A 332,005-nucleotide genomic window follows, 5' to 3' on the forward strand; every position below is an offset into this window, starting at 1 on the left:
TTCCAAGCGTCCCGGCGGCACCGGCGGCCTCGAGGACCTCCGCGCCATCCCGTGGGTCTTCGGCTGGACGCAGACCCGGATCATCCTGCCGGGCTGGTTCGGGGTCGGGTCGGGTCTCGCCGCCGCCCGCGAGGACGGCCGAGAGAAGACGCTGCGCGAGATGTACGGCTCCTGGGCCTTCTTCCGCACCTTCCTGTCGAACGTGCAGATGACGCTGGCCAAGAGCGACCTGGAGATCGCGGCGGGCTACGTCCGCACGCTGGTGCCCGACGACGTCGCCGGCGTCTTCGACACGATCCGCGACGAGCACGCCCGCACCGTCGAGGAGGTGCTCCGCGTCACCGGGCAGAAGGACCTGCTCGAGTCGGCGCCCGTCCTGCGCCGCACGCTCCACCTGCGCGACAGCTACCTCGCACCGCTCCACGCGCTGCAGACGTCGCTGCTCGCCCGGTCGCGTGCGGTGCCCGAGGACACCGAGCCCGACACGGACGTGCAGCGAGCGCTGCTGCTGACGATCAACGGCATCGCCGCCGGGCTGCGCAACACGGGCTGAGCACGTATGCCGTCCCGCGGCTCGGGTGCGACCGCTCGCTCACTCGTGGGCCGTGTCACCGGCGTCGCGCGCACCTGCCCCGCCGGCGGCTCGGAGCATCCGGGCCGCCTGCTCGCGCATGACGTCGCGCAGCTCCAGTGGGTCCAGGACGGTCAGCTCCCACGGCATGGCGCCGAGGTGCATCGCCATGGCGCCGAGGTCGTTGCCGCCCGCCTCGAAGAGGCAACGGTCAGGACCTTCGGCCGTCACCGTGCCGACCGACGCGGGAACGTGCTGGTCCACCAACGACTTCGGCGCCTCGATGCGAACCCGCGCAACGTGGTCGTAGGCCCCACCGGAGATGGAGCGCTGCACGTGCTCGGCGGCGTCGGGGGCCTCACGAGGGCTGAAGCGCCAGCCGCGTGACTCCGCGTCGGTCATGCGGTCGAGCCGGAAGATGCGCCAGTCGTCACGGTCGAGGTCGTAGGCCAACAGGTACCACCGGCGTCCCGTGGCGACGAGGCGGTAGGGCTCGACGCGGCGTTCGCCCGAACCGCGCGGGCCGGCATACGCGAAGGTGACGCGCTCGGTCTCCCGGCAGGCACGGGCCAGCAGGAGCAGGGTCGCGGCGTCGACCCGCTCGACGCCGCTGTCGAGCGTCACGGTGGCTTCGTGGATGGCCTCGACCTGCGCGCGCAGCCGACCGGGCAGCACCTGGTCGAGCTTGGCCAACGTGCGCACCGCGGCCTCCCCCAGGCCCTCGACGGTGCCCCCGGCCGCGAGCCGGAGACACACGGCCACGGCGACCGCCTCGGAGTCGTCGAGCAGCAGCGGCGGCAGGCGGCGCCCGGCCCCGAGCTGGTAGCCGCCGCCCGCGCCGTGGGCGGCGTTGACGGGGTAGCCGAGGTCGCGGAGCCGTTCGACGTCGCGGCGCACGCTGCGGGTCGTGACGCCCATGCGGTCGGCGAGCTCGGTGCCACTCCAGACCGGACGGCTCTGCAGCAGGTCGAGCAGGCGCAACACCCTGGCCGCGGTGCCGGTGCCGTCGGACGAGGAGGACATGTCCTCGAGTCTGGCAGCCTCAGCGGACAGGAACTGTCCTATATGACGAGCATTCTCGATCCATGACCACGACACAGACCCCCATCGACTGGACCTCCGTCCTGCTCGACCAGGCCGCCCGACACTGGACCAACCAGCTGCGCCCCCGCTTCGAGGGACTCACCGACGAGGAGTACCTCTGGGAGCCCACCCCCGGAGCCTGGAACGTCCACCCTCGCGGGCAGGGCACGACCGGCATCCAGGGTGGCAGCGGCGAGCTGACGATCGACTTCGCCTACCCCGAGCCGGTCCCGGCGCCGATGACCACCATCGCGTGGCGGCTGGCCCACATCGTCGTCGGTGTGCTCGGCGCCCGGGTGCACAGCCACTTCGGCGGACCGGAGGTCGACTACCTCTCCTTCGACTACGCCGGCACGGCCCACGAGGCGCTCACCCAGGTCGACGAGGCGTTCGCCGCGTGGACCGCCGGCGTGCGCGGGTGGGACGAGGCTGCCCTCGCGGAGCCCTGCGGCCCGAGCGAGGGTCCGTGGGCGGAGCACCCGCGCGTCGAGCTCGTGCTCCACATCAACCGCGAGCTGATCCACCACGGGGCCGAGATCGCCCTGCTCCGTGACCTCTACGCCCACCGCAACGACTGAAAGCAGGAACGAACCATGGCAGCCCACGTCCCACCCGTCGCCGACGAGCGAGAGAGCCTCATCGCCTACCTCGACCAGCAGCGCGAGGCGTTCGTCATCGTCGCCCACGGCCTGACGGAGGAGCAGATCCGCCTCGCCCCGACCGCTGGCACGCTCAGCATCGGCGGCCTCATCAAGCACGTCACGACGTGCGAGCGCGGGTGGACCGAGAGAATGGCCGCCGCACCCGAGGCGCCGCGGCCACCCGACCAGTCCGTCGAGCAGCAGGCCACCGCCTGGGGCGACGACTTCCGCGTCACGGCCGACGACACGATCGAGTCGCTCGTGGCCGCGCTCGCGGCGCAGGGGGACGTGACGCGGGAGGTCCTGCGCCACGCCGACCTCGGGGCCGCGGTGCCCGTGCCGCGCGACGCCCCGTGGTTCCCGAAGGACGTCGACGCGTGGTCGGTGCGCTGGGTCGCGATGCACCTCGTCGAGGAGCTCGCCCGGCACGCCGGGCACGCCGACATCGTCCGTGAGTCGATCGACGGGGCGACGATGTACGAGCTCGTCGCGGCGCGCGCGGGCTGGCCCGAGACGCCGTGGCTCAAGCCGTGGCGCCCGGCAGCCGACGCCCCGGCCTGACCCGACAGTCGCCCGAGCACAAGGGCAGCACAAAGGCAGCACAAAGGCGAAGGGCCCTTGGGAGTATGAGTCTCAAGGGCCCTTCTGGTTTGACCGGTCGATGGTGACACTCCCGATCGACGTCTCGTCTCCTCCGGTCCCGGCCGCCTCGTCACCCGGCTGCCGCGGTGGGCTGCCCCACCGTGTGGACCCTCGTCTCCGAGTCGTCCCGCTCTCCCCGAAAGGAGGGCGTGAGGAAGTTCTACCCCTCGCCGCGCAGGCTTCGCAGGCTTTTCGAGAAACTGGCCGTCGATCCACGGATCACCGGGGTCTCGTCATTGTTTCCGAGGCGGCTCGGGCGGCTGGAGCAGACGCTCCCGCAGGAAGCCGACGACCGCATCGACGGCCTCGGGGTGGCGGTGGTCCGTCAGCGTCGCGTGCCCGGAGCCCGCGAGCTCCACCCGGATGAAGCCGTCCCCGAGCACCTGCTCGAGCGTGTCGAAGCGGGTGCCGGTGACCCAGTCGTGCCGGTACCGCACCCCCAGCAGCGGACAGCCCTGCGCGACCCGCTCGGCGACGGCGGCCAGGTCCTCGGGGGTGAGGTTGACGTCCGCCGCCCGCCTGGCGCCCAGCGGCAAGGGGGTCGCCGGCTGCGCGACGACCGGCGCCACGACGGCCGGCTCGACCATCATCGCCAGGGCGAACCCACCGGTGACACACATGCCGACCACCCCGACGCCGGGGCCGCCGTCCGTCGCGTGCACCGTGCGGGCCAGGCTCCGCAGCCACCCAGCGAGCGGCGCGGTGTGCCCGGCCGCGAAGATCGTGAACTCCCGCGTGAGGCACAGCCGGGGCACCACGCGCGCGGCCTCCCACGTCCGGGGTGGCGCGTGCGAGCTGCCGAAGAGGTGCGGCAGCACGACGGCGAAGCCGGCCCGGACGAGGTCGTCACCGAAGTCGATGACCTCGGGGGTGAGGCCCGGGCTCTCGTGGATGACGATGACGGCCGGGCCGTTGCCGCGACGGTAGGTCGGGTAGGCGCGGCCGTCGGCCTCGTGCCGCCCCGCCTCCCACTCCGCCAGCAGCGACATGACAGCGACAGTACGCCGACGCCCGGCCCCGCGTCCCCCGCGAAGTTACGCTGACGGCATGTCGACCCCAGCGATCGCGGCAGAGCGCAAACGGTTCGGCGGACTGCTCGCCCCCTCGGAGCGCGACCCCGCCCCCGTCACGGAACCGGCCGTGCAGCGCGGGCTCCGTCGCGAGACGGTCCTCGTCCTCGGCGTCAGCCTCGGGTCGTCCGCCGTCTACGCCGTGCTCAGCATCATCGAGAAGCTGACCCGCCCGGTCCCGCTGTCGCAGCAGACGACGGCGATGAACCAGTCGGCGACCCCGGGTCGGCCCTGGCTCGACCTCGCCTACCAGCTCGCCGGCATCGTCCTGCCCCTCGTCGCAGTGGCGCTCGCGCTCTATCTGCTCAACCACATCCACCGGCCCGCGGTCGACGTCCGGGCCGGCCACTTCGTCGGACTCGACCGTCGGGAGCCGGCCCGCGACCTGCTCCGCGGACTCGGCCTCGCCGCCGTCATCGGCATCCCCGGGCTCGGCTTCTACTTCCTCGCCAAGGCGATCGGCATCAACACCCAGGTGTCGGCGGCCAACCTCGAGGCCGTGTGGTGGTCGGCGCCCGTGCTCGTCCTCGCCGCCATCGAGAACGCGCTGCTCGAAGAGGTCATCATGGTCGGCTACCTCTTCACCCGCTGGCGCCAGACCGGATGGTCGTGGCCGCTCGTCATCGGCCTGTCGGCGGTCATCCGCGGCAGCTACCACCTCTACCAGGGGTTCGGCGGCTTCGCCGGCAACATCGTCATGGGCCTCGTCCTCGGGCTCGTCTTCGTGCGGACCCGCCGCGTCATGCCGCTCGTCGTGTGCCACTCGATCCTCGACATCGTCGCGTTCGTCGGCTACTCCGTCCTGCGGGCCCGCGGCGTCTCGCTCTGACCGTCCCGCACGCACGACCGGAGCCTGCGCGACCCACCCAGCGACACTGCATACGATGGCGCCCATGAACTCGGCCAGGCAGGTGCGCGCTCGCCTGCTCGGAGACCCGGCCGACGACTTCCGCCTGACCCGGCGCACGGCCGGGCGCATCGCCTGGCTCGGCTGGGGCGGCCCGCTCTTCTTCATGCTCGTCGGCGGCTTCATGCGCTTCTGGCACGTCGGCGCCCCGCACCAGCTGGTCTTCGACGAGACGTACTACGTCAAGCAGGGCTGGTCGATGGTCCTCTACTGGTTCGAGATGAAGAACGACGAGGTGCTGCAGCAGGCCAACCAGGTCGACCAGCACTTCACCGCCAACGACCCGATGATCTACGGCACCGAGGGCGACTTCGTGGTCCACCCGCCCGTCGGCAAGTGGCTCATCGGGTGGGGCGAGGCGCCCTTCGGCATCCTCAACTCCTTCGGCTGGCGCTTCGCCGTCGCCCTCGCCGGGACCATCTCGATCCTCATGCTCGGTCGGATCGCCCGCCGGCTCTTCCGCTCCGACCTGCTCGGCACCGTCGCGGCCGCGCTGCTCGCCTTCGAAGGACACCACTTCGTCCACTCCCGCACCGGCCTGCTCGACATCTTCGTGATGTTCTTCGGTCTCGCGGCGTTCGGGGCGCTGCTCATCGACCGCGACAAGGCCCGGGAGGTGCTGGCCCGCCGCGTCGGCGACCGAACGCGCTCCGCCATGTCGTGGATGGGGCCGTGGCTCGGCTGGCGGCCCTGGCGGTGGGTCGCCGGCATCATGCTCGGCCTCTGCGCCGGCGTGAAGTGGTCGGGCCTCTACTTCCTCGTCTTCTTCGGGCTGCTCACCGTCCTGTGGGACCTCGGTGCGCGCCGGGCCGCCGGAGTGCGCGGCTGGTCGGTCGGCGGAGTCGTCAAGGACGGGCCGTATGCGTTCGGGCAGGTCGCCGTCACCGCCGTCGTCACGTACGTCGCGAGCTGGACCGGCTGGATCCTCACGAAGGGCGGATCGTTCCGCACCTGGGCGCAGAACAACCCCGACACGGACTACGGCTGGCTTCCCGACTGGTGGCGCTCGCTGTGGGCCTACCACCAGCAGATGTACGCCTCGACCCAGGCGATCACGAGCTCGCACCCGTACCAGACGAACCCGTGGTCCTGGCTGATCCAAGGACGGCCGACGTCGTTCTTCTACGAGGGGCCGAAGAAGGGCGCCGACGGGTGCCTCGTCGACCAGTGCAGCAAGGCGATCACCTCGATCGGCACCGTGTCGATCTGGTGGGGCGGGACGCTCGCCATCTTCGTGCTGCTCTTCATGTGGGCGCTGCGTCGGGACTGGCGCGCCGGCGCGATCCTCTGTGCCCTGTTCGCCGGCTACCTGCCGTGGTTCTTCCTCGGCAACCGGACGATCTACTCGTTCTACGAGGTCGCCTTCGTGCCGTACGTCGTGCTCGCGTGCGTGTACGTGCTCGGGCTGGTCATCGGCGGCCGCGACGCGTCGTCGACCCGGCGCCGGATCGGCCTGGGTGTCATGGGTGCCTTCGTCCTGCTGACGATGGGGCTGTTCGCGTTCTTCCACCCGATCTACGTCGCCGACGTCATCCCGCTGCAGGAGTGGCAGCGCCGGATGTGGTTCCCCAGCTGGGTCTGAGGACTACAGCCATTGACGTAGGACACCTTCCGCCGGCAGCAGGTCGACCGGTTCGGTGGCCGTCCCTAGCGTCAGCGCATGATCATGGGGTCGCCGACGTCAAATGCCCGTGGACTGCACCGATACCCTCGGTGGCTGGCCCGACTGCTACCGGCCGTCGTGGCCGCGGCGGCTCTGCTCGTGGGGGCTCCGGCTTCCCCTGGCTGGACCGCCGGCGCGGCTGACGAGGTGCACTACACCTTCACCGGATCGACGTCGGTCGCGATCGACTGGCGTGGCACCCCCAACGACGTGCGGTGGGGCACGAGCACGGCATACGGCCAGACGGCGACCGGGTCTGCCCCCGGGTGGACGCCGTGGTCGTCGCCCGGACCCTTCTGGCAGCTCGAGCTGGGCGGCCTGGTGCCGGGCACGACGTACCACTACTCGATCGGGGGCGGACCGGACTACACGTTCCACGCACCTCCCACGTCGAGCTTCCGCTTCGACGCGATCGGCGACGTGGGCGACACCGTGAACTTCTCCAAGCTCGGCGCGACGTTCGACAACATCAGCGCCGACGACCCGTCGTTCGTCCTCATGGTCGGCGACCTGACCTACGCCAACGGCACGACGATCGCGGCGGTCGACCAGCACTTCAACGACGTCATGGGGTGGAGCACCCGGGCCGCGTACATCCCCGCGTGGGGCAACCACGAGTACGACGTCGCGGGCTCGGACGACCTGCGCAACTACAAGGGCCGGCTGCTCATGCCGCACGCCGCGGCCTCCCCCGGCTCGCCGGCGATCTCGTCCGGCGGCAACGACTGGGGCTGGTTCGACGCCGGCTCGGTGCGGTTCATCGCCTACCCCGAGCCGTGGACGGGCGCCTGGACCGACTGGCAGTCCAAGGCGGGTCCGCTGATGCGGCAGGCGCAGGACGACCCGAACATCAAGTACATCGTCACGTACGGCCACCGGCCGGCATACTCGACCGGCTACCACCCCGGCGAGGCCCAGATCGCCTCGATCCTCGACGGGTTCGGGCAGAGCTACAGCAAGTACGTCCTCAACATCAACGGCCACTCGCACGACTACGAGCGGTTCCAGCCGATCCAGGGCGTCACTCACGTCACCGTCGGCGCCCCGTCGTCGCTCGAGACGCCGTGGACCAGCACCGACCCGCGCACCGCGTTCCGTACCTTCCACCTGTCGCACATGCGCGTCGACGTCGGCCCGACCGGCCTCAAGCTGCAGGCGATCTGCGACTCGTCGACCACCAAGGAGGACATGACGTGCTCGGCGGGCAGCGTCATCGACGAGTACGTCATCGGCACGCCGCCGGTGCTGCCGGTCGCCACCTCCTTCTACGTGGACAAGACGAGCCCGGTCTGCAGCGACTCGGGCAGCGGCACGTCGAGCGCGCCGTTCTGCACCGTCACCAAGGGCGTGAGCCGCCTGCAGGCAGGCAACGTCCTCTACATCGGCGACGGTACCTACGCCGAGTCGATCAAGCCGTCCGCGTCCGGCACGGCGAGCGCCCCGATCACCATCACGAGCTGGCCCGGCCGCAACCCCGTCATCGGCACGGGCGTGACCAACGGTGCCTACATCTCGGCAAAGAGCTACATCACCCTGTCCAACCTCACCTTCACCGGGACGATCGGCGACGGCATCTACGTGACGAAGAGCGACCACGTCACGGTGCGCGGCAACACGGTGACCAACGCCGGCCGGCAGGCTCAGGGAGCCACCGCCCCCGGCATCAGCATCCGCGCGACGAACAGCTCGCTCGTCGCCGACAACAACACCAACCACAACAGCGACACCGGCATCTACGTCACGAACACCTCCACCGGCGACACCGTGACGGACAACGAGTCGAGCTTCAACGCCCAGGGCTGGCAGCGCAACGCCAACGGCATCAACGTCACGAGCCCGGGCAACGTCGTCACCGGCAACGTGACCCACGACAACGAGGACTCCGGCATCCAGCTCTACACGGGCGGCAACAACAACCTCGTCACCCTCAACGTCACGTACAACAACGGCGACCACGGCATCGACAACCTCAACGTGACCGGCGGGACGATCGTCGGCAACACGGTGTTCCGCAACTGCACGAGCGGCATCAACCTCGAGGGCGCGACGTCGGGCAGCTACCGGATCGCCAACAACGTCGCGGTCGACAACGCCGTCTACCCCGCCTACGCCGGGATCGCGTGCGCCCGCCGCGCCGGCAACATCGGCGTCTGGGACGGCGCCCAGAACAGCACGCTGGTCGACCACAACCTCGTCTACCTCAGCAAGACCGGCGTCATGTATGCGTGGGGCACGACGTTCACCAGCCTCACCGCGATGCGCACGGCCTCCGGGCAGGAGGCCGCGGGCGTCCAGGCCGACCCGAAGTTCTCGGACACCGGCACGTGGGACCTCTCGCTGCGCGAGGGCTCCCCAGCCATCGACCGCGGTGACAGCGGGGTGCCCGGTGCGCAGCCCACCGACATCCTGGGCTACCCGCGCGTGCGCGACCCGAACGTCGCCAACACGTTCGCGGCTGGTCCCCGCCTCTACGACGACCTCGGCGCCTACGAGTACCAGCCCGACGTGCAGCCGCCCGCGGTGCAGCCGCCGGTCGCGGGCCTGACGCTGACGCCGACCACGGGAACGGCCCCGCTGGCCGTGAGCGCCGACGCGTCCACGTCGACCGACCCACAGGGCCAGGCCCTCAGCTACTCGTTCGACTTCGGTGACGGCACGACCCTGACCGGGCAGCCGGCCGCCGTCGCGAGCCACACCTACCAGTCCTCCGGCACGTACACGGTCACCGTGACTGCCCGGAACACCTCCGGCCTCACTGGTACAGCGAGTGGTTCGGTGGTCGTCTCGCCGCCCCCACCGCCGGTCCAGCCGCCCTCGGCGACCCTCGTCATGACGCCCGCCAACGGCACCGCCCCGTTGTCGGTCACGGCCGACGCGTCGGCCTCGACCGACCCGCAGGGCCAGGCCCTGACGTACGCGTTCGACTTCGGTGACAAGACGACGCTCCCGGCCCAGTCGTCGCCCACCGCCACGCACGTCTACACCGGCGTCGGCACGTTCACGGCGACAGTGACGGTGACCAACGCCAGCGGCCTGAGCACCGCGACGACCGCCACGGTGGTCACGACGGCCCCGGCCGTCCAGCCGCCCGCCGCCTCGTTGACGGTGACGCCGGCCAGCGGGGCCGCACCGCTCGCACTGACCGCCGACGCATCCGCGTCGATCGACCCACAGGGCCAGGCACTGACGTACGCGTTCGACTTCGGTGACGGCACCACGGTGTCCTCGTCGGCGACCGCGACCGCCGACCACACCTACACGGCCGCCGGCAGCTACACCGTCACGGTCACCGTCACCAACGCGTCCGGCCTCAGCGACACCACCGCCCGGACCGTGTCCGTCACGCCGCCGCCACCGCCGGCGCAGCCGCCCGTCGCCTCGCTCGGCGTGACCCCGCCGAGCGGGACGGCACCCGTGAACGTGATGGCCGATGCGTCCGCATCGACCGACCCCCAGGGGCAGGCCCTCTCGTATGCGTTCGACTTCGGTGACGGCGCCACGGCCAGCTCATCGACGACCGCGACCTCGGCCCACACCTACACGGCCGCCGGCAAGTTCACGCTCACGGTGACGGTCACCAACACGTCCGGGCTCACCGCGACCGACCAGAAGGTCGTCACGGTCTCGGCGCCTCCCCCGCCGGACCTGCCGCCGGCGGCCTCGCTGACGGTCACGCCGTCCACCGGCACGTCACCGTTGCAGGTGTCCGCCGACGCCTCGGCATCGACCGACCCGCAGGGACAAACCCTCTCGTATGCATTCGACTTCGGTGACGGTGCCACCGTGCCCGCCTCCGGGACGACGACCGCGAGCCACACCTACGCCACCGCTGGCAGCTACACCGTCACGGTGACGGTGGCGAACGCGTCAGGGCTGACTGCGACCGACCAGAAGACCGTCACGGTCTCGGCGCCTCCCCCGCCGACCCAGCCGCCGACGGCATCGCTGACGGTGACCCCGTCCAGCGGCACCGCGCCGGTGACGGTCACGGCCGACGCGTCGGCGTCGAGCGACCCACAGGGACAGGCACTCTCGTACGCCTTCGACTTCGGTGACGGCACCACGGTCCCGGCGTCGGCGACCGCGAGGGTCACCCACACCTACTCGGCTGCGGGGAGATACACCGTCGCGGTGACGGTGACCAACGCGTCGAGCCTGTCCGCCACGGCCACCGGCCCCGTCACCGTGACGGCGCCGATCCAGCCGCCGACGGCGTCACTGACGGTGACCCCGTCCAGCGGCACCGCGCCGGTGACGGTCACAGCCGACGGGTCGGCCTCGACCGACCCGCAAGGCCAGGCGCTGACCTACGGCTTCGCCTGGGGCGACGGCACGACGACGGCCGCCTCGGCGACCGCGACGGCCACCCACGCCTACACGACGATCGGCACGCGGACGGTGACGCTCACGGTCACCAACACGTCTGGCAAGACCGCCACGGCCACGAGAACGGTGACGGTGGCGGCGGTCGCGCCGCCAACGGCCTCGTTGACGGTGACCCCGTCCAGCGGCACCGCGCCGGTGACGGTCACGGCCGACGCGTCGGCCTCGACCGACCCGCAGGGCCAGGCCCTGACCTACGGCTTCGCCTGGGGCGACGGGACCACGACGGCCGCCTCGGCGAGCGCGACCGCCACGCACACGTACACGACGACGGGGACCAGGACGGTGACGCTCACGGTCACCAACACCTCCGGCAAGACCGCCGCGACCACGAAATCGGTGACCGTGACGGCACCCCTGCCCGGCTACGTCGGGACCGTCGGCACCGCCTCGTCCACCGTGACGAGCTCCAGTGGCGTCATCACCCTCGGCCCGACGACGACCGTCCAGCAGAACCACCTGGTCGTCGTCACCCTCGAGATGCTGGCGAAGTCGGGGACCGGAAATGTCTCCGCCACCGACACCGCTGGAAACACCTACAGCGTGGCGCGGTCCGTGACCGTCAGCGGCGCCCGACTCGTCGTCCTCACCGGGCTCACGACCAAGCCGCTGCCGGCGGGCGCGAAGATCACGGCGACGTTCCCGGGCGCGACCACCTACCGGATGGTGGCCGATGACCTGCTCGGCGTCACCAAAGTCGACCAGGTCGCGTCCACGACGGGGACGAGCCAGCTGTTCTCGTCCGGGTCGACCCCGCTGACGAAGTCGGCCCGCGAGGTCGTGTACGGCGTGGTGTCCTCGTTCACCTCGTCGAGCAACCCGACGTGGACGTCCGGCTGGACGGCGCTGACCCCACAGGCCACGGCGAACACCAACCTGGGCCGGGCCTACCAGCTGCCGCCGGCGGTCGGCACCTTCCAGGCCAACGGCACCACGGCGGGCACGTGGGCGGCCCTCGTGCTCACCTTCCAGCCGTAGCCCGGGCGCCGCGCCGGAGCCCTCCGACGCGGCGCCCGCCGGCGGCCGGTCAATTGGGTGCGGCAGTCGCCGTGGTGTTATCGTTCCTTCCGCACCAAGGGGCTGTGGCGCAGTTGGTAGCGCGTCTCGTTCGCAATGAGAAGGTCAGGGGTTCGAATCCCCTCAGCTCCACCAGACGGAAACCCCGTCCCACCTGCGGAAACCTGCAGGAGGGGGCGGGGTTCTGACTTTGTCATCCGCCCGTATCCCGACGATGTGTCCCCCCGGTGTCCCCCGGGGTCACATTGAGCCTCGCCAGCCCGACCAGATCGACCCCGGTTCCGAGGAAGTGCAGGTAGCGGTTCGTCGTGCCGATGGACTCGTGACCCATCCACGCCTGGACCGTTCCGGGGTCGACCCCACGGGCCAGCCACAGGCACGCGGCGGTGTGGCGCAGGTCGTGGATCCGGCGCCCGCGGCCCGTGGTAGGCCACTGCAGGGTGCGGAGCACGGCCGAGCGGTGCAGCTGCGACCCGCGTTCGGTCGTGAGCAGCAGGTCTCCGGGAGACTTGCCGACGCTCATATCGAGCACGAGGGGAAGCACCCGGTTGGCGAGCGGAACGCGGCGCGAGGACCGGCCCTTGGTGGACTTGACCGCGCCACCCTCCGGCTGGGACCGACGGACCAGCAGCCCCGGCGTCGGGACCTCGACGACGTCGGCCACCCGCAGCGACCGGGCCTCTGCCCACCGCACGCCTGTCCAGGCGAGGACGAGAAGGATGTCGGCGAGCCGGGGCGCCGCCCTCAACTCACCGGCGGGTCCACGGACCCCAGCATGCCGCGGAAACGGCAGAATCAAAGTAGCCGATCGTTCATCAGGAGACGCCATGCCGGGAGAAGGACAGCCGAGCTCGGCCCGTCGCCGTTGGGCCATCGCGTGGAGCGTGCGTGTTGCGTTCGTGGTCGTCGTCGCCGCCGCGGCCTGGGTCGCAAACCGGGTCTTCGACTCCGGCTGGGTTGCTCTAGCCGTGGGCTGCCTTGTCCTCACGACGCCCCTGGACTCTCTACCTGCTCATCACGCATCGCCAGCCCCAGGGCGGGCAGGCAAAGCTGGCGGCCGCGACGACTCCGCGCGAGACGTCTGACGATTCGGACGTCGCGACGGCCCGGCGGGAGGCCTACCGAAAGGTCCGACAGGATCTCTTCCCACTGGCCAGCCGCCCGGAGCTGCTCTCGAAGCCCTTGGCCGGCGCCCGGGAGGCTTGGGAGCGAAGCCACCCGACGCCGCCGACCAAAGATGCCCGTGAAGAGGACGGGCCGACTGCTCCTCCTCAGTGAGCGCACCAGGTGCTGAATCGGATCACACGCACATGCCGCCCGGAGGACGGGAGGTCCGACATTGCCGCGATGAGGCTCCTCCGATCACTGCCGGGCGCGACTGCCTAGACTTCCGGGGTTGCCGACGACGCAGAGCCTGGTCGGCGGGGTGCTCCCGCCGGACTGCGAGAGCAGAGAGAAATAGTGGATGAACTTGTAGCTGGTCTGGCCGGTATCGCGCTCACCCTGGCTATCTTCGTCACCTACTACGGGGTTAGAGAGCGCCGTCGTCAACGAGGCGCGGCACCGAGGCAGGAACGCTTCTCCCGTACGGGAGAGGCGCGAATCCCTGTCGAGTACGAGGACCGCCCGGACGGGAATCTGCCGACGGAGCCCACGTCGTTGAACGGATCATTCACCTTGGCCATCAAGGACCGCGGAATCACTGCGGATCCAAGGCCGCCGGCACTCTTCGGCGACCCAAGTACCTTCTGGCGTTGCCTGCTGGCAGACCTTCACGACGGAACTCTTCCCCTCGTCGAGATCCAGGGGGATGCCTACCTCCTTGCCAGGTTGAGCTTCCCGCCAAGCGGCCGAGTCCTTCTTCGGCTGCTTTCCGCGGGCCTCCAGATCCTTCGCCAAGTCGAGACGGTGGAAGGCACGCGGACCTGACCGGCCCGCATCAGAGACTCCCGCAAGGGCGGGACGTGATCGCTTGGAGGACGTCCGGAAATGCCGCTCGTCGGACAACGTCCGCCAATGCCGCAGACGGATCACTGGAACTCTGCCAGCCGGTCCTCCACGCCCAGAACCCGCTGCACCCAGGGGTGTGAAAGCAGAAGACACTCTCGTGATGAAAGTCGCCGACTGCGGTCACTCGTGGCCGGACGAGCCCGGGGGAAGGTAGTGGTGGGCGAACGGCTCGACCTCAGCCGGAGCTGGACCGAGGTAGACCACGACGCGGCACCCCGGGTCACCCACGGCGATCCGTTCCTCCAGCAGCACCGAGGCTCCGTCCTGGGTGTTACGTGCGGCGATGCCGCCGAAGACGCTCGACGTCATCCGGCACAGTGCAGGCGCACGGCGAACAGGGTCGCCGAAGGGACACCGCGTGTTCTCCAGGACGATCCGCTCGGCGCTCGCCTCGACGACCCGGAAGTCGCCCTCGATCGCCTGCTTCAGCCGCACGTAGCAGCGGCCCATCTGCTCCGGTGTCAACCGGCCCGTGATCTCCTCGGCGAGCCGGAACTCCGCCTCCATCTGGCCACCCACGTCGGTGCCGACCTGGGCGACCGCAATCTCGGCGGCGTCCGGCCCGTGCTGCTCCTCGACGGCACGCGACATCTGCACGACCAGAGCCCGTAGGAACGACTCTCTTCCGAAACCGCCCTCCGGTCGCGTCTCCTGGAGGGTCGGCAGCACGCCGCTGTGGTGTCGTGGCGGGTCGACGCTCGCCGTCCGCCGGCGCGGCACCGGCAGCCGAAAGGTGACCACGACGCCGGCGTGCTTCCTGAGCGAGACCTCCACATCCGGTGCCAGCGCCTGCATGATGAGCAACCCCCGACCCGACTCGGCCTCGAGCTGGGCGCTGGCCAAGAGCCCGTTCGCCTCCCCCGGCACCTCGCCAGCGGGCCCCGGCGCGGCGGTGAGGGCGGGCGCGGGGACCGAACCGTGCCCCATCCGGTCGAGGCTTGCCACGTCGAAGCCGGGCCCGATGTCGAAGACCTGCAGCACTGGGAGCTGTGACGTCCACGTCAACGAGACCCACACGGGTCCACCCGTGTGCCGGACAGCGTTGCCAACGGCCTCGGAGGCGACCAACCTGGCATCAGCGATGGCGGCGTCGCTTCCCGGGGCTGCATGTCGCGTCAGGTGACGGACGAGTTCACGTCTGAAGTCGCCGACCTGGTCGGCGTCCCCGAGGAACCAGTCCATGGGCAGAGTGTCCCCAGTGATCGTTCCCGTCGCAAGGTTTGCGTCGTTCTGTCTAACCCTGCGGCGCCTGAATGAAGGACTTGTCACCGCTCATCAACCGGTGCCAGCGTCGAATCTTCGGCTCTGCGAGGCTCCATGGCCAGTTCAACCACCGGCGGGCTAACACAACCCAGTAGGCACCCGAGACCTGCATCTACTTCACAAGGCGGGATGTCCGCACATGCCGCTCTCAGGCCGCGGGTCGGTCCACCTCGAGGATCGCACCCCCGCCGGCGTGATGGTCGGTAGCCCTACTATCTGGGCATGTCGACGATGCCGGTGGGTGCAACGGGCTGGGTGGACCGCAAACAGGACGGGTCTTTCAATGCCCAGCTACGCGGACCTATGACCCGAAGCGATGCACGGAGGCTGGCGGAATGACTGCTGGAGCAGACACAGCCCGATGAGAACGCCGCTCAGGTGGCCGAGCCTGAAGACTGACTCCGGCATCAGCGCGTAAGAGGCACTGCTACACCGTGGACCCTTCCGCGCTACCTCAGGGCGTGCGCTGCCTTCTACGAAACGTCCGCTTCTGCCACCGACCGGTCGTGCCGATGTGAGGAAGTCTCGGCCCTGCTGTTCAAGCCGCTGGCCACCCCGACGAGAGACCGGCACAGGGGCGGGTGCTTCGCAGCCGAACTCCGAACGTGGCCTTGTGGGTCGTCCACCTGTTTCGAGCCGTGGTTGCGGAGCGAACGATGCTTAATATGCGCAAATGCCCACGTTTCCGGCCCTTTACCACCAAAGGCCCACACCAGGCTCTACGCTGGCGCGGATCGTGCCCGTGGGGCGCGCTGTGTAGGAGCAGGGGTGGCACGGTGCGACGTATTCGCATAGCCGCGGTGGCCGGGATGGTCGTGCTGGGCTGGGTCGCAGCGCTGTTGGTTGCCGCGCCCGTGGCCCTCGCTGCCACGGGAGGCGACATTGCCGTGATCGGTGCACAGGTCACCTCAACGCGGTTCTCGGAGGGCGATTCGTATCCTGCCGGCCCGGTCGCGGGTACCCCGACATCGCGGGTCGACCCTGCCTCCGCAACGGTCACCGTCTTGGTGAAGGACTCCTCGACCGGCGGCTCGGCCACGATGACCATGGCGTGGCCGGCCCGGACCGGCTCCTGGGTCCTCAGTCCGAACGGGTCCGACCCGGAGCAGACCGTCAAGCTGACCCGTGACCGCGGGGACTACAACTGCATTGACGGCACCCTGACGGTCTATATGGCCCAGCCGACCGCGACGGGGGAGGTCGCGGCGCTGTCTGCCGACCTGACGGGGGTCTGCGGCGCCGCTCAGATCCGGATCGGGGACAACGACCCGACTCGCGCTGTGTCGGTTCCGCGCGCCGCCAGCGTCTACGTGGGCGCCCTCAGCGGCACTGTGATCACCCGTGACGTGACCGTGACCAACACCGGGGACAGGCGGTGGAAGGCCGGCACGTCCAAAGTCGCCTCCTACTTCTATCCGTCGCTGTTCAAGGTCGTCCCGGGCGGGGACCACTGCGCGGGTGTCACCTTGGTGACCGGGCAGACGTGCACAGTGACGGTCACGGTGACAGCTGTTAACGCGAGTGATTGGACCTACTCCGACGACCTACTCGTCCCTGGCGACAGCCCTACGACCTTGGTCGTGCCGTTGTCCATCGAGGGCTACAGCCCGGTGGAACCGCCCACCGCGTTCACCGTGGCGCCGGGGCGACTCTCGGCGACGGTGTCGTGGCAGGCGCCGAGCACACTGCCGGGTGTCGGCTACCGCGTCTACGACGTCACCGGCGGCGGCCGCACCTTGGTCGCCACGGCTCCGAAGTCCGCCACTCAGGTCAACGTGCCAGGCGCAGGCCCGCGCCGCCTGGCCCTGGTGGCGGCGAACGGGCGGTTCGCTGAGTCACCCGATGTCCTCCTCGACGTGCCCGCAGTCACCAGCGAGGTCGTGGGCAACGACTGGCACGGCCCCGCCGTCTCCTTCACCCCCGACGCGCCCCCTTCCGCGGGCCGGCCCTTGACGGTCGAACGAGTCGACCTCGACCCGTCCCGGACCCGGTGGCTCAGACCTCGCCCGGTTGGCAGTGGTCAGTCTCTGACGGTGTGCCCGGTTGCGACCGAGCAGTGCACGGCGGTGCCCGGCACCGACAACCTCGCCAACCCGGACGCAGACTTCCCTTACGAGGCGCGGTGGCTGCCCGATGGCAGCATCGCCTTCTTGCGTGGAAACTCCTCCCAGCTGCGAACCCTCTGGGTCGTGCGCCCGGACGGGACCGGCCTGCGCAAGATCGCGGACGTCCCGGACCACCAGGTGCTGGTGCCCGCACCGGACGGCACCCAGGTCGTGCTGCGCAGCGAGTCCGGCATCGACGCCCTGGTGCGGGTCCGCCTCTCCGACGGCAGCATCACCGTGATCTCGGGCACCGACCGGGTCGACGGCTTCACCATCTCCAACCGCGGACAGCTGGTCCTCGTGCGTCGGGACGACAGGTATTCCATGGCCGGCCGTCGCACCACCACGGTCATGAACCTGGACGGCTCGGGGGCACACGTGCTGCCGCTGCCGGTCGGGGACAATCGCGCGGTCACGTTCGACCCCACGGGCACCCAGGTGGCCTTCGCCCGCTACACCAGCGACTTCGAGGCGACGATGTGGGTGGCCGCCGCGGACGGCGCCGGCGCCCGACAGCTCTCCACCCGCATCGCCTACTGGGACAACCCGAAGTGGTCAGTGGAAGACCAGCTCGCGCCCGCGGCCAGCGTCACCGTCCCGGCCTACACCGCCCGGAGCGCCACAGTTTCGATTGGCGCGGCTGACGGTGACGACGCAGCGGGATCGCTGAGCAGGGAGTGCCGCCTCGACGCCGCGACCACCTGGAGCCCCTGCGGGCCCACCCTCACTTTCACCGGGCTCACCGTCGGGACCCACACGGTCAGCGCCCGCGTGACCGACCCCGGCGGCAAGCAGTCGGCCGTGGTCTCGAAGAGCTGGGTAGTCTCGGCGCGTGGTTTCGACGGGGACGGGATCTCCGACATCCTCGCCGTCACCTCGACCGGAAGCCTCCGGCTCTACCCCGGCAACGGGAACGGCTACGTCAACAACTCGTGGCAGATCGGCGCCGGCTGGACCATCTTCAACACCGTGTTCTCCCCCGGCGACTTCACCGGCGACGGGCACGCGGACCTGCTTGCCCGCAAGCCCTCGGGGGCGCTGATGCTCTACCGCGGCAACGGCGCCGGCGGGTTCATCGGTGGCGGCGTGCAGATCGGCACCGGCTGGGGCATGTTCAACACCGTGCTCTCCCCCGGCGACTTCGACGGTGACGGCCACCCGGACCTGCTCGCCCGCACCCCGGACGGCGCGCTGTACCTGTACCGCGGCAACGGTGCCGGCGGGTTCCTCGGCGGCGGCGTGAAGATCGGCACCGGCTGGAACATGTTCAACACCGTGGTCAGCGCCGGCGACTTTGCCGGCGACGGCCACCCGGCCCTGCTCGGCCGCACCCCCGGCGGCGCGCTCTACCTGTACCGCGGCAACGGCGCCGGCGGGTTCAACGGCGGCGGCGTCCAGGTCGGCGCCGGCTGGGGCATCTTCCGGACGATCTTCTGCGCCGGAGACCTCAACCGTGACGGGCACGACGACATCGTGGCAATCAAGTCCGACAGCAGCTTCATGGTGTACGCCGGGAGCGGCACCGGCCGCTTCACGGTCGCCGGTCGCCGGGCTGGCTGGGGCTGGACTTTCCCCACCGTGTTCGGAGTGCGCTGACCCCAGCTCGCGCACCGACGATGGTCCCGCCCGCACCCCGGGTGGGGCCATCGTCACGCCTGCGTGACCGTGGCGCGCCGTGTGCCGCGCGCGGTCCCCGCCCACATGTCCCCGAATGGCGCCTTGCTTTCCGGAGCCTGCTCGACCTCGGGCTACAACTGTCGCCAATCTCGGGCAAAGCGCAGCTCGCACAGGAACGCGGCTACGAAGAGCGTGACCGCACCTCCATGCGACATCCGGTCATGCAGCTCGTCGGGCGACGCCCGACCATTCGCTCTTGGGCGGCCGGTCGTCGCGATCACTGCGCAGCATCCGCCTAGAACCACTGAAATAGGTGGCTCAGTAGCTGGCCGGCTCTCTTGAGCGGCCCCGCATTCGCCTGCCAGATGAGTTCCTCGCGCACGGAGGACTGCGTCACGTATCGGGCGAGGGGGTCTGGACCTTTGCCCTTCACGAGGTCGCCCTGGAAGATCTTGTAGGTGATGTGCCAAGACGCAACCCCTAAGAGTTCGCCGGCCTCATCCCTGGTGATCACATGCTCGACATCGAGGTTGGAAGCCTCGTGCGGTCGCCAGTCCGCGGGCCGTGCTTCCTCAGGCTGGGGCGGACGGACCTTGTTCACGAACGACGGATGCATGGCGCCCGATCGCAGGTACATCTGTTGGGCCTTCACGACGCTGACACCGTTGGCGCCGAGAGCAAATCCAGGCTCGCGAGACTCGCTCGGATCGTCTTCCCAGAAGCAGACCGGGCACAGCTCGTAAATGTCGCGCTCGAGCAGTGTGCGATACCCGCAGCACGGGCATGCGTGTCGATCGGTCACGGGTCTCATTCTGCCGGTCGACAGCGCCGTTGTTCACGCTCATGCCGCGGGGCGGTCGTGCCTGCGGCATCATCGCGGACATGACGCAGCGGATCTCCCTGCCTGACGCCGGCGTGGAACTCGAGCTCCCGGAAACCGAGGACGGCTACATCTCGGCTGTTCTTTGTCGGAAACCCGGCGGCACGGTCTCATGGCAGGCGCGCCCTCCCGAGGGTGAAGGCGACGCTTGGGTCACGGTCGCCCTCGAGGAGGACACAGTGGTTGCCACGTCGTGGTCGTCATGGCGCGTCCGCTACGACGTGATCAGCGGCCTCGAGAGGGGCCGCGACTTCACCAAGTGAACGTCCGGAAATGCCGCTCGTCGGGCGTTCGTCCCGTGTCGCTTAGCGTGGATAAGCCGTGCTTTCAGTTCTTGGCCCAGCCTCTCCCGTGGGCCGCGAGGAGCTGGAGCGGGACTTCGGCGCGGCGCTCGTTCGCCATGCGGTGACACGATCGCCCCTCGGGCGCAGCGAGCGAGAGAACTGCTCGAGCGGGCTGCTAAACGGGTTCAGAGGCCGGCGGGCTCGAGGCATGGGGGCAGGAGGGGTCTCGTGGAAGACCAGAACAACCCGAGCGGACCGGCGCTCGACATGACGACGTGTCCGGAGTGTGGCGCCGTGGCCGAGGTGACGGAGCGGGCCGTGCTCGACAGCACCGAAGGTCCCGTTGAGCACGTCCAGGTCGTGTGCGTTGCCCGTCAGTGGTTCCTCCTACCCGCCGCGTCGCTAGGCAGAGCCAGGCCGGCCGGCCGGGCCGGGTGCCGCCCGGATCTCCCACCCGAAGCGCCATGGTTGAGCGGCGACGGGCTGGCCCGCTCCTCGTCCGCCATGCCGCTGATCGCTCGTGCCTAGCGAGGACGTGCGAAGGGTGCAAACGCCTGCGAGGCCGCCCCGCGGCGAGGAGACTCAATCGAGACAGCGACTTCTCGACCTGTTCCGCTGAGTCGGTCGGGCACATGTTCCTTGGGCAGCTGCGTCCGACGTGCTCATGCCGGCCCCTTGCAACAGACAGCGCCCCAGAGCCACGTCCGTCGGCACGGCTCATGACTCTTGACCTCGAATCGATCACCGCAGCGGCGACGCCACGCAGATCACGGCGCAGGGACTGGGGCCGCGCCAGCGGAAAGGACCACCTCATGACTGACATCCCGCAATCGGCGACAAACCCCAGCCGGCGTGGCTTTCTCGCACGCGCCGCGCTCGGGGCAGCAGCGCCAGCTGCAGCAGCCGTTCTCGGCCCGACACTGATCACGGCAAGCGCCGCGCCCGCAGACGCGGCCCCGGCTTCGGCCGGCGCCCTTCCGTCGTTCGCGCCCGTTCCGCCGAGGGCCCTCGGTCCGGCGCTGAACGCTGATGGCTACTTCGTCGGCCCGATCAAGGACAACCTGTACTGGGTGACGGACGGGTTTTACCAATCGATGTTCCTTGCCACCGCGCACGGCGTGGTTGTCGTGGACGCGCCTCCTACCATCGGTCACAACCTGCTGCGCGCGATCAAGCAAGTCACCACCAAGACAGGTACACCGTCCACCGTGACCCACCTGGTGTACTCGCACTTCCATGCCGACCACATCGGGGCATCCTCGATCTTCGGCGACGACGTGCTCCGCGTCGGACATGAGCAGAACCGACGACTACTGCTCGAGGCCGGCGACCCGAACCGTCCGGCTCCGACGCTGACGTTCAGAGACCGGCACGTCCTCGAGGTCGGCACTGATCGGCTTGAACTGGCCTACCACGGGCCGAACCACACGCCGGACAACATCTTCATCTACGCGCCGAGGCAACGCACGCTCATGGTGGTCGACATCCTCTTCCCGGGCTGGGTGCCGTTCAAGAACCTGGCCGTGTCACAAGACATTCCAGGCTGGGTGCGCGCACACGACACCGCCATGGAATACCGCTGGACAACCCTCGTCGGCGGCCACCTCGGCCGCCTCGGAGTCCGCGCCGACGGCGACCTGCAGCGACAGTACATCCGGGATCTGGACGCAAGCACAAGGCAGACGTTGGCGTCCCTCGACCCCACACCGTTCTTCCAGAAGTACGGACCGTCGGGCAACGCCTGGGCGATCTTCAAGACCTATCTCGACGCGGCCGCGCAGCAATCAGCCGCCCCCATCGTCGACAAGTACCTCGGCAGGCTGGCAGGAGCAGACGTCTTCACCTTCGACAACGCCTACGCGATGTTCGAGTCACTGCGCGTCGACGCCGGCGCGCTGGGACCATTCGGGATCAGGCCCTAGAAACCGGCAGTAGTGCAGAGGCCCCCACGCCCGGGACAGGACATCCATACTCCCAAGCGGAGCAACGCCGGTTGGTCATGCACAGGACCATCGCCAGCATCGGAGAGCCCTTCGCCAAACGGCCGACTATGCCGCGTCGGACGACGTCCGACCATGCCGCGATCAGTGGTCGTTCCGAAGAGCGGGCATGCTCGTCGCCGCTGAGCAACTCGGTGCGGACCTGATGCGGCGCCCGTTGTGGTGCGCGTCGAGGATTCCTGCCGCCAATGCCGGCGTCAGGACTGCCGGACCTCGAGCTGCTTGCCGTCCTGCGCCCGGGTGACGGTGCGGTTACCCAACGGAGCCTGAAGCTGCAGGGCGTCGCCCGCAGTCACGCCGTCGCTCCCAACGTCGGCGCACCCTTCGTCCTTACCGATGGTGCGGGCCTTCACCTGGTTCACGACAACCCGCGTTGGCGATTCAGCGGCAGTGATGAGGAACTGCCCCACGCAGTAACCGGACTCATGCCAGGGAAAGACGACAATGACGGTTCGCGGGTCCGCGCCTTTCTCCGGCGCGACAACGTACGAAGGAGTGATCGGCGCGGAGTACTCCTCAATGGACTTCCGTTGCGCCACCCAACTCGCGACCGCCACCACCGCGACAAGCAGCACGGCACAGCCCGCGATCCACCACACCCTGCGCCACATGCCAGACCCCCTGTCCCGAGCGAGCGTGCTGCTTCGATGCTAGAGGGCGGCTGGATGGGCCCTTCGGCTATTGCCGCTGTCTGCGAGGCGACACGGACTCGGGATCCGATTCGGTGAGGAGTTTCTGTACTGGCTCAAACGCCTTCTGCGCGGCACCACCCAGCCGGGTGAGCTCCGATCACTGCGCAGGCGCGCGCGTTTCAGCCCTGTCCCCCGGGCGTCCCCCGAGCCCCGAAACCCCCACCCCTCAGCGGTGCCGAGGTAACGCATGCAGAGCACCAGGACGAGCACGACAACGGCCCGGCACCTGTTCGCAATGAGAAGGTCAGGGGTTCGAATCCCCTCAGCTCCACCAGATGGAACCCCGTCCCACCTGCGGAACCTGCAGGAGGGGCGGGGTTGTCTTTTGTCATCCACCGGCCGACCGGTGCAGCCGCGACCGCCGGTCCGCCGTGAACAGCAGGCATCAAGTCCGCCGAGGCACTCAGAAGTCGCTGAGCGTGGAAGGGCTCGCTTCGGCGTCGCGTCGACGTCGGGGCCGTTGGCCGATCTCGGCGGGCACGAACGTGTGGTCGGGGTGCGGCTCGGTCGTCGTCTCGTAGAGCCACTCGAGGTCTCCTGCGACGAACGGGGGTACGTCTTGGGGGTTGCCTTGGTGCTCGACGGCCACGAAGACGAGTTCGGCAGTGGCGACCATGACGACGGGGCCGAGGTCGTTCCAGCGTTCGGCGGTGACGACGACCTGGACGCGCATGGACGTGCGGCCGACGGTGATCAGCTGCGCGCGGGCGGTCATCAGGTCGGCGATGTGAGCAGGTGCGAGGAAGTGCATGCCGTCGACGGCGACGGTGACCGCGGGCATGCCGGCGTGTCGACCTGCTGCGGCTGCGGCGGCTTCGTCGATGAGGCGCATCACCGCGCCGCCGTGCACGGACCCGTAGAGGTTGGTGTCCTGGTGGCCCATGACGTGCGAGAGCACGACGCGGCTTGCCCGCGCGTCCACGGCGTCAGGGCCACCGACCGGGGCGGGTCGGGCGGGCACGTCCGTGATGGGGCTGGGTGTGGCCATGGCTTGTCCTCTCCGCACAGCGCGGAGAACCGAGAATCGGCGCTCCGCCTGCTGACGCGACAGATCGGATGGATGATGCAGCCCGCGGCGGTGACCCGACTCGTCGCCACTGGCGACCCACGGTTGCGCGACAGTGCCGGACTTGGACCGGCTTCCCCGTCACACGGGCTGGTGTTCAGTTGGGGCCTCAGCCTAGCCCGGCACACACGTGCCCTCGGTGACACGGCCTGAAGGCGGACGAGCGACTTGCGACACGCCGCGCAACATGTGGGGTGAGCAGCGTCAACAATCACTAGGGATAGTGTCTGCTCTGCAGCTGGTTCGGCATCTCAGCCAGAGATGCCGTCGCAAGAGGGAACCCGGTGTGAATCCGGGACTGCCCCGCAGCGGTGAGTGGGAACGACCGTCGTCAACAGCACTGGGCCGATCAGGCCTGGGAAGCGGCGACCAGTAGGAGACGAACCGTCCGATGAATGTCGGGCGGTGTGCACGCCCACGAGTCCGAAGACCTGCCAGCGCACCGCGTGAGCCTCACGCGGTGGTCCGACAGCCCCGAGGGAGGGCTCGTGGGCATCGGCTGACCGCGTGTGGGACGACCCTTTCGACCTCGCACACGTGCACCTGACTCCACGCGTCTCCTCTGGTCTGGCGGGCCGTTCGCCCACGCTGCGAGGAGACAGCCGTGAACACCCCACTGCAGGACGCCATCGACCGGGCCGCACCTGCGCCCGGAACCCGCACCCAGACGGACGATCAGCACCGAGGCAGGTCAGCCCACGGGCTGGGACATGCGAAGCCGGCCCCTCCGTCACGTGTCTCGGTGACCAAGCGGGACGGGTCGCGTGAGCCGTTCGATGCCGATCGGATCAATCGCGCCGTCGAGCGCGCCACGGAAGGACTGGACAATGCCGTCGGGCTGACGGTCCAGATCGCCTCCGAGCTCGCCATCACCCTGTTCGACGGCATCACGACCGAACAGCTGGACCAGGCCGCCATCCAGGTCGCTGCCCAGAACGTCAAGGACGATCCCGCGTTCGACCGAGTCGCGGCGCGCTTGCTCCTCAAGACGATCTACAAGCGCGTCCTCGGTGGCTACGAGTCGCCGCGTGAGCTCACCCTGCTGCACCAGGCCCGCTTCCCGGGCTACGTCCGTGAGGCCGTCGAGGACGGTCTGCTGGACTCACGTCTGGCCAAGACCTTCGACCTCGAGCGCCTCGCCGACGCTCTCGACCCGGAGCATGACGAGCTGCTGACCTACATCGGCGTCACGACGATGCGCAACCGCTACCTGCTCACAGGCCCGGGCGGGTCCGACGTCGAGGTGCCGCAGTACTTCTGGATGCGGGTTGCGATGGGCCTCTCACTCAACGAGGAGGACCCAACGCAGGTGGCACTGCGCTTCTACCGCGCGATGGCGCGGTTGGAGTACCTGCCGGCCGGCTCGACGCTCGTGAACGCCGGCACCCCGCAGCCGCAGCTGTCCAACTGCTTCGTGATGCAGATGGAGGACGACATCGAGCACATCGCCAAGAGCGTGCGCGATGTCATGTGGATCACCAAGGGCACCGGCGGCATCGGGCTTTCGGTGACCAAGCTGCGCTCGGAGGGCTCCCCGATCCGCAGCAACAACACCACGTCCACGGGCCCGATCCCGTTCATGCACACCATCGACTCGACCCTTCGGGCGATCTCCCGGGGCGGCAAGAAGTTCGGGGCGCTGTGCTTCTACATGGAGAACTGGCATCTCGACTTCCCGCAGTTCCTCGACCTGCGCCAACAAGCTGGCGACCCGTACCGCCGCACCCGCACCGCCAACACCGCCGTCTGGATCTCGGACGAGTTCATGCGCCGGGTCGAGCGCGACGAGACGTGGTACCTGTTCGACCCGCTCGAGACCCCCGACCTGGTCGAGCTCACCGGGGCCGCGTTCAGCAGCCGGTACACCGAGTACATCGAGCTGGCCGAGCAAGGACGCCTGCGCGCATACCGGACCATCCGCGCCCGCGAGCAGTTCACCGCGATCCTGGTCGCGCTGCAGACGGCCTCCCACCCGTGGCTGACGTGGAAGGACACCATCAACCTGCGGGCGCTCAACGACAACACGGGAACGATCCACCTGTCGAACCTGTGCACCGAGATCACGCTGCCCCAGGACCGGGAGAACACCGCGGTCTGCAACCTGGCCTCGGTCAACCTCTCGCGCCACCTGACCATCGACCCCGCGGACGCCGCTGACCCTGGCCGGTCGCTGGGCCAGCTCCTCGACGCCGCGGTTGACTGGGCCCGTCTGGAGGCGACGGTGCGAACCGCTGTGCGCCAGCTTGACAACCTCATCGACATCACGCTCTCTTCGGTGCCCGAGTCCGAGCACTCCAACGACGCCAACCGGGCCATCGGCCTGGGGGTCATGGGCTTCACCGACGTCGTCGAGCGGCTCGGCATCACCTACGGCGGTGAGGAGTCACTCGAGCTCATCGACCGGGTCACCGAGTTCATCAGCCACACCGCCATCGACGAGAGCGCCGACCTTGCTCGTACTCGGGGCGCCTACCCGAACTTCGCCGGCTCGGGCTGGTCGCGCGGGCAGGTCCCGCTCGACACCATCTCCGACCTGGAAGCAGACCGCGGCGTGGCCGTGGAGGTGGACCGGACTTCGCGCCTGGACTGGGAGAGCCTTCGGCAGAAGGTCGCCGGCGGCATGCGCAACGCGACCCTCATGGCCGTCGCGCCCACCGCGTCCATCGGGCTGGTGGCCGGCACCACGCCGGGACTGGACCCGCAGTTCTCCCAGCTGTTCAGTCGCACCACGAGCTCGGGCAAGTTCCTCGAGGTCAACCGCAACCTCGTCTCGGCGCTCAAGGGCCTCGGAGTGTGGGAGCAGGTGCGCGAGGAGCTGCTGCGCTCGCAGGGAGATGTCCAGGCCATCGACGCCATCTCGGCGGAGGTTCGCGAGGTCTACCGCACCTCGTTCCAGCTCTCGCCCTACGCGTTCCTCCACGTCGCGGCACGCGCGCAGAAGTGGGTCGACCAGGCCATCAGCCGCAACATGTACCTGGAGACCCGCGACCTGGCGCAGATGGCGCAGATCTACACGGCCGCGTGGCGCATGGGCGTCAAGACCACCTACTACCTGCACGTCAAGCCCCGTCACACCGCGGAGCAGTCCACCGTCCGGGTCAACAAGGCCGCTGCCACTGGACGCCCCTCCGGCGGCTTCGGATTCGCCCGCCAAGCCCCGACGTCCCCGACGTCCCCGACGTCCCCGACGTCCCCGGCGACTGCGCCTTCCGCTGCCGCTGCCGCCGACGACCTGGACGACCTCGACGGATTGGTGTGCCCGACCGACCCACAGGAGCGGCTCCAGTGCGACGCCTGCCAGTGAACACCAAACCCACCTGCCCTGCCTCGCCCCACTTCGGAGACCAGCCATGACCACCACACGTCCCAACCCGTCCTCCACCGACGCGGCCGACGCTCGGCACGGCGGCGCGACCCCAGCGAACGACTCGCCCGCGATCCTCGGCGCCGGCATCACCGAGGGCCTGCTGCTCAAGCCGATCCGCTATCCCTGGGCCTACGAGCTGTACGAGCAGGCTGTCGCCAACACGTGGTTCCCCCACGAGGTACAGCTCGGAGAGGACCTGGCCGACTTCGCCCGGATGACCGAGGAGGAGAAGCACGCCGTCACCTTCCTGATGAGCTACTTCAACCCCAACGAGCTCCTCGTCAACAAGGCTCTGGCCTTCGGCGTCTACCCCTACGTCAACGCCCCCGAGGCCCACCTCTACCTCGCCAAGCAGATGTGGGAGGAGGCCAACCACTGCGTCGCCTTCGAGTACGTCCTGGAGACCTTCCCCATCGACCGCACCGCCGCCTACGCAGCGCATGTCGAGACTCCGTCCATGGCTGCCAAGGAAGCCTTCGAGGTGCGTTACCTGACCCGGATGACCGAACGCACCCTCGACATCACGACCCTCGAAGGCAAACGTGACTTCGTCCGCAACCTCGTCGCGTACAACGTCATCCTCGAAGGCATCTGGTTCTACAGCGGTTTCATGGTGGCGCTCAGCTTCCGGCAGCGGAACCTGCTGCGGAACTTCGGGTCGCTCATCGACTGGGTCGTCCGCGACGAGAGTCTGCACCTGAAGTTCGGTATCAACCTCGTCCTCACCGTCCTGGAGGAGAACGCCGAGCTGCAGACCGAGGACTTCGCCGAGGAGATCCGACGGATGATCCTCGACGCAGTGGAGCTCGAGGAGCGCTACAACCACGACCTGCTACCGCACGGAATCCTCGGCCTCAACGCCGACTACATCAACACCTACGTGCGCTTCCTCGCCGACCGCCGCCTCGAAGAGCTCGGCTTTCCCGCCCACTACGGCGTCAGCAACCCCGCCAAGTGGATGGCCGCCGCCAACGACACGCTCGAGCTCGTCAACTTCTTCGAAGCCACCAACACCAGCTACGAGGTGAACGCGCGCACCTCCTGATCTGACGGGGGTGCCTCAAACAGGTGTCGGCCCTCCGGTTGCCCGCGCAACCCGAACGTCAGGTGGCACGACGTCTCGCCGACCCAACGGCATACGGCCCCGGCTCGCGCGCCGGCAGCGGCGCTCAGTTGGCGGCGAAGACCTTGTCGAGCAACCACCCGGAGGCTTTGTACTGGCCGGGGCCGGCGAAGCCCCCCGACCCGTTGCCGGGATAGAGGTAGAACTGCCCCGACGGGGTCACGCCGACGAGGTCGGCCCTGCCATCGTTGTTCAGGTCGCGGACGCCGATGACCTTGGCGAAGGTCTGCCAGCCGGCCCCGATCTGGATACGGCCGCTGCCCCAGCCCCCGATCCCGTTGCCCTTGTAGAGGTAGAGACCCCCGCCAGGAGTTCGGGCGATGACGTCCATGGTGCCGTCGCCGGAGAAGTCGCCCGCGGACAGGACGAGGTTGAAGGCGTTCCACCCAGTGCCGATCCTGACCCCGCCCCCGGACCAGCCGCCGACGCCGTTGCCCCGGTAGAGGTAGAGGTCACCCGAGGGCGTGCGCGCGAGCACGTCCGTGTTCCCGTCGCCCGAGAAGTCGCCGGCGCCGAGGATCTGGTCGTAGATGCTCCACCCCGCGCCGATCTGTCGACCCGGGTTCACGTGCCCCGCTCCGGTCCCCGTGTAGAGGAAGAGACGGCCATCCGGCATACGAGCCATGACGTCTGCGTAGCCGTCGCCGTTGAAGTCGCCCGGAGAGAAGACGCGGTCGAAGACGGTCCAGCCCAGGCCGATCGTCGCCCCAGGGTTGACGTAGCCCGTCCCCGTGCCGGTGTAGAGCCGCAGGTCACCGCCACTCGTCGTCGCCAGGAGGTCCGGCAGCGCGTCGCCGGAGAAGCCGTGGATCGGAGCCAGGCCCGAGGTCCCGTCCATCGCCACGAAGCGGTAGCCGCGCGACCGGTACCAGTCGATGACGCGCTGCAGCGCCTGGACGGTGTTGCCACGGAACGACGAGACGGCTGACTCCGCCTCGTGCGAGGCCTTGCCGCCATGCATGAGCACGACCGGGTGGCCGGCGCTGCTCGACGTCAGGGTCGTGGCGAGCTGGACGATGGAGTTCTGCGCCGTGGCGCTGTAGTAGCCCGGCTGGGTCCAGTCCCTCGTGTCGACGCTCCACAGGACGGTCTCCATGTTCTGAGACGCGGTCACCGCAGCGACGTTGTTCATGAAGCCGCCCGGCGGCCGGAAGAAGCAGCCGCGGTAGCCGACGGTCTGCTGCTGGAGGTTGGCCGTCGAGGTGATCGCACTCGTCAGGTAGGGCACCGACCAGTACCCGTTCGCGGCGCTTGGGTAGTAGTGGTACCACGTGTGGTTCGCGAGGACCTGGCCGTCGCGGGCGGCTCGCTGCATGATCGTCGGCATCTCCGACGCGTACTGGCCGGTGACGAAGAACGTCGCGCGGATGTTGTTGCGCCGCAGGATGTTCAGGATCGCCGGCATCCACTCCTTGCGGTCGTCGTCGAAGGTCAGCGCGACGGTCAACCCGGTGCCCGGGGCGATCTGGGTCGTCCTGCCGGCGAGCGCAGGGTTGCAGCTCGCCGCCGCGGCGCCGACGGGACGGGCGCCCGCCCCCAGCGCGCCGAGTGCGACCACCGCGGCCAGTCCCATCGCCGTGTGGCGACCCCTCCGCCGTCGCGATCGCGTCGGTTCCATCGTCGTGCTCCTCGACACCGGCCCGGCCCGCGGCCGCGCCCACACCCTCAGTGTGCGCCGGTGAAGGCCCTCCGTGAGGGCACTTGGTCCCGAATCCGCTCCCGACTCGACGCACCCGGTCGGGCGGGTAAGGGTGGGGCATGCCTCACGCACGGATCGGCGTCTCCGGCTGGCGCTACCCCTCGTGGCGCGGCGACTTCTACCCCAAGGGCCTCCCCCAGCGCCTCGAGCTGACGTATGCCGCCGAGCGGATGACCTCGATCGAGGTCAACGGGTCGTTCTACTCCCTCCAGCGCCCGAGCTCGTATGCCGCGTGGCGGGCCGCCGTGCCCGGCGACGTCGTGCTCGCCGTCAAGGGCGGACGCTTCATCACCCACATGAAGGCCCTGCGCGACGTCGAGGTCCCGCTCGCGAACTTCTTCGCCAGCGGGGTGCTGGCGCTCGGTCCGCAGCTCGGGCCGGTGCTCTGGCAGCTGCCCGAACGCGTCCACTTCGATCCTGACCGGCTGAGAGACTTCTTCGAGCTCCTGCCCCGCTCGACGGCGGACGCCGGACGGCTGGCAGAGAAGCACGACGACAAGCTCGCGGACGACCGGGTGCTGACGACGTGCGAGGTCGATGTGCCGGTGCGTCACGCGCTCGAGCCGCGGCACGAGAGCTTCGACTCGGACGAGGCCCGAGCGCTCTGCGCCGAGCACGGCGTGGCCATGGTCATCGCGGACAGCGCGGGCACGTGGCCCGTCATGGACGATGCGACGAGCGACTTCCGGTACGTGAGGCTGCACGGCGAGACCGAGCTCTACGCGAGCGGCTACACGGACGAGTCCCTCGACCGGTGGGCCCAGACGTGCCGCTACTGGATGGAAGACGGGCACGACGTGCACGTCTACTTCGACAACGACGCCAAGGGACACGCGCCCTACGACGCGGTGCGGCTCGTCCGGCGGCTAGGGCTGACCACCAACGCGTGAGGACGAGCGCATCCCGCCGGTGGCGCAAGCGCGGCCGGACCACCCGGCATACGGTGTCGGGACGAGACTCGGACGACGGGAGCCGGCCATGACCCAGCAGCAACCGGAGCGACGCGGGATGAACCGTGACGAGCTGCGCGCGGCGCAGGACCCCCTCAAGGCGCGCTACCGGGAGGACCCGGACGCTGCGCTGAACGCGGTCTCGGCGACCGCCGTCTTCGGCGAACCGGTCACCGTCGAGGTCCCCACCGCGGCGGGCGTGGTGCGGGCCGGACTGCACCCGGCGACGGGCGGCGACGGCTCGGACGCCTGCTCGGGCGACATGCTGATGGAGGCCCTCGTGGCGTGCGCCGGGGTCACGCTGCACGCCGTGTCGGTCGCGTTCGGCGTCGACCTGCGCGACGTGTCGCTGCGGGCAGACGCGACGTTCGACGCGCGCGGCACCCTCGGCGTCGACCGGAGCGCGCCCGTCGGCGTGCTGGGCATCCGCGTCGTCGCCGAGGTCTCGACGGACGCCGACGACGCGACCCTGGCCCGGCTCGCCACCGCGACCGAGCGCTACTGCGTCGTGGGGCAGTCACTGCGGCAGCCGCCGACGATCGAGGTGCGGCGCCGGGCGCCTCGGGACCGATAGGTTCGTCCCGTGAGTCGTAGCGTCTACGTCGCCTCGCCGGAGGGGCTGACGGGCAAGTCCGCCGTGGCCCTCGGGCTGCTCGACGCCCTGCTGCGCGAGGTCGGTTCGGTGGGCGTCTTCCGTCCGCTGACGACGCTGGGCGGCACCGGTCCCGACGACGAGGTCGACCACATCGTCGAGATGCTCGTCAGCCAGCCCGGTGTCGAGCAGACCTACGACGATGCCCTAGGGGTGACCTACGCCCAGGCCCACGACGACCCCGACGAGGCGTTGCACCGCATCGTCGAGCGGTTCGGCGCCCTCAGCGCCAGGTTCGAGGTCGTGCTCGTGCTCGGGTCGGACTACACCGACGTCTCGACGGGCACCGAGCTGTCCTTCAACGCGCGTGTCGCCGCCAACCTCGGGTCGGCCGTCGTCCTCGTCGTGCACGGCCGCGACCGGACGCCCGACCAGATCCGGGTCGCCGCGGACGGTGCCATCGCCGAGCTGCGCGCCAACCACGCCCAGACCGTCGCCGTCGTCGCCAACCGGGTCGACCCCGCCGACCTCGACGAGGTGCGCGAGGTCCTGGCCGCGCTCCCGTTCCCCGTGACGGCCGCGATGCCCGAGAACCCGCTGCTGTCGGCGCCGAGCTTCCGCGCTCTCGCCGACGCCATCGGGGCGCAGCTCGTCCTGGGCAGCGAGTCGTGGATGGACCGCGACAGCCTGGGCCTCATCGTGGCGGCGATGAGCCTGCCCAACGTCCTCGCGCGGCTCGGTCCCGACGTCACCGTCATCGCGCCGAGCGACCGGACCGACCTCATCCCCGGCCTCATGCTCGCCCACCAGTCCGGCACCTTCCCGACCCTCGCCGGCATCATCCTCACCGGCGGCTACCCCATCCCCGAGACCATCGCCCGCCTGTCGGCCGGCGTGCAGCAGGACCTGCCGATCGCACTCACCGACGACGGCACCTTCCGCACGGCCGAGCGCCTCATGCAGGTGCGCGGCCCGATGACGAAGACCTCGCGCAACAAGATCGAGACGGCGCGCCGGCTCTTCTCCGAGAGCGTCGACCAGTCGGCGCTCCTTCGGGCCATCGACGTGTCGGCCTCCGAGGTGCGCACGCCCTTGATGTTCGAGTTCCAGCTCATGGAGCGGGCCCGCTCGGACCGCAAGCACATCGTGCTGCCCGAGAGCCAGGACGACCGGATCCTCGAGGCCACCGACATCCTGCTGCGCCGCGGGGTCGCCGACCTCACCCTGCTCGGCGACGAGACCAAGGTGCGGGCGCGCGGCTCGGCCCTCGGTCTCGACCTCGACGCCGCGGCCGTCGTCTCCCCCACCGACCCGACGCTCGTGGAGCGCTTCGCGCAGGAGTATGCCGTGGCGCGGGCGCACAAGGGCATGACGGTCGAACGCGCCCGCGAGGTCGTCACCGACATCTCCTACTTCGGCACGATGATGGTCCACCTCGGCCTCGCGGACGGGATGGTGTCGGGTGCGGTCAACACGACGGCGCACACGATCCGGCCGGCCCTCGAGTTCGTCAAGACGGCCCCTGGCGTCCAGACGGTGTCGAGCGTCTTCCTCATGTGCCTGGCCGACCGGGTCCTCGTCTACGGCGACTGCGCCGTCATCCCCGACCCCACCGCCGAGCAGCTCGCCGACATCGCCATCTCGTCGGCGCAGACCGCCCAGCAGTTCGGCATCGAGCCGCGGGTCGCGATGCTCTCCTACTCCACCGGGTCCAGCGGGTCCGGCGCCGAGGTCGAGAAGGTCCGGGCCGCGACGGAGCTCGTCGCCCAGCGGGCGCCGGACCTGGCGCTCGCCGGGCCGATCCAGTACGACGCGGCCATCGACCCGGTCGTCGGTCGCGCCAAGATGCCCGACTCCGACGTCGCAGGTCATGCCACGGTCTTCATCTTCCCCGACCTCAACACCGGCAACAACACCTACAAGGCGGTGCAGCGCAGCGCGCACGCCGTCGCGGTTGGACCCGTCCTCCAGGGCCTGCGCAAGCCGGTCAACGACCTCTCCCGCGGCGCGCTCGTCGACGACATCGTCAACACCGTCGCCATCACCGCCGTCCAGGCGCAGGGCACCTCGAAGCAGCAGGGGGAGCACCGGTGAGCGGTTCCACGAACGATCGGCCCGTCCTCGTCCTCAACGCCGGGTCGTCGTCGCTCAAGTACCAGCTGCTCCTGCCCGAGACGGGCGAGGTGCAGGCCCGGGGACTCGTCGAACGGATCGGCGAGTCGGGGAGCGACGTCGCCGACCACGCGGCCGCCCTCCGGTCCATGGCCGAGCGGCTGCGACACGACGGCATCGTCCTCGACGAGGTGCCGCTCCGCGCCGTCGGCCACCGGGTCGTCCACGGCGGTCCCGACTTCTCCGAGCCGGTCGTCATCGATGACGCCGTCCTCGACCGCATCCGTGAGCTGAGCGCCCTTGCGCCGCTTCACAACCCGGCCGCCGTCACCGGGATCGAGGCCGCCCGGGGGCGCTTCGACGTGCCCCACGTCGCGGTCTTCGACACGGCATACTTCTCGTCCCTGCCGACCGAGGCGTCGACGTATGCCTTGCCCCGCGACCTCGCCGTGAAGCACTCGATCCGCCGCTACGGCTTCCACGGCACGTCGCACCAGTACGTCGCGCAGGCCACGGCCGATCTGCTGGACCGTCCGCTCGCTGACCTCCGCCAGGTGATCCTCCACCTCGGCAACGGGTGTTCCGCCTCCGCGGTGCGGCACGGGCTGGCCGTCGAGACCTCGATGGGCCTGACGCCCCTGCAGGGCCTCGTCATGGGCACCCGCTCGGGTGACGTCGACCCCGGGCTGCACGCATACCTCGCCCGGGAGGCGGGGCTGTCGCTCGACGAGATCGACATGGTGCTCAACAAGAGGTCCGGTCTGCTGGGGCTCAGCGGGGTCAACGACTTCCGCCATCTCGAACAACGGCTGGCAGCGGGCGAGGCCGACGCCCGCCTCGCGTTCGACGTCGCCGTCCACCGGATCAAGCACTACGTCGGCGCCTACCTCGCGATCCTCGGCGGCGTCGACGTGCTCGTCTTCACGGCCGGCGTCGGGGAGAACAGCATCTCCCTGCGGGCCGCCGTCACGGAGGGGCTCGAGGAGCTCGGGATCACGGTCGACCGGGCGCGGAACGCGGCCCGGTCCCAGCAGGCCCGCGTCATCTCACCCGACGGGGCCGCGGTCGTCGTCGCCGTGGTGCCGACGAACGAGGAGCTCGCCATCGCCCGGCAGACGGCCGACCTCGTCGGCTGACGACCCCACACCAGCGATCGAAAGAGCAATCCGTCCGCCCTCCGCGTCTGACTGACCCCGCGCCCACGCGGACGGATTGCTCTTTCGATCGGGTTGGGGTGCGGGCTTCCGCCAGGGGCGCGGCCGCTAGACCGAGGGCGTCGTCCTCGCCTCGAGGTACTGCCGCAGGGAGATCGGCCGACGACCGGTCAGGCGCTCGACGTCGCCGCTGACGCCGTCGAGCTCACCCGCCGCCACCGCGGTGTAGGTCGAGACCCAGGCGTCGACCTGCCAGTCCGGCGCACCGTAGGCCGCGCGGGACGCATACGCCTCCTCGAGCGTCTCGTCGTGGAAGCGCACCTCGCGGCCGGTGACCTCGGTGATCGTCGCGGCCATCTCGGCGAAGGTCAGCGCCTCCGGGCCGGTCAGGTCATAGGCCGCGCCCGCGTGCGACGCCGGGTCGAGCAGCACCGCGACGGCGACCCGGGCGATGTCGTCGTGCGAGACGACCGCGGCCCGACCGTCGGCCGCCGGACCGCGGATGACCCCGTCGTCCCCGACCATGTGGTCCATGAACTCGAGGTAGAGGTTGTCGCGCAGGAACGTCCACGCCATGCCCGACCCGCGGAGGTGCTCCTCGGTGGCGGCGTGGTCGCGGGCGAGCGTGAACGTCGCATCGGGAGCGGCGCCGAAGAAGGACACGTAGACGACGTGACCCACGCCGGCGGCCGCCGCCGCGTCGACGAAGGCGCGGTGCTCGTCCAGACGGTCGGCGTTCTCGGCGGCCGAGACCATGAAGAGGGTCGCGACGCCCTCCAGCGCAGCGCGGGCGGCATCGGCGTCCCGGTAGCTGCACCGGGCCGCGACCGAACCCGGCAGCTCAGGAGCCCTCGCCACGTCGCGCACGAGCAGCCGTTGCGCGACCCCGCGGTCGGCGAGATCCCGCGCGACGAGGCCGCCGAGCCACCCGGTCGATCCCGTGACCGCGAGGGTCGGACGCCCGCTACCGGCTGCGCTCATCCCCCGAGCGTACGCAGTGGGATGCCCGATCGTGACCCGGTCGACCCGTTGGGAGGCGGCCACGCACGGCGGGTGATCCACGCAGCGCGAGCCACGCGGCATACGGTGAGGTCGTGACCGACAAACTCGCCGACTCCACCGGCACGCCCCGCGACGCGACCGTGCCCGTCCCCCACGACTCCAGCACCACCGCCGAGCTGCCCGGCGTCGAGGCTGCCGCCGTGCCGCCGGGCATCCGGGTCGCGAGCGACTGGGCGTGGCGCCTGCTGCTCATCGGCGCCGCGATCTACGTGCTGTCGCTCGCGGTGCGCTCGGTCTCGGAGATCGTCGTTCCCGTCGCGATCGCCATCCTGCTGACGGCGCTGCTCCGGCCCGTTGCCACGTCGCTGCACCGGGTGATGAAGCCCGGCGCCGCCGCGGGCCTCACCCTGCTCGGCACGATCCTCATCATCGGCACCCTCTTCACGCTCGTCGGCACGCAGTTCAGCAGCGGCTTGTCCGATCTGACCGGCCAGGTCGCCACCGGCCTCGAGCGCATCCGGGACTGGGTGCGCTCGTCGTTCCACATCACCGACGCCCAATTCGACCAGTACTTCAACACGATCCGCGACAAGGTCAGCCAGTCGGGCAACCTCAGCGACACCGCGACCTCGGTGGGCCTCACCGCGACGCACTTCGTGGCGGGCCTGTTCATCGCGCTCTTCTCCCTCTTCTTCTTCCTCTATGAGGGTCCGCGCATCTGGAGCTGGGTCGTCCGGCTCTTCCCGCGCGCCACTCGCCCCCGGGTCGACTCCTCGGGGGTCATCGCCTGGCAGCAGCTGTCGGCGTTCGTGCGCGCCACCATGATCGTGGCGTTCGTCGACGCCGTCGGCATCTCGGTCGGCGCTGCGATCCTCAAGGTGCCGTTCGCCTTCGCGATCGGCATCCTCGTCTTCATCCTGGCCTTCATCCCCATCGTGGGTGCCCTGCTCTCGGGCGCGGTGGCGGTGCTGCTCGCGCTCGTCGCGCACGGCCCTGTTACCGCGTTGATCATGCTCGCCGTCGTCATCGGCGTGCAGCAGCTCGAGGCGCACGTGCTGCAGCCGTTCCTGCTCGGCAAGGCGGTCAGTGTCCACCCGCTCGCCGTCATCCTCGCCATCGCGACGGGCTCGATCATCGCCGGCATCGTCGGCGCACTCGTGGCGGTCCCCTTTGCTGCCGTCCTCAACGCGGTCGGCAAGCACCTCTTCAGCGACGAGTCCCAGGAGGAGCTGGACCGTGAGATGAAGGCGTCAGCCGACGAGGGAGGCGCTCCAGCCCACGCCTGACCGAGGCCGTATGCCGTCCGGCGGGCCAAGTGGGCAAGGAACCCGCCGAATCACCACCACAACTCCGCCGGGGCGGAGACATCGCGCACGGAACCGGCCGCAGCACCGCCACAACTCCGCCCGGGCGGAGAAATCGCGCCCGGAACCAGCCGAATCACCACCACAACTCCGCCCGGGCGGAGCTACTGCACCGGGAACCGGCCGCAGCACCTCCACAACTCCGCCCGGGCGGAGCTACCGCACCCGAAACCGGCCGGAGCACCTCCACAACTCCGCCGGGGCGGAGACATTGCGCCCGGAACCGGCCGCAGCACCGCCACTACTCCGCCGGGGCGGAGTAGATGAGGTGCTGCGGCTGGTGCGGTGCGCTGCTGCGCGGGTTTCTACTGGGAGACGGCGCGGCGGGCGAAGAGGGCTCGGTCGTCGAGCTCCTCTGCCTCCTCAGCGAACTCAGGGGTGTCGAAGACGTCCGCCGGGATGCCGGTCTCGGTGTAGCGCGGCTCGGCCTTGGCCTTGAGCGAGTAGGTCGGGCGCGGCACCGGGACCGGGCTCCAGCTGCCTTCCGCCACCGGAGCGGCCTCGACCACGGCAACCGGCTGCTCGCCGGGAACCGGCGCCTGGACGTCGAACACGCCACGCTCCACACGCTGCGCGACGACAGCCGGGGACTGGTTGGACGACGCCACGGCCTGAGCTTCGGCCGGGACCGCGGCGCTCCGGATGACCTGGGTGTCCTGGCTCGAGAGCGTCGGCGCCCGGTAGGGCTCGTAGGACTCGTCCATGTCGGCGCCGGCGCGAACCCGGTCGGCCTGGGCCTCGGCCCGGAGCCACACGAGCACCGCCCCGACGGTCAGCACGGCGAACGGGATCGAGATCCACATGAGGACACCGGTGACGGTCAGCACGATGGAGACGGGCAGCCACGCGACGGCGACGAGGAGCAGAGCCGCACGGATCCGGCGCTGCGCCACGGACGGCCGCGCCGGGGCTCGACCCGCGGCACCCGCGGGACGCCCGGGGCGGGACCGAACCCCGCGGCTCGTCTGGCGCGCTGACTCGGGCATGCGGTCCACCTCGGCGGCGTAGGGGGCGATGTCGTGGTCGGTGTAGCGGTCGCCGTGTCCGCCCGAGGGAAGCGAGGCCGTGACGACCCGCTCCCCGCGTCGGGCGACGAGCGGCGAGGGCCGGCGCCCGCTGCCCGCGGGCACGGCGCGCTTGACGTCGACGGTGGGGCGGCCGACGCCGGCGGGCTTGACGGCATACGAGTGGGGGCGGGGCGTGCTGAGCTCGGGGGCCGGGAGCACGGGTCGCTTCTCGAGAACCCGCATGGCCTCGGTGAAGCCGTCGACGGAACGCGTGGTGGCTGCATCCTCGCGGCGGCGGGCCCAGTGCTGGACGAGATAGGCCGCCCAGATCGCCACGATGACGACGAAGATGAGGCTGCTGACGGGCACGTGCCCAACGGTAGGACGCAGTTCGGTAACGGCCTCGGACATTCGTGGCGTGTCGCCCGAGAGGCTGGTGTTACTGCTGTGACAGGCGTGTCATGAGGGTCGATCCGGACAGATCCTCAGTCGTCACCGCGAAGCTCCGGTGGTCCCGCCAGGCACCGTCGATGTGCAGGAAGCACTTTCGGACTCCCTCGTCGCGCAGGCCGAGCCGCTCGACGACCCGCAGCGACGGCACGTTGTCGAGCCGGATGTTGACCTCGACGCGATGCAGGCCGCCCGGACCGAGAGCATGGTCGACGGCGAGAGCGAGGGCGCGCGTCGCGATGCCCTGCCCGGTCACGGACTCGTCGAGCCAGTAGCCGGCCGCCCCCGACTGCTGGGCGGCCCGCACGATGCCGAACAGGTGCACCTGGCCGACGATGCGGCCGCCGACCTCGATGCACCACGGCATCGCCCGGTCGGCGCGGGCCTCGGAGTCGAGGTCGCGGACGAACTGCCGGAAGGACACCGGCGTGCGAGCGGGCGAGCCCGGCGGGAGCGTCGGCTCCCACGGCCGGACGTAATCGGCGTTGTCGCGTCGCACGCGCTGCCAGTCCCGCTCGTCGTCGACGCGCAGAGGGCGCAGCACGAGCGCCGGTTCGAAGGAGGCGTCACGCAGGACGACGGGCCACTGGGCCCGGCCGTCGCGGTGCGGACGCCACGGCATCCTCATCGGCGTGCGCCGAAGGATGCTCGCGCAGCATCCGTCGGCACGTGCCGCAGCCGTCCCCGTGCCCTCACGTCAGTGGTCACTGCCGGGGATCTGGTCGAGGGCGTGTCCCAGGACCGGTTCCAGCACGTCGAGCGCGTCCGAGACGCCGCCGCGTGACCCCGGGAGGTTCGCGACGAAGGTGGGACCGGCCAGTCCGACGAGCCCCCGGGAGAGCATGGCCGTCGGGACGCCCTTGGCCACCCCGGCGGCCCGGATCGCCTCGGCCACGCCCGGCACCAGACGGTCGAGGAGCGGGATCGTCTGCTCGGGTGTCGCGTCGGTCGGGGTGAGGCCGGTTCCCCCGGTCGTCAGCACGAGATCGGGCTCGCTGGCGAGGACCTCGCGCAGGGCCATCCCGAAGTCGTCGCCGTCGGCCACGACGACGGGCGAGCCCACCGTGAAGCCCCAGAGTCGCAGCCGTCGCACGATGACCGGTCCGGACGTGTCCTTGTAGACGCCGGCCGCAGCGCGCGTCGAGACCGTGACGACGACGGCGCGTCGGCCCGCGCCCGGGCCGTCACTCATGCCAGTCCCCCGAACGGCCGCCGGACTTCGCCGTCACCCGCACGTCGGTGATGCGGCCGTGCTTGTCGACGGCCTTGACCATGTCGATGAGAGCGAGCGCGGCGACGGACACCGCCGTCAGGGCCTCCATCTCGATGCCGGTGCGGTCCGCGGTGCGCACCGTCGCCGTGATGTCGGCGCCGTCGTCGGCCACGGTGACGTCGACCTCGACGCCGTGGACCGCGATCGGATGGGCGAGCGGGATGAGCTCGGGCGTGCGCTTGACCGCCTGGATGCCGGCGATGCGGGCCACCGCGAGGGCGTCACCCTTGGGGACCCGCCCCGACCGCAGGGCCGACACGGCGTCGGCGCTGAGCAGCACCCGTCCGGCGGCACTGGCCTCGCGTGCCGTCACGGCCTTGGCCGACACGTCGACCATATGGGCGCTGCCATCGGCGCGGACGTGGGTCAGCCCAGGGGCCTCGCGCGGCTGCTCACCCTCGGCCATCAGGCGTCCTTGTCGAGGACGAGGACGTCGACGACCTCGCCGGCGACGAGCTCGGTGACGTCCTCGGGCACCACGAAGAGGGCGTTGGCCCGCGAGAGGTCGGCGACGAAGTGCGATCCCTGACCCGCCACGGGGGCAGCGACGAGCGTGCCCTCGGCCGAGCGGGACACCACGGCCCGGCCGAACTGGCGCCGGCCGGCGAAGGACTCGACGCCCGAGATGAGCGTGGCGGGGCGCGGGCGGCGCTTCTCCGGAGTCAGCCGCATGAGCCGTCGCAACGCCGGACGCACGAAGACCTCGAACGAGACGAAGGACGAGACCGGGTTGCCGGGCAGGGCGAAGAGCGGGACCTGCCTGCCGTCGGGACCGGCGAGCAGGCCGTAGCCCTGCGGCTTGCCGGGCTGCATCGCGACCCTGACGAACTCGACGCCCTTCCCCCGCAGTGCGCTCTTGACGACGTCGAAGGCACCCATCGACACACCGCCACTGGTGATGACGACGTCGGCCTCGGTGACGATCTCGTCCAGGGCGCCGAGCAGCTCGTCCTCCGAGTCGCCGACGGCGCCGCGGATCTCGGCGGACGCGCCCGCACCGACGGCTGCCGCCCAGAGCATCGCCGAGTTCGAGTCGTGGATCTGGCCGGGTCCCAGCGGCTGGCCCGGCTGGACGAGCTCGGACCCCGTCGAGAGCACGACGACGCGCGGCCGACGGTGCACCTCCACGCCGGCGTGCCCGCAGGCCGCCAGCAGGGCGATGGTCCGCGCGCCGACGACCTCGCCGGCGCCGACGATGGTCGAGCCCGAGGCGACGTCCTCGCCACACGGCCTGACGTAGCGGCCGCGCGACACGGCGGCGTGACACTCCACCTCCCCCGTGGCGGCGCCGTCCGTGTCCTCGACGGCGATGACCGCATCCGCCCCGTCGGGGATCGGGGCACCGGTCATGATCCTGGCGGCCTCCCCCGGCCCGACCGAGAAGGTCGGGTCGTCCCCTGCCGCGACCTCGCCGACGATGTGCAGCCGCACCGGCGCCTCACCGGTGCCGGCGAGCGAGTCGGCGCGGACGGCATACCCGTCCATCGACGAGTTGTCGAAGCGCGGGAGGTCGACCTTCGAGCGGACGTCCCGCGCCACGACGAGGCCGAGCGCCTCGGTGAGCGGCGTCCACTCGGTCGGCGACGGCTCGAGCGTCGAGAGGATCGCCTTGAGGTGCTCGTCGACGGTGCGCAGGTCGCCCGACGTCGACGGAGGCGTCGGCGTCATGGGGCCGGGCAGCTCGCCGAGCACGGCATCGTCGAGGACGCGACGGTAGCCGTCGATGAGCACCTCACCGACGCAGCGGACGTTCCGGCCGAAGACGGGGTCGCCGATGACGCGCAGGCTCGTGCAGTCGCGCATCGACGGCACGCCCTTGGGGAAGCGCTTCTCGAAACCGGACACGAAGCGGTAGGCCGAGTCGAGGTCGACGAACGGCTCGGGCCCGTCGACGGCGGCCACGACGTGGTAGTCATCGTCGAGGGAGAAGAAGTCGGACCGGATGACGAGCAGGTCGTTCGTCGTCTTGACCGGCCGGAAGCGCGTGCGCGGGACGAGGATCGCCTCCGAGCCCTCGAACACCTCGATCGCGGTGCCCATCGCCGACTCCATCTGGATGACCTCGGGCGAGCTGGCGTCGGCCGGGTCGACGTTCTTGCGGTTGACGATGATCGGCAGGCCAAGGACGCCCTGCTTGGCCGTCATGCGCTCCCGCAGGACCTCCAGGTCGATCCACAGGTTGTTGGCGTTGAAGGTGCTGTGTCGCTTGATGTCGCGGAAGTAGCGCTCCTCCCCCTCGGCCACCATGGCCGTGTCGCGCAGGACGATGCGGCCGTCGGACTTGCGCACCGCGAGGTGGCCGCCCTTGCGGTCGCTCTTCGTGCGCTTGCACACCTCGGCGACGTACGGCAGGCCGTGCTCGACCATCCAGGCCGCGACGTCGGGGTCGCAGGTGGCGCCGAGGTTGTCGGAGTTGGAGAGGAAGGCGTAACGGATCCCCTTGTCCAGGAGGGCGTCGAGCACGCCGGACGTGACGAGGGAGACGTAGATGTCCCCGTGGCCGGGCGGGCACCACTCGAGCTCGGGGTCCTTGGGCCACTTCACCGGCATCAGACCGTCGGGGCACAGCTTCGGCTCGGCGTTCTGGATGAAGTCGAGCGGCAGCCCCTCGACCGGCAGGTCGGGGTACTTGGCGAGGATGTCGAGCGACTCCTGCGACGTGCGGAAGGAGTTCATCAGCACGAGCGGCAGCTCGACATCCCACCGCTTGCGCAGCGCGAGCACCTGCAGCGCGATGATGTCGAGGAAGGTCAGGCCGTCCCGGACCTCGAGCGCGGACTTCGCCCCCGTCATGCCCATGCCGGTGCCGAGGCCGCCGTTCAGCTTGATGACGGCGGTCTTCGACAGGGCCGCGCGGGCCTCCTCGTCGCTGACCTTCACCTCACCCAGGGTCTGGATGTCGCCGAGGGGCTCGATGGAGTCCTCCGGGATCGTTCCCTGCGCCCCGGCCTGCAGCTGCTGGAAGTAGTGCGTGAAGACGCGAATGGCTTCGGGTCCCAGGCCGCGCTGGCTCATCAGGTCGACGGAAGCGTTCAGGGCCTGGTCAGTCATGGCCCTCACCTTACGATGGGCTCCATGCACGTCTGGGCGGTCTCGGCAACTGGTTCGCCGTGACGACGCCCTCCAAGCGTGACCTGCGTCACGCAGCGAGGGCCCGCCGGCGTGAGCTCGCGCGCCGGATGGACGCCGCAGCGCCGGGCCTCATCGCCGACGCCGTCCTGCGTTTCGTGCCCGATCCCGGCCGGGTGGCCGTCTACGAGTCCCTGCCGGACGAGCCCCCCACCGGCCGGCTCGTCGAGGCGCTGCTGGCGGCCGGCCACGCGGTCATCGTGCCCGTCGTGCTCGACGACTTCACGCTCGAGTGGAGGTATGCCGTCCCGGGCACCGAGGGCGACCACGCCACCGTGCGCCGCCCGAGCCACGGCGGCCACGAGCCGGACCCCCGCGAGCGGGACGCGTGGCTCGGCGCCGACGCCCTCGCCACGTGCGACCTCGTCGTGACACCCGGACTCGCCGTCGACCGGCACGGCACACGTCTCGGGCAGGGCGGCGGCTGCTACGACCGGGCTCTGCTCCACCGCGACCCCTCCGCGCCGGTGGTCACGCTGCTGCACGAGGGTGAGCAGAGCGACGTCGACCTGCCCGCCGACCCCCATGACGTGCCCGTCGACGGGTTCGTGACGACCACCGGACGCGTGGTGCGCCTGCGCTGAGAGGGCGAGCACCCGGCATACGCCCTCGCGACGGATGACCTCAGGGAGCCGCGGACGGCGACGGCGGCACGAGGGTCAGCTCCTCGTCGGTCGCATCGCGCACCGCCGTCTGGCTGAACGGCCACGCGAAGGTCTCGTTGGCAGCCCACGCGTCGACCTGGTCGGCGTAGTGGTCGTCGTAGGCGTGGCCGGACTGCCCCGTGGAGTTGACCCATCGGGAGGCGTCGAGGTTGCCCAGGTCGACGATCATGCGCATCGACGGGCCGGTGGTGACGCCGTAGCCGGGCTGCGAGGCGTTCCAGGAGGTGGCATCGACGATGGAGTTGCCACCGCCGAGCTCGATGCCGTTGCGGTCGAAGAGGTCCTGGATGACCGTGGGCACCCCGTCGGTGCCCATCACCTGGTGCTTGAGGTCGAGCTGGTGCAGGCGCCCCCACCGCCACGTCGCGGGGACCTTGCCGAGCTCGCGCGCGAGGTCGAGACGGGCCTCGACGAGGGCTCGCTTGAGGATCTCGCCCGAGCCCTCGGTCACGCCCGGGGTCGTCTTGTCGTCCCACCAGTCGTTCTTCGGGTCCTTGAGCAGCTGCTCCATGACGACCATCCACCGGCTGCCGCCGTCGGGCGCGATGTCGGGCGGGAGCTCGTCGAAGGTGTACTGGAGGAGGTACTTCCACACGGCGTTGTAGTAGGCCGCGGAGGCCGCGTCGCGTGACTTGTCGTTGGGCTGGCTGCCGTCCCAGTCGCGCAGCAGACGCTGGGCCTGGGCGGTGAAGTCGTCGACCTGCACGGCGAGCAGTCGCTCGACGAGGCCGGGAGCGTACGTGTTGCGGGTGTCACCCTGGATCTGCGACATCGTCGCCGCCGAGACCTTCGGGGTCGAGGCGAGCAGCGTGCGGATGCGCTGGGCCCGGAAGCCGTAGTCCCACTCCGAGGTGAGGAACGGGCTGGGGCTCGCCGTGACGGCCTGGTTGGCCGTGACGATGAAGCCCTCGGCCGGGTCGAAGGCGTTCGGCATCTGGTCGAACGGGACGTAGCCCTTCCAGTCCCACTGCGAGTCCCAGCCCGGAGCGGGCCAGAAACCGGGAGGTGCCCCCGGCGTCGCGGAGCGCCGGACCGGGATCTTGCCGGGCGCCTGGTAGCCGATGTGGCCGGCGGTGTCGGCATAGACGAGGTTCTGTGACGGCACCGAGAAGAGCGCGGCCGCCTTGCGGAAGTCGGACCAGTTCGTCGCGCGGTTGAGCGCGAAGATCGCGTCGGCCGTCGTGCCCGGGGTCAGGGCCGTCCACGCGAGCGACACGGCATACCGGTTGGTCTGGGGCGCCCCCCGCACGACGCTGCGGTCACCGGCCTCGTCGATCGCCGGGACGACGTCGGAGAGGATCGGCCCGTGCACCGTCGAGCGCACCGTCAGGGGCACGTCGGCGCCGCCGGCGACCTTGATGACCTCCTGGCGCTGCACGAGCCGCTGGCTCCCCCGGTCACGCAGGTACGAGTCCCCGGAGACCTGCTCGAGGTAGAAGTCGGTGACGTCGGGTCCGAGGTTGGTCATCCCCCACGCGACCTTGTCGTTGTGGCCGATGACGACACCGGGCAGGCCCGAGAACGTGAAGCCGGAGACCCGGAACGGGCACGCGGCGCTGAGCGTGCGGCACTGGAGGTTGACCTGTCCCCAGATGCCGGGGATCGCCAGGCCGAGGTGCGGGTCGTTGGCGAGCAGCGGCTTGCCGGTCGTCGTGCGGGCACCTGAGACGACCCACGAGTTGGAGCCGATGCCGTCGCCGCGCCCGAGGCTCGCCGGCACGGCCTCGACCGAGGCGAGGGCCGAGTCGACGGCAGCGCCACCGTCCGAGGTGCGCATCGCCGTCAGGGCCGCCGGCGCGGGACTGGCCGCCTGGTCGGTCTGCGCCGACGCCGGCTGCCAGTCCTGCGGGGAGAGGATCGGCTGGTTCCGGTCGACGGGATAGGGGGGGTAGAGCAGGTTCACCTGCTTGATCGACCGCGTCGTGCGCGACAGGCGGGCCCGGGCCAGCTCGTCCTTGTAGTCGCCGCGCAGGTCCCACGCCATCGCCTTGAGCCAGGCGAGCGAGTCGACGGGCGTCCACGGCTCGACGCGGTAACCGGGGTTGCGGCGCGCGAGCACGGTGTACTCCAGCGACATCTTCTCCGGCGAGCCGGCCTTCTTGATGTACGCGTTGACGCCGTCGGCATACGCCTGGAGGTACTGACGGGTCTCGGGCGCGAGGGTGGGCAGCTCCTGCTCCGCGACGCGCCGCCAGCCCATCGTGCGGATCACCTTGTCGCTGTCGATCCCGGCGCTGCCGACGAGCTCGGACAGCCGCCCGGCCGTCACGTGGCGACGCAGGTCCATCTCGAAGAAGCGGTCCTGGGCGCTGACGAAACCCTGCGCCCGAAAGAGGTCGCTGGCGTTGTCGGCGTAGATCGAGGGCACGCCCTGGGCGTCGCGATGGACCGAGACCGAGCTCGTGAGCCCCTCGATCGCGAGCTGGCCCGAGGTGTCCGGGAAGGACTGCCGAACCACGCCGATCGCCAGGATCCCGACCGCGACCACCGCCATGACGACGAGGACGGCGAGGAGCAGGACGATCCGACGGGCGCGCTTCAACCGTGACACGCGACGAGCCTAGGCCACCGCCGAGGGCGCGACCCGCAGCCTGACCGGCGCCGGCGCACATCGTTGCCGAACCGACGACAAACGCCCGTCGCGGTCACGGACCGCTCCCCGGCGGCGCGGGCCGGGATGGTTGGATTGCCACCACACCCGAGGAGCTGCCTTTGCCTGCACTCGCTTTCATCACGTCGTCGACCATGAACCTCGACGACCTGACGCGCGTGCTCCTCGTCGGGTCGCTCGTGCTCCTCGTCGCGGTCGCGGCGGTGCGCCTCTCGGTCCGGTCGGGTCTGCCGTCGCTGCTCATCTACCTCGGGATCGGGCTCGCGCTGGGCAACGCCGGCGCCGGCATCCAGTTCGACGACGCCTCGATCACACGGGTGCTCGGCTATGCCGCTCTCGTGCTCATCCTCGCCGAGGGTGGGCTGACGACGTCGTGGGTCAACATCAAGGACTCCGTCGCGCCGGCAGCGGTGCTCTCGACCCTGGGCGTCGTGGTGTCGGTGCTCGTCGTCGCCGTGGCGGCGCACACGCTGTTGCCGTTGTCGTGGACGATCTCCCTGCTCATGGGCGCCATCGTCACCTCGACCGACGCGGCGGCGGTCTTCGCCGTCCTGCGCAACGTGCCGCTGCCCAAACGGCTGTCGGGGATGCTCGAGGCCGAGTCCGGCTTCAACGACGCCCCGGTCGTCATCCTCGTCGTCGCCTTCGCGGCCCAGGGCGTGCCCGGCGGCACGGCTGACCCGTGGTGGGTGCTCGTCCTGCACGCGGCGGTCGAGCTCGCCGGCGGCGCGATCATCGGGGGCGCCGTGGGCTGGCTGGGTGGCCAGGTGCTGCACCGCGTGGCCGGTGCGTCCTCCGCGCTCTTCTCGATCGGCGTCGTCGCGCTCACCGTGCTGGCGTATGCCGTGGGCGCGGCCCTGCACGTCTCCGGGTTCCTCGCGACGTACCTCGCGGCGCTCGTCCTCGGCAACATGGGGCTGCCCAACCGGGTGGCGTTCCAGAGCTTCGCCAACGCGCTCGGCTGGATCGCCCAGATCGGGCTGTTCGTCCTGCTCGGGCTGCTCGCCGACCCGACGCGCCTGGGCGAACAGCTCGTCCCCGCCGTCGTCATCGGCCTCGTCCTGCTCCTCGTCGCCCGGCCGTTGTCGGTCGTGGCCTCGGTGTCGTGGTTCAAGGTGCCGTGGCGCGACCAGCTCTTCCTCTCGTGGGCGGGGCTGCGAGGAGCCGTGCCGGTCGTGCTCGCGACCGTGCCGCTCGTCGTCGGCACGCCCGACACCGAGTGGATCTTCGACCTCGTCTTCATGCTCGTCGTCGTCTTCACCATCGTGCAGGCGCCGTCCCTGCCGTGGGTGGCGCGGCGTCTCGGGCTCACCGAGCAGGTGCACTCCGTCGACGTCGACCTCGAGTCGACCTCGCTCATGGAGATCGGCGCCGACGTCATCCAGGTCACCGTGGGGGCCGAGTCGCGGTTGCACGGCGTCGCCGTCTTCGAGCTGCGCCTGCCCAAGGGCGCGAACGTGACCTTGGTCGTGCGGGGCGGCGAGGGGTTCGTGCCGGACCGCCACACCACGATCCGCCACGGCGACCGGCTGCTCGTCGTCACGACCTCGAAGGTCAAGCAGCGCACCGAGCGGCGCATCCGCGAGATCAGCCGCGGCGGGCGCCTCGCCGGCTGGCCGTAGACTGACCCTCGGCCTGTTCCCCCCTTCGACGTCCGAGGTTCACCTGTGCCCACCTACTCCTACGCGTGCCAAGAGTGCGGTCACGCCTTCGACATCCGCCAGTCGTTCACCGACGACTCCCTGACGGTGTGTCCGGAGTGCGGCGAGCCGCGGCTGCGCAAGGTGATCCACCCTGTCGGCATCGCCTTCAAGGGCTCGGGCTTCTACAAGACCGACTCGCGCTCGACTGCCAAGACCGCCTCGGCGCCCGCCGCCGGCGGCTCGGGCGACGGCAAGAAGGACGGCGGGTCGTCCACGACCTCGTCCGACACGACCTCGAGCACGTCGACCTCGTCGACGACGTCGAGCTCCTCGACCCCGTCATCGACGACGTCGGGCTCGTCGTCCAGCTCGTCGTCCACAGCCTCCTGAGCTCGGGGGACGTTGTCCCCACCCGAGGACGTATGCCGTCCGGCGGGCTGGCTGCCCCGCCTAGGCTCCTGCCATGACGACCGAGCAGACGACCCTGTCCGACCCCGCGGTCCCGGCCGTGCCCGCCCCTGGCCCGCGCGCCGAGATCGGCGTCATCGGCGGCTCCGGCCTCTACGAGTTCCTCGACGACTACGAGACGGTCGAGGTTGACACGCCCTTCGGGCGCCCGAGCGACCCCCTCGTCATCGGTGAGGTCGAGGGGCGCGGCGTCGCCTTCGTCGCCCGCCACGGCAAGGGCCACCGCTTCGCGCCGCACCGGGTCAACTACCGCGCGAACCTCTGGGCGCTGCGGGCCGTCGGGGTCCGCCAGATCCTCTCCCCGTGCGCGGTCGGGTCGCTCAAGCCCGAGCACGGGCCCGGCACGATCGTCGTCCCCGACCAGGTCGTCGACCGCACCTGGGGGCGGGCCCACACGATCTACGAGGCCGAGGGCCCGGTGGTCCACGTGGGGTTCGCCGACCCGTACTGCCCCGATGGACGCCAGGTCGCGATCGATGCCGCGCGACTCTCCGAGCTCCCGGTCGTCCCGGACGGCACGCTGGTCGTCATCAACGGGCCCCGGTTCTCCTCTCGCGCAGAGTCGCTCATGCACCAGCAAGCGGGGTTCGGCATCGTCGGCATGACGACGATGCCCGAGGCGGCTCTGGCCCGTGAGCTCGCCATGTGCTTCACGACGATCGCCATGGTGACCGACCACGACGCCGGCGTCGAGGGTGGCGAGGCGGTCACCCACGACGAGGTGCTGCGTGTCTTCGCCACCAACGTCGAGCACCTCACCGGCATCCTGCGCGACGCCATCGGGCAGATGCCCGCCTACGAGCCGGACGCGACGGCGACCTGCCCGTGCCGACGCAGCCTCGACGGTCTCGAGCTGCCCTTCCCGCTCCCCTGATGGTCGGGGCTCGCGGGGCTGGGCGCTGGCGTCGCGCTGGGGGCTCGGCGACGTGGCCCGACGGTCCGCGCCGGCGCCGGGCCCGACGCACCCGCTGGCGCCGCTGGGCCGCGGCCGGGCTCGCAGCGCTGGCGGTCCTCCTCACGGTCGGCGCGCTCCGCCCGACGCCGGCCGGAGGCTCGGGGCTGCCGACGGTCGTGATGGTCCGTGACGTCGCGGCCGGCCAGAGGCTCAGTCCCGACGACGTGTCGGTGGCGACGAGGCCCGACGGGCAGAGGCCACGGTCCGCCCTGTCGAGGCCTGAAATGGCAGTCGGTCGCGTCGTCGCTGCCCCGCTCACGGTGCACGACGTCGTGACGCCCGAACGCCTGCTCGGTGCCGACCTGCTGGCGGGCCAGCCCGCCGACCGGGTCGCCATCAGCGTCCCGGTCCTCGACACCGGGCCCGTCGGGGTGCGACCGGGCGACCACGTCGACCTCTACGCGACCGGCTCGGGGTCACGGGCTGCGACCGACGTCGTCGTCCTGGCCGTCCGTGATGCCGAGGAGTCCACCGGCCTCGGTGCCGGCGCGCCGGCGCGCGTGACCCTCGCGCTCGATCCCGGCCAGGCCACCGAGGTCGCGCGCGGGCTCAGCGCACTCCAAGCCGGTCAGAGCCTGGTCGTCGCGATCCGGCACGGGTCTGCGTCCGGGCAGTAGGCTCGGAACGCCGGAGTGGTCGTCACACGAGTCACTCTGGTCACGGCGTCGCAGGCAGGTCGCACGCTCAGCTGGGACAGGCAGGACCCACGGGGCCGGGTCGACACTCCGGCCAGGACCCGAGGCACGGGACGAGCCCGTACAGGGCAGAGAAAGGACCGCTCATGATCAAGGGTTTCAAGGACTTCCTGATGCGGGGGAACGTCGTCGACCTCGCGGTCGCCGTCGTCATCGGTACCGCATTCGGCCAGGTCGTCACCTCGTTCGTCGCCGTCATCATGGATGTCATCGGCAAGCTCGGCGGCACTCCGGACTTCTCCAACTGGAAGCCCGGAGACATCAAGCTCGGCGCGTTCGTCACGGCGCTCATCAGCTTCGTCATCGTCGCCGCGGCGGTCTACTTCATGGTCGTCGTGCCGATGAACGCGCTGGCCGAGCGACGCAAGCGAGGCGTCGAGCCGGAGCCCAAGGCCCCCTCGGAGGAGGTCATCCTGCTCACCGAGATCCGCGACAGCCTCCGCGCCCGCTGACCACACGCGAACGACAGTGCCCCACTCGACGGTCACGTCGCGTGGGGCACTGTCGTTCACTCAGCGCGAGTGGCGCCGTACGCCTCGGGGCGCTCGTAGCCGCCCAAGACCTCAGCCAGGGCGAGCGGACGAGCGGCCTCGGCATGTCGGCCGGCGCGCTGGAGCGTGCGGCCGAGCAGCAGGTGGGCGTAGGAGTCGGTCGGCGCCTGCTCGATGACCTGGACGAGCGTCGCCTCGGCGCGACCGAGCTGGGCGGACTGGAAGTACGCGCGGGCCAGCAGGAGGCGCAGGTCGGTGACCGAGTGCAGCACCGCGTCGGTGTCGGCCCCCTCCGCAGGCGACGACTCGACCTCGTCGACGAGCTCGGCCAGGGCGCTCGCGGCGGCCAGGTGGTCACCTCGCTCGAAGAGACCCTGGGCCCACGAGAGGCGCAGCGAGAAGGGCGTCGTCGTGTTCATGACGGCCTCAACGCGGCACGGGGTGGCGGCATTCCACCCCCGAGCCGGCGCTGAGGCTCACCCCGAGATCACTCGTAGTGGGGCGGTCGCTGCTCCTCGAGCCACCGGTCACCGAGACCCGACCCGGCGGGTCGCTCGCCCCACCCGAGGTCGAGCTCGTCGCTGCTGCGCCCGAGCGCAGCCCCCGGCTCGATCGCATCGGTCTCGGGCGTGGTGTCGGCGGAACCGGTCCCCTTGCGGAAGACCCGGCGCCGCTTGCGCTTCGGTGCCGGCGCTGCAGGGGCCTTGCCCGCTCCCCCACCGTCGGCCGACGAGGGCGCACCAGTCTGCGCCCCCGCGTCGCCGTCCGTGGATGCCGCGTCGTCAGGCGACGGCTCCCCACCTGTCGAACGAGACGGGTCAGCTGCGTCGGGCCCAGCATCCTGCTCGGGTATCTCAGGCGACTCGGGGACGGCTGGCGGGGACGAGCGGGCCAGCGTCACGATCCGGGCGATCTCCCGCGCCGGGTCCCGGAACACGTCGGTGCTCCACACCCGCTCGTGCACCCAGCCGAGCCGGGCCAGCTGCTCGGGCCGCAGTCGGTCGCGATCGCGCGTGCTGCGCAGGGCGGCATACCGCTCACCGTCGGTCTCGACGGCGATGAGGGCGCGACCGCGGTGGTAGGGGTCCTCGACCGCGATGTCGATGCGGTGGCTCGCGGTGCCGTAGTCCTCGTGGACGGTGAGCCCGTGGCGGCGCAGGCGCTCCGCGAGGTCGTGGCGCAGCGGGTCGCTCGTGACGGTGGCGGTCGCGAAGAGCGTGTCCTCGTCGCCGGCGCTCCCGCCACCCTCGGCATACGCGAGGAAGTCACGCAGCATCAGGGCGCCGCGCGCCTTGAGGCGGCTCGGGTCGAGGTCGACGGCGCGCAGCGCCGACACGACGGTCATCCGGCAGCGAGCCCGGGTGATCGCGACGTTGAGGCGACGCTCGCCGCCCTCGATGTTGAGCGGTCCGAAGCGGTGCAGCACTCGGCCGTGGGGCGTCTTGCCGTAGCCGATCGACAGGATGATGGCGTCGCGCTCGTCGCCCTGGACGCGTTCGAGGTTCTTGACGAAGAAGCGCTCCTCGCGCGACTCGTCGAAGAAGGCGGCCACATCGGGCGACGTGCGCAGCGCCTCGGTGATCGCCTCCTCGAGACGATCGGCGTGCTTGATGCCCAGGGCGATGACACCGAGCGACTCGCTGGGCCGGGTGCGCGCGTGCTCGAGGACGAGCTCGACGACGCGAGCCACCTCCCCGTCGGTCGTCTCGATGGTGTCGACGCCGGGCTGCACGACGGCCTGCCCGTCGACCGGCTCGAAGGTGACCGCCGAGCTCAGGGACGTGCCGGGGAAGGTCGTGAGACGTCCGTCGTACATCGCTTCGTTGGCGAAGGCGATGAGGCGTTCGTCGCGGCTGCGGTAGTGCCAGGTGAGGTTGCGGGTCGGCAGCGCGGCGGCCAGCACGTCGAGCACCGACTCGAAGCCCTCGGTCAGCGTCTCGTCGGTCGGGGCACCGGGGTCCGGCTCGTCGTCGGACACGACGGTGAAGAAGTTCGTCGGCGGGAGCTGCCGCTCGTCTCCGGCGACCACCACCTGACGGGCGCGGGAGATGGCGGAGATGGCCTGGGCCGGCTGCACCTGGGACGCCTCGTCGAAGATCACGACGTCGAACCACCGGCCCGGAGGCAGCGTCGAGGCGACGACGAGCGGGCTCATCGCCCAGCACGGCTTGATCGCGGTGAGCGTCGTCCCTGCCTGCGGCATGAGGTCGCGCAGCGGCCGGTGACGGCGCGCCTTGCCGGCCTCGGCGCGCACCAACGCCTCGTGCGCGGGGTGGTCGGCGAGAACCTCGCGGACGTTGCGCGCGACCGCCGCCCGCACCCGGGCCACCGTGGCCGCCAGGTGGGCGCGGTCGGCCTCGGCGAACTCGGCGACGTCGCGGCGCAGCCCCGCGCCGTCGTGGGCGCCGTAGGCGGGGTCGCGCACGGTGATCTCCGCCGCGAGCGAGGCCCACCAGACGTGCTCGACCTCTGCCGTGACCTGGTCGGTGGGGATCCCCCGGGCGGCGAGGTCGTCGACGACCGGACCGAGCCCCGCGGCGCGCAGCTCGTCGAGTGCCGTCGTGACCTGGGGCAGCACCGCGATGCGGTCGGGACGACTCGCCAGGGCCGTGAGCCGTTCGCGGAGGTCGCGCAGCGGCAGGGACGTCAGCGTCTGGCCGTCGGGTCCGACCTGCAGCCGCTGGTCGAGCCACTCGAGGTCGGCCGTGAGCCCCGCGAGCAGCGCCAGCCCCTCGTCGAGGCGCGGTGAGATCTCGGGCCGTCCACCGCCGCCGACGAGCTCGAACCAGTGCTCGCGCTGCTCGCTCGCCGAGACGAGCTCCTCGTGGAGGTTGGCCGGCGGTCGACCCGGCCGGAGCAGGCGCTTGGTCTGCCGACGGATCTTCCAGCGGTCGAGCCAGCCCATCTCGACGTCGCGCGCGTCGCGCCAGTCCCGCGTGGCGGTCGCGGCGATGTGCTCCTTGAGGGGGATGTCGAAGACCTCGGGCCGGAACACCTCGAGCGTCTCGCGGACGCTCGACATCGTCGCGAACGCCGACTTCCAGTCCTCGAGCGAGTTCGCTTCCGGCACATGGGATTCCGAGAGGATGCGGTTGAGCTGGCGGGCGGCGTCATCGAGGCCGCTCGTGCTGTGCCTGGTCGTGATGTCGAGGGCGCGGGACGCGTCGTCGCCGCTGAGGATGCGGGCACCGAACCACGGGTCGTCACCATCCCTGGTCCACGCGCCAAGCCCGGCCGCGTCGCGCAGGCGCCGACCGAGCTCGACGGCGCGGGTGCGACTCATACCGTCGAGGTCTCGGCTGCCGAGGCGGACGTGACAGGTCGGCGGAGGCGTGCGCGTGCCCAGCTCGACAAGGGCCTCCTGGGCATCGTGCGCGGACACGCCCCACGGGGCGCGCACCGCGTGGAGGGCGTCCACGTGCTTCTGCAGGCGAGCCCGACGGTCGCGCAGCGTCGAGGTGGTGCGGTCGGTCTCGATGCTGTCGTTCTCGACGGCGGCGTCGAGGCTCCGGGCGAACTGCTGCGCCGTCGCGCGCTTGTTCGTCGTGCCGTCGTATGCGTCGAGCACCAGGTCGCCGAGGCCGAGCCGGTCGAGGCGGCTCAGGACGGCGTCGATGGCGGCCCGCTTCTCGGCGACGAAGAGCGTGGACTTGCCCTCAGCCGCGAGTGCGGCGATGAGGTTGACGATCGTCTGCGACTTGCCGGTGCCGGGAGGCCCCTTGATGACGAGGTGGGCGCCGGCGCGCACGGCATCGATCGCGGCGTGCTGCGAGGCGTCCGCGTCGAGGACGAGGTGCTCGTGCTCGGGGTCCGGGTCGGGCTCGCTGTCCGGCACCCGGAGCCGCACCGCGGCGAGCGCCGACTCGTCACCGGCGAGCGCCGCGACGACGTCGTGGTCGGCGAGGGTGTTGCCCTGCAGGGCGAGGTCGGCGACCATCGGCAGCTTGGCGTATGAGAACGTGCCGAGGACGAGCCGGGGCGTGATCTCGAACTCGGGCACCCGCTCACACGCGTGGCCCAGGGCGGCATACACCGGGTAGGGGTCGAAGCCGTTGCCTGCGCTGGCGAGGTCGGCGAGGGCGTCGGCGTCGATGTCGATGCCCTGCTCCGACCGGAGGTACTCGCGGAGCACCGGGTTGAACTCGGCCTCGGGCCCGAGGTCGATCTCGAAGTCCTCCTGCGCCGCGCCGGTCGGGCGCAGCACGCACGAGCGCAGCAGGACCGGCGAGGCCGGCGGGCGTGCCGCGCGGGGCACCGACCACGTCGCCATGCCGATCGCGATGAAGCCGGCGGCGATGCCACGCTCCTCGCGCAGCTCGAGGGCCTTGGAGCGGATCGAGCGGACCCGACGGCGCGCCTCCTCGAAGGCGGCGGGTTCGCGGACGAGGTCGGACAGGCGGGTCCTGCGTCCGGCGAGCAGCATCGAGACGCCGCCGGGGTGGGCGGTCGTCAGGTCGAGCGTGCCGGAGGGCAGGTCGCGGTACCAGAGCAGCGTGTTGCGACCACCGAGGTCGACGAGGGTGCGCTGCCACGTCCTGACGGCGGCCCCGACGCGGTCAGCGCGCGGGTCGCCCGAGGGCGACTCCGCCGGGAGGGCAGGGTCGGTCCTGAGGGCGTCGGTCATTCCAGCAGGCTAACGAACGATTCCGGGTACTCCTGCCACCGACAGACCACCGCGCGGAGGAATCGGCGGCCAGCAGGCGGCATACGCCCATGGCCGGGGTCATCACGAGACCCGCGGCCACGAACCGCAAGCCTGCGATCGCGTCCCACCGGGAACCGTGGGCGTCGCCGATTCGCCGACAGGCGTCCACCCCCGTGGCTAGCCTGAATGAGGAGGCGATCACCATGTCATCCACTGCGGACTTCTTCGACGAGCTGGCCCGCCGAGGCCACGAACCGCTGCTGCGGCGAGTGAGCGCGCGCGTGCGGTTCGTCGCCGCGGACGGCCAGGATCCCGTCGACCGGCTGGTGACCATCGACCACGGTGACCTGCGGGTGTCGGGCGACGACGCTCCGGCGGATGCCACCTGCACCTGCAGCCGCGCCGAGCTAGACGACCTCGTCAGCGGCCGGACGAGCACGATGGCGTCCCTGCTGCGTGGCGCGCTGACGGTCGAGGGCGACCCCGAGCTGCTGGTGCTGACGCAACGGCTGTTCTCCTGCATGCCGGTCGACGCGTCCGGCCCGCGCCTCTCCCCCAGCCCCTCCTCCGCCCCCTCCTCAGGAAGGGATCGTCCGACATGACCGACGAACTCGTGCGGATCCTCGACGGCAACACCTTCGTGGTGAGCGACCGCCGCGGCGACATCGATGCGTCTGCCACCGACCCGGCAGGGCTCTTCGCGTGGGACACCAGGTTCCTCTCGCGCTGGGTGCTCACCGTGGACGCCCAACGGTTGACGGCGCTGTCCACCGACGACCTGAACTTCTTCGAGACGCGGTTCTTCCTCGTCCCGGGCACCGGCACCGTCTATGTCAACGCGAACCTCACCGTCATCCGGCAGCGCGCGGTCGGCGACGGGTTCACGGAGAGCATCACCCTGCTGAACCACCAGGAGAAGGGGGTCGACCTCGCGGTCCGGATCGATGTGGGCTGCGACTTCGCCGACCTCTTCGAGGTGAAGGACGCCCTCGGCAAGCAAGGGACGTACGGGACGCGGGTGGAGGACGGGACGCTGGTCATCTCGTACGAGCGGGACACGTTCCATCGGGCAACCATGGTCTCGTCCTCCGAGGCCCCGGCGAAGGTCGACGACGCCGGCCTGGAGTTCGACGTGCGGATCGAGCCGCACGCGTCCTGGACCACCGAGCTCTACGTCCGGACGGCCACCGTGCGGCCCGGCGCCCAGGCGGTCCTCATCGAGCCCGGGACCGGTTCCAGCACGCGCCGCAACCGGCTGGATGAGCTGGACGCGTGGCTGTCGGCCGCGCCCCGGCTGGTGACGGACTCGGAGCATCTCGCCGCTACCTACCGGCGCAGCCTCGTCGACCTCGCGGCGTTGCGCTTCTCGCCCGTCATCGCCGGCGCCCGAAGCCTTCCGGCGGCGGGCCTGCCGTGGTTCATGACGATGTTCGGTCGCGACAGCATCCTGACGAGCCTGCAGGCCCTGCCGTTCACGCCGGAGCTCGCGGCGACGACCCTGCGCGTGCTCGGCGACTGGCAGGGCAGCCGCGTCGACGACTTCCGCGACGAGGACCCGGGCCGGATCCTGCACGAGATGCGCTACGGGGAGCTGACGGCGTTCCAGGAACGCCCCCACTCGCCGTACTACGGTTCCGCGGACTCGACACCCCTGTGGCTCGTCCTGCTCGACGAGTACGAGCGGTGGAGCGGCGACAGCGACCTCGTCCGCGAGTTCGAGCCGGAGGCGCGGGCCGCGCTCCACTGGATCGACACCTACGCAGATCTCCAGGGCAACGGCTACATCTCGTACCAGCGGCGCAATGAGGAGACCGGTCTCGAGAACCAGTGCTGGAAGGACTCGTGGGACTCGATCTCCTACCGTGACGGCCGGTTGCCCGGGTTCCCGCGCGCCACCTGCGAGCTGCAGGGCTACGCCTATGACGCCAAGGTGCGGGCCGCACGTCTCGCGCGCCTGTTCTGGGACGACGCCGACTTCGCCGAAGAACTCGAGCGGCAGGCCGCGGACCTCAAAGCCCGTTTCGACCGCGACTTCTGGGTGGAGGACGGTGAGTACTACGCCCTCGCGCTTGGTCCGGACGGGTCACGCGTCGACGCCCTCTCCAGCAACATCGGCCACCTGCTGTGGAGCGGAATCGTCGACACCGCAAAGGCGCCCGCCATCGCTCGGCACCTGCTCGGACCGCGGCTGTTCTCCGGGTGGGGAATCCGCACGCTGGCCGAGGGCGAGGCGCGCTACAACCCCATCGGCTATCACGTCGGCTCGGTCTGGCCCTTCGACAACTCCTTCATCGCGTGGGGGTTGCGTCGCTACGGCTTCAGGACAGAGGCCGCCCGCGTCGCTGCAGGGGTGCTCGACGCCGCGGACTTCTTCGAGGGCCGACTGCCCGAGGCGTTCGGCGGCTACGAGCGCTCGCTGACGAGGTATCCGGTCCAGTACCCGACCGCCTGCAGCCCGCAGGCCTGGTCGACCGGCGCACCGCTCCTGTTCCTGCGCACCATGCTGGGGCTGGAGACCATCGACGACCACCTCATCGTCGACCCGGCCGTGCCGGTCCCGTTCGGCCGGATCGAGCTGCTGGACATACCCGGCCGGTGGGGCCGCATCGACGCGTTCGGCCGCGGGCTGGTCGAGGTCGACCAGCAGTCGTGAGGCGCGCCCCTCCGGAGATTGCGGCATCGCGGCCTGCACGTACAGCGGCCCTGAGGGTCAGTTCAGTTCACCCCGATGACGACCGGGAACGTCCACCCCGTCGGCTGGTGTGAGGACCAGTCCTGGAGAGTGCCGTCGCCGACGCCCGCGTAGAAGAACATGGTGCCGCCCGGCGTGATCGCCGAGACGTCGGCCCTGCCGTCGCCGTCGAGGTCGCCGGCAGAGAAGATCTGGGAGAACATGTTCCACCCGGGACCGACCTTGACCCGGGCGCCGAAGTGGCCGTTGCCGGTGCCGGGCAGGAACCACAGGTTCCCGTCTCGGGTGCGACCGAACAGGTCCGACGTGCCGTCGCCGTTGAAGTCACCGGGGACGAGCCGGTCGTAGGTCGCCCAGCCGGTCCCGACGTTGACACCCGGCCCGTCGAAGCCGCCGGCTCCGTTGCCACGGTAGAGGTTGAGCAGACCCGACGGGGTGCGCCCGAGCAGGTCCGCCTTGCCGTCGCCGGTGACGTCGCCCGGGGCCAGGACGGTGTCGTACATGTTCCAGCCGGAGCCGATCTTGACCCATGTCCCGTCGACGGTGCCGTAGCCGGTGCCGCGATACATGCGCAGGTCCCCGGTGCTCGTGCGCGCCAGGACGTCGCGGTTCTTGTCACCTGACCAGTCGGTCGCATAGACGCCGTTGAAGATGGACCAGCCCGCGCCGATCTTCGTCGGGCCGGTGACGTAACCGGCGCCGTTGCCCGCGTACAGGTTCAGGTCGCCGGTCCTGGTGACGGCGAGCATGTCCGGGCGAGCGTCACTGGTGAAGCCGACCCCGGAGGGCGCGGGGTTGTAGGCGACCGGGACAGGGTTCAGTCCGGACGTGCCGTCCATGGCGACGAAACGGTATCCCCGCGCTCGGTACCACTCGATGATCTTCGGGAGTGCCGCACTGGTGTTCGGGCGGTCCAGGAACGTGTGGCCGCCAGGCTCGGGGGACATCTTGCCGTCATGCAAGAGCACGATCGGATGGTTCCGGTCCGCGTAGCGCAGGTCGGTCGCCCGCTGGACGATGCCGGCCGTGGCTGCCGCAGTCAACGTGCGCTGCTCGGTCCAGTCACGCGAGTCCACCGACCAGAGGACGGCCTGCATGCCTTGGGCCCGCATCACGGCCGGCACGTTGACCATGTGGCCGCCGGGGGGACGGAAGAAGCAGGGTTGGCGCCCGGTCACGGCCCGCTGCTGGGCAGCCGTGGCGACGACCTCTCGGGTCAGATATGGGATGGACCAGTTGCCGTTCGCCGCTGACGGGTAGTCATGGTGCCACGAGTGCGGTTCGACGAGGTGGCCGTCACGCACCGCGGCCCTCAGAACGTTGGGCATCTTGGCGTCCTCGGACCCGATGTCGAAGAACGTCGCCCGCACGTTGTTCTTGCGCAGGATCGCCAGGACCGAGGTCATGTCCGCGGCCGAGCTGTCGTCGAAGGTCAGGGCGACCGTCTTGCCGTAGCCAGGCGCGGTGCGGATGGTCGTGCCTGCCAGGCCGACGTTGCAGCTCGTCGCGGCCTGAGCCGCCGTGGCTGGTGCGCCGACCGCCAACGCGGCGGCGGCCGCCACGGCGAGAGGCCCCCCGATGAGGCGGTTCGTGCGCGCTCGCATGATGCGAGCGGAAAGGTTGGTCAAGGCGGTGCCTCTCAGGCGCTGGGGGCGGAATCGGACCACACACCTTGGTGACGATGCCTCGAGGACGGGGACCGCCGCAGTGCACAAAAACCGCAATAAGGACATGGGGCTTGGCGGACGATATCCGCAGAAAAGCCTTTCGTCCGCCGAATCCGAACATCGCGTCAATGGCTCACTGCTCCCGCACCCGGGCGCCATTACCGGTTCGCAGCCGCCGCGAGGCCACCCGGCGTACAGTGCCGCCACGCAACCCCGCCGAGGAGGATGACCATGTCCAAGCGGTCCCACGACGAAACCCCAGCGGTCGCTTGGCTCGGGGAGCCCGAAGAGCACGACTACCCGGCGGCGAGCTCCTACCTCTCGCTCGTTGCCGAAGCAACGGTCGTCGAGGCAGCCGAGGCCGCCTTCCGCTCGGCCGCCTCCGCGGAGTTCAAGGCGAAAGACATCCTGCGCGCCGCTCGGCTCGACGTGCTGCCCGAGAGCAACCCACACGTCGCCTCCGACCTGGCCAAGGTGCGCGCCGGACACCCGCTCTCGCCGGTACTGCTCGTGCGCGGCGACCTCCGCACCGGACGCCCGGCGCAGATCGCTGACGGCTACCACCGGGTGTGCGCCAGCTACCTCACCGACGAGAACACCGACATCCCTGTCCGCATCATCGACGTCTCCGGATTGCGCTGAGCCGCCATGGGATTCGCCGCACTGGCCCTGATCAGTCTCGTCGCGATCCTCGGCCCGATCCTGTCCCTCTCACGGTGGCTGCACCTCCCCGTGGTCATCGGCGAGCTCGTGGTGGGCATCGTGCTCGGGCAGACCGGCTTGCGAGTGCTCCACCCGAGCGACCCGACGCTGAGCTTCCTCGGCGAGGTGGGCTTTGCCCTCGTCATGTTCGTCGCGGGCACGCACGTGCCGGTGCGCGACCCCGCCCTGCGCGCCGGACTGCCGTGGGGCCTGACGAGAGCCGTCGCCGTCGGCGTGCTGGCGGTACCGGCCGGGTGGGCCCTCGCCCACGTCTTCGGCACGGCCCATGCGGCCCTGTATGCCGTGCTGCTCGCTTCGTCCTCAGCGAGCCTCGTGCTCCCGGTGCTCGACGGCACCCCGATGACCGGCCCGACGATGGTGCAACTGCTACCGCAGCTGGCGGTCGCAGACGCAGCCTGCATCGTGGCGCTCCCGCTCGCCATTGACCCGGTGCACGCCGGGCGCGCTGTGCTCGGTGCGCTCGCGGTCATCGCCAGCGCCGGGCTGCTCTGGCTCTTCCTGCGGTGGTTCGTCGGGTCGGGTCGGGAGCGGCGGGTGCGTGAGGTGTCGCACGAGCGGAGCCTGGCCGTCGAGCTCCGGGCCTCCCTCGCGATCCTCTTCGGGCTCGCGGCGGTGGCCACGGCCACCCACGTGTCGGTCATGCTGGCGGGCTTCGCCGCCGGCATCGCTGTCGCCGCGGTCGGCGAGCCACGTCGCGTGGCCAAACAGCTCTTCGCCGTGACGGAGGGGTTCTTCGCGCCGATCTTCTTCGTGTGGCTCGGCGCCTCCCTGGACTTGCGCGAGCTGGGGAGCCACCCGAGTGCCATCGTGCTGGGGCTGAGCCTCGGCACCGCAGCGCTGCTCGTGCACGGTGTCATGGTGGTCACCGGTCAGCCATGGCCGGCCGCCCTCATCACCGCAGCCCAGCTCGGCGTACCTGTCGCGGCGGCGACGCTTGGTAGCACGCTCGACCTGCTCAGCTCGGGCGAAGGGCCCGCGATGCTCCTCGGGGCGCTGATGACGATCGTGGCAACGGCTGTACTCTCCGGGCGAGTCAAGGCGCTGGCGCCCACGGCCGACGCGGCTGGGCCTCCCTTGCCGGCACCGGGGGCACCCGATCCGGCCGCGCCAGCGTCTACCGCCCGTGCTGGCGAACATCCGCAATCCCCGAGAGAAGGACCTTCCCCGGATGGTGCCGCCGATGTCAGGGCACCGTCAGTCGAATAGCCGCTCGTCGACAGCCCATGGATGGCCTGTCGACGACATCGCGGCAGCATTCCCCACAGGGAGATTCACCGCACGCCGTATGCCGCCTTCTCGCCTCCATCGCGAAGGCGTGGCGGTTGCGGGGCCGCTCGAGGGCCCGGCGCTACCGGGTGCTGCGCCCGCCGGTCCCGGCCGGTGAACGCGCGCCGCGGCCTACGGCTGGCAACGCGCTCACCGACGCCGAGCGGGCGCACGTGCTCGCGGTGCTGACCGGTGACCGGTTCGTCGACAAGTCCGTCGCGCAGACTTGGGCGACGCTGCTGGACGGGGGCACCTGCCTGTGCTCGATGTCCGCCATGCACCGGATCCTGCGCGCGAACCACGCTGCAAGAGAATGCCGGCCGCCGTCTCGATCACGGTCCTGGCAGCACCTTGAGCCGCAAGTCCGGGCCAGTCAAGGCGACATCGTTGGCGCGGGCCTGCCGCACCAGTTCCCGCACGGAGCTCGCTCGGCCACTGGGCGCCACTTCGCCGGCCCCAATCCATGGGCCCTCTTGGTGGTAGATCACACCTACCGGCGTCTTGCCGGAATCGATCAGGTCGACCCTTCCTACAACCCCAGCGGGGCGATCAGGCCTCTTGCGTCTTAGTGCGAGACCCGACCGAGGCGGCGCGCCGTCACCCGACCGACAGCGTGAGGTCCATGCCGCGATCCTTGTGGCTGTCGACAGAGCACCACAGCTCGTACGAGCCCCTCTGGAGCGTCACGGTCAGCACAGCCGCCTGTCCCGGTGACACCGTCGCCGTGGTCTGTTGGCTCACCCCGGGCCCTTGGATGTTGAGGTTGTGCGCGAAGGAACCCTCGTTGTGGACGGTGAAACTGTGGGTGCCCGCGGTCAGCGTAGCCGGCGTCAGGCTTATCGAGAACTCCTTCTCCACGACGCTGACCGGCGTGCCCTTCGCCGCCGCGGAGCCGGTCGGAGCCGCTGTCGGGCTGGCGCCGCCGATCAGGCCGCCGCCGGTGGAGGTACAGCCCGCAAGTGCGAATGCTGCCGCCGCGGCGACGGTGACGAGGTGGTTCCTGCCCGCGTGGTGCATGATCCGACCTCCAATCGCGATGTTCTCACTTTGGGTGACGACGGCGCTGCCAGCACGGTTCACGCCGGGCTGGACACCGCCACTACCAAGCCGGCGCGGCGAAGGTGGGGCATCGCCCGGTGTCCGGTCACCCACGCCAGCGCGACAGCAACCAGAATCACTCCTCAAGCGAAGGGAGGGCCTGCGCGCGTCTGCGGAGGTCGGGACGGGCGCTCGATTCAGGGTTTGCAATCCGCCCGTGGGCTCTCCCGACACCCGCGGGCGTCTGCTGCTCATGCCGCGCTGAAGACGGCTCCGCTCGTCCGACTTGCCGCAGATGGTGCGCGTCGTGGCGCCGGTGGCAGCCATGCGCAACTCCGCCGGGCAGCGTCAAGACTGCGCCACGTAGTAGGGGTTGACGCCCGGCGGCTCGCACCAAACGCGAGTGCCTGATCACACGATCGGCCCGCGCCTTCGCAGCGCGGGCGGGGCTTGCCCCCCCTCATCACCATCAGAGACGGCAGACCATCCCCGCCATGACGAGGGCTTCACGACGTCTCCCGACACACCCACTTGCGTCTACAGCTCACGCCGCTGATGGTGCGTCTCGTCGCACCGTGGGCTGCCCTGCACCAAAGCGCCGGAGAGGTCCAGTAGCCTGTCCCCGTTGGCCGGCCCGACGGGCCTCGTTACAACGAGGGTTACAGCAACCCTTGTAGCGAGGTTTCCAGTGAGGGCTTCAGCCATGCCCCGCCCTCGTAGCTCAGGGGATAGAGCACCGCTCTCCTAAAGCGGGTGTCGCAAGTTCGAATCTTGCCGGGGGCACCAACCCATTTCTCGCGCACGTTCGCGCGCACGCTTGATTGATTCGTCGTGCCGCTGCTGGCTTGGGGATACAGTCCCTCCCGTGGACGCCCAGCAAGCAGCGGAGGACGCAGTGGGGGCGGCCCGCGCAATCCTCGAGCAAGAGGCCCGGGACGGGGTGCACGTCGAGTCGGTGTTCTGGTACGGCGCCGTCGAGATCGGGACTGAGAACCTCGTCGTCTGGGTCCTCCTCACGGGGGCGCCGGACGACGTTCTGCCCGAGTGGTACTTCCCCGTCCCCGGACAACCGGCGGGCATCCAGGCCCGGCTCGCCTCGAGCTTGCGCGAGTGGCTCGACGAGATGCGTGACGCGGTGCGGGCGGAGTTCGCGAAGGTCGGCTGGCCCGATCCGACACGTGTTGCGGTCGGCTTCGACAGCTCGAATCGTGTCGAAGCAGCAGGTGGTTTCGCCTACTTCAAGTGACGAGGCGGACCGCGGTCCGTCAGCAGGACGTCGTGGGATCCCGGACCGCGACTAGCGTGCGCGGCATCATCCGCAGAGGCTGATCCGCCGGCCACGGCAAGCGATGGCCGCCCTGCTCCCCCAGCCGGGTCCCGTGATGCCGGGCTGGCACATCAGGCGTCGCGAGCACCCGTGCTCCCACCGAGGACGGGCACCTCGAGTCGACGCCATCGTCACGCAGATCCACCGCACCGCGCGTCCCCGGCCGCAGACATCGACGGGGCCTTCCAGCCCGTTCTCGTGCCCAAGCGGCTCCAGACGGTTCCCCAGGGCCCCCAGGCGACGGCGCACATCTCACCCGAGACGGGCGATGCGTCCTCCCTTGCGGCGACCGAGTCTGGAGTTGTGGGCCTGGCTGTCAGGCCACACATCACGTCCCTCGGCGACGCACCTGCGCTCTCTCGGCAGGCCGGCGCCCGACGGACACGAGCCTAGGGAGCAACGCATGGACTCCATGACCAACAGCTTCGGGGAGGTCCTCCTCTGGAGCTTCTGGTTCTTCATCTGGATCGCCGCCATCATGGTGTGGTTCCGGTGCATCTTCGACCTCTTCAGCGACTCCGAGCTCAGCGGCTGGGCCAAGGCCGGCTGGTCCATCGTCCTGATCTTCCTGCCCTGGCTCGGCGCCCTCATCTACCTGATCGCCCGCGGCCGGAGCATGACGAAGCGGCAGATGTCCGCCGCGGCCGAGCGGCAGGCCGCGCAGGCCGACTACATCCAGCAGGTAGCGGGGACGAGCACCACCACCCCTGCCTCGCAGATCGCCGACGCCAAGGCCTTGCTCGACTCGGGAACCATCACCCAGTCGGAGTTCGACGGGCTCAAGGCGAAGGCCCTCGCCTGACGCCGTCCGCCCGACCAAAGTTTTCCACGACCGAGAGGAACGCACCATGTCAGACGAAACGCCACTGATCGACACCATCGCGGACATGACCGCCGCATCCGTCGTACGGGCGAACCTCAGCCCCGAGGTGCTCATGCTCGTACGCCTGGCCGCGCTGGCGGCCGTCGACGCCCCCGCCAGTTCTTACGTGCTCAACATCGCGGCGGCCGCCGACACCGAGCTGACGCTGGAGGACGCCCAGAGCGTGCTCGTTGCCGTGGCGCCCATCATCGGCGGCCCCAAGGCCATGTCAGCCGGCGAGAAGATCACCACGACCCTCGGCCTGATGATCGCCACCGCGGTCCAGGCGGAGCTCGAGGCGGAGGCGCAGGCCGGAGGCGCCGCAGACGACACCTGACCGTGGTCCGGCGGCCCGGCGGCCCGGCGAAGGTCAGACGGTCTGGGTGGCCACCCCGCGCAGGAGCGCGAGGTAGTCCTCGACCGGATGTGCCCCCGACACCGCGGCATACCCGTTGGCGACGACGAACGGTGTCGCCGTGACTCCCATGGACCGCGCCTGCTCCTCGTCGGCCCGCACGTGCTCGGCATACGTCTCGGAGGCGAGGACCGCGGAGACGCGACGCTCGTCGAGTCCGCACTCGGCCGCAAGGCGCTGCAGGACCTCGTGGTCGTCGATGGCGAGGCCTTCGGTGAAGTGGGCCGCGTGGAAGCGCTCGACCGCGGCCGACCGCAGGGCCGGCCCACCCATCTCCCCGGCGAGGGCGCACAGCCGGTGGGCGTCGAAGGTGTTGGCGCGCACCGCGCGGTCCCAGTCGAAGACGAGGTCGTCAGCCTGGGCCACCTCGCTGGCCTTGGCGTTGAGGAGCCGACCGGCGCCCGCGTCACCGTGCTGCATCGACAGGTGCTCGTCCACGGGCACCTGGCCGCCCACCGGCACGTCGGGGTGCAGCTCGAAGGAGCGCAGGCGCACGCTGACGTCGTGCGGTCGCTCGAAGGCTGCGACGGCAGCCTCGACGCGGCGCTTGGCGATCCAGGAGTACGGGCAGGTCAGGTCGCCCCAGAGGTCGAGCTCGATGAGGGTCGTGGACTCGGCAGCAGGCTGGTCGGTCATCGACTCAGTCAACCACGGGCGCCTGCCGGGCCGGGAGATGCGTGATGCCCCCACCGACGTCGGTGGGGGCATCACGTATGCGGCGTGAGAGGTGTCGCTCAGAAGCGGCCGTAGCCCGAGGGCGTGGTCCAGATCGAGTGGTTGCCGACCGTCGTGCCGGAACGCTGGGCGTCGATCAGGCGGCCCGGGCTGACGTAGATGCCCACGTGGTAGGCAGGCGTACCGAAGAACACCAGGTCGCCGGGGCTGGGGCTGCTGACCCGCGTGGCCGCCGACTGCTGGGCCGAGGCCGTGCGCGGGATCGAGATGCCGGCCTGGCGGTAGACGTACGAGGTGAAGCCCGAGCAGTCGAAGCCGGAGGGGGTGGTGCCGCCGTAGACGTAGGGCACACCGAAGAGCGACTGCGCGATGCCGACGATGCCGCTGGCACTCGGGGCAGGTGCCGGGGCGGGGGCCGCAGCCGGAGCGGCGTTGAGCGCGGGGCGCTGGGCCGAGGTGGAGCGCGAGGCGCGCTGCGTGGCGGCCTGACGAGCAGCGGCGGCCTGCGCGGCGGCGGCCTGGTCGGCTGCAGCCTGCTTCGCGGCCTGGGCTGCGGCCAGCTCATCGGCGGCCTTCTGCTGGGCGGCACGCTCGGTCTTGACCTGGATGTCCTCGATCACGAGGGGCTTGACCTGGGCCTGCTTGAGGGCGGGCGCGGCGTAGCCGATCGAGGACAGGGCGTTGCCGGCAGCCGGGGTGCCGACCTGCGGGCCCACTGCGGCGGGCGCGGTGACGCTGCTCGTGCCGTCGGCGGCGTTCGCCGTGCCGGCGAACGAGGCGACGAGGCCACCCGTGGCCGCCACGATCGCGGCGCCCTTCACGGCGGGCTGAGCAGACTCCTTGGCGATCGTCTTGAGCTCTGCGATCGCGTTGAATCGACCGGGGGCGCGATGGCGCCCGGGAACGTTCTGAGCCACGGTTGACCTCTCGACGCCTGCGAGGTGAGCTGTCGGGTTCGGGCTGGAGGTACTGCCCGGCCTTCGCTCGGACCAGGTTCGGTCCACGGAGGGCTTCACCCCAAGGGCGTCTCTCGACGCCCGGAGAAAGTGGTTCCCCCGCTCCTGCCATGCGGTTCGTGCCGAGCCACGTGGTCGATGGCAGGACTAGGCGGTTCGACCCGGGGCACTCGCTCGACGGGGAGAGCAAGTTCGCCCACCGTACCCAAGTCAGTGGGCCTTGTCACCCCGATGCCACGCGGAAGTAAAGGATTTTCAAACACTCGGCCAAGATGTGGCATAACCACACATATCGACCGTGCAATGCCGGGCAAACCCTGACGACTCCCGCTGGTCAGACGGACTGGCAGAAGACGTGGACGGCGACCGTGTAGGGCAGGGAGACGCCCGTGGACGGCTCGCTGCCCTCCCGGACGGCGACGACACGGGCACCGTCGCGCACGACCGCGACCCGGGCGCCGGGCATCACCCCCGCGCTCGTCAGCAGCGCCAGCGCCTCGGGGTCGACCTGCACGGGCTCGCCGATGCGCCGGATCGTCACGACCGCGGGGGCGTCGCCGACGGCGGCGGCCAAGGTGACCAGGCCGGTGAGGAAGTCCGCGTCCTGGCGCACGCCCAGCTCGTCGAGCCCCGGGATGGGGTTGCCGTAGGGCGACTCGAGACCCTCGCCGATGAGGCCGAGGATCTTGCGCTCGACCTTCTCGGACATGACGTGCTCCCACCGGCAGGCCTCGTCGTGGGCGTACTCCCACTCGAGGCCGATGACGTCGACGAGCAGGCGCTCGGCCAGCCGGTGCTTGCGCATGACACGGGTGGCGAGCAGCCGTCCGTGGTCGGACAGCTCGAGGTGACGGTCGCCCGAGACGGCGACGAGCCCGTCGCGCTCCATGCGGGCCACCGTCTGCGACACGGTGGGGCCCGAGTGGCCGAGACGCTCCGCGATGCGCGCGCGCAGGGGCACGATGCCCTCCTCCTCGAGCTCGAAGATGGTGCGCAGGTACATCTCGGTGGTGTCGATCAGGTCCGTCACGGTCATACCTTCTCAGAGTCGGGGAGCGCTCACGGACCGCTCGTCGCCGGGTCACGATCGCGAACCCGGGTCGGGTCGTGCCGTGGCACCCAGAGGCGCAGCCAGCCGGCCCCGACGACGGCACCCGCACCGAGCACCACGGCGGAGGCACCGAGGGACATGATGGCGCTCAGCCCTGACAACGCCAGCGGGCCCGCGGCCCTTCCCAGGTCGGCGCAGAGGCGCCAGCCGCCGAGGAACTGGGCTCGCCCGTCCGCGGGGGACGCGTCCGCCCCGAGGGTCATGATGAGGCCTGCCCCGAGACCGTTGCCGATGCCGAGCACCGTGGCGGCGGCCGTCACGGCCACGAGGCTCGTCGCCAGCGGCATCAGGGCCATCCCCAGACCGAGCACGAGCATGCTCGGCACGGCAGCGGCCACCCGACCGTGGCGGTCCATGAGCCACCCCGACGGATAGAAGAGCGCCATGTCGATGGCGCCGGCCACGCCGAAGACGAGTGACGTCTGCGCCGGGGAGAAACCGACCGACTCGGCCCACAGCGGGACGAGGGCCTCGCGGATGGCACGCGCGCCGGCCACGCACATGGCTCCGGTGCCCAGCGTCAGCAGGACGTGCCGGTGCTGCAGGAGCACGGACGCGACGCTGCGCGGGGGCCCGCCGCCGGTGAGTCGATGCGCCGACCCGGTGATGTCGGGCGCGAGGAGGACGAGGACGAAGGCGGCGATGCTCGCGACGCCGCCCACGGCATACGCGGACTCCGTGCCCCAGGCGGCGATGACGAGCGAGCCGATGAAGGGTCCGACGAAGTAGCCGATGCGGTGCACCCCGCCGAGGGTCGACAGCGCCCGCGCCCGCATCGCGACCGGCACGGCCTCGGTGAGGTAGGCCTGCCGGGCCAGCCCGAAGAGGGAGCCCGCCAGACCGATGACGAGGACGCCGACGAAGAGCATGACGAGGCCGCCCGCGAGCGCCGAGACGAGCATGCCGGCCGCCTCGATCACGGCGGCGACGAGCAGCGCGCGGCGCTCACCGATGCGCGCGGCGAGCGCGCCCGAGGGCAGGTCGCCGAGCAGCTGACCCACGCCCATCATCGCGACGAGGAGGGCGGCAACCCCGACCGAGGCGCCGAGCTCGCGGGCCGACACGGCGATGATCGGCGACACCGCCCCCGCCCCCGTCGACCCGAGGAGGGTGGGGCCGTATGCCGACAGCGCGATCGCGCGCAGGCTGCCGCCGCGCCCCTGGGCGCCGTCCCCGCGAATCTCGGTCACGCCACAGGACCCTAACGATTGGGTTTCTCCGGTGGCCCGCCCGACCGGCCGACGAAAACATGGGCGGGTGGCGGGCGGCGAGGTGGCGAGTGGAGCGAGCGCGGTGACGCGCTCGCTCTCGATCACGCTCGTCATGCTCGGGTCGGTCGCCGTGTCGCTAGCGGCCGCACTCGGGGCTCCCATGGTGACGGCCGTCATCGGGCTCATCCTCTTCGGGGTCCTGCACAACCTCCTCGAGGTCCGCTACGTCGTCGGACGCTTCGGGGGGCTCCTGAGCCGTCCCTTCCTCGACCTGCTGGTCGCACTGGTCACGGGCATCGTGGTCTGCCGCCTCCTCGTCGGCGTCGTCGGACGGCCGGCGGTGCTCGCGGAGATCGTTCTCGGCTACGCCGTCCTCCTCGCCGCCGCCCGCCACGTGCTGGTCGGCCGCCGTCTGGTGGCGGCGTGCGTGGTCATCGGTGTCGCAGCTGCTGCGTCGCTGACCTTCCCGGACCACCACGTCGTCGTGCTGGCCCACCTCCACCACGTCGTGCCGCTCTTCTTTCTCTGGGAGTGGTCCCGCCGGATCACCTCGCGCCGGGGACGCCGGGCGTTCCGGGCGGTGCAGGTGCTCTGGGTCGTCGCGATCCCGGCCCTCATCCTGACCGGGCTGCTCGACGGGTGGCTGACCGCAGACCCCGGCATGGTGCGCAGCGTCGTCGGCGACGGTGATTCCGTGCTGGCGGCCAGCGCACTGCCCGGCACCGCCTCGACCGTCCTGGGCCTGCGGCTGCTCACCGTCTCCGCCTTCTTGCAGACCATGAGCTACGTCGTCTGGGTGGCCCTCATGCCGCGCGTGGCTCCCGACGCGACGGCTGCCTTCGAGGCGCGCCTGCCGTGGGCGACGGGCCCGCGGGTCTGGGCCGCCGGCTTCGTCGCAGCCGCGGTCTTCGCGGTGCTCTTCGGCCTCTACTTCGCCCAGGGCTGGACGGTGTATGCCGCCCTCTCGAGCTACGCGGCATACCTCGAGCTGCCGGTACTGCTCGCGATGCTCGTCGGGGGCGCGAGCCTGTCCGCGCCCCATCCGGCCGAGGACGAGGGTGAGACAGCCTCGGAGTCGGGCGTGCTGCCCTTCTCGTCCGCCCCGCACCGCGGTCGCGCCGGATCCCGAGGTGGGCGCCTGTCGATCCGGCCTGCGAACAAAGGTCTTGCAGCCTCGTTCGGACCCGACGTACGGTCGTGACATCGAAACCGAAGGGAGGTGATCCGAGAAGTGATTTCTTCCGGAGCGTGTGAGGTGGCCACGCGATAGCCGCGTCCCCATCCACACCATGGATGAAGCAGGGCAGTCCGACTCGTCGGGCTGCCCTGTTCCGTGTCCGGGGTGTGGGCGGGACTCAGGGCTGGAGCCGGAGCCTCGTCCACGAGTCGGCGTCGGCGAGGTTGCCGTCACCCGTGCGGCGGAAGACGATGCGATCGTGGAGCCGGTTGCGCCGCCCGGCCCAGAACTCGACCTCGTCGCACACGATGCGCCACCCGCCCCAGAAGTCGGGCACCGGGACGTCGTGGTCGCCGCCGGTGTCGGGGAAGCGCTCGAGGACCTCCTGCCACCGGCGCTCCAGCTCGTGCCGGTCGGCGGCGGGACGCGACTGGTCCGAGGCCCAGGCGGAGAGCCTCGAGCCATAGGGCCGGGAGTCGAAGTACGCCTCGACCTCGTCGCGGCCGATGAGCTCGGCGGTGCCGCGGAAGCGGATCGCGCGGTAGAGGGCCGGCCAGGTGAGCGCTGCCGCGACCCGCGGGTTGGCTTGCAGGTGCTGGCTCTTGGCCGAGTCCAGGTTGGTGACGAAACCGGGCCCACGCGGGTCGAGGAAGCGCATCAGGACGGTACGCACGTCCGGTGTCCCGGTCGCGTCGACGGTGGCGACCGAGAGGGCCGCAGGCTCGGGCACGTCGTCGCGGTCCGCGGCCGCCGTGACGGCGGCATCGACCCAGGACCGGACCTGCAGGTAGGGCGAGGCCGCGACATCGGACTCGACGAGACCGTCGCCGGAGTAGTCGACACGACGTACGGCAGCGACGGCCCCGGGGGCGGAGTCGCGAGAAGAGCTGTCCATGACCCCAGACTAGGGTTGGCCCGAGAAGGTCCGCGCGGACGTCAGGCCACGGCGCGCGCGGTCCCGGCGACAGTCCCGGTCCGCCCGGGGCGCTGAGGAGTCATCACCATGGCAGGCAAGGGCAAGCTCGTCACCCAGGGCGTCAAGCTCGGCATCAAGTACGGCCCGCAGATCTGGGTGGCCACCCAGGCGCTGCGCGAGCCCGCCAAGGAGGCTGCCAACAAGGCGATCTCGAGCGAGCGCGCCCGTCGCCAGGCGATGGATCACGCGAGGTCGCTCGCCGACGGCAGCATCCTCAAGGTCTACAAGGGCGACGCCGCCCACTGGGTCGTCTTCAGCGGCGACGAGGCGGTCGGCGTGCACCCGGCGACCGACATGCCGGTCACCACCCTCGTCGAGCGCGCCGACCTGACGAAGCGGATCCGGCCGGACGACAAGGTCAGGGCGACCGCCAGGGCCAAGGACGCCGCCGCCGCGGCCCTGCGTCGGGCCAAGCCCAACCAGATCAACTGACGCGGGGGGCCTACGACACTGCTGCGCCCCAAGCAGCACTGACGTAGCCGCCGGACCGCACCGCCCGCCAGGTGACCATGCCCGCTCGCTACGTCACTGTTGCACCCCATGCAGCAGTGACGTGCAGGCCGGGGGCCCAGCGTGCTCCCGCCGCCCTGCGCTCAGTCGGCGACGGCGATGCCGAGCTCGGCGGCGAGGGCGTCGGCCAGGTCGATGACCTGCGCGCGGCTCATCGTCGCGCCTCGCAGCGCCGCCAGGCCCACCGGCGACCGCAGCGTGGCTCCGGACAGGTCGAGGGCGGCATACCTCCCTCGCCCGAAGGTCGGCGACACCAGCGTGCAGCCCTCGAAGGACAGCCCGTCGACCGTCGCCTCCTGGAGGTCGAGCTCCACGACGACACAGTCGACGAAGGCGACGTCCTTGAGCCGGGCGCCCCTCAGGTTGAGGAAGTCGACCTTGCCGCCCCGGACCGTCACGTCCCGCCACGTCGAGCCCCAGGCCGAGACGGCCGCAAGGCGACAGCCCTCCATCGTCGTCTCGACGAGGCTCGCCTCGACGAGGCTCAGGCCGACGCCGGCGACACGCTGCCACTCGGACTCGGACCAGCGCGACCCCTCGAGGTGCGCCTCGTCGAGCGTGCCCCCCAACAGCGAGCACTCGAGGAAGCTGTGGCCCTCGGCGTGCGCGCCGGTGAAGTCCGTGCCCTCGAATCGCACGGCGTCGTGATGTTGGTCTCGAGTGGTGAAAACGGCTTCACCAAAGAGCGTCTGGTCGGCGGCTGACGGCATACGGTGAGTCTGGCAGCCACGACCGACGCTCCCGGCATCGACGGCTGACGGCCCTCCACACCGCGGTGGTACCGCCTGCACAGCAAGGACCGACATGGCAGACAGCACGCCCGACCCCGACTTCAAGCCCGGCCTCGAGGGCGTCATCGCCTTCGAGTCGACGATTGCCGAGCCGGACAAGGAGGGCGGGGCGCTGCGCTACCGCGGCGTCGACATCAACGACCTCGTCGGCCACGTCGACTTCGCCCACGTCTGGGGCCTGCTCGTCGACAACGAGTTCGACCCCGGGCTCCCGCCCGCCGAGCCCTACCCCTTGCCCGTGCACACCGGGGACGTACGCGTCGACGTCCAGTCCGCGCTCGCCATGCTCGCGCCGGTCTGGGGCTTCAAGCCGACGCTCGACATCGACGCCGAGGAGGTGCGCGACAACCTGGCCCGCGCCGCCGTCATGGCCCTGTCGTTCGTCGGGCAGTCGGCGCGCGGTCTCGACAAGCCGATGGTCCCGCAGCGCGAGGTCGACAAGGCCCGCACCATCACCGAGCGCTTCATGATCCGCTGGCGCGGCGAGCCGGACCCCAAGCACGTCGAGGCGGTCGACGCCTACTGGGTCTCCGCCGCCGAGCACGGCATGAACGCCTCGACGTTCACGGCCCGCGTCATCACCTCCACCGGTGCCGACGTCGCCGCAGCCCTCTCGGGGGCCGTCGGCGCCATGTCCGGGCCTCTCCACGGCGGGGCGCCGTCGCGCGTGCTCCACATGCTCGACGGCGTCGAGCAGCAGGGCGACGCGGCGGCCTACGTCAAGGGGGTCCTCGACAAGGGCGACCGCCTGATGGGTTTCGGCCACCGCGTCTACCGCGCCGAGGACCCGCGCGCCCGAGTGCTCCGCTCGGCCTGCGAGCGGCTCGGCGCCCCGCGCTACGAGGCCGCTGCCGCCCTCGAGAAGGCCGCGCTCGAGGAGCTGCACGCGCGCCGGCCCGACCGCGTGCTCGCGACCAACGTCGAGTTCTGGGCCGCCGTGATCCTCGACTTCGCCGAGGTGCCGCCCGCGATGTTCACCCCGATGTTCACCTGCGCCCGCACCGCCGGGTGGTCGGCGCACATCCTCGAGCAGAAGCAGACGGGCCGCCTCATCCGGCCGTCGTCCCGCTACATCGGCGAGGGTCCGCGCAAGCCCGAGGACGTCGCCGGCTGGACGCCGGACATCTCGCACTGAGTGGCGGATGCGTCAGTCCGGCGATCCACCGTCACGCCGGTGATACGCGAACGCCACCGTCGCCACCACAAGGAGGGCGGCTCCGAACACCCAGTCCACCAGGCCGTCCGGAGCCAGGACCGGGCGCGCGAGACGGGGCACCGGGGGCCAGAGGCCGGACCTCCCTGTCGCCTCCGACATCGGCTCGGCGGCGAGAGCCGTCGCCACACCGAGAACCAGTCCGGCGCTGGCCGCCATCAGTGCGGCGAGCGAGCGCGTCGCGTTACGTAGGAACATGATCGGCCCTTCCTGAGGCCGGACCGCCGGCGAGCGATCCGGCCCTTCCAGCATCCCGCCGGTCGGGTGGGGAGACAACGATTTTGCGCGTAGTGCTCGGCCGCATCGAAGGGACAGCCGCACGCCGCGGGGTGTCCACGCAACGATCACCAGTGTCCAAGGGGTGGGCACCTGGGGTTCAATGGCCGCGGTGACAACGGTGTCATCCGCCATCAACACGTCCGCCACCTGCTCGTCACGTGGCCGCACTCCCAAGGTGAATCCGTGACCGAAGCGCCAGCCGTGACCCCGCCCATCACCATCCCGGCCGAGCTGCTGCCCGCCGACGGACGGTTCGGGTCCGGCCCCTCCAAGGTGCGTCCTGAGCAGCTGGACTACCTCAGCTCCCTCGGCCGCACGGTGCTCGGCACCTCGCACCGCCAGGCGCCGGTCAAGGACCTCGTCGGCGAGGTCCGATCGGGCCTGCGGGACCTCTTCTCCCTGCCCGAGGGCTACGAGATCATCCTCGGCAACGGCGGCTCGACCGCGTTCTGGGACATCGCCGCCTTCGGCCTCGTGCGCGAACGCTCGCAGCACCTCGCCTTCGGTGAGTTCTCCAGCAAGTTCGGCAACGTGACCGCGGCGGCGCCGTTCCTCGGTACCCCGACCATCGTCAAGGCCGACCCGGGCACCCTCGCGACGCCGCACGCCGAGCCCGGCATCGACACCTACGCATGGCCGCACAACGAGACCTCGACCGGCGTCATGGCCCCGGCCAAGCGGGTCGAGGGCGCCGACGACGACGCGCTCGTGCTCATCGACGCCACGTCCGGCGCGGGCGGCCTGCCCGTCGACATCACCGAGACCGACGTCTACTACTTCGCCCCGCAGAAGTGCTTCGCCTCCGACGGCGGCCTGTGGCTCGCGGCCTTCTCCCCCGCAGCCCTGGCCCGCGTCGAGCAGATCGCCGCCACCGGCCGTTGGGTCCCTGACTTCTTCAGCCTGCCGACCGCGATCGACAACTCGCTGAAGAACCAGACCTACAACACCCCGTCGCTCAGCACCCTTGCCCTGCTCAACGCCCAGCTGCGCTGGATGCTCGGCAACGGCGGCCTCGACTGGGCCACCGCCCGCACCAAGGACTCCTCGAGCCGACTCTACGACTGGGCTGAGCGGACGAGCTGGACGACCCCCTACGTCGCCGACCCCGCCGCCCGCTCGCAGGTCGTCGGCACCGTCGACCTCGACGATTCGATCGACGCGGCAGCGGTCGCCAGCACGCTGCGCGCCAACGGCATCGTCGACGTCGAGCCCTACCGCAAGCTCGGCCGCAACCAGCTGCGCGTCGCGATGTTCCCGGCCGTCGACCCCGAGGACGTCACGAAGCTGACGCAGGCGGTCGACCACGTGGTCTCCGCGCTCAGCTGACCGCGCCGTCCAGATCGGCCGTCCAGATCGAAAGAGCGATTCGTCCGCGATCGCGTGAAGGTGACCTTCGCGCGGAGGCGGACGAATCGCTCTTTCGATTGCGGGGGCGCGGGCGGATCGCTCTTTCGATTGGGGAGTTTCGATGGGGGTGGTCCGGGGGCGTGACCTTCGGGTAGGTCGCTCGTTGACCTGAGCAGACCGCCAACGGGGGCGGCGAAGTGCATCGAGGAGTTCCCATGGTCCGCATCGTCCGCGCAGGCACCACCGCGCGCCGGGTCGCTGCCGCCGTTCCGGTCATCGCCCTGGTCACGGCCGGCATCACGTTCGCCGCCACCCGCGGCACCGATCCCGTCCAGCCGACCTCGGCCATCACCGTGCCCGACCAGGCCATCACGGGTGGAAGCCCGCTCTACCCGCAGGCGGGTCCCGCCCCCGCGCCGATGCAGCTGCCCCCGATCTATCAGACCTTCACCTCCGACTACGCGCGCGTCGACGTGCCGCCCGAGGCGCGAGGTGCGATCTCGGCCATCGCCTCGCTCGCCCCCGTGCGTCTGGATGCGAACGGCATACCTGCAGTGGCCCTCGCCGCCTACCAGCGCGCTGCCGGCGTCCTCGACGGCATCAAGCCGGGCTGCGGTGTCGACTGGGCGCTGCTCGGCGCCATCGGGCGGGTCGAGAGCAACCACGCGCGCTTCGGCGGCAACGTCCTCGACGCGAGCGGCATCGCGCGTCCCGGGATAATCGGGATCCCGCTCGACGGCTCGCAGGGCACCGCCAGGATCACCGACACCGACGGCGGCGCCCTGGACCGGGACCCCGTCTACGACCGCGCCGTCGGGCCGATGCAGTTCATCCCGTCCTCGTGGAAGCTGGCCGGACGCGACGGTGACGGTGACGGTGTCGCCAACCCGCAGAGCCTCACCGACGCCGTGACGGGTGCCGGCGTCCTGCTGTGCTCGGGCGGCACGGACCTGCGCCAGCCCGGCGCCGCCTACAAGGCCGTGATGCGCTACAACCAGTCCGACGCCTACGTCCGGACGGTCCTGTCCATCGCCGACGCGTACCGCCGCGGCGTGACCGTGGTCCCGATGAGCGCGCTTCCCGCTGCACGCCCGGCCGCCGGCAGTGGCTCGGCCACCCCGGACGGCTCGGGCTTCGCGTATGCCGGTTCGCCGGCCCCCCGTACGACGGCTTCGTCGAGCGCACACCCCACCCCGAGCTCCTCGGCGAAGCCGTCACCCGGACCGTCCAGCCCGCAGCCCTCGGCCTCTCCGAAGCCGTCCGCACAGCCCAAGCCGGCGCCCCAGCCGGCGCCGAGCAAGCCGTCCCCCGGACTGCCGGTGCCCCTGCCGTCCGTGCCCGGTGTCCCGCTGCCTCCGGTTCCGCCGCTGCCTCCGGTTCCGTCGCTGCCCGTGCCGACGCTGACCGCCGAGATCGTCCGCCTGCTCGCCCTGCCCCACCTGCCGCTGCTGCCCGGCGACCCCAAGGACCTCGTGCGCGTCCTCGACCCGCTCAAGGCCAAGGTCGTCTGCGTCCTCGTGGACAAGGTCGTCACCTGCCCGACCAGCGGTCTGCTCGGCTGAGCTGCCGCTCCGGGCCGGGTGCTGCAGACCGGCGCTCGTGGAGAGCTGGCCGCGCTCGTCAACCGCTCAGCGGTGGACGAGCGCGGCGATCACGGCGATCGCGATGAAGAGCAGGAGCGCCGCCACCGTGATCCGGTGGCGGAACTTGAAGTTCACTTCGTGACCTCGGGGGCTGTGGGCACCTCTGAGGCGAGCTGGATGCGGAGCCTGGGGCGACGGTGCGTCTGGATGGTCACCGCGACATTCTGCCGACGCGAGACCCAGAGGGCCACCGCGACCAGGCTGAGGCCGACCGCGACCGTGCCGATGGCAATGGTCCAACGGGGACCCCACACGTCTCCGATCCACCCGATCACCGGGGCACCGATGGGCGTGCCGCCCATGAAGATGGCCATGTAGAGCGCCATGACCCGGCCCCGCATGACGGGGTCGACGCTGACCTGGACCATGGCGTTGGCGGTGGTCAGGGCGGTCAGGGCGGCGAGGCCGGTCGGCACGAGGAAGACGGCGAACATGACGTAGTTCGGCGCGGTCGAGAGGAACGCGGTCGACACCGTGAAGCCGGCCAGGGCGACCAGCAGGACCCGCATCCGGGGCCGTGCCCGGCGCGCCGAGAGCAGGGCGGCCGTCAGCGAACCGATGGCCATGATCGAGCCGAGCAGGCCGTACTCCCCCGGGCCCTTGTCGAAGACCTTGGTGGCCATCAGCGCCATGGTGAGCTGGAAGTTCATGCCGAACGTCCCGAGCACGAAGACGAGAGCCATGATGAGCACGAGGTCCGGTCGGCCCTTGACGTAGCGCAGTCCCTCCCGGATCTGCCCCTTGCCCCGAGCGCGGGGCGACGGGGTCAGCAGGCTCGTGTTCATCCGCAGCAGCGCGACGAGCACGAAGACGAACGTCCCGGCGTTGATGTAGAGCGCGGGGGCGATGCCGAACCAGGCGATGACGAGGCCGGCCACGGCCGGTCCGACGAGTCGGCCGAGGTTGAACGAGGCGCTGTTGAGGGCGACGGCGTTGGGCAGGTGCTCGGTGTCGACCATCTCCGACACGAACGTCTGCCGGGCCGGGTTGTCCACGGCCGTCGCGACGCCCTGGACGAAGGCGAGCGCGTAGACGTGCCAGAGCTCGACGACGCCCGTCGCGGTCAGGACCGCGAGGAGCAGGGCCGTCGCGAGCAGGGCCGTCTGCGTGAGGAAGAGGATGCGTCGCTTGGGGAAACGGTCGACGAGCATGCCCGCGAACGGCGCGAGGATGAGGAACGGCAGGAACTGCAGGCCCGTCACGATGCCGAGTGCGGTCGACGAGTGGTCGGTGAGGACCGTGAGCACGAGCCAGTCCTGGGCGACGCGGCCCATCCACGTGCCGACGTTGGAGACGATCGCGCCCGAGGCGTAGATGCGGTAGTTGGGGATCGAGAGCGAGTGGAAGGTGGGGCTCATTCGCTGGCCACCTTGGCCAGGACGGCGGCGGCGCGCTGGAGCAGCTCCCGCTCGCCGTCGGTCAGCTGCTCGAAGCGCGCGAGCATCCACTCGTCGCGGTGCTTGCGGATGCGCTTGAGCGCCCGGCGACCCTCCGTCGTCAGCGACAGGATGACCTGTCGTCCGTCGGTGGGGTCGTCCGCGCGGGAGACGTAGCCGCGCTCGACGAGCATGTTCGTCGTGCGCTTCATGCTCGGCGCCGACACGCGCTCGATGTCGGCCAGCTCGCTGTTGGTGCGAGCCGTGGCCTCGAGCCGGCAGAGCACCGAGAACTGGTGCGGCGGCAGCTCGCGGTCGGACTCGAAACGGACCCGCCGCGAGATGCGCATGCAGGCCAGTCGGATGTCGTTGGAGAGAGAGACGAGCTCAGCTCTGGAGAGCTGGGCGATGGGGTTCTTGGCAGTCAAGGGCGGATCCTCGGAAGTACAGTCTGGAGATACTTAGCCTAACTCATTACCTCGGCTAACCATTCCCAACTCTGGACAACCCGGGCGCGCCACGATGCACCGGGGGATGCCGTGAAGGCCCCCTCCCGAGCGGGAGGGGGCCTTCACGGCATACGGGCTCGGGCGACGTGGCGCACCCGATCACCCTGTGCAGCAGAGGAGCTCAGGTCAGCATCGACTCGAGCGGCGCCTTGATGAAGTACACGACGAAGAAGGCCGCGACGATCCACAGCAGCGGGTGGATCTCGCGGGTCCTGCCGCGGGCGATCTTGATGAGCACCCAGGCGATGAAGCCCGCGCCGATGCCGACGGTGATGTTGTAGGTGAACGGCATGAGGACGATCGTGAGGAACGCCGGCAGCGCGACCTCCATGTCGTCCCACTCGATGTTCTTGACCTGCGTCATCATCAGGAACCCGACGATGACGAGCGCCGGGGCCGCGGCCTCGGACGGGACCACCGCGAAGAGGGGCGCGAGGAACGTCGCGAGCAGGAAGAGCACGCCGGTGACGACCGACGCGAGACCCGTGCGAGCACCCTCCTCGACGCCGGACGCCGACTCGATGAAGGACGTGTTGCTGCTGATGCCACCGGCCCCACCGGCGATGGCCGCGACCGAGTCGACGACGAGGATGCGGTCGGTGCGGGGCGGGTTGCCGTCCTCGTCGAGGAGCTTGGCCTCGGTGCCGATCGCGACGACGGTGCCCATCGTGTCGAAGAAGTCGGCGAGCAACAGCGAGAAGACGAACATGATCGAGGTGACGATGCCGATCTTCTCGAACGAGCCGAGCAGGCTGAACTGGCCGAGGATGCCGAGATCGGGGGTGTTGGTGATGGTGTCGGGCAGCTTCGGGACCGTCAGGGCCCACGCCGACGGGTTGGTCAGGGCGCCCGACTTGTCGAAGACTCGCGGCCCGATGTGGAAGATCGCCTCGAGGACCATCGCGAGCGCCGTCGCCGCGACGATGCCGATGAGGATGGCGCCCTTGACCTTGCGGATGAGCAGCACCGCGATGAGGAAGACGCCGACGACGAAGACGAGCGTCGGCCAGCCGTCGAGGCTACCGCCGATGCCGAGCTCGCTCGGGACCGAGCCCGGCGTCGTGGGCCGGCGCGCGAAGCCGGCGTCGATGACGCCGATGTAGGCGATGAACAGGCCGATGCCGACGGAGATCGCGACCTTGAGCGGTCCGGGGATCGCCTTGAAGACCGCCTTGCGGAACCCCGTCAGCACGAGCACGAGGATGATGACGCCCTCGATGACGACGAGACCCATGAGGTCGGCGAAGGTGATCTTCTCTGCCGAGTGGGTCAGCACCATCCCGGTGATGAGGCCGTTGATCCCGAGGCCCGCCGCGAGCGCGATCGGGAAGTTCGCCACGAGACCCATGAGGATCGACATGACGCCCGCGACGACGGCCGTCCCGACTGCGACGAGCAGCTTGCTGCGCACCAGGTCGTTGGTTCCGCCGATCATCGAGCCCGAGCCGTCGACGACGCCCGAGAGGATGATCGGGTTGAGCACGACGATGTAGACCATCGTGAAGAAGGTGACGACGCCGCCGCGGACCTCACGCGCGACGGTCGACCCGCGCTCGGTGATCTTGAAGAAGTCGTCGAGCCCGGTCCGTGTAGGAGTGGGGGTGATGCGCGTATCCGTCGACATGGCGCACACCTTAGTGGTGGCGCGTTTCGCGCCTGTCACGAGACCATAGGCTGGGAGCGTGACCGATGAGACCACCCCCGACGTGCCGCCGGCCACCGCCGACCCGACGAGCCCCGGGCAGATCGAGCCGTTGCACGTGCCGATGCTGCGGATCATCGAGGTCGGGCTCGCCGTCTGGGTCGTCGCCCTCGTCGTCACGCTCGTCGTCCCCGCCCTGCACCAGGGCGACCGCGACTGGTGGCCATGGACGTGCGTGGCCGGGTTCGTGCTGGGCTGCCTCGGCTGGGTCTACGTGCGCCGTGGGCGCGGCAACGCCCGCGACGCCGCCTGAGCTGCCCCCGAACGACACGAACCACCAGGGTATGCCGGGTGGTTCGTCCGAGGTCGAGGTCCCTCGTCAGTCGGTGACGGGGTCGTCCGAGCCGTGCTGCTCCTCGGTCGGCCGCTGGCCCTCGCCCTCGGACGCTCGCTCGGTGGGCTCGAGGTCGACGGCGAACTCGTCGACGATCGGCTCACCGACCGACGTCGGCTCCGGGTGGTCCATGTCGGTCTCGGAGTGCGCACCGCAGCCGTGGTCGAGCGAGACGACGCGGCCGTCGGACGGGCTCCACTCGTTGGCGCACACGCCGAACGTCACCCGCAGGGCGCCCGCCATCGGCAGGAAGTAGCCACAGGTCGTGCAGTGCGCGGTCGCCTTGGCTGCCACCTCGGACTCGGGACCGTGGTCGCCGGAGTACCACCGGGTCGCGGCGGACTCGCGACCCTCCGCCGACAGCACGCGCGGCCGGCCGAGGCCGAGCTCGAAGAAGGCCATCTGGTCGACGTCCTCGTCGCCGGTGGCCTCGAAGCCGGCCTCGAGGTTGGGGTCGTCGGGCCGGAAGGGCAGCACGTCGCCGGCGCCGAGGTCGCCGGGGGCGAGCCGGTCGGCATACGGCAGCCACTCGGGGGCCAGGACGGCGTCGGCGCCGGGGAGCAGGTTGGTCTCGCAGACCGTGGCCACCTTGGCGCGCTGCACCCGGGCGACGCTGACGCCCCAGCGCCACCCGCGGTAGCCCGGCGACGTGCACTCGAACCAGTGCATGCCGAGGCGCTCCTCGAGCAGGTCCATGCCGAGGTGGGCGCCGATGGTTCCGGGCTCGGCGACCTCCTCGAGGACGCTGCGGGCGAGGTCGGACGCGGCCAGCAGCACGGCGTCCGTCTTGGGGGCGGTGACGGTCATCAGCTCACTTCTCCAGCTCGTCCGCGAGGCCGCGCAGGGCGCGCGCGACGTTCGAGGCGAGCTTGCGGTCGGGGCGGCGTCCGGCGCGGTAGCCCTCGCCGACGCCGTCGAGCAGCTGCACGACGTCCTCGAGGATGACCACGAGCTCCTCGGGCGTCTTGCGCTCCCGGGCGGACATGTTGGCGGCGACCGACTGGACCGGGTCGAGGAGCTTGACCGACAGCGCCTGGGCGCCCTTGCGTCCCTCGACGATGCCGAACTCGACACGCACGCCCTTCTTCAGGGTCGTGACGCCCTCGGGGAGCGCGTTCGCGTGCAGGAAGACGTCCGCGCCGGAGTCCTCGGAGATGAATCCGAAGCCCTTGTCCGCGTCGTAGAACCTGACCTTGCCAGTCGGCACAGTCCACCTCGTTCAGATCTGGGTCGGCCGTGCGACGGCGCGACTCGATGGCGCTCCTTGCGCTCTGTTCCCACCCTAACGGCTCACCGCAACGGGATTGCCCGGTCCGGCGGGGCCCGGCACCACCCGCACCGCGAGTCGCCGGGCGCCTCAGGCGGGGCTGATGCCCCAGGTGCCCGTCCACTCCTCGCCCGGCTCGAGGACGACGAGCCCGTCACCCGAGTTGAAGGCGTCGGCGGGACAGCTCATGGGCTCGACGGCGATGCCGACCTCGCCCTTGCGGTCCTCGGCGATGGCCGTGAAGACCTGCAGCCACGGGAAGGCTGCGTCGGCCCACAGGGTCGTCGCGCGATCGGCGGCCGCCACGGTGCAGCGCCACAGGCCGTCCGCGTCGCGCACGACGTCGGTGTAGGCGGTGTCGAGACGGGCGCTGTCGACGCGGTGCGCCACCCGGAAGTCGAACGGCCCGCCGTCGACCGGATGCGTCGCCGCGGGGAGCAGTCGCTCGTCGACCTCGACCCAGGTCGCGGCCGGGATGCGCAGCTCGACGTCGACCAGCTGCGTGTCACCGATGGCGAGATAGGGATGCGCGCCGTAGCCGAAGGGGGCGGCGGCCGGCCCGACGTTGCGCGCGGCCGTCGTGACGACGAGACCCGAGTCGTCGAGCAGGTAGGAGGTGCGCAGGTCGAGGAAGTGGTCCCAGCCGGGCTGCGGGTGCAGGCGGTAGCCGACCGTGACGCGGTCGTCCTCGAGCTCGACGAGCTCCCACAGTGCCCAGCGCACGAGGCCGTGGCTGGCGTTGCCGCGCGGGACCTCGGTCACCGACAGCTGGTGCTCGGTGCCGCCGAAGGTGTAGCGGCCGTCGCGGATCCGGTTGGGCCAGGGCATCAGCTGCTGCCCACGACCGGAGGCGCACGTCTCGTCGGCGGCATACCCCGCGACGAGGTCGACGCCGTCACAAGTCAGGGTGCGCAGGCCGCCGCCGACCTCGACGACGGTCGCCTCGAACGGACCGTGGCCGATGGTCCACTGCTCGCCGGTCGGGTGTGCCGGTGCGGGCTCGGCGCCCGGGGCCGGTGAGAGCGCGCTCATGGGGGCAACGCTAGCGGGCGATCCGGCACCGCGAGCGGAGGCCCACGGCATACGGGCGCCGGGTGGCGGGTGCCAGGGCAGTAGGTTGGGCGGATGGCCACCCCGAGCCGGAGCCTCGCCGACGACATCCGCGGTCGCAGCGACGCAGAGCTCATCGACCTCGTACTCGCGCGCCCGGATCTCGCGCGCCCGGCGCCGGCCGACCTGACGAGCCTCGCGGCCCGCGCGGGGACGCGGGCCAGCGTGCAGCGGGCCGTCGAGGCCCTCGACCGCGGCCACCTCCAGGTGCTCGAGGCCATCGTGGTCGCCGGCGACGCCGCCGACCGCAGCGTGCTGCTGCACCTGCTCGGCACCGACGACGCCACGACCGTCGACACCATCGTGCAGGACCTCTGGCGCGCCGCCCTCCTCTGGCGCGGCGCCGACGGCGACCACGTCGTTCGCACCGTTCCCGAGGTGCTCGGCACGACCGTGGCTGGCCTGGGCGCACCGATGCACGAGCTGCGACCGTCGGCGCCGCCCGAGCACGCCGACCCGGACCGCATCCGGGCGACCATCGCCGAGGCCCCCGACGACTCGCGCGCCATGCTCGAACGGATGACGTGGGGGCCGGCCTTCGGCGTCCTGCCGACCGCGCAGCCCGGGCGCACGACCGCGCGCTGGCTGCTCGAGCACCACCTCCTCGTGCCGGTGTCGACCGACCGGGTGGCGATGCCCCGCGAGGTCGGTCTGGTGCTGCGCGACGGGCGCCTGCACCGGTCCGTCGAGCTGACCCCTCCCGCGATCGAGGCTCGTTCGGTCACCCTCGTCGACGGCGCCGCCGGCGGCGCCGCGAGCGAGTGCCTGACGCACGTCGACGAGCTCGCCGCCGCCTGGGGAGCCGACCCCCCACGCGTGCTCCGCGCCGGTGGCCTGTCGGTCCGTGACCTCCGGGTCACCCAGCTGGCGCTCGACCTCGACCCCGAGCACACCGCCTTCGTCGTCGAGCTGGCGTATGCCGCGGGCCTCGTCGCCGACGACGGTGAGGTCGTGCCGGTGTGGGCTCCCACGTCGGAGATCGACGAGTGGAGCTCGAGCGAGGCCGGGCACCGGTGGGCGACGCTGGCCCTCGCGTGGCTCGGCTCGACCCGAGCACCCCACCTCGTCGGCCGCCGGAGCACCGGCACCGGGCCCGCCAACGCCCTCGGCCCGGACGTCCAGTGGCCCGCGATCCGGGCGATCCGGCGCGAGGTGCTGCGCGAGCTCGCCTCGCTCGAGCAGGGCAGCGCGCCCGACCGTGGCTCGCTCCGCGGGCGCCTCGCCTGGCGCCGGCCCAACCGGTCCGCCGCCGTGCTCGACGAGGCCGTCGAGGCGGTCCTCCGCGAGGCGGACTGGCTCGGCGTGACCGGTCGCGGCGCCCTGTCCGAGGCCGGCCGCGCCCTGCTCGCCTCCCCCGACTCGCTCGACGACGTGGCGGCCTGCATGGCGGCGCACCTGCCCTCCCCCGTCGACCACATCCTCGTCCAGGCAGACCTCACCGCCGTCGCGCCCGGGCCGCTCGTCGGCGGTCTCGGCTCGTTCATGCGCCTCGCCGCCGACGTCGAGTCCCGGGGCGGGGCCACCGTCTACCGGTTCACGCCCGAGTCGGTGCGCCGGGCGCTCGACGCCGGGTGGACCGCCGCGGACTTCACCGAGACGGTGCGCCGGTCGAGTCGCACCCCGGTGCCCCAGCCGCTCGAGTACCTCGTGTCCGACGTCGCCCGCAAGCACGGCCAGACCCGCATCGGCGGCGCCGCTGCCTACATCCGCTCCGACGACGAGGCGGTGCTCGACACGATGCTCGCGTCGCGCGACCTGGCTCCCCTCCGCCTGCGGCGGCTCGCTCCCACGGTGCTCGTGTCCTCTGCCGACCCGCGTGTGCTCGTCGACCTGCTGCGCGACAACGGGTTCGCGCCGGTGCACGAGGGTCAGGACGGCACCGTCGTCCACGCCGAGACGCCGCGCCGTCGCGCCGGGTCACGGCGTCGCGGCCCCAGCCCGATGGTCTCTCCCGTCGACCGGCCCTACACCCAGTCGCTCGTCGACGGGCTGCGCGCAGCCGAGGCGACGGCCGACCAGCGTCGCGTCGAGGACGAGAGCCGCCCCGGCCCGCGCATCCAGGCGATGGACCCCGTCGTGACGCTGTCGCTGCTGCGCGACGCGGTCGCCGACCGGCACGGCGTGTGGATCGGCTACTCCGACGGCCACGGCGCGACGAGCCGCCACCTGATCCACCCACAGCGGGTCGAGGGCGGACGGGTCCGGGCCACCGACGAGTCGGGGCACGAGAAGTCCTTCTCGGTGCACCGCATCACCGGCGCGACGCTCGAGGCCTGACCGGCCATGGGAGGCAAGGGATCCCGCGAAGGCCACCGGCCGGCATACGTGCTCCACGACCACCGCAAGCCGCGTCCGCACTTCGACCTGCGGCTCGAGGAGGACGGCGTGCTCCGCTCGTGGGCGGTGCCCAAGGGACTGCCGACGTCGAGCCGGCACGACCGGCTGGCGGTCGCGGTCGACGACCACGCCATGGACCACCTCGCCTACACCGACGAGCACAAGTCGGTCGCCGACACCGGCTGGTGGGAGGAGGAGTCCCGCGACGACCACCGGATCGTCTTCGTGCTCCACGGGCGGGGCGGGCCGCGGCGCTACGCGCTGATCCGCACCGACCGCGACTGGCTGCTCCACCTCACCAAGGACCAGCCACCCGCCTGATGTGGGCCACTCGGCCGGACCGACACGGGGAAACGCCCTCCTGAAGCCGGGGCTCGCCGTCGTTCCGGCCGGTCGGACCGTTCAAGCGCCGGCGAGGGCTCGGACGACGTTGCTCGGCGAGGGCCGGCCGAGCTGCCCCGCCATCCATACCGACGTCTCGACGAGCGCGTCGAGGTCCACCCCGGTCTCGACGCCGGCGCCGTGCAGCGCCCAGACGAGGTCCTCGGTGGCGAGGTTGCCCGTGGCGGACTTGGCGTAGGGGCAGCCGCCGAGGCCACCGGCCGACGCGTCGACGACCGAGACGCCGTCGCGCAGGGCGGCCATCGTGTTGGCGAGGGCCTGGCCGTAGGTGTCGTGGAAGTGCACGGCGACCCGGTCGGTGCCGATCCCCCGCGCATGCAGCGCCTCGAGCAGCCGGTGCACGTGGCCGGTCGTGCCGACCCCGATCGTGTCGCCGAGGCTCAGCTCGTGGCAGCCGAGGTCCATGAGCCGCTCCGCGGTATCGACCACCTGGGCGACCGGCACCGGGCCCTCCCAGGGGTCGCCGAAGCACATCGAGACGTAGGCCCGCACCCACATGCCGTCTGCGAGGGCGCGCTTCACGACCGGCTCGAACATGGCGTACTGCTCGGTGACGGAGCGGTTGAGGTTCTTCTGCGCGAAGGTCTCGGTGGCCGAGCCGAAGATCGCGATCGCCCTGAGCCCGAGCTCCTCGGCGCGGTCGAGGCCCCGCTCGTTGGGCACGAGGGCAGGTCGCCGCCGGCCGACCCCGTCGGCGCCGAGGGCAGCGAGCACCTCCTCGGCGTCACCCATCTGCGGGACCCACCTCGCCGGCACGAAGGACGTCGTCTCGATGGTGCCGAGACCCGCGGCCTCGAGCCGGCGGATGAACTCGACCTTCGTCGCGGCCGGCACGACGGTCTTCTCGTTCTGCAGCCCGTCGCGTGGGCCGACCTCGTAGATCGTCACCTTCGGGGGCAGCCCCGTCGCCGCCTCGACCTGTGGGGATCGCATGCACCCATACTGTCAGGCGTGACTTCGCGCCTCGGGAACACCCGCACGCCACGAACGGTTGGACGAGTCGATGAATGACGGACCCCTGATCGTCCAGAGCGACAAGACCCTCCTCCTCGAGGTCGACCACCCGACCGCCGAGGCCGCGAGGCGTGCCATCGCGCCGTTCGCCGAGCTCGAGCGCGCGCCCGAGCACGTGCACACCTACCGCATCACCCCGCTCGGCCTGTGGAACGCCCGCGCCGCCGGGCACGACGCCGAGCAGGTCGTCGACGCCCTCATGACGCACAGCAGGTATGCCGTCCCGAACGCCCTCCTCGTCGACGTGGCCGACACGATGGCCCGCTACGGCCGCCTGACCCTCGAGAAGGAGGGGCTCGCCGACTCCGAGGAAGGCACCCGGCTCGTGCTGCGCACGACGGACCGCCCGGTGCTCGAGGAGGTGCTGCGGCACAAGAAGATCAAGCCTCTGACCGGCGAGCGTCTCGACGACCTGGCCGTCGTCGTGCACCCGAGCGAGCGCGGCACCCTCAAGCAGGAGCTGCTCAAGATCGGCTGGCCCGCCGAGGACCTGGCCGGCTACGTCGACGGCGAGGCGCACCCGATCGACCTCCAGCAGGACGGCTGGCACCTGCGCCCCTACCAGCAGCACGCCGTCGACGGCTTCTGGCACGGCGGTTCCGGCGTCGTCGTGCTCCCCTGCGGCGCGGGCAAGACGCTCGTCGGCGCGGGCGCCATGGCGGCCGCCAAGGCGACGACGCTCATCCTCGTGACCAACACCGTCAGCGCCCGGCAGTGGAAGGACGAGCTGCTCAAGCGCACCACCCTGACGGAGGACGAGATCGGCGAGTACTCCGGCGCCCGCAAGGAGATTCGTCCCGTCACGATCGCGACCTACCAGGTGCTGACCACGAAGCGGAAGGGCGCCTACGCGCACCTCGACCTGCTCGACGCCCGCGACTGGGGCCTCGTCGTCTACGACGAGGTGCACCTGCTGCCGGCCCCGATCTTCCGCATGACGGCCGACCTGCAGGCGCGCCGCCGGCTCGGCCTGACGGCGACGCTCGTGCGCGAGGACGGCCGGGAGGCCGACGTCTTCAGCCTCATCGGCCCGAAGCGGTTCGACGCGCCGTGGAAGGACATCGAAGCCCAGGGCTACATCGCTCCCGCCGACTGCGTGGAGGTGCGGGTCAGCCTCCCCGACGGCCAGCGGATGGCGTATGCCGTGAGCGAGCCCGAGGAGCGCTACCGCCTCGCGTCGTGCTCCGACGCCAAGCTGCCCGTCGTCGAGAAGCTCGCGAAGCAGCACGCCGGTGAGCCGACGCTCGTCATCGGGCAGTACCTCGACCAGCTCCACGAGGTGGCCGAGCGGCTCGGCGCCGAGGTCATCACCGGTGAGACGACGGTCAAGGAGCGCCAGCGCCTCTACGACGCCTTCCGCACCGGTGAGATCACGACCCTCGTCGTCAGCAAGGTCGCGAACTTCTCCATCGACCTGCCCGAGGCGAGCGTCGCGATCCAGATCAGCGGCACCTTCGGCTCACGCCAGGAGGAGGCACAGCGCCTCGGCCGCGTCCTGCGACCCAAGGGAGACGGGCGCACCGCGCACTTCTACACCATCGTGTCCCGCGACACCGTGGACGCGGACTTCGCCGCGCACCGTCAGCGCTTCCTCGCAGAGCAGGGCTACGCCTACCGGATCGTCGACGCCGACGACCTCTGAGCTGAGGGCCGAAGGATCCGACCAACTCCCAGCGAACTCCCAGCAGACGTGCCGACACTGTTCGGTGTGGACACCCAGACAGCACAGGCCGCAGAGGCCCGCCTGCTCGTCGTCGAGGACGAGCCGAACATCCGTGAGCTGCTCGCGACGTCGCTGCGCTTCGCCGGCTTCGAGGTCGAGACGGCCGCCGACGGCACCACCGCCCTCGCCATGGCGGCCGAGTCGGAGCCCGACCTCGTCGTGCTCGACGTCATGCTCCCCGACGTCGACGGCTTCGAGGTGACGCGGCGCCTGCGTGACCGCGGGCGCCAGCAGCCGATCGTCTTCGTCACCGCGCGCGACGCGACGGGCGACAAGATCCAGGGCCTCACCGTGGGCGGTGACGACTACGTCACGAAGCCCTTCAGCCTCGAGGAGGTCATCGCCCGCATCCGCGCCGTGCTGCGCCGCACGCGCGGTCAGGCCGACGACGGCGCGACGCTGCGCTTCCACGACCTCGAGCTCAACGAGGACTCCCACGAGGTGCGCCGGGGTGGTCGCGTCATCGACCTGTCCCCCACCGAGTTCAAGCTGCTGCGCTACCTGCTGCTCAACCCCAACCGGGTCCTGTCGAAGCTGCAGATCCTCGACCACGTCTGGGACTACGACTTCCGCGGCGAGTCCGGCATCGTCGAGTCCTACATCTCCTACCTCCGGCGCAAGATCGACGCCGACGGGCCCTCGCTCATCCACACCAAGCGCGGTGTGGGTTACGTTCTCCGCGTGCCCCCCGAGCTGACGAGCTCCTGACCGGATGGTCGACGTGACCGCCGAGCCGGCCGTCCTCGTGGGCAGCCGGAAGCAGCGGCTGCCCCGGCTGCGGGCGATGCCGTTGCGGTGGCGTCTGCTCGCGGTCACGCTCGGGCTCATCGCCGTCGCCCTGGCCGTGACCTCGCTCGTCGTCAGCGCCCTGCTGCGGGTCTACCTGCTCAACCAGACGGAACAGGAGCTTCGCGTCTATGCCGCGAGCCTGTCGTCCATCGACCCGGCAGAGCTCAGTGCAGCCGGCCCGCAGCTGCCCACGGGCTTCACGACCCGGATCATCGACGTGCGCACCGGCTCGGTCATCTCCCGCGGTGAGGCGGTCACCGAGCAGGACCAGGCCCAGATCCCGAACCTCACGGCCTCCGACCCCAAGGTCACGGGGCACGTCCCCTTCCGCATCGGTTCGACCGGCGGGGACGCCCAGTGGCTCGCCCTGGCCCAGCTCAACGAGCCGCGCACCCAGATCTACGTCCTGGCCCTGCCCCTGAGCGCCCTCGACCGGACCGTCGACCGGTTCCTGCTCTATGCCGCGGGGATCGGTGCCATCACCCTCATCGTCACGGCGGCGCTGGGCTGGTTCCTCATACGCCGGACCTTCCGGCCCCTGACCCGCATCGAGGACACCGCGGCCCAGATCGCGGTGGGCGACCTGACCCAGCGCATCGACGTGCCCGACACCGACGACGAGGTGGCCTCCCTGTCGCGCTCCCTCAACGCGATGCTCGCCCGCATCGAGCAGAGCTTCGCCGTGCGCGAGGCCAACGAGGCGAAGATGCGGCGCTTCATCGCCGACGCCTCACACGAGCTGCGCACGCCGCTGGCCGCCGTCGGTGGCTACGCCGAGCTCTACCGCCAGGGCGCCCTGCCGACGGCCGACGCCGTGACCGGCGCGATGGGCCGCATCGAGTCCGAGGCCCACCGGATGAGCGGCCTCGTCGAGGACCTGCTCACCCTGGCTCGTCTCGACGGCGAGCGCCCGCTCGAGCTCCAGACCGTCGACCTCGCCGTGCTGGCCGCCGACGCCGCGCAGGACGCCCGCACCATCGCGCCCGACCGTCACATCGTCGCCACCGGCATCAACGGGCCCATCGAGCCGACGGAGCTGCAGGCGGACGAGCAACAGCTGCGACAGGTCGTCACCAACCTCGTCACCAACGCCCGGGTCCACACCCCGGCCGGCACCCCGATCGAGATCCTCGCCGGCCGGGTGGACGCGCTCCACGTCGCGCTCCACGTCCGCGACCACGGACACGGCATACCACCCAACGAGCGCGCCGATGTCTTCGAGCGCTTCTACCGCGCCGACCGCTCCCGCAGCCGCGGCAGGGGTGGCGGCAACGGTCTCGGGCTCGCGATCGTGCACGCGATCATCGAGGCGCACGGCGGCAGCGTTCGAGTGCGCGAGACGCCCGGTGGCGGTGCGACGTTCGTCGTCCAGCTCCCCGTTCACCGCCGGGACCAGGAGGGTGAGCGGCGTCACCACGGCGCAGCCCAAGGCACAGCCCATTCCTAGGAATGCCACAACCGAGTCCAAAGGTGGGTAGGTCTGATGGAGGAACAGACCAGAGCGAGGAGGAGCCATGACCATGGCACCCGAGGACCACACCCAGCAGATCCCGCAGGGCGGCTACTACAGCCAGTCCGCACCCCCCGTGCCGCCGGCCCCGCCGACGCCGCCGCTGGGTGAGGGCAGCCGGCCGGCCCCGAAGCGCGACAACCGCTTCGGCCAGACCGTCGGGGTCGCCCTGCTCGCCGCCGTCCTCGCGAGCGGAGGCACGTATGCCGCCACGCAGCTCGGGGGCCAGAGCACCGCCACCGGGTCGACCCCTGCCGCGACGGCAACGACGAACTCGAACCAGAACAGCTCGCCCACCGTCGTGCAGGGCAATGCCTCCGCGCCCGACTGGGCCGCCGTGTCCGCCGCGGTCTCACCGAGCGTCGTCAGCATCGACGTGACGACCCAGCAGGGCTCGGGCGCCGGCTCGGGAGTCGTCTTCGACAAGAGCGGGCACATCCTGACGAACAACCACGTCGTGGGTGACGCCACGGGCAACGGTGCGATCACCGTGACCCTGAGCGACGGCCGCACCTACGGCGCGACGATCGTCGGCACCGACGCGTCGACCGACCTCGCCGTCATCAAGCTGACCAACGGCCCCGGCGACCTGACGCCGATCAGCCTCGGCAACTCCGAGACGCTCAAGGTCGGCGACCCTGCCATGGCTGTCGGCAACCCGCTCGGCCTCTCGGGCACCGTGACGACGGGCATCATCTCGGCCCTCAACCGCCCGGTCAGCACCGGCACGCCGAGCCAGTCCCCCTTCGGCCAGCAGCAGTCGTCCGGTGACGAGGTCGTGACGAACGCCATCCAGACGTCGGCGGCGATCAACCCCGGCAACTCCGGCGGCGCGCTCGTCAACGGCAAGGGCGAGCTCATCGGCATCAACAGCTCGATCGCCTCGCTGGGGCAGAGCTCCGGCGGAAGCCAGAGCGGCAACATCGGCATCGGATTCGCGATCCCGGTCAAGGAGGCGAAGTCCATCGCCGACCAGCTGATCAAGAGCGGCAAGGCCGAGCACTCCTACCTCGGCGTCAGCACCCGCGACGCGGTCGTCTCGGACGGCACCGCTAAGCGCGCCGGCGCGCAGGTCGTCTCCGTCAGCCCCAGCACGCCCGCCGCGAACGCCGGCCTCAAGAACGGCGACGTCATCATCGCCGTCGACGGTCAGCGCATCGACTCCGCGACGGCGCTCGTCGCCCAGATCCGCGAGATGACCGTCGGCGACAAGGCCACCCTGACCGTGATCCGCGGCGGCGCACGCCAGGACGTCCCCGTGACGCTGGCCGCCAAGCCGTCGACCTCGAACTGACGGCCCCGCCCACTTCGCCGGGGTCACGGTCAGGGTCTCCCGACCCTGGACGTGACCCCGGCGAAACCGGCTCCCGAGACCGCATGCCGTCATCTCCCGGGTTCGGCGGATTGGGGAGCGGGGCGACCGCCCGCGTACCCTTGCGCGGTGAGTGACACCGAGATCGAGCTGGACCCCGCCGCTGTCGTGCGCCTCGACCCCGAGGACGTCGCGACCGCCGTGCGGGTGCTCGCCCTGGCCCCCTCTCTCGAGATCGACGACCCCGACTTCGAGACCCTCAAGCGCGCTGCGTCCCTGATGTACAAGCGGCTCAAGAAGGACCGGCGCAACGCGAAGACGTGGGCCGAGCGCAAGGCCGACCGGCAGGTCATCGAGGCGACGGCCACCGGCTCGCCCATGCGGATCGACGACGAGACCAAGGGAATTCCGTTGGTCTCCAACGCATCCGGGGCTTTCGCCGGTGAGCTCGTCAACCCGCGCGGCTGCTACATCTGCAAGCGCGACTACACCCTCGTCGACGCGTTCTACCACTGGCTGTGCCCCGACTGCGCAGCCCGCTCGCACGCCAAGCGCGACCAGCGCACCGACCTCACGGGCAAGCGCGCCCTGCTCACTGGCGGCCGCGCGAAGATCGGGATGTACATCGCGCTGCGCCTGCTGCGCGACGGCGCGCACACGACGATCACGACGCGCTTCCCCAAGGACGCCATGCGCCGCTTCGCCTCGATGGAGGACAGCGCCGACTGGATCCACCGGCTCAAGATCGTCGGCATCGACCTGCGCGACCCCACCCAGGTCGTCGCCCTCGCCGACGAGGTGACTGCCGCCGGCCCGCTCGACATCCTCGTCAACAACGCCGCGCAGACGGTGCGCCGGTCCCCCGGCGCGTACAGCAACCTCGTCGAGCTCGAGTCGGCGCCGCTCCCCGACGGTGTCGCGCTGCCGGAGATGGTGACCTTCGACAGGATCAGCGAGGCGCACCCGGCCTCGATCGCCGGCGCCCTCGGCAACCACGCCGTGGCGCACCATGACGGCGAGTCGGTCGAGCACGCCGTCGCCGCCCAGACGGCCGCGTCCATGACAGCGCTGGCCCTCTCGGCCGGACACGCCAGCCTCGAGGCCCACCGGGCGGGCACCGCCGTGGACGCCGGTGGGTTGCTGCCCGACCTCCAGCGCAACAACTCGTGGACCCAGAAGGTCGAGGAGGTCGACCCGCTCGAGCTGCTCGAGGTCCAGCTGTGCAACTCGACCGCCCCGTTCATCCTCGTCTCGCGGCTGCGCCCGGCGATGCGTGCCGCGGTCACGGCTGGTGCGCGACGGGCCTACGTCGTCAACGTGTCGGCGATGGAGGGCCAGTTCTCCCGCCGCTACAAGGGTCCGGGCCACCCGCACACCAACATGGCCAAGGCTGCGCTGAACATGATGACCCGCACGAGCGCGGGCGAGATGTTCGAGACCGACCGCATCCTCATGACGGCCGTCGACACCGGCTGGATCACCGACGAGCGGCCCCACGACGAGAAGCTGCGCATCGCGGCCGAGGGCTGGCACGCACCGCTCGACCTCGTCGACGGCGCAGCCCGCGTCTACGACCCGATCGTGCGCGGCGAGGCCGGCGAGGACCTCTACGGCTGCTTCGTCAAGGACTACGAGCCCAGTCCCTGGTGACCGTGTCCGCGGGCTTCTCCGTGCGCGACTCCGTGTCCCTCTGGGCCTGACGGTCAGGGCCGGGACGCCCGACTTGCCACGGGCCGAGCGGGGTGGGCCGCCAAGACGAGGTCCCAGTCCGGCTCGGCCATGACGATCGCGAACCTCGCGCCACGCGGGAAGCCGACACGGGCCACGACACACGTGTCCCCCTCGCGACGCAGGACGGTGAGGTCGCCCGCGGCGGCGTCGGCGACGAGCGTGGACCAGAAGGTGGTCGCATCGCCGAGCAGGGGCGGGTGGCTGCGGTTCGAGATGAGGACGTCGCCTTCGACCTCCACCGTGAACGACCCCGGGCAGTAGGCCGGGACCTGTGGCACCGGGTCCCCCTCGGGGTCCTTGTAGAGCACGGTGACCGTGACCCGCCCTCCGCGGTGGTGCTCCAGGTCCCGTCTCTCGGCACCTTCTCGGCGCAGGTGACCGCGCCACCGATACAGGAGGCCGGGGGCATCCGGCGTCGACCTCAGCACGACCGGGGGCATCGTCACGACCAGCCGCAGGATCGCACCCGGGGTCAGACTCCCTCCCGACCGTCGGACGTCGTGCACGTGGAGGAGGACTCCGGCGCCTCGAACCGCGATCACCCCGGCCGCGACGACGCCGGCGACAGCCAGTGCTCGGCCGTAGCCGAAGTGCTCCGCCGGCGCACGGAAGACCATGCAGAGGTAGAGGCAGCGGAGCAGGAACGGCGCCCTCTTCGCAGGCTTCCGCTTGCCCTGACCACCCCGTGGTGCCACCAGCGCATCGAACCACACGGCACCTGACGCGGGGGCTTCTACGGGGGTAGCGTCCCGACCATGATCACCGCCGTCCACAACCTCGTGTACTCCGACGATGCAACGGCCACGCGCGCCTTCTTCCGAGACGTCCTCCAGTGGCCGTGCGTCACCGACGAGCCCGGCTCGGACGGAGGCGGCGACGCCGACGCGTGGCTCATCTTCAGGAGCGGTCCGAGCGAACTCGGGGTGCACCCGACGCGCGGACCGGAGGGGTCGTCGTGGTCGGCGCCGCGGCACCACGCGATCTCGCTCATGTGCGACGACCTACGGGCCACGATGGACGAGCTCATCGCGCGTGGGGCGGTGTTCACGACCGACCCCGCCGACCACGGCTACGGCCTCGTCGTCATGATGGCGGTCCCGGGAGCCGACGAGATCCAGCTCTACGAGCCACGTCACACGACGGCCTACAACCGCTGACGCTCCAGCGTTCGGGCCGAGCGGCCGGTGGCCGAGGTCGTGGAGATCCTTCGGCACCTGGTGCCGGCAGATCTCCTCGACCTGGCCGCCGATCACCGGAGGGGCTTGGCGTACCAGACCTCGGCGTAGTCGTTTTCGCTGAACGCCGGCACCTCGACCCAGCCGTGACGCAGGTAGAGCGCCCGGGCCTCGCCGAGGTCGAGGCGGGTGTCGAGGCGCATCGCGGACACGCCCCAGACGCGTGCGATCTCCTCCGCGCACAGAAGGAGGCTCGCCCCGAGCCCGGCCCCTCGGAGCTCGGGGCGCACGTAGAGTCGCCGCAACTCCGCCACCCGCCGTCCCGCAGTGTCCTTCAGGCGCCGCAACCCGACACAACCACCGAGCACCGTGTCGTCGTCAGCGCGCCGGGCCACGACGAACTCCCCCGTCGGGGGCGCCAGGTCGTCGCTGCGCATCTGGGGGAAGCCGGTCTCGATCTCCTCCGGGCTCGAGTCGCGCCCCTCCCGGTGCTGGTACCACCGGTCGCTGACGTCGACGTAGTAGTCGTGCAGCAGCGCCTCACAGATCGGGTCCCGCACGTCGGCGAGCTCGATGACCCAGGGGCTCGCCCCGTCGCCGTTCACGTCGACGGTCCCGGGTGGCCCGTGGGCCCCGGAGCTGGTCCGGGAGACGCCGTCGGCGATGACCTCCGTCATGAACGCGATGAGGTCACGGCGACGACGACCGGGGTCTGCGGCATACGACGACGGCGCGTCGGGATGCTCGCGGACGCGCAGCCCCTCCTCGAGGATCTCGCGGTGGTGGGGGTAGCTCCGGAGCGCCCACCGACCGGCACCGGATTTGGACGTGGGCCGCCCGGTGACGAGCAGGTGGACGAGCCGTGACGCCCCGAGGGCACCCCACTCGGTGGCGTGCGGCAGGGACGCCTCGCGCGGGTGGTGCTCCATCGCCTCGAGCTGCGTGCGCCAGTACGTCTCGAGGTTCTCGAGCGTGGAGGCGTGCAGTGCGGCGTCGTCGCTCCAGATCGTGACGTCGTGAACGTCCTTGCCCCGCATGGTGATTCCGTGGTCGCGCAGCTCGCGCCACGTGATGTGCTTGACGTCGGCGTGGGTGCCGACGTCGAACCACTGGTGCAGCACGCCGGGGACGTCCGGCACCACGTCCGGCGAGCCGGCGAGGTCGGTCTCGAGAACGTAGAAGCCGTCGTAGTCGGGCTCGGCCCAGCGCCGGCCGATCTCGGCGTGCACGTCCCGGAGCACCTCGATGTCGGCGTCGGTGGGTCGGCGGCTCGTCACGGCGACGAAGTCGATGTCGCTGCCGCCGTGGAACTCGCCGTCGAAGCCGACCGAACCGTGGAGGTACAGACCCGCCAGCAGCCCCGGCAGCCGCGCGTCGAGCATCTCCGCGTGGGCCGCGCAGATCGTGCCGACCACCTCCGGCAGCCCCTCACGCGTCGGGGTCGCCATGCGCTCAGACGGCCGCGGCGAACGTCGCCCGGGACGCCAGGGCCTCCCGAAGCTCGGCGTCCGCGTCGACGAGCGAGCGGTGGACGGCCGGCGTCAGGTCGTCGCGCGAGATCGCCTCGGCGCTGAGGCGCGCCGTCTCGTCCGTGAAGACCCGCGGGAAGGCGACGAGGACGACGCGCGACAGGGCATCCTCGCCCACCCAGGCGGACATGGCCGGCACGTCGGTGAAGTAGCGCGGCACGTAGTCGGCGACGAGGGCGTCGTCGGGGGCAGCCCAGAAGCCGCGGGCCAGGTGCACCATCTCGTAGTTGGAGCGACCCTGGCGGCCGGTCAGCTGCTCCCACGCCCACGCCTTGGCCTCGGCACGGGGCAGGCTCGCACGGCACAGGAGCGCGTTGAGGCCGCCCTGCAGGGTGTCGTCCTTGGCGCGGAAGCCGTCGATGTCAGCGACGTCGATGAGCCCGCGTGAGGCCAGGTTGCGCACGACGATCCACCGGAAGTCGCCGTCCTCCTCGAGACCGGCGGGCAGGCCCTTGCCGTCGGCCCAAGCGCGCAGCAGCGTCTCGTCATCGCTCGTGCCGGCGACGAGACGGGCCGCCGCGAGGGACTCGGTCGTGCCCGCCGTCGCGCGCTCGAGCAGCCCCACCCCGGCCCGGTTGAGGCGGGCCAGGGCGGCCTCTTGCTGGTCGCGCGGGACGAAGTACGGCACGACGCGGTGCTCGGCGTATGCCGCGACCCGAGTCAGGATCGAGGAGTTCGTCTCGTGCGGCCACGCCGCGTCGAACACCTCGAGGAACGCCTCGGGCGAGGTCGTCGCACCGTGCACGCCGTCGATGAGGGAGGACCACACGACGGCGCGGGCCTGGCCGTCGGGGATCTGGGCGAGCTGCGTCGGGAGGGCCGCGACCGTCGAGTCCGAGAGGCGCACGCGCGCCCACGTCAGGTCCGAGGCGTTGGGGACGAGCACGGCCGGCTCCGGCGTGCCCTCGAGCTCGGCAAGGGTCGTCTCGGGAGCCGTGATCGTCGCCCTGACCCGCCCGAGCTCACGGCCGTCGGTCCACCCGGCGACGTCGAAGGCGTGCGGCCGGTCGGCGGGGCGGTCAGGCGGCGACTGCCGGTTCACGACGGCGCGCTCGACGAGTCCGTCCTGCTCCTCGATCTCGACCGAGATCGTGTCGCGATCGGCCGTCAGCAGCCATCCGCGTGACCACGCCTCGAGGTCCTTGCCGCTCGCGGTCTCGATCGCGCCGAGGAAGTCGGCGAGCGTGCCGTTGCCGTACGACTTGTCGGTCAGGTAGGCGCGGACGCCGGCGATGAACTGGTCGTCGCCGACGTACGCGATGAGCTGGCGCAGCGTCGCCGCGCCCTTGGCATACGAGATGCCGTCGAAGTTCTGCAGCGCGCTCTGCGCGTCGAGGGCCTCGACGCCCGCGACCGGGTGGGTGGACGGGGAGCGCTCCGCGCCGTAGCCCCAGACCTTGCGCACGATCGAGGAGTCGACCCACGCATCGGTGTACTCGGTCGCGTCGACGAGGCAGCGGTGCGACATGTACTCGGCGAACGACTCGTTGAGCCAGAGGTCGTCCCACCACTTCATCGTCACGATGTCGCCGAACCACATGTGCGACATCTCGTGGCTCACCGTGTTGGCACGCGTCAGCAGCTCGTCACGCGTCGCGGCACCCCGGTAGAGGTACTGGTCTCGGAAGGTCACACAGCCCGGGTTCTCCATCGCGCCGGCGTTGAACTCCGGGACGAAGACCTGGTGGTACTCCCCGAACGGGTAGCGGATCCCGAAGAGCCCGTGGAAGTAGTCGAACGACCGCTTCGTGACGTCGAAGAGCTCCGCCGCGTGCCGCTCGAGCGGCTCGCGCAGCGACGCCCGCGCGTGGACACCCAGGGGTATGCCGTCGTGTTCGTCGCGCACGGAGACGTAGGGTCCCGCGCACACCGTCATGAAGTACGTCGCGAGCGGCTTCGTCGTGGCAAGCGTCCACGTGCCGGGGCTCGTCTGCTCGGCGGCGCCGTTGCCGAGCACCGTCCAGTCCAGCGGGGCGTGCACGGTGACGTCGTAGGGGGCCTTGAGGTCGGGCTGGTCGAAGCAGGCGTAGACGCTCGGGGCGGCGTCGAGGAAGAGGTGGCCGTAGACATAGTCGAGGTCGTCGGCGGGGTCGGTGGCCCGGTGCAGGCCCTGCCCGTCGTGGCTGTAGGCCATCGTCGCGGCGACGACGAGCTCGTTGTCGGCGGCGAGCCCTGTGAGCGCCAAGCGGCCGTCTGCGGCGCTCGCCGGGTCGAGCGGCGCTCCGTTGAGGGAGACCGTCTCGACGGACCGGGCCTTCAGGTCGACCCAGGAGTCGGCACCGGGCTCGGCGCAGGCGAAGCGGACGACCGTGCGGGAGCCGAAGACCTCCGCGCCCTGGTCGAGGTCGAGCTCGACGGCATACGACGTGACGGTGATCAGCGAGGATCGCTCGCGGGCTTCGGCCAGGGTGAGACTGCGCATGGGGCCGAGCCTGCCAGATCGACGGCACCATCGGCGCGCGGGATGCCGGGATGCTCGGTCGCTGAGCAGGATCAGCGGTGGAGCGGGCCGCCGGCCATGCTCTCCAGGCGGGCGATCCGCTGGTCCATCGGCGGGTGTGTCGAGAGGAAGCGCGTCACGTCCTGGGCGCGGAAGGGGCTCGCGATCATCATGTGGCTCGCGTTGACGATGTCCTGCTGCGGCGCGAGCGGGGCGCGTGCCACGCCCGACTCGAGCTTGCGCAGCGCCGAGGCGAGGGCGAGCGGGTCACCGGTGAGCTTCGAGCCGTCCTCGTCGGCGTCGTACTCGCGGGTGCGGCTGATCGCAATCTGGATCATCATGGCGGCCATCGGGGCGAGCAGGCTCATCGCGAGCAGCGCGAACGGGTTCGGGCGGTCCTCGTCGGAGCCGCCGCCACCGAACATGCTCGTGAACATCAGCATCTGGCCGATCGAGGTGATGACACCGGCGATCGCGGCGGCGACCGAGCTCGTGAGGATGTCGCGGTTGTAGACGTGCATCAGCTCGTGGCCGAGCACGCCGCGCAGCTCACGCTCGTCGAGCAGGCCGAGGATGCCCTCGGTGCAGCACACCGCCGCGTTCTGCGGGTTGCGCCCGGTCGCAAAGGCGTTCGGCGCCTGGGTGGGGCTGATGTAGAGGCGCGGCATCGGCTTGCCGGCGGCGGTCGAGAGCTCTCGGACGATGCGGTACATCACCGGCGCCTGCGCCTCGGAGACCGGGTAGGCGTGCATGGCGCGGATGGCGAGCTTGTCGCTGTTCCAGTAGCCGTAGAAGGTCGTCGCGACACCGATCAGCGCAAAGACCCAGATGAAGCGCCCGCCACCGACGAGCGCGCCGATCCCGAGCAGGAGGGCCCAGATGCCGCCGAAGAGGGCGGCCGTCTTGAGCCCGTTGAAGTGGTTGTGCATGTCGGGTGAACGAGCGACCCGAGGGCGGTGTTCCCACTGGGAGGTCGCTGGGAGCGTGCTGTGACACGGAGCAGCCCGGGACATCGTGTGACACAGACCGGCCAGGAACCCGACCACCACGACCCCGCGGCCCATCGCCTCGGGGTCGCCGTCAGCCCAGCAGGCGCAGCAGCAGGTCTGGCTGGACGCTGACGACGACGAGCACCGCCGAGGCGAGGACGAGCCCGGCCACCATGACCGGCCGGCGGCGCGCCAGCGCCCCGCCACCCCCGTGAGCACGCGCGGTGTCCGCCGCGTCGGCGGGCGCGGTGATGACGGCCCGCAACCATCGGAGGTAGACGGCGACGCCGATGACGGCGTTGGCCGCCGCGATGACGGCCAGCCAGATCCAGCCCTCTGCCACGACCGGTCGCAGGGCCGTGATCTTGCCGACGAGGCCGATGATGCCCGGCGGCAGCCCGGCGAGGGACGTCAGGGCCAGGACCAGGGCGCCGGCCCGCCACGGACTGCGCTGCCACAGGCCCTCGTAGTCGGCGATCGAGCGCCCCTGCCCGGGCCGGTCGCGCACCATGACGGCGACGACGGCGAACGCCACGAGCGTCGCGACGACGTAGGTGAGCAGGTAGGTGGCGCTGGCCCCGACCCCGAGCGCGGAGATGCTGACGAGGGGCAGCACGACCCAGCCGGCCTGGGCCACCGTCGACCACGCGAGCAGGCGCACGACGTCGTCCTGGCGCAGCGCCATGACGTTGCCGAGCGTCATGCTGAGCGCGGACAGCACGGCGATCGACAGCACGGCAGGGGTGCCGAGGACGGCCACCGCACGCAGCACGACGAGCAGGGCGGCGAGCGCCGCCACCTTCGACACCGTCGCGAGGAACGTCGCCACGGGCACCGACGAGCCGGCGTATGCCGTGGGCGTCCACGCGTGGAACGGCACGAGCGAGAGCTTGAAGCCAACACCCGCGAGGACGAGCACGGTGGCGAGCGCCACGACCCCGCCCGACACGGACGGCAAGGCCGCGGCTGCGCCCGACGCCGCGGCCGACGCAGCGGCCGACGCAGCGCCGGAGGCGCCGCCCACCGTCGAGAACGCACCACCGGACGACAGCGCCGCGTCCGGCGTCAGGAACGGGCTGCCCGTCCCGGCGAACCACAGGGCCACCCCGAGCACGAGCAGGGCGAAGGAGACGAGCGAGGTCACGAGCAGCTGCGTGGCCCCGGCGACGGCGGACCGGCGGCCGGAGAGGGCGACGAGCGCGATGACGGGCAGGGTCGCGAGCTCGAGTGCGACGAGCCAGGTGCCGACGTCCCGGCTGGCCGCCACGACGACCGTGCCGGACAGCGCCGCGAGCAGCAGCACGGCCTCGACCGGCTCACGGGTGCTGCCGGTCGGACGGCTGCGGCGGGCGCGGGGCCACGCGAGGGCGATGCAGACAGCCGCGGAGAGGGCAGCCGCGAGCTGGAGGGTGCTGCCGAGGGCGTCGGCCTGCCACAGGCACACCTGCGGCAGCCCGCTGCTGGCCGGCAGCGAACCGGCGGCGCGACCGGTCAGGCAGAACGTCTCCCGCGTCGTGCCGCCGGCGAGGCCGGGCACGGTCGCGGCCGCCGACCCGAGGGCGGCGAGCCCGGCGACGGCATACGGCAGGCGGCGCAGGTGCGGGCTGACGAGGTCGGCGACGAGCACGAGCACGAGACCGGCGAGCGGCACGAGCGCCGGCAGCAGGATGGCGTAGTCGATGGCGAGGCCCTTCACGGCGTCGCCCCGAGTCCGGCCAGCAGACCGGCGGTCGCGGCGTGGGACAGTCCGAGCAACAGCTGTGGCAGCACGCCGAGCGCGACGATGACGACGACGAGGGTCATGGCCACCGCCCACCGGGAGCCACGGGCGTCGGCGACCGGCTCGGCAGCGGGGCCCTCCGCGGCGTCGCTGCCCTCACCGGCCCAGACGATGCGGGCGACCCGCAGCGCGTAGGCCGCCGCGAGCGCCAGGCCGGCGGCGCCGAGCACGACACAGACGCGCAGGAGCGCGACGGGACGGCCGGGCGCGGGCGACCACGCGGCATACAGCGCCAGGAACTCTCCCCAGAAGCTGACGAGGCCCGGGAGGCCGAGGGCAGCAGCGAGCCCGACGACGAGCGCGAGCCCGAAGCGGGGAGCCTTGTCGCGCAGGGCGGCCCGCGCGACGTGGAGGTCGGACGAGCCCCACTGCTCCTTGAGGTCACCGACGACGAAGAAGAGCAGCGCCGCGACGACACCGTGCGCGATGTTGCCGAAGAGCGCCGCTTGCAGTCCGGTCTCGCTGCCGGAGGCGATGGCGAGCGCGACGAAGCCCATGTGCGCCACCGAGCTGTAGGCGATGAGGCGCTTGAGGTCGCGCTCGACGAGGCAGGCCAGACCTCCCCAGAGGATCCCGACGACCCCGAGGAGGGCGAGCACGGGGCTCAGGACGGCGACGCCGTCGGGCACCGTGGCGACGGCGAGGCGGACGATGCCGTAGGTGCCCATCTTGAGGAGCACGGCCGCGAGCAGCACCGAGCCGGCGGTCGGCGCGATGGTGTGCGCCGAGGGCAGCCACGTGTGCAGCGGCCACAGCGGCACCTTGATCCCGAGCCCGAGCAGCAGGATCGCGGCGATGGCCACCTGCTGCGACCGGGAGAGGCCGGCGCCATGGCGGTCCGCGAGGACCATGAGGTCGCTCGTGCCCTGCTGGTGCACGAGGAAGAGGATGCCGATGAGCATCAGCGTCGAGCCGAGCACGGTGAAGAGCACGAAGCGGCCGGCGGCGTCGGCGCGCGTCTCGTCCGGCACGTGGTCGTCGCCGAAGCGGCGCACGAGCACCCACATCGGCACGAGGACGACCTCGAACGCGATGAAGAAGAGGATGGCGTCGCGCGCCATGAACGTCGCGAGCGCCCCCGACTCGACGAGCAGGATGCAGCCGAGGAAGGTCGAGCCCGTGCCGCCCTTCGGGATCGGGCCGGAGAGCGCGTGCGCGACGACGGCGACGGTGAGCAGCGCCGTGAGGAGGACGAGCGCGGCCGAGATGCCGTCGACGCCGAAGTGCCACCGGACGCCGAGCGAGCGGATCCACGGCGCGTCCACCTCGTCACGTCCCCGGACGACGACGACGGCGAGCACCGCTGTCACGACGGTCGATCCGAGCGCGATGCCACGCTCGGCCGTGGACTCACCGGGGATCGCGATGAGGGCGATCGCCGCGAGCAGCGGCAGCAGGAGCATCAGGGTCAGCGCCATGCCGTCACCCCCAGGATCGCGACGAGCACGACGCCCGCGAGCAGGCTGAGCAGCGACAGGGACGGCACGCCGCGGTGGCTGCGCTCACCGGCGCGCCCCGCTGCCCGCGCCACGACCGCCGTCGCTCGTGGGTAGGCGTCGACGACGTCACGGTCGAGGGCGACGACGAGCCGCGCGACCGCGGTCACCGCCCGCCCGACGCCGACGTATGCCGTGTCGACGCCGAACCCACGCACCGCCGGCTCCCGCAGGTGGTCGGGGATGAGGTCGGCGACGTCGACCCGGCCGCGGTCGCTGAGGGACCACACGGCATACGCGGCGCCGGCGACGAGCAGGACGGACAGCAGGGCGCTGAGGAGGCCGACGTGCAGGCCGCCGCGCAGGCTCGTGAGGAAGAGGGTGCCGACGACGGTGAGGGCGGCGAGGACCGAGACGACGAGCGCGGCGGGCAGGGTGATGGCGGCGTGCCCGTGCGCGTGGACGCGCTCGATCTCGGCGTCGTCGGCGGTGTCGGCGGTCGTCACGACGGCGACGTCCTCCTCGGCGACGACGGCGGCCACAGAGGTCGGCAGCTCACCGGTCGCGGCCACCGGGGTGTCGAGGAGCAGCCAGGCCCGGGTGCAGTAGGCCGCGGTCAGCACGACGGTGACGAAGAGCGCGACGACGACGAGCCAGGCACGGAAGCCGCCGCCGCTCGTCGCGCCCTCGAGGGCGGCGTCGATGACGGTGTCCTTGGTGAAGAAGCCGATGAGCGGCGGCACCCCGGCGAGCGCGGCCAGGCCGAGGCCCATCGACCAGCGCAGCGCTCCGGTCGGGCGGAGCCGACCACGCAGCGCCGCGAGCGCCGTCGCGCCAGCGAGCACCGAGAGCCAGCCGGCGCCGAGGAAGAGCAGCGCCTTGAAGAACGCGTGTCCGATGAGGTGCGAGATGCCGGCTCCGGGGCCGAGCTCGGCAGGCGCCGCGGCCAGGGCCGAGAGCATGATCGCGATCTGGCTCAGGGTCGAGTAGGCGAGCATCCGCTTGAGGTCGGTCTGGGCCAGCGCGACCAAGGCGGCATAGACCATCGTCACCGCGGCGAGGATCGCCAGCAGCGTCCGCGCTGCGTCGTTCTCGGCGTAGAGCGGAAAGAGGCGCGCGATGACGTAGGTGCCGGCCGCGACCATCGTCGCGGCGTGGATGAGGGCCGACGCCGGGGTCGGGCCCTCCATCGCGTCGGGGAGCCAGTCGTGGAACGGCACGAGACCCGACTTGCCGGCGACACCGATGACGACACCGACGAGCCCCACGGTGAGCAGCGTGCGGTCGCCCGTCGCCGTGAGCACCGCCAGGAGGTCGGTGGACCGGACCCGCACCGAGAGCGCGACGATGCCGACGACCATGCCGATGTCGGCCACCCGGGTGACGAGGAACGCCTTGTAGGCGGCCCGCCGGGCTGCCGGACGCTCGCTGTCGTGGCCGATGAGCAGCCACGAGCACCAGCCCATGATCTCCCAGCCGACGAGCACGAGGACGAGGTCGCCGGCCTGGACGAGGAGCAGCATGCCGGCCGCGAAGAGCGAGACGGTGGCGGCGAACCGGCCGTAGCGGTGGTCGTCGCGCAGGTACCACGCCGTGAAGACCTGGATGCCCAGCACGACGAGCGCGACGACGAACGACACGAGCCCCGAGGTCGGGTCGGACCACAGGTGCAGCGGCACCGAGAGGTCGCCGAGCGGGAGTCTCCCGAGGGTGTCGATGTCATCAGTGCCAGACGGCGCGACCCACTGGATGAGCCCGAGCACCGCGACGGAGGCCGAGGTGGCGACGGCCACTCCGGCCGCGAGGGCTCGCCGTCGTCCGACGAGCAGCCCGATGGCAGCGGCGAGGGCCGGGAGCACGACGAGCATCCGCACGACCCAGCTCACGACGCCCCCTCCCCCGCCGGCGCGGGCTCGTCGGTGAGGTCGGGAACCGCGGTGAGGTCGATGTGACCGGCGCGGCGGAACATCACGAGGATGATGGCGAGCGCCACCGTGATCTCGGCGGCGGCGATGGTGATGACGAAGAGGGTGAGGACCGGCCCTGCCGAGAGCGGTGCCCCCGGGCGGCTGCCCGCCGTGACGAGCAGGAGGTTGGCGGCGTTGAGGATGAGCTCGACGCCGATGAGGACGAGGACGGCGTTGCGCCGGGCGAGGACGCCGTAGACCCCGATGCCGGCGAGCAGGGCGGCGAGGGCAGCCGGGAGCGAGAGGTGGATCATCCGCGCCCCCTCGGCGCCGGTGCCGACGTGGACGTGGACGTGGACGACGTCATCGACGCCGTCGCCGATGCCGTCGCCGACGTGACGGCCAGGCTGTCCCGGTCGCCGTCCGGTTGGAGGACGAGGCGCGACACCGCGAAGGCGCCGATGAGCGCGACGAGGAGCAGCACCGAGAGCAGCTCGAAGGGCCAGACCCAGGTGCCGAAGACCGCCTGGGCCACCTGCGGCGTGGTCGTCGTCGGGGTGTCGAGGTTCGCCGTCGCACCGGAGAAGAGCGGCAGGAGGAGCGACGCGAGCAGCGCGGTCGTCGCGCCCCCGAGCACCGCGCCGGCGAGCCGCTGCCAGCGCGGCGTGTCGATCTCGGCGTGGGGACCGATGGGGGCGCGGGTCAGCATCAACGCGAAGAGCACGAGCACGACGATCGCCCCGACGTAGACGAGCAGCTGGACCAGACCGACGAGCTCCTGGCCGAGCACGAGGTAGGCGCCGGCCAGCGAGCCGAGCGAGACCAGTAGCCACAGCGCTGCGTGGACGACGTGCTTCGTCGTCACCGACAGCAGGGCCGAGAGCGCAGTGACCGCACCGACAGCGACGAAGACGATGTCGCGGGTGGTCACTCGCGGCCCTCGTCGTCGGTGGACACCGTCGGCAACACCTGCGTCGAATCCCCCTGCGCCGCAGCCTGTTCCGCAGCCTGCTCCGCCTCGGCGCCGTCGGCGGGCACGACGGGCGACGTCTGCTCCACCTTGGGCATGACCCGCGTGGGGTCCGCCGCGGGCGGGGCCGGGGTGGACTCCTTGCGCACCCGGGTCGGCCGGGCGGCGGCGCCCGCCCCACGCATACCACCCGCTCCGCCGCCTGCCCTGGCGGGCCGCGCGGCGGCGGTCACCTCGGCGGGGTCGGCGCTGCCGGGGTCGAGCGCAGGCGGCGCCGGGACGGTGGCCATCCACGCTCCGAGCCGGTCCTTCTCGTGGAGCAGGTCGCGGATGTCGAGCTCGGCGTACTCGAACTCGGGGCTCCAGTGGAGCGCGTCGAACGGGCACACCTCGATGCAGATGCCGCAGTACATGCAGAGCGAGAAGTCGATGGCGAAGCGGTCGAGGACGTTGCGCTGGCGGGCCCGGCCTCCCGGCGTCGTCGGGGGCAGCTCCTCCTTGTGCGAGTCGATGTAGATGCACCAGTCGGGGCACTCACGCGCGCAGAGCATGCACGAGGTGCAGTTCTCCTCGGTGAGCGCGATGACGCCGCGCGAGCGGGGCGGGAGCGCGGGCGAGACGTCGGGATACTCAGCCGTGTGCGTGTGCCGCGTCAGCGACCTCGCCGTCGTCGCGAGCCCCTTGACGAGCCCGGGGAGTATGCCGTCACCCACGTCCGCTCACCCCCTCCTCCACTCGCTCTTCCAGTCGCTCTTCCGCTCGCTCCTCGACGCCAGCCAGGCGGCCACACGTGGCCTCTCGACGCGTCAGGGGCGGCCACAGGTGGCCTTTCGACGGTTGGGTCATGAGGTCATCACCACCACGCCGATGGCGGTGATCGCGAGCTGGAGCAGGGCCATCGGCACGAGCCACACCCAGGCGAGGCGCTGGAGCTGGTCCTCGCGCATGCGGGGCCAGGAGACGCGCAGCCAGATGACGACGACCGCGACGACGAACCCCTTGAGCACCGTCCAGAGCCAGCCGACCCACTGCTCGAAGGGCCCGGCCCAGCCGCCGAGGTACAGCACGGCGAAGAGGAGCGACATGACGACGATGCCGGCGTACTCGGCGAGCAGGAAGAACGCGAAGCGCAGACCGGTGTACTCGGTGAAGGCGCCGAAGACGATCTCGGAGTCGGCCAGCGGCATGTCGAAGGGCGGTCGCTGGAGCTCGGCGAGGGCCGCGACGAGGAAGACGACCGCGCCGGGCAGCTGCCAGAGCATCCACCACGGGTGCCAGGCCTCGGCGATGCCGACGAGCGAGAGGGTGCCCGCGGCGAGCGCCACCGAGGCGACGGCGAGCACCATCGGCAGCTCGTAGGAGACGAGCTGGGCCGCGGCGCGCATGGCCCCGAGCAGGGAGTACTTGTTGGCCGAGGCCCACCCGGCCATCAGCGTCCCGATGATGCCGACGCCGATGACGGCGAGCACGAGCACGACGCTCGCGTCGACGTCGGCCCCGACGACGCGCGGCGAGAGCGGGATGACGGCGAGGGCGACGAGGTAGGGGATGAGCGCGACGAACGGCGCCAGGCGGAAGGCCCAGCGGTCGGCGCGAGCGGGGGTGATGTCCTCCTTCTGGACGAACTTCACCCCGTCGGCGACGAGCTGCGCCCACCCGTGGAAGCCACCGGCATACATCGGGCCGAGCCGGCCCTGCATGTGGGCCATGACCTTGTGCTCGGTCTGGCCGACGAGGAGCGGCAGCACGAGGAAGGCCGCGAGGACCGCGACCGCGCGCAGGACGACCTCGAGCCACGGCGCCACGTGGAGGGTCACCGCGGCCCCCACTCGGGACCCGGGACACCGGGGGCCTGGACGCGGCGCCGGCCGGGAGCCCGCGCCGAGTCGTGGCCCTCGCCCGGCTCCTTGGCCCCGGGCCACGCCTTGGAGGCGCGGGCGGCGAGCACGAACGACTTGCGCAGCGGCGTCCCCTCGAAGCCGTCGGGCAGCAGGAGCGGTCGCAGGCCGAGTCCGGTGCCGTCGTCGAAACCGTCGAACTCGATGCCGAACATCTCGTGGGTCTCGCGCTCGTGCCAGGCCGCGCCCCGGAAGACCGCGGTCAGCGACGGGACCGGCACCCCCTCGGGCGCCCGCGTCCGCAGCAGGATCGACCTCAGCGCTCCGGGCGCACGGGTGTCGAGCAGGTGGCACACGAGGTCGAAGCCGGCGGCGTCACCCTCGCGATCGGTCTCGTCGACGGCGGTCAGCCAGTCGAAGTACGCGTAGCCCTCCTCGCGGGCCGCGAGCACCGCGCTGGACCACTCCCCGAAGGGCACGTCGTGCACGTCGGTGACCCTCACCGGGCACCCTCCGGCGGCTTCGGGCCGCGACGCAGCAGCGGGCGGCGGACGTCACCGGCGCTGCCGACGCGTGTGCCGGCATACCTGCCCTTGAGCTTCTGCGCCGAGAGTCGCTCGCTCGCGATCTGCTCCTGGAGGCGGATGATGCCGTGCAGCAGGGCCTCGGGCCGGGGCGGGCAGCCGGGGACGTAGACGTCGACGGGGACGATCTGGTCGACGCCCTTCGTCACGGAGTAGGAGTCCCAGTAGGGACCGCCCGAGTTGGAGCAGGCGCCGAAGGAGATGACGTACTTCGGCTCCGGCATCTGGTCGTAGAGGCGCCGGATCGCCGGGGCCATCTTGTCGGTCACGGTGCCCGAGACGACCATGAGGTCGGCCTGGCGCGGGCCGGGCGCGAAGGGGATGACGCCGAGGCGGATGAAGTCGTGCCGGCCCATCGACGCCGCGATGAACTCGATGGCGCAGCAGGCGAGCCCGAAGTTGAAGACCCACAGCGAGTAGCGACGCCCCCAGTTGAGCACGACCTTGATCGGCTTGGGCGCGTGGCCACCGAGCACGCCCATCGAGGCGGGACCGACCGTCGGCATCGGGAGGCTCACGGGCCGGCTCGGCTGATCCATCACATCCACCTCAGCAGGCCACGGCGGCCGGCATGGGCCAGGCCCAGCACGATGACGCCGATGAAGACACCCATCTCGACGAGGCTCGCGCGGCCGAGGGCGGCGTCCCGGATGACCGTGGCCCACGGGAAGAGGTAGACCGCGTCGACCGCGAAGATGACGTAGAGGAAGGAGAAGACGAAGTAGCGCACCTTCGTCTGCGCCCAGCCCTCGCCCACCGGGTCGACGCCGGACTCGTACGTCGTCAGCTTGGCCGTGTGCGGGGCGTGCGGGGCCAGCAGGCGCCGAACGACCATCGCTGCCGTGACGAGCAGGACGCCCGCCCCCAGCACCGCTGCGACGGCCACGTACCCGGACATGACGGCCAGCCTATCCATGCGCGTTGCCCCGTGGCGTCGTCCCCGCGCCCGGCTCGTGATGTCCACGTGATGGCAACCCGCGCAAATGTCCGCAGAGGGCGATCTACCATGGAAATTACCCGCCGCACAGTGCCCCGGGCCGTGAATCGTAGGGAAGATCGAGGACGTCGCAGAGCATGAGTGCCAAACTGGTCCAGAAGCTCGATCGCGTGGTCATCCGATTCGCCGGGGACTCCGGCGACGGCATGCAGCTCACCGGAGACCGCTTCACGTCGCAGACCGCGCTGCTCGGCAACGACCTGTCGACGCTGCCCAACTTCCCGGCCGAGATCCGCGCCCCTCAGGGCACCCTCCCCGGCGTCTCGAGCTTCCAGCTGCACTTCGCCGACCACAACGTCCTGACGCCCGGCGACGCGCCCGACGTGCTCGTCGCGATGAACCCCGCAGCGCTCAAGGCCAATCTCCGCGACCTGCCGCGCGGGGCGACGCTGATCGTCAACACCGACGAGTTCACCAAGCGGAACCTCTCGAAGGTCGGCTACGTCGAGAGCCCGCTCGACGACGGGTCCCTGGAGAGCTACGTCGTGCACCCTGTCGCCCTGACGTCCATCGCCGTCGAGGCGCTCGCGTCGTTCACCGACCTGACCCGCAAGGAGAAGGAGCGCGCGAAGAACATGTTCGCGCTCGGGCTGCTCTCCTGGCTCTACACCCGGCCGATGGACGGCACCGAGGCGTTCCTCAAGGCGAAGTTCGCCGACAAGCCCGAGATCCTCGAGGCCAACCTCGCGGCCCTGCGCGCGGGCTTCAACTACGGCGAGACCACCGAGGACTTCGCCGTCGCCTACGAGGTCGCGGCGGCCACGATGGCCCCCGGCACCTACCGCAACGTCACCGGCAACGTCGCGCTGTCGCTCGGCCTCGTCGCGGCCGCGCACCGCGCGGGCCTGCCGCTCTTCCTCGGCAGCTACCCGATCACGCCTGCGTCCGACATCCTGCACACGCTCGCCGGCCTCAAGCGCTACGGCGTCGCGACGATGCAGGCCGAGGACGAGATCGCCGGGGTCGGGGCCGCGCTCGGCGCGTCCTTCGGTGGCGCCCTCGGCGTCACGACGACGTCCGGCCCCGGCCTCGCGCTCAAGGCCGAGACGATCGGCCTCGCCGTCTCGCTCGAGCTGCCGCTCATCGTCTGCGACATCCAGCGCGGCGGACCGTCGACGGGCCTGCCGACGAAGACCGAGCAGGCCGACCTGCTCCAGGCCCTCTTCGGGCGCAACGGTGAGTCGCCCGTGGCCGTCGTGGCTCCGGCGACCCCGGCCGACTGCTTCGACATCGCCGTCGAGGCCGTGCGCATCGCGACGACCTACCGCACGCCCGTCATCGTCCTGTCCGACGGCTACCTCGCCAACGGCTCCGAGCCGTGGCGCCTGCCGCGGACGGCCGAGCTGCCCGACATCGCCGTGGAGTTCGCGACCGAGCCCAACGCCGTGGACGACAAGGGCCAGCCGACCTTCCACCCCTACCTGCGCGACCCCGGGACGCTCGCCCGGCCGTGGGCGGTCCCCGGCACTCCCGGTCTCGAGCACCGGGTCGGCGGCATCGAGAAGGCCGACGTCACCGGCAACATCTCCTACGACCCCGACAACCACGACCACATGACGCGGCTGCGCCAGGCCAAGATCGACGGGATCGCCGACACCATCGGCCCGCTCGTCGCCGACGACCCGACCGGCGACGCCGACGTGCTGGTGCTGGGCTGGGGCTCGACCTACGGCCCGATCGCCGCGGGCGTGCGGCTCGCGCGGTCCACCGGCGCCCGCGTGGCCCAGGCGCACCTGCGCCACCTCAACCCGTTCCCCGCCAACACCGGTGAGGTGCTCCGTTCCTACCAGCGCGTCATCGTTCCCGAGATGAACCTCGGCCAGCTGGCGATGCTGCTGCGCGCGAAGTACCTCGTCGACGTCGAGTCGCACACCTCGGTGCGCGGCCTGCCGTTCCAGGCGGGCGAGCTCGCCGACGTCATCGCCACCGCCCTGGCGTCCGTCTCGGACGCGCCCCTGAAGGAGGCCGCCAAGTGACCACCGACCTGCCCGTCGACCTGGGTATGCCGACACACGAGGGCTCCGCCCCCGTGGACCCCCGAAACGGTGCCACCGGCACCGCTGCCGTTCCCCGCCTCGCAGACGGGACCGCGCTGACGAAGAAGGACTTCACGTCCGACCAGGAGGTGCGCTGGTGCCCCGGGTGCGGTGACTACGCGATCCTGGCCGCCGTGCAGGGCTTCCTACCCGAGCTCGGCCTCAAGCGCGAGAACATCGTCTTCGTCTCGGGCATCGGGTGCAGCTCGCGCTTCCCCTACTACCTCGACACCTACGGCATGCACTCGATCCACGGGCGCGCCCCGGCCATCGCGACGGGTCTGGCATCGACGCGCGAGGACCTGTCGGTCTGGGTCGTCACCGGTGACGGCGACGCACTCTCGATCGGCGGCAACCACCTGATCCACGCCCTGCGCCGCAACGTCAACCTCAAGATCCTGCTCTTCAACAACGAGATCTACGGCCTGACGAAGGGGCAGTACTCCCCCACCTCACACCTCGGCCAGGTGACCAAGTCGACGCCGCTCGGGTCGCTCGACACCCCCTTCAACCCGGTGTCGCTCGCACTCGGGGCCGAGGCGAGCTTCGTCGCACGGACCATGGACTCGGACCGGCAGCACCTGACCGGTGTGCTGCGTGCCGCTGCCGAGCACCGCGGGTCGGCGCTCGTCGAGATCTACCAGAACTGCCCGATCTTCAACGACGGCGTCTTCGACGTCCTCAAGGACCGCACCGAGGCGGCCGCCCGCATCCTGCACCTCACCGACGGTGAGGAGGTCGCGGCGGGCGACACCGTCGTCGTGCGCGACGACCGCGGGTCGCTCGACGTCGTGCCGCGGGGCGAGGCCGACCCGGCCCGCATCGTGCGCCACGACGTGTCGGCGACCGACCCGTCGGCGGCCTTCGCGCTCTCGCGGCTCGACAGCCCCGACCTCGGCCACGTGCCGATGGGGATCTTCCGCAACGTGCAGCGCCCGACCTACGACGACCTGCTGCGCGAGCAGATCGCCTCGGCCCGCACGGGCGAGGTCACCGACGCCGACATCGACGCGCTGCTGGCCGGCCGGGACACCTGGACCGTGGGGGCGTGAGCGCGCGCGAGACCGTCTCGTCCGTCGCGCCCACCGGGGCCGACACGCGTGGGTCCGGGTCGAGCGCGCCGCACGGCGAGGTCGGGCGGGGCACCCTCCTCGGCTTCGCGGCATACGGCCTCTGGGGGCTCTTCCCGCTCTACTTCGACGCGCTCAAGCCCGCCGGGCCCTGGGAGATCCTCGCCCACCGCATCCTGTGGACCCTGCTCTTCTGCGTCGTCGTGCTGCTCGTCGTGCGCGACCTCGGCTGGATCCGGCCGCTGCTGCGTCGGCCCCGGCTGCTCGCCGGCACCGCGGTCGCGGCGGTGCTCATCGCGGTCAACTGGGTCGTCTACGTGGCGGCCGTGACCTCGGGCAACACGTCCGAGGCGGCGCTGGGCTACTTCCTCAACCCGCTCGTGACGGTCGCACTCGGCGTCGTCGTGCTCGGCGAACGGCTGCGCCTGCTGCAGTGGGTCGCGGTCGGCATCGGCATCGTCGCCGGCATCTACCTCGGGGTCTCCGGCGGCCGCGTGCCGTGGGTGGCGCTCACGCTCGCGGTGTCGTTCGCGCTCTACGGCCTGACGAAGAAGAAGGTCGGCGTCAGCCTCGACGCGATCCACGGGCTCACCGTCGAGACCGTCGTGCTGGCCCCGGTCGCCGTCGTCCTGCTCCTCGTCGTGGGCGCCCAGGGCGGTCTCGAGTTCGGCCGGCACGGTGGGGTGCACACCTCGCTGCTCGTCCTGTCGGGCGTCGTCACCGCCGTGCCGCTGCTGTGCTTCGCGGCCGCCGCGCGCCGCATCCCGCTCGTGTCGATCGGGCTCATCCAGTTCATCACCCCGGTCATGCAGCTGCTGTGCGCGGTGCTCCTCCTGGGCGAGCACATGCCCCGGGAGCGGTGGATCGGCTTCGGCATCGTCTGGGTCGCGCTGCTCGTCCTGACCGTCGACTCGCTCGTCAGCCTCCGTGGGGCTCGGGCCGCCCGTCGCGAGGCCCTGCCGGTCGACGACTGCCCGCGCTGACGGCTCGGAGGACCCCCGCAGTGACAGACTGCGGATGTGAGCGACATCGCCCTCGGCTCCCGCACCGGTCGATTCGTCATCGCTGCCGCCGTGCTCGGCTCGGGCATGGCCCTGCTCGACGGGACCGTCGTCAACGTCGCGCTCGTGCGGATCGGGCACGAGCTCGGGGCGAGCCTGGCTGACCTGCAGTGGATCACCAACGGCTACCTCCTCGCTCTCGCCTCCCTCATCCTGCTCGGCGGCTCGCTCGGTGACCGCTTCGGCCGTCGGCGCGTCTTCGTCATCGGGGTCGCGTGGTTCACCGTGGCATCCGCGGCCTGCGGGCTCGCCCAGTCACCCGGTCAGCTCGTCGTGGCCCGCGTGCTCCAGGGCATCGGCGGAGCGCTCCTCACGCCCGGCAGCCTGTCTATGATCCAGGCCTCGTTCCGCCCCGACGACCGCGGCAAGGCCATCGGCACGTGGTCCGGGCTCGGCGGGATCGCTGCCGCCCTCGGGCCGTTCGTGGGCGGGTGGCTCGTGCAGTACGCGAGCTGGCGGTGGGCGTTCCTCGTCAACGTGCCGCTGGGCGCGGCGACCGTGTGGATCGCCCAGCTGCACGTCCCCGAGACCCGGGACGAGGACGCCGACCCCCGGTTCGACGTCATCGGCGCGGTCCTGGCGACGCTCGCCCTGGGCATCACGACCTTCGCGCTCATCGAGCACGAGGCCCTCGGTCTCGCGGCTGCCGTCGGGGTCGGCGCGCTCGGTCTCGCCGTCGGTGCCGCCTTCGTCGTGGTCGAGCGGCGCAGCTCGCACCCCATGGTGCAGCCGGCCCTCTTCGACTCCCGGCAGTTCAGCGCGGCGAACGCCATGACCCTGCTCGTCTATGCCGCCCTCGGCGCGGTCTTCTTCTTCCTCACCCTCCAGGTGCAGACCGTGCTCGGCTACGGTCCGCTGCTCGCCGGGATGGCCTCGCTGCCGGTGACGGTGCTCATGCTGCTCTTCGCCGCCCGGGGCGGTGAGCTCGCGTCGCGCATCGGCCCGCGGCTGCCGATGACCGTCGGTCCGCTCGTGTGCGGCGTCGGCGTGCTCCTGCTCTCCGGTGTCGGCGCGGGCTCGACCTACTGGACCGGCATCCTGCCCGGCATCACCGTCTTCGGCGTCGGCCTCACGCTGCTCGTGGCACCGCTCACCGCCACGGTCCTGGCCGCCGCCCCCGACCGCTACGCCGGTGTGGCGAGCGGGGTCAACAACGCCGTCGCCCGCGCAGGGAGCCTGCTCGCCGTCGCGGCCCTACCGGCGGTCGTGGGGCTCAGCGGCTCGGACTACGCGGTGCCCGAGGCGTTCTCGTCGGCCTACCGGACGGCGATGCTCATCTGCGCCGGGCTGCTGGCCGCCGGGGGCGTCCTGTCGTGGTCGCTCATCCGCAACCCGGCCCCGGCGGGGCGGCCCGCGCCCGAGCGGGAGGGTGTCGTCGTCGGGCACCCGGGCACACGGCATACGACGGCGATGCCTGCCGGGTGGTCCTGCGCGGGATCCGAGGGCTGCCCGGGCACGAGCCACGACCACGACGTCACTGCCTCCAGCACCCACTGATCCTCCCGACTCACGGCCACCGCGACCACCACAACTCCGCCGGGGCGGGGTCGGCGCACCCCGAACCAGCCCCATCACCACCACAACTCCACCCGGGCGGAGTCGGTGCACCCCGAACCAGCCCCATCACCACCACAACTCCACCCGGGCGGAGTCGGYGCACCCCGAACCAGCCCCATCACCACCACAACTCCACCGGGGCGGGGTCGGTGCACCCCGGACCAGCCCATCACCACCACAACTCCACCCGGGCGGAGTCGGTGCACCCCGAACCAGCCCCATCACCACCACAACTCCGCCGAGGCGGGGTCGGCGAGGCCGGTGCGCCCGGTGCAGACCCCGGGCTGGCGCATGATGGGGGCATGAGCGACGCCGCAGCACAGGGATTCCGGACCGAGCACGACTCGATGGGCGAGGTCCAGGTGCCCGCCGACGCGCTGTGGGGCGCCCAGACGGCGCGGGCCGTCGAGAACTTCCCGATCAGCGGCCAGCCGGTCCCGCCGGGCGTCGTCCACGCGCTCGCGCGCCTCAAGGCCGCCGCCGCCGAGGTCAACGCCGAGCTCGGGGTGCTCGACGAGGGACGCGCGCGTGCCATCGCTGCGGCGGCCGGTGAGGTCGCGGACGGCGAGCACGACGACGCATTCCCGATCGACGTCTTCCAGACCGGCTCGGGCACGTCCACGAACATGAACGTCAACGAGGTCGTCGCACGGATCGCGCACCTCGCGACCGGCCTCGACGTGCACCCCAACGACCACGTCAACGCGGGCCAGTCGAGCAACGACACGTTCCCAAGCGCGCTGCGCATCGCGGCCACCTCGGCCGCGGTGCTCGACCTCGTCCCGGCTCTCGAGCACCTCGCGATGACGCTGGGCCACAAGGAGACCGAGTTCACCGACGTCGTCAAGGCGGGCCGCACCCACCTCATGGACGCCGTGCCGGTGACGCTCGGTCAGGAGTTCGGTGGCTACCGGCGGCAGATCGAGCTCGGCGCCAGCCGGGTGCGCACCGCCGCCGAGGCGACGAGCGAGCTCCCCCTCGGTGGGACCGCCGCGGGCACGGGACTCAACGCGGCACCCGGCTTCGCGCGCCAGGTGATCGAGCGGGTCTCGGGGGTCACGGGTCTGCCCTTCCGCGAGGCGGCGAACCACTTCGAGGCGCAGTCGGCGCAGGACGCCGTGGTCGAGCTGTCGGGTGCGCTCAAGGTCGTCGCCGTGAGCCTGACGAAGATCTGCAACGACCTGCGGTGGATGAGCTCGGGGCCGCGCACCGGCCTCGGCGAGATCCACCTGCCCGACCTGCAGCCCGGTTCGAGCATCATGCCGGGCAAGGTCAACCCCGTCGTGCCCGAGGCGACGCTCATGGCGTGCGCGCAGGTCATCGGCAACGACGTCGTCATCACGACAGCGGGTGCCGCGGGCAACTTCGAGCTCAACGTCATGCTGCCGGTCATGGCCAAGAACGTCCTCGAGTCGATCGGGCTGCTCGCGGCGACGAGCCGGCTGCTCGCCGACCGGTGCATCGACGGCATCACGGCCGAGGTCGAGCACGCGCGGACCCTCGCCGAGGGCTCCCCGTCGATCGTCACGCCCCTCAACCGCTACATCGGCTACGAGGCCGCCGCGGCGGTGGTCAAGCAGGCCGTCAAGGAGCGCCGGACGATCCGTGACGTCGTCATCGACCGAGGTCACGTCGCGGACGGCACGCTCACCGAGGAGCAGCTCGACGACGCCCTCGACGTCCTGTCGATGACCCGTCCCGCCACGCAGGCCTGACCGAACCCTCCATTTCGCTCCCCTGGTCGTATGCCGCGTGGCCGTGACCCGGTGACCCGGTGACCCCGTGACCCCGTGACCCCAGGGTCTCATGACCCCCGTGGGCCGCACCGTCGGGCTACGGTCGGCAGATGACTCTCGACGACGTCGACGCCCACCTCCGGGCTCTCGACGGTGTCCGCGCCCGCAACACCGAGGGGCGGCGCGCGTGGTACGTCGACGGGCTGCTCGTCGCCCGCGCCGACGCTCAGGGGACGCTGCTCGTCCGCCTCGGTGGACGGGACCGGGAACGCCTCGTCTCAGCCCATCCGACGACGTTCGGGGTGCCGCCGCGCTGGGAGGCGCACGCCAAGGTGCAGGCCGACCTCGCGGGAGACGCCGACGCGATCCGGGCCGCCCTGCACCTCGCGTGGGAGCGCCAGCGCACGGCGCGCTCAGGAGTCTGACGCGGACCCGGCCACCCGGCATACGACCCCGCGGTCCACGTCAGGGTCCGAGGACCCGCTCGAGGTAGGGGTTGGCGAAGCGCCGCTCGGGGTCGACGCGGTCGCGCACGGCCAGGAAGTCGTCGAACCTCGGGTAGACGCCGCGGAGGTAGGCGGCGTCGCGGGTGTGGATCTTGCCCCAGTGCGGCCGGCCACCGTGGTTGACCGCGATCGCCTCGAAGGCGTCGAAGTACGCGCCTCGGGGCTGCCGGTGGTACTTGTGGACCGCGATGTAGCAGCTCTCCCGCTCGTACGCCGTCGAGAGCCAGACGTCGTCGGCGGCCGCGACACGGCACTCGACGGGGAAGGAGATGCGCTCGTCGTGGGAGTCGACCCACTCCCGCAACTCGAGCAGCACGGCGGAGAGACTCGCGCGCGGGAAGGCCCACTCCGACTCCATGAAGCGCACCTCGCGCGCCGTGACGAACACCTTGTGCGAGCTGTCGGTGTACTGCCGCTCGCTCAGGGCGCGCGACGCGACGGCGTTGATGCCCCTCGTCGCTCGCGGCATCCGGGTCGCGAGGCGGTTGGTCAGCTCGAAGACACGGTTGCTCAGCAGGTCGTCATCGAGCTTCTCGCGCCACGTGGGCAGCGGCCGCCTGGGCGTGCCCTCGGGCACGCGGTTGTTGCGCTTGGTCAGGACCCGGTCGGTGTGCGGGAACCAGTAGAACTCGAAGTGGTCGTTGGCCTCGACGTCGGCGTCCGCGTGCTCGAGCACCGCCGTGAGGGACGCGGGGCGTTCGACCGCGTGGAGCAAGAAGGCCGGCACGACCCCGACGGTGATCTCGGTGATGATGCCGAGTGCACCGAGCCCGAGCCGGGCGGCCTGGAAGAGCTCGGGTTCACGGGTCGGCGAGCACTCGCGCACCGACCCGTCCGCCAGGACGATGCGCAGGGCCCGGATCCCTGCCGAGAGTCCCGTCAGGCGCAGCCCGGTGCCGTGGGTTCCGGTGCCGGTCGCGCCGGCGAGGCTCTGCCGGTCGATGTCGCCGAGGTTGGGAAGCGCACAGCCGAAGGCCGCCAGCTCCTCGTTGAGCACGTGCAGCGGTGTGCCCGCCCGGACGGTGGCCTCGCCGCGCGTCGCGTCGATCGAGGTGACTCCCGTCAGGGCGCCGAGCCGCAGCTGCACCCCGTCGGTGACGGCGACGCCGGTGAACGAGTGGCCGGCGCCGATGGCCTTGACCCGGAGGCCGCGAGCCCCCGCACGGGTGACCTCCTCGACGACCTCGGCCTCGCTGCGCGGCGTCGCCACCCGGGCGAGCCTCGCGGACTCGGTGCCGGCCCAGTTGGACCAGTCGACGCTGCGCACGACGCGGCCCCCGACACCGCCCTCGCTGTCAGCCAAAACACTGCCCTTCCCCACGATAGGTCGCAGCCCGCCCCACGACCTGGTCGCCTCCGTCGCCGCTGACGAGCGCGAACTCCGCGAAGCGCTCGGCCAGCTCCCCCGCCTTGGCGTGCCGGAACCATATCCGATCACCCAGTGAGAGCCGGTCGGCCCCGGGCCCCTCGAGGGGCGTCTGCACCTCACCGGCGCCCTCGCGCCGGACCAGGGCGAGGTCCTGCTCGGCGAGCGGACTGGGCACCCGTGACCAGCCCGGCGGCCCGGACGCGACGTAGCCGCCGCCGTATGCCGTCACCATCCCCTCGCCGGGTCGGCGCACCACCGGGACGGCGAAGTAGGCAGCCGGCCGGAGCGACAGCGCGTCGTAGCCGTCGAAGAGAGTCGGGGCGAAGAGCCCGGAACCGGCAGCGAGCTCGGTCAGGGACGGGTCCCGGTGCGTGACGTGCAGGCTTCCCGTGCCACCGCCGTTGACCACCTCCAGGTCGGCAAGGTCTCGGGCGGTTGCGACGACCTCGGCGCGGCGGGTCCGCAGCTCGGCGTCGGAGGCCTTCTTCATCCGGCGCACGGCCGGCGACGAGTCGGGCAGGCCGGCGATCTGGGCGTCGTAGAACATCAGGCCGGCGACGACCAGGCCCCGCTCCTGGGCCCGACGGATGACGGTCTCGACCTCGTCCGGGGTCCGGGTCGGCGACCGACGTACGCCCAGGTGGGCCGGCCCGACGCGAAGGGAGGCGTCGACGTCGATCGCCACGCGCAGGCCCTCGTGCCCCGGCACCTCCCGGGCGATGAAGTCGACGTGCTCGACGCTGTCGATCATGACGATGACGGCCCTGGTCAGGGCGGGGTCGGCCGCGAGCTCGGTCAGGGCGGGCACGTCGACGCTCGGGTAGGCGACGAGGAGGTCGTCGTGGCCGTCGCGGGCCCACCACAACGCCTCACGGACGGCGTAGCACATGAGCCCCTCGAAACCGTCGCGACCGAGGGCTCGCTCGATGAGCGGTCGGCTGCGCAGCGACTTCGTCGCGATGCGGATCGGCATGCCCGCAGCGAGCTGCACGAGCGCGGCGGCGTTGGCGTCGAACGCATCGAGGTCGACGACGGCCAAGGGCGCGGGCAGGTCGGCGGTCGCCGCCGAGAGGCGCGCCGCGACGGGCGGCGACAGGCGGCGATGCATGCCCTGCACCCTACCCAGCGTCAGCCGCCTCGCGGCCCCCTCCCCGATCAAGCGGACGATCCTCTCCGATCGCGCGCAGACATAATCGAAAGAGCGATCCGTCCGGACGGATCGCTCTTTCGATTGCGGGTGGTCCGGACGGATCGCTCTTTCGATTCGGGGTTCAGCCGACGCGGTCGACGACGCTGAGGGCGAGGGCTTGCAGGGCTGCCTTGGCGTCGCTGTCGGGCAGCGGGTCGAGCAGGGCCTGCGCCTCGCGGGCGACGGCATACGTCTCCTCGCGGGCCTGGGCGAGCGCGGGGTGGGCGCGCAGGAGACCCAGCGCCTCGGCCAGGCGCGCGTCGTCGGTCAGGTCGCCGTCGATGAGATCCAGCAGACGCGCGTCCGACGCATCGGCCGGGTCGGCCATGGCCCGGAAGCGCAGGACGGCCAGCGTGTCGACGCCCTCGCGCAGGTCGGTGCCCGGGACCTTGCCGCTGTCGTCGGCGTCGGAGGCGATGTCGATGAGGTCGTCGGCGAGCTGGAACGCGATGCCGACCTTCTCGCCGTAGAACCGCATGAGCTCGGCGGTCTCGGCCGAACCGCCGCTGAACATGACGCCGTAGCGACCGGCCGTCGCGATGAGCACGCCCGTCTTGTCGGCGAGGACCCCGAGGTAGTAGTCGACGGGGTCGACGCCGTCGGGGCACGCCCGGTCGTCACGGATCTGTCCCGAGCACAGCCGCACGAACGTCTGCGCCTGGATGAGGACGGCCTCGGCCCCGAGACCGGCGACGAGCTCGGACGCCTTGCCGAAGAGCAGGTCGCCGACGAGGATCGCCGTCGAGTTGTCGTAGGCGGCGTTGACGGACGCGACGCCGCGTCGCACGCTCGCCTCGTCCATGACGTCGTCGTGGTAGAGCGAGGCGAGGTGGGTCAGCTCGACGCCCGCGGCCGCGCTGACCACGTCGTCGTTGATCCCGTCGCCGAGCTCGGCGGCGAGGAGGGTCAGCAGCGGCCGGAACCGCTTGCCGCCCGCCTCGACGAGGTGTCCGGAGGCGCCGGCGATGAAGGGGTCCTCGTGGTCGACGACCCGCGTGAGCACGGCGTCGACCCGAGCCAGCCCGTCACGCAGGCGTGCCGACAGGTCCGCGCTCGCCCCGGGGATCCCGAGGATCGGCGGGGTGGCTTGCGTCGTCATCGAACCCCATGACCGTGGTGCGGTGCCGGCGCCGTCATCGGACGAACTGCGAGGCGCGGTCGGCCAGGTCGAGCAGCGCGGACGGCAGGACGCCGAGGGCCAGCGTGATGAGCGTGCCGATGGCGATCGAGAAGGTCGTCGACACCGACGGCGTCACGACCTCGACCGCGTCGTCGGCGGCGTCGCTGAAGAACATCAGGACGATGACCCGCGCGTAGACGAACACCGTGATCGCGCTGCACACGACGCCGACCACGGCGAGGACCGTGCCCGTCGCGCCCCCGGTGCCGACGGCCGCCGAGAACACCCCGAACTTCGAGACGAAGCCCGAGGTCAGCGGGATGCCGGCGAAGGCGAGCATGAGGAAGGCGAAGGCCCCGGCCACGACCGGGTAGCGCTTGCCGAGACCGGCCCACTGGGACAGGTGCGTCGCCTCGGCGCCGTTCTGGCGCACGATCGAGACGATGGCGAAGGCCGCGATCGTCGAGAAGCCATAGGCGACAAGGTAGAACAGCACGGCGCCGACGCCCTTGCGGTCGAAGGCGAGCACGCCGACGAGGATGAAGCCCGCGTGCGCGATCGAGGAGTAGGCGAGCAGGCGCTTCATGTCGGTCTGGGTGACCGAGAGCACCGAACCGACGACCATCGTCAGGATCGCGACGAGGACCAGTGCGTTGGTCCACTCCCAGCGGGCGGTGTCGAGCCCGACGTAGGCCAGGCGCAGGATCGCGCCGAACGCGGCCGCCTTGGTGCACGCGGCCATGAAGCCGGTGACCGGCGTCGGAGCGCCCTGGTAGACGTCGGGCGTCCACGCGTGGAACGGCACCGCACCGACCTTGAAGAGCAGGCCGACGAAGACGAGGAACGCACCGGGCACCAGCAGGCCGTTCATCGCCAGCGGGCCGGCGGCGATCGCCCTGGAGAGGTCGCCGAAGTAGACCGATCCGGCGTAGCCGTAGAGCAGGGCCGTGCCGAAGAGGAAGAAGGCCGAGCTGAACGCGCCGAGCAGGAAGTACTTGAGCGAGGCCTCCTGCGAGAGCAGTCGCCGACGGCGGGCCAGGCCCGAGAGGATGTAGAGCGGCAGCGAGAGCACCTCGAGCGCGACGAACATGCCGATGAGGTCGTTCGTCGTCGGGAAGAGCATCATGCCGAAGATCGCGAACATCGTCAGCGGGAAGACCTCGGACGTCAGCGCGCCTGCGCGGGCCGCCGCCGTCTCGGTGGCCGAGCCCGGCGTCGACGCACCGCTCGGGGTGAACGCGTCGGGGCCGACGCCGCCGAACCGCTCGGCCATGGTGAGGACGCCGAGCACACCCATGAGCAGGATCGCGCCCTGCATGAAGAGCGCCGGGCCGTCGATCGCCAGGGCGAAGAGCTGGTGGCTGGTCGTGCCGTCCGTCAGGCCCATCGTCAGGCCCTGGTGCTTGGCCGCGAGGATGATCGACGCGGCCGCTGCGATCAGACCGACGACCGCGAGCGTCACCTGGATGACATGCCGACGCTCACGGGGGGCGAAGGCCTCGACGAGGACGCCCACCAGGGCCGTCACGAAGACGATGAGCAGCGGCAGGACTGCGAGGTATTCGACGTTCGACTGCTGGAACGCTGCGGGAAGTGCGGGCAGCGCCAGCGGAGCGACGGCGGTCACTTCGAGCTCCCTTCGGCCACGGTGCCGGTCGTGTTGAGGTTCGGAATGGCGTGCTGGACGTGCGACAGGGTCTTGTCGACGGCCGGGTTGATGACGTTCAGCGCGATGTTCGGCAGGAAGCCGAGCACGACGAAGGCGATGATCAACGGGGCGGCGACGAGCTTCTCGCGCGTCGTCAGGTCACGCACGGCGGTGAGGCCGCGACGGCCGCGCTCGTCGAGCCGGTCGTGCTCGCGCTCGCCCACGAGGCCCTCGGGCTTCGGGCCGGTCATGACCTTCTTGTACATGAGCAGGATGTAGAGCGCGGCGAGGATGATGCCGGAGGTCGCGATGACCGCCGCCACCGGCTGCGTCGAGAAGCTGCCGACGAGCACGAGGAACTCCGAGACGAAGCTCGACAGGCCCGGGAGGGCGAGGCCGGACAGACCCGCGACGAGGAAGATGCCGGCGAGTGCCGGCGTGATGCGCTGCCACCCACCGAAGTCGGGGATGCGCTTGCTCCCCCGGCGCCGGACGAGCATGGCCGCGAACAGGAACAGCGCTGCCGTCGAGAAGCCGTGGTTGACCATGTAGAGCGTCGAGCCGCCCTGGCCCACCGTCGTGAACGCGAAGATCCCCAGCACGATGAAGCCGAAGTGGCTCACCGACGTGTAGGACACCAGGCGCATCATGTCGGTCTGGCCGATGGCGAGGAGCGCGCCGTAGATGACGGAGAGCACCGCGAGGGCCACGACGACGGGCGTCGCCCACTCGCTCGCCTGCGGGAAGAGCTGCAGGCAGAAGCGGATCATCCCGAACGTCCCGACCTTGTCGAGCACGCCGACGAGGAGCGTCGCCGTCGCCGGCGAGGACTCGGTGGCGGCGTCGGGCAGCCAGGTGTGGAACGGGACCATCGGCGCCTTGACCGCGAAGGCGAAGAAGAAGCCGACGAAGAGCAGCCGCTCGGTGGTCGGGTCCATCGAGAGGCCGGTGAGGCGTTCGATGAGGAAGCCGTCGGTGCCGCCGGGACCCTGCAGGTAGAGGGCGATGACGGCGACGAGCATGATGAGCCCACCGGCCAGCGAGAAGAGCAGGAACTTCATCGCGGCGTACTGCCGGCGCGGACCGCCGAAGCGGCCGATGAGGAAGTAGACCGGGATGAGCATCGCCTCGAAGAAGACGTAGAAGAGGAACACGTCGGTGGCGGCGAACACCCCGACCATGAACGTCTCGAGCACGAGGATCAGCGCGAAGTAGGTCTTGACGCGCTGAGCGCCGTTACGGCCGGGCTCCTCGGGCACGTCGTGCCAGGCGGCGAGCAGGCAGATCGGCGTCAGCACGAGGGCCATGAGGATGAGCACGAGGGCGATGCCGTCGACGCCGAGGGCGTAGCTGACACCGAACTGCGGGATCCACGAGTGCTGCTCACCGAGCTGGAACTGGGCACTCGATCCACGGTCGAACTGTGTCGCGGCGATGATGCCGACGACGAGCGTCACGACGGAGAAGCCGATCGCCATCCGCTTGGCGCTCTCGGCGGTCCCCGGCGCGAAGGCGACGACCAGCGCGCCGACGAGCGGGATGAGGCCGAGGATCGTCAGCCAGGGGACGGTGGACATTGCGGTCATCAGGACATCACCCAAAGAGCACCGAGGATGGCGACGACACCAGCGAGCATCGTCAGGGCATAGGAGCGCGCGAAGCCGTTCTGCAGCTTGCGCAGGCGGGAGCTCGTCCCGCCGACGAGGGCGGCGAGGCCACCGGCCGCGCCGTCCACGCCCTTGCTGTCCGCGAAGACGAGCGAGCGCGTGAGGTGGATACCGGGTCGCATGAGGAGAGCCTCGTTGACCTGGTCCTGGTAGAGGTCCTTGCGCGCGGCCTGCGTGAGCAGCGAGCCCGTGGGGGCCGTGGCCGGGACCTCGTCACGCCAGTAGCGCATCCAGGCCAGCGCACCGCCGGCAGCCACGAGGATCAGCGTCAGGGCCATGAGCACCGGGACCGGGATCACGGGCTCGGCACCAGCGGGCTCGGCGCCGGTGACCGGCTCGAGCCACGTGTTGAAGAAACCCGTGGGGCCCAGGATGAGGCCGAGGAAGGCCGACCCGACGGCGAGCACGATCATCGGGATCGTCATCAGGCTGCCCGACTCGTGCGGGTGCACGTCGTCGGTCCAGCGCTTCTTGCCGTGGAAGGTCATGAAGAACAGGCGGGACATGTAGAAGGCCGTGATGCCGGCACCGATGAGGGCGGCCATACCGAAGACCCACGGGCGCCAGCCCTCACCGATGAAGGCGGCCTCGATGATCTTGTCCTTGGACCAGAAGCCGGAGAACGGCGGCACCCCGAGGATGGCGAGCCAGCCGATGCCGAAGGTGGCCCAGGTGATCTTCATGGCACCGGAGAGACCGCCGAAACGGCGCATGTCGACCTGGTCGTTCATGCCGTGCATGACCGACCCGGCGCCGAGGAACATGCCGGCCTTGAAGAAGCCGTGCATGAGCAGGTGGAAGATCGCGAAGGCGTAGCCGACCGGGCCGAGGCCCGCAGCGAGCATCATGTAGCCGATCTGGCTCATCGTCGAGGCCGCGAGGGCCTTCTTGATGTCGTCCTTGGCGCAACCGACGACGGCACCGAAGAGCAGGGTGATCGCCCCGACGATGACGACGACGAGCTGGGCCGTGGGTGCCGCCTGGAAGATCGGCGACGAGCGCACGACGAGGTAGACACCGGCCGTGACCATCGTTGCCGCGTGGATGAGCGCCGACACCGGCGTCGGGCCGGCCATGGCGTCGCCGAGCCAGCTCTGCAGCGGGAACTGGGCCGACTTGCCACAGGCACCGAGCAGCAGCATCAGGCCGATGGCGGTCATGAAGCCCTGGTTGGCGTTGCTGCCGGCCGCGCCGAGCACCGTCGCGAAGTCGACGGCGCCGAAGTGGAAGAACATCACGATGATGGCGATGGACAGGCCGAAGTCACCGACGCGGTTGGCCACGAACGCCTTGTTGGCCGCCGTCGCGTAGGCCGGGTTGTAGTTCCAGAAGCCGATGAGCAGGTAGCTCGCGAGGCCCACGCCCTCCCAGCCGACGTAGAGCAGCAGGTAGGAGTTGGCGAGGACGAGCAGGAGCATCGCCGCGACGAAGAGGTTGAGGTAGGCGAAGAAGCGCCGCTTGTCGGGGTCGTGCTCCATGTACCCGATCGAGTACACGTGGATGAGCGAGCCGACGAAGGTGATGAGCAGGACGAAGACCATCGACAGCTGGTCGACGAGTAGCCCGGCGCTCAGCTTGAACGAACCGTCCGCGATCCAGTCGTAGAGGTTGATGCTGACCGCGCGGTCCTCGGCGCCGCGGCCGAGCATCGCGAGGAAGACGACCGCGCCGACGACGAACGCGCCCCACGACAGGCAGGTCGCCAGCACAGGACCGAACGAGTCGGTGCGGCGGCCACCGAGGAGCAGGATGGCGGCGCCGAGCAGCGGCAGCGCGACGAGCAGCCACGCGTATGCCGTCACCCCGCTGGCGGCGTGCGCCTCACCTTCGTGCGTGGCGAGGCCCACGGCATACGTGCTCAGCGTGCTCGACGAGCTCGCGAGCGTCTGGACGAGAGTTCCCATGGTGGGCGGCGCTCCTTACAGCTTCAGCAGGTTGGCGTCGTCGACCGAGGCCGAACGGCGGGCGCGGAAGATCGCCATGATGATGGCGAGCCCGACGACGACCTCCGCGGCTGCGACGACCATGACGAACAGGGCCATGACCTGCCCGTCGAGGGCGCCGTGCATCCGGGAGAAGGTGACGAGGGCGAGGTTCGTCGCGTTGAGCATGAGCTCGACACCCATGAAGACGATGATCGCGTTGCGTCGGATCAGCACGGTGGCCGTGCCGATCGCGAAGAGCAGCACCGAGAGGTAGACGTAGTGCATCGGGCTCACTTGGACCGACCTTCCTCGATCTCGCGCTCCATGTGCCGCTCGACGTCCTTGAAGCCGTCGGCGGTCGCGACCTGGTCACGGGCCACGAGGACGCGCGAGACGGACAGGTCGCTGGGCGTGCCGTCGGGCAGCAGCGCCGGGGTGTCGACCGCGTTGTGGCGGGCGTAGACACCGGGCGCGGGCAGGCCCGCGACGTTCTTGTTGTCGCGGACGCGCTTGGCGGCCCACTCGGCCTGGGTGATGCGCGGCGTCAGGCGCTCGCGGTGGGCGAGCACCATGGCGCCGAGGGCGGCCGTGATGAGCAGCGCGGAGGTGACCTCGAAGATCCAGACGTACTGACCGAAGATCAGCTCGGCGAGCCCGGTCACGTTGCCGGTGTCGGCGTTGCTCGCGACGAGCTTGTCCATGCCGGCCTGCACGCTCTGCTGGTCGAAGACGACCTGGCCGAGCGAGAAGACGAGCACACCGGCGAGGCCGACGACGAGGACCAGGGAGGCCCAGCGCTGGCCCTTGATCGTCTCGACGATCGAGTCGGACGAGTCGACGCCCACGAGCATGAGGACGAAGAGGAAGAGCATCATCACGGCGCCGGTGTAGACGAACACCTGCACGATCCCGAGGAAGTCGGCCTTCTCCATGATGTAGAAGATCCCGAGGATGCACATGACGAGCGCCACGCCGAGGGCGGCGTGGACGGCCTTCTTGGCGAAGAGCAGGCCCATCGCGGCGATGACCGCGACCGGGGCGAGCAGCCAGAAGCCGACGGCTTCGGCGGTGGAGGTCACGGGTTGGCCCCTTCCCGGGTGTGTGCTGCGGTCGGGTGGGTCGAGTGCACGACGTCGTGCTCCCCGGGCACGGCGGCCGCGACGTTGCCCGGCGCGCCGGCATACGCGTCGTCATCGTCGGCGGCGGCCCCGTGGCCCTCGCGGGCCTCGACGTAGGCGCGCTGCGCGTCCGTCGGTCCGCTGACCTTGCCCTGGTAGTAGTCGCGCTCCTCGAGCCCGTCGGACATCGGGAACGGTGCCGTCAGCATGCCGCTCTGGAGCGGGGCGAGCAGCTGGTCCTTGGTGAAGATCAGCTTGCCGCGGTCGTTGTCGGCGAGCTCGTAGAAGTTCGTCATCGTCAGGGCGCGGGTCGGGCACGCCTCGATGCACAGGCCGCAGAAGATGCAGCGCAGGTAGTTGATCTGGTAGACGCGGCCGTAGCGCTCGCCGGGGCTGAACCGGCCCTTGCCACCCTGGTCGAGCGGGGTGTCGTCGTTGTCGGCGCCCTCGACGAGGATCGCGTCGGCCGGGCAGGCCCAGGCGCACAGCTCGCAGCCGATGCACTTCTCGAGCCCGTCCGGGTAGCGGTTGAGCTGGTGGCGCCCGTGGAAGCGCGGCGCCGTGGGGCGCGGCTTCTCGGGGTACTCCTCGGTGGCGACCTTGCGGAACATCGTCGAGAACGACACCCCGAACCCGGCCACCGGCGCGAACAGCTCCGAGAGGAAGCCCTTCTCGCGCTTGTCGCTGCCGGATCGCTGGTCACGCGGCGCGCCGACCTCCGAGCCCTGGGCGGGGCTCCGGGGCGACACGTGCTTGCCGACGGTGTCGTCAGCCATGGTCCTCCTCCTTGACGGCGGTCGAGGTGCTGGCGGCGCTGCTCGTCGTCAGCACGGGCTGCCGCGACGAGGACAGGCGCGGGGTCGGTTCGGCGAGGCGCTGGCCCGGCAGTGGCGGCACGGGGTAGCCGTCCTCGAAGGGGTCGATCTCCTCCGGCGGCGTCTCGTCCTCGGCAGCGGCCCGGGCGGCGCGCTTGTCGTCCCAGATCCACGCCGCGGCGAGGGCGATGACGGCGACGATGCCCACGATGACGACGGTGGCCACCGACAGCTCGCGGTTCGCGAAGGTCAGCTTGCTGTCACCGAGGAAGCCGAGCTGCGCGCCGCGGATGAACGCGACGGCGACGACCCAGGCCAGGGTGATCGGGATGAGGAACTTCCAGCCGAAGCGCATGAACTGGTCGTAGCGCACGCGCGGCAGGGAGCCACGGAGCCAGACGAAGATGAACATGAACAGCCACAGCTTGGCGGTGAACCACAGCAGGCCCCACCAGCCGCCGCCGAACATGTTGTCGTTGATCGCCGAGATGAACGGCGGGGCCTGCCAGCCACCGAGGAACAAGGTGGTGGCGAGGGCCGAGACGGTGAACATGTTGACGTACTCGCCGAGGAAGAACATCGCGAAGCGCATCGAGGAGTACTCGGTGTGGAAGCCACCGGTCAGCTCGCCCTCGCCCTCGGCGAGGTCGAAGGGCAGACGGTTGGTCTCGCCGACCATGGTGATGACGTAGACGGCGAAGCTGAAGAACGCCGGGAGGATGTACCAGAGCGAGCTCTGCGCCGAGACGATGGCCGAGGTCGACATCGAGCCGCTGTAGAGGAAGATCGCGACGAGCGAGAGGCCCATGGCGATCTCGTAGCTGATGACCTGGGCGGTCGAGCGCAGGCCACCGAGCAGCGGGTAGGTCGAGCCCGAGCTCCAGCCGGCGAGGATGATGCCGTAGACGCCGACCGAGGCGACGGCGAGCACGAGCAGGACGGCGACGGGGACGTCGGTCACCTGCAGGGGCGTCCGGTGGCCGAACATCGACACCGTGCCGCCGACCGGGATGATCGCGAAGGAGACGAACGCCATCGTCGCGGCGATGAGCGGCGCGAGGGTGTAGATGAGCTTCTCGGCGCGGGCCGGCGTGATGTCTTCCTTGAGCATCGACTTCATGCCGTCGGCGAGGGTCTGGAGCAGACCGAAGGGACCGTTGCGGTTCGGGCCCGGGCGCTGCTGCATGCGGCCGATGACGCGGCGCTCGAACCAGATGACGAGCAGCGTCGAGATGAGCAGATAGACGAAGATGCCGACGGCCTTGATCAGGGCCAGCCACCACGGGGTGTCGCTGAAGTCGGCCGTGGGGTTCTCGGTCATGGGCAGCGCGGCCGCCACCCCGTATGCGGTCAGGCCGAGGCTCATGCCGCACCACCCTTCGTGACGTGGACGCGGCCACCGGCATCGGTGCCGAGGCCCGTGCGGATCGAGCAGTCCTTCGCGTTGGTCGGGAGCCAGACGACACCGTCGACCATGTCCTCGGTGACGACCGCCGGCAGCGTGACGCTGCCCACGGGGCCGGTCACGGTGACGGCGTCGCCGTCGACGACGCCGAGCCCGGTGGCCGAGGCCGCGGACAGACGCGCGACCGCGAGCGGTGCGGTGCCGGCCAGGAACGGCTCGCCGTCCTGCATGCGGCCGGCATCGAGCAGCGTGGCCCAGGTGGACAGGACGAAGTCGCCGGTGCCCACCGGCGCCGCGGCGGCGCGCTGGCCCTCCGGAGCGCTCGTGGCGCGGTCCCCAGCCCACGGCCCGAGGGCCTCGAACTGGGCGTGGATCTCGCGCTGCGTGCGGGTCTCGAGGAAGACGCCCATCTCGCCGGCGAGCATGTCGAGGGCGCGGTGGTCGCTGACGGCGTTGCTCTCCAGCGCCTCCTGGAAGGCGCGGACGCGGCCTTCCCAGTTGACGTAGGTGCCGGTCTTCTCGGCCTGCGGCGCGACGGGCAGCACGACGTCGGCGACAGCCGTGACGGGCGACTCGCGCAGCTCCAGGGAGACGACGAACGCCTTCTCGAGCGCCGCAGCGGCGGCCGCGTCACCGAGGTCGGACGGGTCGACGCCGCCGACGAGCAGGGCCTCGATGTCTCCCGCAGCAGCCGCGGCGATGATGCCGGCCGTGTCACGGGCCGGAGCGGCCGGGACGTGGTCGACCTCCCAGACCCGGGCGACCTCGGCGCGAGCCGAGGCGTCCGCGACGGGGCGGCCTCCGGGCAGGAGCGCACCGAGCGCGCCCGATTCGAGGGCACCGCGCTCCCCCGCCCGACGCGGCACCCAGGCGAGCCGGGCACCGGTGGCGGCGGCGAGGTCGGCCGCGGCGCGCAGCGCGCCGGGGGCCGTGGCGAGGCGCTCACCGACGAGGATGACGCCACCCGCGGCCAGTGCCTCTCGCGCGGGAGCCGCGAGGTCGGCCAGGGCCGTGGCCTCGTGGCCGGGCACGGTCGGCAGCAGGGTGCCACCCACCTTGTCCAGGCCGCGCGTCGCGTGGGACGCGACGGCATACACCTGCGTCTTGCGCTTGCGGAAGGCCTTGCGCAGGCGCAGGAAGACGATCGGGCTCTCGTCCTCGGGCTCGAAGCCGACGAGGAGGACGGCCTTGGCGGCCTCGAGGTCGGCGTACGTCACCGCGCCGCTGTCGGGGCCGGTCGCGGCGACGTGCTCGGCGAGGAAGGCGACCTCCTCGGCCGAGTGCGGCCGGGCGCGGAAGTCGACGTCGTTCGTGCCGAGCACCACGCGGGCGAACTTGCCGTAGGCGTAGGCGTCCTCGGCCGAGACGCGGCCGCCGACGAGCACGCCGGCGGTCCGGGCGCGCGACAGTCCGGCAGCCGCGGCCGCAAGGGCCTCGGGCCAGCCGACGACCTTGAGCTCGCCGCTGTCGTCACGCACCATCGGCAGCTGGATGCGGTCGGGCAGCGTGGCGTAGGTGAACGCCCACCGGCCCTTGTCGCAGTTCCACTCCTCGTTGACGGCCTGGTCCTCGGCCGCCATCCGGCGCAGCACGACGCCGCGACGGTGGTCGGTGCGGATGGCGCAGCCGCTCGCGCAGTGCTCGCAGACCGACGGCGTCGACACGAGGTCGAACGGACGGCTGCGGAAGCGGTAGGCGGCGCCGGTCAGCGCGCCGACCGGGCAGATCTGGACGGTGTTGCCCGAGAAGTAGCTCTCGAACGGCTTGTCCTCGTAGATGCCGATCTGCTGGAGCGCGCCACGCTCGACGAGCGCGATGAAGGGGTCGCCGGCCACCTGGTCGGAGAAGCGGGTGCAGCGGGCGCAGAGCACGCAGCGCTCACGGTCGAGCAGCACCTGCGAGGAGATGTTGACCGGCTTGGGGTAGGTGCGCTTGACGTCCTCGAAGCGCGACACCGGGCGCCCGGAGCTCATCGCCTGGTTCTGCAGGGGGCACTCGCCGCCCTTGTCGCAGACCGGGCAGTCGAGCGGGTGGTTGATGAGGAGCAGCTCCATGACGCCCTGCTGCGCCTTGTCGGCGACCTTGGACGTGTGCTGCGTGTTGACGACCATGCCCTCGGACACCGTCATCGTGCACGAGGCCTGCGGCTTGGGCATCGGGCGGACGTTGCCGTCACGGTCGGGCATCGCGACGTCGACGAGGCACTGGCGGCACGCCCCGACCGGGTCGAGCAGCGGGTGGTCGCAGAAGCGCGGGATCTCGATGCCCACGGTCTCGGCGGCCCGGATGACGAGCGTGCCCTTGGGCACTCTGACGGGCACGCCGTCGATCGTGAGGCCGACGTGGTCGGGGTTCGGGGGCACCTGCGCGTTGCCGCCCTTGTCGACGGCGTTGCCGCCTGCGGACGGGGAGGTCGTGACGGTCATGCGGACACCATCCCGCTGGACTCCTTGGTCGACGTGGGGGCCGGGACCGGGAAGAGCACCGACCGCTCCGGCGGGAACAGCTCGTGCGCCGGCGTGTGCATGCCGGCCTCGAACTCCTGGCGGAAGTACTGGACGGCCGACGTGATCGGGCTCGTCGCCGCGTCACCGAGCGCGCAGAAGCTGCGGCCGAGGATGTTGTCGCAGATGTCGACGAGCTTGTCGATGTCGTCCTGCGTGCCCTCGCCCGCCTCGATGCGGTTCATGATCTGGCGCAGCCACCACGTGCCCTCACGGCACGGCGTGCACTTGCCGCAGGACTCGTGGGCGTAGAAGTCGGTCCACCGGGCGACGGCGCGCACGACCGAGACGGTCTCGTCGAAGACCTGCAGCGCGCGGGTGCCGAGCATCGAGCCGGCCGCGGCGACCGAGTCGAAGTCGAGCGGCACGTCGAGGTGCTCGTCGGTGAAGATCGGCGTCGAGCTGCCACCGGGCGTCCAGAACTTCAGCTTGCGCCCACCGCGCATGCCACCGGCAAGCTCGATGAGCTCGCGCATCGTGATGCCGAGCGGGGCCTCGAACTGGCCGGGGTTCGTGACGTGGCCCGAGAGGCTGAAGATGCCGAAGCCCGTGGACTTCTCGGTGCCCATGCCCTTGAACCAGTCGGAGCCCTCGAGGATGATCCCGGGCACCGAGGCGATGGACTCGACGTTGTTGACCGACGTCGGGCGGGCGTAGAGGCCCGCCGCGCCGGGGAACGGCGGCTTGAGGCGCGGTTGGCCGCGGCGGCCCTCGAGCGAGTCGAGCAGCGCCGTCTCCTCACCACAGATGTAGGCACCGGCGCCGGCGTGCACCGTGATGTCGACCGTGACGCCCTTGCCACCGACATTCGTGCCGAGGTGGCCGGCCGCGCGGGCCTCCTCGACGGCACGGAGCAGGCGACGGTAGACGTGGACGACCTCACCACGGAGGTAGATGAAGGCGTGCTCGCAGCCGATGGCGTACGACGCGATGATGACGCCCTCGATGAGGGCGTGCGGGTTGGCCATCATGAGCGGCACGTCCTTGCACGTGCCCGGCTCGGACTCGTCGGCATTGACGACGAGGTAGCGCGGACCGCCGTCGGGCGGGCTCATGAACGACCACTTCATGCCGGTCGGGAAGCCGGCGCCGCCGCGGCCACGGATGCTCGAGTCCTTGACGGCGTCGATGATCGCCTGCGGCTCCATGTCGAGCGCCTTCGTGAGGGCCTTGTAGCCGTCGTGGCGCTCGTACGTCGCGAGGGTCCAGGACTGCGGGTCGTCCCAGAACTTCGTGAGGATCGGGGTCAGGGTGTCGGTCACTTCGATCCCTCCTTGCCGTCGGCCGTGGATGGGCGCGAGCCGTTGCCGCGGTCCGAACCCGGCGCGACCCAGCCGTGCTCGTTGGCGATCTTCAGGCCGAGCAGCGACGCCGGGCCGGCGCCCACGCCCTCATCGGCGCGACCGTCCTCGAAGCCCGCGAGGACCCGCGAGACCTCCTTGAACGTGCAGACCTTGGCGGCTCCGCGCGTCGGGGCGACGTCCTTGCCGGCGCGGAGGTCCTCGACGAGGCCGATCGTGCTCTCGGGCGTCTGGTTGTCGAAGAACTCCCAGTTGGCCATGACGACCGGCGCGTAGTCGCACGCCGCGTTGCACTCGACGCGCTCGAGGGTGATCTTGCCGTCCTCGGTCGTCTCGTCGTGTCCGATGCCGAGGTGCTCGGAGACCCGGTCGAAGATCAGGTCGCCGCCCATGACAGCGCAGAGGGTGTTGGTGCAGACGCCGACGGTGTAGTCACCGTTGGGGTGGCGCTTGTACTGCGTGTAGAAGGTGGCGACCCCGCTCACCTCGGCCTCGGTGAGGTCGAGCACCTCCGCGCAGAAGCTCACACCGCGGCCCGTGACGTAGCCGTCGACCGACTGCACGAGGTGCAGCAGCGGCAGGAGCGCGGAGCGCTTCTGCGGGTAGCGCGCGATGACCTCGGCGGCGTCGGCGTGCAGCTTCTCGAGGACGTCGGCGGCATACGGCGCCTTGGACTCGGGGCTGACGTGCAGGTGGCCTGAAGCGTCGTGGCCGCTCAACGGTCCACACCTCCCATGACGGGGTCGATCGAGGCCACGGCGACGATGACGTCGGCGATCTGGCTGCCTTCGCACATCGCGGCCACGGCCTGCAGGTTGTTGAAGCTCGGGTCGCGGAAGTGCGCGCGGTAGGGGCGCGTGCCGCCGTCGGAGACGACGTGACAGCCCAGCTCGCCCTTCGGCGACTCGATGGCGACGTAGGCCTGGCCGGGCGGCACCCGGAAGCCCTCGGTGACGAGCTTGAAGTGGTGGATCAGCGACTCCATCGAGGTGCCCATGATCTCGCGGATGTGGTCGAGGCTGTTGCCAAGACCGTCGCTGCCGAGCGCGAGCTGCGCCGGCCACGCGATCTTCTTGTCGGCCACCATGATCGGGCCCTCGTCCGCCTGGAGACGGTCGGTCGCCTGCTCGATGATCTTCAGCGACTCGTACATCTCGTCGATGCGGATGCGGAGGCGGCCGTAGGCGTCCTGGCTCGTGCGCGTCTTGACCTCGAAGTCGTAGGTCTCGTAGCCGCAGTAGGGGTCGAGCTTGCGCAGGTCGTGCGGCAGGCCCGTCGAGCGGAGCACGGGGCCGGTGATGCCGAGGGCCATGCAGCCGGCCAGGTTGAGCACGCCCACGTTGACGGTGCGGCCCTTGAGGACGGGGTTCTCGTTGAGCAGGGCCTCGAGCTCGCCGAGACCGCGGCGGACCTCGGGAACCATCTCGCGCAGCGCGTCGATGCAACCGGGCGGCAGGTCCTGGGCCACGCCGCCGGGGCGGATGTAGGCGTTGTTCATGCGCAGGCCGGTCACCATCTCGATGACGCGGAGCAGCCGCTCGCGCTCACGGAAGGCGACGGTCATGACCGTCGTCGCGCCCATCTCCATGCCACCGGTGCCGAGGCAGATGAGGTGGCTGCTGATGCGCGTCATCTCCATCATGAGCACGCGGATGACGTTGGCGCGCTCGGGGATGTCGTCGGTGATGCCGAGCAGCTTCTCGATGGCGAGGCAGTAGGCCGCCTCCTGGAACATGGGCGTGAGGTAGTCCATGCGCGTGCAGAACGTGACGCCCTGCACCCAGGTGCGGTACTCCATGTTCTTCTCGATGCCGGTGTGGAGGTAGCCGATGCCGGCGCGGGCCTCGGTCACCGTCTCGCCGTCGATCTCGAGGATGAGGCGGAGCACGCCGTGCGTCGACGGGTGCTGCGGGCCCATGTTGACGACGATGCGCTCCTCGCCGAGCGAGGTGGCCTCGTCGACGAGGTCGTTCCAGTCGCCGCCGGAGGCGTTGAAGACGTGGGCGCCCTCGCTGGCCTGCTCGTCGGCCACGGACGTGGCGTAGACGTCGTTGGCGCCGGCGTCCGGCACCTCGGTCTGGCTGAACTCGGTGTGCGTGCTCATCAGTTGTACGACCTCCGCTGGTCCGGCGGCGGGATGGTGGCGCCCTTGTACTCGACGGGGATGCCGCCGAGGGGGTAGTCCTTCCGCTGCGGGTGGCCCGGCCAGTCGTCGGGCATGAGGATTCGGGTGAGGGCCGGGTGGCCATCGAACTCGATGCCGAACATGTCCCACGTCTCGCGCTCGTGCCAGTCGTTGGCCGGGTAGACGGAGACGATCGACGGGATGTGGCGGTCGTCGTCGGGGCAGCTGACCTCGACGCGGACCCGCCGCCCGCCGTGGGTGATCGACAGGAAGTGGTAGACGGCGTGCAGCTCCTCACCGGTGCGGTTCGGGTAGTGCACGCCCGAGACGCCGGTGACGATCTCGAAGCGCAGCGAGGCGTCGTCACGCAGCACGCGGGCCACGGCAAGCAGGTGCTCGCGGCGGACGTGGATCGTCATCTCGCCCCGGTCGACGACGACGCGGTCGACGGCCTCGGCGTAGGAGGCGGTGCCGCCCACGAGGCCGCGCTCGAGGTTGTCGGCGATCTCGTCGAAGTAGCCGCCGTAGGGGCGCTCGGACGCGCCGGCGACGAGGATCGGCCGGACGAGGCCGGAGTAGCCGCTGGTGTCGGCACCTTGCGTGGCACCGAACATGCCGTGGCGGACGCCGACGACCTCGGGCTCGGCGGGGGTGCGCTGCTGCGCGAGCTCGATCTCGTGGGGCGTGAGACCCGAGGACTGGTCCTTGGTGGTGTCGGCGTTCACGGCGCCCTTGTCGTCCTTCTTCTCGCCGTCGCTCATGCGAGCAGGCCCTTCATCTGATGCGTCGGCGTCGCGGACAGCGCGGCAGCCTCGGCGGCCTTGGCGGCGTTCTCGCGGTTGACGCCGAGCGGCGAGGTCTCGATCTGGTGGTGCAGCTCGATGATCGCGTTGAGCAGCATCTGCGGGCGGGGCGGACAGCCGGGCAGGTAGATGTCGACCGGGATGATGTGGTCGACGCCCTGGACGATCGCGTAGTTGTTGAACATGCCGCCCGAGCTGGCGCAGACGCCCATCGAGATGACCCACTTGGGGTTGGGCATCTGGTCGTAGACCTGGCGCACGACGGGGGCCATCTTCTGGCTCACGCGTCCCGCGACGATCATGAGGTCGGCCTGGCGCGGGGTCGCCGAGAAGCGCTCCATGCCGAACCGGGCGATGTCGTAGTCGGGCGTGCCCACGGCCATCATCTCGATGGCGCAGCAGGCGAGGCCGAAGGTGGCCGGCCAGATCGAGGCCTTGCGCATGTAGCCGGCGAGGCCCTCGACCGTCGAGAGCAGGAACCCGGCTGGGAGCTTCTCTTCGAGACCCATTGCTTACTCCTTAACCTTCCTGATGAAACCCGTGGACGTGCGCCGCTGGTGCGGCGTCATCCGGGGTCAGTCCCACTCGAGCCCGCCGCGGCGCCAGACGTAGGCGTACGCGATGAACACCGTGATGATGAACAGGACCATCTCGACCAGCGCGAAGAGGCCCAGCTTGTTGAAGGCCACCGCGAACGGATAGAGGAAGACCGACTCGATGTCGAAGATGATGAAGAGCATCGCCGTCAGGTAGTACTTGATCGGGACGCGCCCACCGCCGGCCGCCTGGGGCGACGGCTGGATGCCGCACTCGTAGGCCTCGAGCTTGGCGCGGTTGTAGCGCTTGGGCCCGACGACGAGCGAGGTGAAGACCGACAGCGCGGCGAACGCGAAGCCGAGCCCCAGCATGAACAGGATCGGGACGTAGGAGTTCATCCGAGGTCACGTGCCTTTCGGTCGTGCGAGTCGTGCGATGCGTGCATGGCAGGGGCTGCGGGGGCTGGAGGGGCGCAGGTGCGCGGCGCACCCATCCTAGGGGCGTCCGACTTGATGCTGCTCGGCGCCACCGTCGCGCCCACGGAGGCGTGGCTCATGCGCTGGGCGCCAGCCGCGAGAGGGCGGTGATGAGGCGGTCGCTGGCGCCCTTGCTCATCGGGTCGGCGAGGTTGGCCATGATCTTGAGCAGCAACGGCATGAGCCGGGTGCGCGGCAGGCCGTACTTCGTCGCGAGCCGCATGACCTCGGGGTTGCCGATGGCGTGGGCGAACCACCGACCGAGGGTGAAGTAGCCGCCGAGCTCGTCCTTCATGACCTTGGGGTATGCCGCGAGCACCCGCTCGCGCGCAGCGTCGCTCGGGCGTGCCATCGCCTGGGCGACGAGCTCGGCGCCGAGGCGCGCGGCCTCGAGGGCGTAGTCGATGCCCTCGCCGTTGAAGGGGTTGACCATGCCGCCGGAATCGCCGACGAGGAGCAGGCCGTCGGCGTAGAGGGGCGTGCGGTTGAAGCCCATCGGCAGCGCGGCGCCGCGGATGGGGCCGGCCGACTCGTCGTGCTCGAGCTGCCACTCCGGAAAGATGTCCTCGACCCACCGACGCATGACGTCCTTGTAGTCGGTCTTCTGGAAGGCCGACGTGGTGTCGAGCGTGCCGAGGCCGACGTTGGTGCGGCCGTCCTCGAGGGGGAAGAGCCAGCCGTAGCCGGGCATGAGGATGCGGTTGCCGGCGTCGTCACGGCTCCACAGCTCGAGGTGGCTCTCGAGGTAGTCGTCGCGCTTCGGGGTGGTGTAGTACGCCCGGACGGCCACGCCCATGACGCGGTCCTCACGCTTGGGGCGACCGACGGCCGTCGCGAGACGGCTCGAGACGCCGTCGCTCGCGACGACGACCGGGGCGCGGTAGGTGACCGTCTCACCCGTGGCGCGGCCCGACTCGTCGACGCGCTTGGCGGTGACCCCGGCGACGCGACCCGAGGCGTCGCGGATCGGAGCGGAGACGCTCGTGCGCTCGTGGAGCTGGGCGCCCCTGCTCACCGCGTGGCGGGCCAAGGCCTCGTCGAGCTGGGCGCGGGTGCGGACCATGCCGTAGCCGGGGAAGGCGTCGGACTCGGGCCAGTCGAGCTGCAGCGTGTGGCCGCCACCCTTGATGCGCAGACCCTTGGTGCGCTGCCAGCCGGTCGTGTCTACGCCGAGGGAGATGAGCTCCTTCGTCGCGCGGGGCGTCAGGCCGTCGCCGCAGATCTTGTCGCGCGGGAACGCCGACTTCTCGAGGAGGACGACGTCGAGGCCGTGGTCAGCGAGGTACGCGGCCGTCGCGCTGCCACCCGGACCGGCACCGACGACGATGACGTCGGCCCGCTCGACGGGTGCACCGCCACCCCCTGGGGGGCTGGGCGCGACGCTCGAACTGGTCATGTCTCCCTGCACGCTTCCGAACCGCTTGTGAAGAACTTCACGAACTACCGGGGAGTCTATTCCCGCACTTTCGTCCTTGTCAGATAAGGCATGCCTTACCTTCGACAGCCCCCCAGCGTCGAGAGGCCACGTCGTGCCGCTCCCCGCACGTCGAGAGGCCACGTGTGGCCGCGGGACGGGCACGCGGCATACGCAAGAGGTCGTATGCCGTCAGCGCTTGGTCCCGTGGTGGAGCGCGACGATGCCGCCGGTGAGGTTGGTCCAGCCGACCCGCTGCCAGCCGGCGGTCTCGACGATGCGGGCCAGCTCGCCCTGCGGCGGCCAGGCACGGATCGACTCGGCGAGGTAGACGTAGGAGTCGGGGTTGCTCGACGTGCGGCGGGCCACCGGCGGCAGCGCGCGCATGAGGTAGTTCGAGTAGACGGTGCGGAAGACCTTGTTGACCGGCTGGCTGAACTCGCAGATCAGGAGGCGGCCGCCCGGCTTGGTGACGCGGAGGAACTCGCGCAGCGCGGTCTCGGGGTCGGCGACGTTGCGCAGACCGAAGCTCATCGTCACGACGTCGAAGCTCCCGTCGGCGAACGGCAGGCTCATCGCGTCGGCGGCCGTGAAGGCCATGTCGGGGCGGCGACGACGACCGACCCGGAGCATGCCGAGCGAGAAGTCCGCGGGCACGACCTCGATCTCCTGGTTCGCCCACGGCTCGCTGGAGGTTCCGGTTCCCGCGGCGATGTCGAGGATGCGCTCCCCCGGCTGGGCGTCGACGGCCTTGACGACGGCGCGGCGCCACAGCCGGTCCTGACCGAGCGAGAGGACGTCGTTGGTCACGTCGTACTTCTCGGCGACGGTGTCGAACATCGACGCGACGTCGACCGGCTTCTTGTCCAGCTGCGCACGGGTCATGCACTCATCCTCGCACCCGCGACAGGGGTGGCATCGGTCGCACCGCGGCGACGCGGCGAGGTTCCCGGGCGTTCGGTCGTAGAGTTGCCACCGATGTCCACGCTGCCCGCCCCTGGAGCGCCGTCCCCCTCAGCGGGACCGACGGTCGTCGTCCGCACGGTGCCCCTCGAGGCCGCGGACTCCCTGCTGGCCTTCCTGCCGTCCGGCCTGCCTCACGACGAGCTGCTGTCGTGGGTGCGCCGCGGTGAGGGCCTCGTCGGGTGGGGTTCGGCGCTGACGTTCGAGTCGAGGGGCGACCACCGCTTCCGCGCGGCGGAGGCGTGGTGGCGTGAGGTCAGCGGGCGCGCAGTGGTGCGCGACGAGGTCGGGCGGCCGGGCACGGGGCTCGTGTGCTTCGGCTCGTTCCCCTTCGCCTCGGACTCTGCAGAGTCGGCCCGTCTCGTCGTGCCGTCGACGATCGTCGGCCGCCGTGACGGACACGGGTGGCTCACGACCGTCTCACTCGAACCACAGCTGACTCTGCTCGAAAAGCCCTCTGTCGCAGGCGAGCCCGAGGCGCCGCGAGACGTGGCCTTCGCCGACGGCCAGGTCTCCCCCGCCGCCTACGCGCATGCGGTCGCCGAGGCCGTGCAGCGCATCGGGGCGGGTGAGGTCGACAAGGTCGTCCTCGCCCGCGACCTCATGGCGACGGCATCGGGCCCCATCGACCCCCGCTGGCTGCTGCGCCGCCTGGCCGAGCGCTACGAGAACACCTGGGTGTTCTCGGTGGCCGGCCTCGTCGGCGCCACCCCGGAGCTGCTCGTGCGCCGCGACCAGGGCCTCATCACGTCTCGGGTGCTCGCCGGCACGATCCGCCGGACCGGCGACGACGCGAAGGACCTCGCACTCGCCGCCTCGCTGGCCCGGTCGTCGAAGGACCTCGAGGAGCACGAGTACGCCGTCCGCTCCGTCGCAGAGGCCCTCGCCCCGCACTGCTCCTCGATGAACGTGCCCGAGGCGCCCTTCGTCCTGCACCTGCCCAACGTCATGCACCTCGCGACCGACGTCGCCGCCGTCAGCGCCGATGATGCCTCCTCGCTGACCCTCGCCGCGTCGCTCCACCCGTCGGCTGCCGTCGGCGGGACCCCGACGGCCCGCGCCGTCGAGCTGATCGGTGAGCTCGAGCAGATGGACCGGGGCCGCTACGCCGGGCCCGTGGGCTGGATGGACGCACGCGGCGACGGCGCGTGGGGCATCGCGCTGCGCAGCGGTGCGTTCGACGCCGAGGACCCGTCGCAGATCACGCTGTATGCCGGGTGCGGCATCGTCGCCGGGTCCGACCCCGAGTCCGAGGTCGCTGAGTCCGACGCCAAGCTCATCCCGATGCGCGACGCGCTCGCGAGCGACTGACAGGGGCGACGGTGACCGGAGACCGGACTGCGCCAGAGCTCGCGCTGCACGTGCTGCAGCAGCTGTGGCTCGGCGGTGTCCGAGACGTCGTGCTCGCGCCGGGCTCGCGCTCGGCCCCCTTCGCCCTGGCGCTCCATGCCGCCGACCGGAACGGCGACCTGCGCCTGCACGTTCGCGTCGACGAGCGGTCGGCAGGATTCCTCGCGCTCGGTCTCGCCACCGGGTCACGACGACCGGTCGCCGTCGTCACGACGTCGGGCACCGCCGTCGGCAACCTGCTGCCGGCGGTCATGGAGGCGCACCACACGGGGCGTCGCGTGGTGGTCGTCAGCGCGGACCGTCCCGACCGGCTGCGCGGCACGGGCGCCAACCAGACCACCGACCAGGCCGGCATCTTCGGGACCTTCGCGCCGTGCCACGACCTCACAGCCAGCACGTCTCCCGACGAGCTGGGGTTTCTTGTGGGGCAAGCCTGTTCGCGCCGTGGCCCGACCCAGCTCAACGTCCAGCTCGACGGTGACCTGCTGCCGTCGGACGCCGACCCGGACACGTGGTGGCAGCGCCCCGACAACTCCGCCCCGGCGGACTTGGTGCGCGGATCTGCCCCGGAACCCCACCACGACTCCGCCCCGGCGGACTTGGAGCGGCCGGAGGCGCGGGTGCTGGGCGTCGAACCGTCGGTGTCGGTGCCGACCGACGGGGAGGTGCTCCGCCTCGGACCGCGCACCGTCGTCGTGGCCGGTGACGAGGCCGGGCCGGCGGCACGACTACTCGCCGAGGCCGCCAACTGGCCGCTCGTGGCCGAGCCGACGTCAGGGGCCCGCATCGGGCGCCAGGCCCTGCGCACCGGCCGGCTGCTGCTCACGACCGACCTGCGCGACGTCGTCGAGCGCGTCGTCGTCGTCGGTCACCCGACCCTGTCGCGCCCGGTCGCCAACCTCATCAGCGACTCCGGCGTCGAGGTCCTCGCCGTCCGCGGACGTGACGGCGTGGCCACCGACCCCGGCAAGGTCGCCCGTGTGCTCGACGTCGTGCCTCGCGTCGACGGCCCCGACGACGCGGCATGGTTCCACGCCTGGCGGGACGCCGACGACCTGCTGTCGACCCTCATCGACGCGGGACTGGCCGCCCCGGCGAGCGATCCGAGCCGGGCGCCGGGTGGTGACGGCCTGTCACCCCTCGCCGTCGCGTCGGTGGTCGGGGCAGCGGTGGCCGCCGACACGACCCTCGTCGTCGGCTCGTCGAACCCGGTGCGCGACCTCGACATCATGGCCACCCCGTGGAGCCCCCACGAGCACCGCTTCGTCGTCGGAAACCGCGGGCTCGCCGGCATCGACGGCATGGTCTCCACGGCCATCGGCATCGCGCTCGGTCGACCACGAGCCGCGCGCAGCATCGCCTACCTCGGCGACCTGACGTTCCTGCACGACTCGAACGGCCTGCTGACCGGGCGCGGGCAGCGGCGGCCTGACCTCACCTTCGTCGTCCTCAGTGACGACGGTGGCGCGATCTTCAGCACCCTCGAGCAGGGTGACCGTCGCTACGCCGGTGCCTTCGAACGTGTCTTCGCGACCCCGCACGGCACCGACCTGGGGGCCCTGTGCGCGGCCCACCACACGGCATACGAACGCATCGACGACCTCGGTCGGCTCGCGGCCGCACTTGACGAGTCGCCCTCGGGGACAAGGGTTCTCGAGGTCCCGGTCTCCCGAGCGGACCGACGGGCCGAGGCCACCTGGCTGCGCGAGCTGACGCAACGGGTCGTGCCCCGCCAGGACCGGCACCGCTGAGCCGTCCTGCTCGAGCCGGGCCCGTATGCCCCGGCCAGCTGGATCACCGGCCACTGCCGCTCGCAAGCACCGCATGGCAGCGGACGAGCCGGTCGCGCCACCACTGCTGCCGCTCCGGCGGTGCCGCGAGCTCGGCGAGAGCCTGTGGGTCCGGCACGGCACGCCCTGTCGTCAGGACGCCGCCCGCCGGGCGCCACGGCGTCGCCGACACGTCGCGGCCGAAGAGCCCCACGGTGCCCAGGCCGCACGCGTGGTCGAGGGACGGGAGCGCCGCGGCGAGCGCCACGCCGGCAGCGATGCCGACGCTGGTGTCGAGCGCGGACGACACGACGGCCGGCAGCGCGCACGCGTCGACGATCTCGAGGGCACGCGCGACCCCACCGAGCGGCGCCACCTTGACGACGACGATGTCGGCGGCGCCGAGCCGCGCCACCCGGATCGGGTCCTCTGCCTTGCGGATCGACTCGTCGGCGGCGATGAGGACGTCGACCCCGTTCCGTGCCAGTGCAGTTCGCAGCTCGACGAGCTCCTCGACGCTGGGACAGGGCTGCTCGGCGTACTCGAGGTCGTATGCCGTGAGCCGCCTCAGCGCCTCTACGGCCGTCTCCATGTCCCAACCGCCGTTGGCGTCGACCCGGATCCGCGCGGACGGCCCCATCGCGGACCGGACAGCAGCGACGCGGTCCACGTCGTCCTCGAGCGTCTGCCCGCGCTCGGCGACCTTGACCTTCGCCGTCGTGCACCCGTCGAAGCGGGCAAGGACCTCCGGCACGCGCTCCGGACGGACGGCGGGCACGGTCGCGTTGACGGACACGGTGGCGCGCACGGGAGCCGGCCACACGGCATACGCGGCCTCGATGCCGGCGAGGAGCCAGCGCGCCGACTCAGCGTCGGCGTACTCCACGAAGGGGCTGAACTCGCCCCAACCCGAGGGCCCCTCGAGGAGCAGGGCCTCGCGGGCGTCGACGCCACGGAAGCGGACCCGCATCGGCAGGGAGACGACGTGTGCCCTCGCGAGGAGGGCGTCGATGGGCGGCAGCGTCGTCATGCCCCCATCATCACCGACGTGGGTCAGCGGGCGGGAAAGGCCTCGTGACGATCGCGGGTGGGGTCGGGTTGCGCGACGGGCTCGGCCTGCAGGTCGCGGCGTCGGCCACCTCGCCGACGGGCTACCGGGCCGCAGACGTGCCCACGCCGCCCGGCGTGCGGCAGGAACCAGAGGAAGCCGACGAGCCACCAGAGCCCGTGACCCGACGACCCGAGGGCGACGGCGATGAGCACGAGTCCGGCGATGCTGAGGTTGCGTGGCGAGAACACGGCGGTCTCCTCCGTCCGTGGGACCGGTCGGCCCCGTTCTCCCTCGACGGTAGGCGTGCGGGAGCCCGTCGACCCAGCCCCTGTTGTCAGCACCTCCCCCTGACAGATGTCACGCCTCCTCTCCTCGATCGAAAGAGCAATCCGTCCGCCCGCCTGCCCACGTGGTGGGCCAGAAGAGCGGACGGATTGCTCTTTCGATTGGGGTGGGGCGATCAGTGGCCGAGGACGACGTCGGCCGGGTTGTTGACGGCCACCGTGATGCGGTCGCGGTGTCGTTCGGCCATCTCGGGCAGGGCGTCGAGCGCGAACCAGCGGGCGTCGGTCGACTCGTCGTCACCCGGACGCGGCTCTCCTGACACCCAGCGACACCGGAACGTGTGGTCGAGGTACTGCCCCAGGTCGCCGTTGACGTGCGTCACCACCTCCGTCGCGGACACCCAGACGAGCCGCTCGACCTCCGCGACGACACAGGCCTCCTCCTCGACCTCGCGCACCGCGGTCACGTGCGGGTGCTCCCCCGGGTCGACGATGCCCGTGACCGGCGTCCAGGCTCCGTTGTCGGAGCGCCGGACGAGCAGCACCTCGGGGCCGCCCTCCCCGTCGCGCAGCACGACCGCCGTGATGCCCGGCATCCAGAGCAGCTCCTGCCCGACCATGGTGCGCAGGTGGGCGACGTAGGGAGGGATCGGCATGCGTCCGACCCTAGCCCCGCCGATAGGGTCGGCCCGTGAGCAGCGAGCCGAGCCAGAGCGCCGTTTCCGAGATCTTCGACCCGAGCGAGTGGGCACCGGTCGAGGGCTTCGACCTCACCGACATCACCTACCACCGCCGCCGTCCGATGGCGGGGCGCCCGCACGCGGAGTCGGGCGTCGTGCGCATCGCCTTCGACCGACCCGAGGTGCTCAACGCCTTCCGACCGCACACCGTCGACGAGCTCTACCGCGCGCTCGACCACGCCCGCATGACCCCGGACGTCGGGGTCGTGCTGCTCACCGGCAACGGCCCGAGCCCCAGGGACGGCAAGTGGGCCTTCTGCTCCGGCGGCGACCAGCGCATCCGTGGTCGCTCCGGCTACCAGTACGCCGAGGGCGAGACCGCGGACACCGTCGACGAGGCGCGCGTCAAGGCCCAGGGCGGCCGCCTCCACATCCTCGAGGTGCAGCGCCTCATCCGGACGATGCCGAAGGTGGTCATCGCCGTCGTGCCGGGCTGGGCGGCCGGGGGCGGGCACTCGCTGCACGTCGTGTGCGACCTGACCATCGCCAGCCGGGAGCACGCCCGCTTCAAACAGACCGACGCCGACGTCGGCAGCTTCGACGCCGGCTACGGCAGCGCCTACCTCGCCAAGATGGTCGGCCAGAAGTTCGCGCGCGAGATCTTCTTCCTGGGCCGCACCTACTCCGCCGAGGACATGCAGCGGATGGGCGCCGTCAACATCGTCGCCGACCACGCCGACCTCGAGCGCGAGGCGCTGCAGGTCGCGACCGAGATCATGGGCAAGAGCCCGCAGGCACAGCGGATGCTCAAGTTCGCCTTCAACCTCACCGACGACGGCCTCATGGGCCAGCAGGTCTTCGCCGGCGAGGCGACCCGCCTGGCCTACATGACCGACGAGGCCGTCGAGGGCCGCGACCAGTTCCTCGAGAAGCGCGAACCCGACTGGTCGCCGTTCCCCTGGTACTTCTGAGGAGCCGATCCGGTATGCCGTCGGCCCCCGTCCCTGAGCTCGACCTCGCTCGCGTGCGCCGCTGGTGCGCCGCCGCCGTCCCCGATCGCGCCCTCCACCAGGTGCGCGTCGAGTTCCATGTCCGCGGGCGCAACGTCACGCTGTGCGAGACCCGGGCACCGTTTGACGGGGCCGGCGAGTGGACGCACTTCGCGTTGGCCCAGCTGCGCTACCGGGTCGGGACCAAGGACTGGGCGCTCTACTGGCGCGACCGCAACGAGCGCTGGCACGAGTACGTGGAGGGCAACCGCCAGATCGGCTCGGTGGAGCAGCTGCTGGCCGAGGTCGACGACGACCCGACCTCGATCTTTCGCGGCTGAACCCGTGAAGGGCACCATCCGGGCACGGTCGGTCACGCGCCGGCGCCCCCGACAGGGCAGGATGTTGGGGTGGAACCGAGCGACGACCGCCGCGCCAGCTCTGGCCGCAGTGCGCCCGGCGCCTCACCGGACGTTCCCGAGGGAGGCCGCCCCGCGGACTTCCGTCAACCACCTCGCACCACCGCGGCCAACGCGACACGCGCCATCGGGCGAGGACTCGGTCGCGCCGCCACCGGGACGGCCCGGGTGACAGCGCGCTCGGGCCGCTTCGCCGCCGCCAAGGCCCACGCGTACACCCACTCCGGCGGCGCCGGCGAGACCGGGCTGGCGCGCATGACCGAGCTGCACGCGAGTCACACCGCGGGCGACACGATCATGACGCTGGCCCTCGCGGGCACCCTCTTCTTCAACCCGCAGACGGCCCAGGCCCGCGGCGACGTCGCGACCTTCCTGCTCCTGACGATGGTCCCGTTCGTCCTCGTCGCGCCACTCATCGGCCCGCTGCTCGACCGCTTCAGGCACGGTCGGCGGTGGGCCATCGGCACGACGCTCGCGGTCCGGGCCTTCCTCTGCTGGGTCCTGGGCGAGGCGATCACCAACGACAGCAGCTGGCTCTTTCCCGCCGCGCTCGGCTGCCTCGTCGCGTCCCGGGCCTACAACATCACCCGGGCAGCCGCGGTCCCGCGCCTGCTGCCACCGGGCACCACTCTCGTCAAGGCGAACTCGCGCGTGTCGATGGCCGGGGTCGTCGGGGCGCTCATCGGCGGTGCGCTCGGCGGCGTGGCGATGCTCGCCGGGCCGGCCTGGGCGCTCCGGGTGGCGTTCGTCGTCTTCGTCGTCGGCACCGTCCAGGCCATCCGGCTGCCGGAGCGTGTCGACTCCTCCCTCGGTGAGATGTCCATCGACGACACGACCCCGATCCCCCTCAGCGCCCCACCGCGCGACGGCACCGACGGCACCGACGGCACCGACGGCGGCACGGGGACCCCGCCGGTCGCCAGCTCGCTGCGCGGCACCCAGCGCGGCTGGTCGGACTCCTCGGCGCGACGGCATACGGCCGCTGACGGGGACACCCTCACCGTCGACTCTCTGGGACCGCTGGGCCGGTTCCGTCGACGCAAGCAGGCGATCCCGTGGCCGGTCATGCACGCCATGTGGTCGACGGGTGGCACGCGCGTGCTCACCGGCTTCCTCATCCTCTTCATGGCGTTCCTTGCCAAGGAGCACCCGATCGACGGCGTCCGCGGCGAGGTCGTCCTCGCGATCATCGCCGTGGCCATCGGGGTCGGCAACTGCCTCGGGAGCGTCGTCGGCAACGTCGTGCGCGACCAGCGGCCGGAGCGCATCGCCATGGTGTCGGTGCTCGCGGCGACGGTCTGCTGCGCCGCGACAGGCATCTGGTACGGCGTGTGGACCCTCGCCCTGCTCGGCTTCGTCCAGGGGCACTCGGCGCAGCTGTCCAAGCTCTGCTTCGACGCGCTCGTGCAGCGCGAGGTCCCCGAGAACGTCCGCACGTCGGTCTTCGCGTGGTCCGAGACGATGCTCCAGGTGCTCTGGGTCGTCGGTGGCACCCTCGGCATCGTGCTCCCCCTCAACCCGTACGTCGGGTTCCCCGTCTGCGCGGTCGTGCTCGTGTGGACCGTTGCCATGGCGGCCCGGCAGCGCCGCCGCGCCCTGCCCACCGCCCGACCGAGAGCGAGACGTGCCTGATGGCCGCGCCGTCCCCCCGACCGCTGGCGATCCCCGCCGGACCCGCCGTCCTCGACGTGCTGCCCGCCCTCGAGGCGTCCCTCACGGGCCGCTCCCCCGTGCTGCCGTATGCCGTCGACGAGTCGCCGCCGGCCGTACCGTCCCATGCCCCAGCCGACCTGCCCGACGGCCTGGCGGTCGCGATCGGCACGTCCGGATCGACCGGCCGTCCCAAGCGGGCGCTGCTGACGGCGGACGCGCTCGAGCGGTCGGCGTGGGCGACGCACCAGGTCCTCGGCGGCAGTGGCGCTTGGCTGCTCGCGATGCCGGCCCACCACATCGCCGGGCTGCAGGTGCTGCTCCGTTCGATCGCCGCCGGGGTCGCCCCGGCCGTGCTCGACCTGCGTGACGGCTTCTCCGTCGAGGCGTTCGCCGCCGCGTCAGCCCGGGTCCACCCCACGAGCGCGGCCGCGCGGCGCTACACGGCGCTCGTGCCGACGCAGCTGTCGCGGCTCGTCGACGACCCGGCGGGGGTGGCAGCCCTGCGCGGCTTCGACGGCGTGCTCGTCGGCGGCGCCGCCACACCTCCCGCGCTCGTCGAGCGCGCCCGCGCCCTCGGGGTCGTGCTCAGCCTCACCTACGGCATGAGCGAGACGGCCGGTGGCTGCGTCTACGACGGCATCCCGCTGCCCGTCAGCCGCGTCCACGTCGACAACGACCGGCACGTCGTGCTCGGCGGCGACACCGTCGCCCACGGCTACCTCGGCGAGCCGGGCCTGACCCGCGACGCGTTCACCGTCGACCCCGACGGCGTCCGGTGGTTCCGCACCGACGACCTCGGCCACTTCGACGACGGGGGCCTGCTCGTCATCGACGGCCGGGCCGACGACGTCATCAACACCGGCGGCCTCAAGATCAACCCCGGCGTCGTCGAGGACGCCATGACACGGCACCTCGACGACGTCCTCGACGTGGTGGTCCTCGGCCTCCCCGACCCGGAGTGGGGCGAGTCCGTTTGTGCCGCAGTGACGCTCGTCGACCCGACCGGGCACCTGACGACGCGCCAGGTGCGTGAGCGCCTGCGCGGCATACTCCCCGACGCGGCGCTGCCGCGCCGGGTCCTCGTGCTCGCCTCCATCCCGCAACGCGGGCCCGGCAAGCCTGACCGGGCCGCCATCCGACGCGCCGTTCAGGGTCCCGCCTGAGCGGTGGCAAGATAAGGGTGTTCCCACCCTCGCCGAAGGAGGTCGTCGTGCTGCGCGTCATGCTCGTCGCCCTCGTCGTCTTCGCCTCCATCTATGCGTTCGTCGACTGCGTGCAGACCGACCACCGGGTGGTGCGGACGATGCCCAAGCCGGTCTGGCTCATCGCGGTCCTCGTGCCCGTCCTCGGCCCGATCGGCTGGCTCGTGGCCGGCCGAGCCGGTGCCCGCGGCGGTCCCGCACCACGAGGGCCGGGTCGCCGCCCGTCCGGGCCGCGAGGACCCAGAGGGCCACTAGGACCCGACGACGACCCCGACTTCCTCCGCAAGCTGTAGAAGGACGCCCCGAGAACTCCATGGCCACTCTCTCCCAGTGGATCGAGGGCGCCCGCCCTCGCACGCTGCCCGCCGCCGTCTCCCCCATCCTCGTCGGCACCGGTGCCGCCTACCAGACCGGCCACGTCGTGTGGGCGTATGCCGTGCTCGCCCTCGTCGTGGCCCTGGCCCTCCAGGTCGGGGTCAACTTCGCCAACGACTACTCCGACGGCATCCGCGGCACCGACGAGGTGCGGGTGGGCCCGGTGCGCCTCGTAGGGCAGCGGCTCGCGGCGCCGCGTTCGGTCAAGATCGCGGCCTTCGCGTGCTTCTTCTTCGCGGGTCTCATGGGCCTCGCGCTCGTCGGCCTCTCCGGCCTGTGGATCATGATCCCGATCGGTGCGGCCGCCATCGTCGCGGCGTGGTACTACACCGGCGGGTCACGGCCCTACGGCTACCTCGGGCTCGGCGAGGTCTTCGTCTTCGTCTTCTTCGGCCTCGTCGCGACCCTCGGCACGATGGCGACGATGACGCCGCCGACGGCAGCCGGCTGGTGGGGAGCGATCGGGGTGGGTGCCCTCGCCTCGGCCATCCTCGTCGCCAACAACCTGCGCGACATCCCGACCGACCGCGAGCACGGCAAGCGCACGCTCGCCGTCCGGATGGGAGAGTCCGGCACGCGAGCCTTCTACGTCGCGCTCGTCGCGGTGGCGTTCGTCATGACCGGTCTCGCAGCGCTCACCTCGCCGTGGGCGCTGCTCGCGGTCCTGGCCGCACCGCTCGTCGTCCGGCCGATGCAGGCGGTCATCGGGCGCGCCACGGGCGCGGGTCTCATCCCGGCCCTGGCCGGCACGGGCCAGTTCCAGCTGGCGTGGTCGCTGCTGCTCGCCGTCGGCCTCGCCCTCGGGCGGGCCTGACACCCTCCGCCCCCGCGGGTCGAGGTGATCCCTCGCGACCCGGCGCGACGGCATACCTGCACAGCGGTCGGCCGGCAGCGGATCGAGGTGATCCCTCGCGACCCGGCGCGACGGCATACCTCGGCATTCGGCTGACGGGGGCCACGTCCCGGTGCCACCGTGGACGCGTGGTCGAGGAGATCGACGTCGTCGTCATCGGGGCCGGTCAGGCCGGCCTCGCGACGAGCCACGAGCTCGGGATGCGCGGCGTCGATCACGTCGTCCTCGAGGCGAGTGTCCCGGGCTCGTCGTGGCTCGGGAGGTGGGACAGCTTCACCCTCGTCGGCCCCAACCACACGGTGCGACTCCCGGGCGCCGCCTACGACGGCGACGACCCGGGCGGCTTCATGACCGGCTCCGAGGTGGCCGGACACCTCCAGGCGTATGCCGGCCGGCTCGGCCGCGTTCGCCAAGGCGTGCCGGTGCGCGGCCTGAGGCGGCATGCCGGCGGCGGGTTCGAACTGCGCACCGACGGCGAGGGGATCCGCAGCCGCATCGTGGTCGTCGCGACGGGCGCCTACCAGCGGCCGCTCGTGCCCGCCGCCGTGGCTGGTCTCTCGCCCGACGTGCCGTACGTCGACGTGTCCGGCTACCGCAACCCGGCGGCCCTGCGGGACGGCGCGGTGCTGGTCGTCGGCAGCGGGCAGAGCGCCTGCCAGATCGCCGAGGAGCTCGCGCTCTCGGGACGCGACGTCGTCATGGGGTGCGGGCGGGCGCCCTGGTTCCTGCGCCGGATCGGCGGCCGCGACCTCTTCGATTGGCTGCTGGACTCGACGTTCTACGAGCAGACCCCAGACCAGCTCCCGGCCCCCGCGGCGCGGCACGGGGCCAACATCCAGGCCACGGGCGCCGGCGGCGGCCACGACCTGCACTACCGGACGCTGGCCGCACTCGGCGTGCGCCTCGTGGGGCACCTCGTTGCGATCGACGGGCACACCGCCACATTCGCGCATGACCTGCCGGAGGTCATCGCCGCCGGAGACGCCGGGTTCCGGTTCGTGCGCGACACGATCGAGGCGGTGTGCCGACGGGTCGGGGTGCCGGCCCCGGACATCCCGGCGCCCGGACGGCTCGACACGACGGCGCCGACCTCGCTGGACCTGCGCGGTTTCGGCGCCGTCGTCGTGGCCACCGGATTCCGCTCGCGCTACACCGAGTGGATCGACATCCCAGGTCTCGTCGACGAGCAGGGCTTCCCGGTGCACGTCGACGGCGAGAGCGTGGTGGCACCCGACCTGCACTTCGTCGGCGTCCACTTCCTGCGTCGGCGCCGCTCTTCACTGCTCTTCGGTGTCGGCGACGACGCCACCGCGACGGCGACTCGCATCGCCATCCGGAGCGGCCTGCCGGCCTAGTGGTCGGCTAGTGGTCGGCCTTTCGGGGGTCCTCGGCGGCTGCCGCTCCCGTGGCGTCCGCGTCGCGCGTCGGGCGCTCGTCCTCGGCGTCCTCGGCGAACTCGTCGCTCGTCGGGTCGACCTCCTGCTTCGCCACGAGCTTGGCCTCGTGCCGGTCGACGAGCTTGGCCGTGATCTCGTCGCGCATGCCGCGCAGCAGGATGTAGGACGCAGCGGCCGACGCGATGGCCGACGCCCCGAGCAGGAGCACCGGGTTGTTGCGCAGGCCGATGAGCCAGAAGAGGAAGAGGAACCCGAAGAAGATCAGGATGCGGAGCAGGGAGTAGCGGACCATGTCAGATCACATGCCTGAGTAGTTGTGCATGCCCACGAAGGTCGACACGAGGTTGACCAGCGTGAAGTTGATGAGGACGGCGACGTAGCCCGCGAGCGCGATGTACATCGACCTGCGGTGGTCGACGCCGGCCGTCGCGCGGCTGTGCATGTAGGCGGCGTAGACCGTCCAGATGACGAAGGTCCACACCTCCTTCGGGTCCCACTGCCAGTAGGCGCCCCAGGCCTGCTTGGCCCAGATGGCTCCCGCGATGAGCGTGAACGTCCAGAGGATGAAGGCCACCATGTTGAGGCTGTATGCCGTGTGCTCGAGTGAGGTCGAGCTCGGCAGCGACTCGATGAAGCTGGCCTTGGCCGGGGGCTTCTCCTCGCGGCGCAGGCGCACGAGGTAGAGCACACCGACCGCGAACGCGAGCGTGAAGAAGGAGACGGCGAGGAAGGCCACCGTCACGTGGATGCCGAGCCAGTAGGACTTCAGGGCCGGCATGAGCTCGCCGGCCTCCGTGTAGAGCACCGTCAGTGCGAGGCCGAGCACGAGCAGGATCGGAGTGACGATGAAGACGCCGAGCCACTGCCAGCTGTTGCGCTTGGCGAGCACGCTGTAGGCCGCACCGACGGCGGCAGCCGCGGCGGTCGCGAACTCGAACATGTTGCCCCACGGGGGGCGACCCACGGCCAGCCCGCGCATGAGGACCGACGCAACGAGCAGCGCCGACGCGAGGTAGGTCAGCATGAGGGCGATGCTGCCGCGCTGGCGGCTCTTCAGGCTCTCCTCGAAACCGGCCCCGGCCGCGTCCGATGTCGCCGGACGGCGTTCGGTCGTCGTCGGCGCGCCGGCCCCGACGAGGACACCCGCGCGCTCGTTGGCCGGGACGGCGGCGACGTCGGAGTCGACCACCTTCGGCACTCGCGCCGCCAGGTGCCAGGTGAAGGCGAGCATGGCGAGCGTGTAGACGATCATCGACGCGTAGAGCGCGGCGTTGGCGTTGGCTGCGAGGTTCACGAGCGGTCGGTCCGTTCTGCAAGGCGGTCGTGCACGCCGGTCGTGATCGCGGTGACGATCGCGGCGAGCCCGGGGTCGGAGTCCTTCGAGAGGCCACCGATGGTGACCACGGTAGTCGGTCGCCCGTCGGCGCCGGGAGGGCTGTCAAGGGTGCCCCCGGCGTCGGGCTCGCCACCGGCGCCCACCGGGGCCGGGCGGACGCGGACGAAGACGCGGCGGCGCTTGATGGTGAGGCCGAGGATGAGGCCGAGGGTGGCGAGGATGGCACTGACGAGACTGATCGGGGCGCCGGGATCGGTGCGCACCGACAGGCCCGCGAACCGTTTGACGGAGTCGAAGGTGATCGACCCCCGGCCGCCGGGCAGCTGCTTGGTCTCTCCGGGCTTGAGGCGGAACAGTGCCGGCGAGCCGCCCCGCTGCAGCACCTGCTTCATCTGCTCGGTGTTGAGCGTGTAGACCGACTGGGGTGCACCACCGGGGAAGAGGTTGCCCTCCCACAGCGACATCGCGATCTCCGGGTTATTCGCATCGGGGAAGATCGAGACCGGGCCGTTGGTGAAGGTCGGCTCGGCCGTCGGGAGGAAGAAGCCGGTGAAGCCGAGCTGCTTGGGCGACGCCGACGGCACCTTGATGACGCCGACGGACCGGTAGTTCGGATCCTGCGGGAGGAACGGCGTCGCCTCGCGGTAGAGGACGGCGCCCTTCGCGTCACGCACCGTGATGACCGGGGTGTAGCCGTTGCCGAGCAGGAAGATGTCGGCGCCGTCGACGGTGATCGGGTGGTTGACCGAGACGCTCTCGCTCGTCGCCGGCGCGCCGGGCGAGCTGCGCAGGGTCGTCTGGGCGTCGAAGAAGCGCGGCTTGCCGAAGTTGCGCCCAGGGGTGTCGTTGAACTCGACGTGGAGCTTGTCGAGCGACAGGACGAAGGGCGGCAACGTCTCGGTGTCGACCCAGGGCCCCGGCGAGATCGTGTTGTAGGTGCCCGCCGACGACGCGAACTTGTCGCCCTCGGCGAGGATGACGTCGCCGCGCCAGCCGAACAGGTGACCGACGGCCATGCCGATGATGATCCCCGTGAGCGCGAGATGGAAGAGCAGGTTGCCGGTCTCGCGGAGGTAGCCGGACTCCGCGGAGATGCTCGTGCCGTCGTGTGAGTGCACACGGAACCGTTTGCGCTTCAGGACCTTCCGCGCTGCATCGAGGGCCTCGTCGGGCGACAGGGCGGTCGTGAGCTCCGTGTGCTCGTCGAGCCGCTTCAGCCGGGCGGGAGCGCGCGGCGGGGTCGAGCGCAGGGCCGACAGGTGCACCTTGGTGCGGGGCACGATGCAACCGACGAGGGAGATGAAGAGCAACAGGTAGATCGCCGAGAACCACGGGGACGCGTAGACGTCGAAGAAGCCGAGCCGGTCGAGCCACGGCGACGTCTTGGGGTTCTGCGCGATGTAGTCGGCGACCCGGCCGGCATCGATGTTGCGCTGCGGGAAGATCGAGCCCGGCACGGCGGCGATCGAGAGCATCAGGAGCAGGAAGAGCGCCGTCCGCATGCTCGTCAGCTGGCGCCAGCCCCAACGGAGCATCCCGACGACGCCGAGGGTCGGCAGCGTCGGCTCCTGACGGTCGGGCCTCATCCCGTTGCGTAGTCGCTGGGCTCCCTGGGTGCGCGCCCCGTCCTTCGAGCCCTGCTCGGTGGCCGGGTCGGTGGCCGGGTCGGTGGCCGGGTTCGTGTCGGTGCTCATGTCAGATCGCCACCTGGAAGCCGTTGACGAGTCGCACCTGGAGCCAGATGATGACGTCCTCCCAGACCCCGGTCAGCATGAGCAGCCCCACCGCGACGAGGAGCAGTCCTCCGACGTTCTGCAGCGCCCGGCGGTGACGGCGCAGCCAGTCGCTGGCGGTGCCGGCGCGCTCCCACAGGGCGGCCATGAGGACGAAGGGCAGGCCCAGCCCGATCGAGTAGACGGCGGCGAGCGCGAGGCCCCGCCCGATGGAGCCCGACTCCGCCGAGATCGGCGCGGCCATGGCCTGGATCGCCCCGAGAGTCGGACCCATGCACGGGGACCACCCGATCGCGAACGCGGCGCCGAGCAGGGGTGCGCCCGCGAGGCCGGCGCGCGGGCGCCAGCTGACGGGGACGGCATACGACCGCCCGATCCCGAGGAAGAGCAGTCCCATGACGAGGACGACGGCGCCGCCGAGGCGCAGCAGCGCGCTCTGGTGCTCACGGAAGGCGAGCCCGACGGCCGAGACGGCGGCTGCGGCGACGAGGAAGACCACGGTGAAGCCGAGGACGAAGAGCAGCGCCCCGAGCACGAGCCGCCCCCGTGACCGCTTCTCGAGCGACACGTCGGACAGGCCGGTGACGTAGCCGAGGAAGCCCGGGACCAGCGGCAGCACGCAGGGAGAGGCGAACGAGACGAACCCGGCCACGAGGGCCACGAGCGCTGCCACGAGGAGCGAACCGGTGGCGAGCTCGGTACCCACGCCGGTCTCAGGCCTTCTCGGCGAGGACGTCGTCGATGAGCCCGAGCAGCGTCGAGGTGGAGACCGGGCCGGAGACCCGGGCCGCGATGCGGGCCTCGTGGTCGAGGACGAGGGTCGTCGGCGTGGCCGATGCCTTGCCCTGGAGGGAGAGGATCGGCACGCCGCCGTCGTAGGCGAGCGAGGGGTAGGTGACCTTGTTGGCGGTGAGGAAGGCGCGGCCGGTGTCCGGGCCCTCGAGCTTGTCGAGGCCGAGGAACTCGACCTTCTTACCCTTGGCCTGCACGCTCTCCCACGCCTTCTGCAACGCGGGTGTCTCCTCGATGCACGGGGGGCACCAGGAGCCCCACACGTTGAGGACGAGGACGGTGCCGACGCGCTCGGCGTTGCTCCACGGCTTGCCGTCGAGGGTCGTGCCCTCGAGCTTGACCGGCTCGCCACGGTCGGTGACGGGCAGCTGCTCGATGGAGCCGTCGCCGGCGACGTAGCCCTTGCGGTCACCCGAGCGGGCTTGGTCCGCAACGGAGTTCGGGTCGGTCGAGCAGCCGGCAGCGAAGGTGGCGATGCCTCCGGCCATGGCGACGGCGGCCCACCGCAGCGCGGTGCGTCGGTCGAGGTGGTCCATCAGGCGCCCACGCTCTTGCTCGCCCTCGCGAGCAGCTCGGCGGCCGGTTCGGAGTAGGTGATCGAGGCGAGCTCGTCACCGTGGTAGGTCAGGGAGGTGAGCGACGCGAGGGTGCACTCGCGCTTGCGGGGGTCGTGCCACAGGCGTCGGCCCTCGAGCTTGTTGCGGACCGTCCAGACCGGGAGCTGGTGGCTGACCACGACGGCCTCGTGGCCGCGAGCGGCGTCGCGGGCGTCGGCGATCGCCGCCAGCATCCGGGTGGCGATGTCCTCGTAGGGCTCGCCCCAGGACGGCTTCGTGAAGTCCGTGAAGAGGTGCCAGTTGCGCGGGTGCATCAGGTCGCTCAGGCCGACGCTGCGACCCTCGAACTCGTTCTCCGACTCGATGACGCGCACGTCCGTGGCGACCTGCAGGTCATGGCCGGTCGCGATCGGGGCCGCCGTCTCCTGGGCCCGCTCGAGCGGCGAGGCGACGACGTGGGTGATGTCGTTGGTCTCGAGGTGGGCTGCGACGAGTCGCGCCATCTCGCGGCCGAGCTCGGACAGGTGGAAGCCGTCGAGGCGGCCGTAGAGCACGCCCTCGGGGTTGTGGACCTCACCGTGTCGCATGAGGTGCACGACCGTGAGGTCGCCGGAGTTCGCCGACTCCCCGCTCGTGCTCTGACCCATGGACGACAGTCTCTCAAACGTCCTGCTCAGGACCGAATCCGCGTCCGAGCCTGTGCACCCCCTGTGACGTGCTGCAACGTCCGTGGAACACCGGGCGGCGGCCGGCCGGCGCCGCCTACACTCCACGACGTGTCGTGGTCGGTCTGGCTGGCGCTCGTCGGGACGGGCGTGCTCATCTCCCTCACCCCCGGGGCCGGCGCCGTCAACACGATGGCCAACTCGCTGGGGTCCGGCTGGACCCGCTCGATCTGGGGCATCCTGGGCCAGCAGGTGGCGCTGCTCGCCCACCTAGCCGTCGTGGCCGCCGGGGTCGGCGTCCTCGTTGCGGGCTCCCCCGTGCTCTTCGACGTCATCCGGTATGCCGGCGCCGCCTACCTCGTCTACCTCGGCGTCCGGCAGTTCCGCTCGCGGGCCACCGTCGCCCGGGTCGGGCAGGGGCACCGCGAACCGGCGTGGTCGATGTTTCGCCGGGGCCTCCTGGTCAACCTCACCAACCCCAAGGCCGTCGTCTTCTTCCTGGCGTTCACGCCGCAGTTCATCCGTCCGGAGCGCCCGCTGGTCGAGCAGTACGCCGTGCTCGCCGCGACGATCGTCGCCATCGACGTCATCGTCATGTGGTTCTTCTTCGCCGCGGCGGCACGCGGGCTCGGGCGGCTGACCCAGCGAGAGTCGGGCCAGCGCGCCCTGAACCGCGTCTTCGGCGGACTCTTCGTGAGCGTCGGCGTGCTGCTCGCCGCCGTCCACTAGAGGCGCAGCGGGCTCAGACGAGCTCGGGCGCGTCCAGGTGGGCGATGGCGAGCGTGAACTCGCCGATCTCGGTGATCCTCATGCCGGTGTCCTGCACGAGGTCGGCCCGCAGCCCCATCGCTGCGTCGCGGGTCGCCACCATCGCCTCGGGCGAGTCGTAGGTCGCCGTCACACAGCACCTACCGGACATCCGGTCCACGAACAGGCTTGCACTGCAGAACCCTTCGAGCTGCTCGACCCGCGGCATGATCCCCATCCGGAAGGCGTCGAGGATGGAGTCGATCTTCGTCGGGTCTCCCTCGGCCCACGTCACGCGGGCCGAGCAACCGTCCGCGACACGGTGGTCGCGGTGGAGGTAGGCGATCTCCCACTCGTCGACCGTGGCCTCACCGCCGAGGAGCTCGGCCGCCTGCTGCCGCAGGGGGGTGACGCTGTCGGCCGTGGCCCGCATCGCCGCCTCGTCGCGCCAAGCCGTCGTGACGATGCACCGGCCGCTGGCGCGGTCGGCGACCATCGACAGGCCGACACAGCCGTCCATCGCCCTGACCTGCGGCATCACCACGTCCTGCACGTGCGTGATGCCGGTCTCGATCATGTCGGGACGGCCCATGACCGTCGTGGAGCGTGCGTGCACGACCCCACCTCCCTCGGTCGGGGCGACGCCCGGACGGCGCCGCCGTCACCGACCAGCGTCCTCCACCCCGGTCGCCCACCACAATGCCCCGGACCGCCTGGGTGCGTATGCCGTGTGGCCGGCTCCGCTCGGACGGTGCCGTCAGTCGGGCGTGCCGTCAGTCGGACGGTGCCGTCAGTCGGGCGTGGCGGCGGCGCGGGCCGCGGCCGGCAGCGCCGCGAGCACGTGGTCGACGGCCTCGTCGTCGTGCGCGGCCGAGACGAACCACGACTCGAAGGCGCTCGGCGGCAGGTGCACGCCCTGGCTCAGCATCGAGTGGAAGAACCGGCGGAAGGCACCGGTGTCCTGGTCCTTGGCGTCGTCGTAGCTCGTGACGGCGCCGTCGCGGAAGAAGACGGAGAACATCGAGCCGGCCCACTGGATCGTGTGCGGCACCGAGGCGGCGCTCAGCTCGCTCGCGACGGCGCCGGCGATGGCGCGCGAGACGACGTCGAGGCGGTCGTACACCGCGGGCGTGCAGCCCTGCAGCGTCGCGAGGCCGGCGGCCGAGGCGACGGGGTTACCGGACAGGGTCCCGGCCTGGTAGACGGGCCCCTGCGGCGCGAGCAGCGCCATGACGTCGGCGCGGCCGCCGAAGGCCGCGGTCGGGAAGCCCCCGCCCATGACCTTGCCGAAGGTGAAGAGGTCGGGCGCGCCCGCGGCATACGGCCCCTCGAGGCCGTAGAAGCCGGAGGCGCTGCAGCGGAAGCCGGTCATCACCTCGTCGGACACGAGCAGGGCGCCGTGGGCCCTGGTGACGCGCAGCAGGCCCTCGGTGAAGCCGGGCGCCGGCGGGACGACGCCCATGTTGCCGGCCGCGGCCTCGGTGATGACGGCGGCGATCTCGTGGCCCCGCTCGGCGAACGCGGCCTCGAGCGCGGGGAGGTCGTTGTAAGGCAGGACGATCGTCTCGCCGGCGCTCGACCGCGGTACCCCGGCCGAGTCGGGGAGGGCGAACGTCGCGATCCCGGAGCCGGCCGAGGCCAGCAGCGCGTCGACGTGGCCGTGGTAGCAGCCGGCGAACTTCACGATGACGTCGCGCCCGGTGAAACCGCGCGCGAGCCGGATGGCCGACATCGTCGCCTCGGTGCCCGAGTTGACGAGGCGCACCTGCTCGACCGGCTCGACACGGGCGACGATCTCCTCGGCGAGGCGCACCTCGTTCTCACTCGGCGTGCCGAAGGAGAAACCGCGCGCGGCGGCCTCGTTCACGGCCGCCAGGACCTCAGGGTGGGCGTGACCGAGGATCATCGGGCCCCAGGAGCAGATGAGGTCCACGTAGCGCTTGCCGTCGGCGTCGGTGAGCCACGGTCCCGCGCCGCTCGCCATGAAGCGCGGCGTGCCGCCGACGGCGCGGAAGGCGCGCACCGGGGAGTTGACCCCACCGGGGATCACGACGCTCGCTCGCGCGAGCAGCGCTGCGGACGCGGGGGCGTCGGAGGCGGTCTGGACGGGGACGGGCTGCGAGCTCATGACCCCAGTCTCTCAACCGTCGCTCGGAGCGCCTGCCGCCGGGTCGTCAGCGGTCGGTGGCCCCGTTGGGGTCGAGGTGGTCCCGCACGATCGCCATGGCATCGCCGATCGCGGTGAACTGCGCCGGGCTCATGATGTCGACCAGGTTGTCGCGGACGCTCTGCACGTGGACCCGGGCGATGTCGCGGACGGCACCCAGGCCGCCCGTCGTCAGGACGAGCTCGACCCCGCGCTTGTCGTCGGAGCACTGCTCGCGGGTGACCCAGCCACGGTCCTCGAGGCGCTTGGCGGTGTGCGTCAGACGACTGCGTGACTGGACGACCATGGAGGCGAGCTCGGACATCCGCAACCGGTGGTGGGGGCTCTCGGAGAGCATCGAGATGATCTCGTACTCGCTCAGCTGCAGACCGGCGTCACCGAGCGCGTCGTCGAGTGCGCGCTCGAGCAGCCGCGTCCCACGCAGGATGGCGCGCCACGAGGTCTGCTCCGAGTGGCTCAGCCACCGCACGCCGTCGTCCCCTGCACCTGACATGTCGACCTCCTGTGACTCCACAGATGGTAGTGGTGTCACGCGGTCCACTCGGGCACGTCGAGAGCGAAGTAGGTGAGCACGATCTGGGCACCGGCCCGGCGGATCGACGTCAGCGACTCGATCGCCGCCGTTCGCAGGTCGATCCAGCCGTTCGCGGCCGCCGCCTGGATCATGGAGTACTCCCCCGACACCTGGTACGCCGCGACCGGCACCGACGAGCGCTCGGCTGCGGCCGCGACGACGTCGAGGTAGGACATCGCGGGCTTGACCATGACCATGTCGGCGCCCTCGGCGATGTCGAGGTCGATCTCGCGGAGCGACTCGACGATGTTGGCCGCGTCCTGCTGGTACGTGCGGCGGTCTCCCTGCAGGCTCGACTGCACGGCGTCGCGGAAGGGGCCGTAGAACGCGGAGGCGTACTTGGCGGCATACGCGAGGATCACGGTGTCGGTCAGACCCTCGGCGTCGAGCGCCTCGCGGATGACGGCGACCTGGCCGTCCATCATCCCGGAGGGCGCGACGACGTGGGCGCCGGCGCGTGCCTGGGCGACGGCCATCTCGGCGTAGAGGAGGTTGGTGGCGTCGTTGTCGACACGACCGCGCTCGTCGATGACGCCGCAGTGGCCGTGGTCGGTGAACTCGTCGAGGCACGTGTCGGCCATGACGACGAGGTCGTCACCGACCGCCTCACGAACCGCGCGCAGCGCGACGTTGAGGATGCCGTTGGGGTCGACCGCGCCCGAGCCCGTGGCGTCCTTGTGCTGGGGAACGCCGAAGAGCATGATCCCGCCCAACCCCGCGGCGACACAGCGGTGGGCCACCTCGACGACACTCTCGAGGGTGTGGTGCTCCACGCCCGGCATGCTCGCGATCGGCCGCGGCTCGGTGATGCCCTCGGCGACGAAGACGGGCAGCACGAGGTCGCGCGGGTGCAGCCGGGTCTCTGCGACCAGGGACCGCAGGACGGGGTTCTGCCGCAGGCGGCGAGGACGCTCGATCATCGGGGCGCCCCCTTTCAGCGGGCGCGGCGTCGCGACGCGGGACGCTTGTCGCTGGGACGCTGCACCGGCTGGCCCGCCTCCGCCGCGGCGACGGCGAGGCCGACACCGTGCCCTGCGAGCGCGTCGACGAGGCTGAGGGCCGACGCCTCCGGCGCGAGGACGTCGACCCGGAGGCCGTGCTCCTGCGCCGTCTTGGCCGTGGCCGGTCCGATGCAGGCGACGACCGTTGCGGCGTGAGGCTTTCCGGCGATGCCGACCAGGTTGCGCACCGTCGAGCTCGACGTGAAGAGCACCGCGTCGTAGTCGCCCCCCTTGATGGCGTCGCGGATGTGCGCGGCCGGCGGGGCGGCGCGCACGGTGCGGTAGGCGGTGACGTCGTCGACCTCCCAGCCCATGTCGCGCAGACCGGCGACGAGGGTCTCGGTCGCGATGTCGGCGCGGGGCAGCAGGACCCGGTTGATCGGGTCGAGGGTCTCGTCGAACTCGGGCCACGACTCGAGCAGGCCGGCCGCCGACTGCTCGCCCGCGGGGACGAGGTCGGGGTTGATCCCCCACTCACGGAGGGCGGACGCGGTGACGCCGCCGACGGCGGCGACCTTGAGGCCGGCGAAGGCGCGGGCGTCGAGGCCGAACTCCTCGAAGCGCTCCCGCACGGCGCGCACGGCGTTGACCGACGTGAAGCCGATCCACTCGTAGCGGCCGGTGACGAGGCCCTTGACGGCCTTCTCCATCTGCTGCGGCGTGCGCGGCGGCTCGACCGAGATGGTGGGCACGACGTCCGCGGTCGCACCGTAGCCGGCGAGGCGCTCGACCATCGAGCCGGCCTGGGCCTGAGTGCGCGGGACGAGGACCTTCCACCCGAAGAGCGGCTTGGACTCGAACCAGTCGAACTCGTCACGCAGGGCGACGGTGGGCGACACGACGGCGAGCGTGACCGCGAGCGGCTCCTTGCCGGCGAAGACGGCGTCGGCCTCGCCCAGGGTCGTGGCGACGGACGACTGGCGCACCGTGGTGCCGTGGGCCGTCAGCGCCACGAGCGAGTCCGCGGGCCGGCCGGCAGCGCGAAGTGCGGCGAGCGCGTTCCGGATGCCCTCGGTGCCGCCGAGCAGCACGAGCGTGTCCGTGTCGGCCGCGTAGGCGGAGTAGTCGATGGCCGTACGCTCGACGCCGACGACGTGGACGGCCCCGGTGGACTTCGACGTCAGGGGGACCCCGGCATACGTGGGCCCGGCGGTGAGGGCCGAGACTCCCGGCACGACGTCGTAAGTGATGCCGGCCTTGCGGCAGGCGCGCACCTCCTCGACGAGGCCGTTGAAGGTCGCGGGGTCGCCGTCCATGAGACGGACGACGAGACCCCCGGGGGCCACGGACTTCGCCGCCTTGACGACGAGCTTGGCGCGCACCGCGTGGGTGAGCTCCTGGCCCTGCTCGCCGTGGCCCGCGTCGATGATCTCGACGGCGGGTCGGGCGTGCTCGAGCACGACGTCGTCACGGGCGATGCGGTCGAGGACCACGACGTCAGCGGCGGCGAGCAGGTCGCGACCGCGCAGGGTCATCAGGCCGGGGTCGCCCGGGCCGGAACCGACGAAGGCGACCCGCGCCGGCGTCGTCGCGTGGGTGGGAGTGGGGTCCGTCTGCTCGGACGGCTGGCGGGAAGGAGTCACGAAACTTGCTCCGGTTGGTGTGGGGCGTGGTCTGGGGCAGGTCCAGCTGACGTGGTGGCGATCTGGATGTCGGCGGCGCCGTCCTCCAGCAGGATTCGGGCGAGACGCGAGCCGAGGACCTCCGGCTCGCAGTAGGGGCCGACGAGGGAGCGACGCAGCTCGACGGAGCCGTCCTCGGTGCCGGCGAAGGCACGCAGCGACAGCTCGAGGCCGTCGTCGCCCTCGACGACCTCGGCGAGCGCCCCGACGGGCGCGGTGCACCCGGCCTCGAGCGCGGCAAGAAGGGAGCGCTCGGCGACGACGCAGGCGCGGGTGTCGGGGTCGTCGAGCACCGAGACCGCGGCCACGACGTCGTCGCGGTCGGACCGGCACTCGACGGCCAGGGCGCCCTGCCCGGGGGCGGGGAGCACCTGGATGGGGTCGATCACCTCGGTGGCCTCGTCGAGACGTCCGAGGCGAGCGAGACCCGCCCGGGCCAGCACGACGGCGTCGAGTGCACCAGTGGAGACGAATCCGATTCTCGTGTCGACGTTTCCGCGGATCGGACGAATCTCGATGCCGAGCCCGAGCGCTGCGAGCTGGGCCGTGCGACGCGGCGAGCCGGTGCCGACGACAGAACCCGCGGGCAGCTCGCCGAGCGTGAGGCCGTCGCGGGCCACGAGCACGTCGCGGCTGTCCTCGCGCACCGGTACGGCCGCGACCACGAGCCCCGGCTCGGGCGTCGTCGGCAGGTCCTTGAGCGAGTGCACGGCGACGTCGATGCGGCCCTCGAGGAGGGCACGGCGGATGGCTGCGGCGAAGACGCCGGTGCCACCGATGGCGGTGAGCAGCTCACCGGACACGTCGCCCTCGGTCGTGATCTCGACGAGCTCGACCTCGTGGCCGGCCTCGCGCAGGCGGTCGGCCACCCAGCGGGACTGTGTGGTCGCGAGGGCCGAACGGCGCGTGCCGAGGCGCAGGGCGCTCATGTCTGGGCCCGCTTGGGGGGCGTGGACACGTTGGCGACGTCCTTGGGCTCGAGGTCGAAGAGCTCGCGAAGGGCTGCGGCGTAGTCGTCCCCGCTCCCCTCCATGGCGAACTCCTTGACCCGCATGGTCGGCGTGTGGAGCAGCTTCTCGACGATGCGGTGCACGGCGAGGCCGACCTCGGCCCTCGTCGCCTCGTCGAGTCCCGGGAGCCGTTGGTCGAGCCGGTCCATCTCGGTCGCGACGAGAGTGGCGGCCCGCTCGCGCAGCGCGGCCACGGTGGGGGCCACGGACTTCTCCATGCGGCGCGTCAGGTAGTCGGCCACCTCGCCCGTGACGAGCTCACGGACCCGCACGACCTGCGTCGTGTCGGCACGCCCCTCGAGGAGGAGTCCCAGGGCCTGGAGGTCGACGAGGGTGACAGCCGGCACGGCGTGCGGCCAGGAGTCCACGGGCTCGACGTCGCGCGGGAGCGCGAGGTCGACGACGACCTGCGGGCGACCGTCGCGACGGGCTGCGCTCTCGGTGAGCATGTCGGCGTTGATGACGTGGCCGACCGCCCCGGTGCAGGTGATCACGAGGTCGCTCGCAGCGAGCACGTCGGGCAGCTCGGACCACGACCGGGCCACTCCGGACGTCGCGGCGGCGAGGCGCTCGGCGCGCTCGGGGGTGCGGTTGACGATGGTGAGGGACTCGACGCCCTGGCGGCGGGCGGTCGCGGCGGCCAGGCCACTCATCCCCCCGGCTCCGACCACCGCGGTGGAGACGCTGTCGAGCGGTCCGAGGACGGAGGCCGCCTCCTCGAGAGCGATCTGCACGAGCGAGACGCTGTGCTGGTCGATGTCGGTCTCGGCGTGGGCGCGCTTGCCGACACGGAGGGCACCCTGGAAGAGCGCGTTGAGCGACTCCCCCACCTGTCCCCGGCCCTGGGCTCCGGCGAGCGCGTCACGCATCTGACCGAGGATCTGGGCCTCACCGACGGCCATCGAGTCGAGCCCGCAGGCCACGGTGAAGGCGTGGGCGACGGCCGCGTCGTCGTAGCGGACGTAGAGGTGGTCGGCGAGCGCCTCGGCACGGGCGGCGAACGCATCCGCCGGTGCGCCCGGCGTCAGCTCGGCGGGCCGACGGGTTCGCGACGGCTCCTCGATGCCGGCCGCGAGCGCGAGCGCCTCGCCGATCGCGGCGACGGCGGGGTGGAAGGCCGGCACCGACGCGTACACCTCGAGGCGGTTGCACGTCGAGAGCACGACCGCTTCGGTGGCCGTGGCCGACCCGAGGACCGAGGCCGAGATGGCCTCGGCTCGGTCTGGGCGCTCGGACAGCGCCTCGAGCACCGACAGGGGTGCCGTGTGGTGGGACAGTCCGATGACGAGCAGGTTCACTGGGCCACCACCGCCGACCGGAGGTCGCCCGCGGCGAGGGACTTGCGCTGGGCGTGGAAGGCGAGGATCTGCAGCTCCGTCGAGAGGTCGACACGGCGTACGTCCACGCCGCTCGGCACGGACAGCACGGCAGGGGCGAAGTTGAGGATCGAGCTGATGCCGGCGCCGACGAGGGCGTCGCACACGGCCTGGGCGGCGGGCGCGGGCGTCGCGATGACACCGATGGCGATCGGGTCCACGGCGTGGTGCGCGGTGAGCTCGGCGAGCGGGCGGATCGGCACGCCGACGATGCGCTCGTCGGCGAGCGCGGGGTCGTCGTCGTAGAGCCCGACGATCCGGAAACCCTTCGTGACGAAACCGGAGTAGGAGGCGAGCGCGTGTCCGAGGTTGCCCATGCCGACGATGGCCACGGGCCAGTCCTCGGTCAGGCCGAGGGCGCGGGAGATCTCGAGCGCGAGCGTCTCGACGTCGTAGCCCACGCCGCGTACGCCGTAGGAGCCGAGATGGCTGAGGTCCTTGCGAAGCTGCGCGGAGCGCACTCCGACTTCGGCCGCGAGCTCCTCGGACGAGACCGAGAGGACGCCGTCCTCAGCGAGGCGGGAGAGCGTTCGGAGGTACTCGGGAAGCCGCGCGACGGTTGCGTCGGGGATCTCTCGACGCAGTGCTGGGTCGGCGGTCACTCTTGCTCACCGGCTCCTCTCGAACGAGGCTTTGTCCCGAACGCGGAGCACGTGGGGACCCGTTCAGGCTAGACGTTTGTGAACCCATGCACAAAGTTGACTTCAGCGGCCTACCACGGCATGGGACGCGCCGCTGAGGCAGGTCACTGCAAGGCGGCGCGCAGGCGCGTCTCGTCGACCCGCCAGAAGTCGTGGCGCTTCCCGTCGACGAACGTCACGGGGATCTGCTCGGCATAGCGCCGCAGCAGCTCGGGGTCGTCGTCGACGGACTGCTCCTGCCAGGCCACGCCCAGCTCGCCGGCCACGCGCTCGACCACGGCGCGGGCCTCGTCACAGAGGTGGCAGCCGGGGCGCCCGAGCAGGACGACGCGAGGTGCCGACCGCAGCACGGGAGCCTCGGCGGATGGTTCGCTCGACATGGAACCCACTGTAGGCACGCCCGCTGGGCACGCACGCCCCAGCGGCGCGTTCGATGCGCCACAGACGCCGCGTGGGGGGTCCCGCCCGAGGGCGTAGTGAGACAGACTGTGCACGATGCGCGCGAACAGGACACCGGGGCGCCGGTACCCACCTGTCACCGCGTCGGGAACGACCCCGGCGCGAGTGCTGCTGACACCTGTCCGCGGGGCCGCGCCGACCCTCGTGGCCCCCACGCCCGTGCTCGCGATGCCCGCCCCCGGAGGCTTCGGCCTGCCGGTCGTGCCCACCTGGCGGTCCGCGCTCGACGCCGTCTGGGCGGCCCTGGCCAACGAGGGGGCCGACCGTGCCGAGCTCACCCGGGCCGCCCCCGGGCCGCCCGGCTCGCACACCTCCCGGCGCCACGTCGAGCGTGACGCTGACGAGCAGGCCCGCGTCGCCGCCCTCGTGGAGCTGGCGCAGGGTGGGGACAAGGATGCCTTCGCGCTGCTCTACGACGTCTACGTCGACACCGTCTTCCGCTACGTCCTCGTCCGCGTGGCCAACCGCGCGCTCGCGGAGGACCTCACGTCCGAGACGTTCCTGCGGGCGATGCGACGGATCGACTCGTTCACGTGGCAGGGCAAGGACATCGCCGCCTGGTTCGTCACCATCGCGCGCAACCTCATCGCCGACCACGTGAAGTCGGCGAAGTTCCGCTTCGAGGTCGCGACCGCGGACATGCGGGACGCCGACGAGCGGGTCGACTCCCCCGACACCGAGGTGCTGACGCGGCTGCGCGACGAGCGGCTCGTCTCGGCGATCAGGGATCTCGGCTCCGACCAGGCGGAGTGCATCACCCTGCGCTTCCTCCAGGGGCTCAGCCTCGCTGACACGGCGAAGGTGCTCGGCAAGTCCGAGGGGGCCGTCAAGCAGCTGCAGCTGCGGGCGACGCGGGCCCTGCGCAGGACGCTGGAGGGGGTCGAGCTGTGACCTGCGTAACCCGACCGGCACCCTCGTCGTTCTCACGGTGTAGGGGCGGCGCGTGTGGGCTCGTCCCGACGCTCGGCCCGCACCACCCACCCCTCGCCGTATGCCGTGTCGTATGCCGTGCCGCGACGTGCCCGCACGGGGCGCCGCGTCAGGAGGGGAGACCATTCCCGCCCTGACGGGGACGATGCGCCAGCAGCATCCACGACTGACCACCACCAGGCCGGGCACGACGACACACGCGAGACACGCGAGAGAAGCGAGAGACGAAGGAGGGGACATGGACCTCGGACCCAGAGCCGACGGCGAGCTCCTCCAACGCGCCCTCGACGGCGAACCGGTGGCCGAGCCCGGCATCCTCGAGCTCGTCGCCGTGCTCCACGCCGTCCAGTCGGTCGAGCAGGCGGGCCTCGCCCCGCGCGCCGAGTTCGTCTCCGACCTGAGGGCCCGCCTGCTCGCTGACGACGCGGCCGACGTCGCGCCCGCGGCCGCGCCCCTCCCCACGGACGGCACCCCGGGAATGGGTGGCACCGTGTCCGTGCTGCGGGTGGCGGCCAAACCCCTGAAGATGATCGCTGCCGCTGCCGCCAGCATCCTCGTCATCGGCGGGGCCCTCGGCTTCGCGTCCCGCTCGGCGGTGCCCGGTGACGCGCTCTACGGGGTCAAGCAGCTGCTCGACCGCGTCGCGGTCCAGCTCGCAGGCTCCCGCTACGACCAGGGCCTGACCTACCTCGCCCAGGCGCAGGAGCACATCGGTGAGGCGCGCGACCTCATCGACGCCGGCCACCCCTCGACACACGACCTCGACGCGGCCTACGACGCGGCGACCGACGCCACCAGCCGCGCCCAGACGATCCTCATGGAGGTCTACCGGACGGAGCAGCGCACCGAGGCGCTGACGGAGCTGTCGGACTTCTACGCTCGGGCCATCCCGCAGGTCGACGCCATGCGGCCGCGCGTGCCCGCGGCGTCGCTACCGGCGTGGCAGCGCCTGCGCAACCTGCTCGGGGCCGGAGACGTTGCGACGTTGCGGGAGCTGGCAGCCTGCGGCGCGTGTGGCGAGCGCGCCACAGCGGCCAGGCAGACGCTCGCGGGCCTGACTGGAACGGCCCGGCCCGGCAGCCCCGGCAGCGGCACGTCCGCCCCCGGCGCGCTGCCGTCCCAGCCCGGCGGCGTCACACTCTCGCGACCCCCGCAGTCGGCTCCGCCCCTGCCCGGCGCGTCGGTGCCGCCCGTCACGGGCCTCCCGCTGCCCGGCGGCACCGTCAACCTGCCGGGCGTCGGCGTGGGCAGCTCGTCGGTGGGTGTCGGTGGCGGTGGCGTCACCCTGCCCGGCGCGACGGTGAGCCTTCCGCACGTCGGCGTCACGTCCTCGACCATCGGGATCGGTGGCGGCGGGGTCACCCTGCCCGGGGCGACGATCTCGGTGCCGTCGGTCACGCTCGCCGTCCCCCTGCTGCCGACCAAGGTGCTGCCCACCACGATCCTGCCGCCCCCTGGCCTCCCCTGACGCGCGGGACCGCTGATGTCCCGCGCCGCCTCGGTGGACGTCTCGGTGGACGTCTCAGAGGAAGACGGACTTGCGCTGCATCAACAGGCTGTAGAGCGTCTGCTGGATCGTCTCTCGCACCTGGTCGGTGAGGTCGAAGACGAGCATCGGGTCGTCGGCCGCCTCGGGCCCGAAGCTCGTGGTCTCGATCGGCGGCCCGAACTCGATGAGCCACTTGCTCGGCAGCGGCACCATCCCGAGCGGACCGAGCAGCGGGAACGTCGGCGTGATCGGGGCGTAGGGCAGCCCGAGCAGCCGCGCGACCGCCGGCATGTTGCCGAGGATCGGGTAGATCTCCTCGGCCCCGACGATCGACACCGGCACGATGGGCACGCCGGCGCGCAGGGCCGCCGAGACGAACCCGCCGCGGCCGAAGCGCTGCAGCTTGTAGCGCTCGCTGAACGGCTTGCCGACGCCCTTGAACCCCTCGGGCCAGACCCCGACCAGCGCGCCGTTGCTGAGCAGCCGCTCCGCGTCGGAGTTGGCCGCCAGGGTGGTGCCGGAGCGGCGGGCCATGGTGCCGATGAAGGGCATCTGGAAGACGAGGTCGGCTCCGAGCATCCGCAGGTGCCGGTGGCGCGGGTGCTCGTCGTAGACGGCGACCTGCGTCATGAGCGAGTCCATGGCGATGGTGCCGGAGTGGTTGCCCACGACGAGGGCACCGCCGACGTCGGGGATGTTCTCGATGCCGCGCACCTCGACCCGGAACCACTTCTGGTAGAGCGGGCGCAGCAGGGGCAGGTGGACGCTGACGGTGTAGTCCTCGTCGAACCCGAACTCGTCGACGACGTAGTCGCCGGTCAGGCGGCGCCGCAGGTACGCGAGCGCCTCGGCGACCTGACGCTCGGCCTCCTCGGCGGGCACGCCGGCCGAGGTGGCAGCCGCGCGCAGCACGTTGACGGCGAGCTCCACGAGCTCGGTCGGGCCGGGTCGGGACTCCGAGGAGAACTCGGCGCCCTCGAGCACCGCGCCGACGAGCTTCTCGGCGCGCGACTGCAGCCCCGAGGTCAGAGCGTGCTCCCAGCCGCCCTCCGTCGGCGATGGCGTATGCCGTGGGCCCGGGTCTGCGCCGCGCGCCTCGTCGTGGGGGGTGTCCGAGTCGACCGACGGGACGGCGCGCAGACGGGTGGGCGCGCCGGTGGTGGCCCGACGCGTCGAACGCATCGAGGCGCGACTGGGCCGGGTCCGGGCCGGGGTCGGCTCGGCTGGCAGGGCGTCGGACGGCTCGTCGGGCTCGGCGACGTCCGCCACGTCGACCGCCCCGGGCTCGCGACCCGTGGTCCCGGTCGTCGCCTCCCCGGTCGTCGCCTCCCCGGTCGTCTCCTCCCCGGTCGTCGCCTCGATGGCCCCGGGCGTCATCGCCGCTGACGTCTCGGGCTCCGTCGGGCCCTCCGTGACGGCCGCCACGATGACCTCGTCCGCCGTGTCGTCGGAGCCCGCAGCCAGCCGCCGGGCCGGGCTGAGGTCGACGGGGGCAGTCGGGATGAGGGGCGTGCCGCTCCGCCGACGCCGCTCGCCTGACGCCCGGGCAGCACCGGCTGCGAATGCGCCGCGAGCCGGTCGGGCCTTGGGCGCACTCTGCTTCGGCGGGGCCTTCTCGACCGTTGCCCCCTTCGCCCGGGTCTTCGTCGTCGCGGGCTTCGTCGTCGCGGGCTTCTTCGTCGCGGGCTTCTTCGTCGCAGCCCTCTTCGTCGCGGGCTTCTTCGCTGCCGCCATCTTCTTCGCGGTCTTCTTGGTGGCGGTCTTCTTTGCGGCGGACGTCGTCGCCTCGGGCTGTGGCGTCGCACCCTGCTCAGCCGGAGCAGTCGAGGGCGTGGCCTGCTCCGAGGCTGGGGCCTTGGTGGGGTCGGCGGTCACGGCTGGATCCTGTCGAAGACACGGGAGAGTGCTGCGGCGGTGCCGCCTGCGGCGTCGCTGACGACCTCACCGACACCCTCCACGCCTGGCACGGCCGGACGAAGGTGGCGGGCGTAGTCCTCGAACGCCTCGCGGGTGGTGAAGTGCGGCTCGAAGTCGAGCACCGAGCGCATCCGTGCGGTGTCGAGGCCGCGGCCGAAGGCGAGGAAGGTCAGCTGGTCGGACGAGAAGTCGGCCAGGCCGCTGCGCCTGACGATGGTGCCGATGACGCCGGCCGCCGAGAGCGGGACGGGGACGACCGGGCGGCGGGCGATCGCCGTGCACTGCGTGACGGTGAGGAACCCGTCACCCGCGACGTTGACGATGCCGGCGGGTGGGCCGGTGGTCGCCAGGATCATGGCGGCCGTCGCGTCGTCCTCGTGGACGAACTGGAACCGCGCGTCGTAGCCCAACGGGACCGGGACGACGGGCAGCGAGAAGTAGTCGGTGATGGCCGTGTGGATGCTCGGGCCGACGACGTTGGCCAGGCGCAGCATGGTGATCTCCACGTCGGGCCGGCGCCGGGAGAAACCACGGACGTACCCCTCGACCTCGACCGAGTCCTTGCCGAAGCCGGTGCGCGGCAGGGTCTTGGGGTTCATGTCCTCGGTGAACATCGCGGGGTCGCGGGGCGAGGAGCCGTAGACGGCGGCGGACGACTTCACGACGAGTCGCTTCACCGACTCGGACTTCTGGCACGCAGCGAGCAGCTGCATCGTGCCGATGACGTTGATCTCCTTCTGGGTCACCCGGCCGCCGGTGTCCTTGGGAGTCGCGATGACGTTCATGTGCACGACCGTGTCGACCTCGGCCTGCGCCATGATCCGACCGATCATCGGGTTGCGGATGTCCGCGCGGACGAACTCGGCCCGGCCGATCGAGTGCTTCGGGGGCACGACGTCGACGCCGAGGATGCGCTCGATCGAGGGGTCCGTCGACAGCCGGCGCGCGTAGAGGCCACCGAGGTAGCGCGACACCCCTGTGACGAGGACGACCTTGGCCATCGGCTCCTCCTGTCGACATGGGTGCGGACGCGTCGTGCACGCCCGGCCCGGCGCGCGCTGCGGAGCAGCCCTCGCTCCCCCGCACTGGAAGCCTATCGATGCGTGGCCGCATTCGTGGCCGGGCCCGGTGCGGATACCCGGATGTGTCGAGCCTCTCAGCGGCAGACGCGTGCAGGCATCGTGTCCCAGCACGCGAACGACCCCCACCGATGGCGAGGGTCGAGAGCGTGCGGGGCGATGCCGCCGGAACCTGAGCTGGTCAGGTCACTTCTTGTTGCGACGCTGGTGACGCGTCTTGCGCAGCAGCTTGCGGTGCTTCTTCTTCGCCATCCGCTTGCGGCGCTTCTTGATGACAGAACCCATGGTTGTCCTTGTCGTGTGACGTGTCCTCGAACTGAGCTGGTGCCGACCTGCGTCGACACACCTCGAAGGAGGATAGGTCGAACTTCACGAGCCGAACAGGATTGACAGCGTAGCGCGTGAGGGCCGCTACCCCAAAAGCGTGTGGATCACGCCACCTGGTGCACACCGAAGGGGGCGGTCGGACCCGGTGGTCGCGGCCGCCCCCTCAGGTGCGTGGTGACCTGCAGTCACGCGGTGTCGATGTAGGACGTCTCCAGGTACTTGTGCACCGCATCCTCCGGGACCCGGAAGGAGCGGCCGACGCGTACGGCCGGAAGGTCTCCGCCGTGGACGAGCCGGTAGACGGTCATCTTCGACACGCGCATGATCAAGGCGACCTCGGCGACGGTCAGAAACCGCACCTCGGCGAGCTGGCGCTCATTCGACATGTGTTACCCCGATCTTGAGTGGGTCTGCACCCCCGCGTCGACGGCTTCCCCTCCGACGAAACTGCACGCAGGTGCAAGAGGCAACACTAGGGGCAGTTGTGACTGGAGGGGAAGCGATCGACAGAACGAATCGATGACGCGCAACTCGACACGCCGATGACGGGCCTGTGGATCTCCGGACCTGTCACGGCCCGTCAGGGCTTGTCAGGGCCGTTCACGGCTCGAGTCGGTGCAGGTCGCGCGGGAACAGCGTCACCTCGCGGACGTTCTCGGCTCCCGTCAGGCGGGCTACCCACCTCTCCAGCCCGATGGCGAAGCCGCCGTGCGGAGGCATGCCGTGGGCGAACGCGTCGAGGTAGCCGGCGAGGACCGCGGGGTCGGTGCCGGTCCGCTGCATCGCCGCGGCGTAGTCCGACGGGCGGTGCAGGCGCTGGCCGCCGGTGGTCAGCTCGAGCCCCCGGAAGAGCAGGTCGAAGCTGTTGCTGCCCTCGGGGGGCTCCGCCCCCCGAGCACCCCCCGAAGACACGCGTGGCCCAGACGGCCCGTAGCCCTCCGGCGCTGTGTAGAAGGGGCGCTTGCCCATCGGATAGCCCTCCACCGCAAGGAAGTCCGAGTCGTATGCCGCCTTGGCCCACTCGCTGAGCGCGCGCTCGTGCGCCGGGCTGAGGTCGGGCTCGTCCGGGTCGGCGCCGACCTTCGCGAGCGCGTCGCTGAAGTGGATGACGGGGAACTCCTCCGGCACCCGGGGCAGCTCGACGGCCAGGAGCGCAGCGGCGTCGCCGGCATACTCCCGGATGGCCTCGACCATGCCCGCGATGGCCTCGCGCAGGACCGTCAGCACGTCGCGGTGGTCGCGGATGAAGCCGAGCTCGGCGTCGAGAGAGGTGTACTGCGCGAGGTGGCGCACGGTGTCGTGCGGCTCGGCGCGGAAGACCGGGCCGACCTCGAAGACCCGCTCGAAGACCCCGACGAGCATCTGCTTGTAGAGCTGGGGGCTCTGCGCGAGATAGGCGGTCCGCCCGAAGTAGTCGACGGTGAAGACGTTGGCGCCCGACTCGGTGGCGGTGCCGACGAGCTTCGGTGTCGCGATCTCGGTGAACTCGAGCGCCCCGAGAGCCGAACGGAACCCGCGCATCGACGCGCTGGCGATCTGCCACGCCGCCCGGTGGCGCGGGTGTCGCAGGGTCACCGCGGCGTGGTCGAGGTGCGTCGGCAGCCCGGCCCCGAACGTCGGGCGCCACAGCTCGGCGGGCGGGGCGAGCGCGGGCTCGGTGAGTGCCGTGATCGAGGGTTCGACGAGCTCTGCGCCACCGGGCGCCGACTCGTTGGCCGAGACCGTGCCGGTCACCTCGACGACGGTCTCCTCGGGCAGCCCGGCGAGCTGCTCGACCGTGTCGCGGTCCTTGACGACGACCTGGGCCAGGCCCGACCGGTCGCGCAGGACGAGGAACGTGACGCTCGCGAGGACGCGGCGCCGGTGGATCCAGCCGGCGAGCGAGGCGCGCTCACCGGGTTGGGCGGACGCCAGGTCGCGGGCCAGCACGCGCGGAGCGGTGGCCGTGATTGGGGTTGGTTGCATTCCGTTCACCTCCAGAGGGTTGGTGCCCCGGAGGTGTGGGCGATGGGGAATGTCGCTGTGCCACCACACCTTCGCCGCCGCGGATCGCGGACGGCCTCTGGTCGTGCTCGGCTCAGGATCGTCAGGCCCGTCGTCGCCGTGCCGGCCACCCTACCCCTATCGAAAGAGCGATCCGTCCGCCAATTCCCGATCGAAAGAGCAATCCGTCCGCCTTTTCCCCGATCGAAAGAGCGATCCGTCCCCCACGCGGGGGGACGGATCGCTCTTTCGATCAGGGTGGTCAGTCGAAGTGGATGTCGAGACCGTGTAGGGGAAAGACGGCGGTGCGCGTGGCCATGATGGCGCGGTCGACCTCGCTGGCCGGGTCGTAACCCATCTCCCACGAGCGCCACCAGAGCGGGCCGTCCTCCGGCGTCAGGTCGCCCATCCGACGCGGGCCAGGTCGGCCGAACACGTGCTCGACGTGGGCCCGCCAGTCCTCGGGGACCTCCACGGTCGTCTTGATCGGGGCGTGGGCGGCGATCGCGGTCAGGTGCGTCCACGTGCGCGGCACGACGTCGACGACCTCGTACCCCCCGCCGCCGAGTGCCAGCCAGCGGCCCTCGCAGACGTCGTGCGCGAGGCGGTGGAGGGCATCGGCCGCGGCACGTTGGGCGTCCACGGTGACGGCGAAGTGGGCCAGCGGGTCCTCGACGTGCGTGTCGCACCCGTGCTGGGTGACGAGCACGTCGGGCCGGAACGCTCGGACGACCGGCATCGCCACGGCGTGGATGGCCCGCAACCAGCCGGCGTCGCTGAGGCCGGGCGGCAGCGCCACGTTGACCGCGCTGCCCTCCGCACCGGGGCCCCCGACGTCGGTGGGCCAGCCGGTGCCGGGGAAGAGCGCCCGGCCGGTCTCGTGCACCGAGATCGTCAGGACCCGGGGGTCGTCCCAGAAGATCCGCTCGACGCCGTCGCCGTGGTGCACGTCGACGTCGACGTAGGCCACGCGCTCCGCGCCGTGGTCGAGCAGCCACTGGATGCCCACGGCGATGTCGTTGTAGACGCAGAAGCCGCTCGCCTTGCCGCGCATGGCGTGGTGCAGGCCGCCGGTGAAGTTCACGGCGTGCTCGGCGTCGCCCTCCCAGACGGCGCGGGCCCCGTCGACGGTGCCCGAGACGACCCGGGCACTCGCGTCGTGCATGCCCTCGAAGGCCGGGTCGTCCTCGGTGCCCAGCCCGAAGGCGTCGTCGGCCTGGGACGGGTCGACGGACGCCGCCTTGACCGCGGACACGTAGTCGGCGTCGTGGACGGTCGCCAGCAGCTCGTCGGACGCCACATCGGCACCGACCACCTCGACCCCGTCGGCGTCGAAGACACCGAGTGCCTCGCAGAGCCGGGCCGTGAGGTCGAGGCGCGCGGGAGCCATCGGGTGGGTGGGGCCGAAGTTGTACTTCGTGAAGGACGCGTCCCAGACGACCCGGGCCTGAGTTGGCATGATTGAGACGCTATCGCGGAAACGCGCACCGGATGACGGAGGTAACACGCATGGGCCGGAACCGGCTCTACGACGACGACGTGATCGTCATCGGGCTGGGACGCTTCGGCTCGGCCGTCGCTCTCGAGCTCACCAGGCTCGGCCACCGCGTCATTGCCGTCGAGCGCGACAACGCCATCGCCGAGAGCTACGTCAACAAGGTGGCCAAGGTCGTGCACGCCGACATGGCACAGTCGAGCGCGCTCGACATGATCCGCAGCGCGGAGCCGAAGATCGCCATCGTCGGCATCGGCTCCTCGGTCGAGTCCTCGGTCCTCGCTGCCGCCAACCTCGTGGACGCCGGGGTGCCGTCCATCTGGGCCAAGGCGCTCTCCCCCGAGCACAAGCGCATCCTCGACCGCATCGGCGTCCACCACGTCATCTCGCCCGAGGCCGACTCCGGCCGTCGCGTGGCCCACCTCGTCAACGGCAAGCTGCTCGACTACATCGAGTTCGACGACGGCTTCGCCATCGTCAAGCTCAAGCCGCCGTCCGAGACGGTCGGCTTCACGCTCGAGCAGAGCTCGATCCGACGCAAGTACGGCGTCACCGTCGTCGGCGTCAAGGCACTGGGCGAGGACTTCACGTATGCCGTGCCGCAGACGAAGATCTCGGCGCACCACACGCTCATCGTCAGTGGTCCCGTCGAGCTCATCGAACGCTTCGCCGCACGTCCCTGACGGTCAGAGGCGCAGCCGGGGTCCGTTGTCGACGCCGAGCGGGAGGACCATGGCGATCTCCTCCTCGCCGTCCTCCTCGCTGACGACACCCATCGGACGGCGGTAGTCGGTCGGGCGGAAGCCCATGCCGCTCGCGAAGGCGACGGCGCGGCCGTTCTCCGTGCCGACCCAGTAGACGAGGTGGGAGTGGCCGCGCTGCGCCGCGAGTGAGGCTCCGTCCTTGACGAGACGCGTGGCGACGCCCGAGCCGCGTGCCTCCGGGCGCACCCAGAGGCCGAAGAGCTCACCGGCCGTCTCCTCGTTCCCGGTGGCGGTACCGACGCTGACCACGCCGATGGCGCGACCCTCCCGCTCGGCGACGAGCCGTGCCGAGCGCTGCATGCGTTGGCGCCAGAAGTCCTCGTCGTAGGCCTCTTCCTGCTCGACCGTGGCCACGAACGCCTCGGGCGACTCACGTAGTGCAGCGAGACGGACGGAACGGTAGTCCTCCCAGTCGTCCTCGCCGAGGGGACGCACGGTGATGTCGGTCATGGGGTCCACCTTCGCACGACAGGCGCTCGGACCGCACCAGCGGGCCGGTGAACGTTCGGTGCATCACAGGCTGCTGCCCGAGCGAGTGGATCAGAAGCGGTGCGTCATCTCGATCTCGCGCAGGTCGGGACGCCGCGGGTGGTCGTGGACGGCACCGGTGCGCACGAACCCGCACCGCGCATACAACGCCTCGGCCGCCGCGTTGGAGCTCGTCACCTCGAGCACGACCTCGGACTTGCCGAGCCGCCGCGCCTCGTGGAGGACAGTGCGGACGAGCGCCTCACCCACCCCCCGACCGCGTGCCCGCGGCGCGACGTACATGCCGAACAGTGTTGCCGTGGTTGCGCGCTCGGGCTCCCAGTGCGAGCCGAGCCCGGCGCTGCCGAGGACCCCGTCGGAGTCCCGCGCCTGCACGAGCCAGGCCCCCTCGATCCGTTCGCGCCAGTCGGCCTCGTCATAGACGGCCTCGTCCGCGTAGGTGAACCAGAACGCGTCCGGAGCGTCCTGCAGCATCGCGAGACGGACGTCGCGGTGCGACTCCCAGTCGTCGGGCGAGACCGGGTGCAGGTGCAGGGCGCGGTGCGGTTCGGTCATTCCCCCACAGTGCCCTCAGACCTGGCCCGACGCCAGCTCCTTGGACCGGGCGGCGGCGGCCTCGATGGCCGTGACGAAGGCGGCGCGCACCTTGTGGTCGTCGAGCTGGCGGAGGGCGGCGACGGTCGTGCCGCCGGGTGAGCTGACCTGCTCGCGCAGCACCGTCGGGTGCTCCTTCGTCTCCTTGAGCATGGTCGCCGCACCGTAGAGGGTCTGGACGACGAGCTCCGTGGCCGTGGCGCGGGGCAGACCCAGCACGACGCCGGCCTCGATCATCGCCTCGACGACGTAGAAGATGTAGGCCGGCCCGCTGCCGGAGATCGCGGTGACGGCATCGAGGTGCTTCTCGGGCAGCCGCACGACCTTGCCGCACGAGCTGAGCAGCGCCTCGGCCTCGGCGAGGTGGTCGTCGGTGCAGTGGCTGCCGGGCGAGATGCCGGCCATGCCCTGGTCGACGAGGGCCGGGGTGTTGGGCATGACCCGGATGACCGACGTGCCCGCGGGAAGCCGCGACTCGAGGTACTCGGTCGTGATGCCCGCCGCGAGCGACACGACGGCGTTGCCGGGCGCCACGTGGTCGCGGATCTCCTCGAGGAGCGCGGCCATGTCCTGCGGCTTGACGCACAGCACGAGGGTGTCGGCGACGTCCGCCGCGTCGGCGTTGGCCATGACGCGGACGCCGTGGCGCTCGGCGAGCGCGTTGACCTTGTCGGGGGTGCGCCCGGTGACGACGAGGTCGTCGGGCGTGCGGCCCGAACGGATGAGGCCCGAGACGAGGGTCTCGCCCATGACGCCTGCACCGAAGATCGCCGTCGTCGTCATCGCGCCTCCCTGCTCAGCTCTTGGTGGCGACGCCGCGCAGGAAGAACATGACGTTGGCCGGCTTCTCGGCCATCCGGCGCATGAGGTAGCCGTACCACTCCTGGCCGTAGGGGATGTAGACCCGCATCTGGTCGCCACGGTCGGCGATCCGCTTCTGCTCCTCGGGCCGGATGCCGTAGAGCATCTGGTACTCGAAGGACCTCGGGTCGCGGCCGGCCTGACCCGCGAGCGCCCCCGCGATCTCGATGAGGCGCGGGTCGTGCGAGGCGACCATCGGATAGCCCTCGCCCTGCATGAGGATCTTGAGGCAGCGCACGTAGGACTTGTCGACCTCGGCGCCGGCCTGGAAGGCCACCGACTCCGGCTCCTTGTAGGCGCCCTTGCACAGGCGCACGCGCGAGCCGGCGTGCGCGAGGTCACGGCAGTCGGCCTCGGTGCGGTAGAGGTAGGCCTGGAGCACGGCGCCGACCGTCGGGAAGTCGGCCCGCAGCTCGCGCAGGGCATCGAGCGTGAGGTCCGTCGTCGTGTGGTCCTCCATGTCGAGGGTCACCGTGGTGCCGGCCTGCTTCGCCACCTCGCAGATCTCGCGGGCGTGGTCGAGCGCGATCTTGTTGCCGTCTCCCGGCAGCGCCTGACCGAGGGCGCTGAGCTTGAGCGACACCTCCACCGCGCCACCCTCGGTGAGGCCATGGTCGCGCAGCGCCGTCAGCAGGGAGACGTAGGCATCCCGGGTGTGCTCCGCCTGCGCGAGGTCGGTCGTGTCCTCGCCGAGGTAGTCGATCGTCGACAGCCGACCGGAGGCGGAGATCTCGGACGCGGCGCCGACGACGTCGGCACGCTCCGCGCCGGGAACGAAGCGCCTGACGACCGAGCGCGACACGGGCGCCTTCTCGATGACGTCTCGGATCTTCTCCTGCTTGGACAGCTGCAGGAGCGAGTTGCGCAGCAGGTCGCTGGCGTCCACGGGGGCCTCCGGGTGGTGCTCGGGATGTCGCTCGGGTGACGGCGGCGGACGGTGGTGACCGTCTCGCCGGGCAAATCTACCGCCGACCCGAGCCGTTGCCAGCCCGCCACCTGCTCGCCACGCCCCGTGCACGCGTCCCCGGCTCGCGCCGGCGGCCGACGGATGGGGCAGACTCGCTGCCATGGCGACCCCCGGACCACTGGGCCTGACGCTCGACGCGCTCGGCGAGGCCCTCGGGGCAGCGTCGACGGTGCTGCGCGCCAACGCGATGGCTGCCGGGCTCGACGCTCCCGTCCCCACGTGCCCCGACTGGACGGTGCTCGACCTCGTCGCCCACCAGGGCATGGTCCACCGCTGGGCCGCGAGCCACCTGCGCGGAGAGCCGATCGACCCGCCCGAACCGCTCGAGCGCGAGGGGCGCGAGTCGGCCGACGTCCTCGGCTGGTTCGACGACGGCGCGACCGCGCTCCTGCAGGCGATCGTCGACGCGCCGGATGACCTGGACGCGCTCGTCTTCCTCGAGGGCGCACCCGCACCGCGGCTGTTCTGGGCTCGGCGGCAGTGCCACGAGACGACGATCCACGCCGTCGACGCGCTCGGGGCCAGGCTCGGGCGGCCGGCGCGCGCCGACGAGACGTGGGTCAAGCCGGCCGTCGCGCTCGACGGCATCGACGAACTGCTCGTCGGCTTCGTCACCCGGCGGAGGAAGGGCGCGTCGCCCGACTCCCCCACCCGGCTGCTCGTGCGCCCCGACGAGGCGGACGTCGCATGGCTCGTGGACCTCGCGCCGGGTCGGCCGATCTCCACCCGGCGGCTCGGACCCGCCTCCCCCGAGGCGGCCGGCGCCGACCACGCCCTCACCGGCGACCCGGTCGACCTCTACCTTCGCCTGTGGAGCCGCAGCGCCGCCGAGCCGGCCGACGAGCTCGAGCGCTGGTGGCGCGACACGATCTCCGTCACCTGGTGATCCCGGACGCCCTCCGTAGCAGGATGTGCGCAGCACCCGACCGCATCGCCGCGGGCGGGGTTCGCGCGACCAGAGGAGCTCGTATGCCGCCCGAGAGCATCGGCCGGACCGTGCAGTCCGCCATCTACCGGGCGGGCGCCTTCGGCCGCCGGCCGGCCGTACCCACGGACGGCACGCAGCTCGAATCGGCAGCCCGCAAGGTCATGTCCAAGCGCGGATTTGCCTACGTCGCAGGCTCGGCCGGCTCGGAGGCGAGCGCCGAAGCCAACGTGGCGGCGTTCTCCCGGTGGCGGGTCGTGCCACGGATGCTCGTCGACACGACCGAGCGCGACACGTCCGTCGAGCTCTTCGGCCGCCGGCACGAGAGTCCGCTCCTCGCCGCGCCGGTCGGCGTGCTGTCGATGGCGGACGACGAGGCCGACCTCGCCGTGGCGCGGGGCGCCCGCGAGCAGGCCGTCACCCCGATCCTCAGCACCCAGGCCTCCGTGTCGATGGAGGAGGTCGCCCGCACCCTGGGTGGCTCGGGGCACTGGTACCAGCTCTACTGGAGCAGCAACGACGACCTCGTCGAGAGCCTCGTCTCGCGGGCCGAGGCGTGCGGCAGCGAGGCCCTCGTCGTCACGCTCGACACGGCATACCTCGGCTGGCGTCCACGCGACCTCGACCTCGGGCACCTGCCGTTCGCCCGCGGCGAGGGCATCGCCCAGTACACGTCCGACCCCGTCTTCCGGCGGCTCGTCGCCGAGCGCGTCGCGAGCGCGGCGGGCGCCACGCCGCCGCCCCGCCCGCGTCCGACCCCGGCCGCCGTCGCCACCCTGCTGTCGATGTCGCGCAACCACCCGGGAGGCACGCGCCGCAACCTCACCGCGCCCCAGCCGCGCGCCGCAGTGGAGACGTTCCTCGACGTCTTCAGCCGACCGTCCCTGACCTGGGACGACCTGCCGCGGCTGCGCTCGCTGACGAGCCTGCCCATCGTGCTCAAGGGGATCCTGCACCCCGAGGACGCGCGTCGCGCCGTCGACGCCGGAGTCGACGGGGTCTACGTCTCGAACCACGGCGGTCGCCAGGTCGACCGGTCGATCGCGGCGCTCGACGCCCTACCCGGCGTCGTCGAGGCGGTGCGCGGGACGGGGTCGAGCGCGCCGGTCATCTTCGACAGCGGGATCCGTTGCGGGGCAGACGTCTTCATCGCGCTGGCGCTGGGGGCGACGGCCGTCGGCATCGGTCGGCCGCACGTCTACGGCCTCGCCCTCGCCGGGGCCGTGGGCGTGTCCGAGGTCCTGCGCAACCTCCGCGCCGAGCTCGACCTCCAGCTGGCGCTCTCCGGGTGCACCTCGCTCGCCGACCTCACCCCGGACCGGCTCGTGCGCGCCGACTGACCCGGTCTAGCAGAGCGACGCACGGCACGACGCTGGGCTCTGCCGGCGACTCGACCCATGGAACGGGTCGACGCCGTCCGGGCTCGTCCCGGAGGATCGGGACATGCCTGCCCTCGACCACCTGAGCCGCGACGCCTTCCCCAAGTCCTCGAAGTACGACGCCAAGTGGCTCGTCGACCTCGACATGGGCCCGCACCCGCTGTGGCTGCTCGAGGACCTCGCCGCCGACCTCGACCTGCGCCCCGGCATGCGCGTGCTCGACCTCGGCTCGGGTCTCGGCGCGACGTCCGTCTTCCTCGCCAAGGAGTACGGCGTCCACGTCATCGCCGCCGACCTGTGGGTGGACCCGACCGCCGCCGCGGGGGTCTTCCGCAAGGAGGGCGTGGAGGACCGGGTCCTGCCGATGCGGGTCGACGCGCACGCGCTCCCCTTCGGCCGTGGCTCGTTCGACGCCATCGTCAGCATCGACGCGTGGGAGTACTTCGGCACCGGCGACCACTACCCGCCCTACCTCGCCACGTTCCTCAAGCCCGGCGGCCAGCTCGGCGTCGCGACGCCCGCCCTCACCACGGAGGTGCGCGAGCTCGGCGAGATCCCCGAGCACATCGACCGCGTCGTCGGGGCCGAGTCGGCCGCGTGGCACACCGCCGAGTGGCTGCGCAGCCAGTGGGAGTTCAGCCGGGCGTTCCAGATTGTCAGGGCACGCAACCAGGCGGACGCGTGCGCCAACTGGCTGCTGTGGGAGCGCGCCGTCATGGAGCTCAAGGGACAGCCCACCTCGCCGGTGCAGGGCATGCTCGAGGCCGACGGCGGCGCCTTCGTCACCTTCGCGCTCGTCACGGGGAGGGTCGGGTGACCATCGATGCCACCGACCTCGGCCACCTCCGCCGGGCCGTCGAGCTCGCGCGCCTGGCGCTCGAGCGCGGCGACGAGCCCTTCGGGTCGGTGCTCGTCGCCGGGAACGGCGAGGTGCTCTTCGAGGACCACAACCACGTCGTCGCGCTCGACGCGACGCAGCACCCGGAGCTCGCCATCGCCCGCTGGGCCGGCGCCCACCTCACAGCCCCCGAGCGCGCCGTCGCGACCGTCTACACCTCCGGCGAGCACTGCCCGATGTGCTCCGCCGCGCACGGCTGGGTGGGGCTGGGTCGCATCGTGTATGCCGTGAGCTCGGCCCAGCTGGGCGAGTGGCGGTCCGCGTGGGGTGCGCCGGCCACATCGGTCGCGCCGCTCTCGATCCGCGAGGTCGTGCCGGGTGCGATCGTCGACGGTCCCGCTCCCCAATTCGAGGACGAGGTCCGCGACCTGCACCGCCGCTTCGCCGCAGCTAACCGCTGACCGGCCCGCCCGGTCACCCGGTCGCGACCACCACAACTCCGCCCGGGCGGACCTGGAGAAGCGATCCGACCCACCCCGACCACCACAACTCCGCCCGGGCGGACCTGGAGAAGCGATCCGACCCAACCCGACCACCACAACTCCGCCCGGGCGGACCTGGAGAAGCGACCCGACCCACCCTGACCACCACAACTCCGCCCGGGCGGAGTGTGTGCGGGCCGGGGCGTTGTGGTGCCTCGAGCGCTGGTCGGACAATGACGGGATGGCGACCCGTGTGCTTGTGACGCTGTCCGGAGAGTCCGACCCAGAGCATGTCGTCCGCGCCCTGCGCGACCTCGGGCCCGTGAGGGTCCAGGCGCCCGCCCCGGACCTGCCCGGGGTGGCCGTGGCCGAGGTCGACGACGACGCCGTCGAGTCCTTCGTCCACGATGCCCGCTCCATCGAGGGCGTGTCCGTGGCCGAGATCGACACGCTGAGCCACACCCAGCCTGCCGAGCCGGAAACCCCGACGCCTGGCTCGCTGGGCCGCCCGGACCTCTCCGTCGGCTGGAGCTCCACCTCCTAGCGGGGTCCTTCGGCCCGGGCGTCCCGGGAGCGCTCGCGGAGCGTGAGCGCGCCGAGGAAGGGGTCTGCCGGGGAGGGCCCACCGAGAGGTCGTGGCACCGCGCGAGGGTGAGAGCGACTTCCCCACCCCGACGAGGAGGTTGGGGCTGCGCCACGCCGTAGCGGCCCGCGACCGGGGCCCCGCGACGGACCAAGGGCGTATGCCAGCCGGCGGGCTTCGCGTTTCCCTCCCGCTCGCGGGTCCCTCGGCTCGACCACCACAACTCCGCCTGGGCGGAGAAGGCCCGGCCGGGAGCGCGCTGGCGACCGCCACAACTCCGCCCGGGCGGGGAAACGGCGCCGACGGTTTCGGCGGCTGTGGATGGAGGGCGCGGAGGGCATGCCTCGTGGCGCAGAGTGACGGCATGACACCAGCGGCCAGCCCCGGCAACGGCCGTCCCTTCCTGCGCACCACGAGCGGAGAGGATGAGCTGAGCGTCTGGCGCTTCCGTCGAGCGCATCGCGCGCTGTATCGCGGCGTCTACGTCAGCGCCGAGACCCCCGTGACGCACCGGCTCCTCGCGGAGGCCGCCCTGCTGCTGGCCGAGCCGGGCAGCTACCTCTCCCACCACACGGCAGCGCAGCTGTGGGGCGGCACGGTTCCGGACCATGCAGACGTCCACGTGACGTATCCGAGGATGCGCGCCCAGTGCTTCGGCATCGCCGCCCATCGACCCAAGGCCCGGCAGCACGTCGTTCGGTGGATGGGCCTTCCCGTCACCGGACCGGTTCAGACCTTCTTGGACCTGAGCCACGTCCTCGGGCTCGTCGATCTCGTGGCGCTCGGAGACTCCCTGGTGCGGAAGAAGCGTTTCACGCCCGACGAGCTGGTCGCCCTCGCCGAGAAGCACCGCGGCCCGTACTCGCGACTCGCCCGGCGAGCGGCCAGGCTGGTGCGTGCCGGCGTCGACTCGCCGATGGAGACCAAGCTTCGTCTGCTCATCGTCCTCGCCGGGCTGCCCGAGCCGGAGGTGGATCATCGAGTCCACGACGACAGCGGGAGGCTCCTGCGCCGCTATGACCTCTCGTACCTCGAGTGGCGGCTCATCATCGAGTACGACGGCCGCCATCATGCGGAGTCCGAGGAGCAGTGGCACCACGACATAGACCGGGACGAGCAGCTCGACGACTGCGAGCTGAGGCGCCTGGTCATGGTCTCGAAGGACATCCATCGCACTCCGGCGCGGACGCTCACCCGCATCGTGCGCGCCATGACACGACAGGGCATGACGGTGCCGCCGCTCACGGACGAGTGGCGGCGCCACTTCCCGAGCCGGCCGGGCGACGTCGCGCTTCCGGCCTAGCGGTCCCGGGTCCGGCCCGGGGCACGCGACCGCAGCAACTCCGCCCCGGCGGAGAAACCACCACCGAAACCGGCCCCACCACCACCACAACTCCGCCCCGGCGGAGAAACCACCACCGAAACCGGCCCCACCACCACCACAACTCCGCCCCGGCGGAGAAACCACCACCGAAACCGGCCCCACCACCACCACAACTCCGCCCCGGCTGAGAAGCCGGCAGGAGGGGGCCGCGCGGTGGCGGCGGATGCGCGGCGGGTACGTCACGGCATACGCAAAAGAACGACGGGCAAGAGCTGTCTGTCCGCTCACGGCGAACAGAGGCGGAACCTGAGCCGATCACGCTCAGGATGGGGAACAGGACACGCATGCCTCGCGTTGGTCGGGGTGTGCTCGTCCACAGCGGGCACGGATAGCATCGAGATGTCTCTCGATCAGTCAGGAGAAGAACATGTTCGAACGGTTCACCGACAGGGCCCGAAGGGTGGTTGTCCTCGCGCAGGAGGAAGCACGCCTGCTCAACCACAACTACATCGGGACCGAGCACATCCTCCTGGGTCTGATCCACGAAGGCGAAGGCGTCGCCGCGAAGGCCCTCGAATCGCTCGACATCTCGCTCGAAGCGGTCCGGGCCCAGGTCCAGGAGATCATCGGCCAGGGGCAGCAGGCCCCGACCGGCCACATCCCCTTCACGCCGCGCGCGAAGAAGGTTCTCGAGTACTCGTTGCGCGAGGCACTCCAGCTCGGCCACAGCTACATCGGCACCGAGCACATCCTGCTCGGCCTGATCCGCGAGGGTGAGGGCGTCGCCGCCCAGGTCCTCGTCAAGCTCGGCGCGGAGCTGAACAAGGTCCGCCAGCAGGTCATCCAGCTGCTCTCGGGCTACCAGGGTGGCCAGAGCGGCGAGAAGGCCGGCGCCGGCGTCGGCCCTGGCCAGACCGAGGGCACGCCCGCGGGCTCCCTCGTGCTCGACCAGTTCGGTCGCAACCTCACGCAGGCTGCCCGCGAGGGCAAGCTCGACCCGGTCATCGGACGTGAGAAAGAGATCGAGCGGGTCATGCAGGTGCTGTCCCGCCGCACGAAGAACAACCCCGTCCTCATCGGCGAGCCCGGCGTCGGCAAGACCGCCGTCGTCGAGGGCCTCGCCCAGGACATCGTCAAGGGCGAGGTGCCCGAGACGCTCAAGGACAAGCAGCTCTACACCCTCGACCTCGGCTCGCTCGTGGCCGGCAGCCGCTACCGCGGCGACTTCGAGGAGCGGCTGAAGAAGGTCCTCAAGGAGATCCGCACCCGCGGCGACATCATCATCTTCATCGACGAGATCCACACGCTCGTCGGTGCGGGTGCCGCCGAGGGCGCCATCGACGCCGCGTCGATCCTCAAGCCGATGCTCGCCCGTGGTGAGCTGCAGACGATCGGCGCGACGACGCTCGACGAGTACCGCAAGCACATCGAGAAGGACTCCGCCCTCGAGCGGCGCTTCCAGCCGATCCAGGTGATGGAGCCGACGCTCCCGCACACGATCGAGATCCTCAAGGGGCTGCGTGACCGCTACGAGGCCCACCACCGCGTGACGATCACCGACTCGGCGCTCGTCGCGGCGGCCAACATGGCCGACCGCTACGTCAACGACCGCTTCCTGCCCGACAAGGCGATCGACCTCATCGACGAGGCCGGCGCGCGACTGCGCATCCGCCGGATGACGGCCCCGCCGGACCTGCGCGAGTTCGACGAGAAGATCGCCGCGCTCGTGCGCGAGAAGGAGTCCGCCATCGACGGCCAGGACTTCGAGCGCGCGGCCCGCGTCCGCGACGACGAGAAGCGCCTGCGCCAGGAGAAGGCCGCCCGTGAGGCCCAGTGGAAGTCGGGCGACATGGACATCGTGGCCGAGGTCGACGAGGAGCTCATCGCCGAGGTCCTCGCGGCCAGCACCGGCATCCCGGTGTTCAAGCTGACCGAGGAGGAGAGCAGCCGCCTGCTCCACATGGAGGACGAGCTGCACAAGCGGATCGTCGGCATGAACGACGCCGTCAAGGCCCTCTCGCAGGCGATCCGTCGCACGCGCGCCGGCCTGAAGGACCCCCGTCGTCCCGGTGGCTCGTTCATCTTCGCCGGCCCCACCGGTGTCGGTAAGACCGAGCTCGCCAAGACCCTCGCCGAGTTCCTCTTCGGCAGCGAGGACGCGCTGATCCAGCTCGACATGTCCGAGTACTCCGAGAAGCACACGGTGAGCCGGCTCTTCGGCTCGCCTCCCGGCTACGTCGGCTACGAGGAGGGCGGACAGCTCACCGAGAAGGTGCGCCGCAAGCCGTTCTCCGTCGTGCTCTTCGACGAGGTCGAGAAGGCCCACCCGGAGATCTTCAACTCGCTGCTGCAGGTGCTCGAGGACGGCCGCCTCACCGACTCCCAGGGTCGGATGGTCGACTTCAAGAACACCGTCATCATCATGACGACCAACCTCGGCACGAGGGACATCTCCAAGACCTCTCTCGGCTTCTCCGCCGGGCCTGACACCCTGTCGGACTACGAGCGGATGAAGGCCAAGGTCACCGACGAGCTCAAGCAGCACTTCCGGCCCGAGTTCCTCAACCGCGTCGACGACACCATCGTGTTCCCGCACCTCAACCGCGCGGAGATCACGCAGATCGTCGACCTCGAGATCGCCAAGCTCGACAAGCGGCTCAAGGACAAGGACATGGGCATCGAGCTCACGCCTGCGGCCAAGGACCTGCTCGCCAAGAAGGGCTACGACCCCGTGCTCGGTGCGCGCCCGCTGCGTCGCACCATCCAGCGCGAGATCGAGGACGCCCTGTCGGAGAAGATCCTCTTCGCCGAGTTCACGTCGGGTCAGTACATCAAGATCGACACCGAGGGCGAGGGCAAGGAGGAGAAGTTCACCTTCTCCGACATGGCCCACCCGGACGCCGCGCATCGTCCGGCCGACGACCTGCCGGAGCTTCCCGAGGGCGCAGCCCTCGACGAGGCGCTCGGGGTCAACATCGCGGCCGGTCCGCCGGTGCCCGACGACCAGGTCTACCCCGACGCCGGGCTGTCCGGCACGGAGCGCTGACGCGGACGAAGCGCTGACCGCTCGACCGACCGAAGGGGCCGGGGACACGACGTCCCCGGCCCCTTCGGCATCCCTCCCCTCGAGGGCGGGCGTATGCCGGGACGCCGGGCAGGAGCGCCCGCCCGGACGGGCTCCCGCGCCGTCCGAGGTGGTCGTCTACCGTGGGCCCGTGACCTCCGACGACCGCCCCGACGACCACGTGCACCCACCGGCCGGCGCGTCAGACGCCGGTCGGCGGCCCCGTCGCCAGACCGGTCGCCGGGCCGGTCGCCAGGCCGGTCGCCGAGTCCGCCTCCGGGCCACCGGTGGTGCGCTCCTGATGACGGCGGCCGTCGCCGTCGCGCTCTCGGCCTGCACCTCGCAGTCGCCGCCACCGTCGGGATCCTCCACGTCCACCACGGCCTCCGCGGGCACGTCAGGGGGCGACGCCCCGTCCTCCGCAACCGCGTCGGGCGTTCGGGTGAGCGGCGCGCCGGCTTCGCTGGCCGCGCTCGTCTCGGCCGTGTATGCCGGAGGCGACCTCACGCATACGTCCTCCCCCACCGCGGCTGCGGCGCTCAAGGCCCGCAAGCCGACGACCGGCCCGGTGACCGCCACCGCCAAGGTGGGGTCGTGGATGGGCACGCCCGTCGCCGTCGTGACCACGGGCCAGGACGTGACCCTCGCCGTCGGGCCGACGTGGAAGGTCGTCGGCGGCTGGTGGCCCTCCCTGGGTGTCGCGACGCCGAGTCTCGGCAAGGGTGGGCCACGGTGGGTGCTCGGCATCGGGTCCGATGCGCGCCCGGGTGAGGACCTGAGCCACACCCGTGCCGACAGCCTCCAGGTGGTCGGATCCGACGGGCGCGGGGGCGGCGGCGTCATGGGCGTGGCCCGCGACTCGTGGGTTCCGCTCGCCACGGGAGGCAAGGGCAAGATCAACTCGGCGATGGTCTTCGGCGGGCCCCAGGCCGAGCTCACCACGGTCCGCTCCGCGACCGGGCTGCCGATCGAGGGCTACGTCGTCATCGGCTTCACCGGCTTCACCCGGGTCGTCGACGAGCAGGGCGGCATCCCGATCGCCGTCCCGCAGACGGTCAACGCCTCGCACGCCGGCATCATCATCAAGGCCGGCCCACAGCGCCTCACCGGCACCCAGGCCCTCGCCTACGCGCGAGAGCGCCACACGCTGCCCGACGGCGACTTCGGGCGCTCACGCCACCAGGGTGAGCTGATCCTCGCCGTCGGCATCAAGGCCAGGCTGGCCGGACCGATCGCGATCCCCGGGGTGCTGTCGAGCGCGAGCACGGTCGTCAAGACCAACCTGTCGGCCGAGCAGGTACTGACCTATGTCGCCGGCCTCGAGCGGCTCAACCCGACGAGGATCGGGCACGGCGTCGCCAAGGGGCCGACCGGGTGGGCCGGCCAGCAGTCGATCGTCGTGCTCGGCGCCGAGGCCCAACGCCTGTTCGCCGACTTCCGTGACGGGAACCTCTCGTGAGTGGCGGCACCCCCGTGATCCGGCGCGCCCGCACGGCCGACGTCCGTGCCATCCGGGCCCTCGTGGCCCCGCTCGCCGAGCGCCGGGTGCTCGTCAGCAAGGAGGCAGTGACCTACTTCGAGAGCCTCCAGGAGTTCCGGGTCGCCGACCTCGACGGACGGGTCGTCGGCTGCGGAGCCCTGCACGTCATGTGGGAGGACCTCGCCGAGGTCCGCACCCTCGCCGTCGCGCCCGACCAGCTCGGCACCGGCCTCGGCGGTCGCCTGCTCGAGACGCTGGTCGAGGACGCGCGCGAGATCGGCGTCGAGCGGCTGTTCTGCCTGACGTTCGAGACGGACTTCTTCGTCCGGCACGGGTTCGAGGTCATCGAGGGCCAGGCCGTGCCGATGGACGTCTATGCCGAGCTGCTGCGCTCCTACGACGAGGGCGTCGCCGAGTTCCTCGACCTCGAGCGCGTCAAGCCCAACACGTTGGGCAACACCCGGATGCTCCGCACCCTCTGACCGGCGCTCAGCCGGGCGGCGGGAGGTGACGGGCGAGGTGCGCCAGCAGCGCATCCACCGCTGGGGATCGGCCCTCCCGGCGGGCGATGACCGACAGCTCCCATACGGGGTGGTCGACGAGCGGCACGACGACCACGCCCTCGCCGTGTGCCGCGGCTGCCGTCTGCTCCGGGACGACGGCGACACCCAGGCCCGCCGCGACGTAGGCGGGCACCGTCGACAGGTCCGGCACCTCGAGGGTGACGCGACGCCTCATCCCTGCCGCTCGTAGCCAGTCGTCCACGACCTTGCGGTTGCCGAACCCGACCGGCATCTCGACGAAGTCGTCGTCGAGGAGCTCGCCGAACCGGACCGAGGCGTGGGCCGACAGGGCGTGGCCCGTCGGCAGGAGGACGACGAATGCCTGGCGCCTCAACACCTGGACGTGGACTCCGGTGAGGTCGTCGAGCGCGAGACCGCAGAAGGCGACGTCGACCCGTGAGCGGCGCACGTCGTCGACGAGGCCCGTGGAGCCGCGCGGGGACGTCCGCATCGACAGCTCGACCCCGGGGTTCGTCCGGTGGAAGGCGCCGAAGACCGCGGGCAGTCCGAGCGACTCGAGGTTGGTGAGCATCCCGACACGGAGCGACCCGGTCACGGTGCCGGTGGCCCGGGCCCCGACGCGGCGCATCTCCCCGACGGCCTCGAGCGCCGTGCGGGCCCGTGGCAGCAGGTCGCTGCCGGCCCTCGTCAGCGCAACGTGGCGCGTCGAGCGGATGAACAGGGCGGTCCCGACCTCGCGCTCGAGCACCGCGACGCCCGACGAGACGGTCGACTGGACCGCTCGGAGCCGCTCGGCGGCCCGGGTGAAGCTCAGCTCCTCGGCGACCGCGACGAAGTACTCGAGATGCCTGGTGTCCACGGACCCATCATTCACCGGTTTCATCGCTGAATGCGACTGAGAATGCGCGTTGGACATGGTCAATACCTCTGCCGCACGCTGGAGGCATGACGACGACCAGCCAGCGTCCCGCGCGCACCCACCACGACGAGGCCTTCCGCGCGCGCCACCGTCGCGGCTTCTGGGTCGTCGTCGGTGCGTTCACCGTGCTCATGGCCTTCACGACGCTGCCCACGCCGCTCTACCCCCTCTACCAGCAGCTCGACGGCTTCCCGACGTTCGTCATCACGCTGATCTTCGCGGCCTACGGTCTCGGCGTCATGAGCGGCCTCTACCTCGCCGGCCACGTCAGCGACTACCTCGGCCGGCGCCGCGTGCTCCTGGCGGCCACCGCGGTGGAGCTCGTCAGCGCCGTCATGTTCGTCCTGCTCCAGGACACGGCGAGCCTGCTCGTGGCCCGGTTCCTCTGCGGCCTCGGGATCGGCGCCGTGACCGCAACCGCGACCGCGCACCTCGCCGAGCTGCACGCCGTCGGCCGCCCCGAGGCCGACGGCCGCTTCGCCTCGGTCACCGCGGGCGCCGTCAACACCGGCGGCCTCGCCCTCGGACCGCTCGTCGCCGGGCTGCTGACGCAGTTCCTCCCCCACCCCCTGACCGTGCCGTATGCCGTGTGGGTCGTCCTGCTCGTGCTGGCCTTCGGGGCGCTGCTGGTCGCCCCCGAGACCGTGGACCGGCCGGCCGAGCGCCCGGCGTATCGTCCGCAGCGCGTCAGCGTGGAGCCGGCCGCGCGACCGCACTTCTCGGCCGCCGCGGTGGCTGCCGGGGCCGCCTTCTCGGTGCTCGGCGTCTTCACCTCGCTGACGGCCAGCTTCGTCGGCGGCACGCTCGGGCTGCACTCCCGGCTGCTCACCGGCGCCCTCGTCTTCGGCGTCATCGGGACGTCCGCGCTCTCGCAGATCGTGCTGGGGTCCCGGGAGGTGGCCGACCGGCTGCGGGCGGGCATGGCCGCCATGTCGGTCGGGCTCGTCCTCGTCGCCGTCGGTGCCTGGACCACCTCGCTCCCGCTGTTCGCCGTCGCCGGCATCCTCGCCGGGGCGGGGGTGGGCCTCGTCTTCAACGTCGCGATCACAACCGCTGCGACCGTGTCCTCTTCCGAGCACCGTGGCGAGACGCTGGCCGGGATGTTCCTGGCTGCCTACGCGGGGATCACCGTGCCCGTCGTCGGTGCGGGGGTCGCAGTGACGTTCTTCCCCGCCCAGGCGGTGCTGGTGGTCTTCGCCGGCGTCGTCCTCGTCGCCGTCCTCGTCTCGACCAGGCGACTGCTCGCCCGATCGACCCCGTCGCGCTCGGCCTGACCCCACGGCATACGACCGGGGGCCCCGCGAGGTCAGTCCCAACGCGACGGGGGCGGCTTGGTCAGGTGCGGCTGGAGGCCGCGTAGATACGGCGGACGACGTCCTCGATGTCGGGCTCCTCGATCGTCAGGTCACGCACCTCGTGCCGCGACGAGACGTGGGCGAGCACGGCCGCGACCGTCGTCGACTCGGCGTCGAACGCGAGCCGCTGGCGCAGGCCGTCGGACTCGCTCTGGACGAGGGTCGCGCCGGGCACGTCGTCCAGGTCGGCCGTCGGAGCGGCGAGGTCGATGACGAGGACGCGCTGCGCCCCGACCGTGCCCGCCAACCCCGTCAGGGTGCCGTCGAAGGCGAGCCGCCCGTGGTCGACGACGAGGACCCGGTCGCAGAGCCGCTCGATGTCGCCCATGTCGTGCGTCGTCAGCAGCAGGGTCGTGCCGCGCTCGCGCCGCTCGGCGACGAGGAACTCGCGCAGCCGCTGCTTCGAGAGCACGTCGAGACCGATCGTCGGCTCGTCCAGGATGAGCAGCTCCGGGGAGTGCAGGAGCGCGGCCGCGATCTCGGCCCGCATCCGCTGGCCGAGCGAGAGCGAGCGCACCGGCGTGCCGAGCTGCGGACCCATCTCGAGCTGCTCGACGAGCAGGTCGGTGCGGGCACGGGTCGTCTGGTCGTCGAGGCGGTGGATCGCCCCGAGGATGGCGAACGAGTCGCGCAGCGGCAGGTCCCACCAGAGCTGGGAGCGCTGGCCGAAGACGACACCGACGCGGCGGGCGACCTCGACCCGCTGGCGCATGGGATCCAGCCCACACGTGCGCACGTGCCCCGCGGTCGGCTTGAGGATCCCGGTCAGCATCTTGATCGTCGTCGACTTGCCGGCGCCGTTGGCGCCGATGTAGCCCACCGCCTCACCGGGTGCGACCGAGAAGGTCATCCGGTCGACGGCACGGGTCTTCTTGAACTCGCGCACGAGGTCGCGCGTCTCGATGATGGCGCTGTCGATGCTCATCCGCCGGCTCCTTGGTAGTGACGGGTCCCGAGCCTCCAGCAGAGGCCGGCGATGCCCCAGGCCAGCAGGGCGGCGAGGGGCGTGCACCACGCCAGCCAGTGGGGCGCGAGATGGTCACCCGGCAGGTCGAGGATCGCCACGGCCGGGATGTAGGCGACGAAGGCGGTCGGCACGACGAACGTCCAGAAGATCCGCAGCGGGTCGGGGAAGACCTGCTGGCTCTGCTGGGCGGCATACGACCCGCCGTAGGTGAAGGCGTTGGTGAACTCCGCCCCGTCGACGAGGAAGAACTGCAGGCCGCCCGCGGCGGTGAACAACGCCGAGAAGATCGCGGTGCCGCTGACGACCGTCAGGACGATGAGCGCGACGGTGGCCACCGACCAGTCGATGTCCGCCCTCGTCAGTGCCACGGTGAGCACGACGAGTGCGACGCTGAGGCGCCCGATCCGCCGCAGCGACAGGTCGCTCGTCATGAGCTGGGCGAGCAGCGGGAGCGGGCGGACGTAGAACGCGTCGACCTGGCCGGCCCGGATGTAGCGCGGCAGCTGGTCGAGGTGGCCGACGAACATGTCGGCGAGCGAGAACGCGAGGTTGGAGAGGGCGAAGACGAGCATGGCTGACGTGAAGTCGAGCCCGCCGAGGACGTCGACGTTGTGGAAGATGATCCACACCTCGGCGAACTCCGCCAGGCCGACACCGACGGTGCCGAGGATGTCGGTGACGAACGAGGTGCGGTACTGCATCTGCGCCCGGGCGCGCGAGGCGAGCAGCACCCGGTAGGGCCGCAGCCGCTCGGTCAGCGTCACGTCAGCCACCCTGCACCTCCAGACGACGACGGCCAGCGCGCAGCACGAGCTGCCCCAGGCCGAGCAGCGCGAGCGCCCAGAAGACCTGCACGGCGACCGCGGAGGCGATGTCGGTCCCGACGACACGCCCGGCGAGGATGTCGATGGGGTTCTGCAGCATGGACGGGAACGGCGACCAGTGGGCGACGGTGCGCAGCCAGTCGGGGAACCACGGCACGGGCAGGTAGAGGCCGCAGAGCAGACCACCGGTGATCATCCACAGCAGCGTGATGCCGCGGATCTCGACGAGCCAGAACGCGAGCAGGTTGATGACGAAGTTGCCGGCGAACGCGACGACGACCGCCAGCAGCACCGAAAGGGCCCCTGCGGCCCAGCTGACGGCGGACGGCGGGGGCGCCATGTCGAAGAGGAGCGCACCGAGCAGGATCGCCGGCAGGCCGCGACCGATGAGGTTGATGCCCGCACGGCCGAGATCGCCTGCGAGGTAAGCGAGCTGGGGGTCGATCGGCCTCAGGAAGTCGACGGCGATGTCGCCCGTGCGCACGCGGTCCTTGACCTCGGCGAAGCCCCACAGGTTGACCGTGCCGAGCAGCGCCTGGCCCCACCACACGAAGGCGATCGCCGTCGGGGCGTCGTAGCCGCCGATGGAGGTGCCGGCCGAGGCGAGCGCCGCGAGCAGGATCGAGGCTCGGATGAAGCCGAACACGGAGTTGGTCGTCATCCCGGCCAGCAGTGCCAGCCGGTACGTCGAGTGCCTCCTGAAGCCGGCTCTGACGAGCAGCCAGAAGGTCTTCACGACGGTCGGACGGGCGCGGGCACAAAGGGGCACGCTACCGAGGAGCACGGCGCCCGGCAACAGGGGTACGTTCGGCACATGCCGGACGTCGTGGACCACCCACCCTCCTCAAGCCCAGCACCCGACGTCGTGATCGTGATGGGCGTCAGCGGCAGCGGCAAGAGCACCGTCGCCAAGGGCATCTCGACGGTCATGGGGTGGGAGTTCGCCGAGGGCGACGCGTTCCACTCCGAGGCCAACGTCGCCAAGATGCACGGTGGCCAGCCGCTCACCGACGACGACCGCTGGCCCTGGCTCGAGTCCATCGGCGACTGGATCAGCGGCAAGGAGGCCGCCGGCGAGTCCGCCGTCGTCACGTGCTCGGCCCTGCGCCGCGTCTACCGGGACCTGCTGCGCCGGGGACGCCCCCACGTGCGCTTCCTCCACGTCGAGGCCCCCAGCGACGTGATCCAGGACCGCATGGAGCACCGCCCCGGCCACTACATGCCGGCCTCGCTGCTGCCCAGCCAGCTGGCGACCCTCGAGCCCCTCGGCGCCGACGAACCCGGCGTCTCCGTCACCAACGAGGGCACCGCCGCCGAGGTGCTCTCCCGATCCCTGCGCGCACTCGGACTCAGGAAGGACCCCACCGCATGACACTCGCGACCCTGACCACCCTCTCGCCGGGGCTGACCCCCGCGGCCACCCGCGTCGCCGTCGAGGCAGCCAAGGAGCCGTATGCCGGCAACGCGCAGCTCGTGCTCGCGTGCTTGCTCGGCATCCTGGCCGTGGTGCTGCTCATCACCACGGTCAAGCTGCACCCGTTCCTGGCACTCATGCTCGGATCTGCCGTCCTCGGCGTCGTGGCGACCATGCCCCCCGCCGACATCGTGACCAGCTTCATCGCCGGCTTCGGGGCCACCGCCGGCGCGGTGGGCGTGCTCATCGCCCTCGGAGCCATGATCGGCAAGATGCTCGAGGACTCCGGCGGGGCGAACCGCATCGTCACCACGCTCGTCGGGCGCGTCGGCCCGGGCGGCCTGCCGTGGATGATGGCCGTCATCGCAGCGATCCTGGGCCTCCCGCTCTTCTTCGAGGTCGGCGTGGTCCTGCTCGTGCCCGTCGTGATCCTGGTGGCCCGCAAGACCGGCCTGTCGGTGATGAAGGTCGGCATCCCGGCCCTCGCCGGCCTCTCGGTGCTGCACGGACTCGTGCCGCCGCACCCGGGTCCGCTGACCGCCATCGGGCTGCTCCACGCCGACCTCGGCCGCACGCTGCTCTTCGGGATCATCGTCGCCATCCCCACGGTCATCGTCGCGGGCCCGGTGCTCGCTCGCTTCGTCGACCAGTGGGTGCCCAAGTACGTCGACACACTCGTCGGCACCCCGGTGTCGGCGGGTGCGGGTGTGTCTGGCGGCGCGGCTGTGTCTGGCGGCGCGGGTGTGTCTGGCGGCGCGGGTGTGTCGGCGGGCGGCGGCCGCACGGCCGTCGCGGACCGCCCGGGCGGCACGTCCTCGCCGTCACGTGACGCGGGCGGTGGTCGCTATGGCAACCTCGAGGAGCTCGAGGCACCTCTCGAGCCCGGGCGCCGTCGTGTCGGCTTCGGCTCTGCCATCGTCGCGATCACCCTGCCGGTGGCGCTCATGCTCATCGACGCGATCGCGAAGCTGGCCGTGTCCGACAAGGGGAGCGGCGTCCGCCAGGTCTCCGACGTCCTGGGCACCCCCGTCGTGGCGCTGCTCATCGCCGTCATCTTCTGCTACTTCCGGCTCGGACTCGCCTCCGGCATGACCCGGATCCAGGCCAGCGACTCCCTGGGTGCGAGCCTGCCGGGCGTCGCCGGCATCATCCTCATCGTCGCGGCCGGTGGCGGGTTCAAGCAGACGCTCGTCGACGCGGGCGTCGGCAAGGTCATCGCCGACTGGGCCACCGGCGTCAACATGTCGGTGCTCCTGCTCGGCTGGCTCGTCGCCGTGCTGATCCGCCTCGGCACGGGCTCGGCCACCGTTGCGACGATCACCGCGGCGGGCATCGTCGGCCCCCTCGCGACGACGCTGTCGACCAGCCACCTCGCCCTGCTCGTCCTGGCGATCGGCTGCGGCTCGCTCTTCTTCAGCCACGTCAACGACGCCGGCTTCTGGCTCGTCAAGGAGTACTTCGGGCTCACCGTCGGCGAGACGATCAAGTCGTGGTCGGTCATGGAGACCGTCATCTCGGTGGTCGGGTTCGTGCTCGTGATGGCCCTCAGCGTCGTCGTCTGACCGGCGTGGCGACCCTCCCCCGCGACCTGTCCGCCGAGGCGCTCGAGTTCCTGTCGGTGCGTCACCTCGCCACGCTGACGACCCTGCGCCCCGACGGATCGCCGCACGTCGTGCCGGTCGGCTTCACGTGGGACCCGGAGACGTCGGTCGCCCGCGTCATCACCAGCCGCACCAGCCGCAAGGCCCGCAATGCCAGCGCGGTCTGCCCCGCCGTGCTGTGCCAGGTCGACGGCCGCCACTGGCTCTCGCTCCAGGGCACCGCGCGCATCCTCGACGACCCGGCCTCCGTCGCCGACGCCGTGCAGAGGTATGCCGTCCGCTACCGCGAGCCGCGCCCCAACCCCGAGCGGGTCGTCATCGCCATCGACGTGCGGTCCGTTCTCGGCAACCTCTGACGGTGGGGGGCGGGCGCCGGCTTCCGGCCCGCCCCTCACGGTCGACGCCCGTGGTCAGGAGGGGAGCGCGAACCGGTTGCGCGACAGGGGCTCGACCAACCCGTCGGCGACGAGGGAGTCGAGGCAGCGCATGACCTGCGCGCGGTCGTCGGCCGAGTCCTCGAGCCGTGCGAGCGGCAGAGCCGCGTGGGCGTCGCGCAGGCGGCGCAGCAGCTCGCCGCGCACCTGCCGGTCGGTGCCGTGCCAGCTCTGCCCGCGCCGCGGCGGACCCTCGTAGGCCGGTCGGCCGGCGAGGTTCCACGCGCAGAGGTCAGCGACCGGGCACTCGTCACAACGGGGTCCCCTGGCCACACAGACGAGGGCACCGAGCTCCATGACGGCGACGTTCCACGTGTTCGCCGTCGCCGGCTCGGTCGGCATCGAATCGGCCGCCAGCTGCGCCTCGGCGCGGTTGAGCGTGAGGTTGGGGAAGGCCTTGCCCTCGCGGGTGCGAGCGAGGACGCGCCGGACGTTCGTGTCGACGACGACCTCCGGGATGCCGAAGGCGAAGCACGAGACGGCTGCCGCCGTGTAGGCCCCGACGCCCGGCAGGGCCAGCAGGCCCTCGGGGGTGGCGGGGACCTCACCGCCGTGCCGCTCGACCATCGCCCTCGCCGCCTCGTGCAGGCGCAGGGCACGACGCGGGTAGCCCAGACGGCCCCAGGCGCGGACGGCGTCGCCCGGCGCCGCAGCCGCGAGGTCGGTGGGGGTCGGCCACCGGTCCATCCACTCGCGCCAGATCGGCTCGACCCGGGCCAGGGGTGTCTGCTGCGACATCACCTCGGAGAGGAACACACCCCACGCGCTCGCGTCGGGCTCGCGCCACGGCAGGTGCTTGCGGCCGGCCTCGGCGTACCACCCGTTGACGCGCTCGTGGAGCAGCGACAGCGGGACCTCGCGGGACGGCATACGGACACGCTAGTGACGGCCTGACCGGGCGGGACCTGCGGGGGCACCCGGGGCGCAGGCCCACCAGGACCGTGAGCTCCCGAGCGGTCAGACGTAGCGTTCGAGGATGCTCGACTCGGCGAGGCGCGAGAGACCCTCGCGCACGGCCCGAGCACGACCCTCGCCGACGCCGTCGACGAGCATGAGGTCCTCGATGCCGGCCGCAAGCAGCCGCTGGAGCGACTCGAAGTGCGTCACGAGCCGGTCGACGATCGCGGTCGGCAGGCGCGGCACCTTCGTCAGCAGCCGGTAGCCCTGCGGTGAGACCGGGAGGTCGAGGCTGTCACCGACGACGGAGAAGCCGACGGCGCGAGCACCCGCAGCGAGGTCGAGCAGCTCGACCGCGTTCAGCGCCTGCAGGTTGTCGAGGGCCTCGTCGACGTCGAGCCCGGACTTCGTCGCCGGAAGGTAGTCGCGGATGACGAGCTCGCGGTCGTTGCCGAGCCCGCCCACGAGCTCCTCGAGCTGCAGGCTGAGCAGTCGTCCGTCGGTGCCGAGCTCCACGACGTAGTCCTGGATCTCGGCGGAGATGCGCCGCACCATCTCGAGGCGCTGCAGCACGGCGGTGACGTCGCGCACCGTGACGAGGTCCTCGATCTCGAGGGCGGACAGGGTGCCGGTGACCTCGTCGAGACGGGCCTTGTAGCGCTCGAGGGTCTGCAGCGCCTGGTCGGCGCGCGACAGGGTCGTCGGCGACCCCTCGATGACGTGGCGCAGGTCGCCGACGTAGAGCGCGACGACGCCCATCGACTGGCTCACGGAGATGACGGGGTAGCCGGTCTGCTTGGCCACCCGCTCGGCCGTGCGGTGGCGGGTGCCGGACTCGGTGGTCTCGATGCTGGAGTCGGGCACGAGCTGGGTGGCCGCACGCAGGATGCGGGTGCCCTCGCGGTCGAGCACCACGGCGCCGTCCATCTTGCAGAGCTCGCGCACGCGCGTGGCCGAGAACTCCATGTCGAGCACGAAGCCGCCCGTGCAGATCGAGTCGACGACACGGTCGAAACCGAGCACGATGAGCGCTCCGGTGCGACCGCGAAGGATCCGTTCGAGGCTGTCACGCAGCTCCGTCCCGGGTGCCACCGCCGCGAGGGCCGCGCGCAGCAGCAGCTCGTCGTTCCGGTCCATCACTTCCCTGTTCGCAATGGGGGCGCCGAGCGCGTCCACCCGGTCGGTCGCAGTCTAGACGGTGCCGACGGCGGCTGCGCTCGTTGACCGCCCACCGGCGAGGCGGCCCATGGCCTCGATGGCACGCGCCACGTCGGCGACCTCGACAGCGCGGATGCCGGGGGGCACGACGGAGCCCGCCAGGCTGCCAGCGGGGACGAGCGCATGACGGAAACCGAGCCGGGCCGCCTCCGAGAGGCGGCGGTCGAGCCCGGTCACCCGCCGCACCTCTCCGGCGAGCCCGACCTCGCCGAAGGCGACGACGTCGCTGGCCAGCGGCTTGTCGACGACGGACGAGGCGACGGCGCAGACGATGGCGAGGTCGGCGGCCGGCTCGGTGATGCGAACGCCGCCGACGGTGGCCGCGAAGATGTCACGCGAGCCCACCGGCGCACCGGCCCGCTTGTCGAGGACGGCGATGATCATCGCGAGCCGCGAGGCGTCGAGACCGCTGGAGGTGCGTCGCGGTGACGGCAGGGTCGAGGGCGCCACCAGCGCCTGCACCTCGGCCACGAGCGGCCTGCGGCCCTCGAGGGTGACGGTCACGCACGTGCCCGGCACCGCGTGGTCGCGGGTGGACAGGAACAGCCCGCTCGGGTCGGCGAGGCCGATGATGCCGGTGTCGGACAGGTCGAAGCAGCCGACCTCGTCGGTGGGGCCGAAGCGGTTCTTCACGGCACGCACGAGCCGCAGACCGGAGTGGCGGTCGCCCTCGAACTGGATGACGACGTCGACGAGGTGCTCCAGCAACCGGGGACCGGCGATCGAGCCGTCCTTGGTCACGTGCCCGACGAGGAGCACGGCGACACCACGGGTCTTGGCCGCGGCGATGAGGCTGCCCGTGACCTCACGCACCTGGGAGACGTTGCCGGCCTGGCCCTCGACGTCGGCGCTCGCGATCGTCTGCACCGAGTCGACGACGAGCAGTCCCGGCGAGCGCGCCTCGACATGACCCAGCACGGTCGCGAGGTCGGTCTCGGCGGCGAGGTAGAGCGTGTCGGCCATCGCCGAGATGCGTTCGGCACGGGTGCGCACCTGCGCCGCGGACTCCTCGCCGCTGACGTAGAGGACCTCTGAGCCGGACCGGGCCGCGCGGGCGGCGACGTCGAGCAGCAGGGTCGACTTGCCGACCCCCGGCTCCCCCGCGACGAGCACCACACCACCGGGCACGAGGCCGCCCCCGAGCACGCGGTCGAACTCGGCCACCCCGGTCGGCCGCGCAGCGGCCCGGGTCAGGTCGACGTCGGCGATGCGCTGGGCCGGGGTCACGACGGGTGCCGCGGTGGTGCGCGCCGCCGTGGGCGCGCCCGTCTCGGCGACGGTGCCCCAGGCCTGGCACTCTCCGCAGCGGCCGACCCACTTCGCCGTGGTCCACCCGCACTCGCCGCAGCGGAAGCCGGGGGTGCGTCGCGTCGTCGTCCTCGTAGCCATGGGCACGACCGTACGGCGCGGGTGCGACATCGCTCCGCGGGGCCGGCCGCGCGGCCGTGAGAAAATGGCTGCATGGAATCGGTTCTGCCCTATGTGCTCGCCATCGTCCCGACGGTCGGCATGGGCACGCTCTTCTACTTCGTCATCAAGAGCATCCTCCAGGGCGACCGTCGCGAGCGCCTCGCGCAGGCCCAGTGGGAAGCAGAGCACGACCGGCGTGGAGCCGGCACCCACGCCCCCTCGTCCCCGCCGGTCGCGCACACCGAGCCGTCCACGCCCCCGCCGGCGCCGAAAGACCGCTGACACTGAATTCTGGTCGTGGTGCCATGGCGTCGATCTCTGTCGGGAATCTTCGCAGAGGTGCTCACGCGGCACATTTCACATTCGAACGGGTGCCATTGTTTTCGGAGTAAATGCATTGTCGGGCCGGAGGCGGTAAATTGATCTCGCCCGCGAGTCACGCATTCGCGGAACGCCCCTCCCCAAACCCGATTTCAGATGGAGAAAAATGGCTCAGCGTGTCGAAGTGGTGTTGATTGATGACATCGATGGTGGAAATGCGGCCGAGACGGTGACCTTTGCCCTCGACGGCGTCACGTACGAGATCGACCTGTCCGAAGAGAATGCCCGCAGGCTGCGCGACGACTTCGCGACGTGGACCGGTCACGCGCGCCGGGCGGGCACGGCCAAGGCTGCTTCGCGTCGCCGCGCAGGTGCCGGTTCGGGCGCTGCGAAGCGCACCGACCTCGCCGCCGTGCGCGAGTGGGCCCGCGCCAACGGCCATGACGTCTCCGACCGCGGCCGCATCTCGGCCGACGTCCAGGCGGCCTACGACAAGGCGCACTGACCGAACCGGTCACGACGGACGAGAGGGCCCGGCACACCACAGGTGCCGGGCCCTCTCGCGTCCCCCTACCCGGTGGCGCGCGGGTCAACCAGCGATCGCTGCGGCGAGGTCGCCGTCGCGCGCGACGCGCTCGAGCACCTCGTCCGCGGTCAGCTGGGTGAGCTCGCCACCCGCTGCCCCTGCCTCGATCTCGTCCCACGAGCGCGGCGCGGCCACGGTCGGGCGCTCCCGGCCGCGCAGCGAGTAGGGGCACACCGTCGTCTTGGCAGCGACGTTCTGGCTCCAGTCGAGGAAGATCTTGCCGGGCCGCAGCTCCTTGGCCATCTTCCACACGATGAGGTCGGGGTGGGCCTTGGTCAGCTCCTGTGCGAGCTGCTGGACGGTGTCGCGGATCTCGTCGCTCGTGTGCGCTCCGGGCAACACGGCATACAGCTGGAGCCCCTTGCTGCCGCTCGTCACCGGCAGGGTGTCGAGCCCGATGCCGCTGAGCCGCTCGCGCACGATGAGCGCGACCCGCGCGCACTCGTGCAGCCCGGTGCCAGGACCGGGGTCGAGGTCGATGACGAGCCGATCGGGGCCCCGCGCCTCCGCGTCGCGCCCCTCCCCCTCGTAGCGCCACTGGTGCACGTGCAGCTCGAGGGAGTTGAGGTTGGCGAAGTACGTCAGTCCCGCCAGGTCGTCGATGAGCGGGAAGACGGGGTCGCGCCCGACGCGGCGGATCCACGCCGGCGTGCCCGCGGGGATGTTCTTCTCGAAGAACTGCATGTCGCCGACCCCGTGCGGGAAGCGGATCCGTGTGACCGCGCGGTCGCGCAGGTGCGGCAGGATCACCGGCGCGATGCGCGCGTAGTAGTCGAGCACCTGCGCCTTGGTCGTGCCGGTGCGGGGATACATCACCTTCTCGAGGCTCGACAGCTTCATCCGCCGGCCGTCGACCTCGACCGTGACCTTGGTGGCCTCGTAGGGCATCACTCACCGCCCGCGTGGTCGTCGACGTCGCCGGGGGTGAGGTCGCTTCGCAGGCCCTTGTATGCCGGCTGGCGCAGCTTGCCCTGCCCGCTCAGTCCCAGCGACTGCACGTCGGCGACGAGGACCGGGTGGACCCAGGTGGCGCCGGCGGAGTCCTCGACGGGGACGTCTGTGGCGAAAGGGGATTCGGCGGCCGTCAGGGACTCGAGGTCGCGCATGAGGGCCTGTCCTGTCTTGCCGGCGAGGCCGGAGCCGACGCGTCCCAGGTAGCGGAGGCCCCCGGGGCCGGGCACACCGACGAGCACCGCTCCCAGGCGGCGTGACACCGTGCCGGCGGACTCGGGGCGCCACCCGCCGATGACGACCGAGACCGTGCCCCGGTGGGGGGACTTGAGCCAGAGGGGCGACCGCAGGCCGGGGACGTAGACCGAGTCGACGCGCTTGGACACGATGCCCTCGAGACCCTGCTCCTTCGTCGCCGCGTGGAGCGTCACCCCGTCGGCGAAGGTCGGTGGCGTCTGCCACCGGGGACCGGCGAGCTCGAGCCGTTCGAGCGTCGCGCGGCGGTCGGTCCAGGGGCGGGACAGCAGCTCTACGCCGTAGAGCCTCAGCAGGTCGAACGTCATGAGGGTGACCGGTGCGGCCTCGGCGAGCAGTGCCGCCCGCCGGGCGTCGGTGACGTGGAAGCGTTCGGCCATCGCGGCGAACGACGGGATGCCGTCCCGCATCGAGACGATCTCACCGTCGAGGAGCATGTCTGCGTACTCGTCGGCGAGGCCGCGCAGCTCGGGAAAGGCGACCGTGACGTCGCGTTCCGTGCGCGAGAAGAGGCGGATCTCGCCGTCGCTCACGTCGGCCAGCACCCGCATACCGTCCCATTTCACCTCGTGCTGCCAGCGGTCTCCGACCGGAATGGTCGTCGTTGCCGTCGCGAGCATGGGGCGCATGGGTGCATTCTTGTTCCCATGCGAGCCATCTGGAAAGGCGCCGTGTCGTTCGGCCTCGTCAATGTGCCGGTTCGACTCTTCTCGGCGACGGAGAACCACGACGTGCAGTTCCGGCAGGTTCACGAGAAGGACGGTGGCCGCATCAAGTACCAACGCGTCTGCTCGATCGACGGCGAGGAGGTGCCCTACTCCGACATCGCCAAGGGATATGAGGCGGCCGACGGGCAGATGGTCGTGCTGACCGACGAGGACCTCAAGAGTCTTCCGACCCGGTCGACCAAGGAGATCTCGATCGAGAAGTTCGTGCCGTCCGAGCAGATCGACCCGCTGCTCTTCGACAAGAGCTACTACCTCGAGCCGGACAAGACCGGGCTCAAGCCCTACGTCCTGCTCCGCGACGCGCTCGAGAAGGCCGACCGGATGGCCCTCGTCACCGTGTCGGTGCGCACCCGCATGACCCTCGCGGTGCTCCGGGTGCGCGATGGCGTCATCGTGCTCCAGACCCTGCTCTGGGCGGACGAGGTGCGCGCCCCCGAGTTCGAGTCGCTGTCGGAGGAGACCCACGCGACGGCCAAGGAGCTCGCCATGGCGTCCTCGCTCGTCGACTCGCTGTCGGGCGACTACGAGCCCGAGGAGTTCGAGGACGACTACGCCGAGGCCGTGACGCAGCTCGTCGCGACGAAGATCGAGGGCGGTGACATCACCGAGACGCCCGAGGCCAAGGGCGAGGAGACCGAGGTCGTGGACCTGCTCGCGGCCCTGCAGCGCAGCGTCGACAAGGCCAAGGCGGCCAAGACCGGCGGGTCCCCCAGCGACTCCGGGTCGTCGGACGAAGGCGCGGCCACGAAGACCGCGGCCAAGCCTGCGGCCAAGAAGGCGACGACGACGAAGACCACCGCGAAGAAGACGACGGCCAAGAAGACCGCCAAGGCCACGGCCAAGACCACGACGAAGAAGGCGGCGGCCAAGAAGGCGAGCTGACCCGACCCGACGGGACGCGCCCTCGCCCGCTGGCGACGTTGGTCACGTCGACGGCATACGCCTTCTTTCGGGCACCCGCTGCGCGAGGATGAAGACGTGCGGACGGCGACGATCGACGAGCTCACCCAGCGGCTGCGGACACTTCCCGAGAACCCTCGTGTCGTCGTCAGCGGGAACATGGCGGTGCCGTGGGAGGCGGTGCGGGCACTCGACGAGGCACAGCCCACCTACGTGCTGCACGCCCTGAACGCGCCCGCGGGCCTGCCCACGCGCGAGGGCGTGACCGTCGAGACGTGCTTCGTCGGTCCGGGTATGCGACGGCACCCGCGCCTGCGCTACGTGCCGTCCCGTCTCTCGCTCGTTCCGCTGCTCTTCGGCCGCGCCCTGCCGCCCGACGCCGTGCTGCTGCACTGCGCGCCACCGCGGCACGGCCAGGTGAGCATGGGCCTGGAGGTCAACGTGCTGCCGGCCGCGCTCGAGGCGTGCCGCGCCCGAGGCGGGCTCGTCGTGGCCGTCGTCAACCCGCAGATGCCCTACACGTTCGGTGACGCGGAGGTGCCGCTGGAGCACATCGACCTCATGATCGAGGTCGACTCCGCCCTGGCGTCGCTCGCCGCGGCGCCGCCGGACCCCGAGAGCCGGGTCATCGGTGAGCGCGTCGCGGCCATGGTCAAGGACGGCGCGACGATGCAGCTCGGCATCGGCGCCGTGCCCGACGCCACCCTGGCCGGTCTGACGTCGCGCCGCGGCCTGCGCATGTGGACCGAGATGTTCTCCGACGGCGTGCTCGCCCTCGACGAGGCGGGCGCGCTCGATCCCGACCACCCGCTCGTCACCTCGTTCAGCTTCGGCTCGACCGACCTCTACGCCTGGCTCGACGGCAACCCGCGCGTCCGGATGATGCGCACCGAGAAGACGAACGACCCCGGCCTCATCGCCTCGCAACGGCAGATGACGTCGGTCAACACGGCGCTCGAGGTCGACCTCTTCGGCCAGGCCAACGCCTCGCGGATCAGCGCCCGCATCCACTCGGGGTTCGGCGGACAGACCGACTTCATCGTCGGGGCCCTGCACTCCCCGGGTGGCCAGTCGTTCATCGCGCTGCGCTCGTGGCACCCCAAGGCCGACGTGTCGACGATCGTGCCGTTGCTGTCCGAGCCGGTGACGAGCTTCCAGCAGAGCGCCATCGTCACCGAGCACGGCGTCGCGCCCCTCTGGGGTCGCAGCGAGAAGGACCAGTGCCGCGACATCATCGAGGAGTGCGCGCACCCCCGCGTCCGGGACGACCTGTGGGAGGAGGCCCACGCCCTCGGCCTCGCCTGACCGAGGGCGGATGCCGCTCGGCTCGTAGGGTGACCGCATGCGCTCCTCCTCGCCTGCCCCGTCGTCGCAGCACCGTCCGGTCGCCGTCATCACGGGCGGGACGCGGGGCATCGGCCTCGCCATCGCCCGGGACCTGGCTCCGACCCACCACCTCGTGGTCGGCGGTCGCAACGCGGACTCCGTCGCCGAGGTGGTCGCCTCGCTGCCGTCGGCACAGGGGCTCGTGGCCGACCTCGCCGACTGCACACCGGGCGGATCGCTGACAACCGCCCTCGACAGCCTCGTGCCACACCTGGATCGGGTCGACGTCCTCGTGCACTCCGCCGGCGTCCTGCGCAACGGCACCGTCGCAGAGTCGCCCGTGCAGGACTGGGCCGACTCGATGACGGTCAACGTCGTCGCCGTCGCAGCCGTCACGCGGGCCCTGCTCCCCGCCCTGCGCACGGCCCACGGCCTCGTCATCACGGTCAACTCCGGATCGGGGCTGACGGCGAGCCCGGCCTCCGGTGCCTACTGCGCCTCGAAGTTCGCCCTCCGCGCGTTCAGCGACTCGCTGCGGCAGGAGGAGCGCGAGCACGGTGTGCGTGTGACGTCGCTGCACCCGGGACGCGTCGACACGGACATGCAGCGCGAGCTCGTCGAGTTCGAGGGCGCGGACTACGACGCCGGCGCCTACCTCGACGTCGCCTCGGTCGTGCGGGCAGCCCGCCTGGCCATCGACGCCGGCCCCGACGCGAGTGTCGACATGGTCTCGGTGCGGCCCCGCGGCTGGCGCCCCGCCACAGCCTGATCCCACCCCAGCACCCGCAACACACCCGGTAACGGTCAGCGCACCGGGGTTGCAACCGGCGCGCGTTGACCGCTACCGGGTGTGTTGCCGGGGGTGGTGTTGCTCAGATGCGGCTGGCTCCCCGCGTCGGCACGAGCGCGAGGCGGGCGAAGGCGAGCGCCTCGGCGAGGTCGACCTCTCGCTGCGTGCGCGCGACCTTGCGGGTCGAGACCTCGACGACCACCTCCCCGTCCCACCGGCTGTCGGCCAGGTGCTCGAGCACCGCGGCGCACGGCTGGGCACCGCGGCCCGGGACGAGGTGCTCGTCGAGGAACGACCCGAGACCGTCGGCCAGGTGCAGGTGCGCGAGCCGGTCACCGAGACCCTGCGCCATCGCCAGCGCGTCGGAGCCGGCGGTCGCCGTGTGCGACAGGTCCAGGGTCACGTTGTCGTAGGGCTGGTCCACGGGGTCCCAGTGCGGGAGGTAGGCCATGACGTCACGGCGCGCGGTGCGCCAGGGGTACATGTTCTCGACGGCGAGACGGATCCCGGACTCGTGCTCGCGCCGCGCCACCCCGTCGACGAACCCCGCGGCATACTCCCGCTGCCAGCGGAAGGGCGGGTGCAGCACGACGGTGCCGGCCCCGACCTCCAGGGCGAGGTCGATGGAGCGGTCGACCTTGCCCCAGGGGTCGGTGCCCCAGACGCGCTGCGTGAGCAGCAGGGTCGGGGCGTGCACCGAGACGATCGGCAGCGCGTGCAGCTCGGACAGCGCCCGCAGCGCTCCCGCCTCGCGCGTCACGGGGTCGGTCCAGACCATGACCTCGATCGCGTCGTAGCCGAGCCGCGCCGCCGTCGCGAAGGCGGTCGCCGCGTTGTCGGGGTAGAGCGAGGCGGTCGACAGGCCGACCCGGATCGTCATGCGGCCATTGTGCGCCACCCCGCCGAGGCGGCTCGGGCCGGTCCACGCCGGGCGTCAGGACCCGGACGTCAGGAGGTGAGGTGGTCGAGGCGCCGGAGGATGAGACCCTCGCGGAGGGCCCACGGGCAGATGTCGAGCTGCTCGACCTGGAGCAGGTCGAGGGCCGCCTCGGCGACCAGCGCGCCGGCATACAGCTGCCGGGCCCGCCCCTCGGAGACGCCGGGCAGCTGGGAGCGCGCGGCCGCGTCGAGTCGCCCGACGCGCGCGACGATCTGGCGGAGGTCGTCCCGCGAGAGGGTGCGCGGCACGAACGGGCCCTCTGCCCGCGGAGCGGCCCCGGCGATCCGCGCGAGCGAGCGCATCGTCTTGGACGTGCCGACGGCGCGGTCCGGCGAGCCGGACGCCAGGAGGGGGCGCACGTGCTGCGCCAGGGTGGTGCGCACGTGCGCCCGCAGCTCACGGGACGCCGCCTCGGTCGGCGGGTCGTCGTGCAGGCGCTCGCGGGTCAGCCGCCCGGCGCCCAGCGGCAGGCTGAGGGCGACGTCGGGCTCCTCGTCGAGACCGGTGGCGAGCTCGAGGGACCCGCCGCCGATGTCGACGACGAGGAGCCGGCCGCTCGACCACCCGAACCAGCGCCGCACGGCGAGGAAGGTCATCCGGGCCTCGTCCGAGCCGCTCAGGGCCTCGAGCTCGACACCCGTCTCGGTCCGCACGCGCGCGATGACGGCGTCACCGTTGGGCGACTCGCGCAACGCCGAGGTCGCGAAGGCGAAGAGGTCGCCGACGCCCTGGTCCTCCGCGACCCCGAGGCACTCGCGGATGAAGCCGACGAGGCGGTCGGCGGTCTCGTCGCTGACCCGACCGTCGGCTTGGAGGCTCTCCGACAGGCGCAGCTCGGTCTTGTGCGAGAAGGCCGGCAGCGGCTGCGCGCCGGCGTGGGCGTCGACGACGAGGAGGTGGACCGTGTTGGACCCGATGTCGATGACGCCCAGGCGCATGCCCCAACCCTAGTGCCGCGTTCCCGGTCGCCCGGGGACGCCCGGGCTCAGACGAGGGCGTATGCCGTCAGGCGGAGCGGCGGCTCAGCGTGAGCGACGCGAGGGCCAGGGCTCCGGCGATGAAGGCCGCGACGATGCCGAGGTCGCCCAGGACCGCGGTGACGGGGTCGGCGTTGGCGGCGATCTCCTTCATCGCGTCGACGGCGTAGGACAGCGGCAGGAGGTTGCTGACCCACTCGAGCACGGTCGGCAGCTGGTCCCGGGGGACGAGCAGGCCGCACAGCAGGAACTGCGGCAGGAGGAAGGCCGGCATGAACTGCACCGCCTGGAACTCGGTCCGCGCGAAGCCGCTCGCGAGCAGACCGAGTGCCGTGCCGAGGACGGCGTCGAAGACGGCGACGACGACGAGCAGCCACAGCGGTCCGGCGACGTCCAGACCGCACACCCACACGGCGAATCCCGTTGCGATCAGGGCCTGCACGGCTGAGAGCGCTCCGAAGGCGGCGGCATACCCCATCATGAAGTCGCCCTTGCCCATCGGCGTCGTGAGGAGGCGCTCGAGCGTGCCGGTCTGGCGCTCGCGCAGGGTCGCGACGGAGGTCACGATGAACATGACGATCATCGGGAAGACGCCGAGCAGGGCCGGCCCGATGGCGTTGAAGACGTGGGTGCCGTTGTAGATCCAGGCGAGCAGGCCGAGGAGCACGCAGGGCACGACGATGATGAGGGCGATGGTGCGGCGGTCGGTGCGCACCTGGCGCAGCACGCGGCCCGAGGTGGCGACGGTGAGCCCGGCGTTCATGACGCCCGCCTCTCCCCGGCCCGGGCGGTCTCGGCGTCGATGAGGGCGAGGAAGGCGGCATCGGCGTCGACGGCGCCGGTCTGCTGGAGCAGCTCGGCCGGGGTGACGTCGGCGAGGACGCGGCCCTCGCGGAGCAGCACGAGCCGGTCGCAGCGGGTGGCCTCGTCCATTACGTGACTCGACACGACGAGCGAGTGCCCGCGGTCGGCGAGGTGGCGGAAGAAGTCCCAGAAGTCTCGTCGCAGCACCGGGTCGAGGCCGACGGTGGGCTCGTCGAGGACGAGCAGGCTCGGCCGTCCGACGAGGGCGGCGGCGAGGGACACCCGGGACTCCTGCCCGCCCGACAGGTCCTGGACGAGCTGATCGGCATACGAGACGAGGTCGACCTCGGCGAGCGTGCGGTCGACGGCCTCGCTCAGCTCGGCGCCGCGCAGGCCGATGGCGCGGCCGAAGTAGACGACGTTGTCGCGCACGCTGAGGTCGGCGTAGACGCTGGGGCTCTGCGTGACGTAGCCGACGCGGTCACGCAGCACGGGCGACCCCGCCGGGTGACCGAGCACCGTGACGGTGCCGGACTCGATGATCTGCACCCCCACGATGCATCGCATGAGCGTGGACTTGCCCGAGCCGGAGGGGCCGAGCAGCCCGATGACCTGCCCACCGGGGATCTCGAGGTCGAGCCCCGGGATGACCCGGCGCTTCCCGCGCACCACCTGGAGGCCGCTCACGGCGACCGCAGGACCCGTGTTATTCATCATGCGATGAAATCTACCCCCCTCCGGGGGACCTGTCCACGAGATGCAGCTGGAGCACGGGGCCGATCCGTTCGACGAGCTCGTCGCGAGTCGCGTCCGCCACCGCCGGCAGCCGGATGACGTAGCGCGCGACGATGAGCCCGATCATCTGCGTGGCCGCCAGCGCACCGCGCAGCTGCGGGTCCGGGACCCCCGTGCTGGCCGCGATCCGCCCGAACACCTCGCGACCGAGGAACTCGCGCAGCATCCGGGCTGCCTCCTCGCTCGTCATGCTCGAGCGGACGAGGGCCACGAGCGCGTCCCGGCGCTTGGGCGGCTCCCACACCGTCAGGAAGGTCTCGACGATGCGCCAGCCGAGGCGGTCGACGTCGCCCGCGGTGATGTGCTCGATGAGCTCCGCGGGGTTCACCGGCACGTCGAGGGTCTCCGCGAAGAGCGCGGCCTTGCCCTCGAAGTAGTGGTGCACCAGAGCCGGGTCCACCCCGGCCTCCCGGGCGATGCCACGCACGCTCGCCTTGTCGTAGCCCTTGGCCGCGAAGGACTTCCGTGCGGCCTCGACGATCGCGGCACGGGTGTCCACCCCGCCGGGGCGTCGACCGCGGCCCTTCGCGGTCACGCCCTCCTGTGCGCTCGAGGTCATGGGCTCACGCTAGCGCCATCCGTGGGGGTCTCGTCGCGCCGTCACCCGCGCACACACGGGCGCACACGGCATACGCAGGCATTTCAACCTCGCGACCCGGCGTCCACGACGTGGCCCTCGCCTGGCGCGGTCCGAATGTCGGCGGCATAGGGTGAGCCGGTGGCTGAAGCACCTCTGGACCTCCCCCGCGTCTGGGTCGAGTTCACCGACCCCGCCGACCCGAACCAGCGCTACCGGTGCGACCTGACGTGGCTGACGAGCAGCTGGTCGTGCATCTTCGGCAGCGGCTGCCAGGGCATCTACGCCGGCCGGCCCGACGACGGCTGCTGCACGCTCGGCGCGCACTTCACCGAGAAGGACGACTGGAAGCGCGTCGAGAAGGCCGTCGAGGAGCTCGGTGAGGACGAGTGGCAGTACCACCCCGTCGGCCGCGCCACCGGCAGCAAGGACGACTGGACCGAGAAGGAGGACGGCGCCCGCAAGACGAAGGTCGTCGACGGCGCGTGCATCTTCCTCAACCGGCCCGGCTTCCCCGCCGGCGCCGGCTGCGCCCTGCACCAGCACGCCGTCCTGACCGGGGTCGAGCCGCACACGCTCAAGCCCGACGTCTGCTGGCAGCTGCCGATCCGGCGCACCTTCCGCACGGTCGAGCTGCCCGACGACACGAGCTACCTCGAGGTGACGATCACCGAGTACGACCGCCGCGGCTGGGGTCCGGGCGGCCACGATCTCGACTGGTACTGCTCGGGCAACTCCGAGGCGCACGTGGGCCGCGAACCGGTCTACCGCTCCAACGCCCCCGAGCTCACCGAGCTCATGGGACCGCTGGCCTACGCCGAGCTGGCGATCCGCGCCGAGGCGCACCTCGCCCAGGTCAAGGCCGTCCGAGCCCGCGGCGTGCGCAAGCTGTTGCCCCTGCTCGTGCACCCGGCCACCCTCGAGGCGCAGAGGACGAAGTGACGTCGCGATGAGCGAGATCATCCCCTCCCCCAACATCTGGGAGACGCCCGACGTCTACGAGATCGAGAACCGCGGCGTCGACCGCGCACACGTCATCGAGGACGCCATGCGCTCGGTGCTCGAATGGTCTGGGCTCGACGTCGTCGACATCGGGTGCGGCACCGGCTACCACCTGCCGTACTTCGCCCGCGACGCCCGCTCGGTCGTCGGCGTCGAGCCGCACCCACCGCTGGCCACCCTTGCGGCGCAACGCATCTCGGGTATGCCGTCAGTCTCGGTCCGCGAGGAGGGTGCGGCCGCGCTCGGGGTGCCCGACGGCTCGTTCGACGTGGCGCACGCTCGGTGGGCGTACTTCTTCGGGCCGGGCTGCGAGCCGGGCCTGGCCGAGCTGGAACGGGTCGTGCGGCCGGGCGGCGCGGCCTTCGTGCTCGACAACGACGCGACGCGCTCGACCTTCGGCCGGTGGTTCCGGCGTGCCTTGCCGACCTACGACCCGCGGGCCGTCGAACGCTTCTGGGAGCGGCAGGGCTGGTCGCGCGAGCGGCTCGACATCCGCTGGGACTTCGACTCGCGCGAGGACTTCGAGGCCGTCGTCGGCATCGAGTTCGCACCCGAGCACGCCGACCTCATCCTCGCCGAGCACCCCGACGCCACGGGCGTCGACTACGCCGTCAACCTCTGGTACCGCCACTTCTGACCCACCCTCCCCCTCTTTCCACCGTCGAGAGGCCACGTTCGGCCGCCTCCGACCGGTCGAGAGGCCACGTTCGGTCCTGGTCCACAGGCGGTCGAGGTGACCACACGTGGCCTTTCGACCGTTACCTGGCGGCCACACATGGCCTCTCGACGAGTGGGAGGCGGCCAGACGTGGCCTTTCGACGGTTGCGTGGCGGCCACACGTGGCCTTTCGACGGTTTCAGTCGGTGAGGTCGAGGGCGATGTCGACGATGGGCGAGCTGTGCGTCAGGCCACCGACCGACACGAAGTCGACCCCGATCGCGGCATAGTCGCCGACGACCTCGAGGGTGAGCCCGCCAGTCGCCTCGATCTCGACGGGTTCACCTGCGGCGCGGAGCAGCTCGACCGTCTCACGCAGCACGTCGACCGACATGTTGTCGCACATGATGAAGCGCGCCCCCGCGTCGTAGGCCTCCTGCGCCTCGGCCGGCGTCGTCACCTCGACCTGCACGTCGACGTGCGGGAAGCGCTCGCGCACGAGGCCGTATGCCGCCGCCACCGAGCCGGCTGCGAGCTTGTGGTTGTCCTTGATCATCGCGACGTCGTAGAGGCCCATGCGCTTGTTGGTGCCACCACCGCACCGCACGGCGTACTTCTCGAGCCAGCGCATGCCGGGCGTGGTCTTGCGGGTGTCGAGGACCATGGTCGAGGTGCCGCCGAGCGCGTCGGCCCAGCGCCGCGTGTGCGTGGCCACGCCCGAGAGCCGGCTCATGATGTTGAGAATCGTGCGCTCGGCGACGAGGATGACCTGGGTCGGGCCGGTGAGCCGTGCGATGACGTCACCCCTCTCGAGCCGGGCACCGTCGTCGTTGACGACCTCGACCGACGGCACCTCTCCCCCGACCTTCCCGGCGACCGCGGCGAGCACGAGAGCGATGACCGGAACGCCGGCGACGACACCCGGGGCGCGGGCGACGATCTCGGCGGTGCGCGTCTGGTCAGCCGGGATCGTGGCCAGGGTCGTCACGTCGACGCCGTCTGGACCGAGGTCCTCTCGCAAGGCCACGTCGACGAGCGCCGTCGCCCACTCGTGCGGGAAGCCGCTCAGTCCGTCGGTGGTCACCGGTGTCCTCTCAGCCGTGAGTAGTCTTCTGCCGCAGTCGTGCCCGAGGCCTGGTGGTCGAGGTCGAGGCCGTCGAGGTTCGAGCGTGGCACAGGCACCACACGGGCCTCGAGAACCCCGGCATCGGAGCGCTGCAGGTGCACATGGTGCAGGAAGTTCTCGTCGTCGCGCGACGGGAAGTCCTCGCGCACGTGACCGCCACGGGTCTCGTCCCGGAGGGCCGCGGCATACGTCAGGGCGCGGCCGAGGTGGAGCAGGTTGGTTGCCTCCCAGCTCTTGGGTCCACCCTGCTTGTCGGCGTCGTCGGTCACCGCACGAGCCGCGAGCGCGGCGAGGGTCTCCTGCGTCGCGGCGAGCGAGCCTGCCGAGCGGACCGTCCCTGACCCCGCGGTCATGGCGCGCTGCACGTCCAGTCGGCGCTTCCCGCGGATCAGCTCCGGGGTTCCGACGGGTGCGGCGGGCGTCGTCTCGGGGAGCTCACCCGCACCGAGACGGGTCGTGAGGTCGTCGGCGATGCGGCGCGCGAAGACGAGCCCCTCGAGAAGCGAGTTGCTGGCAAGACGGTTGGCCCCGTGCACGCCGGTGCACGACGTCTCGCCGCACGCGTAGAGACCCTCGAGCGAGGACCGTCCGCGCAGGTCGGTGCGCACCCCTCCGCTGGCGTAGTGCTGCGCCGGTGCGACCGGCAGCAGCTGCGTCGCGGGGTCGAACCCGAGCTCGCGACAGCGGGAGACGATCGACGGGAAGCGCTGCTCGAGGAACTCGGCGCCGAGGTCACGGCAGTCGAGGTAGACGTGGTCGGTGCCCGTCTCGCGCATCCGGGCGATGATCGCGCGGGCGACGACGTCACGGGGCGCGAGGTCGGCGAGGGGGTGCTGACCCTGCATGAACCGCTCGCCGGCCTCGTCGACGAGGAAGGCACCCTCGCCCCGGACCGCCTCGGAGATGAGGGGCTGCTGGCCGCGCGAGCCCTCGCCGAGCCACAGCACGGTGGGGTGGAACTGCACGAACTCGAGGTCGGCGAGCACGGCGCCGGCCCGCAGCGCGGCGGCCATGCCATCGCCCGTCGCCACCGACGGGTTCGTCGTCGAGGCGTAGATCTGGCCGAGCCCACCGGTTGCGAGCACGACGGCGCGGGCGTGGGCGGCACCGACACCGTCGACCTGGCCCTCGCCGATGACGTGGAGCGTGACGCCGCAGACCCGCTGGTCCGCATCGGTGAGCAGGTCGACGACCAGCGCGTGCTCGATGACCTCGATGCCCGGGTCGTCGCGCACGCGGTCGAGCGCCGCGATGAGGGCGCGGCTGATCTCTCGTCCCGTCGCGTCGCCACCGGCGTGCAGGATGCGGTCGCGGTGGTGTCCGCCCTCGCGGGTCAGCGACAGCCCACCTGTGTCGCCACGGTCGAACTCCGCCCCGAGCGCGATGAGGTCCCAGACGGCGTCCGTGCCCTCCCGCACGAGAGTCTCGACGGCGTCGACGTCACAGAGGCCGACGCCCGCGACGAGCGTGTCGTGGATGTGCTCGGCGGGGCTGTCCTCCGGCGACATGACGGCGGCGATCCCGCCCTGTGCCCAGGCCGTCGACCCCTCGTCGAGCACCGTCTTCGTCACGAGCAGGACGCGGTCGACGCGTCGGCGCAGGCGCAGCGCGGTCGTGAGCCCGGCGATGCCGGAGCCGACGACGATGACGTCAGCCGTGGTCGTCCAGCCGGGCGCAGGCGCACGCAGCCGCCGGGGGACGGTCACGTCGGGGAGCCCGCTCTGCGGCATACGGCTGGCCTCTCAGTCCTGGGTCTGGTGCTGGGTCTCGTGCTGGTACTCGTGCTGGTACTCGTGGTGGCGCCCGGTCACGGCCGAGGTCATCAGGCCGAATCCGTCCGGCACGTCCCCTGCATCGTGCCCCACCTCGACGACGTGGTTGCGCTCGTCCACGAAGACGACGTGCGGCTCGAACGTACGCGCCTCGGCATCGTCCATCGCGGCATAGGCGATGATGATGACCGTGTCGCCCGGCGAGATGAGCCGTGCGGCGGCGCCGTTGATGCAGACGATCCCCGTGCCCCGCTCGCCCTCGATCGCGTACGTCGTCAGGCGGTTGCCGTTGTCGACGTCGACGACGTCGACCTGCTGGCCCGGCCACAGATCGGCCGCGTCGAGCAGGTCGCGGTCGATCGTCAGCGAACCGACGTAGTGCAGGTCGGCCTGCGTCACCGTCGCACGGTGGATCTTCGAGTGGAGCATGAAACGCTGCACGATGGGCTTCCTCGGGGGCTGTCGACGGCGAGCGCCGTTGTGGGAGAGCGGGACTCAGACCCCTCAGGTCTGCGTGAAGGTCTCGAGCGCCCCGCCGCCGGGGCCGACGAGGACCGGCAGGTTGTCGATGAGGCGGGTCGTGCCGACCCGACCGGCCACGGCCAGCAGCGCTTCGCCGCGATACCACTCCGGCACGTCCTCGAGGGTGTCCGGATGGACGAGCACGAGGTAGTCGATGAGCGCGAGCGGCTCGCGCACGAGGACGGACCGCGCGGCGCGACGGACCGCCGACGGGCCCTCGGGCGCCGCTGCCGCGCCGGCGCGCAGGGCGGCCGAGAGGCACAGGGCCGTCTCGCGGTCGGACGCCGTGAGGTAGGTGTTGCGGCTCGACATCGCGAGGCCGTCGGACTCGCGCACGGTCGGCACCGCCACGACACGCACCGGGAAGTCGAGGTCGCGACACATCCGGCGGATGAGCAGCAGCTGCTGGGCGTCCTTCTGCCCGAAGTAGGCCGCGCTGCACCGCGTCAGGTGCATGAGCTTGCCGACGACCGTGAGCATGCCGTCGAAGTGCCCGGGCCGGGCCTGGCCCTCGAGGACGTCGCCGAGCGGACCTGCGGAGACGCGCACCCCCGGGTCGCCCTCGGGGTAGACGACGTCGGGGGTCGGCGCGAAGACGAGGTCGACACCAGCGGCTGTGCAGATCTCGAGGTCGGCATCGAAGGTGCGCGGGTAGCGCGAGAGGTCCTCCTTGGGCCCGAACTGGAGCGGGTTGAGGAAGATCGTCACGACCACGTGGCGGTGCGCCTGGCGCGCCTGGTGGATCAGCGTCGCGTGTCCCTCGTGCAGGGCACCCATGGTCATGACGACGGCGATGTCGCCGTCGTCCAGCGCAGACCGGGCCTCGTGCAGCTCCTCACGGGTGCGGGCGACGACGGGGGCGATGGGCGGCGACGCGGGTGGCGCGGTGGTGTCGGTCACGGTTGGTCCTCCTCGTGCGCGAGCAGCTCGAGCAGCGGGTCGGCGTCGGAGGCGCGGAGGCGTCCGCTCAGCAGGGCACGCTGCGCCGTCGCGCGGGCCAGAGCCAGGTAGGTCGGGCGGATGTCCGGGGCCACCTTGCGCAGCATCGCGACGTGCTCGGCAACGGTACCGGCATCGCCGCGCGCCACCGGACCGGTGAGGGCTGCGTCACCTCGCTGGAGCGTGTTGGACAGGGCGGCCGTGAGCAGTGGCTCGAGGACACGTGCGGGGTCCTCGACCCCCGCGTCGACGAGCAGCTGCATCGACTGGGCGACCAGGGTGACGAGGTGGTTCGAGCCGTGGGCCAGGGCGGCGTGGTAGGTGACGCGGTCCTCCTCCGCGACCCAGACCGGGTCGCCGCCCATCTCGATCACGAGCGCCTCGCCGAGGGGCCGCGCGAGATCGGGGGTCGTCACGCCGAAGCAGCAGTCGTGCAGCCGGTCGAGGTCGAGCGGCGTGCCGGTGAACGTCATGGCCGGGTGGATCGCGAGCGGCACGATGTCGCTGCCGGCCGCCGACTCGAACACCGAGATGCCGTGCGCCCCGGACGTGTGCATGACGAGCTGGCCGGGCGTGAAGGTGCCGGTCGCGCTCAGCCCCGCGATGAGGTCGGCGAGGGCGTCGTCGGGCACGGCGAGCACCACGAGGTGGGCGCCGGCGACGACCTCGGGGATCGGCTTGACCGGCACTCCCGGAAGCAGGGTGGCGGCCCGCTCGAGGCTCTCCTCGCTGACGGCCGAGACGGCGCTGACGACGTGGCCGGCACGGGCCAGAGCGGCTCCGAGGACGGCTCCGACGCGCCCGGCGCCCACGATGCCGACGTCGAAGCGCGCGGGACGCTCGTGCGGGGTGCTCACCCACGGCACGCTATCGCCTACAGTCCGGAGGCGTGGATCCCGTTCCCTGGCGCGACGCGTGGCACGAGGCGTTGTATGCCGCCGGGCGGGGTTTCTACGTCGCGCGCGGCGGTCCCGCCGCCCACTTCACGACGGCCGCACACGGTCCGACGGGACGCGTGCTCGCCGAGGCGGTGCTCGGGCTGTGGGCCGCCGAGCACGGCGCGGCGCTCCCCTCGGTCGTCGTCGACGTCGGCGCGGGCCGCGGCGAGCTCGCGACGCACCTGCTGGCCGCCCTCGAACACTCCGGGTCCAGGTATGCCGTCGCGCCCCCTCGCGACGGATCACCTCGACCCAGCGACGCCACCTCCGGGTCGAGGTATGCCGTCGCGTCCCCTCGCGACGGATCACCTCGCCCGCGGGTGGTGGCGGTGGACGTCGTCGACCGTCCGGAGGGGCTCGACCAGCACGTCGAGTGGCTCCGCTCCCCCGGCGGCGCGGGCCTCCCGCCCGAGCTCACCGACCTGCGCGACGCGCTCGTCGTCGCGCACGAGTGGCTCGACGTCGTCCCGTGCACCGTGGCCGAGGTCGACGACGACGGCACCCCCCGCGAGGTCCTCGTCGACCCCGCGTCGGGCGAGGAGTCCCTCGGTGCCATGCTCACCGACGCGGACCGTCGCTGGGCCGAGGCCCACTGGCCGACCACCAGGCCGGGCGACCGCATCGAGGTCGGCCGCGCCCGTGACGACGCGTGGTCCGACCTCGTCTCGCGCGTCGCCTCGGGCACGCTCGTCGCGGTGGACTACGGCCACACGGCGACGACGCGTCCCCTCGGTGGGACGCTCACGGCATACGTCGGCGGTCAGCTGACCCCACCGGTGCCCGACGGGTCGTGCGACCTCACGGCCCACGTCGCGATGGACACGCTCGACGCGGACGTCGTGCGCACCCAGCGAGGGGCGCTGCAGGCCCTGGGGCTGACGGGCGCCACCCCGCCGCACGCGCTCGCGAGCGCCGACCCGCTCGCCTACCTCGCGGCGCTCGAGCGGGCCGGCGCCGAGGCGGGGCTGCTCGACCGGGACGGCTTCGGCGGCTTCTGGTGGGCCGTCAAGCGCGTTCCGGGCACGACGTAACCTGAAGAGCATGCGTCGTCTCGCCTCGGCACTGCTGGCCCTCGGGCTGCTCGTCATGGTCCCCGCGGCGGCCTTCGCCCACGACGTGCTCGAGCGCACCAACCCGGCGGACGGCACGACCGTCACGCACCTGCCGAGCTCGGTGGTACTCACCTTCTCCGAGGCGCCCCTCACGATCGGCGCGCAGGTCGTCGTCACCGGTCCCTCAGGACCCGTGTCGTCCGGCGCCCCGACGATCAAGGGCCGCGACGTCTCCCAGGCCATCGAAGCCACGGCCCCGGGCGGGGACTACACGGTGTCCTACCGCGTCACGTCCGACGACGGTCACCCCGTGACGGGCACCTTCTCGTTCCACGCGACGACCGGGCTCGACGGCTCGACGGCGACCGCGGGGGCCACGGTGCACGTCAAGCCGGTCACCGCCACCGACGACCAGGGCTCACTCCTCGTGCCGATCCTGCTCACGATCGTGGGCACGGTCGTGCTGCTCGGGGTGGGTGGCTTCCTCGTGCTGCGCGGCCGCACGGCCGACCGGTCATGACGCCCCGGGCGGTCAGTCGGGCTCCGGGACCGAGTCCGTCGCCGGCAGCGGCTGGTTGAGGAACCAGCGGTGGCCGAACGGGTCGTGGAAGACCGCGAGCCGGCCGATCGGCGGGTTGTCCTCGGGACCGCGGTCGAGCGTCGCGCCGCCCGCCTGCGCCCGGCGGCAGCGCTCGTCGATGTCGGACACCGTGAGGTGCAGCGTCACGGCGTTGCCGCGCCCGGGGTCCGGGGCTGCCACACCTGCCTCGTCGAACGCGTCGGACATCATCCAGCTCGCTCCGTCGACGTCCAGCTCGCAGTGGCCGACGCGCCCGTCGTCCATGACGATCGGGTCGACGGTCAGCTCGGCGCCGAGGTGCTCGCGGTACCACTCGATCGCGCTGCGTGAGTCGGCCACGCAGATGTAGGGCGTGAGCTCACTCATGCCGTCCGCCTCTCACTCGCTCGATGCGGCGACCCGGCCACGGGCACGCCCTGCCTGCCCTTCACGACGGGCGACGACGAGCCGCTCGTAGCCGCGCAGCACGAACGTCGGCCTGCGTGAGGCGTCGACGACCTCGACCGGTCCGAGTCGTTCGAGCAGTGCCCGGGTCGAGATCTGCAGCTCCATCCGGGCCAGCGGCGCCCCCAGGCAGAAATGGATGCCGGCACCGAAGGCGAGGTGCGGGTTCGGGTCGCGGTCCGCCACGAAGCGGTCGGGCTCGGCGAAGACGGCAGGGTCGCGATTGGCGGCGCCGAGCAGGGCGGCGACCTTCTCACCGCGGCGGACCGTGACGCCGTGGAGCTCGACGTCCGCCGTCGCGGTGCGCTCGAAGAGGTGGAGCGGTGAGTCGTGCCGCAGCATCTCCTCGACGACCCGGTCGACGGCGGCCGGCTCGTCCAACGCCGCCACCACGGCCTCGAGCTGGGCGGGGTCCGCCAGGAGCGAGGCGAGGCCGTTGCCGAAACCGTTGACGCTGGCCTCGTGGCCCGCGTTGAGCAGCAGGACGACCGTGGCGACGAGCTCGCGCGGCGAGAGCCGGTCGCCGCCGTCACGCTCCTGCACGAGCGAGGTGAGCAGGTCGTCCCCCGGTGCCGCGGCCCGGTCGGCGGCGAGCCGCTCGACGTAGGCCGCGAACTCCTCACAGGCGCGCTGCGCGTCCTGCTGGGCGTGCTCGTCCGGGTCGACCTCGTACATCCGGACGATGGCCTGCGACCAGTCGCGGAGCCGCTTCCAGTCCGCCGTCGGCGCGCCGAGCAGCTCGCAGATGACGAGCACCGGCAGTGGCTCCGCATAGGTGGCGATGACGTCGACCCGGCCGTCGCGCTCGAGGACGCGCTCGACCTCGTCGAGCAGGCCCGCCGCCACCTCCTCGGCCCGGGGACGCAGCCGTGCCACGTGCCCGCGGGCGAAGGCGCCCGCGACGAGCCGGCGCAGCCGCGTGTGCTTGGGCGGCTCGGAGTCGAGGATCGAGTCGGCGTGCAACCAGTCGAACGTCGTCCAGCCGTCGTCGCCGCTCGACCGCGGGCGCAGGATGCGGCCGAGTCGACGGTCACGCAGGACGTCGTTGGCGGCCGCGTGGGTCGTCGTGACATAGAGGCCCAGCCCCTCGTGCCACAGGACGGGCGCGTGGTCGCGGGCCCGGGCCAGGGCCGCGTAGGGGTCGGCGACGAAAGCGGGGTTGCGCAGGTCGAAGGTCGCGCGCGGCACGGGCGTCGGGCTCACGTGTCCACTCTGCCGCACCGGGGCCACCCGGCGGGAGGAGGGGCCACACGGCATACAGCACGGGTCTGGGCCGTAGGCTCGGACGCATGACGGACACCACCGCCGCGTCGCCGCACCAGCGTCAGGCCCTGACCGTCGGGGTCGGTGCGGGCGGCCTTGCGACGGCCGACATGGTGCTCAACATCGGCCCGCAGCACCCGGCCACGCACGGCGTGCTCCGGCTGCGCATCGTCGTCGACGGCGAGCGGATCGTCAGCGCCGAGCCGATCGTCGGCTACATGCACCGGGGCGCCGAGAAGCTCTTCGAGGTCCGCGACTACCGCCAGATCATCGTGCTCGCCAACCGGCACGACTGGCTCAGCGCCTTCTCCAACGAGCTCGGCGTCGTGCTCGGCGTCGAGCAGATGCTCGGCATGGAGGTGCCCGAACGGGCTGTCTGGGCACGCACCGCGCTCGCGGAGCTCAACCGTGTGCTCAACCACCTGATGTTCCTCGGCAGCTACCCCCTCGAGCTCGGCGCCATCACGCCGGTCTTCCACGCGTTCCGCGAGCGCGAGGAGCTCCAGGCCGTCATGGAGGAGGTGTCGGGCGGGCGCATGCACTACATGTTCAACCGCGTCGGCGGCCTCAAGGAGGACCTCCCGGCCGGGTGGATGGGCCGCGTCGACAACGCGATCGCCAACGTGCGCAAGCGACTTCCCGACCTCGAGCGCCTCATCGTGGGCAACGAGATCCTCGAGGCACGGACGCGTGGGGTGGGGATCCTGTCGCGGGCCATGGTCGAGGCCTACGGCGTCTCCGGCCCGATCGCGAGGGCCAGCGGGCTCGACGTCGACCTGCGCCGCGACGCGCCCTACCTCGCCTACGGGGAGCTCTTCGGCGACCAGGGTCCCGGCCGTGTCGTGACCCGTACGGCCGGCGACTGCCTGTCCCGCCTCGAGGTGCTGCTCGAGCAGGTCCACGTCTCGCTCGACGTCGCGCAGGCCTGCCTCGACCGGCTCGTGCAGCTGCCGCGGGGCCCGATCAACGTCAAGCTGCCCAAGGTCCTCAAGGTGCCCGAGGGCGAGATCTACAGCGCGACCGAGAACCCCCTCGGCTTCAACGGCTACTACCTCGTCTCGCGCGGCGAGAAGACGCCGTGGCGGCTCAAACTGCGCTCCGCGTCGTTCAACAACGTCTCCGTGCTCTCCGAGATGCTGCCGGGCCAGCTCATCGCCGACATGGTCGCGATCCTCGGATCGATGTTCTTCGTCGTCGGGGACATCGACAAGTGAGGGGTCGTATGCCGTCCGCCCGCCCCACGCGCGCGAGTGTCCTGCGGGCCGTGGCCGTCACGGTCATCACGGCCACCATCGCCTTCGCAGCGGCGTGCTCCGACGAGGACACGGTCGACACCATCCCGCCGCCGTGGCCGGCGCGCACCACGACCCCGGACGGGCCGCCCCGGCCGCCGTCCGTCCCGACCACGCGTGCCCCCACGTCGACGGTCACCATCGCGGGCACCACCTGACGCGGGACCCCCGAGGACCTGCGGATGGTGCTGCGTCTGGTGGTGTCATCACCCCACCGGGCGCAGCACCATGACGCACACGATGCAGCACGGCACGACGCCAGGGGATCACGCCGGGGGCTGATCCTCGTCCTCGTCGTCGCGCGGACGCAGCCGGCACCAGTTCTGCACGACCATGCCCGCGACGGCGAGCAGCAGCGCCACGACGGCGTGCAGCACGAACAGCCAGATGCGGCCGCGCTGGGACTCGACGTCGGCGTCGGGCAGCAGGACGAGCGCGTTCGCGGCATACCACCCGACGAGCACCGCCCCGGTGAGCGCCCCAGCCTGGCCGAGCACGAGCGTCCGTGCGGCGCGCAGCGGGGTGACGGCAGGGTGGGACAGTCCGTCGCGGACCTTGCGCACCTGCCAACCGGCAAGGAGCAGCCCGCCGCCGAGGAAGAGCATGGCGACCGCCCCGATCCAGCCCGGCTCGGGCACGGGGCTGCCGCCGGAGGAGAGCCAGCGCAGCGCGAGCCACGCAACCACCGTCATGCCCACGCCCACGAGCACGAGCGTCTGGACCCGGATGCCGGAGTGTGGTCTCACTGCTGCTCCCATCGGGGACCGGGGCGCACACCCGATCGGTCGAGGTCGGCCAGCAGGTCGACCACCAGGCGTATGCCGCCGTCCCCGGCGCCCACGCGCAGCGTGGCCCTGGGGTCGGCGTCGGCCCACGGCACGAGGACGAAGGCGCGCTCGTGGGCGCGCGGATGGGGCAGGAGCAGCGCGGGATCGTCGCTGACGACTTCGCGCGAGCTGCCAGGGGTCCCGAACTGGATCAGGTCGAGATCGAGCGTTCTTGCGCCCCAACGAATCTCACGGGTGCGGCCGTGCTCGGCCTCGATGGCGTGGAGCGCGGCGAGCAGGTCGGCAGGCGCCGACGTCGCGCGTCCGACGGCCACCGCGTTGAGGTAGGGCGGCTGGTCCGGACCGCCGACGGGGTCGGTCTCGACGACCTCCGACACAGCCGTCACGGTGAGGCCGGGGAGGTTGCGCAGGGCTCGCACGGCCGCCGCGAGGGTCTCTCCGCGGTCACCGAGGTTGGAGCCGAGCGCGATGGCGACGTGCGCGGCGTTGGCGCGCTCGACGCGCACCTGAACGTCGGTGAACGGGTGGCCGACCGGCGCCTCGGGCTTGTGGACGACGACCTCGACGAGCTCGACGAGGTCGTGGCGCAGCACATCGTCGGCGATGACCTCGGCGAGGCGCTCGATGAGGTCGAACGGCGGGCCCGTGATGCGGGCGACGACGTCGCCGGCCACCTCGGCGTAGTTGACCGTGGCGGCGAGGTCGTCGGTGCGACCGGCCCGCTCGAGGTCGCACGCCATGGTCACGTCGACGAGGAAGGTCTGGCCGTCGCGCTTCTCGAAGGCGAGCACGCCGTGGTTGCCGGGGGCCGAGACGCCCTGCAGCACGATGCGGTCGGTCATCGGCCGAGGCCCCCGGACGCGTCGCCGAGCTCGTCGGGGGCATCGTCGTCGGAGGCATCGTCGTCGGAGGCATCGTCGTCGGGGGCGTGCTCGAGGGCGGCCTGGACGACGGTGAGCGCGCGCACCGTCGAGGCGACGTCGTGCACGCGTACGCACCAGAGCCCCGCCATGGCCGCCATCACCGAGGTCGCGGTCGTCTCGACGTCGCGGTCCGCGGCGGGCCTCGGCGCGGCCCCCTCGTCACGACCGAGGCGACCGAGGAAGGTCTTGCGTGAGGCTCCGAGCAGGATCGGCTGGCCGAGGTCGTGCAGCGCCGGCAGGGCGGCCAGGAGGGCCCAGTTGTGGTCGGCGTTCTTCGCGAACCCGAGCCCGGGGTCGAGCACGAGGTTCTCCGCCTCGATGCCGCCGTCGAGCAACGCGTCGCGCCGCTCGGCGAGCTCACGGATGACGTCGTCGACGACGTCGTCGTAGACGGCGCGCGACTGCATGTCGGTGCTGTGCCCGCGCCAGTGCATGGCGATGAAGGGCAGCCGGTTGGCCGCGACCCAGGGCACCATCACGGGGTCGGCCAGGCCGCCTGAGACGTCGTTGACGATCGAGGCCCCCGCCTCGACCGCAGCTCGCGCGACCGAGGCCCGCATCGTGTCGACGGAGACGACCGCACCCTCGGCGGCCAGAGCGGTGACGAGCGGGACGACGCGGCGCAGCTCCTCCTCGACCGACGGGCGCTCGGCTCCGGGTCTCGTCGACTCGCCGCCCACGTCGACGATGTCGGCGCCGGCCGCGACGACGTCGCGGCCGTGCGCGATGGCGGCGTCCGGCTCGAACCACTGCCCGCCGTCGGAGAAGGAGTCGGGCGTCACGTTGACGACGCCCATGACGAGCGTGCGGTCGGTGACCGACAGGAGCGTGGTCGCGTCGGTGGCGGTCCGGTCGCGGCGGGCTGACGAAGCTGACGAGGCAGACGCAGTCATGAGCGCCATTGTGTCGCGGGTGAAGTGGTGGAGGTCCGGCCCGGGATCACTTGTTGCCCTCGAGCATCAGCGCCATGGCCTCTGCTCGAGTTGCCGCGTTGCGCAGCTGACCGCGGACCGCCGAGGTGATGGTGCTCGCCCCGGGCTTGCGGATGCCACGCATCGACATGCACAGGTGCTCGGCCTGGACGACGACGATGACGCCCTGGACGTCGAGGTGCTCGACCATCGCGTCGGCGATCTGGGTCGTGAGGCGCTCCTGCACCTGGGGCCGCCGGGCGTAGACCTCGACGAGGCGCGCGAGCTTCGACAGCCCGGTGACCCGACCGTCCTTGCCCGGGATGTAGCCCACGTGAGCCACCCCGTGGAACGGCACGAGGTGGTGCTCGCACGTGCTGTAGAGCTCGATGTCCCGCACGATGACGAGCTCCTGGTGGTCGATCTCGAACGTCGTGCCGAGGACGTCAGCCGCCGTCATGTCGAGCCCGGCGTAGATCTCGGCGAACGAACGAGCCACTCGGCCCGGGGTGTCGAGCAGACCCTCGCGTTCGGGGTCCTCGCCGATGGCGAGGAGCAGCTCCCGCACGGCCGCCTCCGCCCGTGCCTGGTCGATCGCCACCCGTCAGCCCTTCTCGTTGGGGTTGACGGGGCGGTCGTCCGGCACCTCGATGATGTGCTCGGCGGGGTGCTCCTCGGCCAGGGGGTGGGCGCCCACCGACGCAGCCTCGTCGATCTTGTCCTCGAGCCTCTTGTCGGCCGGCACCGGCGGCGGCAGGTGACCGTTCTGGCCACCCGAGCCGTTCTGCGCAGCGATCTCTGCGGGCGTCAGCACCGGCGGCCGGTCGCTGAGCTGGCGCGTCTGCGACGACAGCCAGGTCGGGCGCTGCGGCGCCTTGGAGACCGACTTGAACAGCTCGGCCAGCTCGTGGACGTTGAGCGTCTCCTTCTCGAGGAGCTCGAGGACGAGGTGGTCGAGCAGGTCGCGGTTGGCGTTGAGAGCGGCGTACGCCTCGTCGTGGGCCGCGTCGATGAGGGCACGGACCTCCTCGTCGACGATGCGGGCGACCTCCTCGGAGTAGTCGCGCTGGTGGCCCATGTCGCGGCCGAGGAAGACCTCGCCGGTGCTCTGGCCGAGCTTGATGGCACCCACGCGTGCGGACATGCCGAATTCGGTGACCATCTTGCGGGCCATCCCCGTGGCCTTCTCGATGTCGTTGCTCGCACCGGTGGTCGGCTCGTGGAAGACGATCTCCTCGGCGACGCGGCCACCGAGGGCGTAGGCGAGCTGGTCGAGGATCTCGTTGCGCGTCGTGGAGTACTTGTCGTCGAGCGGCATGACCATCGTGTAGCCGAGGGCGCGACCGCGCGGGAGGATCGTGATCTTCGTGACCGGGTCGGTGTGGTTGAGCGCCGCGGCGACGAGGGCGTGACCACCCTCGTGGTAGGCCGTGATCTTGCGCTCCTTGGCCGACATGATGCGCGTGCGCTTCTGCGGACCGGCGATGACGCGGTCGATGGCCTCGTCGAGGGCCTCGTTGTCGATGACCTTCCGGTCGCCGCGAGCGGTGAGCAGGGCGGCCTCGTTGAGGACGTTGGCGAGGTCGGCGCCGGTGAAACCCGGCGTGCGGCGGGCGACGGCGAGCAGGTCGACGTCGGCCGTCACGGGCTTGCCCTGGGCGTGGACCTCGAGGATCCGGTGGCGGCCGATCATGTCGGGCGCGTCGACGGCGATCTGGCGGTCGAAGCGGCCCGGACGCAGCAGGGCCGGGTCGAGGATGTCGGGGCGGTTGGTCGCCGCGATGAGGATGACGTTGGTCTTGACGTCGAAGCCGTCCATCTCGACGAGGAGCTGGTTGAGCGTCTGCTCGCGCTCGTCGTGACCGCCGCCCATGCCGGCGCCGCGGTGGCGTCCGACGGCGTCGATCTCGTCGACGAAGACGATGGCCGGGGCGTTGGCCTTGGCCTGCTCGAAGAGGTCGCGGACGCGGCTCGCGCCGACACCGACGAACATCTCGACGAAGTCGGACCCGGAGATCGAGTAGAACGGCACGCCGGCCTCACCGGCGACGGCGCGGGCCAGCAGCGTCTTGCCGGTACCGGGCTGGCCGTAGAGCAGCACACCCTTGGGGATCTTGGCGCCCACGGCGAGGAACTTCGCGGGCTCCTGGAGGAACTCCTTGATCTCCTGGAGCTCCTCGATGGCCTCGTCGCAGCCGGCGACGTCGGAGAAGGTCACCTTGGGCGTGTCCTTCGTCGCGAGCTTCGCGCGGGACTTGCCGAACTGCATGACGCGGTTGCCACCGCCCTGCATCTGGCCCATGAGGAACCAGAAGAGCCCGAGGATGACGAGGATCGGCAGGACCGAGAAGAGCAGCGAGCCGAACCAGCTGGGCTGGTCGATCTGGTCGTCGACGCCCTGGGCCGGCGGCTTGGCGTCGAGCGCGTCGACGACCTGCTTGCCACGCGCGTCGACGTAGAAGGCATAGACGGTCTTCGCGTCCTTCACCGTGCCGTCGGGCGAGGTGTAGGGCTTCTTGAGGGTCAGCTCCATGCGCTCGTTGTTGAGCAGCTTGGCCGACTCGACGTTGCCGTCGGTGATCTGCGTCATCGCAGCCGACGTGTCGATCCGGGGCGGGCCGGACTCGGAGAACATCATGCCGAAGACGAGCGCGCTGATGAGGACCAAGATCCACAGCAGTGGTGTGCGCAGTATCCGCTTAGCGTCCATGTACGTGCGGGACCTGTCGGGCCCCGGTCCTCCTGCTCGTCCGGTGAGTTTGTCCACCGGCACAACGTCCGGTGGACCACCAGTGTTCCGCATGCGGCGGCCCGGTGACCAACCCGCCCGTCGAGGGTTCCGGTCGCAGCGTCAGCCGCCGGTGGCGGCGCGGAGGGCCTCGAGGACGCGTCGGTCGATGCCGTCGGGGCTGAGACGGGCCTCGTAGTTGGCGTTGCCGGCCCAGTCGGCCAGGGCCGTGGCGACGTCGTCGCCGGTGAAGCCGACACGCGCCAGCCGGTCGCGCACCTCGTCGGCAAGTGCTCCCTCGAGCGGCGCGACGTCCTCCGGCTTGCCGAAGAACATCTCCCAGTCCGAGAGCAGCCGGCCGAGCTCGGTCACCGGGTCGGCATGGTCGTCGACGCGGAGGTCGGCGAGCACCCCGCACGCGTCGTAGCCCGCACCCGGCTCCACGGCATACAGCGCCGCGCTCTGGCGTCCACGCGAGTCGCCGCCGGCCTCGTCGCCGGCGACGAGCGCGGCGAGGAGCCGTCGGGCCAGTGGCTGCCCGGCCGAGTCGTGCCACGCACGCTCCATGGCCTCGACGACCTCGGGCCCCGTGAGGATGTTGCCCTGAATGGCGTATGCCGTGTCGCCGTCGTCGCGCGCGACGCCGCCGGCCCAGTCGTTGCACTCCGAGCCGGTGAAGGTCGCGGCGGACGCGAGCCCGACGACCCCGACCTGGCGCGTCTCGCGGCCCTCGTCGAGGACGGTGGCCGCGTCGAGCGCGTCGTCCGCCGACTCCCCCGCGGCCAGGCGGCCGAGCAGCTCGTCGAGGTAGGCGACGCGGGCGAAGGACTGCGTCGCGACGGCCCCGACGCCGAGCCGTGCACCCGGGACGACGGCGCCGACGGCGAGGAACTTGCTCGCGACGGCGATGCCGTGGGCCTCACCCTGTCGGGCGACGATCGAGAAGGTCACGCGTAGACGTGCGGCGCGAGGGTGCCGACGCAGCGCAGGTTGCGGTACTTCTCGGCGTAGTCGAGCCCGTAGCCCACGACGAACTCGTTGGGGATGTCGAAGCCGACGTACTTGACCGGGATGTCGACCTTGACGACGTCGGGCTTGCGCAGCAGGGTGCAGATCTCCACCGACGCGGGGCTGCGCGACTCGAGGTTGGACTTGATCCACGAGAGGGTCAGGCCGGAGTCGATGATGTCCTCGATGATGAGCACGTGCCGGCCGGTGATGTCGGTGTCGAGGTCCTTGAGGATGCGCACGACGCCCGAGCTCTTGGTGCCGGAGCCGTAGGACGAGACCGCCATCCAGTCCATCGGCGCGGTGCCGGGCAGGGCGCGCATGAGGTCGGCCATGACGACCACGGCGCCCTTGAGGACCCCGACGAGCAGGAACTCCTTGCCCTCGTAGTCCTTCCAGATGTCGGCGGCGAGCTCGGCGAGCCGGGCCTGGATCTGCTCCTCGGTGAGCAGGACCTTGGCCAGGTCGTCTCCCATGTGCTCGTGATCCACGAAGGCTCCTCAGTGCGGTGCGGGGGTGCGGGGGGTCGTGCGGGGCGGGACCATTCAACCGCACCCGACCGTGGGGCCCACACCGCGCGGTCAGGCGTTGGCGGCTTGGCGCAGCGGGCTGAAGACGATGGCCCCGTCCGTGCGGGCGACGGCGATGCCGCCCGGGACGTGGAGCGGGCCCTGGCCGTGCCACGAGGTCAGCAGGGCGTCGAGCGACTCCACGTGCGCAGCGCTGACGTCGGCGAGCGGTGCGCCGGCCTCGGCGGCGAGCAGCCTCCACACACGGGTCCGGATCGCCCGGGGCAGGGCCGCGAGGGCTACGAGGTCCACGCCGTCGCCGCCGGGTCCCCCCGGGAGGTCCGCGCGGGCGGTCAGGGCCAGGCTCTCCAGGTAGTCGGCATCCTCGCGGAGCAGGTCGGCGCTGCGCGCGAGCGCCGCAGCGAACCCGGGCCCGAGCTCGGACTCGAGCGTCGCGAGCAGGCGCCGCGCCCGCACCCGGCGGAACGTGTCGTCGCTGTTGTGGGGGTCATCCCACGGGTCGATGCCGTAGGCCGCGCAGGCAGCCAGTGTCGTGGCGCGCGGCAGGGCGAGAAGCGGGCGCACGAAGCGGTCCCGGCGCACGGGCATACCGCTGAGCGACCGGGCCCCCGAGCCCCTCGACAGGCCCAGCAGCACCTGCTCGGCCTGGTCGTCGCGCGTGTGACCGATCAACACGGTGCACGCGCCGAGCCGGTCGGCAGCCGCCTCGAGGGCGGCGTAGCGCGCCGAGCGGGCGTCCGCCTCGAGACCAGCGCCGCTCGTGCGCACCTCGGCGCGCACGACCTCGACCGGGTCGAGCCCCATCTCGTGACAGAGGGCGGCAGCGTCCTCGGCCACCCGGGCGGAGTGCTCCTGGAGGGCGTGGTCGACGACGAGGGCGCCGCCGCGCAACCCCGCGCGGGGCGCCTCGAAGGCGAGCGCCGCGGCGAGGGCCACCGAGTCAGGACCTCCCGAGCAGGCGACCAGCACGACGCCTCCCGCGGGCACGTCAGCGAGGTGCTCGCGCACCGCGAGTCGGGTGGCGGCGACGGCGGGGTCGGGACCGGGCATCTGCGCTGGGGCTCGCATCGCTCAGCCGTGGACCCGACGCACCCAGGCGTCCGGCTCGAGGATCTCGGCGGCCAGCGGCAGGGTCTCCGGCGAGGTCCAGACGGCGTTGAACCCGTCGCGACCGACCCGGTCGGTGACGGCCCGGACGAAGACGGCTCCGTCGCGGTACTGGCGCATCTTGGCCTCGAGACCGAGCAGCTTGCGCAGCAGGCGGTCGACCCCGACCGCGCTGTTGCGGCGCGCGTCGAACTTGCGACGGATCTCGTCGACGCTCGGGATGACCTTCGGGCCGACGGCGTCCATGACGACGTCGGCATGGCCCTCGAGCAGCGACATGACGGCCGTCAGCTCGGCGATCTGCGCCTTCTGCTCGGGGGTCGCGAGGAGCTGGCCGATCCCCTCTCCCGAGCTCAGCACCTGGGGAAGGTTCTTCGTCAGCTGCTCGAACCGCCTCGACAGGTCCTCCGGCGTGGGCGCGAGGTCCACGGCGAGGGCCTGGGTGCGAGCGACCATGTGGTCACGCAGCCACGGCACTGCGGTGAACTGCACACGGTGCGTCTCCTCGTGCATGGCCACCCATCGGCGGAAGTCGATCGGGTCGACCTGCATGCGCCGCTCGGCGGCGACGATGTTCGGGGCGACCAGCAGCAGGCGAGGCGTGCCGCCGGGCGCGAGGTCGTACTGTCCCAGCACCTTGCTCGAGAGGAAGGCGAGCAGGCCGCCCATCTCGGCGCCGGTCACCTTGCCGCCGATCGCCGCGGCCGTGGCGCTCGTCGAGGACTTCTTCGTCGCGTTGAGCTTGTCGACGACGGGGTCGAGCATCGCCTTGAACGAGTCGACGTTGACGCTGATCCAGCCCGCACGGTCGACGACCAGCGGGTCGGGTGCGTCGGCGGGCGCCGTGAGGGCACTGGTCTCGGCGACCGGGGCGACGGCCTCCGCGGCCGCTGCACGCAGGTCGGCCACGATCGCGGCGGCCTCGTCGCTCGAGACCTGCGGGCCGGGGTTGACGACCAACCGTCCGGTCCGCTTCGCGAACTCGTAGTCGACGGACGCGGCCGGCGCACCCCCCGAGCGGTCAGGACGGCTGGCGTCCACTGGAGTCGGGAGGGTCGTGTCGGTCATGCCAGCCCTTTCCGTGCCGTGACGGTGTCGTCGTCGCGAGAGGTGTCTGGGAGGCCCATCGGCCCGTCAACGGCACCCGCAGGAGGCGATCGCCGCTACCAGATGGTCCAACGCCGCCCGCGCGTCGTTGGTTCCCACTCCGGCGACCATACCCACGAAGACGAGCAGCCGGCCGCTGTCGTCGACGACGCTCCCGGCGAGCGCGTTGGCGCCCGTCAGGGTGCCGGTCTTGGCCCGGGCCCGGCCCGCCGCAGCGTGGTTCGATCCGGCGAACCGGTCGGCGAGGGTGCCGGTCAGGCCACCGATGGGGAGGCCGTCCAGAGCGCGCCGCAGCACGGGGTGGTTCCCGTCGTAGCCGAGCACGAGCACGTCGGACAGGAGCGAGGCGCGCACCCGGTTCTCGCGCGACAACCCACTCGCGTCGGAGAGGGTCACGCCGGCCGTGTCGAGGCCGAGTGCGGCGACCTGTGAGACGACCCAGGAGCCCACCGCTGCGAAGGCTGTGCCGGCCCCGGAGCGGTAGGCCGCCTGGCGGGCGAGGATCTCGGTGAGGGCGTTGTCGCTGTCGGTCAGGGCCAGGGCCAGCTGCTCACGGACGGGGGCTGACTGGACGCTGCCGAGGATCGCGCCCGGCCCCTCGGTCGGCGCGGCGGTCCCGACGTCCTGGGTGGCGCTGTCGCCGGGCGTCGCAGACGGTGCACCGGAGCGGGTCGGTGTCGGCATCGGCGAACCGGGGGTACCCGGAGCCCGGCCCCGAGGCGCTACCCGCACCTCGATGCCACGGGACTCGAGCAGCTTGACGAAGGCCGACCGCACCGAGACGACGGGGTCGGCCGGACCCGGGGCGCCGCCCCGTGCCCGCTGGCTCGACAGGCCGAGCATCGCGACCGCGCCGGTGATGCCGGAGCTGCGGAACGTCGGGGCCCACGTCGGCGCCGTCGTGGGCCCACCGGCATACGACTCGTCGACGAAGAGCGTGACCCTGCGGGTGCCTCGGCCCTTGAGGGCCCTAGCGACCTGGTCGGCGAGGTCACCCAGGCCCGCGCGGCCGGCCACGGCCTCGGGGTCGCCCTTGCCGGGAGCCAGCAGCGAGTCGCCGCCGGCAACGAAGACGACCTGCTCGGGAGTGTCTCCCTCGCGCACCACGGTGCGCAGCGTCTCGTCGGGGGCGAAGACCCGGCCGATGGCCGCCGCGGAGAGCAGCTTCGTCGTCGAGGCCGGGATGCGCAGGTCGTCGCCGCGCTGGTCGAGGAGCACCTCGCCACTCTGGCCGTCCCGCACGACGAGTGCCGAGTCGCGCAGCGCCGGTAGCGACACCACGGAGGCCAGGGCCCGCTCCATGCCGCTCGCGGTCGCCGCGGCGGTGTCGCCCGCCAGCGACGGCAGCGGGGCCTCCACCGACGTCGACAGCGAGGGCTGGGGCACGAGCGGGAGCGTGCGCCTGGCGACGTACTCGGTCGGCGCGGGCGGCGGCAGTGGACGCAGCGTCAGCACACCGGGCGCGGCGTCGGCGACGTCGAGGACGGCATACCCCAGCAGGATCGCCACGACCGACCACACCACGGCCATGCCGTACGTCAGGCGGGGAGCGCGTCGGCCGGGCTCCGACTCTGGCGCCATGGCGCGTCACCCCCGTCCCGTCGTCCGTGCTGTTTCGCGCAAGGCCGGTCCTTGCTGACACACTGTCGCGAACGATTCTGTCAGCCGCAGGCGAGTGCTCCGGCACCCGAGCCGCACCCAGCCAGCACCCGAAGACCGTGAAGAAGGGGAAGACGTGGAGTTCGACGTCACCATCGAGATCCCGCGCGGACAGCGCAACAAGTACGAGGTCGACCACGAGACGGGCCGGATCCGGCTCGACCGCTACCTCTTCACGCCGATGGCCTACCCCGCCGACTACGGCTACATCGAGGACTCCCTCGGCGAGGACGGCGACCCCCTGGACGCCCTCGTTCTGCTGCCCGAGCCGCTCTTCCCCGGCGTCGTCGTCGAGGTCCGCCCGATCGGCGTCTTCCACATGACCGACGAGGCCGGCGGCGACGACAAGGTGCTCTGCGTGCCGGTCGACCCGCGCAACGTCGACGTGCAGGACATCACCGACGTCAACGAGTTCCGCCTCAAGGAGATCCAGCACTTCTTCGAGCGCTACAAGGACCTCGAGCCGGGCAAGCACGTCGAGGGCTCCGACTGGGGCAACCGTGAGGCTGCCGAGAAGATCATCGGCGAGGCGCTCGAGCGCGCCAAGGAGCAGGGCGTCTCGACCGCCCGCTGGGCGATGCCGCAGGGGCACTGACCCACCGAGGACGTATGCCGTGTCGCCGACCCCCGCCGCCCACCCGGGCTGCGGGGGTCGCGTCGTCTCCGGCACCGCCGCCGGTGCAGTCAGACCGGGTGGTGGCGATGGAGAAGCAGATGGTGCTGCGTCCGGTGGGGTGATCACCCCACCGGACGCAGCACCATGCGCCGGTTCATGCGGAGGAGGGTGTCAGCTCGCCTCGGCGCCGTCTGCTGCGCCCACGGCTGCCGTCTCGCGCCGGCGCTCGGACGACACGGCCACGGCCTGCGCCGGACGCGGCCGCAGCACGAACGCAGCGACCGCGAGCGCGACCAGCGTGAACGTCGCCGACGTCAGGAAGGCGGGCCTGACGCCCGGGACGAACTCGCCCGGCACGGCCTGCGACGCGTAGACGCTGACGATGGCCGCGAGCCCGACGGCGCCGCCGAGCTGCTGCGCGGTCTGCAGCAGGCCCGACACCGTGCCGGCCTGGGTGCGGTCGACGCCGCCGAGGACGACGACGGTGACCGGCATGAAGACGAGTGCCGCGGAGACTCCGTTGAGCACCAGCGCACCGAGGAGGTGGCCGGCATACGTGCTCGTCGTCGAGATGCTGCTCAGCCAGACGAAACTCGCCGTGAGCCCGAGCGTGCCGACGAGGAGCATCGGGCGCGGGCCGACCTTGGCGACGAGGCGGGCGCTGACCCGGGACGTCGCGAAGATCGCGAGGCTGAGCGGGAGGAACGCCGCTCCGGTGGCCACGGGGCTGAAGCCGAGGACGAGCTGGAGGTACTGCGTCACGAAGAAGAAGGTCGAGAACTGGGCCCCGACGACGAGCGCCATGAGCACGAGGGCCCCGCCACGGGTGCGGTTCCGGACCAGCGCGAGGGGCAGCAGGGGCACGGCCACCCGGTCCTCGGTGCGCACGAAGAGGGCGAGCAGGGCCATCCCGACGACGAAGGACGCCAGCGTCAGGGGGGCGGTCCAGCCACGGTCGGCGGCACTGATGAAACCGTGGACGACCGCGACCGACCCGAGGGTCGCCGTGACGGCGCCGACGACGTCGAAACGGCCACGGACCCTCGGCGTCTCCGTCACGAAGCGGCGCGCGAGGACGAGCACGACGGCGCCGATCGGGACGTTGACGAAGAGGGTCCAGTGCCAGCTGACGAAGTCCGTGAGGACGCCGCCGAGGAGCAGGCCGATGGACGCACCGGCCGACGAGACAGCCGTGAAGAGGGCCAGGCCACGGTTGCGGGCGGCTTCGTTCGGGGCGCTCGTCGTCACCAGCGCGAGGACGCTCGGGGCGGCGAGGGCGGCGCCGACCCCCTGCAGGGTGCGGGCGGCGATGAGCCAGGCGGGCGAGGTCGCGAGGCCGCCGAGCAGGCTAGCGACCGTGAAGATGCCGAGGCCGATCTCGAAGGTGCGCAGGCGCCCGAAGACGTCGCCGAGGCGGCCGCCGAGCAGGAGCAGTCCCCCGAAGGCGAGGGTGTAGGCGTTGAGCACCCACGAGAGACCGGCGGGCGAGAAGCCGAGGTCGGTCTGGATGTGCGGCAGTGCGACGTTCACGACGGTCGCGTCGAGCACGAGCATGAGCTGGGCGACGAGGACGATGCCGAGCCCGATGGCTCCCCGACGGGCAGCATGGTCGGCTCCGGTGGGTTGTCGGGGGTCGGTGGTGGTGCGGGTGGCGGTGGTCGACATCTCTGACCTCAGGATTCGTGGTGCTGGGACCGGTGGTCCGCGGACGGGGTGCGCGACGTCTCGGCGGTGAGCGGGTCGCGGGTCATGGGGGTGAAGGCCAGGGCTCGGGTGCGCGTGGCACCGGAGCCGCTGGCGGCGCCGGTCTGCTCGCGGCGCTGGACGAGCGGGGCGCGGTGCGTGGTGGCCAGGTGCGACCGGTGGACGCGCAGGGCCTGTCGGGTGGGGCGGATCGTGGTGGTCATGGTTGCCGGACTCCTCTGTGACGACGGTCGGCGCTACGATTAGCGGAGAACCACTCCGGTTCCGCCTGACCCACAATACGGAGACTGTCTCCGTTTTAGCAAGGGAGTTTCTCGTGACGCCTGCCGACACCGGCAAGGCGACGCTCGATCCGTCGCCGGAAACCGTTGCCGCCCAAGGGGACTCGGCCGACGGACCAGCTCAGGACGCCGCCGAGAAATCTCCCCGCCCGATGCGCGCCGACGCCAGGCGCAACTACGACAAGATCCTGGCGACCGCCCGCATCGTCTTCACGGAGCGCGGCACCGACTCCTCGCTCGACGAGATCGCCAAGCGGGCGGGGGTCGGTCCGGGCACGCTGTACCGCCACTTCCCCACCCGCGAGGCCCTCGTCGACGCCCTCATGCAGGACTGGACCGACCGGGTCGCCGCCGACGCCGACGCCGCGATCGCCACCGGACTGCCCGCGCGCGAGATGCTGCTCGGCTGGTTCGAGCACTTCATCGACCACATCACGCTGCACCGCGGAGCGGCGAGCAAGATCTGCGCCGCCATGGACGACCCCGCCTCGCCGATGTATCGCAAGTGCCGCGTCATGAGCGACGCCAACCGCCGGGTCATCGACCACCTCGACGAGGACGGCGAACTGCGTCCCGGCATCGACGCCGCGAACGTCATGCGCCTCGTGAGCGGCGTCGCGAGCGTCGCCGACACGAGCCACACGGAGCTCGACGTGCGCCCCATGCTCGAGGTCGTCGTCGACGGGATTGTTCGCGACTGACCCGTGGTTGCACGGGCATGACCGTCGACCTGCGCATCTTCACCGAGCCCCAACAGGGCGCCACCTACGACGAGCTGCTCGCCGTCGCGCGAGCCGCGGAGGACCTCGGCTTCAGCGGGTTCTTCCGCTCTGACCACTACCTCCACATGGGTGGGGACGGCGGCGTCGGCCCGACGGACGCCTGGACGACGCTCGCCGGCCTGGCCAGGGAGACCTCGACGATCCGCCTCGGCACGCTCGTGACGTCGGCCACCTTCCGCCTGCCCGGGCCGCTGGCGGTCCAGGTCGCGGGCGTCGACCAGATGAGTGGTGGACGCGTCGAGCTGGGACTCGGCGCCGGGTGGTTCGAGGCCGAGCACACGGCATACGGAATCCCGTTCCCGCCGCTCGGCGAGCGGTTCGACCGGCTCGAGGAACAGCTCGCCGTCATCACAGGGCTGTGGGACACCCCGGCCGGAAAGACGTTCAGCCACAATGGAACCCACCACTCGGTCGCCGAGGCCCCCGCGTTGGCCAAGCCCGTTCAGGAGGGTGGCGTGCCGATCATCATCGGTGGCGGCGGGACGCGGCGCACGCCCACCCTCGCCGCACGGTATGCCGCCGAGTTCAACGCCGCGTTCACGTCGGCCGCCGACTCCGGCCGGCTCTTCGGACGGGTCCGTGACATCGCGGGCGAGATCGGCCGTGACCCCGACTCGCTGACCTACTCGGCGGCCCAGGTCGTCTGCGTCGGCAAGGACGACGCGACCCTGCGACGCCGCGCCCAGGCCATCGGCCGTGACGTCGACGAGCTGCGCGCGAACGGACTGGCCGGATCACCCGACGAGGTCGTCGAGAAGATCACGGACTTCCGGGCGGTCGGCACCGAGCGGGTCTACCTCCAGGTGCTCGACCTCTCCGACCTCGACCACCTCGCCGACATCGCCGACGGCGTGCTGCGCCAGGTCGCCTGAGCGCGTCGGCCGGCAGCCACCGCGGACGGATCGCTCTCTCGATCGGAGTTCCTGACTCCCGGACCCCCAGACTCCCGGGCCCACAACCGATCGAAAGAGCAATCCGTCCGCCGTCGGTCGTGGCCCGATTTGATATGCATAGGTTATCTATGTAAGTTGGGGCGAGTGATTGAACCGACCACCTTGGGCAACGAGCTGCTGCGCTCGGCCGCACGGCTGTCGCGCTGGGCCAGCCGGCACGCCTCGTTCGACGTGCCGTTCGCGCAGGCCCGGCTGCTCGCCCTCCTGGACGAGCTCGGACCCTCGCGGGTCAGCGTCCTCGCGGCCGCCGATCACAGCAGCCAGCCGACGATCACCACCCAGCTCCAGCGCCTCGAGGCGTCGGGCTGGGTGCATCGCGGATCCGACCCCGACGACGCACGCGCCACGGTGATCTCCCTCAGTACCGAGGGCCACGCCGCGCTCGAGAGTGTCCGCCGGGCCCGGCTGGCCGTCCTGTCCCCCGCCCTCGACCAGCTCGACGGACCGGCCCTCGACCGCGTCCAGGTCGCCATCGACGTCATGAACGAGCTGCTCGCCGCCGCGGCGGACGCCCCCGCTCCCCACCCCACCCGAAAGGACGGATGACCACCACCATGTGGCGCCAACCCAAGACCGTCTGGTCGATCGCGTTCGCCTGCGTGATCTCCTTCATGGGCATCGGCCTCGTCGACCCCATCCTCAAGCCCATCGCCGACGAGCTCGGCGCCGGGCCCTCGCAGGTCTCGCTCCTCTTCACCAGCTACCTCGCCGTCATGGGCATCGCCATGCTCGGGACGGGCTGGGTCAGCAGCCGCGTCGGCGCCAAGCGCACCCTGCTGCTCGGCCTCGCGCTCATCATCGTGGGCGCGGCCCTCGCCGGCAGCCAGGACACCGTCGGCGGGATCGTCGCGTTCCGCGCCCTGTGGGGTCTCGGCAACGCCCTGTTCATCGCAACCGCCCTCGCGACGATCGTCAACGCCGCGTCGGGCTCGGTGAAGCAGGCCATCATCCTCTACGAGGCCGCTCTCGGTGTCGGGATCGCGACCGGCCCGCTGCTCGGCGGCTGGCTCGGCGGGATCTCGTGGCGCTGGCCGTTCTACGGCGTCGCCGTCCTCATGGCGATCGCCTTTATCGCGACCCTGACGACGCTGCCCAAGACGCCGCCGGCCGAGACGCCGACCTCGATCTCGGCGCCGCTGCGCGCCCTCGGCCACCGCGGTCTGCTCACCGTCGGCATCACGGCGCTGCTCTACAACTTCGGCTTCTTCACGCTGCTCGCGTTCACGCCGTTCCCGCTCGCCATGGGCGCACACCAGATCGGGTTCATCTTCTTCGGATGGGGCGTCCTGCTCGCCATCACGTCGGTCTTCGTCGCCCCGCTGATCCAGCGCCGGTTCGGCACCCTGGCCGGCATCGTCGGCGCGCTCCTCGGCTTCGCCGTGATCCTCGCGGCCATGGCCATCTGGACCGAGAACAAGACCGTCCTCGTCATCGGCGTCATCCTGGCCGGCGCGTTCCTCGGCGTGAACAACACCCTCATCACCGAGACGGTCATGAAGGTCGCCCCCGTCGAGCGCGGCGTCGCGTCCGCGGCATACTCCTTCGTCCGCTTCAGCGGCGGCGCCGTGGCCCCGTGGCTCGCCGGCAACCTCGGCGAGAAGTCGATCCACCTGCCGTTCTGGGTGGGCTCCGGTGCTGTCGTGCTCGGCGTCCTCGTCCTCCTGACGGCGCGTCGCATCATCAGCGCGCTCGACGAGGCGCCCGGACACGGCGCCGAGGCCGTCACCTCACGAGTCGAGGCCGAGGCCCTCACCGTCGGGGACGCCTGAGCGGGACCCGTCCCGTCTGCACGCCGAACGCCGCGCCCTTGAGGGGCGCGGCGTTCGCGCATCCGGGCTCGTGCGGTCCGGTCAGTGCAACGAGGCCAGGCTCGCCTCCCCGGACTCGACGAGACTCGTCTCCCGGCTGCCGAACTCGACGCCGCGGCGCTCCTTCCCCAAGGAGGTCAGGACGATCACGACGACGAAGACCGGCACGATCGTCACGGCCAGCGCGAAGGGATAGCCGTGCGTCGAGGCGATGGCCTGCTGGATCGGCAGGTTGAACGCCGCGAGACAGTTGCCGAGCTGGTAGGTGACGCCGGGGTAGAAACCGCGGATCTCGTCGGGGCTCAGCTCGGTCAGATGCGCAGGAATGACGCCCCAAGCACCCTGGACCATGACCTGCATGAGGAACGAGCCGAGGACGAGCATGCCCGCGGTCTGCGAGTACGCGAACAGCGGCACGATCGGCAGGCCGAGAAGGGCGCAGAAGATGATGACGACCTTGCGCCCGTACCGTTCCGAGAGCGACCCGGCGACGGCACCTCCGGCGATGGCACCCACGTTGTAGATGACGACGATCCACGACGCGGTGCTCTTCGCCAGCGCCGCACCGCCGTCGTCGGTGGCCTTGAGGAAGGTCGGGTAGATGTCCTGGGTGCCGTGGCTCATCCAGTTGAAGGCGGTCATGAGCAGCACGAGGAAGATGAATCGACGCCAGATCGCCCGGTTCGCGAGGAGCTGGCGCACCGAGGTGCTGGTCTGCCGGACCCGCTCGTCGGCACTGCGCCAGACCTCGGACTCGACGACGCGCGACCGGATGACGAACGTGATGGCGGCCGGGATGATCGACAGCGCGAACATCCAGCGCCACGACAGGCCGAGCCACGAGTTGACGACGAGGAAGGCCAGCGAGGCGAGCAGGTAGCCCATCGAGTAACCGCCCTGCAGGATGCCGGAGAAGAAACCTCGGCGGTCGCTCGGCAGCTTCTCCATCGCGAGGGCGGCACCGAGGCCCCACTCGCCTCCCATGCCGATGCCGTAGAGCATGCGCAGGACCATGAGGACGCCGAAGTTCGGCGCGAAGGCGCAGGCGAAGCCGACGACGCTGTAGAACGCGACGCACGTCATGAGCGGGACACGCCGGCCCCGCCGGTCCGCCCAGAGGCCGAAGATGAAGGCCCCGACGGGACGCATGATGAGCGTCATGGTCGTGATGAAGGCCATCTCCGGCAGCGACTTGTGGAAGTCCTTGGCGATGTCGGCGTAGATGAGGACGACGAGGAAGTAGTCGAAGGCGTCCATCGCCCAGCCGAGGTAGGCGGCGGCGAACGAGTTGCGTTGGTCGGACGTGAGCCTCGTCCGTGTCGGCGCTGGTGCAGCCATCCGTGCCTCCCTGTGGTCAGGGGCCGGCGGGGACTCCGTCGTACCCGCCCGGCTGCATACCCCCCAACCTGAAAAAAGCCTGTGAACGGGGCACCGGCGCCGGGATCGGCTCACACCCGGACATCAGCGGAGCAGGTCCGCGAGGCCGATGTCGCCTCGGCGGCGCGGCCCGCCCCGTACGTCGTAGGAGTCGAGGAGCAGCTCCGCCAGCTCGCGCCGGTCGAGGCGGTCGAGACGTGCCCACAGCGTCACGCGGAAGCGGAACGTGTCGATGCGCACGAAGACGTCGCGGCGGCCTGCTAGCGCCAGGGCGGTGTCCATCTCACCCGTCCACACCTGGACCAGCTCGCGTGCGTCGTCGTCGACCCTCAACCGAGCGAACGTATGCCGTCCGGCGCGCCAGGCGGGCGACCCCTCGTGAGTGACCGTCCGCTCGGCGCCGGGCAGGCGCCCGGCCAGCTCGTCCACGTCAGCCCACGTCGGCATCGCTCCTCCTCCCGTAGGCAGGCTAGACCGGACCGACCGGCCACACGTGGCCTCTCGACGGTTCGGAGGCGGCCACACGTGGCCTTTCGACGTGTCCGAGGCGGCCACACGTGGCCTCTCGACGGTTGAAGAAGGTGGGTCGAGGGTCGAGGGGTGGGGTGGGGGTGGGGAGGCAGGTCAGTGGAAGGTGACGGACTCGCCGGCCTGCATGGCGGCATACGCGTCCGGGTCGGCCTCGAGGGCGGCGCGCCGCGCCTTGCGGCGGTAGCGCAGCACCTGCACGACGCCGAGCGCCCACACGGGGTACTGGACCGTCATCGCGGCCCGGAACGAGTCGACGCCCCAGGTGGACGGGCCGGCCGGCGACACCCGGTCGAGGACGACGCCGACGAGCGCGACCGCCGTCAGGGTCGCGATGAAGCCGCCGGTGTTGACGATGCCCGAGGCGCTGCCGATGCGGGTCGGCGGGTTGAACGTCCGGGCGAGGTCGAAGCCGATCATCGACCCCGGACCGCCGATGGCGATGAGCACCACGAGGACGACGAGCATCCACAACGGGGCACGGCCCGGCCAGAGCAGCACGACGGTCCACGCTGCGATCGCCGCGGCGACGATCCACAGCACCATCGTGCTGCGGGAGAACGGGTAGCGCATCGTCAGGGTGCCGATGACCGGGCTCGAGACGACCGACGTGACGACCATGACCATGAGCAGGACGCTGGCCGTCGCCGGCGAGAGCCCTTGTCCTGCAACGAGGAACGGGAAGCCCCAGAGCATCGTGAACATGTTGGCGGCGAACTGCGACGTGAAGTGCGACCACAGCCCGAGCCGGGTCCCCGGCACCAGCCACGCGGCCCGCAGCGTGCGGGCGACCGCCCGGAGGCGCAGCTCGTCGCGGTGGTGGTCGGCGTACGGGCTGTCCTTGACGACCACCACGAGCGCGACCCCGCTGAAGACGCCCACCGACGCCGCGACGGCATACGACGGCGTCCACCCGAAGTGGGCGAGCGCGGCTGCGAGCGGACCGGCCGCGGCGAGCGCGCCGAGCTGGCCGAGTACGCCCGTCAGCTGCGTCACCATCGGCGTGCGCCGCGGCGAGAACCACAGGGCGACCAGGCGCAGCACCGAGATGAAGACCATCGCGTCGCCCATCCCGAGCAGCACGCGGCACAGCAGCGCGGCCTCGAAGGAGTGGACGAACGCGAAACCGAGCTGCGCGATGGTCAGCAGCGTGAGGCCGAAGCCGAGCAGCTTCTTGGATCCGTAGCGGTCGAGGAGCGCCCCGACCGGCAGCTGCATCGCGGCATAGACGAAGAGCTGCAGGATCGTGAAGGTCGACAGCTGCGCGCTGCTGATGCCGAAGCGGTCGGCGGCCTCGAGCCCGGCGACCCCGAGCGAGGTGCGGTGGAAGACGGCCAGGACGTACACGGCGATGGCCGCCGCCCAGACCGCCCAGGCGCGGCGGCCGTCGAGGGGGTGGCGCTGCCCCGGCTGGGCCGGCGGGGTCGTTCTCGTCATCCGGTGGGTCGCGCTTCTCAGTTCGCGCCGGTCATCGGGATGCTCTTCGCCGGGGCCTTGGGCACGCAGTCGACGATCGCCTTGGCGACGGTCTTGCTCATGTCGGGCTGGAAGACGCTGGGGATGATGTAGTTCGGGTTCAGCTGCTCGTCGGTGACGACGGACGCGATGGCGTCGGCCGCCTTGATGAGCATCTCGGTCGTCACGTCGGTCGCTCGCGCGTCGAGCAGCCCGCGGAAGACGCCGGGGAACGCGAGGACGTTGTTGATCTGGTTGGGGTAGTCGCTGCGGCCCGACGCGACGACGGTGGCTCGCTGCGTCGCCTCGTAGATGTCGACCTCGGGGTCCGGGTTGGCGAGCGCGAAGACGATGCGGTGCTCGGCCATCTCGTTGATCCACTCGGGGTCGAGGATGCGCGGCGCGCTGACGCCGATGAAGACGTCGGCGCCCTGGAGGCCGTCGCGCAGGGTGCCGGTGAGGCCGCGCGGGTTGGTCTTCTCGGCGAGGTCGCGCCATGCCGGGGTCAGCGACTCGTCGTCCCGGTTGAGCAGGCCGGGGCGGTCGGAGACGGTGACGTCGATCGCGCCGGCGGCCAGCAGCAGCTGGACGATCGCCGAGCCGGCCGCACCACCGCCGGAGACGACGATGCGTGCGTCGGGGAGCTTCTTGTCGATGCACCGCAGGGCGTTCTTGAGCGCCGCGAGCACGACGATGGCCGTGCCGTGCTGGTCGTCGTGGAAGACCGGGATCGACAGGCGCTCACGCAGCTTGGCCTCGACCTCGAAGCAGCGCGGCGCCGCGATGTCCTCGAGGTTGATGCCGCCGAAGCCGGGGGCGATGAGCTCGACGGTGCGCACGATCTCGTCGACGTCGGTCGTGTCGATGCAGATCGGCCACGCGTCGATGCCGGCGAAGCGCTTGAAGAGGGCGGCCTTGCCCTCCATGACCGGGAGCGCCGCCATCGGGCCGATGTTGCCGAGGCCGAGCACGGCCGAGCCGTCCGTGACGACGGCGACGGAGTTGCCCTTGATCGTCAGCTTCGGCACGTCCTCCGGGTGCTCGGCGAGTGCCTGGCTGACCCGGCCGACGCCGGGCGTGTAGGCCATCGCGAGGTCCTGGCGGTTGCGCAGGTTGACCTTGGACTCGACGGAGATCTTGCCGCCGAGGTGCATGAGGAAGACGCGGTCGGAGACCTTGTGGACGCGGACGCCCTCGAGCGTCTCGACGGCGTCGACGACCTCGTTCGAGTGCTCGGCGTTGCTCGCCGAGCAGGTGAGGTCGATGACGAGACGGTCCGGGTGGGAGTCGACGATGTCGAGCGCCGTCGTGATGCCGCCGCTCTCGGCGACCTTGACCGCCAGGGCCCCGATGACCGCCGGGTCGGTGCCGGCGTGGATCCGCATCGTGATCGAGTAGGAGGCGGTGGTGGCACGGGCACGTTGGATCGACTCAGTCACGCCCCCCATCGTCCCACGATCCGGGAACGACCCCGGACCTCGTCCGAGGACCGATCAGTAACATTTGTCCGCCCCGGCGTCCGAGCGATGACGTATGCCGTCACGCCCCGTCCCCGGAGAGCCCACCCGGGCGCTCCCGCACGTTCCACCACGGAGCCGGGCACCCGGCATACGACAATGGGCCGGTGACGACACACGGGACGCCGCCCGCGACGACACCCGGCGGGGCGTCGCTGACCCGTCCCGAGGGGCTGACGGCCGCGGAGGTGGCCGAGCGGGTCTCGCGCGGCGCCGTCAACCGGCTGACCGAGCGCACGTCGCGTTCCATCGGCGAGATCGTCCGCGCCAACGTGCTGACGCGTTTCAACGCGATCCTCGGCGCGCTCTTCGCGCTCGTCATGGTCACGGGATCCTTCGCCGACGGGCTCTTCGGGATCGTCCTCGTCGTCAACTCGGCCATCGGCATCGTGCAGGAGTACCTCGCGAAGCGGAAGCTCGACCGGCTGGCCCTGCTCAACGCCCCGACGACGCGAGTCGTGCGCGACGGTGAGGTGCGCGTCGTGCCGACGACGGAGGTCGTGCAGGACGACCTCATCGAGCTCCGCACCGGTGACGAGGTCCCCGCCGACGGCACGCTCATCGCGAGCGCCGGGCTCGAGCTCAACGAGGCCAACCTGACCGGCGAGTCCGACCCCGTCCCGCACGACGAGGGAGACGACATCATGTCCGGCACGAGCGTCGTCGCCGGGTCGGGCCGCTACCACGCGAGCCAGGTCGGGGCCGATGCCTACGTCAACCGGATCGCTGCTGACGCGAGGAAGTTCACGCGCACCCGCTCCGAGATCCAGGAGTCGATCAACACCCTGCTGACCTACATCACGTGGGTCATCGTCGGTGCCCTGCCGATCGCGATCTGGTCGCAGTGGCGCACGGTCGGCGACCAGGGCTGGCGCGAGGTCGTCATCCGCTCGGCGGCCGGCGTGGTCGGCCTCGTGCCCGAGGGGCTCGTGCTCCTCACGTCGGTGGCCTTCCTCCTGTCGGCGGTGCAGCTGACGCGCCGCAACGTGCTCGTGCAGCAGCTGCCCGCGGTCGAGGGCCTGGCGCGCGTCGACGTCGTCTGCATCGACAAGACTGGCACGCTGACGGTGGGCGAGATCTCCTTCCGGGATGCGCGGCCGCTCGACGGGCAGGACGACGACGAGATCCGTTGTGCGCTGGGCGCGCTCGCCGACGACCCGAACGCCAACGGCACGCTGACGGCGGTCGCCGCAGCCGTCGAGTCACCGGGCTGGGAGCGCACGCAGACGATCCCGTTCAACTCCTCGCGGAAGTGGAGCGCGGCCTGCTTCGCCGAGCGCTCGACGTGGGTCCTCGGCGCGCCCGAGGTGCTGCTCGCCGCCGACCCCCAGCCGTCGCCGCCGGCCGTGATCGACGAGATCCGTGCCCAGGTCGCCGAGCTCGCCGACTCGGGCCTCCGCGTCGTGCTCCTCGGCCGGAGCGAGGAGCACCTCGCCGATGCCACCCTGCCGGCCGACCTCACCCCGGCCGCGCTCGTCACGCTCACCGAGAAGGTCCGCCCCGATGCGGCGGACACGCTCGCCTACTTCGCCGGACAGGACGTCGCCGTCAAGGTGATCTCGGGCGACAACCCCGTCACCGTGGCCGCGGTGGCGCGCTCGGTCGGGCTCGAGGTCGGCGAGCCGGTCGACGCGCGGACGCTGCCCGACGAGCCCGACGCGCTGCGTGAGGTGCTGGCGGCACACTCCGTCTTCGGGCGGGTCACCCCCGAGCAGAAGCGGGCCTTCGTGCACGCCCTCCAGGCCGACGGCCACGTCGTCGCCATGACCGGCGACGGCGTCAACGACGCCCTCGCCCTCAAGGATGCGGACATCGGGGTCGCCATGGGCAACGGGGCGCAGGCGACCAAGGCCGTCGCCGAGCTCGTCCTGCTCGACGGCAAGTTCTCGCACCTGCCCGACGTGCTCGCCGAGGGGCGCCGTGTCATCGGCAACGTCGAGCGCGTCGCCAATCTCTTCGTGGCGAAGAACGCGATGAGCCTCGTCGCGATCCTCGCGGCCGCGGTCATCGCGGTGCCGTTCCCGTTCCTCCCGCGCCACCTGACCCTCGTGTCGGCCGTGACGATTGGCATCCCGGCGTTCTTCCTCGCGCTGGGGCCCAACAAGCGTCGCTACCTCGCCGGCTTTCTCGGTCGCATCCTGCGCTTCGCGGTGCCGTCGGGGGCCGTCGCGGGGGTCGCCGTCATCGCGTCGTACCTGTGGGCAGGCAGCAGCTACGGCGTGCCGCCCGCGGAGTTCGCGGACCGGTGCACCGTCGAGGCCGGCACGCGGACCGTCACCGACGTCGCGTGCTGGCAGCCCGGCAGCGGCGCCACCATCACGCTGCTCACCGTCTTCTTTTGGATCCTCGTCGTCCTCGCCCGCCCCTTCCGGCCGTGGAAGGCCGCCCTCGTCGCCGCCATGGTCGGCCTCGCGGTCGCGGCCTTCCTGCTCCCGTTCGCCGCGCGCTTCTTCAACCTCGACGCGCCCCTGCCGCTCGTGTGGCAGTCGCTCGCCGTCGGAGCCGTGGGAGCCGGCCTCGTCGAGACGATCTACCGCCTCTCCCCGTCCGTCCGCAACGCCCACCACCTGCGCGACTGACGCACCCTCGGGTCCGGCGGCGCCCCGCACCCGCGGGCCGTCGTAGAATCGAGGTGCACAGGGATCCGGCGTGACCTGATGGGCGGGTAGGCACGCAGCCGTGTCGCGCACCCCGCGACCAGATCCGGAGCCGCCCTGTGTCACCCATCGACTCGTACCGCCACCTCTTCGGCCTCACCGGCCGCACCTACATCGTCGTCGCATTCCTGGCTCGTCTGCCGCTCGCGATGAGCCAGCTGGGCACCCTCCTGCTCGTGTCCGCCGCCACCGGCAGCTACGGCGCTGGCGGCTTCTGCGCCGGTGCCCTCGCCGTGGCCAACGCCGTCGGGGCGCCCTTCTGGGGTTCCCGCGCCGACCGAGTCGGTCAGCGCCGCGTCGTGGCCTTCCAGTCCATCGCCGGCGGTCTCGGCATCGTCGGCGTCCTCGTCGTCGTGGCCGCCGGACTCCCCTGGGGCGTGGCCGCGGTCGCGAGTGCGGTCGCGGGTCTGCTTCTGCCGCAGATCGGTCCGCTGGCACGGGTGCGGTGGCGGCCCATCACCGCAGCCTCGGGATCGCGCCAGCACGGCCTCGTCGACGCCGCCTTCTCCTACGAGGGCGCTGCCGACGAGGCGTCCTTCGTCCTCGGCCCGGCGCTCGTCGGGCTCGGGGTGTCCGTCGCCAGCCCGACCGCGGCCCTGGCCCTCGCGGCTGCCGGCCTCGCGGTGTTCGGCACCTGGTTCGCCCTGCACGAGACCGCGGACGTGACGCACGCGGCGACCTCGAGGGCGACCGGTGCCGTGGGCCCGCTCCTGACGCCGGCGCTCGTCGTCCTCGGCGTCGCCCAGCTGCTCGTCGGCAGCGTCTTCGGCTCCGTCCAGACCGGCACCTCGGTGCTCGCCACCGCGGCCGGCTCCCCCGGCCTGACCGGCTACTTCCACGCCCTCCTCGGCGTCGGCAGCGTCATCGCCGGCCTCGCGGTCGCGGGGCTGCCGGCCCGGTTCGCGCTGCCGACGCGGTTGCGCTGGTTCGCCGCCGGCCTACTCGCGCTGTCGGCCCCGTTGCTGCTCGTCGGTTCGCTGCCGGCGCTCGTTCCCGTGCTCCTCGTGCTGGGCTGCACCGTCGCGCCCTACATGATCACGACCTTCACCCTGGGCGAGCGCGTCACGCCGCCCTCCCGCACCGGCGCCGCCATGACGGTGCTCGCCGCTGCGACCGGACTCGGTTATGCCGTCGGCGCCGCCCTGGCCGGTCGCCTCGCCGACTGGGGCGGCCACACGCCGGCGTATGCCGTCACCGTCGGCGCCGGCGCAGCTGCGGTCCTCGTGTCGTGGGGTGCGCGTCGCGTCCTCGAGCGCGCCGAGCTCCACCGGCAGCCCGACCCCGCGACGCACCCGTAGCCCAGCGGCTGGACCCGCTAACCCCGCCCCGGCGGACTTGTGGCAGCCCCCAGACCCGAACCAGGCCCCTTGACCCCGCCCCGGCGGAGCTGCTGCGGGTCAGGGGCGCAGGCGCATCCGCATCGCCGGCCACGCGGTCGGGGTGAAGCCGAGCTCCTCGTACAGACCCGATCCCTCCCCGGTGGCGAAGAGCTCGACCACCGTGGCCTCGGTCTCGTCACGCAGCCAGTCCAGGACCCCGACGACGCAGGCACGCGCCAACCTCTGCCGCCGCGCCTCGGGCAGCGTCGCGACATTGCTGACCAGACCCCAGACGCCGTTCGGGTTGACCGGCGACGGGGTCTCGAAGCGCAGGCCGGCCATCGCGCCGGCCACGACCGTGCCGTGGGCGCCCTCGGCCAGCACGACGCACGCCCGCGGGCCGCCCAGCTCCCGCTCGAACCACGCGGTCGCGGCCTGGCGCCAGCCCGGGTCGTCGACGCCCAGGACGCCCATGGCCGAGAACATCAAGGCCCGGAGCCCCGTGACGGCAGTGGCGTCGGCGGGCGTCGCACGCCGCGTGGTCCACGGCCCCTGCGCCACCTGCCCCGTCGTCTGCCCGGTCACTGGAGCGTCCCGCCCGTGAAGGCCGGTGCGAGCGGCACGTCGGTCGCGGCATACGTCGTCTCGACGGCCCGCGCGAGCCGCTGCGCGACCTCGGCCAGCCCCGGCAGAGCGCGCCCGTCGGCCGCCGTGCGCAGGAAACGCAGCACTCGGTCGGGCATGCGCGGCATCGGCTTGACCGGGTTGGTGCGCTGGGGCTCGCCGTCGACGAGCGGACCGAGACACCAGCTGCCAGCCAGCCACGCCCAGGCCTCGGTGGCGAGGTCGAGGTCGTCGTCGAAGCCGGCGCCCAACACCTCCGGCCAGACCGACCCGACCGACTCGCGCCAGCGGTCGAGGGCGACGTGCGCTGCAGCGGCCGCGAGCGACCACGCGCACCAGCACGTCGGCCACGGCACCCGGAGGTAGGCGGCGTCCCACGCGACCGGTCGCCACACCGCGAACTCGAAGTCGAGAAGCGCCACATCGCCGGAGTCGCGGACGAGGTTGTTGTCGGGGCACATGTCGGCGGCCGAGAGGCTGCTCGCATCGACCCGGAACCGCCCCGGCACCCCGGCGAGCACGTCGAAGATCCCTTCGGGCACGTCCACGTCGAGGGCCGTGGCCAGCCGGGCCCACTCGGTCGCTGCCGTGGCGAGCTGGCCGGGCAGGTAGTCGATCTCGACGCGGCTCTCCGGCTCGCCGGCGGCGCGGGCCAGCACCCCTGCCTCGAAGGCTTCGCGAGTGTCACGACCTGCGGTGTGCAAGCCCGCCAGGGCCGTCGCCCAGCCCGACAGCGTCTCGGCCGCCAGGTCGGCATCGGCGCCGAGCAGCGCGTCGGCGAGGTGCGTCCGCTCCCCCAGGTCGGCCATGACGACGAGCCGCGGGTCGCTGCTCTCGGCGACGAGGTCGGGGGTGCCGGCGAAGCCCGCGAGGGCCGCCAGGGCCGAGGCCTCACGGGCGAATGCCTCCCGCCCGTCCTCGCCGAGGTAGCGCTTGACGACGAGGGACCGCCCGGCCGAGCGGACCCGCACGACGAGGGTTCGACGGCTACCGGGGAAGGCATCGCCCAGCACCTCGAGACGCTCGCCGACGAGCCCCGAGGCAGCCCGAAGCGTCTCGTCCAGCAGGTCCGGGTTCGGGGACGGCGAGGTCACGGTCACCGGCGTCACTGTGCCAGATCGCGAACCCGGGAGCAGGCTCCACGGGACCCCTCACGGGCCCAGCCACATACCGCGCATTCGAGGCATTCAAAACTTCTGGCACAGATTCGTCGAAACCCGGTACATACGGCCACGGGTTGATTACTGTCACACATGTAACACCCCCCCGGCTGGCACGCACCCCCCCATCCGCACCAGCCTCGAAGGAGTCCGTCCTGCGCGCGCAGGCGGGCTCCTTCGCAATTTCCCCCGCGTATGCCGTGACCGCGGGTCCTCCGGTCACGGCTCGGCGCCTTCGGCCCGACGTTCGCCGGAGCCGCCGCAGCAGCCAGCGCTCCGACTAGTTCCAGAACTCGTCGTTGCGGGCTGTGTCCTCGAAGAACTGGCGGGCCTCGGTGACGCGCCCGTCGCGAAGCTCGAAGACGACGACGGCGCTCTGTTCCAGGCTGTCCGTGCCACGAGTGGCCTGGTTCCGGTTCAACGCCACCGTGTGGTTGTCGCCGCCCACGACGTCGTCGAGGGTGACGGCCAAGGTCCCACCCGAACGCGTCATCAGCTCGCCGAAGAAGGACAGGATTTCTTCCCGCCCTCGCTTCGCCCCCGAGAGTGACCCGCTGCCGGGCACGTGCCAGACGGCATCCTCAGCGAAGAGCTCAGTGAGGGTGGCCATGTCACCGGCACTGAACGCCGCGTACCCACGGCGGATGACCTCTACGTCCTCGGTTGTGCCCATTGCCGATCTCCTTCCGTGCCCGACTGCGCCGACCGTTGCTGAACCAAACAACGCTATCCCCGGCGTCCGGACCGTGTCCCTCGAACAGCCGAGCCAGAAGGAAGGGCACCCCGGGCGCCTGCCGGCAGACTCGGGGCAGAAGAAAGGCCCCCGACTCTGGCGAGAAGGGGGCCCGACCTGTGATGTTGCGTGGAGCCTGCTGGTCGACATCCAATCCAACGGCAACGAAGGCATCGGCAAACCCGAGGCGTTAAAGCACGACTTCGCCGGCTACTGGCCCCGACGAATCACCGACGAGCATCGCGCCTCCTCTACAAGATCACCAGCGATGAAGTCCGCATCGCTGCCTGCCGGTACCACTACGGATAGCCGCTCGATCTGCGGCATGAGAGTGCATCCCATATTGGGATTCAATGCAGTATCCTCGTCTACATGAGCACCCAGATTGCAGTCCGCCTGCCCGACGAGATGGTGGCCTTCCTCGACCGTGCTGTGGCCGCGGGCGAGGCACCGAGCAGGGCAGCCCTCGTCACGTCGGCACTGGAACGAGAGATGCGCCGGCTGGTCGCAGAGCACGACGTTCGGATACTTGGCGCCAAGGGTGCGGCGGACGATCTTGACGACCTCGTGGCGTGGACCAGCACCCACATTCGGGTCGAGGACTGACCGGGTGCGAGAGATCTGCTTGGTCCCCCTCGACAAGACGCGACCAGCGCTGGTCCTGACCCGGCAAGCTGCTCGGGGTGCGATGACCAAGGTGACCGTGGCCCCCATCACCGGCACCATCAAGGGGTTGTCCAGCGAGGTGGCGGTGGGACCCGGCAACGGGCTGGACCACAACTGCGTGGTCTCGTTGGACAACGTCCTCACCGTTCCGGTGGGCGCGCTCGGGCCCACGGTCGGCTACCTCAGCCCCGCACAGGAAAGGCAGCTGGCGCGAGCTGCCGTCCTGGCATACGACCTCGACGTGCCACTTCTCGAGTAGCTCACGGCGGCACGATCGGACGTCCCGTCCGCGGCATGACCGGGCGAGCGTAGCCGCCCTCAACGCGGCATGGTCGGGCGAGCGTCCTCCCGCGCAGCATGTCCGCAGGTTCCCGGAATTATCCGACCCTAAGCAGGTGCAGCCACAAGGGGGAACATCGGCGCTCATGGCCTTTTGTCTCTGCGAGAGCGACTTCTACACGAAATACTTGTACGAGCACCTTACGGCTGGAGAAGTGCCGACTTAATCGGTCAGAGATGGCGGGCCACACAAGCATGTCCGCGCCGTCTTACTGAAAACTGTCTGACGGGCGGCTCATTCTTGGAATTCGTCGACATTCAGCCGACGCCGGGAGTAGACCGGAAGATTGTACGGGTGACGCCGGTCAAACCGGTCGGGATGCCCGGCAAAGGAGGGCATTCGGGTACACGCCCGTCGGGACGGAGTCTTCCCATGTCCACTGAAACCAACCCCAGGTCCCTGCTATCGAGGCGTCGGCTCTGCTCGGCCGCCGTCGCGATCCTCCTGATGGTCACCGGCATAGCCGCGGCGAGCAACACGGCATCGGCGGCGCCGCCGTCGCGCGATCCGAAAGTGATCTCGGACTGGAACGCGATCGCGGTCAAGACCTTGGTCGGCGACACGACCAAGACCGGACATCCACAGGTCCTGCTCTATCTGGGCTTCGTGCAGGCTGCCGTGTACGACGCCGTCGTCGGCATCGACCGGCGCTACGAGCCGTATCGCTTCCACGGCCGCCCGGCGCGGCCGGCCTCGACGCAGGCCGCAGCGGTGGCCGCAGCGCACCGTGTGCTCGTCAGGTACTTCCCGTACGCGCAGGCGGCTCTTGATGCCGACTACGCGACGTCGTTGGCGCAGATCCCTGACGGGAAGGCCAAGGACCACGGGGCCGCCTTCGGCGTTCGCGTTGCGGACAGCCTGATCGCCGCGCGTGCCAACGACGGACGAGATGCGCCCATCTTCTTCACCCAGTCACCGGCACCCGGCGTGTGGCGCCCGACACCTCCGGGCTTCGTGTCGATGCTCGACCCCTGGTTCGGGTTCGTGACCCCCCTGCTGGTGCACAGCGCCACCGAGTTCGCACCACCAGCTCCGCCGACGCTCACCTCCGCGAGGTACACCCGCGATTTCAACGAGGTCAAGGCATACGGCTCGGCAACCTCGACCAAACGCAGCCCCGAGCAGACTGCCACCGCCATCTTCTTCTCGGGCAATGCGTTCGTACAAGCCAACGCCATACTGCGCGACCAGGCGTCGAAGCGCAGCCTCGACATCGTGCAGTCAGCTCGGATGTTCGCCGCAGCAGACATGAGCATGTCTGACGCGCTGCTCACGGTCTGGCGCGCGAAGTACATGTACGGATTCTGGCGACCGATCACGGCAGTCAACCTGGCGAACATCGACGGAAACCCCGCCACTCTCGCGGATCCGAACTGGGTGCCGCTGGCTACCACGCCGGCCTACCCGGAGTATCCCAGCGGTTACAACTCAGTCGCCGCATCATCGACCGGCGTGCTGCAAGCGCTGTTTCACACGCGGCAGCTGAACTTGACCGTCACCTCCACGGCCGTGCCCAACGTCAATCGTCACTACGACACCGGCAGCGCACTTCGGGCCGACGTCGTTGACGCCCGAGTCTGGTTGGGCTACCACTTCCGCTTTGCCGACCTCGCCAGCCGAGATCTCGCACTCAAGCTGTCTACCTGGACGGTCGCCCACTACTTCCAGCCAATCAGCGACAAATGACACGGAGCGCTATCACTAGCATCTCCTCGGCACAACCGAGCCTCCCCGGCCTAGGTGGCTAGGATCACCGTTTCCACCGACGTCATCCTCGGCAATCAACGCGATCTGGGCGTGCCGAGTCATCTCGGCACGTCCCTGCGTCCTCGCCGCCTCGCGTCGCCGGAACATCCCCACATCGGCATGTGGGTGTCCGGGTCGACGGCAAGCCGCTACCTCTCCACGCTGCGCTCGATGCTGGCGTTCGCGTTCGCGGACGGTCGCGTGACCCGGAATGTCGCAGCGATGGTCAAGCCGTCCAAGGCGGGGCGGGCTCGTCCTCAGGGCCAGTTCCTCGCTCTCGAAGAGCTCGAAGCGCTGGCCATCGCGTGCAACGGCCCGTACGCCGACGTGGTCCGGGTCCTCGGATTGTGCGGGCTGCGCTGGGGCGAGCTCGCCGGCCTGCAGGTCGGAGACCGTCTGAAGGTGCCGGGTGAGGCCTGCGGCTGCAGCGGACCGTTCTCGCCAGCAGCTCGAAGGGCGGCCTCTACGTCGACACGCTGAAGGGCCGCCGCTCGCGCACCGTCGCACTGCCGGCGGCAGTCGTGCCGATCCTCGACGTCTGGTCCGCCGGCAAGGCACCCTCGGACTGGTTGTTCAGTGCGCCCGGAGGCGGACCGCTCTCCGAGTCCAACTGGAAGCGCTCGGTCGGGTGGCGTGAGGCCTGTGCGGCCATCGGCCGTCCGACCCTGCGGGCTCACGACCCGCGGCATACGGCGGCGTCGATCTGGCCAGGCGCGCGGGCGCAGACCCGAAGGTGGTCCAGCGCATCCGGGGGCACGCTTCGGCCGCCATGACGATGGACCTCTACGGCCACCTGATCGACCGCAACCTGTGGGAGGCGCCCCAGAAGATCGGGGGCACGGCGGGGGCATCTGAGACGCTCGCGAGAAACGGAAAGGCCCCCGACTCTCACGAGTTGGGGGCCTGACCTGTGCTGTTGCGTGGAGCCGCTTGTCGGAATCGAACCGACGACCTATTCATTACGAGTGAATCGCTCTGGCCGACTGAGCTAAAGCGGCTGGCCGCGACCGTCACCACGAGGGTGACCGGGCACGGAGGTTGAGTATACGCACCACCCCTGCCGGAGAAAAATCGCAGCTGACCGCCCGACGCCCCTGCGCCCGGAACGACTCAGGACCACCCGGGACAGCCAGGGACTGCGCTGCGCTCGGCGGGAATGCGGCACCGTCCGCTCGGCCTTGTCCTCGAGGAGACCGTGACAGCGACTCCACCTGCGAAAGAAGAGGAGACCGTCGATGACCGAGACGAACGAGGCCACCGCCCCGGCGATGCGCGCCATGACCTACGAGACCTACGGGGGGCCGGAGAACCTCGCCCTCACCGAGCAGCCGCGACCCAAGGTCGGGCCCGGCGAGGTGCTCGTGCGGGTGCGCTCGGCGTCGGTCAACCCGGTCGACTGGAAGCTGATGTCGGGCGGGCTCGATCCCGTCATGGACGTGCGCTTCCCGGTCGTGCCGGGCTGGGACGTCGCCGGCGTCGTCGAGGCCGTCGGCTTCGACACCCCGGAGTTCTCTCCCGGTGACGAGGTCCTCGCCTACGCGCGCAAGGACTACGTCCACGGTGGCACGTTCGCCGAGCTCGTCACGGTCCCGGTGCGGGCCCTGGCCCGCAAGCCGGCCTCGATGTCGTGGGACGAGGCAGCCGGGCTGCCGCTCGCCGGACTCACCGCGCTGCGGCTGCTGCAGCGCCTCGAGGTCGGCACGGGCGACACCGTCCTCGTGCACGCCGCCGCCGGCGGCGTCGGCTCCCTGGCGGTCCAGATCGCCCGGTCGCTCGGAGCCCGCGTCATCGGGACCGCGTCCGAGCGCAACCACGACCGCCTCCGTGAGCTCGGGGCCGAGCCGGTGGCATACGGCGACGGGGTGGTGGAGCGCGTCCGGGCGCTGGCCCCCGAGGGTGTGGACGCCGTCGCGGACTTCGTCGGCGACGCGCTGGACGTCACGACTGCCGTCCTCGCCGAGGGCGGCCGCCACGGCTCCATCGCCGACGCCTCGGTCACCGAAGCCGGGGGCCACTACGTCTGGGTGCGTCCCGACGGCGACGCGCTCACCCACCTGACCAGGCTCATCGAGGACGGTGCGCTGTCCGTGCCGATCGCCCAGACCTTCCCGCTGGAGCAGCTGGCAGACGCCTTCCGGCTCAACGCGGAAGGCCACACGGCCGGCAAGATCGTGGTCCGGGTCTCCACCGACTGACGGACCGGACCGGCCCGTGCGAGAACGGTAGGGACTGCTCGGTCGACGGACGCTTCACGCCCCGCAGCGGAAGTCGTCCTCAGGCGCCTCGAACCGGGCCAGGTAGTCGTCGACGACGGCGTTCGCGCAGTCGTTGCCGGTGCCGTACGCGCCGTGGCCCTCCGCCGAGACGGTGACGAACCGGGACCGGACGATCTCCCCGGCCAGGGCCTCGGTGTCCTCGATGGGAGTCGTCCGGTCCCCGTCGTTGCCGATGACGAGCACGGGCGTCGACACCTCGGCTCCCACGAGCAGCGTCTCGCGGCGCACGCCGGTCCACCCGTCGCACGGGTCGGTCGACGGCGGTTGGATGCGGGCCCAGAGGGGGTGGTTGGCCAGGACGTCGTGGCTCGGCACCGCCGAGTCCCACGGCGACGGCGGCCAGTCGGAGCAGGTCACGAGCAGGTGCGAACGAGTGAAGGAGGTGGGGGCGTAGGTCCCGTCCTCGTTGCGCTCGACCATGCTCATGGCGAACGAGGCCAGCTCCGCGCCGTCGCCCTCGTGGACGGCCGTGTCCAGGGCGTCCACGAGGTCCGGCCATGCCTCCCGAGTCTCCAGCCCCAACCCGATCGCGGCGCTCGCCCAGCCCTCGGTCAGGTGGGGCAGGCTGGCCTCACCCGTCTCGAGCGGCTGCCTGTCCAGACGGTCGAGGAACGCGACGAGGGTGCGGGACACCGCGGGGGTGTCCGCGCCCAGCGGGCACGTGATGCTCGAGCCGCAGTCGGTCACGAAGTCGGTGAAGGCGTTGTCGAAGTCGTCGGCCGCGCCCCGCGCACTGGCATCGATGTCCTGCTGGCTGGGCTTCTCCTCCGCGAGCGCGTCGGGCAGGACGGCGGAGTCGAGGACCATGAGCCCCACCCTGCTGGTGAAGAAGTCGGCGTAGACGGCGCCGATCATGGTGCCGTAGCTGACGCCGTAGTAGTTGAGCCGCTCGTCGCCCACGGCTGAGCGCAGGACGTCGAGGTCTCGGGCGACGAACTCCGTGCCCATCCGGGCCGCGAGGGCGCCGCCGCTGGCGAGGCAGCGCCGGTTGCGCTCTGCAGGGGCTCGCTGCGCGGCGGCCCGTTCGGCGGCGGTGTCCGGGGTGGGGTCGGCGGCATACATCGCGTCGAGGTCGGCGTCGGTGAAGCATCGGACCGGGTCGGACTCCCCCATCCCTCGCGGGTCGAAGCCGACGATGTCGTAGCGTGCGCGCACGGCGTCGCCGAAGAAGGTCGGCGCGTCCCTGGCGAAGTCGATGCCCGAGCCGCCCGGGCCTCCGGGGTTGATGAACAGCGACCCGATGCGGGGTCCCGGCCCGGCGGCCGGCAGCCGGCGCAGCGCGATCGTCGTCCTCGCGCCGTTCGGTTGCCTGTAGTCGACCGGGACCTGGACGCTCCCGCAGTCGAAGGCCGCGTCGTCGTGGCACGACGCCCACGCCACTCGCTTGCCGTAGTAGGCGCGGAGCTCGGTCGGCTCGGGATCGACCGGGCCGGTGAAGCTGATCGGCGTCGTGTCCGGCCGGTCGCCGGAGGCGCCTCCCGAGGCAGCGACGGACGTCGCGGGAGGACTGCTCGCGCCGTCAGCCGTGTCGCGGTACGAGGCGACCCCGGACGCGTGAGTGGGCCCGGTGGCGAGCAGCAGGAGGGTCGCGAGGATCGCGACGGAGACGAGAGGGGCGGTCAGTCGGCTCAGCAGGTCGTGCCGTCGGCCGGCGCCGTTCCCCTGAGCAGGTAGCCGTCCACGGCGGAGTCCACGCACGAGTTGCCAGCGTAGTAGGTGCCGTGTCCGTCATGGTCGGAAGTGAGAAGAATGCCCGATGCGAGGTCTTTGGCCAGCTGCTTGGTCCCGCCGATGGGCGTCGCCGGATCGCGTTCGTTGCCGATGACGAGGATCGGGGCGGCCCCCTGTGCCAACGTCGTGCCCTTCGGCGTTCGTCCGGCGGCCGGCCAGGTGCGGCAGTTGTCGTAGAGCTCGCCGGTCATCCGGGCCCACAGCGGGTGGGCGGCCTTGGCCGACTTCTGCTCCGCCGCGAGGGTGGGGTCCGACGTGAACCGGGGCCAGTCCGCGCACCGGACGGGGATCATCGCCTGCAGGTAGGAGCTCGGTGCGTAGTCGCCGGTGATGTTCCGCTCGACGACTGACATGCCCTTGGCGAGAAGGATGTCGCCCTTGCCGGTGAAGGCCTGGGCCAGGCCCTTGTTGAGCGTCGGCCACGACGAGTCGGAGTAGAGGCACATGAAGATCGAGAAGCCGACCCAGCCCTCGCCGATCGTCGTCAGGCCCGGCTTGCTCGTCGTCAGGCCGTGCTTCTCGACCTGGTCGAGCAGGTCCACGATCTTCTGGCGCGCGCTGCTCTTGTCACTGCCCAGCGCGCAGTCGCTCCGCGTGACGCACCAGCCGATGAAGGCGTCGATCGAGGACTCGAAGCCCTGGATGTCGTAGGTCATCTCCTGCTCGTCCGTCTGGTTCGGCGACATCGCCGAGTCGAGCACCATCCGGCCGACCTTCTGCGGGAACGTGTCGGCATAGATGGCCCCGAGGAACGTGCCGTAGGAGCCACCGAAGAAGTTCAGCTTGGGGTCGCCCAGGAGCACCCGCATGACATCCATGTCGCGCGCGACCTCGGTGGTGCTCATGTGCATCGCCCGGGCCCCGCCACGCGCAGCGCACCGCTTGGTCACGCCGTCGACGTCCGCGAGCAGCGTCGAGCGCTCGGCCGCCGAGTCGGGCGTCGGATCAGCGCTGAAGAGGAGGTCCATGTCGGAGTTGCTCAGGCACTGCACGGGGCTCGACGCTCCGATGCCCCGCGGGTCGAAGCCGACGATGTCGTATGCCGCCCGCACCGCGGGTGAGAAGACGAACGACGCGTACTGGGCGTACTCGACACCCGAGCCTCCGGGCCCGCCGGGGTTGATGACGAGGGAGCCGATGCGCTTGCCCGGGTCGGTGGCCGGCGCCTTGCGCAGCGCGAGGGTGAAGCGGTCACCCTTCGGCTTGGCGTAGTCGACCGGCACCACCATGGTGGCGCACCGGTGCTTGGCGTTGTCGGCGCACGGGGACCAGTCGAGCTTCTGGGTGTAGAAGTCCGCGAGCGAGGCCGGATAGCCCTGTCCCGCAGTGCTGCTCGGGGAGGGAGTCACGTTCGACGGGCTCGGGGTCGCGGTGCCCGACGAGGTCACGGGAACCCGCGGCTGCGCGGCGGGTGTCGGGTTGCCGATGCGCCAGACGGCGAGGACGACGGCTGCGACGACGGCCACCACGGCGACAGCCGCGAGCACCGGCCGCTGCCACGAACGACCCTGCATCGCCCCGCCGGACCCGCCGGCGCTCGCGGTGGGCGGCGGGTAGTCGGGCGGCAGGGCGGCATACCCCGTCGGCCCGTCCGGGAGGTCGTCGGGGCGCGGGTCCTCGTTCAGCATCGCAGTCCGTCCTGGGGGACGCGCCCCTGCACGTAGTAGGCGTCGATGGCGCTGTCGACGCACGTGTTGCTCCGACCGTAGGCGGTGTGCCCGTCGCCGTCGTAGGACACGAGCACGGCGTTGTCGAGCTGGTCGCGCAGTCGCTTGGACCACTCGTAGATCGTCGCGGGGTCGCGCGTCGTGCCGACGACGACGATGGGGTCACTGCCGGCGGCGGTGATCTTGTGGGGGCCGTCGGTGGACTTCACCGGCCACACCCCACACGGCAGGGCTCCCCAGGCGAGGTTCGCGCCCCACGTCGGCGCCTTGACCGAGAAGTCCTTGGCATAGGTCTCGTACGCGGACAGGTCGGGGCTGTCCGGCCGGTCGAGGCAGTTGACGGCGAAGATCGACTCCATGAGGTTGCCGTCGTAGCCACCCCCCGGGCGTCGCTGGGCGTACGCGTCGGCGAGCTGCATCAGGCTCTGGCCGTTGCCGGACTTCGCCTCCCTGAGCGCGTCGGTGAGCACGCCCCACGCACCCTGGTCGTAGAGCGCGACGGCGACGCCGAGGCGGGCCCACCCCTCGGTGAGCAGGGGCGCGCTCGGGTCGCCGGTGGGCAGCGGCTGGCGGTCGACCTGCCGGAAGAAGTCGTCGAGGCCCTTGAGGGCGGCCTCGGGCGTGTCACCGAGGGGGCAGTCCTCGACGACGCAGTTGTCGATGTAGGCCTTCGTGGCGATCTGGAAGCCGCGGGCCTGTCCCTCACCGAGCTCGGCGCTGGTCAGGTCGGGCGGCACGACGCCGTCGAGGACGACGCGACCGACGCGCTGCGGGAAGAGCCCGGCGTAGGTGGAGCCGAGGAACGTGCCGTAGGACTTGCCGAGGTAGTTCAGCTGCGCGTCGCCGACGGCCGCCCGCAGGATGTCCATGTCGCGCGCGGCGTCGGCCGTCGAGAGGTGCTTGACGAGATCGGGGTTGTCGGCCTGGCAGCCGGCGGCCATCGCCTTGGCCTGCGTCAGCAGCGCCTGCTCCTCACCCGCGTCGTCGGGCGTCGGGTCGGCCGCGAGGAAACGGTCGAGCGCCTTGTCGCTGAGGCAGTTGATCGGGTCGGAGCGCCCGACGCCGCGCGGGTCGAAACCGACGAGGTCGTAGTAGCGACGGACGTCCGGCCCGCCGATCGTGTCGGCCCCGCCGCGGACGTAGTCGATACCGGACGCGCCGGGGCCTCCCGGGTTGACGAGGAGCGAGCCCAGACGCTTGGCCTGGTCACGGGCCTTGACCCGCGCGACCTTGATCGTGAGGTCCTTGGAGGGGTCGGGTGCGGCATGGTCGAGCGGGACCCGGAGGTCGGCGCACTCGAGGTTGCCGCACTTCGTCCAGTCCAACTTCTGCGCGTAGTAGGGGGCGAGCGCCTGGGTGGGCGCGGCCGTGGCGGCGGGGATCCCCGCCTTCGTCGGCGGCACGACCGGGCCCTCGGTCGTCGTGCAGCCCGCAGCAGCCAGCACCAGCGCCAGGGCCGCCACGGCGGCGGTGAGGGCGCGGGAGATCGCGGCAGGGCGTGTCGTCATGCCGGAAACGGTAACCGGTCGACCTGTCCGCAGCCGCTTCCTGCTCGCGTCGTGACCGCAGGGAGCCCGTATGCCGCGTGGCCGGGCAGGACTCCCCCGCCGCCATGGTGCCGCGTCACACGCCGAGGTCGCGCGGCACGCGCAGCTGCAGGGCCATGGCCTCGAGGGCGAGGAGCGGCGGCACGTTGGCGTTGATGCGGTCCCGGGCCTCGTTGATGGCATCCATCGCGCCGAGCAGCTGCTCGGGACCGAACACCCCGGCGAGCGCTCGCACCTTGTCGACGGCGTCGGGGTTGACGAGGTCGACGTCGGAGCGCAGGCGCAGCACGAGCGCGTCACGGTAGACCGAGGTGAGGTCGACCAGGGCCCGGTCCACCACGTCACGGGCCGCGCGGGTGGCGCGGGTCTTCTGCTCACGCTCGAGCGCTGCGACCTGCGAGCGGATGTGAGGTGGCTGGGTGCGGGCCGTCGGGTCGGCGCCCAGGGTATCCATGAGGCGGGCCCGCTCTGCGGCATCGCGCTCGGCGCTGGACGCGGTGGACTCCTCGTCGGCGATCTGCGCCAGGTCGGCGGCCGCGCCGATGGCATCGCCGACGCCGAGGATCTTCGTCGCCATGGCGATGACGTCGCGGCGGCGGATCCGGGCCTGCTCGTCGCGGGCCAGCCGGCGCGCGAGGCCGACGTGCGACTGCGCGGCGCGGGCGGCATACAGCGCCATGGCGGGATCGACGCCGTCGCGACGCTGGAGCAGCTCGGCGACGGCCTCGACCGGCGGCGTGCGCAGACGCACGTGGCGAGAGCGTGAGCGGATGGTGACGATGACGTCCTCGAGGCTCGGCGCACAGAGCATCCAGACCGTGCGCGGGGTCGGCTCCTCCAGCGCCTTGAGCAAGGCGTCGGCGGGCGCGTCGGTGTAGGCGGTGAGACGGTCGGCGTCCTCGATGATGATGATCCGCCAGCGGCCCACGGAGGGGCGCAGGGCGGCCTCCTGGACGAGCGCACGGGCCTCGGCGACCTTGATCGACAGGCCCTCGGTGGCCACGACCTTGACGTCGGCGTGGCTGCCGTCGAGGGCGGTGCGGCACTCGCGGCACCGTCCGCACCCGCCGTGGGGGCACTGGAGGGCGGCCGCGAACGCGCGGGCCGCCGTCGAGCGCCCCGAGCCGGGCGGACCGGTGAAGAGCCACGCGTGCGTCATCGCCGACTCGTCGCTCACCGCGCGCGACAGCGTCTCGATGGTGGGCTCCTGACCGACGAGGTCGTCCCAGACGCTCATCGACACGCTCATCGACGCAGTGCCAGGACGCGGTCGACGCCGTCGAGCACGGCAGCCTGCAGACGCTCGACCGGCTGGCTCGCGTCGAGGACGAGGTAGCGCTCGGGGTCGGCTGCGGCCAGCTCGAGGTAGCCGCGGCGGACTGCGGAGTGGAAGGCGTCGGCCTCGGACTCGAGACGGTCGTGGACGTCGCCGCGGCGCTCGCGCCCCACCTCCGGCGTGACGTCGAGGACGATGGTGAGGTCGGGCAGCAGTCCACCGACGGCCCAGTGCTGCAGCGCGGTGATCTCGTCGCGTCCGAGCTCGCGGCCGGCGCCCTGGTAGGTGATGGAGCTGTCGACGTAGCGATCGGTGATGACGACGCTGCCACGCGCGAGCGCCGGCTTGATGAGCTGGTCGACGTGGTGCGCCTTGTCGGCCGCGAAGAGCAGCGCCTCGGCCCGGGCCGCGACGTGGTCGCCGTGCAGGACCAGCTCGCGGATCTGGCCGCCGAGCGGGGTGCCGCCCGGCTGGCGGGTCACGACGACCTCGCGGCCGCGCTGCTCGAGCACCTCGGCGAGCAGCCGCGCCTGGGTCGACTTGCCGGCCCCGTCGCCGCCTTCGAAGCACACGAAGAGCCCGGGGGCAGTGTCGACTCGGTGGGTCGCGGCCGCGAGGATCTCCGTCACCCTCCGACCCTATGCGACCCCACCGTCAGGAACCGTCCCCGCACCGTCCGAAGGTGGACGCGACGCATCGCATCAGCGACGGGCGAGCAGCTCCTCGGCGATCTGGACCGCATTGAGGGCCGCACCCTTGCGCAGGTTGTCGCCGACGACGAAGAGCACGAGGCCCTTGCCCTCGGGCGCCGCCTGGTCGGCGCGGACGCGACCCACGAAGACCTCGTCGCGGCCCGCGGCCTCGAGCGGGTTGGGCACGTCGGTGACGATGACACCGGGCGCGTTCTTGAGCAGGTCTAGCGCCTCGTCCGGCGTGATGTCGTCGGCGAACTCTGCGTGGATCGCCAGGCTGTGACCGGTGAACACGGGCACGCGCACGCACGTCCCCGAGACGCGCAGGTCGGGGGCGTGCAGGATCTTGCGCGACTCGTTGCGCAGCTTCTGCTCCTCGTCGGTCTCGAGCGAGCCGTCGTCGACGACCGACCCCGCGAGCGGGACGACGTTGAAACCGACGGGCACGGCATACAGCTCGGCCTCGGGGACGGCCACCGCGCGCCCGTCGAGCGCGAGCCCGGTGGGGTCGCCCGCGGCATACGCCCCCTTGAGCTGGCGGTCGAGCTCGCGGACGCCGACCCCGCCGGAGCCGCTCACGGCCTGGTAGCTGCTGACGTGGAGGCGCACGAGGCCGGCCTTCTCGTGAAGCGGCTTGAGCACGGGCATCGCGGCCATCGTCGTGCAGTTGGGGTTGGCGACGATGCCCTTGGGGATGTCGTCGAGGTCGGCGGCGTTGACCTCGGAGACGACGAGCGGGACCTCGGGGTCCTTGCGCCACGCGCTCGAGTTGTCGATGACGATGGCGCCGGCCGCGGCGACCTTCGGCGCCAGTTCGCGGCTCGCGGCGCCGCCGTTGGAGAACAGGGCGATGTCGATGCCGGAGAAGTCGGCCGTCGCCGAGTCCTCGACGACGACGTCCTCGCCCTTGAACGGCAACGTCGTGCCGGCCGAGCGCGCGGACGCGAAGAACCGCACCTGCGTGACCGGGAAGTCGCGCTCCTCGAGAAGAGCACGCATGACCCCGCCGACCTGACCCGTTGCACCGAAGACTCCGACTCGCATGCCGACAAGGTTACGGCGGGGGAGGTCGCCCTCCCCCGCCGCGTTCACCTGTCGGTCAGGCGCCTCCCGTGCTCAGTCGGCGGCCGCGTGGCGGTCGGCGTTGGCGTGGATCGCGTCGTGGACGTATGCCGCGAGCCCGGGCGCGATGTCCTCGTACGTCTTCGTGAAGCGCGGGTCCGCGACGTACATGTCGGCGAGGCCGCGGTGGAAGGTGTGGTCGAGGTCGTAGAAGCGGTCGTGGATGTGCAGCCGGTGCTGCTCGGCCGCGTCCATGGCCGGCCCGCTCGTCGCCGGCTCACCCGAGGACTGTGCGGCGACGAACGCCGCGTTGATCGCGTCCGCCTCGGCCTTGACCTGCGCCCAGTCGGCCTTCGTGTAGCGCTCGGTCCGGGATCGCGACTGCTTCCACGCGTCGGTCTCGCCCCAGCGCTCCTGGGCCTCCTGCTGGTACTCGTCCTCGAAGCCGTCACCGAAGAGCTCCTTGAGGTCCTCGGTCGTGGCGGGCTGTTCGCTCATCTCTCTCTCCAGTGCTCGGTCGATGGCCGCGACGAGCTCGGTGAGCTCGCCGAGCCGTTGCATGACCGTGTCGCGCTGTCGGCGCAGGTGGCCGGCCGCGTCCTCGCCGCCCTCGAGCAGGGTCGCGATCTCGTCGAGTGGCAGCTCGAGCCGCCGGTAGACCACGACCTGCTGGAGACGCGTGAGGTCCCCGCCGGTGTAGAGGCGGTAGCCCGCTCGCGAGCGCCCGCTCGGGACGAGCAGACCGATCTCGTCGTAGTGGTGCAGCGTGCGCACCGTCACGCCGAAGAGGTCGGCGACCTGCCCCACCGTCCAGGTGGTCATCTCCTGCGTCCTTCCGGTCATGGGGTCGAGACTGCTGCCTCACGTGGCGTGAGGGTCAAGTCCCTATAAGGAGAGGGGTGTCGCCCGGTGCCGATCCACCCGGGCGCTTCCACCGTATGCCGCCCCTAGAGTGAGCGCGTGCACCGTCGCCTTGCCCTCGTCCGCCGTCCGTCTCCCCGACTCGCGGACGGGATCGTGACGCACATCGAGCGCTCCGGGTCGGTCGACGGCGAGCTGGCCCTCCGGCAGTGGCAGGAGTACGTCGACGTGCTCCGCCGACGCGGCTGGTCGGTCGTCGAGGCGCCACCGGCCGACGACTGCCCTGACGGCGTCTTCATCGAGGACCAGGTCGTCGTGCACGGTGACGTGGCGGTGCTGTGCCGGTCCGGTGCGCCCGAGCGTCGCGGCGAGCGCGTCGGCGTGCGCGAGGCCGTGACGGCATACGGCTACCGCACCGTCGAGGTCGAGGACCCGGGGACGCTCGACGGTGGGGACGTGCTCAAGCACGGCCACGCCGTGTGGGTCGGCGTCGGCGGGCGGACCAACCTCTCGGGCGTGGAGCAGCTGCGCCGAGCCCTGAACGGTCATCGTGTCGAGGTCGTCCCGGTCCCGGTGTCGAAGGTGCTGCACCTCAAGTCGGCGGTCACGGCCCTTCCCGACGGGACCGTCCTCGGCTATCCGCCGCTCGTCGACAACCCCTCCGTGTGGCCCGAGTTCCTCGCTGTCCCAGAGGAGTCGGGCGCGCACGTCGTTCTGCTCGGCGGCATGTCGCTGCTCATGTCGGCGTCGGCGCCGCGCACCGCCCAGCTCCTCGCGGCCCGCGGTCACGACGTCACGACCGTCGACATCTCCGAGTTCGAGAAGCTCGAGGGCTGCGTCACCTGCCTGTCGGTGCGCCTCCGCGGCTAGGCCGACCCCGGCGGGGCGCCGGGGTCACCGCTCGTTGTTCCAACGGTGTAGGCCCACGACGGCCACGCGGGGTCTACGCTGCGACGGGGGTCGGACTCGAGCAGTGGGGGTGGTTGTTTCGTGGACGCTGACGTCGTCATCATCGGGGCTGGGCTGGCAGGGCTGAGGTGCGCGCGGCGTCTGACCGAGCTGGGTCACGAGGTCATCGTCCTCGAGTCGAGCGACGCGGTCGGCGGGCGCATCCGCACCGACGTCGTCGACGGGTTCCGCTGTGACCGCGGCTTCCAGGTGCTCAACCCGGCCTACCCGGCGGTGCGGCGGTGGGTGGACGTGTCGACGCTCGACCTCAAGCCCTTCGGGTCCGGGGTGCTGGTGCGCCGCAGCAACGGCCTGCAGGTCGTCGCCGACCCGATCCGCGAACCCCGGCTGATGGCCCAGACGATGCGCAGCGGCTACCTCCATCCCCGCGAGCTGGCCGGCGTCACGCGGTGGACCGCCCGGGTCATCGCGGACCCCAAGACTGTTCTGGCACAAAGAGATTCGACCCTCGCCGACTCCTTGGACGAGGCCGGCGTCACGGGCCGGCTGAGACACGAGGTCCTCGACCCGTTCCTCGCGGGTGTGCTCGTCGACAGCCACGGTGGGTCGTCCGCCAACTTCACGAAGCTGCTCGTGCGGATGTTCGCGCTGGGCAGGCCAGCCGTCCCGGCGACGGGGATGCAGGCCCTGCCCGAGCAGGTGGCCGGACCGCTCGGTGACCGCGTGCGGCTGCAGAGCCACGTCGAGACCATCACCCCCGTCCACGGCGGCGTCGACATCCGCGTCGACGGCCAACGCCTCTGCGCGCGCAGCGTCGTCGTCGCGACCGACCCGGCCGGTGCGGCACACCTGACGACGCTGCCCGAGCCGGTGACCAAGGGCCTGGTCACGTGGTGGTTCGAGGCGCCGGAGCCGCCCCACACGCTGCCCTTCGTCGCCGTAGACGGCCGTCGCCACGACTCGGTCCCGCCCGGTCCGGTCTGGAACACCGCCGTCCTGACCGCGGCCGCCCCCAGCTACGCCCCGCCGACGAAGCACCTCGTCGAGGCGACGTGCCTGCTCGACCGGCCGGACGGCGACGCCCCGGAGGCGGACGTCCTGCGCCACGTCGGCGAGATCTACGGCTGCGACACGTCCGGCTGGCGCGTCGTCATCCGCCACCGGGTCGACGCAGCCCTGCCGGCGATGACCCCGCCGCTCGCGGTCCGGGCTCCGGTTGCGCTCGGGGACGGCGTCTTCGTCTGCGGCGACCATCGCGACACCGCCTCGATCCAGGGCGCCCTGGTCTCGGGTCAGCGGACGGCCGAGGCGGTCGACGCGCACCTCTGACGCGGGCCCGCCACGAAGAAGTTCTCGGCGGGTGCATCCCTGACGGGGGCGTCCTCGGAAGAGGGGGCAGACGGCATACGACGCCGTCGCTCCCCCGCAGAGAGGACAGACCCGTGAAGAAGCGTCATCTCGTCCCCGTCGTCGCAGCCCTGGCCGGCGCCCTGGCCGTCCCGACCGCGGGCAGCCCGCTCAGGTCGCCCAGGTCGCCCAGGTCCCGCTGTCGACGCTCGACACCAAGCAACGCGAGGGCGAGGCCACGCTCGTCCGCGCCGCGAACGGACTCGACCTCCGAGTCGTGACGGCTCGCCCGCTCGATGCCGGCAACGGCTACCTGGAGGTCTGGCTCATCAACGCCGACGGCAAGCGCATGGTTTCCGTCGGAGTGCTGCGGCCGGGCGAGTCGGGCACGTTCCCGGTCACGCAAGCCCTGATCGACCAGGGCTACGTCATCGTCGACATCTCCAAGGAGCAGTTCGACGACAAGCCTGCCCACTCGGGCGACAGCCTGCTCCGCGGCCAGCTCCCCGCCTGACCGGCACGTCCCGTCCAGGGGTCAGGCCATCAGGTTCCTCATGGCGGCCGTCGCCCCGCGCAGGTAACGCTCGACGACCTCGCGGTCGTGCTCGTCCAGCGTCGCGTCGAGGGCGGCGAGGCTCTCGAACATCGGCGTCATCCGGGCAAGCACCTCGGCGCGGCCGCTGTCGGTGATGACCACCGCGGTGCGCCGACCGTCGTCCGGATGCGGCCGACGCTCGGCATGTCCCCGGCTCACCAGGCGGTCGACGACACCGGACGACGCGGCCGACGTCACCCCGAGCAGCTTGGCGAGGTCGACAGGGCCGACCGGTCCGCGCATGAGGTGGCGCAGCGAGTGCAGCTCGGACGTGCTGAGTCCCGCCTGACGAGCGACCACGGCAGGCACGGTCTCGGACACCTCGACGAGCTCCTGCAGCGCCGACAACGTGCCGGTCGTCCGCCACGCCGGCACGCCGGGGACGAGCCCGACGCCGGGCAGAACGTGACCGATGTGGGAGAGCTCGGGTTCGACCGTCGCGCCCCGCCGGGGACGCGCACGCCTGGGGCCCGATGGTGTCCCCGTCTTGTTCTTGCTGTTAATATCACTCACCAACTTAGTAATCTACTGAGTAACCCCGTTACTCATGCTATCTGGAGGTGTGGTGTGCACGCTGTGACCGACAGGATCACCCGCAAGTGGTGGGCCGTCGCCATCGTCGTCCTGGCCCTGGCCGGCGCCATGGGGGTGGTGAGCGCCGTGGGCGAGGCGCAGCGGACGGCGAGCTCGACCGACGCCCTGCCCATCGGCTCCGACAGCGCGGCCGCGCTCCAGCTGCGGGACCGGCTGCCCGAGGCCGAGGGATCCACGGCCGTGGTGCTCTTCAGCAAGGCCTCGGGCGCCCTGAGCCCGGCCGACCTCACCACCATCGAGGGGCGCCTGTCGCAGCTACCCGGCGCCGGCCGAGCACCCGTCCAGCGCAGTGACGACGGCACCGCCGCGCTGGCGGTCGTCCCCGTGGACGCGACCGACGCGACGGCCACGGCCGAGCGGGTGCGTGACATCCGCACGAGCGTCAAGGCGGATCTTCCCGAGGGGGTCACCGCCCAGGTCACCGGCCCGGCAGCCGTCCAGGCGGACCTCGCCGCGGTCTTCGAGGGCGCCAACACCCGCCTGCTCATCGCCACCGCCTCCGTCGTCGCCCTGCTGCTCGTGCTGACCTATCGCAGCCCGATCCTCTGGATCTTCCCGCTCCTCGTCGTGGGCGTCGCAGACCGACTCGCTGCCGTCCTGGCGACGCACACGCTCGCGGCATTCGACATCGTCTGGGACGAGTCGACCATCGGCATCCTCTCGGTCCTCGTCTTCGGTGCGGGCACCGACTACGCGCTGCTGCTGATCTCGCGCTACCGCGACGAGCTGCGCAGCCACGCCGACCGCCGCGAGGCGATGTCGCTCGCCCTGCGCCGCACGTCGGAGGCCGTCCTCTCGAGCGCCGTCACCGTCACCATCGGCCTGCTGACGCTGCTGCTCTCGCTCTTCCCGGCGACGCGCGGCCTCGGGCTCGCGTGCGCTGTCGGTGTCGTCGTCGCCGCCGCCTTCGTCCTGCTCGTGCTGCCAGCGGCCCTCGTCATCTTCGACCGCTGGATCTTCTGGCCCAAGGTCCCGCGTGAGGGCCAGGCAGCCCTGGCCGACGGCCACTCCCTCTGGCGCCGGGTCGGCGACCGGGTGGCCGCCCACCCGAAGCGGATCATCAGTGTGACGCTCGTGGCCCTCGCCGTCATGGCCGCCGGCATCGCCGCGATCGACACGGGCCTGAAGCCCTCGGACCAGTTCCTCAAGAAGCCCGAAGCCATCGCCGCGAGCGAGCGCCTCTCCCAGTCGTTCCCGGCAGGCAGCGCGGACCCGGCAGTGATCGTGACGACAGCCGACCCGGACACCGTGGCGTCCGCCGCCAAGAACGTCCCGGGCATCGCCGGCGCGCGCCCGGTCAAGCAGGCAGACGGTGTGGCCGAGGTCGACGCCGTCATCACGGCCGCTCCCGGATCCGACGAGGCAACCGCGACCGTGCGGGCTCTTCGGGCGGCACTGGCCGCCCTATCGGAGAGCCACGTCGCGGGCACCGAGGCTGTCGCCCTCGACCAGGCCGAGGCCTCGTCCCGCGACCGGCTCGTCATCTTCCCGCTCGTGCTCGTGCTGGTCCTGCTGGCGCTCGGCCTGCTGCTCCGTTCGGTCGTCGCGCCACTCGTCCTCGTCTCGACCGTCGTCGCGACCTTCCTCGCCAGCGTCGGCGCGTCGTGGTGGATCTTCACCAAGGTCCTCGGCTTCTCCGCGCTCGACGACAGCGCGCCGCTCTTCGCCTTCGTCTTCCTCGTTGCGCTCGGCGTCGACTACAACATCTTCCTCGTCACCCGGGCACGGGAGGAGTCACGCCAGCACGGCTCACGCCAAGGCATGCTGCGCGGCCTGGCTGCCACGGGCGGCGTCATCACGAGCGCGGGCATCCTGCTCGCGGCCGTCTTCGCCGTCCTCGGCGTCCTGCCGCTCGTCGTGCTGGCCCAGATCGGCGTCATCATCTGCGTCGGCGTCCTGCTCGACACCCTCGTCGTCCGGACGTTGCTCGTGCCCGCCATCGCGGTCGTCCTCGGCGACCGGTTCTGGTGGCCGCGCCGCCCGCACCCCGCCCCCGCAGACAGCGCGGACAACGCGGGCATCGGCATCAGGGACGCATCGCCGGAGGTCCGGACGGCCTCGCTGACCCAACGTTAGACAAGCTCTTGACTGGGGCCGCTCGCGGTCTTTGACTCAGGTTCATCGACGACCTTTGCGCGCCGTGACCGACCCCCTCCCCGTCGGTCTCGGCAAGCCGTGGGCCACGCACCGGACTCCCTTCCGACGCGTGGCCCACATCGTTCGCGTCCACGTCCGGGAAGCTGAGCGGAGATCAGCCGCGCCACTCCTCGCGGAGCAGGGCCCAGGTGTTGTCGTCGAGCCAGGTGCCGTCCTTGCCCAGCGACTTGGCTCGGGTCGTCGCCTCGTGACGCATGCCGATGCGGCGCAGGACGCGGTTCGAGGCGATGTTGTCGGCATAGGCGTCCGCGGTGATCCGGCGCAGGCGCAGCTCACCGAAACCAATGACGAGCAGCTCGGCAGCGGCTTCGGCGGCGAGCCCCCGGCCCTGGACGTCCGGGTGCAGCGCGTAGCCGATCGTCCCCTCCCACTCATCGGTCGGCATCCGGGCGATGCTGTGGCTCGGCTCGATCCGCAGCATGACGTCACCGACGACGCGGCCGGTCCGCAGCTCCTCGACGGCCAGCCCGAGCAGCGGCTCGGCAGCCCCCGGCCGACCCCGCTCGATGCGCTGGGAGATCCGGTGCCGCACCTGGTCGCGGTCCAGCACGTCGTGGCTCAGGTGCACCACGACCTCGGGCAGGCAGCGGTAGGCGTGGACCGCGTCGACGTCGTCGAGGCTGAGCGGGCGCAGGGCGAGCCGTTGGGTCAGCCGCGGCCACCGGAGCCGGGAGAGGTCGCGAGCCACCTGCACTAGCGCCAGCCGCCGTCGTGCACACCACCGGGCACGTCAGCCGCGGGATCGTAGGGCGTCCGGGTGAAGCGGAACGACGCCAGGTCGAGGTGCGACGGCGCCCCGTCGGCCGAGCGCACCACCCGCAACGGCTCGCCCGTGTAGTAGCCGTCGAGCCCGACCCACTCGTCACGACCCGTCGGCGCGAAGCGCGAACCGCGTGCCTGGCCGGGCTCGCCGAGGACGAGGTGCTCGCCCACGACCCTGGCCGTCGACACCGACGGGCCCCAGTGCCAGGTGCCCACCAGCTCGAGCACGGCCGGGTCGCCGGCGGCGTGCCACGGCTCGGGGGTGCGCGGCTCCCGCTCGCCGTATGCCGTCAGCAGCTCGGGAGCGATGGCCCCCAAGCCGCTCGTGCTGTTGGTGAGGACGACGACCCCGTCACCGGACTCGACCTCGACACGCAGGCCCGCGAGGAAACCGGGCATCGAACCGCCATGACCGGCATACCTCGTTCCGTCGACGTTCCAGACCTGCCAGCCGAGCCCGTGCGCGGTGGTCCAGGGCTGCCCCGGACTGTCGTTGATCGTGTGCGGCTCGTACATCTCGGTCAGGGTGTCGGCAGACAGGACCTCGGCGGTGTCCCCGCCGGCGAAGGCGGCCCACCGAGCGAGGTCGTCCACCGTCGTCCACAGCTGACCTGCCGGAGCCATGGCCCCGGCGTCGTGCTCGGGCTCGGGCAGCAGGACGTCGGCGAACGGGTGCACCGCGAGGCCTTGGGCGGCCTTGCCGCTGGGGCGGGTCGTCGTGCGCGTCATGCCGAGCGGATCGAGCAGGTCACGACGGATCACGTCGAACCAGTCGGCGCCGTGTGCGCGGGCTACGAGCTGCCCGAGCGCTGCGAAGCCGACGTTCGTGTAGTGGAAGCGCCGGCCGGCCCGGAAACGCTGTCCCACCGGGGATCCCGCCAGCTCGTCCCAGTCGGCACCTGGCGTGCGCTCCCACCACGGACCGTTCGTCTCGGCCTGCACCCCGGCGCCGTGAGAGAGCAGCTGCGCGATGGTGGCGCCGCCGAGCTGCGAGCCGGGGACATGGTCCTCGAACCGGTCGAGCAGGTCGAGGCGTCCGGCGTCTCGCAGGCGCATGACCGCCACGGCGACGAACGTCTTCGTGATGGAGCCCATCCGGTACTGCGTGTCGGCGTCGGCGACCTCTCCCCCGGCCCTCCCGTCGAGCGTGCCCATGGCGCCAGACCAGGCGAGCGCACCGTCCCGCACGATGCCCGCAGCGACCGACGGCAGACGGCCGCGGCGCTGCTCGGTCGCGAGCAGGTGGTGCAGGTGGCGGGCGGTCGCGGGGTCGACCGTGCGGGTAAGGGTGGAGGCGTCGGCGACGCCGTGCGGATCGCTGCGCGGGTCGGTGCTCATCCGCTCCACCCTAGAGCGGGACTCTCTGGCGTGGGGCAGACCACCCCGGCAGGATGGGACGGCGGCCCCACGGACGCCGACCATCGGATATCTTGATATCAAGATTTATTCAGGATCCACGTTCTCGGATCTCGGTACGACAGCAACCCGAACGGAGCACCCGCGTTGGACTCGACAATCATCTACACGCACACGGACGAGGCGCCGGCCCTGGCCACGGCCTCGCTGCTGCCCATCGTCTCGGCCTTCGCCAAGCAGGCCGGCGTCGAGGTCGAGACGCGTGACATCTCGCTCTCGGGTCGAATCATCGCCGCGTTCCCCGACGCGCTGACGCCCGAGCAGCGCATCGGCGACGCCCTGGCCGAGCTCGGTGCCCTGGCCAAGACGCCCGAGGCGAACATCATCAAGCTGCCGAACGTCTCGGCCTCGATCCCGCAGCTCAAGGCTGCGATCGCCGAGCTCCAGGCCGCCGGCTACGCGCTGCCCGACTACCCCGACAACCCGACCACCGACGCGGAGAAGTCAGCGCGGGCGGCATACGACAAGATCAAGGGCTCGGCCGTCAACCCCGTTCTGCGCGAAGGCAACTCGGACCGCCGCGCGCCCGCGTCGGTGAAGAGCTACGCCCGCAAGCACCCGCACTCGATGGGCGCGTGGACCGCCGAGTCCAGGACCAACGTCGCGACGATGGGCGAGGACGACTTCCGCCACAACGAGAAGTCCGTCGTCATCGAAGCCGACGGCACGCTGCGCGTCGAGCTCGTCGGTGCCGACGGCTCCGCCACGGTGCTCAAGGAGTCGATCCCCGTCCTCGCCGGCGAGGTCGTCGACGCGACGTTCATGAAGGTCGCGAAGCTGCGCGACTTCCTCTCCGAGCAGGTGGCGCGCGCCAAGCAGGAGGGCGTCCTCTTCTCCGTGCACCTCAAGGCCACCATGATGAAGGTCTCCGACCCGATCATCTTCGGTCACGTCGTGCGAGCCTTCTTCCCCGACGTCTTCGAGACGTATGCCGGGGCGCTCGCCTCCGTCGGCGCGTCCCCCAACGACGGGCTCGGCGCCGTCCTCAAGGCCGTCGAGGGCCTGCCGGCCGACGAGCGCGCCGAGGTCGAGGCCGCCGTGGCGAAGGGTTTCGAGGACGGGCCGGCCATCGCGATGGTCGACTCCGACAAGGGCATCACCAACCTGCACGTCCCGAGCGACGTCATCGTCGACGCGTCGATGCCGGCGATGATCCGCACCTCGGGCCACATGTGGAACCGTGACGGCGCCGAGCAGGACACACTGGCCGTGCTGCCCGACAGCTCCTACGCCGGCATCTACCAGGTCGTCCTCGACGACTGCCGCGCCCACGGCGCCTACGACCCCTCGACGATGGGCTCTGTCCCCAACGTTGGCCTCATGGCGCAGGCGGCCGAGGAGTACGGCAGCCACGACAAGACCTTCGAGATCCCGGCCGACGGGACCGTGCGCGTGGTCGACGGCTCCGGCGAGGTGCTCATCGAGCACGCCGTGTCGGCGGGCGACATCTGGCGCGCCTGCCAGACCAAGGACGTGCCGATCCGCGACTGGGTCAAGCTCGCCGTGACGCGCGCCCGCGCCACAGGCACACCGGCCATCTTCTGGCTCGACGCCGACCGCGCCCACGACGCGAACCTCATCGCCAAGGTCAACGAGTACCTCACCGAGCACGACACCGACGGCCTGACCATCGAGATCATGAAGCCCACCGACGCGATCGCCTACTCCCTCGGGCGAATCCGCAAGGGCGAGGACACGATCTCGGTCACCGGCAACGTGCTGCGCGACTATCTCACCGACCTCTTCCCGATCCTCGAGCTCGGCACGTCGGCCAAGATGCTCTCCGTCGTCCCGCTCATCAACGGTGGCGGGCTCTTCGAGACCGGCGCCGGCGGCTCGGCTCCCAAGCACGTGCAGCAGCTCGTCAAGGAGAACTACCTCCGCTGGGACAGCCTGGGCGAGTTCCTCGCTCTCGCAGTCAGCTTCGAGCACCTGGCCGACGTCACCGACAACGCGCGGGCTCGCGTGCTCGGCCAGACGCTCGACCGGGCGACCGGCACCCTCCTCGACGAGAACAAGGGCCCGGCTCGCAAGGTCGGTCAGATCGACAACCGCGGCAGCCACGTGTGGCTCGCGCTCTACTGGGCGCAGGAGCTCGCCGCGCAGACCGACGACGCCGCCCTGGCCGAGACGTTCGCGCCGGTGGCGCAGGCGCTGTCGGACAACATCGCCACGATCTCCCAGGAGCTCGTCGACGCCCAGGGCCACCCGGTCGACATCGGGGGCTACTACCGCCCCGACGCCGCCAAGGTCGCCTCGGTGATGCGCCCGTCGCAGACCTTCAACGCGATCATCGACGCCCTCGCCTGACCCGGCTCCACCTGGTGACAGTGCCCACCCGACCATCCCGGTCCGGTGGGCACTGTCACGCCCGCCGCCCGCCGCCCCCCACCGTCGAAAGGCCACGTATGGCCGCCCCTAACACGTCGAAGGGCCACGTGTAGCCGCCTCTAAATACGTCGAAGGGCCAGTAGTTGTCGGGTCGGGGACCCAGCGCGGCCCGGCTCTGTTGCAAGGGCCCTTACTGGGGCGACCACACGTGGCCTCTCGACGTGGTCGAGGCGGCCACACGTGGCCTCTCGACGATTGAGGGGAGGCGGGGAGAGTGAGCCGCGATGCCGCCGCCAGCCGCCGCCTCAGGCCTTGGGGATGTCGAAGAAGTTCGCGATGTTGGCGGCGAGCCCGAGGTCGCCCTTCGCCTTGATCTTGCCGGTCATGAACATCATGACCGGGTTGCCGCTCTTGGTGATGACCTTGGCGAAGTCGACCGGCGTCATGGCGAGGGTGAGGGTCGAGTCCCCGTCGTGCCCGGGGAGGGTGCTGCACGTCCCGTCGGCGAAGCGCACGGTCCACTCGTCGGCGCCGCCGTCGGGTCGCCCGGTGATGCTCCAGTGCGTGGTGGCCGTGGTCGAGCCGGCACGGTCGGGGCGGAAGAGCTCGGGCATCCGCCGGAAGAGCGTCGACGATGACCTCGCGGTTGGGGCTCTCCATGACCGCTCGCACGTCCTTGTCGGACATCTCCTTGACGATGCGGATGAACTCGCCGGGCTCGACGGCGGCGATCTGCTCGGCGCTGGCGGTCGTGAAGTCGATGTCGGACATCAGGGTCCCTCCGGAGGAAACGACATTGTTACCGCGAGTAGGTTACTGGACGGTTCAGCCGTCGAGGAACCAGCCCGCCACCATCCCCTCCGGGCGCCCGGGCTCGATGTAGTGCTCCCAGGCGAAGGCGACGGCGAACATCTCCATCGGCATCTGGAGCATCCCCTGCGCGTCCGACTGGCTCGCGTGGGCCTTGAGCGCCGAGCGCTTGACCTCCAGGAACTCGCTGACGTCGCAGGCCCAGTGCAGCTCGCTCTCGAGGCTGCCGAGCGGGTTGCCGTCGTCCATCGGTGCGCTCGGGTCCCACTCCCCCACGTCGAGCCCCGCAGCCATGGCCGCCTGGTGGGAGCGGATCATGGCGTCACGGTTCATCGAGCCCTCGAGGTAGCGCCGCGTGCCGGCGATCTCGGCCGCGCGCTTCGTCACGGCGTGGACCTTGACGTGGTCGGGATGGCCGTAGCCGCCGTGCCAGTCGTAACCGACGACGACGTCGGCGTCCTCCTCGCGCAGCACGGCCGCGAGCCGCTGTGCCGCCACCTCGGTGTCGGCCCGCGCGAAGCTCTCCTCGTGGTCGTTCTGCACCCACCCGGTCATGCCGGAGTCGGCGTAGCCGAGGAACTCGACCCGGTGCGTGCCGATGACGGCGTTGGAGGCAGCCGCCTCGACCCGGCGCCGCTGCACGACGGTCTCGCCCTCCGCCAGGTCGTCGGGGGCGTCACCGTGGTCGCCGTTGGTGGCGACGACGAGGACGACGCGGTGCCCCTCGCTCACGGCGCGCGCCATCGAGCCCGCGGACTGGGACGCCTCGTCGTCAGGGTGGGCGTGGACGAAGACAACGGTTGACATGCCCTCAGCCTCTCACCGCGCGCCGACGTTCCCACCATCGACGGACGCATCCCCGACGGGCAAGGTGTAGACGACGTAGCCCTCGCAGGTCGCCACCTCGTCGTAGAGCCGGCGCGCCACGGCATTGCCCTCGTGGGTCTGCCAGTAGACGCTGCCGCAGCCCTTCTCGCGCGCCCAGTCCCGCACGGCGCCGATCAGCGCGGTGGCGACCCCGCGCCCACGGACCGCCTGGTCGGTGAAGAGGTCCTCGAGGTAGCACAGGTCCGGTTCGCTCGAGCTGGGGTGCACGAGGAAGTGCGTGATCCCCACGAGCTCTCCATCCAGCCACGCGCCGCGCCCGTGCAGCCGTGTGCCCGAGGTGATCTCGCGCCATGCCCGGTCGTATGCCGTGTGCTCGAGGGTGCGCTCGTAGAAGCTGATGTAGGCGCGGAAGAGCTCTTCCCACCGGCCTCGGTCGTCGGGCGCGAACCTCCGGATGTCGACCACCGACCCGACGCTAGCGCGACGACACGTCCGTCGGCAGGGCCACCACCCGGCATACCCAAAGCCCCAATCGAAAGAGCGATCCGTCCGGACAGGATGCGGACGGATCGCTCTCTCGATTGGGGCGGGTCTTGGGGTCGGTCTTGGGGAGGGCGGGTCAGGCCTTCTTGGCGGTGGCCTTCTTCGTCGTGCGCGCCGTCGTCTTCTTGGCAGTCTTCTTGGCCGTCTTCTTCACGGCGCGCTTGCGGGTCGTCGGGCCCTTGGCGCGCTTCTCGGCGAGCAGCTCGTAGCCGCGCTCCGGAGTGATCGCGGCCGGGTCGTCGTCCTTGCGCAGCGTCGCGTTGGTCTCGCCGTCGGTGACGTAGGGACCGAAGCGGCCGTCCTTGACGACGACGGGTTTGCTGCTGACCGGGTCGGTGCCGAGCTCCTTGAGCGGCGGGGTCGCCGCCGCACGCCCGCGCTGCTTCGGCTGCGCGTAGATCGCGAGCGCCTCCTCGAGCGTGATGTCGAAGAGCTGCTGCTCGGTGGTGAGCGAGCGCGAGTCCGTGCCCTTCTTGAGGTACGGGCCGTAGCGGCCGTTCTGCGCGGTGATCGGGGCGCCCTCTGCGTCGGTGCCGACGACGCGCGGCAGCGACAGCAGCTTGAGCGCGTCGTCGAGCGTCAGGGTCGAGAGCTCCATGTCCTTGAAGAGCGAGGCGGTGCGGGGCTTGACCTTGGCGGCTTTCTTGCCCTTCGGCTTGTCGGCAGCCTCGTCGTCCTCGATGACCTCGGTGACGTAGGGCCCGTAGCGGCCGGCGCGCGCGACGATCTCGCGTCCGGTCTCGGGGTCCTTGCCGAGCACCTTGCCGTCGTCGGCCGCGACCTCGAGCAGCTCGCGCGCCATCTCCGGCGTCATCTCGTCGGGGGCGATGTCGTCGGTGATCGTCGCGCGACGCGGCGTGGCGGGGACCTCGGCGCCCTCGGCGACCTCCCCCGTCGCGAGGTCGACGCCCGCGGGCACGAGCTCCTCGACGTACGGGCCGTAGCGACCCACGCGCACGACCATGCCGTCGCCGATGGGGATCGTCGAGATCTCCTTGGCGTCGATCTCGCCGAGGTCCTCGACGAGGCTGCGCAGCCCGGCGGCCGAGGTCGCCTCCTCACCGAAGTAGAAGCGCTTCAGCCACTCGACGCGGCCCTCGTCGCCGTTGGCGATGCGGTCGAGGTCCTCCTCCATCGAGGCGGTGAACTCGTAGTCGACGAGGTTGCCGAAGTGCTCCTCGAGCAGGCGGGTCACCGCGAACGCGAGCCACGTCGGCACGAGCGCCTGGCCCTTGGTGAAGACGTAGCCGCGGTCCTGGATCGTGCCGATGGTCGCGGCATACGTCGACGGGCGGCCGATGCCGCGCTCCTCCATGGCCTTGACGAGCGTGGCCTCGGTGAAGCGGGCGGGCGGGCTCGTCTCGTGGCCGTCGGCCTCGGCGCGCACGACCTCGAGCGGGACCCCGGCCGAGAGCTTCGGCAGGCGGCGCTCCTCGGCCGCTGCGTCGGCGCGCGCGGCGGCCTCGTCGTCACGGCCCTCCTCGTAGGCGGCGAGGAAGCCCTTGAACGTGATGACGGTGCCGCTCGCGCTGAACTCGACCGACTGGGCGCCCTCGATCGCCGTGTCGACGGCCAGCTTGACGGTGGCGGTCGAGCCGCGGGCGTCGGCCATCTGCGAGGCGACGGTGCGCTTCCAGATCAGCTCGTAGAGCGCGAACTCCTCGCCGCGGAGCGACCCCGCGACCTGGGCCGGCGAGCGGAAGCGGTCACCGGCGGGACGGATGGCCTCGTGGGCCTCCTGCGCGTTCTTGACCTTCTTCTCGTAGCGGCGCGGGCTGTCCGGGACGTACTCGGCCCCGTACAGGTCGCGGGCCTGGCTGCGCGCGGCGGTCGTGGCAGCGTCCGACAGCGTCGTGCTGTCGGTACGCATGTAGGTGATGTAGCCGTTCTCGTAGAGCCGCTGCGCCACGCGCATCGCGTTCTTGGACGACATCCGCAGCTTGCGCGACGCCTCCTGCTGGAGGGTCGAGGTCGTGAACGGCGCCGACGGGCGGCGCGTGTAGGGCTTCTCCTGGACGTCGGTGACGCGCGCGGTGAGAGGCAGGCAGGCTTCGGCGATCCGGGTCGCGAGCGCCTCGTCGAGGTGGACGACGCCCTTGCCCGTCAGGCGGCCGTCGTCGGCGAAGTCGCGGCCGGTGGCCACGCGCGTCCCGTCCACGGACGACAGGCGGGCGGTGAACTGCTGGCTCGCCGCCTCGGGCGTGAAGTCGCCCTCGACGTCCCAGTACGAGGAGCGGACGAACGCCATGCGCTCGCGCTCGCGCTCGACGACCATCCGGGTCGCGACGGACTGGACGCGGCCGGCCGACAGGCCCTGGCGGACCTTGCGCCACAGGACCGGGCTGACCTCGTAGCCGTAGAGGCGGTCGAGGATGCGGCGGGTCTCCTGGGCGTCGACCATCGCGGTGTCGATCTCGCGGGTGTCGTTGACGGCGCGCTGGATCGCCTCGCGGGTGATCTCGTGGAACACCATCCGCTTGACGGGGACCCGCGGCTTGAGCGCCTCGAGCAGGTGCCACGCGATGGCCTCGCCCTCGCGGTCCTCATCGGTGGCGAGGTAGAGCTCGCTGGCGTCCTTGAGCAGCCGCTTGAGCTCCGCGACCTTCTTCTTCTTGTCCGGGTCGACGACGTAGTACGGCTCGAAGCCGTTGTCGACGTCGACGGCGAACTTGCCGAACGGGCCCTTCTTCATGTCGGCGGGCAGCTCGGACGGGTTGGGCAGGTCACGGATGTGACCGACGGACGCCTCGACCTCGAAGTCCCCTCCGAGGTAGCCGGCGATGGTCTTCGCCTTGGCGGGCGACTCCACGATGACGAGCTTGCGGCCCTTGCCTGCGGCCATGGTGCACCTTCAACTTCCCGCATCTCACGTGCAGCGGATTCGTCGCTGCCCCGACGTGGACGCGGACCGACCGTAACAGCCCGCGCCGGGTGCGGCCTCACGGCATCCGCCGTGGAGGGCGTATGCCGTCCCGCCCGGCGAGCTCGGGACGCGCCGTCCCGAGGGCTGCCGGGACCCACCCTCGGCCCACCGCTGGTGCAGGGCTCAGGACACGGACCAGTGGACCACCGTGCGCCACGTGGCCGGGTCGGGCTCCCGCTCGGGGTCGCTGAGGTAGCTCTCCCAGACGACCTTGCCTGGCACCAGCCGCTGGCCGACCATCCACTGCTCGACCTGGCCGTACGTCTCGCCCATGGTGTCGTAGGGCCCGATGTGCACGGCCTCGACGGCGCGTCCGCCCGGAAGGGTGCTCGGCACCACGTCGCCGGTGGGCTCGACCGGGGTCGAGACGGGGAAGCCGGCCTCGACGTCGACGACCGTCGTCGGCATGCCGCGGTAGAGCCCGAAGGGCGGGCCTGCGGGCGCGTGGCCCTGCTTCGCCAGTGCGGCCGCGGTGGCGGCGAAGGCCCGGGCGAAGAAGGTGGGCAGCTCATCCATCGGCACCGTGGCCCGCAGGACGGCCGTGGGTTGCTCGGCGGCCTCGACCGTGCGTATCTCGTTCATCGCTCCAGCGTCGCCCGCCGGACGCGGCATCGACAGGGCCGAAGGACCCGGGCCCTCGACGTGGCGAGACGTGAGGTGACGTGACACGGCGTGACGTGACCGCACTTTCATGGAAGGGCACCGGACGGCATACGCCCTCGGGAATGATGAGGACCAAGGTCACGTTCCCCTGATAGTTTAGAGTTCAACAACTGCGGAAGGAACTGCCATGTCTGCCCCCGTCCTCTACCTCAGCCACGGCGCGCCGCCGCTCGCCGACGACGAGCGCTGGACGGACGAGCTGGCCCGGTGGTCCGCCGACCTGCCCAAGCCCCACGGCGTCCTCATGGTCTCCGCGCACTGGGAGGACGCCCCGACGACGCTGGGCTCGACGACCGGCGCACCGCTGACCTACGACTTCTGGGGCTTCCCGCAGAAGTACTACGAGGTCACCTACGACGCCCCCGCCGCGCCCGCGCTCGCCGACGAGGTGACCAAGCTGCTCACCTGGCCCGGCCACCAGGTGCACCGGGACGAGGCGCGCGGGCTCGACCACGGGGCCTACGTCCCTCTCAAGGAGATGTTCCCGGACGCGGACGTCCCGGTGCTCCAGATGTCGATGCCGACGCTCGACCCGAGGGGCCTGTTCGAGATCGGCCGACGCCTCGCACCGCTGCGCGAGCAGGGCACGATGATCGTCGGATCCGGCTTCACGACCCACAACCTGCGCTGGTTCAACCCACGGGCCGGCTCCGACGCGCTGCCCCCCGCGGCCAGCGCTGAGTTCGACCACTGGGCCCAGGAGGCGATGAAGGCGCAGGACGTCGACAGCCTGCTCGACTTCCTCGACAAGGCCCCGGCCGCTCACGAGGCCCACCCGCGCACGGAGCACTTCGCCCCGCTCTTCGTCACCCTCGGAGCCGCCTACGAGTCCGGCGGTCTCGACAACAAGAGCGTCATCGACGGCTTCTGGTTCGGCCTGAGCAAGCGGTCCTGGCAGTTCGGCTGAGCCCTCGCCGCGGGCCACGGCCACACCACGGCCACACCACGGCCACCGACCCGGCGGACCCGGGAACCGGCGGGTAACCCCACCCGTTCGACAGGTGTGGGTGCCCCACGAACGCGACCGCGGCTCGGAACCTCCCCTGACTCCGAGCCGCGGTCGCTCTCCTCGCCGGGGTCACGAGCGGTCCGAAGGGGTCCGCTGGGCGACGGAACCCACGCGTTCGCCCACCCGTCGCAGGCGCACGGCACGTAGAGTGGCCGTACGCCCGACGAGCGCGCTGCAGGCGTGTGTCGTGCGCCATCGCGGTGCACCTCCCACGGCCCGCGGCTCGTCTCGTGCCGACGGGCGAGGGACTTCGGTCGCGTCGCCGACGCGGCCGGCACGTGAGGGAAGGACCCGCTCCACATGACTGACCAGCCCGCCGCCCAGGCAGCCGCACCCGCGCAGGTCGCTCCCCTCGAGCCGCCGCCCGGCGACGCGTTCATCCTCACGGCTCCCGCCCCGACCGCACCGGTCGCCGAGACCTCGGCCCCGAAGATGGCCCCGGCGGTCCCCGAGGCCGCGCTGCCGGGGCTCGATGCCAAGGTCGACACCTACCTCAACTCGTTGATGAAGGCCGCGGCCCGCTCCCCCGAGTGGGAGACCAAGGCCGCCGACGTGCGCAGCATGGGCAACGACGAGGTGCGCTTCGCCGCCGAGAGCAGCAACCGCATGCTGCAGATGCCGGTCAAGGCGCTCAACGAGGGCGGCCTGTCGGGCAACTCCAAGGTCGGCAAGACCCTGCTCGACCTGCGCCGCACCGTCGAGGACCTCGATCCCGGCCAGGCCGCCGGCGCCAAGAAGTTCCTCGGCATGATCCCGATGGGTGACCGGGTCAACGACTACTTCCGCAAGTACCAGTCGGCGCAGAGCCACCTCAACGGCATCCTCCACTCGCTCCAGTCCGGCCAGGACGAGCTCGTCAAGGACAACGTCGCCCTCAACCTCGAGAAGAAGAACCTCTGGGAGTCGATGGGCCGGCTCAACCAGTACGTCTACGTCGCCGAGCGCCTCGACGCCCGGCTGGCCGCGCAGGTCGCCACTCTCGAGGCCACCGACCCGGAGAAGGCCAAGGCGCTTCGCGAGGACGTCCTCTTCTACGTCCGCCAGAAGCACCAGGACCTGCTGACCCAGCTCGCCGTGTCGATCCAGAACTACCTCGCCATCGACATCATCATCAAGAACAACATCGAGCTCATCAAGGGCGTCGACCGGGCGACCACGACGACGGTCTCGGCGCTGCGCACCGCGGTCATCGTGGCCCAGGCCCTCAACAACCAGCAGCTCGTGCTCGACCAGATCACCGCCCTCAACACGACCACCTCGAGCATCATCGAGCGCACGTCCGAGGCCCTCAAGCAGAACTCGGCCCGCATCCAGGAGCAGTCGGCCAGCTCGACGCTCTCGATCGAGTCGCTGCAGAAGGCGTTCGCCAACATCTACGAGACGATGGACACCATCGACCAGTTCAAGGTCCGCGCGCTCGACAACATGGCCGCGACGATCGGGACGCTCGAGACCGAGGTCGCCAAGTCACGGTCCTACCTCGACCGTGTCTCGAAGCAGGACGCCCGCCGCGCCGAGAACTCCGCGCCCGGCCTGCTCGACCTCGGCTCGGGGCGGTGAGCTCAGGTCGGTGAGTGCTGCCGAGGTCCGAGAGCCGTGAAGCAGGAGTGGCGTGGCCGGTCGACAGCCGGTCGCGCGAACACCAGAGGGGAACAACGCAGTGGGAATCCGGTCGTGGTTCGGGTTGGACCGGCCCGAGGCACCTGAGCCGGTGCGCTCGGGACCACCGACCACCGAGCAGCTGCTCGGGGCGCTCGACGCCATCGAGCTGCAGGCCCGCGAGGGCCGCGTGCCCGGGGTCGTCCTCTCCCGCCTGCTCCGCGTCACGCGCATCGTCCGGCAGACGCTGCCCCGCCTGGCCAACCTGGGGCTCGGCAGCAGCCAGGGCTACAGCGTCATGGCCACGGCCACCGACTACCTCCCGGTGGCCATCGGCAACTACCTCCGCCTCCCGCGCGACTGGGCCGACACGCGTCCCATCGAGGCGGGCAAGAGCTCGGTCATGCTCCTCGTCGACCAGCTCGACCTGCTCGGCACGACGATGGACAAGGTCTACGACGCCGTATGCCGTGCCGACGCCGAGGCGATCATCGTGCACGGGGCGTTCCTCGAGCAGAAGTTCGGACAGGCCTCGTCAGGGGGCGCCCTCGGGCTCGGCCCCGATCCGGTCCAGGTCTCCCCTCCCCCCGCGGGACGTGCAGCAGGAGACCTCCCGGACCAGCCCGGCCTGGCTGCCGCCTCGCCCGCCTCGCCCGCGTCCCCCGCACCGCCCCACCCGTTGGCCCCGCCGGAATGAGCCGGAGTGACGCATGAGCCGCCCCACTGAGTCCCGTCTGGCCGAGAGCCTGGAGCAGCTCACCGACATCGCGGCGGAAGCCGGCCTCGACCCGGCCGCCGCTCGCGACGAGGGCCTGCGCGTCGCCGCGGCCCTCGCCGAGTCGGTGCCCGGCGCCGCCGCCCACTGGGCCCGGGTCGCCGACCCCGGCCTGACCGAGCTCGGCCGCATCAACGAGGCCTTCTTCGACGCCGCGTCCCGCGGCCGTCGCTGGCGCGGCGCCCCGACCGACCTGCTCGAGGCCCTCATCGTCTCCCGGCACACCCTCGCCGCCGAGTACGCCGAGGCGCTGACGGAGGTCGCGTCGTCCGCCGTCATGCTCGGCACGGCCCCGATCGACGCCATCGCCAAGGCCACGGCGACCTCCGCCACCTACCTCGCCGCCGTGCGACCGGGCGCGCCAGGCACCCTGGTCCAGGACGGACCGGACGGCGCCGGGTCGGGCCCGTCGTGGTCGGGGTCGTGGTCGGGCATCCTCCCACCGCTCCCCGAGGGGCCGGGCACCGATGCCGTGCTCCGCTCGTGGGGACTGAGCCGCGTGCCGTCGGCGCCGGGTGGCCCGCCCGCCCCACAGGGTGGTGCCGCGCCCGAGGTCGGTGACGGCATACGCCAGCAGCAGGCCGGGCCCACCGCGACACCCACCGCGGCACAATCCGATCCGAGCCAGGCCACAGAGCCGCCCGCGGAGCCGGCCGAGCCCGAGAAGTCGGTCGAGGAGCTGCTCGCCGAGCTCGACGCGATGATCGGACTGGCGCGGGTCAAGAGGGAGATCCACCGGCAGGTCGCGCTGCTGTCCGTCGAGAGGATGCGCACCGAGGCAGGCCTCAGGGCCCCCAAGATGAGCCGCCACCTCATCTTCGTCGGCAACCCCGGCACCGGGAAGACCACCGTGGCCCGGCTCGTCGGCGGCATCTACCGAGCCCTCGGCCTGCTCCCGAAGGGCCAGCTCGTCGAGGTCGACCGCAGCGAGCTCGTCGCCGGCTACGTCGGCCAGACGGCGATGAAGACGGCCGACGTCGTCGCCAACGCCGTCGGCGGAGTGCTCTTCATCGACGAGGCGTACGGCTTGACCGGCGACCAGTACGCCCAGGAGGCCGTCAACACCCTCGTCAAGGAGATGGAGGACCACCGCGAGGACCTCGTCGTCATCGTCGCGGGCTACCCCGAGCCCATGGTCGGCTTCATCGCCCAGAACCCGGGTCTCGCCAGCCGGTTCACGACGACGATCGAGTTCGACGACTACAGCGACGACGAGCTGCTCGCCATCCTCGACTCCATCGCGACGGGGAGCGACTACGAGCTGACCGACGACGCCCGTCGCCGCGTCCGGCACCAGCTCGAGGCGACGCCGCGCACGCCCGCCTTCGGCAACGGCCGCTTCTCGCGCAACCTCTTCGAGCACGCCGTCGGGCGCCACGCGTGGCGCCTGAAGGACGCGAAGGAGCCGAGTCGCGACGACCTGCGTCTACTCACCGGAGACGACTTCACCGAGCAGCCCGACGAGCCCGAGCAGCCCGACCACCTCGACGCCCCCGACGAGGACGCCTCGGGCCAGCCGCAGGATCCGGCGGATGTCAGGGGGGATGTCAGGGCAGAGGTCAGGGCGGACCCTGATGGTTCGGCAGGCACCGATGAGGCAGTCTCTGACGCACAGGACGAGCCGCACGACCCCAGCGCGAACGAGCACGAGGACACCGCATGAGCGCACCGACGACGAACATCCCCGTCGCCATCCCGGCGGGCGCGTCGTCCGGCGCGGGCCGGACCGGCCAGCAGCCGCGCACCATCGCGGGCAGCATCCCCGGGGCGCGCGGCATGGTGGACCGGCTGCTGCACGGCACCCCCGGACGGATGCGGCTCTTCGGCCTCCTCGGGGTCATCGCCGCCGTGGTGCTCGGCGCGGTGAGCGTCAACGCGCTGCTCGCCTCGCAGGCGGCGGTCGAGCGGGCCGCCAACAACACGGCGCAGGTGATCCGCGCCCAGTCGATCCACGTCGACCTGCTCCGCGCCGACGCCGTGGCCACCAACGCCTTCCTCGTCGGCGGCCTCGAGTCCGCCGACTCCCGCGCCAGCTACGAGGGCGCCATGGCCCGGGTCGCCCGCGGCATCGCCGAGGCGGCGGCCGCCCAGCCTGCCGACGGCAAGGCGCTCGGCGTGCTCGCCGAGCGGGTGCAGACGTATGCCGCCCTCGTCGAGCAGGCCCGCTCCAACAACCGCCTCGGCCTCCCGGTGGGCGCGCAGTACCTCACCCAGGCCAGCGCCGGGCTGCGCTCCGACGCGATCCCGATCGTGACGCAGGTCGTCCAGACCAACGAGGACCGCTCCCAGAAGGAGTTCGACCGCAGCAACTCGAGCCTCCAGCTGCTCGTGGGCGTCGCCGCCCTCATCGGCCTCGTCGCCCTCGCGGTCTGGCTGGCCCGGCGGACGCACCGCTACCTCAACCCGTCACTGACGGGCGCCATCGCGCTGCTCCTCATTGCTCTCTTCGTGACGGCGACCATCATCACCGGCATCGGGAGTGCGACCCGCGGGGTATCCCAGGGCGACTACCAGCGGGCCGTCGCCCTCGCCGACGTCACGACGGCCGCCAACGACGCCCGCGCCAACGAGAGCCTGACGCTCATCCGCCGGGGCTCGGGAGCCACCAACGAGGCGGCGTGGAAGACGAACGAGACCGCCGTCAGCAACACCCTCGAGGGGATCGACCAGTCCACGACCCTGAGCATCCTCTGGACCGACTACGTGACCGCGCACCAGAAGGTGCGCTCGCTCGACGACGGCGGCAAGTGGGACGACGCCGTCAAGCTGTCGACGAGCACATCCGCCGGAGGGGCGGCGAAGACGTTCGGCGACTTCGACACGGCCGTGACGCAGGCCCGCGACGACGCCGCGAGGACCACCGTCTCCAGCCTCCAGGGCCTCGGTGGCAGCGCCCCGCTCATCGCCCTCGTCGTCGCCCTCGCGGCACTCGTCGCGTCGTGGCTCGTGGTCCGAGGTATCGGCCAGCGGATCGAGGAGTACCGATGAGCGTCCTCATGTCAGTGGTGCGCCGTCGGCTGTCCGCCCTCGTCGCCGTGGCGGGCCTCGGTGTGCTCGCCGGCTGCTCGGGTGTCACGTACGCCGAGACGCCGTTGCCGCAGACCACCGCGCCCAAGCCGTCGAGCAGCGCCCCCGCCGTCGCAGCGCCGACGTGCACCAACGCGACGCAGTCCTACGACCCGCTCCCCACGCTCCCCAGCCGCGGCGAGATCACCGACGCGGCGATGCGCAAGATCATCGACAAGGGCTACCTCACCGTCGGGGTCTCCGCCGACACCTACCTCTTCGGGGCCCGCAACGCCTTCACCGGCGGCATCGAGGGCTTCGACATCGACATGGCCCGCGCCGTCGCCAAGGCGATCTTCGGCGACCCCGGCAAGCTCCAGCTGCGCGTCATCACGGCAGCGGATCGCATCCCGCTGCTCCAGGACGGCTCGGTCGACATGGTCGCCCGCAACCTGTCGATGACGTGCGGCCGCTGGAACGACATCGCCTTCTCCGCGGAGTACTACCGCTCCGGTCAGAAGGTCCTCGTCAGCAAGGCGCTTCCGGGTGCCAAGGACCTCAGCCTCACCGACCTCACGGGCAAGCGGGTGTGCGCGCCCACCGGGACCACGTCGCTGACGAAGCTGCAGCAGGTGAAAGGTCCTGTCGTCGTCACCGCCGGCACGCACACCGGCTGCCTCGTGCTCCTCCAGCAGGGCAAGGCCGACGCCATCACCGGTGACGACACCGTGCTCGCAGGGCTCGCCGCGCAGGACCCCAACACCGTGGTCACGAGCGCCAAGGCCATCACCGTCGAGCCCTACGGCCTCGGGCTCAACAAGGCCGACACCTACCTCGCCCGCTACGTCAACCGCGTCATCGCCGACCTCGAGGCCGACGGGCAGTGGAAGGCGATCTACAACCGCTGGCTCGCAGCACCGCTCGGGCCCGCCCCGGCTCCCCCGACCCCGGTGTACGGACGATGACGGCCGTGCCGCAGAGCCACCCCGACCCGGGCACCGTCGCGCCGACGGCGCCCGGACGCCTCGGCGTGCCCGTCCAGGCGCCCGAGGCCCAGACCTACCTGAATGCCCTGCGGGAGTGGGTGGCCCAGCGTCGAGCCGACCTCGGCGAGGTCGACCGTGCCGTCCTCAAGCTGTCCCAGGCCGAGCAGGTCGCCATCACCAACGACCTGACCGTGGCGCTGACGTTCTGGAAGGCCGTCAGTGACCGCCTGACCCTGCTCGAGACGACGTTCGACGGTGGCCGGGTCGGGCCCGTCGAGGCCGAACGGCTCTCGACCCTCATCCACGGTCGCCTCGACTCCAACACCACCGAGCACCTGTCGCTGCCGTCGAGCGGCTCGCTCGCCGTCAGCCTGCCCGAGGCGTGCCGACTGCTCGACTCGCTGACGCGCACCCTGCAGGCACGCGCCTCCCTCGCGCCCGGAGCGGCCGAGGCGACCCAGCGAATCACTCTGGTGCGCGCCGGGATCGAGCGCACTCGCGACCAGATCCCGCTCGTCCCGGCCGGAGCCCAGCGCGACGAGGCCACGGAGAAGATCATGCGGCTCGACCGGCGCATGGACGACCTCGTCGAGCGCGCCCGTCGCGGCGCCGACGTCGGCGGCATCATCGGCCCGCTCGAGATCGATGTCGCCGTGCTCGAGCGAGACCTCATCGTCGCCGCCGCCGAACGCGCCTCGGCCGCCCGCAGCCGCGTGCGCACCCAGCAACAGGTCGAGGAGCTCGACGCCCGCGCCGCCGCCATCCGAGCCCTCGAACGCGCCTGCCTCGAGGCGATCACCCCCGCTCCGCACCTCGCCATCCCCAACGTCCGCGCGCTGGGACCGGTGCCGCAGGCGGCAGCCGAGCTCACGGCATACCGCAGCAAGCTCGAGCGCGTCTCGCGTGCCCTCGACCTCGCCCACGAGACGTATGCCGCCGGGCTGGCCGAGCGCGACGAGGTCGTCGGGCTCGTCGGCGCCGTGGGGGCCATGGCCTCGTCCGCGATGCTGGCGCCCGAAGGGGCCGATGACGTGTCCGAGCTGCGACGTCGGCTCGACGAGACCCTCGCGGCGCGGCCGCTGCCCATCGCCAGGGCCCGGGCCCTGGCGGCCGCGTTCGCGGCCTACGTCGACGCGGCGACCCGGCCCGCTCCGCGCACCGGACGCACCGCTCCCCGTCCTCCTGCACCCCGACCCCAGAGGCCCCGCCCATGACCTGCACGCAGCCGGGCTGCACCGGAACGATCGTCGACGGCTACTGCGACGTGTGTGGCATGGCCGCAGGGTCCAACCCGGTCCCGGTGGCAGTGGGGGCCGCAGCGGGCCGTGGCGCGGCTCCTGCGCCCACCCCGGCACCGGCTGTCGGACCGTCGATCCCGGAGGGCGGCGCCTGCCAGCAACCCGGGTGCAGCGGCACGATCGAGGCCGGCTACTGCAACGTCTGCGGCACCCCTGCCGACCAGCTGAGCGTCGCCGGGTATGCCGCGCCCGCCGAGCCCCCGAGCCCTGACGGCCAGGGCGCCGAGGCGGCAGGGACGGCGGGGTCCGCGGGCACGGCCGGGGTCGGTCCGGAGATGTCGACGCGATCGGCCGCCTCGAGCAACCTCGCGTCGGCCGCCCTGGGCTCCAAGCGAGCCCGGGAGGCCGGATCCATCGCGACCCGGCGCACCGGGGGGTCACAGCGGCTCCGGTCGGCACGGCTCGGTGGCGGCATCACGACGGTGCGTCCGGCTCCCGAGATCGACGCCGCCAAGGCTCTCCTGACGAACCCGACGGTGCCCGAGAACAAGCGCTACTGCCCCAAGTGCGGTGAGCCCGTCGGGCGCGGCCGCGACGGCAAGACCGGGCGCACCACGGGCTTCTGCCCCAAGTGCCGCCACCCGTTCTCCTTCGACCCCAAGCTCAAGGCGGGTGACCTCGTGGCCGGGCAGTACGAGGTCGCTGGCTGCCTCGCCCACGGCGGCCTCGGCTGGATCTACCTCGCCCGCGACAAGAACGTGTCGGACCGTTGGGTCGTGCTCAAGGGCCTGCTCAACTCCGCCGACCCCGACGCCCTCGCGGCGGCGATCGCCGAGCAGCGTTTCCTCGCACAGGTCTCGCACCCGAGCATCGTCGAGATCTACAACTTCGTGACCCACGACGACGCCGGCTACATCGTCATGGAGTACGTCGGCGGGACCTCGCTCAAGTCCATCCTCAAGCAGCGCCTGCAGGCTGCCGGGAAGTACGATCCGCTGCCCGTCGACCAGGCCCTCGCCTACATCCTCGAGATCCTGCCGGCGTTCCAGTACCTCCACGACCTGGGCCTCGTCTTCTGCGACTTCAAGCCGGACAACATCATCCAGGTCGGCGACGAGGTCAAGCTCATCGACCTCGGCGGCGTGCGCCGCGCCGACGACGAGGACTCCGCGATCTTCGGGACCGTCGGCTACCAGGCTCCCGAGGTGGCCGAGCTCGGCGTCTCCGCCGCCTCTGACATCTACACGATCGGGCGCACCCTGGTGGTGTTGACGATGGAGTTCCGCGGCTACCAAACGACCTACCTCAACACGCTGCCCGCACAGGACACCGTGCCGGTCTTCCAGCGCTACGACTCGTTCTACCGGCTCGTGGCCAAGGCGTGCGCCCCCAACCGGGACGACCGCTTCGTCTCCGCCGACGAGCTGCGCTCGCAGATGGTCGGGGTGCTGCGCGAGGTGGTCGCCCTCGACCGCGGGTCGGGCGCCGCGACGACCACGGTCGGCTCGCTCCTCTTCGACGTGCCCACGCCGGGCGTCGAGCCCGACGACTGGCGCAACCTGCCGGCCCTGCGCCGAGACCCGCACGACCCGCAGGCCGGGTGGCTGACGACGGTCACCGGCCCACCGGAGGAACGACTGGCGACGCTCAAGCGAGCTGCCGTGCGCACGACCGAAGTGCTGCTCGAGCAGGCGCGCACGGCCCTCGACGCGAACAAGCCCGACGTCGCCGAGTCCACGGCGGCCGAGCTGCTGAGCGCCGACCCGTGGGAGTGGCGCGCCGTCTGGATCCAGGGGCTGGCCGCGCTCGAGCGGGGCGACTCACGTGCTGCCCAAGCCGCGTTCAACGCCGTCTACGGCCAGGTCCCGGGCGAGCTCGCACCCAAGCTCGCCCTCGCCCAGGCCTCCGAGCAGGCCGGGGACGACGCGGTCGCCGAGAACCTCTACGTCGCGTGCGCCCGGACCGACGCGACCTACGTCCCGATGGCAGCCTTCGGCGTGGCCCGCATCCGGGCCGCGCGCAAGGACGTCGACGGCGCGGTCGCGGCATACCGCCTCGTGCCGGTGCAGTCGAGCGCCTACCGCACGGCTCGGGCAGGTCTCGCCGAGCTGCTCGCCCGGGCCAACCGCGGCCTGCCCGACCTCGCCGAGGCGCTGCGCACCCTCGACGACACGTCGCTGTCGGCGCGGCGGCGGGCCGAGCTGACCACGCTGATCTACCGTGAGGCGCTCGTGACGGTGGAGAAGAGTGGCAACAAGGCCGATGTCCGCCTGGGCGAGCACAAGGGCACCCCCAACGGCCTGCGACTCGGGCTCGAGGAGGCCCTGCGCGAGCTGGCCAAGCGCACCCCCGACCTGTCCGAACGCGTTCCCCTCGTCGACGAGGCCAACGCCATCCGACCCTGGAGCCTCTGGTGACCTACATCCCGACGACGGGAGCGGCCCACCCCGCTCCGGTCCCCACTCCCGACCCCAGTCCCGGCCTCGCTCCCGACCCCGCGACCAGCGCGCCGGCGACCAGCGAACCGGAGGCGAGCGCGCAGGCGGCGCAGGCGCCTGAGGCTTCCCGCGAGTGCCCCGCCTGCGGAACGGCCAACCCGGCCGAGTCGAGCTTCTGCGAGGCCTGCGGCGCCGACCTCGTCGTCGCGGCTCGCGCCGCCACCGGCACGCCGCCAGCGGCCCCGCCGTCGGACGGCACCGTGCTCGCCTCGGCGACGCCGCAGACCGCGCCCGCCGGTGAGGAGTCGCCGCTCGACGTCGGCTGGACCGGCGCCGTGCCCTCGTCCGCCGTCGCGCCGGCCGACGACGAGCTGACCTGCCACGCCTGCGGTCAGGGACGCATCGTCGACGGCTACTGCGACCACTGCGGCACGCCCCCGCCAAACCCGCGCGACCATCTCGTCGAGTCACCGACGGCCTGGGTCGGCGGCGTCTGCGACATCGGCAGGCGCCACGCCCGCAACGAGGACGCCATGTCGCTCAGTGCCACCGAGCCACCGGGGTCGCGCGCGGTCCTCGTGGTCTGTGACGGCGTGTCGATGGCGACCGACTCGCACATCGCGTCGCTCGCCGCCGCCAAGGCCGCGCGTGCCGTGCTCGACCAGCCCTTCCCTCGCGGGGTGGGCACCCCGGACGCGTGGGCGGCCGGAGCCGCGCGGGCGTTGACGAGCGCCGTCGCCCGGGCCAACGAGGCCGTGGCCGCTGCCGTGGTCGAGGACGTCCCCAACCCGCCGTCGTGCACCTTCGCTGCCGCGGTCGTGGAGGACGACGTCATCGTCGCGGGCAACGTCGGGGACAGTCGCGTCTACTGGCTGCCCGACGCCGCGGAGGAACCGGCGAACCAGCTGGGACGCGACGACTCGTTCGCCCAGGAGCAGATGGCGGCGGGCGTCCCGCGGCTCGAGGCCGAGACCGGCCCGCACGCGCACTCGATCACGCGTTGGCTCGGGCGGGACGCTCCGGACGACCTCACGCCGCACCTGACGACCGTGACGGCGACGTCAGGCTGGCTCATGGTTTGCTCGGACGGCCTCTGGAACTACTGCTCCGAGGCCGAGGCCCTGCGCAGCCTGCTGCACGACACCGCGGCGCGGCTCGACGACGTGACGCCGACCACGGTGGCGCAGGCGCTCGTCGACTTCGCCAACGAGCAGGGCGGACGCGACAACATCACGGTTGCCCTCGCCCGACTGGCTGGGCGAGGATCGAGCACGACGACGGAGGCGACCGCATCGGCGGCGCCGGTGGAAGGGGACTCGACGGATGGCTGACTTCACCGCAGAGGTGTTCCAGAACGAGTTCCTGCCCGACGGTGGCACCGACGTCCACGCGATCGTGCGGGTGACGTCGAGCGGCGCGTCCGCCGCGACTGCCTCGGCGGCCTCGGCGGGTCTGACCGACCCGGGATCGGCCGCCGAGGTCATCCTCATCGACACGTCCGGCTCGATGGGGCGCCGTGGCGTCCAGGCGGCCGGTGAGGCTGCCAAGGCGGCCCTGTCCGAGATCGTCGACGGCACGCTCTTCTCGATCGTCTCCGGCAACGGCACGGCCCAGATCGTCTACCCCTACAGCCACCAGGGCGCGCTCGTGCCGATGTCGGCACACACCCGGGGCGAGGCCAACCGCGCCATCGAGGGGCTGCGCGCCAACGGCGGCACGGCTATGGGTACGTGGCTCACTCTCGCCCGTCAGATCTTCGAGACCGTGCCGTACGTGACCAAGCGACACGCGATCCTGCTCACCGACGGCGTCAACGAGGGCGAGACGCCGGCCTCGCTGCAGACCGCGGTCGCCAGCTGCGTCGGCGCGTTCCAGTGCGACTGCCGCGGCGTCGGCGACCAGTGGCGCGTGGACGAGGTGCGCGGCATCGCCTCGGCGCTGCTCGGCACCGTCGACCTCATCCCCGCCCCGGAGGAGATGGCGGCCGAGTTCGAGGCGATGATGCGCGCGTCGATGTCGCGCGGCGTCGCCAACTCCGAGCTGCGCGTGTGGGTCCCGCAGGGGGCCGAGCTGCTCTTCGTCAAGCAGGTCTCGCCGACCCTCGAGGACCTCACCTCGCGGCGCACCGTCGTCAACCCGCTCACCGGCGCCTACCCGACCGGCGCCTGGTCCGACGAGAGTCGCGACTACCACGTGGCCGTGCGCCTCCCCGCCCGCACGCTCGGCCAGGAGCAGCTTGCGGCCCGCGTGCAGTTCTCGCTCGGTGGTGACCCCGTGGCGCAGGCGCTCGTCAAGGCCAAGTGGAGCAACGACGACTCACTGACCACGCGCATCGACCCCGCCGTCGCCGCCTACACGGGGCAGGCCGAGCTGGCCACGGTCATCCAGGAGGGTCTCGCGGCCAAGGCTGCCGGTCAGGATGACGTCGCGACCGCCAAGCTCGGGCGCGCGGTGCAGCTCGCCGACGCCACCGGCAACGACGAGATGACGACCCGCCTGAAGAAGGTCGTCGACATCGACGACGCCGACACCGGCACCGTGCGGCTCAAGAAGGGGGCGTCGAAGATCGACGAGATGTCGCTCGACACGGCGTCGACGAAGACGAGCCGGGTGCGCCGATGAGCGCGGTCTGCCCCAACGGACACACGTCCGAGGCCGAGGACTACTGCGACACCTGCGGATCCCCCATCGTGGCGAGCGCCGAGCCAACGCCCGCTGGCGCCGCCGCCGGTGCCAGCGCCACACCCTCGTCGGCCGGCTCCTCGCTCGACCTGTCCCCGTCCGTTGCCCCTGCCGAGCCCGGTGGCTCTGGCGCCTCGGGCGTCCCTGAGTCCGTTGGTTCCCCGGGGGCTCCCGGGGGGCCGGCGGTGCTCGAGTGCCCCAACTGCGCGACCGAGAACCCCGACGGCGCGCTCTTCTGCGAGGCGTGCGGCTACGACTTCACGACCGGCGCCATGCCACGTGACCCGGCCGCGGGGCCGAGCGACCTCGCCGACACCGAGCCCGACGCCGAGGCCGTGCCTCCGGTCGGTGGGGGCGGCGTAGGCGCCGCCCCCACCTCCGGCGCTCCGGCTGCGGGGGCGTCCGACTCCTCCGAGGCGCCCGAGTCCTTCGACTGGCTGGCGGAGGTGTGGGTCGATCCCGACTGGTACCAGACCCAGGAGGCCGAGGACCCCTGTCCCTCTCCGGGGCTCCCGACGATCATGCCCCTGCGCCACCGCAGCGTCCTGCTCGGCCGGGTGTCCACGAGCAGGAACACGAGACCCGAGATCGACCTCTCGTCCGATCCCGGCGTCAGCCGACGGCACGCCCAGCTGACCACCGACGGCACGCGCTGGTTCGTCGAGGACCTCGGCAGCTCCAACGGCACGTTCGTCGGGCCCGCGGCCGGACCGTTGCCCGCGACGTCCATCGCCGTGGGACCCAAGACCGAGCTCAGCGACGACGACCGGCTCTACGTCGGGGCGTGGACCCGCGTCGTCGTTCGTCGTGCCACTCCCGACGAGGTCGAGGCCTACGCCTGACGTAGGGAAGTGGGCAGTCGACGACGGAGGTCGGCTGCGCGTGCCTCTCACGTGTCCCTTTGCGCGCGTGAGGAACTGGGCGGTCGAGGGAGGTCGGGTCGAGTGCCCACCTCCCAGCCGAATACGTGAACGTCACTTGAACGCTGGCGACATTTGCCACGGCGCCCCCTAGGGTGGTGCGACGTGAGCGACTGGGCACTCCCCTCCACCGTCGACAACCCGCAGGTCATCGTCGTCACCGGCGTCATGGCGGCGGGCAAGTCGACCGTCTCCCAGCTCCTTGCGGAGCGCTTCACGCGCGCCGTGCACCTGCGCGGCGACGAGTTCCGACGGGTCGTCGTGCGTGGTCGCGCCGACATGTCGCCGCAGGGCGACCCCGAGGCTGAGCGGCAGCTGGTGCTGCGCCACCGCATCACCGCCCGCACCGCCGACACGTATGCCGACGCCGGGTTCACCGTCGTCGTCCAGGATCTCTTCGTCGGCACGAGCCTCGCGCCCTTCCTCGAGCAGGTGACGACCCGACCGCTCAGCCTCGTCATGCTCGCACCCGACGTCAGCACCGTCATGCAGCGCGAGTCCGAGCGGGTCAAGGTCGGCTACGGGGACCTCTGGTCGATCCGAGACTTCGACCACAAGGTGCGCACCGAGACGCCCCACATCGGGCTCTGGCTCGACAGCTCGCAGCAGACGCCCGACGAGACCGTCGAGGAGATCGTCGCGCGGCTGGCGGAAGCGCGGATCGCCTAGATGTCCGCGCTGTCGATCGGTCAGGTGGCCGAGCGCACCGGCGCGGCGACCTCGGCGCTGCGCTACTGGGAGGACCTCGGCCTCATCCACTCGGTCCGCACGACCGGCAACCAGCGGCGCTACGAGCGGGCCACCATCCGGCGCGTCTCCTTCATCCGTGCCGCCCAGCGGGTCGGTCTCTCGCTCGACGAGATCGGCGCCGCCCTCGCCACGCTCCCCGAGGGACGCACGCCCACGGCCGGCGACTGGGCTCGACTCTCACGGGGCTGGCGCCGGCGGCTCGACGAGCAGATCCGGCGTATCGAGAAGCTGCGCGACCAGCTCGACGCGTGCATCGGCTGCGGCTGCCTCAGTCTGCGCACCTGTGCGCTCAACAACCCGTCCGACCGGTTGGCCGACCAGGGCCCCGGAGCCGTCCTCCTCGAGCCCTGAGACCACCGACCCGAGGGCGTATGCCGTCCGGCTCCGAAGGCCCCGCCGTCCACGTCGGACGGCGGGGCCCTCGTCGTGCGGGTCGCTCAGTCGGTCGGGTCGGCCGGTACGGCCGCGTCCGGGGTCGGGACGCCCGGACCGCCGGCCGGGCCGGGCGAGCCCGCACCGACCGTCGCCATCTCGGGGAGGCCGTCGGGCAGACCCGGGGCGCCCGTCGACTCGTCGAGGTCGGCCGCGGCACCCGCGAACTGGGCGGCGTAGAGCGTGGCGTAGGCGCCACCGGACGCGAGCAGCTCGGCGTGCGAGCCCTTCTCGACGATGCGGCCGTCCTCCATGACGAGGATGAGGTCGGCGTCGCGGATCGTCGACAGACGGTGCGCGATGACGAAGCTCGTCCGGTCGGACCGCAACGCCGCCATGGCGTGCTGCACGAGCACCTCGGTGCGCGTGTCGACCGAGCTCGTCGCCTCGTCGAGGATGAGCAGCGCCGGGTCGGAGAGGAACGCGCGAGCGATCGTGACGAGCTGCTTCTCGCCCGCCGAGATGTTGGACGCCTCGTCGTCGAGCACCGTGTCGTAGCCGCCGGGGAGCGAGTGCACGAAGCGGTCGACGTAGGTCGCCCTGGCAGCGGCGACGACCTCCTCGCCGGTGGCACCCGGGCGGCCGTACGCGATGTTGTCGCGGATCGTGCCCCCGAAGAGCCACGTGTCCTGAAGCACCATGCCGATGCGGGACCGGAGGTCGTGCCGGGTGAGCTCGCGGATGTCGACGCCGTCGAGAGTGATGCGGCCGCCGTCGAGCTCGTAGAAACGCATGATGAGGTTGACGAGGGTCGTCTTGCCGGCGCCGGTGGGTCCGACGATGGCAACGGTCTGGCCGGGGCGCACCGACAGGTCGAGGTCCTCGATGAGCGGCTTGTCGGACGAGTAGGAGAAGGACACGCCCTCGAACGTCACGGCACCGTGCGGGTCCTCGATGCGGTCCGGCTCGACGGGGTCGGACTCCTGCTCGTCGGCGTCGAGGACCTCGAAGACGCGCTCGGCCGAGGCGACGCCCGACTGCAGCACGTTGGCCATCGAGGCGACCTGCGTCAGCGGTTGCGTGAACTGCCGGGAGTACTGGATGAACGCCTGGACGTCACCGAGGCTCATGGCGCCGGACGTCACCCGGAGGCCGCCGACGACGGCGATGAGGACGTAGTTGAGGTTCCCGACGAACATCATGACCGGCATGATGATGCCGCTGATGAACTGGGCTCCGAACGACGCTTCGTACAGCTCGCCGTTCTTCTCCTTGAACGCCTGCTCGGTCTCCTTCTGGCGGCCGTAGACCTTGACGAGGCCGTGGCCGGTGAAGGTCTCCTCGACGATGCCGTTGAGCTCGCCGGTGTTGCGCCACTGCTGGATGAACAGCTTCTGCGACCGCTTCGCGATGAGACTCGTGACGACGATCGAGATCGGGATGCTCACGAGCGAGATGAGGGCGAGCGTCCACGAGATCCAGAACATCATCCCGAGCACGGCGACGACCGTGAGCAGGGAGTTGAGCAGCTGCGAGAGCGTCTGCTGCAGGGACTGGCCGACGTTGTCGATGTCATTGGTGACGCGGCTGAGGATCTCACCGCGCGGCTGGTTGTCGAAGTAGGGCAGCGGCAGCCGGTTGAGCTTCGCCTCGACCTCCTGGCGCAGGTCGTACATCGTGCGGGCGAGCACGCCCTGCAGGATCCAGCCCTGGACCCACATGAGCAGCGAGGCCACGGCGAAGAGCGCGATGACGAGGAGGAGCACATTGGCGAGGGCGTGGAAGTCGATGCCCCGGCCCGGGGTGAAGTCGACGTTGCCCAGCAGGTCGGCATACGTCGTCTGGCCCCGGGCGCGCAAGGTCGCGATGACCTGCTCCTTCGTCGTGCCCGGCGGCGCCTTGATGGCGCCCCCGATGACGCCGGAGAAGATGAGGTCGGTCGCCCGGCCGAGGATCTTCGGCCCGACGGAGCTGAACGTCACACTGACGACGGCCAGCCCGAGCACGACGATCACCTTGGCCCGGTGCGGACGGAGCCTGCCGAGCAGGCGCTTGGCCGACGGGCCGAAGTTCAGCGACTTCTCCCCCGGCTGGCCGATCTGCATGTGCGGCGGGCCGCCCCGTCGGGCCGGGCCGCGTCGAGCCTCTGCGGCCTTCTCCTCCGTGGTCTTGACTCCCTCGGCCATCAGGCCGCCTCCTCCGCGCTGCGCTGGGACTCGACGATCTCCCGGTAGGTCTCACAGGTGTCGACGAGCTGGTCGTGCGTGCCCTGGCCGACGATGCGGCCGTCCTCGAGCACGAGGATCTGGTCGGCGTCGACGATCGTCGACACGCGCTGGGCCACGATGACGACGGTGCTCTGTGCCGTGGCCGGGCGCAGGGCCCGACGCAACCGGGCATCGGTCGACAGATCGAGCGCCGAGAACGAGTCGTCGAAGAGGTAGATGTCGGGCCGCTTGACGATGGCACGGGCGATGGCCAGCCGTTGCCGCTGGCCACCCGAGACGTTGGTGCCGCCCTGGGCGATCGCCGCGTCGAGGCCGCCCATGGCCTGGACGAAGTCCTGCCCCTGGGCGATGCGCAGGGCGTCCCACAGCTCGTCGTCCGTGGCCTCAGGGTTGCCGTAGCGCAGGTTCGTCGCCACCGTGCCGCTGAAGAGGTACGGCTTCTGCGGGACGAGCCCGATCTTGCTCCACAGGTCGTCGAGCGCGAGGTCGCGCACGTCCACGCCACCGACGCGCACCTTGCCGCCCGAGGCGTCGAAGAGGCGCGGCACGAGACCGAGCAGGGTCGTCTTGCCCGAGCCGGTCGACCCGATGATGGCCGTCGTGCGACCCGGCTGCGCCCGGAAGGACACGTCGTGGAGCACGGCGGCCTCGGCGCCCGGGTAGTGGAAGTCGACGCCCGACACCTCGAGCCCCGCGGCGCCGACCGGCAACGGCAGCGGCTGCACCGACTCGACCACGGACGACTCGGTGCCGAGGACCTCCTCGATGCGGCCGGCCGAGACCGACGCGCGCGGGATCATCGTGGCCATGAAGGTCGCCATCATGACGGCCATGAGGATCTGCACGAGGTAGCTGAGGAACGCCGTCAGCTCGCCGATCTGCATGTCGCCGGACGCGATCCGGTGGGCGCCGAACCACATGACGGCCACCGTGGAGAGGTTGAAGATCAGCATGACGATCGGGAAGACGAGCGCCATGAGCCGCCCGACGTGGAGGCCGGCGTCGGTGAGCCGCTCGTTGGCCTCGGCGAAGCGCGACTCCTCGTGGTCCTCACGCACGAAGGCGCGGACGACGCGGATGCCGGTGATCTGCTCGCGCATGACGCGGTTGACGCCGTCGAGCGAGGTCTGCATGCGGCCGAACCACGGCACCATCCGCGAGATGACGAGGCCGACGACGAGACCGAGGAGCGGCACGGCCACGGCGACGAGCCACGAGAGCCCGACGTCCTCGCGGAGCGCCATGATGATGCCGCCGACCATCATGATCGGGGTCGTCACGAGCAGCGCGAAGCCCATGAAGACGACCATCTGGACCTGGGTCACGTCGTTGGTGTTGCGGGAGATGAGGGTCGGCGCCCCGAAGCGGGTGACCTCCTGCGCGGAGAACTCGACGACCTTGCCGAAGACCCGGCCGCGCACGTCGCGACCCATCGCCATGGCGACCCGGGCGGCGAGGAAGGTGCCGGCCACGGCAGCCGTGATCTGCACGACGCTGACGCCGAGCATGAGGGCGCCGTGGCTGAGGATGAAGCTGGTGTCGCCCTTGGCGACGCCTTCGTCGATGATCTCGCCGTTGAGGCTGGGCAGGTAGAGCGAGGCCATGGTGCTGACGAGCTGGGCCAGCACGATGAGCGTGATCTGCCCCGAGTACGGGCGCAGGTGACTGCGGAGCAGTCGGATCAGCATGGGGGTGCCTTTCGGTGCGTGGTGTCGCTCAGGAACGGTAGGGACTCACGTGGGGTGAGGGTCAACTGGTTTGTCACGGCCGCGACCCCTCGCCGTGCTGATCGTGCTCACTGTCCTCGGCGCAGCCACCGCGGCGCACGAGCCCGAACAGCACGGTGTCGACGATCTCCTCGGGGGTCAGCACCCGACCGTCCGCGATGCCGGGATGGCTGCCGGAGAAGGTGAGCAGCCGGATGCGGTGGACGACGTCGGCGCCGGGGACGACGAGCTGGTCCTCGTCGTGGACGAGCAGCTCGTGGACCGCCTCGAGCAGCGGCTGGTGCGCGGCCTCGTGCTCCTCGTCGTCGGCGTGCCCGCGCAGGTGGCGGCCCGCCTCGAAGCAGCTCTGGTGCGGGCCGCGGTTGGGCGGCTCGGTCAGGCCGAGCGCGCCCATCAGCCCGAAGACCTCGGTGAAGCGCGTCTGCATGATGCGGGTGAAGTCGACGAGCCGGTCGCGCAGCGAGCCCTCGGGGTCGATGGCGGCGATGCGTCGCCGGACGGGGGCCGGACAGAAGGCGGTCTGGACGACCTCCTTCTCGAGCACCTCCTTGGTCGGGAAGACCCGGAAGATCGTGCCCTCCGCGACACCGGCCTCCTGGGCGATCTCGCTCGTCGTCGGCTTGCGGCCCTCCCGGTGGGCGAGCCGCACGAACACCTCGATGAGGGCGTCACGCCGGTCGTCGGGGTCCATCGGGGCCGCCCTGCGCTGGGCCGGTCGCGCGGCCCCCTCAACTCGTGTCGACACCAGACCATCATGAATGAGTGAGCACTCACTCACAACTGGTTTGACGGGAAACCCCCATCGAAAGGGCGATCCGTCCGCTTCCCGGGTGCCCCCCGGTGTCACTGAGCGGTGTCACTGACCGGACGGATTGCTCTCTCGATTGGAGAGGTCGGCTCAGACGAGCAGGCCGTCGGCGACGAGGTCGCGCAGCTGCGGGACGAGCTCGGAGCGCACATCGGCGGCGTCGAGGCCGAGCACCGTGGCGATGGCATCGAGCGCCGCCCGAGCCGTCAGCTCCCCGTCGGCCACGCCGAGGTATGCCGCCAGCAGCGTCCCGGCACGCACGACGCGTCCCAGGCCGCCGCCCTGACGGACGAGGATGACGGTCGGGTCCTCGGCGCCGGGCGTGCCGTGTCGCTCTTCCGTGACGTCAGGCGCACAGGACCACGCGACGTCGAGGAGGTCGTCGTCGGAGTGCTCGGAGAGCCAGGTGCGGGCGCGCAGGCCGGCGTCGACCGTCGGGCCCATGGGGGCCGCGACCGGACCGTGGGCCTCGTCGAGGGAGCGCCAGGTCGGACGGTCGGTGGCCGGCCGCTGCAGGGTGACGACCCCGAACCCGACCCTCTCGACGTCGCGCGCGGCGAAGTCGCGCAACCACGCGGCATACAGCTGCGAGTGAGCCTCGCTGCCGGGCTGGGCACCGCCGTCGCGCGCCCACAGCTCGGCGTACTCGGCCGGGTCCTGCGAGTCGCGTTGGACGACCCACGCGTCGAGGGCGACACCCTCGCGGGCCTGCTCGTCGAGCCACTCGGTCCACACGTCGCGCCACGAGCGACCGGCCGGGACCTCCCAGTTGCCGAGGAACTGCGCCACGCCACCGGGCTCGAGCACCGTGCCGACCTGGCGGACGAGCGACCGGACGAGGGCGTCACCGGCACGGCCGCCGTCGCGGTACTCGTAGAGCGGGAGGCTCTCGTCGCGCGGCGTGATGACGAACGGCGGGTTGCTGACGACGAGCGAGAACTCCTGTGCTGCGACGGGGTCGAGCAGGTCACCCGCGACGAGCTCGACCTCGGGGACGGCGCCCGCACCTGCCGACGCGGCGAGCGCGAGGTTGAAGGCGGCATACGCCAGCGCTCGTTCGGAGATGTCGGTGGCCACGATCGAGCGAGCGTGCCCGAGGAGGTGCAGGGTCTGCACGCCGCACCCCGTGCCGAGGTCGAGCGCCCGCCCCACCGGTCGACGCACGGTCCACGACGCGAGCGTCGTCGAGGCACCCCCGATGCCGAGCACGTGGTCGACCCGCAAGGGGCCCCCCACGACGAGCTCGGAGAGGTCGGAGGCCACCCACCAGTCGTGGGAGTCGTCGCCGTAGGGGCGCAGGTCGCACGTGGCGAGGACGGCACGGTCGGCGGCGGCCTCGCGCCCGGTGCCGAAACCCGCTCGCCCGCCCTCGCGACGAACGAGGCGCAGGCGCACCGCCCCGTCGACGCCGAGCGACGGCAGGGCAGCAGCCAGGGCCGACTCGCGGACCGGACGACCGAGGGTGAACAGGCGCACGAGGACGCCGCACGCGTCCACCGAAGACGTCGCCTCCGACGGCTCAGACAACTCTGAGGCGTCGGTCGCGAGGAGCGCGGGCAGCGGCTGCTCCCGGTGCAGCGCCGCGGAGGCCACGGGACCGAGCCGCTCGGCGACGCCGTCGACCGTGAAACGGGCCGCCGCGAGGTCCGCGCGGAGCAGCGCGACCAGGGCCTCGTCGGCGACGGGTGTGTCGTTCAGGACCCCTCGCCCGTCGCGCGCACCCCACCGTCGGTCGCAGCCAGCGCCGCGTCGAGCGTGGGGTGGATCTCGAAGACCTTGTCGAGGCCGGTGATGGCAAAGACCTTGAGCACGCGGTCGTCCGTCCCGACGAGCCGCATCGAGCCGCCGCGCGTGCGCGTGAGCTTGAGCCGCCCGACGAGGACACCGAGGCCGGTCGAGTCGAGGAACGTCACATCCGTCAGGTCGACGACGAGCCGCGTGCGGCCGCCCTGGATCTGCTCGTCGAGCTTCTCGCGCACGAGCGGCGCGGTGTAGACGTCGATCTCACCGCCGAGGTGCACCACGGTCTGGTCGCCATGGTCGGCTCGGGTGATCGAGAGATCCACCTGTGTCCCCTCCTGTGCCCGCACGTGCAGAACTTCTGTTGCGCCACGATCGGGTGTGAATGTCTGCGCAGCAACCTGCCCCGCACGACGGTTACCGTACCCCCACGGCATACGGTTACTCCACATGAACGGGGAGCCAGCGCTCACGGGACCCGTGCCGGAGGACCTCCTGCGCACGCTCGTCGGCGACCACCCCGAACGGCTCGTGCACGTCCACGAGGTGCCCGCCCGGCGCGCCGTCCACGGCGAGTGGCCGGAGTGGGTCGACCCGACGCTCCTCGGGGCCCTGCTCGCATCGGGCATCGAGGCGCCGTGGTCGCACCAGGTCGAGGTGGCGCAGGCCGCCCACTCGGGTCGCCATGTCGTCGTCAGCACCGGCACGGCCTCGGGCAAGAGCCTCGGCTACCACCTGCCGATCCTCAGCGACCTCGTCGCAGGGGCGAGCGCCCCCAACGGTCGCGGCGCGACCGCCCTCTACCTCTCCCCCACCAAGGCGCTCGCCGCCGACCAGCTGAGCCGCATCGACCGGCTCGCACTACCTGCCGTGCGGCCCGCGACCTATGACGGCGACACCCCGACCGACGAGCGCCGGTGGATCCGCGACCACGCCAACCTCGTGCTCACCAACCCGGACCTGCTCCACCACTCGCTGCTGCCGGGGCACGAGCGCTGGAGCTCGTTCCTCCGTGCGCTGCGCTACGTCGTCGTCGACGAGTGCCACGTCTACAAGGGCGTCTTCGGAGCGCACATGGCGGCGGTGCTGCGGCGGCTCCGGCGGGTCGCCGCGCGCTACCGCTCGGAGCCCACCTTTATCTTCGCGTCCGCCACGGTGGCCGACCCCGAGGAGCACGCCTCCCGCCTGCTCGGTATGCCGGTGACCCCGGTGACGCGTGACGGGTCACCCCGGGCGTCGATGACGTTCGCGCTGTGGGAGCCGCCGCTCCTCGTCGACGAGGCCGGGCAGCCGCAGCGCGTCAGCACCATCACCGAGACGGGCGAGCTGCTCGCCGGGTGCGTGCGCGAACACGTGCAGACCGTCGCCTTCGCGCGGTCGCGCGCCGGGGTGGAGGTCGTGGCGCGCATCGCGAAGGAGCGGGTCTCCGTCGCCGACGAGGGGCGCGTGGCCGCCTACCGCGGCGGCTTCCTGCCCGAGGAGCGTCGCGAGCTTGAGCGCTCGCTGCGTTCCAAGGAGCTGCTGGGGCTCGCGGCGACGAACGCACTCGAGCTGGGGGTGGACGTGAGCGGCCTCGACGCCGTCCTGCTCGCCGGCTGGCCGGGGACCCTGTCGTCGCTCTGGCAGCAGGCGGGGCGGGCCGGCCGGTCCGGCGCCCGCTCGCTCGCCGTGCTCGTCGCCGCCGACGACCCGCTCGACACCTTCGTCGTGCACCACCCCGAGGCGATCTTCGGTCGGGGCATCGAGGCGACCGTCGTCGACCCCGACAACCCGCACGTGCTGGCGCCGCACCTCGCGGCGGCGGCCGCCGAGCTGCCGGTCACCGAGGCGGACATCGACGTCTTCGGCCCGCAGACGCGGGTGCTGCTCGACGCGCTCGTCGCCCGCGGCATCCTCAAGAAGCGGCCGCGTGGCTGGTTCTGGGGGCGTGAGGACCGCCCGGCCGACCACCTCTCCCTGCGCGGCGCGGGCGAGCCCGTCCGCATCATCGAGACCCGGACCGGGCGCGTCGTCGGCACCGTCGACGACGCCGCCGCGCACTCGCAGGTGCACACGGGGGCGGTGCACCTGCACCAGGGCCAGACGTGGGTCATCACCGAGCTCGACCTCGACGACCACGCGGCCTTCGCGGTGCGCGGAGACCCGGGATGGACGACGCAGGCGCAGTCGGTGAGCGACTTCCAGATCGTCCACGAGGTCGAGCACGAGGACTGGGGTCCGCTGCGCTGCTCCTTCGGACACGTGACGGTGCGCCATCAGGTGACCTCGTTCCTGCGCCGCCTCCCCGGCGGCGAGGTGCTCGGCGAGCACCCGCTCGACCTGCCGCCCCGCACGCTCGCGACGAAGGCCGTGTGGTGGACGATGCCCGTCGAGGACCTCGCCGGCGCCGGGGTGGCCGAGGACGGCATACCCGGGGCGGCCCACGCCGCCGAGCACGCGGCGATCGGGATGCTCCCGCTCTTCGCCACCGCCGACCGGTGGGACATCGGCGGCGTGTCCACGGCCCTGCACCCGGACACCGGACTGCCGACGATCCTCATCTACGACGGGCACCCCGGTGGGGCCGGCTTCGCTGAGCGCGGCTATCGCCGAGTCCGCCCGTGGCTCAAGGCGACCCGCGAAGCGATCGCCTCGTGCGAGTGCACCTCCGGATGCCCCTCGTGCATCCAGTCGCCGAAGTGCGGCAACGGCAACGAGCCGCTCGACAAGGTCGGGGCCGTGGCGCTGCTCGATCTGAGCCTGCGATGCGCCGGGACCGTGCACTGACGCGTGCCGTGGCCGCCGCCGGGTGACCCCGGTCCCGACCAGAGTCTGAGACGGATCCCTGACCGGTTGACACCCGTCGTCCCAATTTCTCAAACTCCCATATGTGAAGTAGGAAACACTCCTATCCTCCCAGTAGGAAAGCAGCCGCTCTCCAGGGCCTGTCGCTCGATGCGCGCCCGTCCGTCCTCACGTGTCAGGAGCCCGTCGATGCGACGCTCACCAATTCTTCTCGCCACCCTCGCCGTGACCGGGACGCTCAGCCTGGCGGCGTGCGCCGGCGGGGCCAGCGACGTCGTGGCCCAGCCCGGGTCCACCGCTGCCCGTGCCGCGACGAGCACCATCAACCTCTACGCCTACTCCGTCCCGAAGGTCGCCTTCGACGTCCTCATCCCGGCCTTCCAGAAGACCGCCGCCGGGGCAGGCGTCCAGTTCCAGCAGAGCTACGGCGCTTCGGGCGACCAGAGCCGCAAGGTCGCCGCCGGCGCCGAGGCCGACTTCGTCAACTTCTCGGTCGAGCCCGACGTGACCCGTCTCGTGGACGCAGGACTCGTCGACTCGAGCTGGAACGCCAATGAGCACAAGGGAATCCCCTTCGGTTCCGTCGTGACCATCGTCGTCCGCAAGGGCAACCCCAAGGGCATCAAGGACTGGGACGACCTGCTCAAGCCCGGCGTCGAGGTCGTCACGCCCAACCCGTTCTCGTCGGGCTCGGCCAAGTGGAACCTGCTCGCGCCCTACGCCGCCAAGAGCGACGGCGGCACGAACAAGGCCGCCGGGCTGGCCTACATCAAGTCCCTCGTGAGCCAGCACGTGAAGATCCAGCCGAAGTCGGGGCGAGAGGCGACCGAGGCGTTCCTGCAGGGCAGCGGCGACGTGCTCCTCGGCTACGAGAACGAGGCGCTCTTCATCGAGAAGAACGGCGACCCCGTCCAGCACGTCACGCCCCCGTCGACCTTCAAGATCGAGAACCCGACGGCCGTGCTCAAGGGCAGCAAGAACTTCGCCAAGGCGACGGCATTCAACGACTTCCTCTACACGACCGAGGGACAGAAGCTGCTCGCCGAGGCGGGGTTCCGCCCGGTCGACCCGACGGTCGCAGCGGCCTACACCGCGAAGTTCCCCGCGCCGACGAAGCTGTGGACCATCGCCGACCTCGGTGGCTGGAAGACCGTCGACGGCACGCTCTTCAAGAAGGACGTGGGTGACATCGCGGTCATCTACGACAAGGCCTCGCGGTGACGTCCGGCCTGGTGTCGCGACGGACTCCGAGACCGACGTCGACTTCAAGACCGACTCTGACTTCAAGACCGACGTCCAGATGGAGACGGCGATGACCGCACACACCGACGAGCGCCGGGGCGGCTCCGACCCGACGGCCCTGCTGCCGCCTCGGTCGGACGGTTCGCATCAGTCCGAATCCGGTGGGCCGACGCGCTCTCAACAGCCACCGGACTCCACGCCGAGTGCCGGGCCAGACGTCCCAGCGGCGTCCCACCCACGGAGGCGCCTCCGCCTGGCCCGGCCACTTGGCGTCGGGATGGTGACGCTGTGGCTCAGCGTCATCGTCCTGCTCCCCCTCGCCGCGCTGACGGTGGCGGCATTCGACGAGGGCCTTTCGGGTTTCTGGGAGGCGATCACGTCGCCGGCCGCGCTGGCGGCCCTGGCGGTCACGGTCGTCGTCTCTGCGGTCGTCGCCCTCGTCAACGCCGTTCTCGGCACGCTCGTGGCGTGGGTGCTCGTGCGCGACGACTTCCGCGGCAAGCGGATCGTCAACGCGCTCATCGACCTGCCGTTCGCCCTCCCGACGATCGTCGCCAGCATCGTGCTGCTCTCGCTCTACGGGCCGCACAGCCCGATCGGCGTGCAGCTCAACGCGACCCGCTGGGGGCTGGTCGTGGCGCTGCTCTTCGTGACGCTGCCCTTCGTCGTCCGATCGGTGCAGCCGGTGCTCATCGAGACCGACCGCGAGGTGGAGGAAGCGGCTGCCTCGCTCGGGGCGACCGGATGGACCACCTTCCGCCGGATCGTGCTGCCATCGTTGGCCCCGGCGATCATCAGTGGCACCGGCCTCGCGTTCGCGCGTGCCATCGGGGAGTACGGATCGGTCGTGCTCATCGGCGGCAACATCCCCCACGAGACGCAGGTGGCCTCGCAGTACATCCAGCAGCAGATCGAGATCGACCGCCCGCAGGCGGCAGCCGCGGTGTCGGTGGCTCTGCTGGCCATCGCCTTCGTGACCCTGCTCGTGCTGCGGGTCCTGTCGAGCCGGACCCAGCGACGTGAGGAGAGTGACTCATGAAGGTCTCCCGCGGCACCCGCCTGTCGCTGCGTGTGGTCGCCCTCGGCTACCTCTTCGCGCTGGTCGGCGTCCCGATCGCAGTCATCCTGTGGCGCACCTTCTCGCCCGGCCTGTCGGAGTTCCTCGCGTCGATCTCCACCCCGGCCGCCCAGTCGGCCCTCAACCTGTCGCTGCTCATCGTCGCCATCACGGTCCCGGTCAACGTCGTCTTCGGTGTGGCCACGGCCCTGGCGCTGGTGCGCGGCGGCCGGTTCCGGGGCCGCGGACTCCTCCAGGCCGTCGTCGACCTCCCGTTCGCGGTGTCGCCCATCGTCGTCGGGGTCTCGCTCATCATGCTGTGGGGCGCGGGCGGCTGGTTCGGCGCCCTCGACCGCGCCGGCTTCAAGGTGATCTTCGGCCTGCCGGGCATGATCCTCGCGACGATCTTCGTGACACTGCCGTTCGTGGTGCGTGAGGTCGAGCCGGTGCTCCACGAGATCGGACTCGACCAGGAGCAGGCCGCCTCGACGCTCGGGGCCAACCCGTGGCAGACCTTCTGGCGGATCACGCTGCCGGCCATCCGGTGGGGGCTGACCTACGGCGTCGTGCTCACGGTCGCCCGGGCGCTCGGCGAGTTCGGCGCGGTCATCATGGTCTCCTCCGGTTTCGCGGGGGTCTCCCAGACGCTGACGCTCCTCGTTCACTCGCGCTACATCGACGACCACAACACCTACGGCGCGTATGCCGCCGCCACCCTCCTCATGGGCATTGCGCTCGTCGTGCTGCTGCTCATGACCGTGCTCGACCGCAAGAGGAGCGACCGATGATCACCGTGACCAACGCCCGGAAGAACTACGGCAGCTTCGCCGCCCTCGACGACATCAGCCTCGAGATCCCCAAGGGCTCGCTGACCGCGCTGCTCGGCCCGAGCGGTTCCGGGAAGTCGACCCTGCTGCGCTCCATCGCCGGCCTCGAGGGGCTCGACTCGGGCTCGGTGACGATCCAGGGACGCGACGTGACGAGCGAGCCGCCCCAGCGACGTGGGATCGGCTTCGTGTTCCAGCACTACGCCGCGTTCAAGCACATGACGGTGCGCGACAACGTGGCCTTCGGCCTCGCGATCCGCAAGCGGCCCAAGGCCGAGATCGACAAGAAGGTCGGCGACCTGCTCGAGATCGTCGGCCTCGAGGGCTTCCGCAACCGGTACCCCGCCCAGCTCTCGGGCGGTCAGCGCCAGCGCATGGCCCTGGCCCGCGCGCTGGCCGTGGACCCGCAGGTGCTGCTGCTCGACGAGCCGTTCGGCGCCCTCGACGCGAAGGTCCGCACCGACCTCCGCCAGTGGCTCCGCCGCCTCCACGACGAGGTCCACGTGACGACCGTGCTCGTGACGCACGACCAGGAGGAGGCGCTCGACGTCGCCGACCGCATCGCGGTGCTCAACAAGGGGCGCATCGAGCAGGCCGGCGACCCGGTGACGCTCTACGAGCGCCCCGCCAACGACTTCGTCATGGGCTTCCTCGGGTCGGTGGCGCGGCTGGGAGACCAGCTGGTGCGCCCCCATGACATCGTCCTCGAGCGCGACCGCGCGACGGCCCTGGCGCTCGACGCCGTCGTTCCCGACTCGGCCGGTGTCGTGGCAGCCGTCGTCGAACGGGTCGTACCGCTGGGCTTCGAGGTGCGCGTCGACCTACGGACCGACGACGGTGGGCGCTTCGCGGCGCAGATCACGCGCCGAGAAGCCGCCCAGCTGCAGCTCCGCGAGGGCGAGAGGGTCCATGCACGCTCCGTCGGCCGGTCGAGCGTCGTCGACGCGGCACTCGCGGTCTGATCCTCACTCGTCCAGTTCGGACACGTCTTGGTGAGACGGAGCGCGTGTCCACTCATGGCACGGCCTGCCGTATGCCGTGAGGTTCCTCTCGCTACCGCCCAACGAGAGCGGGTGGCTAGGGACACGGGTGATTCGGGGGTGGACCTGAGGCGGCGAGGGGACGACACCTCGCGGTCTCAGTTCCACCGCGCGGAGGTGCCACCACATCGAGACCGGGGCGGGGGCGACCGTGGTCGGCGCCTTGAACGAGCCGCCCCACTGCAGGAGCGGGAGACCGGGGCCGTCGCGCAGTCGTTCAGCCTGGTGCGGCAGACTGCACGCGTGGACATCTCGGCACGAGTCGATTACGCGGTCCGGGCGATGCTCATCCTCGCGGAGGCGGACGCGGAGGGCTCGGGCCCGATCAGCATCGACATCCTCTCGACCCGGCAGGAGCTTCCGCGCAAGTTCCTCGAGGCGATCTTCGCCGACCTGCGCCGCGGCAGCCTCGTGCTGAGCCGTCGGGGGGCGCTCGGTGGCTACGTCCTGGGTCGCCCGGCCACGGAGATCAGCGTGGGAGACATCTTCCGCGCCGTCGACGGCCCGCTCGCCGAGGTGCGCGGCCTGCGTCCCCACGAGACGGAGTACGGAGGCGTCGCCACCCACCTGCCGAGCCTCTGGGTGGCAGTCCGCGTGAGCCTGCGCGAGGTGCTCGACGAGACCTCGATCGAGGACCTGCGCACGGGAGACCTGCCTGATCGGGTGCGCCAGCTGCTCACCGCGCCCGACGCCTGGCAGAACCGCTAGGCACCGCGCTGGGCCCGTGGCGGCGGAAAGGCCCGACACCGAAAGAGCCGGTCCGTGCGAAGCCCTCGTCACGTCCGACCCGCGTCATGGGTGAGCGTCATGGGTGAGCGTCATGGGTGAGCGTCATGGGTGAGCGCCCGGGTGAGCGTCACCGTTCGGGACCAGCTCGAGCGTGAGCGACCGCGGGGTCGGGCCACAGAGCGGCGGCCACCACGACTCGCAGGTCGACGACGGAGTCGACCGACGAACAGCTCTGTGTCGCAGCCCCGTTGGCGCGGACCACCTGTTGCGCGGCGGCGCAGGCGCCCGCCGCTGAGGCTCCGTCCTGGATGGCCGATGCCCCCGCCAAGGACCCGAGATCGGCCGCGAGGCGAGCCCGCTGGCTGGCCACGACGACCGACGCGAGGACGAGACCACTGACGGTGAGTGCCAGGACCACGCCCACGAGCGCCAGGACCAGGACGCTTGCCGCCCCGCGATCCGGGAGCGCGCTCGCTCGCCTGGTCACGATGCGGACTCGACCGGCGTCACGGCTGACGCGCTCAGCTCCCATCCGGGCAGGGCGCCCCATCCGCCGGTGCGCGCCGACACGGTGACGCGCACTCCCCCGCCGGCACCCTCGACCTGCACGTGCGCACCTGTCGGCGCGGAGTCGAGCGCGAGCGCCCGCACTCGCGCCGGGTCGTCGCCGCGGGCCGCGGCTCGACTCGCGACACGCGCGGCGTCGACGCACCGGATCTGGTCGACCGCCGCCTTGACCGCCACGAGGCAGAGGGCCAGCACGAGCACGACGGACGGGATGGCAACGGCGAGCTCGGCCGTCACCATCCCGCGCTCTGTCCCGCGCTCTGTCCCGCGCTCTGTCCCGCGCTCTGTCCCGCGCTCTGTCCCGCGCTCTGTCCCGCGCTCTCGACCCCGTGAGAACCGAGCGCGTCGCGGCCTCACCCCGCGATCCCCAGGGCGCTCTGGACGATCCCGGCCAGGGCGCTGCGCACCGCGTCGGACTTGACGACGCCGAGGAGCACGAGGGCGAACGTGCAGGCGGCCATGATGCCGACGGCATACTCCGCGGTCGTCATCCCCGAGTCTCGGCGCAGCTGCCGCGTCCTGGGGCGAGTGAGCTGCCGGGTGAGTGTGTGAGTCAATCTGTGGGTCAGTGCGTGAGTCATGCTTCTGCTTCTCCTTCTTCTGGCCCGGGCGGGAGTGCCCGGGACGTCGTGGTCCTCACCGGTTCGTGGGACGAGGCCACCTGCACGCGGTTGTCGTGCATGTGCAAGCACGTCGATCACCGGCGGGTGGTCCGCGGCGGTCTTCACCCGCTCAGGAGGTCGCCCGCCAGGGCGATGACCAGGGGCGCGACCGTCGTGAGACAGAACGCCGGCAGGAGCACGAGACCGAGCGGAGCGACGAGCCGCACCCCGACCTTGGCCGCGGAGACCTCGAGCCGCTCGAGCTCGGCGCTGCGCAGGTCGTCGGAGGCGGCGAGCAACATCGCGCCCGGCGGCACGCCGGCCTGGTGCGCGATGGCGACGGCCCGCGCGGCCGGCGCCCACGCGGGGCCGACCGACGCCCAGGCCTCGGCGTCGGTCGCTCCCCACCGGAGAGCGGTTGCGACCTGGCGCAGGTCCGTCGACGCCCCGCCTCTCGAGCCTGCCGCGACCGCCTCGAGGACGTCCCACGTGGGCAGGCCCGAACGGTAGGCCAGCGCCAGCAGGGCCAGTGCTGAGGAGACCTGGGCGTCGCCGTCGTCGGCCGAGTCGTGCCTGGGCCTGCGTCCGCGGCTCCGTCGCGATGTGGGCCGCGCGTGCCCAGCAGCCGACGCCGCAGGGTCGGGTAGGGCATCCAGGTCCTGGGGGCCGTTTCCGTCGGAGGTGCCAGCCCCGTCGTCACCCTCGCGAGCGCCGTGGAGCACGAGCACCGCAGCCGCTGCCGAGCCGGCGGCCACGAAGGCCTGCCACGGTCCAGCACTCAGGTGCTCGACAAGGGGAAGGGTCATGGTCGCACCGCCCGCCGGACCATCCGGGTGCACCACACCCGCCCCGCCCACGAGAGGACGAGACCAAGCGCCGCGCAGGCCGTGGCGATCGGTGACCCGAGGTAGAGCGTGGTCGGGTCGATGCCGCAGGCCAGCCCGAAGAGCGGCCCGGTCAGCGGGAGCAGGGTGAGCACCGTGACCGTCGCGCGCGGCCCAGCCACCGCAACAGCCACCTTGCCGCGTCGCGCTCTGGCGTCGAGGAGACCACGGACGGCCCGGTCGACGGCCGACGCCAGCGGGGCGCCGGTGGTCTCGGAGAGACGCCAGGCCGCAGCCACGAAGGCGAGCTCCGCGGACGCGCTGCGCTCGGCCCAGGCCGCCCAGACGGGAGACGTGGGCTCGGCACGGTCACTGGCATCGAGCAGGACACCGACGAGCCGGTCGATGTCGGCTCGCGGCGGGGCGAGGTCCGCGTCCACTGCCGACACAGCGGATGCCGGGTCGGCTGCGGGGCGCCAGGGTGTCCAGCCGCGTGGGCGACGAAAGTGGCGTGGCGGGCGGGCAGTCCGTCGACTCCGCTGCCGGGTCGCCTCCCGGGCGTGGCGCACCCGGTCGACGCCGAGGGTGGAGGTGGCGGCCAGCTCGATGGCTCGAGTGGGGGTCAGCCCGGCACTCAGTGCCGGGCCGATGCCACGCAACAGGTCGAGCACGTCGTCAACGAGCTCCCCGGGACGGCACCGCAGGCGCCATTGGCGGTACAGGTCGACCGGGTCCCGCTGCCAGATGCTCGGGAGCACCTCGCCAGACCCGTCACCGGCACCGAGCGCCGACGTCGGGCGCGGTGCGGAGGCGCCCCCGGCCCGAAGCCCGGCAAGAGGCGACCGCCCTGCTGCTCGCCCCGGCCAGAGCAGCACCGCGACTCCCAGCAGCAGCGCCGCCGACACACCTGCCGTGCCGACCGTCATGACGCCGCCGTGAGCGTCGGCCCGTCGTCCACGAGGCGTCCGCCCTCCGTGGCCGTTCCCGTGAGCTCGGTGCCCAACCCGAGGCGGGCCGCCAGGGCGGGCCATCCGGCGGCGCACCGGGGCGCATGCCTCGGTCCGTCCCACTCGAGCGCCGGCACGATGCACGGGTCGCCGTCGCGACGAAAGAGCACCGCCACCGAGGCGATCCGGCGCAGCCCGTGATCACGCGTCACGTGGACGACGACGTCGATGGCCGCGGACAGCTGGGCCCGGACCGCCTCGGGCGTCAGCCCGGCCAGCGCGCCCAGCGCCTCGAATCGGGCCACGACGTCCGCCGGGGCGTTCGCATGCACGGTGCCGCACCCACCCTCGTGCCCGGTATTGAGTGCGGCCAGGAGCTCTCGCACCTCCGCACCGCGGACCTCTCCCACGACGATCCGATCGGGACGCATCCGCAGCGCCTGCCGCACCAGCGTCGTCAGGGTGACCTCGCCCGTGCCCTCGACGTTGGCCGGTCTGGCCTCGAGCCGCACGAGGTGCGGGTGGTCCACCGTCAGCTCACGGACGTCCTCGACGACGAGGAGCCGTTCCACCGGGTCGATGCACCCGAGCAGGGCGGCGAGGAGGGTGGTCTTGCCCGCGCCCGTGCCACCGGAGACGACGAAGGCGAGCCGTTGCTCGACCAGTGCACGCAGCACGGGCTCCCACTCGGGCGGAAGCATGTCCCGCTCCCGCAGCTCGGACAACGAGACGGGTTCTCTCGGTGGCACGCGGATGGTGATGTGTGGGCCGCCCTCGACGAGCGGAGGCAGCATCGCGTGCAGCCGGGCGCCGGACGGAAGCTGCCCGTCCACCCACGGACTCGCCTCGTCGAGGCGTCGGCCGGCGATGCCGGCGAGTCGGACAGCGAGTCCACGGGCGTCGGCGGCGTCGAGCCGCTCCCCCACCGGCTCCATGCCGCGGCCGCGGTCGACCCAGATGCGGCCGTCGCCGTTGACCGCGACGTCGGTCACTCCCGGCTCGGCGAGCCACGGGTCGAGGGGCCCGGCGCCCAGCACCCGAGATGCCAGTGCTGACCTGCTCTCGGCCACGCGATGGGCCCCGAGGGCGCCGCGCTCCTGCTCGGCCACAGCGTTGACCGCGGCGCCATCGGGTCCGACGCCGGCGCGAACCCGCTGCCAGACAGCGGGGGTGAGGGTGCCGCCCGGCCGCGGCTCGACACTCATGCCGCGACATTCATGCGGCGAGGGCCTGGTCGGTGAGGCGCAGCAGCAGTTCGTCAGCCGCGCGCACGACCTCTCCTCGTCCGCGGGCGCCGGGTGGCAGCCCCTCGCATGCCTCCGCGACAGTGCGCCGATCGTCTCGGACGGTGGCGACGAGCGGCACGTCGAGCTCGTCCATGACGAGGTCCTCGAGGTCGGCCTCGACGCGCTGGCCGCGCAGCACCACCCAGGGCTCGATGGGCAGGAGTGGCTCGTCGTCCCACGACCTGTCGGCATCTCGGAGATGGTGGAGCAGTCCCCGGACGCCCGCCACGACAGCGGAGGCGGCCGCGAGCTGGGGCACCTGCGTGCCGACGACCACCACGACGGCATCGACGAGCAGCCCGACGGCGTCGAGCACGGCGGGGTCGCGGGGCAGGTCGAGGACCGTCAGGGCGTGCGCGTCGGCGAGTCCGGCCACGACATCGGGCAGGGTGTCCAGCCAGCCGGCGGCCATACCGCCGGCCTCCCCGGGCCCGTCGCCACCCCCGGCCGCACCCACCCCGGGCGAGGCCCAGCTCGCGCCGCTGCGCCCCGACAGCACCGGCACCCCGCAGGAGACCGGCAGCTCGTCGGCGAGCCCCAGACCGTCGACGACGCCAGCGACCTCGGTGAGCTCGCGCCAACGCCACCCGCGCTCCTGCTCCAGCCCGAACAGGACGTCCAGACACCCGGCCACGTGATCGAGGTCGACTGCGACGACCGTCCGCCCTGTTGCGGCGGCGCGGACCGCGACGGCGGCTGCGAGCGTGGAGGAGCCGACCCCACCTGAGGCCGGCATGAAGGCGATGACGTTTCCCATGCGCCAACCGTCGTCCAGACGCCCGACCGCGCCCACCGGCATACGCCCACCGGTGGACAGACGGGCTCGGCCCCGAGGAGGTGTGGACAACTCGCCGGCCGCGAAACCGCCTCGAACAGCCCCGGACATAATGGTGGCCCTCGTCCGGGGGGAGACGAAGGCCACCTCACGAGACTGGCGCCGGGGGGGAGGAGCCAGACCGCGTCGGCGCTCGACCCGTGAGGGGAGCACCACCATCAATGGTGGCCGTTGGACCTCCCGATTGCAAACCGAGATGTCACGACACGCGGTGATTTCTCACCCGATGTCACGACACGAGAAATTCGCGCTGTTTGGGCGCCAGAACCGGAGATTTTCGCACAAGAAGGAGGCCCTCCGACCATCGGTCGCAGGGCCTCCAGAGAAGTTCCGGGCTACCAGGCGTGCATTCTCATAGTGTCGCCCCGGTTGTGCGCCCGGGGGTGGACGGTTCCAAGTGAACTGCTCTCGCGTGGGTACTCGGCATCTTCTCGAGACTGCTGACTTGCGTGGATCCGGTCTACGCCTCCCGGCGATGTGGTTCCTGAGTCCGTTCTACTCCAGACCGTCGGCGTGGCGACACCCCCCACCGCCCCCGAGGGCCGAGAAAGTGTCCACCCCGCTGGACATCTCGCACGAATCGCCCCGAACGAGCTGCCAGCAAGGCTCAGCTCAACCGTCCCGCACGCACCGCGTCGCTGATCCGCGTCCCCTCCGCAGCCCCGCGGACCATCGCCTCGCCTGCCTGCGAGAGCCACAGTCCGACGCCGGCGGCCCCTCCGTGGGCGTATGCCGTGAGCGCGCCGAGGTAGGCCGGCCCGCCGTTGCTGACGTGGCCGGCTTCCGGGACCGCGACGCCGGTCGGATCGAGCCCGAGGGCCTGGACGAGGGCCCGCTCCATGGCGCGGGCGACGAGGCCGTTGCCGTGGACGAAGGGGCGCACCGCGGTGATCTCGGCGTGGACGAGGGCTGCGACGACGGCGGCCGGGACCCGGTTGCTGCCCGCCGCAGCGACGATGACGTCCGACAGGGAGGCCAGCCGGGCGGCGACGACCGTGGGCGGCGGGGCCGGACCGAGGTCGACGAGCTCGGAGCAACCCTCGTCGCCGATGCGCGGGCGACCCAGCGCGTCGCCGCTGACGACGGGCGAGGCGGCCGCGACGTGGAGGCGGGCCAGCGCCTGGAGCGGAGCGGTGCGCACGAGTGAGACGACGCGCTCGCTCTCGGCAGTCGCCGCGATGGCGCCCTTGAGCGTGAGCAGTCCTGGATCGAGGTCCGCCGGCCAGTCGCGGGCGCCGCTCATCAGCTCGCGCACGACGTCGACGGGGAACTCCGCACCGTCGAGGGCCGCGCTCGCCTGGGCGCCGCGGACGCGTGACTCGGCCGAGGCCTCCGGGATGCGCCGGCGCAGCGCCTCGTGGAAGCGCAGCTTCGTGCATGCTTCCCGCGCGGCGTCGGCACGCTCGCGCACGTCGGGCAGGTCGGTCAGGGCGGCCAGCTGGTCGAGCAGGGCCGCCTGCTGGGCCGCCTGCTGGGTCGCCTGATGGGTCGGCTGTTGGGACGTCGTACGGGTCGGGTCGGGCACGCCCTTCAGCCTAGGCTCGCCCGCGCGGCATCCCGCCCTGCCCATGGTGAGATCGTGGCCACGTGGGAGGGGTCACGTCGGAGAGGTTCTGAGCGTGCCGGGACACCGGGACCGGTGGTCAGCGCCCGCTGGCCACCGGCCGCGAAGGCGATCCCCCGAAAGACGCGCATCCTCCCGTCGCGGATTCCCGGTGCGATCTCGCGCGTCTCGCGTCTACCGACTGGGAACGGCCGCCGGCGCGTGCGTCACCGACGGAGAGGGCTTCGCTCCCACCGCTGTCTTTCCGGTGGTCGCGGTGGCCCCAGGGGTGCGCCCGTACGGCACTCCTTGATTGGCACTGGTGGGGTAGGCGAGGGCGAGTACGACGGCGATGCCTGTCGTGACCAACCACGCGGTGTTTCGGACCATGGGTGTCGCCTCCAGGACGTCGTCGTTCAGAACGCGAAGCGTTCGAGATGGATGTGTGTGGCCGGAACGCCCGCGCGACGGGCAGCGTCGGCAGCGGACCGCGCCCAGGCGTCGGGACCGCAGACGTAGATGTCGTGCTCACGGATGTCCGGCACCAGCCGCTGGAGGGCAATGTGGTCGTCCTCCACGGCGGGCCCCGCCTGCCACGACGAGCGTCCGTTCGGTCGGTGCCCCGGCAGGTAGACGACGCGAACGCCCCTCAGCTGAGCCAGCTCGTCGAGCTCAGGTCGGAAGACGAAGTCCTTCTCGCTGGATCCTCGATAGAGCAGGACGGCCTCACCCGGTGCGTAGTCCAGGTCTTCCATCAGCGCACGCACCGGAGTGCTCCCGATGCCGGATGCCATGGCAAGGACCTTGCGTCCGTGCCGGGACTCGCCGGTGAACCGGCCGTAGGGGCCTTCGAAGAGCACTTTGGTGCCCGGCTGGAGGGCCCGCAGGCGGCGGCTGTTGACCCCGACCTCTTTGGCGGTGATGCGAAGCGTGTCTCCTCCCGGAGCGGCCGAGAGTGCGTAGGGATTGCCTCGCGTCCACCCCCGGCCGTCGCGGAAGCGCCAGATGAAGAACTGGCCGGCTTGCGGCCGGAGCCTGGCCAGGCCGACACCGCGCAGATGGACGGAGACGTTGCCGGGGACGTCCTCGACCACGCGCTCGACGACCACCTGGTGCCGCACGGAGTGCAACAGGGGCATGGCCAGACGGAAGACGAGAAGGGCACAGACAGCAGCTGCGTAGAGAGCGACCAGCATCATCTGGGCCCAGTGCGGCCTGAACTCGCTCCCCGTCCAGATCATGTGCGGCACCACGAGTGCGATGCCGAGCAACGTGTAGAGGTGAAGCAGATGCCAGGTGTGGTACCGCAGACGTCTACGGGCGGCTCGGCCCGAGGTGACTCCCACCATGATCAGCAGCACGGTGCCGAGGGTCGCCAGCATCATTCCTCGCCAGTCCGCGATCATCCACCACAGCGATCCGAGGACGGTGCGCTCATCGCGGACCATGTAGCCGAGCGTGAGGAGCAGGATGTGCGCCAGCATCAGGTTCAGCGAGGTGAAGCCGGTCAAGCGGTGGATGCGCACGAGTCCGTCCCGACCGAACGCGCGCTCGACCCACGGGACACGCGCCATCAGGACGACCTGCACGATCATCAGATAGGCCGATATGAGCCCGGCGAGCTTGCCGGGGTAGGTCAGGGGTCCTTCGGTCTTGGTCGTCATGAGCCTCAGGGAGCCGTCGTGGGCCCACAGGTAGACGAAGAACACCAGGCCGGCGCAGAAGACCACGCTGCACACTCGGCGAACCACGGTCGCGCTGACCACTGGCCCGCTCGGGTGCGAGCGCGGGGGCGGCGCTTCTGGAACGAGGCGGGGTTCGGGCGGTGAGAGGGTGGGCAGGGAATCAGGCATGCGGAGTCTCCTCGGAAGTTCAGCGATGGGGGGCGATGACGCGACCGTCGTCGTCTCTTGGACGGAAAGGGCGCGTCATCCAGAGCTGACGCTGCAGGCGTGTCGCCCGGCGCGTCAACGGTTGAGCTCGCGCGGGTGCGACCGGAGCGCATCGATCGAGAAGCAGGAGGAGGACCGCCGACGCCAAGTCGGATGCGTGGCAGCTGAGAACTTCGAGCCTCTGCCGGATCCGACCGCGGAAGGACATATCGTCATTGATAGTTCCACCTCACTGTGATGCGACCCGGAACACTCCGTGGCCGTGCAGACACCGTCCTGCGCGCTCGATGACTGCGTCGACGTTCTGTTCATAGAGTTTTCGCCCCGCTCCTCGTTGTCACACCGAGCCACATCCAACGCGGGCGGAACCCTTCGGCGGAGATGGAGGCCAACATCATCCGTAGGCTCAATTCCGCTGCTGCCGTGCCGATTTCGTCATGTGGGCGCATCGACGACAGCACTCCCCGCGCACAGATCGATGGCTGCAGTCGCCAGACACGTGCCTGCCGCGTAGTCTGAGTGACATGAGTTCGACCGTCGCACCGATCCGCGCGTGGTGGCTGCCCAGCTGAGGCGGCCCGTCGAACCAACCCGATATCCGGAGCCGCCCACGGGCGGCTCCTCGCGTTTCTCCTGGCGACAGGGCATGCGGTCGGTCCCTCTCGTGGGTCTCCACCACGACAGGAGAGACCATGTCCACCAGCCCCACCCTCACCAGCACCGCCCTCACCAGCACCGCCACTGCACCGACGCAAGCAAGCGCGTACGACGAGAGCGCGACGTACGCCGCGGCCCGCGACCGCAGCGCGGTCCTTGACGCCCTCATCGACGAGCACGCCGCCGAGGACCCCGCGCGCTTCCGGATGCTCACGGGCGACCGACCCACCGGACCGCTCCACATCGGTCACTACCTCGCCAGCCTGCGCAACCGGGTCCGCCTGCAGGACAAGGGAGTCGAGACATTCGTCGTCATCGCTGACTACCAGGTCATCACCGACCGCGACTCGGTCGGCGAGATGGGGGCCAACGTTCAAGGTCTCGTCCTGGACTACCTCGCCGCCGGCCTCGATCCTGCGCGCACGACGATCTTCACGCACAGCGCAGTCCCGCCCCTCAACCAGCTGATGCTGCCGTTCCTGTCGCTCGTCACGGATGCCGAGCTGCGGCGCAATCCGACCGTCAAGGACGAGCTCGCCCTGTCAGACGGTCGTCCGCTGTCGGGGTTGCTCCTGACCTACCCGGTGCACCAGGCCGCTGACATCCTCTTCTGCCACAGCCGGATCGTGCCGGTCGGCCGCGACCAGCTGCCGCACCTCGAGCAGACCCGCGCCATCGCCCGCCGTTTCAACACGAGGTATGCCGCAGGGCACAGCGTCTTCCCCGAGCCCGAGGCTCTGCTCAGTGAGGTCCCGCTCCTCCTCGGCACGGACGGCACGAAGATGAGCAAGAGCAAGGGCAACGTCATCAACCTGCGCGACAGCGCTGACGAGACCGCTGCCCGGATTCGCACGGCCCGTACCGACTCGGAACGGCGGATCACGTTCGACCCCAACGGTCGTCCCGCCGTCGCCAACCTCCTGACGATCGCAGGGCTCTTCCTCGACGAGTCACCCGAGTCGGTGGCCGAGCGCATCGGCGACGGCGGCGCCCAGGGCCTCAAGGCGGTCGTCACCGAGGCTGTCAACGAGTCCCTGGCCGGGCATCGGGCCCGCCGTGCCGACCTCGCCCGCGACCCGGCATACGTGACGTCGGTGCTCCACGATGGGAACGCACGCGCGGGCGAGGTGGCCGAGCGGACGCTCGCGACGGTGCGGGCGGTGATGGGGATGAGCTACTGAGGCGGCAGCCCGGGGACGGCCGAGCGACGGACCCGAGAACCTCTGCGAGAGCGCAGGATTCGCGCCTCCGCAGCGAGATCGGCTCTGCGCATGCTTTCCTCGTCGAGCCGAAGCCCCTCGTCGCGGGCAGGTGCAGTGCCGCCGCGCGAGGCAGGCAGCCACCAGCGGTCCGCCTCGTCACGCGGCCGGTCGGGGTGGGTGTCGATCGCCTCGGAGAGCAGGCTGTCGACGCGGGCGCGGAGCTGCTCGGTGACGACATACGGGTCGGCATCGGGAGACGGCTGCAGCGGTTCGCCGACAAGGATCGTGACGGCGGTGCCGCGCCGCAGGCTGAGACGACCGTCCACGGTGTGGATGCGTTGGCTGCCCCACACCGCGACCGGCAGCAGCGGCACCCCGCACCACGTCGCGACAGCAGCCGCCCCCGGGCGGAACGGCCGCAGCTCCCACGAGCGCGAGATCGTCCCTTCGGGGAAGATCCCGACGACCTCCCCGGCGCGGGCCCGGGCGACGGCGTGGCGGAGGGCGACCGCACCGTTCGCACGGTCGACGGCGACGTGGCCCATGGCCCGCATGGCACGGCCGACGACCGGAGGGGTGAAGACGCCGTGCTTGGCGAGGAACCGCACGAAGCGGCCCCGCCTGCGCCCGATGAGCCCGACGAAGAGGAAGTCGAGGAAACCGACGTGGTTGCTGGCGAGGACGGCGCCGCCCTCTCGCGGGAGGTACTCCGAGCCGCGCACGTCGACGCGCAGGCCGAGGACCGCGAAGACCGCGAGGGCCGCGCGGACGACGAGGCGGTAGGTCCGGTCGGTCACACCTCATCTTCGTTCCCCGAGCGCGCGCGGATGGCCTCTGGCACGCTGGGAGGCCAGACCGCTCGTCCGCGGAGCGGGACCGCTCGCCGGGCTACTCGCGGGTAGCGATGAGACCCGCCTCACTCCACCCTTGAAGCGCGAACTAGCCTGCGTTTGAGTTGTGCCAACCACGTTGCCCGGCCGCCGAGTGCGCGGGTGGCGCGACCGCACCACCGTCGATGCGAAAGGGTGACACCGTGAGCGAAGAGCCGCTCCAGAACCTCGTCCACGAGGGACAGACCTTCCCGCCCCTGCCCGACTTCGCCGCGCAGGCGAACGGCACGGCCGACCTCTACGAGCAGGCCGAGGCCGACCACGAGGGCTTCTGGGCCGAGCAGGCCCGGACGTACCTCACGTGGAGCACGCCGTTCACGCAGTCGCTCGACTGGAGCAACCCGCCCTTCGCGAAGTGGTTCGCCGACGGCGAGCTCAACGCGTGCGTCAACGCCGTCGACCGCCACGTCGAGGCCGGTCGCGGCGACAAGGTGGCGATCCACTTCGTCGGTGAGCCCGAGGGCGACACCCGAGACATCACGTACGCCGACCTGCACGCCGAGGTCCAGCGCGCCGCGAACGCCCTCGCCGACCTCGGCGTCGGCAAGGGCGACACCGTCGCCATCTACCTGCCGATGATCCCGGAGGCCGCTGTCGCGATGCTCGCGTGCGCCCGTCTCGGCGCCCCGCACTCCGTCGTCTTCGGCGGCTTCTCCGCCGAGGCGCTCCACTCGCGGATCAACGACGCCGAGGCGAAGGTCGTCATCACCTCCGACGGTGGCTACCGACGCGGCGCGCCCTCGGCCCTCAAGCCGGCCGTCGACGCGGCCCTCGACCACGGCGACACGTCGGTCGAGCACGTGCTCGTCGTCAGGCGCACCGGCCAGGACACGGCGTGGAACGACCGCGACGTCTGGTGGCACGAGGCCCTCGAGAAGGCGGCCCCGACCCACGAGGCGCAGGCGTTCGAGGCCGAGCACCCGCTCTTCATCCTCTACACCTCGGGAACCACGGGGAAGCCGAAGGGCATCTTCCACACGACCGGTGGTTACCTGACCCAGGCGGCCTACACGAACGCCGTCGTCCACGACGTGCACCGCGACACCGACGTCTACTGGTGCACCGCCGACATCGGCTGGGTCACCGGTCACTCGTACATCGTCTACGGGCCGCTCACCAACGGCGTCACGCAGGTGATGTACGAGGGCACCCCCGACACCCCGCACCAGGGCCGCTGGTGGGAGATCATCCAGGACTACAAGGTCTCGATCCTCTACACGGCCCCGACCGCCGTGCGCACCTTCATGAAGTGGGGCGCCGACATCCCGGCGAAGTTCGACATGAGCTCGCTGCGACTGCTCGGATCGGTCGGCGAGCCGATCAACCCCGAGGCGTGGCTCTGGTACCACAAGCACATCGGCGGCGGCCGGGCCCCGATCGTCGACACGTGGTGGCAGACCGAGACCGGCGCGATCATGATCAGCCCGCTGCCCGGCGTCACGACGCTCGAGCCCGGCTCGGCGCAGAAGCCGATCCCCGGCATCAGCGCCGAGATCCTCGACGACGAGGGGCAGCCGTTCACGACGCCCGAGCAGGTCGGCTACCTCGTGCTGACGAAGCCGTGGCCGTCGATGCTGCGCGGCATCTGGGGCGACCCGGAGCGCTACAAGGAGACGTACTGGTCGCGGTTCGGCGAGAAGTACTACTTCGCCGGCGACGGTGCGAAGTACGACGCCGGCGGCAACATCTGGCTGCTCGGCCGCGTCGACGACGTCATGAACGTCTCGGGCCACCGCCTCTCGACCGCCGAGATCGAGTCGGCGCTCGTCTCGCACCCGAAGGTCGCCGAGGCCGCGGTCGTCGGAGCGAACGACGAGACGACCGGTCAGGCCGTGTGCGCCTTCGTCATCCTGCGCCAGGAGTTCGTCGAGGAGGCCGACGAGCCGGGCGAGGGCAAGGACCTCGTCCAGGAGCTGCGCAACCACGTGGCCAAGGAGATCGGCCCGATCGCAAAGCCCCGCTCGATCATGATCGTCAGCGAGCTGCCGAAGACCCGCTCCGGCAAGATCATGCGCCGCCTGCTGCGCGACGTCGCCGAGGGCCGCGAGGTCGGCGACGTGACGACCCTCGCCGACAGCTCGGTCATGGACCTCATCAAGACGGGCATGTCGGCCAGCTGATCATGTGACCTTCCCGCGCGGTCCCCACCGCCCGACCACGTATGCCGCCCGCCTCCCTCTCGTGGGGAGGCGGGCGGAGTGCATGCCGGCCAGCTCCCGACGCCGGCCTGCCGTGCGAGCCGAGGTGGCGGCCGCCGACGTCGCAGTGGGGCGCTTGCTTGCGTTTCCTACGGTTTAGTCGGTTTGACCCATTCGGTCGTCGTCCGTCGGCCATCATGAGTGTCGGGCCTCCTAAAGGGGTGGCGCCGGCCAGTTGGGAGGCACGAAGGCATGGCTATCAAGCGCCATCTGCGGGGACGAAAATCCGACCGGGGCGCGTCGGCGGTCGAGTTCGCCCTGATCGCGCCGATCCTGGTCCTCGTCCTTGGCGGGATTCTCGACTTCGGCTTCGTCTTCTCCCAACAGATCGCCCTCAACAACGCCGCCCGCGACGCTGCCCGAGCCGGGGTCGTGCCGAACCTCGCAGGAGCCGGTCTGTCTTGCAGCGCCATCTCGACCAGGCTGACCACCGCCATCACCAACGGGGCTGTCGGCCTGAACAGCGGGTCGGTCGTGGTGACCGTGACGGCGCCCACAAGCGATCCGGCCGCCACGTGCGCAACGAGCACGAACACGCCGTGTACGAAATCCTCGGCGACCCAGCAACTGACGGTGGTCGCCTCGTACGTGTCATCACCGCCATTCCCACTGCCCTACCTGAGTCCCATCACCCTCACCGGTAAGGGGGTGTTCCAGTGCGAGTACAGCTGAGAAACTGGCCCCTACGCGGTGAGCGCGGAGCCGTGGCCGTCGTGGTCACGCTCCTGACCATCCCGATCTTGACGTTGGCCGCCTTCACTGCGGATTTCGGCAACGCCTACTCACAGGCGATGGCGTTCAGCGCTGGAGCCGACAGCGCAGCCCTGGCGATCGTCGACGCGAAGCGCAACGCCATCGACGCCGCGCCGACGGTACCGAACACCTGTCGGACCATCGTCAACAACGACAATGGCCAAGCGTTGACCATCGCCAAGTCAATGGTCAACGTCAACGGTCCCTTCGGCCTCAGCACGGACACCGGCATCAACGTGACCGTCACGCTCGCATGTCTGGACGCGGCAGGGCTTCCCAGTGACACCGGGATGCTGAAGGCGACGGTCACCGTCACCCGGGCGGTCCCCACGAGCTTGGGCCAGATCGTCGGAATTCCGTCCGTGACTGCATCGCGCGACGGCAGCGCGGCGCTTGGCGTGGCTAACAGGGTCAATGGCGTGTTTCCCTTCGCAATCTGCAACATGCAGGCACAGGCCATCGCCAGCGACGCGACCTCAGACGCAGCCAACGGTCTCCCGTACCGAACGGAAACCATCGCGTCGGACAAGGTGTGGAACGCAGCATGCAGCACCGGGAACGGCTCCGGAAACTGGGGGTGGCTGGCCTGCGGGAACGGGGTCAGCGTCCCCGACATCGCCAAGTCCATCTCCCAAGGCTGTCTGAGCGACCTCACCCTGGCGGGAACGCCTCCCCATGTAGCAGCCGACGGAGCCCCAGGCAACAAGATCAACTCGAACAACATCACCAGTGCCCTGGACGCAGCCCTTGGCCGGGTATTCGCCTACCCCGTCTACGACGCCATCGATGGTCATGGCGCCAACACCACGTACAACATCATGGGGTTCATCGAGCTGAAGCTCCTCGGGTACACCAAGGACGGGGACTTTCAAATGCAGTACGTCGCCTACAGCCCGGGCGGCAACATCAACGACCTGTGTGGCATCGGGATCGTGCAGTGCACCGCATACAACGCCTGGGCCACCGGCCTGCGCAAGTGACGCTCGGGTCTGCCCCCGCGCGGTGGTGGCAGCTGGATACCGTCGTCCCGACGAGCAGCCCTCGGAGCTGATACGTGCCAGTCCCACCTCCGTGACTTTCGCCATACGGCGAAGGGGCGGCGGGGGGAATGCCCGGCCGCCCGTGATAGTTGGTTGAAGCGTGAAGCAACTTCGTATCGTCGTCTCCAGCACCCGCCCCGGCCGCATCGGCCCCAAGGTCGCCGAGTGGGTCGCCTCTCAAGCGCCCTCGAGCGAGTGGGAGGTCGAGCTGCTCGACCTGTCTTCTCTGCCGTTCTTCGACGAGGAGGACATGCCGCGCAACGGCAACTACGCCAAGCCGCACACCAAGGACTGGGCCTCGAAGGTCTTCGAGTCCGACGCGATCGTCGTCGTGACGCCGCAGTACAACCGCAGCTTCCCGGCCCCGATCAAGAACGCCATCGACTACCTCTTCGCCGAGTGGGACGCGAAGCCCATCGCCCTCGTCGGCTACGGCTGGAGCGGCGCGAGCGACGCCACCGCCGACCTCACGAAGGTCCTCCAGCACGTCAAGGCCGACGTCGTCGGCGCGACCGGTCTCGTCTTCACCCAGGACGTCTCCCCCGTGGGTGAGCTCGACGTCACCGACGAGCGCCGCGCCGAGCTGAGCGCTCTCCTCGACGCACTGGCCGCCAAGGTCGACGAGCCCGTCGGCGCCACCGCCTGACCCTGCCCGGGCAGAGGAATGTCGCGCACCCCGCCTGACGCACTACCGTCAGGGGGGTGAGTGAGCAGAGCATGCAGTCCGAAGCACCCGATTCCGTCGCGGACGCCGCGGACGCAACCCAGCCGGACCAGGTGAGCTTCGCCGACCTCGGTCTCGACGACAAGGTGCTCAAGGCGCTGCGCGACGTCGGCTACGAGTACCCGTCGCCGATCCAGGCCGCGACGATCCCGGCGCTGCTCGAAGGACGCCACGTCGTCGGGCTCGCGCAGACCGGCACCGGCAAGACAGCCGCCTTCGCCCTGCCCATCCTCAGCCAGCTCGACCTCAGGCAAAAGAAGCCGCAGGCGCTCGTCCTCGCCCCCACGCGTGAGCTCGCCCTGCAGGTGTGCGAGGCCTTCGAGCGGTATGCCGCCCACCTCAAGGGCGTGCACGTGCTGCCCGTCTACGGCGGGCAGGCGTACGGCGTGCAGCTGAGTGCGCTGCGCCGCGGAGTCCACATCGTCGTGGGCACACCGGGCCGCATCATGGACCACCTCGAGAAGGGCACGCTGGACCTCAGCGAGCTGCGCTTCCTCGTGCTCGACGAGGCCGACGAGATGCTCAAGATGGGCTTCGCCGACGACGTGGAGACGATCCTCGCCGACACCCCGGACGACAAGCACGTCGCGCTCTTCTCAGCGACGATGCCGTCGCAGATCCGCCGCATCTCGAAGAAGTACCTCCAGGACCCCGTCGAGATCACCGTCAAGTCCAAGACCTCGACGGCGCCGAACATCACGCAGCGCTACCTGACGGTCAGCTACCCGCAGAAGGTCGATGCCCTGACACGCATCCTCGAGGTGGAGAACTTCGAGGGGATGATCGTCTTCGTCCGCACCAAGAACGAGACCGAGACCCTTGCGGAGAAGCTGCGGGCGCGGGGCTTCTCGGCGATGGCGATCAACGGCGACATCGCGCAGAACCAGCGCGAGCGCACCGTCGACCAGCTGAAGTCGGGCAAGCTCGACATCCTCGTCGCCACCGACGTCGCCGCGCGCGGGCTCGACGTCGAGCGGATCAGCCACGTCGTCAACTACGACATCCCGACCGACACCGAGTCCTACGTGCACCGCATCGGCCGCACCGGTCGCGCGGGGCGCAGCGGTGACGCGATCTCCTTCGTGACGCCGCGAGAGCGCCACCTGCTCAAGGCGATCGAGAAGGCCACGCGCCAATCGCTCGTCCCCATGACGATGCCGAGCGTCGAGGACATCAACGCCACGCGCCTGACCCGCTTCGACGACGCCATCACGGCGGCTCTGACGACCGACCGGATCGAGGCCTTCCGCGACGTCGTGGCGCACTACGTCAACGAGTACAACGTGCCCGAGGTCGACGTGGCTGCGGCGCTGGCGGTCGTGATGCAGGGCGACGAGCCGATGTTGCTCGACCCTGAACAGGTCCGGCCGGCAAGGACGTTCGACGACCGCGGCCCGCGCGATCGTCGTGACGACCGGGGCCCGCGGTCGGGGCGCGGAGACCGCGCCGACCGAGGCGATCGCGGCGAGCGCGGTGACCGGGGGCCACGGCGTGGCGCCTCGGGCCCCATGGCGACGTACCGGATCGCCGTGGGGCGTCGCCACCGGGTCGAGCCGCGACAGATCGTCGGCGCCCTCGCCAACGAGGGCGGCCTCGGTCGGCAGGACTTCGGCCACATCGACATCCGCGCCGACCACTCATTGGTCGAGCTGCCCGCGACGCTCCCGCCGGGCACCTGGGACAAGCTGCGGTCGACCCGCATCTCCGGCCAGCTCATCGAGCTGAGCGAGTCGCACGAGCGGGGCAGCCGTTCCGGCCCGGCCAAGCCCCACCGCAAGGGCCCGCGCGACTGACGGCGCCAGTCGACCCCCAGCCCGTCAGGCACCCTCACGCGAGGGTGCCTGACGGGCTGCTGCCCCTATCCCGGCGACATGTCCCGCGGCGTGGCAACCGCTCGGCCTCCCACCGCCGAACGTCGCCATTTCCGCCACGGATGTCCCCCTTCGTGCCATTGTGAAGAACGGCTCCACACGGCACGAGTGTCTCTTCCGACACCTTGACACCTGTCGTGGCCGAGCCGATCAAGACGACGGCTGATGTTCAGGCGCGGGCACCGCGGGGGGAGAACGGATGGCGGACCTGCGACGAGTGGCGGCGGCCGCCACTGCGCGCGACCTCGCCGTCGCCGCGGCTCGCGGTGAGCCGTTGTCGCCGCTGCTGGCCGACGTCATGGCCGTGCTGCGCGCGGACGCCGGCGTGGGACTGACGCGGCTGAACCTCGGCCGCAGCGGCATCGACGTGTCCGTCGACGTGCACGGGTCGCGGCCCGTCACCGCCGAGATGGGCCGTCTCGCAGCCGAGGTCGCCGACCAGCACCCGGCGATCCTCACGCTCTCGACCGACCACGCGACGCGGGTCAGTGATCTCCTGTCGATTCGGGAGTTCTGGCACACCGACGTCTACGAGCGTATGCATGGACATGCCGACGGCCGCTACCCGATCGCCGCCATGCTGCACCAGTCACCAACGGCCGTCACGTTCCTCGGAGCCCACCGCACGCATACGGACTTCCGAGCGGACGACGTCGAGATCATCGAGCAGATCCAGCGGCCGCTCGTGGCGGCGCTGACCTTCCGGGCGGCTCTCGAGGCCACCACGGCGCTGCTTCGCACCGAGCACCCCGACCCAACCGCCGGAATCGTCGACAAGGCGCTGCTGCCCGCGGCGGCGCTGAGCGCCGGCTACCGCCCCACCCAACGCGAGGCCGAGGTGCTCACTCTCGCTGCGGCCGGCTGGACCAATGTTCGCATCGCCCGTCGGCTGGGCATCACGGAGCGCACCGTGCGCAAGCACCTCGGCTCCGTCTACGAGCAGTCGGGCCATCGCGGCCGCGCCGCCGCGGCGGCGTGGTGGACTGAGCTGCGCGACCGGAACTGAACCAGCCCAAGGACATCAGCCGGATTGGTGTGATCGGGCTCAGCAGTTGTTGCTCTGGGACAACGCGGGTCCCGTCCACGTGCCCACTCGTGCCACGATCGTCAGCGTCCATGTGCCCTTGTTCGGGAAGCGGTCGACCACCAGACTCTGCGGGGAGGATCCCGTCGCCGTCGTTGTCGCCGTGGGGCCGGCTGGCGTTGTCAGCAGGATCACGTAGCTCGTGGCGCCCGTGACCTCGGCCCAGCCGGTGATCGAGACGCCGCCGATGCTCTTGTTCGCGTTGTTCTTTGGGCAGGTGAACGTGACGTCGGCGGTGGCCGGGGCCTGCAGCGTCAGGGTCGCAGCGCTCGCGGTGCCGGATGCCTTGGCCGTAAAGGCTGCCCATGCGGCTGCCGGCGCACCGATCCCGAGGAGAAGCAGGAGAGACGCCGCGAGGAGTCGACGCGGGAGGCGCACGTCAGGCCTCCACCTTGGTGCTGACCCCCGGGGTGAGCACGGACGTCGGGACCTGCACATCACGGAGCACGGCGTCCAGGGCCCTGGCCGTCGGCGCCGCAGCTCGGCGCAGGGAGCGCAGGGCGCGTCGGGCACGCCGGCGGTTGCCGGCCTCGACAGCGGAGGTGACAGCGTGGCTGCACTCCGAGAGACGCACGGCCCCCACCGTGGCGGCCGTGACCTCGAGACTGAATCCGGCCTCCACCACGTCTTTCGTGTCGTCGGCGGCGACGGCCTCCACGATCCGTTGCACCCGGATGTCGATGAGGTCCTTGAACGTGCGGGCGAACGCGTGCGCGGCGTCGACACTGCCCAGCTCGTCAGCGAGCTCGTCGAGCACCTCGACATCGAATGCCGGCGACGGCGACCAGATGCGGCGCAGCGCGACGACCATGAGCAGTCCCAGCGCGCCCCAGAGCACGTAGGTCTGGACGAACGGCTCACGCAGCACGCGGATCACGCTACCGGCGTGCGGGACGACGGCGCGGGTCTCCCACACCGTGTCGCCCTCGAGCGTGGCGACCCAGGGGTCTGCCTTGGCGTTCGCGTCACCCTTCGTGACGATCGCCAGGCGTCCGTTGGCGTCCTTCGTGACCTTGACGACCCGGTGGGTCTCGACGCGGTGGTCCTCGACCGGGATGTAGTAGCTGAGGACGTCACCGACCTTCACCTCGCTCGCCGGCTTCGGCGTGCTGACGATGACGTCACCCGGGTTGATCATCGGGGACATCGAGCCGGTGAGCATCGTGGCGGTGCGATAGCCCAGGACCCGCGGCCCCAAGGCGACCACGAGGAACGACAGGACGGCAGCGAGGAGGAGCAGCCTTGTCGCCAGACGCCACAGGAACCGCCCTGCCACCGCCAGGTTCGTCGACATCGGTCTCCTCTGAGTTGTCTACAGTTCTCTGCACCCAGCGCTCGTGCGGCGGGAGCCGGTGCGCTCCGCTGGTGTCAGCGGTTGGTGGCGGCGCGCTGGGTGCCGGTGAAGTCGAAGTTGATGACGCTGGACTGGCCCTGGAAGGTGTTGTCCGCGGCAACCGGGAAGGCGAGGTTGACGCGCAGGTTGTCGGTCTGGCCGTTGGTGAGTGCGGCAAGGTTGGCCAGCGCGACGTTGGCGCCGATGACCTTCTGCGAGGACAGCACGGTCTTGGTGGTGCCCGAGCAGGTGTAGGTGTAGGCCGGTGCGGTGCCTGCCTCGGTCCAGGCGCTGGAGCAGGAGTCGATGCTCAGCTGCAGGCCGTTCGTGGCGTCGGTGTCGAGCTTGCTCGAGGTCGTCGGCGCCGAGGTGGTCAGGCTCAGCGAGGCCAGGCTCTGGTTGCCGGTGTTGCTCAAGGTGACGGCGCGCTGGATCGTGTCACCGGGGACGAGGCCGGTCGCGGCGACCGAGAACCGGTTGGTCGTCCCGTCCGGGCCGAGCGCGACCTTGACGGTGCCGGCGGTGACCGAGGCGCTGGCCGAGGTCGTCGAGGTGAACGAGCCGTAGGTGCCCAGGCCGGCGACTCCCGCCGCGGCGGCCACGAGCGCCACCGAGGCCAGGACCTTGCCCGAGGTGGTCTTCTTGCCGTGCTTCTTCGAGGTGGCGACGCCCATGGTGACTGCTCCTGGTGTGAGTCCGGCCCGAGTCGGGCCGGGAGGCTGCGGGTCGGGGTTTCC

At 71.3% G+C, this 332,005-nt stretch carries 298 protein-coding genes, 3 tRNA genes, 1 pseudogene and 2 riboswitches (1 of these 304 running past the window's edge); of the genes and pseudogenes, 134 read left to right on the plus strand and 168 right to left on the minus strand.

Going from position 1 to position 332,005, the window contains the following annotated elements:
* Positions 1–553, plus strand: partial view of a phosphoenolpyruvate carboxylase gene (gene ppc, locus AC1DIW_RS12340; protein WP_478108478.1) — the 3' end only. Its footprint begins 2,288 nt before the window's first position; only the last 553 of its 2,841 coding nucleotides appear in the window; its start codon lies off the left edge, out of view; it ends in the stop codon at positions 551–553.
* A gap of 39 nt (positions 554–592) precedes the next feature.
* Here ppc and AC1DIW_RS12345 read toward each other — a convergent pair whose 3' ends face one another.
* Positions 593–1,594 carry a helix-turn-helix transcriptional regulator gene (locus tag AC1DIW_RS12345; protein WP_478108480.1) on the minus strand — a complete coding sequence of 334 codons (1,002 nt, stop codon included), beginning with the start codon at positions 1,592–1,594 and terminating at the stop codon, positions 593–595.
* A gap of 62 nt (positions 1,595–1,656) precedes the next feature.
* On the opposite strand from AC1DIW_RS12345, the gene AC1DIW_RS12350 reads away from it, so the two are divergent.
* Together AC1DIW_RS12350 and AC1DIW_RS12355 are read left to right on the plus strand one after the other, a co-directional pair.
* Positions 1,657–2,232: a DinB family protein gene (locus AC1DIW_RS12350; protein WP_478108482.1), complete on the plus strand. Its 576-nt coding sequence runs from the start codon at positions 1,657–1,659 to the stop codon at positions 2,230–2,232.
* A gap of 15 nt (positions 2,233–2,247) precedes the next feature.
* Positions 2,248–2,856 (plus strand): DinB family protein, encoded by a 609-nt coding sequence (locus AC1DIW_RS12355; RefSeq protein ID WP_478108483.1) that lies wholly within the window; start codon positions 2,248–2,250, stop codon positions 2,854–2,856.
* Between the two features lie 314 nt (positions 2,857–3,170).
* On the opposite strand, the gene AC1DIW_RS12360 is transcribed toward AC1DIW_RS12355, so the two are convergent.
* Positions 3,171–3,926, minus strand: a complete 756-nt coding sequence (locus AC1DIW_RS12360) for a dienelactone hydrolase family protein (RefSeq protein ID WP_478108484.1) — start codon at positions 3,924–3,926, stop codon at positions 3,171–3,173.
* 58 nt (positions 3,927–3,984) lie between these two features.
* Between AC1DIW_RS12360 and AC1DIW_RS12365 the strand changes: the two genes are divergently transcribed.
* The 4 genes from AC1DIW_RS12365 (at position 3,985) to AC1DIW_RS12380 (ending at position 12,112) form a co-directional block, all read left to right on the plus strand.
* A complete protein-coding gene (locus AC1DIW_RS12365; protein ID WP_478108486.1) occupies positions 3,985–4,836 on the plus strand; it encodes a CPBP family intramembrane glutamic endopeptidase in 852 nt (283 codons plus the stop codon).
* A gap of 64 nt (positions 4,837–4,900) precedes the next feature.
* Positions 4,901–6,496, plus strand: coding sequence for a dolichyl-phosphate-mannose--protein mannosyltransferase (locus AC1DIW_RS12370; protein ID WP_478108487.1), 1,596 nt, complete (start codon positions 4,901–4,903; stop codon positions 6,494–6,496).
* A 78-nt stretch (positions 6,497–6,574) separates the two neighbouring features.
* The gene (locus tag AC1DIW_RS12375) at positions 6,575–11,938 is read left to right on the plus strand and encodes a PKD domain-containing protein (RefSeq protein WP_478108488.1); all 5,364 of its coding nucleotides are present in this window, start codon (positions 6,575–6,577) and stop codon (positions 11,936–11,938) included.
* A 98-nt stretch (positions 11,939–12,036) separates the two neighbouring features.
* Positions 12,037–12,112 (plus strand) — tRNA-Ala (locus tag AC1DIW_RS12380).
* Positions 12,113–12,170: 58 nt separating this feature from the next.
* Here AC1DIW_RS12380 and AC1DIW_RS12385 read toward each other — a convergent pair.
* On the minus strand, positions 12,171–12,851 hold the full coding sequence (locus AC1DIW_RS12385; RefSeq protein ID WP_478108490.1) for a tyrosine-type recombinase/integrase: 681 nt from the start codon (positions 12,849–12,851) through the stop codon (positions 12,171–12,173).
* 587 nt (positions 12,852–13,438) lie between these two features.
* Between AC1DIW_RS12385 and AC1DIW_RS12390 the strand changes: the two genes are divergently transcribed.
* Positions 13,439–13,906, plus strand: a complete 468-nt coding sequence (locus AC1DIW_RS12390; RefSeq protein ID WP_478108491.1) for a hypothetical protein — start codon at positions 13,439–13,441, stop codon at positions 13,904–13,906.
* Between the two features lie 201 nt (positions 13,907–14,107).
* Here the strand turns inward: AC1DIW_RS12390 and AC1DIW_RS12395 are convergent, their stop codons facing one another.
* Entirely contained in the window at positions 14,108–15,169 is a 1,062-nt protein-coding gene (locus AC1DIW_RS12395; RefSeq protein WP_478108492.1) for a methanogen output domain 1-containing protein, read from the minus strand.
* A 1,088-nt stretch (positions 15,170–16,257) separates the two neighbouring features.
* Between AC1DIW_RS12395 and AC1DIW_RS12400 the strand changes: the two genes are divergently transcribed.
* Entirely contained in the window at positions 16,258–18,951 is a 2,694-nt protein-coding gene (locus tag AC1DIW_RS12400) for an FG-GAP-like repeat-containing protein (RefSeq protein WP_478108855.1), read from the plus strand.
* Positions 18,952–19,267: 316 nt separating this feature from the next.
* On the opposite strand, the gene AC1DIW_RS12405 is transcribed toward AC1DIW_RS12400, so the two are convergent.
* Positions 19,268–19,774, minus strand: coding sequence for a CPCC family cysteine-rich protein (locus AC1DIW_RS12405; RefSeq protein WP_478108494.1), 507 nt, complete (start codon positions 19,772–19,774; stop codon positions 19,268–19,270).
* An 80-nt stretch (positions 19,775–19,854) separates the two neighbouring features.
* On the opposite strand from AC1DIW_RS12405, the gene AC1DIW_RS12410 reads away from it, so the two are divergent.
* Together AC1DIW_RS12410 and AC1DIW_RS12415 are read left to right on the plus strand one after the other, a co-directional pair.
* Positions 19,855–20,115: a hypothetical protein gene (locus AC1DIW_RS12410; protein ID WP_478108495.1), complete on the plus strand. Its 261-nt coding sequence runs from the start codon at positions 19,855–19,857 to the stop codon at positions 20,113–20,115.
* A gap of 833 nt (positions 20,116–20,948) precedes the next feature.
* Positions 20,949–22,058 (plus strand): MBL fold metallo-hydrolase, encoded by a 1,110-nt coding sequence (locus AC1DIW_RS12415; protein ID WP_478108496.1) that lies wholly within the window; start codon positions 20,949–20,951, stop codon positions 22,056–22,058.
* Between the two features lie 275 nt (positions 22,059–22,333).
* On the opposite strand, the gene AC1DIW_RS12420 is transcribed toward AC1DIW_RS12415, so the two are convergent.
* Complete coding sequence (locus AC1DIW_RS12420; RefSeq protein WP_478108498.1) at positions 22,334–22,747, minus strand: hypothetical protein; 414 nt, start codon at positions 22,745–22,747, stop codon at positions 22,334–22,336.
* Positions 22,748–23,231: 484 nt separating this feature from the next.
* Positions 23,232–23,816, minus strand: coding sequence for an acyl-CoA thioesterase (locus AC1DIW_RS12425; protein ID WP_478108499.1), 585 nt, complete (start codon positions 23,814–23,816; stop codon positions 23,232–23,234).
* 299 nt (positions 23,817–24,115) lie between these two features.
* Positions 24,116–24,347, plus strand: a riboswitch (cobalamin riboswitch).
* 289 nt (positions 24,348–24,636) lie between these two features.
* Between AC1DIW_RS12425 and AC1DIW_RS12430 the strand changes: the two genes are divergently transcribed.
* Together AC1DIW_RS12430 and AC1DIW_RS12435 are read left to right on the plus strand one after the other, a co-directional pair.
* Positions 24,637–27,198, plus strand: coding sequence for a ribonucleoside-diphosphate reductase subunit alpha (locus AC1DIW_RS12430; RefSeq protein ID WP_478108500.1), 2,562 nt, complete (start codon positions 24,637–24,639; stop codon positions 27,196–27,198).
* Positions 27,199–27,244: 46 nt separating this feature from the next.
* Entirely contained in the window at positions 27,245–28,306 is a 1,062-nt protein-coding gene (locus AC1DIW_RS12435) for a ribonucleotide-diphosphate reductase subunit beta (RefSeq protein WP_442279712.1), read from the plus strand.
* Between the two features lie 124 nt (positions 28,307–28,430).
* Here AC1DIW_RS12435 and AC1DIW_RS12440 read toward each other — a convergent pair whose 3' ends face one another.
* The gene (locus tag AC1DIW_RS12440) at positions 28,431–30,002 is read right to left on the minus strand and encodes an FG-GAP-like repeat-containing protein (protein ID WP_478108501.1); all 1,572 of its coding nucleotides are present in this window, start codon (positions 30,000–30,002) and stop codon (positions 28,431–28,433) included.
* Between the two features lie 140 nt (positions 30,003–30,142).
* On the opposite strand from AC1DIW_RS12440, the gene AC1DIW_RS12445 reads away from it, so the two are divergent.
* The 4 genes from AC1DIW_RS12445 (at position 30,143) to AC1DIW_RS12460 (ending at position 34,873) form a co-directional block, all read left to right on the plus strand.
* Positions 30,143–30,973 carry a DUF72 domain-containing protein gene (locus AC1DIW_RS12445; protein ID WP_478108503.1) on the plus strand — a complete coding sequence of 277 codons (831 nt, stop codon included), beginning with the start codon at positions 30,143–30,145 and terminating at the stop codon, positions 30,971–30,973.
* Between the two features lie 88 nt (positions 30,974–31,061).
* A complete protein-coding gene (locus AC1DIW_RS12450; protein ID WP_478108504.1) occupies positions 31,062–31,607 on the plus strand; it encodes an OsmC family protein in 546 nt (181 codons plus the stop codon).
* A gap of 9 nt (positions 31,608–31,616) precedes the next feature.
* Positions 31,617–33,719 (plus strand): phosphate acetyltransferase, encoded by a 2,103-nt coding sequence (gene pta, locus AC1DIW_RS12455; protein ID WP_478108505.1) that lies wholly within the window; start codon positions 31,617–31,619, stop codon positions 33,717–33,719.
* Positions 33,716–34,873: an acetate/propionate family kinase gene (locus tag AC1DIW_RS12460; RefSeq protein ID WP_478108507.1), complete on the plus strand. Its 1,158-nt coding sequence runs from the start codon at positions 33,716–33,718 to the stop codon at positions 34,871–34,873. The genes pta and AC1DIW_RS12460 overlap by 4 nt, the downstream gene beginning before the upstream one ends.
* Before the next feature lie 126 nt (positions 34,874–34,999).
* Here the strand turns inward: AC1DIW_RS12460 and AC1DIW_RS12465 are convergent, their stop codons facing one another.
* Positions 35,000–35,872 (minus strand): SDR family oxidoreductase, encoded by an 873-nt coding sequence (locus AC1DIW_RS12465; protein ID WP_478108509.1) that lies wholly within the window; start codon positions 35,870–35,872, stop codon positions 35,000–35,002.
* Between the two features lie 113 nt (positions 35,873–35,985).
* On the opposite strand from AC1DIW_RS12465, the gene AC1DIW_RS12470 reads away from it, so the two are divergent.
* Positions 35,986–37,179 (plus strand): AI-2E family transporter, encoded by a 1,194-nt coding sequence (locus AC1DIW_RS12470; protein ID WP_478108510.1) that lies wholly within the window; start codon positions 35,986–35,988, stop codon positions 37,177–37,179.
* Between the two features lie 383 nt (positions 37,180–37,562).
* On the opposite strand, the gene AC1DIW_RS12475 is transcribed toward AC1DIW_RS12470, so the two are convergent.
* The 5 genes from AC1DIW_RS12475 to AC1DIW_RS12495 form a co-directional block, all read right to left on the minus strand.
* On the minus strand, positions 37,563–38,633 hold the full coding sequence (locus tag AC1DIW_RS12475; protein ID WP_478108512.1) for a hypothetical protein: 1,071 nt from the start codon (positions 38,631–38,633) through the stop codon (positions 37,563–37,565).
* A 70-nt stretch (positions 38,634–38,703) separates the two neighbouring features.
* Complete coding sequence (locus AC1DIW_RS12480; RefSeq protein ID WP_478108514.1) at positions 38,704–39,336, minus strand: GNAT family N-acetyltransferase; 633 nt, start codon at positions 39,334–39,336, stop codon at positions 38,704–38,706.
* 75 nt (positions 39,337–39,411) lie between these two features.
* Positions 39,412–39,906: a MogA/MoaB family molybdenum cofactor biosynthesis protein gene (locus AC1DIW_RS12485; protein ID WP_478108516.1), complete on the minus strand. Its 495-nt coding sequence runs from the start codon at positions 39,904–39,906 to the stop codon at positions 39,412–39,414.
* The gene (gene moaC / locus AC1DIW_RS12490; protein ID WP_478108518.1) at positions 39,899–40,393 is read right to left on the minus strand and encodes a cyclic pyranopterin monophosphate synthase MoaC; all 495 of its coding nucleotides are present in this window, start codon (positions 40,391–40,393) and stop codon (positions 39,899–39,901) included. Before moaC ends, AC1DIW_RS12485 begins: the two co-directional genes overlap by 8 nt.
* Positions 40,393–43,038 carry a UTP--glucose-1-phosphate uridylyltransferase gene (locus tag AC1DIW_RS12495; RefSeq protein ID WP_478108519.1) on the minus strand — a complete coding sequence of 882 codons (2,646 nt, stop codon included), beginning with the start codon at positions 43,036–43,038 and terminating at the stop codon, positions 40,393–40,395. Before AC1DIW_RS12495 ends, moaC begins: the two co-directional genes overlap by 1 nt.
* Before the next feature lie 59 nt (positions 43,039–43,097).
* Here AC1DIW_RS12495 and AC1DIW_RS12500 point away from each other — a divergent pair, with 59 nt between their 5' ends.
* Complete coding sequence (locus tag AC1DIW_RS12500) at positions 43,098–43,700, plus strand: 5-formyltetrahydrofolate cyclo-ligase (RefSeq protein ID WP_478108521.1); 603 nt, start codon at positions 43,098–43,100, stop codon at positions 43,698–43,700.
* A 40-nt stretch (positions 43,701–43,740) separates the two neighbouring features.
* Here the strand turns inward: AC1DIW_RS12500 and AC1DIW_RS12505 are convergent, their stop codons facing one another.
* Positions 43,741–46,332 (minus strand): penicillin acylase family protein, encoded by a 2,592-nt coding sequence (locus AC1DIW_RS12505; protein ID WP_478108522.1) that lies wholly within the window; start codon positions 46,330–46,332, stop codon positions 43,741–43,743.
* A gap of 161 nt (positions 46,333–46,493) precedes the next feature.
* Here AC1DIW_RS12505 and AC1DIW_RS12510 point away from each other — a divergent pair, with 161 nt between their 5' ends.
* The 5 genes from AC1DIW_RS12510 to mscL all read left to right on the plus strand — a co-directional run bounded on the left by AC1DIW_RS12510 (position 46,494) and on the right by mscL (position 50,605).
* A complete protein-coding gene (locus AC1DIW_RS12510) occupies positions 46,494–48,014 on the plus strand; it encodes a potassium/proton antiporter (protein WP_478108524.1) in 1,521 nt (506 codons plus the stop codon).
* A gap of 45 nt (positions 48,015–48,059) precedes the next feature.
* Positions 48,060–48,425, plus strand: coding sequence for an FmdB family zinc ribbon protein (locus AC1DIW_RS12515; RefSeq protein WP_442279727.1), 366 nt, complete (start codon positions 48,060–48,062; stop codon positions 48,423–48,425).
* Between the two features lie 73 nt (positions 48,426–48,498).
* Positions 48,499–49,377, plus strand: a complete 879-nt coding sequence (locus AC1DIW_RS12520; protein WP_478108525.1) for an S-methyl-5'-thioadenosine phosphorylase — start codon at positions 48,499–48,501, stop codon at positions 49,375–49,377.
* Complete coding sequence (locus tag AC1DIW_RS12525) at positions 49,377–50,075, plus strand: SAF domain-containing protein (RefSeq protein ID WP_478108526.1); 699 nt, start codon at positions 49,377–49,379, stop codon at positions 50,073–50,075. Before AC1DIW_RS12520 ends, AC1DIW_RS12525 begins: the two co-directional genes overlap by 1 nt.
* A gap of 164 nt (positions 50,076–50,239) precedes the next feature.
* The gene (mscL, locus tag AC1DIW_RS12530) at positions 50,240–50,605 is read left to right on the plus strand and encodes a large conductance mechanosensitive channel protein MscL (protein WP_442279730.1); all 366 of its coding nucleotides are present in this window, start codon (positions 50,240–50,242) and stop codon (positions 50,603–50,605) included.
* Between the two features lie 56 nt (positions 50,606–50,661).
* Here the strand turns inward: mscL and AC1DIW_RS12535 are convergent, their stop codons facing one another.
* The gene (locus AC1DIW_RS12535) at positions 50,662–51,063 is read right to left on the minus strand and encodes a tetratricopeptide repeat protein (RefSeq protein ID WP_478108528.1); all 402 of its coding nucleotides are present in this window, start codon (positions 51,061–51,063) and stop codon (positions 50,662–50,664) included.
* A gap of 68 nt (positions 51,064–51,131) precedes the next feature.
* The gene (locus tag AC1DIW_RS12540; RefSeq protein WP_478108856.1) at positions 51,132–55,136 is read right to left on the minus strand and encodes an AAA domain-containing protein; all 4,005 of its coding nucleotides are present in this window, start codon (positions 55,134–55,136) and stop codon (positions 51,132–51,134) included.
* A 356-nt stretch (positions 55,137–55,492) separates the two neighbouring features.
* On the opposite strand from AC1DIW_RS12540, the gene AC1DIW_RS12545 reads away from it, so the two are divergent.
* Positions 55,493–55,891, plus strand: a complete 399-nt coding sequence (locus AC1DIW_RS12545; protein WP_478108530.1) for an SCP2 sterol-binding domain-containing protein — start codon at positions 55,493–55,495, stop codon at positions 55,889–55,891.
* Complete coding sequence (locus AC1DIW_RS12550; RefSeq protein WP_478108531.1) at positions 55,888–57,942, plus strand: amylo-alpha-1,6-glucosidase; 2,055 nt, start codon at positions 55,888–55,890, stop codon at positions 57,940–57,942. Before AC1DIW_RS12545 ends, AC1DIW_RS12550 begins: the two co-directional genes overlap by 4 nt.
* 62 nt (positions 57,943–58,004) lie before the next feature.
* Here AC1DIW_RS12550 and AC1DIW_RS12555 read toward each other — a convergent pair whose 3' ends face one another.
* Positions 58,005–59,585, minus strand: coding sequence for an FG-GAP-like repeat-containing protein (locus tag AC1DIW_RS12555; RefSeq protein WP_478108533.1), 1,581 nt, complete (start codon positions 59,583–59,585; stop codon positions 58,005–58,007).
* A gap of 294 nt (positions 59,586–59,879) precedes the next feature.
* On the opposite strand from AC1DIW_RS12555, the gene AC1DIW_RS12560 reads away from it, so the two are divergent.
* Positions 59,880–60,290: a hypothetical protein gene (locus AC1DIW_RS12560; RefSeq protein ID WP_442279735.1), complete on the plus strand. Its 411-nt coding sequence runs from the start codon at positions 59,880–59,882 to the stop codon at positions 60,288–60,290.
* A 6-nt stretch (positions 60,291–60,296) separates the two neighbouring features.
* On the plus strand, positions 60,297–61,577 hold the full coding sequence (locus tag AC1DIW_RS12565) for a cation:proton antiporter (RefSeq protein ID WP_478108535.1): 1,281 nt from the start codon (positions 60,297–60,299) through the stop codon (positions 61,575–61,577).
* Between the two features lie 657 nt (positions 61,578–62,234).
* Here the strand turns inward: AC1DIW_RS12565 and AC1DIW_RS12570 are convergent.
* Positions 62,235–62,654: a hypothetical protein gene (locus AC1DIW_RS12570; protein ID WP_478108537.1), complete on the minus strand. Its 420-nt coding sequence runs from the start codon at positions 62,652–62,654 to the stop codon at positions 62,235–62,237.
* A 731-nt stretch (positions 62,655–63,385) separates the two neighbouring features.
* On the opposite strand from AC1DIW_RS12570, the gene AC1DIW_RS12575 reads away from it, so the two are divergent.
* The 4 genes from AC1DIW_RS12575 (at position 63,386) to AC1DIW_RS12590 (ending at position 65,201) form a co-directional block, all read left to right on the plus strand.
* Positions 63,386–63,461 (plus strand) — tRNA-Arg (locus AC1DIW_RS12575).
* Between the two features lie 79 nt (positions 63,462–63,540).
* Complete coding sequence (locus AC1DIW_RS12580; RefSeq protein ID WP_478108538.1) at positions 63,541–63,921, plus strand: hypothetical protein; 381 nt, start codon at positions 63,541–63,543, stop codon at positions 63,919–63,921.
* A 484-nt stretch (positions 63,922–64,405) separates the two neighbouring features.
* Positions 64,406–64,804, plus strand: coding sequence for an SHOCT domain-containing protein (locus AC1DIW_RS12585; protein ID WP_478108540.1), 399 nt, complete (start codon positions 64,406–64,408; stop codon positions 64,802–64,804).
* Between the two features lie 46 nt (positions 64,805–64,850).
* Positions 64,851–65,201, plus strand: coding sequence for a carboxymuconolactone decarboxylase (locus AC1DIW_RS12590; protein ID WP_478108542.1), 351 nt, complete (start codon positions 64,851–64,853; stop codon positions 65,199–65,201).
* A gap of 33 nt (positions 65,202–65,234) precedes the next feature.
* On the opposite strand, the gene AC1DIW_RS12595 is transcribed toward AC1DIW_RS12590, so the two are convergent.
* From AC1DIW_RS12595 to AC1DIW_RS12610, 4 genes are all read right to left on the minus strand, one after another.
* A complete protein-coding gene (locus AC1DIW_RS12595) occupies positions 65,235–65,915 on the minus strand; it encodes a DsbA family oxidoreductase (RefSeq protein ID WP_442279741.1) in 681 nt (226 codons plus the stop codon).
* Between the two features lie 98 nt (positions 65,916–66,013).
* Positions 66,014–66,871 (minus strand): C40 family peptidase, encoded by an 858-nt coding sequence (locus AC1DIW_RS12600; RefSeq protein WP_442279742.1) that lies wholly within the window; start codon positions 66,869–66,871, stop codon positions 66,014–66,016.
* Positions 66,872–66,873: 2 nt separating this feature from the next.
* A riboswitch (cyclic di-AMP (ydaO/yuaA leader) is annotated at positions 66,874–67,038 on the minus strand.
* A 206-nt stretch (positions 67,039–67,244) separates the two neighbouring features.
* On the minus strand, positions 67,245–67,940 hold the full coding sequence (locus tag AC1DIW_RS12605) for an iron-dependent transcriptional repressor DtxR (RefSeq protein ID WP_442279743.1): 696 nt from the start codon (positions 67,938–67,940) through the stop codon (positions 67,245–67,247).
* Positions 67,941–67,969: 29 nt separating this feature from the next.
* Positions 67,970–69,211, minus strand: a complete 1,242-nt coding sequence (locus AC1DIW_RS12610; RefSeq protein ID WP_478108545.1) for an MFS transporter — start codon at positions 69,209–69,211, stop codon at positions 67,970–67,972.
* Positions 69,212–69,314: 103 nt separating this feature from the next.
* Between AC1DIW_RS12610 and AC1DIW_RS12615 the strand changes: the two genes are divergently transcribed.
* A complete protein-coding gene (locus AC1DIW_RS12615; RefSeq protein ID WP_478108547.1) occupies positions 69,315–70,433 on the plus strand; it encodes a hypothetical protein in 1,119 nt (372 codons plus the stop codon).
* A 154-nt stretch (positions 70,434–70,587) separates the two neighbouring features.
* Here the strand turns inward: AC1DIW_RS12615 and pdxH are convergent, their stop codons facing one another.
* Positions 70,588–71,304, minus strand: a complete 717-nt coding sequence (gene pdxH, locus AC1DIW_RS12620) for a pyridoxamine 5'-phosphate oxidase (RefSeq protein ID WP_478108548.1) — start codon at positions 71,302–71,304, stop codon at positions 70,588–70,590.
* A 108-nt stretch (positions 71,305–71,412) separates the two neighbouring features.
* On the opposite strand from pdxH, the gene AC1DIW_RS12625 reads away from it, so the two are divergent.
* On the plus strand, positions 71,413–71,817 hold the full coding sequence (locus AC1DIW_RS12625; protein WP_478108550.1) for a hypothetical protein: 405 nt from the start codon (positions 71,413–71,415) through the stop codon (positions 71,815–71,817).
* Positions 71,818–71,978: 161 nt separating this feature from the next.
* On the opposite strand, the gene AC1DIW_RS12630 is transcribed toward AC1DIW_RS12625, so the two are convergent.
* A complete protein-coding gene (locus AC1DIW_RS12630; protein WP_442279748.1) occupies positions 71,979–72,533 on the minus strand; it encodes a pentapeptide repeat-containing protein in 555 nt (184 codons plus the stop codon).
* 166 nt (positions 72,534–72,699) lie between these two features.
* On the opposite strand from AC1DIW_RS12630, the gene AC1DIW_RS12635 reads away from it, so the two are divergent.
* On the plus strand, positions 72,700–73,821 hold the full coding sequence (locus AC1DIW_RS12635) for a citrate synthase 2 (protein WP_478108552.1): 1,122 nt from the start codon (positions 72,700–72,702) through the stop codon (positions 73,819–73,821).
* Positions 73,822–73,833: 12 nt separating this feature from the next.
* On the opposite strand, the gene AC1DIW_RS12640 is transcribed toward AC1DIW_RS12635, so the two are convergent.
* Complete coding sequence (locus tag AC1DIW_RS12640) at positions 73,834–74,316, minus strand: hypothetical protein (protein ID WP_478108553.1); 483 nt, start codon at positions 74,314–74,316, stop codon at positions 73,834–73,836.
* 63 nt (positions 74,317–74,379) lie between these two features.
* Here AC1DIW_RS12640 and serC point away from each other — a divergent pair, with 63 nt between their 5' ends.
* The gene (serC, locus tag AC1DIW_RS12645; protein WP_478108858.1) at positions 74,380–75,504 is read left to right on the plus strand and encodes a phosphoserine transaminase; all 1,125 of its coding nucleotides are present in this window, start codon (positions 74,380–74,382) and stop codon (positions 75,502–75,504) included.
* Between the two features lie 236 nt (positions 75,505–75,740).
* Positions 75,741–77,087: a lytic transglycosylase domain-containing protein gene (locus AC1DIW_RS12650; protein WP_478108555.1), complete on the plus strand. Its 1,347-nt coding sequence runs from the start codon at positions 75,741–75,743 to the stop codon at positions 77,085–77,087.
* 152 nt (positions 77,088–77,239) lie between these two features.
* Here AC1DIW_RS12650 and AC1DIW_RS12655 read toward each other — a convergent pair whose 3' ends face one another.
* The 3 genes from AC1DIW_RS12655 to AC1DIW_RS12665 all read right to left on the minus strand — a co-directional run bounded on the left by AC1DIW_RS12655 (position 77,240) and on the right by AC1DIW_RS12665 (position 80,677).
* Positions 77,240–78,526, minus strand: coding sequence for an MFS transporter (locus AC1DIW_RS12655; RefSeq protein WP_442279752.1), 1,287 nt, complete (start codon positions 78,524–78,526; stop codon positions 77,240–77,242).
* Positions 78,523–78,972 carry a MarR family winged helix-turn-helix transcriptional regulator gene (locus AC1DIW_RS12660; RefSeq protein ID WP_478108557.1) on the minus strand — a complete coding sequence of 150 codons (450 nt, stop codon included), beginning with the start codon at positions 78,970–78,972 and terminating at the stop codon, positions 78,523–78,525. The genes AC1DIW_RS12655 and AC1DIW_RS12660 overlap by 4 nt, the downstream gene beginning before the upstream one ends.
* Before the next feature lie 202 nt (positions 78,973–79,174).
* Positions 79,175–80,677, minus strand: coding sequence for an NCS2 family permease (locus AC1DIW_RS12665; RefSeq protein ID WP_478108558.1), 1,503 nt, complete (start codon positions 80,675–80,677; stop codon positions 79,175–79,177).
* Between the two features lie 58 nt (positions 80,678–80,735).
* On the opposite strand from AC1DIW_RS12665, the gene AC1DIW_RS12670 reads away from it, so the two are divergent.
* Positions 80,736–81,008 carry a DUF2530 domain-containing protein gene (locus AC1DIW_RS12670; protein ID WP_442279755.1) on the plus strand — a complete coding sequence of 91 codons (273 nt, stop codon included), beginning with the start codon at positions 80,736–80,738 and terminating at the stop codon, positions 81,006–81,008.
* 66 nt (positions 81,009–81,074) lie between these two features.
* On the opposite strand, the gene AC1DIW_RS12675 is transcribed toward AC1DIW_RS12670, so the two are convergent.
* The 3 genes from AC1DIW_RS12675 to AC1DIW_RS12685 all read right to left on the minus strand — a co-directional run bounded on the left by AC1DIW_RS12675 (position 81,075) and on the right by AC1DIW_RS12685 (position 83,388).
* Complete coding sequence (locus AC1DIW_RS12675) at positions 81,075–81,896, minus strand: DUF3027 domain-containing protein (protein WP_478108560.1); 822 nt, start codon at positions 81,894–81,896, stop codon at positions 81,075–81,077.
* A 4-nt stretch (positions 81,897–81,900) separates the two neighbouring features.
* Positions 81,901–82,296 carry a cold-shock protein gene (locus AC1DIW_RS12680; RefSeq protein ID WP_344253457.1) on the minus strand — a complete coding sequence of 132 codons (396 nt, stop codon included), beginning with the start codon at positions 82,294–82,296 and terminating at the stop codon, positions 81,901–81,903.
* A 150-nt stretch (positions 82,297–82,446) separates the two neighbouring features.
* Positions 82,447–83,388, minus strand: coding sequence for an aldose 1-epimerase family protein (locus tag AC1DIW_RS12685; protein WP_478108561.1), 942 nt, complete (start codon positions 83,386–83,388; stop codon positions 82,447–82,449).
* 93 nt (positions 83,389–83,481) lie between these two features.
* On the opposite strand from AC1DIW_RS12685, the gene AC1DIW_RS12690 reads away from it, so the two are divergent.
* Together AC1DIW_RS12690 and AC1DIW_RS12695 are read left to right on the plus strand one after the other, a co-directional pair.
* On the plus strand, positions 83,482–85,743 hold the full coding sequence (locus tag AC1DIW_RS12690) for a helicase-associated domain-containing protein (protein ID WP_478108563.1): 2,262 nt from the start codon (positions 83,482–83,484) through the stop codon (positions 85,741–85,743).
* Positions 85,744–85,749: 6 nt separating this feature from the next.
* On the plus strand, positions 85,750–86,124 hold the full coding sequence (locus tag AC1DIW_RS12695) for a DNA polymerase ligase N-terminal domain-containing protein (protein ID WP_478108564.1): 375 nt from the start codon (positions 85,750–85,752) through the stop codon (positions 86,122–86,124).
* Positions 86,125–86,205: 81 nt separating this feature from the next.
* Here AC1DIW_RS12695 and AC1DIW_RS12700 read toward each other — a convergent pair whose 3' ends face one another.
* Complete coding sequence (locus tag AC1DIW_RS12700) at positions 86,206–87,138, minus strand: hydroxymethylglutaryl-CoA lyase (RefSeq protein ID WP_478108566.1); 933 nt, start codon at positions 87,136–87,138, stop codon at positions 86,206–86,208.
* Positions 87,139–87,208: 70 nt separating this feature from the next.
* Between AC1DIW_RS12700 and AC1DIW_RS12705 the strand changes: the two genes are divergently transcribed.
* From AC1DIW_RS12705 to AC1DIW_RS12725, 5 genes are all read left to right on the plus strand, one after another.
* A complete protein-coding gene (locus tag AC1DIW_RS12705; protein ID WP_478108568.1) occupies positions 87,209–88,861 on the plus strand; it encodes a DNA repair helicase XPB in 1,653 nt (550 codons plus the stop codon).
* Between the two features lie 66 nt (positions 88,862–88,927).
* Positions 88,928–89,650: a response regulator transcription factor gene (locus AC1DIW_RS12710; RefSeq protein WP_478108570.1), complete on the plus strand. Its 723-nt coding sequence runs from the start codon at positions 88,928–88,930 to the stop codon at positions 89,648–89,650.
* Between the two features lie 4 nt (positions 89,651–89,654).
* Complete coding sequence (locus tag AC1DIW_RS12715; protein WP_478108572.1) at positions 89,655–91,178, plus strand: sensor histidine kinase; 1,524 nt, start codon at positions 89,655–89,657, stop codon at positions 91,176–91,178.
* Positions 91,179–91,245: 67 nt separating this feature from the next.
* Positions 91,246–92,535 carry a S1C family serine protease gene (locus tag AC1DIW_RS12720; RefSeq protein ID WP_442279764.1) on the plus strand — a complete coding sequence of 430 codons (1,290 nt, stop codon included), beginning with the start codon at positions 91,246–91,248 and terminating at the stop codon, positions 92,533–92,535.
* Between the two features lie 147 nt (positions 92,536–92,682).
* A complete protein-coding gene (locus AC1DIW_RS12725; RefSeq protein ID WP_478108574.1) occupies positions 92,683–94,203 on the plus strand; it encodes an SDR family NAD(P)-dependent oxidoreductase in 1,521 nt (506 codons plus the stop codon).
* A 53-nt stretch (positions 94,204–94,256) separates the two neighbouring features.
* Here the strand turns inward: AC1DIW_RS12725 and AC1DIW_RS12730 are convergent, their stop codons facing one another.
* Entirely contained in the window at positions 94,257–94,979 is a 723-nt protein-coding gene (locus tag AC1DIW_RS12730; protein ID WP_478108576.1) for a hypothetical protein, read from the minus strand.
* 60 nt (positions 94,980–95,039) lie between these two features.
* On the opposite strand from AC1DIW_RS12730, the gene AC1DIW_RS12735 reads away from it, so the two are divergent.
* On the plus strand, positions 95,040–95,441 hold the full coding sequence (locus AC1DIW_RS12735) for a VOC family protein (protein ID WP_442279767.1): 402 nt from the start codon (positions 95,040–95,042) through the stop codon (positions 95,439–95,441).
* Between the two features lie 92 nt (positions 95,442–95,533).
* On the opposite strand, the gene AC1DIW_RS12740 is transcribed toward AC1DIW_RS12735, so the two are convergent.
* The 13 genes from AC1DIW_RS12740 to AC1DIW_RS12800 all read right to left on the minus strand — a co-directional run bounded on the left by AC1DIW_RS12740 (position 95,534) and on the right by AC1DIW_RS12800 (position 109,830).
* Positions 95,534–96,907 (minus strand): GNAT family N-acetyltransferase, encoded by a 1,374-nt coding sequence (locus AC1DIW_RS12740; protein ID WP_478108578.1) that lies wholly within the window; start codon positions 96,905–96,907, stop codon positions 95,534–95,536.
* 4 nt (positions 96,908–96,911) lie between these two features.
* Positions 96,912–99,410 (minus strand): aminopeptidase N, encoded by a 2,499-nt coding sequence (pepN, locus tag AC1DIW_RS12745; RefSeq protein ID WP_478108580.1) that lies wholly within the window; start codon positions 99,408–99,410, stop codon positions 96,912–96,914.
* Positions 99,411–99,481: 71 nt separating this feature from the next.
* On the minus strand, positions 99,482–100,357 hold the full coding sequence (gene htpX / locus AC1DIW_RS12750; protein WP_478108582.1) for a zinc metalloprotease HtpX: 876 nt from the start codon (positions 100,355–100,357) through the stop codon (positions 99,482–99,484).
* A gap of 151 nt (positions 100,358–100,508) precedes the next feature.
* The gene (locus tag AC1DIW_RS12755; protein WP_478108583.1) at positions 100,509–102,113 is read right to left on the minus strand and encodes an NADH-quinone oxidoreductase subunit N; all 1,605 of its coding nucleotides are present in this window, start codon (positions 102,111–102,113) and stop codon (positions 100,509–100,511) included.
* Complete coding sequence (locus AC1DIW_RS12760; protein ID WP_478108585.1) at positions 102,110–103,615, minus strand: complex I subunit 4 family protein; 1,506 nt, start codon at positions 103,613–103,615, stop codon at positions 102,110–102,112. Before AC1DIW_RS12760 ends, AC1DIW_RS12755 begins: the two co-directional genes overlap by 4 nt.
* Entirely contained in the window at positions 103,606–105,519 is a 1,914-nt protein-coding gene (locus AC1DIW_RS12765) for an NADH-quinone oxidoreductase subunit 5 family protein (RefSeq protein ID WP_478108586.1), read from the minus strand. The genes AC1DIW_RS12760 and AC1DIW_RS12765 overlap by 10 nt, the downstream gene beginning before the upstream one ends.
* Positions 105,516–105,854: an NADH-quinone oxidoreductase subunit NuoK gene (gene nuoK, locus AC1DIW_RS12770; protein ID WP_478108588.1), complete on the minus strand. Its 339-nt coding sequence runs from the start codon at positions 105,852–105,854 to the stop codon at positions 105,516–105,518. The genes AC1DIW_RS12765 and nuoK (AC1DIW_RS12770) overlap by 4 nt, the downstream gene beginning before the upstream one ends.
* Positions 105,851–106,471, minus strand: coding sequence for an NADH-quinone oxidoreductase subunit J family protein (locus tag AC1DIW_RS12775; protein WP_478108590.1), 621 nt, complete (start codon positions 106,469–106,471; stop codon positions 105,851–105,853). The genes nuoK (AC1DIW_RS12770) and AC1DIW_RS12775 overlap by 4 nt, the downstream gene beginning before the upstream one ends.
* On the minus strand, positions 106,468–107,223 hold the full coding sequence (locus tag AC1DIW_RS12780) for a NuoI/complex I 23 kDa subunit family protein (protein WP_442279777.1): 756 nt from the start codon (positions 107,221–107,223) through the stop codon (positions 106,468–106,470). Before AC1DIW_RS12780 ends, AC1DIW_RS12775 begins: the two co-directional genes overlap by 4 nt.
* A gap of 129 nt (positions 107,224–107,352) precedes the next feature.
* The gene (gene nuoH, locus AC1DIW_RS12785) at positions 107,353–108,327 is read right to left on the minus strand and encodes an NADH-quinone oxidoreductase subunit NuoH (protein ID WP_442279778.1); all 975 of its coding nucleotides are present in this window, start codon (positions 108,325–108,327) and stop codon (positions 107,353–107,355) included.
* On the minus strand, positions 108,324–108,851 hold the full coding sequence (locus tag AC1DIW_RS12790; RefSeq protein ID WP_442279779.1) for an NADH-quinone oxidoreductase subunit C: 528 nt from the start codon (positions 108,849–108,851) through the stop codon (positions 108,324–108,326). Before AC1DIW_RS12790 ends, nuoH (AC1DIW_RS12785) begins: the two co-directional genes overlap by 4 nt.
* Complete coding sequence (locus AC1DIW_RS12795) at positions 108,848–109,471, minus strand: NADH-quinone oxidoreductase subunit B (RefSeq protein WP_442279780.1); 624 nt, start codon at positions 109,469–109,471, stop codon at positions 108,848–108,850. Before AC1DIW_RS12795 ends, AC1DIW_RS12790 begins: the two co-directional genes overlap by 4 nt.
* Entirely contained in the window at positions 109,471–109,830 is a 360-nt protein-coding gene (locus AC1DIW_RS12800) for an NADH-quinone oxidoreductase subunit A (RefSeq protein WP_442279781.1), read from the minus strand. The genes AC1DIW_RS12795 and AC1DIW_RS12800 overlap by 1 nt, the downstream gene beginning before the upstream one ends.
* 176 nt (positions 109,831–110,006) lie before the next feature.
* Here AC1DIW_RS12800 and AC1DIW_RS12805 point away from each other — a divergent pair, with 176 nt between their 5' ends.
* The 6 genes from AC1DIW_RS12805 (at position 110,007) to AC1DIW_RS12830 (ending at position 117,814) form a co-directional block, all read left to right on the plus strand.
* Positions 110,007–111,905, plus strand: coding sequence for a 2-oxoacid:acceptor oxidoreductase subunit alpha (locus tag AC1DIW_RS12805; protein ID WP_478108592.1), 1,899 nt, complete (start codon positions 110,007–110,009; stop codon positions 111,903–111,905).
* An 8-nt stretch (positions 111,906–111,913) separates the two neighbouring features.
* Entirely contained in the window at positions 111,914–113,017 is a 1,104-nt protein-coding gene (locus AC1DIW_RS12810; protein WP_442279821.1) for a 2-oxoacid:ferredoxin oxidoreductase subunit beta, read from the plus strand.
* A complete protein-coding gene (gene rarD / locus AC1DIW_RS12815; protein WP_442279783.1) occupies positions 113,014–114,018 on the plus strand; it encodes an EamA family transporter RarD in 1,005 nt (334 codons plus the stop codon). Before AC1DIW_RS12810 ends, rarD begins: the two co-directional genes overlap by 4 nt.
* A 36-nt stretch (positions 114,019–114,054) precedes the next feature.
* Positions 114,055–115,593, plus strand: coding sequence for an MFS transporter (locus AC1DIW_RS12820; protein WP_442279784.1), 1,539 nt, complete (start codon positions 114,055–114,057; stop codon positions 115,591–115,593).
* 362 nt (positions 115,594–115,955) lie between these two features.
* Positions 115,956–117,368, plus strand: a complete 1,413-nt coding sequence (locus AC1DIW_RS12825; protein WP_442279785.1) for a class II fumarate hydratase — start codon at positions 115,956–115,958, stop codon at positions 117,366–117,368.
* Between the two features lie 131 nt (positions 117,369–117,499).
* A complete protein-coding gene (locus AC1DIW_RS12830) occupies positions 117,500–117,814 on the plus strand; it encodes a hypothetical protein (protein WP_442279786.1) in 315 nt (104 codons plus the stop codon).
* Between the two features lie 40 nt (positions 117,815–117,854).
* Here AC1DIW_RS12830 and AC1DIW_RS12835 read toward each other — a convergent pair whose 3' ends face one another.
* The 19 genes from AC1DIW_RS12835 to AC1DIW_RS12925 form a co-directional block, all read right to left on the minus strand.
* Positions 117,855–119,198 carry a D-arabinono-1,4-lactone oxidase gene (locus tag AC1DIW_RS12835; RefSeq protein WP_442279787.1) on the minus strand — a complete coding sequence of 448 codons (1,344 nt, stop codon included), beginning with the start codon at positions 119,196–119,198 and terminating at the stop codon, positions 117,855–117,857.
* Complete coding sequence (locus tag AC1DIW_RS12840; RefSeq protein WP_478108595.1) at positions 119,191–120,372, minus strand: alanine racemase; 1,182 nt, start codon at positions 120,370–120,372, stop codon at positions 119,191–119,193. Before AC1DIW_RS12840 ends, AC1DIW_RS12835 begins: the two co-directional genes overlap by 8 nt.
* Before the next feature lie 163 nt (positions 120,373–120,535).
* Positions 120,536–121,552: a polyprenyl synthetase family protein gene (locus AC1DIW_RS12845; protein ID WP_478108597.1), complete on the minus strand. Its 1,017-nt coding sequence runs from the start codon at positions 121,550–121,552 to the stop codon at positions 120,536–120,538.
* Between the two features lie 34 nt (positions 121,553–121,586).
* The gene (nuoN, locus tag AC1DIW_RS12850; protein ID WP_442279790.1) at positions 121,587–123,200 is read right to left on the minus strand and encodes an NADH-quinone oxidoreductase subunit NuoN; all 1,614 of its coding nucleotides are present in this window, start codon (positions 123,198–123,200) and stop codon (positions 121,587–121,589) included.
* Entirely contained in the window at positions 123,197–124,798 is a 1,602-nt protein-coding gene (locus AC1DIW_RS12855; protein WP_478108859.1) for an NADH-quinone oxidoreductase subunit M, read from the minus strand. The genes nuoN and AC1DIW_RS12855 overlap by 4 nt, the downstream gene beginning before the upstream one ends.
* An 8-nt stretch (positions 124,799–124,806) precedes the next feature.
* Positions 124,807–126,792, minus strand: a complete 1,986-nt coding sequence (nuoL, locus tag AC1DIW_RS12860) for an NADH-quinone oxidoreductase subunit L (protein WP_442279791.1) — start codon at positions 126,790–126,792, stop codon at positions 124,807–124,809.
* 15 nt (positions 126,793–126,807) lie between these two features.
* Positions 126,808–127,107: an NADH-quinone oxidoreductase subunit NuoK gene (gene nuoK, locus AC1DIW_RS12865; protein ID WP_442279792.1), complete on the minus strand. Its 300-nt coding sequence runs from the start codon at positions 127,105–127,107 to the stop codon at positions 126,808–126,810.
* A complete protein-coding gene (locus AC1DIW_RS12870) occupies positions 127,104–127,892 on the minus strand; it encodes an NADH-quinone oxidoreductase subunit J (RefSeq protein WP_478108600.1) in 789 nt (262 codons plus the stop codon). The genes nuoK (AC1DIW_RS12865) and AC1DIW_RS12870 overlap by 4 nt, the downstream gene beginning before the upstream one ends.
* Complete coding sequence (gene nuoI, locus AC1DIW_RS12875; RefSeq protein ID WP_478108602.1) at positions 127,889–128,707, minus strand: NADH-quinone oxidoreductase subunit NuoI; 819 nt, start codon at positions 128,705–128,707, stop codon at positions 127,889–127,891. Before nuoI ends, AC1DIW_RS12870 begins: the two co-directional genes overlap by 4 nt.
* Positions 128,700–130,112 (minus strand): NADH-quinone oxidoreductase subunit NuoH, encoded by a 1,413-nt coding sequence (nuoH, locus tag AC1DIW_RS12880; protein WP_442279795.1) that lies wholly within the window; start codon positions 130,110–130,112, stop codon positions 128,700–128,702. The genes nuoI and nuoH (AC1DIW_RS12880) overlap by 8 nt, the downstream gene beginning before the upstream one ends.
* Entirely contained in the window at positions 130,109–132,577 is a 2,469-nt protein-coding gene (locus AC1DIW_RS12885) for an NADH-quinone oxidoreductase subunit G (protein ID WP_478108603.1), read from the minus strand. Before AC1DIW_RS12885 ends, nuoH (AC1DIW_RS12880) begins: the two co-directional genes overlap by 4 nt.
* Positions 132,574–133,917 carry an NADH-quinone oxidoreductase subunit NuoF gene (gene nuoF, locus AC1DIW_RS12890; RefSeq protein ID WP_478108605.1) on the minus strand — a complete coding sequence of 448 codons (1,344 nt, stop codon included), beginning with the start codon at positions 133,915–133,917 and terminating at the stop codon, positions 132,574–132,576. Before nuoF ends, AC1DIW_RS12885 begins: the two co-directional genes overlap by 4 nt.
* Positions 133,914–134,675: an NADH-quinone oxidoreductase subunit NuoE gene (nuoE, locus tag AC1DIW_RS12895; RefSeq protein WP_442279798.1), complete on the minus strand. Its 762-nt coding sequence runs from the start codon at positions 134,673–134,675 to the stop codon at positions 133,914–133,916. Before nuoE ends, nuoF begins: the two co-directional genes overlap by 4 nt.
* Complete coding sequence (locus AC1DIW_RS12900) at positions 134,672–136,060, minus strand: NADH-quinone oxidoreductase subunit D (protein WP_478108607.1); 1,389 nt, start codon at positions 136,058–136,060, stop codon at positions 134,672–134,674. The genes nuoE and AC1DIW_RS12900 overlap by 4 nt, the downstream gene beginning before the upstream one ends.
* Complete coding sequence (locus AC1DIW_RS12905) at positions 136,060–136,842, minus strand: NADH-quinone oxidoreductase subunit C (RefSeq protein WP_478108608.1); 783 nt, start codon at positions 136,840–136,842, stop codon at positions 136,060–136,062. The genes AC1DIW_RS12900 and AC1DIW_RS12905 overlap by 1 nt, the downstream gene beginning before the upstream one ends.
* The gene (locus AC1DIW_RS12910; protein WP_030195906.1) at positions 136,839–137,393 is read right to left on the minus strand and encodes a NuoB/complex I 20 kDa subunit family protein; all 555 of its coding nucleotides are present in this window, start codon (positions 137,391–137,393) and stop codon (positions 136,839–136,841) included. The genes AC1DIW_RS12905 and AC1DIW_RS12910 overlap by 4 nt, the downstream gene beginning before the upstream one ends.
* A gap of 66 nt (positions 137,394–137,459) precedes the next feature.
* The gene (locus tag AC1DIW_RS12915) at positions 137,460–137,819 is read right to left on the minus strand and encodes an NADH-quinone oxidoreductase subunit A (protein WP_442279801.1); all 360 of its coding nucleotides are present in this window, start codon (positions 137,817–137,819) and stop codon (positions 137,460–137,462) included.
* 154 nt (positions 137,820–137,973) lie between these two features.
* A complete protein-coding gene (locus AC1DIW_RS12920; RefSeq protein ID WP_478108610.1) occupies positions 137,974–139,293 on the minus strand; it encodes a geranylgeranyl reductase family protein in 1,320 nt (439 codons plus the stop codon).
* A gap of 210 nt (positions 139,294–139,503) precedes the next feature.
* Entirely contained in the window at positions 139,504–140,196 is a 693-nt protein-coding gene (locus AC1DIW_RS12925) for a demethylmenaquinone methyltransferase (protein WP_478108611.1), read from the minus strand.
* A gap of 93 nt (positions 140,197–140,289) precedes the next feature.
* On the opposite strand from AC1DIW_RS12925, the gene AC1DIW_RS12930 reads away from it, so the two are divergent.
* Complete coding sequence (locus AC1DIW_RS12930) at positions 140,290–141,585, plus strand: isochorismate synthase (RefSeq protein WP_478108612.1); 1,296 nt, start codon at positions 140,290–140,292, stop codon at positions 141,583–141,585.
* Between the two features lie 11 nt (positions 141,586–141,596).
* Complete coding sequence (gene menD / locus AC1DIW_RS12935; RefSeq protein WP_478108614.1) at positions 141,597–143,375, plus strand: 2-succinyl-5-enolpyruvyl-6-hydroxy-3-cyclohexene-1-carboxylic-acid synthase; 1,779 nt, start codon at positions 141,597–141,599, stop codon at positions 143,373–143,375.
* Between the two features lie 43 nt (positions 143,376–143,418).
* On the opposite strand, the gene AC1DIW_RS12940 is transcribed toward menD, so the two are convergent.
* The 3 genes from AC1DIW_RS12940 to AC1DIW_RS12950 form a co-directional block, all read right to left on the minus strand.
* Positions 143,419–144,423 carry an o-succinylbenzoate synthase gene (locus tag AC1DIW_RS12940; protein ID WP_478108615.1) on the minus strand — a complete coding sequence of 335 codons (1,005 nt, stop codon included), beginning with the start codon at positions 144,421–144,423 and terminating at the stop codon, positions 143,419–143,421.
* A 23-nt stretch (positions 144,424–144,446) separates the two neighbouring features.
* Positions 144,447–144,692 carry a hypothetical protein gene (locus AC1DIW_RS12945; protein ID WP_478108616.1) on the minus strand — a complete coding sequence of 82 codons (246 nt, stop codon included), beginning with the start codon at positions 144,690–144,692 and terminating at the stop codon, positions 144,447–144,449.
* 212 nt (positions 144,693–144,904) lie between these two features.
* A complete protein-coding gene (locus AC1DIW_RS12950) occupies positions 144,905–145,384 on the minus strand; it encodes an NUDIX hydrolase (protein ID WP_442279808.1) in 480 nt (159 codons plus the stop codon).
* A gap of 35 nt (positions 145,385–145,419) precedes the next feature.
* Between AC1DIW_RS12950 and AC1DIW_RS12955 the strand changes: the two genes are divergently transcribed.
* The 7 genes from AC1DIW_RS12955 to AC1DIW_RS12985 all read left to right on the plus strand — a co-directional run bounded on the left by AC1DIW_RS12955 (position 145,420) and on the right by AC1DIW_RS12985 (position 152,254).
* Positions 145,420–146,379, plus strand: a complete 960-nt coding sequence (locus AC1DIW_RS12955) for a 1,4-dihydroxy-2-naphthoyl-CoA synthase (protein WP_478108618.1) — start codon at positions 145,420–145,422, stop codon at positions 146,377–146,379.
* 14 nt (positions 146,380–146,393) lie between these two features.
* Positions 146,394–146,738: a DUF3024 domain-containing protein gene (locus AC1DIW_RS12960; protein ID WP_478108620.1), complete on the plus strand. Its 345-nt coding sequence runs from the start codon at positions 146,394–146,396 to the stop codon at positions 146,736–146,738.
* Positions 146,739–146,807: 69 nt separating this feature from the next.
* A complete protein-coding gene (locus tag AC1DIW_RS12965; protein WP_478108622.1) occupies positions 146,808–148,448 on the plus strand; it encodes an MFS transporter in 1,641 nt (546 codons plus the stop codon).
* Positions 148,448–149,632, plus strand: coding sequence for an o-succinylbenzoate--CoA ligase (gene menE / locus AC1DIW_RS12970; RefSeq protein ID WP_442279291.1), 1,185 nt, complete (start codon positions 148,448–148,450; stop codon positions 149,630–149,632). The genes AC1DIW_RS12965 and menE overlap by 1 nt, the downstream gene beginning before the upstream one ends.
* A 47-nt stretch (positions 149,633–149,679) precedes the next feature.
* On the plus strand, positions 149,680–149,964 hold the full coding sequence (locus AC1DIW_RS12975; protein WP_442279290.1) for a PLD nuclease N-terminal domain-containing protein: 285 nt from the start codon (positions 149,680–149,682) through the stop codon (positions 149,962–149,964).
* Between the two features lie 20 nt (positions 149,965–149,984).
* Positions 149,985–150,860, plus strand: a complete 876-nt coding sequence (locus AC1DIW_RS12980; protein ID WP_442279289.1) for a 1,4-dihydroxy-2-naphthoate polyprenyltransferase — start codon at positions 149,985–149,987, stop codon at positions 150,858–150,860.
* 167 nt (positions 150,861–151,027) lie between these two features.
* On the plus strand, positions 151,028–152,254 hold the full coding sequence (locus AC1DIW_RS12985; protein ID WP_478108624.1) for a flavin-containing monooxygenase: 1,227 nt from the start codon (positions 151,028–151,030) through the stop codon (positions 152,252–152,254).
* Between the two features lie 7 nt (positions 152,255–152,261).
* Here the strand turns inward: AC1DIW_RS12985 and AC1DIW_RS12990 are convergent, their stop codons facing one another.
* The 6 genes from AC1DIW_RS12990 to AC1DIW_RS13015 are packed head-to-tail and all read right to left on the minus strand — an operon-like array spanning position 152,262 to position 157,361.
* Entirely contained in the window at positions 152,262–152,588 is a 327-nt protein-coding gene (locus tag AC1DIW_RS12990; protein ID WP_442279287.1) for a DUF4229 domain-containing protein, read from the minus strand.
* Between the two features lie 6 nt (positions 152,589–152,594).
* Positions 152,595–153,590, minus strand: coding sequence for a c-type cytochrome biogenesis protein CcsB (ccsB, locus tag AC1DIW_RS12995; RefSeq protein WP_478108626.1), 996 nt, complete (start codon positions 153,588–153,590; stop codon positions 152,595–152,597).
* Positions 153,587–155,326, minus strand: a complete 1,740-nt coding sequence (gene resB, locus AC1DIW_RS13000) for a cytochrome c biogenesis protein ResB (RefSeq protein WP_478108627.1) — start codon at positions 155,324–155,326, stop codon at positions 153,587–153,589. Before resB ends, ccsB begins: the two co-directional genes overlap by 4 nt.
* Position 155,327: 1 nt before the next feature.
* Entirely contained in the window at positions 155,328–156,071 is a 744-nt protein-coding gene (locus tag AC1DIW_RS13005; RefSeq protein WP_478108629.1) for a cytochrome c biogenesis CcdA family protein, read from the minus strand.
* A gap of 7 nt (positions 156,072–156,078) precedes the next feature.
* A complete protein-coding gene (locus AC1DIW_RS13010) occupies positions 156,079–156,693 on the minus strand; it encodes a TlpA family protein disulfide reductase (protein ID WP_478108630.1) in 615 nt (204 codons plus the stop codon).
* Positions 156,693–157,361 carry a histidine phosphatase family protein gene (locus AC1DIW_RS13015; RefSeq protein WP_478108631.1) on the minus strand — a complete coding sequence of 223 codons (669 nt, stop codon included), beginning with the start codon at positions 157,359–157,361 and terminating at the stop codon, positions 156,693–156,695. The genes AC1DIW_RS13010 and AC1DIW_RS13015 overlap by 1 nt, the downstream gene beginning before the upstream one ends.
* Before the next feature lie 129 nt (positions 157,362–157,490).
* Between AC1DIW_RS13015 and AC1DIW_RS13020 the strand changes: the two genes are divergently transcribed.
* Entirely contained in the window at positions 157,491–158,108 is a 618-nt protein-coding gene (locus tag AC1DIW_RS13020; RefSeq protein ID WP_478108633.1) for a LysE family transporter, read from the plus strand.
* Positions 158,109–158,121: 13 nt separating this feature from the next.
* On the opposite strand, the gene AC1DIW_RS13025 is transcribed toward AC1DIW_RS13020, so the two are convergent.
* The 9 genes from AC1DIW_RS13025 to AC1DIW_RS13065 all read right to left on the minus strand — a co-directional run bounded on the left by AC1DIW_RS13025 (position 158,122) and on the right by AC1DIW_RS13065 (position 166,897).
* On the minus strand, positions 158,122–158,742 hold the full coding sequence (locus tag AC1DIW_RS13025; protein WP_478108634.1) for an antibiotic biosynthesis monooxygenase: 621 nt from the start codon (positions 158,740–158,742) through the stop codon (positions 158,122–158,124).
* Between the two features lie 174 nt (positions 158,743–158,916).
* Complete coding sequence (gene hemL / locus AC1DIW_RS13030; protein ID WP_478108635.1) at positions 158,917–160,254, minus strand: glutamate-1-semialdehyde 2,1-aminomutase; 1,338 nt, start codon at positions 160,252–160,254, stop codon at positions 158,917–158,919.
* A gap of 46 nt (positions 160,255–160,300) precedes the next feature.
* Entirely contained in the window at positions 160,301–160,786 is a 486-nt protein-coding gene (locus AC1DIW_RS13035; protein ID WP_478108637.1) for a MarR family winged helix-turn-helix transcriptional regulator, read from the minus strand.
* Positions 160,787–160,821: 35 nt separating this feature from the next.
* Positions 160,822–161,787: a porphobilinogen synthase gene (hemB, locus tag AC1DIW_RS13040; RefSeq protein ID WP_478108638.1), complete on the minus strand. Its 966-nt coding sequence runs from the start codon at positions 161,785–161,787 to the stop codon at positions 160,822–160,824.
* Positions 161,788–161,801: 14 nt separating this feature from the next.
* Positions 161,802–163,451: a bifunctional uroporphyrinogen-III C-methyltransferase/uroporphyrinogen-III synthase gene (locus AC1DIW_RS13045; protein ID WP_478108640.1), complete on the minus strand. Its 1,650-nt coding sequence runs from the start codon at positions 163,449–163,451 to the stop codon at positions 161,802–161,804.
* Positions 163,448–164,419 carry a hydroxymethylbilane synthase gene (gene hemC, locus AC1DIW_RS13050; RefSeq protein ID WP_442279275.1) on the minus strand — a complete coding sequence of 324 codons (972 nt, stop codon included), beginning with the start codon at positions 164,417–164,419 and terminating at the stop codon, positions 163,448–163,450. The genes AC1DIW_RS13045 and hemC overlap by 4 nt, the downstream gene beginning before the upstream one ends.
* Positions 164,416–165,798 (minus strand): glutamyl-tRNA reductase, encoded by a 1,383-nt coding sequence (hemA, locus tag AC1DIW_RS13055; RefSeq protein ID WP_478108641.1) that lies wholly within the window; start codon positions 165,796–165,798, stop codon positions 164,416–164,418. Before hemA ends, hemC begins: the two co-directional genes overlap by 4 nt.
* The gene (locus AC1DIW_RS13060) at positions 165,795–166,478 is read right to left on the minus strand and encodes a redox-sensing transcriptional repressor Rex (protein ID WP_442279273.1); all 684 of its coding nucleotides are present in this window, start codon (positions 166,476–166,478) and stop codon (positions 165,795–165,797) included. The genes hemA and AC1DIW_RS13060 overlap by 4 nt, the downstream gene beginning before the upstream one ends.
* Positions 166,479–166,621: 143 nt before the next feature.
* A complete protein-coding gene (locus AC1DIW_RS13065) occupies positions 166,622–166,897 on the minus strand; it encodes a glutaredoxin family protein (protein ID WP_478108643.1) in 276 nt (91 codons plus the stop codon).
* A 184-nt stretch (positions 166,898–167,081) separates the two neighbouring features.
* Here AC1DIW_RS13065 and AC1DIW_RS13070 point away from each other — a divergent pair, with 184 nt between their 5' ends.
* Positions 167,082–167,867, plus strand: coding sequence for an RNA polymerase sigma factor (locus AC1DIW_RS13070; RefSeq protein WP_478108644.1), 786 nt, complete (start codon positions 167,082–167,084; stop codon positions 167,865–167,867).
* Between the two features lie 277 nt (positions 167,868–168,144).
* The gene (locus tag AC1DIW_RS13075) at positions 168,145–169,374 is read left to right on the plus strand and encodes a DUF5667 domain-containing protein (protein ID WP_478108645.1); all 1,230 of its coding nucleotides are present in this window, start codon (positions 168,145–168,147) and stop codon (positions 169,372–169,374) included.
* A 54-nt stretch (positions 169,375–169,428) separates the two neighbouring features.
* Here the strand turns inward: AC1DIW_RS13075 and AC1DIW_RS13080 are convergent, their stop codons facing one another.
* The 6 genes from AC1DIW_RS13080 to AC1DIW_RS13105 all read right to left on the minus strand — a co-directional run bounded on the left by AC1DIW_RS13080 (position 169,429) and on the right by AC1DIW_RS13105 (position 176,160).
* Positions 169,429–171,270 (minus strand): lysophospholipid acyltransferase family protein, encoded by a 1,842-nt coding sequence (locus AC1DIW_RS13080; RefSeq protein WP_478108647.1) that lies wholly within the window; start codon positions 171,268–171,270, stop codon positions 169,429–169,431.
* The gene (locus tag AC1DIW_RS13085) at positions 171,267–172,313 is read right to left on the minus strand and encodes an NAD-dependent epimerase/dehydratase family protein (RefSeq protein WP_478108649.1); all 1,047 of its coding nucleotides are present in this window, start codon (positions 172,311–172,313) and stop codon (positions 171,267–171,269) included. Before AC1DIW_RS13085 ends, AC1DIW_RS13080 begins: the two co-directional genes overlap by 4 nt.
* A gap of 264 nt (positions 172,314–172,577) precedes the next feature.
* The gene (locus AC1DIW_RS13090) at positions 172,578–172,676 is read right to left on the minus strand and encodes a 30S ribosomal protein bS22 (RefSeq protein ID WP_003792170.1); all 99 of its coding nucleotides are present in this window, start codon (positions 172,674–172,676) and stop codon (positions 172,578–172,580) included.
* Between the two features lie 227 nt (positions 172,677–172,903).
* A complete protein-coding gene (locus tag AC1DIW_RS13095; RefSeq protein WP_478108650.1) occupies positions 172,904–173,104 on the minus strand; it encodes a helix-turn-helix domain-containing protein in 201 nt (66 codons plus the stop codon).
* Between the two features lie 214 nt (positions 173,105–173,318).
* Positions 173,319–174,683 (minus strand): aspartate--tRNA(Asn) ligase, encoded by a 1,365-nt coding sequence (aspS, locus tag AC1DIW_RS13100; protein WP_478108652.1) that lies wholly within the window; start codon positions 174,681–174,683, stop codon positions 173,319–173,321.
* 280 nt (positions 174,684–174,963) lie between these two features.
* Positions 174,964–176,160: an acetoin utilization protein AcuC gene (locus AC1DIW_RS13105; RefSeq protein ID WP_478108653.1), complete on the minus strand. Its 1,197-nt coding sequence runs from the start codon at positions 176,158–176,160 to the stop codon at positions 174,964–174,966.
* 50 nt (positions 176,161–176,210) lie between these two features.
* Here AC1DIW_RS13105 and AC1DIW_RS13110 point away from each other — a divergent pair, with 50 nt between their 5' ends.
* Complete coding sequence (locus AC1DIW_RS13110; RefSeq protein ID WP_442279322.1) at positions 176,211–176,879, plus strand: potassium channel family protein; 669 nt, start codon at positions 176,211–176,213, stop codon at positions 176,877–176,879.
* A gap of 3 nt (positions 176,880–176,882) precedes the next feature.
* Here AC1DIW_RS13110 and AC1DIW_RS13115 read toward each other — a convergent pair whose 3' ends face one another.
* The 4 genes from AC1DIW_RS13115 to AC1DIW_RS13130 form a co-directional block, all read right to left on the minus strand.
* A complete protein-coding gene (locus AC1DIW_RS13115) occupies positions 176,883–177,410 on the minus strand; it encodes a GNAT family N-acetyltransferase (protein WP_442279265.1) in 528 nt (175 codons plus the stop codon).
* A 90-nt stretch (positions 177,411–177,500) separates the two neighbouring features.
* Positions 177,501–178,004, minus strand: coding sequence for an N-acetyltransferase family protein (locus AC1DIW_RS13120; protein ID WP_478108655.1), 504 nt, complete (start codon positions 178,002–178,004; stop codon positions 177,501–177,503).
* 15 nt (positions 178,005–178,019) lie between these two features.
* Positions 178,020–178,826 carry a pyrroline-5-carboxylate reductase gene (gene proC / locus AC1DIW_RS13125; RefSeq protein WP_478108656.1) on the minus strand — a complete coding sequence of 269 codons (807 nt, stop codon included), beginning with the start codon at positions 178,824–178,826 and terminating at the stop codon, positions 178,020–178,022.
* Positions 178,827–178,839: 13 nt separating this feature from the next.
* A complete protein-coding gene (locus AC1DIW_RS13130; protein WP_478108658.1) occupies positions 178,840–179,790 on the minus strand; it encodes a proline dehydrogenase family protein in 951 nt (316 codons plus the stop codon).
* Positions 179,791–179,971: 181 nt separating this feature from the next.
* Between AC1DIW_RS13130 and AC1DIW_RS13135 the strand changes: the two genes are divergently transcribed.
* The 9 genes from AC1DIW_RS13135 (at position 179,972) to AC1DIW_RS13175 (ending at position 190,428) form a co-directional block, all read left to right on the plus strand.
* Complete coding sequence (locus tag AC1DIW_RS13135) at positions 179,972–180,757, plus strand: maleylpyruvate isomerase N-terminal domain-containing protein (protein WP_478108660.1); 786 nt, start codon at positions 179,972–179,974, stop codon at positions 180,755–180,757.
* An 83-nt stretch (positions 180,758–180,840) separates the two neighbouring features.
* Positions 180,841–182,136, plus strand: coding sequence for a lactate 2-monooxygenase (locus AC1DIW_RS13140; RefSeq protein ID WP_478108661.1), 1,296 nt, complete (start codon positions 180,841–180,843; stop codon positions 182,134–182,136).
* Positions 182,137–182,239: 103 nt separating this feature from the next.
* Positions 182,240–182,992, plus strand: coding sequence for an SAM-dependent methyltransferase (locus AC1DIW_RS13145; protein WP_478108663.1), 753 nt, complete (start codon positions 182,240–182,242; stop codon positions 182,990–182,992).
* On the plus strand, positions 182,989–183,474 hold the full coding sequence (locus AC1DIW_RS13150) for a nucleoside deaminase (protein WP_478108664.1): 486 nt from the start codon (positions 182,989–182,991) through the stop codon (positions 183,472–183,474). The genes AC1DIW_RS13145 and AC1DIW_RS13150 overlap by 4 nt, the downstream gene beginning before the upstream one ends.
* Positions 183,475–183,736: 262 nt before the next feature.
* The gene (locus tag AC1DIW_RS13155) at positions 183,737–184,039 is read left to right on the plus strand and encodes a hypothetical protein (protein WP_478108666.1); all 303 of its coding nucleotides are present in this window, start codon (positions 183,737–183,739) and stop codon (positions 184,037–184,039) included.
* 403 nt (positions 184,040–184,442) lie between these two features.
* Positions 184,443–185,381 carry a hypothetical protein gene (locus tag AC1DIW_RS13160; RefSeq protein ID WP_478108667.1) on the plus strand — a complete coding sequence of 313 codons (939 nt, stop codon included), beginning with the start codon at positions 184,443–184,445 and terminating at the stop codon, positions 185,379–185,381.
* Between the two features lie 448 nt (positions 185,382–185,829).
* Complete coding sequence (locus AC1DIW_RS13165; RefSeq protein WP_478108669.1) at positions 185,830–188,448, plus strand: ATP-dependent Clp protease ATP-binding subunit; 2,619 nt, start codon at positions 185,830–185,832, stop codon at positions 188,446–188,448.
* A 169-nt stretch (positions 188,449–188,617) separates the two neighbouring features.
* Positions 188,618–189,925, plus strand: coding sequence for an LCP family protein (locus tag AC1DIW_RS13170; protein ID WP_478108670.1), 1,308 nt, complete (start codon positions 188,618–188,620; stop codon positions 189,923–189,925).
* Entirely contained in the window at positions 189,922–190,428 is a 507-nt protein-coding gene (locus AC1DIW_RS13175) for an amino-acid N-acetyltransferase (RefSeq protein ID WP_478084823.1), read from the plus strand. Before AC1DIW_RS13170 ends, AC1DIW_RS13175 begins: the two co-directional genes overlap by 4 nt.
* A 7-nt stretch (positions 190,429–190,435) precedes the next feature.
* On the opposite strand, the gene AC1DIW_RS13180 is transcribed toward AC1DIW_RS13175, so the two are convergent.
* Positions 190,436–191,329, minus strand: coding sequence for a LysR family transcriptional regulator (locus AC1DIW_RS13180; RefSeq protein WP_478108672.1), 894 nt, complete (start codon positions 191,327–191,329; stop codon positions 190,436–190,438).
* 86 nt (positions 191,330–191,415) lie between these two features.
* Here AC1DIW_RS13180 and AC1DIW_RS13185 point away from each other — a divergent pair, with 86 nt between their 5' ends.
* On the plus strand, positions 191,416–192,663 hold the full coding sequence (locus AC1DIW_RS13185) for an MFS transporter (RefSeq protein WP_478108674.1): 1,248 nt from the start codon (positions 191,416–191,418) through the stop codon (positions 192,661–192,663).
* 61 nt (positions 192,664–192,724) lie between these two features.
* Here AC1DIW_RS13185 and AC1DIW_RS13190 read toward each other — a convergent pair whose 3' ends face one another.
* From AC1DIW_RS13190 to AC1DIW_RS13200, 3 genes are read right to left on the minus strand one after another with little or no spacing between them, the layout of a single operon-like run.
* Entirely contained in the window at positions 192,725–193,669 is a 945-nt protein-coding gene (locus AC1DIW_RS13190) for an ABC transporter ATP-binding protein (protein WP_478108675.1), read from the minus strand.
* The gene (locus AC1DIW_RS13195) at positions 193,666–194,475 is read right to left on the minus strand and encodes an ABC transporter permease (protein ID WP_478108676.1); all 810 of its coding nucleotides are present in this window, start codon (positions 194,473–194,475) and stop codon (positions 193,666–193,668) included. Before AC1DIW_RS13195 ends, AC1DIW_RS13190 begins: the two co-directional genes overlap by 4 nt.
* Before the next feature lies 1 nt (position 194,476).
* Positions 194,477–195,196: an ABC transporter permease gene (locus AC1DIW_RS13200; protein WP_478108678.1), complete on the minus strand. Its 720-nt coding sequence runs from the start codon at positions 195,194–195,196 to the stop codon at positions 194,477–194,479.
* 153 nt (positions 195,197–195,349) lie between these two features.
* On the opposite strand from AC1DIW_RS13200, the gene AC1DIW_RS13205 reads away from it, so the two are divergent.
* Genes AC1DIW_RS13205 through AC1DIW_RS13215 form a run of 3 tightly spaced genes read left to right on the plus strand, consistent with a single transcriptional unit; the run spans position 195,350 to position 197,906 of the window.
* Complete coding sequence (locus tag AC1DIW_RS13205; protein WP_442279247.1) at positions 195,350–195,907, plus strand: gluconokinase; 558 nt, start codon at positions 195,350–195,352, stop codon at positions 195,905–195,907.
* Entirely contained in the window at positions 195,904–197,511 is a 1,608-nt protein-coding gene (locus AC1DIW_RS13210; RefSeq protein ID WP_478108680.1) for a GntT/GntP/DsdX family permease, read from the plus strand. Before AC1DIW_RS13205 ends, AC1DIW_RS13210 begins: the two co-directional genes overlap by 4 nt.
* Before the next feature lie 5 nt (positions 197,512–197,516).
* Positions 197,517–197,906 carry a pyridoxamine 5'-phosphate oxidase family protein gene (locus AC1DIW_RS13215; protein ID WP_478108682.1) on the plus strand — a complete coding sequence of 130 codons (390 nt, stop codon included), beginning with the start codon at positions 197,517–197,519 and terminating at the stop codon, positions 197,904–197,906.
* A 54-nt stretch (positions 197,907–197,960) separates the two neighbouring features.
* On the opposite strand, the gene AC1DIW_RS13220 is transcribed toward AC1DIW_RS13215, so the two are convergent.
* The 3 genes from AC1DIW_RS13220 to radA form a co-directional block, all read right to left on the minus strand.
* Positions 197,961–198,854, minus strand: coding sequence for an HhH-GPD family protein (locus AC1DIW_RS13220; protein WP_442279244.1), 894 nt, complete (start codon positions 198,852–198,854; stop codon positions 197,961–197,963).
* Between the two features lie 87 nt (positions 198,855–198,941).
* The gene (gene disA / locus AC1DIW_RS13225; protein ID WP_442279243.1) at positions 198,942–200,018 is read right to left on the minus strand and encodes a DNA integrity scanning diadenylate cyclase DisA; all 1,077 of its coding nucleotides are present in this window, start codon (positions 200,016–200,018) and stop codon (positions 198,942–198,944) included.
* Positions 200,019–200,072: 54 nt separating this feature from the next.
* Positions 200,073–201,488 (minus strand): DNA repair protein RadA, encoded by a 1,416-nt coding sequence (gene radA / locus AC1DIW_RS13230; protein ID WP_478108683.1) that lies wholly within the window; start codon positions 201,486–201,488, stop codon positions 200,073–200,075.
* A 72-nt stretch (positions 201,489–201,560) separates the two neighbouring features.
* On the opposite strand from radA, the gene AC1DIW_RS13235 reads away from it, so the two are divergent.
* Together AC1DIW_RS13235 and AC1DIW_RS13240 are read left to right on the plus strand one after the other, a co-directional pair.
* Positions 201,561–201,791, plus strand: a complete 231-nt coding sequence (locus tag AC1DIW_RS13235) for a hypothetical protein (protein WP_478108685.1) — start codon at positions 201,561–201,563, stop codon at positions 201,789–201,791.
* A gap of 205 nt (positions 201,792–201,996) precedes the next feature.
* Positions 201,997–202,335 (plus strand): histone-like nucleoid-structuring protein Lsr2, encoded by a 339-nt coding sequence (locus AC1DIW_RS13240; RefSeq protein WP_442279240.1) that lies wholly within the window; start codon positions 201,997–201,999, stop codon positions 202,333–202,335.
* An 84-nt stretch (positions 202,336–202,419) separates the two neighbouring features.
* On the opposite strand, the gene ligD (AC1DIW_RS13245) is transcribed toward AC1DIW_RS13240, so the two are convergent.
* On the minus strand, positions 202,420–203,304 hold the full coding sequence (gene ligD / locus AC1DIW_RS13245) for a non-homologous end-joining DNA ligase (RefSeq protein WP_478108861.1): 885 nt from the start codon (positions 203,302–203,304) through the stop codon (positions 202,420–202,422).
* The gene (gene ligD, locus AC1DIW_RS13250; protein WP_478108687.1) at positions 203,304–204,251 is read right to left on the minus strand and encodes a non-homologous end-joining DNA ligase; all 948 of its coding nucleotides are present in this window, start codon (positions 204,249–204,251) and stop codon (positions 203,304–203,306) included. The genes ligD (AC1DIW_RS13245) and ligD (AC1DIW_RS13250) overlap by 1 nt, the downstream gene beginning before the upstream one ends.
* A gap of 18 nt (positions 204,252–204,269) precedes the next feature.
* Between ligD (AC1DIW_RS13250) and ku the strand changes: the two genes are divergently transcribed.
* The 3 genes from ku to AC1DIW_RS13265 all read left to right on the plus strand — a co-directional run bounded on the left by ku (position 204,270) and on the right by AC1DIW_RS13265 (position 207,345).
* Positions 204,270–205,232, plus strand: a complete 963-nt coding sequence (gene ku, locus AC1DIW_RS13255) for a non-homologous end joining protein Ku (protein WP_442279237.1) — start codon at positions 204,270–204,272, stop codon at positions 205,230–205,232.
* Between the two features lie 96 nt (positions 205,233–205,328).
* The gene (locus tag AC1DIW_RS13260; RefSeq protein ID WP_478108689.1) at positions 205,329–206,555 is read left to right on the plus strand and encodes an acetyl-CoA hydrolase/transferase family protein; all 1,227 of its coding nucleotides are present in this window, start codon (positions 205,329–205,331) and stop codon (positions 206,553–206,555) included.
* 37 nt (positions 206,556–206,592) lie between these two features.
* Positions 206,593–207,345: an SDR family oxidoreductase gene (locus tag AC1DIW_RS13265; protein WP_442279235.1), complete on the plus strand. Its 753-nt coding sequence runs from the start codon at positions 206,593–206,595 to the stop codon at positions 207,343–207,345.
* Positions 207,346–207,448: 103 nt separating this feature from the next.
* Here AC1DIW_RS13265 and AC1DIW_RS13270 read toward each other — a convergent pair whose 3' ends face one another.
* The 5 genes from AC1DIW_RS13270 to AC1DIW_RS13290 form a co-directional block, all read right to left on the minus strand.
* Positions 207,449–208,246, minus strand: coding sequence for a sugar phosphate isomerase/epimerase family protein (locus tag AC1DIW_RS13270; RefSeq protein ID WP_478108690.1), 798 nt, complete (start codon positions 208,244–208,246; stop codon positions 207,449–207,451).
* A 68-nt stretch (positions 208,247–208,314) separates the two neighbouring features.
* On the minus strand, positions 208,315–209,244 hold the full coding sequence (locus AC1DIW_RS13275; RefSeq protein ID WP_478108691.1) for a Ppx/GppA family phosphatase: 930 nt from the start codon (positions 209,242–209,244) through the stop codon (positions 208,315–208,317).
* 67 nt (positions 209,245–209,311) lie between these two features.
* Entirely contained in the window at positions 209,312–210,046 is a 735-nt protein-coding gene (locus tag AC1DIW_RS13280) for an ABC transporter permease (RefSeq protein ID WP_442279232.1), read from the minus strand.
* Entirely contained in the window at positions 210,043–210,804 is a 762-nt protein-coding gene (locus AC1DIW_RS13285; protein ID WP_478108693.1) for an ABC transporter ATP-binding protein, read from the minus strand. The genes AC1DIW_RS13280 and AC1DIW_RS13285 overlap by 4 nt, the downstream gene beginning before the upstream one ends.
* Before the next feature lie 10 nt (positions 210,805–210,814).
* Positions 210,815–211,441 (minus strand): TetR/AcrR family transcriptional regulator, encoded by a 627-nt coding sequence (locus AC1DIW_RS13290; protein ID WP_478108695.1) that lies wholly within the window; start codon positions 211,439–211,441, stop codon positions 210,815–210,817.
* A gap of 159 nt (positions 211,442–211,600) precedes the next feature.
* Between AC1DIW_RS13290 and AC1DIW_RS13295 the strand changes: the two genes are divergently transcribed.
* Both AC1DIW_RS13295 and AC1DIW_RS13300 read left to right on the plus strand, forming a co-directional pair.
* Positions 211,601–212,401 (plus strand): DUF3109 family protein, encoded by an 801-nt coding sequence (locus tag AC1DIW_RS13295; RefSeq protein ID WP_442279229.1) that lies wholly within the window; start codon positions 211,601–211,603, stop codon positions 212,399–212,401.
* A gap of 7 nt (positions 212,402–212,408) precedes the next feature.
* Positions 212,409–213,098: a class I SAM-dependent methyltransferase gene (locus AC1DIW_RS13300; RefSeq protein WP_478108696.1), complete on the plus strand. Its 690-nt coding sequence runs from the start codon at positions 212,409–212,411 to the stop codon at positions 213,096–213,098.
* Between the two features lie 219 nt (positions 213,099–213,317).
* On the opposite strand, the gene nadC is transcribed toward AC1DIW_RS13300, so the two are convergent.
* From nadC to AC1DIW_RS13325, 5 genes are all read right to left on the minus strand, one after another.
* Positions 213,318–214,202 carry a carboxylating nicotinate-nucleotide diphosphorylase gene (nadC, locus tag AC1DIW_RS13305; protein WP_478108697.1) on the minus strand — a complete coding sequence of 295 codons (885 nt, stop codon included), beginning with the start codon at positions 214,200–214,202 and terminating at the stop codon, positions 213,318–213,320.
* Positions 214,199–215,974, minus strand: a complete 1,776-nt coding sequence (locus tag AC1DIW_RS13310; protein ID WP_478108699.1) for an L-aspartate oxidase — start codon at positions 215,972–215,974, stop codon at positions 214,199–214,201. Before AC1DIW_RS13310 ends, nadC begins: the two co-directional genes overlap by 4 nt.
* Before the next feature lie 12 nt (positions 215,975–215,986).
* The gene (panD, locus tag AC1DIW_RS13315; RefSeq protein WP_478108700.1) at positions 215,987–216,457 is read right to left on the minus strand and encodes an aspartate 1-decarboxylase; all 471 of its coding nucleotides are present in this window, start codon (positions 216,455–216,457) and stop codon (positions 215,987–215,989) included.
* Between the two features lie 63 nt (positions 216,458–216,520).
* Entirely contained in the window at positions 216,521–217,438 is a 918-nt protein-coding gene (gene panC, locus AC1DIW_RS13320; RefSeq protein WP_442279224.1) for a pantoate--beta-alanine ligase, read from the minus strand.
* On the minus strand, positions 217,435–218,343 hold the full coding sequence (locus AC1DIW_RS13325; RefSeq protein ID WP_442279223.1) for a Rossmann-like and DUF2520 domain-containing protein: 909 nt from the start codon (positions 218,341–218,343) through the stop codon (positions 217,435–217,437). Before AC1DIW_RS13325 ends, panC begins: the two co-directional genes overlap by 4 nt.
* Before the next feature lie 23 nt (positions 218,344–218,366).
* Between AC1DIW_RS13325 and AC1DIW_RS13330 the strand changes: the two genes are divergently transcribed.
* Both AC1DIW_RS13330 and AC1DIW_RS13335 read left to right on the plus strand, forming a co-directional pair.
* Positions 218,367–219,446 (plus strand): SAM-dependent methyltransferase, encoded by a 1,080-nt coding sequence (locus tag AC1DIW_RS13330; protein WP_478108702.1) that lies wholly within the window; start codon positions 218,367–218,369, stop codon positions 219,444–219,446.
* A 10-nt stretch (positions 219,447–219,456) separates the two neighbouring features.
* Entirely contained in the window at positions 219,457–219,987 is a 531-nt protein-coding gene (locus AC1DIW_RS13335; protein ID WP_478108704.1) for a copper resistance CopC family protein, read from the plus strand.
* Between the two features lie 12 nt (positions 219,988–219,999).
* On the opposite strand, the gene AC1DIW_RS13340 is transcribed toward AC1DIW_RS13335, so the two are convergent.
* Both AC1DIW_RS13340 and AC1DIW_RS13345 read right to left on the minus strand, forming a co-directional pair.
* Positions 220,000–220,413 carry a VOC family protein gene (locus AC1DIW_RS13340; protein WP_478108706.1) on the minus strand — a complete coding sequence of 138 codons (414 nt, stop codon included), beginning with the start codon at positions 220,411–220,413 and terminating at the stop codon, positions 220,000–220,002.
* Positions 220,414–220,425: 12 nt separating this feature from the next.
* The gene (locus AC1DIW_RS13345) at positions 220,426–221,694 is read right to left on the minus strand and encodes a cytochrome P450 (RefSeq protein ID WP_478108708.1); all 1,269 of its coding nucleotides are present in this window, start codon (positions 221,692–221,694) and stop codon (positions 220,426–220,428) included.
* Positions 221,695–221,780: 86 nt separating this feature from the next.
* Between AC1DIW_RS13345 and AC1DIW_RS13350 the strand changes: the two genes are divergently transcribed.
* Complete coding sequence (locus tag AC1DIW_RS13350; RefSeq protein ID WP_478108710.1) at positions 221,781–222,968, plus strand: NADH-quinone oxidoreductase subunit D; 1,188 nt, start codon at positions 221,781–221,783, stop codon at positions 222,966–222,968.
* An 8-nt stretch (positions 222,969–222,976) separates the two neighbouring features.
* Positions 222,977–223,204 (plus strand): hypothetical protein, encoded by a 228-nt coding sequence (locus tag AC1DIW_RS13355; RefSeq protein WP_478108712.1) that lies wholly within the window; start codon positions 222,977–222,979, stop codon positions 223,202–223,204.
* Positions 223,205–223,312: 108 nt separating this feature from the next.
* Here the strand turns inward: AC1DIW_RS13355 and AC1DIW_RS13360 are convergent, their stop codons facing one another.
* The 10 genes from AC1DIW_RS13360 to AC1DIW_RS13405 form a co-directional block, all read right to left on the minus strand.
* Positions 223,313–223,792, minus strand: coding sequence for a DUF3180 domain-containing protein (locus AC1DIW_RS13360; RefSeq protein ID WP_478108713.1), 480 nt, complete (start codon positions 223,790–223,792; stop codon positions 223,313–223,315).
* Complete coding sequence (folK, locus tag AC1DIW_RS13365; RefSeq protein ID WP_478108715.1) at positions 223,789–224,676, minus strand: 2-amino-4-hydroxy-6-hydroxymethyldihydropteridine diphosphokinase; 888 nt, start codon at positions 224,674–224,676, stop codon at positions 223,789–223,791. Before folK ends, AC1DIW_RS13360 begins: the two co-directional genes overlap by 4 nt.
* Positions 224,673–225,650 (minus strand): dihydropteroate synthase, encoded by a 978-nt coding sequence (folP, locus tag AC1DIW_RS13370; RefSeq protein ID WP_478108717.1) that lies wholly within the window; start codon positions 225,648–225,650, stop codon positions 224,673–224,675. Before folP ends, folK begins: the two co-directional genes overlap by 4 nt.
* A 46-nt stretch (positions 225,651–225,696) precedes the next feature.
* On the minus strand, positions 225,697–226,269 hold the full coding sequence (gene folE / locus AC1DIW_RS13375) for a GTP cyclohydrolase I FolE (protein ID WP_442279213.1): 573 nt from the start codon (positions 226,267–226,269) through the stop codon (positions 225,697–225,699).
* 3 nt (positions 226,270–226,272) lie between these two features.
* The gene (ftsH, locus tag AC1DIW_RS13380; protein ID WP_442279212.1) at positions 226,273–228,378 is read right to left on the minus strand and encodes an ATP-dependent zinc metalloprotease FtsH; all 2,106 of its coding nucleotides are present in this window, start codon (positions 228,376–228,378) and stop codon (positions 226,273–226,275) included.
* A gap of 141 nt (positions 228,379–228,519) precedes the next feature.
* The gene (locus AC1DIW_RS13385; RefSeq protein ID WP_478108719.1) at positions 228,520–229,347 is read right to left on the minus strand and encodes a DUF1028 domain-containing protein; all 828 of its coding nucleotides are present in this window, start codon (positions 229,345–229,347) and stop codon (positions 228,520–228,522) included.
* Positions 229,344–229,895: a hypoxanthine phosphoribosyltransferase gene (gene hpt / locus AC1DIW_RS13390; protein ID WP_442279210.1), complete on the minus strand. Its 552-nt coding sequence runs from the start codon at positions 229,893–229,895 to the stop codon at positions 229,344–229,346. The genes AC1DIW_RS13385 and hpt overlap by 4 nt, the downstream gene beginning before the upstream one ends.
* Positions 229,896–229,985: 90 nt before the next feature.
* Entirely contained in the window at positions 229,986–230,984 is a 999-nt protein-coding gene (tilS, locus tag AC1DIW_RS13395) for a tRNA lysidine(34) synthetase TilS (RefSeq protein ID WP_478108863.1), read from the minus strand.
* A 21-nt stretch (positions 230,985–231,005) separates the two neighbouring features.
* Positions 231,006–232,109: a zinc-dependent metalloprotease gene (locus AC1DIW_RS13400; RefSeq protein ID WP_478108721.1), complete on the minus strand. Its 1,104-nt coding sequence runs from the start codon at positions 232,107–232,109 to the stop codon at positions 231,006–231,008.
* Positions 232,110–232,175: 66 nt separating this feature from the next.
* The gene (locus AC1DIW_RS13405; RefSeq protein WP_478108723.1) at positions 232,176–233,729 is read right to left on the minus strand and encodes a D-alanyl-D-alanine carboxypeptidase/D-alanyl-D-alanine-endopeptidase; all 1,554 of its coding nucleotides are present in this window, start codon (positions 233,727–233,729) and stop codon (positions 232,176–232,178) included.
* 154 nt (positions 233,730–233,883) lie between these two features.
* Here AC1DIW_RS13405 and AC1DIW_RS13410 point away from each other — a divergent pair, with 154 nt between their 5' ends.
* On the plus strand, positions 233,884–234,402 hold the full coding sequence (locus AC1DIW_RS13410; protein WP_442279207.1) for an inorganic diphosphatase: 519 nt from the start codon (positions 233,884–233,886) through the stop codon (positions 234,400–234,402).
* 192 nt (positions 234,403–234,594) lie between these two features.
* Here the strand turns inward: AC1DIW_RS13410 and AC1DIW_RS13415 are convergent, their stop codons facing one another.
* Positions 234,595–236,088: an MFS transporter gene (locus tag AC1DIW_RS13415; RefSeq protein WP_478108725.1), complete on the minus strand. Its 1,494-nt coding sequence runs from the start codon at positions 236,086–236,088 to the stop codon at positions 234,595–234,597.
* 8 nt (positions 236,089–236,096) lie between these two features.
* Entirely contained in the window at positions 236,097–236,330 is a 234-nt protein-coding gene (locus tag AC1DIW_RS13420; protein WP_442279205.1) for a hypothetical protein, read from the minus strand.
* A 113-nt stretch (positions 236,331–236,443) separates the two neighbouring features.
* Between AC1DIW_RS13420 and AC1DIW_RS13425 the strand changes: the two genes are divergently transcribed.
* The 4 genes from AC1DIW_RS13425 (at position 236,444) to AC1DIW_RS13440 (ending at position 239,912) form a co-directional block, all read left to right on the plus strand.
* Positions 236,444–237,109, plus strand: a complete 666-nt coding sequence (locus AC1DIW_RS13425; RefSeq protein WP_442279204.1) for a TetR/AcrR family transcriptional regulator — start codon at positions 236,444–236,446, stop codon at positions 237,107–237,109.
* A gap of 17 nt (positions 237,110–237,126) precedes the next feature.
* Positions 237,127–238,062 carry an LLM class F420-dependent oxidoreductase gene (locus AC1DIW_RS13430; RefSeq protein ID WP_478108728.1) on the plus strand — a complete coding sequence of 312 codons (936 nt, stop codon included), beginning with the start codon at positions 237,127–237,129 and terminating at the stop codon, positions 238,060–238,062.
* A gap of 165 nt (positions 238,063–238,227) precedes the next feature.
* Complete coding sequence (locus AC1DIW_RS13435; RefSeq protein WP_442279202.1) at positions 238,228–238,689, plus strand: MarR family winged helix-turn-helix transcriptional regulator; 462 nt, start codon at positions 238,228–238,230, stop codon at positions 238,687–238,689.
* Entirely contained in the window at positions 238,686–239,912 is a 1,227-nt protein-coding gene (locus tag AC1DIW_RS13440) for an MFS transporter (RefSeq protein WP_478108730.1), read from the plus strand. Before AC1DIW_RS13435 ends, AC1DIW_RS13440 begins: the two co-directional genes overlap by 4 nt.
* 81 nt (positions 239,913–239,993) lie before the next feature.
* Here AC1DIW_RS13440 and AC1DIW_RS13445 read toward each other — a convergent pair whose 3' ends face one another.
* The 4 genes from AC1DIW_RS13445 to AC1DIW_RS13460 form a co-directional block, all read right to left on the minus strand.
* On the minus strand, positions 239,994–241,289 hold the full coding sequence (locus AC1DIW_RS13445) for an MFS transporter (RefSeq protein ID WP_478108732.1): 1,296 nt from the start codon (positions 241,287–241,289) through the stop codon (positions 239,994–239,996).
* A gap of 123 nt (positions 241,290–241,412) precedes the next feature.
* Positions 241,413–241,775: an MmcQ/YjbR family DNA-binding protein gene (locus AC1DIW_RS13450; protein ID WP_442279199.1), complete on the minus strand. Its 363-nt coding sequence runs from the start codon at positions 241,773–241,775 to the stop codon at positions 241,413–241,415.
* Between the two features lie 177 nt (positions 241,776–241,952).
* Positions 241,953–243,293, minus strand: a complete 1,341-nt coding sequence (locus AC1DIW_RS13455; RefSeq protein ID WP_478108734.1) for an MFS transporter — start codon at positions 243,291–243,293, stop codon at positions 241,953–241,955.
* Positions 243,294–243,310: 17 nt separating this feature from the next.
* Positions 243,311–244,759 carry an NAD-dependent malic enzyme gene (locus AC1DIW_RS13460; RefSeq protein ID WP_442279197.1) on the minus strand — a complete coding sequence of 483 codons (1,449 nt, stop codon included), beginning with the start codon at positions 244,757–244,759 and terminating at the stop codon, positions 243,311–243,313.
* A gap of 176 nt (positions 244,760–244,935) precedes the next feature.
* On the opposite strand from AC1DIW_RS13460, the gene AC1DIW_RS13465 reads away from it, so the two are divergent.
* Together AC1DIW_RS13465 and AC1DIW_RS13470 are read left to right on the plus strand one after the other, a co-directional pair.
* A complete protein-coding gene (locus AC1DIW_RS13465; RefSeq protein ID WP_478108736.1) occupies positions 244,936–247,407 on the plus strand; it encodes an HAD-IC family P-type ATPase in 2,472 nt (823 codons plus the stop codon).
* 137 nt (positions 247,408–247,544) lie between these two features.
* On the plus strand, positions 247,545–248,783 hold the full coding sequence (locus AC1DIW_RS13470) for an MFS transporter (RefSeq protein ID WP_478108738.1): 1,239 nt from the start codon (positions 247,545–247,547) through the stop codon (positions 248,781–248,783).
* Positions 248,784–248,882: 99 nt separating this feature from the next.
* On the opposite strand, the gene AC1DIW_RS13475 is transcribed toward AC1DIW_RS13470, so the two are convergent.
* From AC1DIW_RS13475 to AC1DIW_RS13485, 3 genes are all read right to left on the minus strand, one after another.
* A complete protein-coding gene (locus tag AC1DIW_RS13475) occupies positions 248,883–249,389 on the minus strand; it encodes a GNAT family N-acetyltransferase (protein WP_478108740.1) in 507 nt (168 codons plus the stop codon).
* Complete coding sequence (locus tag AC1DIW_RS13480) at positions 249,386–250,528, minus strand: phosphotransferase (protein WP_478108742.1); 1,143 nt, start codon at positions 250,526–250,528, stop codon at positions 249,386–249,388. Before AC1DIW_RS13480 ends, AC1DIW_RS13475 begins: the two co-directional genes overlap by 4 nt.
* A gap of 340 nt (positions 250,529–250,868) precedes the next feature.
* Entirely contained in the window at positions 250,869–251,261 is a 393-nt protein-coding gene (locus AC1DIW_RS13485; protein ID WP_478108743.1) for a nuclear transport factor 2 family protein, read from the minus strand.
* On the opposite strand from AC1DIW_RS13485, the gene AC1DIW_RS13490 reads away from it, so the two are divergent.
* The 6 genes from AC1DIW_RS13490 to AC1DIW_RS13515 all read left to right on the plus strand — a co-directional run bounded on the left by AC1DIW_RS13490 (position 251,233) and on the right by AC1DIW_RS13515 (position 254,846).
* Complete coding sequence (locus AC1DIW_RS13490; protein ID WP_478108745.1) at positions 251,233–251,697, plus strand: type II toxin-antitoxin system YoeB family toxin; 465 nt, start codon at positions 251,233–251,235, stop codon at positions 251,695–251,697. The genes AC1DIW_RS13485 and AC1DIW_RS13490 overlap by 29 nt on opposite strands.
* A complete protein-coding gene (locus AC1DIW_RS13495; RefSeq protein WP_442279191.1) occupies positions 251,694–251,927 on the plus strand; it encodes a YlcI/YnfO family protein in 234 nt (77 codons plus the stop codon). The genes AC1DIW_RS13490 and AC1DIW_RS13495 overlap by 4 nt, the downstream gene beginning before the upstream one ends.
* 4 nt (positions 251,928–251,931) lie before the next feature.
* Entirely contained in the window at positions 251,932–252,246 is a 315-nt protein-coding gene (locus AC1DIW_RS13500; protein ID WP_478108747.1) for a type II toxin-antitoxin system PemK/MazF family toxin, read from the plus strand.
* Positions 252,247–252,699: 453 nt separating this feature from the next.
* Positions 252,700–254,013: a vanadium-dependent haloperoxidase gene (locus AC1DIW_RS13505; protein ID WP_478108749.1), complete on the plus strand. Its 1,314-nt coding sequence runs from the start codon at positions 252,700–252,702 to the stop codon at positions 254,011–254,013.
* Between the two features lie 54 nt (positions 254,014–254,067).
* Positions 254,068–254,553 (plus strand): hypothetical protein, encoded by a 486-nt coding sequence (locus AC1DIW_RS13510; RefSeq protein ID WP_478108751.1) that lies wholly within the window; start codon positions 254,068–254,070, stop codon positions 254,551–254,553.
* Positions 254,554–254,579: 26 nt separating this feature from the next.
* A complete protein-coding gene (locus tag AC1DIW_RS13515) occupies positions 254,580–254,846 on the plus strand; it encodes a hypothetical protein (RefSeq protein WP_478108865.1) in 267 nt (88 codons plus the stop codon).
* A 148-nt stretch (positions 254,847–254,994) separates the two neighbouring features.
* On the opposite strand, the gene AC1DIW_RS13520 is transcribed toward AC1DIW_RS13515, so the two are convergent.
* A tRNA-Thr gene (locus AC1DIW_RS13520) sits at positions 254,995–255,071 on the minus strand.
* 270 nt (positions 255,072–255,341) lie between these two features.
* Between AC1DIW_RS13520 and AC1DIW_RS13525 the strand changes: the two genes are divergently transcribed.
* Positions 255,342–256,268, plus strand: a complete 927-nt coding sequence (locus AC1DIW_RS13525; protein ID WP_478108867.1) for an NADP-dependent oxidoreductase — start codon at positions 255,342–255,344, stop codon at positions 256,266–256,268.
* Between the two features lie 54 nt (positions 256,269–256,322).
* Here AC1DIW_RS13525 and AC1DIW_RS13530 read toward each other — a convergent pair whose 3' ends face one another.
* The 7 genes from AC1DIW_RS13530 to AC1DIW_RS13560 all read right to left on the minus strand — a co-directional run bounded on the left by AC1DIW_RS13530 (position 256,323) and on the right by AC1DIW_RS13560 (position 265,146).
* On the minus strand, positions 256,323–258,047 hold the full coding sequence (locus tag AC1DIW_RS13530; RefSeq protein ID WP_478108753.1) for an alpha/beta hydrolase: 1,725 nt from the start codon (positions 258,045–258,047) through the stop codon (positions 256,323–256,325).
* Positions 257,978–259,708, minus strand: coding sequence for an alpha/beta hydrolase (locus AC1DIW_RS13535; RefSeq protein ID WP_478108755.1), 1,731 nt, complete (start codon positions 259,706–259,708; stop codon positions 257,978–257,980). The genes AC1DIW_RS13530 and AC1DIW_RS13535 overlap by 70 nt, the downstream gene beginning before the upstream one ends.
* Positions 259,702–261,255, minus strand: coding sequence for an alpha/beta hydrolase (locus AC1DIW_RS13540; RefSeq protein ID WP_478108757.1), 1,554 nt, complete (start codon positions 261,253–261,255; stop codon positions 259,702–259,704). Before AC1DIW_RS13540 ends, AC1DIW_RS13535 begins: the two co-directional genes overlap by 7 nt.
* Before the next feature lie 115 nt (positions 261,256–261,370).
* Entirely contained in the window at positions 261,371–262,531 is a 1,161-nt protein-coding gene (locus AC1DIW_RS13545) for a DNA polymerase III subunit delta' (RefSeq protein ID WP_478108759.1), read from the minus strand.
* Between the two features lie 8 nt (positions 262,532–262,539).
* A complete protein-coding gene (gene tmk / locus AC1DIW_RS13550; protein WP_442279182.1) occupies positions 262,540–263,199 on the minus strand; it encodes a dTMP kinase in 660 nt (219 codons plus the stop codon).
* A 72-nt stretch (positions 263,200–263,271) separates the two neighbouring features.
* Positions 263,272–264,306: an aspartate-semialdehyde dehydrogenase gene (locus tag AC1DIW_RS13555; protein ID WP_478108761.1), complete on the minus strand. Its 1,035-nt coding sequence runs from the start codon at positions 264,304–264,306 to the stop codon at positions 263,272–263,274.
* A 72-nt stretch (positions 264,307–264,378) separates the two neighbouring features.
* Positions 264,379–265,146: a MerR family transcriptional regulator gene (locus tag AC1DIW_RS13560; protein ID WP_478108762.1), complete on the minus strand. Its 768-nt coding sequence runs from the start codon at positions 265,144–265,146 to the stop codon at positions 264,379–264,381.
* A gap of 138 nt (positions 265,147–265,284) precedes the next feature.
* Between AC1DIW_RS13560 and ddaH the strand changes: the two genes are divergently transcribed.
* The 3 genes and pseudogenes from ddaH to AC1DIW_RS13575 all read left to right on the plus strand — a co-directional run.
* On the plus strand, positions 265,285–266,055 hold the full coding sequence (gene ddaH, locus AC1DIW_RS13565; protein ID WP_442279179.1) for a dimethylargininase: 771 nt from the start codon (positions 265,285–265,287) through the stop codon (positions 266,053–266,055).
* Positions 266,056–266,175: 120 nt separating this feature from the next.
* Positions 266,176–267,423: an NAD(P)/FAD-dependent oxidoreductase gene (locus AC1DIW_RS13570; RefSeq protein ID WP_478108764.1), complete on the plus strand. Its 1,248-nt coding sequence runs from the start codon at positions 266,176–266,178 to the stop codon at positions 267,421–267,423.
* Between the two features lie 172 nt (positions 267,424–267,595).
* Positions 267,596–267,955 (plus strand): annotated as a pseudogene (locus AC1DIW_RS13575) (anti-sigma factor); the annotation flags it as partial.
* A gap of 21 nt (positions 267,956–267,976) precedes the next feature.
* Here the strand turns inward: AC1DIW_RS13575 and AC1DIW_RS13580 are convergent.
* Entirely contained in the window at positions 267,977–268,549 is a 573-nt protein-coding gene (locus tag AC1DIW_RS13580) for a MarR family winged helix-turn-helix transcriptional regulator (protein WP_478108766.1), read from the minus strand.
* A gap of 63 nt (positions 268,550–268,612) precedes the next feature.
* Between AC1DIW_RS13580 and AC1DIW_RS13585 the strand changes: the two genes are divergently transcribed.
* Positions 268,613–270,706 carry an MMPL family transporter gene (locus AC1DIW_RS13585; RefSeq protein ID WP_478108767.1) on the plus strand — a complete coding sequence of 698 codons (2,094 nt, stop codon included), beginning with the start codon at positions 268,613–268,615 and terminating at the stop codon, positions 270,704–270,706.
* Positions 270,707–270,881: 175 nt separating this feature from the next.
* Here AC1DIW_RS13585 and AC1DIW_RS13590 read toward each other — a convergent pair whose 3' ends face one another.
* Together AC1DIW_RS13590 and AC1DIW_RS13595 are read right to left on the minus strand one after the other, a co-directional pair.
* The gene (locus tag AC1DIW_RS13590; RefSeq protein WP_478108769.1) at positions 270,882–271,475 is read right to left on the minus strand and encodes a GNAT family N-acetyltransferase; all 594 of its coding nucleotides are present in this window, start codon (positions 271,473–271,475) and stop codon (positions 270,882–270,884) included.
* A 5-nt stretch (positions 271,476–271,480) separates the two neighbouring features.
* Complete coding sequence (locus AC1DIW_RS13595) at positions 271,481–272,887, minus strand: serine hydrolase domain-containing protein (protein ID WP_478108770.1); 1,407 nt, start codon at positions 272,885–272,887, stop codon at positions 271,481–271,483.
* A gap of 165 nt (positions 272,888–273,052) precedes the next feature.
* Here AC1DIW_RS13595 and AC1DIW_RS13600 point away from each other — a divergent pair, with 165 nt between their 5' ends.
* Positions 273,053–275,275 (plus strand): NADP-dependent isocitrate dehydrogenase, encoded by a 2,223-nt coding sequence (locus tag AC1DIW_RS13600; RefSeq protein WP_478108772.1) that lies wholly within the window; start codon positions 273,053–273,055, stop codon positions 275,273–275,275.
* A 326-nt stretch (positions 275,276–275,601) separates the two neighbouring features.
* On the opposite strand, the gene AC1DIW_RS13605 is transcribed toward AC1DIW_RS13600, so the two are convergent.
* The 5 genes from AC1DIW_RS13605 to AC1DIW_RS13625 form a co-directional block, all read right to left on the minus strand.
* A complete protein-coding gene (locus AC1DIW_RS13605) occupies positions 275,602–275,910 on the minus strand; it encodes an SCP2 sterol-binding domain-containing protein (RefSeq protein ID WP_478108773.1) in 309 nt (102 codons plus the stop codon).
* A gap of 211 nt (positions 275,911–276,121) precedes the next feature.
* Positions 276,122–276,913, minus strand: coding sequence for a PIG-L deacetylase family protein (locus tag AC1DIW_RS13610; protein WP_478108775.1), 792 nt, complete (start codon positions 276,911–276,913; stop codon positions 276,122–276,124).
* Positions 276,914–276,925: 12 nt separating this feature from the next.
* Positions 276,926–277,399, minus strand: a complete 474-nt coding sequence (locus AC1DIW_RS13615) for an N-acetyltransferase family protein (RefSeq protein ID WP_478108777.1) — start codon at positions 277,397–277,399, stop codon at positions 276,926–276,928.
* Positions 277,400–277,553: 154 nt separating this feature from the next.
* Positions 277,554–280,319, minus strand: a complete 2,766-nt coding sequence (gene topA / locus AC1DIW_RS13620) for a type I DNA topoisomerase (RefSeq protein WP_478108779.1) — start codon at positions 280,317–280,319, stop codon at positions 277,554–277,556.
* Between the two features lie 204 nt (positions 280,320–280,523).
* Complete coding sequence (locus tag AC1DIW_RS13625) at positions 280,524–280,982, minus strand: GyrI-like domain-containing protein (RefSeq protein ID WP_478108781.1); 459 nt, start codon at positions 280,980–280,982, stop codon at positions 280,524–280,526.
* Positions 280,983–281,190: 208 nt separating this feature from the next.
* Here AC1DIW_RS13625 and AC1DIW_RS13630 point away from each other — a divergent pair, with 208 nt between their 5' ends.
* The 13 genes from AC1DIW_RS13630 (at position 281,191) to soxR (ending at position 296,817) form a co-directional block, all read left to right on the plus strand.
* The gene (locus AC1DIW_RS13630; RefSeq protein ID WP_478108782.1) at positions 281,191–281,970 is read left to right on the plus strand and encodes a DODA-type extradiol aromatic ring-opening family dioxygenase; all 780 of its coding nucleotides are present in this window, start codon (positions 281,191–281,193) and stop codon (positions 281,968–281,970) included.
* 402 nt (positions 281,971–282,372) lie between these two features.
* A complete protein-coding gene (locus AC1DIW_RS13635; protein WP_478108784.1) occupies positions 282,373–283,632 on the plus strand; it encodes a toxic anion resistance protein in 1,260 nt (419 codons plus the stop codon).
* A 151-nt stretch (positions 283,633–283,783) separates the two neighbouring features.
* Positions 283,784–284,368, plus strand: a complete 585-nt coding sequence (locus tag AC1DIW_RS13640) for a hypothetical protein (protein WP_478108785.1) — start codon at positions 283,784–283,786, stop codon at positions 284,366–284,368.
* 13 nt (positions 284,369–284,381) lie between these two features.
* The gene (locus tag AC1DIW_RS13645) at positions 284,382–286,109 is read left to right on the plus strand and encodes an AAA family ATPase (RefSeq protein ID WP_478108787.1); all 1,728 of its coding nucleotides are present in this window, start codon (positions 284,382–284,384) and stop codon (positions 286,107–286,109) included.
* A complete protein-coding gene (locus AC1DIW_RS13650) occupies positions 286,106–287,434 on the plus strand; it encodes a hypothetical protein (RefSeq protein WP_478108788.1) in 1,329 nt (442 codons plus the stop codon). Before AC1DIW_RS13645 ends, AC1DIW_RS13650 begins: the two co-directional genes overlap by 4 nt.
* Entirely contained in the window at positions 287,431–288,417 is a 987-nt protein-coding gene (locus AC1DIW_RS13655; protein ID WP_478108790.1) for a glutamate ABC transporter substrate-binding protein, read from the plus strand. The genes AC1DIW_RS13650 and AC1DIW_RS13655 overlap by 4 nt, the downstream gene beginning before the upstream one ends.
* Positions 288,414–289,652, plus strand: coding sequence for a hypothetical protein (locus AC1DIW_RS13660; RefSeq protein ID WP_442279161.1), 1,239 nt, complete (start codon positions 288,414–288,416; stop codon positions 289,650–289,652). Before AC1DIW_RS13655 ends, AC1DIW_RS13660 begins: the two co-directional genes overlap by 4 nt.
* Complete coding sequence (locus AC1DIW_RS13665) at positions 289,649–292,093, plus strand: serine/threonine-protein kinase (protein ID WP_478108791.1); 2,445 nt, start codon at positions 289,649–289,651, stop codon at positions 292,091–292,093. Before AC1DIW_RS13660 ends, AC1DIW_RS13665 begins: the two co-directional genes overlap by 4 nt.
* Complete coding sequence (locus AC1DIW_RS13670) at positions 292,090–293,445, plus strand: PP2C family protein-serine/threonine phosphatase (RefSeq protein ID WP_478108793.1); 1,356 nt, start codon at positions 292,090–292,092, stop codon at positions 293,443–293,445. The genes AC1DIW_RS13665 and AC1DIW_RS13670 overlap by 4 nt, the downstream gene beginning before the upstream one ends.
* Positions 293,438–294,736, plus strand: coding sequence for a VWA domain-containing protein (locus tag AC1DIW_RS13675; protein ID WP_478108795.1), 1,299 nt, complete (start codon positions 293,438–293,440; stop codon positions 294,734–294,736). Before AC1DIW_RS13670 ends, AC1DIW_RS13675 begins: the two co-directional genes overlap by 8 nt.
* Positions 294,733–295,638 carry an FHA domain-containing protein gene (locus AC1DIW_RS13680; protein ID WP_478108796.1) on the plus strand — a complete coding sequence of 302 codons (906 nt, stop codon included), beginning with the start codon at positions 294,733–294,735 and terminating at the stop codon, positions 295,636–295,638. The genes AC1DIW_RS13675 and AC1DIW_RS13680 overlap by 4 nt, the downstream gene beginning before the upstream one ends.
* Positions 295,639–295,821: 183 nt before the next feature.
* Positions 295,822–296,385 carry an AAA family ATPase gene (locus tag AC1DIW_RS13685; protein WP_478108798.1) on the plus strand — a complete coding sequence of 188 codons (564 nt, stop codon included), beginning with the start codon at positions 295,822–295,824 and terminating at the stop codon, positions 296,383–296,385.
* The gene (gene soxR / locus AC1DIW_RS13690; RefSeq protein WP_442279155.1) at positions 296,386–296,817 is read left to right on the plus strand and encodes a redox-sensitive transcriptional activator SoxR; all 432 of its coding nucleotides are present in this window, start codon (positions 296,386–296,388) and stop codon (positions 296,815–296,817) included.
* Between the two features lie 86 nt (positions 296,818–296,903).
* On the opposite strand, the gene AC1DIW_RS13695 is transcribed toward soxR, so the two are convergent.
* The 5 genes from AC1DIW_RS13695 to AC1DIW_RS13715 all read right to left on the minus strand — a co-directional run bounded on the left by AC1DIW_RS13695 (position 296,904) and on the right by AC1DIW_RS13715 (position 303,667).
* Positions 296,904–299,024, minus strand: a complete 2,121-nt coding sequence (locus AC1DIW_RS13695; protein WP_478108799.1) for an ABC transporter ATP-binding protein — start codon at positions 299,022–299,024, stop codon at positions 296,904–296,906.
* Positions 299,024–300,754: an ABC transporter ATP-binding protein gene (locus AC1DIW_RS13700; RefSeq protein WP_442279148.1), complete on the minus strand. Its 1,731-nt coding sequence runs from the start codon at positions 300,752–300,754 to the stop codon at positions 299,024–299,026. Before AC1DIW_RS13700 ends, AC1DIW_RS13695 begins: the two co-directional genes overlap by 1 nt.
* A gap of 73 nt (positions 300,755–300,827) precedes the next feature.
* Positions 300,828–301,538 (minus strand): TetR/AcrR family transcriptional regulator, encoded by a 711-nt coding sequence (locus tag AC1DIW_RS13705; RefSeq protein ID WP_442279147.1) that lies wholly within the window; start codon positions 301,536–301,538, stop codon positions 300,828–300,830.
* 153 nt (positions 301,539–301,691) lie between these two features.
* Entirely contained in the window at positions 301,692–303,299 is a 1,608-nt protein-coding gene (locus AC1DIW_RS13710; RefSeq protein ID WP_478108869.1) for a DUF7059 domain-containing protein, read from the minus strand.
* Positions 303,296–303,667, minus strand: a complete 372-nt coding sequence (locus tag AC1DIW_RS13715) for an anti-sigma factor antagonist (protein WP_478108801.1) — start codon at positions 303,665–303,667, stop codon at positions 303,296–303,298. Before AC1DIW_RS13715 ends, AC1DIW_RS13710 begins: the two co-directional genes overlap by 4 nt.
* Before the next feature lie 124 nt (positions 303,668–303,791).
* On the opposite strand from AC1DIW_RS13715, the gene AC1DIW_RS13720 reads away from it, so the two are divergent.
* The 6 genes from AC1DIW_RS13720 (at position 303,792) to AC1DIW_RS13745 (ending at position 310,999) form a co-directional block, all read left to right on the plus strand.
* Positions 303,792–306,107, plus strand: a complete 2,316-nt coding sequence (locus AC1DIW_RS13720) for a DEAD/DEAH box helicase (RefSeq protein WP_478108803.1) — start codon at positions 303,792–303,794, stop codon at positions 306,105–306,107.
* 207 nt (positions 306,108–306,314) lie between these two features.
* Positions 306,315–307,346 (plus strand): sulfate ABC transporter substrate-binding protein, encoded by a 1,032-nt coding sequence (locus tag AC1DIW_RS13725; RefSeq protein WP_442279144.1) that lies wholly within the window; start codon positions 306,315–306,317, stop codon positions 307,344–307,346.
* A 298-nt stretch (positions 307,347–307,644) separates the two neighbouring features.
* Positions 307,645–308,406 carry a sulfate ABC transporter permease subunit CysT gene (cysT, locus tag AC1DIW_RS13730; RefSeq protein ID WP_478108804.1) on the plus strand — a complete coding sequence of 254 codons (762 nt, stop codon included), beginning with the start codon at positions 307,645–307,647 and terminating at the stop codon, positions 308,404–308,406.
* The gene (gene cysW / locus AC1DIW_RS13735; protein ID WP_478108806.1) at positions 308,403–309,212 is read left to right on the plus strand and encodes a sulfate ABC transporter permease subunit CysW; all 810 of its coding nucleotides are present in this window, start codon (positions 308,403–308,405) and stop codon (positions 309,210–309,212) included. The genes cysT and cysW overlap by 4 nt, the downstream gene beginning before the upstream one ends.
* A complete protein-coding gene (locus AC1DIW_RS13740; RefSeq protein WP_478108808.1) occupies positions 309,209–310,213 on the plus strand; it encodes a sulfate/molybdate ABC transporter ATP-binding protein in 1,005 nt (334 codons plus the stop codon). The genes cysW and AC1DIW_RS13740 overlap by 4 nt, the downstream gene beginning before the upstream one ends.
* Before the next feature lie 321 nt (positions 310,214–310,534).
* Complete coding sequence (locus AC1DIW_RS13745) at positions 310,535–310,999, plus strand: RrF2 family transcriptional regulator (protein ID WP_442279140.1); 465 nt, start codon at positions 310,535–310,537, stop codon at positions 310,997–310,999.
* Between the two features lie 148 nt (positions 311,000–311,147).
* On the opposite strand, the gene AC1DIW_RS13750 is transcribed toward AC1DIW_RS13745, so the two are convergent.
* The 9 genes from AC1DIW_RS13750 to AC1DIW_RS13790 form a co-directional block, all read right to left on the minus strand.
* Positions 311,148–311,507, minus strand: a complete 360-nt coding sequence (locus tag AC1DIW_RS13750; protein ID WP_478108809.1) for an Rv3654c family TadE-like protein — start codon at positions 311,505–311,507, stop codon at positions 311,148–311,150.
* Positions 311,504–311,827, minus strand: coding sequence for a TadE family type IV pilus minor pilin (locus AC1DIW_RS13755; RefSeq protein ID WP_442279138.1), 324 nt, complete (start codon positions 311,825–311,827; stop codon positions 311,504–311,506). The genes AC1DIW_RS13750 and AC1DIW_RS13755 overlap by 4 nt, the downstream gene beginning before the upstream one ends.
* Before the next feature lie 113 nt (positions 311,828–311,940).
* The gene (locus AC1DIW_RS13760) at positions 311,941–312,168 is read right to left on the minus strand and encodes a DUF4244 domain-containing protein (protein ID WP_478108811.1); all 228 of its coding nucleotides are present in this window, start codon (positions 312,166–312,168) and stop codon (positions 311,941–311,943) included.
* 143 nt (positions 312,169–312,311) lie between these two features.
* A complete protein-coding gene (locus AC1DIW_RS13765; protein WP_478108812.1) occupies positions 312,312–312,995 on the minus strand; it encodes a type II secretion system F family protein in 684 nt (227 codons plus the stop codon).
* Entirely contained in the window at positions 312,992–313,939 is a 948-nt protein-coding gene (locus AC1DIW_RS13770) for a type II secretion system F family protein (RefSeq protein WP_478108814.1), read from the minus strand. Before AC1DIW_RS13770 ends, AC1DIW_RS13765 begins: the two co-directional genes overlap by 4 nt.
* Positions 313,936–315,165 (minus strand): TadA family conjugal transfer-associated ATPase, encoded by a 1,230-nt coding sequence (locus tag AC1DIW_RS13775; RefSeq protein ID WP_478108816.1) that lies wholly within the window; start codon positions 315,163–315,165, stop codon positions 313,936–313,938. Before AC1DIW_RS13775 ends, AC1DIW_RS13770 begins: the two co-directional genes overlap by 4 nt.
* A gap of 10 nt (positions 315,166–315,175) precedes the next feature.
* On the minus strand, positions 315,176–316,003 hold the full coding sequence (locus AC1DIW_RS13780; RefSeq protein ID WP_478108818.1) for a CpaE-like family protein: 828 nt from the start codon (positions 316,001–316,003) through the stop codon (positions 315,176–315,178).
* A gap of 685 nt (positions 316,004–316,688) precedes the next feature.
* Positions 316,689–317,531: a Fic family protein gene (locus AC1DIW_RS13785; RefSeq protein WP_478108871.1), complete on the minus strand. Its 843-nt coding sequence runs from the start codon at positions 317,529–317,531 to the stop codon at positions 316,689–316,691.
* Positions 317,532–318,040: 509 nt separating this feature from the next.
* A complete protein-coding gene (locus tag AC1DIW_RS13790; protein ID WP_478108819.1) occupies positions 318,041–319,363 on the minus strand; it encodes a ferredoxin reductase family protein in 1,323 nt (440 codons plus the stop codon).
* 845 nt (positions 319,364–320,208) lie between these two features.
* Here AC1DIW_RS13790 and trpS point away from each other — a divergent pair.
* Positions 320,209–321,354 (plus strand): tryptophan--tRNA ligase, encoded by a 1,146-nt coding sequence (trpS, locus tag AC1DIW_RS13795; RefSeq protein ID WP_478108821.1) that lies wholly within the window; start codon positions 320,209–320,211, stop codon positions 321,352–321,354.
* On the opposite strand, the gene AC1DIW_RS13800 is transcribed toward trpS, so the two are convergent.
* A complete protein-coding gene (locus tag AC1DIW_RS13800; protein WP_478108823.1) occupies positions 321,348–322,172 on the minus strand; it encodes a lysophospholipid acyltransferase family protein in 825 nt (274 codons plus the stop codon). The two genes, trpS and AC1DIW_RS13800, sit on opposite strands and share 7 nt — an antisense overlap.
* Before the next feature lie 218 nt (positions 322,173–322,390).
* Between AC1DIW_RS13800 and acs the strand changes: the two genes are divergently transcribed.
* From acs to AC1DIW_RS13830, 6 genes are all read left to right on the plus strand, one after another.
* On the plus strand, positions 322,391–324,385 hold the full coding sequence (acs, locus tag AC1DIW_RS13805; RefSeq protein WP_478108825.1) for an acetate--CoA ligase: 1,995 nt from the start codon (positions 322,391–322,393) through the stop codon (positions 324,383–324,385).
* 270 nt (positions 324,386–324,655) lie between these two features.
* A complete protein-coding gene (locus AC1DIW_RS13810) occupies positions 324,656–325,135 on the plus strand; it encodes a TadE/TadG family type IV pilus assembly protein (RefSeq protein WP_442279128.1) in 480 nt (159 codons plus the stop codon).
* Between the two features lie 32 nt (positions 325,136–325,167).
* Positions 325,168–326,196 carry a hypothetical protein gene (locus AC1DIW_RS13815; RefSeq protein ID WP_442279127.1) on the plus strand — a complete coding sequence of 343 codons (1,029 nt, stop codon included), beginning with the start codon at positions 325,168–325,170 and terminating at the stop codon, positions 326,194–326,196.
* Between the two features lie 160 nt (positions 326,197–326,356).
* Positions 326,357–326,902 (plus strand): NADPH-dependent FMN reductase, encoded by a 546-nt coding sequence (locus AC1DIW_RS13820; protein WP_478108828.1) that lies wholly within the window; start codon positions 326,357–326,359, stop codon positions 326,900–326,902.
* A 71-nt stretch (positions 326,903–326,973) separates the two neighbouring features.
* The gene (locus AC1DIW_RS13825) at positions 326,974–328,773 is read left to right on the plus strand and encodes a DEAD/DEAH box helicase (RefSeq protein ID WP_478108873.1); all 1,800 of its coding nucleotides are present in this window, start codon (positions 326,974–326,976) and stop codon (positions 328,771–328,773) included.
* Between the two features lie 277 nt (positions 328,774–329,050).
* Positions 329,051–329,857: a helix-turn-helix transcriptional regulator gene (locus AC1DIW_RS13830; protein ID WP_478108830.1), complete on the plus strand. Its 807-nt coding sequence runs from the start codon at positions 329,051–329,053 to the stop codon at positions 329,855–329,857.
* Positions 329,858–329,896: 39 nt separating this feature from the next.
* Here the strand turns inward: AC1DIW_RS13830 and AC1DIW_RS13835 are convergent, their stop codons facing one another.
* From AC1DIW_RS13835 to AC1DIW_RS13845, 3 genes are all read right to left on the minus strand, one after another.
* Positions 329,897–330,313 carry a hypothetical protein gene (locus tag AC1DIW_RS13835; RefSeq protein WP_478108832.1) on the minus strand — a complete coding sequence of 139 codons (417 nt, stop codon included), beginning with the start codon at positions 330,311–330,313 and terminating at the stop codon, positions 329,897–329,899.
* Between the two features lies 1 nt (position 330,314).
* A complete protein-coding gene (locus AC1DIW_RS13840; RefSeq protein ID WP_478108834.1) occupies positions 330,315–331,229 on the minus strand; it encodes a signal peptidase I in 915 nt (304 codons plus the stop codon).
* A 74-nt stretch (positions 331,230–331,303) separates the two neighbouring features.
* Positions 331,304–331,942, minus strand: coding sequence for a TasA family protein (locus tag AC1DIW_RS13845; RefSeq protein ID WP_478108835.1), 639 nt, complete (start codon positions 331,940–331,942; stop codon positions 331,304–331,306).
* Positions 331,943–332,005: the final 63 nt, after the last annotated feature.

The organism is Terrabacter sp. 01T434 (assembly GCF_056398545.1).

Coding starts and splice junctions, on each gene's coding strand:
- AC1DIW_RS12345 (WP_478108480.1), bottom strand. CDS start 1,594: ATGTCCTCCTCGTCCGACGGCACCGGCACCGCGGCCAGGGTGTTGCGC.
- AC1DIW_RS12350 (WP_478108482.1), top strand. CDS start 1,657: ATGACCACGACACAGACCCCCATCGACTGGACCTCCGTCCTGCTCGAC.
- AC1DIW_RS12355 (WP_478108483.1), top strand. CDS start 2,248: ATGGCAGCCCACGTCCCACCCGTCGCCGACGAGCGAGAGAGCCTCATC.
- AC1DIW_RS12360 (WP_478108484.1), bottom strand. CDS start 3,926: ATGTCGCTGCTGGCGGAGTGGGAGGCGGGGCGGCACGAGGCCGACGGC.
- AC1DIW_RS12365 (WP_478108486.1), top strand. CDS start 3,985: ATGTCGACCCCAGCGATCGCGGCAGAGCGCAAACGGTTCGGCGGACTG.
- AC1DIW_RS12370 (WP_478108487.1), top strand. CDS start 4,901: ATGAACTCGGCCAGGCAGGTGCGCGCTCGCCTGCTCGGAGACCCGGCC.
- AC1DIW_RS12375 (WP_478108488.1), top strand. CDS start 6,575: ATGATCATGGGGTCGCCGACGTCAAATGCCCGTGGACTGCACCGATAC.
- AC1DIW_RS12385 (WP_478108490.1), bottom strand. CDS start 12,851: ATGGCCCAACGGCGACGGGCCGAGCTCGGCTGTCCTTCTCCCGGCATG.
- AC1DIW_RS12395 (WP_478108492.1), bottom strand. CDS start 15,169: ATGGACTGGTTCCTCGGGGACGCCGACCAGGTCGGCGACTTCAGACGT.
- AC1DIW_RS12410 (WP_478108495.1), top strand. CDS start 19,855: ATGACGCAGCGGATCTCCCTGCCTGACGCCGGCGTGGAACTCGAGCTC.
- AC1DIW_RS12415 (WP_478108496.1), top strand. CDS start 20,949: ATGACTGACATCCCGCAATCGGCGACAAACCCCAGCCGGCGTGGCTTT.
- AC1DIW_RS12420 (WP_478108498.1), bottom strand. CDS start 22,747: ATGTGGCGCAGGGTGTGGTGGATCGCGGGCTGTGCCGTGCTGCTTGTC.
- AC1DIW_RS12425 (WP_478108499.1), bottom strand. CDS start 23,816: ATGGCCACACCCAGCCCCATCACGGACGTGCCCGCCCGACCCGCCCCG.
- AC1DIW_RS12435 (WP_442279712.1), top strand. CDS start 27,245: ATGACCACCACACGTCCCAACCCGTCCTCCACCGACGCGGCCGACGCT.
- AC1DIW_RS12440 (WP_478108501.1), bottom strand. CDS start 30,002: ATGGAACCGACGCGATCGCGACGGCGGAGGGGTCGCCACACGGCGATG.
- AC1DIW_RS12445 (WP_478108503.1), top strand. CDS start 30,143: ATGCCTCACGCACGGATCGGCGTCTCCGGCTGGCGCTACCCCTCGTGG.
- AC1DIW_RS12450 (WP_478108504.1), top strand. CDS start 31,062: ATGACCCAGCAGCAACCGGAGCGACGCGGGATGAACCGTGACGAGCTG.
- AC1DIW_RS12465 (WP_478108509.1), bottom strand. CDS start 35,872: ATGAGCGCAGCCGGTAGCGGGCGTCCGACCCTCGCGGTCACGGGATCG.
- AC1DIW_RS12480 (WP_478108514.1), bottom strand. CDS start 39,336: ATGCCGTGGCGTCCGCACCGCGACGGCCGGGCCCAGTGGCCCGTCGTC.
- AC1DIW_RS12485 (WP_478108516.1), bottom strand. CDS start 39,906: ATGAGTGACGGCCCGGGCGCGGGCCGACGCGCCGTCGTCGTCACGGTC.
- moaC (WP_478108518.1), bottom strand. CDS start 40,393: ATGGCCGAGGGTGAGCAGCCGCGCGAGGCCCCTGGGCTGACCCACGTC.
- AC1DIW_RS12495 (WP_478108519.1), bottom strand. CDS start 43,038: ATGACTGACCAGGCCCTGAACGCTTCCGTCGACCTGATGAGCCAGCGC.
- AC1DIW_RS12520 (WP_478108525.1), top strand. CDS start 48,499: ATGACGACCGAGCAGACGACCCTGTCCGACCCCGCGGTCCCGGCCGTG.
- AC1DIW_RS12525 (WP_478108526.1), top strand. CDS start 49,377: ATGGTCGGGGCTCGCGGGGCTGGGCGCTGGCGTCGCGCTGGGGGCTCG.
- mscL (WP_442279730.1), top strand. CDS start 50,240: ATGATCAAGGGTTTCAAGGACTTCCTGATGCGGGGGAACGTCGTCGAC.
- AC1DIW_RS12535 (WP_478108528.1), bottom strand. CDS start 51,063: ATGAACACGACGACGCCCTTCTCGCTGCGCCTCTCGTGGGCCCAGGGT.
- AC1DIW_RS12545 (WP_478108530.1), top strand. CDS start 55,493: ATGTCATCCACTGCGGACTTCTTCGACGAGCTGGCCCGCCGAGGCCAC.
- AC1DIW_RS12550 (WP_478108531.1), top strand. CDS start 55,888: ATGACCGACGAACTCGTGCGGATCCTCGACGGCAACACCTTCGTGGTG.
- AC1DIW_RS12555 (WP_478108533.1), bottom strand. CDS start 59,585: ATGCGAGCGCGCACGAACCGCCTCATCGGGGGGCCTCTCGCCGTGGCG.
- AC1DIW_RS12560 (WP_442279735.1), top strand. CDS start 59,880: ATGTCCAAGCGGTCCCACGACGAAACCCCAGCGGTCGCTTGGCTCGGG.
- AC1DIW_RS12565 (WP_478108535.1), top strand. CDS start 60,297: ATGGGATTCGCCGCACTGGCCCTGATCAGTCTCGTCGCGATCCTCGGC.
- AC1DIW_RS12570 (WP_478108537.1), bottom strand. CDS start 62,654: ATGCACCACGCGGGCAGGAACCACCTCGTCACCGTCGCCGCGGCGGCA.
- AC1DIW_RS12585 (WP_478108540.1), top strand. CDS start 64,406: ATGGACTCCATGACCAACAGCTTCGGGGAGGTCCTCCTCTGGAGCTTC.
- AC1DIW_RS12590 (WP_478108542.1), top strand. CDS start 64,851: ATGTCAGACGAAACGCCACTGATCGACACCATCGCGGACATGACCGCC.
- AC1DIW_RS12595 (WP_442279741.1), bottom strand. CDS start 65,915: ATGACCGACCAGCCTGCTGCCGAGTCCACGACCCTCATCGAGCTCGAC.
- pdxH (WP_478108548.1), bottom strand. CDS start 71,304: ATGGACAGCTCTTCTCGCGACTCCGCCCCCGGGGCCGTCGCTGCCGTA.
- AC1DIW_RS12625 (WP_478108550.1), top strand. CDS start 71,413: ATGGCAGGCAAGGGCAAGCTCGTCACCCAGGGCGTCAAGCTCGGCATC.
- AC1DIW_RS12635 (WP_478108552.1), top strand. CDS start 72,700: ATGGCAGACAGCACGCCCGACCCCGACTTCAAGCCCGGCCTCGAGGGC.
- AC1DIW_RS12650 (WP_478108555.1), top strand. CDS start 75,741: ATGGTCCGCATCGTCCGCGCAGGCACCACCGCGCGCCGGGTCGCTGCC.
- AC1DIW_RS12655 (WP_442279752.1), bottom strand. CDS start 78,526: ATGAGCCCCACCTTCCACTCGCTCTCGATCCCCAACTACCGCATCTAC.
- AC1DIW_RS12665 (WP_478108558.1), bottom strand. CDS start 80,677: ATGTCGACGGATACGCGCATCACCCCCACTCCTACACGGACCGGGCTC.
- AC1DIW_RS12675 (WP_478108560.1), bottom strand. CDS start 81,896: ATGACCGTCACCGCCCCCAAGACGGACGCCGTGCTGCTGGCCGCGTCC.
- AC1DIW_RS12685 (WP_478108561.1), bottom strand. CDS start 83,388: ATGAGCGCGCTCTCACCGGCCCCGGGCGCCGAGCCCGCACCGGCACAC.
- AC1DIW_RS12690 (WP_478108563.1), top strand. CDS start 83,482: ATGGCCACCCCGAGCCGGAGCCTCGCCGACGACATCCGCGGTCGCAGC.
- AC1DIW_RS12695 (WP_478108564.1), top strand. CDS start 85,750: ATGGGAGGCAAGGGATCCCGCGAAGGCCACCGGCCGGCATACGTGCTC.
- AC1DIW_RS12700 (WP_478108566.1), bottom strand. CDS start 87,138: ATGCGATCCCCACAGGTCGAGGCGGCGACGGGGCTGCCCCCGAAGGTG.
- AC1DIW_RS12705 (WP_478108568.1), top strand. CDS start 87,209: ATGAATGACGGACCCCTGATCGTCCAGAGCGACAAGACCCTCCTCCTC.
- AC1DIW_RS12715 (WP_478108572.1), top strand. CDS start 89,655: ATGGTCGACGTGACCGCCGAGCCGGCCGTCCTCGTGGGCAGCCGGAAG.
- AC1DIW_RS12720 (WP_442279764.1), top strand. CDS start 91,246: ATGACCATGGCACCCGAGGACCACACCCAGCAGATCCCGCAGGGCGGC.
- AC1DIW_RS12735 (WP_442279767.1), top strand. CDS start 95,040: ATGATCACCGCCGTCCACAACCTCGTGTACTCCGACGATGCAACGGCC.
- AC1DIW_RS12740 (WP_478108578.1), bottom strand. CDS start 96,907: ATGGCGACCCCGACGCGTGAGGGGCTGCCGGAGGTGGTCGGCACGATC.
- pepN (WP_478108580.1), bottom strand. CDS start 99,410: ATGCGCAGTCTCACCCTGGCCGAAGCCCGCGAGCGATCCTCGCTGATC.
- htpX (WP_478108582.1), bottom strand. CDS start 100,357: ATGCACAACCACTTCAACGGGCTCAAGACGGCCGCCCTCTTCGGCGGC.
- AC1DIW_RS12760 (WP_478108585.1), bottom strand. CDS start 103,615: ATGGCGCTGACCCTGATGCTCCTGCTGCCGCTGCTCGCGGCGATCGCC.
- nuoK (WP_478108588.1), bottom strand. CDS start 105,854: ATGATCCACCTCTCGCTCCCGGCTGCCCTCGCCGCCCTGCTCGCCGGC.
- AC1DIW_RS12795 (WP_442279780.1), bottom strand. CDS start 109,471: ATGGATCAGCCGAGCCGGCCCGTGAGCCTCCCGATGCCGACGGTCGGT.
- AC1DIW_RS12800 (WP_442279781.1), bottom strand. CDS start 109,830: ATGTCCGGGTACGTGGCCGTCGCAGCGGTGCTGGGGGCGGGCGTCCTG.
- AC1DIW_RS12805 (WP_478108592.1), top strand. CDS start 110,007: ATGAGTGCCAAACTGGTCCAGAAGCTCGATCGCGTGGTCATCCGATTC.
- AC1DIW_RS12825 (WP_442279785.1), top strand. CDS start 115,956: ATGAGCGACGCCGCAGCACAGGGATTCCGGACCGAGCACGACTCGATG.
- AC1DIW_RS12830 (WP_442279786.1), top strand. CDS start 117,500: ATGACTCTCGACGACGTCGACGCCCACCTCCGGGCTCTCGACGGTGTC.
- AC1DIW_RS12840 (WP_478108595.1), bottom strand. CDS start 120,372: ATGCATCGCCGCCTGTCGCCGCCCGTCGCGGCGCGCCTCTCGGCGGCG.
- AC1DIW_RS12845 (WP_478108597.1), bottom strand. CDS start 121,552: ATGACGACGCAAGCCACCCCGCCGATCCTCGGGATCCCCGGGGCGAGC.
- AC1DIW_RS12855 (WP_478108859.1), bottom strand. CDS start 124,798: ATGTCCACCGTCCCCTGGCTGACGATCCTCGGCCTCATCCCGCTCGTC.
- nuoL (WP_442279791.1), bottom strand. CDS start 126,792: ATGGGAACTCTCGTCCAGACGCTCGCGAGCTCGTCGAGCACGCTGAGC.
- nuoI (WP_478108602.1), bottom strand. CDS start 128,707: ATGGCTGACGACACCGTCGGCAAGCACGTGTCGCCCCGGAGCCCCGCC.
- nuoH (WP_442279795.1), bottom strand. CDS start 130,112: ATGAGCCTCGGCCTGACCGCATACGGGGTGGCGGCCGCGCTGCCCATG.
- AC1DIW_RS12885 (WP_478108603.1), bottom strand. CDS start 132,577: ATGACCGTCACGACCTCCCCGTCCGCAGGCGGCAACGCCGTCGACAAG.
- AC1DIW_RS12900 (WP_478108607.1), bottom strand. CDS start 136,060: ATGAGCACGCACACCGAGTTCAGCCAGACCGAGGTGCCGGACGCCGGC.
- AC1DIW_RS12905 (WP_478108608.1), bottom strand. CDS start 136,842: ATGAGCGACGGCGAGAAGAAGGACGACAAGGGCGCCGTGAACGCCGAC.
- AC1DIW_RS12910 (WP_030195906.1), bottom strand. CDS start 137,393: ATGGGTCTCGAAGAGAAGCTCCCAGCCGGGTTCCTGCTCTCGACGGTC.
- AC1DIW_RS12915 (WP_442279801.1), bottom strand. CDS start 137,819: ATGAACTCCTACGTCCCGATCCTGTTCATGCTGGGGCTCGGCTTCGCG.
- AC1DIW_RS12920 (WP_478108610.1), bottom strand. CDS start 139,293: ATGACCAGTTCGAGCGTCGCGCCCAGCCCCCCAGGGGGTGGCGGTGCA.
- AC1DIW_RS12925 (WP_478108611.1), bottom strand. CDS start 140,196: ATGACCCGTGCGCAGCTGGACAAGAAGCCGGTCGACGTCGCGTCGATG.
- AC1DIW_RS12930 (WP_478108612.1), top strand. CDS start 140,290: ATGTCCACGCTGCCCGCCCCTGGAGCGCCGTCCCCCTCAGCGGGACCG.
- AC1DIW_RS12940 (WP_478108615.1), bottom strand. CDS start 144,423: ATGACGACGCTGCCGCCCATCGACGCCCTCCTCGCGAGGGCACACGTC.
- AC1DIW_RS12950 (WP_442279808.1), bottom strand. CDS start 145,384: ATGCCGATCCCTCCCTACGTCGCCCACCTGCGCACCATGGTCGGGCAG.
- AC1DIW_RS12960 (WP_478108620.1), top strand. CDS start 146,394: ATGCCGTCGGCCCCCGTCCCTGAGCTCGACCTCGCTCGCGTGCGCCGC.
- menE (WP_442279291.1), top strand. CDS start 148,448: ATGGCCGCGCCGTCCCCCCGACCGCTGGCGATCCCCGCCGGACCCGCC.
- AC1DIW_RS12980 (WP_442279289.1), top strand. CDS start 149,985: ATGGCCACTCTCTCCCAGTGGATCGAGGGCGCCCGCCCTCGCACGCTG.
- AC1DIW_RS12990 (WP_442279287.1), bottom strand. CDS start 152,588: ATGGTCCGCTACTCCCTGCTCCGCATCCTGATCTTCTTCGGGTTCCTC.
- resB (WP_478108627.1), bottom strand. CDS start 155,326: ATGAGCACCGACACGAACCCGGCCACCGACCCGGCCACCGACCCGGCC.
- AC1DIW_RS13010 (WP_478108630.1), bottom strand. CDS start 156,693: ATGGACCACCTCGACCGACGCACCGCGCTGCGGTGGGCCGCCGTCGCC.
- AC1DIW_RS13015 (WP_478108631.1), bottom strand. CDS start 157,361: ATGGGTCAGAGCACGAGCGGGGAGTCGGCGAACTCCGGCGACCTCACG.
- hemL (WP_478108635.1), bottom strand. CDS start 160,254: ATGAGCTCGCAGCCCGTCCCCGTCCAGACCGCCTCCGACGCCCCCGCG.
- AC1DIW_RS13035 (WP_478108637.1), bottom strand. CDS start 160,786: ATGTCAGGTGCAGGGGACGACGGCGTGCGGTGGCTGAGCCACTCGGAG.
- hemB (WP_478108638.1), bottom strand. CDS start 161,787: ATGATCGAGCGTCCTCGCCGCCTGCGGCAGAACCCCGTCCTGCGGTCC.
- hemC (WP_442279275.1), bottom strand. CDS start 164,419: ATGAGCGCCCTGCGCCTCGGCACGCGCCGTTCGGCCCTCGCGACCACA.
- AC1DIW_RS13065 (WP_478108643.1), bottom strand. CDS start 166,897: ATGTCGAGCGAACCATCCGCCGAGGCTCCCGTGCTGCGGTCGGCACCT.
- AC1DIW_RS13075 (WP_478108645.1), top strand. CDS start 168,145: ATGGACCTCGGACCCAGAGCCGACGGCGAGCTCCTCCAACGCGCCCTC.
- AC1DIW_RS13085 (WP_478108649.1), bottom strand. CDS start 172,313: ATGGCCAAGGTCGTCCTCGTCACAGGGGTGTCGCGCTACCTCGGTGGC.
- AC1DIW_RS13090 (WP_003792170.1), bottom strand. CDS start 172,676: ATGGGTTCTGTCATCAAGAAGCGCCGCAAGCGGATGGCGAAGAAGAAG.
- AC1DIW_RS13095 (WP_478108650.1), bottom strand. CDS start 173,104: ATGTCGAATGAGCGCCAGCTCGCCGAGGTGCGGTTTCTGACCGTCGCC.
- aspS (WP_478108652.1), bottom strand. CDS start 174,683: ATGCAACCAACCCCAATCACGGCCACCGCTCCGCGCGTGCTGGCCCGC.
- AC1DIW_RS13105 (WP_478108653.1), bottom strand. CDS start 176,160: ATGCCAACTCAGGCCCGGGTCGTCTGGGACGCGTCCTTCACGAAGTAC.
- AC1DIW_RS13110 (WP_442279322.1), top strand. CDS start 176,211: ATGGGCCGGAACCGGCTCTACGACGACGACGTGATCGTCATCGGGCTG.
- AC1DIW_RS13115 (WP_442279265.1), bottom strand. CDS start 177,410: ATGACCGACATCACCGTGCGTCCCCTCGGCGAGGACGACTGGGAGGAC.
- AC1DIW_RS13120 (WP_478108655.1), bottom strand. CDS start 178,004: ATGACCGAACCGCACCGCGCCCTGCACCTGCACCCGGTCTCGCCCGAC.
- proC (WP_478108656.1), bottom strand. CDS start 178,826: ATGACGACGACGGCGATCTTCGGTGCAGGCGTCATGGGCGAGACCCTC.
- AC1DIW_RS13135 (WP_478108660.1), top strand. CDS start 179,972: ATGGCGACCCCCGGACCACTGGGCCTGACGCTCGACGCGCTCGGCGAG.
- AC1DIW_RS13140 (WP_478108661.1), top strand. CDS start 180,841: ATGCCGCCCGAGAGCATCGGCCGGACCGTGCAGTCCGCCATCTACCGG.
- AC1DIW_RS13145 (WP_478108663.1), top strand. CDS start 182,240: ATGCCTGCCCTCGACCACCTGAGCCGCGACGCCTTCCCCAAGTCCTCG.
- AC1DIW_RS13155 (WP_478108666.1), top strand. CDS start 183,737: ATGGCGACCCGTGTGCTTGTGACGCTGTCCGGAGAGTCCGACCCAGAG.
- AC1DIW_RS13160 (WP_478108667.1), top strand. CDS start 184,443: ATGACACCAGCGGCCAGCCCCGGCAACGGCCGTCCCTTCCTGCGCACC.
- AC1DIW_RS13165 (WP_478108669.1), top strand. CDS start 185,830: ATGTTCGAACGGTTCACCGACAGGGCCCGAAGGGTGGTTGTCCTCGCG.
- AC1DIW_RS13185 (WP_478108674.1), top strand. CDS start 191,416: ATGACGACGACCAGCCAGCGTCCCGCGCGCACCCACCACGACGAGGCC.
- AC1DIW_RS13190 (WP_478108675.1), bottom strand. CDS start 193,669: ATGAGCATCGACAGCGCCATCATCGAGACGCGCGACCTCGTGCGCGAG.
- AC1DIW_RS13200 (WP_478108678.1), bottom strand. CDS start 195,196: ATGACGACCAACTCCGTGTTCGGCTTCATCCGAGCCTCGATCCTGCTC.
- AC1DIW_RS13205 (WP_442279247.1), top strand. CDS start 195,350: ATGCCGGACGTCGTGGACCACCCACCCTCCTCAAGCCCAGCACCCGAC.
- AC1DIW_RS13210 (WP_478108680.1), top strand. CDS start 195,904: ATGACACTCGCGACCCTGACCACCCTCTCGCCGGGGCTGACCCCCGCG.
- AC1DIW_RS13220 (WP_442279244.1), bottom strand. CDS start 198,854: ATGCCGTCCCGCGAGGTCCCGCTGTCGCTGCTCCACGAGCGCGTCAAC.
- disA (WP_442279243.1), bottom strand. CDS start 200,018: ATGGACCGGAACGACGAGCTGCTGCTGCGCGCGGCCCTCGCGGCGGTG.
- radA (WP_478108683.1), bottom strand. CDS start 201,488: ATGGCTACGAGGACGACGACGCGACGCACCCCCGGCTTCCGCTGCGGC.
- AC1DIW_RS13235 (WP_478108685.1), top strand. CDS start 201,561: ATGGAATCGGTTCTGCCCTATGTGCTCGCCATCGTCCCGACGGTCGGC.
- AC1DIW_RS13240 (WP_442279240.1), top strand. CDS start 201,997: ATGGCTCAGCGTGTCGAAGTGGTGTTGATTGATGACATCGATGGTGGA.
- ligD (WP_478108861.1), bottom strand. CDS start 203,304: ATGCCCTACGAGGCCACCAAGGTCACGGTCGAGGTCGACGGCCGGCGG.
- ligD (WP_478108687.1), bottom strand. CDS start 204,251: ATGCGCCCCATGCTCGCGACGGCAACGACGACCATTCCGGTCGGAGAC.
- ku (WP_442279237.1), top strand. CDS start 204,270: ATGCGAGCCATCTGGAAAGGCGCCGTGTCGTTCGGCCTCGTCAATGTG.
- AC1DIW_RS13265 (WP_442279235.1), top strand. CDS start 206,593: ATGCGCTCCTCCTCGCCTGCCCCGTCGTCGCAGCACCGTCCGGTCGCC.
- AC1DIW_RS13270 (WP_478108690.1), bottom strand. CDS start 208,246: ATGACGATCCGGGTCGGCCTGTCGACCGCCTCGCTCTACCCCGACAAC.
- AC1DIW_RS13275 (WP_478108691.1), bottom strand. CDS start 209,244: ATGCGCCTGGGCGTCATCGACATCGGGTCCAACACGGTCCACCTCCTC.
- AC1DIW_RS13280 (WP_442279232.1), bottom strand. CDS start 210,046: ATGAACGCCGGGCTCACCGTCGCCACCTCGGGCCGCGTGCTGCGCCAG.
- AC1DIW_RS13285 (WP_478108693.1), bottom strand. CDS start 210,804: ATGATGAATAACACGGGTCCTGCGGTCGCCGTGAGCGGCCTCCAGGTG.
- AC1DIW_RS13290 (WP_478108695.1), bottom strand. CDS start 211,441: ATGACCTCGAGCGCACAGGAGGGCGTGACCGCGAAGGGCCGCGGTCGA.
- AC1DIW_RS13300 (WP_478108696.1), top strand. CDS start 212,409: ATGAGCGAGATCATCCCCTCCCCCAACATCTGGGAGACGCCCGACGTC.
- AC1DIW_RS13310 (WP_478108699.1), bottom strand. CDS start 215,974: ATGCCGCAGAGCGGGCTCCCCGACGTGACCGTCCCCCGGCGGCTGCGT.
- AC1DIW_RS13335 (WP_478108704.1), top strand. CDS start 219,457: ATGCGTCGTCTCGCCTCGGCACTGCTGGCCCTCGGGCTGCTCGTCATG.
- AC1DIW_RS13340 (WP_478108706.1), bottom strand. CDS start 220,413: ATGAGTGAGCTCACGCCCTACATCTGCGTGGCCGACTCACGCAGCGCG.
- AC1DIW_RS13350 (WP_478108710.1), top strand. CDS start 221,781: ATGACGGACACCACCGCCGCGTCGCCGCACCAGCGTCAGGCCCTGACC.
- AC1DIW_RS13355 (WP_478108712.1), top strand. CDS start 222,977: ATGCCGTCCGCCCGCCCCACGCGCGCGAGTGTCCTGCGGGCCGTGGCC.
- folK (WP_478108715.1), bottom strand. CDS start 224,676: ATGACCGACCGCATCGTGCTGCAGGGCGTCTCGGCCCCCGGCAACCAC.
- folP (WP_478108717.1), bottom strand. CDS start 225,650: ATGACTGCGTCTGCCTCGTCAGCTTCGTCAGCCCGCCGCGACCGGACC.
- ftsH (WP_442279212.1), bottom strand. CDS start 228,378: ATGGACGCTAAGCGGATACTGCGCACACCACTGCTGTGGATCTTGGTC.
- tilS (WP_478108863.1), bottom strand. CDS start 230,984: ATGCCCGGTCCCGACCCCGCCGTCGCCGCCACCCGACTCGCGGTGCGC.
- AC1DIW_RS13400 (WP_478108721.1), bottom strand. CDS start 232,109: ATGACCGACACGACCCTCCCGACTCCAGTGGACGCCAGCCGTCCTGAC.
- AC1DIW_RS13405 (WP_478108723.1), bottom strand. CDS start 233,729: ATGGCGCCAGAGTCGGAGCCCGGCCGACGCGCTCCCCGCCTGACGTAC.
- AC1DIW_RS13415 (WP_478108725.1), bottom strand. CDS start 236,088: ATGTCGACCACCGCCACCCGCACCACCACCGACCCCCGACAACCCACC.
- AC1DIW_RS13420 (WP_442279205.1), bottom strand. CDS start 236,330: ATGACCACCACGATCCGCCCCACCCGACAGGCCCTGCGCGTCCACCGG.
- AC1DIW_RS13430 (WP_478108728.1), top strand. CDS start 237,127: ATGACCGTCGACCTGCGCATCTTCACCGAGCCCCAACAGGGCGCCACC.
- AC1DIW_RS13440 (WP_478108730.1), top strand. CDS start 238,686: ATGACCACCACCATGTGGCGCCAACCCAAGACCGTCTGGTCGATCGCG.
- AC1DIW_RS13445 (WP_478108732.1), bottom strand. CDS start 241,289: ATGGCTGCACCAGCGCCGACACGGACGAGGCTCACGTCCGACCAACGC.
- AC1DIW_RS13450 (WP_442279199.1), bottom strand. CDS start 241,775: ATGCCGACGTGGGCTGACGTGGACGAGCTGGCCGGGCGCCTGCCCGGC.
- AC1DIW_RS13455 (WP_478108734.1), bottom strand. CDS start 243,293: ATGACGAGAACGACCCCGCCGGCCCAGCCGGGGCAGCGCCACCCCCTC.
- AC1DIW_RS13460 (WP_442279197.1), bottom strand. CDS start 244,759: ATGGGGGGCGTGACTGAGTCGATCCAACGTGCCCGTGCCACCACCGCC.
- AC1DIW_RS13490 (WP_478108745.1), top strand. CDS start 251,233: ATGACCTCTACGTCCTCGGTTGTGCCCATTGCCGATCTCCTTCCGTGC.
- AC1DIW_RS13485 (WP_478108743.1), bottom strand. CDS start 251,261: ATGGGCACAACCGAGGACGTAGAGGTCATCCGCCGTGGGTACGCGGCG.
- AC1DIW_RS13495 (WP_442279191.1), top strand. CDS start 251,694: ATGAGCACCCAGATTGCAGTCCGCCTGCCCGACGAGATGGTGGCCTTC.
- AC1DIW_RS13505 (WP_478108749.1), top strand. CDS start 252,700: ATGTCCACTGAAACCAACCCCAGGTCCCTGCTATCGAGGCGTCGGCTC.
- AC1DIW_RS13525 (WP_478108867.1), top strand. CDS start 255,342: ATGCGCGCCATGACCTACGAGACCTACGGGGGGCCGGAGAACCTCGCC.
- AC1DIW_RS13535 (WP_478108755.1), bottom strand. CDS start 259,708: ATGCTGAACGAGGACCCGCGCCCCGACGACCTCCCGGACGGGCCGACG.
- AC1DIW_RS13540 (WP_478108757.1), bottom strand. CDS start 261,255: ATGACGACACGCCCTGCCGCGATCTCCCGCGCCCTCACCGCCGCCGTG.
- AC1DIW_RS13545 (WP_478108759.1), bottom strand. CDS start 262,531: ATGAGCGTCTGGGACGACCTCGTCGGTCAGGAGCCCACCATCGAGACG.
- AC1DIW_RS13555 (WP_478108761.1), bottom strand. CDS start 264,306: ATGCGAGTCGGAGTCTTCGGTGCAACGGGTCAGGTCGGCGGGGTCATG.
- AC1DIW_RS13560 (WP_478108762.1), bottom strand. CDS start 265,146: ATGACCACCTGGACGGTGGGGCAGGTCGCCGACCTCTTCGGCGTGACG.
- AC1DIW_RS13595 (WP_478108770.1), bottom strand. CDS start 272,887: ATGAGCACCGACCCGCGCAGCGATCCGCACGGCGTCGCCGACGCCTCC.
- AC1DIW_RS13605 (WP_478108773.1), bottom strand. CDS start 275,910: ATGCCCGAGCTCTTCCGCCCCGACCGTGCCGGCTCGACCACGGCCACC.
- AC1DIW_RS13610 (WP_478108775.1), bottom strand. CDS start 276,913: ATGTCAACCGTTGTCTTCGTCCACGCCCACCCTGACGACGAGGCGTCC.
- topA (WP_478108779.1), bottom strand. CDS start 280,319: ATGGCCGCAGGCAAGGGCCGCAAGCTCGTCATCGTGGAGTCGCCCGCC.
- AC1DIW_RS13625 (WP_478108781.1), bottom strand. CDS start 280,982: ATGAACGAGATACGCACGGTCGAGGCCGCCGAGCAACCCACGGCCGTC.
- AC1DIW_RS13630 (WP_478108782.1), top strand. CDS start 281,191: ATGTCTGCCCCCGTCCTCTACCTCAGCCACGGCGCGCCGCCGCTCGCC.
- AC1DIW_RS13635 (WP_478108784.1), top strand. CDS start 282,373: ATGACTGACCAGCCCGCCGCCCAGGCAGCCGCACCCGCGCAGGTCGCT.
- AC1DIW_RS13645 (WP_478108787.1), top strand. CDS start 284,382: ATGAGCCGCCCCACTGAGTCCCGTCTGGCCGAGAGCCTGGAGCAGCTC.
- AC1DIW_RS13650 (WP_478108788.1), top strand. CDS start 286,106: ATGAGCGCACCGACGACGAACATCCCCGTCGCCATCCCGGCGGGCGCG.
- AC1DIW_RS13655 (WP_478108790.1), top strand. CDS start 287,431: ATGAGCGTCCTCATGTCAGTGGTGCGCCGTCGGCTGTCCGCCCTCGTC.
- AC1DIW_RS13660 (WP_442279161.1), top strand. CDS start 288,414: ATGACGGCCGTGCCGCAGAGCCACCCCGACCCGGGCACCGTCGCGCCG.
- AC1DIW_RS13665 (WP_478108791.1), top strand. CDS start 289,649: ATGACCTGCACGCAGCCGGGCTGCACCGGAACGATCGTCGACGGCTAC.
- AC1DIW_RS13675 (WP_478108795.1), top strand. CDS start 293,438: ATGGCTGACTTCACCGCAGAGGTGTTCCAGAACGAGTTCCTGCCCGAC.
- AC1DIW_RS13680 (WP_478108796.1), top strand. CDS start 294,733: ATGAGCGCGGTCTGCCCCAACGGACACACGTCCGAGGCCGAGGACTAC.
- soxR (WP_442279155.1), top strand. CDS start 296,386: ATGTCCGCGCTGTCGATCGGTCAGGTGGCCGAGCGCACCGGCGCGGCG.
- AC1DIW_RS13695 (WP_478108799.1), bottom strand. CDS start 299,024: ATGGCCGAGGGAGTCAAGACCACGGAGGAGAAGGCCGCAGAGGCTCGA.
- AC1DIW_RS13700 (WP_442279148.1), bottom strand. CDS start 300,754: ATGCTGATCCGACTGCTCCGCAGTCACCTGCGCCCGTACTCGGGGCAG.
- AC1DIW_RS13720 (WP_478108803.1), top strand. CDS start 303,792: ATGAACGGGGAGCCAGCGCTCACGGGACCCGTGCCGGAGGACCTCCTG.
- AC1DIW_RS13725 (WP_442279144.1), top strand. CDS start 306,315: ATGCGACGCTCACCAATTCTTCTCGCCACCCTCGCCGTGACCGGGACG.
- cysT (WP_478108804.1), top strand. CDS start 307,645: ATGGTGACGCTGTGGCTCAGCGTCATCGTCCTGCTCCCCCTCGCCGCG.
- cysW (WP_478108806.1), top strand. CDS start 308,403: ATGAAGGTCTCCCGCGGCACCCGCCTGTCGCTGCGTGTGGTCGCCCTC.
- AC1DIW_RS13740 (WP_478108808.1), top strand. CDS start 309,209: ATGATCACCGTGACCAACGCCCGGAAGAACTACGGCAGCTTCGCCGCC.
- AC1DIW_RS13755 (WP_442279138.1), bottom strand. CDS start 311,827: ATGGTGACGGCCGAGCTCGCCGTTGCCATCCCGTCCGTCGTGCTCGTG.
- AC1DIW_RS13760 (WP_478108811.1), bottom strand. CDS start 312,168: ATGACTCACGCACTGACCCACAGATTGACTCACACACTCACCCGGCAG.
- AC1DIW_RS13765 (WP_478108812.1), bottom strand. CDS start 312,995: ATGACCCTTCCCCTTGTCGAGCACCTGAGTGCTGGACCGTGGCAGGCC.
- AC1DIW_RS13770 (WP_478108814.1), bottom strand. CDS start 313,939: ATGACGGTCGGCACGGCAGGTGTGTCGGCGGCGCTGCTGCTGGGAGTC.
- AC1DIW_RS13775 (WP_478108816.1), bottom strand. CDS start 315,165: ATGAGTGTCGAGCCGCGGCCGGGCGGCACCCTCACCCCCGCTGTCTGG.
- AC1DIW_RS13780 (WP_478108818.1), bottom strand. CDS start 316,003: ATGGGAAACGTCATCGCCTTCATGCCGGCCTCAGGTGGGGTCGGCTCC.
- trpS (WP_478108821.1), top strand. CDS start 320,209: ATGTCCACCAGCCCCACCCTCACCAGCACCGCCCTCACCAGCACCGCC.
- acs (WP_478108825.1), top strand. CDS start 322,391: ATGCGAAAGGGTGACACCGTGAGCGAAGAGCCGCTCCAGAACCTCGTC.
- AC1DIW_RS13810 (WP_442279128.1), top strand. CDS start 324,656: ATGGCTATCAAGCGCCATCTGCGGGGACGAAAATCCGACCGGGGCGCG.
- AC1DIW_RS13825 (WP_478108873.1), top strand. CDS start 326,974: ATGCAGTCCGAAGCACCCGATTCCGTCGCGGACGCCGCGGACGCAACC.
- AC1DIW_RS13830 (WP_478108830.1), top strand. CDS start 329,051: ATGGCGGACCTGCGACGAGTGGCGGCGGCCGCCACTGCGCGCGACCTC.
- AC1DIW_RS13840 (WP_478108834.1), bottom strand. CDS start 331,229: ATGTCGACGAACCTGGCGGTGGCAGGGCGGTTCCTGTGGCGTCTGGCG.
- AC1DIW_RS13845 (WP_478108835.1), bottom strand. CDS start 331,942: ATGGGCGTCGCCACCTCGAAGAAGCACGGCAAGAAGACCACCTCGGGC.